At 65.0% G+C, this 454,928-nt stretch carries 415 protein-coding genes, 5 tRNA genes and 7 pseudogenes (1 of these 427 only partly in view); 145 read left to right on the top strand and 282 right to left on the bottom strand.

Annotation, left to right across the window (positions count from 1 at the left end):
• Positions 1 to 70: 70 nt before the first annotated feature.
• From QW861_RS09675 to QW861_RS09700, 6 genes are all read left to right on the top strand, one after another.
• Positions 71 to 3,379, top strand: coding sequence for a hypothetical protein (locus QW861_RS09675; protein WP_316165356.1), 3,309 nt, complete (start codon positions 71 to 73; stop codon positions 3,377 to 3,379).
• 567 nt (positions 3,380 to 3,946) lie between these two features.
• The gene (locus QW861_RS09680; protein WP_315827555.1) at positions 3,947 to 5,761 is read left to right on the top strand and encodes a hypothetical protein; all 1,815 of its coding nucleotides are present in this window, start codon (positions 3,947 to 3,949) and stop codon (positions 5,759 to 5,761) included.
• Positions 5,762 to 5,989: 228 nt separating this feature from the next.
• A complete protein-coding gene (locus QW861_RS09685; protein ID WP_316192964.1) occupies positions 5,990 to 10,216 on the top strand; it encodes a sulfotransferase in 4,227 nt (1,408 codons plus the stop codon).
• Positions 10,217 to 10,916: 700 nt separating this feature from the next.
• Positions 10,917 to 11,510: a formyltransferase family protein gene (locus QW861_RS09690; protein WP_315711792.1), complete on the top strand. Its 594-nt coding sequence runs from the start codon at positions 10,917 to 10,919 to the stop codon at positions 11,508 to 11,510.
• A gap of 298 nt (positions 11,511 to 11,808) precedes the next feature.
• Positions 11,809 to 12,159: a hypothetical protein gene (locus QW861_RS09695; protein WP_315751045.1), complete on the top strand. Its 351-nt coding sequence runs from the start codon at positions 11,809 to 11,811 to the stop codon at positions 12,157 to 12,159.
• A 22-nt stretch (positions 12,160 to 12,181) separates the two neighbouring features.
• Entirely contained in the window at positions 12,182 to 12,649 is a 468-nt protein-coding gene (locus QW861_RS09700) for a hypothetical protein (RefSeq protein ID WP_409977878.1), read from the top strand.
• Between the two features lie 6 nt (positions 12,650 to 12,655).
• Here the strand turns inward: QW861_RS09700 and QW861_RS09705 are convergent, their stop codons facing one another.
• A complete protein-coding gene (locus QW861_RS09705; protein WP_315711788.1) occupies positions 12,656 to 12,886 on the bottom strand; it encodes a hypothetical protein in 231 nt (76 codons plus the stop codon).
• A 211-nt stretch (positions 12,887 to 13,097) separates the two neighbouring features.
• On the opposite strand from QW861_RS09705, the gene QW861_RS09710 reads away from it, so the two are divergent.
• Both QW861_RS09710 and QW861_RS09715 read left to right on the top strand, forming a co-directional pair.
• A complete protein-coding gene (locus tag QW861_RS09710; RefSeq protein ID WP_315751044.1) occupies positions 13,098 to 13,988 on the top strand; it encodes a DMT family transporter in 891 nt (296 codons plus the stop codon).
• Positions 13,989 to 14,186: 198 nt separating this feature from the next.
• A complete protein-coding gene (locus QW861_RS09715) occupies positions 14,187 to 15,647 on the top strand; it encodes a caspase family protein (RefSeq protein ID WP_315711785.1) in 1,461 nt (486 codons plus the stop codon).
• 75 nt (positions 15,648 to 15,722) lie between these two features.
• Here the strand turns inward: QW861_RS09715 and QW861_RS09720 are convergent, their stop codons facing one another.
• Both QW861_RS09720 and cysK read right to left on the bottom strand, forming a co-directional pair.
• A complete protein-coding gene (locus tag QW861_RS09720; protein ID WP_315711784.1) occupies positions 15,723 to 15,962 on the bottom strand; it encodes a BrnA antitoxin family protein in 240 nt (79 codons plus the stop codon).
• A 2-nt stretch (positions 15,963 to 15,964) separates the two neighbouring features.
• Complete coding sequence (gene cysK / locus QW861_RS09725) at positions 15,965 to 16,927, bottom strand: cysteine synthase A (RefSeq protein ID WP_315751043.1); 963 nt, start codon at positions 16,925 to 16,927, stop codon at positions 15,965 to 15,967.
• A gap of 487 nt (positions 16,928 to 17,414) precedes the next feature.
• Here cysK and QW861_RS09730 point away from each other — a divergent pair, with 487 nt between their 5' ends.
• Positions 17,415 to 17,633 (top strand): hypothetical protein, encoded by a 219-nt coding sequence (locus QW861_RS09730; protein WP_315751042.1) that lies wholly within the window; start codon positions 17,415 to 17,417, stop codon positions 17,631 to 17,633.
• A gap of 183 nt (positions 17,634 to 17,816) precedes the next feature.
• Here the strand turns inward: QW861_RS09730 and tgt are convergent, their stop codons facing one another.
• Positions 17,817 to 18,971, bottom strand: a complete 1,155-nt coding sequence (gene tgt / locus QW861_RS09735) for a tRNA guanosine(34) transglycosylase Tgt (protein WP_315751041.1) — start codon at positions 18,969 to 18,971, stop codon at positions 17,817 to 17,819.
• A gap of 272 nt (positions 18,972 to 19,243) precedes the next feature.
• On the opposite strand from tgt, the gene QW861_RS09740 reads away from it, so the two are divergent.
• Positions 19,244 to 20,269 (top strand): aspartate-semialdehyde dehydrogenase, encoded by a 1,026-nt coding sequence (locus QW861_RS09740; protein WP_316192965.1) that lies wholly within the window; start codon positions 19,244 to 19,246, stop codon positions 20,267 to 20,269.
• 39 nt (positions 20,270 to 20,308) lie between these two features.
• Here the strand turns inward: QW861_RS09740 and queA are convergent, their stop codons facing one another.
• The 4 genes from queA to coaD form a co-directional block, all read right to left on the bottom strand.
• Positions 20,309 to 21,403, bottom strand: coding sequence for a tRNA preQ1(34) S-adenosylmethionine ribosyltransferase-isomerase QueA (queA, locus tag QW861_RS09745; RefSeq protein ID WP_315751039.1), 1,095 nt, complete (start codon positions 21,401 to 21,403; stop codon positions 20,309 to 20,311).
• Positions 21,404 to 21,542: 139 nt separating this feature from the next.
• Positions 21,543 to 22,007, bottom strand: coding sequence for a peptidylprolyl isomerase (locus tag QW861_RS09750; protein ID WP_315799860.1), 465 nt, complete (start codon positions 22,005 to 22,007; stop codon positions 21,543 to 21,545).
• Positions 22,008 to 22,301: 294 nt separating this feature from the next.
• Positions 22,302 to 22,865 (bottom strand): peptidylprolyl isomerase, encoded by a 564-nt coding sequence (locus QW861_RS09755; protein WP_315711771.1) that lies wholly within the window; start codon positions 22,863 to 22,865, stop codon positions 22,302 to 22,304.
• 68 nt (positions 22,866 to 22,933) lie between these two features.
• Positions 22,934 to 23,428, bottom strand: coding sequence for a pantetheine-phosphate adenylyltransferase (gene coaD / locus QW861_RS09760; RefSeq protein WP_315827550.1), 495 nt, complete (start codon positions 23,426 to 23,428; stop codon positions 22,934 to 22,936).
• 293 nt (positions 23,429 to 23,721) lie between these two features.
• Here coaD and QW861_RS09765 point away from each other — a divergent pair, with 293 nt between their 5' ends.
• Entirely contained in the window at positions 23,722 to 23,979 is a 258-nt protein-coding gene (locus QW861_RS09765; protein ID WP_315827549.1) for a hypothetical protein, read from the top strand.
• Positions 23,980 to 24,013: 34 nt separating this feature from the next.
• Here QW861_RS09765 and gyrA read toward each other — a convergent pair whose 3' ends face one another.
• The 4 genes and pseudogenes from gyrA to QW861_RS09790 all read right to left on the bottom strand — a co-directional run bounded on the left by gyrA (position 24,014) and on the right by QW861_RS09790 (position 28,586).
• Positions 24,014 to 26,758 carry a DNA gyrase subunit A gene (gyrA, locus tag QW861_RS09770; protein WP_316192966.1) on the bottom strand — a complete coding sequence of 915 codons (2,745 nt, stop codon included), beginning with the start codon at positions 26,756 to 26,758 and terminating at the stop codon, positions 24,014 to 24,016.
• Positions 26,759 to 26,929: 171 nt separating this feature from the next.
• Positions 26,930 to 27,328 carry a DUF2306 domain-containing protein gene (locus QW861_RS09775; RefSeq protein WP_315827547.1) on the bottom strand — a complete coding sequence of 133 codons (399 nt, stop codon included), beginning with the start codon at positions 27,326 to 27,328 and terminating at the stop codon, positions 26,930 to 26,932.
• 14 nt (positions 27,329 to 27,342) lie between these two features.
• Positions 27,343 to 27,974: pseudogene (locus tag QW861_RS33980) on the bottom strand (HD domain-containing protein).
• Positions 27,975 to 28,088: 114 nt separating this feature from the next.
• Entirely contained in the window at positions 28,089 to 28,586 is a 498-nt protein-coding gene (locus QW861_RS09790; protein ID WP_315711764.1) for a single-stranded DNA-binding protein, read from the bottom strand.
• 462 nt (positions 28,587 to 29,048) lie between these two features.
• Between QW861_RS09790 and QW861_RS09795 the strand changes: the two genes are divergently transcribed.
• The 6 genes from QW861_RS09795 (at position 29,049) to uvrA (ending at position 36,963) form a co-directional block, all read left to right on the top strand.
• On the top strand, positions 29,049 to 29,804 hold the full coding sequence (locus tag QW861_RS09795) for an outer membrane protein (protein WP_315711763.1): 756 nt from the start codon (positions 29,049 to 29,051) through the stop codon (positions 29,802 to 29,804).
• Between the two features lie 192 nt (positions 29,805 to 29,996).
• Complete coding sequence (locus QW861_RS09800) at positions 29,997 to 30,752, top strand: outer membrane protein (RefSeq protein ID WP_316170186.1); 756 nt, start codon at positions 29,997 to 29,999, stop codon at positions 30,750 to 30,752.
• Positions 30,753 to 31,016: 264 nt separating this feature from the next.
• A complete protein-coding gene (locus tag QW861_RS09805) occupies positions 31,017 to 31,802 on the top strand; it encodes an outer membrane protein (protein WP_315827543.1) in 786 nt (261 codons plus the stop codon).
• 212 nt (positions 31,803 to 32,014) lie between these two features.
• The gene (locus QW861_RS09810; protein ID WP_315827542.1) at positions 32,015 to 32,755 is read left to right on the top strand and encodes an outer membrane protein; all 741 of its coding nucleotides are present in this window, start codon (positions 32,015 to 32,017) and stop codon (positions 32,753 to 32,755) included.
• A gap of 293 nt (positions 32,756 to 33,048) precedes the next feature.
• Positions 33,049 to 33,693, top strand: a complete 645-nt coding sequence (locus QW861_RS09815; protein WP_315827541.1) for a porin family protein — start codon at positions 33,049 to 33,051, stop codon at positions 33,691 to 33,693.
• A 276-nt stretch (positions 33,694 to 33,969) separates the two neighbouring features.
• Complete coding sequence (gene uvrA / locus QW861_RS09820; protein WP_316175355.1) at positions 33,970 to 36,963, top strand: excinuclease ABC subunit UvrA; 2,994 nt, start codon at positions 33,970 to 33,972, stop codon at positions 36,961 to 36,963.
• A 191-nt stretch (positions 36,964 to 37,154) separates the two neighbouring features.
• On the opposite strand, the gene QW861_RS09825 is transcribed toward uvrA, so the two are convergent.
• From QW861_RS09825 to QW861_RS09835, 3 genes are all read right to left on the bottom strand, one after another.
• Positions 37,155 to 37,484 (bottom strand): hypothetical protein, encoded by a 330-nt coding sequence (locus tag QW861_RS09825; protein ID WP_316175353.1) that lies wholly within the window; start codon positions 37,482 to 37,484, stop codon positions 37,155 to 37,157.
• A 236-nt stretch (positions 37,485 to 37,720) separates the two neighbouring features.
• Entirely contained in the window at positions 37,721 to 38,035 is a 315-nt protein-coding gene (locus QW861_RS09830) for a hypothetical protein (RefSeq protein WP_316175352.1), read from the bottom strand.
• A gap of 161 nt (positions 38,036 to 38,196) precedes the next feature.
• Positions 38,197 to 39,189, bottom strand: coding sequence for a lipase family protein (locus tag QW861_RS09835; protein ID WP_316165342.1), 993 nt, complete (start codon positions 39,187 to 39,189; stop codon positions 38,197 to 38,199).
• A gap of 272 nt (positions 39,190 to 39,461) precedes the next feature.
• On the opposite strand from QW861_RS09835, the gene QW861_RS09840 reads away from it, so the two are divergent.
• The gene (locus QW861_RS09840; protein ID WP_315711750.1) at positions 39,462 to 40,106 is read left to right on the top strand and encodes an HAD hydrolase-like protein; all 645 of its coding nucleotides are present in this window, start codon (positions 39,462 to 39,464) and stop codon (positions 40,104 to 40,106) included.
• 181 nt (positions 40,107 to 40,287) lie between these two features.
• Here QW861_RS09840 and QW861_RS09845 read toward each other — a convergent pair whose 3' ends face one another.
• The 6 genes from QW861_RS09845 to QW861_RS09870 all read right to left on the bottom strand — a co-directional run bounded on the left by QW861_RS09845 (position 40,288) and on the right by QW861_RS09870 (position 46,918).
• Positions 40,288 to 41,220, bottom strand: coding sequence for a cytochrome D1 domain-containing protein (locus QW861_RS09845; protein ID WP_316193098.1), 933 nt, complete (start codon positions 41,218 to 41,220; stop codon positions 40,288 to 40,290).
• A gap of 276 nt (positions 41,221 to 41,496) precedes the next feature.
• The gene (locus QW861_RS09850) at positions 41,497 to 42,051 is read right to left on the bottom strand and encodes an SRPBCC family protein (protein WP_315827537.1); all 555 of its coding nucleotides are present in this window, start codon (positions 42,049 to 42,051) and stop codon (positions 41,497 to 41,499) included.
• 104 nt (positions 42,052 to 42,155) lie between these two features.
• Positions 42,156 to 42,842 (bottom strand): UPF0149 family protein, encoded by a 687-nt coding sequence (locus QW861_RS09855; protein ID WP_316192969.1) that lies wholly within the window; start codon positions 42,840 to 42,842, stop codon positions 42,156 to 42,158.
• Positions 42,843 to 43,606: 764 nt separating this feature from the next.
• Positions 43,607 to 44,377, bottom strand: coding sequence for an AAA family ATPase (locus QW861_RS09860; protein WP_315827535.1), 771 nt, complete (start codon positions 44,375 to 44,377; stop codon positions 43,607 to 43,609).
• 75 nt (positions 44,378 to 44,452) lie between these two features.
• Complete coding sequence (locus QW861_RS09865; protein WP_316192970.1) at positions 44,453 to 45,310, bottom strand: PCC domain-containing protein; 858 nt, start codon at positions 45,308 to 45,310, stop codon at positions 44,453 to 44,455.
• Between the two features lie 6 nt (positions 45,311 to 45,316).
• Complete coding sequence (locus tag QW861_RS09870) at positions 45,317 to 46,918, bottom strand: acyl-CoA synthetase (protein WP_316192971.1); 1,602 nt, start codon at positions 46,916 to 46,918, stop codon at positions 45,317 to 45,319.
• A 255-nt stretch (positions 46,919 to 47,173) separates the two neighbouring features.
• Here QW861_RS09870 and QW861_RS09875 point away from each other — a divergent pair, with 255 nt between their 5' ends.
• From QW861_RS09875 to QW861_RS09885, 3 genes are all read left to right on the top strand, one after another.
• The gene (locus tag QW861_RS09875) at positions 47,174 to 47,716 is read left to right on the top strand and encodes a DUF3828 domain-containing protein (protein ID WP_316193099.1); all 543 of its coding nucleotides are present in this window, start codon (positions 47,174 to 47,176) and stop codon (positions 47,714 to 47,716) included.
• Between the two features lie 6 nt (positions 47,717 to 47,722).
• Positions 47,723 to 47,995: a GNAT family N-acetyltransferase gene (locus QW861_RS09880; protein ID WP_315711742.1), complete on the top strand. Its 273-nt coding sequence runs from the start codon at positions 47,723 to 47,725 to the stop codon at positions 47,993 to 47,995.
• A 115-nt stretch (positions 47,996 to 48,110) separates the two neighbouring features.
• On the top strand, positions 48,111 to 48,275 hold the full coding sequence (locus tag QW861_RS09885) for a DUF1127 domain-containing protein (RefSeq protein WP_315751025.1): 165 nt from the start codon (positions 48,111 to 48,113) through the stop codon (positions 48,273 to 48,275).
• Positions 48,276 to 48,374: 99 nt separating this feature from the next.
• On the opposite strand, the gene QW861_RS09890 is transcribed toward QW861_RS09885, so the two are convergent.
• Positions 48,375 to 48,782, bottom strand: a complete 408-nt coding sequence (locus QW861_RS09890) for a DUF3597 domain-containing protein (RefSeq protein ID WP_315827531.1) — start codon at positions 48,780 to 48,782, stop codon at positions 48,375 to 48,377.
• A 402-nt stretch (positions 48,783 to 49,184) separates the two neighbouring features.
• Between QW861_RS09890 and QW861_RS09895 the strand changes: the two genes are divergently transcribed.
• Together QW861_RS09895 and QW861_RS09900 are read left to right on the top strand one after the other, a co-directional pair.
• Positions 49,185 to 50,096: a DUF2189 domain-containing protein gene (locus tag QW861_RS09895; protein ID WP_315711738.1), complete on the top strand. Its 912-nt coding sequence runs from the start codon at positions 49,185 to 49,187 to the stop codon at positions 50,094 to 50,096.
• 190 nt (positions 50,097 to 50,286) lie between these two features.
• Positions 50,287 to 51,108 carry a lytic murein transglycosylase gene (locus QW861_RS09900; RefSeq protein ID WP_315711736.1) on the top strand — a complete coding sequence of 274 codons (822 nt, stop codon included), beginning with the start codon at positions 50,287 to 50,289 and terminating at the stop codon, positions 51,106 to 51,108.
• A 70-nt stretch (positions 51,109 to 51,178) separates the two neighbouring features.
• On the opposite strand, the gene QW861_RS09905 is transcribed toward QW861_RS09900, so the two are convergent.
• Positions 51,179 to 51,445 carry a hypothetical protein gene (locus QW861_RS09905; RefSeq protein WP_316192972.1) on the bottom strand — a complete coding sequence of 89 codons (267 nt, stop codon included), beginning with the start codon at positions 51,443 to 51,445 and terminating at the stop codon, positions 51,179 to 51,181.
• A 472-nt stretch (positions 51,446 to 51,917) separates the two neighbouring features.
• Between QW861_RS09905 and QW861_RS09910 the strand changes: the two genes are divergently transcribed.
• From QW861_RS09910 to QW861_RS09930, 5 genes are all read left to right on the top strand, one after another.
• A complete protein-coding gene (locus tag QW861_RS09910; protein WP_006614327.1) occupies positions 51,918 to 52,070 on the top strand; it encodes a DUF1127 domain-containing protein in 153 nt (50 codons plus the stop codon).
• A gap of 155 nt (positions 52,071 to 52,225) precedes the next feature.
• On the top strand, positions 52,226 to 53,659 hold the full coding sequence (gene trmFO / locus QW861_RS09915; protein ID WP_315711734.1) for a methylenetetrahydrofolate--tRNA-(uracil(54)-C(5))-methyltransferase (FADH(2)-oxidizing) TrmFO: 1,434 nt from the start codon (positions 52,226 to 52,228) through the stop codon (positions 53,657 to 53,659).
• A 7-nt stretch (positions 53,660 to 53,666) separates the two neighbouring features.
• Positions 53,667 to 54,767 carry a serine/threonine protein kinase gene (locus tag QW861_RS09920; protein WP_315711732.1) on the top strand — a complete coding sequence of 367 codons (1,101 nt, stop codon included), beginning with the start codon at positions 53,667 to 53,669 and terminating at the stop codon, positions 54,765 to 54,767.
• Between the two features lie 66 nt (positions 54,768 to 54,833).
• Positions 54,834 to 55,724 carry a TauD/TfdA family dioxygenase gene (locus QW861_RS09925; RefSeq protein WP_315751018.1) on the top strand — a complete coding sequence of 297 codons (891 nt, stop codon included), beginning with the start codon at positions 54,834 to 54,836 and terminating at the stop codon, positions 55,722 to 55,724.
• Between the two features lie 243 nt (positions 55,725 to 55,967).
• Positions 55,968 to 56,660, top strand: coding sequence for a TauD/TfdA family dioxygenase (locus QW861_RS09930; protein ID WP_315711730.1), 693 nt, complete (start codon positions 55,968 to 55,970; stop codon positions 56,658 to 56,660).
• 13 nt (positions 56,661 to 56,673) lie between these two features.
• On the opposite strand, the gene QW861_RS09935 is transcribed toward QW861_RS09930, so the two are convergent.
• From QW861_RS09935 to yajC, 5 genes are all read right to left on the bottom strand, one after another.
• Positions 56,674 to 57,534, bottom strand: coding sequence for a phytoene/squalene synthase family protein (locus tag QW861_RS09935; RefSeq protein WP_316191262.1), 861 nt, complete (start codon positions 57,532 to 57,534; stop codon positions 56,674 to 56,676).
• Positions 57,531 to 57,908: an Mth938-like domain-containing protein gene (locus tag QW861_RS09940; protein WP_316191263.1), complete on the bottom strand. Its 378-nt coding sequence runs from the start codon at positions 57,906 to 57,908 to the stop codon at positions 57,531 to 57,533. Before QW861_RS09940 ends, QW861_RS09935 begins: the two co-directional genes overlap by 4 nt.
• Positions 57,909 to 57,950: 42 nt before the next feature.
• Positions 57,951 to 58,964, bottom strand: a complete 1,014-nt coding sequence (gene secF / locus QW861_RS09945) for a protein translocase subunit SecF (protein WP_316170173.1) — start codon at positions 58,962 to 58,964, stop codon at positions 57,951 to 57,953.
• Positions 58,965 to 58,972: 8 nt separating this feature from the next.
• On the bottom strand, positions 58,973 to 60,574 hold the full coding sequence (secD, locus tag QW861_RS09950) for a protein translocase subunit SecD (protein ID WP_315711724.1): 1,602 nt from the start codon (positions 60,572 to 60,574) through the stop codon (positions 58,973 to 58,975).
• A gap of 88 nt (positions 60,575 to 60,662) precedes the next feature.
• Positions 60,663 to 61,031: a preprotein translocase subunit YajC gene (yajC, locus tag QW861_RS09955; protein WP_006614336.1), complete on the bottom strand. Its 369-nt coding sequence runs from the start codon at positions 61,029 to 61,031 to the stop codon at positions 60,663 to 60,665.
• Positions 61,032 to 61,234: 203 nt separating this feature from the next.
• Between yajC and QW861_RS09960 the strand changes: the two genes are divergently transcribed.
• Positions 61,235 to 62,251, top strand: a complete 1,017-nt coding sequence (locus QW861_RS09960; RefSeq protein WP_316192973.1) for an ATP-binding protein — start codon at positions 61,235 to 61,237, stop codon at positions 62,249 to 62,251.
• A 51-nt stretch (positions 62,252 to 62,302) separates the two neighbouring features.
• Here the strand turns inward: QW861_RS09960 and QW861_RS09965 are convergent, their stop codons facing one another.
• The gene (locus tag QW861_RS09965; RefSeq protein ID WP_315711721.1) at positions 62,303 to 63,757 is read right to left on the bottom strand and encodes a LysM peptidoglycan-binding domain-containing M23 family metallopeptidase; all 1,455 of its coding nucleotides are present in this window, start codon (positions 63,755 to 63,757) and stop codon (positions 62,303 to 62,305) included.
• A 107-nt stretch (positions 63,758 to 63,864) separates the two neighbouring features.
• Positions 63,865 to 64,512: a protein-L-isoaspartate(D-aspartate) O-methyltransferase gene (locus QW861_RS09970; RefSeq protein ID WP_315712607.1), complete on the bottom strand. Its 648-nt coding sequence runs from the start codon at positions 64,510 to 64,512 to the stop codon at positions 63,865 to 63,867.
• Between the two features lie 267 nt (positions 64,513 to 64,779).
• On the opposite strand from QW861_RS09970, the gene QW861_RS09975 reads away from it, so the two are divergent.
• Positions 64,780 to 65,163: a response regulator gene (locus QW861_RS09975; RefSeq protein WP_315711720.1), complete on the top strand. Its 384-nt coding sequence runs from the start codon at positions 64,780 to 64,782 to the stop codon at positions 65,161 to 65,163.
• 8 nt (positions 65,164 to 65,171) lie between these two features.
• Here QW861_RS09975 and surE read toward each other — a convergent pair whose 3' ends face one another.
• From surE to QW861_RS10035, 12 genes are all read right to left on the bottom strand, one after another.
• A complete protein-coding gene (gene surE / locus QW861_RS09980; RefSeq protein WP_316192974.1) occupies positions 65,172 to 65,939 on the bottom strand; it encodes a 5'/3'-nucleotidase SurE in 768 nt (255 codons plus the stop codon).
• A 95-nt stretch (positions 65,940 to 66,034) separates the two neighbouring features.
• The gene (locus tag QW861_RS09985; protein ID WP_315751010.1) at positions 66,035 to 66,394 is read right to left on the bottom strand and encodes a hypothetical protein; all 360 of its coding nucleotides are present in this window, start codon (positions 66,392 to 66,394) and stop codon (positions 66,035 to 66,037) included.
• Positions 66,395 to 66,496: 102 nt separating this feature from the next.
• On the bottom strand, positions 66,497 to 67,828 hold the full coding sequence (serS, locus tag QW861_RS09990; protein ID WP_315751008.1) for a serine--tRNA ligase: 1,332 nt from the start codon (positions 67,826 to 67,828) through the stop codon (positions 66,497 to 66,499).
• A gap of 126 nt (positions 67,829 to 67,954) precedes the next feature.
• The gene (gene tatC / locus QW861_RS09995) at positions 67,955 to 68,770 is read right to left on the bottom strand and encodes a twin-arginine translocase subunit TatC (RefSeq protein ID WP_315827526.1); all 816 of its coding nucleotides are present in this window, start codon (positions 68,768 to 68,770) and stop codon (positions 67,955 to 67,957) included.
• Entirely contained in the window at positions 68,767 to 69,294 is a 528-nt protein-coding gene (gene tatB, locus QW861_RS10000) for a Sec-independent protein translocase protein TatB (protein ID WP_315711712.1), read from the bottom strand. Before tatB ends, tatC begins: the two co-directional genes overlap by 4 nt.
• Before the next feature lie 112 nt (positions 69,295 to 69,406).
• A complete protein-coding gene (locus QW861_RS10005) occupies positions 69,407 to 69,640 on the bottom strand; it encodes a twin-arginine translocase TatA/TatE family subunit (protein WP_006614346.1) in 234 nt (77 codons plus the stop codon).
• Positions 69,641 to 69,916: 276 nt separating this feature from the next.
• The gene (gene scpB / locus QW861_RS10010; protein WP_316192975.1) at positions 69,917 to 71,014 is read right to left on the bottom strand and encodes an SMC-Scp complex subunit ScpB; all 1,098 of its coding nucleotides are present in this window, start codon (positions 71,012 to 71,014) and stop codon (positions 69,917 to 69,919) included.
• Positions 71,015 to 71,033: 19 nt separating this feature from the next.
• Positions 71,034 to 71,873 carry a ScpA family protein gene (locus QW861_RS10015; protein WP_315751001.1) on the bottom strand — a complete coding sequence of 280 codons (840 nt, stop codon included), beginning with the start codon at positions 71,871 to 71,873 and terminating at the stop codon, positions 71,034 to 71,036.
• A complete protein-coding gene (nagZ, locus tag QW861_RS10020; protein WP_316192976.1) occupies positions 71,870 to 72,898 on the bottom strand; it encodes a beta-N-acetylhexosaminidase in 1,029 nt (342 codons plus the stop codon). Before nagZ ends, QW861_RS10015 begins: the two co-directional genes overlap by 4 nt.
• Positions 72,899 to 72,940: 42 nt before the next feature.
• Entirely contained in the window at positions 72,941 to 74,491 is a 1,551-nt protein-coding gene (locus tag QW861_RS10025) for an SPOR domain-containing protein (protein WP_315750999.1), read from the bottom strand.
• Between the two features lie 95 nt (positions 74,492 to 74,586).
• Positions 74,587 to 76,383: an arginine--tRNA ligase gene (gene argS, locus QW861_RS10030; protein WP_315750997.1), complete on the bottom strand. Its 1,797-nt coding sequence runs from the start codon at positions 76,381 to 76,383 to the stop codon at positions 74,587 to 74,589.
• 8 nt (positions 76,384 to 76,391) lie between these two features.
• Positions 76,392 to 77,558, bottom strand: coding sequence for a deoxyguanosinetriphosphate triphosphohydrolase (locus QW861_RS10035; RefSeq protein WP_315711700.1), 1,167 nt, complete (start codon positions 77,556 to 77,558; stop codon positions 76,392 to 76,394).
• Positions 77,559 to 77,669: 111 nt separating this feature from the next.
• Between QW861_RS10035 and erpA the strand changes: the two genes are divergently transcribed.
• Positions 77,670 to 78,011, top strand: coding sequence for an iron-sulfur cluster insertion protein ErpA (gene erpA / locus QW861_RS10040; protein WP_315711699.1), 342 nt, complete (start codon positions 77,670 to 77,672; stop codon positions 78,009 to 78,011).
• An 18-nt stretch (positions 78,012 to 78,029) separates the two neighbouring features.
• Here the strand turns inward: erpA and QW861_RS10045 are convergent, their stop codons facing one another.
• From QW861_RS10045 to QW861_RS10055, 3 genes are all read right to left on the bottom strand, one after another.
• Positions 78,030 to 80,345, bottom strand: coding sequence for an ATP-binding protein (locus QW861_RS10045; RefSeq protein ID WP_315750995.1), 2,316 nt, complete (start codon positions 80,343 to 80,345; stop codon positions 78,030 to 78,032).
• Positions 80,346 to 81,107: 762 nt separating this feature from the next.
• A complete protein-coding gene (locus QW861_RS10050) occupies positions 81,108 to 81,848 on the bottom strand; it encodes a metallophosphoesterase family protein (RefSeq protein WP_316192977.1) in 741 nt (246 codons plus the stop codon).
• Between the two features lie 416 nt (positions 81,849 to 82,264).
• The gene (locus tag QW861_RS10055) at positions 82,265 to 83,170 is read right to left on the bottom strand and encodes a LysR family transcriptional regulator (protein WP_316192978.1); all 906 of its coding nucleotides are present in this window, start codon (positions 83,168 to 83,170) and stop codon (positions 82,265 to 82,267) included.
• A 95-nt stretch (positions 83,171 to 83,265) separates the two neighbouring features.
• Between QW861_RS10055 and styA the strand changes: the two genes are divergently transcribed.
• Both styA and QW861_RS10065 read left to right on the top strand, forming a co-directional pair.
• Positions 83,266 to 84,513 carry a styrene monooxygenase subunit StyA gene (gene styA / locus QW861_RS10060; protein ID WP_316192979.1) on the top strand — a complete coding sequence of 416 codons (1,248 nt, stop codon included), beginning with the start codon at positions 83,266 to 83,268 and terminating at the stop codon, positions 84,511 to 84,513.
• Positions 84,514 to 84,536: 23 nt separating this feature from the next.
• Entirely contained in the window at positions 84,537 to 85,064 is a 528-nt protein-coding gene (locus tag QW861_RS10065; protein WP_316170164.1) for a flavin reductase family protein, read from the top strand.
• Between the two features lie 431 nt (positions 85,065 to 85,495).
• Here the strand turns inward: QW861_RS10065 and QW861_RS10070 are convergent, their stop codons facing one another.
• Positions 85,496 to 85,738 (bottom strand): aldo/keto reductase, encoded by a 243-nt coding sequence (locus QW861_RS10070; RefSeq protein WP_316165307.1) that lies wholly within the window; start codon positions 85,736 to 85,738, stop codon positions 85,496 to 85,498.
• Between the two features lie 78 nt (positions 85,739 to 85,816).
• On the opposite strand from QW861_RS10070, the gene xth reads away from it, so the two are divergent.
• Together xth and bla are read left to right on the top strand one after the other, a co-directional pair.
• A complete protein-coding gene (gene xth, locus QW861_RS10075; RefSeq protein WP_315711692.1) occupies positions 85,817 to 86,608 on the top strand; it encodes an exodeoxyribonuclease III in 792 nt (263 codons plus the stop codon).
• A gap of 14 nt (positions 86,609 to 86,622) precedes the next feature.
• Positions 86,623 to 87,492: a class A beta-lactamase gene (gene bla, locus QW861_RS10080; protein WP_316192980.1), complete on the top strand. Its 870-nt coding sequence runs from the start codon at positions 86,623 to 86,625 to the stop codon at positions 87,490 to 87,492.
• Here the strand turns inward: bla and QW861_RS10085 are convergent.
• From QW861_RS10085 to pdhA, 25 genes are all read right to left on the bottom strand, one after another.
• Positions 87,447 to 88,307 carry an urease accessory protein UreD gene (locus QW861_RS10085; RefSeq protein ID WP_316192981.1) on the bottom strand — a complete coding sequence of 287 codons (861 nt, stop codon included), beginning with the start codon at positions 88,305 to 88,307 and terminating at the stop codon, positions 87,447 to 87,449. The genes bla and QW861_RS10085 overlap by 46 nt on opposite strands.
• The gene (ureG, locus tag QW861_RS10090; RefSeq protein ID WP_316192982.1) at positions 88,304 to 88,948 is read right to left on the bottom strand and encodes an urease accessory protein UreG; all 645 of its coding nucleotides are present in this window, start codon (positions 88,946 to 88,948) and stop codon (positions 88,304 to 88,306) included. Before ureG ends, QW861_RS10085 begins: the two co-directional genes overlap by 4 nt.
• A complete protein-coding gene (ureC, locus tag QW861_RS10095) occupies positions 88,945 to 90,651 on the bottom strand; it encodes an urease subunit alpha (protein ID WP_316192983.1) in 1,707 nt (568 codons plus the stop codon). Before ureC ends, ureG begins: the two co-directional genes overlap by 4 nt.
• A gap of 3 nt (positions 90,652 to 90,654) precedes the next feature.
• Entirely contained in the window at positions 90,655 to 91,353 is a 699-nt protein-coding gene (ureB, locus tag QW861_RS10100; RefSeq protein ID WP_316192984.1) for an urease subunit beta, read from the bottom strand.
• Between the two features lie 16 nt (positions 91,354 to 91,369).
• Positions 91,370 to 92,047, bottom strand: a complete 678-nt coding sequence (locus QW861_RS10105) for an urease accessory protein UreF (RefSeq protein ID WP_316192985.1) — start codon at positions 92,045 to 92,047, stop codon at positions 91,370 to 91,372.
• Positions 92,040 to 92,489: an urease accessory protein UreE gene (ureE, locus tag QW861_RS10110; RefSeq protein ID WP_316170159.1), complete on the bottom strand. Its 450-nt coding sequence runs from the start codon at positions 92,487 to 92,489 to the stop codon at positions 92,040 to 92,042. Before ureE ends, QW861_RS10105 begins: the two co-directional genes overlap by 8 nt.
• Positions 92,490 to 92,653: 164 nt before the next feature.
• Positions 92,654 to 92,956 (bottom strand): putative quinol monooxygenase, encoded by a 303-nt coding sequence (locus tag QW861_RS10115; protein ID WP_316170158.1) that lies wholly within the window; start codon positions 92,954 to 92,956, stop codon positions 92,654 to 92,656.
• Positions 92,956 to 94,470, bottom strand: coding sequence for an amidase (locus tag QW861_RS10120; RefSeq protein ID WP_316170157.1), 1,515 nt, complete (start codon positions 94,468 to 94,470; stop codon positions 92,956 to 92,958). The genes QW861_RS10115 and QW861_RS10120 overlap by 1 nt, the downstream gene beginning before the upstream one ends.
• Before the next feature lie 86 nt (positions 94,471 to 94,556).
• Positions 94,557 to 95,258 carry an ABC transporter ATP-binding protein gene (locus QW861_RS10125; protein WP_316175316.1) on the bottom strand — a complete coding sequence of 234 codons (702 nt, stop codon included), beginning with the start codon at positions 95,256 to 95,258 and terminating at the stop codon, positions 94,557 to 94,559.
• Positions 95,255 to 95,983 (bottom strand): ATP-binding cassette domain-containing protein, encoded by a 729-nt coding sequence (locus QW861_RS10130; RefSeq protein WP_315711676.1) that lies wholly within the window; start codon positions 95,981 to 95,983, stop codon positions 95,255 to 95,257. The genes QW861_RS10125 and QW861_RS10130 overlap by 4 nt, the downstream gene beginning before the upstream one ends.
• Before the next feature lies 1 nt (position 95,984).
• Positions 95,985 to 97,040: a branched-chain amino acid ABC transporter permease gene (locus QW861_RS10135; RefSeq protein ID WP_316192986.1), complete on the bottom strand. Its 1,056-nt coding sequence runs from the start codon at positions 97,038 to 97,040 to the stop codon at positions 95,985 to 95,987.
• Positions 97,040 to 97,906 carry an ABC transporter permease subunit gene (locus QW861_RS10140; RefSeq protein WP_315711674.1) on the bottom strand — a complete coding sequence of 289 codons (867 nt, stop codon included), beginning with the start codon at positions 97,904 to 97,906 and terminating at the stop codon, positions 97,040 to 97,042. The genes QW861_RS10135 and QW861_RS10140 overlap by 1 nt, the downstream gene beginning before the upstream one ends.
• Before the next feature lie 66 nt (positions 97,907 to 97,972).
• Positions 97,973 to 99,211: an ABC transporter substrate-binding protein gene (locus QW861_RS10145; protein WP_315827505.1), complete on the bottom strand. Its 1,239-nt coding sequence runs from the start codon at positions 99,209 to 99,211 to the stop codon at positions 97,973 to 97,975.
• A 100-nt stretch (positions 99,212 to 99,311) separates the two neighbouring features.
• Complete coding sequence (locus tag QW861_RS10150; protein ID WP_315827504.1) at positions 99,312 to 100,361, bottom strand: substrate-binding domain-containing protein; 1,050 nt, start codon at positions 100,359 to 100,361, stop codon at positions 99,312 to 99,314.
• A gap of 199 nt (positions 100,362 to 100,560) precedes the next feature.
• Entirely contained in the window at positions 100,561 to 101,037 is a 477-nt protein-coding gene (locus tag QW861_RS10155) for a GNAT family N-acetyltransferase (RefSeq protein WP_316192987.1), read from the bottom strand.
• Between the two features lie 47 nt (positions 101,038 to 101,084).
• Positions 101,085 to 101,801, bottom strand: coding sequence for a tetratricopeptide repeat protein (locus QW861_RS10160; RefSeq protein ID WP_409977886.1), 717 nt, complete (start codon positions 101,799 to 101,801; stop codon positions 101,085 to 101,087).
• A gap of 103 nt (positions 101,802 to 101,904) precedes the next feature.
• Positions 101,905 to 103,629: a dihydroxy-acid dehydratase gene (ilvD, locus tag QW861_RS10165; protein ID WP_315827502.1), complete on the bottom strand. Its 1,725-nt coding sequence runs from the start codon at positions 103,627 to 103,629 to the stop codon at positions 101,905 to 101,907.
• A gap of 236 nt (positions 103,630 to 103,865) precedes the next feature.
• Complete coding sequence (locus QW861_RS10170) at positions 103,866 to 104,837, bottom strand: tripartite tricarboxylate transporter substrate binding protein BugD (protein WP_316192988.1); 972 nt, start codon at positions 104,835 to 104,837, stop codon at positions 103,866 to 103,868.
• Positions 104,838 to 104,927: 90 nt separating this feature from the next.
• Positions 104,928 to 106,169 (bottom strand): threonine synthase, encoded by a 1,242-nt coding sequence (locus tag QW861_RS10175; RefSeq protein ID WP_315711664.1) that lies wholly within the window; start codon positions 106,167 to 106,169, stop codon positions 104,928 to 104,930.
• A 125-nt stretch (positions 106,170 to 106,294) separates the two neighbouring features.
• A complete protein-coding gene (gene lpdA / locus QW861_RS10180) occupies positions 106,295 to 107,716 on the bottom strand; it encodes a dihydrolipoyl dehydrogenase (protein ID WP_315711663.1) in 1,422 nt (473 codons plus the stop codon).
• Positions 107,717 to 107,728: 12 nt separating this feature from the next.
• A complete protein-coding gene (locus QW861_RS10185; RefSeq protein ID WP_315750952.1) occupies positions 107,729 to 107,983 on the bottom strand; it encodes a hypothetical protein in 255 nt (84 codons plus the stop codon).
• A gap of 39 nt (positions 107,984 to 108,022) precedes the next feature.
• Entirely contained in the window at positions 108,023 to 109,378 is a 1,356-nt protein-coding gene (locus QW861_RS10190; RefSeq protein ID WP_315711661.1) for a pyruvate dehydrogenase complex dihydrolipoamide acetyltransferase, read from the bottom strand.
• 2 nt (positions 109,379 to 109,380) lie between these two features.
• A complete protein-coding gene (locus QW861_RS10195) occupies positions 109,381 to 109,686 on the bottom strand; it encodes a DUF5076 domain-containing protein (RefSeq protein WP_015666657.1) in 306 nt (101 codons plus the stop codon).
• Between the two features lie 18 nt (positions 109,687 to 109,704).
• On the bottom strand, positions 109,705 to 111,102 hold the full coding sequence (locus QW861_RS10200; protein WP_315711660.1) for a pyruvate dehydrogenase complex E1 component subunit beta: 1,398 nt from the start codon (positions 111,100 to 111,102) through the stop codon (positions 109,705 to 109,707).
• A 30-nt stretch (positions 111,103 to 111,132) separates the two neighbouring features.
• Entirely contained in the window at positions 111,133 to 112,155 is a 1,023-nt protein-coding gene (pdhA, locus tag QW861_RS10205; protein WP_315711659.1) for a pyruvate dehydrogenase (acetyl-transferring) E1 component subunit alpha, read from the bottom strand.
• A 480-nt stretch (positions 112,156 to 112,635) separates the two neighbouring features.
• Here pdhA and QW861_RS10210 point away from each other — a divergent pair, with 480 nt between their 5' ends.
• The gene (locus QW861_RS10210; RefSeq protein ID WP_315711658.1) at positions 112,636 to 114,315 is read left to right on the top strand and encodes a methyl-accepting chemotaxis protein; all 1,680 of its coding nucleotides are present in this window, start codon (positions 112,636 to 112,638) and stop codon (positions 114,313 to 114,315) included.
• A gap of 134 nt (positions 114,316 to 114,449) precedes the next feature.
• On the opposite strand, the gene QW861_RS10215 is transcribed toward QW861_RS10210, so the two are convergent.
• From QW861_RS10215 to eno, 8 genes are all read right to left on the bottom strand, one after another.
• Positions 114,450 to 114,767, bottom strand: coding sequence for a septum formation initiator family protein (locus tag QW861_RS10215; RefSeq protein ID WP_315711657.1), 318 nt, complete (start codon positions 114,765 to 114,767; stop codon positions 114,450 to 114,452).
• Between the two features lie 79 nt (positions 114,768 to 114,846).
• Positions 114,847 to 115,557 carry a GNAT family N-acetyltransferase gene (locus QW861_RS10220; protein WP_315711656.1) on the bottom strand — a complete coding sequence of 237 codons (711 nt, stop codon included), beginning with the start codon at positions 115,555 to 115,557 and terminating at the stop codon, positions 114,847 to 114,849.
• Positions 115,558 to 115,583: 26 nt separating this feature from the next.
• Positions 115,584 to 116,375: an aldolase gene (locus QW861_RS10225; protein WP_316192989.1), complete on the bottom strand. Its 792-nt coding sequence runs from the start codon at positions 116,373 to 116,375 to the stop codon at positions 115,584 to 115,586.
• A gap of 143 nt (positions 116,376 to 116,518) precedes the next feature.
• Positions 116,519 to 117,076 carry an NADPH-dependent FMN reductase gene (locus QW861_RS10230; protein ID WP_316165286.1) on the bottom strand — a complete coding sequence of 186 codons (558 nt, stop codon included), beginning with the start codon at positions 117,074 to 117,076 and terminating at the stop codon, positions 116,519 to 116,521.
• Between the two features lie 148 nt (positions 117,077 to 117,224).
• Positions 117,225 to 118,394, bottom strand: coding sequence for a serine hydrolase (locus QW861_RS10235; protein ID WP_316192990.1), 1,170 nt, complete (start codon positions 118,392 to 118,394; stop codon positions 117,225 to 117,227).
• A gap of 247 nt (positions 118,395 to 118,641) precedes the next feature.
• The gene (locus QW861_RS10240) at positions 118,642 to 119,637 is read right to left on the bottom strand and encodes an MBL fold metallo-hydrolase (RefSeq protein WP_316186344.1); all 996 of its coding nucleotides are present in this window, start codon (positions 119,635 to 119,637) and stop codon (positions 118,642 to 118,644) included.
• A 119-nt stretch (positions 119,638 to 119,756) separates the two neighbouring features.
• Positions 119,757 to 120,899: a zinc-binding dehydrogenase gene (locus QW861_RS10245; RefSeq protein ID WP_316192991.1), complete on the bottom strand. Its 1,143-nt coding sequence runs from the start codon at positions 120,897 to 120,899 to the stop codon at positions 119,757 to 119,759.
• A gap of 38 nt (positions 120,900 to 120,937) precedes the next feature.
• The gene (gene eno / locus QW861_RS10250) at positions 120,938 to 122,221 is read right to left on the bottom strand and encodes a phosphopyruvate hydratase (RefSeq protein WP_316192992.1); all 1,284 of its coding nucleotides are present in this window, start codon (positions 122,219 to 122,221) and stop codon (positions 120,938 to 120,940) included.
• Positions 122,222 to 122,395: 174 nt separating this feature from the next.
• Between eno and queF the strand changes: the two genes are divergently transcribed.
• The gene (queF, locus tag QW861_RS10255; protein WP_316192993.1) at positions 122,396 to 122,872 is read left to right on the top strand and encodes a preQ(1) synthase; all 477 of its coding nucleotides are present in this window, start codon (positions 122,396 to 122,398) and stop codon (positions 122,870 to 122,872) included.
• Between the two features lie 1,729 nt (positions 122,873 to 124,601).
• Here the strand turns inward: queF and QW861_RS10260 are convergent.
• The 6 genes from QW861_RS10260 to secG form a co-directional block, all read right to left on the bottom strand.
• Positions 124,602 to 124,826, bottom strand: a complete 225-nt coding sequence (locus QW861_RS10260) for a hypothetical protein (protein ID WP_316192994.1) — start codon at positions 124,824 to 124,826, stop codon at positions 124,602 to 124,604.
• 88 nt (positions 124,827 to 124,914) lie between these two features.
• Positions 124,915 to 126,123: an MFS transporter gene (locus tag QW861_RS10265; protein ID WP_316192995.1), complete on the bottom strand. Its 1,209-nt coding sequence runs from the start codon at positions 126,121 to 126,123 to the stop codon at positions 124,915 to 124,917.
• Complete coding sequence (gene kdsA / locus QW861_RS10270; RefSeq protein ID WP_316192996.1) at positions 126,123 to 126,986, bottom strand: 3-deoxy-8-phosphooctulonate synthase; 864 nt, start codon at positions 126,984 to 126,986, stop codon at positions 126,123 to 126,125. Before kdsA ends, QW861_RS10265 begins: the two co-directional genes overlap by 1 nt.
• Positions 126,987 to 127,103: 117 nt before the next feature.
• Positions 127,104 to 127,430: an NIPSNAP family protein gene (locus QW861_RS10275; RefSeq protein ID WP_316192997.1), complete on the bottom strand. Its 327-nt coding sequence runs from the start codon at positions 127,428 to 127,430 to the stop codon at positions 127,104 to 127,106.
• Between the two features lie 198 nt (positions 127,431 to 127,628).
• The gene (locus QW861_RS10280; protein ID WP_315711639.1) at positions 127,629 to 129,260 is read right to left on the bottom strand and encodes a CTP synthase; all 1,632 of its coding nucleotides are present in this window, start codon (positions 129,258 to 129,260) and stop codon (positions 127,629 to 127,631) included.
• Between the two features lie 167 nt (positions 129,261 to 129,427).
• Positions 129,428 to 129,811: a preprotein translocase subunit SecG gene (secG, locus tag QW861_RS10285; protein WP_316192998.1), complete on the bottom strand. Its 384-nt coding sequence runs from the start codon at positions 129,809 to 129,811 to the stop codon at positions 129,428 to 129,430.
• 211 nt (positions 129,812 to 130,022) lie between these two features.
• Between secG and QW861_RS10290 the strand changes: the two genes are divergently transcribed.
• Positions 130,023 to 130,589 carry an XRE family transcriptional regulator gene (locus QW861_RS10290; RefSeq protein WP_315711636.1) on the top strand — a complete coding sequence of 189 codons (567 nt, stop codon included), beginning with the start codon at positions 130,023 to 130,025 and terminating at the stop codon, positions 130,587 to 130,589.
• A 2-nt stretch (positions 130,590 to 130,591) separates the two neighbouring features.
• Positions 130,592 to 131,119 (top strand): GNAT family N-acetyltransferase, encoded by a 528-nt coding sequence (locus tag QW861_RS10295; RefSeq protein WP_315711635.1) that lies wholly within the window; start codon positions 130,592 to 130,594, stop codon positions 131,117 to 131,119.
• A gap of 27 nt (positions 131,120 to 131,146) precedes the next feature.
• Here QW861_RS10295 and tpiA read toward each other — a convergent pair whose 3' ends face one another.
• Positions 131,147 to 131,902 carry a triose-phosphate isomerase gene (tpiA, locus tag QW861_RS10300; protein WP_315750930.1) on the bottom strand — a complete coding sequence of 252 codons (756 nt, stop codon included), beginning with the start codon at positions 131,900 to 131,902 and terminating at the stop codon, positions 131,147 to 131,149.
• Between the two features lie 222 nt (positions 131,903 to 132,124).
• Between tpiA and QW861_RS10305 the strand changes: the two genes are divergently transcribed.
• From QW861_RS10305 to QW861_RS10325, 5 genes are all read left to right on the top strand, one after another.
• Positions 132,125 to 134,032 carry a peptidylprolyl isomerase gene (locus QW861_RS10305; protein ID WP_315750928.1) on the top strand — a complete coding sequence of 636 codons (1,908 nt, stop codon included), beginning with the start codon at positions 132,125 to 132,127 and terminating at the stop codon, positions 134,030 to 134,032.
• A gap of 23 nt (positions 134,033 to 134,055) precedes the next feature.
• Complete coding sequence (trpD, locus tag QW861_RS10310) at positions 134,056 to 135,069, top strand: anthranilate phosphoribosyltransferase (RefSeq protein ID WP_315711632.1); 1,014 nt, start codon at positions 134,056 to 134,058, stop codon at positions 135,067 to 135,069.
• A gap of 16 nt (positions 135,070 to 135,085) precedes the next feature.
• Entirely contained in the window at positions 135,086 to 135,904 is an 819-nt protein-coding gene (gene trpC, locus QW861_RS10315; RefSeq protein ID WP_315711631.1) for an indole-3-glycerol phosphate synthase TrpC, read from the top strand.
• Between the two features lie 2 nt (positions 135,905 to 135,906).
• Positions 135,907 to 136,401, top strand: coding sequence for a cyclic pyranopterin monophosphate synthase MoaC (moaC, locus tag QW861_RS10320; protein ID WP_315750926.1), 495 nt, complete (start codon positions 135,907 to 135,909; stop codon positions 136,399 to 136,401).
• Between the two features lie 151 nt (positions 136,402 to 136,552).
• Positions 136,553 to 139,267: an EAL domain-containing protein gene (locus QW861_RS10325; protein WP_316192999.1), complete on the top strand. Its 2,715-nt coding sequence runs from the start codon at positions 136,553 to 136,555 to the stop codon at positions 139,265 to 139,267.
• A gap of 241 nt (positions 139,268 to 139,508) precedes the next feature.
• Here the strand turns inward: QW861_RS10325 and QW861_RS10330 are convergent, their stop codons facing one another.
• A complete protein-coding gene (locus QW861_RS10330; RefSeq protein ID WP_316193000.1) occupies positions 139,509 to 140,843 on the bottom strand; it encodes a S41 family peptidase in 1,335 nt (444 codons plus the stop codon).
• 420 nt (positions 140,844 to 141,263) lie between these two features.
• On the opposite strand from QW861_RS10330, the gene QW861_RS10335 reads away from it, so the two are divergent.
• From QW861_RS10335 to QW861_RS10345, 3 genes are all read left to right on the top strand, one after another.
• On the top strand, positions 141,264 to 142,400 hold the full coding sequence (locus QW861_RS10335; protein ID WP_316170136.1) for an alpha-hydroxy acid oxidase: 1,137 nt from the start codon (positions 141,264 to 141,266) through the stop codon (positions 142,398 to 142,400).
• A gap of 45 nt (positions 142,401 to 142,445) precedes the next feature.
• Entirely contained in the window at positions 142,446 to 143,075 is a 630-nt protein-coding gene (locus tag QW861_RS10340; protein ID WP_316175269.1) for an HAD family phosphatase, read from the top strand.
• A gap of 458 nt (positions 143,076 to 143,533) precedes the next feature.
• Positions 143,534 to 143,803, top strand: a complete 270-nt coding sequence (locus tag QW861_RS10345) for a hypothetical protein (protein ID WP_316193001.1) — start codon at positions 143,534 to 143,536, stop codon at positions 143,801 to 143,803.
• A 125-nt stretch (positions 143,804 to 143,928) separates the two neighbouring features.
• On the opposite strand, the gene QW861_RS10350 is transcribed toward QW861_RS10345, so the two are convergent.
• Positions 143,929 to 144,192, bottom strand: a complete 264-nt coding sequence (locus QW861_RS10350) for a hypothetical protein (RefSeq protein ID WP_315750918.1) — start codon at positions 144,190 to 144,192, stop codon at positions 143,929 to 143,931.
• Between QW861_RS10350 and QW861_RS10355 the strand changes: the two genes are divergently transcribed.
• The 4 genes from QW861_RS10355 to QW861_RS10370 all read left to right on the top strand — a co-directional run bounded on the left by QW861_RS10355 (position 144,191) and on the right by QW861_RS10370 (position 147,854).
• Positions 144,191 to 144,892: an alpha/beta hydrolase gene (locus QW861_RS10355; RefSeq protein WP_316193002.1), complete on the top strand. Its 702-nt coding sequence runs from the start codon at positions 144,191 to 144,193 to the stop codon at positions 144,890 to 144,892. The two genes, QW861_RS10350 and QW861_RS10355, sit on opposite strands and share 2 nt — an antisense overlap.
• A gap of 131 nt (positions 144,893 to 145,023) precedes the next feature.
• Positions 145,024 to 146,235, top strand: a complete 1,212-nt coding sequence (gene glp, locus QW861_RS10360) for a gephyrin-like molybdotransferase Glp (protein WP_316193003.1) — start codon at positions 145,024 to 145,026, stop codon at positions 146,233 to 146,235.
• A 205-nt stretch (positions 146,236 to 146,440) separates the two neighbouring features.
• Positions 146,441 to 147,139, top strand: a complete 699-nt coding sequence (gene lexA / locus QW861_RS10365) for a transcriptional repressor LexA (protein WP_006611089.1) — start codon at positions 146,441 to 146,443, stop codon at positions 147,137 to 147,139.
• A 274-nt stretch (positions 147,140 to 147,413) separates the two neighbouring features.
• Positions 147,414 to 147,854, top strand: coding sequence for a hypothetical protein (locus tag QW861_RS10370; protein WP_315711618.1), 441 nt, complete (start codon positions 147,414 to 147,416; stop codon positions 147,852 to 147,854).
• A gap of 393 nt (positions 147,855 to 148,247) precedes the next feature.
• On the opposite strand, the pseudogene QW861_RS10375 reads toward QW861_RS10370, so the two are convergent.
• From QW861_RS10375 to QW861_RS33990, 4 genes and pseudogenes are all read right to left on the bottom strand, one after another.
• Positions 148,248 to 149,318, bottom strand: a pseudogene (locus tag QW861_RS10375) (ComEC/Rec2 family competence protein); the annotation flags it as partial.
• Between the two features lie 38 nt (positions 149,319 to 149,356).
• Positions 149,357 to 150,460 (bottom strand): tyrosine-type recombinase/integrase, encoded by a 1,104-nt coding sequence (locus QW861_RS10380; RefSeq protein WP_410052327.1) that lies wholly within the window; start codon positions 150,458 to 150,460, stop codon positions 149,357 to 149,359.
• Positions 150,343 to 150,657, bottom strand: a complete 315-nt coding sequence (locus QW861_RS33985) for a helix-turn-helix domain-containing protein (protein ID WP_410052325.1) — start codon at positions 150,655 to 150,657, stop codon at positions 150,343 to 150,345. Before QW861_RS33985 ends, QW861_RS10380 begins: the two co-directional genes overlap by 118 nt.
• A 327-nt stretch (positions 150,658 to 150,984) precedes the next feature.
• Complete coding sequence (locus QW861_RS33990) at positions 150,985 to 151,227, bottom strand: type IV secretory system conjugative DNA transfer family protein (RefSeq protein ID WP_410052328.1); 243 nt, start codon at positions 151,225 to 151,227, stop codon at positions 150,985 to 150,987.
• 262 nt (positions 151,228 to 151,489) lie between these two features.
• Here QW861_RS33990 and QW861_RS10390 point away from each other — a divergent pair, with 262 nt between their 5' ends.
• The 3 genes from QW861_RS10390 to QW861_RS10400 are packed head-to-tail and all read left to right on the top strand — an operon-like array spanning position 151,490 to position 153,664.
• The gene (locus QW861_RS10390; RefSeq protein WP_316193005.1) at positions 151,490 to 151,864 is read left to right on the top strand and encodes a hypothetical protein; all 375 of its coding nucleotides are present in this window, start codon (positions 151,490 to 151,492) and stop codon (positions 151,862 to 151,864) included.
• A gap of 15 nt (positions 151,865 to 151,879) precedes the next feature.
• Entirely contained in the window at positions 151,880 to 152,389 is a 510-nt protein-coding gene (locus QW861_RS10395; protein ID WP_316193006.1) for a hypothetical protein, read from the top strand.
• A 57-nt stretch (positions 152,390 to 152,446) separates the two neighbouring features.
• Positions 152,447 to 153,664, top strand: a complete 1,218-nt coding sequence (locus QW861_RS10400) for an RES domain-containing protein (protein WP_316193007.1) — start codon at positions 152,447 to 152,449, stop codon at positions 153,662 to 153,664.
• Between the two features lie 114 nt (positions 153,665 to 153,778).
• On the opposite strand, the gene QW861_RS10405 is transcribed toward QW861_RS10400, so the two are convergent.
• Complete coding sequence (locus QW861_RS10405; protein WP_316193008.1) at positions 153,779 to 153,925, bottom strand: hypothetical protein; 147 nt, start codon at positions 153,923 to 153,925, stop codon at positions 153,779 to 153,781.
• Positions 153,926 to 154,167: 242 nt separating this feature from the next.
• Here QW861_RS10405 and QW861_RS10410 point away from each other — a divergent pair, with 242 nt between their 5' ends.
• The 4 genes from QW861_RS10410 to QW861_RS10425 all read left to right on the top strand — a co-directional run bounded on the left by QW861_RS10410 (position 154,168) and on the right by QW861_RS10425 (position 158,535).
• Positions 154,168 to 154,323 carry a hypothetical protein gene (locus tag QW861_RS10410; protein WP_316193009.1) on the top strand — a complete coding sequence of 52 codons (156 nt, stop codon included), beginning with the start codon at positions 154,168 to 154,170 and terminating at the stop codon, positions 154,321 to 154,323.
• Between the two features lie 21 nt (positions 154,324 to 154,344).
• Positions 154,345 to 154,551 carry a hypothetical protein gene (locus QW861_RS10415; protein WP_316193010.1) on the top strand — a complete coding sequence of 69 codons (207 nt, stop codon included), beginning with the start codon at positions 154,345 to 154,347 and terminating at the stop codon, positions 154,549 to 154,551.
• A gap of 398 nt (positions 154,552 to 154,949) precedes the next feature.
• Entirely contained in the window at positions 154,950 to 158,234 is a 3,285-nt protein-coding gene (locus tag QW861_RS10420) for a hypothetical protein (RefSeq protein WP_316193011.1), read from the top strand.
• A 100-nt stretch (positions 158,235 to 158,334) separates the two neighbouring features.
• Complete coding sequence (locus tag QW861_RS10425; RefSeq protein ID WP_316193012.1) at positions 158,335 to 158,535, top strand: hypothetical protein; 201 nt, start codon at positions 158,335 to 158,337, stop codon at positions 158,533 to 158,535.
• A 143-nt stretch (positions 158,536 to 158,678) separates the two neighbouring features.
• Here QW861_RS10425 and QW861_RS10430 read toward each other — a convergent pair whose 3' ends face one another.
• The 6 genes and pseudogenes from QW861_RS10430 to QW861_RS10455 all read right to left on the bottom strand — a co-directional run bounded on the left by QW861_RS10430 (position 158,679) and on the right by QW861_RS10455 (position 162,240).
• A complete protein-coding gene (locus QW861_RS10430) occupies positions 158,679 to 158,939 on the bottom strand; it encodes a hypothetical protein (RefSeq protein ID WP_316193013.1) in 261 nt (86 codons plus the stop codon).
• A 1,757-nt stretch (positions 158,940 to 160,696) separates the two neighbouring features.
• Positions 160,697 to 160,765, bottom strand: a pseudogene (locus QW861_RS33995) (SEC-C metal-binding domain-containing protein); the annotation flags it as partial.
• A gap of 372 nt (positions 160,766 to 161,137) precedes the next feature.
• On the bottom strand, positions 161,138 to 161,272 hold the full coding sequence (locus QW861_RS10440; protein WP_316193015.1) for a hypothetical protein: 135 nt from the start codon (positions 161,270 to 161,272) through the stop codon (positions 161,138 to 161,140).
• Positions 161,269 to 161,535, bottom strand: a complete 267-nt coding sequence (locus tag QW861_RS10445) for a hypothetical protein (protein WP_316193016.1) — start codon at positions 161,533 to 161,535, stop codon at positions 161,269 to 161,271. The genes QW861_RS10440 and QW861_RS10445 overlap by 4 nt, the downstream gene beginning before the upstream one ends.
• A 144-nt stretch (positions 161,536 to 161,679) precedes the next feature.
• Positions 161,680 to 161,874 (bottom strand): hypothetical protein, encoded by a 195-nt coding sequence (locus QW861_RS10450; RefSeq protein ID WP_316193017.1) that lies wholly within the window; start codon positions 161,872 to 161,874, stop codon positions 161,680 to 161,682.
• A gap of 129 nt (positions 161,875 to 162,003) precedes the next feature.
• Positions 162,004 to 162,240, bottom strand: coding sequence for a helix-turn-helix transcriptional regulator (locus tag QW861_RS10455; RefSeq protein WP_315763760.1), 237 nt, complete (start codon positions 162,238 to 162,240; stop codon positions 162,004 to 162,006).
• Between the two features lie 98 nt (positions 162,241 to 162,338).
• Here QW861_RS10455 and QW861_RS10460 point away from each other — a divergent pair, with 98 nt between their 5' ends.
• From QW861_RS10460 to mobF, 4 genes are all read left to right on the top strand, one after another.
• Positions 162,339 to 162,938 (top strand): hypothetical protein, encoded by a 600-nt coding sequence (locus QW861_RS10460; protein ID WP_316193018.1) that lies wholly within the window; start codon positions 162,339 to 162,341, stop codon positions 162,936 to 162,938.
• A 393-nt stretch (positions 162,939 to 163,331) separates the two neighbouring features.
• Positions 163,332 to 163,652 carry a hypothetical protein gene (locus QW861_RS10465; RefSeq protein ID WP_316193019.1) on the top strand — a complete coding sequence of 107 codons (321 nt, stop codon included), beginning with the start codon at positions 163,332 to 163,334 and terminating at the stop codon, positions 163,650 to 163,652.
• Positions 163,649 to 165,460, top strand: coding sequence for a type IV secretion system DNA-binding domain-containing protein (locus QW861_RS10470; RefSeq protein ID WP_316193020.1), 1,812 nt, complete (start codon positions 163,649 to 163,651; stop codon positions 165,458 to 165,460). The genes QW861_RS10465 and QW861_RS10470 overlap by 4 nt, the downstream gene beginning before the upstream one ends.
• Before the next feature lie 3 nt (positions 165,461 to 165,463).
• The gene (gene mobF / locus QW861_RS10475; RefSeq protein ID WP_316193021.1) at positions 165,464 to 166,594 is read left to right on the top strand and encodes a MobF family relaxase; all 1,131 of its coding nucleotides are present in this window, start codon (positions 165,464 to 165,466) and stop codon (positions 166,592 to 166,594) included.
• A gap of 1,180 nt (positions 166,595 to 167,774) precedes the next feature.
• Here the strand turns inward: mobF and QW861_RS10480 are convergent.
• The 5 genes from QW861_RS10480 to QW861_RS10500 all read right to left on the bottom strand — a co-directional run bounded on the left by QW861_RS10480 (position 167,775) and on the right by QW861_RS10500 (position 175,291).
• The gene (locus QW861_RS10480; protein WP_316193022.1) at positions 167,775 to 168,971 is read right to left on the bottom strand and encodes a DUF932 domain-containing protein; all 1,197 of its coding nucleotides are present in this window, start codon (positions 168,969 to 168,971) and stop codon (positions 167,775 to 167,777) included.
• 364 nt (positions 168,972 to 169,335) lie between these two features.
• Positions 169,336 to 169,647 carry a DUF736 domain-containing protein gene (locus QW861_RS10485; protein ID WP_316193023.1) on the bottom strand — a complete coding sequence of 104 codons (312 nt, stop codon included), beginning with the start codon at positions 169,645 to 169,647 and terminating at the stop codon, positions 169,336 to 169,338.
• Between the two features lie 645 nt (positions 169,648 to 170,292).
• On the bottom strand, positions 170,293 to 172,341 hold the full coding sequence (locus QW861_RS10490; RefSeq protein ID WP_316193024.1) for a ParB/RepB/Spo0J family partition protein: 2,049 nt from the start codon (positions 172,339 to 172,341) through the stop codon (positions 170,293 to 170,295).
• 1,403 nt (positions 172,342 to 173,744) lie between these two features.
• The gene (locus tag QW861_RS10495) at positions 173,745 to 173,927 is read right to left on the bottom strand and encodes a hypothetical protein (protein WP_316193025.1); all 183 of its coding nucleotides are present in this window, start codon (positions 173,925 to 173,927) and stop codon (positions 173,745 to 173,747) included.
• A gap of 1,181 nt (positions 173,928 to 175,108) precedes the next feature.
• On the bottom strand, positions 175,109 to 175,291 hold the full coding sequence (locus QW861_RS10500; RefSeq protein ID WP_316193026.1) for a hypothetical protein: 183 nt from the start codon (positions 175,289 to 175,291) through the stop codon (positions 175,109 to 175,111).
• 239 nt (positions 175,292 to 175,530) lie between these two features.
• Between QW861_RS10500 and QW861_RS10505 the strand changes: the two genes are divergently transcribed.
• Complete coding sequence (locus QW861_RS10505) at positions 175,531 to 176,340, top strand: BTAD domain-containing putative transcriptional regulator (protein ID WP_316193027.1); 810 nt, start codon at positions 175,531 to 175,533, stop codon at positions 176,338 to 176,340.
• 142 nt (positions 176,341 to 176,482) lie between these two features.
• Here the strand turns inward: QW861_RS10505 and QW861_RS10510 are convergent, their stop codons facing one another.
• Entirely contained in the window at positions 176,483 to 176,674 is a 192-nt protein-coding gene (locus QW861_RS10510; protein WP_316193028.1) for a hypothetical protein, read from the bottom strand.
• A 117-nt stretch (positions 176,675 to 176,791) separates the two neighbouring features.
• On the opposite strand from QW861_RS10510, the gene QW861_RS10515 reads away from it, so the two are divergent.
• The 5 genes from QW861_RS10515 to QW861_RS10535 are packed head-to-tail and all read left to right on the top strand — an operon-like array spanning position 176,792 to position 186,858.
• The gene (locus tag QW861_RS10515; protein WP_316193029.1) at positions 176,792 to 177,793 is read left to right on the top strand and encodes a DUF1702 family protein; all 1,002 of its coding nucleotides are present in this window, start codon (positions 176,792 to 176,794) and stop codon (positions 177,791 to 177,793) included.
• The gene (locus QW861_RS10520) at positions 177,790 to 179,778 is read left to right on the top strand and encodes a CRTAC1 family protein (RefSeq protein WP_316193030.1); all 1,989 of its coding nucleotides are present in this window, start codon (positions 177,790 to 177,792) and stop codon (positions 179,776 to 179,778) included. The genes QW861_RS10515 and QW861_RS10520 overlap by 4 nt, the downstream gene beginning before the upstream one ends.
• Complete coding sequence (locus QW861_RS10525; RefSeq protein ID WP_316193031.1) at positions 179,753 to 180,757, top strand: hypothetical protein; 1,005 nt, start codon at positions 179,753 to 179,755, stop codon at positions 180,755 to 180,757. The genes QW861_RS10520 and QW861_RS10525 overlap by 26 nt, the downstream gene beginning before the upstream one ends.
• 3 nt (positions 180,758 to 180,760) lie before the next feature.
• Complete coding sequence (locus QW861_RS10530; RefSeq protein ID WP_316193032.1) at positions 180,761 to 186,385, top strand: SDR family NAD(P)-dependent oxidoreductase; 5,625 nt, start codon at positions 180,761 to 180,763, stop codon at positions 186,383 to 186,385.
• Positions 186,382 to 186,858 (top strand): acyl-CoA thioesterase, encoded by a 477-nt coding sequence (locus QW861_RS10535; protein ID WP_316193033.1) that lies wholly within the window; start codon positions 186,382 to 186,384, stop codon positions 186,856 to 186,858. Before QW861_RS10530 ends, QW861_RS10535 begins: the two co-directional genes overlap by 4 nt.
• A 7-nt stretch (positions 186,859 to 186,865) precedes the next feature.
• Here QW861_RS10535 and QW861_RS10540 read toward each other — a convergent pair whose 3' ends face one another.
• The 9 genes from QW861_RS10540 to QW861_RS10580 all read right to left on the bottom strand — a co-directional run bounded on the left by QW861_RS10540 (position 186,866) and on the right by QW861_RS10580 (position 200,394).
• Positions 186,866 to 187,750: a helix-turn-helix domain-containing protein gene (locus QW861_RS10540; RefSeq protein ID WP_316193034.1), complete on the bottom strand. Its 885-nt coding sequence runs from the start codon at positions 187,748 to 187,750 to the stop codon at positions 186,866 to 186,868.
• 136 nt (positions 187,751 to 187,886) lie between these two features.
• A complete protein-coding gene (locus QW861_RS10545; RefSeq protein ID WP_316193035.1) occupies positions 187,887 to 189,182 on the bottom strand; it encodes a pitrilysin family protein in 1,296 nt (431 codons plus the stop codon).
• A gap of 20 nt (positions 189,183 to 189,202) precedes the next feature.
• Positions 189,203 to 190,222, bottom strand: coding sequence for an L-rhamnose/proton symporter RhaT (locus QW861_RS10550; protein WP_316193036.1), 1,020 nt, complete (start codon positions 190,220 to 190,222; stop codon positions 189,203 to 189,205).
• Complete coding sequence (locus QW861_RS10555; RefSeq protein ID WP_316193037.1) at positions 190,219 to 191,088, bottom strand: SRPBCC domain-containing protein; 870 nt, start codon at positions 191,086 to 191,088, stop codon at positions 190,219 to 190,221. The genes QW861_RS10550 and QW861_RS10555 overlap by 4 nt, the downstream gene beginning before the upstream one ends.
• Positions 191,089 to 191,097: 9 nt before the next feature.
• On the bottom strand, positions 191,098 to 193,953 hold the full coding sequence (locus tag QW861_RS10560; RefSeq protein WP_316193038.1) for a cytochrome c peroxidase: 2,856 nt from the start codon (positions 193,951 to 193,953) through the stop codon (positions 191,098 to 191,100).
• Between the two features lie 37 nt (positions 193,954 to 193,990).
• Positions 193,991 to 195,343: a M16 family metallopeptidase gene (locus QW861_RS10565; protein ID WP_316193039.1), complete on the bottom strand. Its 1,353-nt coding sequence runs from the start codon at positions 195,341 to 195,343 to the stop codon at positions 193,991 to 193,993.
• 2 nt (positions 195,344 to 195,345) lie between these two features.
• Complete coding sequence (locus tag QW861_RS10570; protein WP_316193040.1) at positions 195,346 to 196,836, bottom strand: pitrilysin family protein; 1,491 nt, start codon at positions 196,834 to 196,836, stop codon at positions 195,346 to 195,348.
• Complete coding sequence (locus QW861_RS10575; protein ID WP_316193041.1) at positions 196,833 to 198,908, bottom strand: hypothetical protein; 2,076 nt, start codon at positions 198,906 to 198,908, stop codon at positions 196,833 to 196,835. Before QW861_RS10575 ends, QW861_RS10570 begins: the two co-directional genes overlap by 4 nt.
• Positions 198,909 to 199,128: 220 nt before the next feature.
• On the bottom strand, positions 199,129 to 200,394 hold the full coding sequence (locus tag QW861_RS10580; RefSeq protein WP_316193042.1) for a hypothetical protein: 1,266 nt from the start codon (positions 200,392 to 200,394) through the stop codon (positions 199,129 to 199,131).
• Positions 200,395 to 200,679: 285 nt separating this feature from the next.
• On the opposite strand from QW861_RS10580, the gene QW861_RS10585 reads away from it, so the two are divergent.
• Genes QW861_RS10585 through QW861_RS10600 form a run of 4 tightly spaced genes read left to right on the top strand, consistent with a single transcriptional unit; the run spans position 200,680 to position 204,007 of the window.
• Positions 200,680 to 201,240: a hypothetical protein gene (locus QW861_RS10585; RefSeq protein WP_316193043.1), complete on the top strand. Its 561-nt coding sequence runs from the start codon at positions 200,680 to 200,682 to the stop codon at positions 201,238 to 201,240.
• Positions 201,140 to 201,931 (top strand): ABC transporter ATP-binding protein, encoded by a 792-nt coding sequence (locus QW861_RS10590; protein WP_316193044.1) that lies wholly within the window; start codon positions 201,140 to 201,142, stop codon positions 201,929 to 201,931. The genes QW861_RS10585 and QW861_RS10590 overlap by 101 nt, the downstream gene beginning before the upstream one ends.
• Positions 201,928 to 203,154, top strand: coding sequence for an ABC transporter permease (locus tag QW861_RS10595; protein WP_316193045.1), 1,227 nt, complete (start codon positions 201,928 to 201,930; stop codon positions 203,152 to 203,154). Before QW861_RS10590 ends, QW861_RS10595 begins: the two co-directional genes overlap by 4 nt.
• Positions 203,147 to 204,007, top strand: coding sequence for an outer membrane lipoprotein-sorting protein (locus QW861_RS10600; RefSeq protein WP_316193046.1), 861 nt, complete (start codon positions 203,147 to 203,149; stop codon positions 204,005 to 204,007). The genes QW861_RS10595 and QW861_RS10600 overlap by 8 nt, the downstream gene beginning before the upstream one ends.
• Here the strand turns inward: QW861_RS10600 and QW861_RS10605 are convergent.
• From QW861_RS10605 to QW861_RS10650, 10 genes and pseudogenes are all read right to left on the bottom strand, one after another.
• On the bottom strand, positions 203,941 to 205,899 hold the full coding sequence (locus QW861_RS10605) for an energy transducer TonB (protein ID WP_316193047.1): 1,959 nt from the start codon (positions 205,897 to 205,899) through the stop codon (positions 203,941 to 203,943). The two genes, QW861_RS10600 and QW861_RS10605, sit on opposite strands and share 67 nt — an antisense overlap.
• A gap of 49 nt (positions 205,900 to 205,948) precedes the next feature.
• A complete protein-coding gene (locus QW861_RS10610) occupies positions 205,949 to 206,302 on the bottom strand; it encodes a VOC family protein (RefSeq protein ID WP_316193048.1) in 354 nt (117 codons plus the stop codon).
• 48 nt (positions 206,303 to 206,350) lie between these two features.
• On the bottom strand, positions 206,351 to 207,283 hold the full coding sequence (locus QW861_RS10615) for an SRPBCC domain-containing protein (RefSeq protein ID WP_316193049.1): 933 nt from the start codon (positions 207,281 to 207,283) through the stop codon (positions 206,351 to 206,353).
• Positions 207,284 to 207,390: 107 nt separating this feature from the next.
• Complete coding sequence (locus tag QW861_RS10620; RefSeq protein ID WP_316193050.1) at positions 207,391 to 208,509, bottom strand: aldo/keto reductase; 1,119 nt, start codon at positions 208,507 to 208,509, stop codon at positions 207,391 to 207,393.
• Positions 208,510 to 208,587: 78 nt separating this feature from the next.
• Positions 208,588 to 209,556 carry an SRPBCC domain-containing protein gene (locus QW861_RS10625; RefSeq protein WP_316193051.1) on the bottom strand — a complete coding sequence of 323 codons (969 nt, stop codon included), beginning with the start codon at positions 209,554 to 209,556 and terminating at the stop codon, positions 208,588 to 208,590.
• Positions 209,557 to 209,950: 394 nt separating this feature from the next.
• Complete coding sequence (locus QW861_RS10630; protein WP_316193052.1) at positions 209,951 to 210,616, bottom strand: DUF6008 family protein; 666 nt, start codon at positions 210,614 to 210,616, stop codon at positions 209,951 to 209,953.
• Between the two features lie 351 nt (positions 210,617 to 210,967).
• Positions 210,968 to 211,226: pseudogene (locus tag QW861_RS10635) on the bottom strand (SDR family NAD(P)-dependent oxidoreductase); the annotation flags it as partial.
• Positions 211,227 to 211,271: 45 nt separating this feature from the next.
• Complete coding sequence (locus QW861_RS10640) at positions 211,272 to 211,475, bottom strand: hypothetical protein (protein ID WP_316193053.1); 204 nt, start codon at positions 211,473 to 211,475, stop codon at positions 211,272 to 211,274.
• Between the two features lie 89 nt (positions 211,476 to 211,564).
• Positions 211,565 to 211,885, bottom strand: a complete 321-nt coding sequence (locus tag QW861_RS10645) for a hypothetical protein (protein ID WP_316193054.1) — start codon at positions 211,883 to 211,885, stop codon at positions 211,565 to 211,567.
• Between the two features lie 166 nt (positions 211,886 to 212,051).
• Positions 212,052 to 212,477 (bottom strand): caspase family protein, encoded by a 426-nt coding sequence (locus QW861_RS10650; protein WP_316193055.1) that lies wholly within the window; start codon positions 212,475 to 212,477, stop codon positions 212,052 to 212,054.
• A 139-nt stretch (positions 212,478 to 212,616) separates the two neighbouring features.
• Between QW861_RS10650 and QW861_RS34000 the strand changes: the two are divergent.
• Positions 212,617 to 213,246, top strand: a pseudogene (locus QW861_RS34000) (DNA-directed RNA polymerase subunit alpha C-terminal domain-containing protein); the annotation flags it as partial.
• Positions 213,247 to 213,339: 93 nt separating this feature from the next.
• Positions 213,340 to 213,576, top strand: a pseudogene (locus QW861_RS10660) (DNA-directed RNA polymerase subunit alpha C-terminal domain-containing protein); the annotation flags it as partial.
• Between the two features lie 151 nt (positions 213,577 to 213,727).
• On the opposite strand, the gene QW861_RS10665 reads toward QW861_RS10660, so the two are convergent.
• Together QW861_RS10665 and QW861_RS10670 are read right to left on the bottom strand one after the other, a co-directional pair.
• Entirely contained in the window at positions 213,728 to 214,012 is a 285-nt protein-coding gene (locus tag QW861_RS10665) for a hypothetical protein (RefSeq protein WP_316193056.1), read from the bottom strand.
• A gap of 101 nt (positions 214,013 to 214,113) precedes the next feature.
• On the bottom strand, positions 214,114 to 214,533 hold the full coding sequence (locus tag QW861_RS10670) for a hypothetical protein (protein ID WP_316193057.1): 420 nt from the start codon (positions 214,531 to 214,533) through the stop codon (positions 214,114 to 214,116).
• Between the two features lie 210 nt (positions 214,534 to 214,743).
• On the opposite strand from QW861_RS10670, the gene QW861_RS10675 reads away from it, so the two are divergent.
• Complete coding sequence (locus QW861_RS10675) at positions 214,744 to 214,923, top strand: hypothetical protein (RefSeq protein WP_316193058.1); 180 nt, start codon at positions 214,744 to 214,746, stop codon at positions 214,921 to 214,923.
• A gap of 90 nt (positions 214,924 to 215,013) precedes the next feature.
• On the opposite strand, the gene QW861_RS10680 is transcribed toward QW861_RS10675, so the two are convergent.
• A complete protein-coding gene (locus QW861_RS10680; RefSeq protein ID WP_316193059.1) occupies positions 215,014 to 215,418 on the bottom strand; it encodes a hypothetical protein in 405 nt (134 codons plus the stop codon).
• Between the two features lie 229 nt (positions 215,419 to 215,647).
• Between QW861_RS10680 and QW861_RS10685 the strand changes: the two genes are divergently transcribed.
• A complete protein-coding gene (locus QW861_RS10685; RefSeq protein WP_316193060.1) occupies positions 215,648 to 216,097 on the top strand; it encodes a hypothetical protein in 450 nt (149 codons plus the stop codon).
• Positions 216,098 to 216,157: 60 nt separating this feature from the next.
• Here the strand turns inward: QW861_RS10685 and QW861_RS10690 are convergent.
• Positions 216,158 to 217,393 (bottom strand): annotated as a pseudogene (locus QW861_RS10690) (ComEC/Rec2 family competence protein); the annotation flags it as partial.
• 142 nt (positions 217,394 to 217,535) lie between these two features.
• Between QW861_RS10690 and QW861_RS10695 the strand changes: the two are divergent.
• Complete coding sequence (locus QW861_RS10695; protein WP_315711615.1) at positions 217,536 to 217,748, top strand: hypothetical protein; 213 nt, start codon at positions 217,536 to 217,538, stop codon at positions 217,746 to 217,748.
• 30 nt (positions 217,749 to 217,778) lie between these two features.
• Here the strand turns inward: QW861_RS10695 and QW861_RS10700 are convergent, their stop codons facing one another.
• A complete protein-coding gene (locus tag QW861_RS10700) occupies positions 217,779 to 219,467 on the bottom strand; it encodes a glutamine--tRNA ligase/YqeY domain fusion protein (RefSeq protein ID WP_315750914.1) in 1,689 nt (562 codons plus the stop codon).
• Between the two features lie 136 nt (positions 219,468 to 219,603).
• Here QW861_RS10700 and gltX point away from each other — a divergent pair, with 136 nt between their 5' ends.
• Both gltX and gltA read left to right on the top strand, forming a co-directional pair.
• The gene (gltX, locus tag QW861_RS10705; protein ID WP_315750913.1) at positions 219,604 to 221,028 is read left to right on the top strand and encodes a glutamate--tRNA ligase; all 1,425 of its coding nucleotides are present in this window, start codon (positions 219,604 to 219,606) and stop codon (positions 221,026 to 221,028) included.
• Between the two features lie 303 nt (positions 221,029 to 221,331).
• A complete protein-coding gene (gltA, locus tag QW861_RS10710) occupies positions 221,332 to 222,636 on the top strand; it encodes a citrate synthase (protein ID WP_315711611.1) in 1,305 nt (434 codons plus the stop codon).
• Positions 222,637 to 222,738: 102 nt separating this feature from the next.
• Here the strand turns inward: gltA and QW861_RS10715 are convergent, their stop codons facing one another.
• Complete coding sequence (locus QW861_RS10715; RefSeq protein WP_315711610.1) at positions 222,739 to 223,104, bottom strand: response regulator; 366 nt, start codon at positions 223,102 to 223,104, stop codon at positions 222,739 to 222,741.
• A 136-nt stretch (positions 223,105 to 223,240) separates the two neighbouring features.
• Here QW861_RS10715 and QW861_RS10720 point away from each other — a divergent pair, with 136 nt between their 5' ends.
• A complete protein-coding gene (locus tag QW861_RS10720; RefSeq protein ID WP_315750912.1) occupies positions 223,241 to 224,479 on the top strand; it encodes a GAF domain-containing sensor histidine kinase in 1,239 nt (412 codons plus the stop codon).
• Here QW861_RS10720 and lpxB read toward each other — a convergent pair whose 3' ends face one another.
• The 20 genes from lpxB to QW861_RS10820 form a co-directional block, all read right to left on the bottom strand.
• A complete protein-coding gene (gene lpxB, locus QW861_RS10725; RefSeq protein WP_316193061.1) occupies positions 224,480 to 225,637 on the bottom strand; it encodes a lipid-A-disaccharide synthase in 1,158 nt (385 codons plus the stop codon).
• A gap of 26 nt (positions 225,638 to 225,663) precedes the next feature.
• Positions 225,664 to 226,521, bottom strand: coding sequence for an LpxI family protein (locus QW861_RS10730; protein WP_315750910.1), 858 nt, complete (start codon positions 226,519 to 226,521; stop codon positions 225,664 to 225,666).
• 4 nt (positions 226,522 to 226,525) lie between these two features.
• A complete protein-coding gene (gene lpxA / locus QW861_RS10735; protein WP_315711606.1) occupies positions 226,526 to 227,335 on the bottom strand; it encodes an acyl-ACP--UDP-N-acetylglucosamine O-acyltransferase in 810 nt (269 codons plus the stop codon).
• Positions 227,336 to 227,364: 29 nt separating this feature from the next.
• A complete protein-coding gene (gene fabZ, locus QW861_RS10740) occupies positions 227,365 to 227,823 on the bottom strand; it encodes a 3-hydroxyacyl-ACP dehydratase FabZ (RefSeq protein WP_284418776.1) in 459 nt (152 codons plus the stop codon).
• Entirely contained in the window at positions 227,823 to 228,890 is a 1,068-nt protein-coding gene (gene lpxD / locus QW861_RS10745; RefSeq protein WP_316165249.1) for a UDP-3-O-(3-hydroxymyristoyl)glucosamine N-acyltransferase, read from the bottom strand. Before lpxD ends, fabZ begins: the two co-directional genes overlap by 1 nt.
• Before the next feature lie 117 nt (positions 228,891 to 229,007).
• A complete protein-coding gene (gene bamA / locus QW861_RS10750; RefSeq protein ID WP_315711604.1) occupies positions 229,008 to 231,548 on the bottom strand; it encodes an outer membrane protein assembly factor BamA in 2,541 nt (846 codons plus the stop codon).
• Between the two features lie 174 nt (positions 231,549 to 231,722).
• Positions 231,723 to 232,874: an RIP metalloprotease RseP gene (gene rseP, locus QW861_RS10755; RefSeq protein WP_316165248.1), complete on the bottom strand. Its 1,152-nt coding sequence runs from the start codon at positions 232,872 to 232,874 to the stop codon at positions 231,723 to 231,725.
• Positions 232,875 to 232,913: 39 nt separating this feature from the next.
• A complete protein-coding gene (dxr, locus tag QW861_RS10760) occupies positions 232,914 to 234,137 on the bottom strand; it encodes a 1-deoxy-D-xylulose-5-phosphate reductoisomerase (RefSeq protein ID WP_315711602.1) in 1,224 nt (407 codons plus the stop codon).
• 41 nt (positions 234,138 to 234,178) lie between these two features.
• Positions 234,179 to 235,066 carry a phosphatidate cytidylyltransferase gene (locus QW861_RS10765; protein WP_315827148.1) on the bottom strand — a complete coding sequence of 296 codons (888 nt, stop codon included), beginning with the start codon at positions 235,064 to 235,066 and terminating at the stop codon, positions 234,179 to 234,181.
• Positions 235,063 to 235,821: an isoprenyl transferase gene (locus QW861_RS10770; protein ID WP_315827149.1), complete on the bottom strand. Its 759-nt coding sequence runs from the start codon at positions 235,819 to 235,821 to the stop codon at positions 235,063 to 235,065. Before QW861_RS10770 ends, QW861_RS10765 begins: the two co-directional genes overlap by 4 nt.
• A gap of 12 nt (positions 235,822 to 235,833) precedes the next feature.
• Entirely contained in the window at positions 235,834 to 236,397 is a 564-nt protein-coding gene (frr, locus tag QW861_RS10775) for a ribosome recycling factor (protein ID WP_315711599.1), read from the bottom strand.
• Between the two features lie 162 nt (positions 236,398 to 236,559).
• Positions 236,560 to 237,276 (bottom strand): UMP kinase, encoded by a 717-nt coding sequence (gene pyrH, locus QW861_RS10780; RefSeq protein WP_315711598.1) that lies wholly within the window; start codon positions 237,274 to 237,276, stop codon positions 236,560 to 236,562.
• 74 nt (positions 237,277 to 237,350) lie between these two features.
• The gene (gene tsf / locus QW861_RS10785) at positions 237,351 to 238,274 is read right to left on the bottom strand and encodes a translation elongation factor Ts (RefSeq protein ID WP_315711597.1); all 924 of its coding nucleotides are present in this window, start codon (positions 238,272 to 238,274) and stop codon (positions 237,351 to 237,353) included.
• A 129-nt stretch (positions 238,275 to 238,403) separates the two neighbouring features.
• Positions 238,404 to 239,393, bottom strand: coding sequence for a 30S ribosomal protein S2 (locus tag QW861_RS10790; RefSeq protein WP_315711596.1), 990 nt, complete (start codon positions 239,391 to 239,393; stop codon positions 238,404 to 238,406).
• A gap of 154 nt (positions 239,394 to 239,547) precedes the next feature.
• Complete coding sequence (locus QW861_RS10795) at positions 239,548 to 240,069, bottom strand: hypothetical protein (RefSeq protein WP_316193062.1); 522 nt, start codon at positions 240,067 to 240,069, stop codon at positions 239,548 to 239,550.
• Positions 240,070 to 240,159: 90 nt separating this feature from the next.
• Positions 240,160 to 241,122, bottom strand: a complete 963-nt coding sequence (locus tag QW861_RS10800; RefSeq protein WP_315711593.1) for an FHA domain-containing protein — start codon at positions 241,120 to 241,122, stop codon at positions 240,160 to 240,162.
• Positions 241,119 to 242,411 carry a serine protease gene (locus QW861_RS10805; protein WP_315711592.1) on the bottom strand — a complete coding sequence of 431 codons (1,293 nt, stop codon included), beginning with the start codon at positions 242,409 to 242,411 and terminating at the stop codon, positions 241,119 to 241,121. Before QW861_RS10805 ends, QW861_RS10800 begins: the two co-directional genes overlap by 4 nt.
• Positions 242,412 to 242,593: 182 nt before the next feature.
• The gene (locus QW861_RS10810; protein WP_315711590.1) at positions 242,594 to 244,897 is read right to left on the bottom strand and encodes a caspase family protein; all 2,304 of its coding nucleotides are present in this window, start codon (positions 244,895 to 244,897) and stop codon (positions 242,594 to 242,596) included.
• 170 nt (positions 244,898 to 245,067) lie between these two features.
• On the bottom strand, positions 245,068 to 248,598 hold the full coding sequence (dnaE, locus tag QW861_RS10815) for a DNA polymerase III subunit alpha (RefSeq protein ID WP_315711589.1): 3,531 nt from the start codon (positions 248,596 to 248,598) through the stop codon (positions 245,068 to 245,070).
• Between the two features lie 463 nt (positions 248,599 to 249,061).
• On the bottom strand, positions 249,062 to 249,775 hold the full coding sequence (locus tag QW861_RS10820; RefSeq protein ID WP_315750905.1) for an outer membrane protein: 714 nt from the start codon (positions 249,773 to 249,775) through the stop codon (positions 249,062 to 249,064).
• A 269-nt stretch (positions 249,776 to 250,044) separates the two neighbouring features.
• On the opposite strand from QW861_RS10820, the gene QW861_RS10825 reads away from it, so the two are divergent.
• Complete coding sequence (locus QW861_RS10825) at positions 250,045 to 250,380, top strand: DUF3551 domain-containing protein (RefSeq protein ID WP_315711587.1); 336 nt, start codon at positions 250,045 to 250,047, stop codon at positions 250,378 to 250,380.
• 106 nt (positions 250,381 to 250,486) lie between these two features.
• Here the strand turns inward: QW861_RS10825 and QW861_RS10830 are convergent, their stop codons facing one another.
• Together QW861_RS10830 and QW861_RS10835 are read right to left on the bottom strand one after the other, a co-directional pair.
• Positions 250,487 to 251,260: an outer membrane protein gene (locus QW861_RS10830; protein WP_315711586.1), complete on the bottom strand. Its 774-nt coding sequence runs from the start codon at positions 251,258 to 251,260 to the stop codon at positions 250,487 to 250,489.
• Positions 251,261 to 251,705: 445 nt separating this feature from the next.
• Complete coding sequence (locus QW861_RS10835) at positions 251,706 to 252,476, bottom strand: helix-turn-helix transcriptional regulator (RefSeq protein WP_315750904.1); 771 nt, start codon at positions 252,474 to 252,476, stop codon at positions 251,706 to 251,708.
• Positions 252,477 to 252,616: 140 nt separating this feature from the next.
• Here QW861_RS10835 and QW861_RS10840 point away from each other — a divergent pair, with 140 nt between their 5' ends.
• Positions 252,617 to 253,696 (top strand): alcohol dehydrogenase catalytic domain-containing protein, encoded by a 1,080-nt coding sequence (locus tag QW861_RS10840; protein WP_315750903.1) that lies wholly within the window; start codon positions 252,617 to 252,619, stop codon positions 253,694 to 253,696.
• A 12-nt stretch (positions 253,697 to 253,708) separates the two neighbouring features.
• Here QW861_RS10840 and QW861_RS10845 read toward each other — a convergent pair whose 3' ends face one another.
• From QW861_RS10845 to QW861_RS10890, 10 genes are all read right to left on the bottom strand, one after another.
• Positions 253,709 to 254,410: an ABC transporter ATP-binding protein gene (locus QW861_RS10845; protein ID WP_315738246.1), complete on the bottom strand. Its 702-nt coding sequence runs from the start codon at positions 254,408 to 254,410 to the stop codon at positions 253,709 to 253,711.
• 7 nt (positions 254,411 to 254,417) lie between these two features.
• Positions 254,418 to 255,701 (bottom strand): lipoprotein-releasing ABC transporter permease subunit, encoded by a 1,284-nt coding sequence (locus QW861_RS10850; protein WP_315711581.1) that lies wholly within the window; start codon positions 255,699 to 255,701, stop codon positions 254,418 to 254,420.
• A gap of 95 nt (positions 255,702 to 255,796) precedes the next feature.
• A complete protein-coding gene (gene proS / locus QW861_RS10855; RefSeq protein WP_315750902.1) occupies positions 255,797 to 257,131 on the bottom strand; it encodes a proline--tRNA ligase in 1,335 nt (444 codons plus the stop codon).
• Positions 257,132 to 257,338: 207 nt separating this feature from the next.
• On the bottom strand, positions 257,339 to 257,836 hold the full coding sequence (locus QW861_RS10860) for a TlpA disulfide reductase family protein (protein ID WP_315750901.1): 498 nt from the start codon (positions 257,834 to 257,836) through the stop codon (positions 257,339 to 257,341).
• Positions 257,833 to 259,059 carry a sialidase family protein gene (locus QW861_RS10865; protein ID WP_409998637.1) on the bottom strand — a complete coding sequence of 409 codons (1,227 nt, stop codon included), beginning with the start codon at positions 259,057 to 259,059 and terminating at the stop codon, positions 257,833 to 257,835. Before QW861_RS10865 ends, QW861_RS10860 begins: the two co-directional genes overlap by 4 nt.
• 8 nt (positions 259,060 to 259,067) lie before the next feature.
• On the bottom strand, positions 259,068 to 261,455 hold the full coding sequence (locus tag QW861_RS10870) for a TonB-dependent receptor (protein ID WP_315750900.1): 2,388 nt from the start codon (positions 261,453 to 261,455) through the stop codon (positions 259,068 to 259,070).
• 91 nt (positions 261,456 to 261,546) lie between these two features.
• On the bottom strand, positions 261,547 to 262,014 hold the full coding sequence (locus QW861_RS10875; protein WP_315750899.1) for a DUF2946 family protein: 468 nt from the start codon (positions 262,012 to 262,014) through the stop codon (positions 261,547 to 261,549).
• Positions 262,015 to 262,052: 38 nt separating this feature from the next.
• Positions 262,053 to 262,571, bottom strand: a complete 519-nt coding sequence (locus tag QW861_RS10880) for a copper chaperone PCu(A)C (protein ID WP_315711574.1) — start codon at positions 262,569 to 262,571, stop codon at positions 262,053 to 262,055.
• 135 nt (positions 262,572 to 262,706) lie between these two features.
• Positions 262,707 to 263,072 (bottom strand): DUF2946 family protein, encoded by a 366-nt coding sequence (locus QW861_RS10885; protein WP_315750898.1) that lies wholly within the window; start codon positions 263,070 to 263,072, stop codon positions 262,707 to 262,709.
• A 544-nt stretch (positions 263,073 to 263,616) separates the two neighbouring features.
• Positions 263,617 to 264,465: a metallophosphoesterase family protein gene (locus tag QW861_RS10890; protein ID WP_316193063.1), complete on the bottom strand. Its 849-nt coding sequence runs from the start codon at positions 264,463 to 264,465 to the stop codon at positions 263,617 to 263,619.
• A gap of 197 nt (positions 264,466 to 264,662) precedes the next feature.
• On the opposite strand from QW861_RS10890, the gene QW861_RS10895 reads away from it, so the two are divergent.
• The 3 genes from QW861_RS10895 to QW861_RS10905 are packed head-to-tail and all read left to right on the top strand — an operon-like array spanning position 264,663 to position 268,250.
• Entirely contained in the window at positions 264,663 to 265,685 is a 1,023-nt protein-coding gene (locus QW861_RS10895) for a sugar ABC transporter substrate-binding protein (RefSeq protein ID WP_315827164.1), read from the top strand.
• An 11-nt stretch (positions 265,686 to 265,696) separates the two neighbouring features.
• Positions 265,697 to 267,202, top strand: coding sequence for a sugar ABC transporter ATP-binding protein (locus QW861_RS10900; protein WP_315827165.1), 1,506 nt, complete (start codon positions 265,697 to 265,699; stop codon positions 267,200 to 267,202).
• A gap of 10 nt (positions 267,203 to 267,212) precedes the next feature.
• The gene (locus tag QW861_RS10905) at positions 267,213 to 268,250 is read left to right on the top strand and encodes an ABC transporter permease (protein WP_315711566.1); all 1,038 of its coding nucleotides are present in this window, start codon (positions 267,213 to 267,215) and stop codon (positions 268,248 to 268,250) included.
• Positions 268,251 to 268,412: 162 nt separating this feature from the next.
• Here QW861_RS10905 and mtnK read toward each other — a convergent pair whose 3' ends face one another.
• From mtnK to QW861_RS11010, 21 genes are all read right to left on the bottom strand, one after another.
• Entirely contained in the window at positions 268,413 to 269,714 is a 1,302-nt protein-coding gene (mtnK, locus tag QW861_RS10910) for an S-methyl-5-thioribose kinase (protein ID WP_409977880.1), read from the bottom strand.
• A gap of 101 nt (positions 269,715 to 269,815) precedes the next feature.
• A complete protein-coding gene (locus tag QW861_RS10915; protein WP_315711565.1) occupies positions 269,816 to 270,091 on the bottom strand; it encodes a DUF1467 family protein in 276 nt (91 codons plus the stop codon).
• A gap of 15 nt (positions 270,092 to 270,106) precedes the next feature.
• Positions 270,107 to 270,511, bottom strand: coding sequence for a methylmalonyl-CoA epimerase (gene mce, locus QW861_RS10920; protein ID WP_315711564.1), 405 nt, complete (start codon positions 270,509 to 270,511; stop codon positions 270,107 to 270,109).
• A 47-nt stretch (positions 270,512 to 270,558) separates the two neighbouring features.
• Entirely contained in the window at positions 270,559 to 272,229 is a 1,671-nt protein-coding gene (locus QW861_RS10925) for a ribonuclease J (protein ID WP_315711563.1), read from the bottom strand.
• Positions 272,230 to 273,033 (bottom strand): biotin--[acetyl-CoA-carboxylase] ligase, encoded by an 804-nt coding sequence (locus tag QW861_RS10930; protein ID WP_315711562.1) that lies wholly within the window; start codon positions 273,031 to 273,033, stop codon positions 272,230 to 272,232.
• Positions 273,034 to 274,461, bottom strand: coding sequence for an NADH-quinone oxidoreductase subunit NuoN (gene nuoN / locus QW861_RS10935; protein ID WP_315711561.1), 1,428 nt, complete (start codon positions 274,459 to 274,461; stop codon positions 273,034 to 273,036).
• A gap of 29 nt (positions 274,462 to 274,490) precedes the next feature.
• The gene (locus tag QW861_RS10940; protein WP_316185777.1) at positions 274,491 to 275,999 is read right to left on the bottom strand and encodes an NADH-quinone oxidoreductase subunit M; all 1,509 of its coding nucleotides are present in this window, start codon (positions 275,997 to 275,999) and stop codon (positions 274,491 to 274,493) included.
• Positions 275,996 to 278,068, bottom strand: a complete 2,073-nt coding sequence (gene nuoL, locus QW861_RS10945) for an NADH-quinone oxidoreductase subunit L (protein ID WP_315750892.1) — start codon at positions 278,066 to 278,068, stop codon at positions 275,996 to 275,998. The genes QW861_RS10940 and nuoL overlap by 4 nt, the downstream gene beginning before the upstream one ends.
• Before the next feature lie 65 nt (positions 278,069 to 278,133).
• A complete protein-coding gene (gene nuoK / locus QW861_RS10950; RefSeq protein WP_315711558.1) occupies positions 278,134 to 278,442 on the bottom strand; it encodes an NADH-quinone oxidoreductase subunit NuoK in 309 nt (102 codons plus the stop codon).
• The gene (locus QW861_RS10955; protein ID WP_315750891.1) at positions 278,439 to 279,077 is read right to left on the bottom strand and encodes an NADH-quinone oxidoreductase subunit J; all 639 of its coding nucleotides are present in this window, start codon (positions 279,075 to 279,077) and stop codon (positions 278,439 to 278,441) included. Before QW861_RS10955 ends, nuoK begins: the two co-directional genes overlap by 4 nt.
• 9 nt (positions 279,078 to 279,086) lie before the next feature.
• A complete protein-coding gene (gene nuoI, locus QW861_RS10960) occupies positions 279,087 to 279,575 on the bottom strand; it encodes an NADH-quinone oxidoreductase subunit NuoI (protein ID WP_006611003.1) in 489 nt (162 codons plus the stop codon).
• 7 nt (positions 279,576 to 279,582) lie between these two features.
• Positions 279,583 to 280,653, bottom strand: a complete 1,071-nt coding sequence (gene nuoH, locus QW861_RS10965) for an NADH-quinone oxidoreductase subunit NuoH (protein ID WP_315711556.1) — start codon at positions 280,651 to 280,653, stop codon at positions 279,583 to 279,585.
• Between the two features lie 10 nt (positions 280,654 to 280,663).
• Positions 280,664 to 282,733, bottom strand: coding sequence for an NADH-quinone oxidoreductase subunit NuoG (gene nuoG, locus QW861_RS10970; protein ID WP_315711555.1), 2,070 nt, complete (start codon positions 282,731 to 282,733; stop codon positions 280,664 to 280,666).
• 99 nt (positions 282,734 to 282,832) lie between these two features.
• Positions 282,833 to 284,158 carry an NADH-quinone oxidoreductase subunit NuoF gene (gene nuoF, locus QW861_RS10975; RefSeq protein WP_315750890.1) on the bottom strand — a complete coding sequence of 442 codons (1,326 nt, stop codon included), beginning with the start codon at positions 284,156 to 284,158 and terminating at the stop codon, positions 282,833 to 282,835.
• Between the two features lie 22 nt (positions 284,159 to 284,180).
• Positions 284,181 to 284,396: a hypothetical protein gene (locus QW861_RS10980; protein ID WP_315711550.1), complete on the bottom strand. Its 216-nt coding sequence runs from the start codon at positions 284,394 to 284,396 to the stop codon at positions 284,181 to 284,183.
• Positions 284,393 to 285,004, bottom strand: a complete 612-nt coding sequence (nuoE, locus tag QW861_RS10985) for an NADH-quinone oxidoreductase subunit NuoE (RefSeq protein ID WP_172109602.1) — start codon at positions 285,002 to 285,004, stop codon at positions 284,393 to 284,395. Before nuoE ends, QW861_RS10980 begins: the two co-directional genes overlap by 4 nt.
• A gap of 14 nt (positions 285,005 to 285,018) precedes the next feature.
• The gene (locus tag QW861_RS10990) at positions 285,019 to 285,978 is read right to left on the bottom strand and encodes an FkbM family methyltransferase (protein ID WP_315750889.1); all 960 of its coding nucleotides are present in this window, start codon (positions 285,976 to 285,978) and stop codon (positions 285,019 to 285,021) included.
• Complete coding sequence (locus tag QW861_RS10995) at positions 285,978 to 287,174, bottom strand: NADH-quinone oxidoreductase subunit D (RefSeq protein ID WP_315711546.1); 1,197 nt, start codon at positions 287,172 to 287,174, stop codon at positions 285,978 to 285,980. Before QW861_RS10995 ends, QW861_RS10990 begins: the two co-directional genes overlap by 1 nt.
• Before the next feature lie 14 nt (positions 287,175 to 287,188).
• Positions 287,189 to 287,794, bottom strand: a complete 606-nt coding sequence (locus tag QW861_RS11000) for an NADH-quinone oxidoreductase subunit C (protein WP_315750887.1) — start codon at positions 287,792 to 287,794, stop codon at positions 287,189 to 287,191.
• Between the two features lie 12 nt (positions 287,795 to 287,806).
• Positions 287,807 to 288,391, bottom strand: a complete 585-nt coding sequence (locus tag QW861_RS11005; protein WP_173424458.1) for a NuoB/complex I 20 kDa subunit family protein — start codon at positions 288,389 to 288,391, stop codon at positions 287,807 to 287,809.
• On the bottom strand, positions 288,388 to 288,753 hold the full coding sequence (locus tag QW861_RS11010) for an NADH-quinone oxidoreductase subunit A (RefSeq protein WP_008964559.1): 366 nt from the start codon (positions 288,751 to 288,753) through the stop codon (positions 288,388 to 288,390). Before QW861_RS11010 ends, QW861_RS11005 begins: the two co-directional genes overlap by 4 nt.
• Positions 288,754 to 289,342: 589 nt before the next feature.
• Here QW861_RS11010 and QW861_RS11015 point away from each other — a divergent pair.
• The gene (locus QW861_RS11015; RefSeq protein ID WP_315711542.1) at positions 289,343 to 289,543 is read left to right on the top strand and encodes a hypothetical protein; all 201 of its coding nucleotides are present in this window, start codon (positions 289,343 to 289,345) and stop codon (positions 289,541 to 289,543) included.
• Positions 289,544 to 289,737: 194 nt separating this feature from the next.
• On the opposite strand, the gene QW861_RS11020 is transcribed toward QW861_RS11015, so the two are convergent.
• Positions 289,738 to 289,814 (bottom strand) — tRNA-Asp (locus QW861_RS11020).
• Positions 289,815 to 290,512: 698 nt separating this feature from the next.
• Here QW861_RS11020 and pepT point away from each other — a divergent pair.
• Positions 290,513 to 291,769, top strand: a complete 1,257-nt coding sequence (pepT, locus tag QW861_RS11025) for a peptidase T (RefSeq protein WP_315711541.1) — start codon at positions 290,513 to 290,515, stop codon at positions 291,767 to 291,769.
• 17 nt (positions 291,770 to 291,786) lie between these two features.
• On the opposite strand, the gene QW861_RS11030 is transcribed toward pepT, so the two are convergent.
• Both QW861_RS11030 and QW861_RS11035 read right to left on the bottom strand, forming a co-directional pair.
• Positions 291,787 to 292,644: a class I SAM-dependent methyltransferase gene (locus QW861_RS11030; RefSeq protein ID WP_316193064.1), complete on the bottom strand. Its 858-nt coding sequence runs from the start codon at positions 292,642 to 292,644 to the stop codon at positions 291,787 to 291,789.
• Positions 292,645 to 292,756: 112 nt separating this feature from the next.
• Positions 292,757 to 293,518, bottom strand: coding sequence for a hypothetical protein (locus QW861_RS11035; RefSeq protein WP_316193065.1), 762 nt, complete (start codon positions 293,516 to 293,518; stop codon positions 292,757 to 292,759).
• Between QW861_RS11035 and QW861_RS11040 the strand changes: the two genes are divergently transcribed.
• Positions 293,517 to 294,344, top strand: a complete 828-nt coding sequence (locus tag QW861_RS11040) for a metallophosphoesterase (protein ID WP_315750881.1) — start codon at positions 293,517 to 293,519, stop codon at positions 294,342 to 294,344. The two genes, QW861_RS11035 and QW861_RS11040, sit on opposite strands and share 2 nt — an antisense overlap.
• Here QW861_RS11040 and QW861_RS11045 read toward each other — a convergent pair.
• From QW861_RS11045 to QW861_RS11075, 7 genes are all read right to left on the bottom strand, one after another.
• Positions 294,283 to 294,768 (bottom strand): cyclic nucleotide-binding domain-containing protein, encoded by a 486-nt coding sequence (locus tag QW861_RS11045; RefSeq protein ID WP_316185773.1) that lies wholly within the window; start codon positions 294,766 to 294,768, stop codon positions 294,283 to 294,285. The genes QW861_RS11040 and QW861_RS11045 overlap by 62 nt on opposite strands.
• 332 nt (positions 294,769 to 295,100) lie before the next feature.
• Positions 295,101 to 295,177, bottom strand: a tRNA-Val gene (locus tag QW861_RS11050).
• A 185-nt stretch (positions 295,178 to 295,362) separates the two neighbouring features.
• Complete coding sequence (gene lon, locus QW861_RS11055) at positions 295,363 to 297,786, bottom strand: endopeptidase La (protein ID WP_315711533.1); 2,424 nt, start codon at positions 297,784 to 297,786, stop codon at positions 295,363 to 295,365.
• A gap of 327 nt (positions 297,787 to 298,113) precedes the next feature.
• Entirely contained in the window at positions 298,114 to 299,388 is a 1,275-nt protein-coding gene (clpX, locus tag QW861_RS11060; protein WP_012044595.1) for an ATP-dependent Clp protease ATP-binding subunit ClpX, read from the bottom strand.
• A gap of 444 nt (positions 299,389 to 299,832) precedes the next feature.
• Positions 299,833 to 300,465, bottom strand: a complete 633-nt coding sequence (locus QW861_RS11065; protein ID WP_315711531.1) for an ATP-dependent Clp protease proteolytic subunit — start codon at positions 300,463 to 300,465, stop codon at positions 299,833 to 299,835.
• Between the two features lie 298 nt (positions 300,466 to 300,763).
• On the bottom strand, positions 300,764 to 302,122 hold the full coding sequence (tig, locus tag QW861_RS11070; RefSeq protein ID WP_315711530.1) for a trigger factor: 1,359 nt from the start codon (positions 302,120 to 302,122) through the stop codon (positions 300,764 to 300,766).
• A 172-nt stretch (positions 302,123 to 302,294) separates the two neighbouring features.
• Positions 302,295 to 302,379: transfer RNA gene (locus QW861_RS11075), tRNA-Leu, on the bottom strand.
• 174 nt (positions 302,380 to 302,553) lie between these two features.
• Here QW861_RS11075 and QW861_RS11080 point away from each other — a divergent pair.
• Both QW861_RS11080 and QW861_RS11085 read left to right on the top strand, forming a co-directional pair.
• Entirely contained in the window at positions 302,554 to 303,858 is a 1,305-nt protein-coding gene (locus QW861_RS11080) for a multicopper oxidase family protein (protein ID WP_316170324.1), read from the top strand.
• 27 nt (positions 303,859 to 303,885) lie between these two features.
• Positions 303,886 to 304,968: an enolase C-terminal domain-like protein gene (locus QW861_RS11085; RefSeq protein ID WP_316175244.1), complete on the top strand. Its 1,083-nt coding sequence runs from the start codon at positions 303,886 to 303,888 to the stop codon at positions 304,966 to 304,968.
• Between the two features lie 171 nt (positions 304,969 to 305,139).
• On the opposite strand, the gene QW861_RS11090 is transcribed toward QW861_RS11085, so the two are convergent.
• A complete protein-coding gene (locus QW861_RS11090) occupies positions 305,140 to 306,639 on the bottom strand; it encodes an NAD(P)H-hydrate dehydratase (protein WP_315750877.1) in 1,500 nt (499 codons plus the stop codon).
• A 538-nt stretch (positions 306,640 to 307,177) separates the two neighbouring features.
• Here QW861_RS11090 and QW861_RS11095 point away from each other — a divergent pair.
• From QW861_RS11095 to QW861_RS11105, 3 genes are all read left to right on the top strand, one after another.
• On the top strand, positions 307,178 to 307,516 hold the full coding sequence (locus QW861_RS11095) for a P-II family nitrogen regulator (RefSeq protein ID WP_009027873.1): 339 nt from the start codon (positions 307,178 to 307,180) through the stop codon (positions 307,514 to 307,516).
• Positions 307,517 to 307,738: 222 nt separating this feature from the next.
• The gene (glnA, locus tag QW861_RS11100; protein ID WP_006611030.1) at positions 307,739 to 309,148 is read left to right on the top strand and encodes a type I glutamate--ammonia ligase; all 1,410 of its coding nucleotides are present in this window, start codon (positions 307,739 to 307,741) and stop codon (positions 309,146 to 309,148) included.
• 218 nt (positions 309,149 to 309,366) lie between these two features.
• Positions 309,367 to 309,759 (top strand): hypothetical protein, encoded by a 393-nt coding sequence (locus QW861_RS11105; protein ID WP_315711527.1) that lies wholly within the window; start codon positions 309,367 to 309,369, stop codon positions 309,757 to 309,759.
• Positions 309,760 to 310,185: 426 nt separating this feature from the next.
• Here the strand turns inward: QW861_RS11105 and QW861_RS11110 are convergent, their stop codons facing one another.
• From QW861_RS11110 to QW861_RS11120, 3 genes are all read right to left on the bottom strand, one after another.
• On the bottom strand, positions 310,186 to 310,761 hold the full coding sequence (locus QW861_RS11110; protein ID WP_409998639.1) for a hypothetical protein: 576 nt from the start codon (positions 310,759 to 310,761) through the stop codon (positions 310,186 to 310,188).
• 58 nt (positions 310,762 to 310,819) lie between these two features.
• On the bottom strand, positions 310,820 to 311,428 hold the full coding sequence (locus QW861_RS11115; RefSeq protein WP_315750875.1) for a hypothetical protein: 609 nt from the start codon (positions 311,426 to 311,428) through the stop codon (positions 310,820 to 310,822).
• 82 nt (positions 311,429 to 311,510) lie between these two features.
• The gene (locus tag QW861_RS11120) at positions 311,511 to 312,281 is read right to left on the bottom strand and encodes a gamma-glutamyl-gamma-aminobutyrate hydrolase family protein (protein ID WP_315750873.1); all 771 of its coding nucleotides are present in this window, start codon (positions 312,279 to 312,281) and stop codon (positions 311,511 to 311,513) included.
• A gap of 234 nt (positions 312,282 to 312,515) precedes the next feature.
• Between QW861_RS11120 and QW861_RS11125 the strand changes: the two genes are divergently transcribed.
• Positions 312,516 to 313,664, top strand: coding sequence for an AI-2E family transporter (locus tag QW861_RS11125; protein ID WP_315711522.1), 1,149 nt, complete (start codon positions 312,516 to 312,518; stop codon positions 313,662 to 313,664).
• 18 nt (positions 313,665 to 313,682) lie between these two features.
• On the opposite strand, the gene QW861_RS11130 is transcribed toward QW861_RS11125, so the two are convergent.
• The 4 genes from QW861_RS11130 to QW861_RS11145 form a co-directional block, all read right to left on the bottom strand.
• Entirely contained in the window at positions 313,683 to 314,852 is a 1,170-nt protein-coding gene (locus QW861_RS11130; protein WP_315711520.1) for a M20 aminoacylase family protein, read from the bottom strand.
• Between the two features lie 161 nt (positions 314,853 to 315,013).
• Positions 315,014 to 315,562 carry a phosphohydrolase gene (locus QW861_RS11135; RefSeq protein ID WP_315711519.1) on the bottom strand — a complete coding sequence of 183 codons (549 nt, stop codon included), beginning with the start codon at positions 315,560 to 315,562 and terminating at the stop codon, positions 315,014 to 315,016.
• 37 nt (positions 315,563 to 315,599) lie between these two features.
• Positions 315,600 to 315,902, bottom strand: a complete 303-nt coding sequence (locus tag QW861_RS11140) for an antibiotic biosynthesis monooxygenase family protein (RefSeq protein ID WP_315711517.1) — start codon at positions 315,900 to 315,902, stop codon at positions 315,600 to 315,602.
• Positions 315,903 to 315,970: 68 nt separating this feature from the next.
• The gene (locus tag QW861_RS11145) at positions 315,971 to 317,194 is read right to left on the bottom strand and encodes a GGDEF domain-containing protein (RefSeq protein WP_315711515.1); all 1,224 of its coding nucleotides are present in this window, start codon (positions 317,192 to 317,194) and stop codon (positions 315,971 to 315,973) included.
• A 390-nt stretch (positions 317,195 to 317,584) separates the two neighbouring features.
• On the opposite strand from QW861_RS11145, the gene QW861_RS11150 reads away from it, so the two are divergent.
• On the top strand, positions 317,585 to 319,684 hold the full coding sequence (locus QW861_RS11150; protein WP_316193067.1) for a LamG-like jellyroll fold domain-containing protein: 2,100 nt from the start codon (positions 317,585 to 317,587) through the stop codon (positions 319,682 to 319,684).
• Positions 319,685 to 319,780: 96 nt separating this feature from the next.
• Here QW861_RS11150 and rpsI read toward each other — a convergent pair whose 3' ends face one another.
• From rpsI to QW861_RS11165, 3 genes are all read right to left on the bottom strand, one after another.
• On the bottom strand, positions 319,781 to 320,263 hold the full coding sequence (rpsI, locus tag QW861_RS11155; protein ID WP_172109671.1) for a 30S ribosomal protein S9: 483 nt from the start codon (positions 320,261 to 320,263) through the stop codon (positions 319,781 to 319,783).
• A 1-nt stretch (position 320,264) separates the two neighbouring features.
• The gene (gene rplM, locus QW861_RS11160; RefSeq protein ID WP_315711511.1) at positions 320,265 to 320,729 is read right to left on the bottom strand and encodes a 50S ribosomal protein L13; all 465 of its coding nucleotides are present in this window, start codon (positions 320,727 to 320,729) and stop codon (positions 320,265 to 320,267) included.
• A gap of 158 nt (positions 320,730 to 320,887) precedes the next feature.
• Positions 320,888 to 321,316: a PaaI family thioesterase gene (locus tag QW861_RS11165; RefSeq protein WP_315750870.1), complete on the bottom strand. Its 429-nt coding sequence runs from the start codon at positions 321,314 to 321,316 to the stop codon at positions 320,888 to 320,890.
• A gap of 70 nt (positions 321,317 to 321,386) precedes the next feature.
• Between QW861_RS11165 and QW861_RS11170 the strand changes: the two genes are divergently transcribed.
• The 3 genes from QW861_RS11170 to QW861_RS11180 all read left to right on the top strand — a co-directional run bounded on the left by QW861_RS11170 (position 321,387) and on the right by QW861_RS11180 (position 324,541).
• Positions 321,387 to 322,208: an enoyl-CoA hydratase gene (locus QW861_RS11170; RefSeq protein ID WP_315750868.1), complete on the top strand. Its 822-nt coding sequence runs from the start codon at positions 321,387 to 321,389 to the stop codon at positions 322,206 to 322,208.
• A gap of 239 nt (positions 322,209 to 322,447) precedes the next feature.
• On the top strand, positions 322,448 to 323,032 hold the full coding sequence (locus QW861_RS11175) for a CoA-binding protein (RefSeq protein WP_315750866.1): 585 nt from the start codon (positions 322,448 to 322,450) through the stop codon (positions 323,030 to 323,032).
• Positions 323,033 to 323,257: 225 nt separating this feature from the next.
• On the top strand, positions 323,258 to 324,541 hold the full coding sequence (locus tag QW861_RS11180; protein WP_315750864.1) for an O-acetylhomoserine aminocarboxypropyltransferase: 1,284 nt from the start codon (positions 323,258 to 323,260) through the stop codon (positions 324,539 to 324,541).
• A 330-nt stretch (positions 324,542 to 324,871) separates the two neighbouring features.
• Here the strand turns inward: QW861_RS11180 and QW861_RS11185 are convergent, their stop codons facing one another.
• Entirely contained in the window at positions 324,872 to 325,144 is a 273-nt protein-coding gene (locus QW861_RS11185; RefSeq protein ID WP_315750862.1) for a hypothetical protein, read from the bottom strand.
• A 240-nt stretch (positions 325,145 to 325,384) separates the two neighbouring features.
• Here QW861_RS11185 and QW861_RS11190 point away from each other — a divergent pair, with 240 nt between their 5' ends.
• Positions 325,385 to 325,723, top strand: coding sequence for a hypothetical protein (locus QW861_RS11190; RefSeq protein ID WP_315750861.1), 339 nt, complete (start codon positions 325,385 to 325,387; stop codon positions 325,721 to 325,723).
• A gap of 111 nt (positions 325,724 to 325,834) precedes the next feature.
• Here the strand turns inward: QW861_RS11190 and QW861_RS11195 are convergent, their stop codons facing one another.
• The gene (locus QW861_RS11195; protein WP_315750859.1) at positions 325,835 to 326,467 is read right to left on the bottom strand and encodes an RraA family protein; all 633 of its coding nucleotides are present in this window, start codon (positions 326,465 to 326,467) and stop codon (positions 325,835 to 325,837) included.
• Between the two features lie 130 nt (positions 326,468 to 326,597).
• Between QW861_RS11195 and QW861_RS11200 the strand changes: the two genes are divergently transcribed.
• Entirely contained in the window at positions 326,598 to 327,497 is a 900-nt protein-coding gene (locus QW861_RS11200; protein WP_315711504.1) for a LysR family transcriptional regulator, read from the top strand.
• A gap of 172 nt (positions 327,498 to 327,669) precedes the next feature.
• On the top strand, positions 327,670 to 328,578 hold the full coding sequence (locus tag QW861_RS11205; RefSeq protein ID WP_315750858.1) for an amino acid ABC transporter substrate-binding protein: 909 nt from the start codon (positions 327,670 to 327,672) through the stop codon (positions 328,576 to 328,578).
• 175 nt (positions 328,579 to 328,753) lie between these two features.
• On the opposite strand, the gene QW861_RS11210 is transcribed toward QW861_RS11205, so the two are convergent.
• From QW861_RS11210 to QW861_RS11225, 4 genes are all read right to left on the bottom strand, one after another.
• Positions 328,754 to 328,990, bottom strand: coding sequence for a transcriptional regulator (locus tag QW861_RS11210; protein ID WP_315750857.1), 237 nt, complete (start codon positions 328,988 to 328,990; stop codon positions 328,754 to 328,756).
• 109 nt (positions 328,991 to 329,099) lie between these two features.
• Entirely contained in the window at positions 329,100 to 329,300 is a 201-nt protein-coding gene (locus tag QW861_RS11215) for a hypothetical protein (protein ID WP_315738305.1), read from the bottom strand.
• Between the two features lie 4 nt (positions 329,301 to 329,304).
• Positions 329,305 to 329,598, bottom strand: coding sequence for a BrnT family toxin (locus tag QW861_RS11220; protein WP_315750855.1), 294 nt, complete (start codon positions 329,596 to 329,598; stop codon positions 329,305 to 329,307).
• Between the two features lie 638 nt (positions 329,599 to 330,236).
• Positions 330,237 to 331,325, bottom strand: a complete 1,089-nt coding sequence (locus QW861_RS11225; RefSeq protein ID WP_315755012.1) for a COX15/CtaA family protein — start codon at positions 331,323 to 331,325, stop codon at positions 330,237 to 330,239.
• 101 nt (positions 331,326 to 331,426) lie between these two features.
• Between QW861_RS11225 and QW861_RS11230 the strand changes: the two genes are divergently transcribed.
• Positions 331,427 to 331,648 (top strand): DUF2842 domain-containing protein, encoded by a 222-nt coding sequence (locus QW861_RS11230; RefSeq protein WP_315711497.1) that lies wholly within the window; start codon positions 331,427 to 331,429, stop codon positions 331,646 to 331,648.
• Here the strand turns inward: QW861_RS11230 and QW861_RS11235 are convergent, their stop codons facing one another.
• Positions 331,649 to 332,710 (bottom strand): polysaccharide deacetylase family protein, encoded by a 1,062-nt coding sequence (locus tag QW861_RS11235; protein ID WP_315755015.1) that lies wholly within the window; start codon positions 332,708 to 332,710, stop codon positions 331,649 to 331,651.
• A gap of 275 nt (positions 332,711 to 332,985) precedes the next feature.
• On the opposite strand from QW861_RS11235, the gene QW861_RS11240 reads away from it, so the two are divergent.
• Positions 332,986 to 334,218, top strand: coding sequence for a GNAT family N-acetyltransferase (locus QW861_RS11240; RefSeq protein WP_315755017.1), 1,233 nt, complete (start codon positions 332,986 to 332,988; stop codon positions 334,216 to 334,218).
• On the opposite strand, the gene QW861_RS11245 is transcribed toward QW861_RS11240, so the two are convergent.
• Positions 334,215 to 336,518 carry a lipopolysaccharide biosynthesis protein gene (locus QW861_RS11245; RefSeq protein WP_315755019.1) on the bottom strand — a complete coding sequence of 768 codons (2,304 nt, stop codon included), beginning with the start codon at positions 336,516 to 336,518 and terminating at the stop codon, positions 334,215 to 334,217. The genes QW861_RS11240 and QW861_RS11245 overlap by 4 nt on opposite strands.
• A gap of 325 nt (positions 336,519 to 336,843) precedes the next feature.
• Entirely contained in the window at positions 336,844 to 336,996 is a 153-nt protein-coding gene (locus QW861_RS11250; RefSeq protein WP_315755033.1) for a hypothetical protein, read from the bottom strand.
• Here QW861_RS11250 and QW861_RS11255 point away from each other — a divergent pair.
• The 3 genes from QW861_RS11255 (at position 336,946) to QW861_RS11265 (ending at position 341,061) form a co-directional block, all read left to right on the top strand.
• Positions 336,946 to 338,016 carry a glycosyltransferase family 4 protein gene (locus QW861_RS11255; RefSeq protein WP_315712597.1) on the top strand — a complete coding sequence of 357 codons (1,071 nt, stop codon included), beginning with the start codon at positions 336,946 to 336,948 and terminating at the stop codon, positions 338,014 to 338,016. The genes QW861_RS11250 and QW861_RS11255 overlap by 51 nt on opposite strands.
• Positions 338,017 to 338,169: 153 nt before the next feature.
• Complete coding sequence (locus QW861_RS11260; protein WP_315755021.1) at positions 338,170 to 339,699, top strand: undecaprenyl-phosphate glucose phosphotransferase; 1,530 nt, start codon at positions 338,170 to 338,172, stop codon at positions 339,697 to 339,699.
• A gap of 87 nt (positions 339,700 to 339,786) precedes the next feature.
• Positions 339,787 to 341,061, top strand: coding sequence for an O-antigen ligase family protein (locus QW861_RS11265; protein ID WP_315755022.1), 1,275 nt, complete (start codon positions 339,787 to 339,789; stop codon positions 341,059 to 341,061).
• On the opposite strand, the gene QW861_RS11270 is transcribed toward QW861_RS11265, so the two are convergent.
• From QW861_RS11270 to QW861_RS11280, 3 genes are all read right to left on the bottom strand, one after another.
• On the bottom strand, positions 341,058 to 342,236 hold the full coding sequence (locus QW861_RS11270) for a saccharopine dehydrogenase family protein (RefSeq protein WP_315755025.1): 1,179 nt from the start codon (positions 342,234 to 342,236) through the stop codon (positions 341,058 to 341,060). The genes QW861_RS11265 and QW861_RS11270 overlap by 4 nt on opposite strands.
• Before the next feature lie 39 nt (positions 342,237 to 342,275).
• Positions 342,276 to 343,454 (bottom strand): saccharopine dehydrogenase family protein, encoded by a 1,179-nt coding sequence (locus QW861_RS11275; protein ID WP_315755027.1) that lies wholly within the window; start codon positions 343,452 to 343,454, stop codon positions 342,276 to 342,278.
• Positions 343,455 to 343,585: 131 nt separating this feature from the next.
• Positions 343,586 to 344,371, bottom strand: coding sequence for a DUF169 domain-containing protein (locus tag QW861_RS11280; RefSeq protein ID WP_315755029.1), 786 nt, complete (start codon positions 344,369 to 344,371; stop codon positions 343,586 to 343,588).
• A 186-nt stretch (positions 344,372 to 344,557) separates the two neighbouring features.
• Here QW861_RS11280 and QW861_RS11285 point away from each other — a divergent pair, with 186 nt between their 5' ends.
• Positions 344,558 to 346,405 carry a tetratricopeptide repeat protein gene (locus QW861_RS11285; RefSeq protein ID WP_316193068.1) on the top strand — a complete coding sequence of 616 codons (1,848 nt, stop codon included), beginning with the start codon at positions 344,558 to 344,560 and terminating at the stop codon, positions 346,403 to 346,405.
• Here the strand turns inward: QW861_RS11285 and QW861_RS11290 are convergent.
• The gene (locus QW861_RS11290) at positions 346,402 to 347,190 is read right to left on the bottom strand and encodes a YdcF family protein (RefSeq protein ID WP_315755032.1); all 789 of its coding nucleotides are present in this window, start codon (positions 347,188 to 347,190) and stop codon (positions 346,402 to 346,404) included. The two genes, QW861_RS11285 and QW861_RS11290, sit on opposite strands and share 4 nt — an antisense overlap.
• A 130-nt stretch (positions 347,191 to 347,320) precedes the next feature.
• Between QW861_RS11290 and QW861_RS11295 the strand changes: the two genes are divergently transcribed.
• The 3 genes from QW861_RS11295 (at position 347,321) to QW861_RS11305 (ending at position 350,064) form a co-directional block, all read left to right on the top strand.
• Positions 347,321 to 348,262 carry an acetamidase/formamidase family protein gene (locus QW861_RS11295; protein ID WP_315711483.1) on the top strand — a complete coding sequence of 314 codons (942 nt, stop codon included), beginning with the start codon at positions 347,321 to 347,323 and terminating at the stop codon, positions 348,260 to 348,262.
• 1,041 nt (positions 348,263 to 349,303) lie between these two features.
• A complete protein-coding gene (locus QW861_RS11300; RefSeq protein ID WP_006614936.1) occupies positions 349,304 to 349,501 on the top strand; it encodes a hypothetical protein in 198 nt (65 codons plus the stop codon).
• A gap of 86 nt (positions 349,502 to 349,587) precedes the next feature.
• Positions 349,588 to 350,064 carry a GcrA family cell cycle regulator gene (locus tag QW861_RS11305; protein WP_315711481.1) on the top strand — a complete coding sequence of 159 codons (477 nt, stop codon included), beginning with the start codon at positions 349,588 to 349,590 and terminating at the stop codon, positions 350,062 to 350,064.
• A 202-nt stretch (positions 350,065 to 350,266) separates the two neighbouring features.
• Here QW861_RS11305 and QW861_RS11310 read toward each other — a convergent pair whose 3' ends face one another.
• Positions 350,267 to 351,235 carry an SDR family NAD(P)-dependent oxidoreductase gene (locus QW861_RS11310; RefSeq protein ID WP_315711480.1) on the bottom strand — a complete coding sequence of 323 codons (969 nt, stop codon included), beginning with the start codon at positions 351,233 to 351,235 and terminating at the stop codon, positions 350,267 to 350,269.
• A 224-nt stretch (positions 351,236 to 351,459) separates the two neighbouring features.
• On the opposite strand from QW861_RS11310, the gene QW861_RS11315 reads away from it, so the two are divergent.
• From QW861_RS11315 to QW861_RS11350, 8 genes are all read left to right on the top strand, one after another.
• The gene (locus QW861_RS11315; RefSeq protein WP_315711478.1) at positions 351,460 to 351,615 is read left to right on the top strand and encodes a hypothetical protein; all 156 of its coding nucleotides are present in this window, start codon (positions 351,460 to 351,462) and stop codon (positions 351,613 to 351,615) included.
• Between the two features lie 401 nt (positions 351,616 to 352,016).
• Positions 352,017 to 353,126, top strand: a complete 1,110-nt coding sequence (locus QW861_RS11320) for a BMP family ABC transporter substrate-binding protein (protein WP_315827194.1) — start codon at positions 352,017 to 352,019, stop codon at positions 353,124 to 353,126.
• A complete protein-coding gene (locus tag QW861_RS11325) occupies positions 353,123 to 354,232 on the top strand; it encodes an ABC transporter permease (protein WP_315752905.1) in 1,110 nt (369 codons plus the stop codon). The genes QW861_RS11320 and QW861_RS11325 overlap by 4 nt, the downstream gene beginning before the upstream one ends.
• A 3-nt stretch (positions 354,233 to 354,235) precedes the next feature.
• Positions 354,236 to 355,162, top strand: coding sequence for an ABC transporter permease (locus QW861_RS11330; RefSeq protein ID WP_315752906.1), 927 nt, complete (start codon positions 354,236 to 354,238; stop codon positions 355,160 to 355,162).
• Positions 355,163 to 355,177: 15 nt separating this feature from the next.
• The gene (locus QW861_RS11335; RefSeq protein WP_315752907.1) at positions 355,178 to 355,861 is read left to right on the top strand and encodes an isochorismatase family cysteine hydrolase; all 684 of its coding nucleotides are present in this window, start codon (positions 355,178 to 355,180) and stop codon (positions 355,859 to 355,861) included.
• 50 nt (positions 355,862 to 355,911) lie between these two features.
• Positions 355,912 to 357,387, top strand: a complete 1,476-nt coding sequence (locus QW861_RS11340; protein WP_315753017.1) for an ABC transporter ATP-binding protein — start codon at positions 355,912 to 355,914, stop codon at positions 357,385 to 357,387.
• A 153-nt stretch (positions 357,388 to 357,540) separates the two neighbouring features.
• Complete coding sequence (locus tag QW861_RS11345; RefSeq protein WP_316193069.1) at positions 357,541 to 359,100, top strand: oleate hydratase; 1,560 nt, start codon at positions 357,541 to 357,543, stop codon at positions 359,098 to 359,100.
• A 115-nt stretch (positions 359,101 to 359,215) separates the two neighbouring features.
• Positions 359,216 to 360,775 (top strand): oleate hydratase, encoded by a 1,560-nt coding sequence (locus QW861_RS11350; RefSeq protein WP_316193070.1) that lies wholly within the window; start codon positions 359,216 to 359,218, stop codon positions 360,773 to 360,775.
• A 529-nt stretch (positions 360,776 to 361,304) separates the two neighbouring features.
• Here QW861_RS11350 and QW861_RS11355 read toward each other — a convergent pair.
• From QW861_RS11355 to QW861_RS11395, 9 genes are all read right to left on the bottom strand, one after another.
• The gene (locus QW861_RS11355) at positions 361,305 to 362,186 is read right to left on the bottom strand and encodes an AraC family transcriptional regulator (protein ID WP_315711467.1); all 882 of its coding nucleotides are present in this window, start codon (positions 362,184 to 362,186) and stop codon (positions 361,305 to 361,307) included.
• A gap of 101 nt (positions 362,187 to 362,287) precedes the next feature.
• Positions 362,288 to 363,163, bottom strand: a complete 876-nt coding sequence (locus tag QW861_RS11360; RefSeq protein WP_316175211.1) for a class I SAM-dependent methyltransferase — start codon at positions 363,161 to 363,163, stop codon at positions 362,288 to 362,290.
• A 184-nt stretch (positions 363,164 to 363,347) separates the two neighbouring features.
• A tRNA-Pro gene (locus tag QW861_RS11365) sits at positions 363,348 to 363,425 on the bottom strand.
• A 204-nt stretch (positions 363,426 to 363,629) separates the two neighbouring features.
• A complete protein-coding gene (locus QW861_RS11370; RefSeq protein ID WP_315752911.1) occupies positions 363,630 to 364,193 on the bottom strand; it encodes a MerR family transcriptional regulator in 564 nt (187 codons plus the stop codon).
• A 136-nt stretch (positions 364,194 to 364,329) separates the two neighbouring features.
• Positions 364,330 to 364,686: an integration host factor subunit alpha gene (locus tag QW861_RS11375; RefSeq protein WP_315711462.1), complete on the bottom strand. Its 357-nt coding sequence runs from the start codon at positions 364,684 to 364,686 to the stop codon at positions 364,330 to 364,332.
• A 132-nt stretch (positions 364,687 to 364,818) separates the two neighbouring features.
• Positions 364,819 to 365,793, bottom strand: coding sequence for a beta-ketoacyl-ACP synthase III (locus tag QW861_RS11380; RefSeq protein WP_315711459.1), 975 nt, complete (start codon positions 365,791 to 365,793; stop codon positions 364,819 to 364,821).
• Entirely contained in the window at positions 365,790 to 366,851 is a 1,062-nt protein-coding gene (gene plsX / locus QW861_RS11385) for a phosphate acyltransferase PlsX (protein WP_315752912.1), read from the bottom strand. The genes QW861_RS11380 and plsX overlap by 4 nt, the downstream gene beginning before the upstream one ends.
• Positions 366,852 to 367,170: 319 nt before the next feature.
• Positions 367,171 to 367,797, bottom strand: a complete 627-nt coding sequence (locus tag QW861_RS11390; RefSeq protein WP_315827201.1) for a DUF177 domain-containing protein — start codon at positions 367,795 to 367,797, stop codon at positions 367,171 to 367,173.
• A 4-nt stretch (positions 367,798 to 367,801) separates the two neighbouring features.
• Entirely contained in the window at positions 367,802 to 368,338 is a 537-nt protein-coding gene (locus QW861_RS11395; RefSeq protein ID WP_315711454.1) for a ubiquinol-cytochrome C chaperone family protein, read from the bottom strand.
• A 129-nt stretch (positions 368,339 to 368,467) separates the two neighbouring features.
• Between QW861_RS11395 and QW861_RS11400 the strand changes: the two genes are divergently transcribed.
• The 3 genes from QW861_RS11400 (at position 368,468) to QW861_RS11410 (ending at position 371,395) form a co-directional block, all read left to right on the top strand.
• A complete protein-coding gene (locus QW861_RS11400) occupies positions 368,468 to 368,929 on the top strand; it encodes an outer membrane protein assembly factor BamE (RefSeq protein ID WP_315711452.1) in 462 nt (153 codons plus the stop codon).
• Positions 368,930 to 369,085: 156 nt separating this feature from the next.
• Positions 369,086 to 370,093, top strand: a complete 1,008-nt coding sequence (locus QW861_RS11405) for a tripartite tricarboxylate transporter substrate binding protein (RefSeq protein WP_316193071.1) — start codon at positions 369,086 to 369,088, stop codon at positions 370,091 to 370,093.
• A gap of 219 nt (positions 370,094 to 370,312) precedes the next feature.
• A complete protein-coding gene (locus tag QW861_RS11410) occupies positions 370,313 to 371,395 on the top strand; it encodes a DUF2336 domain-containing protein (RefSeq protein ID WP_316193072.1) in 1,083 nt (360 codons plus the stop codon).
• A gap of 85 nt (positions 371,396 to 371,480) precedes the next feature.
• Here the strand turns inward: QW861_RS11410 and QW861_RS11415 are convergent, their stop codons facing one another.
• The 12 genes from QW861_RS11415 to QW861_RS11470 form a co-directional block, all read right to left on the bottom strand.
• A complete protein-coding gene (locus QW861_RS11415) occupies positions 371,481 to 373,601 on the bottom strand; it encodes a sodium-translocating pyrophosphatase (RefSeq protein WP_316175204.1) in 2,121 nt (706 codons plus the stop codon).
• A 201-nt stretch (positions 373,602 to 373,802) separates the two neighbouring features.
• A complete protein-coding gene (gene thiL / locus QW861_RS11420) occupies positions 373,803 to 374,795 on the bottom strand; it encodes a thiamine-phosphate kinase (RefSeq protein WP_316191343.1) in 993 nt (330 codons plus the stop codon).
• A 187-nt stretch (positions 374,796 to 374,982) separates the two neighbouring features.
• Complete coding sequence (gene nusB, locus QW861_RS11425; protein WP_315711446.1) at positions 374,983 to 375,489, bottom strand: transcription antitermination factor NusB; 507 nt, start codon at positions 375,487 to 375,489, stop codon at positions 374,983 to 374,985.
• 1 nt (position 375,490) lies between these two features.
• Complete coding sequence (gene ribH, locus QW861_RS11430; RefSeq protein ID WP_316193073.1) at positions 375,491 to 375,982, bottom strand: 6,7-dimethyl-8-ribityllumazine synthase; 492 nt, start codon at positions 375,980 to 375,982, stop codon at positions 375,491 to 375,493.
• Between the two features lie 182 nt (positions 375,983 to 376,164).
• The gene (locus tag QW861_RS11435) at positions 376,165 to 376,773 is read right to left on the bottom strand and encodes a riboflavin synthase (protein ID WP_316193074.1); all 609 of its coding nucleotides are present in this window, start codon (positions 376,771 to 376,773) and stop codon (positions 376,165 to 376,167) included.
• On the bottom strand, positions 376,773 to 377,924 hold the full coding sequence (gene ribD / locus QW861_RS11440; RefSeq protein ID WP_316193075.1) for a bifunctional diaminohydroxyphosphoribosylaminopyrimidine deaminase/5-amino-6-(5-phosphoribosylamino)uracil reductase RibD: 1,152 nt from the start codon (positions 377,922 to 377,924) through the stop codon (positions 376,773 to 376,775). The genes QW861_RS11435 and ribD overlap by 1 nt, the downstream gene beginning before the upstream one ends.
• A complete protein-coding gene (gene nrdR / locus QW861_RS11445) occupies positions 377,921 to 378,406 on the bottom strand; it encodes a transcriptional regulator NrdR (protein WP_006612773.1) in 486 nt (161 codons plus the stop codon). The genes ribD and nrdR overlap by 4 nt, the downstream gene beginning before the upstream one ends.
• A 14-nt stretch (positions 378,407 to 378,420) precedes the next feature.
• Positions 378,421 to 379,725 (bottom strand): serine hydroxymethyltransferase, encoded by a 1,305-nt coding sequence (gene glyA / locus QW861_RS11450; RefSeq protein WP_316193076.1) that lies wholly within the window; start codon positions 379,723 to 379,725, stop codon positions 378,421 to 378,423.
• 459 nt (positions 379,726 to 380,184) lie between these two features.
• Positions 380,185 to 380,406 carry a hypothetical protein gene (locus tag QW861_RS11455; protein WP_315711437.1) on the bottom strand — a complete coding sequence of 74 codons (222 nt, stop codon included), beginning with the start codon at positions 380,404 to 380,406 and terminating at the stop codon, positions 380,185 to 380,187.
• A gap of 25 nt (positions 380,407 to 380,431) precedes the next feature.
• Positions 380,432 to 380,647 (bottom strand): hypothetical protein, encoded by a 216-nt coding sequence (locus QW861_RS11460; protein ID WP_315711436.1) that lies wholly within the window; start codon positions 380,645 to 380,647, stop codon positions 380,432 to 380,434.
• Between the two features lie 196 nt (positions 380,648 to 380,843).
• On the bottom strand, positions 380,844 to 381,356 hold the full coding sequence (gene ldtR / locus QW861_RS11465; protein WP_008962376.1) for a transcriptional regulator LdtR: 513 nt from the start codon (positions 381,354 to 381,356) through the stop codon (positions 380,844 to 380,846).
• 360 nt (positions 381,357 to 381,716) lie between these two features.
• Positions 381,717 to 382,184, bottom strand: coding sequence for a DUF6163 family protein (locus QW861_RS11470; RefSeq protein ID WP_315711435.1), 468 nt, complete (start codon positions 382,182 to 382,184; stop codon positions 381,717 to 381,719).
• Between the two features lie 218 nt (positions 382,185 to 382,402).
• On the opposite strand from QW861_RS11470, the gene hemB reads away from it, so the two are divergent.
• The 3 genes from hemB to QW861_RS11485 all read left to right on the top strand — a co-directional run bounded on the left by hemB (position 382,403) and on the right by QW861_RS11485 (position 385,060).
• The gene (hemB, locus tag QW861_RS11475; RefSeq protein WP_316193077.1) at positions 382,403 to 383,464 is read left to right on the top strand and encodes a porphobilinogen synthase; all 1,062 of its coding nucleotides are present in this window, start codon (positions 382,403 to 382,405) and stop codon (positions 383,462 to 383,464) included.
• 194 nt (positions 383,465 to 383,658) lie between these two features.
• A complete protein-coding gene (locus QW861_RS11480; protein WP_315711433.1) occupies positions 383,659 to 384,192 on the top strand; it encodes an RDD family protein in 534 nt (177 codons plus the stop codon).
• 91 nt (positions 384,193 to 384,283) lie between these two features.
• Positions 384,284 to 385,060: an arginyltransferase gene (locus QW861_RS11485; protein WP_316165167.1), complete on the top strand. Its 777-nt coding sequence runs from the start codon at positions 384,284 to 384,286 to the stop codon at positions 385,058 to 385,060.
• Positions 385,061 to 385,131: 71 nt separating this feature from the next.
• On the opposite strand, the gene QW861_RS11490 is transcribed toward QW861_RS11485, so the two are convergent.
• Positions 385,132 to 386,511 carry an Nramp family divalent metal transporter gene (locus QW861_RS11490; RefSeq protein ID WP_316165166.1) on the bottom strand — a complete coding sequence of 460 codons (1,380 nt, stop codon included), beginning with the start codon at positions 386,509 to 386,511 and terminating at the stop codon, positions 385,132 to 385,134.
• Between the two features lie 201 nt (positions 386,512 to 386,712).
• On the opposite strand from QW861_RS11490, the gene QW861_RS11495 reads away from it, so the two are divergent.
• Positions 386,713 to 387,504, top strand: coding sequence for a class I SAM-dependent methyltransferase (locus QW861_RS11495; RefSeq protein WP_316172059.1), 792 nt, complete (start codon positions 386,713 to 386,715; stop codon positions 387,502 to 387,504).
• Positions 387,505 to 387,606: 102 nt separating this feature from the next.
• A complete protein-coding gene (locus QW861_RS11500) occupies positions 387,607 to 388,833 on the top strand; it encodes an MFS transporter (protein ID WP_315711428.1) in 1,227 nt (408 codons plus the stop codon).
• On the opposite strand, the gene QW861_RS11505 is transcribed toward QW861_RS11500, so the two are convergent.
• From QW861_RS11505 to parC, 5 genes are all read right to left on the bottom strand, one after another.
• Positions 388,830 to 389,264, bottom strand: coding sequence for a universal stress protein (locus QW861_RS11505; protein WP_315805837.1), 435 nt, complete (start codon positions 389,262 to 389,264; stop codon positions 388,830 to 388,832). The genes QW861_RS11500 and QW861_RS11505 overlap by 4 nt on opposite strands.
• 63 nt (positions 389,265 to 389,327) lie before the next feature.
• Positions 389,328 to 390,602 (bottom strand): adenylate/guanylate cyclase domain-containing protein, encoded by a 1,275-nt coding sequence (locus QW861_RS11510; protein WP_316191345.1) that lies wholly within the window; start codon positions 390,600 to 390,602, stop codon positions 389,328 to 389,330.
• Positions 390,603 to 390,639: 37 nt separating this feature from the next.
• Positions 390,640 to 391,044, bottom strand: a complete 405-nt coding sequence (gene arsC, locus QW861_RS11515) for an arsenate reductase (glutaredoxin) (protein ID WP_315711425.1) — start codon at positions 391,042 to 391,044, stop codon at positions 390,640 to 390,642.
• Positions 391,045 to 391,250: 206 nt separating this feature from the next.
• On the bottom strand, positions 391,251 to 392,222 hold the full coding sequence (locus QW861_RS11520) for a cation diffusion facilitator family transporter (RefSeq protein ID WP_316191346.1): 972 nt from the start codon (positions 392,220 to 392,222) through the stop codon (positions 391,251 to 391,253).
• A gap of 262 nt (positions 392,223 to 392,484) precedes the next feature.
• Positions 392,485 to 394,737 carry a DNA topoisomerase IV subunit A gene (gene parC / locus QW861_RS11525; RefSeq protein ID WP_316185752.1) on the bottom strand — a complete coding sequence of 751 codons (2,253 nt, stop codon included), beginning with the start codon at positions 394,735 to 394,737 and terminating at the stop codon, positions 392,485 to 392,487.
• A gap of 397 nt (positions 394,738 to 395,134) precedes the next feature.
• On the opposite strand from parC, the gene QW861_RS11530 reads away from it, so the two are divergent.
• The 6 genes from QW861_RS11530 (at position 395,135) to QW861_RS11555 (ending at position 401,822) form a co-directional block, all read left to right on the top strand.
• Positions 395,135 to 395,965: an alpha/beta hydrolase gene (locus QW861_RS11530; RefSeq protein WP_315752930.1), complete on the top strand. Its 831-nt coding sequence runs from the start codon at positions 395,135 to 395,137 to the stop codon at positions 395,963 to 395,965.
• A gap of 849 nt (positions 395,966 to 396,814) precedes the next feature.
• Positions 396,815 to 397,033, top strand: coding sequence for a hypothetical protein (locus QW861_RS11535; RefSeq protein ID WP_315753019.1), 219 nt, complete (start codon positions 396,815 to 396,817; stop codon positions 397,031 to 397,033).
• A gap of 254 nt (positions 397,034 to 397,287) precedes the next feature.
• Positions 397,288 to 398,499 carry an ABC transporter substrate-binding protein gene (locus tag QW861_RS11540; protein ID WP_315752931.1) on the top strand — a complete coding sequence of 404 codons (1,212 nt, stop codon included), beginning with the start codon at positions 397,288 to 397,290 and terminating at the stop codon, positions 398,497 to 398,499.
• Positions 398,500 to 398,509: 10 nt separating this feature from the next.
• A complete protein-coding gene (locus tag QW861_RS11545; RefSeq protein ID WP_315752932.1) occupies positions 398,510 to 400,243 on the top strand; it encodes an FAD-dependent oxidoreductase in 1,734 nt (577 codons plus the stop codon).
• Positions 400,240 to 401,001: a glucose 1-dehydrogenase gene (locus QW861_RS11550; protein ID WP_315752933.1), complete on the top strand. Its 762-nt coding sequence runs from the start codon at positions 400,240 to 400,242 to the stop codon at positions 400,999 to 401,001. The genes QW861_RS11545 and QW861_RS11550 overlap by 4 nt, the downstream gene beginning before the upstream one ends.
• A 32-nt stretch (positions 401,002 to 401,033) precedes the next feature.
• Positions 401,034 to 401,822 carry an IclR family transcriptional regulator gene (locus tag QW861_RS11555; protein ID WP_315752934.1) on the top strand — a complete coding sequence of 263 codons (789 nt, stop codon included), beginning with the start codon at positions 401,034 to 401,036 and terminating at the stop codon, positions 401,820 to 401,822.
• A 3-nt stretch (positions 401,823 to 401,825) separates the two neighbouring features.
• Here the strand turns inward: QW861_RS11555 and QW861_RS11560 are convergent, their stop codons facing one another.
• The 3 genes from QW861_RS11560 to QW861_RS11570 form a co-directional block, all read right to left on the bottom strand.
• Positions 401,826 to 402,449: a glutathione S-transferase family protein gene (locus QW861_RS11560; protein WP_315752935.1), complete on the bottom strand. Its 624-nt coding sequence runs from the start codon at positions 402,447 to 402,449 to the stop codon at positions 401,826 to 401,828.
• 111 nt (positions 402,450 to 402,560) lie between these two features.
• The gene (locus QW861_RS11565) at positions 402,561 to 404,162 is read right to left on the bottom strand and encodes an FAD-binding protein (protein ID WP_315752936.1); all 1,602 of its coding nucleotides are present in this window, start codon (positions 404,160 to 404,162) and stop codon (positions 402,561 to 402,563) included.
• A 1-nt stretch (position 404,163) separates the two neighbouring features.
• Entirely contained in the window at positions 404,164 to 405,825 is a 1,662-nt protein-coding gene (locus tag QW861_RS11570) for an acetolactate synthase large subunit (RefSeq protein ID WP_315711412.1), read from the bottom strand.
• A gap of 155 nt (positions 405,826 to 405,980) precedes the next feature.
• Here QW861_RS11570 and QW861_RS11575 point away from each other — a divergent pair, with 155 nt between their 5' ends.
• Complete coding sequence (locus tag QW861_RS11575) at positions 405,981 to 407,039, top strand: LysR family transcriptional regulator (RefSeq protein WP_315711411.1); 1,059 nt, start codon at positions 405,981 to 405,983, stop codon at positions 407,037 to 407,039.
• A 21-nt stretch (positions 407,040 to 407,060) separates the two neighbouring features.
• On the opposite strand, the gene QW861_RS11580 is transcribed toward QW861_RS11575, so the two are convergent.
• From QW861_RS11580 to rpoZ, 13 genes are all read right to left on the bottom strand, one after another.
• The gene (locus tag QW861_RS11580; protein ID WP_315752937.1) at positions 407,061 to 407,471 is read right to left on the bottom strand and encodes an ACT domain-containing protein; all 411 of its coding nucleotides are present in this window, start codon (positions 407,469 to 407,471) and stop codon (positions 407,061 to 407,063) included.
• Positions 407,472 to 407,480: 9 nt separating this feature from the next.
• Positions 407,481 to 408,467 (bottom strand): glutathione S-transferase family protein, encoded by a 987-nt coding sequence (locus QW861_RS11585; protein WP_315752938.1) that lies wholly within the window; start codon positions 408,465 to 408,467, stop codon positions 407,481 to 407,483.
• Positions 408,468 to 408,615: 148 nt separating this feature from the next.
• On the bottom strand, positions 408,616 to 409,662 hold the full coding sequence (locus tag QW861_RS11590; RefSeq protein ID WP_315752939.1) for a DUF2278 family protein: 1,047 nt from the start codon (positions 409,660 to 409,662) through the stop codon (positions 408,616 to 408,618).
• 30 nt (positions 409,663 to 409,692) lie between these two features.
• The gene (locus tag QW861_RS11595) at positions 409,693 to 411,441 is read right to left on the bottom strand and encodes a phospholipase D-like domain-containing protein (protein WP_315752940.1); all 1,749 of its coding nucleotides are present in this window, start codon (positions 411,439 to 411,441) and stop codon (positions 409,693 to 409,695) included.
• 293 nt (positions 411,442 to 411,734) lie between these two features.
• On the bottom strand, positions 411,735 to 412,475 hold the full coding sequence (gene recO / locus QW861_RS11600; protein WP_315752941.1) for a DNA repair protein RecO: 741 nt from the start codon (positions 412,473 to 412,475) through the stop codon (positions 411,735 to 411,737).
• A gap of 145 nt (positions 412,476 to 412,620) precedes the next feature.
• Complete coding sequence (locus tag QW861_RS11605; RefSeq protein ID WP_315752942.1) at positions 412,621 to 413,001, bottom strand: hypothetical protein; 381 nt, start codon at positions 412,999 to 413,001, stop codon at positions 412,621 to 412,623.
• A 2-nt stretch (positions 413,002 to 413,003) separates the two neighbouring features.
• Complete coding sequence (era, locus tag QW861_RS11610; protein ID WP_315711401.1) at positions 413,004 to 413,930, bottom strand: GTPase Era; 927 nt, start codon at positions 413,928 to 413,930, stop codon at positions 413,004 to 413,006.
• Positions 413,920 to 415,005: a ribonuclease III gene (gene rnc, locus QW861_RS11615; protein ID WP_315752943.1), complete on the bottom strand. Its 1,086-nt coding sequence runs from the start codon at positions 415,003 to 415,005 to the stop codon at positions 413,920 to 413,922. The genes era and rnc overlap by 11 nt, the downstream gene beginning before the upstream one ends.
• Positions 415,002 to 415,763, bottom strand: coding sequence for a signal peptidase I (gene lepB, locus QW861_RS11620; protein WP_315711399.1), 762 nt, complete (start codon positions 415,761 to 415,763; stop codon positions 415,002 to 415,004). The genes rnc and lepB overlap by 4 nt, the downstream gene beginning before the upstream one ends.
• A gap of 286 nt (positions 415,764 to 416,049) precedes the next feature.
• Entirely contained in the window at positions 416,050 to 416,469 is a 420-nt protein-coding gene (gene acpS / locus QW861_RS11625; protein WP_315711397.1) for a holo-ACP synthase, read from the bottom strand.
• The gene (locus QW861_RS11630) at positions 416,466 to 417,248 is read right to left on the bottom strand and encodes a pyridoxine 5'-phosphate synthase (RefSeq protein WP_315752944.1); all 783 of its coding nucleotides are present in this window, start codon (positions 417,246 to 417,248) and stop codon (positions 416,466 to 416,468) included. The genes acpS and QW861_RS11630 overlap by 4 nt, the downstream gene beginning before the upstream one ends.
• Before the next feature lie 81 nt (positions 417,249 to 417,329).
• Positions 417,330 to 419,630: a bifunctional (p)ppGpp synthetase/guanosine-3',5'-bis(diphosphate) 3'-pyrophosphohydrolase gene (locus QW861_RS11635; protein WP_315711393.1), complete on the bottom strand. Its 2,301-nt coding sequence runs from the start codon at positions 419,628 to 419,630 to the stop codon at positions 417,330 to 417,332.
• Positions 419,631 to 419,799: 169 nt separating this feature from the next.
• Positions 419,800 to 420,192 carry a DNA-directed RNA polymerase subunit omega gene (rpoZ, locus tag QW861_RS11640; protein WP_006612728.1) on the bottom strand — a complete coding sequence of 131 codons (393 nt, stop codon included), beginning with the start codon at positions 420,190 to 420,192 and terminating at the stop codon, positions 419,800 to 419,802.
• Between the two features lie 347 nt (positions 420,193 to 420,539).
• On the opposite strand from rpoZ, the gene QW861_RS11645 reads away from it, so the two are divergent.
• Positions 420,540 to 421,193 carry an NYN domain-containing protein gene (locus QW861_RS11645; protein WP_315711390.1) on the top strand — a complete coding sequence of 218 codons (654 nt, stop codon included), beginning with the start codon at positions 420,540 to 420,542 and terminating at the stop codon, positions 421,191 to 421,193.
• Complete coding sequence (locus QW861_RS11650; RefSeq protein WP_315752945.1) at positions 421,174 to 421,857, top strand: uracil-DNA glycosylase; 684 nt, start codon at positions 421,174 to 421,176, stop codon at positions 421,855 to 421,857. Before QW861_RS11645 ends, QW861_RS11650 begins: the two co-directional genes overlap by 20 nt.
• A gap of 16 nt (positions 421,858 to 421,873) precedes the next feature.
• Here QW861_RS11650 and QW861_RS11655 read toward each other — a convergent pair whose 3' ends face one another.
• From QW861_RS11655 to dapA, 4 genes are read right to left on the bottom strand one after another with little or no spacing between them, the layout of a single operon-like run.
• Complete coding sequence (locus tag QW861_RS11655) at positions 421,874 to 422,458, bottom strand: peroxiredoxin (protein ID WP_315752946.1); 585 nt, start codon at positions 422,456 to 422,458, stop codon at positions 421,874 to 421,876.
• A 56-nt stretch (positions 422,459 to 422,514) separates the two neighbouring features.
• Positions 422,515 to 422,988: an SsrA-binding protein SmpB gene (smpB, locus tag QW861_RS11660; protein WP_315711387.1), complete on the bottom strand. Its 474-nt coding sequence runs from the start codon at positions 422,986 to 422,988 to the stop codon at positions 422,515 to 422,517.
• Positions 422,988 to 423,404, bottom strand: a complete 417-nt coding sequence (gene mscL, locus QW861_RS11665; RefSeq protein WP_315711385.1) for a large conductance mechanosensitive channel protein MscL — start codon at positions 423,402 to 423,404, stop codon at positions 422,988 to 422,990. The genes smpB and mscL overlap by 1 nt, the downstream gene beginning before the upstream one ends.
• A gap of 27 nt (positions 423,405 to 423,431) precedes the next feature.
• A complete protein-coding gene (gene dapA, locus QW861_RS11670; RefSeq protein ID WP_315752947.1) occupies positions 423,432 to 424,322 on the bottom strand; it encodes a 4-hydroxy-tetrahydrodipicolinate synthase in 891 nt (296 codons plus the stop codon).
• A 310-nt stretch (positions 424,323 to 424,632) separates the two neighbouring features.
• On the opposite strand from dapA, the gene QW861_RS11675 reads away from it, so the two are divergent.
• Positions 424,633 to 426,984, top strand: coding sequence for a lytic transglycosylase domain-containing protein (locus tag QW861_RS11675; RefSeq protein WP_316193078.1), 2,352 nt, complete (start codon positions 424,633 to 424,635; stop codon positions 426,982 to 426,984).
• A 136-nt stretch (positions 426,985 to 427,120) separates the two neighbouring features.
• Here the strand turns inward: QW861_RS11675 and QW861_RS11680 are convergent, their stop codons facing one another.
• Positions 427,121 to 428,650, bottom strand: coding sequence for a porin (locus tag QW861_RS11680; protein ID WP_315711381.1), 1,530 nt, complete (start codon positions 428,648 to 428,650; stop codon positions 427,121 to 427,123).
• A 674-nt stretch (positions 428,651 to 429,324) separates the two neighbouring features.
• On the bottom strand, positions 429,325 to 430,854 hold the full coding sequence (locus QW861_RS11685) for a porin (RefSeq protein ID WP_315752949.1): 1,530 nt from the start codon (positions 430,852 to 430,854) through the stop codon (positions 429,325 to 429,327).
• 382 nt (positions 430,855 to 431,236) lie between these two features.
• Between QW861_RS11685 and QW861_RS11690 the strand changes: the two genes are divergently transcribed.
• Entirely contained in the window at positions 431,237 to 431,776 is a 540-nt protein-coding gene (locus tag QW861_RS11690) for a MarR family transcriptional regulator (RefSeq protein ID WP_315729363.1), read from the top strand.
• A gap of 66 nt (positions 431,777 to 431,842) precedes the next feature.
• Here the strand turns inward: QW861_RS11690 and QW861_RS11695 are convergent, their stop codons facing one another.
• Positions 431,843 to 432,937 (bottom strand): hypothetical protein, encoded by a 1,095-nt coding sequence (locus tag QW861_RS11695; protein ID WP_315752950.1) that lies wholly within the window; start codon positions 432,935 to 432,937, stop codon positions 431,843 to 431,845.
• 569 nt (positions 432,938 to 433,506) lie between these two features.
• Positions 433,507 to 435,036 (bottom strand): porin, encoded by a 1,530-nt coding sequence (locus QW861_RS11700; protein ID WP_315752951.1) that lies wholly within the window; start codon positions 435,034 to 435,036, stop codon positions 433,507 to 433,509.
• Between the two features lie 744 nt (positions 435,037 to 435,780).
• Here QW861_RS11700 and QW861_RS11705 point away from each other — a divergent pair.
• Positions 435,781 to 435,874 (top strand) — tRNA-Ser (locus QW861_RS11705).
• A 130-nt stretch (positions 435,875 to 436,004) separates the two neighbouring features.
• Here QW861_RS11705 and QW861_RS11710 read toward each other — a convergent pair.
• The 9 genes from QW861_RS11710 to QW861_RS11750 form a co-directional block, all read right to left on the bottom strand.
• Positions 436,005 to 436,358 carry a hypothetical protein gene (locus QW861_RS11710; protein ID WP_315752952.1) on the bottom strand — a complete coding sequence of 118 codons (354 nt, stop codon included), beginning with the start codon at positions 436,356 to 436,358 and terminating at the stop codon, positions 436,005 to 436,007.
• A gap of 195 nt (positions 436,359 to 436,553) precedes the next feature.
• On the bottom strand, positions 436,554 to 436,820 hold the full coding sequence (locus tag QW861_RS11715) for a hypothetical protein (protein ID WP_315711373.1): 267 nt from the start codon (positions 436,818 to 436,820) through the stop codon (positions 436,554 to 436,556).
• Between the two features lie 1,398 nt (positions 436,821 to 438,218).
• Positions 438,219 to 439,697: an Asp-tRNA(Asn)/Glu-tRNA(Gln) amidotransferase subunit GatB gene (gene gatB / locus QW861_RS11720; protein WP_315752953.1), complete on the bottom strand. Its 1,479-nt coding sequence runs from the start codon at positions 439,695 to 439,697 to the stop codon at positions 438,219 to 438,221.
• Between the two features lie 5 nt (positions 439,698 to 439,702).
• The gene (locus QW861_RS11725; protein ID WP_315752954.1) at positions 439,703 to 439,999 is read right to left on the bottom strand and encodes a hypothetical protein; all 297 of its coding nucleotides are present in this window, start codon (positions 439,997 to 439,999) and stop codon (positions 439,703 to 439,705) included.
• Entirely contained in the window at positions 439,990 to 441,465 is a 1,476-nt protein-coding gene (gene gatA, locus QW861_RS11730) for an Asp-tRNA(Asn)/Glu-tRNA(Gln) amidotransferase subunit GatA (RefSeq protein ID WP_315752955.1), read from the bottom strand. The genes QW861_RS11725 and gatA overlap by 10 nt, the downstream gene beginning before the upstream one ends.
• Positions 441,462 to 441,698 carry a hypothetical protein gene (locus QW861_RS11735; RefSeq protein WP_315752956.1) on the bottom strand — a complete coding sequence of 79 codons (237 nt, stop codon included), beginning with the start codon at positions 441,696 to 441,698 and terminating at the stop codon, positions 441,462 to 441,464. The genes gatA and QW861_RS11735 overlap by 4 nt, the downstream gene beginning before the upstream one ends.
• A gap of 64 nt (positions 441,699 to 441,762) precedes the next feature.
• A complete protein-coding gene (gene gatC, locus QW861_RS11740) occupies positions 441,763 to 442,050 on the bottom strand; it encodes an Asp-tRNA(Asn)/Glu-tRNA(Gln) amidotransferase subunit GatC (RefSeq protein WP_315711367.1) in 288 nt (95 codons plus the stop codon).
• 107 nt (positions 442,051 to 442,157) lie between these two features.
• Entirely contained in the window at positions 442,158 to 443,234 is a 1,077-nt protein-coding gene (locus tag QW861_RS11745; protein WP_315752957.1) for a nitronate monooxygenase family protein, read from the bottom strand.
• Positions 443,235 to 443,243: 9 nt separating this feature from the next.
• On the bottom strand, positions 443,244 to 444,230 hold the full coding sequence (locus QW861_RS11750) for a nitronate monooxygenase (protein WP_315752958.1): 987 nt from the start codon (positions 444,228 to 444,230) through the stop codon (positions 443,244 to 443,246).
• Between the two features lie 104 nt (positions 444,231 to 444,334).
• Between QW861_RS11750 and QW861_RS11755 the strand changes: the two genes are divergently transcribed.
• Both QW861_RS11755 and QW861_RS11760 read left to right on the top strand, forming a co-directional pair.
• The gene (locus QW861_RS11755) at positions 444,335 to 445,225 is read left to right on the top strand and encodes a LysR family transcriptional regulator (protein ID WP_315752959.1); all 891 of its coding nucleotides are present in this window, start codon (positions 444,335 to 444,337) and stop codon (positions 445,223 to 445,225) included.
• A 227-nt stretch (positions 445,226 to 445,452) separates the two neighbouring features.
• On the top strand, positions 445,453 to 446,400 hold the full coding sequence (locus QW861_RS11760) for a cyclase family protein (RefSeq protein ID WP_315711362.1): 948 nt from the start codon (positions 445,453 to 445,455) through the stop codon (positions 446,398 to 446,400).
• 174 nt (positions 446,401 to 446,574) lie between these two features.
• Here the strand turns inward: QW861_RS11760 and QW861_RS11765 are convergent, their stop codons facing one another.
• On the bottom strand, positions 446,575 to 447,174 hold the full coding sequence (locus QW861_RS11765) for a helix-turn-helix domain-containing protein (protein ID WP_316185731.1): 600 nt from the start codon (positions 447,172 to 447,174) through the stop codon (positions 446,575 to 446,577).
• Between the two features lie 49 nt (positions 447,175 to 447,223).
• Here QW861_RS11765 and QW861_RS11770 point away from each other — a divergent pair, with 49 nt between their 5' ends.
• The 3 genes from QW861_RS11770 (at position 447,224) to QW861_RS11780 (ending at position 449,626) form a co-directional block, all read left to right on the top strand.
• A complete protein-coding gene (locus tag QW861_RS11770) occupies positions 447,224 to 448,066 on the top strand; it encodes an oxidoreductase (RefSeq protein WP_316175156.1) in 843 nt (280 codons plus the stop codon).
• Between the two features lie 147 nt (positions 448,067 to 448,213).
• Positions 448,214 to 448,699: a Holliday junction resolvase RuvX gene (gene ruvX, locus QW861_RS11775; protein WP_315752962.1), complete on the top strand. Its 486-nt coding sequence runs from the start codon at positions 448,214 to 448,216 to the stop codon at positions 448,697 to 448,699.
• A 3-nt stretch (positions 448,700 to 448,702) separates the two neighbouring features.
• Complete coding sequence (locus QW861_RS11780; RefSeq protein WP_315711357.1) at positions 448,703 to 449,626, top strand: AEC family transporter; 924 nt, start codon at positions 448,703 to 448,705, stop codon at positions 449,624 to 449,626.
• A gap of 10 nt (positions 449,627 to 449,636) precedes the next feature.
• Here the strand turns inward: QW861_RS11780 and QW861_RS11785 are convergent, their stop codons facing one another.
• From QW861_RS11785 to QW861_RS11795, 3 genes are read right to left on the bottom strand one after another with little or no spacing between them, the layout of a single operon-like run.
• Positions 449,637 to 450,461 carry a type II CAAX endopeptidase family protein gene (locus tag QW861_RS11785; RefSeq protein WP_316193079.1) on the bottom strand — a complete coding sequence of 275 codons (825 nt, stop codon included), beginning with the start codon at positions 450,459 to 450,461 and terminating at the stop codon, positions 449,637 to 449,639.
• Entirely contained in the window at positions 450,458 to 452,101 is a 1,644-nt protein-coding gene (locus tag QW861_RS11790) for an acyl-CoA dehydrogenase family protein (RefSeq protein WP_316193080.1), read from the bottom strand. The genes QW861_RS11785 and QW861_RS11790 overlap by 4 nt, the downstream gene beginning before the upstream one ends.
• A gap of 22 nt (positions 452,102 to 452,123) precedes the next feature.
• Positions 452,124 to 452,849 carry a M15 family metallopeptidase gene (locus QW861_RS11795; RefSeq protein ID WP_316165441.1) on the bottom strand — a complete coding sequence of 242 codons (726 nt, stop codon included), beginning with the start codon at positions 452,847 to 452,849 and terminating at the stop codon, positions 452,124 to 452,126.
• A gap of 151 nt (positions 452,850 to 453,000) precedes the next feature.
• Here QW861_RS11795 and QW861_RS11800 point away from each other — a divergent pair, with 151 nt between their 5' ends.
• A complete protein-coding gene (locus tag QW861_RS11800) occupies positions 453,001 to 453,954 on the top strand; it encodes an aspartate carbamoyltransferase catalytic subunit (RefSeq protein ID WP_315752967.1) in 954 nt (317 codons plus the stop codon).
• Between the two features lie 23 nt (positions 453,955 to 453,977).
• Positions 453,978 to 454,928 carry the 5' portion of a dihydroorotase gene (locus QW861_RS11805; protein ID WP_315752968.1) on the top strand. The gene runs 351 nt beyond the window's last position, so the window shows 951 of its 1,302 coding nt (coding positions 1-951); its start codon is at positions 453,978 to 453,980; its stop codon lies beyond the right edge, outside the window.

Consider the following 454,928-nt stretch of genomic DNA (forward strand, 5'->3'; position numbering starts at 1 on the left):
TCCGCATCGTCCGGCCAGTTTCGGTACGGGGCCCTGCCGGGCGTCGGATGAACTTGGGGAGAGATGATCTATGGCGAATAACACCTTCAACCCGACGGCGCTGGCCAACGGAACGTCGAACCTGCTGGTGCGCGCCTCAGCGCTCAAGATGTCGACCGACCTCGTCCAAGCCGGCGTGGTGTTCAACGATGCGGTGCGCGCCTCGCTCGGCCTGTTCACGCAGGCAGGCAGCGGCAACTCGAACCCGTTCCTCGGCAGCTACACGACCGATCTCCACGCCGTACAGAACGACATCGCCGCGATGCTCGCAAATCCCGGCCAGGTGACCCTGGGCGGCCAGGCCTTCACGCTGAATGCGACCGACACCGCCGTTCTCACCAACGTGCAGGCGCAGATCTCGACGCTGCTCACGGCCGCACCGCAGACCACGAATGCTGCGACGATCACAGCCGCGGATCAGACGCTGCACGCGGTCCAGCAGGAGATCCTGCAGGAGATCAACGGCGACGCGCATCTGTCCGGCGCGCTCAACAAGGTCAACTTCCTCGCCAACACCGGCGGCCAGGACGTCGGCTTCCAGAACACGCCGGCCGGTGCCGATGATGCGGCGACCTTGGCCGCAGCGACCGCAGGCAACACGCTGAAGGATGTCGGCCTCGTCTTCAACAAGGTCGTCGACCTCGCCTCCGGCGGCATCAGCACCGCGAACCTGCAGGAGGTAACGAACGACCTCACGGCGATCTCGCAAGGTCTCACCAAGATCCTCAACAACAAGACCCAGCTTGCCCAGATCGAGAATGGCGAAACGGCGAACGCGGCCGCGCTCACGACCATCCATCTGCAAACGGTGCTCGGGCAGATCAATCTCGAGCTCAACCAGTATGCCAAGGCGGAAACAACCGGCAATCAGGCTGCGCTGCGCGGCACGGCGGACAATCTGCTCGACAGCATCGACATCATTCAGAACGACGCCAATCTGAACAAGGCCGCGGGCGGCAACGGCATGCCGGGCCATGCCGGCGGGTTCGCGGAGGATCCGGGCGGGTTGACCGGCACGGTCACCAAGTTCCAGGACAACCAGGCGCAGACGAATTTCTGGGCCGCCTTCTTGGCGGAAGGCAACACCATCAACGCGACCCTGCAGAAGATCGCAACCGGCGGAGCGCAGGCCAGCGCCGCACTGGTCACTCAGATCCAGAACTATCAGGCATTTGGCGCCAATTTCGATGCCGCGCAAGGCAACGTCTTCCGTGGCCGCTTCGACAACGAGCTTCTGAGCGGCACGCTCGAAGCCGACACGGCGGCCGCGGTGAAGGGCCTGCAAGGCATCCTGAACGGCGATACGGGCGCTGCGCTTGCCGCAGACAAGGCGATGCTCGCCGCGGCCGGCCAGGGCTTCGCGGCCGACGCCATGGACGTTTCCGGCAACAACATCGCCATCGGCGGCGCGACCTATGTCGGCTCGGCGACCACGGTCTCGACGGCCACGTCGGTGCACGGACTCGCCCAGGGCACGATCCCGGTCACGGCAACCCCGAACATTGCCAACGGCACCGGCGGCTCATCGTCGACGCCGCCGGCTGGCGGCGCCACGCCGGTGAATTTCAGCCCGACCGCGCTTGCCAACGGCACGTCGAACCTTTTGACCCGTGCCACGGCGATCCAGCATTCGACCGACCTGGTGCAGGCTGGCGTCGTCTTCAACGACGCGGTGCGCGCCTCGCTCGGCCTCTTCAGCCTCGCCAACAGCGGCAACTCGCCGGCCTTCCTCACCAGCTACCAGGCCGACATCACGGCGGTGCAGACCGATATTGCGGCGATGCTGGCCAACCCTGGTCAGGTCACGCTCGGCGGCAAGACCTTCGCCTTGAACGCGACCGACACGGCGGTGCTGACCAATGTCGAGGGGCAACTGGGCACACTGCTGCAGGCGGCGGGACAGTTCGCCAACGCCAGCACATCGGCAGCGGCAAGCCAGACGATCCACGCGCTGCAACAGGAAATCCTCGGCGAAATCCACAATGACGCGCATCTGGCGAACGCGTTGAACAACGTCCCCTTCCTCGCCAATACCGGCGGCCAGGACGTCGCCTTCCAGACGTCGCCCGCGGGCGCGGACGATCCGGCGAGTCTTGCCGCCGCTACCGCCGGCAACAGCCTGAAGGACGTTGGTCTGGTCTTCAACAAGGCCGTCGAGGTCGCCTCGGGCGGCATCAACACCGGTAACCTTGCCGAGGTGACCGCGGACTTCACCGCCGTCCAGCACGGACTGACGGCCATCCTCAACAACAAGACCCAGCTCGCGCAGATCGAGGCTGGCGAGACTGCCAACGCCGCGGCGCTGACGACGATCCATCTGCAGACGGCGCTCGGCCAGATCAACCTGCAGCTGGGCAAGTATGATCAGGCTGCGACCACCGGCAATCAGGCCGCTCTCCGCGGCACGGCCGACAACCTGCTCGACATCATCGACATCATCCAGGGCGACACCAACCTCAACATGGCGGCAGGTGGCAACGGCAACGCCGGCCATGCGGGCGGCTTTGCCGAGGATCCGGGCGGGCTCAAAGGGACGGTCACCAAATTCCAGGACAACCAGGCACAGACGAATTTCTGGGCCGCATTCCTGGCCGAGGCCAACACCATCAACGCCACGCTGCAGAAAATCTCGACCGGCGGTGCGCAGGCGAGCGCGGCCCTGATCACGCAGATCCAGAACTACCAGCAGTTCGGCGCCAATTTCGACGCCGCCCAGGGGGCCGTGTTCCAGGGTCGGTTCGACAACGAACTGCTCAGCGGCACGCTCGAAGCCGACACCGCCAACGCGGTCAAGGGCCTGCAAGGCATCCTCAACGGCGACACCGGCGCGGCACTTGCGGCAGACAAGGCGATGGTCGCCGCGGCCGGCCAGGGCTTTGCCGCCGACGCCATGGACGTCTCCGGCAACAACATTCCGGTCAATGGCGGCACCTATGTTGGGACGGCCACGACGGTCTCGGCGGCGACCTCAATCAAGGGGACCGCGCACGGCACCATTCCGGTCACCGCGACACCGAACCTGGCCAACGGCACCGGCGGCACTGCTGCGGCAGGTACCACCGCCGCCGGTGGCGCTGCAGCCGGTGGTACCGCAGCGAACGGAGGCACGTCGACCGGCGGCACGGCGGCTGGCGGAACGGCGGCTGGCGGAACGGCGGCTGGCGGAACGGCGGCTGGCGGCACGTCGACGGGTACCACGGCCAACAACGGCAGCAACGCCACGCATCACAGCGATCATCACCATCATCACGATCAAAGCCAGGGCGCGCATATGAGCCAGGCCGCGGCTGCCGGGCCCGACATGTCGCATCTCCACGCGATGCATCACATGTGGGGTTGACGAGGCAGCCGCAGCAGCTGCTGCGGCTGGGATACGGATACCCGGGAGCAAGCAGATGAGGTCCACTCGCGCAGTGCTCCCGGGGGAAATGAGAAGGACAATGAGCCGGGCGAGACGACACGCGTTGAAGAAGGAGGCCTCGGAAGATCAACAAAGATGCACGTTCCGTTCCGCACCGCGGAGGCTCGTCACGCTGGAACTTTTCTAAGGAGAGATCGGTGACCGGTCGCAAGATCGGGGCAACTTCTTGTCTGGACCGTGCGTCGAAGCGCCGCTGAGCGACGATGTTGCGGGGATGCCACGACGGAAATCAACGAGTTAGTAAGCTTCCGACCGCCGCCGTGACCCGGCTGCGACAGGAGCCATTTGCCCGAACAACATCATATTTGAGGACTCCGCGGCGCTTCTTTTGGCCCCATTGGAGCAAATAATTCCCAGGTGCTCTGAGGCTGCGACATTTCGCCCGTTCCGCGAAGGAGCGAACGAGACGTCGCTGCCCGATCAACGCCCGCGTGCTGCCGATACGCCAAGCAGCAGACGCCGGGTTGAAACTTGGGGAGATGATCAATGGCAGCCAATACCTTCAACCCGACGGCGCTGGCGAATGGCACGTCCAATCTGCTGGTTCGCGCCTCTGCGCTCAACCCGTCGACCGACCTCGTCCAGGCCGGCGTCGTGTTCAACGACGCGGTTCGCATCTCGACCGGTCTGTTCTCGACGCCCCAGAACAGCGGCAACTCCAACCCGTTCCTCGGCAGCTACACCACAGACCTGCATGCCGTGCAGAACGACATCAACGCGATGCTGGCCAATCCCGGAGATGTCACGATCGGCGGCAAGGCATTCACGCTGAACGCGACCGACACCGCGGTGCTCACCCAGGTCTCGAACGAGATCACGACGCTGATCAACGCCGCGCCCAACACGACCAACCCGGCGACCCTCGCCGAGGCCGACCAGACCATCCACAACGTGCAGATGCAGATCCTGGCGCAGATCCAGGGTGACGCGCATCTCTCGGCCGCGCTCAACAACGTTCCCTTCCTGGCCAACACGGGTGCCATGGACGTGGCGTTCCAGAGCCTTCCCGCCGGCAACGACAGCGCCACCAATCTCGCTGCAGCGGCCGCGGGCGACCTGACCGCCATCGGAACGGTGTTCAATGCCGCCGCTGACCTTTCGCTGGGCGGCATGAGCGCCAACAACATCAACCAGATCCAGGCTGATTTTACGGCCGTGACGCAGGGCCTTCAGGCGATCCTGAATGACCCCGCGAAGCTCGCTGCGATTGAAGCCGGTGAAACCGCCGTTGCGGCCCAAACGACGACACTTCACCTGATGACGCTGCTCAGCCAAGCAAACCTTCAGCTGAACAAATACGATGTCGCCGAGACGATGGCCAATCCGACGGCGCTGCGCGGCTCCGCCGACAACATCGTCGACATGATCGACGTGTTTCAGAACGACGCGGCGCTCAACGCAGCGGCGGGCGGCACCGGCGCGCCTGGTCACATCGGCGGGTTCTCCGAAATGCCCGGCGGCCTGACCGGGACCGTCACGAAGTTCCAGGATAATCAGGCGCAGACCAATTTCTGGGCGTCGTTCCTCGCCGAGGGCAATACGCTGGGTGCGAAGTTGGTTGCGGTCGCAAATGGAACAGGTACGGCGTCACAGGCCCTGATCGACCAGATCACGAACTACCAGAACTTTGGCGCCGCGTTCGATGCGGCGCAGGGGGCGGTGTTCAAGGGACGGTTCGACGACGAGCTCGCCGCCGGAGCTCTACAGTCTGACACCATCATGGCCACCAAGGCATTGATGGGCATCATGAACGGCGACACGGGTGCAGCCCTGGCGACCGATCAGGCGATGTTGAAGGCTGCCGCCGCGAACTACATCGGCAATGCCGGAGACATTGCTGGCAACAACATCGCGATCGGCGGATCGGCCTACGTGACCTCAGCGACGAGCTTCGTGACAGCGACTGCGGTCAATGGCATTGCCCAGGGCACCGGCATGCCGGCGGGCGCCAATCCGAACATCGCCAACGGCACGGGCGGAACGCCTACGAGCACGACCACGCCCGGCGGCGGCATGGGCGGAGGTGGCACGACCGGTGGTGGCACCACCGGAGGCGGCACTGCGGGCGGTGGCACCACGGGTGGTGGGACGACCGGTGGCGGCACGACGGGCGGTGGAACGGCCGGCGGAGGAACCACCGGCGGCAACAACACCACCACGACGCATCACTGCGGCGGCCACCACAGCCATCATAGCAGCCACCACACGGCGGCAGCCGCGGCCACGGCCGCAACGGCGGCAGCGGCCTCGAGCGGTCCGGACATGTCCCACCACCACGCGATGCACCACATGTGGGGCTGACGCCTTCAGCAACCTGACCAACATTGGCCGGCGCAGACCCCCTTGGGTCTACGCCGGCTCGTTGCGTTGTGGCAGCACCGGCCATCGACGCTGCACGCGGCCGGACAAGCTCCATCCGCTGCTCGAAGGGTTCTAGCCGACCGTTTGCGATCGGCCTCGCCTAAGCCTCCGTTTCGCTTCAATCCGCCTCGACAACGGCATTCGTCGAACATTCAGCAAGTTGCCATCATGAACGAGCTCGCCGTCGCCTTCCGTCCCCGCCTCGTCCCCGCAGCGTCCGACGGCAGACAGCCGTCGGCGGCCGCGCTCAATGATCAAGCCTTGCGCATCGCCGAGCAGGCCTACCGGAAGGTTCTTTCGCTTCAGCCCCGTCATTTCCGCACCCTGTGTAGCCTCGCCATGGTCCGCCTGCAGCTCGGCGACACACATGAGGCACGCGACCTGCTCGACCAGGCCGCAGAGGAAGCCGGTGACGCCGCGGATCTGCACCTGTCGCTCGGCAAGTCCTTTGCAGGCCTCGGCGACCTCGCCAAAGCGAGCGCGCATCTGCAGCGCGCCGTCGCGCTCGACGAGACCTCGACCGAGGCCAGGCTTCTGCTCGGCAGCGCGCTCACCAGCCTCGGCGATCCTGCCGGCGCGGTTCGGCATCTGGAGCTGTTGCTGGCCGCGGACGCGGGCAGCGCCGATGCACACCAGGCGCTCGGCTTTGCCTTGCAGCGCCTCGACCAGTACGAGCGCGCGCTCGCGCATCACGAGGCCGCACTCGACGCGCGGCCGGATTTCGCCGCAGCCGCCGCCAGCCTCGGCGACGCCTGCCGCATGCTTGGGCGGCACTCGGAAGCCATTGTCCACTACTCGCGGGCGCTCGCGATCCAGCCCAACGCGCCGGTCGTGCTGCTCAACATCGGCGGCTGTCAGCAGGCCACCGGTCAGCTCGACGCCGCGATCCACACCTATCAGCAGGCCCTTGCCCTGAACCCCCGGCTCGCAGAGGCGCACTACAATCTCGGCAATCTGCACCTGGAGATGAAGAGCGGCCCTGCCGCCATCTTCCATTACGAGCGTGCCATCGCCGCGCGGCCGGACTTCCCGGAGGCCCATAACAACCTCGCCAATGCGCTGCGATCGCGCGGCAAGCACGACCTGGCGCTCGCGCATTACGACGAGGCGGTGCGCCGGCGCCCCGACTATGCCGTCGCCCACCGCAACCGCGGCGATGCGCTGCGCGACATCCAGCGCTACGAGGACGCCGTCGCGAGTTATCGAACCGCCCTCGCCCACGATCCCCGCGATGCCACGACGATGAACCATCTCGCTGGCGTGCTGATGATCCTGGGGCGGCTCGACGAGGCGGCGCTCGCGTATGAATCGGCCCTGGCTGTCAACCCGCGCAGTATCGGCACGCACCTCAATTACGGCGTGGTCAAGCCGTTCGCGGTCGACGACGCGCGCTGGGCACCTCTGCAGGATCTGGCCGCGAGATCGGAGACACTCACCGAGGATGCGCGCATCGCCCTGCACTTCACCCTCGGGCGGGCTTATGCCGACATCAAGGACGGCGAACGGTCGCTGGTGCACCTCAACGCCGGCAACGCTCTCGAGCGCCGCCGCATCAACTATGACGAGAACCAGACGCTGCGCCAGATCGAGCGCATCCGCGCGGTGTTCTCCAGGGACATGCTACAGGCGCGCGCAGGCCATGGCGATCCATCGCACGCGCCGGTGTTCGTCATCGGCATGCCCCGGTCCGGCACCAGCCTGGTCGAGCAGCTCCTCGCCAGCCATTCCGCCGTGCATGGCGCCGGCGAGGTCAACTATTTCGCGGCCGCCGCGGGGCTGTTCACCGATCGTGACCGCGGTGACTATCCGGAGATGCTCGCCAAGCTGTCCGACGCCGACATCACGACCCTCGCGCACGCCTATCTCGACCGGTTCACGGACCTGCCGGCGGACACCAAGCGCATCGTCGACAAGATGCCGTCGAACTTCCTGTTCGCCGGGCTGATCCATCTCGCGCTGCCGAATGCCCGGATCATTCACGTGCGGCGCAATCCGATCGACACCTGCCTGTCCTGCTACACCCAACTGTTCGCCGAGCCGCAGCCCTTCGCCTACGATCTGGCCGAGCTCGGCCGCTACTACCGGGCCTACGACGCCTTGATGAGCCATTGGCGCTCGGTGCTGCCAGAGGGCGTCATGCTGGAGGTGACGTATGAGGACATGGTGCGCGACTTCGATGCGCATGCCCGCAAGATCGTTGCGCATTGCGGGCTCGATTGGGATGACGCCTGCCTGTCGTTCCACGAGAACGAGCGTCCGGTGAACACCGCCAGCCTGGTCCAGGTCCGTAAGCCGCTGTTCTCCGGATCGGTCGGCCGCTGGCGCATGTATGGCGACCGGCTCAAGCCGCTGCTCGATGCGCTCGGCAGCGAGGCCGTGCGGCCGACGATTGCCGAGGCGATCGCGGGCGCCAAGCCGCCCCAGCCGGTGAACGTCGCTCCGCCCGTGGTGACGCCGACGACAGCATCGCTTTCCTTCGCTTCGCAGCAGGCCGGATCGCTGCAGACTCTGGCCGAAGGCGCCGCCGCCGTGGCAAAGAAGCTGCAAGGCCGCGGTGACTTCAAGGATGCCGAGACGATCTTCAAGCTGATCCTCGCGGGGCAGCCGAACCAGTTCGACGCGCTGGTCGGGCTCGGCATGGTCTGCACCACCACCAACCGGCTCGACGAGGCCAAGGAGTTCTTCCGGCGCGCGGTCGCGGTGAACGACAAGTCCGCCGAGGCCCATGGCAGCATCGGAGCCGTCGAGGCCTCCGCCGGCCATTATGAGACGGCCGTCCAGCACTACGAGACGGCACTTGCGCTGGCGCCGAGCCACGCCGGCATCCTCTATGCCTTCGCCATGGTGCGCCAGAACCAGGGGCTGATCGACGAGGCGATGGCCCTGCTCCGGCGGGCGATCGACAACAAGCCGCAGCACCTCGATGCGCATTTTGCGCTCGGCAACCTGCTCTATACGGCGGGCAAGGACATCGAGGCGGCGAAGCACTATCTCAAGGTTCTCGACTTCAGTCCTGAACACGCCGAGACCCACAACAACATCGCCAACGTGCTGCTGCGCCAGGGCCATCGCGAGCGCGCCATCGAGCACTACAAGCGGGCGATCGCGAGCCGGCCCGACTATGCCGACGCCTATGGCAATCTCGGCAATGCCTTCCTTGAGCTCAACCGGCTCGAGGAATCGATCGAGCAGAACCTGCTGGCCATCAAGATCAAGCCGGAACGCTTCGGCTCCTACAACAATCTCGGCGTCGCCTACCAGGCGCTCGGCCGCTTCGACGAGGCGACGGCGGCGTTCCAGAATGCCTTGGAGCTGGCGCCGGACGACGCGCCGATCCATCTCAATCTCGCGAACATGTCGAAGTTCAAGCCGGACGACAGCCGGCTTCCTGGTCTGCGGCAGCTCCTCGAACGCGTCGACCGGCTCGATCAGGAGAAGCAGATCGCAGCCCATTTCGCGATGGGCAAGGCGTTGTCCGACCTGAAGGACTACGACCAGGCATTCTCGCATCTGCACAAGGCGAACACCCTCAAGCGCAAGACCTTCGACTACGACTCCGAGCAGCGGCTCGGGATGATGAAAAATGTCGCGGCGCGCTTCACGCCCGAGTTCTTTCGCATGGTTGCAGGGCACGGCGACGACTCCTGGGCCCCGATCTTCATCGTCGGCATGCCGCGCTCAGGAACCACCCTGATGGAGCAGGTGCTGGCCAGCCATTCCAAGGTCTTCGGCGCGGGCGAGCTCGAGACCTTCAAGGATCTCGTCGGCGAATGCGCCAACCGCCAGAAGATCGTTCCGGCGTATCCCGATCTGATCACGCTGCTGCCACCCGAGGAGATGACGAAGATCGGTCAGGAGTACACCGCCCGCGTTCGGACGCTGGCGCCCGAGGCCGAGCGCATCGTCGACAAGATGCCGCTGAACTTCCTGTTCGTCGGGATGATCCATGCGGCGTTCCCGCGCGCCAGGATCATCAACACGCGGCGCGACCCGCTCGACAATTGCGTTTCCTGCTACTCGCTGCTGTTCACCGGCTCACAGCCCTTTGCTTACGACCTGACCGAGCTCGGCCACTACTACCGGGGCTATGAGGGCGTGATGGAACACTGGCACCAGGTGCTGCCGCCCGGCGTCCTGATGGACGTTCGATACGAGGATCTGGTCGACGACCTCGAGGGCGTGTCGCGCCGCGTGCTCGATCATTGCGGCCTCGACTGGGAGGATGCCTGCCTCGACTTCCATCGCACCGAGCGCATGGTGCGCACGGCGAGCCTGATGCAGGTGCGCGAGCCGATCTACCGCCGGTCGATCGGAAGCTGGCGCCGCTACGAGAAACATCTCGGACCGCTTTGCGAAGCCCTCGGCATCGACCTTCCGCCGCCGGAATCCACATGACCGCCGGCAAATAACCGGGTGCTGTTGCCCAGGGATTGGTGACAGGCGCGGCACCCGGCTATCCGGCCGCGCGGCGGAGCGGCCGGAGCATTGTGCTCCGTGGCCTTTAAGAAATTATCTTCGTCATATGCAGAAGCGTCAGTTTTAATACGCAGACCGACAACTAATTACACAATCAAAGGTTTATCTATCCACTCAGCCATTGGCTGAGGCGAATTGCGTTCGCAGACCGGCCAGATCGAACCCATGAGCCACCAGGATAGCACCTTCGGTCGTCCTTATCAGTTCAATTGATAGTTCGCTCCTAAGGGGTTTGAGGCCTGTCGACGGGCATGCCGCGATGCGGCACCGGTCCGGACACAACCTTTCGGCGAGTTTCGGGTATCGGTCCTGCCTCGCGGTCCATCTGATGCTGACGCCGGTCCCAACGAGGGTGTGTCATCCGCCACGGTCATCTCGGCCTGCACCTTGATGGCGCCCCACGGCATTCGGCGAGGTTGAAGCGCCCGCCCAACTCTGGCTCGCAGCAGCTTTCTCCTTTCCCGTTTGAATCCCCCCAGCGCCTCCACCGGCCGGACGAAGCCAGACTGTGACGACGGCCCAGCAGGCGCTTGACCTGGAGGCCAAGGCTTGGTTTGACCCGTTTCATCCGGTCAGAGCCCGACCGGATCCAGCCCCCAACCGTGGAAGATCCCTGACCATGCGCATCACTCTCGTCGGCTCCCGCCATTTCGGTGTCGCCACACTGAACATGCTGCGCGAGAGAGGAATCGAGATCGCGCGGGTCGTCGTTCATGATGGCGAGGACCGGCTCGCAGCCGCGGCGCGAGCAGCCGGGATCGAGGTCGTGGTCCAGGCCAATCCGAAGGTCGTGCCCGCCGGTGAGATCGCCCCCGACACGGACCTGATCGTCACGGCACATAGCCACGCCCGCGTCACCCACGAGGCCGTCGCAGCCGCCCGGCTCGGCGGCATCGGCTACCATCCCTCGCTGCTGCCGCGCCACCGGGGCATCGCCGCAGTGGAGTGGACCATCAAGGAGGGCGATCCGATCGCGGGCGGCACCATCTACCACCTCGCCGACCGCATGGATGCCGGCGCCATCGCCGCCCAGGAATGGTGCTTCGTCAAGAAGGGCGAGACCGCGCGCGAGCTGTGGGAGCGCGCTCTCGCACCGCTCGGGCTCAAGTTGCTCGGCGATGTCGTCGAATCGGCCAAGGCGACCGGCACGATTCCGGCCAAGCCGCAGGACGAGCAGTTCGCGACCAACGCGCCCAGCCTCACCCCGCACTGAACATCTGATCGCATCGCCCCGATAAGTTGTGGACATCCTCCCCGCTGGCGCCTTCGCGGTGCCCTGCGAACGGCAGCATGGGCGGTCAGCGGAAGGATGTGGGCGGTCGTCCGCTCATGTGGTGGGCGAAGGCGCAGTTTGCGCACAATGCCGCCCGAATGGCTCAAAGCCGGGTTCCGCATTAATCGTTAATGGACTGAAATTGCTCGATAAAAATTCGTTGCGGCGCTGCGGCAAATTTTCGTCACAATTCCTCCAAATAAGGTACCAATCAAACGACATTGAGGGACAACGATTCATGCGTCTCGACCGCATTGGAATGGCTTTCGCCGCGTCGATCCTGGTGGGTAGCTCGGCCGCCCCCGCATTCGCCCAGTCGCCCTATGACGGTCAGTGGCAGGTGACGATCGTCACCAACAGTGGCAGCTGCGAGCCCACGGCCAGCTCGACCTTGATCGTCGCAGACGGTAAGATTTCTGCGGCTGGCGCCAATGTGTCGGGTTCGATTGGACGCGAAGGCCTCGTCAAGGTCTCCATCAATGGCGCATATGCGAATGGGCAGCTCAACGGCAATTCTGGCTCGGGCAAGTGGAACGGCGCCTCGGCCGGCATCCCCTGTAGCGGCCGCTGGCAGGCTTCGCGCCTGTAACGGCGCGCACACGCTCCTGAAGATGGTGCGGCGGGCCGCGGCCGCCGCCGTCGTTTTGACAGCGGGTATGACCGCCTCGCCGGGACACGCCGATCCGGGCCCCTTCACCGGCATGGCCGGAACGTGGGGCGGCAGCGGCACGGTTGCCCTTGAGGACGGCTCAACCGAGCGTATCCGGTGCCGGGCCAATTACGGCGTCTCGGGACCGCGGATGACGCTCGTCCTGACCTGCGCAAGCGATGCCTACAAGTTCGGGCTGCAGGCCGAGGTGATCGCCGAGGGCTCGGCCATCTCGGGGACCTGGAGTGAGACCAGCCGCGGCATCAATGGCGTGCTGCAGGGCCGTGGCGGCGGCGGCAACTTCCAGCTGCTCGCGACCACCGCCGGCTTCAACGCCAACATCGCGCTCGCCACCCGCGGCAAGAGGCAGTCCGTGTCGATCCGGGCCGACAGCCAGTTCCGCGCAGCCAACATTTCACTGTCGCGGTGATCTCGATCAACCGCCACGCTTGGCGCCGGGGATTGCACCTGCGGAGGGCGCCGGAGCAAGCTGCGCGGCGGTGCGCTTGATGGTCTTGGCGACCAGCAGCGCCTGCTCCCGCGTCATGGCGAAGTCCTGCACACCTTTATGGGTGGTCAGCGACAGCACCATGAGATGAGGCTCCCGCTCCGGCCAGCCGGTGGCAAAGGCGGTCACGAAGTCGGCTGAAGCGGCGCGTTCGGTCATGTCGTGTCTCTGGCTGCCTTGGGCTGTATCGCGGCGGTCGCTTTAGGACGAAACACAGCCACACTCCACGTTTTTCTCGATGACACGCGTCCGTCGCGAGCAAAGCCTGCAGCGGCGTTGGTGCACTGCACCGTTGATTTCATTTGCATTGCTCTGCACGCGAGGTGATACAGCCCGCCTTCGCCGCCCTCCTCCCTCTCCCCGCCACCTCATGAATCGTCCCGCTTCGAAACTGATCGCCGCACTGTGGATGACGGGCTGGCTCAGCCTGATGCTGGTGATGGCGGTGGCCGGACGCGAAGCCATGCGCGAGCTCAACGTGTTCGAGCTGATGGAGCTGCGCTGCCTGATCGGCCTGGTGATGCTGTCGCCGGTCATCGCATTTAGCGGCGGCTTTGCCAGGCTGCGCACCTCGCGCCTCAAGCAGCACGCGGCGCGCAACCTCGTCCATTACGGCGCGCAGCTTGGCTGGTTCTTCGCGCTCACCTTGATCCCGATCGGCCAGGTGGTGGCAATCGAGTTCACGATGCCGATCTGGACGGCGCTGCTGGCGGCGGCCTTCCTCGGCGAGCGCATCACCCTGTTCAAGCTGGCGGCGATCGGGCTCGGCCTCGTCGGCGTCGTCGTGATCGTCCGCCCGGATACCGGGGCGATCAATCCGGGACAGCTCATCGCGCTGGCCGCCGCGGTCGGCTTCGGTATCTCGATCGCGCTGGTCAAGCTGCTGACGCGCACCGAACCCACCGTGTCGATCATCTTCTGGATGCTGGTGGTGCAATCCATCGCCGGCCTCATCCCTTCGCTCGTATTCTGGACGCCGCCCTCGGCCGCGACCTGGGGCTGGATCCTCCTCGTCGCCTTCTGTGGGACCTTCTCGCATTTCTGCATGACGCGGGCGCTGCTCTACGCCGACGCCACCATCGTGGTGCCCATGGATTTTCTCCGCGTTCCGCTGACCGCCACCGTCGGCTGGCTGGTCTATGCGGAGCGTCTCGACGGATTGACCGTGGTCGGCGCTGCGTTGATTCTCGCCGGAAACCTGCTGAACCTGCGTCCGCCGCAGCCTCGGGCCGTGCCGATGGGCAGTTCGGCTGGGACCTGAGGCGCCGGGGAGCCCTCAAGCGGCGTGATCCGGATCACGGAACCGGCGCGCTACACGCGATCGTCGTGGATCGGGCGCAACACCCGCGAACTGGTTTGTGGCGGAAGCGTGATTTTTTGCCCGGGAACAAGACTTTTCGCGCCGATCCGCGACAAATGCTGCAGTGAACGCTTCGCTTGATCGTTGGGGGATCTCCTGATGCGCTATCTCACCGTCGCCCTGTCCCTGCTCTGCATGGTGCTGACCGCTGAAGCCGCCAAGGCCGACCGCCGCGTCGCCTTCGTCGTCGGAAACGGCGCCTATAAGAGCGTGGCTCAACTGCCGAACCCGCCGGTCGACGCCAAGGCCATGGCGGCCACCCTGCGCAACGTCGGCTTCGACGTCGTCGAGGGCACCAATCTCACGCGCGACAAGATGACCGAGAAGCTGCTCGATTTCGGTCGCAAGGCGCAGGGCGCCGACATCGCGGTGTTCTATTACGCCGGGCACGGCATCGCCATTGCGGGCACCAACTACCTGCTGCCGGTCGACGCCGACCTGAAGTCGGAAATGGACGTCAAGCTGGGCTCAGCCATCAATATCGACGTGACGCTCGACCAGACGATGGGGGACGCCAAGGTCAAGCTGGTGTTCCTCGATGCCTGCCGCGACAATCCGTTCGCCGCCAAGATCAAGTCGAACTCGCCAACCCGCAGCGTGTCGGTGCAGACCGGTCTGGCCGAGATGAAGTCCGGCGAGGGCACGCTGATCGCGTTCGCCACCGGCCCGGGCCAGACCGCCCTCGACGGCGAGGCCGGCGCCAACAGCCCGTTCACCCGCGCGCTGATCTCGCACATCGCCCAGCCCGGCGTCGAGATTCAGCAGGCCATGACCGCCGTGCGCGCCCAGGTCAATGAGGAGACCAGCAAGGGCCAATTGCCCTGGGGGCATACCAACCTGATCGGCGCGGTCTACCTCAACCCGGCGGCTGCCCCCGCTGCAACGGCCGCCACGGCCGGCACGACGCCGGCCGTCGCGACGGCCACCGTGACCGCAGGCGAAGCCGAGCTCGAATTCTGGCGCTCGGTGAAGGACTCCAACAAGCCGGAAGAGCTCAACGCCTATCTCTCGACCTACCCGAACGGGCAGTTCAAGTCGCTGGCGATGGCGCGCATCGCCGCGATCGAGAGCGGGGCCATCAACACCGCCACCCGCAACGTCGCCAAGGGCGTCGATCCCGCCACCTACACCGAGGAAGGCACTCAGGTCAGCGAGGATCAGATCGGCCTCGACAAGACCAAGCGCCGCGACGTGCAGCGGCGGCTGACCGGTCTTGGCTTCGACACCAAGATGACGGGCGTGTTCGACGACCAGACCCGCGGCGTCATGAAGCGCTGGCAGGCGGCCCGAGGCTATCCGTCGACCGGATTCCTGACCAAGCTGCAGCACAAGGCGCTGCTGGCAGAGCCGCAGCCGGCGCCGGCGACCGCCGCAGTCGGCGATGAGGCCAGGCCGCGCCGCGCCAAGCCGGCGGGCAACGTCGCGGCCGGCGGCCCGCCGCCGCAGGGTGCGCCGGTCTATCGCAATCCGCCGCCGCAGGACAACGCGGGCAACGCCGCCGGCGCCGCCTTCATCGGTGGCATGATGGGCGGTGTGCTCGGCAGCGCGCTCCGCCGGTAAACGTCTTCGTCTTTCCCGCGTAAAAAAAGCCCGGAGCACGAGCTCCGGGCTTGTTCGTTAGAATGCAGCCGGCCCTCAGAGCCCTGCCGCCTTGCGCAGCGCCGCATTGATGCGGTCCTGCCAGCCCGGCCCTTCGGACTGAAAGTGCTCGAGAACGTCCTGGTCGATCCGCAACGTCACCTGCTCGCGCACGCCAGGAACCGCCGCCTTCTTCGGCGGCGCCTCCACCGGCTTGGTGGTCACCTTCTTGAACGCGGCCTCGGCCTCGGTACGGGCGTCAGCGAGCGTGCGGGGCCGCCGCGGCTGGTCGGCCATGGTCAGATCCCCTCGAACAGTGCGGTGGACAGATAACGTTCGGAGAACGAGGGCACGATCGCCAGGATCGTCTTGCCCGCGCTTTCCGGTCGCTTGCCGATCTCGATCGCGGCCGCAATCGCCGCGCCCGAGGAGATACCGCCGGGAATGCCCTCGTTGCGGGCCAGCGCGCGCGAGGTCTCGATGGCGGTGGTGCTGTTGATCTTGACGATCTCGTCGATCACGGACCGGTCGAGAATGTCGGGCACGAAGCCGGCGCCGATGCCCTGGATCTTGTGCGGCGAGTGCTGGCCGCCCGACAGCACCGGGCTCTCCTCCGGCTCGACCGCGACCACCTTGATGCCGGGCTTGCGCGACTTCAGCACCTGGCCCACGCCGGTGATGGTGCCGCCGGTGCCGACGCCCGCGACGAACACGTCGATATTGCCCGCCGTGTCGTTCCAGATCTCCTCGGCGGTGGTGCGGCGATGGATGTCCGGGTTTGCGAGGTTCTTGAACTGCTGCGGCATCACCGAGTTCGGCGTCGTCCGCAACAGCTCCTCGGCGGTGGCGATGGCGCCTTTCATGCCCTGCGACGCCGGCGTCAGCACGATCTCGGCGCCGAGGAACGCGAGCATCTTGCGCCGCTCCACCGACATCGACTCCGGCATCACCAGCTTCAGCTTGTAGCCGCGCGCCGCAGCAACGAAGGCCAGCGCGATGCCGGTATTGCCCGAGGTCGGCTCGATCAGCACGGTGTCGGGCTTGATCACGCCGGCCTGCTCCATCGCCAGGATCATGCCGACGCCTATCCGATCCTTCACGCTCGCGGCGGGATTGAAGTATTCCAGCTTGGCGAGGATGGTCGCCTTGACGCCATTTTGCTCCGGCAGCTTTCGCAACCGCACAATCGGCGTATTGCCGAACGCGTCGACAATTGAATCAAATACGCGCCCGCGTCCGGGACGCTGTGCTGACGACTCCATGAAATCACTCCTCTGCGCGCCCCGCGCGACGTCGACAACGATTCCGACCATCTTCAGCGAGCCTGTTGCGCTGCGCAAGCACGTTTGCGCGATCTTAGGACGATCGCGGCGCACAACAAGTCGTGGCTAAATTGCGAAAAACCAACGCATTTGTGTTGCGACAAGGTCAATAAACTCGGTGTATGCTTGATTTCAGCCGGACGAAGATTCACGGTGCAGGTCGACTGCAACCCGGGCGGACATCAGCAAGATGTCATCTTCGGAGTGATACAATCGGGGCGTTCGTGCCAAACGACAGCACCGTTGTAGAATAGACATAAGAACAGACCACCCAAACAAACTCTTTGTGTGACGGACTTGATATCCGCGAAAGTTGGACTCGTCGGAATAGACCCGTTCGAACGCGACTCGTTCGAAATCGACCCTTTTCGAAATTGACGTCGTTCAAGCAGAGATCGCCAACAAAGAGATCGTCCAGGAGGTCAATATGTCAGCACTCGCTGATCTCGTGTCGACCGCAACCGCACGCCCGAATCCTCGCGGCTGCGATCTGCCGACATGCCCGGTCTGCTCCGACTCCATGATTGCCGCGGAGGCGTCGGCATATTTGGCTGACAATGCGATCAGCTATCTCTGGACCTGCGACACCTGCGGCTATGGCTTCGTCACCAAGCACTCCGTGAAAAGCCGCTTCGTGTGCAACTGAACGGTCTGCAACTGAACGGCGCCAGGGCGAGAGAGTTCCGCGACGTGATGTCGCGGCCGTTCCGTCGCTAAGGATAACGCGACCGTCGGGCAGGTCGGCAATGCATGATCAGCACAATTTCAAGAGGGCCGGCGCATAGGGCCGGGCTCACAACGAGCTGGCGGCCTTCACCTGAAGCGGCCGTCAGCCGGCGCGCGGGGCGATGTCGCCGCCCGCCCAATCGGCCTTGGTGCGCTCGTAGAATTCCGTGAAGCGCCCTTGTGCGATCGCCGCGCGCATCCCGGCCATCAATTGCTGGAAGTAGGCAATGTTGATTTCCGACAGCAGCGTGGCGCCGAGCGCCTCGCCGGCCTTGATCAGATGATGCAGATAGGCGCGGGCATAGCTGCGCGCCGCCGGCCACGGGCTCTCCTCATCCAGCGGCCTGTCATCATCGGCATGACGCGCATTGCGCAGGTTCACCGGCCCGAAGCGTGTGTAGGCGACGCCGTGGCGGCCGTTGCGGGTCGGCAGCACGCAGTCGAACATGTCGATGCCGCGCCGGACCGACTCCAGGAGATCGTCAGGCGTGCCGACGCCCATCAGGTAGCGCGGACGGTCGGCCGGCAGCACCGGCGCGGTCGCCTCGATCATCTCGAGCATGACCGCCTGCGGCTCGCCGACGGCCAGGCCGCCGATCGCATAGCCATGGAAGCCGATGTCGACCAGCGCCTGCGCGCTGGCGACGCGCAGTGCGGGCACATCGCCGCCCTGCACGATGCCGAACAGCATGTAGCCTGCCGGCGCACTCTCGAACGCGCGGCGGCAGCGTTCGGCCCAGCGCAGCGACAGCCGCATCGCGCGCTCGATATCGTCGCGCTCGGCCGGCAGCCGCACGCATTCGTCGAGCTGCATCGCGACGTCGGAGTTGAGCAGGCGCTGCACCTCGATGGCGCGCTCCGGTGACAGCTCGATTTTCGCGCCGTCGATGTGCGAGCGGAACGTCACCGCCTGCTCGGTCACCTTGCGTAAACCCGACAGCGACATCACCTGGAAGCCGCCGGAATCGGTCAGCATCGGCCCGCCCCAGCCGGTGAAGCGCTGCAGGCCGCCGAGCGCGGCGATGCGCTCCGCCGTGGGCCGCAGCATCAGGTGATAGGTGTTGCCGAGCACGATGTCGGCGCCGGCCTCGCGGACGTCGCGCCAGTGGATGCCCTTCATGGCGCCGGCGGTGCCGACCGGCATGAAGGCCGGGGTGCGGACCACGCCATGCGGCGTCGTCAGCCGGCCGGTGCGGGCCGCGCCGTCATTGCCGAGCAGTTCGAAATGGTTGGGAAGGTCGCTGGCCGAGGAGCTCATGGCCGGCTTATTGCGTCAGGATGGCCCCCGATTCAACCGCGATGGCGCCGTTTTCGTCCATTTCGGCCGTTGACGGCGGTTCCGACCGCCCCTATGGTCCCGCGCCATGTCGATCTCGACCAAACGCACGACGAAAACCACCAAGCCCACGAGGGCCTCGGGAGGCGTGCGCGCGTAGTCGAACTCGATTGCGACCATCTTCGAACCGAAGCCCCGCCTGATGAAGGTCCGGGGCTTTTTTATTGCCCGAATTTCAACCGGAGACTTGAGACGTGTCCCACGATCCCACCATTGCCATCGTCGGCGTGACCGGCGCCGTTGGCGCCGAATTCATCGCCACCCTGGACCGCCGCAACGTCCGCGTCGGCCAGCTCAAGGCGCTGGCGAGCGCCCGCTCGGCCGGCCAGACCCTGACCTTCCGCGGCCAGACCACCGTGATCGAGGAGCTGACCGAACGCTCCTTCGAGGGCGTCGACATCGCGCTGTTCTCGGCCGGCGGCGGCATTTCCAAGAAGTTCGCGCCGATCGCCGTGCGCTCCGGCGCCGTCGTGGTGGACAATTCCTCGGCCTTCCGCATGGATCCGAACGTGCCGCTGGTGATCCCGGAGATCAACGCCCGCCGAATCCGCGACCACAAGGGCATCATCGCCAATCCAAACTGCGCGGCCATCACGGCGCTGGTGCCGCTGTGGCCGATCCATCAGAAGAATCGCATCAAGCGCGTGATCATCTCGACCTATCAGGCCGCCAGCGGCGCCGGTGCGGCGGCGATGGACGAGCTGGTGCAGTCGACCCGCGCGAGCCTCAACGGCCAGGTCTACGCGCCCAAGGTGATGCCGCATCCGTTCGCCTTCAACCTGTTCAGCCACAACACCGCCATCGATCCCGAGACCGGCTACAACGACGAGGAAACCAAGGTCATCAACGAGACCCGCAAGATCTTTGAGGACGAAGGCATCGCCATCGGCGTCACCTGCGTCCGCGTGCCGGTGCTGCGCGCCCATTGTGAATCCATCAACTTCGAATGCGAGAAGCCGATCTCGGAGGACGACGTCCGCCGCATCCTGGCGACCGCGCCCGGCGTGCGCGTGGTCGACGACCGCGCCAAGAACTACTTCCCGATGCCCGTCGACGCCTCCGGCCAGGACGACGTGCTGGTCGGTCGCATCCGCAAGGATCTGTCCGATCCGTCAGGCCACTCGATCGCGATGTTCGTTGCCGCCGATCAGCTGCTCAAGGGCGCTGCGCTCAATGCGGTGCAGATCGCCGAGCTCCTGCCCGAGCGGGCGATGGCGTAGCTCTCAGGGCGAACTTGCAGGGTGGGCCTTTTGCCCACCCTACGGCTCGACGATGCGCTCGTCTGGCTGACGAAACAACAGGCACGCATCGCCATACGAATAGAAGCGATAGCCGCTGCGGATCGCATGCGCATAGGCCGCGTGCATCGTCTCCAAGCCGGCGAAGGCTGAGACCAGCATGAACAGCGTCGAGCGCGGCAGATGGAAGTTGGTCATCAGGATATCGACCGCGCGGAAGCGATAGCCGGGCGTAATGAAGATCGACGTCTCCGCCTCGAACGGCGCGATCGTGCCGTCGGGCTGCGCCGCGCTCTCCACGAGCCGCAGCGACGTCGTGCCGACCGCGACGATGCGGCCGCCCTTGGCGCGCGCCTCGTTCAATGCGGCCGCCGTGTCCGGCGTGAGACTACCCCACTCCGCATGCATGCGGTGGCCTTCGGTGTCATCGACCTTCACGGGCAGGAACGTGCCGGCGCCGACATGCAGGGTGACACGCTGCAGCCCGACGCCACGCTCGCGCAGCCGCTGCTCCAGCGTCGGCGTGAAATGCAGCCCAGCCGTCGGCGCAGCCACCGCGCCCTCTTTGGCCGCGAACATGGTCTGATAGTCTGTCGCGTCCTGCTCGTCTGCGGGCCGCTTGCCGGCGATGTAGGGCGGCAGCGGCGGCCGGCCGAGATCGGCGATCGCTTGGTCGAGCGCTGGCCCATGGAACACAAAGGACAGCGTCAGCTCGCCCTCCTCGCCCTTGGCCTCGACGGTGGCGTCGAGATGGCCGAGCAGGCAGACCTTGCCCTCGTTGCCGAACCGGATCGTATCGCCTGGCGCGAGCTTCTTGGCGGGCCGCACCAGCGCCTGCCAGCGCGAGCCGTCGAGGCGCTTGATCAGGGTCGCCTCGATCTTCGCCTCGGTCTCGCGGCTGATGCGCCGACCGGACAGCTGCGCCGCGATCACCTTGGTGTCGTTGACGACGAGCTGATCACCGGGCTCCAGCCAGTCCGGCAGGTCGGCGACCGTGCGGTCGCGTAGGACACCGTCGCCTTGCACCACCAGCATGCGCGCGGACTCGCGCGGGCTCGCCGGGCGGAGCGCGATGTTTTCGGGGGGAAGACGGAAATCGAACAGGTCGGTGCGCATCGTCGTTCTGGGACGACCATCGGCCCTTCATCCCGGGACGCGTGCGACAGCACGCGTCGCGAAGGATGAAGGCCCGACTGTCTGCCTCATGGTGCGAGACGCGTGCTGCGCACGCGCCTCACCGTGAGGATCGCAAAGTCTAAGCCGCGTCGGCGGCCATGTAGGCCTTCACGATCTTGTCCGGGTTCTGCACCGGCTCGCCGCGCTTGATCTTGTCGACGTTCTCCATGCCCTCGGTGACCTTGCCCCAGACCGTGTACTGCTTGTCCAGGAAGCGGGCGTCGTCGAAGCAGATGAAGAACTGGCTGTCGCCAGAATCAGGATTGGCCGCACGCGCCATCGAGGCGGTGCCACGAACATGCGGCTCGGCGTTGAACTCGGCCTTCAGCTTCTTGCCGGAGCCGCCGGTGCCAGTGCCCTGCGGGCAGCCGGTCTGCGCCATGAAGCCGTCGATGACGCGGTGGAAGACGATGCCGTCGTAGAAGCCCTCGCGGACGAGCTCCTTGATGCGCGCGACATGGCCGGGCGCGAGATCGGGACGCATCTCGATCGTGACGGGGCCCTGAGTGGTCTCGAGGATCAAGGTATTTTCGGTCACAGCCATTCTGGTCTCTCGGTTTTTGTAGAATTGACGGGGGTCAGGACAAAGCAAATCCTGGGTCTGAAATGTCGCGGCGCCTTCCCATGTGCGGCCGTCACCCCTCCTGACGGCAATCCGAGCACGACGAGGCCCGCGATGCTGGCCCAGAATAGACCCAATGCGCTTAAAGCTGAAGCCACCGGCCCTGTCGATGTGACGGGGCGGCAGAATCGGCATGCCTCCGCGACGTGGCAAAAGGTTCCTTAAGGCTCGGGGGAACCCGGGCGCGAGACCCGGGCATGCCCCCGCTCTGCCTGCCTACTTGATGTCCGAGGCGACCTGAACCTTCACCATCTTGTCCGGATCGGTGACGGCACCGCCCGACGAGCCCGGAGGCGCCTTCTTGAGCTTGTCGACGACGTCCATGCCCTGCACGACCTCGCCGATCACGGTGTATTGGCCGTTGAGGAAGGACGCATCGCCGAAGCAGATGAAGAACTGCGAGTTGGCAGAATCGACGCTATCGCCCCGACGCGCCATGCCGACGGTGCCGCGCTTGAACGGCGTGCTCGAAAACTCCTGCTTCAGGTTCGGGTACTTCGAGCCGCCGGTGCCATTGAAGTTCTGGCCGTCGCCGGTCTGCGCCATGAAGCCGTCCATGACGCGGTGGAACGGCACGTTGTTGTAGAAGCCCTCGCGCGCCAGCGTCTTCAGTCGCTCGGCATGCTGTGGCGCCAGATCGGTGCGCAGCTTGATGATGATGCGGCCCTTGGTGGTGTCGATGACCAGGGCATTCTGCTTGTCGAGGCCGGCAGGCAGCGACTGGGCCAGCGCCGGCAATGCGAACACGAGAGCAAAGACGAAGGCGAGAGCGCGGATCATGGCAACTCCGATGACATGAGACGATGAGGAGAGGAAGGCACCGCCGGAAGCGGCCGGTGCCCGAAGGATCACTTGAACTTGGCCTTGAGACTTTCGGCCACCGACGGAGGCACGAAATGCGAGATCTCGCCGCCCATGGCGGCGATCTGGCGAACCAGCGTGGCCGCGATCGGACGGACACCCACCGAGGCTGGAACGAACACCGTCTGGACCTGCGGTGCCATGGTCTGGTTCATGCCGGCCAACTGCATCTCGTAGTCGAAATCGGTACCGTCGCGCAGGCCCCGGATCATCATGATCGCACCGGCCTTTTGCGCGGCGGTGACGGTCAGATTGTCGTAGGTCGAAGCCTCGAAGCCGCAGCCCGCCGCGGCTGCGACGGGACCGAAGATCTCGTGCGCCATCGCCAGCCGCTCCTCGGTCGAGAACAGCGGCTTCTTGCCGTGATGCACGCCGACCGCGACGATCAGGCGATCGCAGAGATGAACGGCCTGCCGGACCACATCGAGATGGCCGTTGGTGACGGGATCGAACGAGCCCGGATAGAGCGCAATGCGTTGCATGCGCCCGTCCTATACCGCCCGGAACAGGCCGGCAAGCCGCCGTCAGGCCCGCTGGCGTGGCTGTGATGGGCAAAGAGCGGCCGAGAGGCCGCACCGCAATGAAATGGGTTGCGACACCGGGGAGCCGGAACTGTGGTCGGCTACCGCGATTGTTTCATCGGAACTCGGGACACGAAACACGCTCGCGCCGAGACGAAACCAATTCGCCCGTTCCGCGAAGACGTCTCGAAACCCGAACTGATTATCAAATCCTTAACGAACAACGGGCCGAACGGCCCAGACAGGGGACCGTCATGATCAAAGCGCTATCTGCAGTCGCAGCGGCCGGCTTGGTGGCTGCCGGCATCACCCTCCTGCCCGGCTTCGCTCCTCAGGTCGAAGCCAGCGTGCCGCGTCCGCTCGCCAAGGCGGACCGCCTGGACATTCGACCGATCGGCCGCGACTGCTCACAGCAGGCCTGGCCGAACTTCGAAGCGGGCTGCCTGCGCAGCGCCGGAACCAGAGGAACGGTCCGCGAGGCCAGGATGGTCTCCGTCGAGCGGACGGAGTAAGCGAATAGCTGCTCACTATTCGTCGGTCGCGCCTTCACTCGCCATTTGCCTGCTCGCTGGCCCCGTTGCCGTTCTCGGCCTCCTCGCCGATATGCTCCACCGACACGACATGCTCATCATCGGCGGTGTCGAACACGATGACGCCCTGGGTCGAGCGTCCCGCGATGCGGATGCCGTCGACGGGGCAACGGATCAACTGCCCCTTGTCCGTCACCAGCATGATCTGATCGCCATCCTCGACCGGGAATGAGGCGACGAGCTTGCCGTTGCGGTTGTTGACGGACATCGCGACGATGCCTTTGCCGCCGCGGCCGGTGGTGCGGTACTCGTAGGACGAGGTGCGCTTGCCGTAGCCGTTGACCGAGACGGTCAGCACCACCTGCTCCTGCGCCGACATCTCGACATAGCGTTCCTGCGACAGCTGGATCGCGCCAGCGGCCGCCTCCTCGCCCTCGGTCTCGACCGGCTCCTCGGTGGCAGCATCGCCCGACATCGCCCGGCGCATCTTCAAGTACGCGGTACGCTCGTCCGAGGTCGTTTCGACATGGCGCAGGATCGACAGCGAAATCACCTTGTCGCCGCCGGCGAGCGCGATGCCGCGCACGCCCATCGAGGTCCGCCCGGTGAAGACGCGCACGTCGGTGACGGGGAATCGGATGCACTGCCCGCCCGACGCCGTGAGCAGCACGTCGTCACGCTCGGTGCAGATCTGCACGTTGACGATCTCCTCGCCCTCGTCGAGCTTCATCGCGATGATGCCGGAGCGGCGCACGTCGACGAAATCCGACAGCTTGTTGCGGCGGACGTTGCCGCCGGTGGTGGCGAACATCACGTCGAGATTGGCCCAGGAGGATTCATCCTCCGGCAGCGGCATGATCGTGGTGATGCGCTCGCCCTGCTCCAGCGGCAGGATGTTGATCAGCGCCTTGCCGCGCCCGTTGGGCGCCGCGATCGGCAGCCGCCAGACCTTCTCCTTGTAGACCTGGCCGCGCGACGAGAAGAACAGCACCGGCGTGTGCGTGGAGGCCACGAACAGCCGGCTGACGAAATCCTCCTCGCGCGTCTGCATGCCCGAGCGGCCCTTGCCGCCGCGGCGCTGCGCCCGATAGGCCGACAGCGGCACGCGCTTGGTGTAGCCGGCATGCGACACGGTCACGACCATGTCCTCGCGCTGGATCAGGTCCTCGTCCTCGACCTCGCCTTCCTGCTCGGCGATCACGGTGCGGCGCGGCGTGCCGAACTCCGCCTTGATCGCGGCGAGCTCGTCCTTGATGATCCCCTGCACCCGCGCCCGCGAGCGCAGGATGTCGAGATAGTCGTTGATCTCGACCTTGAGCTTGTCGAGCTCATCGGAAATCTCTTCACGGCCGAGCGCGGTCAGGCGCTGCAGACGCAGGTCGAGAATCGCCTTGGCCTGCTCGAACGACAGCCGGATGGTGCCGTCCTCGGCGAGGCGATGACGCGGATCGTCGATCAGCGTGATGATGGCCTCGACGTCGCGCGCCGGCCAGTCGCGCGACATCAACGCCTCGCGCGCGGACGCAGGATCGGGCGAGGTCCTGATGACCCGGATGACCTCGTCGATATTGGCCACGGCCACGGCGAGACCGACCAGGATGTGGGCGCGGTCGCGCGCCTTGTTGAGCAGGAACTTCGTCCTGCGCGTGACGACACGCTCGCGGAACGCGACGAAGATCGTCAGCAGGTCCTTCAACGTCATCGTCTGCGGGCGGCCGCCGTCGAGCGCCAGCATGTTGGCGGCGAAGCTCGTCTGCAGCGGCGTGAACTTGTAGAGCTGGTTGAGCACGACGTCCGGCACGGCGTCGCGCTTCAGCTCGACGACGACCCGGTAGCCGTCGCGATCGCTCTCGTCGCGCAGGTCGGCAACGCCTTCGACCTTCTTCTCGCGCACCAATTCGGCGATGCGCTCGACCATCGTGGCCTTGTTCACCTGGTAGGGAATCTCGGAGATGATGATCGCCTCGCGATCCTTGCGGATCGTGTCGATCGTCACCTTGCCGCGCATCATGATCGAGCCGCGGCCCAGATGATAGGCCGAGCGGACGCCGGCGCGTCCAAGAATGATGCCCCCGGTCGGGAAATCCGGGCCCGGAATGATGTTGATGAGTTCGTCGATCGTGAGCGTGGGATTGTCGATCAGCGCGATGCAGGCATCGATCACCTCGCCGAGATTGTGCGGCGGGATGTTGGTGGCCATGCCGACCGCGATGCCGCCGGCGCCATTGACCAGCAGATTCGGATATTTGGCCGGAAGAACCGACGGTTCCTTGTCCGAATTGTCGTAGTTCGGCTGGAAGTCGACGGTATCCTTGTCGATGTCGTCGAGCAGCGGGATCGCCGACTTCGCGAGCTTCGCTTCGGTGTATCGGTAGGCGGCCGGCGGATCGCCGTCGACGGAGCCGAAATTGCCCTGGCCGTCGATCAGCGGCACGCGCATCGAGAAGTCCTGCGCCATGCGCACCATGGCGTCGTAGATCGACTGGTCGCCATGCGGATGGTATTTACCGATGACGTCACCGACCACGCGCGCGGACTTGACGTATTTCTTGTCGGGCGTGTGCCCCTGCTCGTACATCGAATAGAGGATGCGCCGATGCACCGGCTTCAGGCCGTCGCGCGCATCGGGCAGCGCTCGCGACACGATCACGCTCATCGCGTAATCGAGGTAGGAGCGCTTCATCTCATCGAGGATGGAGACGGGACGAATGTCGGAAGGTCCGCCCGGCTCGCCGGGCTTCTCATCTTCTTTATCGGACAAAGGGGATACCGGTCGGTTTTGACACGCGAAAATCGCTTAGAATCATATAGCGCAGGAGCGTGCCGCAGGCCACCCCCAAGGCGATCCGAAGAGCGCTTTTTCTGCTCGCCTTTCCAGTCACTTAACCGGTTGCCGCGGCCGCCCATGGCAGGCTCCGGGAACCGTCTTCGGCTACGGCCCGAAGACGACCTTGTGCATGATGCGTCCCGGCAGCAGCGTGAACAGTCCGGCGATCACCAGGGCGCCGGAAAACAGCATGATCATGGCCCGGCGATGGGCCGCCACCCGGTGCCGGTGCGCAGCCCACACCGCCAGCGGCAGCACGGCCAGCGTGTAGATCGACAGCAGGTGGATCGGGCTCCATGGACCGACCAACCGGATGGTGTGAATCCAGAACGAACTGGCTGCAACGGCAACCATGAGCGCGACCCAGATCCAGCCGACCGTTCGATGCGGCACGGTCCCCTTCGGGGCGGCGAACTGAACGAGCCCGAGCGCGAACGCCGTCATCGCGGCGACGGCGTGCAGCTGGACGGCGGGCTCGGCGTCGAGCAGCGGCGCGAAGCTCATGGCAGCCCCCAGAGCTAGATCGCAGCCCGCAGCTCGTGCAGACGTTCCTTGATTGCGTCGACATCCACGCTGCCAGCACGCATCTTGGCTTCGGCTTGGCCTTTCACCAGCCCGCACAGTTCGACGAGCATAGCGTCATGGGCGCATACCGCGTCCATCTTGGTGTAGACGAGATTGTACTCGACGGGCTCCCAGGTCCCAAGATCGGCAAGGTTGTGCTGCATCTGAACCTCGAGGTGATCGAGCGCCGCGGCGAACTTGGCCTCCGCCGTGAGCTTCGCCTCAAATTCATGGAACAGGTCGAATATCTCCTGCCCGCCTCCCCGGGCAAGCGCGACCGGATGACTTCGATCGCCTCGCGCTCCTTGGCGACCTTGGCATCCTTTCGGCTGCCGGTCTCGAAGAAGGGGACGTCTCCGACCAGCGCCTCGACGAGGTCGTGGACGATGATCATCTTCAGCACGCGATCGATCTCGACCGGTCTTTCGAGATGACGGTGCACGAGCAACGCGAGCAGAGACATGCTCCAGCTATGCTCGGCCACGCTCTCGCGGCGCCCGTCAGACAGCCAGCTGTGGCGCAACTCGCGCTTCAGGCCCTCGGCGAGCCGATAGAAGTCGAGGGTCCTTGCCACAGCCTCCATCATCGTACCAACCTCGCACGATCGCTTGCAGCACCCCGGCCGCCCCCCTCGGATGACCGCCGGCCTGCCGTCCAGACACGGGCAAGCCGGCTCGCATCAGCAGCGTCCGCGCGCGCCTCAGAACGGAATGTCGTCGTCCATGTCGCTGTTGCGTCCGCCACCGCCCGCCGAAGCAACCGCGCGGCGCGGCGGCGCCATCGACGGACCGCTGCTGCCAAAATCACCGCCACCCATGTCATCGGAGAAGCTGCCGCCACCGCCGCCCCGGCCATCGAGCATCGTCAGGGTGGAGTTGAAGCCCTGCAGCACGACCTCGGTCGAGTACTTCTCGACACCGCTCTGATCGGTCCATTTGCGGGTCTGCAGCGCGCCCTCGATGTAAACCTTGGCGCCCTTCTTCAAATACTGCTCGGCGACCTTGCAAAGACCTTCGTTGAAGATCACCACGCGGTGCCACTCGGTCTTTTCCTTGCGCTCGCCTGTCGCCTTGTCGCGCCACGTTTCCGACGTCGCAATGCTCAGATTGGCGATCGGCCGCCCATCCTGCGTGCGCCGGATCTCGGGGTCCTTGCCGAGATTGCCGACCAGAATCACCTTGTTCACACTACCCGCCATCACCACTCTCCCGCGGTTCTCGATCATCGGACCGGCCGTCCACACCGGCCTCACGGCGTCCGGTGGCTAACCCTTCCTCTCGCGGCGGACCCTATACGGTTGCCGCGCGGTCCACCCGCCCTGTCCGTTGTTTATCCACATATAGCAGGCGGAAGGCCATTGTTCCAGTTTTGTTCGCGCGCATATGTCTACAACCGTGCGTCGAGTTCCACGGAACTCGATGGAACCGCAAGTTCTCGCAATGGAACCCGGAAAAAGTTCCCTTATTCACGAAAAAGGGATTAACTTTCATTAAGTTAGCCAGCCTCACTTCCTCCTCGGCTGTGGCTTTTGGGAGACGGTATCCAGGGTTGAATCGCGTATATTTGAGGATGGATTGGGGCCGCAAGCGTGGTCGCACCAACTTCACAGACGAGCGTCTCCGGGGACCATTTTGGAGACGCCCAACGCGGGAGACTTGGGATGAAACGAATTTTTCTCGGAGCTGTCAGCTTGATGGTTTTGGGGGCGCTGACGCCGGCGGGAGCCGCCGATCTCGCCGCCCGCCCGTACACGAAGGCCCCGGTGATGGCGCCGGCGCCGCTTCCGACCTGGGCCGGCTTCTACCTCGGCCTGCAGGGCGGCGGCGGCTGGGGCCGCAGCAACGAGACCTTCTTCGGGGCGCCGAATACGGCGATCTTTGCCGGCACCCAGAACTATGACACCAGCGGCGGCTTCGTCGGCGGTGTGGTCGGCTACAACTGGCAGGTCGACAACATCGTGTTCGGTCTCGAGGGCGACTATCACTGGGCCGACATCAACGGCCGGTCGGGCGTCGTCAACGCCGGTCTCGGCGATACCTACTTCACCAGGCTGCGCGGCTTCGGCGACATCAAGGGCCGCCTCGGCTGGGCTGCGGGTCCGGCGCTGTTCTTTGTCAGCGGCGGCGCTGCCGTCGGCGATCTCCAGCACCGCTACGACGCGGCGCTCAATGGTGGCGCGGCCAATAGCTTCGCTCAGAACAACTGGCGCTGGGGTTGGACGATCGGTGCCGGCGCCGAGTACATGTTCGCGCCGAACTGGTCGGCCAAGGTCGAATACAACTATCTCGACTTCGGCAAGAGCTCGATTCAGTACAGCGCGGTTCCGACCAACCGCTCCGAGTGGAGCGACACCGTGCACACCGTCAAGGCGGGCGTCTCCTATCACTTCGGCGGCCCGATCGTGTCGCGCTACTGATTGCACGCAAAAAGCGAATATGTCGAAAGGCCGGCCTCGCGCCGGCCTTTTTTGTGTGCCAGAACCGGCACTTGCCGAGCCGTTGTGTCCTTTGGGTGACGGCTTTTTACGGCGGAAGGAGCTATCAACGTCCGGCGGGTGGGCGTTGGTGAGAGCGTGCGTGCGGGCGTCGGACGTGGTTTGGGGAATGCGATGAGAAGGCTGTTGCTGGGGGCGACAACTTCGCTGGCGCTGGGGATTGCGCCGGCCATCGCTGCCGATCTGCCCGCGCGCACCTTCACCAAAGCGCCTGCGATGATCACGACGATCTATGATTGGAGTGGCTTCTATATCGGCCTGAATGCCGGTGGCGCAGCGGCCCGCACCTGCTGGACCAACAAGGTCAGCTTTGCCGGCGTGGCCGCAACCAACGCGGAAGGCTGCCATGATGCGACCGGCGCGCTGGCGGGCGGCCAGATCGGCTATCGCTGGCAGGCTGGCGGCTGGGTGTTCGGCATCGAAGGTCAAGGCAACTGGGCCAACCTCAAGGGCAGCAACACCAGCCAGTTCGCCCCGGCCGTGACCAACCAGACCAAGATCAACGGCATCGGCGTGTTCACCGGCCAGATCGGCTATTCCTGGAACAACGTGCTCTGGTACGTGAAGGGTGGCGCCGCGGTCGCGGGTGAGAAGTACAACGGCCTCTCCACGGCCACGGGCGTGGTGCTCGACGTGTCCAGCGCCACGCGCTGGGGGGCTGCGGTCGGGACTGGTGTCGAGGTCGGCTTCGCCAAGAACTGGTCGGTCGCAGCCGAATACGAGCACCTGTTCATGGGCAACCGCACCTTCGGCTTCTCGGGTGTTCCCCTTGGAGCCGCGGGCCGGACCGATGCGGTCGGCCAGGACGTCGACATGGCGACGGTCCGCGTGAACTATCGCTGGGGCGGTCCCGTCGTTTCCAAGCACTGACCCTCGAGGGCTGACACTCGGGATCTCACGCGGCGGCGCTTGCCCGGCCTGTCGTCACTCACGCTGTGACACAGCTCCCCCCGTCGGCTCTGGCAGTCGCCGTCTTTACCCGCGCTTAAGCACGATCGGCACATCCCGCCACACGGCTCGTCCCGGTCACGAGTTTGGAAAGCAGTCTCCCTTACAACCAGCCACAGGCCACCTTCGCGTGGGCCCGGATCGGAGGGATCCGGAGCGTGGTGTATTGGGACTGGGGAGAGACGAATGCAGAAGACGACCTTGATCTTGACCGCAAGCGCCGCGGCGCTGGGACTGGCGCCGGCCTCGGCGGCCGACTTCGCGACGCGCCCTTACAGCAAGGCGCCGCCGCCGGCCTATGTCACGCCGCTGCCGAGCTGGGCCGGGTTCTACCTCGGCGTCAATGGCGGCGCCGACTGGAGCCACAATTGCTGGACGCTCAACCGCGTCGGCGGCGTGGCGGTCGTGCCGACCCAGTCCGAAGGCTGCCACAACGCCTCGAGCGGCCTCATCGGCGGCCAGGTCGGCTATCGCTGGCAGGCGGCGAGCTGGGTGTTCGGCGTCGAGGCCCAGGGCAACTGGACCGACCTGAAGTCGTCCAATGCGAGCACGGCTGCGCTGGCCGCGGGCATCACCAACACCACCAAGACCGATGCGATCGGCCTGTTCACCGGCCAGGTCGGCTACGCCTGGGGCAACGTGCTCTGGTACGTGAAGGGCGGCGCCGCCGTCACCCACAACAAATACACCGGCACGGCGAATGCGGCCGCGCCCTTCCCGGTCGGCACGCTGCTGGATTCCGCCAGTGAGACCCGCTGGGGCGGCACCGTCGGTACCGGCGTCGAGTTCGGCTTCGCGCCGAACTGGTCGGTCGCCGTCGAGTACGACCACCTGTTCATGGGCTCGCGCGACATCAGCTTCCCGGCCACCGCAACCGTGCTGTCGCGCGTCGATACCATCAAGCAGGACATCGACATGGCGACCGTCCGCGTGAACTATCGATTCGGGGCGCCGATGGGCACGCGCTACTGAAAAAAGCCGCCGCTCGCACGCATTCGGAAAGGCCGGCCCTCGCGCCGGCCTTTTTCGTGTCAACAGCCCGGCAGCGTCGCGGCGTTTTTGTGCTAAATATATGATATATAACGCTTTTTCATTTCTGTGGCGGGCGCGTTACAGCCTCTCCGGGATGCCCTGTGTATGACTTGCCCATCGCTTGTCATTCCAACCTCCCGGGGGAGAATTTGATGAAGAAGTTGCTTGTGATCACGACGGCGCTCGTCGGCATCGCATCCGCCACATCCGCGTCGGCGGCCGACATGGCGGCCCGCCCGTACACCAAGGCGCCGCCGATGGTCGCGCAGATCCTGAGCTGGTCGGGCCTCTACGCCGGCATCCAGGGCGGCGGCGGCTGGGGCACCAGCAAGGAGACCTTCCTCGGCCGCTTCAATGCGCCGGGCTTCCTGGGCACCCAGAACTACAACACCAATGGCGGCTTCGTCGGCGGCGTGGTCGGCTACAACTGGCAGGTCGACAACGTCGTGTTCGGCCTCGAAGGCGACTATCACTGGGCCGACATCAACGGCCGCTCCGCCGTGGTCAATGCCGGCGTCGGCGACACCTTCTTCACCAAGCTGACCAGCTTCGGCGACATCAAGGGCCGCCTCGGCTATGCCGCCGGTCCCGCCCTGTTCTTCGTCAGCGGCGGCGCCGCGGTGGGCCAGTTGCAGCATCGCTATGACGGCGTGCCCGGCAACGTCTTCAGCCAGAACACCACCCGCTGGGGCTATACGGTCGGCGCCGGCGCCGAATACATGTTCGCGCCGAACTGGTCGGCCAAGCTCGAGTACAACTATCTCGACTTCGGCAAGAGCACGATCCAGTACAGCGCTGCGGCGCTCAACCGCTCCGAGTGGAAGGACACCGTTCACACGGTCAAGGCCGGCCTCAGCTACCACTTCGGCGGCCCGGTCATCGCAAAGTACTGATGCCTGCAAACCGACAGGTTCCGAGAAGGGCCGGCGAAAGCCGGCCTTTTTTGTTGCCCTGATGCCACCTTGCCGGCTCGCCACACCCGGAACCAAGTAACTGAGTGACATAGGCTTTCTGGAACTTGGCCGTAAAAACGCGGTTTGGGCGCGAGTGTGTCTTCAGGGTGACGGTAATCCGTACGGAACCGGGCTATAGGAACCTCGTCAACTTGAACGGGTGAGTCTGTTTCGTGCGTAAGCTTATCGGTGCGATGCGGACTTCGAGGAATAAAAATAAACTGGAGACTGGAATGAAGAAGATCCTGCTCGCGACCGTGGCCTTGGCCGCCCTGGCCGCTCCCGCTGCCGCCGCTGATCTTGCCGCACGCCCGACCTACACCAAGGCCCCGGTTGCCGCGCCGGTGCTGACCTGGACCGGCTTCTACATCGGTGCCATGGGCGGCTATGCCAACGAGAATGCTGACTTCGCGGCCATGAAGGGCGGCTTCGCCGGCGGCACCGTCGGCTACAACTGGCAGCAGGGTGCTGTCGTGTTCGGCCTCGAGGCCGACGCCGCTTGGGCCGACATCAACGCAAACGTCGGCGCGCTCGGTGTCAACGCCGAGTCCAAGATCCGCGACTGGGGCACTGTCCGCGGCCGCATCGGCTACGCCTTCGGCCCGACCCTGCTGTACGCGACCGGTGGTTACGCCTGGGCCGACAACCGCATCTCGCTGACGGCCCCCGGCTTCGCCGCTGCCGACAGCAAGATCCACTCCGGCTGGACCGTCGGCGCTGGCGTCGAGTACATGTTCGCCCCGAACTGGTCGCTGAAGGGCGAGTACCTCTACAAGAGCTTCGGTGGCGAGAGCTACACCTTCACCGGCCTCGGCACGCTCACGACCGGCACCCTCAACGTGCATTCCGGTCAGGTCGGCATCAACTACCACTTCTAAGTTTTTGCCTCCGGGCCAACGCACACAGCCTCCGCTCTGCCAGAGCGGAGGCTTTTTCTTTGTGGGATCGTGCACAAAACAGGACGGAACCGGCAGCCTCCTGCCAGTCGCTGCCATTCCCTGAGCGCATTGTTGATGATTCGCTGACGGCACTGGAAATCCAGCTCCGTTCTTCCTACGTTCCGACCATACCTTTTCCCCCTGGCGTCCGATGGCCGGCTTCCGGCGAAACGCGCCTGCAACGATGGCGCGACTCTGCGCCGTGGGACGATCGTCATGGATGAAGTGCTCAAGGCCAAGCAGCGCGCGCAAGCCAACCAGTCGAGCCTGCGGGCCATCACCATCCGCGGCGCCCGCGAGCACAATCTGAAAAACATCGACGTCGAGATCCCGCGCGACAGGCTCGTCGTGTTCACCGGCCTGTCCGGCTCCGGCAAATCCTCGCTCGCCTTCGATACGATCTACGCCGAGGGCCAGCGCCGCTACGTCGAATCGCTGTCGGCTTATGCCCGCCAGTTCCTGGAGATGATGCAGAAGCCGGACGTCGACCAGATCGACGGCCTGTCGCCGGCGATCTCGATCGAGCAGAAGACGACCTCGAAGAACCCGCGCTCGACGGTCGGCACCGTCACCGAGATCTACGACTACATGCGCCTGCTGTGGGCGCGCGTCGGCGTGCCCTACTCCCCGGCGACCGGCCTGCCGATCGAAAGCCAGACCGTCTCGCAGATGGTCGACCGCGTGCTGGCGATGCCCGAGGGCACCCGCCTCTATCTGCTGGCGCCGGTCGTGCGGGGACGCAAGGGCGAGTACAAGAAGGAGCTCGCCGAATATCTCAAGAAGGGCTTTCAGCGCGTCAAGATCGACGGCACCTTCCATGAGCTCGCCGAGGCGCCCACGCTCGACAAGAAGTTCCCGCACGATATCGACGTCGTCGTCGACCGCATCGTCGTGCGCCCCGACATCGGCCAGCGTCTCGCAGAAAGCTTCGAGACTGCGCTGAAGCTCGCCGAAGGCCTGGCCGTCATCGAGTTCGCGGACGCTCCCGCCTCGGCCGCGCCGGCGGAGGAGAAGGAAAAGAAGAAAACCGCAAAGATCCACGACAAGAGCGGGCCCGAGCGCATCCTGTTCTCGGAGAAGTTCGCCTGCCCGGTCTCCGGCTTCACGATCCCCGAGATCGAGCCGCGGCTGTTCTCGTTCAACAACCCCTACGGTGCCTGCCCGGAATGCGGCGGCCTGGGGGTCGAGCAGCACGTCGATGCCGACCTCGTCATTCCCGACAAGGACGTCACCCTGCGCAAGGGCGCGATCGCGCCCTGGGCCAAGTCGTCGTCGCCCTATTACCTGCAGACGCTGACCGCGCTCGGCAAGTTCTACAAGTTCACGCTGGACACCAAGTGGAAGGATCTGCCGAAGAAGACGCAGAACGCGCTGCTGCACGGCTCCGGCGACGACGAGATCAAGTTCACCTATGAGGACGGCGTCCGCGCCTACGACACCAAGAAGCCGTTCGAGGGCGTCATCACCAACATCGAGCGCCGCTTCCGCGAGACCGAGAGCGAGTGGGCGCGCGAGGAGCTCGGCAAATACTTCAACGACGTGCCCTGCGCCGGCTGCACGGGTTTTCGGCTGAAGCCCGAGGCGCTGTGCGTCAAGGTCGGCGACAAGCACATCGGCGAGATCAGCGACCTCTCCGTCAAGGCGGCCGGCGAGTGGTTCGCCGAGGTGCCGAAGGCCCTGAACGCGCAGCAGACCGAGATCGCCACGCGAATCCTGAAGGAGATCCGCGACCGCCTCACCTTCCTGCTCGACGTCGGCCTCAACTACCTGACCCTGGCGCGCTCCTCCGGCACGCTGTCCGGCGGCGAGAGCCAGCGCATCCGCCTGGCGTCGCAGATCGGCTCGGGGCTGACCGGCGTGCTCTACGTGCTCGACGAGCCGTCGATCGGCCTGCACCAGCGCGACAATGCCCGCCTGCTCGACACGCTGAAGCGGCTGCGCGACCTCGGCAACACCGTCATCGTCGTCGAACATGACGAGGACGCGATTCGCCTCGCCGACTATGTGCTCGACATCGGCCCCGGCGCCGGCACCCATGGCGGCCACATCGTCGCCGAGGGTACGCCGGCCGAGATCATGCGCAATCCGGCGTCGCTGACCGGCAAATATCTCACCGGCGAGTTCGAGGTCGAGGTGCCGGAGCGGCGGCCGCCGAACCATCGCCGCACCATCAAGGTCGTCAATGCCCGCGGCAACAATCTGAAGAACGTCTCGGCCGAGATCCCGCTCGGCCTGTTCACCGCGATCACAGGCGTGTCCGGCGGCGGCAAGTCGACGCTCCTGATCGACACGCTCTACAAGGCGATCGCACGCAAGCTCAACGGCGCCAACGAGGCAGCCGCGCCGCACGACCGCATCGAGGGGCTGGAGCATATCGACAAGATCATCGACATCGACCAGTCGCCGATCGGCCGCACGCCGCGCTCCAACCCCGCGACCTATACCGGCGCGTTCACGCCGATCCGCGAATGGTTCGCCGGCCTGCCGGAATCCAAGGCGCGCGGCTACGAGCCCGGCCGGTTCTCCTTCAACGTCAAGGGCGGCCGCTGCGAGGCGTGCCAGGGCGACGGCGTCATCAAGATCGAGATGCACTTTTTGCCCGACGTCTACGTCACCTGCGACGTCTGCAAGGGCAAGCGCTACAACCGCGAGACGCTCGACGTGCTGTTCAAGGGCAAGTCGATCGCCGACGTGCTCGACATGACCGTCGAGGAGGCCGCGGAGTTCTTCAAGGCGGTGCCGCGCGTGCGCGACACCTTCGAGACCCTGCGCCGCGTCGGCCTCGACTACATCCATGTCGGCCAGCAGGCCACCACGCTGTCCGGTGGCGAGGCCCAGCGCGTCAAGCTCGCCAAGGAGCTGTCCAAGCGCGCCACCGGCCGCACGCTCTACATCCTGGACGAGCCGACGACGGGCCTGCACTTCCATGACGTCAAGAAGCTCTTGGAGGTGCTGCACGAGCTGGTCGCGCAGGGCAACACGGTCGTCGTGATCGAGCACAATCTCGAGGTCATCAAGACCGCCGACTGGGTCATCGACCTCGGCCCCGAGGGCGGCGACGGCGGCGGCGAGATCGTCGCCTGGGGCCCGCCGGAAGATATCGTCAAGGCGCCGCGCAGCTACACCGGCCAGTTCCTCAAGCCGGTGCTGGAGAAGTCGGCCAAGCCGAAGAAGCGCGGCCGCGGCGCGGCCAGCGAGGCGGCGGAGTAGTTGCCCTCAACTCCCTTGTATCGATCGTCATTGCGGGCGAAGCGAAGCAATCCAGGGCCGCGTACGCGACTCTGGATTGCTTCGTCGCTGCGCTCCTCGCAATGACGCATGTGGTCGATACCGGTTCATCACAGCAAAGCCCGCCGCTCCCTGCAGAGCGGCGGGCTCGATGTTTCTGCAACGAACTCAGATTACCACTGGCGATAATACCCGCTCCGCGTGCCGTTGTTGTTGCCGCGCGGTCCGACGTCGCCCTGGGTCGAGCTTGGGGTCGGGTGGTTTGTGCCGTTGTAGCCGGCGCCCCAGCCCGGGCCGTCATACGGGCCCGGCGCGACGGCGACGTAGCCTTCCTCATAGACCGGCCCTGGCGCCCAGGCGAAGGAGTCGCGGTAGGCATAGGTGCTGGTGACCTGGCCGCCATAGCCGTAGCCGCCCGGCCCGTATTCGCCGGCCGAGGCGCCGATCGTGCCGGCGACCAGCGTGACGGCGGCCAGCGCGGCCAATCCAAACGTGCGTGTCATGAACTTGCTCCGTTGTTCCCAATTCATCGAGGAACAAACCATCGTCATGCCCCGGCAGTTCCGCCACCCGCCACAACATGTGTGCGACACAACGTGGCGCTCACGTTGCCGCGATCAGATGATCCGGAAGCTGGTCGCATCATCTCGCAAGCGACTGGGCGTCCTCTCAGACGACAAACCCGCCGCTCTTGTCGGAGCGGCGGGCTTGATCGACTCACTTCAGCGCCAGACGGCAACTACCACTGCCGGTAGGCGCCGGTCAGCGTGCCGTTGTTGTTGCCGGACGGGCCGACATCGCCCTGGGTCGAGCCCGGGGTCGGATGGTTGGTGCCGTTGTAACCGCCGCCCCAGGCCACTGGGCCAGCCACCGGACCCGGCGCGTAGGCCGGCGCCGGCGCTCCGCCATACACCGGCTCGGAATCGGAGGTCTGCGCCGGCGGCACCCAGGCCATGGAGTCGCCGAATCGGGCATAGCCCTGCGCGGACGCGGCGGCGGTGCCGATCACCAGCGTGGCTCCGGCCAGCGCGGCCATCTTGATCGTACGTTGCATGTCTCTCTCCTCGCTTCTGTGCGGGGTCAACCACCGCACGGCGCCAGGCGTTCCCGCAGCGCACACTCACAATAATCGTGATGAAAGGTTGATCGGCCGCCGCACCGAGCCCCCTTGCAGGACTGAGCGAACCCAGCCCCGCAAAAGCTGCCCTGCGGCGCTCAGGCCGCGACGGCGACCGCCCGTGGCCGCGCCACGCCGGTCTTGGTGACTCCCGGCAGCGGCGGCGCCTTCGTGCCGGTCGCATGCGGGAAATACTGCAGCTGCATGGAATGCATGTAGCCGGCTTCCGCGGTCCAGGAGTCGTTCGCCTCGACGATCGGCGTGATCGTGAACAGATCCGGATTGCTCGGCGCAATCGACGTATAGGTCGGGATCGCTGCGCTGAGCCACTCGAGCGGTTTGTAGATCGAGTAGTAGTTGGTATCCTTCAGGACCGGCGCCGGCGGCGGATAGGTACCGAGAATTCCGTTCAGGTTGGCCCAGGCCATCGGCACGATGTCGTTGCTGTTGACCGCCGCGTAATAGGTGTAGCTCTTTGCGAAGGTCGTCGCGAAGCCCGCGTTCCACATCGTCGGAGCCGCGAAGGTGTGCGGCCACAGCGTGAACGTCAGCGACGAGTTCAGCTTCGGCAACTGGTCCTGCAGCCACGCCGTCGCCACCACGGCGAGCGCGCCGCCGAGGCTGTGCCCGGTCACCATCAGTTGCAGGTTCTGCTTGGCCGCAAGGCCGCGCAGATAGTCCAGCAGCGACAGGTCCGTCGTGGGATCGGTGAGCGCGATGACCAGCGCCAGCGCGTCGTTGATTCCGGCGCTGATCTGCAGCGGCGCTCCGGCCTGCTGCGGATACAGCCACGGCACCTGGAAGACAGCATCGGCATCGGCGAGCACGTTCTCGAACGCGCCGGCGACCGAGCCATCAACATCGGTGCCGCGGAACGCCACCGCGTAGCTCCCGTCGCTGCCTTGCGCGACGTAGGCGAGCACGCCGTTGTTGACCGCCGGGCCCCAGCATAGCGACCACGGACCGTTCGCCGCACCCGATGGGACGGACTTCAGCATCGCCACGAAATCGCTCGGCTGAACCACATCGAGCGCGTCGTCGATATAGGCGAAGTAGGACAGATACGCTGCAGCAACCTTGTTGAGGGCCATGTGAAATCTCTCTGGCTTGAATGATGAAAACAATTTCGATCAAATCGGGCAGGCAGACCCTGATCCGCCGGCCCACCGGGATGATAGACCGCGTTATCTCCAGGTGCACATCACAACATGTTCAACCCCTGATCATCAAACGTCACCGTGGAGCTGCGACACGCAATGATCGCATCTCATTGCGCGCCGCCCCTCCCATTGCTATGGCGCAGGCTGTCGCAGGACGACACGCCTCGACGATCATCAGCTCCTCGCCACGCTCACCTCGCGCGATGCCCTACTCTCTCGTCATCTTTGATCTCGACGGCACCCTCGCCGACAGCTTCCCGTGGTTTCGCACCCACGTGAACGTCGTCGCGCAGCGCTTCGGCTTTCGTCAGGTGAAGGACGAGGACATCGACGGGCTCCGCCATGCCTCGACCCGTGAGATCCTCGATTTCCTTCAGGTGCCGCGCTGGAAGCTGCCCTTCATCGCGCGCCACGTGCGCCAACTGAAGACGGCGCATGCAGCGAGCATCCCGCTGTTCGCAGGCGTCGACATCATGCTCGACACGCTTGCCGCGAACGGCACCATGCTCGCATTGGTCTCGTCGGACAGCGAGGCCAACGCGCGGCAGAAGCTCGGATCGCGCGCCGGGCTGTTCGCCGATTTCGATTGCTCGGCCTCGGTGTTCGGCAAGGCACGGAAGTTTCGCCGGGTGCTGAAGCGGCTGCGCGTCGACCCAGCAGAGGCCATCGCGATCGGCGACGAGACCCGCGACATCGAGGCGGCGCGTGCCGCCGGCATCGCCTTCGGCGCGGTGACATGGGGCTATGCCGCGGAGCAGGCGCTGCGCGACCACCAACCGGAGATGCTGTTCACCCGGATGGACGAGATCGTGGAGCGGTTGGTGGTGCCCGCCAGACGAGATTCGTAGCCTGCATCAGCGCCGCCGGCGACATGCAGGGATAATGACGAGCCTCGATAACTCACCGCGTCATTGCGAGCGCAGCGAAGCAGTCCAGAGTCTTCGCGCGGCCTCGATTGCTTCGCTGCGCCGCTGCGCTCGCAGTGACGGAGGCTGCAGATGCAACTCCATCCGCCACCGGCGGACCTGCTCACCGCCGCAGGAACGCGCCGAATGCGCGCGGACCGTCGCCGACCTTGATCTCTCCGGTGACCTTCAGCGCGGCCACGTCGATGACGCTCAGAATGTTGCTCTCCCAATTGGCGACGATGACGCGCTGGCCGTCGGCGGTCGCCTCGATGCCCTCCGGATAGTCGCCGACGCTAATGCGCTTGAGCGGCTGCAGGCTCGCCAGGTCGAACACGCTGACCGTGCCGTCATACTGGTCGGTGGCGAAGCCCCTGCCCTGCGCCAGCGCCACCGCATAGGGCCGCAAACCGGTCTTGACCCGGCCGATCTCGCGGCGCTCGGCGAGGTCGATCACCGAGACGTCGTTGGAGGCGACATTTGCCGTGTAGGCGCGCTTGCCCTCGGCGTCGATGGTGACACCGAACGGCCGCGTGCCGACCTTGATGGTCGCAAGGCGCTGGCGCGTCGCCGTGTCGATCACCGAGACCATGTCGTCATCGCGGTCGGCGGAGAGCAGCAGCTTGCCGTCTTGTGTCACCGCAAGCCCCGACGGCGAGGCGCCGACCGCGATGCTGCCGGTCACGGTCCGGGTCTTCGTATCGATCACGCGGATTGCGGCGTTGTACCAGTCTGCGACGTAGACCGTCGAACCGTCCGGCGTCACGGCAATGCCGAGCGGCCCGCCACCGACCTCGACCCGTCCAACCACCTTTCGCGCGACAGCGTCGACGACGCTCACGCTCTTGTCGTCCGGGCTCGCCACATAGGCGAAGCGTCCGTCGGCAGCCACCGCGACGCCGGCCGGCTTGCCGCCGATCGGGATCGTCGCCACCGGCTTCGAGGTCGCGAGGTCGACGATCGTCAGATCGTCGCTGAGCTGGTTGGTGACGAAGGCCTCCTCGGCATGGGCACTGGCGCAGCAGACGAGCAAGGCTGCGAGCAGAAACGCTCGAATAGGATCTGGGAGACGATGAGTGGTACAGCGCCTTGCCTTGTACCCACCTCGCCCCGCTCTTGTCCGCCGTAGCTCGCAGAGCGAAGGCGGATGCGGGGCCGCGACGAGCTTCGCTCGCGCTGAGAGGTCGGATTGCATCGCCAGATGCAATCCGGGTGAGGGGGCACAGGTCCCACCACCCACACCACCCGTTCGGCAGCCCCTTACCCCAACCCTTTCCCCGTAAGAACGGAGAGAGGGAGCGCAGCGCTGACTTGGCGACATGGTCGTATCCAATCAGCTCCCGCTTTCCACCTTCTTCTTCAGTCCTTCGAGCCCGCCCTTGTACAGGCCGGTCACCGCATTGACCGCGGCCTCGTCGTTCAGTTCCGGTGGCGGATCGTTGTTGGGGAAGCCGCGGTAGAACGCGCCGGTCCATTCGACCACGCTGCCCTTGCCGTCCGCACTCGGCGTCACCGCGATGGTCGACGAGTAGTTCGTCACCGGCAGCACCTTCACGTCGACGGCGGTGATACGGTACGAATAGCTCATCTTCTCGGCGTCGTATTTGTAGAGCTCCTCGTCGACGGTAGCGCCGCCCTTCAGGGTCAGCTTGCGCGTGGCGCCAATCTCGTTGCCCTTGTCGCCCGCGGTCTTGTCGACGACGCCGAGCCAGCTCATGTCCTGGAAGTTGCCGATCACGGCCCACACCTTGGCGGGCGCGGCGTTGATCTCGACGTGCTCCTGCACCTTGCGCCGGGTCGGACCATGCGCATCCGCTGTGGTCAGGACCGTCGTTGCGATCGCGAGCGCCGCCGTCACGGCCAGCGCCTTGCCGAACACCATCCTCATGTCGTTTCCTCAGTCACTCTCATTGGCCGGCGCATCCGGCGCGCGGCGGCGCATCTTTACACCGCTCCCGATTGTTGCAACAAAAAAGACCGTGTCGTGGCCGATCAATTCGCGCCGCAGCAGCGCTTGTATTTCTGGCCGGAACCGCAGGGACAGGGGTCGTTGCGGCCGACCTTGCCGAACGACGCGAAGGGATTGGGCTGCCGGGCGAAGCTGGTGGACGCGGGCAGCGGAGCCCCGCTCTGCCGGTATTGATGCAGCGTCAGCACCGCCTCGCGGATATTCTGGGGCGCGTTGCGACTGAGATTTCGATATTCGACGGGATCCGGGTTCTCGTCGAGAGTTGCACCGATCATCATCATCAGACCGACCGCAGCCATGGCGACTTCGCCGCCCACCCGCTCATACGCATCGAACCTGTCACGACGCAGGTTCGTGGCCGCCGCGAAGCCGTCGATCCACAGCTCCCAGACGACCTCGCCGTTGAAGCCGTCGATCGGAAAGCGCGGCTGGTACTGCTCCGGATGATGCGCGAGCGTCAGCGCGATCTCCCGGTGATAGTCCATGACCAGCCCGAGCACCTCGTTGGCATGGTCGATGCTGGTGAACACGGAGCGACGGCCCTTGCCGAGCCCGAAGGCCGCCGCGAACCATTCGCCCGGCGGAATCGGCTCAGGGAGCACGAGCAGGCCGGCGATGAAGCCGTCGAGCTCCTCCAGCACCATGGCGCGATCATCCAGGGCCAGGAGCGCCTGTTCGAGCTTGTCGTGGCGACCGATCTGCTCCGGCATGCAGCCCCTCTTCCTTCGCTCCTGTCACGTTCCGAGTCGCCCGACGGGCACGGCGCGCACATGGCCGAGCCACGACGCGGCCGTTTTGACACCAAAACGGCCATGCGCGCAAAACCTAAATTTGCGCACGGGATCAGCGGCATCATCCTTGTCCAGTCCTGCCGTGAAAAATATTCCTGTTTCGCCATTTCGGAATTTCTGTTTTCCTGCATGCGTCCTGTCCTCACGAGAGGGGCGCTTCGCGGTCGTCACGGGCGTGGAGGGCGGGATGCGATGGACGTCACGGGCCCGGCGCTTTTGCGCAGACGACGGGTTTTGTGGCGGACGGCGAAATCGTGTGGTCCTGACCTCCCGACGCTGAGGTCAAGTGGGTGTCGATGCCTTCAAGGCGTCGCGCCGATGACGGTGGCCAGAAGGCCCGGCGCACCGAGGAGAGCGCGTATAAGCCGGTAGAAACCGTCGCGCAGGGAAGGCCGGTTGTTCGGCCAATCCTGTGGTTCCTGCCGCCTGCATTTTTTTTTCGCAGGCGGGCCATGGGTGCGGCCTGCACCCGGCCTTCCCTGCGCCCTCTCACTGAGGAGGGCGGAATGAACGTCAAAGCTCGGGTGCACCTGGCACGGCGAGAACGCGAAGTCATGTCTCTCCGTCATCGCGAGGAGCAAAGCGACGAAGCGATCCAGAGTCCTCGTGGGATCCTGGATTGCTTCGCTTCGCTCGCAATGAGGGCCGAGCAGGCTTCGCTCTGCTCGCCTATCATCCCGGCCTCACTCCGCCAGCACCGCCTGCACGAAGCCGTCGGGGTCGGCGCAGAACTCACGCATCGCCTTGAAATGATCCGTATCCTGCACCGCGACCTTCTCCAGGCCGTATTTGGTCAGCCGCAACAGGGTCGCGCCGGGATAGGCCATCAGGACAGGCGAATGCGTCGCCATCAGCACCTGGCAATGGCTGGAGTCATCCATGCGCCGCATCAGCTTCAGGAACTCGATCTGGCGCGCCGGCGACAGTGCCGATTCCGGCTCGTCGAAAATGTAGATGCCCTGGCGCTGGCAGCGTTCCTCGAAGAAGCGCAGGAACCCCTCGCCATGCGAATGGGACAGGAAGTCGGGCGGCGGCCCGCCGAACGGATCGTCCAGTGCGGCCTGATCGAGATAGCGCGCCACCGAAAAGAAGCTCTCGGCGCGGAAGAACCAGCCTTGCGTGATCTTCGGCAACCAACTCGCGCGCAGCGCGGCGGCAAGTGCGCCGCCCATACGCTCGATCGCACGCCCATGGTCGACCGGCATGTAACCCTTGCCGCCGCCAGCTTCGTCGTAGCCCGCGAGCGCGGCAATGCCTTCGAGCAGGGTCGATTTGCCGGTGCCGTTCTCGCCGACGATGATGGTGATGGCGTTGGTGAAGCTGAGCTCGAACGCGTCCTGCAGGAACGGCAGGCAAAACGGATAGGCCGCGCGATCGGAGATCTTCGCCGGATCGAGCCACAGCCGCTTCAGATAAGGGGCCGGCAGCCGGATCTCGCGTTGCTTCCTCGCCATGACGCCTTCACAACCTCGGTGACATCACCGGCAATCTCGCACATCGCGCCCGCATCGGCCACCGGCCCACGCGGGCTACGCCACGACCTCCAGCACCAGTTCCATCGTCATCAGCACCGGATTGTCGCCGCGGACGACGCGCCCCCGCGCGAGCGCGCCGGTGTAGTCGACCAGCGCGGCGTCAACAGTGGCTTCAAGGCCGTCGTCGCCCGGCGCGATCGCGCCGGCGGTGATGGTCAGCTCCGTCGCGAACGGCTCGACGACGACGCCGTCCTCGAAGCGCGCCCCGATGGTCGAGCCGACGCCGCCGCGAATGCGCGCTTTGCTGATCCCCTGCGCCCGGCAGAACGCTTCGAGGCAGCCGGCGAAATCCTGGTTCGGCCGCAGCCGGAGCGCGAAGGCGCGGCAATCCGTCGTGGCGCCGCTTGGTGCGGCCGCTACCGGCCCGAACAGCTTGAAGCCGGTCTCGACGTCCGGCTCTGCCGTGAAGATCGCGCCGTCGAGCCCGAAGGCGCCGACCTCGAACGGCTCGGCGACGATGGTCTCCTCCGGCAGGATGTGCCCGCCGCCGTTGCGGCCACCCTCCTCCGTCCACAGCGCGTGGCAATGGAAGAATGGCGCGCCGTCGCGCACGCCGAGCGTCATCGTCGCCGTCGACAGGCGCGTCACACCGGCGGGACGATAGGTGTCGCTGTAGAACGCGGCATGATCCGCCGTCTTCGACAGCGCCGGCATCACATAGGCGAACGGTCCGAGCGCACCGCCTTTGATATCGAGCACACCGCCGGCAAAGCCATTGGCCGCAAAGCCGCGGCGCGCGGCTTCCAAGAGCGGCAACCCCTGCTCCATGGTGAAGGTGAACACACGGCCGCGGGCCTCGACCCACTGGATGCGATCCGCGACGGGCGCACCGGGCTGGGTGATGGATCGCATCACGCGTCAACCCTGCCTGGTGAGATCGAGCAGGCCGCGGGCCTCGAGCTCGTCGCGCACCAGACGCTTCGGAATCTTGCCATAGCCCGATTTGGGCAACGCGTCCCAGAAGAAAAAGCGCTTCGGCATCTTGTAGCGCGGCAGCTTGGTGGCGAGATAGCCGGCGATTGCGCTCTCGCTCGGCGCGGCCGCACCTTCGCGCGCCACGCAGACGGCGACGCCGACCTCGCCCCAGACGGGATCAGGCACGCCGAGCACGGCGACCTCGCCGATGTCGGGATGGGTCAGGATCTTCTCCTCCACCTCGCGCGGATAGATGTTGGAGCCGCCGGAGATGTACATGTCCGACGCGCGGCCGGTGATATAGACGAAGCCCTGCGCGTCCATGTGGCCGAGATCGCCGGTGCGGAACCAGCCGTCGCGAAACGCCTTCGCATTGGCGTCGGGATTGTCGTAGTAGCCCGCAAACACGGCCGGACCGATGACGCAGATCTCGCCGGTCTCGCCCGGCTTCAGCTCACGCCCCTGATCGTCCTGGATCGAGACCTGCATGCCCGTGCGCTCATAGCCGCAGGTGCCGATCCGCGCCTCCGGTCCATCCTCTTCCTCGTGCGCCGCGGCCGGCAGCACCGTGATGTTGCCGGTGACCTCGCCGAGGCCGAAATACTGGACGATGACCTTGCCGAGCCGCGCCAGCGCGCGCTTCTGGTCCTCGCGATACATCGGCGCGCCGGCATAGATCACATGGCGCAGCGAGGAATGATCGAATTGGTCGACGGCGGGATGCTCGACCATCATCTTCAGGATGGTCGGCACCGTGAACAGGTTGCTGATGCGATGCATCTCGATCAGGCGGAAGGCTTCGGTGATGTCGAACTTCTCGCTCGGCAGCAGCACGGTCTTGGCACCGCGCGCGCTCTGCATCAGCTGGTGCACGCCGGCGCCGTGCGACAGCGGCGCCACGACGAGCGACGCGTCGTGCTCGGTCGTGCCCGGCGTCAGGTCTGCAAGATGGTTCGTGATGACGAACGCCATCTGGCCATGCGTCAGCACCGCCGCCTTGGAGCGACCGGTCGTGCCGGAGGTGAAGAAGAACCAGCAGGGATCGTCATGCTCGACGGCCGCGTTCGCGACGTGTGCGCCGACATGCGCCTTCATTGCGTCGGCCACGGCCCCCGTGCCGAAGCTGCCGCCTTCACCGATGCGCCAGGTAAAGTCAGCAGTCGTCACTGCGGCAGCATGATCCGGAAAGTCGCCGTGGCAGAGAAACGCCTTCGCGCCCGAGGCGGTCGCGAGATAGGCGACCTCGTCCGGCATCAGTCGGAAATTGGTGGGCACCCAGACCGCGCCGAGCCGGAACGCGGCGAACATCGAGACGAACATCTCCTCGCAGTTCTTGGAGTGCACCAGAATGCGATCGCCCTTGGCGATCCCCTGCTCGGCCAGCGCCGCCGCGAGCGCCGAGACCATCGCGTCGATTTCGCGCCAGGTCCACGACCTCTCGCCCCAGACGAAGCCGACGCGGTCGCCGAGCCGGCGGCCATTTTGCGTGACGATATGCGCGAGGTTCATCACCCGGCGGGACATGCGCAGGGGTGCCGGTGTCATCGACAATCTCTCGCGCCGCTGCTGCTGACGAACAGACCCATGGAAGCGTCCCCTCGATCGATCCTTCAGGCGATCTCAGCCGCCCGATACCTTTGGGCCTGTTTATCCCGGTCCTGCTCGCCCTCGCAAGGCCGGCCTCCCCATCCCACCCATGCGGTGGCGTGTTTCGAACGGATGCGGATGCCGCGCGACAAACCGTGGCCGGCCGCGCATTTCTTCATATCACCGCGCGCCGAATCTGATTTGAGGACAACCATGATCGATCGTCGCTTCCTGCTTCTCGGCCTCGCCGGCGTGCTCGCCGCTTCTCCGCTGCACGCGCAGGCGCCTTCTTCCAGCGAGCCCGTCGGCATCATGACTGCGATCTACACCCGCGTCGCCAAGGGCAAGGGGGAGGATGGCGGCACCTTCGTCATCGAGGACAAGGCGGCGCGCGCGAAATATCTGTCGAAGTCGCTGGCCGCCCAATGGGCGAAGATGGACGCCCGCACGCCCAAGGGCGAGGTCGGGGCGATCGATTTCGATCCCGTCACGAATTCGCAGGATCCCGATGTCGCCTCGTTCAAGGTGACGTCGGAAATGCAGGACGGCGACAAGGCAACCGTCGCGGTCAGTATTCGCGGCCACCGGACCGAGCGCAAGGAACAGGCCGACGACATCATCCGTTACGACCTCGTGCGCGAAGCGGGCCAATGGAAGATCGACGACATCCGGGGTGCGGTCGATGGCAAGCCATGGTCGATCCGTGCACTGCTGGCGGAGTTCCTCAAGATCACCGAGAAACCTAAACGAAAGTAGAGGCGCATGACTGATGTCCGTGACAACAAGGCCGGGAGCCGCTTCGAGCTCGACATCAACGGCCACGTCGCGTTTGCCAATTACCGGGCCACGCCGCAGGGGGTGATCATCACCCATACCGAGACCCCGCTACCGCTGCGAGGCCGCGGCATCGGTTCGCAGCTCGTGGAAGGTGCCCTCGCGCTGATCCGCGCCGACGGCCGCAAGGTCATCGCGGGCTGCAGCTTCGTCGCCGACTACCTCCGAGACCATCCGGAGAACCGGGACATCATGGCCTGATGGGCCGTGGAATTACCGGGCGAGACGATTGGACGGAGCGCCTTAACGCAATGGCTACCTGGATGGATCAGCAATCCCCCGCCGAGCAAGCAACCAGACCCATGGGGAGAGGCACATGTTCATCACAGCCATTTTCGACGTTCTCAAGCGCTACGTTCACTACCGCACGCAGCTCGCCTATCTCGACCAGCTCGACGAGCGCACGCTGCGCGACATCGGATTCGACCGCGACCAGCTACATGCGGAGGCCTGGGAACGCGCCGGCTTCGTGCACGTCTGAGGCCCTGGCACAGCCTCACGCCAGACGCGACCCAAGACGACAAAGGCCCGCACGATGGCGGGCCTTTCGCTTCTTGTTCTTGCCGTGAGCGGCGCAAGCTCAGTGCTTGATCTCCGGCGGCAGTTTGCCGCCATTGGCGGCGAGCTTGCTCATCACCTGCTTGTGCAGCCACACGTTCATGCTGGCGGAGTCGTTGGTGTCGCCGCTATAGCCGAGCTCCTTGGCGAGCTCCTTGCGCGCAGCGAGGCTCGAATCGATATCGAGCGCCTTCATCAGGTCGACGATCGAGGTTCGCCACTCCAGTTTCTCGTGCTTGGCAGCCGCCGCCTTGTCGACGATCGCAGCCACATCGACATTTTGCGGCGCAGCAGCCGGGGCCGCCGTCGGGGACGCAGCCGCGCCGCCGGCCGGCGCGGCGCCGCCCGCGGCGGGCGTGCTGCCGCCGGCCGGTGCCGCCTCGGCATGATGGCCGAAAATCGCGCCCATGATCTTTCCGAAAACGCTCATCAATGGCTCCCAATGGATGGTGATCGTAAGAAGAACTCGGCCGGCGGTGTTCCGTTGCAGAGACGCCCGTCGGAGCCGCTCCGCCACCGCCGTGGCCTGCCAAACGCGAACACGGCGACGAATGTGAAGCTTACCCAAGGCGGAATGACGGCGGAACGACTTTATTGGACCATGCTCAGGCTTCTGCATGGGCGTGCCAAGCTAATGCACTGCGACATTCACAGCCCTCACCGAGGCGTGAGTAGGCGCAGCCTGTTTTGCTACTATCCTGATGACTTCCGTTCGCGAATGGCCGCCCCGAGGTTCGTCGCGTCTGGCCATCCGCGAATTTGTTCCAACGAGAAGCGCAGCCCGCCTGCGTGGTTGGGAAGCGCCCCGCGCAAGTTGAGGGAGCACACGACGATGGCTACCTACCACAGCAATGCTGCCTCCCACGTTCGGGCGGCAGACGAGGTCGCGGCTGAGCTGACGATTCGTACGATCGACATGTCGAGCCTGATGCGTGCGCTGCGGCTCGGCTGGGATGACTTCAAGGCGGTGCCGAGTCACGCCGTGATGCTATGTGCGATCTATCCCGTTCTCGGCCTGGTGCTGGCGCGTGCAGTGTTCGGCTATGCGGTGGTGCCGCTGTTGTTTCCGCTGGCGGCCGGCTTCGCCCTGCTCGGCCCGTTCGCCGCGCTCGGTCTCTATGAGCTCAGCAGCCGCCGAGACCGCGGCGAGGACACCAGTGCCTGGGATGCCCTGGAGGTGCTGCGGTCGCCGTCGTTCGGCTCGATGCTCGGACTGGGCACGCTGCTGTTCGCGCTGTTCGTCACCTGGGTCGCGACCGCGCAGGCGATCTACGTCGCAGTGTTCGGCTATGGCGGCGCGACCGGTGTGAGCGATTTCCTGCAGCGGGTCTTCACTACGCCGCAAGGCTGGTGGCTGATCGCGGTCGGCTGTGGCGCAGGCTTCCTGTTCGCGTTGCTGGCGCTGTGCCTCAGCATCGTGTCCTTCCCCTTGATGCTCGACCGTCACGCCGGCGCGCTCGAAGCGGTCGTCACCTCGCTGCGCGTGGCGGCCAAGAACCCAGTTCCGGTTGCGGCCTGGGGCCTCATCGTCGCAGTGCTTCTGGTGGCCGGCACGATCCCGTTCTTCCTCGGTCTCGCCGTCGTGATCCCGGTGCTCGGCCACGCCACCTGGCATCTCTACCGTGAGGCCATCGCGATCCACCCCGACGCCGCCCGGATCGTGCCGCCGGTCCCCCGCAGCTCCAAGCCCGCGGCCGATTTCCCGGCGAACCTGTTCCCATGGCGCTCGCGTGACCAGATGTGAGGACGCAGCGATGAGTTTTCACTGCCGCCGGCCTCCGGGCCGGCGGTCGCGTCGAGGGGCCGCAGAGTGTGGCGGCGCTCACGAAATCCGACGCCAATGTGATCGAAAGGCCTTGCTGCTGCCGCGGTTACGCCCGACATGGAGCACGCCCAGCAACGCTTTTTGAATCCATTGCCGTCCAGGTGTTTCGATGATTGCTCGCGTTCTCGCCGTGTCCGCTCTTGCCTGTCTCGCTGCCCTTACCCCCCTGTCAGCGCCAGCGCACGCCGCGGTACCTTGCGGCAACGGCAATTTCGACGGCTGGCTCGCCGAGTTCAAGACCGAGGCTGCAGCCAAGGGCATCTCGCAAAACACGATCAATGCGGCGCTGACGGGCGTGACGCCCGACCAAAGCGTGCTGAACCGCGACCGCGGTCAGAAGGTGTTCAGCCAGACCTTCGAGGAGTTCTCCGGGCGCATGGTGCCGCCGCGCCTGACCCGCGGCTCCAACATGCTGAAGCAGTACGGCTCGGTGCTGTCGCGGATCGAGCAGAGCTACGGCGTGCCCGGCGAGGTCCTGGTCGCGATCTGGGGCCTCGAGACCGATTTCGGCGTCAATGTCGGCAAGTTCCCGACCATCCGTGCGCTCGCGACCTTGGCCTATGACTGCCGTCGCGCCGAGCAGTTTCGCGGCGAGTTGCTGGATGCGCTGCGGATCGTCGACCGCGGCGATCTCCAGCCGGCCGAGATGCGCGGCGCCTGGGCCGGCGAGATCGGACAGACCCAGTTCATGCCGTCGTCCTGGATCAAATATGCCGTCGATTTCGACGGCAATGGCCGGCGCGACCTGATCCGCAGCGCGCCCGACGTTCTCGCCTCCACGGCGAACTATTTGAAGGGCTATGGCTGGCAGAAGGGCAAGGACTGGGAGCCCGGCGGCCCGAATTTTGCGGTCATCCAGCAGTGGAACAAGAGCGAGGTCTATGCGCGGACGATCGCGACCTTCGCGACGCAGCTGGCGCGGGCGCCATAGCCTGCCAGGAAAAAGGCCGATCGCGGTGACGCGATCGGCCCTTGGTTCAACGATGCGAACGACTGACGCGCTACTTGATCATCCCGGCCTGCATCGCCTTCGTCAGATGAACGCTGCAGGCGCCCATCTTGCCGCTCAGCAGCGCATCCTGGGCCGCCGCGATCTCTCGCTGTGCCGTGTATCTGGCATCGCCATCAGCCATCGCCTCGATCGCCGTCTCAGTCTTCTCCAGGTTGGCCCCGCTGCAGCCGGCGCCATGCATCCGCGCCGCCTGAGCCGGACCGAACGTGGTCATCGCCGCGATGACGAGCGCGGTCCCCAACAGTTTGCTGTTCATTGTTTTTCCTCGCTGGTGCGACGGCGCAGGCATCATTGCCGGACGCCGCGACATTCTGTCGCACCACCTCGATATTCTCGCGAAATGAAATCACTGCGAGCCGCGCGTGATCGTGGACATCGGTTCACCGTCGCAACATCAAATAGTGAATATAAATTCATTCTGCTCGACCCATGCACCCCGTCGAGGCTCGAGATGATCAACGCTTAACGGCGTCGTAGCCGCGGTGACAGTCTATCGATCGGGCTTTTCAAACGAACGATTGAAAAACAGCATGATTACGGAGGTTTCCGACAGATCGCACCCTCTGATCCCCCTGCCCGATTCTTACCCAAGCGTTACCCAAGCTATGCGCCGGAGGTTTAGCTGCATCGCAACATCAGCGCTTCCGCATCGCAACAATCTCTTCTATGTTCATTTCAACGATGAGGTTCCAATGAAGAACTGAATCGTGAACTAAAGGAGATTTCTCATGTTGCTCTCGCTCATCCGCATGGTTCAGGCGTTCCGTGAGTATCAGCGCAACGTTGCCGAGCTGTCGCAGCTCAGCGATCGCGAACTCGCCGACATCGGTCTCGATCGCTCGGACATCCCGCGCGTTGCCGCCGGTCACTACAACGGCTGATCGGCCTTCTTCCGATATCTACCGGACATCGCCCGCCTCGCTGCGGGCGTTGCCGCATCTAGGCCTGGCGCAGCGAGACACATGCGCCCGCTTTCTCGCGCCGAGCCTCATTGGCGCATTTGCAGCGCTCGGGAAAAGCGCTACCTGTCCCGCGCATGACAGGCTCCAAATCACCTTCGAATACCGTCCACGTTGTCGGTGCCGGCCTCGCCGGCTCTGAAGCCGCTTGGCAGCTCGCCGAGGCTGGAGTCGATGTGGTGCTGCACGAGATGCGGCCGGACCGCATGACCGAGGCGCACCGAACCGCCACCGCGGCCGAACTGGTGTGCTCGAACTCTTTCCGCTCCGACGATGCGGCCAACAACGCCGTCGGCCTGCTGCATGCCGAGATGCGCCGGCTGGGCTCGCTGATCATGCGCGCTGCCGACGCCAATCAGGTTCCGGCCGGTGGCGCATTGGCCGTCGACCGCGACGGCTTCTCGGCGGCCGTCGCAGCGGCTCTCGAAGGGCATCCACGCATCGCGCTGCGCCGCGGCGAAGTTACCGGCTTGCCGCCGGCGGAGTGGGATCGCGTCATTGTCGCCACCGGTCCCCTCACCTCGCAGCCGCTCGCCGAGGCCATCCGTGACCTGACCGACGAGACGGCACTTGCTTTCTTCGACGCCATTGCGCCGATCGTGCACAAGGACACGATCGACATGACCAAGGCGTGGTTCCAGTCGCGTTACGACAAGGTCGGTCCGGGCGGCACGGGGGCTGACTACATCAACTGTCCGATGACGAAGGAGCAGTACGACGCCTTCGTCGCGGCGCTGCTCGCCGGCGAGAAGACCGACTTCAAGGAGTGGGAGACCAACACGCCCTATTTCGACGGCTGCCTGCCGGTCGAAGTAATGGCCGAGCGCGGCCACGAGACGCTGCGTCACGGCCCGATGAAGCCGGTCGGCCTGACCAATCCGCACAATCCGACGGTCAAGCCCTACGCGATCGTGCAGCTGCGCCAGGACAACAAGCTCGGCACGCTCTACAACATGGTCGGATTCCAGACGAAGCTGAAATACGGCCCGCAGCAGCAGATCTTCCGCACCATTCCCGGGCTGGAGAACGCGGAGTTCGCGCGGCTCGGCGGCCTGCATCGCAACACCTTCCTCAACTCGCCGAAGCTGCTCGATGCGCAGCTCCGCCTGCGCGTCCAGCCACGGCTGCGCTTTGCCGGCCAGATGACGGGATGCGAGGGGTATGTGGAATCGGCGAGCATCGGCCTGATCGCCGGCCTCTACGCCGCCGCCGAGGTGCGTGGCGCCAATCTGCTGCCACCACCACCAACCACGGCGCTCGGTGCCCTGCTCGGCCATATCACCGGCGGCCACATCGAGACGATCGACGGTGCGACGCGCTCGTTCCAGCCCATGAACATCAATTTCGGTCTGTTCCCGCCGCTGGCGACAACCCCGACCCGCAAGCCGGACGGCACGCGGCTGAAGGGCAACGAGAAGACGGTGGCGAAGAAGCAGGCGATGAGCGCCCGCGCGCTGGCCGATCTCGACCGCTGGATCGCCGAGCACCTGCCCGTCGCGGCCGCTGCGTGAGAGCCCCATGAGTTTGCCGAAGACTGATTTCGCCGTGCTGGCGGCGCGCTGGAGCGAAGGCGTTCTGCTCAAGCGCGACGTGTTCTCGACCGTCGAGCGCGGCCGCTTCAAGAGCGAGGCCGGTGACGTCGACGCCGTGCTGCGCCGGCTCGATGAGGTGCCGTGGTGGTCGTTCGTGCTGGCGCGGCATTTGTTCGCGCGCGAGCGCAAGGCGCTGATGCGCGCCAAGGGGCTCAACGCCGGCCCCGATCTGCTATGGGCTGGGGATCGCGCGCTGGTCCGCGGCTTCATCAATGGCGTGGCGCTGCATCTGGCCAAACCGCACGGCAACGTCGCCTATTTCCGCTCGGCCAAGCGGATGATGCGCCGGCTGCATCGCGCCGGAATCACGCACAACGATCTCGCCAAGGAGCAGAATTGGCTCGTCGGTCACGACGGCCATTGCTACGTCACCGATTTTCAGTTGGCCGCCTGCTTCGAGAGCCGCAGCCGGCTGTTCCGGATCGCGGCCTATGAGGACCTGCGTCATCTGCTCAAGCATAAGCGGAGTTACGCGCCCGAGGCGCTGACGCCGAAGGAGCGCAAGATCCTGGCACGCAAATCGCTGTTCGCGCGCGTCTGGCTGATGACTGGCAAGAAGGTGTATCGCGCCGTCACGCGCGGCATCTTCAATTTCACCGACCGCGAGGGTGGCGGACGACGCCTGGTCAACGATGCGCCGGTGCTGATGGACATGATCCGGAAGAACCCGGCCGTGCGCGACGCGGCGATCGTTGCCTTCGCAGACCGCCGGACCGGCGTCGGGCTCTATGCGTTCGTCGAGGGAGAGCAGCCGACGCTTGAAACTCAGCTGCAAAACGAGCTTGCTTCAGCCAAGGGCCCGAAGCCGCCGGAGCATATCCAGGTCGTGCATGCCCTGCCGCGCGACGCCAGCGGCAGGCCACGCACTGAACTGTTGCAGCTGGTCGCGATGAACCAGATCGACCTGATCGAACCGATGCTCACGAGCGACAGCGATCGCGCTTTCCTCAAGGACATCCTGGACTCGCGCAAGAACCTGCGCGACCGGTTCAATTTCGAGGCGGACCTGAACCTGCCTTCGGCCTGAGCGGACGAGACTTCGCGGACCGACCATTGTATCCTTTGGTTGCAATGTCGTTTGGGAGGATTGGCAATGAACGTCGAAACCCGCGCGGCCACAACGTCTCGGTCGTCGAACATCGAGATTATCCCGACCGGCCGGCAACTCGGTGCCGAGATTCGACATGTCGATCTCAAGCATCTGGACGATGCGGGCTTCAGCTCCCTGCTCCGTGCCTTTCACACGCACTCCGTTTTGCTGGTGCGCGGCCAGGGTCTGACGGACCAGGACTTGATCGCCTTCAGCCGCCGCTTCGGTGATCTCGACTGGGCGCCGGTGCAGGAGAACGGGCGCCGCTTCGTCGACGGTCTACCCGAAATCTATATCGTCTCGAACGTGAAGGTGAATGGCGAGGCGATCGGCAGCCTCGGCGCGGGCGAAGCGGTGTGGCATACGGACATGTCGTATCTCGACACGCCGCCGATCGCGAGCGCGCTCTACGCGCTGGAAATTCCCCCCGTCGGCGGCAACACGTCGTTCTGCAGCATGTATGCCGTGTACGACGCGCTTCCTCCTGAACTGAAGCGCCGCGTCGCAGATCTGAAGATCAAGCACGACGGCACCTACAACAGCGGCGGCTTCGTCCGACAGGGCGTAACGCCGACCGATGATCCGCGCACATCGCCGGGCGCGATCCATCCGCTGGTCTGCACGCATCCCGATTCCGGCCTGCGGATGCTTTATCTCGGCCGCCGGCGCAATGCCTATCTGGTCGGCCTCGAGCTCGCCGAGTCGGAAGCATTGCTCGACGCGTTGTGGGCCTATGTTGCCCGTCCGGAATTCTCCTGGGAGCATGTCTGGAAGGTCGGAGATCTCGTCATCTGGGACAATCGCTGCACCATGCATCGGCGCGATCCGTTCGATGATCATGCGCGGCGAATCATGCATCGGACCCAGATCAAGGGAACAGATCGCCCACACTGATTCGCTTGCGCGCGGGATCAGCACGATCAAGCGCCAGATTGCCTGCGAATGAGTTGCAGGTTGCTGGATATTTCCTCGCGCATCGCCTTGAAGCGTCCAACTTCCGACTCAGAGCGGCAGAGTGTGCCGACAATCGGCAGATCGTGCCGCGATCCTTCCGCGAATTGCCTCCGAGCCGAAACACCCCCGACAAATTACGATGGTTGATTTGCAGGCGCTGGTGAAACTTGGGAGATGACGCAAGTGAGTCTCAGAAGCAACGTTGCTCGAAGCGCCGAAAGCAGCCTCATCCAGGTCATCCCGACGGGAAAGACGCTCGGTGCCGAGGTCTGCAATGTCGATCTCGGATCCTTCGACGATTGGGCGTTCGCCTCGTTCATGCGCGCGCTGCTCAAGCATCAGGTCCTACTGGTGCGCGGCCAGCGGCTTGGTGAACGTGACATCGCGGCCTTCAGCCGTCGCTTCGGTCACGCGGATCTATTTTACACCTCCCCCGGGGGCTTGCTGGGCGACAGACTGTCATTCTGCAGCCTCTACGCCGCTTATGACGCGCTCTCACCGGCGCTGCGCAGCCGCGTCGCTCATCTGAAGGTTCGTCATCTCGCGACCGACACCGCCGATGATGGCCGTCGCACCGTCATCGCAGGCCCGGTGCATCCTCTGGTCGGCAATCATATCGATACCGGCCGCTCGATGCTCGCGCTGGGGCAGCGTCGCCATTCCTACGTCGTCGGCCTCGAGCAGGACGAATCAGACGCGCTGCTCGACGATCTCTGGCAGCTTGCCGAACGGCCCGAGTTCAGTTGGACCCACACCTGCCGACCGGGTGATCTCGTCGTCTGGGACACCCGCTGCACGATCCACCGGCACGAGCCGCCGGACATGCCGAGACTCCTGCACAGCCCGCCGCTCTGGAGCACGATGCCCTCGGCTTGAGCCCGCGACGGGGTCAGCGCGCGCAAAAACTCGTCGTCCCCGCGGCCCGCCACAGCGTCCACAGCGTCGCGAGGCGCGAGCGGGAGCGCGGCTGAAACGGATCGTCGCGGGGTCCGGCCCGCGCAAGGTCGCGCCGGACCAGCGCGAGCGGCAGCAGAACCGGCCGCACGGCCGGTGGCGCCTGACGCGCCAGCTCGAGGGTGTGATCGAGATGCTGCCGGGCCTGCCCGCGCAGGTCCATGATCACCTCTTGGATCGCCGGCGACGCCTTGCCGGAGAACATCTCCTCCTGGCCGACGCCATGCCGCGCGAGAAGATCGAGCGGGACATAGAGCTGCCGGTGGGCCGCATCGCGCGGCAGCGCCGCGATCACCTGGAGCAACCCTTGCGCGATGCCGGCATGGTGCGCGAGATGATCGGCGTCCGCAAACGGCGGCGCAATGATCTGCGCGGCCAGCGCGAACAGCGCGCCACGCGTGTCGCCGAGATAGCCGTCCAGCGCCGCCATCGTCGGCATCGGATCGTTGTAGAGATCGAACTGATGCTCATCGACCAGGCGCGTCAGCCGCTCGACCGGAAGCGCGAAGCGCTGCACGGTGAGCAGCAATTCGGCCGCAACGGGATTTCCCTCCGCGCCGCCATGTTCGTGACCCGTCAGCGTGTCGTGCCACCACTGCAGGCGGACTTCGCCCGGCAGCGGCTGCGACACGAGATCTCGAATGCGGCTGACTTCGACGTTGAATGCGTACAGCGACAATAGCGCACGCCGGGGCTCGGGCGACATGAACAGCGTCGAGGCGTAGCGGTCGAAATCGTGCTCGCGGACAAGGCCTGCACAGAACGCGGCGTCGCTGTTGGCGGTCGTCTCGCTCATGGGACGGCGATGAGCGCTGCCGCAACCCGGCGCCGCTCGCCGATCATGACGTTGTAGGTGCGAATCGCGGGGCCGGTCTGCATCGCATCGAGCACGACGTTCACGCCACGCAGGGCCGCGCGCAGCGGTGCCGGCGCGATCCAGACTTCGTTTCCGGTGCCGATGATGAGCGTGTCGATCCCGTTCGCCGCATCAAAAACGCGCTGCAACGAATAGCGGTCGATCTGGCTGGGCTGGATGACGTCCCAGGCCCAGATCGAGTCGGGCAGGCACAGCAGCGAGCCGCGATGCGACATGCCGGCAAAGGCGAAGCCGCCTTTGCCATAACCGTCGATCGGCGCGGACCGCGGGAAATGCGGGGCGTCAGTTGCCATGCGAGACCAACATCTCAACCCCGATCCGGGTCCAACGGCTGATCAGGGCTTCTTTTTCGGCTCGTCGATCTGATCACCCCGAACGGTTCCGACGCCGAGATAGATCAGGATCGGCGCGGCGATGAAGATCGAGGTGTAGGTGCCGACCAGCACCACGCCGAACATCATCACCGCGGTGAAGCTGTGGATCGCCGGGCCGCCGAACAAGAGCAATGCCAGCAGCGCCAGGGTCACCGTGACGTGCGTGATGATCGAGCGCGACAAGGTCGAGTTGATCGATTCGTTGAGCAGCTGCGGCATCGGCATCTTCTTGTAGCGCCGCAGCATCTCGCGGATACGGTCGTAGATGACGACGGTGTCGTTGAGCGAATAGCCGAGAATGGTCAGCAGCGCCGCGATGCTGGTGAGGTCGAAATCGACCTGGCTGATCGACATGAAGCCGATCGTCAGCACGATGTCGTGGACGTTGGCGATCATGGCACCGAGCGCAAACTGCCATTCGAACCGGAACCAGAGATAGATCAGGATCGAGATGATCGCGAGCATCAGGCCGAGCATGCCGACGGCCAGGAACTCGCCGGAAACGCGCGGCCCCACCACCTCGACCCGGCGATACTCTACGGAATCGCCGATCGCCGCCTTGACCTTGTTGGCTGCCTCCTGCTGAGCGGCGTCGCCGCCCGGCTGTTCGGCAATTCGGATCAGAACCGATGCATCGGCCGCAGTGCCGAACTGCTGCAGCTGCACCTCGCCCAGACCGAGGGTCGCCAGCGTCGCGCGCATCCCCGCAATGTCGGCGGTGCCGGACTTGGCCCGCACCTCGAGCAAGGTGCCGCCGCGGAAATCGATGCCGAGGTTCAAGCCATGGGTGAAGAACAGCACGATCGCGAGGATCGACAGCGCCGCAGAAATCGGAAAGCTGATGCGGCGGAACTGCGTGAAATCGAAATGCGTGTCGTCGGGAACGATGCGCAGCGACGGCAGCAGGCCGAGCGCGCTGACCACCGTCAGCACCGCGATCAGGATGCCAAGCCCGATGAGAACCCAGTGTGTCACAGTAGCTCCTAGATTGGCACGCTTTGCGGCCGCTTCCACCGCACCCACCCCGCGACGATCAGACGGGTGAGCGTGAAGGCGGTGAAGACCGTGGTGAGGATGCCGATGCCCAAGGTCACGGCGAAGCCGCGCACGGGGCCGGTGCCGATATAGAACAGCACGGCGGCGGCGATGAAGGTGGTGATGTTGGAGTCGAGAATGGTCGCCAATGCGCGCTTGAAGCCGGCGTCGATCGCCGAGATCGCATTGCGGCCGCCGCGCAGCTCCTCGCGGATGCGCTCATAGATCAGCACGTTGGAGTCCACGGCGATGCCGACCGTCAGCACGATGCCGGCGATGCCCGGCAAGGTCAGCGTGGCATTGAGCAGCGACAGCACGCCGAAGATCATCGCGACGTTCACCACCACGGCGATGTTGGCGAACACGCCGAACAGCCGGTAGGTCAGCAGCATGAACACGATGACGAGGATCGAGCCGACATAGGAGGCGAGCTCGCCCTTGGCGATCGAGTCCGCACCGAGGCCCGGACCGACGGTGCGCTCCTCGATGACCGTCAGCGGCGCGGGCAGCGCGCCGGCGCGCAGCAGGATCGCGAGCTCGTTGGCGGACTGCACGGTGAAATTGCCGGAGATCTGGCCCGAGCCGCCAGTGATCGGCTCGCGGATGACCGGCGCCGAGATCACCTTGTTGTCGAGGACGATGGCGAACGGCTGCCCGACATTCTCGGTGGTGGCTTGCGCAAACTTGCGCGAGCCGGCCGAGTTGAAGCGGAAGGTGACGATCGGCTCGTTGGTGCGCTGGTCGAAGCCGGTCTGCGCATCGGAGAGATCACCGCCGGAGACAAGCACCTGCTTCTTCACGACATAGGGCTGGTTGGGTGGCGATGCGCTCTGGAGCACCTCGGAATCCGGCGGCACCCGCCCCTGCACCGCCTGATCCGCCGGCACCGAGGTATCGACCATCCGGAATTCCATCTTGGCCGTGCGCCCGAGCAGGTTCTTGAGCTGCGTCGGATCCTGCAAGCCCGGCACCTGCACCAGAATGCGATCGTTGCCCTGGCGCTGGATCACGGGCTCGACGGTGCCGAGCTCGTTGACGCGGCGCTCGACGATCTGCATCGACTGCTCGATGGTCTGGCGGATGCGTTCGGTGATGGCCGCCGGCGGGATCGTCAGCCGGACCAGTCCGCCGCCGGCATCGCTGACTTCGAGGCTGCGCTGGCCGCTGGAGCCGAGCAGCCCGCCGAGCGGCTGCGAGAGATCGCGCAGCTTGGAGATCGCAGTTCCCGTGTCGCTTTCCTTGGTGATCCGGACCTCGACCCCATCACCCCGGCTCACCAATCCGGTGTAGCCGATCTTGGCATCGCGCAGCGTACGGCGAACGTCGTCGCGCACGGCATCGAGCCGCTCCTTCTTGATGTAGTTGGAGTCGACCTCGAGCAGCAGATAGGAGCCGCCCTGCAGGTCGAGGCCGAGCACCAGCCGGCGCTGCGCCCAGGCCGGCCAGGTCTTGACCGTCGCTTCGGAGAAGAAGTTGGGCACCGCGCACAGGCACACGACGAGCGCCGTGAGAATGATGCCCAGCGCCTTCCACCGCGTGAAATACAACATGGAGGTTGTCCGTAAGGGCCGCAGCCGGCCCGGAAAATCAGAACATCACAAAGAGCGAAGGCCGGCGTTCAACCGGCCAGGTCGGCGATCAGCTCGCTGCCTTCTCGTCCTTCTTGTCGTCCTTTGCGTCTGCCTTCGCGGGCTCGCCCTTGGTGCGGACGCCCGTGATCATCTGGCGCATCTGGCGCACGCGCACGCCGTCGGCGATCTCGAACTCGACCTGGTCGTCGTCGACGACCTTGGTCACCTTGCCGACCAGGCCGCCCTGGGTCACGATGGTGTCGCCGCGGCGGACGTTCTTGACGAGATCGGCGTGCTCTTTGACCTTCTTCTGCTGCGGCCGCAGGATCAGGAAATACATGATCACGAAGATCAGCGCGAACGGCAGCAGCGACATCAGCATGCTGTTGGTGTCGCCTGCGCCGGCGGCCTGGGCATAGGCAGGGGTGATCAGCATGTGGTCGATCCTCGTGGGCAGCGCCCGGTGAGACGGGAATAGCCGGCGAACCACGCTTGTCTCGGCGCGGGCCGGCCTCTTGCGAATTTCGCGCGGAATATAGCGGCAGCAGTCCCAATAGCAAGGCGCCCCGCCCCTTCATTTCGCCCCGCTTGCGGCAGCCGGCGAGGCCCGATATGGCTGCCCCATCAGGAACTTGCAGCATGTCGAAAAAACCAGCCAGAGCCTCGTCCCGCGCCTCCGCCAAAAACGCCCTCAGACCGCTCGCCAAAGGCCCCCGGCCTGCAGCGCAAAAGCCACCAAAGACCGCGGCAAAACGTCCCGCCGGCCCCGCCTCCGATGATACGGCTGACCGGATTGCCCGTGCGCTGGAAGCAATTGCCGCGCATCTGGCGACAACCCATGCGGGTGCCACGCCCGCGCTGGACCTCAACGCGGCCGACGCCTTCGTCTGGCATCCGAACGGCCGGCTCTCGACGGTGCCGCGCGTCAGCCGTGTCGAGATCGACCTGCTCAAGGGCATCGACCGGATGCGCGACATCCTGATCGAGAACACCGAGCGCTTCGCCAACGGCCTGCCGGCCAACAACGCCTTGTTGTGGGGCGCGCGCGGCATGGGCAAATCATCGCTGGTGAAGGCCGCCCATGCCAGCATCAACGTCACGCGCAAGCCGGCCGACCGGCTGAAACTGATCGAGATTCACCGCGAGGACATCGAGAGCCTGCCGGCCCTGATGGACATCCTGCGTGCCGCGCCGTTCCACTTCATCGTGTTCTGCGACGACCTGTCGTTCGACGGCAATGATGCGTCCTACAAATCGCTGAAAGCGGTGCTCGAAGGCGGCATCGAGGGACGCCCGGAGAACGTCATTCTCTACGCCACCTCGAACCGGCGCCATCTGTTGGCCCGCGACATGATCGAGAACGAGCGCTCCACCGCGATCAATCCGGGCGAAGCGGTCGAGGAAAAGGTCTCACTGTCCGACCGTTTCGGCCTATGGCTCGGCTTCCACCGGTGCAGCCAGGACGAATATCTCGCGATGGTCAAAGGCTATTGCAGCCATTTCGACATTGCAGTCGCCGAGGATCAGTTGGAGCGCGAGGCGCTGGAATGGGCCACGACGCGCGGCTCGCGCTCGGGCCGCGTCGCGTGGCAGTTCACGCAAGATCTGGCGGGCCGCCTCGGCGTGCGGCTGACAACGCAAAAAGCCGCGCAGTAATCTGCGCGGCCCTGTGTCGTCCACGGTTGCGTGGGGTCAAACGACCGGACCTCACGCCCCGTTGAGGAATTGCAGCGGGTCAACCGGAGACGATCCCTTGCGGATCTCGAAGTGGAGCTGCGGCGATCCGACTTCTCCCGATTGACCCGACTTGGCAATGACCTGGCCGCGCTTGATCGGATCACCGCGCTTCACCATCAGCTCACTCGCATGGGCATATGCGGTGACATAGCCGTTGGAATGCCGCACCAGGACCAGATTGCCATAACCCTTCAATTCATTGCCGGCGTAAGCGACGACGCCATCTTCGGCCGCCTTCACCGGGGTGCCCTCGGGCACGGCGATGTTGATGCCATCGTTGGACTTGCCGTTGGTCTTGGCGCCGTAGCTGGTGATCACCTTGCCGCGCGCCGGCCAGCGGAAGGTCGGCAGCGAGCTGGTGGTCTCGGCCGGCCGTGCCGGCTCCTCCTCCTTCTCGGGCGCCGGATTGGCCTGAGCCAGGCGGGCGGTCTGGACCGGACCGGCGGCCGTCGCGACCCGCGTTGTCGGCGCTGGCGCCGGCACGGTCGCAACCGCCTGGGGAACGGTTGCGACCGGAGCCACCGGCGCAGCTGCCGCCACGGCCCTGCCAGGGACGGTCAGCCTGGTCCCGAGCTTGAGCGGCGAAGCCTGATCGAGATTGTTGGCGCGGGCGAGCTCAGCCGCCGTCAGATGATTCTGGCGGGCGATGCTGGCGAGTGTCTCGCCGCGGTTGACGAAATGGACGGTGGACGGTGCGACGGCCGCCACCGGCTTCGGCGCGACCATTGGCGCGGCGGCAACGGGCTGGGCCGCGGGCGCAGCCGCCACCGCGCCAGGATGCGGAATGATCAGCTGCTGGCCTGGCGACAACGCGCGCGGGCCCTTGTAGCCGTTGGCAGCCAGGATCTCAGCCGGCGTCACGCGGTAGCGCTTGGCAAGGATGTCGAGCGTATCGCTGGTGCCGACGATGATCTTGGTGCCACTGGCAGGACGCGCGGCCGCGACCGAACGCGGCGGCACGGTGCCGGTGGTCTCGAGGCGCGGCTGGGCCGGCGGAGCATAGGAATGCGCGGGCTGTGCATAGGCCGGGGGTGCGGCGACGGCGGGCGCCGCGACCGGGACCGCAGCGGGTGGCGCATAGGACGCGACGCCGCGCCCGCCCGACGACATGCCTCCGGCGCCGCCACCGGTCGGATAGGATTGCGGAGCCCCGACCGCCGGGGGCGGCAGCGCCGAGGACGAATAGGCAGGCGCCGGCGCGGGAGCCGGCGTGTAGGACTGGCTGTATTGCTGGTGCTGCCGGGGCGGCTGCGCCTGCACCGACCCGGTGGAATCGGATGCAAAGGGGTTTGAAAACGGATTTTGCGTCTGCGACAGCCGCGTCGACATGTCGGCGCTGCAGCCGGCGACGCCGAACGACATCAGCGCCAACGCCGCAACTTGCGGCAGGCGGCGCGAGCGAAGCAACTCGACAGTGGCGGGCATGGTTACTCACTCGTACGCAACAAACAACGAATTCGAGTAAACACAGCCGCGGTAAATAAGCGCTTAAGCCGCGAATAAAGCGATGTGCGGCCTGCTGATCCGCACGTTTAAAGTTCGCGCGCAATCCCCGGAATTGCCGGCACAAATCGCACGTCGACGAGCTCCTTTCGGTCGAAACGATCACCCGTCCGCGTGCTCCTGACGAGCGTCTGCACCCCGTGTTGCGGCCCGACCGGCGCGATCAGGATACCGTCCGGCTCCAGCCGGTCGAGCAGGCTCTGGGGAATCTCGTCCATCGCCGCCGTTACGATGATGCGGTCGAATTGGCCGCCCCCCGGCGGCAGCGCGTAGCCATCGCCGAGCATGACCTCGACATTGAAGCAGCCGAGCTTCTCCAACCGTTCCCTGGCCTTGTCGGCCAATGTCCGGAAGCGCTCCACCGTCAGGACGTTGGTGGCCAGCCTGGACAGAATCGCGGCCTGGTATCCTGACCCCGTCCCGATTTCGAGTACACGATGGGACTTCTGCAGCTTGAGCTGCTCGGTCATGTAGGCGACGACGAAGGGCTGGCTGATGGTCTGCCCACAGGCGATCGCCATCGCGCTGTCGCGATAGGCCTCCGGGCGGTCGGCCGGCAGAACGAACTCCTCCCGCGGCACCTCTTCCATCGCGCGCAACACCGCCTGATCGCTGATCCCCCGCCGACGCAGGGTCAGCTGAAACATCATTTTCTCGGGAGGAGCAGCTGGGGGCATCGGGATGTCGGTTGGTGGGCTCGTGCGCAATTTACCTGCCGGGCGAGGGTTGCGCACCGATTTTCCGCACACCCGTCGCAACCGGATGCACCGTCATGGTCCCGACGACGGACCGCGTTCCGCACAAGGAACCAAGTCGGGTCCGGTTCGTTCACTTTATGGGCGATCGTGCCCACGCCGCACGACCGTGAAAGACGACATTGTTGACGTTGCGCCATAAGCCGTTATTTGCGAGCGTCAAATCGGGTATGGGCAAGGACTGACATCATGACTGCACCGCGGCCGCCGCGCGGCTCTGTGTTTTTGGTTGAAGACGAAGTCATGATCCGAATGATGGTCGCCGACATGCTGGAAGAGCTCGGCTACACCGTCGCGGCCGAAGCCGGCGAAATCGGCGAAGCGATGCGGCTGGCCGAGAGCACCTATTTCGACGTCGCCATTCTCGACGTCAACGTCAACGGCAAGGTCATCTCGCCGGTGGCCGATCTCATCAAGGCGCGCAACCGTCCCTTCATCTTCGCAACCGGCTACGGCTCGTCGGGGTTGCCGGAAGAATATCGCGACCGGCCGGCCCTGCAGAAGCCATTCCAGCTCGAGACGCTCGGAAAGGCGATCGACCATGCCCTGCGTGGCGCTGGGCCACAGGGGTAGAAGGCGCTTCAGCCGAGAATGTCGCTGAGCTTGCCGGAGAACGCCTCGTCCGTGCGATCCAGGCGAAGCGGGGTCACTGATACGTAGCGCGCCGCGAGAGCTGCGAGGTCCGTCCCCTCGTCGGGCACATCGAGCGCGGCAGCCCGGTCGAAGCCGATCCAGAAATAGGGGTTGCCGCGGCCGTCGCGCCGCTCATCGACTTTCAAGAAGCCCAGATTGCGCTTGCCCTGGCGGGTGACCACGACGCCCCTGACCTCTTCCGGTGCACAGGCGGGGAAGTTGACGTTGATCACTGTATTCCTCGGCACGCCGGCTTCGAGCACCTTGCGCACGATCTGCGGGCCGAATTTGAGCGCGGTGTCCCAAGACGGCTTGTCACGCGTTGCGACGCTGAATTCCTGCGACAGGGCAAACGACGGCAGACCGAGAATGGTGCCTTCGAGCGCGCCGGCGATGGTGCCCGAATAGACCACGTCCTCGGCAACGTTGCGGCCCTTGTTGACGCCGGACAGCACCACGTCGGGCAGCTTCACCCCCAGGATATGACGGGATCCCATGATGACGCAGTCGGTCGGCGTGCCGCGCACCGCGAAATGCCGCGGGCCGACCTCACGCAGCCGCAGGGGGTCATTGAGCGAGAGTGAATGGGACACGCCGCTCTGGTCCAGTTCGGGAGCCACGATCCAGACGTCGTCGGACAGGGCGCGTCCGATCTCCTCGATCACCTTGAGACCCGGCGCATGGATTCCGTCGTCATTGGTGCAGAGAATCCGCATGGCCAACCTTCCGTCCCTCCGAAAGCATCGTTCGGGGGTGTCTTATCTGCTGTGCAGCATCGAGGCAAACCTGAGCGCGCTGCGGCACCACCCGGTCAATGCCGGATCCGCCACTGCGGCAGGAACCTGGCGAACTGCCCTCGCGTGCCCAGCCTCAACGGTAGGCTGGATGTGCCGGATCCGCCGGGTGCCTGCTGGACAGGAGGCGCCGGCACCGCTGAAGGCTCCGTCCGCGGCACTGCCGCAAACCGGACCCGCGCGACACTCAACGCCTTCTCGAAGTCGACGGGGTTGAACCAAGCCTGATCGCGCAGCGAGTCGTGCAGGCCCTCGTCCCAGACCCTTGAGGATTCGATATCGAATGCTCCCTTCAGGCGCTGATCGACCGCCTGGATGCCGGAGCCGGTGACGGCCCATTGCCGCCCGATCCAGAAAATATCCCGATGCAGAGCCATGATGCCGGTATCTGAAAAGCAATTGCTGAACAGAACCGAGGATACGACCCGCCGGCGCGTACGCAATGGCGGCGACCTGAGCGGATGCAATTTGCCGCGACGCTATGGCTCCGCGGCCACCACCTTGAGGCCGCCCATATAAGGCTGCAGCACGTCGGGAATCGCGATCGAGCCGTCGGCCTGCTGATAGGTCTCCATGACCGCGATCAGCGCACGGCCGACAGCCGTGCCCGAACCGTTCAATGTGTGCACGAAGCGCGGCTTGCCATCGCTTCCGCGATAGCGTGCATCCATGCGGCGCGCCTGGAAGTCGCCGCACACCGAACAGCTGGAGATCTCGCGGAAGGCGCCGCCATCGCCCTGCCCGGGCATCCAGACCTCGATGTCGTAGGTCTTCTGCGAGGAGAAGCCCATGTCGCCGGTGCACAGCGTGATGACTCGATAGTGCAGATCGAGCCGGCGCAGCACTTCCTCGGCGCAGGCCAGCATGCGCTCATGCTCGTCCTTGCTGGTCTCCGGCGTCGTGATCGAGACCAGCTCGACCTTGGTGAACTGATGCTGACGGATCATGCCGCGGGTGTCGCGGCCGGCGGCGCCCGCCTCGGCGCGAAAGCACGGCGTCAGCGCCGTGAGCCGCATCGGCAACTCCTTCTCATCGACGATGGACTCGCGCACCAGGTTGGTCAGGGCCACCTCGGCAGTTGGGATGAGACCCAGCCGCTCGGTCTTGAGGCGATCATCCGGCTCTGCAATCAGCTCGCCCTTCACGGCCCAGAACTGGTCGTCCTCGAATTTCGGCAATTGGCCGGTACCGAACATGACGTCGTTGCGTACCAGCAGCGGCGGATTGATCTCGGTGTAGCCGTGCTCATTGGTATGAAGATCGAGCATGAACTGCCCGAGCGCGCGCTCGAGCCGCGCCAGGCCCCTCTTCAGCACGACGAAGCGCGCGCCCGACAGCTTCGCAGCCGATTCGAAGTCCATGGTGCCAAGAGCCGCACCGAGATCATCATGCGGCTTCGGCGCGAAGGCGTAGTTGCGCCGGGCGCCGAACATGTGGCGCTCGACATTGTCGTGCTCGTCCTTGCCGTCCGGCACCTCGTCGAGCGGCAAATTGGGAATCGCCGAGAGCTCGCGCGCCAGCTCCTCATCCGCCTGCTTCGCGGCTGCCTCCAGCTCCGGCATGGTGGTCTTGAGCTTGGCGACCTCCTCCATCAGCGCCGATGCGCGCGCGTCATCCTTGGCCTTCTTGGCCTCGCCGATTTCCTTGGAGGCGGCGTTGCGCCGGGCCTGGGCCTGCTCGGAGGCCAGGATCGCCGCGCGCCGCCGCTCGTCGATGGCGAGCAGATGCGACGACAGCGGTGCCAGACCCCGGCGCGTCAGCGCCACATCGAAACCTTGCGGATTGTCACGGATCGATCTGATGTCGTGCATGGTCGTTCGGTCCTGGGAACGAAGAGTATCGGCGAGTCGCCTGGGCTCGCGGGCCGGCCTGCACTACCGCGAATGGCGCCGGATGGGAACAGGCAACGCCCTGGGATGTCCCCGAGCGCAACCGTTCTATTCGGAAGGGTCGGCCGGGAGATTCCCCGAGCCGGACGACGAGCCGGACTTGGCCGCAGCCGCCTGCTTCTCGACGATGCCGACCGCGATGATCGCGCCCTCGTAGAGCGCCAGCAGCGGCAGCGCCAGCGAGGCCTGGCTGAGCACGTCCGGCGGCGTAAGCACGGCCGCGATGATGAAGGCGATCACGATGAAATAGCGCCGCTTCTCCTTCAGCATCTGCGAGGTGACGATGCCGATGCGGCCGAGCAGGGTCAGGATGACCGGGAGCTGGAACGCGATGCCGAAGGCGAAGATCAGCGACATCATCAGCGACAGATATTCACCGACCTTGGGCATCAGCGCGATTTGCGCCGTCTCGGGGCCGCCGAGCTGCTGCATGCCCAGTGAGAAGCGCACGATCATCGGCCACACCGCAAAATAGACCAGCATGGCGCCAAGCACGAAGAAGACGGGGGTCGCTATCAAGTAGGGTAGGAAAGCATTGCGTTCGTGGCGATACAGCCCCGGCGCCACGAACTTGTAGATCTGCGTCGCGATGATCGGGAACGAGATGAAACCAGCGCCGAACATCGCGAGCTTCAACTGCGTGATGAAATATTCGAGCAGCTGGGTGTAGATGAACTTGCTGTTCTCGGCACCTGCGACCCAGACGAACGGCAGCACCAGGATGTTGTAGATCTGCTTGGCGAAAAAGAAGCAGAAGATGAAGGCCACGCCGAAGCCGATCAGCGCCTTGATCAGCCGCGACCGCAGCTCGATCAAGTGGTCCATCAACGGGGCCTTGCTGGCCTCGATATCTTCGACGGTCATGACGCTTTGGCGTCCTTCGGGCGGTCAGCTTCTGCTGACGCAGACATTTCAGGCTGTGGCTCGGGTTTGATTTCACGGACGATCGCCAGCGGCTCGCCCACGGATTGATGGACTTCAGCCTCTGCGAAGGTCTCGGCCACTGGAGGTTCGGGGGTGGTCGGGGTCATCACAGGAGGCTCGGGCGAAGCAGCAGCCACATCCGATGCGGGCGCCGGCTCGGCGGGCTTGTCGATCCCCTCGATATCGAGAGCCTTGTCGACGTCGCGCTGCAACGAGGAGATCACGCCGGTCGGAGTGAAACCGCTGGCCGCCTCGCGGACCTCATCGAAACTCTTCTTGAGGTCGGCCATCTCCGCTTCGCGCATCGCCTCCTGGAACTGGCCCTGGAACTCCGAGGCCATCCGGCGCGCCTTGCCGATCCATTGCCCGACCATGCGCAGGACGCCCGGAAGCTCCTTGGGACCGATCGCGATCAACGCGACGACCCCAATGACGAGCAGCTCACTCCAGCCGATATCGAACATGAAACAATCCGCCTACGCGACGACGCCTCTGATCCCGCCTATCCGGGCCTGTCTGAACAGGTCCCGGTGCCGTCCCTGCGGGAGCGCGCCGCCGGCGCCTTTCACGCGCAGATCAAACGGCTTTGCTGCCGACATCCGTGCGGGTGGCCGAAGGCGTGGCGCCGTGATCGATCGACTTGACGGGCTCGGTCTTCTCCGGCGCCTTGTCGTCGTCCTGCATGCCCTTCTTGAACGCCTTGATGCCCTGCGCGACGTCGCCCATCAGATCGGAAATCTTGCCGCGCCCGAACAACAGCAGGACGACCGCGATCACGACGATCCAGTGCCAAATGCTAAGCGAACCCATCCTGCAACCCTCCAAACACCGGCGCAGCCTTCACCCGACTGCCCGTCGACGCTACCGCCGAAACCGCGTCATATCCATGGACTTGACCGCGACACTTCGCTTCTAGCATTCGATTGCGAAACATCAACACGAACGCGGCGCATCAGCCGAAAACGGCCCGCGGACAGCCCAATCTGGCCGGAAGGTAGGCGCCAACGCCCCCAAAAACAAGCACTTAAGGTCCGACAATTCGCGGCCGGACCTACGTAATAACGCGAGTGTTAACAGCCCCGGCCGCTAGCTTTGGTGCGGCGAGCCGTCGTCGTCGGTATCGCGGTCGTGCGCGTCATCGGCCGCGTCGATCTCCTCATCCGCCATGTCGACCTCGGCCTCGGCCTCTGCCTCGTCGTCTGCCTGAGCGTCAGCGTCGGCAGACAGCTCGACGACCTCGATAACGGCCTCGTCGTCCGGCTCGACCTCGATCTGCTCGACGGCCAAGTCCACCTCGGTGATCTCGGTTTCCGCATCGGCGCCCGGCAGTTCCAGATCGCCAACGGCAACCTGCGACGAGGTGTCGTCCCGAACGGCGGCCTCAGTGGTCGCCATCTGGCCTTCGGCGACCTCGGCCGCAGCCGTGTCGGCTGCGACCGTTTCCATCTCGGCCGTTTCGTCTTCCGCGGCTTCGGCCTCGCCAGGCTCGGCCTCCACCGCCGGCGCAAGCGCCAGGTCGAGATCGCCCGGATCCAGCGGCTCCTCGTCCTCCCGCAGCGTCGGATCGTCCGATGGCGTCGGGACGGTGAAGCCGGTCGGCAGCCGGGAATCCAGCAGGCCGGTTCCCTTCAGCTCTTCCAGGCCAGGCAGATCGCCCAGGGTCTCCAGGCTGAACTGAGCCAGGAACGCATCGGTGGTTCCGAAGGTCAACGGACGGCCCGGCGTCTTGCGGCGCCCCCGCGGCTTGATCCAGCCGGTCTCCAGCAGAACGTCCAGCGTTCCCTTGGAGGTGACGACGCCGCGGATCTCTTCGATCTCGGCACGCGTCACCGGCTGGTGATAGGCAACGATGGCCAGAACTTCGATCGCCGCGCGCGACAGCTTGCGCGTCTCGGTGCTCTCGCGCGTCATCAGCCAGGCGAGGTCGCCGGCGGTACGGAAGGTCCACTTGTTGGCGACGCGCACGAGATTGACGCCGCGATTGGCGTACTCCGCCTGCAGCTGCGCCAGTGCGGCCTTGATGTCGACACCTTCAGGCATACGCTTGGCGAGCGCAGCCTGCTCGAGCGGCTCTGCCGAGGCAAACAGGAGAGCCTCGAGGATACGCAACTCTTCGGGGCGCGCTACAGGCTCGATCGCGATCTCGTCGGGCTCTTCCATGCGCAGTTCCGCCAAGCTTGCCATGGCAGGGTCTCCTTGTTCGTTACTCAACCGTCAAGTCCGGCGCAGCCATGGCGCCGGGCTGGATCGGTGGACGCTTACGAAAGTACAGCGGCGCGAACGCCTGCTTCTGGTTCAGCTCGAGCTTGCCTTCGCGAACCAGCTCGAGGACGGCCGCAAAGCTCGATGCGAAGACGGTGGCCTTCTGTGCAGGCTCGACGACGTAGTCCAGCAGGTAGTCGTCGAGACATCCCCAATCGTCCGAGACCTCGGTCATGCCGACCAGACGCTCGAGCGAGGCGCGGGCCTCGGCAAGCGACCAGACCGTGCGCTTGGCCATATGAACGGACGTGACGACGCGCGACTGCCGCTGGATGGCATAGGCCGACAGCAGGTCGAACAGGGTCGCGGTGAACTTGGGACGACGAACCTCCGCTATGGCCTCCGGGTTGCCGCGCGGGAACACGTCACGCTGGAACTGGGGCCGGTTCATCAGGCGATTGGCGGCTTCGCGGATCGCCTCCAGCCGGCGCAGCCGGTTGGCAAGTGCCGTGGCCATCTCCTCGGCGCTCGGACCTTCCTGCGCTGGCGGCTCGGGCAACAGGAGACGCGACTTCAGAAAAGCGAGCCAGGCCGCCATCACGAGATAGTCGGCGGCGAGCTCCAGCCGGATCTTGCGGGCAGCCTCGATGAACTGGAGATATTGGTCGGCGAGCGCCAGGATGGAGATCTTGGCAAGGTCGACCTTCTGCTGCCGCGCCAGCGCGAGCAGCAGGTCGAGTGGGCCCTCGTAGCCCTCGACGTCGACGACCAACGCCGGTTCGGCCTCGGCCAGCTCCGTCGTGGGACGGCCGGTTTCAAACGACAGAATTTCAGCGGTCATGCGCTAGCGGATCCCAGCCGGTTGATCAAGGCGTCGAGCTCGCCGCGCGCGGCGTCACGATCGAAGCCTGTGGGTGCCTTGCGCGCCGCAAGCGCGCGATCGGCGCGGATCAGAGCCTGCCCTTCAAGCTCCGGCGTCTCGGCGGCCACGGCCTGCATCTCGTCGAGCTTGCCGTTGCAATGCAGAACCATGTCGCAGCCAGCCGCCACGATCGCACGCGTGCGCTCGGCGATCGATCCGGCCAACGCGTTCATGGAAACGTCATCACTCATCAACAAACCCTGGAACCCGATCCGTTTGCGAATCACCCGTTCGATCATTGTCGCAGAAGTCGTGGCCGGATGGGCGGCGTCGATCGCGCTAAACACAACATGTGCAGTCATCGCCATCGGGAGGTCGGCCAGCGGCCTGAACGCGGCGAAATCGGTTGCGTCGAGTTCCGCTTCTGGCGCGTCCACGGTCGGCAGCCGGAAATGGGTGTCGGCGGTGGCCCGGCCATGCCCCGGAATGTGCTTCAGCACCGGCAGCACGCCGCCCTGCTCCAGCCCCTCCGTCACCGCCCGGGCGATCGCCGCCACCTTTTCTGGCGTCGTGCCATAGGCTCGATCCCCGATCACGGCATCGGCGCCCGCGACAGGGACGTCGGCGAGCGGCAGGCAATCCACGGTGATGCCGAGCGCGAGCAGGTCGTCGGCGATCAGGCGAGCGCTGAGCCAGGCGGCACGGACGCCTGCGGCCGAATCAAGGTCGTAGAGACGGTCGAACACCACGCCGGCGGGATAGACCGGCCAATGCGGCGGCCCCAGCCGCTGCACCCGGCCCCCCTCTTGGTCGATCAGGACCGGAGCGTCGGCGCGGTCGACGCAGGCCCTTAATTCCTCAACCAGTGCAGTCACTTGGGCGGGCGACTGGACGTTACGTTTGAACAGGATGAAGCCCCAGGGCCTGAACTCGCCGATGAACGCGCGCTCGGCGTCGGTGAGATCAGGCCCGGAGATGCCGGTAATGAAAGCCCGCATGGTCATGCGGGCCGCATAGACCCCGCCTCGGGGCCGGTCAAGCAGGCCTTAATTGTTGCTAAACGGGAAACACTGTCCGCCGGCAGTTTTCAACGATCCGCACATCTTGTTGGCCTCTTCCTTCGTCGCGAAGGGTCCGACGGCTGCGCGGTACCTGACGCCGCCCTTCTCACCCAGATCCATCCGCTTGATGATCGGCTCATATTTGCCCAGCACGGCGCCGTACTTGTCCTGCACCGCCTTGTAGGACGACATCGCCTCCGCCTCGCTGGCCTGCGACGAGATCGAGACCAGGTAGCCGCCGGTACGATCGGTCTGGGTCTGCTCGGTGACCGGCACGGCCGCGGCGATGCGCGCCGGTGCGGCCGGCTGCGGTGTCAGCGGCATCGGGCTGTCGTTGGCGGCCGACGCGTTGGCGTTGGCCGGCGATTTGCGGCCCTTCGGCGTCGCCGCCGGCTTGGTTGCAGGCGTCGCCGGCATCGGCGGATCGGCCGCAGCGGCCTGATTGCCCCCCGTCACGGACAGCGTCTTGATCGGACGCGGATCACTGTTGGGCAAAATGCCGTTGGCGTTGGCCATCTGCGACATCGGGGCCGCCCCGGCGCTGACCGGTGGCGGAGCCGCATTCTGGTTCATCTGCGGGAACACCACGCGCGGATTGCCGCCGCGGGCGTTCAGATCCATCGGCGTCTCCTCGCGGGACACCAGCTTCTCGCCGCCGTCATTGCCGAGCAGACGATCCGGCACCTTCGGCGTCGGATCCTGCTGGGCCATGATCTTGGTCGGACTGTTGTCGGCGCGAATGATCGGCGGCTCGCCGGTACGGCCGGACGAGATGTAGGTCTTGTAGCCGTAGGCGCCGCCGGTGCCGACCACCGCAAGGGTCAGCACGGCGAGCACGGTGCTCATTCCGCTGCGCCGCCGCGGCCGCTCCTCTTCCTCGCCCTCGTCGTAACCGTCCTGATAGCCGTATTGGCCGTCCTGGAAATCGTTGTCGCCCTGAAACCCCTGCTGTCCCGAGCCCATCTGCCCGAACAGCGCATCGTCATAGCGCGAGGAGTCCGGCTCGTTGTCGTCGAAGCCGTTGTCGCGGTTGTAGTCGCGGTCATTCTCGGCGAACCCGTGGCGCGATTCCCCGACGCTGTAGTCGAGCTTGGACAACTGATCGGCGAACTCCGCGTTCGGATAACCCTGCTGCTGCCGGGGAGCGGGCGCGGGCGCGAAATCCTGGTCCGGGAAACCCGGCTGGCCGCGCGGATCCTGATAGCCCGCCGGAAAGGCCGGCGGTGCAGGCGCCGGCTGCGGCGGCTCGCGGCCGATGTCAGCGAAGGGGTTGGCGGCGGCAGGCTGGGCACGTTGCATCCAGGCCGGAGCGCCGGCCGGAGGCATGCCGGGAACCGGCTGTTCCGGCGCGGGCGCCGCGGGGCGCGCCATCGGACGCGGTTGAGATTGCGGAGTTGCCCGGCCCGAGGCGGCAAAAGGATCGTTCTGCCCGATCAGGCGAGCGAGTTCGGCGAGCGGATCGGCATCGGCCTGCTGGTTTCCACCACGGCCAAAACCATCAGCGGGAAAGGGTCTGTCCTGGTAACGATCAGCCATCGTGATGAAGCGTCCCTGCGGGTGAGCCGCATATGCGTCCTAAGGCGGACCCTGCCAGATTGAGGCCCCCAACTGAAGTCGTGTGTTTCCCCCAATCAGCGCATTGCATCAGGAGCATTAACGCCCAAGATCGCAAGTCCCGACGCCAGAACCGAGACGACGCCCTGAACCATGGCCAAACGTGCCTTGGTCAATTCTGCATCATCATCGATAATGAAGCGTAAATAGGGCAAATCCCGCCCCCGCGTCCAGAGGGCGTGAAATTCGCTTGCAAGTTCATACAGGTAGAAGGCGATCCGGTGCGGCTCATGCGCCAGCGCTGCGCTCTCCACCGTACGTGGGTACAGTGCCAGGCGTTTCAAGAGGTCGTGTTCGGCCGAGTCGGAGAGTTTTTCGAGGTTGGCCTCGCGGAGGAACGCTAACCGCGCCCCCTCGTCCTCCGGCAGGTCCCGGAAGCTTTCCCGCGCATTGCGAAAGATCGAATGCCCCCGCGCGTGGCCATACTGGACATAGAATACGGGATTGTCGCGCGACTGCTCGATGACATTGGCGAGGTCGAAATCGAGCACGGCGTCGTTCTTGCGGTAGAGCATCATGAAACGGACCGCATCGCGCCCCACTTCATCAACAACTTCCCGCAAGGTGACGAAGTCGCCGGAGCGCTTCGACATCTTCACCGGCTCGCCATTGCGCAACAGCTTGACGAGCTGCACGACCTTGACGTCGAGCACGGCCTGTCCGGCCGTCACCGCTTTCACCGCCGCCTGCATGCGCTTGATGTAGCCGCCGTGATCGGCGCCGAATACGTCGATCAGGTCGGCGAAGCCGCGCTCGAACTTGTGCCGGTGGTTGGCAATGTCGGAGGCGAAGTAGGTGTAGCTGCCGTCCGACTTGATCAGCGGACGATCGACGTCGTCGCCATAGGCCGTGGCGCGGAACAGAAGCTGCTCGCGATCCTCCCAATCCTCCACCGGCGCGCCCTTGGGCGGCGGCAGACGGCCTTCATACACGTCGCCCCGCTCGCGCAGGAACTCGATCGTGTCGGCAACCTTGTTGGTGCTGCCTGCAATCAGCGAGCGTTCCGAAAAGAACACGTCATGACGGATGTTGAGCGCGGCGAGATCATCCTTGATCTCGGCCATCATCATCGCGATCGCCTTGTCGCGCACGATCGGCAGCCACTCGGTCTCAGCGAGCGCCTTGAGCTTGTCGCCGTGCTCGGCCGCGAGCGCCTGCCCGACCGGCTTGAGATAGTCGCCGGGATAGAGCCCTTCCGGAATGGCGCCGATGTCCTCGCCCAGCGCCTCGCGATATCTGAGGAAGGCGGAGCGCGCGAGTACGTCGACCTGAGCGCCGGCATCGTTGATGTAGTACTCGCGGGTGACGTCGCGGCCGGCGAACTGCAACAGGCTGCATAGCGCGTCGCCGAACACGGCGCCACGGCAATGGCCGACATGCATCGGCCCGGTCGGATTGGCCGAGACGTATTCGACGTTGACCTTCGGCGTGCCCGGCACCGGCGCAACGCGGCCGTATTCGGCGCCTTCGCGCAGGATCGTCGCCAGCGCCTTCGCCCAAACCGTCGGCTGCAAAGTGAGATTGATGAAACCCGGACCGGCGACGTCGACCTTCGCCACCAGCGCATCTTCGCGCAGGCGCTGGGCGATCTGCTCGGCGAGATCACGCGGCTTAGCCTTCGCCTCCTTGGCGAGCACCATCGCCGCGTTGGTGGCCATGTCGCCATGGCTCGGGTCGCGCGGCGGCTCGACGACCACGCGCGAAAAATCGATGCCCTCGGGCCAGCCGCCATCCTTGGCGAGCGCGGCGCAGATCGCGTGCACGCGGGCCAGCATGTCGGCGAAAAGATAGGGGGTGGACGCTTGTTCAACCATGCCGCCGCCTAACGCAAATCCGGAGTCGAGTCAAAAAGCCGGTGGTGCTCCGTTAAGGCGAAACGGTCCGTCATTCCGGCGATAAAATGGCCGATGCGGCGAGCCCGATCGCCCTCGCCGTCGCAACCGTCCAGCCAGCCCGCGGGCAGCGTCGAACCGTCCTCATGGTAGCGGCCGTACAGGTCGGCGACGATGCGCTCGGCGTCGCGCATCACCCGCATCACCCGCTCATGGCGGTACATCCGCTGCCAGAGAAACCCCTTGATGGTCGCCTCATGCTCGGCCACATCGGCCGGAAATGCCACCAGCGGCCCGCTGTGCCGCCTGATGTCGTGAGGCGACATCGGCTGCGCCCGCGCGATCCGGCGCTCGGCCTCGGCCGCTACGGCGGCGATCAGGTAGGAGATCAGCTCGCGCACCAGCTCGGCGCCGCGCCGGATCGGATCGAGCGCCGGATATTGGCGATCGATCTCGGCGATCATCGCGGCCAGCAGGGGAATTTCCTTGAGGTCGTCGACCGTGAACAGGCCGGCCCGCAGCCCGTCGTCGATGTCGTGGGCGTCATAGGCGATGTCGTCCGCGAGCGCCGCGACCTGGGCCTCGAGCGAGGCGTAGCTCCACAGCTCCAGGTCGAACCGGGTATTGAACTCGGCGATTCCCGGCGGGATCGGCTCCTGCAACGGCCCGTTGTGCTTGACGATGCCCTCGAGCGATTCCCAGGTCAGGTTGAGTCCGTCGAAATCCGGGTAGCGCTGCTCGAACGACGTGACGATGCGCAATGTCTGGGCATTGTGGTCGAAGCCGCCATGGTCCGCCATGCAGCGGTTCAGCGCGCGCTCGCCGGCATGGCCGAACGGCGGATGGCCGAGATCATGCGCCAAGGCCAGCGTCTCCGTCAGGTCCTCGTCGAGGCCGAACTGCCGGGCCAGCGCGCGGGCGATCTGGGCCACTTCCAAAGAATGGGTCAGGCGGGTGCGGTAGTGGTCGCCTTCGTGGAAGACGAACACCTGGGTCTTGTGCTTCAGCCGGCGGAAGGCGGTCGAATGGATGACGCGGTCGCAATCCCTGCGGAACGCGCTGCGGGTCCGGGACGGCGGCTCGGCGAACAGGCGGCCCCGGCTGCGATCGGGATCGCAGGAATAGGGAGCGCGGGGGGCAGCCATTCCGACCGACACGGGCGATTGTTCCTTTTGCGGTTTGATTCCTCGGCGGAGCCCACTTAACTATGGGGAGCGCCCGGCACCAAATGAATAGGGCATGACGCGCTACCTCGGAGACCTCCTGCCATGACTGATGCCTCGACCGGCCCCGTCACCATCAGCGAACGCGCCGCCCGCCGCATCGGAGAGATCCTCGGCAAGGAGAGCGCCGGCGCGATGCTGCGCATCTCGGTCGAAGGCGGCGGCTGCTCCGGCTTCCAGTACAAGTTCGACATCGACCGCGCCAAGGCCGACGACGATCTCGTTATCGAGCGCGATCGCGCGGTCGTGCTGGTCGATCCGGCCTCGGTGCCATTCCTCGCCGGCTCGGAGGTGGATTTCGTCGACGACCTGATGGGCGCCTCGTTCCGGGTCAATAATCCCAACGCCACCGCCTCCTGCGGCTGCGGCACCAGCTTCTCGGTCTAGCGTCCCCTCGTTGTCGGCTCAGGCCTCCGCCGTCGCAGCCGGGACATCTGACGGCGCAAGCGCCGGCGCCTCGACGTTTGGCGCGGGCGTTCCGATCGCCTTCAGCATTGCCGCCACCATGGCCGGCTTGCGCAACGGCTTGGCCAGAAAGTCGGTCATGCCGGCCTCGCGGCATTGCTTGATGTCGTCCGGGAAGGCGTTCGCGGTCAGCGCGATGATCGGCAGCTCGGCGAGCCGTCCACCCTTGGCCCGGATGGCCCGGGTCGCGGCGATGCCGTCCATTTCCGGCATGCGAACGTCCATCAGCACGAGGTCGAACTCCTGTTCGTCGGCCGCCTTCACCGCCTGCACGCCATCCGGAACGATGCATTTATCGACCGGGAACTCCTGCAGCATCTTCGACACAACCATGCGGTTGGTGGCGTCGTCCTCGGCGATCAGCACGCGCAAGGGACGGCCGAGTGCCTCGATCCGTGCCTTGAGGTCGCCGGCGCCGACCCGGTCGCCGCGCTGATCGGACACCTGCTTGTCGCTCCACGGCAAGGTCAGGCTGAAGCGGAAGGTCGAGCCTTCGCCCTGCACCGACGACACCGCGATGACCCCGCCCATCTGCTCGATGATCCGCCGGGAGATCGCCAGCCCGAGCCCGGTGCCGCCGAAGCGGCGGTTGATCGAGGCATCGGCCTGGGCGAAATCCGTGAACAGCTTGCCGACCCGATCGGCGGGAATGCCGATGCCGGTGTCGGAGACGCGCCACTCGATCGTCGCCCTGTGGTCGTCGCGCGTGCGGCAGGCTACGGCGATGGTGATGCCCCCCTGCTCGGTGAACTTCACCGCGTTGGAGGCCAGGTTGATCAGCACCTGACGAATGCGCGCCACGTCGCCCTTGAGCGCCGGCGGCAGCTTCGGATCGATGTCCGCATTGACCAGCAGGCTCTTCGATTTCGCGTTGACGCCCATGATGGCGGTGACCGCCTCGACCAGCGCCGCCGGCGAGAAATCCACCGTCTCGAATTCGAGCTTGCCGGCGTTGAGCTTGGACAAATCGAGGATGTCGTTGAGGATGCGCTGCAGGTTGTCGCCGGACTCGCGGATCGTCATGACCGCGTGACGCTGCTCGTCGTCGAGCTTGGTCTCCAGCAAGGTCGAGGCGAGCCCGAGCACGCCGTTCATCGGGGTGCGGATCTCGTGGCTCATCATTGCCAGGAAGTCGGATTTGGCACGGCTTTCGGCTTCCGCCTGCTCGGCCCGCCAGCGCTCGGTGACGTCGCGGCCGAAGCCGCGATAGCCTGCGAACTTGCCCTCGTGATCCCGCGCCGGCCGCGCCGTCAGCGCCCAACGGCGGCGCTCGCCGCCAGCCACCACGACATGGATCAGAATTTCCGGGATCGACAGCCGCTGCGCCATGCGATCGGCCAACGTCTTGAGCGTCGCCGTATCGGTCGGGCAGAGATATTTCAGCGTATCGATCAGCCGCTCGCCCTTGAGCTGATCGAGCGGAAGCTGGGCCACGTCGGCGAAACGCTGCGGCGCGTCGATCAGCCGGCCCTCGGCATCGGTCTGCCACAGCCAGCTCGCGGCGTTTTCCTGGAATTCCTTCAGGAGCAGCGAGATCGTCTCGTTCTGGCGCTCGTGCCGGATCTGCGCCTTCAGGTTCTCCAGGAACACGTTGCCGTGCGACACCAGGTGCCGCACCATGAACGACGTGTAGAGCAGCAGGAACACGACGAGCACGAGATAGGTCGCGCCGCCGCACAGAAACAGCGAGCCCACCGAGGCGAGCATCAAGGTCCAGGTGTAGGCGAGACCAGCCCGCGGCACGCTCGACATCGCGAACGCGCCACCGGAGATCATCCCGGTCATCAGTGAACCCACGATGATCTGCAGATGCGGATCGACCTGCGGCATCACGATCAGCGGCAGCGATCCCCAGATCGTCGCCAAGAAGAACGCCTGCAGCGTCATCCGGGAGATGGCGCGCTCGGACGCCTCCTGCGGCCGCGACTTGCGCGCGCGCCACCAGCCGCGCAGCGCCATGCCGCCGGCCACGCCGATCGCAGTGCCCCACGCGATGAGGAAGAGATTGGAGACGGTGTTCCAGAACACGCCGAGAATGATGGCCGCGTTCGCGAAATTGATGCCGATTGTCACGGGGACGAGGCGCGCGACGGCATCGACCTGCCGCGCCCGGATGCGCCGGCGATCGCGCTCGGTCAGCGCTTCGTCGTCGAGACCCTCGATGGCGCCGAAGCCGCCGATCCAAAGGAAGAACGCGCCCAGCGGACTGGCGCTTGCGGTTCGCTTCGAACTCGTGGGATCCCCAGGCCAATTCATGAGGGCGCGATGCTTTCCTTGTGGTCCCTTGCCATGCCTGATCGGCTGCTTCAGCCGCGTTAATTGTTCCGCCCGTAGAATTACGGAACCTCCGAATGCGCGCGCTGGCAGCGCCGGATGCAGCTCATCGTTCCCGCGGCACGATGTGCCCGAGTCATGATCGTCCGTTTCCCCCTCGTTCAGGTCGAGGGCGCAGGGAATGCCGGGTGCTGGCCGCAACCCATGGCCCGCCTGCAGAAAGAAAGCAGGCGGCAGTCACCACAGGTCCAGCCGGTCAACCGGCATTCCCTGCACGACGGCTCTACGCCTTATACGCATTCTCCCCGGGGACCGGGCTGTCTTGCCCCCGTGACCGGCGGATCATCGTCACCACCGGCGTGGCCTCAGCGTCGGGAGACCAGGACCATGCGATTTCGGCGTGCGCCCTGTGCCGTTCGTCCGCACGGCATCACGCCATGCTGCGGCCCACGACGCCCATCGCATCCCACCCCGCGTGTCGTGACGATCGCGATACGCCCCTCGTGCCGGGGCGGGACGGCGACATAGGAGCATGAATTCTGTAAAAGCGAAACCACGATATTTTTCGCACCGGGACTGGACAGGGCAAATCAGCTTGAAGGCGCTCGTGGAATTAATCTCTCGGCGCACGCTATTCGACGCCGGCTGCGCCCAATTGGCATCGCCAACATGGGTCATGCGGTGAATCGATTTGCCCGACGTGCACGCGGGATCGCAATCACCACGTCATTGTTCGCTGATCCCTCACAGCACCGCGCCGGAGGCGTAGGCACTGGCCCAATGCGGAAAACCGTTTTCGGCGGCACGCGCCGCCGCGTGATCCCAGTCATAGGTCAGCGCCAGCAGCTCGGCCTGCCAATGTCCGCGTCGCTCGGTCAGAACCGCGTAGCGCGCGTGCGGCGAGCGATGTTCGAGCTGGGCTGCGATCGGGATGTCGCCGAACACCGGGCAGCCGACGCTGCCGGGGTTGATCACCAGCGGCCCACGGGGCACCTGCACCACCGCCTGCCGGTGGCTGTGGCCGCACAGGACCAGCGTGGCACCGCCGATGTTGGTGAGACGTGAGATGAGCACGTCGCGGCGCGCCGGGACGTAGCGGCCATCGTCCAGCATCTCTTCGAGCAGGAGGGCGCAGTCATCGTCTGGCGTGCCATGCACAGCGAGGATGCCATGCTCCAGCGCGATCCGCGCCGGCAGGGCATGCAACACACGGCGCTGTTCAGCGGTCAGCGCGGCCTGCGCGAAGCGGCCGGCCGGAGAGAGCTTCTCTTCCGGCAACTCCTCGATCCAACGATCGTGGTTGCCGCGCACCGTGGGCAGCGTCAGGGATTGCAGCAGATCGAACGTCTCCCGCGGCCACAGCGGGCTGGTCACGCAGTCGCCAAGATTGACCGTGGCATCGACGCCGCGCATCTTGATGTCCGCGAGCACCGCCTCCAGCGCCGGCAGATTGCCATGCACGTCGGAAATCACAGCCAGCCGCATTGTCGCCCCCTCGCAGTCCCGTCTCTCTTCAGTCGCTTGAGGTAGAACTCTAGCATCCTCGTCATTGCGAGCGAAGCGAAGCAACCCAGAGTCCTTGGCGGCCCTGGATTGCTTCGCTTCGCTCGCAACGACGGTGGAGACGCCGGATGGACTAAAGCGCGGCGCCTCCTCGCTCGCCTATACTGCAGCGGAGGCGGTGGCCTCGGCGCTCACGACGCTGAGGCGTCGCTGCGCGTCTTCAGCTCCCATGCAGCCACATCCTCGCCGTCATGCCCGCGCAGGCGGGCATCCAGTACGCCGCGGTCCATCGGTATCGCCACAACCGCCTCGGCGCACTGGATCGCCCGGTCGAGCCCGGCGAAGACAGTCGCGTTTGTCGCGAGGGCACTGCTCCCTTGGTGGTTGCGAAAATTCCCTCACTGCAGCGCCCCGATCGCGAACACATCCGCGCGCTCGATGATCAGGTCGCGGAACAGGCGGGCGCGGTGCGACATCCATTGCGGGTCGGGATAGACGACGTGAAGCGGCAGCGACGAAACGTCGTAGTCGGGTAGCAGATGGATGAGCCTGCCTGACGCAATGTGTTGAACCGCGCACCAGTCCGGCAGCACGGCGGCGCCGAGGCCTTCCAGCGCCGCCAGGGTCATGATGTCGGCGTCGTCGCAAGTGAGCGAGGGCGTGATGCCGACGACGTGGCGGCCGGTTTCGGATTCGAGGCTCCACTCGTTCTTCGGCGACAGCCGCGAATAGGTCACGCAGGGGAGCTGGCGCAGATCATTGGGCAACCGCGGCGGGCGGTGTCTTGCGAGCAGCGATGGCGCCGCAACCAGCAGCCGCTTGACCGTGCCGACGCGCCGCGCGACCAGCGAGCTGGAGCTGAGCACGCCGATGCGGATGGCGAGCTCCGTCCCGGTCTCCACGAGGTCGACGAACTGCTCGGTGAAGCGGATGTCGAGCCGCACCTCGGGATAACGGCGGCCATATTCGGCGAAGACGTCGCTGAAGAAATGGCGGCCGAACGAGGTCGGCACCGTCATCCGCAAGGTGCCCGAGGGCGCGCCGACGCGCTTCGGCGACGGCATGCCCGCGCTCTCGAACAAGCTGACGATGTCCTTGGCGAGCTTGAGGACGCGATCGGCCTCGGCTGTCGGCCGGAGCTTGCGCGTGGTGCGGACGAACAGGCGACAGCCGAACTGCTCCTCCAGGAGCGCGATGCGCTTGGTGATCGCCGGCTGTCCCAGGCCCAGATCGGCCGCGGCCTGGGTGAAGCTGCCGGCTTCCATGACGCGGATGAAGGTCTGCAGCGCGTCGATCCGGTCCATCCATTCCTCCCCGGAATGAGTTTTATTCTCGTCATTCCGTATACGTCAGGAGGCGGGCCGGTCTAGCCTCTCAAAAAATCAAACGGAGGGAGACCATGGAGAAGTCGATTGGCATCGTCGGGGCCGGCATCGGCGGGCTGCACCTGGCGCTGCATCTGCAGAAGAAAGGCATCCAGGCCACGGTTCTGACCGACCGCGAGCCGGAACAGTATGCTGCAACGCGGTTGATGAACACGGTGGCCCATCACGGCATCACCGTGGCGCGCGAGAACGAGCTCGGCGTGAACCACTGGGACAGTCCCGAATTCGTCTATCACCACCACGATCACTACTTCAATTTCCCCGGCAGCCCCCTGCTCTTTCGCGGGGCCTTCAAGCAGCCGAGCCGCGCGGTCGACTACCGGATCTACCTGCCGGCGCTGATGAAGGATTTCGAGGACCGCGGCGGCGCGATCGAATATGCCAGCATCCAGGACGACGACATTCCGGCGCTGGTGGCGCGCTTCGACCTGCTGGTGGTCTCGACCGGCAAGGGCGCGCTGGGGCGGATGTTCAGCCACCGGCCGGAGCTGTCGCCCTACAACCAGCCGCAGCGCCTGCTCTGCGTCGGCCTCTATGACGGCGTCGACCACGGCAGCCCCGAGGGCGACGATCCGCGCGGCGTGACGCTGTCGGTCTCTCCGGGCCATGGCGAGATGATCGTGATTCCGACGCTCACCTTCGGCGGCATGAAGACGGCGCTGCTGATGGAGAACATTCCCGGCGGGGACATGGCCGAGCTGGTGTCGCTCAACTACGACGCCGATCCCTCGGCCTTCCGGCAGACGCTGCTCGACAAGCTGGAGAAGCACCATCCGCACACCTACAACCGGATCGACACGCACCGCTTCGATCTGCAGCCGCTGGACCTCTTGCAGGGCGCCGTGGTGCCGACCGTGCGGCGCTCCTCGGTCAGCTTCGACGACGGCAAGATCGCGATCGCGCTCGGCGACGTGCACTCCGTGGTCGATCCGATGATGGGCCAGGGTGCCAACATGGCCTCCTATGCTGCGTTCGAACTCGGCAAGGCGATCACCGAGGCGGTGGCGTTCGACGACCGCTTCGTCGAGACGGTCGATCGCGCCCGCGAAAACCGCGTGCTCGCCGCGGCGCGCTGGACCAACCTGATGCTGCAGCCGCCGTCGGAGGCGATGGGCCGGCTGATCTTCACCATGGCGCAGGATCGCGGGCTCTGCGACGAGTTCACCGACAATTTCAACTACCCGGAGCGGCAGTGGGACCGGCTGGCGAGCGACCGGCGCATTCATGCCTGGATCGACGAGCGGACGCGGCTCGCGGCGTGAGGCGTGATGACGGAGAGCGGCCGATGAGCCATCATCCGGATGCCGTGGGTTTTCGCGCAGCCGCGTCGCGGTTCTCCACCGGCGTGACCGTCGTCACCAGCAGCGATGGCGACGGCGCGCCGGTCGGCATGACCGCCAACAGTTTCACCACGGTCTCGACGCAGCCGCCGACGGTGCTGGTCTCGCTCAAGCGCGGCCGCACCTGGCAGGCGGTGAGCGCGTCCGGCCGCTATGCGGTGAATGTGCTCGCGGCCGATGATGTCGCGATCGGCCGGCATTTCGCCGGCGCGGCCCTCGCACAGGGCGCGCCTGCCTTGGACGCGCGTGACGGCTTCTTCCTGCTGCCGGCGGCCATTGCGCAATTCGGCTGCGAGGTCGTGAACACGGTCGAGATCGCCGACCACACGCTGTTCATCGGCGAGGTCCGCTGGTGCCGCCACCAGGACGGCCTGCCGCTGGCATTCTACGCCAGCCGGTTTCGCAATGGGCTGGGCGCGGAGATAGTGCCAAGCGATGGGCTGGCGTATCCGGCGGAGGGGTGGACGATCTGATCGCGCGGGTGGCCAGTGTCCTTCAAGCCGCCGCTGCTTACCCTCATGGTGAGGAGGCGCGCAGCGCCGTCTCGAACCATGAGGCCGCAGCGTTGGCCTCGCCCTTCGAGACGCCCGTCCGCGGCGGGCTCCTCAGGGTGAGGAGCGAGAGGTTCTCTCTTCAACGAAAATCTGATGCGGTCCGCCGGGACGACTTAGTGAGCCAAACATCGTCACATTGAAGACTGCGGGTCCGGCACAGTCGTGAGGCTCAACCGCCGATCAGTCCGGGGTCGATGCCCCCCGTTGTGGCGGCTCCAGAATGACCGAAGCGCGGCCACGTGACGATCGAACCTAATTTTACGTCCCGTCCGGCGTCGTCGTCAAATGGATCGGCACTGCAGGCACGAGGCCTCAGGCTGATGATCCACAGCAGTTCCGCTCGTCCTGGACTAGCGACGCTCGTTCAGCATCGGGAAGCCGCGCCGATGCCAGACCGGATAGGCCGCCGGCGTGTCGTTCGCGGCGTCGAGCGTGGCCACCTGCTCCGCCGTCAGGCTCCAGCCGACCGCGCCGATATTCTCGATCAGCTGGCTCTCGTTGCGGGCGCCGACGATGATGGTCGCGACCGTCGGGCGCTGCAGCAGCCAGTTCAGCGCCACCTGCGGAATGTTGCGCCCGCCTGTGATTCCCACGCCATCCGCCTTGACCGGAGTGGTCGCGGCTTGATCTAACCGGGGCCGTTTCTCCTTCCCCCCGGGAACCTCAAGCCAATGCGTATCGCCACTTGGAACGTCAATTCGGTCCGGCAGCGGATCGATCACCTCCTGACCTGGCTCAAGGAATGCTCCCCGGACATCGTCTGCCTGCAGGAGATCAAGTGCACGGACGACGCATTCCCAAGGCTGGAGATCGAGGCGCTCGGCTACAACGTGGTGACGCACGGCCAGAAGACCTTCAACGGCGTCGCGCTGTTGTCGAAGCTGCCGTTCGACGAAACCAAGTCCGGGCTCGACGGCGATGCCGAGGACGTGCATGCGCGCTTCCTGGAGGGCGTGGTCAGTCTCAAGCACGGCGTGGTGCGCATCGCCTGCCTCTATCTGCCCAACGGCAACCCGCCGAACACGGAAAAATATCCCTACAAGCTCAAATGGATGTCGCGGCTTCGTGACTACGCGCGTGAGCGGCTGAAGACCGAGGAGCCGCTGATCCTCGCAGGTGACTTCAACGTGATCCCCGCTGCCGCCGACGTCTCCAACCCCGAGGCCTGGGTCGAGGACGCGCTGTTCCGCCCGGAGACGCGCGAGAGCTTCCAGTCGCTGCTCGGCCTCGGGCTCACCGACGCGCTGCGCGCCGTCACCGATGCGCCGGGGCAGTACACGTTCTGGGACTATCAGGCCGGCGCCTGGCAGAAGAACGCGGGGATCCGGATCGATCACCTGCTGTTGTCGCCGCAGGCCAGCGACCGGCTGGTCGAGGTCGGCATCGACAGCTATGTCAGGGCCTGGGAGAAGCCGTCGGATCACGTGCCGGTGTGGGCCGATTTCGATCTCGAGACGGCGTAACTCGAGGACGGTCCATGACGATCTACACACGGCGGCAATTGTTTCCGCTCGCAATCGTGCCGCTGCTGGCGGCGAAGCCGGTGCTTGCCGCCGACCTGCAGGCCACCATCGCCGGCATCGAAGCCGACAGCGGCGGGCGACTCGGCGTGGCGCTGCTGGACACCGCGAGCGGGGCGCTCAGCGGCCATCGGCTCGACGAGCGTTTCCCGATGTGCAGCACCTTCAAGGCGCTGCTGGCGGGCGCGATCCTCACCAAGGTCGATGCCGGCACCGAGCAGCTCTCGCGCCGCATTCCCATCGCGCAAGGAGACATCCTGTCCTACGCGCCGGTCACCAAGGCCTATGTGGGGACGTCGGGCCTGTCGGTCGGCGAATTGTGCGAGGCGACCGTGACGCTCAGCGACAACACGGCGGCGAATCTGCTGCTGGCGAGCCTCGGCGGCCCCGCCGGCCTGACCCGCGCCATCCGCGGCTTCGGCGACGCCATCACCCGGCTCGACCGCATCGAGCCTGCGCTCAATGAAAGCGTGCCCGGCGATCCCAGGGACACCACGACGCCCGCGGCGATGGCGCAGACCTTGGCGAAGCTGACGACCGGCACGGCGCTGTCGGCGGCATCGCGCGACATCCTGAATGGCTGGCTGATCGCCTGCAAGACCGGTGGCGCCAAGCTGCGCGCCGGCCTGCCCGGCGAATGGCGCATCGGCGACAAGACCGGCGCGGGCGAGCGCGGCAGCAGCAACGATGTCGCCGTGATCTGGCCGACAGGGCGCGTGCCGGTCGTCGTGAGCAGCTATCTCACCGAGACCAAGGCCAGCGACGACAAGCGCAACGCGGTTCATGCCGCCGTCGGGCGGGCTGTTGCGGACGTGCTCGGGGCTTGAACCGCGCGCGCGCCGAGATCGATCTCGCGATAGACCGCTGCAATCGCGTCGAAGCCGGCGCGGAGCTGGCGCATCTCGCGGCCCGCAAGGCGCACGTTGATGCCGGCATCGTGAGGTAGCAGGCTCGCCGCGGCATACAGATCGTCGATCCGCGCAAGTGCACCGACGGAATGCTGACGGAGCGCAGCGCGATCATGCCCCGGCGGTAACACCAGCACGGCTGTCCCAAAGGCGCGGTGGCCCTTGAACATCGCCATCGCGGGAGCGCGCAGATGCATGCGGTCGATCAGGAGTGGCTCATCGCCCGGCCTGCGGACGATAAGGGTGGAGTTAAGCTCGCGGAACAGCCGCCCCTGCCCGTTCGGATCGTGCATCGTGAAGGCGTCCGTGACGAGCGCCGAGGCGTCTTGCGCACAGTCCAATTCGAGCACCTGGCACAAGGCAGCATCGGGAAACAGGATGCGCGGCTCGGGCCTGTAGTCGAGCGACGCATGGGTCTCGACACGCAGCAGCACCTGCTCCATGGCGCGCGCCCCCGGCTCGGCGCGATGCACTGACGTGGCGCCCTGGGTGGTCACGCCGACCGCCGTGCCTGCATGCAGCGTGAAATGCTGCACCAGCCGGTCCTCGCCATGCACCGCGCCACTGCCGGTCTGCAGGATCACGCTGAGCAGGTCCGGCCGCTCGGCATCGGTGTGGAAGCTGCGTGTCAGCACGAACGGCCACGCGAACAGCCGGCGGTCGATCATGGTGCGGCCGCCGCGGCGAACGAAGGAGAGATCGAGCCGCGGCGGCTCTGGGGCTGAAGCGCTCACTTGCGGAACAGCACCTCGCGCTCGAGCAGATCGACGATCGCATCAATACCCTCGCCGCGTCGGCAGTTGGTCAAGAGCACCGGACGGCCGCCGCGCACCTCGGCCGCTTCGCGCCGCATGCGATCGAGATCGACGCCGACATGCGGGGCGAGATCGACCTTGTTGATGACGAGCAGATCGGCGCGGATCACGCCGGGGCCGCGCTTGCGCGGGATGTCGTCGCCGCCGGCGACGTCGATCACGAACATCCAGAAATCGGTGAGGTCGCGCGAGAAGGTCGAGGCGAGATTGTCGCCGCCGCTCTCCAGCAGGATCAGCTCGACGCCGGGAAAGCGCCGCTCCAATTCGTCGGCGGCCTCGATGTTGAGCGTCGGGTCCTCGCGGATCACGGTGTGCGGACAGGCGCCGGCTTCGACCGCCGACACGCGCGCCGGGTCGATCAATCCCGAGCGGCGGACGCGCTCGGCATCCTCGGCGGTGACGAGATCGTTGGTGATGACCGCGATGCCGATGCCGCGCGCCTGCAGCGCCGGGATCAGGCGCTCGACCAGAGCGGTCTTGCCGGAGCCCACCGGACCGCCGATGCCGACGCGCGCGGCGGTCATCGGCGCATCGGTGCGGGTGAGAGCGAGACGGCTCATCGCAGCATGAACCTCCTCGCGAGCGGCACGGTCGTCGCGGGCGGGCACATCAGCAGCTTGCCGTCGGCACGGACCTCGAAGGTCTGCGGATCGACCTCGACATGCGGCATCGCCGCGTTGCGGACCATGTCGGTCTTGCGCAGCCGGCGCACGTTCTTGATCTGCACGCTCTCACGGCCGAGCCCAAGCTTGGCGCGGATGCCGGCGTCGACCGCGAGCTTCGACATGAAGTTGACGCCGAGCCGCTGTGGCGCTGCGCCGAGCGCACCCCACATCCGCTTCTGGATCATCGGCTCGGAGAGACCCAGACTGCCATTGCCGTCGCCCATCGCGGCCCACACCGGGAAGCCGTTCTTGATCACCATGTAGGGCTTGAGGCCGAACGAGGCGCGCGGCCACAGCACGAGATCGGCCATCTTACCGACCTCGATGGAACCGACGACATGATCGATGCCGACGGCGATGGCGGGATTGATCGTGAGCTTGGCGACGTAGCGCTTGATGCGCTCATTGTCGGCGCGCGCGGTGGTCTCCTCGGGCAGCCGACCGATGCGGTCCTTCATCACGCTGGCGAGCTGCCAGCATTTGGCGACGTTCTCGGCGAGACGTCCCATGCCTTGCGTGTCCGTGCCGAAGATCGAGATCGCGCCCATGTCGTGCAGGAAATCCTCGGCCGCCATCGACTGCGCCCGCACCCGCGCCTCGCCGAACATGACGTCTTCGGGCGCGTTGTAGTTGAGCTGATGACAGATCATCGTCATCGGCACGCCCTCCTCCATGCCGTAGGAGGTGTAGGGATTGGTCGGATTGGTGGAGGACGGGATCACGTTCGGCCAGGACACGACTTTGAGCAGGTCGGGTGCATGGCCGCCTCCGGCGCCCTCGACGTGATACATGTGGATGGTGCGGCCGTCGACCGCCGCCATCGTGTCCTCGCAGAAGCCGTATTCGTTGATCGAATCGGTGTGCAGATGCACGGCGAAGTCGTTGCGGTCGGCGGCGATCAGGCTCTTGTCGATGACGTCGGGCGCGGCGCCAAAGTCCTCGTGGATCTTGACCGACATGCCGCCGGCCGCAACCGCCTCCTCGACAGCTTCGGGATCGGAGCCGCCGCGGCCGAACAACGCGTAGTTCAGCGGCGAGAACTCGATCGATTTCAGGAAGTGCCCAAAATTCGGCCCCGAGCCCGAGCCGACATCGAACACCGGCCCCGAGCCGTTACCGATCATGGTCGTGGTGCCGCCGGCCAGCGCGTGATCCGACTGCTCCGGCGAGATCAGATGGGCGTGGCTCTCGATCGCGCCGGCGGTGACGATGAACGGGCCGCCGGCGATCGGCGCGGTGGTGTGGCCGACCACCATGTCCGGATGCACGTCCGGCATCACGTCGGGATTGCCGGCCTTGCCGATGCCGACGATACGCCCGTCGCGGATGCCGATGTCGGCCTTCACGATGCCGGCGACGGCGTCGACGATGGTGGCGTTCTTGATGACGACGTCGAGGGCCTTGTGCTGGGAGGTGCGGTGCGCTGCGACGGCCTCGCCGTCACGCAAATTCTTGCCGGCGCCGACCAGCAGCTCATGACCGTAGGTGGTGTAGTCGTGCTCGATCTCGGCGAGCAGGCTGGTGTCGGCGAGCCGGATGAGATCGCCCTTGGTGGGGCCATACAGCTCAGCATAGGCGCGGCGGGTCAGCGTGGCCATGATCTAAGCTCCCAGATAGCCGCGCGACTGCGCGAGCTTCAGCGCGGCATCGCGGGCGCCGGGTGCATCGAGCGAGCCGTTGACGAGTCCGGCCTGGCCGCGCACGATCCGGTCGCCGGTGATCGGCACGAGGCGCACCGATTTGGTGACGCCCGGCTCGAAGCGGACGCCGAGTCCAGCCGGACGATCGATCTTCATGCCCCAGGCGACGGCACGATCGAACAACAGTGCGCGGTTGACCTCGAAGAAATGGGTGTGGCTGCGCACCTGGATGTCGCGGTCGCGGGTGTTGACGACGTCGAGCGTGACCGCCGGCAGCTCAGTGAACATCGCGATGTCGTCGCCGCCCGCAATGATTTCGCCGGGCACGAACGCGTCACCCGCAGTGCCTTCGGCCGGCTGGATCGGCTCGAACAGCGCCATCACCTTGGTGCCCTCGGCGAACATCAGCTCGACGTAGAGCATCGGGATCATCTGGGCGACGCCGGGCTCGACGTCGTCGGTCGTGAGCAGCCGTCCGGCCATGTCGCGGATCTCGGCATAGGGCAAATTGCGGCGTGCCGCGGTCATCACCTCGTCGGTGATGTAGGCCACCGCCTCCGGATGGCTGAGCCTGATGCCGAGCAAGCGGTTGCGCCGCGCCATCTGCGCGGCGTTGAAGATCACGAGACGATCCATCTCGGTCGGCGTCAGGTTCATCATGGCGCGGCACCTCTGGTCAGGTCGTGAACATGCGCACGTGCCGCAGCGGACCGCGCGACACGGCGATGTCGATGAAGGGCGTGAAGCTCGACGGCATCGCGTCGTCGGCGGGTGTCTCGTCGAGCAGATCGGCGAGCCGTGCGCGGGCAAGCGCGAGGCTGCGCTGCGACTCGATGTGGCCGATCAGGCCGAGCCGCACGGCGGCGCTGACGAGGCCGGCGACGAGGGTCCAGCCGGAGACCAGTTCGGCCGCGTCGAGGCCAAGGCCGGCATCGCGGCCGGTGATGGCTTGTACCACCGGCAGATGTCCGAGCCGCGCATCGGCAGAAGCGCGGGCACGGTACGCCTGAGATAACGGACCGGCGAGCTTGACCCAGACGCCGAGCAGCGCCCTGCCCGCGCGCCGCGAGCCCTCGCGCATCTCGGCCGACGGCGTTGTCGCCTCGGCGAGGCGATCCACGGCGGCGATCGCGGCAATGTCGTCGGCGTGCCAGGCGCGGCGGAGCAGGATGCGATCCATGCTGGCCCAGCGCTGCGCGAGGTGATCGGCAATAACGCCGTCGAGGTCGGCGCGACCGGACAGCAGGCCGTCGGCCGCGAGGCCTTCGATGCCCCAGGAGAACGCAAAGCCGCCGGCGGGAAAGGCACTGTCGCCGAGCTGCAGCAGCGCGAGCGCCTCGCCGCGGTCAAACATGATCGCGCTCCACGACCTCGCCGGCATCGAGCAGCGGCTGGATGCGGGCGCGATAGGTGTCGAGCGGGGCATCGAGCAGCACGATCAGATGATCGTCTTCGAAGCGGACGCGCCAGTGCAGGTTGCCGGCGTGCCAGCCGAGCTTCAGCGCACAGGCCGGATCGCGCGCGCGCAGGTGCCAGACCTGCTCCTCACCGAAGCGGGCGATGATCGCGCGATCGGAATCGAGATGCAGCAGCGCGCCGTCGACGAGCTGTTCGTCGCGATCGAGGCTGACGGCGCAGTCGGTGCCGCGATCGGTGGTCAGCCGGAAGCGCCTGCGGCCGGCGTCCTCCGGCGGCACGAACAACAGCTCGATGCCGCCGCGATGCTCCAGCGCATGGAGCCGGCCGGCATAGGCCCTGTCGTCGGCGCGTCCTATGATGCCGTGCAAACGGAGCATCGGCGTGATTTCCTCTCGTTGACGTCATCACTGTCATTCCGGGGCAGCCCGCCAGGGCTGAACCCGGAATCTCGAGATCCTCAGGTACGCAATTGCGCACCATAGTTCGATGCTGTCGCATCGCCCCGGAATGACTGTGGAGACGGTTGGTACCTCCCAGCGCACTACCGCAGCGTCGCCGACACCTCCTGCGACGTCACGAGAATGACCTCGCCGTCGAGGATCGGCTTGGCGACGCCGAAGAAGGTCGCCACCGCGGCGGAGCCGTTGTGGCGGTCCATCGCGGCCTTGTCGGCGAAGCGCTCGTAGGTGGTGAACAGACCGGGCTCGGTCTCGCTCTGCGAGATGAAGAACCCGATCGTCTCCGGCTCGTTGGCCGCGACATGGGCCGCGACGGCGACGAGAGCGTCGCGCATCGTGGCCTCGTGTCCCGCCTTGGCCCTGATGACCGCGGTGATGGTGATCATCAGAAGGTCTTCCAGTCGCCGTCGGCCTCGAACGCCGCCGCCGCCTGGTAGATGGTGGATTCGGCGTAGTCCTTGCCGATCAGCATCAGGCCGACCGGCAGGCCGTCCGAGAGGCCGCACGGCAGGGTCATCGCCGGATGGCCTGTCACGTCGAACGGGCTGGTCGTCGCGGTCATCTCGAAGGCGCGCTGCACCACCTCGGCGAGCGGCGCATCCTTGGCCGGGATCGGCGTGGCGACGCACGGCAGGGTCGGCATCAGCAGCAGGTCGTAGGAGCCGAACATGGCATCATAGGCCGCCTTGGCCTGAATCGCGATGTTGCGCGACTTGGCGTAGTAGCGGCCACGATAGTGCTCGAGGCCCCACTGCCCGACCAGCATGGTCAGCTTCAACGTCACCGACAGATCGTCGGCGCGCGTGCGCCAGCCGGAATGCGCATCGAGCAGACCGACATCGTAAAGGCCCTTCCAGTTGAACCCCATGCCGTTGCCGAGCATCATCTGCACGAGGAAACCTTCGAGCGTGATCGGATTCCATGCCGCCAGCGCATGCATGTGTTCGGGGATCGAGACTTCCGACACGCTCGCGCCCATCTTGGCGAAGCGCTCCGCGCCAGCCTTGACCTTGGCGACCACGCCCTCTTCCATGTTGGGCGCGCTGAAGCCTTCCTTGAGCACGCCGATCTTGAGACCCTTGACGCCCTTGCCGAGTGCCTCGGTGTAGGCCGAGACCTTCGGCGCATATTGCCGGGGATCGAGACCGTCGGCGCCGGCCAGCACTTCGAGCAGCAGCGCATTGTCGGCGACCGACTTGGTCATCGGCCCGGTGTGGTCGATCGTCGATTCGATCGGCATCACGCCGGTGTAGGGCACGAGGCCGTGGGTGGCTTTCATGCCGTAGATGCCGCAATAGGACGCTGGAATGCGGATCGAGCCGCCCTGGTCGCCGCCGATCGCCATGTCGACCTCGCCGGCCGCCACCAGCGCGGCGCTTCCCGAGGACGAGCCGCCCGCCGAATAGCCCATCTTCCAGGGATTGTGCACCGGCGCGGGATCGGAGGTGTGGCTGCCGCCGGACAGGCAGAAGTGCTCGCACACCGCCTTGCCGACGATGGTGCCGCCGGCATCGAGGATGCGCGAGACGATGGTGGCGTCGGCGGCGGGAATGAAACCTTCGAGCGTGGTCGAGCCGTTCATCATGGGAACGCCGGCGAGCGCGACGTTGTCCTTCAGCACGACGCTACGGCCGGCGAGCTTGCCGCCCGCTGCGCCCTTGACCTCGGTCTTGATCGCCCAGGCGTTGTACTTGTTCTCCTTCGGCATCGGCTTGGCGCCCGGCGTGCGCGGATATTTGACAGGCGGCAGCGGGTTCGGCAGCTCATCGATGATATCGTACTGGTCGAACATGCCGCCCATCAGCGACAGATATTCGGCGGCCTCCTCGACCGTCATGTTCATGTGCAGGCTGGCGGCGAGATCGGCGACTTCCTCGGCATTCGGGCGTTTGATGGACATGAGTCATCCTTTCTTGTGAGGACAAGCTGGGCAGAGACAGCAGATTGTCAGTTCAATGGGCCGGCGCAGCTGCGCCGGTACGGGCTCTAGCTCGGGACCATCTGACCTTCCCGGGCCAGGAGAGTCTCACGGTCGAGTTCCTCTGTGATACGCCCCTTCTGGATGTGCAGGATGCGGTCCGATAACGACGTGATGAATTCGAGGTTCTGCTCGACCACGATCAAAGACATCTTCCAGCGCGACTTCAACGCCAGCAGCGTCTCGATGATCTCCTCGATGATCGACGGCTGGATGCCTTCGGTCGGTTCGTCCAACAGGATCAGCTTCGGCTTGGTGCACAGGCAGCGTGCCAGCGCCAGCAATTGCTGCTCGCCGCCGGACAGCGCGCCGCCGCGGCGGTCGAGCAGGCGGACCAGCCGCGGAAAATCCTGCAGCACGGCATCGATGACGCTACGGTCCTCCTTGGGAGCCGCGGCGAGCCCCATGCGCAGATTTTCCATGACCGAAAGGTCCGGAAAGATCTCCCGGCCCTGCGGCACCAGGCCGATGCCGAGCCGCGAGCGCTCGTGCGGCTTCAGATGCGTGATGGTCTTGCCGGCGAACACCACCGAGCCGTCGGTGGTCGGCAGGTGTCCCATCAAGGTGCGCAGCGCAGTGGTCTTGCCCATGCCGTTATGGCCGAGGATGCCGAGATATTCGCCGTCGGCGACCGTCAGGTCGACGCCGAACAGGATCGGGATCCGGCCATAGCCGGACTTGAGCCCGTTGACTTCGAGAAGCGCGCTCATGCCGCCACCTTCTTGCCGAGATAGACGTCGCGGACGCGCTGGTCGGCGAGCACCTTGTCGACGGTGTCCTCGACCAGCACGCGGCCCTGGTGGAACACGGTCACGCGCTTGGCGATCTGCTTGATGAACTCCATGTCGTGCTCGACGACCACGATCGCACGGGTCTGGTTGATCTCGCGGATGATCGCAGCGGTGTGGAAGGTCTCCTCGTCGGTCATCCCCGCGGCGGGCTCGTCGAGCAGGATCAGCTCGGGCTCGGCGGCGAGCACCATGCCGATCTCGACCCATTGGCGCTGGCCGTGCGACAGCGTCGCGACGATGCTGTCGGCGTAGTCGGTCAGCCGGATCATCTCGAGCACGGCATTGACCGCCGGGCCCTGCTGGCGCGGGGTCGCCTTGCGGCGCACCGCCATCCAGATGTTCTCGCGCACCGAGAGGCCGTTGAATACGTTCGGGACCTGGGTCTTGATGCCGATGCCCATGCGCGCGATCTCGTGCGACAGCTTGCCCGCGATCGGCATGCCGCGGAACGCGATGCTGCCCGACGTTGGCACCAGTTGTCCGGTCAGCGTCTTGAAGAACGTGCTCTTGCCGGCGCCGTTCGGGCCGATCAGGCAGCGCAACTCCATCTCCTGCAGGGTGAAGGTGATGTCGTCATTGGCGACGACGCCGCCGAAGCGCATCGTCAGGTGCTCGGCCTTGAGCAGAGGAACGAGGTCTGCCATGTCATTCGGCTCCTGCAGGATGCGGCGCCGCAGCGGATTGCACCGGTGGACCATTGGCTTTCGGCTTGGAGGCCGGCATCAGCCGCATCACGAGATCGCGGGCGGTCGGCACCATGCCCTTCGGCAGCAGCAGCACGAAGATCACCAGCACGCCGCCGAGCACGAGGTTGGAGTTCAACAGCTGCTGCGAGCCGATATAGGCGACGATGTATTCGATGACGACGCAGCCGATGATCGGCCCCAACAAGGTGCCGAGCCCGCCGACCGTGATCCAGATGATGATCTCCGCCGACAGCGACAGGCTGAAGATGGTCGGACTGACGAAGGCGCCCCAGTTGACGTAGAGCGCGCCGGCAAGCCCAGCGATCGCACCGCCGAGGATGAAGGTCAGGCACTTCACCAGCCGCGGGTCGTAGCCGAGCAGCGAGGCCCGCACCTCGTTCTCGCGCACCGCGACGATGATGCGCCCGGCCGGCAACGCCAGCAGCAGACGCAGCAGCAGGAACACGCCGAGCAGCACATAGGCCGTGGTCCACCACGACTGCTCGGGCGACAGCACGGTCGAGGGATCGAACGGCATGTTGAAGGTCGGCACCGCTGGCATGCCGTTGAAGCCGCCGAGCAGCGCCTTGCCGATCTTGTACGCATCGCCCGAGGTCGAGTTGACCGAGTTGAACAGGATCAGGGTCACCGTGAGCGTGATGACGCCGAGATAGACGTCGGAGATGCGGCCGAAGAAGATGAAATAGCCGAGGATCGCCGCGAACGTCGCCGGGACCGCGATGGCCACCAGGATCGCAGGCGTCGAGTCCTGGAAATTGATGGCCGCGATCGCATAGGCATAGCCGCCGAGCCCGAAGAACGCGGTCTGTCCGAACGACAGGATGCCGCCGAAGCCCCAGATGAAGGCGAGGCTGAGCGCCAGCACCGCCATTGCAGCGAACAGCGTCAGCTGCATCAGCGCGAACAGCTCGATCACGCTCGGCACGATCGCAATCGCTGCGATGGCAAGGACGATCGCGCCCACCTGGCCGGAAAGACGGAGGTGCTTGTCCATCACAGGTTTCCCTTGAAGAAGCGCCCGGAGATGCCCTGCGGCAGCAAGCGGATCAGCACGATCGCGGTGGTGAAGACGATCACCTCGCCATAGACGGGCGTGGTGAAATAGGCGCCGATCTGGTTGACCGAGCCGAACAGGCTCGCGGCCGAGAGCGTGCCGGAGAGGATCGCGGCGCCGCCGCCGACCACGGTCATGAACGCCTTCGCGACATAGGCGCCGCCCATCACCGGGGTGATGCCGGAGACCGGCGCCAGCAGGCCGCCGGCGAGGCCGGTCACCGCCGCACCGAGCGCGAACGTGCTCATGTAGACCCGAGCCGGGTTGACGCCGAGCGTCGCCGCCATCGCCGGATTCTGCATCGTGGCGCGCGCGACCAGGCCGAAGCGGGTGTAGCGCATCACGCCATAGATGATCGCCATCATGACCGCCGCCATCAATGCGAGGAACAACGTGTAATAGCTCGACTGATATGAGCCGATCGAGAAGCCGCCGAGCGGCGTCGGCACGCCCTGCTGGGTGTTGCCATAGATCGTCGTGATGATCCCGATGATCAGGAGGCTGAGGCCCCAGGTCGCAAGCATCGAATCGACGAGACGGCCATAGAGGAAGCGGATCAGGCAGCGCTCGATGACAAGGCCCACGATGCCGACGAACAAGGGCGCAATGATCAGCATCGCGATCCAGATGTTCACACCGGCATTGGCGGAAATGACGGTCGCATAGGCGCCGAGCATGATGAACTCGCCATGGGCGAGATTGATGATCTTCATCATGCCGAAGATGATCGCCAGTCCCAGGCACAGCAGGAACAGCGACGAGATTCCATTGAGGACGTCGAGCGCGAGGATGACGTAGATCGCCATGCGGGGTCTTTCCAGGCAGTCCAGGAGACAACGGGTCCCGCCGATGCGGCGGGACCCGAAAGCGCGTCAGAGATTGATGATGTACTGCTTGGTATCGTTCGGGTTCTTGACGAGGTCGCAGACACTCGCGGTGTCCGCCGGCTTGGCGTCGGTGTAGGTCTCCAGCACCGACCATTTGCGGTCCTTCACCTCGGCAAGGAACGCGTTGCGAACCGTGTGATGGGTCGGCTTGTCCAGCGAGACCTTGCCGCTCGGACCATCGAAGACGAGGCCGCTTTCGAGCGCCTCGATCACCTTCATGCGGTCGATGCTGCCGGCCTTCTTGACGCCCTCGGCCCACAGCATCACGCCTTCATAGGTGCACGAGGCGAGCTCGCTGATGTAAGGCGAATCCGGATGCGCCTTCTTGATCTTCTCGACGAAGCTCTTGGAGGCCGGCGTGGTCAGCTCCTCGAAATAGCCGTAGGCGCCAATGACCCCATCGCTTTCCGCCGCGTCCAGCGTCGAGGGCTCGTTGACGAGCCCAAAGGTGGTCGAGGCGATCGGGATCTTCGATTTCATGCCGGCGGCGGTCCACTGCCGGTAGAATGCGGTGTGGTTGCCGCCGACCAGCGCCGACAGGATGAGGTCGGGCTTGGCCGCCTGGATCTTCGAGATGGTCGAGCCGAAATTGGTGACGTCGAGCGGGAAGAAGTCGGTCGAGAGGATCTCGCCGCCATTGTCCTTGCAGTACTTGGTCATCCACTTCGCGGTGATCTGACCGTAATTGTAGTCGGCGGCGATGATGTAGGCCTTCTTTCCCGCCTTCTTCATCGCGCTCGGCACCAGCTTCTCCACCGTCTGCGCAGGCGTCGTGCCGGTGCAGAAGGTGTTGCGGTCGCAGACGCCGCCTTCGTACAGCGTGTTGTAGAAGTACAGCACCTTGAAGCGGTCGAAGGTCGGCCGGATCGCCTCGCGCGAGGCCGAAGTGATGCCGCCGTGGACGACGTCGACCTTGTCCTTCACCGCGAGCTGCTGGGCGTATTGCGAGTACAGCTGGATGTTGGACTGGGTGTCGTAGTGGATCACCTTCAAGGGACGTCCGAGCAGGCCGCCGGCGGCGTTGATCTCCTCGACGGCGAGCTGCAGCGCATAGACCATCGGCGTGCCGGAGGTGCCGATCGGGCCCGACTGGTCATGCAGGCTGCCGACGGTGATCGGGTTCTCGGCCGCGAGCGCGCCTGAGCGGAACACCGCAGGTGCCGCGATCAAGGTCGACGTCGCGATGGCCGAGCGTTGCAGAAAACGACGGCGGGAAAAAGTCATCTGGGTCCCCATCGGTTGGTGATGCTGTTGCACAAGTCGCGCAAAGTTTAAAATTACAATAGTTGAAAAGGCAAGTGTTTTTTGGGGCGCACCTTGCGCGTCAGCGCGAGGCGACGACCGCGAAGTCGTAGCCGTCCAGCTCGGCGAGGTGGATCGGGTGCCGGCCGCCAACCACCGGCTGCGCCTCCGTGCCGCGCGCCGTGCGCCGCTGCAGCGTGCGCCCGAAGAAGCGCCTGAGAACGCGCGCATCGAAGCTCTCGGCGCGCTCGATCAGCGCGGCGAGCGCGTGAATGCCCTCGTAGCAGGACTCGCCATAGCCGTTCGCGGGCGGCGGGTTGTCGCCGAACGCCGTGTAGTAACGCTCCAGGAAGGCGCCGTTGTTGCGCGAGCGCAGCGATGCAAAGTAGCTGGAGGCGACGAAGACGTTCTCGGTCTCGCTGCTGTCGAGTCCATAGACGATGGTCTCGTCGAAGGCCGAGGAGAAGCGCAGAACGTGGCGGCTGAGCCCGGCGGCGCAGAAGGCGCGGCTGAAGGCGATGCAGTCGAAGCCGAGAAAGACCGGGAGAACGACATCGCTGCGCGTGGTCTTGATACGATCGAGCATCTCGTCGAAATCATGCACGCCGACCGGCACGTAGTGCTCTCCGGTGACGACGCCGCCGTATCGCGCGATCAGGCGCTTGGCGATGTCGAGCGAGGAACGCGGCCAGATGTAGTCGTTGCCGCACAGGAAGAAGCGCCGGGCGTGCTTGCACTCCGAGAGCCATTGGATCGCGGGTGCCAGCAATTCGCCGGCGGTCTCGCCCGTGGTCATCACATCGCTGTTCGCCGGCAGGCCCTCGAACTGGGGCGTGTAGACGAACGGCACGCGGCCGCGCGCGGCTTGCGCGACAGGATCGCGCGCGTAGCTCGGCAGCATGCCGACGAGGCCGTCGACGGCGAACTCGTCGACCGCTTCGACCGCGGCCCGACCCGCGCTGGCGGCGGTTGCGCCGGCGTCGATGACGATCAGCTCGACCTGTCGGCGGCGGATGCCGGCGGCCTGGTTCAGCTCGGTCACGGCCAGCCGCCCACAGGCTTCCGCGGAGGGTGCCCACAACCCCGCCGAGCCGCGCTGAGGAATGATCAGGCCGATCCGAACGCTGTGCAAACGTGCCGCCTCTGCTGTTGCAGAGGATTTGCACTCACGAATCGTGCCAAGCGCGTTTTGGCGTCATCGCGGTCGTTCGTGTACCAAAGTTCGCCGATTTTGGTTCTGGAACCTGACGCTGGTCAGAACATCGGCGCGCCGACGCCTATTCGTTAGGCATCCGCTGCCATGGCCTCGATGTGCCGCCGCGACCCGCGACTCACCGCACGGGACCAAGGGTTTTGCGCATCGGATAGGAGGCCGCGGTGCCGAACTTGCCGGCGGGCACGCCGACATCGGCGTAGCCGCGGGCGAGATAGAATCGATGCGCGGTCTCGGTGCTCAACAAGGCGATCTCCCTTGCACCAAGCGCGAGCGCCCGCCGCTCCAGCTCGGCCACAAGCGCCGAGCTGATGCCGCGAAACCGGGCTTGCGGCGACACGTAGTTGACCGTGATCTCGCCGGGATGGGCGAGCCCGCCGACCGCGAGAATCGCACCATCCTCGACCGCGACCAGCAGTGAGCGCCCCTGCCCGTCCGCCCACTGCGCCACGTTCTGGGGTGTCTTGTTGGCCAGCCAGCGCGCCAGGATCTGCGGGTCGCCGCGGTGGTCGTCCCTGCACAATTCGGAAATCGAGGCCCGCAACACGGCGCAGGCCGCCTCGGCATCGTCAGCCGTCGCATCGCGGATGATCATCGCAGCCCCTCTCTCGAACGGAGGGAACGCGATGCATTCCGCTCCTGCTACTCGCGCTTGCCCTGCACCCAGCTCTCGAGCATCTGCAGCGCCGAGGCGCGGTCATCGTCCGAGGCCTTGGCGAAGGCGCGGTTGTAGCTCTCCTTGATCCAGGCTTCGTCCGGACCGGCGCTGTCGCGCGCCAGCGTGAGCCACATCAGTCCGCGCGCCGGCTGGCGCGGCAACCGGTCGCCGTTGAACAGCATCTGACCAAGCAGCGCCTGGGCCTGGTGCTGGCCCTTCTGCGCGGCGAGGCCGAGCCAGCGCGCACCATAACGGAAGTCGTCGCGCGAGGCATCCGCGGTCTTCAGGTACATCCGCGCCAGGTCGTACTGGGCGTCCGCATTGCCGAAATAGGACGCCGCATAGGAGAACATCTCCCGCGCGCGATCCGGATCGGCCTTGACCTTCGTGTTGGGGATGCCGCTCAGGTAATAGCGGCCGAGCGCGACGAAGGCATTGGCGACGATCTGCGCCTGCGGCGCCGACGGGCTGTCCTCCGCATGCGCATTGGCGATGCGGCTGAAATAGTCGAAGGCGCGCATGTCGTCGCGCGCAACGCCATCGCCCGCCGCATACATGCGGCCGAGCTTGAACTGCGCAATCGGGTGACCTTCCTCCGCCGCGTATTGGAGCGCCGTCAGGGACTGCGTGGGTGAGGTCGAGGACGTCGTCGCGGGCAGCGCCTTGCGCAGCGCGCCGGCGCCAGCCTGCTGTCCAGCCACGGGGATCGCCGGCTCCTGGTTGACCGGAGCGCCATCGAACGCGAACGATGGCGTCGGCAACGCGAGCGGGGCAACCCCCAGCATCAATGCGAAAAGGATCCGATCAGATGTCCGCATAGCAATACTTCTCTTGCGCACCACCTGGATGGGTCACGGCGCCCGCCACGGCCGGCCCCACCTGCTGGGCATATTTCCAAAGTGCACCTGACGTGTGATGCGTCTCACGCGGCGTCCACTTGGTCTTGCGTGTCGCCAGCTCGGCATCGCTCAACTTCACGTTAAGGATGCCCGCCTCGGCGTCGATCTCGATGATGTCGCCATCCTCGACCAGCGCGATCGGTCCGCCGACCGCCGCCTCCGGTCCGATATGGCCGATGCAGAAGCCCCGGGTCGCGCCCGAGAACCGGCCGTCGGTGATCAGCGCGATCTTGCCGCCCATGCCCTGCCCGGTCAGCGCCGCCGTGGTCTGCAGCATTTCCCGCATGCCCGGACCGCCGCGCGGCCCCTCGTAGCGAATGACGATCACGTCGCCTTCGCGATAGGTGCGCTTCTGGACGGCGTCAAAGGCGTCCTCTTCCCGATCGAAGCAGCGGGCCGGCCCAGAGAATTTCAAGTTCGACATGCCCGCGACTTTCACGATCGCGCCCTCTGGCGCGAGATTGCCTTTCAGACCGACGACACCCCCGGTTGCAGTGATCGGCTTGTCAGCCGGCATCACCACGTCCTGGTGCGGATTCCACTTCACGCCTTTGAGGTTTTCGGCGATCGTCCGGCCGGTGACTGTGAGGCAGTCGCCGTTCAAATAGCCATGGTCGAGCAACGTCTTCATCAAGAGCGGAATGCCACCAGCCTCGAACATGTCTTTGGCGACATAGCGGCCACCCGGCTTCAAATCCGCGATATAAGGTGTCTTTTTGAAGATTTCGGCGACGTCGAATAAGTCGAACTTGATGCCGGCCTCGTGCGCAATCGCAGGTAGATGCAGCGCAGCATTGGTCGACCCGCCGGACGCCGCCACAACCGCAGCGGCATTCTCCAGGGATTTTCGCGTGACGATGTCGCGCGGGCGGATATTGGCGGCAATCAGCTCCATGACCTGTTCGCCGGCGGTCATGCAGAAGGCATCGCGGATTTCGTAAGGCGCCGGGGCCCCGGCGGAATAAGGCAGCGCCAGTCCAATCGCTTCGGACACCGTCGCCATCGTGTTGGCCGTGAACTGGGCGCCGCAGGCGCCAGCCGACGGACAGGCGACGCGCTCGAGCTCGTCGAGGTCGTCGTCCGACATCGCACCCACCGAATGCTTGCCGACAGCCTCGAACATGTCCTGCACGGTGACCTGCTGGCCGCGGAAATTGCCGGGCAGGATCGAGCCGCCATAGATGAAGATCGAGGGCACGTTGAGCCGGACCATCGCCATCATCATGCCCGGCAGCGATTTGTCGCAGCCGGCCAGGCCGACGAGCGCATCGTAGGAATGGCCGCGAATCGTCAGCTCCACCGAATCGGCGATCGCCTCGCGCGACGGCAGCGAGGAGCGCATGCCGTCATGACCCATCGCGATGCCGTCGGTCACGGTGATGGTGCAGAATTCGCGCGGCGTGCCGCCGGCGTGGGCGACGCCCTTCTTCACCGCCTGGGCCTGCCGCATCAGCGCGATGTTGCAGGGCGCAGCCTCGTTCCAGCACGAGGCGACGCCGACGAAGGGCTGATGGATCTGCGCCGTGGTGAGGCCCATGGCGTAGAGGTAGGACCGATGCGGCGCACGCTCGGGCCCTTCCGTCACATGACGGCTGGGCAGCCTGCGCTTGATGTCGGTCTTCGCGTCCATCGCTGTTTTGGCCTCCCGGTGCTGCGGAGAACGCTCAAAATCCGGCAAGTGGATTTTCGGCAGCCTCACACGCACTGGTTATGTTCTGATCAAAGTATTTCACGACCAGGTGTGGCTAAAAAGCGGCGCGTTTGCGGAGCGCCGGAGATTGTTACCAAAACTTCGTAAACTGTGGCGACGTCGCAACATCCGTGGCCGATGCGCAACCATGTGCGATTGGGCGTGGCAGGGTGAGCCTACTCCGGCACCACCCCGGCGGCGCGGATCATCGGCCACCATTTGCGGATCTCGGCGCGCTGCAGGGTTCCAAGCGCGGCGGGGCCCCGTTGGTCGGCCGCGGGCATCTGCAACCCCAGGTTTTTCAACTGATTTTTCACATCCGGCTCGTCCAGCGCAGCCACCGCCGCAGCATTGAGGGTGTCGACGATCTCCTTGCTGGCGCCCTTCGGCAGCCAGAGGCCCGACCACAGGGTCATGTGGAAGCCCGGCAGGCCGGCCTCGTCGGTGGTCGGAATCTCCGGCGCGGAATCGAGGCGCTTGGCGTCGGTGACGGCGTAGGCGCGGATCGTCCCGGCGCGAACCTGGTTGATGGCGTTGGAGGTCTGGTCGACGATCAGATCGATCTGGCCGGCGACCAGATCGTTCATCGCCGGTCCCGTGCCGCGATACGGCACATATTGCAGCTTGAGGCCGGTGACCTGCTCGAAATAGAGCCCCGCGATGTGGCTGCCGGAGCCATTGCCCGCGGTGCCGGCCGACACGGGATTCGGCTGCGACTTCACCCAGGCGAGAAACTCCGGCAGCGACTTCGCCGGGATATTGTTCCTGCTGACGATGATCATCGGATTGCTCGGCAGCAGCACCACCGGCTCGAGATCGGCTTCGAGGTCATAGCCGAGCCGGTAGACGGCGCCGTTGGCGACATGGGTGCCGAGATGGCCGAAGCTCACGGTGTAGCCGTCGGGCTTCGAGCGGACGGCACGGCCCACGCCGATCGAACCGCCCGCCCCTGTCACGTTCTCGATCAGAACGGGCTGGCCGAGCGTCTGTCTCATGTGCTCGGCGAGGATGCGCATCATCGCATCCGATGGGCCGCCGGCAGCGAATGGCACGATCACGGTGATCGCGCGCGAGGGATAATTGTCGGCGAGCGCCGGCTGCATCAGCGCAAGACACACCAACAGCACGGCGCAAAGAGCTCGTCGCATCACGTCCTCCCTTGTGTCGCACGCACCGGCGGCAGACGCGAATGCGTCTGCGCCGGAGCATGTGCCCGAGGCCGCGGTGCTGGTTGTTAGTTAGAACTGCCCGAAGTCGATCGGCTGGTGACGATCGAGCGTACGGGTGACCGGCGGCAGCGGATATTTAAGTCCTGTCGCGCAATTGAACAGCATGACGCGATCGTTTTTCGTTACGCGCCCGTCGGCCAGGCTCTGCTTGTAGGCGGCATAGGTCGCCGCGCCTTCCGGGCACAACAGCAGCCCCTCCTCGCGCGCGACTTCGCTGAGCGCAGATGAAATCTTCTCATCATCGACCGCGATGGCGAAACCTTTGCTCTCGCGCACCGCGCGCAGGATGAGAAAATCACCCACCGCTTGAGGCACGCGGATGCCGGACGCGATGGTGTGGGCGTCTTCCCACCGGGGCGCATGCTCGACGCCCTGCTCGAAGGCCCGCACCATCGGCGCGCAGCCCGACGCCTGCACCGCGACCATGCGCGGACGCTTGGAACCGATGAAGCCGATCTTCTCCAGTTCGTCGAACGCCTTCCACATGCCGATCAGGCCGGTGCCGCCGCCGGTCGGATAGAAGATCACGTCGGGCACGTCCCAGCCGAGCTGCTCGGCAAGCTCCAGGCCCATCGTCTTCTTGCCCTCGATGCGATACGGCTCCTTCAGCGTCGAGGTATCGAACCAGCCGACCTTGGCCTTGCCCTCGCCGACGATCTTGCCGCAATCGTCGATCAGTCCGTTGACGCGGTAGACGGTCGCGCCCTGCAGCTCGATCTCGCTGACGTTCACCTCCGGCGTATCGGCCGGACAGAAGATCGTGGTCTTGATGCCGCAGGAGGTCGCATAGGCCGCGAGCGCAGCACCGGCATTGCCGTTGGTCGGCATCGCCATGTGCTTGATGCCGAGCGCCTTGCCCATCGACACTGCCATCACGAGGCCGCGCGCCTTGAACGAGCCGGTCGGCAGCCGGCCCTCATCCTTGACGATGATCTCGCCGCCGCCGAGCTTCTTCGACAGCTTGGGCAGGCTGATCAGCGGTGTCATGACTTCGCCGAGGCTGACGATGTCCTGGCATTTGCGCACCGGCAGCAGTTCGCGATAGCGCCACATGTCGGCCGGACGCTGCGCCAGCGCGTCCTTCGTGAGCGCCCGCTTCACGCCTGCGAGATCGTAGCGCACCAGCAGCGGCTTGCCGGCCTTGGAGAGGTTGTGGACCTGATCCGCCGGATAGTGATCGCCTTCCATCGCGCATTCGAGATGGGTGACGAAGGTCGGACGTTCGATGGTGAGATTGTCGCTGGATTTCACGGCAGTGACTTTCTGGCTGCTGTCGTCATTGCCGGGCTTGACCCGGCAATCCATCCGCTTCGCAACGTTTCCCGAAGCGCGATGGATGCGCGGGTCAAGCCCGCGCATGACGAGCGGGGACGGAGCTACATGTTCAGCACGCGGCCGTAGGCGTCGAGCACGGCTTCCTTCATCATCTCCGACAGGGTCGGATGCGGGAAGACCGTGTGCATCAGCTCTTCCTCTGTCGTCTCGAGGTTCATCGCCACGACATAGCCCTGGATCAGCTCGGTGACCTCGGCGCCGACCATGTGGGCGCCGATCAGTTGTCCGGTCTTCTTGTCGAAGATCACCTTGACCAGGCCCTGGTCCTCGCCGAGCGCAATTGCCTTGCCGTTGCCGACGAAGGGGAAGCGGCCGACTCTGACGTCGCGGCCCTGCTCCTTGGCCTTGGCCTCGGTGAGGCCGACGGAGGCGACCTGCGGATGGCAATAGGTGCAGCCCGGAATGAGGTTCTTGTCCATCGCGTGCGGATGCAGGCCCTTGATCGCCTCGATGCAGACCACGCCCTCATGCTCGGCCTTGTGCGCCAGCATCGGGGGACCGGCGACGTCACCGATGGCGTAGATGCCGGGCACGTTGGTCTTGCCGTAGCCGTCGATGACGATGCAGCCACGATCGGTCTTCACCCCGAGCTTCTCCAGCCCGAGATTCTCGATGTTGCCGACCACGCCGACGGCCGAGATCACGCGATCGAACTCGACCGCCTCGATCTTGCCCTTGCCGTCGTCGATCGTGGCGACCACGCTGTCGCTCTTCTTGTCGAGCTTGGTGACCTTGGCCCCGGTCATGATCTTGAGGCCCTGCTTCTCCAGCTGCTTGCGCGCGAGGCCGGCGATCTCGGCGTCCTCGACGGGCAGGATCTGCGGCAGCACCTCGACCACCGTCACCTCGGAGCCCATGGTGCGGAAGAACGACGCGAACTCGATGCCGATCGCGCCAGAGCCGACCACCAACAGCGACTTCGGCATCTTGTCAGGAACCATCGCCTCGAAATAGGTCCAGACCAGCTTCTTGTCCGGCTCGAGCCCCGGCAGCACGCGCGGCCGCGCGCCGGTGGCAACGATGATGTGCTTCGCCTGATAGGTCCCCTCGCCCAGCGCGCCCTTGGGCGCCTCGACGTCGGATTTGGTCACCGTGATCTTGCCGGGCGCGTCGATCGCAGCCTTGCCCCAGATCACCTGGACCTTGTTCTTCTTCATCAGGAAGCCGACGCCGTCATTGAGGCGCTTCGAGACGCCGCGCGAGCGCTGCACAACCGCCTTCGGATCGTAGGAGATCTTCTCCGCCGACAGGCCATAGTCCTTGGCATGCTGCATGTAGTGATAGATCTCGGCCGAGCGCAGCAGCGCCTTGGTCGGAATGCAGCCCCAGTTCAGGCAGATGCCGCCGAGGTAGGACTTCTCGATGATCGCGGTCTTGAAGCCGAGCTGGGCGGCGCGGATCGCGGCGACGTAGCCGCCCGGGCCGGACCCGATGATGATGATGTCGAAGGATGTGTCGGCCATGACGGCTCCCATTCAACTTAAGCAGTCGGAAATCAGACGGTGGGGCTGCGGACGGAGCGTCGCCATCATGGCTCGCATGACGGCTTCCAGGAGCATCAGCAGGGTGCAGATAGCGAATCCGGCGAGCGCGATCGGCGCCCAGATGCCGCGCGACAGCGCCTCGCCGGAGAAGAAGGCAGAATGGATGACGTCGATCCCGAGCGGATTGGCGAACAGCGCGGCGCTCGCCAGCGCCGTGATCCAGGGCCATCGCGTTCTGATGCGCATGCGTTGGCCCCGTTTGCCATCCCGCTCCGGAAAGCAAGATCACACCATCATCATCACGGGATTCTCGATCAGCTGCTTGAAGGCGCCGATCAGCTCGGCGCCGAGCGCGCCGTCGATCGCGCGGTGATCGCACGACAGGGTCACGCTCATCATGCTCGCGATCTCGATCTTGCCGTTGCGCACCACGGGGCGTTCTTCCGAGGTGCCAACCGCGAGGATCGTCGCATGCGGCGGATTGATCACGGCGGTGAAGTGGTTGATGCCGTACATGCCGAGGTTGGAGACGGCCGTGGTGCCGCCCTGATATTCCTCCGGCTTCAGCTTGCGCGAGCGGGCGCGCGCGGCAAAGTCCTTCATCTCGCTGGAGATCGCCGATAGCGTCTTGGTCTCGGCCTTGCGGATGATCGGCGTGATCAGTCCGCCGGGCATTGCGACGGCGACACCGACGTCGGAATGCTTGTGCTTGACCATGCCGCCTTCGGTCCAGCTGACGTTGCAGTTCGGGATCTTCTGCAGCGCCACCGCCATCGCCTTGATGACGAAATCGTTCACGCTGAGCTTGTAGAGCGGCTTCTTCTCCTTGTCCTTGGGAGCCGCCGCATTGATCTCCTCGCGCGCAGCCAGGAGCTTGCCGATGTCGCAGTCGATCGTGAGATAGAAGTGCGGGACGTTCTGCACCGACGCCGTGAGGCGCTGCGCGATGGTGCGGCGCATGCCGTCGTGCGGGATGACCTCGTAGGAGCCGGGCTCGAACAGCGCCAGGATCTGCTTGTCCGACATCGACGGCGCCAGCGCGGGCGCGCCTGTCGCGGCAGGTGCCGCCGACGGCGCGGCCTTCAGGCCCTTGCCGGACTTGGCGTCCTCGACGTCGCGCGCAACGACGCGGCCGTGCGGGCCGGTGCCGGTGATGCGGCCGAGATCGATGCCGGCATCCTTGGCGAGACGTCGCGCCAATGGCGACGAGAAGATGCGCGCATGACCGTTGACCTGAGGGGCCGCCGCAGGCGCGGCTGGCGCAGGAGCCGTAGCCGACTTCGGCGCGGGCGCCGCGGCCGGTGCAGCCGTCGCAGCGGGAGCCGCCGATGCGATGGGCTTGGCCTCGGGCTTGGGAGCTGCCGCAGCCGGTGCGCTGCCGGCGGCCTTGACGTCCTCGCCCTCGCCGGCGAGCACCGCGATCACGTCGTTCACGGGCACGTCCTGCGTGCCTTCCGGCACCAGGATCTTGGCGAGGGTGCCTTCGTCGACCGCCTCGACTTCCATCGTGGCCTTGTCGGTCTCGATCTCGGCGATGACCTCGCCTGACTTGACCTGGTCGCCTTCCTTCTTGAGCCAACGGGCGAGGTTGCCCTTCTCCATCGTCGGCGACAGCGCGGGCATGAGAATGTTGATCGGCATGATCAGTGACCTTGTTTCGACCTGGGGCTGGTGGTGCCCGTATCGGTCGGCCGAGCCAGCTCGGCTTCGAACATCTCGACGATGCGCTGCAGCGCCTCGTCTTCGGAATAATCGCTCTCGCGCGCATAGGCGCGCGCAGCATGACGGGCGACGTCGACCAGGAGCAGCCCCCACACGTCGGGCTCCTCGAACGCGCGCTGGAAGGCGATCGAGAGCCCGCCATCGAGCACGAAGGCGCGCAACACTTCGGTGGCGTCCTCGCGGCCGATTACATCGGGCGGCAGCGGCTGCTCCTTGGGTCCGGCCATCTGGGCGTCCTCGACGGCTTACCGGTAGCAGACGGATTTGGCGGCCTGAACGACCTCCGCGGCCGAGGGCAGCGCGAGCTTCTCGAGATTCGCCGCATACGGCATCGGCACGTCCTTGCCGGACACGCGCGCGACTGGGGCATCGAGATAGTCGAAGGCGTGCTCCATGATGCGCGCGGCGATCTCGGCGCCGACGCCGCTCTGCTGCCAGCCCTCCTCCACCGTCACCGCGCGGCCGGTCTTCTTGACCGAGGCGACGATGGTCTCGGTGTCCATCGGACGCAGCGTGCGCAGGTCGATCACCTCGGCCTCGATGCCCTCCTTGGCAAGCTCATCGGCGGCCTTCAGCGCGTAGGTCATGCCGTTCGACCACGAGATGATGGTGACGTCCTTGCCGCTGCGGGCGATGCGCGCCTTGCCGATCGGGATCACGTAGTCGTCGAGCTTCGGCACCTCGCCGGAGTGTCCGTAGAGCACCTCGTTCTCGAGGAAGATCACCGGGTTCGGATCGCGGATCGCGGCCTTCAGCAGGCCCTTGGCGTCCGCCGCGGAATACGGCGCGATCACCTTCAAGCCCGGCACGTGCGAGTACCAGGACGCGTAGTCCTGGCTGTGCTGCGCGGCAACGCGGGCGGCGGCGCCGTTCGGACCACGGAATACGATCGAGCAGCCCATCTGGCCACCGGACATATAGAGCGTCTTCGCCGCGGAGTTGATGATCTGGTCCATCGCCTGCATGGCGAAGTTGAAGGTCATGAACTCGACGATCGGCTTCAGGCCGGCCATCGCGGCACCGACGCCGATGCCGGCGAAACCGTGCTCGGTGATCGGCGTGTCCATCACGCGGCGGGCGCCGAACTCCTGCAGCAGGCCCTGGGTGACCTTGTAGGCGCCCTGATATTCGGCGACCTCCTCGCCCATGATGAAGACGTCGCCGTCGCGGCGCATCTCCTCGGCCATGGCGTCGCGCAGCGCCTCGCGGATGGTCTGCGTCACCATCTCGGTGCCCGCGGGCACCTCGGGATCGGGCTCGGCCACGCTCTGCGGCGCAGCCACGCCGGTCGGCGCGGGTGATGCCTGCATGGTCGTAGCCGGCTCGGATGGCGGCGCGGATTGCGCGGCCTTCATCTCAGCGGCCGGCGCTGCCGCCTTGCCGAGATCGGCGGCGGTCTCACCATCTGCGAGGATTGTGGCGATCGGGGTGTTCACCGCGACGTCGGCGGTGCCTTCGGGGATCAGAATCTTGCCGAGCGTGCCCTCGTCGGTCGCCTCGACCTCCATCGTGGCCTTGTCGGTCTCGATCTCGGCGATCACGTCACCCGACTTGATCGCCTCACCTTCCTTCTTCAGCCATTTGGCGAGATTGCCCTTTTCCATCGTGGGCGACAGCGCAGGCATCAAAACTTGAATAGGCATATCAGCTCCAGAGAAACAGCTTGCGCGCGCTCAGCGGTAAACGTCGGTGTAGAGCTCGGCGACATCGGGCTCGGGATCGGCCTGCGCGAAATCGGCGGCCTCGTTGACGATCTTGCGCACGTCGGCATCGATCGTCTTGAGATCCTGCTCGCTGACCTTGGCCGCCAGCAGGCGGTTGCGCACCTGCTCGATCGGATCCTGGTCGTGACGGACCTTCTCCACCTCCTCGCGGGTGCGATACTTCGCCGGGTCCGACATCGAGTGGCCGCGATAGCGGTAGGTCTGCATTTCCAGAATGTACGGGCCCTTGCCCTCGCGGCACCAGGCAACGGCCTTCTCGCCCGCAGCCTTCACGGCGCGGACGTCCATGCCGTCGACCTGCTCGCCCGGGATGTTGAAGGAGATGCCGCGCTTGGAGAAGTCGGTCTGCGCCGAGGCGCGCGACACCGCCGTGCCCATCGCATAGCGGTTGTTCTCGATGACGTAGATCACCGGCAGCTTCCAGAGCTCCGCCATGTTGAAGCTCTCATAGACCTGCCCCTGGTTGGCCGCGCCATCGCCGAAATAGGCGACGCTGACCGAGTCGTTGCCGCGGTAGCGGTTGGCGAGCGCAAGGCCGGTGCCGAGCGAGACCTGGGCGCCGACGATGCCGTGGCCGCCGAAGAAGTTCTTCTCCATGCTGAACATGTGCATGGAGCCGCCCTTGCCCTTGGAGTATCCACCGCGGCGCCCGGTGAGCTCGGCCATCACGCCCTTGGCGTCCATGCCGGTGGCCAGCATGTGGCCATGATCACGATAGCCGGTGATGACCTGATCGCCCGGCTTCAGCGCCATCTGCATGCCGACCACGACGGCTTCCTGGCCGATGTAAAGATGGCAGAAGCCGCCGATCGCACCCATGCCATAAAGCTGACCGGCCTTTTCCTCAAAGCGGCGGATCAGCAGCATGTCGCGAAGCGCAGCCAATTCCTGTTCTCTGGTGAATTCCGGCGGCGGGCCGTTGTCTCTGTCCTGCCCTTGTTCCTTTGCGGCGGTCTTCTTCGGTGCGGCCATGGCAATTCCGGATGAGAGAAAAAGTAGCTCTCTCTAGCTCAACTCCAGGAGACGTAAAAGGACCGCGTGGCGCGTCCGAAGGCTTTGGCGTGCCGCGCTGCAATGCACACGAAATATTGCAAATACAATTCCACCATTTTTGGAATCCGACCGCAGGCCGCTACAAAAAAGAGCAGCCATCTCAGCGGATGGGACGCGTGAGGCCAAGCCGGCGACGCCCTCGACGACACCCTCATCGTTGGGATCTCGACGACGCCGACAGCGACCAAAAAACCCGACATATCGAACATCGGCATAACGGATATTCCGACCGAGCAGCGGCAGGGGGTCTCCGTGTTCCTACGGGCCTTCGAATCAATCAATTCTAAACCCTCCGCAGCGCACAATTTTTCCGAATTCATCAACGAAATCAAACAACTCAACGAAAATCCCTGGCTGCCTGGACTGTCCGGCTGCCTGGGCCCTCTGACAGGAACGAACATGGTTCTCACCATCCCTCGCCGCTTTGCGGTTCTGGTCGCGTTATCCATCGGCGTCTGTATCGTCGCCGTGGTCAGCCAGCTGCTGGCCACCCGAACAGCCCTGGTCGAAGAGCGTAAGGCCGCAGTCGTCGGACAGGTGCAATCTGCCGTGTCGATCGTGAAGGGCTTTGCCGATGCGGCGGCGAAGGGGGCCCTGACCGCGGACGAGGCGCAGAACCGCGCCAAGGCCGTGCTCCGCGGCATTCGGTTCGGCAAGAACGACTACATCTTCGTCTACCAGCCGGACGGCGTGAACCTCGTGCTTGGCCCGAAGCCGGATTGGGAGGGCAAGGGTCTGCTCAACGAAAAGGACGCCAATGGTCTGCCCTTCGTACGCGAGTTGATCGCGGCTTCGACCCAGCCTGGTGGCGGCTTCGTCAGCTATATGTTCGCGCGCGCCGGCAGCAGCGTCCCGGTGGCGAAGCTCGGCTACACCATGAAGGCCGATCCGTGGAACTGGGTTGTGGGCACAGGCGTGTATGTCGACGATCTCGACGAGGCGTTCTACGCCTCCGTCAAGGTGACGCTGATCTGGGCCGTCGGACTGATCGCCCTGCTGTGCGTTGCGACCCTGATGATCGCGCGCGGCCTGGTCCGGCCGCTGCAAGCGATCACCCGGACGATGACCGAGCTTGCGAACGGGAATCTCGCTGTGCAGATCCCGAACTCGGAACGGCGCGACGAGGTCGGCGAGATGGCCCGTGCCGTCGAGGTGTTCAAGGTCAATGCCGTCGCCCGCCAGCGGCTCGAGGCCGAGCAGAACGAGCTGGAGGCACGCCAGGCCGAGCAGCGCAAGATCGATACGATGCGCCTTGCGAACGATTTCGAGACAGCGGTCGGCCAGATCATCGAGACGGTGTCGTCGGCAGCGACCGATCTGGAGTCATCGGCCCAGTCGCTCAGCGCAACGGCCGAGCGCTCGAAGGGTCTTGCCACCGTCGTAGCCGGCGCCTCAGGCGCCGCCTCCAACAACGTCCAGTCGGTCGCCGCCGCCACCGAGGAAATGTCCTCCTCCGTGAACGAGATCAGCCGACAGGTGCAGCAGTCTTCGGCGATCGCCAGTGAAGCCGTTGAGCAGGCCCGCAAGACCAATGAACGCGTGGGCGAATTGTCGCAAGCGGCGGCTCGCATCGGCGACGTGGTGGAGCTCATCAACACCATCGCCGGCCAGACCAACCTGCTGGCCTTGAACGCCACCATCGAGGCGGCGCGGGCGGGTGAAGCCGGTCGCGGCTTCGCCGTTGTCGCCTCGGAGGTCAAGGCGCTCGCCGAGCAGACTGCCAAGGCGACGGGAGAGATCAGCCAGCAGATTGGCGCCATCCAGACCGCCACTCAGCATTCGGTGACCGCCATCAAGGAAATCGGCGACACGATCGGCCGGATGTCGGAAATCGCCGCCACCATCGCAGCCGCTGTCGAAGAACAGGGCGCCGCAACCCAGGAAATCTCGCGCAACATCCAGCAAGCCGCCAGCGGTACGAAAGAGGTCTCCGCGAATGTTGCCGACGTCCAGCGCGAAGCAACCGAGACGGGGACGGCTTCGTCCCAGGTGCTCAACGCTGTGCAGTCACTGTCCCAGGACAGCAACCGCCTGAAGGCCGAGGTCCACAAGTTCCTCGCCACCGTGCGGGCCGCATAAGGGGCAGCCCATCAGCGATCGTCGAAGGCCCGCGCGCAGCGCGGGTCTTCCTCGTCATGGGCTTGTCGTGCCTGCGTTCGTTACGCAGACGCGAGGCGAGTCTCACAACGGATGCATCGCGGAGACCGGCTCGCTCAGTTCGGCCGATTGATCCGGATCAGATCACGCGGGTTAGCGTAGCCGAGCTGGAAGCGGGCGCGCTCATCGAGCATGTCGGGATCGACCCGGTCGGAGCGCAGCAGCGACACGCGCTTCTCACCCTCCGCCCGCTCCTGCTTCAGCCGGGCGAGCTCGGAGGTGAGCGCAATGATCTCCTGGTCGAGCTCCTGACGCGCGGTCAGGCCGTAGCGGCCGGTATAGGCGTTGATGCCGAAATAGCCGATGATGGCGGCCGCCATCGTGTAGAGGGCGAGCCCGGTCAGGAACGATTTGAGCCGCGCGCGGGAGACCATGGGCCGGAAGATGGGGCGCCTTGGTTAAGGATCTGCTAATCTACGCCGCGCGGCTTCGTTCCGAAGGTCCCATCACGCGTCACTGGCTGACGGATTGCCGAAGCACCGTGAAACACAAGGTGGCTCGCGACACGAAGCCGAGACGCTCATACAGCGCGATCGCGGCATGATTGTCGTCTATGACGTGGAGAAACGGCGTCTCGCCCCTGCCCCTGATGGCCGTCATCAGGACCGTGACGAGCCTCTGGGCATAGCCAAGGCCGCGATAGTCCGGATGGACACAGACCGCGCTGATTTCCGTGAACCCGTCGAGGCGCATGCGCTCCCCGGCCATGGCGGCCAGTCGCTCCCCGTCACGAATGCCGATGTAGCGGCCCAGCTCGCGGGTCCTGGCCAGGAACGGACCGGGTTTGGTCCGTGCAGTCAGCTCCAGCATCGCAGGGATGTCGCGCTCGTCCAGCACCTCGACCGCGGCATCCCCCACGGGATCGACCGCCCCGACGGCAACCATCTGGCGGACGCTGGCTCTGAGCCGGGCGTCAAGGCCACGCACCTCGCCCGGGGGTGCAGGGGTCACGATCGCAACGACATCCTCGTTGGCAAGGTCGGCGAGTTCAGACCACGCAGCATCGCTGTCGTCCGACATGGCGGCAAATGGCGCAATCGCCGCCGGATAGCGACGAGCATGCGCGGCGCCCTCCGCAAGCGCTCGGTGCCCGGTGGTCAGGGCTGACCAGACGGGGCGATCCAGCGCTGCGTGCTGCTCGGCAGAAAGCTCCAATTTGGACATCGAACCAGCCTCCAGACGATCCGTCCTCAGCTCCGGTAGACCGGCTCTTCGAGGTCGAGCATGCGCTTGACGGCCTCGAGGTGCAACCGAGCCGATTCCGCATCTCCTTCGCGCATCTGGCGATAGGCGGCCTCGGCGATCTCGGGCGCGACCGGCACCACCTTGCGGCCGGTCGACAGCGCCAGGCACTGCACCTGGCAGGCGCGCTCGAGGTAGTAGAGATCGTCCCAGGCTTCGGCGATGGTCGGCGCCAGAACCATGACGCCATGATGCTTCATGAAGACGATGTCGGCATCACCGACAGCCCCGGCGATGCGATCCCCCTCCCGCGCGTCGAGCGCCAGCCCGTTGTAGTTCGCGTCGACCGCGGTTCGCCCATAGAATTTCAGCGCCGTCTGCCCGGCGAAGATCAGCGGGTCGCCTTCGGTCATCGACAGCGCGGTGGCGTAGGGCATGTGGGTGTGGAACGCGACCTTGGCGCGCGGCAGCGCCTTGTGGATACGGGCGTGGATGTAGAAGGCGGTCGCCTCCGGGCGGCCGTCGCCGGCAATGACGTTGCCGTCGAAGTCGCACACCAGGAGCTTCGAGGCCGTCAGTTCGCGGAACGCGTAGCCGTAGGGATTGACGATGAAGAGGTCGTCATAGCCGGGGACCAGCGCCGAGAAGTGGTTGCAGATGCCCTCTTCGAACCCGTGCCGCGCCGCCATCCGGAAACAGGCCGCAAGGTCGATCCGCGCCTGCCAGACGGCCTCCGAGTCGAGATCCGGCTGGTTCGGGCCCGGCCTCGACGACGACGCGGGTGTGAACGAATGGGCCATCGAGCTTCCTTGCAATGCGCATCCTTGCGCAGGTCCGGCATCGCCTTGAAACGGATCGGGCAAGGCGCGTCAACGCCCTGCCCGCATCATACCCGTCATGCAGTGCCGACCGCCGCAGGTGGACGCGGCGGCGGCGAACGCGATCAGCCGTTCTGCTTGGCCACGAATGCGGCGAATGCATCCAGATATTGCTGCAACACCGTCTTGAGCGAATCCTTGACCAGCTCGCCCTGGGCGTCGAAGGCGTCGCCGACGCCATTCAGGTAGATTTCCGGCTGTCCCATGACCGGGCCGGAGATGCCAGGCATGATGTTCTGCAGATGCTTGGCCGCCGCCACGCCACCGAGCGGGCCCGGCGAATTGGAGATGAGGCCGACCGGCTTGCCCAGGAACGAACTCTGCCCATAGGGACGCGAGGCGACGTCGATCGCATTCTTGAGCACGCCGGGAATCGAGCGGTTGTATTCGGGCGTCAAGATGAGGACGCCGTTCGAGGCCTTCAGCTTCTCCCGCAGGGCGAGCCAGTCGGCCGGCGGATTGGCTTCGAGATCCTGGTTGAAGAACGACAGGCCGTTGAGCGTGGTCACGTCGATCTTCAGGCTGGCCGGCGCCAGCTTGGCGAGCGCATTGGCGATCTTCAGGGTGAAGCTCTCCTTGCGGAGACTGCCGACGAGGGCGACGATCGAATAAGGTGCGGGCATGGGGAGTCCTTTGAGGAGCGGGGTGTGGAGCGCACTTAAGGCGCGCGAGCAGGAACATGCAAGTGCATGGACCATCCTCACGCGAAACACTGCGTTTCATCGCAAGCAACGCCCGAGTGTTCCCGCCCCCTTGCCCGCGTCGTGGAGCTCAGCCGGTCCCCTTGAGACAGCGCGTGAATTCCGCCACCGCCTGATGCGTGAGCCAGATCGCCTGCCCGTCGACCGGCTGCGCCCATGACGAGACCTTGGCGATCACGATGCCGTTGGCGGCATCGACGAACAGGTTCTGGCCGTGAATGCCCATCGCGAACATCAGCTGCGGCGCGTCGTTTGTGACGTACCAGCCGCTGCGATAGTGCATGTTGCGGCTGATCGGGACAAAACTGTCGCGCCATTGGCCGTCGCGCCAGGCCTGCACATCGCCATTGTGCCTGATGTCGTCGATCCAACCTTCGGGAATGATCGTGTGAGAGCCCCGCCGCCCGCCTGACAGCAGGAGCTGGCCGAGCCGGGCGACGTCGCGCAAGGTGGCGCAGAAGCCGCCGGTGCAGCGCGGCGCGCCGTTGCGGTCGAGGGTGATGAAGGCCTCGCCGCTCGCCCCCATCGGCTTCCACAGCAGGCTGCCGGCGAGGCTCGCGAAGCTGCGGCCGGTGGCGCGCTCGATCGCCCATCCCAGCAGATCGGTGTTGGACGAGACGTAGCTGAAGGCGCCGCCATGCGGCGCCGCCTGAGCGCGCATCGTCGCAAAGAAATCGTGCAGGTTTGGCCTCGTGCCCGGCGCGACCGGCTCCCAGCCCGCGGCGTCGGCATAGGCCTGCAGGCCGGCACCATCGAACACGACGCCCGCACGCATGTCGAGCAGCTGCCGGATCGTGGCGCCGCGATAGGCCGTGGCGGCCACTTCCGGCACATAGCGCGTGACCTCGGCGTCGACATCGATCTCGCCGCGGCCGGCCAGGATGCCGGCCATGAGGCCGGTGATCGACTTGGTCGCCGACATCAGGATGTGCGGCGTGTCGCGGTCGGTGCCGCCATCATACATTTCGAAGACGATGCGGCCGTCCTGCAGGATCAGGAGCCCGTCGGTCGCCGTCGCCTTCAGGAAACCGTCGAGATCGAGCGTGCCGCCCTTGGGCAGCCGCACGCTGAAATCGTCGAACGACACGAGGCTCGACGGCAGCGTCCAGGCGCTGCCCGGCGCGCTCTCGATGTCGGCGACCGGCAGGATCGCGCGGATGTTGTGAAAGGCCCAGCGGCTGAACGGCGCAGTGCGCCAGTTGGAGAGATCGGCGTTGGAGGGAGAGGGATCGGTCGACATACGAATCCTGCGGGATTTCCGAGGTGCTCGACATAGGGGTTCGCAACAGGCGCGGAAAGCCCGGCATTTCGCATATGCAAAAACGCTCAGGCCGCCCGAAGGCGGCCCCCTCTCTCCTCCGTCATTGCGAGCGAAGCGAAGCAATCCAGGGCTCGGTTGGGACTCTGGATTGCTTCGTCGCGGAGCCTGTCCTCGGGCTCGCCGGAGGCGAGACCCGGGGGCTCCTCGCAATGATGCTAACCGATAATCAGATCACCGGATTCCACGGCGCCGGAATCAGCCGGTACTTGGCGCCGTCCTTCTCGACATAGCCCACCGACGGGAACGAGAAGTGGAAGCCGATCACCTTGGCCTTCTCGGCGGCGGCCATGTCGTAGAACCTGTGCCGCGTGGCCTGCGCCATCTCGGCATCGGTGTCGAACATCACGTGCCAGTCGGGGTTGCGCAGGAACAGCTCGGGGACGTTGGTGACGTCGGCCTGGATCAGGACCCTGGCGTTGCCGGAAGCGACCGCGAATGAGGTGTGTCCCGGCGTGTGACCGGGCGTGCCGAGCGCGGTGATGCCGGGCGCGACCTCCTTGTCCCACTCGTACTGAGTGACATTGCTCTCGAGCCCGCCGAACACCTTCTTGAAGTTGGCGAAGTTGCCCTTCATCAAGTCGGTCTGCGCCTTGGCGGCGTTCTCGTCGCTATTCCAGAACGCCCACTCCTTGGCCGGCACCTTCAGCTCGGCGTTCGGGAACGCCAGCGAGCCGTCCGCGAGCTTGAGGCCGTTGATGTGGTCCCCATGCATGTGGGAGAGCACGACGACGTCGATGCTCTTCGGATCGACGCCGGCGGCAGCGAGGTTCTGCAGCGTGCGGCCAACCGCGCCCTTGCTGGCCTCGAAGGCGCCAGCGCCGTTGCCGGTGTCGATCAGGACCAGCTTGGAGCCGGTGTTGATCAGCTGCGGATTGAAGGGGATCGTGATCATGCCCTTCGGCATGTAGGCGCTTTCGGCAGCCGCGAGCGCGTCGTCCTTCGCCGTGTTGACGACGAACGTGTCGGGCATCGGGAAGGTGCGCGCGCCGTCATTGACGGAGGTGCATTCATAGTCGCCGACCTTGTAGCGATAGAAGCCGGGCGCCTGCGCGCCGGCGGGTGCAACCGCTGCGCGTGCCCGTCCGGCCAGCGGCGGCAAAGCGGTTGCAGCCCCGGCGAGGGCCGCACCGGCCAGAAATCGACGGCGATCCAATCGGGTCATGACAAATCTCTCCTCAGTGCTCCATGCGGCTGACACCGCCCCCAGACAAACGGGGCGGATTGTCTCCGCATGCGGGCCAAACGCAAGCCCGTCAGCAACGTCCGAGGAGCGACGTTAGGTCACTTCTCTTTGTTGGGGTCGATGAGGAATTTTTCGCCGGTGGCCCGTTTGGCGTACACGGCAAGGTTGGCCGGATCGAGCGCCTCGGACAAGGAAACGACCTTGGTGTAGTGGCTCGCAAAGGTCGTCTTCAGCTCGTCGACGACGCGCTGGCGCAGCCGCTCGGTATCCGCCTTGCCGATCTTCATCAGGAACGGAAACAGCAGCCAGCCGCCGACGCTCCAGGTCATGCCGAAGCCGCGCGTGATCTCGGTCGGGCGCGTGTCCAGGCTGCCGTAGATGTAGACCTGCTTGTGCACGTTCGAGCCATAGCGGCTGTAGGGATGCTTGCCGGACTTGTTGATCGCAGCTTCCATCGCGTTGAGGATCTGGCCGGCGAGCTTGCCGCCGCCGATCGCATCGAAGGCGATGGTCGCGCCGGTCTCGACCAGCGCCGCGATCAGGTCGTCCATGAAAGTCGGCGCCGTCGAATCCACGATGTATTTGGCGCCGAGGCCGCGCAACAACTCGGCCTGATCAGCGCTGCGCACGATGTTGACGAGCGGGATGCCGTCCTTGAGGCAGATCTTGTTGAGCATCTGCCCGAGGTTGGACGCGGCCGCGGTATGCACCAGCGCGGTATGGCCCTCACGCCGCATCGTCTCGGTCATGCCGAGCGAGGTCAGCGGATTGACGAAGCAGGAGGCGCCCTCGGCCGGCGTGGTGCCGGCCGGCAGCGGCATGCACTCGGAAACCTTCAGGCAGCGATACTGGCTGTACATCGCGCCGCCGATGGCGGCGACCGTGCGGCCCATCAGCGCCTTGGCGGCATCCGAGGAGCCGGTCTTGACCACCACGCCCGCGCCCTCGTTGCCGACGGCCAAGGACTCGTCGAGCCGGCCGGCCATCGCCCGCATCCCCGCCTCCGGCACCTTGGCCGTGATCACGCGCCGCTCCTTGGTGCCGGACGCCTGCAGGGTCGACAGATCGGCCGCGCCGACGAGGAGGCCGAGATCGGACGGATTGATCGGCGCCGCCTCGATCCGGACCACGACCTCGTCCGGTCCGGGCTCCGGGGTCGGCACGTCGACCAGCGAGAGCTCGAGCTCGCCGCTGCGCTTGATCAACGTCCGCAGTTGCAGGCCCTGTGTCTCGACACCCATGCGCGCCTCCCTTTTTTCTTTGGTTAGCTTGTCCAGACTCAGGCCAGCGCCTTCAGCGCCGCCCTGCCCGCATATTTGGCCTGCGCATCCAGCTCCTGCTCGATGCGCAGCAGCTGGTTGTACTTGGCGGTGCGGTCGGCGCGCGCCAACGAGCCGGTCTTGATCTGTCCGCAATTGGTGGCGACCGCGAGATCGGCGATCGTGGAATCCTCGGTCTCGCCGGAGCGGTGCGACATCACGGCGGTGTAGCCGGCCTTGTAGGCCATCTCGACCGCGGCCAGCGTCTCGGTGAGCGTGCCGATCTGGTTGACCTTGATCAGGATCGAATTGGCGCGGCCGTTGCGGATGCCGTCGGCGAGACGGTTGACGTTGGTGACGAACAGGTCGTCGCCGACGAGCTGGCACTTGTGGCCGATCAGGTCGGTCAGCTCCTTCCAGCCGTCCATGTCGTCCTCCGACATGCCGTCCTCGATCGAGGCGATCGGGTAGCGGGCGACCAGATCCGCAAGGTACTTGGCCTGCTCGGAGCGCGAGCGCGACGTGTTCTCGCCCTCGTAGACGTACTTGCCGTCCTTGAAGAACTCGGTCGCGGCGCAGTCGAGCGCCAGCATCACGTCCTCGCCGGCGGTGTAGCCGGCCTTGCCGATCGCGCTCATGACGAAGTCGAGGGCTGCGTCCGCCGACGGCAGGTTCGGCGCGAAGCCACCCTCGTCGCCGACATTGGTGTTGTGACCGGCCTTCTTCAGCTCGGCCTTGAGCGTGTGGAAGATCTCCGAGCCGCAGCGCAGCGCCTCCGCGAAGCTCGGCGCGCCCACCGGCATGATCATGAACTCCTGGAAATCGATCGGATTGTCGGCGTGGACGCCGCCATTGACGATGTTCATCATCGGCACCGGCAGGGTGCGGGCCGAGGTGCCGCCGACATAGCGATACAGCGGCATGTCGTAGGAGATCGCCGCCGCCTTGGCGCAGGCGAGCGAGACGCCGAGAATCGCGTTGGCGCCGATCCGGCTCTTGTTCTCGGTGCCGTCGAGCTCGATCAGGATCTGGTCGATCTGGACCTGGTCCTGCACCGACATGTCGCTGAGCGCCTCATAGACCTCGTCGTTGATGGCTTCGACGGCCTTCAGCACGCCCTTGCCGAGATAGCGGTGCTTGTCGCCGTCGCGCAGCTCGACCGCCTCGTGGGCGCCCGTGGAAGCGCCGGACGGCACGGCAGCGCGGCCGACCGAGCCATCCTCCAGCACGACGTCGACCTCGACCGTGGGATTGCCGCGGCTGTCCAGGATTTCGCGGCCGATGATGTCGACGATGGCGGTCATGAGGTCCTCTCGCGAGCGTTTCTAGGTGGGCGTTGTTGCGCTGCTTCTACCGCAAGCCCGCGAGCGCGAAAAGGCCAAGTGGCGTTGAAATCAAGTCACGACCAAATCACGAAGCGGGTGACGGGGGCGCCCCGATTGGCTAAACGGGCGCCACTGCGGCAGGTGACACGACACATGGCGAAAAGACCCAACACATCCCCGACATCGGCCGGCCTTCAGCTGGGCCGAGAGGTGGCGGCGCCGGACAGCCCGGATGCAGCGACGCTCGACCGCGTTCCCAACCCGCAGAAGGACACCGATTATCTGGCCCGCTTCACGGTGCCGGAGTTCACCTCGCTATGCCCGGTGACGGGCCAGCCGGATTTCGCGCATCTCGTGATCGACTATGCCCCCGGCCCGTGGCTGGTCGAATCCAAGTCGCTCAAACTCTATTTGGCGAGCTTCCGCAACCATGGCGCGTTCCACGAGGACTGCACCGTGGCGATCGGCAAGCGCCTGGCCACGGAGCTCAAGCCGAAATGGCTGCGCATCGGCGGCTACTGGTACCCCCGCGGCGGCATCCCGATCGACGTGTTCTGGCAGACGGGGAAGCTGCCGAAGGGGCTGTGGGTGCCCGAACAGGGCGTCGCGCCATATCGCGGGCGGGGCTGAGCGGATCCATCGCTCGGCCACCGGTCACAACCACCATCATTCCGGGGCAAGGCCGCAGGCCTTGAACCCGGAAGCTCGATATTTGTCTTGCGTCCGTTCCTCGCAATCTCGAGATTCCGGGTTCGATCGTCAACGCGTAGCCGCTTCGCGCCTGCGCATCGACGATTGCCCTGGAATGACGGTCCGCGACTGATCGACACCTTGTGAGGCACGTCGACGAGACGACCGCTTCCTTGGAAACGGCGAGCGGTGATGGGTTGAGCTTTCGCCATCCCCAAAGCCCGCAACGCGGTCATGCTCCGCAAAGGCGGAGCATCCAACATTTCGCGGCATCTACCCGCGTCTCTATAAACGAAATAGCCGTCGAACTTCGCCTTGTAGGCAGCTGGACACAGGACCTGGAACGTACTCAACATCGCGTCCGTCCTCGATGCCGTGCTGTTGCCGACGATCTGCTCATTGCGGTGATCCTTCCAGCCGCAAGCAAGGATCCAATAAAAGGCCGAAACGGGGGTTGAAAGAAATGATGATGACCCCAGAGGACGAGCGCGGAGCGTATCATGAAGCCTGGAGGACGTTGTCGTATCCCGGCGGTCTCTGGGGTGTGATAGGTAAGTGTTGATCGAGGGACCGATGTCAAATCAGAACGCAACAATAAAGAGCGGCGTCGTGAGCTGGCGTTGGTACCAGAGACTGGTTCTTTTTTGTTACGGAATTGGCATTGGTGGATGGCTATTCTGCTTCGTCCTGGCATGCGAGCTGACCGCGTCCCATCGGCCGGCAGTTCCTGAACCAGAGTTCGGGTTCACACACCTGATACACGTCGCGCATAGCAGGGACACTGTCTATGTCACTTACCTCGAATACTTGACACACATCTACGGACCTTTCGCGACATGGGGATTTGCAGTCATCAGCGGTCTATGTGGTTACCTTGTGGGAATCAGAAAGAACTCGCCCCGTTTTTCCGGGAACGTTCAGATAGCCTGTGCTTGTGCGGCTTCACTGATACTCATGTACCTAGCCTGGTACTTTTCAGTTGAGCAGGCCCTGCTTGGTCTCAGCCCTGTACCGCACCCGGAATAAATCTCTGGCCGCCAATCCATCGCCCCTGAGTCGCCCGACGGGTGCGCTCCCGCTCGGCTTTCCCATCCTTCGCGACCAGCAAACCGCTGCTCCTGAAAGCCGATTTTTGCCGCGCTTTCAAGGCGGTCCCCTTGTCCTGATCTCCCGCTAAAAATATTCCACTTTCGCTTTATCGGAATTTGTGATTGACTATCGTCGTCCCGTCTCGATCAGAGGGGCGCTTCGCGGTCGTCACGGACGTTGAGGCGGGATGCGGTGGGCGTGTCGGGTTCGCAGCGTGATCAGTCATGCGGACGAACGAGCCTGATGCGCCGGCGAAATCGTATGGTCCTGGCCTCCCGACGCTGAGGTCACGCCGGTGGTGATGATCCGCCGGTTACGGGGGCAAGACAGCCCGGTCCCCGGGGAGAGTACGTATAAGCCGCCCAACCATCGCGCGGGGAATGCCGGGATGTCTCGGCTGAACCTGTGGTTCCTGCCGCCTGCATTTTTTTCCGCAGGCGGGCCATGGGGGCGGCCAGCTCCCGGCATTCCCCGCGCCCTCTTTTCAGAAAGAGGGCATGTCCCAAGGCAAAGCTCGGACGCCGACGCGCCGCGAGATGGCGGCGGTGCGTCCCGCGGCCAACGAAAGCGCTGATATGTCTCAGCCGCGCTTCTTCAGCATCGAGAGCGAGAAACGCCCTCGCCGCACTTCTTCAGGACCATCGCAGCTAACGATGGGCATTTTGCCCTCGCCCGTCTCCACGTCGTCATGCCCGGGCTTGTCCCGCCTGCGCGGCCGAAGCCGCTTCGGCGCGGCGAAGGCCCGGGCATCCACGTCCTTCTCAGCGCGCCGAACGACGTGGATGGCCGGCACAAGCCCGGCCATGACGGAGCAACAAATGAGCAGGCGTTGCTGCCGCGACGGGACCATGTCTTCAGATGCAATGGGCCCGCGCCCGTGTCCGACATGGCCGTCAGCTGACCGCCGCATCCGCCGGCGGCCGCTGCCGCAGCAGCGCGGCGCAGGCGAAGCCGAGCGCGACCATCATGATGGCGGCGATCAGCAACGTCGGCTGCTTGCCGCCATGGACCAAGCCGAAGCCATAGGCGATCGGGCCGACCGTCTGGCCCATGAAGAAGAAGAACGAGTGCAGCGACATCGCGGTCGCGCGCGCCCCGATCGACAGCTCGCTGGCGAACACCTGCAGGCAGCCATGGATCATGTAGAAGCCCCAGCCCATCAGCAGCATGCAGCCGAACTGCAGCTTCCAGCCCGGACCGAAGGCGAGCGCGGCAAGCTGCAGCCCGACCAGGGCAGCGCCCGTGATCATCATGCCCTTGACGCCGAGCCGCGGCAGGAAGTTCGAGACCGTGAACGTGTAGAACAGGCCGCCGACCGCGAAGCCCGCGATGACGATGCCCGCGATCGACAGCGAGGTCTCGCCGAGATCGAACAGGAACGAGGCGATGAACGGAAACAGCCCGAACACGCAGCAGCCTTCGACGAACACCGCCGAGAAGCAGAAGCGCGAATTGGGGTTGGTGAAGATGGTGCGGTAGCCCTTCCTCAGCGCGGCGAGATCGGTGGTCGGCGCATGCGTGACCTTGGCGCCGCGAAAGCCTGCCGCCACCGCGAAGGAGGCGATCAGCCCGAGCGCGCCGAGGATCGCGAGCACGCCACGCCAGCCGATGAAATCGCCGATGATGCCGGATGCCGTCGCGCCGAGCAGATTGCCCGCCATCGAGCCCGCGAGCGTGCGGCCGATCGCGACCTGCCGCTTGTCGGGCGCGACGAGATCGCTGGTCAGCCCGAGCGCCACCGGAAACACGCCGCCCGAGGCGATGCCGGCGAGGATGCGCGTCGCGAACAGCAGCGGAAACGAGGTGGCGAGCGCACCGAGGATGCTGGCGATGCCGAGCAGCGCCAGGCACAGCGTCATCAGCCGCGCCTTGCCGAACAGATCGGCGGCGGCGCCGATCGCCGGCTGGATCAGCGCGTAGATCAGCGCATAGCCCGCGGCGATGCCGGCCGCGGTCGTGATGCTGATTGCGAAATCCTCGGCGACATGCGGCAGCACCGGATCGAGCGCCCGCGTCGACAGCGCCGCCGAGAAGCCCGCCAGCGCGATGATGTTCACGGCCGGTGGAAACTTCCCCGCGGGCTTGGCGGCGGTCTGGTGCATCAGCGCCCGGCGTCCGCCGACGGCGCCTTGGCGAGTGCATCGAACGCCATCAGCGTTCGCAGCAGCCCCTCGAACTGCGCGAGCGGGACCATGTTCGGCCCGTCGGAGGGCGCATGATCGGGATCGGGATGGGTCTCGATGAACACACCGGCGACGCCGACGGCCACCGCCGCGCGTGCCAGCACCGGCACGAACTCGCGCTCGCCGCCCGAGGACGTGCCCTTGCCGCCCGGCTGCTGCACGGAGTGGGTCGCATCGAAGATGACCGGTGCGCCGGTCGTGCGCGCCATGATCGGCAGCGACCGCATGTCGGAGACCAGCGTGTTGTAGCCGAACGAGACGCCGCGCTCGGTGACCAGCACGTTTGGATTGCCGGAGCTCGTGATCTTGGCCACCACATTGGCCATGTCCCAGGGCGCCAGGAACTGGCCCTTCTTGACGTTGACGACCTTGCCCGTCGCCGCGGCCGCGAGCAGCAGGTCGGTCTGCCGGCACAGGAAGGCCGGGATCTGCAGCACGTCGACGGCCTGCGCCACCTCGGCGCACTGGCTGGCGTCATGCACGTCGGTCAGCACCGGCAGGCCGAGCGAGGAGCGGATCTCGGCGAAGATCGGCAGCGATTGCGAAAGCCCCAGCCCGCGGGCCGCCGAGGCGGAGGTGCGGTTGGCCTTGTCGAACGAGGTCTTGTAGACGAGGCCGATGTTCAGCCGCGCCGCGATCTCCTTCAGCGCCGAGGCGACCTCGAGCGCATGGGCGCGGCTCTCGAGCTGGCATGGGCCGGCGATCACGGCGAGCGGCAGGTGGTTGCCAAACTTGACGGAGCCGAGGCTGACGACCGGCGCGGCAGAGATCGAAGCGTTCACGACATCATCCTCATGAGAGCGCGCGACCATGGCCCAGCGCCGGCTGCCGGATCAACCGGCGTTTGCCTGCGAATAGCAGGGTTGCGGGGATCGGTCATCCCAGCCCCTCCCCGGGCTCTATTTCAACGCCGAGAACGCCGTCGGCACCAGGAACTGGCTGGTGATGTTGGCAACGATCTGGCCTTCCTCCTCGCTCTTGGCACGCGCCGAGATCCAGTCGGGATCGGTCATGAACTTGGTCCACTTGGTCTCGCGCTCGGCGAGCGATTCCCAGGCGATGAAATAGGTGAGGTCCTGGTTGGATTCGCCGATCAGGGTCGTGAAGAAGCCCACGGGGCGGATGCCGTGCTTCTCCCACAGCTTCAGCGTCGTGTTTTCGAAACGCTTCAGCAGCGCCGGCAGCCGGCCCGGAATGCAGCGATAGATGCGGCTCTCGTAGATCATCTGATCCTCCCTGATCTTTTCTGGCTTCGCGCGATCGGGGAGCGTTGTCGCAACAATCGTCGCGGCCGTCAAAGGTCGCGTTGCGCGCCTCGGCCGTCATTGCGAGGAGCGTCAGCGACGAAGCAACCCAGAGTCCCGCCCGCGACTCTGGATTGCTTCGCTCCGCTCGCAATGACGGGACTTGGCACCACGAGCCCGTTACACCAGTCGCGACTGCACCACTGCGGCCTGAATGAACGACGCGAACAGCGGGTGCGGCTCGAACGGGCGCGACTTCAGCTCGGGGTGGAACTGGACGCCGATGAACCACGGATGGTCCTCGTATTCCACGATCTCCGGCAGCACGCCGTCCGGCGACAGGCCGGAGAACTTCAGACCGTGCTGCTCGAGCCGGTCCTTGTAGGCGGTGTTGACCTCGTAGCGGTGGCGATGGCGCTCGGAGATCTCGGTGGCGCCGCCATACACCTCGGAGACGCGGCTGCCGCGCTTGAGCGCAGCAGGATAGGCGCCGAGCCGCATCGTGCCGCCCAGATCGCCGCTCTTGGAGCGCTTCTCCAGCTCATTGCCACGCAGCCATTCCGTCATCAGACCGACCAGCGGCTCCGGCGTCGGACCGAACTCGGTCGAATTGGCCTCGGCGATCCCGACGAGATTGCGCGCCGCCTCGATGACCGCCATCTGCATGCCGAAGCAGATGCCGAAATACGGCACGTCGCGCTCCCGCGCGAATTGCGCCGCGCGGATCTTGCCCTCGGCGCCGCGCTGGCCGAAGCCGCCGGGCACCAGGATGCCGTTGACGTGCTCGAGGAATGGCGCGGGGTCCTCGTTCTCGAACACCTCGCTCTCGATCCAGTCGAGCTTGACGCGGACCTTGTTGGCGATGCCGCCATGCGACAGCGCCTCGATCAGCGACTTGTAGGCATCCTTCATGCCGGTGTACTTGCCGACGATCGCGATCGTGACGTCGCCTTCCGGATTGCGAACGCGCTCGTTGATCGTGTGCCAGCTCGAAAGCGCCGGCGGCACCCGCGGCTCGATGCCGAACGCGGCCAGCACCTCGTCGTCGAGGCCGGCGGCATGATAGGCCTCCGGCACGGCATAGATGTTGTCGACGTCACGCGCCTCGATGACGGCGCTTTCTCGCACGTTGCAGAACAGGCCGAGCTTGCGCCGTTCCTCCTTCGGGATCGGGCGGTCGGTGCGACACAACAGGATGTCAGGCTGGATGCCGATCGAGCGCAGCTCCTTGACCGAATGCTGCGTCGGCTTGGTCTTCAACTCGCCGGCGCTCGGGATGTAGGGCAGCAGCGTGAGGTGGATGTAGATCGCGTGATGGCGCGGCAGCTCATTGCCGAGCTGCCGGATCGCCTCGAAGAACGGCAGGCCCTCGATGTCGCCGACGGTGCCGCCGATCTCGACCAGCACGAAATCGTACTCGTCATTCCCGGACAGGACGAAATCCTTGATCGCGTTCGTCACGTGCGGGACGACCTGGATGGTCGCACCGAGATAGTCGCCGCGCCGCTCCTTGGTCAGGATGTCCTGGTAGATCCGGCCCGTGGTGATGTTGTCGGCCTTGGTCGCCGGTCGGCCGGTGAAGCGTTCGTAATGTCCGAGATCGAGATCGGTCTCGGCGCCATCATCGGTCACGAACACTTCGCCGTGCTGATACGGCGACATCGTGCCTGGATCGAGGTTGAGATAGGGGTCGAGCTTGCGAAGCCGGACCTTGTAGCCGCGGGCCTGCAGCAGCGCGCCTAACGCGGCTGAAGCCAGACCCTTTCCGAGCGAGGAAACCACGCCGCCGGTGATGAAGATGTACCGCGCCATGGGACCCTACCTTTAATGCCGCGCGCTCGATTCGCCAAAACGAATCGCTTGCAGCCCGCAACGCTGTCGCGGGCCTGTGGGTTACTTCAAAATCTGAATGGTCTCAGTAACTTGAGACCGCCTCATGACGCAGGACGCCAATTGCGTTCCTGCATGGCTTATCCGCGTTATTGCGATTGCGGTGCCTGCGGCGCAGCCGGAGCCGCGGGAGCCTGCTGCTCGTCGGCCTTCTTGAGCTGGTCGAGCACGCCGCCCCCGGTCGGCGCCACCGGGGTCGCACCGCCTGACTGGGTCTGCCCAGGCAAGGTGCCGAGAATCGAGGTCGGCTTGCGATCGTAGCCAGCCAGCCAGGTCAGCAGCAGGCTCGTCAGGAAGAAGCCAACCGCCAAAATCGCCGTGGTCCGCGTCAGCAGGTTTGCGGTACCGCGGCTCGACATGAAGCCGGCGCCGCCGCCCATGCCGAGGCCGCCGCCTTCGGACTTCTGCAACAGCACCGCGCCGATCAGGACGGCGACGATCATGAGGTGGATGACGATCAAGACAGTCTGCATGGTGACCTTCCGTCACAAGCCCTCGCAGGCCCCGACCGGAGGCCGGGATCGCGAGAGCTTCGCGGGCTATTCGGAAATTTGCGCGGTGTTACACGATCATGTCGAGCAACGCCACCCCGCAGATAATCGCGGCCGCGCTTCGCACAAGCGCTGCCGCGTCGCCCCGTTGTCGAGGCTTGCCCGGCCATCGATTTTCTACTATTGGAGACATATGGATCAAATAATAGACGACTTCAGCCAGCGACTGGCGCGCCGCCTCCTGCTGGAACGGGACAGCCGCGGCTGGTCGCTGGCCGACCTCGCCGAGCGCTCGGGAGTGTCAAAGGCCACCATCAGTAAGATCGAGCGCGCCGAGGTCAGCCCGACGGCGGTCATCCTGGTCAAGCTGGCAAGCGCGTTCGATCTCACGCTGGCCGGCTTGATGCTCCGAGCCGAGGCCCAGTCGGAGCGCCTGTCCAAGGCGGCCGAGCAGCCGGTCTGGCGCGATCCGGACACGGGCTATGTCCGGCGCCAGGTCTTTCTCAGGCCGGATCATCCGATCGAGTTGGTGACCGTCGAGATGCCGGCGCACCGCAGCGTGACCTTGCCGGCCTCCTCATACATCCACATCCGCCAGCTTCTCTGGGTGCAGAGCGGGCAATTGACCATCACGGAAGGCGCGGAACGCCACGTCCTCGGCCCCGGCGACTGCCTCGGCTTCGGCCCACCGATCGACACCACCTTTGCCAACGAGTCGGACGCACCCTGCGTCTATGTCGTGGCGCTTGCCCGGAGTTGAGAATGTCCGCGATTCGAATTGCATCCCTATCGGACACACCGGTCGTTCGAAGCGCGCTTCGCGCAATGCTGATCGAGACGGTCGCCGATGGTGGCTCGGTCAGTTTCATGCACCCGCTTCGCGAGGAGGATGCCGACGCCTTCTGGCGGGAATCGCTTTCGGCCGCGGCGCGCGGCGAACGAGCCGTTCTTGGCGCCTTCGACGGCGAGGATGTGATCGCGACCGTCACGTTGCAGCTGAAGCTGCCGCCGAACCAGCCGCACCGCGCCGAGATCGCAAAGATGATGACGCGCATCAGCCACCGCAAACGCGGAATCGCGACCGCGCTGCTGCGCGCGGCCGAAAACCTCGCCCGCGCGCACGGTCGGACGATGCTGGTCCTCGATACCGCCGAGGATGGGGGCGCCTCACGGCTTTATGAAAGCGTCGGCTTCCAGCTGAGCGGAACCATTCCGGACTATGCCTTGAAGCCGCATGGCGGCCTTACCGGCACGAAGATCTATTGGAAGCGAATCGAACAGGCGGACTGAGGCGTGCGCTTTCGCTCACGTTGCTTCTCAACAGCCCTTCGCAATGGCGAGAAAGTCCGAGGCTTTCAGGCTGGCGCCGCCGACCAACGCGCCGTTGACATTCGCGACCGCCATCAGCTCGGCCGCATTGGAGGGCTTCACCGAGCCGCCATAGAGGATGCGCGTCCGCGCTCCCTCCTGCTTGAAGCGATCGATCAGCAGCTCTCTGATAAAGGCATGAATCTGCTCGACATCCTTGGCAGTCGGGGTCAGGCCGGTGCCGATCGCCCAAACCGGCTCATAGGCCACGACCAGGTTGCCGGCCCGTGATTCCTGCGGCAGGCTGAGGTTGAGCTGGCCGCGCAGGATGTCGAGCGTCTGCCCTGCATCGCGCTGCTGCTGGGTTTCGCCGACGCAAACGATCGCGACCAGCCCGGCGCGCCACACCGCCTCGGTCTTCTGGTGCACCACAACATCGCTTTCGCCATGATCGGCACGCCGCTCGGAATGGCCGACGATGATGGCGGTGGCGCCAGCATCGGCCAGCATCTCCGCCGAAATGTCCCCGGTATGGGCTCCCGACGCCTTGGGGTGGCAATCCTGAGCGCCAACCGCGATCGCGTGGGAGCCGCGCGCCCTTTCGGCGAAGCCTGCCACCAGGGTGGCGGGAGGACAGACCAGCAGGTCGGCCTTTCCGGTGACCTCGGCGGCTCCGGCCAGCATGGCGTCGAACTCGGCGGTCGAGGCCTTCAGGCCGTTCATTTTCCAATTGCCGGCGATCAGCGGCCGGATGCGGTCGGTCATGGCGGAATTCCAGCAAATGTTGTGACAGACATCGGCTAGCAGAGCCCTTCGACGAGCACCAGAGCGGGAGCCGTCTTCCCACCGCTTCAATCGGCCTCAGGGCCGAGGTTGCGACCGGGCGGCCGCCTCTTTATAAGCCGTTTCAACTCGGTGACGGCCTTTTGCGGAATCTGCTTTAAGGCGCGGCCTCTTCATCCTTTTTCCTGCAGACAGACTGGACCCATGCTTCGAGGATTACGCAAGGCCTCATCAAACTGGCTCGGCAAGACCATCATGGCGGTGGTCATGGGCGTTTTGATCGTCAGTTTCGGCATCTGGGGCATCGCCGACATCTTCCGCGGCTTCGGGCAGTCGACGGCTGCAACCGTGGGACGCACGGAGATCTCGGTCAACGAGTTCCGGCAGATCTATACCGACCGGCTGCAGCAGATCGGCCGCCAGCTCGGTCGTCCGCTGACCACCGAGCAGGCCCGCATGTTCGGGCTCGACCGCTCCGTGCTGCAGCAGACGATTGCGGAAGCCGCCCTCGATGAGCAGGCTCGCCGTCTCGGTCTCGCCCAGTCCGATGCGGAGACCATGCGGGTGATCCTCAGCGATCCCAACTTCAAGGGCCCGAACGGGGCGTTCGACCCGCAGCGCTTCCAGGCCATCATCCGCAATTTCGGCTTCACCGAGCAGCGCTACCTGGCTGACCAGCGCCGACAGTCGCTGCGGCGGCAGATCACCGGCACGATCGCGGCCGGGCTGGAGCCATCCAACACGATGCTCGAGGCGCTCGGCCGCTTCCAGAACGAGCAGCGCTCGATCGATTACATCAAGCTCGACGCGGCGCAGGCCGGCACCATCGATGCGCCCTCGCCCGAGGTTCTCGCGTCCTATTTCGAAGAGCACAAAGCCCAGTTCAAGGCGCCGGAATATCGCAAGATCTCCTTCGTCGTGGTGACGCCCGAAGAGATCGGCAAGTGGACCGACGTATCTGACGAGGACGCCAGGAAGCTGTTCGACCAGCGCAAGGCGCTGATGGGCACGCCGGAGAAGCGCCAGGTCCAGCAGATGACCTTCCCCACCATGGAGGAGGCGCAAGCGGCGCGCGCCCGGATCGCCGCGGGTGAAGTCACGTTCGACGAACTCGCCAAGGAGCGCAACCTCAACCCAGCCGATCTCGATCTCGGTCTGGTGACGAAATCGGCGATTCTCGACCCTGTCGTTGCCGATACCGCCTTCTCGCTGCCGACCGGCGAGGTCAGCCAGCCCGTCAAGGGCGCATTCAACGTGGCGCTGGTCAAGGTCAGCGCGATTCAGCCGGGCCAGCAGCCCGAATATGAGAGCGTCGCTGCCGACATCAAGAAGGAGATCGCAGCCGACCGCGCCAAGTCGCAAGTCGCCAATCTTCGCGACAAGATGGAAGACGAGCGCGGCGGTGGCGCCAGCGTCGCCGAGGCCGCCAAGAAGCTCGGTCTCAATGCCATCACACTCGAAGCCGTCGACAGGTCCGGCAAGCAACCCAACGGCCAGCCCGTTTCGAACATCCCGCTTGGCCTGGATGTCGTTGCGCAGGCCTTCACCAGCGACGTCGGTGTCGACAACGAGCCGATCTCGTTCCGCGGCGGCTATGTCTGGTTCGAGGTTCTCGGCATCACCCCGCCGCGCGATCGCCCCCTCGACGAGGTCAAGGATCAGGTCGCCGCGCGCTGGCGCGACGACGAAGTCGCCACCAAGCTGCGCGCGAAGGCCACCGAGCTGGTCAAGAAGCTCAGCGAGGGCGGCAAGCTCGCCGACGAGGCGGCATCGCTCGGCGTGAAGGTCGAGACGGCCAGCGCGTTCAAGCGCGACGCCTCGGTGCCCGGCGTCCCCACCGGCGCGATCACCGCCGCATTCCGCACGGCGAAGGACGGCGTCGGCCAGACCGAGGCTGATGGCGGCCGGCGGTGGATTGTGTTCCGTGTCACCGACATCATCGAGCCGAAGGTCGACCTCGCGTCCGAAGACACCAAGAAGCTGAAGGACCAGTTGCAGCGCGCGCTCGCCGACGAGCAAGGCACGGCCTATGTCATGAAGCTCGAGAAGGACATCGGGACGACGATCAACGAGGCTGCGGTGGCCCAGGTGGTCGGCGGCAACAATCAGTGACGGGTTTGCTAGGGGCACGCGTGATGGACGATCTCAAGTCGATCATTGGCAAGGTGGCGACCGGCGCGCCGCTGTCCCGCGAGGAGGCGGCGTCCGCCTTCGACAGCATGATGTCGGGCGAGGCGACGCCGTCGCAGATGGGCGCGCTGCTGATGGCGCTGCGCGTGCGCGGCGAGACGGTCGAGGAGATCACCGGCGCCGTCAGCGTGATGCGGGCGAAGATGCTGCGCGTCGATGCGCCGGCGAGCGCGGTCGACATCGTCGGCACCGGCGGTGACGGCTCCGGCTCGGTCAACGTCTCGACCTGCGCCTCCTTCATCGTGGCCGGCGCCGGCGTGCCGGTCGCCAAACACGGCAACCGCGCACTGTCGTCCCGCTCCGGCGCCGCCGACGTGCTCGCCGCGCTCGGCGTCAAGATCGACCTGAAGCCTGACCAGGTCGGGCGCTGCGTGCGCGAGGCCGGCATCGGCTTCATGTTCGCACCCGCGCATCATCCGGCGATGAAGAACGTCGGGCCGACCCGGGTCGAGCTCGCCACCCGCACGATCTTCAATCTGCTCGGTCCCCTGTCCAATCCGGCCGGCGTCAGGCGCCAGATGGTCGGCGTGTTCTCGCGGCAATGGGTCGAGCCGTTGGCCCACGTGCTGAAGAATCTCGGCTCGGAGGCCGCCTGGGTCGTGCACGGCTCCGACGGGCTCGACGAGATCACCTTGACCGGCCCGACCTTTGTCGCCGCGCTGGAGAACGGTCATATCCGCACCTTCGAGGTCACGCCCGAAGAGGCCGGGCTTGGCCTGTGCGGCAGCGACGGTCTGAAGGGCGGCGACGCCGAAGCCAACGCGGTGGCCCTGCAGAGCGTGCTGGACGGCCTGCCGAGCCCCTATCGCGACGTGGCGCTGCTGAACGCCGCGGCGGCGCTGGTCGTTTCCGGCCGCGCCAAGACGCTGAAGGAAGGCGTCGCAATCGGCCGGGATTCGCTCGACAGCGGCGCTGCGGCGGCGCGGCTGAAGCAGCTGATCGAGGTCTCCAACAGCTGATCCACCGGAGCGTGCCATGTCGGACATCCTGACCAAGATCGAAGCGTATAAGCGCGGGGAGATCGCGGCAGCCAAGCGGGCATGCCCGTTGCCGGAGCTCGAGGCCCGCGCGCGTGACGCTTCGCCGCCGCGCGGCTTCGTTGCCTCGATCCGAGCCAAGCATGCGAACGGTGACTACGCGCTGATCGCCGAGGTGAAGAAGGCCTCGCCGTCCAAGGGACTGATCCGCGCCGATTTCGATCCGCCGGTGCTTGCCAAGGCCTACGAGGCCGGCGGCGCGGCCTGCCTGTCGGTGCTGACAGACACGCCGTCGTTCCAGGGCCATCTCGACTTCATGGTCGCCGCGCGGGCCGCGACCGCCCTGCCCGTGCTGCGCAAGGACTTCATGTTCGACACCTACCAAGTGATCGAGGCGCGTGCTCACGGCGCCGACTGCATCCTCATCATCATGGCCGCGCTGGACGATGCCGCCGCTGCGGACATCGAGGCTGCCGCGCTCGCCCACGGCATGGATGTCCTGATCGAAATCCATGATCGCGCCGAGCTCGATCGCGCGCTGAAGCTGCGCTCGCCGATGATCGGCATCAACAACCGCAACCTGCGAACCTTCGAGACCACGCTGGCGACCTCCGAAGCGCTGGCGCCGCTGGTCCCGGTCGAGCGTCTTCTGGTCGGCGAGAGCGGCATCTTCACGTCGGCCGATCTCGCGCGCCTGGCGCGCGTCGGCATCCAGACCTTCCTGGTCGGCGAGAGCCTGATGCGGCAGGCGGACGTCACGGCGGCGACGCGCGCGCTGCTTGCGCGCAATGCCGCCTCCGCCAGCGCGGCTGAGTGACCATGTCCGACAAGTCGCCCGACGCTCCCGCCCTCACCCACATCGACGCCCGCGGCGAAGCCCGCATGGTCGACGTGTCGGACAAGGCCGCGACCGAGCGAACCGCGACCGCCGAGGGCCGCGTCGTCATGAGCCCGGCGACGCTCGAGCTCATCCTGTCCGGCAACGCCAAAAAAGGTGACGTGCTCGGAACTGCCCGCATCGCAGGCATCATGGCCGCCAAGCGGACCTCCGAGCTGATTCCTCTGTGCCACCCGCTGGCGCTGTCCAAGGTCTCCGTCGACATCACGCCCGATGCCGCGCTACCCGGCTGCCTCGTCAGCGCCACCGTCAAGGTGACCGGGCCGACCGGCGTGGAGATGGAAGCCCTGACGGCCGTGTCCGTCGCCTGCCTGACCATTTACGACATGATCAAGGCGGCCGAGCGCGGCGTACGCATCGAAGGTATCCGCTTGACCGAAAAGATCGGCGGCAAGTCCGGGCACTATCGCGCCTGAAGAGATTACCAAGCCAAATACAACTTCGAATTAATTGTTCGCTAACTCAACTTCCTAACCTCACTTCCATCGCGGACCGATAGCAATGGTTGTGGGAGGGACATCGTAGCGGTCCATCCCGAAGCGCCGATCGCAAGCGTATTCAGGATCGATGACGACCGATACCACCAGTCCAGGGAATGCCCTCAGAGCTTCGACCGACCGCGGTGGACCGATCCGCTGGCTGGTCGGCGGAGGCCTCGTGCTGATTGCAGCCATCGCGATCGGTACGACCATCATGGCCGACAGTTTCCGGGAACGCGCGCTGAACAGCGCGACGCGCGAGCTGGAGAACACCGTCCTCCTGCTGGCGCGCCATTTCGATCAGCAGATGGAGGATCTCGGCGCGATCCAGCGCGATCTCGCCAACTACGTCCGACAGAACCACATCGACAGCGGCGCCCGCTTCAAGGAGCAGATGGGAAGCGCCGCCGTCAATGCCATGCTGAAGGACAAGCTGAGCGCGGTGACCTATGTCGGCGGTTTGAACATCTTCGACTCCGACGGCAACCTGATCAACTCCGGAGCGGCCTGGCCGGTGCCGCCCGTCAACATTGCCGATCGCACCTTCTTCAAGCGGCTGAAATCCGATCCGACCGCGCCGCAACTGCTGATCGAACCGGTGGTGGGCCGGATCACCGGCACATATGTCGCAGTCATTGCCTTGAAACTGACCAGTCCCAACGGCGAGTTCCTGGGCATCATCAGCCGCAGTCTCGAACCAATCAATGTCGAGCGGTTCTTCGCCTCGGTCGCGCTCGGGCCCGACGCGGCGATCTCGATGATGCATCGCGACGGAACCCTTCTGGCCCGCCATCCACGCCATGAGGGCATGCAGAACCAGAACTACAAGAACGCGCCGATCTTCCGCCAGATCCTGGCCGGCGATGGCAACACCACGGGCATTTTCAGCAGCCCCGTCGACGGCGAGCACCGCATCGGCGCATCGCACCGGCTGACGAGCTATCCCTTGATCGTGACTGCGACGACGACGGTCTCGGCGGCGCTCGCCGACTGGCGCGAGCAGATGCGCTTCCTGATCGCCGTCGGCGTGACGTCGGTGCTGCTGATCGCCGGCATGCTTTACGTCGTGGTGCGTCGGTTGATCAGCGACCACGACGCCTCCAGCCGCCGCTTGACGCTGGAGAAGGAACGGCTCGACAAGGCCGTCAACAACATGACCCAGGGCCTCTTGCTGTTCGATGCATCGGAGCGCCTGGTCATCAGCAACCAGCGCTACGTCGACATGTACGGCCTGTCTGCTGACGTCGTGAAACCAGGCTGCACGTTTCGCAAGCTGATCGCGCACCGCAAGGCCACCGGATCGCTGGCGGGCGACGACGTCGAATATGCCGATGCGGTGCTGCGCGACATCGGCCGCAAGACCTCGCAGATCATCGAGACCACGGACGGTCGCTGGATCCAGATCGTCAACGAGCCGATCGCGGGCGGCGGCTGGCTCGCCACCCACGAGGACATTACCGAGCGCAAACGGTCCGAGGAGCAGATCACGCATCTGGCGCACTACGACGCCCTGACGGATCTGCCGAACCGCACCCTGTTCCACGAGCGCCTCAAGGAGGAGCTGACCGGCGTCCCCCACGGCCGGCGCCTCGCGCTGCACTACATCGACATCGACGAGTTCAAGGGCGTCAACGATTCGCTCGGCCACCTCATCGGCGACGAGCTGTTGAAATCCGTCGCGGCGAGCCTGAGCGCCTGTGTCGGCACCGCGGGGTTCGTCGCCCGCCTTGGCGGCGACGAGTTCGCCGTGGTCCAGACGGCGATCCGCAACCGGGAGGATGTCGAACAGCTGATCGAGGATATTCTCGGCGCGATCCGCGCCCCGCGTGACTGCCTCGGCCATCAGCTCACGGCCGACGCCTCGATCGGCGTAGCGATGATCCCCGAGCACGGCACCGATCTCGACCAGATCATGAAGGACGCCGATCTGGCGATGTACGCCGCCAAGGCCGCGGGACGGCGCACCTGGCGCTTCTTCGAGCCCGAGATGGACGCCCAGATCAAGGCGCGCCACCAGCTCGAGGTCGACCTGCGCCAGGCCATGGCCGACGATCGACTCGAGGTCTACTACCAGCCTTGTCTGAGCCTGCAGGACGACCGCATCGTCGGTTGCGAGGCGCTGGTGCGCTGGAAGCATCCGACCCGCGGCGCAGTCTCGCCGGCCGAGTTCATTCCGATCGCCGAGGACACCGGCCTCATCAACCTGCTCGGCGAACGCGTCCTCCAGGTCGCCTGCACCGAGGCGGTGAGCTGGCCGGACGACATCCGGCTCGCCGTCAACGTCTCGCCGGTGCAGTTCAAGAGCGGCACCCTGGCGCTCAAGGTCGCCAACGCACTTGCGACCTCCGGCCTGCCGCCGCATCGGCTGGAACTCGAGATCACCGAAGCGGTGCTGATCCGCGACGACGACGCGCTCGACACCCTGCACCAGTTGCGCGCGCTCGGCGTCCGCATCGCGCTCGACGATTTCGGCACCGGCTATTCGAGCCTCAGCTATCTCCAGCGCATTCCGTTCGACAAGATCAAGATCGACCGCTGTTTCGTCAAGGACATCACGGAGAGCGAGGGTTCCGCGGCGATCGTCCAGGCCGTGGTCAACATCGCCGCCATCCGCAAGATGTCGACGACCGCCGAGGGCGTCGAGACCGAGGCGCAGCGGCAGCTGCTGAAGCGGCTCGGCTGCTCGGAGATGCAGGGCTATCTGTTCAGCCCTCCGAAGCCCGCAGCCGACGTGCGGCAATTGTTCGCTGCGCAGCGCGCCAATCCCTCATCCGGCCGCCGTTCGCGCTCGGACGCCGCCTGAGCCGGTTCCGAACCGATAAATACCGTTGCAATTTGAGGCTTTTCCGCAAGCCAGATTCAAACCCTGCCCACCGGTCGTCCCTTGAAGTCCACGGCTCCGCCATGATCTACGGGACACAGACGGACATACTCCGTGTTCGCCTGTACACGCTGGTCGAAAACCACGGCGGGACGGCCTCAGGGCCGCCCCGTCGGGTGTGAGCATCGAGCGTCGCAAGCCGCGCACCCGCCCGCTTCGCAGATCAGTTCGGCACGGCCGCCTTGGCGCGGACGTCGGCGTTCACCGTGACGCCCCGCAGCACGTTGAATGCGGCGTGCAGCGCCTTGTCGTCCTTCTCGTCCGGCGGAACGTAGGACTGCGAGCCGGTCTGCTCGGTGCCGTCGGGCGCCGAGAGATGGCCGCGCATGCCGGCCTCACCCTTGAGATCGCCGCGATCCTTCAGCTCGTCCGGCACGTCCTGCTTGACCTCGATGTCCGGCGCGATGCCCTGCGCCTGGATCGAGCGGCCCGACGGCGTGTAGTAGCGCGCCGTGGTCAGCGCCAGCGCGCCGTTGCCGGCGCCGAGCGGAATGATGGTCTGCACCGAGCCCTTGCCGAACGAGCGCGTGCCGACCAGGGTCGCACGCTTGTGATCGTGCAGCGCGCCGGCCACGATCTCCGACGCCGAGGCCGAGCCGCCATTGATCAGCACCACCAGCGGCTTGCCCTTGGTGAGGTCGCCGCCGCGTGCGGTGAAGCGCTGCGTCTCCTCAGGATTGCGGCCGCGGGTCGAAACCACCTCGCCTCGCGAGAGGAACGTGCTGGAGACCGACACCGCCTGATCGAGCAGCCCGCCCGGATTGTTGCGCAGGTCGACCACGTAGCCGGCGAGCTTCTCCTGCGGGATCTCCTTGGAGATGCTGGCGACCGCCTTGCGCAGACTCTCGGTGGTCTGCTCGTTGAAGGATGTGATGCGGATATAGCCGATGTCGCCGCCTTCGGTGTGATAGCGCACCGGGCGCACCTTGATGATCTCGCGCGTCAGCGTAACGTCGAGCGGTGCGTCCTTGCCCTTGCGCATGATGGTGAGCTTGGTCTTGGTGTTGACGCCGCCCTTCATCTTGGCGACGGCCTGCTCGAGCGTCAGTCCCTGCACCGCCTCGCCGTCGATCTTGGCGATGAGATCGCCCGAGAGAACGCCGGCCTTGGACGCGGGCGTGTCATCGATCGGCGCGACGACCTTGACCAGGCCCTCCTCCATGGTGACCTCGAGACCGAGTCCGCCGAACTCGCCGGACGTGGTCTCCTGCATGTCGCGCCAGGACTTGTCGTTCATGTAGCGCGAATGCGGATCGAGCGAGGACACCATGCCGTTGATGGCGCCTTCGATCAGCGCGGGATCGCTCGGCTTCTCGACATAGTCGGCGCGAACACGCTCGAACACCGCGCCGAACAGATTGAGCTGCGAATAGGTGTCGGCCATGCCGGCCGCGGCCTTGGCCTTGGCCACGAGTTGCGCGCCGTCGGGACCCGTCACCATCAGGGTCAGACCGACGCCGGTCATCGTGCCCGCCAAGAACAGCCAGTTTTTTCGCATTGTTTGCTTCCCGAGCGTTTGTTGGATGGCCGGCCGATCAAATGGTCCGCACGCATCGCCGGCGCGATTTGTGTTGCGAACACACACCACATTTCCGGTTTCTTCAAGGCCGATATTGCGCCGCCGTACCGGGGCCCGACCGCCGGCGCTCGCATCCGAAATGGACGTTCACAGGCTGAAATCAAGCTCAAGGCTGCGCCGGCGCCGGGCCCGGCTGAACATACCCCGTCTTTCACGGACACCCATGATCACAATTCGACGAGCCGTGTACCACGCCGCGATTTGATGGCCTGGGCCTGCGGGGCGCCGCTCCCCGCGCGCGCCCGGGAAGCTCGAGTTCGGAATGGCTTGCTCCCGGCCCGCTCGATGGGCAATGCTCCGCAGCAAAACCGCAAGCATGACAGTCGCTGGGAGGCAAACATGAACCAACGGACCCCGATCGAGGCCGGGTGGCGGAACGTCGAACTCGGCTCGAGCGACGAGAAGTTCCAGAACCTGCACGAGCTCATCCGCAAGGCGCGCGCCCAGCTCAACCAGAACGCCTGGGACTACATCATCGGCGGGGCCGAAACCGAGACCACGCTGCGCCGGAACCGGATGGCGCTCGACGAGATCGCGTTCCGTCCGCGCGTGCTGCGCGACGTGTCCAGGGTCGATGCCTCGGTTGAAACTTTCGGACGCAAGCTGCGCCTGCCGGTGGTCATGGCCCCGGTCGGTGCGCTCGAAATCTTCGATCCGGCAGGGGCGGCCAGCGTGGCCCGCGGGGCGGGCCGATTCGGAGCCGCGCACATGCTGAGCTCGGTGTCGGAACCCGGGCTGGAGAAGACCGCCGAGGCCGCGCCCGACGCGCTGCGAATCTTCCAGCTCTATGTCCGCGGCGACGACGCCTTCGTCGAGGACTATGTGAGCCGGGCGGTCGCCAACAGCTACACCGCGTTCTGCCTGACCGTCGACACCGCCCATTACAGCCGGCGTGAGCGCGACATCGCCAAGCGCTACGTCCGCGAAAGCCGGCTGCGCGCGACCGGCGGCGACCACCAGAAGGCGCTGAGCTGGCACACCGTCAAGCTGATCAAGGACAAGTTCAAGCTGCCGCTGATCATCAAGGGCATCGCGACCGCCGAGGACGCGCAGATTGCGGTCGATCACGGCGTCGACTGGATCTACGTCTCCAACCATGGCGGCCGCCAGCTCGACCATGGCCGCGGAGCCATGCATGTGCTGCCGGAGATCGTCGCCGCCGTGAAGAGCCGGGCAAAGATCATGGTCGACGGCGGCTTCTGCCGCGGCACCGACATCGTCAAGGCGATCGCCTCCGGCGCCGACCTCGTCGGCATCGGCCGGCTGCAATGCTGGGCGCTCGCCGCGGCCGGCGAGGACGGCATCCTGCGCATGCTCGAGCTGCTGGAGGACGAGGTGATCCGCACGCTCGGCCTGCTCGGCGTCACCTCGTTCGCGGAGCTGAACGCGTCCTATCTGCATCCGGCGGCCGCCACCAACCTGCCGAGCGTGGTCAGCGCGTTTCCGCTGGTCGACATCGAGCCCTACCGGTATTGAGGAGGCGCCGCTTCCGTCCCACGCAAGGCATCGTCGACCCGCCCCATGCCCGCCTCCGCTCTCCGCCCCGGCGTCGCCGACGCGCTGCTGTTCGACCTCGGCCGCGTCGTCATCGACATCGATTTCGTCCAGGTGGTCTCGCGCTGGGCAGCGCATGCCGGCTGTCCGCCGGAGCGCATCGCCGCGCGCTTCGTGCGCGACGAGATCTATCACGGGCACGAGCGCGGCACCGTCTCCGATGCCGCGTTCTTCGCCAACCTGCGCCGGCAACTCGGCATCGACATCACCGACGCGCAGTTTCTCGACGGCTGGAACGCGATCTTCGTCGGCCCGATGCCGGGCATCGCCCCGCTGCTCGCACGCGCGGCTTCGAGACTGCCGCTCTATGCCTTCTCCAACACCAACCAGCCGCACATCGATCACTTCTCGCCGCGCTATGCCGACCTGCTTGGTCACTTTCGCGAGATCTTCCTGTCGTCGTCGATCGGCCTGCGAAAGCCGGATGCCGAGGCGTATGATCACGTGGTGCGGGCGATCGGCGCGCCGGCCGAGCGGATCGTTTTCTTCGACGATCTCGCTGAAAACATCGACGGCGCGCGAACGAGCGGGCTGCAGGCGGTGCTGGTGCGCTCGACGGCCGACATCGCCGCGGCGCTGGAGGCGCTCGGGATCTGATCGCGTCGCGCAAGGGTGCGTCATGGCCAGCGGCGTGACGTTCTGAAAGGCTGCGCTCGCAATGACGGTGCCCACTCGTGCAAAATTGTTCTCGCGACACGATGTGCCCGAGCTTTGCTGCTCTCATTTCACCCTCCTCCAATCGGAGGGCGCAGGGAATGCCGGGCTGCAGGCCGCAACCCATGGCCCGCCTGCAGAAAAAAAGCAGGCGGCAGTCACCACAGGTCCAGCCGACATCCGGCATTCCCTGCGCGATGGTCTTCACGCTTATACGCGATCTCCCCGGTGCCCGGCTTGTTGGCCACCGTCGCCGACGGGATCATCAGCACCCTTCGGCTTGGCATCAGCTTCGGGATGCCAGGACCACGCGACTTCACGTCCGCGCCATGCCGTTCGTCCGCGCGCCATCAGGGCACGCTGCGACACGTCGCGGCCACCGCATCCCGCGCTCCACGTCCGTGACGATCGCGAAGCGCCCCTCCTGTCGAGCACGGGACCAAATCAGCATAGCAGCTTTTTCCGAAAAAGCGAATCCTAAATGCGACCGCCGGCAACGGCGCCATCCGGCCCGTCTCCCGCCACATCCGCTGGCCGCAGACGAGCCGGCGCCTAAGCGCATCGGCATCGGCGGCGAGATCGTCAAGATCGCGCCGTGCTCGATGACCATCGTCGGTACGCTCGCCGATTGGTCGCAATGGACCGGCGTGACCTTCGACAGCTCGGGCTAGATCGAGGTCCCCGGTGCTCTCGTGCCCGTGCTCGCGTCGGTCGAGCACGACCGTGCCGCCTATGTCGAGCCGAATGTCTGGATTCGGCATCCGCTCTGACGCGGTGCAGGTCGTCCGCGCGACGATCAACGCGCCGGCACGACGCGCTCGTTGAGAAATCCGATCACCACGTCGAACGCCTGCCGTCGATTCCGCTCCATCAGGATCATGTGCGTGCCCTGCCCGATCTCGACCAGGCGCTTGTATGGCGCGCTCACGAGGCGAACGAACAGGTCGTGCGCCATCCCGAAGCGGACATCCACATCCCATTCCGTCGCGAGCACGAGAACCGGGCAGTCGATCGTGCTGGGATCGTAGATCGGCTGGTCCACGGTCCAATGCTCGTCCATGTGGCGCGTGCAGATCGAGGGCGTCGCGGCAACGCATATGACGATCGCCTATGACCGGCGCGGATTTGGTGAGACGGTCGCCTATGAGGAAGCTCATTCTCCGGTCGAGGACCTGCTCGCCGTCGTCGACGCGCTCGCGCCGGGGCGGCCGGCGACGCTGATTGCCTGCTCGCAAGGAGGCCGCATCGCGCTCGACTTCGCGCTTCGCCATCCGTCACGTATGGCATCGCTGGTGCTGATCGCACCTTCGATCAGCGGCGCGCCGGAGCCGGTCTATCCACCGGAGATCAAGGCGCTAACGGCGTCGTTGGCCGCTGCCGAGGCCGCACAGGATTGGGATCGGGTCAGCGCTATCAAGACGCATCTGTGGGTCGACGGTCCCTTGCAGCGCGAGGGACGCATCTCCGGCGAGCCGCGCGAGACGTTCCTGAAGAAGAACGCCGCCGCACTCCGCGCGCCGCCAACCGGCGCGACTCTCGATATGGCACCAGCCTTCCCGCGCCTCGCGGAGATCGTCGCGCCATCGCTCGTCATCTGGGGGGACTTGGACTTTCCTCACATCCAGCAGCGAAGCAGGCTGCTCGCCGCAACAATGCCGAACGGGTCAGGACATGAGCTGGCCGGAACGGCGCACCTGCCGAGCCTGGAACGTCCGCAGGAGGTCATGCGGTTGATTGCGGACTTTCTCGCGCGATCGTGAGGCAGCGGCCCGGAAACGGCCCACAGCAGACGGTCAGAACGCAGGGAGCGGCCTAGGCCCTTGGCCGCGCCGTGCGCGTTCGGTTAGAAGGCGATTCATTCGATCTGCCGTCTCCGTCCGAAGGAACTCTCATGGCCCTGATGCCGGTGTCTGATGCGTTGTCCGCCGTGCTCGCCGGCGCCGAACCGCTGGCCGAGGAGCAGGTCGGGCTGGACGAAGCGTTTCACCGCATCCTGGCGCGGGACCTCGCGGCGCTGCGGACGCAGCCGCCCGAGGCGATGTCGGCGATGGACGGCTATGCCGTGCGCGCGGCGGACGCCGCCCAGGCCAAGGCGCGGCTGAAGGTCATCGGCGAGGTCGCGGCAGGGCGTCCGTTCGATCGCGTGGTTGGACCCGGCGAGGCGGCGCGGATCTTCACCGGTGGCGTTGTCCCGGAGGGCGCGGACGCGGTGGTGATCCAGGAGGACACGATCGCCGAAGACGGCCACGTCGTGATCACCGAGGCCGCGATCAAGGGCCGGCATATCCGGCCGGCGGGCGTCGACTTTCACCAGGGCATGGTGCTGCTGAAGTCCGGGCGCCGGCTCAGCGACCGCGACCTGTCGCTGGCGGCCAGCATGAATCATCCGGCGCTGCCGGTGCGGCGCCGGCCGAAGGTGGCGCTGCTCGCCACCGGCGACGAGCTGGTGATGCCGGGCTCGACGCCCGGCCCGGGCCAGATCGTCTATTCCAACGGCTACGCCTTGCGGGCGCTGGTGCGCAACGAGGGCGGGACCCCGATCGATCTCGGCATCGCCGCGGATACGATGGAGGCGACGATCGCCGGCATCCGCCGGGCCCGCGAGGCCAAGGCCGACATCCTGATCACGACCGGCGGCGCCTCGGTCGGCGATCACGACCTGGTCAAGCAGGCGCTCGAAGCCGAGGGCGTCGAAATGGCGTTCTGGAAGATTGCGATGCGGCCGGGCAAGCCGATGATGCACGGACGGCTCGGCGACATGAGGGTGATCGGACTGCCCGGCAATCCGGTGTCGTCCTATGTCTGCGCCATCCTGTTCCTGGTGCCGCTGATTCGGCGGCTGCTCGGCCGTGACGAGGCCGTGATGCCGCGCGAGACCGCCCTGCTCGGCCGCGAACTGGGGCCGAACGATTCGCGCGAGGACTATCTGCGGGCGCAGCTCGAAGAGCGCGCCGACGGCACGCTGATCGCCACGCCGGTGACGCAGCAGGATTCGTCGCTGCTCGGGAATCTCGCGCTCTCGCAGGCGGTGGTGATCCGGCCGGCGTTTGCGCCGAAGGCGCCTGCCGGCAGCCCGTGCGAGATCCTGCGCCTGCCGAACTGAGCCGCTTCCCCGGTAAAGCCCGGTCTGTTCATCATATTTTTAGGATTGCGGAACACACATCGAACATATAGTGTTCGTTCATGATTTGTTTTTAGTATGTTGCGGGCGACGCGATGACGGTCCGACTCCAGGGCGCTCTCAGCCGGTTTGTGCGCGAGGCGCAGCTCTTGGACTCGGACGACAACAAACCGGGGACCAGGTCGAGATGCTGACGCGCAAACAGTACGAACTTCTGCGGTTCATCAACGAGCGGCTCAAGGAAGCCGGCGTGCCGCCGTCCTTCGACGAGATGAAGGATGCGCTCGATCTGCGCTCGAAGTCCGGCATTCATCGCCTGATCACGGCGCTTGAGGAGCGCGGCTTCATCCGCCGGCTGCCGAATCGCGCCCGCGCGATCGAGGTGATCAAGCTGCCCGAGCTGTCGCAGGCCGCGGGCAACCGCCGCGGCTTCACCCCATCGGTGATCGAGGGCAATCTCGGCAAGGTGCGCACCAGCACTCCCGCGCTGGACGATGGCGAGCGCCCGGTCGCGGTGCCGGTGATGGGCCGCATCGCCGCCGGTACCCCGATCGAGGCGCTGCAGACCCGCAGCCACACCATCAGCGTGCCTGCCGACATGCTCGGTAACGGCGATCACTACGCGCTCGAGGTACGCGGCGACTCCATGGTCGATGCCGGCATCCTCGACGGCGACATGGCGCTGATCCAGCGCAACGAGACCGCCGACACCGGCGACATCGTGGTGGCGCTGATCGACGATGAGGAAGCGACGTTGAAGCGCTTCCGCCGCCGCGGCGCATCGATCGCGCTGGAGCCGGCCAACACCGCCTACGAGGTACGCATCCTGCCGCCGAACCGGGTGAAGATCCAAGGCAAGCTGGTCGGGCTGTACCGCAAGTACTGATCGCGAATGGGATCGGTCGATCGGCGGCGGGCGCACGCGCTTTCGCCGCCGATCGGAGGCTGCCCAGCAAAATACGTCACGCGCGAATGCACCTCATGATGTGCAGCGCGGCATGCTCAAACGCTTGTGATCGGCCGCGGGCACACGCGATGCAGATCAGCGCAGAATTGCCGCGAAGCGCGCGCTAACATCACCATCGATGTCCACTCTGATAGAGGCCTGCGCCTGTCCGGGGGGAGCGTGGGTCGGCTATCTCTCAACGAGGAGCGATCCGATGTGTGACTACAGCCTCCATGCGGTTGCGTCCCGTCCCGCCAAGGTCGGCGAGACGTTGATCTCGATGACCTTCCGTGGCACCGCCACCCGCGGCTTCGCGCTGGAGAGCGAGCCGACCGTCGCAGTCTGCATGCTGCCCGGCACCGAGTTGGCCTTCGCCGAGGACGTCCGCTACGACAGCCGCTGGCTCTGGACCCGGACGATCCGCGAGCGCGTCGCAAAGTTCAACAGCATCGAGACTCACATTCCCGATCGCCATCACGACGCGATCGAATTCGCCGACGGGCGCCACGTGCTGGTGACCCAGCTCTGCGAGGGTCAGCGCGTCACCGTGCTGCAATTGCCGGTCAGCAAGCAGCCGGCGGAGCGACGCCCGGACATCGCCGAGGACGTGCCGCCTTCGCAGGCCACACCGATTCGCCGCATCAGCATCACCTGAGGGGTCTCCGCATCGGCATTTCTCTCGGTCGTGAGCGAGCTTTCGACCGTGGGAGATTTGGGTTCTGCAAGCGCAAAGTCCTCTCGGGCGAACCTCACGCCCCGGCATCGCATCGGATAGGAACGACATCCCTCGGCCGCCATGATGTGCCGGGGGAGCCTGCCGCCGTGGTCAACAAGATCGATTGGAACAAGGCCGCCGGGATCACCGAGCCCCGGTGCGATATGCTTGTGTTCGGATGGCTGACAGTCACGGCTGACGACATCGCCATCTGGCAACGCTATCCGCGCGCTGCGTTCACGCTGGCCGAAAGCCCCGCGCTGTTCGATGGACCTGGCAACATGGACCTGGCGACACCGAGTATCATCTCGGCACGTTCGAGCTGCCCGGCACTCAGTCTTCCTCGCCCTGCTCCGTCTCCGGCGGCGTCGCGTCCTGAGGCCGCGCGGCCGGCGCGCGCGGCGTCAGCGTCGTGTCGAACTCGCCGGCCTCGGCGGGCGCCGGCCACCATGGGCGGTCAGTGCCGCCGGCGCGCGCCGGCGTGACGGCGAAGCTCCTGCCCCGCCGCACCAGCATCAAGGCGCCCTGCTGCCGCAGCCGCTCGCGATCGATGACGGCCGCCGCGCAGGATGACGGCGCGGCGCGCGCGGTGACGATGAGCGCGGCACGGGCGCAATCATCGGCGAGCGCCTCGGCGCGCAGGGTCAGGGCGGCGATTCGGCCGTCAGCCATTGCCGCCACGCAGCCCGCCTCGTCGCAGGAGACGCCATCGGTGAGCGATGAATCCGCCGGCAGCCGGGCATCGGCGTCGGCCGCGAGCCACTCCTTGGTGGCGAACACGTCCTTGCCGGTGCGCATCACATGCAGGCGCCCGTCACGGCCGCGCACCGCCACCGCGCGCCCATCGCCGGCGATCAGCACGTCGGGCAGCGGCGTCGCGGCGGCCCACGCGGTGGCCACCACGAGCCCCACGACGCCCGACCAGCGCAGCGGTGTGCGCAGCAGGCCGATCAGGATGACCCCGAGGCTGGCCAGGATCAGTGGACCGATGTCGAAGGCCGGGATGCGCCCGACCGCGCCGGGCAGCGCCGCCACCCAGCGCGTCACCGCGATCATCCAGTCGATGCCGAGGCCCATCAGCGTCCACCAGGGACCGTCGAGCCCGAACGGCGCCGCCACGAGGCCCATCAGGCCGGCCGGCATCACCAGCGCCGAGACGACCGGCATCGCTGCGAGATTGGCGAGCACGCCATAGGGCGTGACGCGATGGAAATGGAAGGCGGCATAGGGCGTGGTGGCGAGCCCCGCGATCAGCGAGGCCAGCAACAGCATCGCAAGCTCGCGGCCGCCCCACAGCGCGATGCGCTGGGTGGCCGAGCTGTCGGGCGTCGCGAACAGTCTGGGCAGGCCGAACTGCACCAGCGCGACCAGGCCGAGCGTTGCCGCGAACGACATCTGGAAGCTTGTCGCCCCAAACACAATCTAACAATATAATCAGTGTGTTAACTCGCTTTTCGAGCGGCAGTCCGGGACTTTTTCCGGGACTTCGCCACAGCTTCAACCGCACTGGCCACATCAGCATCAAGGACATGGGCGTAGCGGAGCGTGCTCTTGATGTCGCGATGGTTTAAGGCCTTCTGCACGAGCTTGAGATTGCCGGTCGCTCGCAGGAGTTTCGTGCCAAAGTCGTGCCGGTAGTCATGGAAACGGAAGTCTTTCACGCCCGCCTTAACCCGCATCTGCTGCCACGCGGACTTCGCTCCATTGATCGTTAGCGGGTAACGCTCGCCGCGCACCCTGCCCAGACGCTTGTTTCCATAAACGGCAACATAGGTGAAGACGCGCTCCGGATGCTGCCCCTGAAGCGGGAACAGAATTTCCCGAATCGACTCTGTGATCGGAAAGACCACGCGGCGGCCACCCTTCCCAAGTCGAACGATCTGGCGCGTCGCGAAGTTCACCTCGGACCAGCGCAGCGTGATGCACTCCTTCTGCCGCATGCCGCTCGCCCGAACGAACTCGAAGAACGGCTCGTAATCCGTCCGCATGGCGCCCTCGAACGCCAACGCCTCTTCATCCTGAAGCTCCCGGACACGCTCCTCGGGCTCAGGGAGCAGAAGCTCTGTCCATTTGGGTTCCCGATCGAACTGCGCCCCCTCTGCCTTCGCGAAAGAGAAGAGCCGCTGCAGCACCTTCGTGCTCGACCTATTGACAGTGCCATTCGAAATCAGCGGCGCTTCTGCCCGGCCCTTGATCCGGTGTCCGCGACGCCAAGCAACCATCTTCTTGACCGCACCGTGGTCGATTTCCGTCAGCGATTTCGATTTGCCGAAATAGTCAACGAGCCGCGCAAAGTTTGTTTCCGTGGCGTCAGGATCAGCATCGTATTGGGCCTGTTCGTTCCAGAGCCGTGCTGCGACATCGTCAAGCAGCAACGACGCCTTCGACCGCTTCATTGCCTTCACGAGCTCCTTGGCCTTCTCCCGCTCTACGGCCTCGACTTTTTCGGCTTCTTTGCGGACCGTGCATTCCGTTGAGCCATAAAACCGATGGCCACGGAGCACGAAGTCGAATTGGTAGTACGGACTCTTCTTGACCTTGAAGATGGACACGGAGCTTCCTCACGCGCACGGTTAGCCTCAATGAATTCGTCCAAATCCGCGTCGGTAAAGCGGTAGCGTGGACGCTTCCTACCGCGACCGATGTTCACGTATTGCAATCGGCCGTCATCAATGAGCGCCCGCACGTGATCAACAGAAGTACCGAGCCGATCCGCGGCTTCTTTGAGATCGAACAATTTCACGACGCATCCCAAAGCCTAACATCATCGACTGCAGCGCGCAACGAGCTGCTGAAATTCGCGGATTTTGTGGGTCAAGCGAATGAACGGAGCGAGATCCGTTGGCATTGCCGGGATCACGCTCTATTCGCTTCTGATCCATCGCGACTCTGCCACTCCCTCGTCACGTCCATCGACGAAACAAAGAGAAAGTGCAGAACGGAAGTCCGAAAGCCGAGCCATCGCAGTGGAGCGTAAAGATACTTGCGGTCGGCGGTTTGGTGCGCACCGCCAACATGTCGCAAAGCCCCCCGGTCGGCGAAGCTGAAACCGCGATCACGCTTTGCTCGCTTACGCGCGTGCACCGCCCCCCATACGGGTGAAGCGCACTTTGCCGAAGAGATCCTTCGTCCTGGCGCTCGGCCCGACGTTGGCCGGGCGCCAGGCGGAGGTCGCCTCGTAGAGGTCGCCCTTGGGGTCAAGGAAGACGGCGCTCCCCCGGTAACGCAGCAAGTTGGGAATGATGGTGGTGACCGACTTTCCCGATCGCGTCGGCGCCAGGGTCAGGAGATGACCGTCGCCGTCCCAATGCACAAACCCGGCCGGGTCGAGACCGCCCGCGATCGTTGTGCGAGGAGGCAAGACGGCAAGAGCAGCTTGCCGGCATCATCTAGGGTCAGTAGAATTTTAGCTTCAACGAATCTGGCCATGGATTTTCCCCTGGGACGGCCGCTATCATGCGTGGAGGCGATGATGGAGATGCTTGGCGTGCGGGGCGGCCGAGCTTATCTAGAAAGATCACCACGCTTGAAAATGCCGAGCTGCTTTCCACTCAAAGAGACCGCGGGATTTCCCGATGACGCTGCCAGTCGATATCGGTGCGTATTTTGATTCTTTAGTTGCGCGCGTCTCCACCGCGGTAATTGTTCCACAAGTGCCGATCGCCCGTAGCGAAGACAGTTTCAATAATTGCCACGACAACGCTACGAAGTGGGTTGCAGAACATCCTGAGTATCAAGTGGTCAGAGGATGGCTGCTGTGGCCGCAGGCGGGCCCGCCCTACATGCTGCACGCCCATTCCGTTGTGATCGGCCCGGATGGACTCGTTGATGTAACGCCGCTCCGCGAGTCTGGTCTTCATTTCCTCAGGCACACGGGAAGTAAGGAAGAATTCCTGTCGCTGGCCAAACGCTACGCGCAGCACATCCATGGCCTCGACTTCACCCTTTGAATTTGGATGCGGGCGATGAACAAGGATACTAAGCGTGTTGAGGCGATACTTGCCGAGGTCAAACCGCTCGCTGCCGAGTATTACCGGCTGACAAACAAGCCTTTGGACGTCACCGGCGAGGTTGCGGAATATGTCGCGGCACAAAAACTCGGGCTCACGCTTGCGCCGCCGCGCACGTCCGGATACGACGCCATGCGCAAGACGCCTCAGGGAGACGAGCGTATCCAGATCAAGGGCCGTGCGTTCGGCGAAAACTCAAAACCCAGTCAAAGACTCGGTTCGATTAAACCTGGGCCGGCATGTGACACGGTGCTCCTCGTGATCCTCGACAACGCGACCCTTGAGCCCACTGGCATGTGGGAGGCGCCCTACCCCCAGGTGGTCGCCAAGCTCGCGGAGCCGGACTCAACCGCCCGCAATGTCCGCGGCTCACTCAGCATCGGCGCGTTCAAGCGAGTGGCACGTCCGGTCTGGCCTGCGAATCAGCGAAACGAACCAGGCCGAATGACAAACCGGATCAAATAGCTTAACCCGCGTACTGCGAGTGCCATCTGAGATTTCCAGCCACGCGGGTTAACCGGCATGACTCAGGCTTCCGAAGAGACCGAAACCGGAATTTGCGAGAAATGCATCGGTAATCGCCAGTTTGCAGAATGGATTGTGCGCAACGGGCACAAGGGCGAGTGCGAGTTTGATTCGACCCACGGCGTCTCCGACGGCGTCGTCAGCCTGGAGGAGTTTGCTGAAGAGGTCGACCGGTATTTTCGCGAGACCTATCAGCTCGGCGAAGAATACATGTATGCCACCGAGGACTCCGATAACCCCTCCTACGACACCTATGGCGAACCCTACGAGGATATCCTGGCGAACGACTTGGAATGTGACGCGCGCGTCCTTTCTGCAATCGTTGACAACCTGCCGGATTGCAGTCACCGCGACATCGCCAAAGGCGCCGAACGATTTTATACGGACGAGAACTATGAGCCGATCGCCGCGGCTGAAAGCCGACACCAAGCCGAGGAGGAAGACCGTTGGTACGAATATCGCTTCGCTTATCAATGGGGCGAATTCTGCGAGATCGTTCAGTATCAGCGCCGCTTCTTTAAAATCAAAGAGTTGCTAGACGATCTTTTCGGAAAGCCTGAAGAATACGAGGGGGGCGCTATCAAGCCGGTGTACGCCTTGAAGGCTGGGCAGAAAATATATCGGGCAAGAATTCTGGACGATCAATTCACCTTCGACCGCTTGACCCAGAATCCGGCGATGGAGTTGGGCGCACCGCCCAGAGACAAGGCACGCGCCGGGCGCATGAACGTCGAATATATTCCAGCTTTCTACGCGGCCTTCAGCGAGGAGACTGCCATCGCCGAGTTACGGCCTGGCATCAATGACCAGCTCGCCGTCGGCACGTTCGTCTTGCAAAAGGACGTGCGCGTTTTCGATTTCGCCGCCTTCTCCAGGCCGGACAGTGACTGGAAGGACCTTCGGGTACACACCCGCTATGAATTCATTACCCAGATGGAAGACGAAATCAGCAAGCCGTTGCGGTCATTTGAGAAGCACCGGGAATATATCGCGACACAAATCGTCGCAGAATATCTGCGGGAGCACTTCAATTGTGATGCCGTGATCTACAAATCTTCGATGGTCAGAGGCAACAAAACGGATAACCGCAATATCGTCATTCTCGACCGAGGTGTTGAATTCGTCGGCGCCGGGAGGACACTCGTGTTGGCCAGCCACGACATCAGGGATATCGGCGACATCATCTACCAGATTTCTCCCGGCATTCCGTTCTAGCCGCCGTTCGCCTGATAGGCGCGACGCGTCGCGCAGTCCTGGTTTTCGTCCCGACGCTTACCCCTGCGACGTTGAGAAGTAATCATCCGACCAGCTCTGCGCTCTGCTCGTTGCTCAAAACTGGTCCGCCAACTCGATTTCGGCCTTCAGCGCCTCGATGCGACGCGCGGCTTCATTGAACGCCAGCTCGTTGGCGTACTGCTCCGGTTGATAGGCCTCCTCGGCAAGACTCTTTAATCTCAAGGTCTGCGCGCGGCTCATTTGCGAGCTCACGCGCTGCTGGACGCCGCCGTACTTTACGCTTGCCGCTCTCATTGCTTTTCCCGTTTTCGAATCTGTAACTTGACTCTATGTTCTCTTTTTGTTCTACTACGCATATAGACAACAGAATTAGTGAAATTCGTCTCGAAATCAGCTCCTTAAGGGCTAAGATGAAGCTTGAAGCCACCATACGCGACTAGGTCAACCGTGACCTCGATTGCACCGAAGTCTCGCGCCGGCTGATGGCGAAGCGCGCCGAGCTGTTGGTCCTGGTTGGCGAGTGGAAGACCGCCAGAGGCAGCGATCGGCTGCCCACCGTGGAGAGGCGGCTGAAAGAGAACCATCGGCCGCCAGAGAAGCGGCAGAATCCTGCCCGCGACGTCGCCGACCGTCGTTGAAGGTCTCAGTCGGAGTGTCCGATGGACCGGAATCTCGTGCTGCTCAATCAAAACATCGCCAGGCTCCGGCGTGATGTGCGGCTGCAAGCCTGGGAAATTGAGCGGCTCATCGCGGCCGACATCGATTGCGCTTCCGCGGCGCAGCGGCTGACGCGGATGCAAGCTGACCTTGTGCTGTTTGTCGAGAAGCGCGAGCGACTGATGCAAGGGGAGCTCAAGGATGTCTGATGAGCGGCCCAGGTGATACGACCACAACGTAGACAATCCGCCGTGGATTAACGCGCTCGCGGAAGTCCGGCATAGAGGGTGTCGTGACGGCAAATCACTGCCCTATAGCCTCCCAGGAAACAGTGATGGAGTTCGAGCGCTACGTTTGATGCCGATAGCTGCCTAGAAAAGGCGCGATCCGGCACCGCTCACCGCCGGGACGACGACGTAGAGACTAGACGGACATCACCAAAAGTAGCAATGTTGCGGTGGAGGCGTTCGTCCAGACCCACGCCCAATGCAACGGCGACGAAAGCTGAAGAAGCAAGAAAATCCGTTGGGGATCCCCGATCGCGGTTCGAGTCCAGGAGCCCGCGCCAAAGCTACAACTCCGCCGCTCGTGATATGATTGAACACAGATGGCCAAGAAACCCACCACGACAGCAGCCGAGAGGTTCAGCCCTTCCGAATGGATGCGTCGGCGGCGTCCTGAGCTATTCTCGGACAGCTCACAAATTGAAGAGCCTCAGCTATCTTCCGAGGTCTTTGGCTATCACTTGAATACTCTTACGAGCCGTAGAGAAGAGGTCTTATTCGAAAACTTTGCCCGCCGGCTCTGCGAGAAGGAGGTTTGTCCGAACCTTGTGCCGCAGACCGGCCCCACGGGTGGTGGTGATGGTAAAGTCGACACCGAAACATATCCCATCGCAGAGTCTCTTGCCGACACTTGGTTTGAGGGATTTGGAACTGAAGCCGCAAACGAGCGGTGGGCCTTCGCTTTCAGCGCCAAGAAGGATTGGCTTCCAAAGGTCAGATCAGACGTCGCCAAAGCTGCCGCAACGGGCCGCGGCTATTCACGCATCTTTTTTGTCACGAACCAATTTGTCCCGGACAAGAAGCGATCTGACGCACAAGACGAGCTGTCCAAACAATATGTCTGCAACGTCACCATCTTCGACCGAACCTGGATCACGGCGAAGGTTTTCGAGAACCGCCGTGAGCAGCTTGCGATTGACATGCTCGGGCTCACAAACGTCCAAAGCAGGAAGCTTGCCTTGGGCCCTCTCGATCTCGAGCGAAACAAAGAGTTGGAGGATTTGGAAGCTGAAATCGGTGACCCGTCCCGTTACAACGGCATTGCCTATCATCGGGTCGAAGACTGTTTGGTCGCTGCCTGCCTGGCCCGTGGACTTGAGAAGACTAGAATTGACGTCGAAGGCAGATTCGCACGGGCCCGGCAACTGGCAGACAAGGTTGGGGATCGCCGCCAGAAGCTTCGAGTTGTCTACGAGCACGCCTGGACAGAGTTCTGGTGGTACGACGATTTTAATCAGCTGAGTACTCTCTTCGATACCGCCGAAGAGCTCGCCTCTGGCTCCGACGAGATCGACGATATTGAGTTGCTCCAGAATCTATGGACTGTCTTGTTTAACACCGTCTCAAACGGCGCTCTGACCAAGGCGGCAGCCAAGCTAGACGCTAGAACAGTCCTGTTAAAAGCTGAATTGGAACGGCTGGCTTCGGATCAAGTCCGCATTACAAGCGCAACACGCGCGAAAACCCAACTGCTCCTCACCGACTTGATCGAAGCGCGAGCCGATAGGGGCAAAGCCGAGACAGTGCTGACAACTCTCTGCGACTTGCTTGATACCGCCAAGAGCTTGGGCAGTTATCCATTCGACTATCTGGTAAAAATCTTCCGAGAGATAGGGCCGGCTTTCGCTGAAAGTGATGCTTATGACCGGATATTTGAGAAACTATTGTCCATATTCGAGGAACGACAGAGCGGTATCGAGGGCGGTCGACTTCTGTTGACCCGGGGTTTCCAAAAGCATCGGGCGGAACGTTACCAAGACGCGCTTAGGCTCTTTGGCCGGGCCCAAGAAAAACTCCTCACTCACGAAAGTCGACGCGACCTGATCATTGCTCTTTTCGGTGCAGGCCTGAGCTATGAGAAGCTGGGACTTCTGTGGGCCGCCTGGAGCTCTTTTGTTGGCGCGGCCGTCACCGCTCTAGCGGAATTTAAGGAACGCTCGGCGGTGACTCGGCCGGCACTATTGGCCATACAAAGACTGGAATGGCTTGACCTGTGCCTCGGCCGCGTCCCCTACATTTTGGCGTGGCGGCAGCTCGGAGACCTGTTGGCAACACACCTCCGACTTAGGGACGAGGATCTCAAAGAGTTTCAAGAGGAACGGATGATCCAGGATGCCACCCTCGGAATCCTCATCCTAAAATCCGACCTGAACGCACTGAAACGGCTTGCACAGCTGCCCGCGTCATTTGAAACGCTTGAATTACCCTTGTCGGATGTCGCGTTAGACTATGCCACGGGCAATACCGACAAAATGAAGAAAGAGGGTCTTATTCCCGAGGGTGAGACTGCGGACGAAACCGAGAGATATTTCCTCAGCTGGATCAACCAACCCGTCGCGAAAGACATTCCCGAAAAACTCATCCTGATGGATGAGGCAGGGTTTAGATTTGAAGGCGTTGTCTTGGGCTGCAAGCTTGTGGCCGTAGGGAAGAGTGAACCTACAGCAATTCACCTGGCGGAGTCTCTTTTTGCTGCCGTGGAGGCCTTCCTTGCGACCAGTCTTGAGGAAGTCCAGCCTTATCAGGAGGAGGTCAATCTGTCGCTTGAGCCGGACGCGGCTGCGCAGGTGCCAACGACAACGATCGATCGCAATCGTGGCGTCCTCACGGTTCGGATTGCTTACCCCACCAATTACGCGCCGTCGTCGCCTACAGAGCGCGAGCAATTTAGAAGTTGGCTAATCAGTGCGACCGCGGAGATCATGGGCATCTCCATGATCCATAAGGACGCCTCAACCCACATAGAAAAGCTGGCCAGGGATGAGCGTGTTTTCAGTCGAGTTCTACTATTTGCCGAAACCGCCATCGGAGTCGAGAACGTCTTGGGCTCGAACGCGATGGTTCGCTTTCGGGATTGGATAGTCGATGGCAACAAGAAAGCACTCGGCGTTCTAAGGAAAACACCGTGGCTTGAGCCAAAACCGACAGCAAAGGAGATTGAACAAGCGCAGAGCTTTGGAGAAGGCCCGCCACCGCCTGAGCTTGCTGATCTTGAAACGTTCAGCCACCGCGATCGCAGAGTCTCGTCGATTATCGACATCAACCTATGGAATAAGGCACGGTGGCGCGGCACAGCCTTTTTCCACTATGGTCCGCCGTATCCTCCACTCTTAGGGATTATGTACACTGACAAAGAAGCAGGAAGACAAATCTTCGAAGCTTGGCGAAAGCGTTTTGGTAGCTTTGACGAAGATGATCAAATTCGCATCGCCATTCTTACCGGGGTCGATAAGTCGAATCCCTACGCCTACAGAGTCATTGTTGGCACGCAGCCAGATCTAGACGATCCAACGAAACTGTTGGTTATGACATCGCGCTTTCACACGATGAAAGCTACAACTTCAGCCAACCTCGATTTGTTTATTGAACAGCATAAACTCGCCAAGTCCTACGGGCTCGTGCCGGCATTCCCAGATTCACAGGGAAGGCCTGTGCCAGCTACCGACTTGGTGATTGGCAAGACCCAAGTGGTCGTGCGCCCGGCGTGGCAAGTTGGCGATAACGATCCTGATATCGTCACCCTGCGCCCAGATGATGATGTAATCATTCCGGCCGACGAAAAGGATGTACCCTTTCTGAGGGCTTTGGAGCGAATGCGGAGGCGCTAAAATTAGCGTACATTCCAGTTTAACTTTGGCCACGCCGCTGCGTAACGGTTCGAAACCGAACAAGTGGTACGCTCCTTCTTGATCAAGGGAGACACGCGATATGAAAGAACCAGGCTTAGACGGCCGTCATCGCGACAAGGACGGTGAAATCCAGCAGAAGCGCAGCGATACGCTGAACAAGAACCTTTCGATGCCGATTCCCCAGTTTTCGCCGAATACGACGTTGGGTAAAATGCGCGAGAAGACTGGCAAGGTCAGCGAAGTGGACGTGCGGCGAGCTGCGGCAAAACTGAAGAAGTAAGCCTCAGGCGACGACGCAATGCGGAGTCGCGCTTTAAGCCCTGTGGCGCTGGAGCCTATGCGATCCCTGCGGCGATAGGTCGGGAAGCTGAGGCCGGCAAAACCTAGAACCGTCATCGCCCAGGCCGGTCCCGAGGAACTAGGTTAACCGCCCTCTTCGACCGCTTGCTCTCCCGCCCTTCGCACCACGGGGCGAACAATTCCGCGTCTGCACAATTCCCAAGCCGCTTCGTAGAATACCGGCGACAGCTCTCGAACACGTCCCTCCATGAAGGGTTCATGAGGATGCCGCTGCTGAGCCGCAAGCTGCGCTCCGGTTCGCGCAAAAAGATCGTATCCGTAACCTGCCGCCCGACCATTTCGTAGAAGATCGAGCAGTATTGCAATTGCCTCATCCAAATCCATGTGTCTCTCCAAGCAAACAGGCTCCACGTAATCCGCGTGCCGCTCACGGCGTTCTATCTTCCCGCCACGTTCGGCGACAGGCCCACGTTTTTGATAACTTCGTAGCACTGCCTCTCTGTGCGCTTTGATCCGACCCATTCTCCGTAGATAAAGATGTCCCACAGTTGGATTGCACCATCGGGACCCAATACGGCTTTGAGAAGCCAGCCGCGACCATCAATTTGAGGTGGGCTTTTCGGCGGAGCTGGAAGTGCTGTCGCGGACGAGACCAACGCCTCGCAATAGAGCATCAATAGGTCTTCGTCGTTCAGTTTCTCGATGTCTTGTCCGAGGTTGACACAACGCTTTAAAAGCTCATCGCGCGAAACCGCCCTATTGGCATCCATAAAGAACTCGAATAGGTCGTACGCATTCTCGCAGTGCGCTTTCGTGCGCCGCGGCTCCTTCCCAAAGATGGCGTCGCCGAACTCTCTCCACTCAGCTAACTCAGCATCGGTCATCGGATACTTGAGAAGTGCGGTCTGATTATCATCCGAGACCGCAACTATCAGCTCCTTCTTGTTTTCATCGACGCTCACGGCTGTCACCGTGCCCGCAATGCCCTTGCCTCCGTCGGAGTCGGGGAAAAAATAACTCTCGCCGATTTTTAGGTGTCCCTGAGTGCCGCCGAACGCCTCAGATGGAAGCGAACCATCGAATGTGACCGGAAAATTCAAGTACCGCTGGAAGGAGTCAGCGATCTCGTAAGCGTCAGCGTATTTTTTCCTTGCACGATATGCGTCAGTGACTCGCACCAAACCCGGCCGGCGGAAGTCCGGCATACCGAGGCCGAAAGCGACGCCAGCGGCCGCTGGCGGCTGATCCAGTTCACGATGATAGGCCACGTTGGTTGCAAATATGATCGCCTTCGACCCTGTCTTGTTCTCCTTCTTCTCGAACTGCTCCAAACGCCGCATGGCTGGTTCCACCCAGTCAGGCGTCGTGCCGGTCATCTTCGTCGGGGTATTCACATCGATGAATATCAGACGATCATCCGCCGCTGGTTTGGCGAGAGCGTCGTTCAGGTGAGGGATAAGCCGAGCGAGCGGTTTGCCATCCACCCCACCGTCAGCCTTCGTTTTGCCGAGCAGTCCCGCCACAGATCGCATTTTCGCTTCAACCCAGTATCGCTTGCCGGTCGTGCTGGAAATTGCGGCAAATTCGCAGTGCTTACTTTTGCCGTCGGTCTCATCCTCCAGCGTCAGTTTGAAGCCTGCTTTGATAAGAAAACCCGCTACTAGAAGCTCATAATAAGCTCCTTGAAACTGGCCAATGTCTTTCAGACGTTTGAGCAGGCGTTCTTGCAATTCAACATTGTGTTCTAGTAAATATAAGGCGTAGGCAGTGCCGAGGTACGCGGCGACCACGCCGGTCATTGGAGCCGAAGTAATTTGGCCCGGATTTTTGATCGTCTCTTTTTGATATTCAAACAGGCGCAGCCCCCACTGCATTAATGGGTGTTGCTGCTCAGGGGCTTTTGCAGCTTCAGCTGTGACCCACTCCTTGCCAAGTTTGCCCTTGATGTAATCCATCAGGAAGTCCGGAAATGTCTTCCATTTGGTTGAGAAGTGCACAGTGTTGCCCACGGCAACGATCTGGTGTTGGGCGGCCTTAGCCGCGACAATCGGCTTTCCCTTGCCCTGTTGCTGGCGACGAATGAATTCGGCTGCATTGAATGCCGGCGGCTGTGGGTTTGGCAACGGCCCGGGGAAGCCGCCATACCGACCATGGCAATGCTTGTATTTCTTGCCGCTGCCACATGGGCAGGATTGGTTGCGACCGATCTTGGCCATCAGGTGATTAATTGCGCGGGGCGTTAAAGGCGCTGATGCTAGGGGAGCGTGTAGTTGAGAAGATAAATCGCGGCGCGCGCGATTTCGAGTCCAATCAAGCGGCGTAGCCTCGCCCATGCGTTGTTTCGAGGTCACCGCTGTCAGACGCCGGTCGCCGCGCCGAACGCTTCACCGGCCTCGCCGTGCATCCAACCATTGTATCAACAGAAGTCAGCTTTTGACATCGGTTAGACTAGACACCAAGCCGACGATGCATTGATTTTTTTGATGTTTTTGCGCCAATCGCTCTCCCGCGAGTGGAGAATGTGAAACCCGGCCAGCGGGGCTGACCGGGTCAGGACGCGACAGGCGCAGACGGGTAGTTGATCAGGCTGCGAGTTGTGCGGCTTCCGGTTTGTTGCCCTGCTTCTCACTCAGCATCTCGCGTACCGACCGCTCGATCACCGTCGCCATCTCGCGCCGAAGGCCGAACTTGTCCCAGCTGGCATAGACCGCCGTCACTCCCTTGCGGGTGTGCGCAATACCCCGATCTGTTCGAGCGAGTAGCCTGACTTGTCGAGGATCGTCGTGGCGGTGCGCCGGAGGTCGTGGGGCGCCCATCGCTCCATCTTCAGCCCCTCAACCAAGCGCTGCGCCGCTTCGTGTAACCGGTTGCGGCCAGTCGGTTTGAACAGCCGCACCGTCGGGTCGCTCTGGAGGTGCGGGCGCAGCAGTTCGAGGGCCAAGCCGGTGAGCGGCGCGATGAACGGGCTCCCGGCCTTCATCCGCTCTGCGGACCGCGACCGGTGCGCACCATGCTCGCTCGGCCCGCTCAAGTTGCGAAGCTCGCCGCCGACCATGCCCGGCCGTGCCGCCCTAACGAGGACCAGCCGCAGCGCGGTTTCGGCGTCCCGCGACAACCTGTACGTTTAACTTTTTTCGGGCTCGGCGCGCTCGACCTTGGGCATCGGCGGCGTGCCGCCGCCCGCTACGGTCTTGTGGACGTCGTTCGCGATATCGCGCGCTCTGGCCAGCGACACGTCCGAGTGTCGACCAAACTTAAGCCAAGTAACCTTGCCCGTGCCCTTGTTACGGTAGCCGCCCTGGCAACTCATCAACAGCAAAGGACCGTCCCACGCGCCGCTGACTTCGCTGCACCTTCATGCTTTTGTCGCGAATCTGGAACAGGAAGTCCAGTACATTGCGCGGTTTTCGAAACGCGATCTGGTTCGAGCGAACGGATTTCGCAAGATCTACTTGCGACTCAGTTTCCTGACCACGTCGACCGGGTCAAACCCCAGAATCTTCCCCAACTCGATCAGCTCGATGACATCAATCCTTCGCTGGCCAGATTCCATGTGGGTCACCCAGGACTGGTAGACACCCATCTTTTCAGCCAGGTCGACCTGTCTTAGCCCCGCAGCCTTCCTGTGCTCGACCAGCATGGCGGCGAGCTTCTTCTGCAGCGGTGATGTCACCGTCTTCGGCATCCTGGCCTCCCGAGGGGGCCAGAGACATAAAACGACTTTTCAGATACCGATAAATTCGGTATTATACGGGATCGTCTCCATTTGTTCTGGAGTTTCCAATGGAAAGGCTGATTGTTCCTATGCAGCCCGGCTGCAGCGCGCGCTCTGGCGCAACCCCATCACTATCAGCGGCAACCTCCCCGGAAGCGGTATCCAGAGAGAATGGCAACGTACCGTCGGGGCCGTCGATGAATTCCAGCAGCTCTCTGAGAGTCGAGGCGCTGAACCCTCCAAATGAGCTTCCAGCGGGCCGGACGGTCCTAGCTGAACAGCTTGAGGACGATTTCGCCCTTGTCCAGCTTGACACGACGTTTGTCACGCTGCTGTCGGAGATTTCGGCCTTAGAGCCCGATCACAGTGACGGTCAGGGGTGGCCAGACGCGGAGAGCGCCCGCTCGGGCGAGACCAGTCGGACGCAGAAAATCGAAACGGTCCTGGCTCGCCTGGACCCCGTCGAGCGTGCAATTTTGGCGACACCGGCGCGGACGATCGTAGGTCTGGGCGTAAAGGCTCGCCACGCGGCCTACGTGGTGTCAGAGCATTGGGATGCGCCTATTGAGCAAATTGACTGGGACGCCCGAGCCGTTCGGCTCTTGATTGAAGCGATATGCAAAGCTGCCGGCGTGCGGTTGCCCTTCCCTCATGAAGCAGGCCAATAAACGCGCGCACTCAATGCAACGTATTCAGCATGATACGCTAGCTGAATCGGGCCGGCATCGCGGATTGCTACCTGGGGCACTTTAGAAAACGTTCCGCGTGATTGCCGAGCAACATGGCCGTTTCAGCAGTTCGTCTTGTAATTTCACGCCGATTGTACGATCAGCGACCTAGATTCCAAGAAGAGCCACAATGCGCAATCGACGTCCGCTCGGGGCGACGACCGAGTGATCAATGTTGTTCGTCGTTAGACATTTCTGCATCTTAGCTCACCTGGTCTCCTTGACGCATGCTCAGGCGAGACCAGACTTGGCCTGCAGAACGGCTGCATCGTGAGCGGAATGTCTGATTGATCTCGTGATCGATCGCCTCGGCAACTCTGTTGAGGAAATCTCATGACAGGCAAGACAAGACCAATCTCGATCCGTCTCGCAGCGGGCGACATTGAACAGATTCACGCGCGAGCTCACAGGCTTTCAGCAAACATCAGCGGCGTCGCCCGCGACCTGATCCGCGCGGGGCTTGCCGGCAGCGACAACAAAGCGCTCGCCGATCGATTGATGCGGATCGAGCGCCGGATCGTCGCAGTCGAACAGCAAGGACAGGAGACGCACGCACGGGTCCAATCCGTCGACAAGGCAGCGGGTAACCTGCTTGCGATGTTCGAGGCGCTGTTGAAGGCCCTGACCGGCGAAAGCTCCGGGAGGGCAGCATGACCCGACGTTTGCGGATCATCAGCTTCCTCGCTGCGATGGGCTGCTTTGCGGCCACGGCTGGCATCTCTTATCTCGGCTTCGACCTGTGGCCTCCAGGCGCCACGCTGGCGGACGGCAGCAGCGTTCCGATCGGGCCGGCAGACATTGAAGTCTGCATCCGAGAGCGTGGGCTCGCTTGGCTCGGCGATCGCTCCGGCGACGTCTATTGGCGAACCTGCAGTGACTGGCTTACGCGCTATCAATCTTTGACCGGCTTCGAGCTTCGTTTCTGGAGCGTCATCGGCACCAGTCTTGCGGGGCTGGTGGCGCTGTTCGGCTTTGCGCTCAGCCTTCGGCTGGATACAGTCTCGCTCAAGGTCCTTCGCGGCGCCCGGCTGCAAGCCGGCAGCCGCGGCCTGAGGGCCTTTGCCAGGGCTGCAGCTGCCGAGTGCCAGGTCCACGGCAAGGGCGTTGCGCTCGTGCCGTCCGTCCCACTGGGACGTGAGCGGGAGGCGCGGCATTTCCTGATCGTGGGCAGCGTCGGCGGCGGCAAGACCCAGACCATGCTGCACCTGATCAGCGAAGCCCTCTCCCGCGGGGATGGTCTCCTGGTGCTCGACACGAAGGGCGACATGATGGGCGGCCTCCCCGCCGATGGAGACCCGCTCCTCATTGCCCCCCACGACCGAAGGTCGCTGGTCTGGGACGTGGCAGCAGACTGCAGCATCAAGCAGGACGCCCGCGAGCTCGCCGCCCGCTTCATTCCGCCAAGTTCCGATCCGATGTGGTCGCAGGCCGCGCAGGAGATCTTTGTTGCCTGCATCGTCCATCTGCAGACGACCAGGGGCAAGGATTGGAGCTGGGGCGATCTGGAGCGGGTTGTCACCGCGGATGTCGGTAAGCTTGCAGCCTTCGCCAAAGAGCACAATCCGAATGCGCTGCGGCTGCTCGATCAGCCCGACAGCAAGACCACACTCAGCATCCTGACCACCTTCCAGACCCACATGCGGATCGTCTCGGTCCTGGCCGAAGCGTGGTCTGATCCGTCGGCCCGGCGGTTCTCGATCCGCAGCTGGCTGCATCACCCGCTCCCTTATCGTCCGCTGATCCTGCAGCACGACCCGGGCTATCCAGAGCTGTCGCGGATCTGGATCGGCAGCATGCTCGGCCTGCTCGCCTCGGCCGTGGGAAGCCCGACCCTGACCGAAAGCCGCGAGCGGCGGGTCTGGCTGTTCCTGGATGAATTTCCGCAGCTGCCGCCGATCAAGCAGTTTGCGACCTTCCTCGAGCTCGGCCGCTCCAAGGGAGTCGCGGTCGTGATCGGAGCCCAGGACACGGCCCAGATCCGCGCGGTCTACGGCCAGGACCAGGCCAAGTCCTGGTTCGGCATGACCGGCACCAAGATCATCACCCGGATCAATGCCAGTGAAGCGGCCGAGGACATCAGCCGGCTGATCGGTGAGCAGGAGGTCGAGCGCCGCACGAAGAGCTCAACGCATGCCGGCGGCAAGACCAGCGTCACCGAGAGCACCCAACGCGAGATGCGCCGGGTAATCACGGCATCCGAGCTTGGCTCCCGTCTCGGCCCGACCAAGTACGGCGTGCGGGTCCTGTTCATCGGACTTGGCGAGGACGTCTACGAGCTTGAGCTGCCCTATCTCAAGCTGCGGCAACTGCGGGAGCCGATCCTGCCGGCGGATTGGACCCGCCCCTTCTCTGGGGTGAGGTTCTCGCAACGCGCCGACGGAGAGGCCGATCCAGATCCAACGCCTCCACCTACCCGCCTCAGCAAGGACCTGGCGGCGCAAATCCTCAAGCGGCGGGAGTGAGCCATGGTGGCCTCGATCTCCGCCCGCGGGAACGCCGCGTCAGCCTCCCGATACTACGGCCATCTGCAGCGCGACGACTACTACAGCCGCGATGGGGAGCCGCCCGGCCGTTGGGCCGGCAAGGGGGCCGAACGGCTCAGCCTCGACGGGCCGGTGACGCAGACCGAGTTTGACGCCGCGCTGCGCGGGATCGATCCCAAGACCGGCGAGCGACTGGCGCAACTTGGCGGCCGTGGGCGCGATCATGCGGCCGGTTGGGACATGACCTTCAGCGCTCCCAAATCCGTCTCAGTGCTCTGGGCACTCTCTGAGGCCCCCGAGCGCCAGATGATCGCGCAGGCTCATTGGTCAGCGGTGCTGGCGGCGACGGCTCAATTGGAAGCGACCGCCGGCTGGGCCAGACGTGGCCGGGGCGGCGCCAGCCGAGAGCAGACCGCTGGGCTGCTGATGGCGCAGTTCGATCACCACACCAGCCGCGAATCCGACCCGCAGCTGCACACCCACACCTTCATCTTCAATCTCGCCCCGCGTCGCGACGGCAGCTGGGGCGCGATCGTCAGCCGCGAGCTCTACAAGGCCCAGAAGCAGGCCGGCGCGATCTACCGCCAAGCCATGGCTTTAGAGCTCGAACGGCAAGGCATCCGCCTGGAGCGGCAGAAGGACACGTTCCGCGTGGCGGCCATCCCGCGCCACGTCGAGCGCGCTTTCTCCAAACGGCGCCAGGCCATTGAGGAAGCCGCGAAGGCCCATGGCTACAGCACGGCGAAGGGCATGGAACTGGCGACCCTGCGCACGCGCCGCCCCAAGCGGGATGCCAAGCTCAGCGAACTCACCAACCATTGGCAAGCCGAGGCCAAGGCGCTGGGCTTTGATCTCAGCAGGAGCCGCGCTCACATGCACGCCACCAGCAGCGGCCGCTCTCACACGGGGCTCCCAGGAGGGCGAGCTCAAGCCAGCTCGCCGGTCGCTCAATCCTCGCCGCTGGCAGCTTTGGCAGCAGGTCAGCCTACCCAGCACCACAGCGCGGCTCAACTCGGCTCTCGCCTCGGCCAAGTCCTGCGCGCGTTGGATCAACCGGCCGGCATGTCTGGCGTCAGGATCAAGCTCCGCTACCGCGAGCACGAGCGGGATTGACCGAGAGCCGGGAAGACAAACTGGGCGTTGCTTCCCGGGCCTACAGCGGCTCCTGATCGCGCAACGGGATAGCCGGCTGGAGGGAGGGCCCCTGCCCGCTTCGCAATCGATCCGCAGCTCTCGGGAAGCGATCTGCTAACTTCAAATTTGGATCGCGAGAGCCGACAGTGTTGCGGGGCCCTAAACCGCAGCAAACTCACCATGGATCGAGAGCGAGACCGGCAATTCCGTTCGTATACGCGCCCAAACGCCGGCAAGTGATTGACGAGCCTTGATTTGTCGACCGTCCGGCACGACTGCCGTATTCACTCGGGCCTGGTTGTGTAAACATCGACCAAAGAGAATTTTTTATCTCACCCCAATGAGATAGCCGCGCGCGGCCCGCGAAGCGTCAGCACCACCGGTGCATAGGGTGTGAAAACTCCCTTCCTTCCCTTCCCTGGACTTTCCTTCGATTTCTCGTCGCATGTCACGGCTTACGAAGCCGCGCAATCCCAGCCGCCAAGACGCACAATTCTCGCGGTCGGCATGTCGATTCGGCCGCAGTCGCACCACCGACCAATTGCATTCCGATTGCAAAGGGCACGTGGACTTTTTGCAGAAGAGCCGAGGCCGGAATATGCCGCCACCGTTCCACGAAACGGAGATTATCTCTGCAGTCCTGGCGCAGATCGACTGCAACTTGTGGCGATGAATCGATGCCGGGAATTGTCAGCCCGATGACGTCGTGCGCCGACCATGTCGCGCGGCCATAGCTCAAAGCTGAGTCAATTTGCGCGCCGCATGTGGCGTATTTGGCTGCCGTTGTGCGGAGGGCGGCCAACAAACGATCTCTCAATTTGCAATGCGCTCTCATGCAGCGAAGTGCCTGCAGTTCCGCCGCCACATGGGACACCGTGGGCGAGATTGCAGCATTCAAGCCGCTGGAATCTGACAATCTCGCTGGATTGAATGACCGGCTTAAACCAAAAAGGTCGGACGAGCTAGTCCGTCCGCTTGGCAGTCGTAGCGATGATTTGTCGTCGAACTGCGTGCTTTTGCGAGCCGGGCCGAAGGCCCGGCGAGCACTCGACGCGTGCACGCGTCAGCGTCGCCGATCTCGCTAGCGGGATCAGCGACGGCGTTCAACTGTGTTGAGAGCGACCGCGCAACCGGTGTCACCCGGTTGCGCAGTTCGTGTTCAGTTGGCGCGTTCCATCAGTCGCCTGGCCTTGCCTTCGAGCTCCAGCCTAACGTCCTGATGCGCCTTGCCGCGCGCAACGGCCGTGATGCCCTGCACAAAGTCAAAGATGGTCTCTGGCTTGCGGTTCTCTTCACCCAAGACCGCCTCAATGACCTTCGACGTTTCGGCTTTGGACAAACCGCTCTTGCGCAGAAAACTCTCCCGGTCCTCATCTGTGCGGGCGATGATCCGCTGTCTTGCGGCCGCAATGCCGGCGACGAATGGCGCGGGCGAGGAGTTGGCAAAGTTCGTCAGCGCTGGTGCAGCTTTGTGGGCAAACCGTTGCGCGGCAAACTTCGAATGCCGGATCGTGATCTGCTCGAAATTCTCCACGCCCCACAGATTGCGGTTCATGCAGACGGCGCGGAGATAGAAGCTCGCAATGCCGAGCGTCTTGCTGCCGACCTCGGAGTTCCAGCAATAGAAGCCCCGGAAATAGACATCCGGCGAGCCGTCCGGCAGCCGCCCCGCCTCGATTGGATTGGTATCATCCACCAAAAACAGGAACACGTCGCGATCACTGGCATAGAGCGTGGTCGTGTCCTTGGTCACGTCCACGAACGGATTATGAGTCATGGTTGCCCAGTCCAGCACGCCCGGAACTTTCCATCGTGTGTCACCGGCGCCGTTGCCTGCGATCTGCATGACGGCGGCCACCAGTTCGTGATCCCATATACGGCCGTAGTCCGGCCCGGTGACGGCGCGGAGCTCGACCCGGCCGCTGTCGGCTTCCAGGGTCTTGATCAGTTCGGCGCGGTGCGACAGCAACCCATGTTGCAGATTGATAGCTGACAAGGCTGCAGGCAGCTGCCGCAGATAGGCGCTTGGCGCGCCAACCAGCGTGCAGAGCTGCCCAAAGCTCCAATGCGTCGGCGCCACCGGTTCGTCACGACCGGGAACGATCAGGGCCAGCCGCTCGGCGTTCTCTCGGGCAGCTTCCACGCGAATGGACCCGCTTTCGACGGTGCGGGCCTGTGCGCACTCTGCCCGGCTGCGCACGGCATCATAGAGGTCCGGCAGGTTGAGGTAGCGCTCGTCACCGGGACGGGCAAACCACTCCGACGACACCCGGCCGATCCGCTGGCCGCGCGAGATGTCCACCCGGAATCCGCCCGAAACCTTTTGTCCGCCGTGCTGAGAAACCGTTACGTTCATCGTCATCTCCTGTCAGGTTGAAGCGCAGCGCTGCGCTGCAACCCTGCCCGTCGGCGAGACCTGGGGTAGCAAGGGCAAGGGCGGCCGGAGTGGAGGGGGATCGCCCGCCTGACAAGGGCGCGCGAGATCCGCGCGCGTCTGCACGCGCCGTTCCAGTGCGAGACTCTTGCAATCGATGAGAGGCGCGGAAGACCGGGGAGACCGCTCCGGCGGGCACGTTGTGGTGCTTCACCCTTGCCCGCGCGAGGGCGGAGCCCTTAGCAATCCCTCTTCAAAAAAGAGTCTTGGCCTTCCTTCCAGACAACGATGAACATGCAAAAGCCCCGCCTCCTTCGGAGGCGGGGGCAGATGATCCAGCGTTGGATCAGTCGCCGTTGCGGCGCGACCAGATCAGGGTGAAGCCGTCTTCGCCCTCGACCTTGACTAGCGAGGCATAGATCGGCGCCGGGAAGCTTGGATCGTCGAGCTTGACCGAGAGATATTCCCGATCGCTGTCGCGGGCGGTCTTCTTCCAGGCCGCGCCGAACTCGATGCTGCCTGCCCAGATGCGGTAGTCCGGCGCCTTGTCGTTGTCCTTTTCGGTCGCGACGAGCTTCGCCTTGATGTTGAGCGTCAGCGTCTTGATCGAGCCGGTGTAGCCGTTGTCCGATGCGGTGAAGGTGCCGATGGTTGCCATGGTGGTCTCCGTCTGTTTGTTCGGGCCGCGCCCATCGCGGCCTCGATGGCGGTCCTTGGCCCGGGGAGCGATCGGCCCGCAGCCGTCAGGCCCGCAGCGCTAGTGGAGGACGGTGAGAGCCGGCTTTTTTGACTTGTCGCGAGGAATGCCGCCGCTTGGCGGCAGGGGAAAAAAGCCGGCATAGCCGTTGCGGGAAGGCGATCGAGGCTTTGGCCGGCCCTCGGGCCTGATCAGCCCATTCGAGGTCGCGTCGGACGCGGCGTCACCGACACACGGACGCGAGACAACCATGACGACCGGACCTGACGCCGCACGCGGACACGACCAAAGCTGCAGCGGTCGAAGGATTCAGACACACGCGAAGCCACAGCCAAGATGTCGCATCCAAGCCAACGCAAGCCAGACTGTTCGGGTGGCTACCAGCCGGATTGCAGAGGACCCGATGTTGCCTGCGCAACCGATCGTGTCGCATAGTTCATGGCAATGCCGCCGGCCCAACCGACGATATCATCGCTGGTCGAGACGGACGGCTGCCGATTTGGATATCCGCCCACGCGCCGTCGACGGCTGGTTCGGACCTCGCGTTCCCACGTCACACGAGGTTGGGTGATTGCGTTACGCCGTCACTGATCTTGCGTGACACCGTCACGACAACCGATCGGCCGCGCGCCGGTCAGGCGCGCGGCCGAATCTCAATACAGCGCCGGTCTGATCTTGAGGCGTTTCACCTACACGCTTCTGATCCGGTTTGGGCGTCCGCAACAGCGCCGGCAGCCAACCGGTCGCAGCCAATAACTGCTCGGCAGCATCCGCCATGTCGCGCTTTTTCATATCCGCGATCCGCTCGGCGGCCTCGGCGCCCGCCCCTTCCCGCACGGCGTCCATAATACGAGCCTTGGTGACACGGCCGAGATAGCTGCGCGCCGTTGGCCGCCAATATCCGATCATGTCCAATTCAACCGCTTGCGCCAGCCGGTCGGCTGTGGCCAGCACGTGTGGCCGCCGCTCCCATGGCAGCTTGACCGCATTGACGGTGAACGCCGCGCAATGCGCGAACAGGACCATGCGGCTGTCGTGATCGAGATCGACGACGAAGGTCCACAGGCCGGCAACGTCGCGCGGCAGCTGCCTTGCCCAATTGGCATGGCGGTCCGCCCACACCTTCCCGGGCGCGGTATCCTCGATTCCATCAGCATGTGATGCCAGATCGGTCCTGACCGGCTGAATGCCGACCACATGCGCATTGGCGCCGACGTAGAAGATTTGCGCGGCGAGCGCGTGGGTCACGGCGACAATGGCGATGTTCGGATGTTCGCTCAAATTGAGCCGCAGCCCCAAGGTGCGGTAAGCTGTGAGGTCGCGGACAAGCAGGTCCGACAATGGACAATCCTCCTCCTCGTCGTCGGTCGCGCTCTCCTCACCCTCCTCCCCACCCTCAGCAGCTTCGCCATCTGCGCCGTCGGCCTCCAGCAGCTCCGAGGCCTCGCCGGCCTGCTCCGGCTGCGATCGCGGCTTGTCATCCTCAGGCCGGATGAAGCCGCGTTCGATGCGAAGGTCACCGTCATGGCCGAGGATGACAAAGGCGCCGCCACGGACGACATCATCGGGGTCGTAAGCGTGCCGTTTAGCCTCCAGCCGGTCGATCTCCGCCTCAAGCTCGCAGAACCTGACATCCACATGATTGGGAATTTCGTCGACCGTCTGATGCCATTCGGATAGCTGCGCGACCTCGTTCCGCGCTGCCTCCAGTGCCGCCTCATCTTCCGCCGACAGCTCGACCTGATGCGGGTAGACCCGCCGCAAGCCATGGGCATGCGGGAAATCCAGATGGGGCTCCGTCCACTTCCAGCCCTCCGCCGTCCGTAGCGCATCGGCTTCACGGCCAAGCTTGGCCTTCACCAGAAGATCGAGCAATGCCACATCTTCCAGATAACCGCCGCGATCCTCGGTAAAGAGGTCCCGCAGGACGGTCCCGCCCGTCTCCACATAAGCTTCGATGCCGACAAAGCGAACGCGCCGATCGGTGGCCGGGACATGGGTTTCGGTTAACAGGCGGCGGATGGTGCTGGCGTCGCGATGATAGGACAGCCGGTCAAACACGGCCTCCTGCCGCGCATGATCCTCGGTGAGAGCAAACGCCATCAGCTGTTCAAGGGTGAGTTCACCATTGCGATAGACCTGCATCAGCCTTGGTGAGACGGCGGCGAGCCGCAGCCGCTGCCGCACCACTTGAGCGGTCACGCCAAAGCGGGCCGCGATCTCCTCGGCGCCAAACCCGCGTTCGTCGGCGAGCCTCTTGAACGCCTCGAACTGGTCCGCGGGATGCATGTTCTCTCGGGTGACGTTCTCGTCGAGGCTGATCTCGTGGGCATCGTTGGCAGTGTCAACGATGCAGCGGATCGGTTCGGTCTTCTTGATCTCTTTCCGCTTCACGCGCAGGAGCTGGGCCAAGCGCCTGCCCTCGCCGACGGTCACGAGATAGAACCCGGTCGCAGCCCCCTCTCCATCCAACTCCGGCTCGACAACCAGATTTTGCAGGATACCCTTGGCGGCAATGCTCGCCACCAGGGCTTCGATCGCCGCCTCGCTGTGCGGCGTCTTGCGGGCGTTCCTCGGGGACTTCTTGAGCTTGTTGAGTGGGATGAAAATCTCCGTCCCGCTCTCCACAATGGTCTCGACTGATTTGGCCGACATGATTGATCTCCCTTGTCTTCCCTGATGGGCGCAAAGCGCGCGCACTCCGCGCCTGCGCCCCTGCCCGTCGGCGAGACCGGGGGTAGCAAGTGCCAAGGCGACCCGAGCGGAGGGGGATCACCCGCCTGGAGGGCCGATCGCTAGAAGCGGGTCTGCACAAGCGCATGACTGGCCGCGACGATTCAGGACGTGAGGGAGCGCGGAAGACCGGGGAGACCGCTCGGGTCGGCGCCGGCTTGCCGGCGCTTCACCCTGGTGCGCGCGAGGGGCGGCGCCCCATAGGCCTTCAACAGAGAAAAGAAGCGTATGGGCGGAGCGCCAGCGGAGACCACTCGCGGGTCGCAAGACCGGTTAAGAGGGCAGCCGTAGGAGCGTCAGCATAGCGCCGCCGAAGGCGGGACGCGGGACCGACTGCCCCCGGCGAACGACTCGAGAGCATCGCGAAGTGTTAGAATCAATTTTGCATTTATGATTTTATGGTATCGTCTCGTTGTTGAGCATGTCGATGCACGGCGTGCGCACGTTCACTGAGCGAAAGTCTCATAGAGGACGACATGGCCAAGAAAGTGAAGAAGGCAAAGAAGACCGCCAAGGCAGCCACCAAGAAGGTGGCTAAGAAGACTGCAAAGAAAAAGAAGTAGTCGCATCCACGACTGAGAGATTGCGACTCCGGGCCATATCCTGGACGCAAAAGCGAAACCCCTCCAATGGGATCTGAAACGCCCTTTGCAGCGGTACGGTTTCGCGAAAACTTAAGAAAGGCCGGACCTTTGTGCAGGTGGCTACTGCACAAAGGTCCGGTTTTTCGTTTCTGCCCCGAAGGGCATGATCCGCCCTTGCGCAAAGGATCGATGCCGCCAGGCCGCGACGCTCTTGCGGCGCGGTTCACGAGAGCCTGGTCCGCGGAATGCGGACGCGCCCTTATCGAGATCTAATTTACTGCAACCATCGCAGCATCTGTAATCCCTGAAGGCAGCGGATACTCCATCTTCCCAATCTGATCTGAATGCCACACAAACCGAGCGTCTTCGCTCAGGGCGGTCCAAAAACTACGGTTGAAATCTACGGGGTCGCTTGATGACCCCGAAAGAGTCGCCATCTCCAGCGTCGCTTGGTTCGCATAAGGTACCTTATACGAATCTAACCGGGCTCAACCGTTGCGAAGACTGTCGTTTCGCGTTCGATCTGAGTCATTCGCGCTCGATCAGAGTCTGATCGTTCGTTGGACGCGTCAATCTAACGACTGAACTTTCAGCGCCTAAGAAATTGCTTTCTGAGCGATTTTGTTCTTGTTTCACTAGCTACAAACACAGGCACAGCCAGCAATACACAAGCGTCGGATGTCCCTTCCCACAGCTATCCGGCGCGGAACGGCGTGCCTTCCTCCTCGTCGTGATGAAACTCTACGGGCGGCCCTTCCTGGGGCCCACCCTGTCAGCGTCGCTACGGGCTTTAGCTAGATCGCCGATAGCGGCAGCGATGAACGAAGGGTCATTGCTCTCAAGCGCTGCTTCTAGATAGGCGATCTGCTGATCCGGTGTCTTCAGGTAGTCCTGAACGTCGAACTTGGTTGTCTTAAGCGGCATATCAAACCTCCTTCGCCATCCGCTTGGCGGTCCCGATGTCCGTGTTCTGGGTCAGCTTGTCGCCGCTGCAAAGCAGGATGACGGCGGTATCGTTTCGCGTCTGTCAGGCCGATCAGCGGTTGAACTTTGGGCGCTTAAGGCATGGTGCTCAAAGAAATTTTCTCGATGAGTGATCTGCCCTGGGTAATAAGATCTGGGCTGGCAACACCCAAGCCGATCCCAGGATTTTCGGATGCCCATTCCAACAGCCTATCTGGCCCGAAACGGCGCGCCTTCTTCGTCCGGGCGTCGCTCCGCGTCGATCGGTTAGCAGCATGCAAGGCCGGTCGCGCGTGATGGGAAGCAAACTGGAATTTCGCTGCCCAGAAGCGCGGTTCTGACGCCTGAATATTTGGCGTGAAAGGTTCTAAACCGCCCACCTAGAAGCTGCGCTCAAGAGCAATGATCCATCATTCATTGCTGCCGCTATCGGATATCTAAGCCAAGGCTCGGGGAGTTTCGGGGTTCAGCGAACCAAAATCTCGTTGAGTGCCAACGGCTAAGCGTCGACCGTTCAACCGCTGAATTGGGCGACCAGACGCCGCGCCGTAAACAGGTGCCAGCAAGACTATCGCACTCCGCGAACCCATCGGCAGAGCCATCGCCAGGCCTTGCGAAAAGCCAGGATGGCGGAGCGGGGCCGTCCCGCTTTGCGGCACCCATCCTCCAGTTCCCTCGCCCGCATCGCCATGACTTCGGCCGCCCACCGGTCCGCCGCGGCATGAGGTGGCTCGACCCGCTTCGAGGCCTTTGAGATGCGTCCTGCCGGAGTATTCCGCCGCGGCCACCGGCCGGAACACCGATCCGCCTGTCTTGAACGTTTGCGCCAACTGTCCATAGATGGAGCGACACATGACTGGACGACTTCAAATGCGTAACCGAGAGACCGACCGGCCACAACCGATTGAGAAGACGCGGCTGGCTACAGTCGCCAGTCTGCTTGGCGCTCCGTCTACTTTTCGAAAGGCTCCCCCAAAACCCGTTGGAGGCGCATGAGATGCTTCTGAACGGGCTGCCGTCCAGAGCACTGTTACATCTGGTTGAGAACCTGGCGTTTCTTCGGTGGGACGACTCTTTCGCCGAAGCGATGTCCGGTGCCACCTGCTCATTTTGTCCTGTCGTGATGGGCACGGCGTTCACGGTCAGCCCGCGGCCCACCAGGAACGTCGTGACGATGACTCAAAGATCATTGGCGGACGATGGTCCATGTGGCCTTGTTCGAGCGAAATTGGCTTCCCAGTGGCTGCACAAGCGACGGTGCCGGCGGTGTCTTTGTATTGGGCAAAGAAGTTGTCGCCGGCATTGTAAAGATCGAAGGCGACCATTCGCCTTCTTGGCTGCGACCACGCAAAGTGCAAGTTCTTACTTTGGTTCGCGGATCACGACGATATTGATGAGCGAGCACGATAGAATTCTTTCAAACGATGTTGGTATTGAATTTGGGTCGCCGCGAAATCCTGCTGTCGTTGACACCGCCATGTTTCATGGCTAACCTCAGAGAGTTTTATTTTGAAGAAAAATTTCAGGTTGCAACGCTTCGACACATGGTTGAGTGAGGTCTGCCATGCTCAACGTTACCCTTTTCGGTGCAGCTTCATTCTCTGTCGATGGCGCGGTAGTAAAGTCCGACTTCGGTCCCGCCGGGCGCCTTCTTGCATGTTACCTCTTTGCATTTCCTGGCCGCGTTCAGCGTCGCGAGCGCCTCGCCGATTTGTTCTGGCGCGACATCGACCCGGCAAAGGCAAGATCGGCCTTGAACACCGCGATCTGGCGTATTCGCAAGATCTTGGATTACGGCCACACGGGCGCGGCACGTCATCTGGTCACGGTTGGCGACGACCTGATACTCGAACCCTCCGGCGACTTTCAGGCCGATACGTATAAGTTCGCGACGGCTTCACGCCTATTCCTTAGCCGAAACGCCAGAAGTCCATTGACGGCCAGCGAGACCGGGGAGCTCTGCGCCGCCGTTGACGTCTACAGCGGTCCATTTCTGGAGGATCATGACGACGATTGGGTGTTGCAGGAACGCGAGCGGCTGCATTGCCTGTTCGTGCGAAGCTCGGTGGAATTGATGCGCGTAGCCGTCGCCCAGCGCGACTACGAACAGGCCTTGACTTTTGGCCGGCGGATTCTTGCGACCGACCCGCTGCGCGAAGGCATCCAACGAGAGATGATGCTCCTTCTGACGCTCAACGGCCAGCGCGGCGAGGCGATCCGGGCCTATGAGCATCTTCTGGACTTGCTGCGGACGGATCTGGACATCGACCCGATGCCCGAAACCCAGCGTCTCTACGGCGAGGTAGTCACGGGCGAGATCTTCAACCACCTCGACGATCATATATTTTCCGAATTCCACGTCCGCCGAACCTGATCCACGCTTTTCGATCCGTCGCGGCCGGCGATAGGCACAAGCTGAGAGGATTTCGTGAGTTGACCGTGAGGCTCGGGCTGCCGGCCGGTTATCGACCCGGAACAGGACGACGAGTTTGACGATGCTGGCGGAGGCTAGGCTGTCACTCCAAGCGAGTGGTGCAGCGAATGCCTCCTCCACCGACCGATATCATCCAGTCCTTCTGGTTGCGCTTCTGGCGCGAATCCAGCCGCAATGGATCGCCGGTCTGGCGCGGTATGATCTGGCATGAGCAGCAGGGCTCTGAAGAAACGGCCGTCGCGATGTCGAATCCGGAAGCCGCCTTCGAATTCATCAGAGCGCACCTGCAAAAATCGCCTCTTGGCACAAACGCACCGCGCGAGAATCCGCCTCCGTCCCACGAGCGATTTCACGTCTCCACTCGTTTCCATTGGCGCAACCTCATGTTTTGGTGGAGGCCGCGATGACGCTTGCGCCCGATATCATCGAACGATTACCGTCGTGGACGCACCGCATATCGCCGCTGGTCGGCAACTTGCTCCGCTTGAAGCCGGAAGAAGCGGCATTTTGGCGCCGCGGTTTTGTCGTGAGCGATCCCGGCACCCAACTCGCTCTGGAGGCGATTGGCCGCACGTTCATCGGCGGCTTCAATGCCGCCGTGTCGGCTTGCGACGTCCACAACGTTCTCGACCATGTCGAGAGCGTCCCGGCATCCGATCAGGGATTCGCGGCGGAGGGCGCGGCGATGGGCGCCGCGGTGGCCGATGCCCTGCTATTGAAGCGGCAATTGCTGGCAGCCTGCCTGGAGGCTTTTGCGGGCCGCTTTACATATTTGACGCATGTCGGCGTCGGCTGGGCGCTGGCGCGCGTGCCATGGCGCAGAAAGCCACTTCTCTCCCAGCTCGATCCGATCCACAGCTGGCTTGCCTTCGACGGTCTCGGTTTTCACGACACTTATTTCCATCATCGTCGCGCACTGGCCGGCTGGCGGCGCGTGCGATCGGGCTATTCTTGCCGCGCCTATGATCAAGGAGTGGGACGGGCGATCTGGTTTGCCATGGGTGGCGACGTCGCCGCGGCCGCTCGCACGATTTCTTCGCTGCCATCGACACGGCAATCGGATCTTTGGGCAGGCCTCGGCTTGGCCATGGCCTATGCCGGGCCAGTCTGCGCCAACAAGATCGCGGCTGCCGCGGCGGCTGCCGGCCCGCGGCGGGAGCACTACGCGCAAGGTACGGCCTTTGCCTGCGCGGCCCGAAGTCTCGCCGGCCACGTTCCAACTCATACGGATCTGGCAGCACGGATCGTCTGGGGGACGGGAGCCGACGAGCTTGCCCGGCTGGTCCACCAAGCCCGCGAGCGCCTGCCCGCGGCGGATGACGACCAACCGCGATATGAGATGTGGCGGAGGTCGGTCGCGGCATTGTCGTCGAACGAGGGGCCAGTGTCATGAGCGATGCCATACGCCGCCATCTCGCCAAGATCGCCACTTGCGCGATAGCCGCCGTCTTGTACGGCTTCGCGGCGCCACGCAACATTTCCGCGGAAGAACGAAGCGCCCTGGGTGCGTCCCTTCGATTCTCAGCAACCTATCTCGACCCGGGCGACAACGGCCTACCGTCGAAGAATGTTCGCAAGGTGCACCCTGCCCTCCAGCGCATCGACGCCTGGATATCGTCGGTCGGCGCCGGCGTTGCGCTCGCCGATATAGAAGGCACCGGACTACCGGCCGACATTTGCCTAGTCGATCCCCGCAACGACAGCGTGTCAGTCATGCCCGCGCCCGACACAGGCGAACGCTACGCCCGCTTTGCGCTTACCACACCCGCGAAGGGCTATGATCCACGCACGATCGCCCCGATGGGTTGCCTGCCTGCCGACTTCAACGAGGACGGCCGCATGGACCTGCTCGTCTACTATTGGGGCCGCACACCTGTGATCTTCCTGCGCAACGACACGGCCCTGCTGTCGGCGGCGGCCTTCACGCCGATCGAGATCACGCCGGAACGCGAGGTATGGAATACCAACGCCGCGATGTTCGCCGATATCGACGGCGACGGACATCCTGACCTGATGTTCGGCAACTACTTCCGCGACGGCGAACGAGTTCTCGACGACGGCTCGACGACGGAATTCCAGATGCAGCATTCGATGTCGCGGGCCGGCAATGGCGGGCGCAATCGACTTTTGCTGTGGCAGAACGCGGCCGCACACACGGTGGCCTATCGCGATGCAAGCGATGCGTTCACCCCGGACATGGCGAACGGTTGGACCCTTGCGCTCGCCGCGCGCGACCTCGACAACGATTTCGTCCGGAACGGCGGCGAGGCGCTGGCGCCGTTCCTCCATCTGCCCGAGATCTACATTGCCAATGATTTCGGACCTGACCGGCTTCTCGTCAATCGCTCCACGCGCGGCCACCCGCGGTTCGAACTTGCGGAAGGACACCGCGATCTGACAACTCCGCGATCCAAAGTGATCGGTCAGGACTCATTCAAGGGAATGGGCGTCGACTTCGGCGATATCACCGGCGATGAACATCCGGCGATCGCCGTCAGCAACATTTCGTCCGAATACGCGCTGTTGGAAAGCCACTTCCTTTTCGTCTACAACGGCCAGTCCGCAGCATGGGGGCGCAACGAGGCACCCTATCGCGACGAAGGCTTCAAACGCGGGACCTGGACCAGCAACTGGGCCTGGGACATCAAGTTTGCCGATCTGCTCAATAGCGGCCACCCGGCGCTGGTCCAGGCGATCGGCTTCATCAAGGGTGGTCGCAATCGCTGGCCGGAGCTGCAGGAGCTTGCGCTGAGCAACGACGAACTTGTGTCGCAGGCGCGCCTCTGGCCGCGCTTCACCGTCGGCGACGATCTGTCGGGGCACGACCATGACCGTATATTCCTGCAAGACGCCTCCGGGCATTTCCACGACGTGTGGCCGCAGCTCGGACTGGATCAGGAAACCGTCTCCCGCGGCATTGCCATGGCCGACGTGTTCGGCGACGGGCGTCTGGCGTTGGTGATCGCGCGGCAGTGGAGCCAGTCGCTTTTCCTGCGCAACATTTCCGCGGATGCCGGACGGGCCATCGTTCTGGACCTGAGAGTGCCCGGCGCCGTGGCGGGAACGCGCGCGGCGGTGGGGGCGGAGGCAACGCTGCGGCTTGCAGACGGGCGAAAGGCGACCGCGGTTGTGGATGGCGGTTCAGGTCACAGCGGAAAGCGGGCCCAGGAAATTCACCTCGGTCTCGGACACGCGCCCGACAACGAACTCTTCAAGGTCACTGTCACTTGGCGTGACGGAAACGGTGTTCACAGCCAAGTCGTGGAGGTTACACCGGGACGACATACCGTCGTGCTGGGTGAGACCGAGTGCCGGCCGCCGCGCGAGACGGCCATATTGAAAGGTATGTGCCGTGTCATCGATCATTCTCAATCGTGATCTCGCTCTCAAGCCTGCCCGGGCGCAAACCAGGGCCCTGGGCGCCGACCGGTGGTATTCGCAGACGCGATTGGGCGGTCTGTCGCGGTTTGCGCTGGCGATCACGATCCTGAACATCGCCGGCCATCTCTTCCTCGGCTTCGAACAGTCCTGGCTCACTCCGTTCGTGGCGTTGGCCGCCGCCTATGGCACCGAACTGATTGGCGAGAGCCTGGAGGCGTGGGCTAACCACCGGCCGCCGCGTTACGCGGGATCGTTGGTCGATCTCGTCAAATTTCTTCTTCCGGCGCACATCACGGGCCTCGCCGTTGGGATGCTGCTCTATGCCGCAGAGAACGTCGCCGCCGTCGGCTTTGCGGCGGCGATCGCGATGGCCTCGAAATACGTCGTCCGGGTCGATGTCGGCGATGGCACCCGCCGAATCACTCGCCATGTGCTCAATCCTTCGAATTTCGGCATCACCGTCACGCTTTTGCTGTTTCCCAGGGTCGGCATCGCACCGCCTTACCAGTTCACCGAAAACACCTCGGGACTGGTCGACTGGATCCTGCCGCTGATCATCGTCTGCACCGGCAGTTATCTCAACATCAAGGCAACCGGGCGGATTGCGCTGATCCTGACCTGGGTCTCGGCGTTCGCGCTGCAGGCCGTTTTGCGCTCCATCATCAACGGGACGCCGGTCGTTGCCGCGCTGCTGCCGATGACCGGCTTCGCCTTCATCCTGTTCACCTTCTACATGATCACCGATCCGGCAACGTCGCCGTCGACGATCCTCGGCCAGGTCTGTTTTGGAGCCGCCATCGCCGCTGGCTATGCCGTGCTGATGGAGCTGCATATCGTGTTCGGGATGTTCTACGCGCTCACGGCGGTCACGGCTGGGCGCGGGCTCATGCTTGCGCTCGCAAATCTGCGAACGCGTCCGGACGCGACCGCCATCGCCACCGCAGAACTCCTGAACCTCACTCTTAAGAAGCAATGATACATGCAAGATTTCCCGACGATCCTTGCACTTTCATGCCGCTTTCCCGACGCAGCCACGCCGGACGAGCTGATCGAGAATGTGATCGCAGGCCGCCGATCGTTCCGACCAATTCCGCGAGAACGCCTCGACATCACCAGATATGCCGCGGACATCGTCGGCACAGCCGATTCCATCACGCCGATTCGCGCCGGCTTGCTCACGAACTGGAATTTCGATCGGTCGCGCTTCATGATCTCAAGGGCGACCGCAGAAAATACCGACCTCGCGCATTGGCTCGCGCTCGAACTTGCCGCCGAGGCCATCGAAACGATCGGCGGCGTCGAAACGCTCGATCGAAGCCGCACTGCGGTCGTCGTGGCCAACACCTTGACCGGAGAGTTCAGCCGGGCCGCCTTACTCCGCCTACGCTTGCCGTTCCTTGATCAGGTTCTTGCCCAGGTCGCAACCCGCGAAGGATTGACTCAGGAAGTCAGGGAGCGGCTTCGCTCCGGCTTCGACGCCGAACTCCGCCAGCGCTTCCCCGAACCCAACGAGGACTCCCTCGCCGGCGCTCTCGCCAACACCATCGCCGGCCGGATCGCCAATTATTTCGACTTCCGCGGCGGCGCATACTCCCTGGATGGAGCTTGTGCATCCTCGCTCGTGGCGCTGGCCGATGCTGCCAACCTGATCGCCCGCGAACAGGTCGATGCCGTCATCGTCGCTGCTGTCGATCTGAGCCTCGATCCGTTCGAACTCGTCGGGTTCTCGCGCAACGGCGCCTTGGCCGGTGAGGCCATGCGCGTGTTCGACGCGAGGGCCGCCGGCTTCTGGCCCGGCGAGGGCGGCGCATGCGCCGTGCTGATGCGGGAACAGACCGCCATGCGGCGCGGACTTGCCCCGCTCGCCCGACTGCGCGGTTGGGGCATATCTAGCGATGGCGCCGGCGGACTGACCCGTCCGTCGCTCGAAGGCCAGCTCGCCGCCGCACAGCGCGCCTGCGACATGGCGGGGATCGATCCCGCCGACATCGCCTATGTCGAGGCCCATGGCACCGGCACGGCCGTGGGCGATCCGATCGAGGTCCGAGCGCTCTCCGCCTTGCGCGCTGGCGCACGCGCGCCGCTCCCGATCGGCTCGATCAAGGCCAATATCGGACATACCAAGGCTGCTGCCGGCTTCGCGGGCCTGATCAAGTCCGTCGAGGCGTTGCGGCGCGGCCTGGTACCTCCGCATGTTAGCTGCGAAACGCCGCATCCCGTCTTCGCGGAAGTCGATCATCGCATTCGTCCGAGCCTGACTTGCGATGAGATGGGCGAGACCGCCATCGCGGGCATTTCCAGCTTTGGCTTTGGCGGGATCAATTCACATATCGTGATCGAGCGCATGGGCGGCGCACGGCGCACGGCGGCCCCGGCGCCGCGGCCGTTGTGCCAGGACGCCGAGCTATTCGTGTTTTCCGCGGCTGCTTCGCACGATCTCGTCGCCTCGATGAGCGATCTGCAGCGCCGCACTTCCAGCTTGTCGATGGCGGAATTGATCGATGCCGCGGCCCGCGCATCCGAGGTGGCGGAGCAGGCGTCGATCCGGGTTGCCGTCATTGCGTCCGACGGGCTCGCGCTCGCCGATGGGTTGGCCCGCGCAATTGCAGCAGTGGAAAACGGCGAGCCGCTGTCGGACGTGGATGGCGACGTGTTCGTGGGCCGTCCCTTGCAGGCTCCGCGGGTGGGTTTCCTGTTCCCCGGCCAGGGCGCGCCCTGCCGGCCCAACGGTGGCATCTGGCGGCATCGTTTCGACGAGATTTCCGAGATGACGGACCGGTTGCCGTTCCCTGACGGACGGCGGGCGTTCGACACCGACATCGCCCAGCCCGCAATCGTCGGCGCGTCGCTGGCCGCGCTTCGCATCCTGCAAAGGCTCGGAGTTGCGGCCACAGCCGCTGCCGGCCACAGCCTCGGCGAAATCACCGCGCTGGCATGGGCGGATGCACTCGACATCGATGCCGCACAGGAACTCGCATCGCGGCGCGGCGCGATCATGGCGCGAACCGGCGCTGCCGGCGGCGCGATGTTGCGCGTGGTGCTGCCCTGGCGCGAGGCGCTTCACCTCGCCGAACAGACCGGAACCTCCGTCGCCTGCCGAAACGGCCGCGCCGAAACGGTGCTGTCAGGACACGCCGCCGCCATCGATGCCGCCGCATCGCGCTGCACGAGCCTCGGAATCGAGGCGTCACGGCTCGTCGTCTCCCACGCCTTTCACAGTCCGGCGATGGCCCCTGCCGCGAAGGAACTGGAAGCAGCGCTGCAAACGCTGGAATTCCGTCGCTGCGCAGTGGGTCAGGTGATATCGACCGTCACCGGCGCGCCGCTCACGCAATCCTCGAATCTCCGCCATCTGCTGGTCGACCAGCTGGTCCAGCCTGTGCTGTTCGATGCCGCGCTCGACGCGCTGGCATCGCGTTCGGATTATCTTGTCGAGGTTGGGCCGGGCGAAGGCCTGACGCGGCTGGCGCGCAACAATGGCCTGTCCGCCATGTCGGTAGATGCCTGCGGCCCGTCGCTGGTACCGCTGCTGCGCGTTGTCGGCGGGCTGTTTGCCGCCGGCGCCAAGCTGCGTCCGCAGCTGTTATTTGAGGACCGGACGGTTCGGCCCTTCGAAGTCGCCCAGGCGCCGAGTTTCCTGCAAAATCCTTGCGGCTCGCACGAAGTCGCCAGCGTACCTCAACCGCTTGTGGCTGCTCCATCGATCGATCCCAGATCCGACATTCCCGATGAGGCGCCAGCCACCGCGTTGGCCGCGGTCCTGTCCGCGATCGCGCGCGAAACCGGCCTGGACCCGGCGCGCGTCGGACGCGATGACCGCCTGCTCGACAAGCTTCATCTTAACTCCCTTGCCGTGACGCGGATCGTGATTGCGGCAAGCAGACTGATGCAGGTGCGCGCGCCTGCGGCGCCGACCGAATTCACCAATGCCACCCCGCGAATCCTCGCCGACGCGCTCGCCGAGTTGCAGACGATGGCACGCGCAGGCCCGGCACCCAAGCAGCGGATTGCTGGTGTGCGCCCCTGGACCCGCTGCTACGCCATGGCCTGGCAGCGCGGCGACAGCAAGCCGGGCCGATCGGCCGCGCCCCGTTGGCTGGCGACGCATCTCGGCCGAAAGCCCGCGGCCATGCGCAGCCGTGAAGAAGACGGCCTGCTGATCTGGATCGACGAACCGATGACGCCGGCGGAAGCCGCAATCCTCGTGGCTCAGGTATCCGAGGCGGCAAAGGCAGGTTTCAAACATCTGGCGCTCTGCCACGGCAGCGCACCAATCTCGGCCTTCGGCCGATCGGTCGAAAGCGAGGGATATTTTCGATCCGTTCGCGTCATCGATCGCGCCGATGCGTCTCGCGACGATCCGCGGCTCGCGGAGCTGCTGTCGTGCGATTTCGAGGGCTATGATGAAGTCCGGATTGCGGCTGGTGATGGCATTGAACATCCGGTTTTCCTCCCTTTCGACCCGCCGCGCGCCGCGTCCGGCCCGCTCACCGCGAAGGACGTCGTCGTGGCCATCGGCGGCGGCAAAGGCATCACGGCAGAATGCGCGCTTGCGCTCGCGGGCCGCGGCGCGGCAGTCATCTTGGTCGGCCGCAGCCAACCCGACGATCCCGCCGTTGCCACGACCCTTGCGACCGCCCGGGCCCGGGCGCTGCGCTGCAGTTATGTCGTTGCCGATGTGCTCGAAGGAAACGGCCTCACCCGCGCGCTCGCCGGCGCTATCGCCGAACACGGCCAGCCGACCGCCCTGCTCTATGCTCCGGCCGTGAACCAGCCCGCGCGCCTGGTCGATCTCGATGCGGAGACCGTACAACGCACCATCGCGCTGAAGACTATCGGCCTGAAAAACGCGCTGAATGCGCTGGATGGGGGCCTTCGCCGCCTGATCACCTTCGGTTCGATCATCGGCAGGATCGGCCTCGCGGGCGAGACCCACTACGCGCTGGCTAACGCCTTGCAGAGCGCCGCAACGCTGGCCTGGGCGGAAGGCGCTCCGTCGCGCACAGCGCTGGCGATCGAGTGGACCGTCTGGGGCGGGATCGGAATGGGCGAGCGCCTTGGCACGATCGAGCGGCTCGGCGCGCTCGGCGTGGACGCAATCGCCGTCGACGCGGCGCTCGAAACCTTCGGCGACCTGATCGATCGGGGGTCGAGCGGCATCATCGCGGTCACCAGCCGCTTCGGTGCGCCGCCGCACCTGTCGCTGGGCAGTCAGCCGCTTCCAATGCTGCGCTTTGTCGACGAGCCGAAAATCTACTTCCCCGGGGTTGAACTCGTGATCGAGACCAGGCTCGATCACGGCCGCGATCTTTACCTTGCGGACCACATCGTTGGCGGCGCCGCCGTGCTTCCGGCCGTCCTCGGCCTCGAGGCAATGGCCCAGGTCGCAGCCGCGCTAACGCCGGCGCATCCACACGGATCGATCCGCAACGTTTCCTTCGAACGGGCCGTGACGGTGGACGAAAAATGCGCGACCAGGTTGCGCCTCGCCGCGCTGCAGACCGCCCCGGGAACAACCGAGGTCAAGTTGTTCGCCTGCGAGCGGGATGCCGACGTCCTTTGCATGCAAGCGACGTTCGCGCCCGACGCCAACGGCCTCGATCGCCTGTCCACCAGCACGCCGTCACATGGCGGCCTCGACGCAAAGCCGCTCTATGGTCCCCTATTCTTCAACGGCTCTCGCTTTCGGCGGCTCGACAGCATCGAAACGGCAACGTCGCGACAGCTGGGCGCACGCCTGTCTGTCGCCTCGGCGACCCGCTGGTTCTCGTCTTACGAACCGGACAGGCTTTTGCTGTGGGATCCCGGGGCGACCGACGCCATCCTGCATGCTTTGCAGGCGACTATCCCGCACCGGCGCGTGATCCCGGTCAGCGTCGGGCGCATCGATATCGACAGATCGGCGGGCCAGCCGCATACGGTCAGCGCCGTTGAACGATGGAGTTCCGGCAGGCTGTACGTGTTCGATCTGGTTGTTCGGGACGCCGAAGCCCGTCCGGTCCAGCGCTGGAGCGAAGCAACGTTCCGCGCGGTCGACACGACGCCGATCGCCGAGATACTTGCGGCAAGTCCGGCGCTCGCCGCCCCCTATCTCGAGCGTCTGGCGCGCGAGACCCTGGGCGAGTTCGGCATCCGCGTCGCCGTCGTCCTTGACCCGCATGCGTCGCGCGAGGCCCGGCGACTGGTGGCGATGCGGCAATTGGCGCTTGCCGGGAGAATTACCCGGCGCACCGACGGCAAGCCCATCGTCGCCGACGGCAAGGGCTTCGTGTCGTTTGCGCACCGGGACGGCGTGACGCTTGCAGTTGCGGCCGACGCGCCGGTGGGTTGTGACATCGAGCTGTCCGGCGGGGCCGTCGACAGCCAGCAACTTCGCAGCCATGTCATGCTGGAGACCTGCCGCAAGCTCGGCCGCAGACCGCCCGTCGCGGCGTTTGCGCCAGCGGCCCTCGGGACGGCGCACCGGATCGAAGATACGCTGATCGTGGTCGCCGAGTTGCCCTTGCCGGGTGGCGCTGGTGTCGCGGCGATCGGGCGCTATGCCGACACGGCGCCCGCGGTCCGTTTCCTGGCTCCCCTGGCAGCAAGCGAGGCCGCCCCATGAACCAATCTATCACGCCATCGCATTTGGCCGACGACAGCATGCGCCGCGCGCCTCCGTTCATTTATCGGCACGTCGTCTGCTTCGAGGAAACCAACGTCGTCGGCAACGTCTACTTCACCCGGCACGTTTCATGGCAGGGCCGCTGCCGGGAAATGTTCCTCAAACAGCATGTGCCGACGCTGCTCGATCAGATCGCGCGTGACCTCCGCCTCGTTACGCTGCGCGTGTCGTCCGAATATTTCGAGGAACTCAACGCGCTGGATGATATCAGTGTCGAAATGCGGCTGTCGTATCTCAGGCAACACCGCATCGGCCTCGACTTCGACATCGTCAAGCTATCGTCGGGCAGCGCGATTCGGGCCGCACGCGGCTTTCAGGAAATCGCCTGCATGCGCGCGACGGCAACCGGACTGGTTCCGATCGAGCCGCCTGCTCCGCTTTTGCAGGCGTTGAAACCTTTTGCCGGCGGATAACCGCGCCCTATCCGCGCTGATGCGCCTCGGCGCCAATGGCCTGCTCGAAATCCCGCGAGGCGCGGGAGGCTCGCCGCGACATCAGCATCAGAGGGAGCGGCGCCAAGATAGGCGGATCGAAGGCCATGATGGGGCGCAAAGGCAGCGAGGCGACCCGGGTACTGCCATTCAAATCGACCCTGGTCGGCGCCGATGCGCTGCGTAACGTCAGGCCGCGACTCAGGAAAGAGGCCGGACCGATCTGATACGGCAACGCCGCCGCCGCGACGGTATAGGTACCGCATGGCAAGCCCCCGAACGCGAACGCGCCGGAGTCTTGCAGCGTCGCGCATTGCTTCGGCCGAGCGTGCGGTAAAAGGTCTTCATAAAGCCCGAGCGCAACCACTCCCTCGAATTGGAAGGGAATGACGATATCGCCGTGCAATTGCGGCACGTCCAACGTCCGCGGCTGCTTCACAACGTCGACGAATTCACGGAGATCTCGGCCATTCATCGCTTTGGCGGCGCGACGCAACGCATTGGGCGACACGCCGACCATCTGCGTAAAGCGCGATACGAAGGTTCCCAGACTGGAATAGCCGACATCGAAACAGACATCGGTCACACTGGCGTCCGTCGTCAACAATAGGTTCTTCGCTTTTTCCAGTCGCAGCGCGGCTAGGAAGCAGGCGGGCGGAATTCCCGTCAGTTGCCGAAAGACGCGATTGAAGTGAAACGGGCTCAGAACAGCGATGGAGGCCAGCCCTTCCGACGATTGTTTCTTCTCCAGATGCGTCTCCATATGGGCAAGCACGCGGTAGACCGATACGCGCCATCTAGCCGCGGTACCGGCGCGCGCCAAAACGTAGCCTGATCCGAACGGTTCGGAACAATCGAAACTCTCAAGGGTCATGACAACTTCAACCAGCGATGACCGAATCACAACAGTCAGGATGACTGAAGGAGCTGTGCCCGCTCTAGCCACCCGCTCTCGCAGCGATTACGGCATCCTCTCGCGCATTGCAGGGACAGCCGGAACACGACCCGGATCACATCCGGTCCGAGATGGCGACGGCACGGCGGTTCTCCAGGAGGTAGCGCATTGTCGCCTCCCGGATCGCCGCGTTCAGTTCCTCCGCCGAGCGCGCAGTGTCTCCGTCCGCCTTGCGAAGTGGAAGGCCCGCCGTTGCCTCCAGTCCGATACGCCTGGCACGCGCAAACAGCGACTGCGAGCGCTGTTCATCCGCAACTAGCTCCGCCTCGATTCGTTCGAGGCGGCGCGCCGGAATGGCTTCCCGCTTGAGCATCTCGACCCGCCGCATGATCTCTTTTTCGACGTCGGCTGCGACCGCAGGTGGTTCGGCGGTGCCGTCGATCACGAATATGCCGGCGCCGGGCCGATCCAGGTCGGACCAGGCATGGACGGACATGACCGCACGCCCGTCGGCACCGGCACGATCGGTCTCGTCCAGCAGCCTGGCGATGACTTTCATCGTATGCCGAAGCGTCGGAGTCGCCTTGTCGATTCCGGGGACGGGATACACCATGACAACATAGGCCGACTGCCCCGACATGGAAATCCGGTCGGTATGAAACTCCGGGAAGACGGGCGCGCCACTGCGCGCCATGTTCCCGGCAGGAATGCCGCCGAAAATTCGCCGCGCCTCGTCGACGATCCCGGAACTACTCACATCTCCGGTCACAACCAGAACTGCGCCGTCCGGCGTATACCAGCGTGAGTACCAGGCGCGCGCATCGTCGATCGCAATGAGGTCGATGTCCGACTGCCATCCGATCACGGGATGGGCAAAGGGCGTGCCCGCAAACGCGGCCGCCATGAGCTTCTCGCGCGCCAGAGCTTGGATGCTCTCATCGATGCGCCACTTGCGTTCGGCGCGGACCGCATCCTTGGCCCTCGCAAATTGCGCCGGCGATATCAGCAAATTCCGCATGCGATCGGCTTCCAGGCTCAGCGCCGACGCGATCCGGGTTGCCGGCAGTTGCACGGAATAGGCCGTGTAATGATATCCGGTGAAGGCATTGACCCTGCCGCCGGCGGCTGCAATCTCGCGGGCAAAGCTATCATCGGGCAGCGCAGCGGTCCCCGTGAACATCAGATGCTCGACGAGATGGGACAGGCCAGTCTTGCCGTTCTCCTCGTCCAGGCTGCCGACCCGGTACCAGACCTGCAACACGGCATCGGGCGTCCGATGATCTTCCTGCACCACCACCCGCAATCCGTTCGCCAGCACGAGGTCTGGATCGGCCGCGGCGATCGACGGCAAGGCGACGAAAGAAACGATGATGCCAAGCCAGACACGCCGCGACGGCAGCCTCCAGTGCAAACGGCTGTTCGCAGCGCGTCTCATGCCGGCTGTATGGCCGTCGCCAGCACAAAGACGGCTACGATCAGCACCGACATGCCGCAGATCTGGGTCCGCATCGAGCCCCAACCGGCGCGCCCCCATTCGCCGGCGACGATTCCACAGCCGCTCGCCGTGATGACGATCAGCGAGGTAAACAGAGGCCAGCCCAGGGTGGCGCCCCAGCTTCCGAGCTTACCGACGGCAAGGCCGTAGAGCGAGATGCTGCCAAACCAGCAGCCGGCCATCACTGTCGCGCGCAACCAGTTCAGTAGGGTGCGAGCGCCGGCAAAACATCCGCCGGTGTCGTTACGATGCATGAGATAGGCGCAGAAGGCGAGGTTGGGAACGGCCCCTGCCAGCATCAGCGGCAACCAGATCGCGTTGGTCGCCCAGAGCGGGTCGGAGCCGTGGCGTTGCGCGCTCTCGAGCAAGGGTGCGCCGAACGCGATTGCGAAATTGATCGCGGCCGCCCCAAGTCCGCTGCCGAGAGTCAGCAGGAGACCATACCGGTATCGCGGCTTGTGCTGCATGGTTGTCCCGGACTGCTCGGCCTCGCGGCGTCGTCCGGCAAGCGCGCATATCCCCATCGCTGCCACCACCAGGGCAACCCCGCTCAGGGTGCCGAGACCGCGCGGCGACAGGATTTGTCCCGCAGGCAGGCTCATGAGCGGCACGGCACTGCCAAGCACCACCGACATGCCAGTCACGACCGAAAATGCGATGGTCATTCCGACTTGCTTGACCGCGAGTCCGAACAGCATCTGCGATACTCCCCAACCCGATCCCAGCACCGCGACGGCGGCCACGATGCCGGCGCCGGCATCGGCGTAGATTTCGCCGAGATTCGGCAGGGTCAGCATCGCTGCGGCGATTGGCAGCGCGATGAGCGCGCAAGCGGTCCAGACGAACCAGGTGTTCTCCCAGGCCCACCCACGCATGAATTTCATCGGCAGAGTAAAGCTTCCGCTGACGACGCCGGCGGCGATGCACAGTAGCACTCCCGTCGTCGTGTCGGTCATGAGCGGTTTCCCTGAACCGCAGCGGCGGCGCCCTGCGATGGCAAAGGCGGGAAAAGCAGACCATTGAGCATGCCGGTCAAACGCGACTCGAACGCTTCGACGTCCGGACCCGAAACCCCGTAGCTTGCGAGCCAGCTGCTCAGCTCCACTTTGTCGGCCGCGGTCTCGACGATGTAGATACGGAACATGGCGTCCTTCATGCCGGCAAGGACCACCGCCAGTTGCCGCGGCGGATCGAAAACCTCGATCTTCGCACCATAGGTGTCGCTGCCGATACGAAGTTCACAGCGACTTCCTGTCTCGGTCGCCCGGGTCCTGAACAACCCGCCCGCTCCAATCAGCCGCGACCAGGCTTGCTCTGCCGACAGCGCCAGGCTGTGTCGCTTCCGCGCCACCATGCGATCAGTACCGACATGCCGATCGAGATAGTGCCGCAGACTGCACAGCTGAAACTCCCAGCCGCGGCGCACGGCATGGAAGACCTCGTCCCAGCCGGCGCCGGCGCCGAAGCCGACATGTCGCAGCCGAAGTCGGGTTGTCCCGCCCAACGCATCGAGTTCGAACTCGACCTTACGCGTCGGTGCGACCTCATCCCGCGGCTGCAACAGAATGCCAAGCGGCCTCATTTCCGAGACCTCCAGCCGCACGCCCGGGCGCCAGTCCGTGATCCGCCACTCTGCAACGACCGGATCGCCCCAGGACAGGCGCATCGACCCGCCGGCGCCGGGCTGCACCTCGGCCTCAAGCGGAAACCAGCGCATCAGCTCCCGGGCGTCGGTGAGCGCCCGCCACACTTCGTCGCCCTGTGCGGCGATCTCGGTCTTAAGCGTAATGACCCGGGTCTCGACGGCTGATGGCTTGCTCATCCTACCTCCTCATCGAGGGCTTGGGCTTGTAGAGGGAGCCGCAGTTTCACGCACCAGGCGCAGCACCCGGTTGTGAAACGTATCTGCGACCAGCAAATTCCCCTGAGGATCGAATCCAATCGATCGGGGACGGCCAAGCTCGTCGGCGACGACCTGGAGCTTCGATCCGGTCCAGCGCATGATCCGATTGCGGCCAGTCTCGCAAATGTACAGTGTGCCGTCCGGCGACACCGCCACGTCCTGCGGGAAAACGACATCGGGCTGCGCGAACAAGGGGGTGATCTCGCCGTCCTTCAAGAACACGACCGATCCCGGCCGTGGCGAAGCGAGCACCAGGCCGTCCTTCCAAGGCGTCACGCCGTAGAATACCAGGGTTTGCGAGACGTCGTGTTGGACCGGCAATGCATCGATGCGGCCGTCGCCGAGATCGACGACCCGGATCTTTGGTGATACGGCACTCGCGATGATCAGCCGCCGGCCTTCAAAAGCGAGCGCATGCGGATTGAGCAACGTCGCTTGCCGGGCGGGCCCGCCGTCGCCGTCCTCGCCCGCGCGACCGACGCCAGCGACGGTGGTGATGAAACCGGTTCGAAAATCGATGCGTCGGACGCGGTTGTTGTAGTAGTCTCCGATATAGAGTCGGCCCTGGGAGTCGATTGCAAGCTTTCCCGGATAACCAAGCCACGACTCGGTGGCCGGCATGCCGTCGCCGTTGTAGCCGGAGATGCCGGTGCCTGCGACGGTGCGAATCCTTCCGGTTTCGCGCTCGACCACCCTGACGCGGTGATGCAGCGTATCCGAAAGGTAGACATTGCCGTCACGATCGGACACGACGGCGCCGGGATGCGCCAGCTGTGCATCCTGCGGAAGCTCATGGTCCTTCAGCGCACCGGCCCCGGCCATGACGACGGGCGCGCTGCCCGGCGCCGCGCGCAGCAATCGGTTGCGATGAATATCGCCGAACCACAGCGCGCCATCGGCGTCGATCGCGATCGGTCCCGGCGTCCACCGTTCGTCGACCCCTCCCTGTACGGCTTCGATCACGGTGCTCAGGCGTTGACCGTCGGCGTCGACCTTGACGACCCGGTGATTGCTCTTGTCGGCGATGAACAGATTGTCATCCCGATCCAGCGCGATCCCGTCCGGCTCCCGAAGCGGCGACTTCACGGCGAGCGCGCCGTCGGCAATGCGACCCGCCTCGCCGGTTCCGGCGACCAGCTCGAGCTCGCCGCTCGCGGGATCCCAGCACAGCACGCGATGGGCAAAATACTCCGAGACGTAAACGCGCCCCTTTGAATCCAGCGCGAGCGAGCGAATGCCGCCGCGAAGGCGTTGCGGATCGGTCAACAGTCCGCTCCACGAGCGATCCGCCGAGAGTCGCCAAATCTGGCCCCGTGCAGCATCGGCGACCAATAGTCCGTCGGGCGACCAGGCAATCCCGGTCGGCTCGCCGAAACCGCCACGCGGCGCCGGCAAATCGACGATCCGGCCGCTCTTAAGGTCGAGTTCGCCGACCCTTCGGCCAATGATCTCGGCGAAGAAAAGGCGCTCCCCGGTCGGGTCCGCCGCAATCGCGACCGGGCCACGCACCGCTAAATCGATCGCCTGCCGGCCGGAGGTGGCATACAGAAAGCCGTTGCCGGCCACGGTGTCGATAACCCCGGAACTCGCGTCGAGTCTGCGAATCCGGTTCGCGCCGGTGTCGGTCACATAGACATTGCGCCGCGCATCAAGCGCGATCCCGCCGATGCCGACGAAGCTGCTGTCGATCGCCTTGCGCTGTTCGCTGCCTGAGCCACCGCCGGCTACGATTTCGACACGCTCGAAGGGCGCGTAAACTTTGGGCATGTGCATCTGGGGCCGCGGCTGGCCATCCTGCGGCGCAGCAGTCCCAACAGCGGCAGGGGCCACATCGCGGCTCTGATCGGTCAGCGATTCCAAAAAGGCGACGAGGTCCTGCTTGTCGGTTTCAGACAACCCGAGCGGCCGCATGCGCGCGTCAAGGAAGGGATTCTGCTCGCCGCCGCGGGAGTAGAATTCCACAACGTCGCTGAGCCTTTCGAAGCGTCCGTCATGCATATAGGGCCCGGTGCGTGCGACGTTGCGAAGCATCGGCGTGCGGAATGCACCCTTGTCCTGACGTTCCTTGGAAATCTCGTAGCGCCCGAGATCGGGCGAAGTCGCCCAGCCGAGGCCGGTATTGTGAAACTCGAAATCGGAGAAGAACGGCCTCTCCGTGCTGTAGGAATGACAGCCGCTGCAACCGGCGGTGCCGCTGAAGAGATCGAAACCGCGCTCCGCGGAAGCCGAGAGCGCTGTCCGCTCCCCGGCCGCGAAGCGGTCGAAGGCGGAATTGCCGCTCAGCAGCGTGCGCTCATAGCTGGCGATCGCTTTCTCCACCTTGTCCCAAATGATGTCCTCGTCGCCATAAGCATTCCGGAACATCGCGCGATAGGACGGGTCCGCCTTGAGATATTCCACCGCGCGCGTCGGCGTGTTGCGCATCTCGCGCGGATGCATCAGCGGATAGCGGATCTGGTCTTCTAGCGTTGTCGCCCGCCCGTCCCACATCAAATGGCTCGCATAGGCGGCATTGAGCAGTGACGGCGCATTTCGCGCGCCAAGATAGCCGGAAACCCCGCGCGAGAACGGTTTGTCGTCGCTGAAAAAGCGGTTTGGGGCATGGCAGGATGCGCAGCTGACGCTGTGATCGGCCGACAGGCCAGGTTCGAAGAACAGACGCTCGCCAAGCGCAAGCTTCGCCGGCGTCGGCGGATTGGTCGCCGGCACCGGCACCGGCGGCAGACCGGGCGGGACGGCATATTGCGCCGATGCAGGCGTGGAGAATAAGGCGAAGGGAAGCAACGCCGCAAGCCACAGACTACGAGAGATAGCGCAGCTTCTACCGCGTGCCGGCATCGATACCCTCGCACAAGGATTCGGAACGACTCGACAGCGCGACCGTGACGATAGTGTCGGGATTGAGGGTGCGCCTCATCAGCTCCTGGAGGCTTTCGGGCGTGAACGCCGCGAGCAACGCTTCCGCCGCCGCAGGGTCGCGAACGCGCTGGTGCGACAATATGATGAGGGAAAGCCGGTAGAACTGGTCATGCAACGAGGCCGCATCGAGCCACAACCGGCTGCGCATCAGGGCGCGCGCAAATTTCAATTCCTCCGCGCCAGCCGGCGAAAGCCGCAAGCGGGATAGCTCGTCCCGAACAACCTCGCGCACCGTCTGCAACTGGTCGGTCTGCCCGACGATCCGAAGCAGCATGTTCTGCTCGCCGACCGGGATGACGGAAGCCTCGACCGTGTAGACCGCCTGCAATTCGGAGCGCAGCCGCCGCTGCAGACGCGAATTGTAACTCGCGCCGAGAATGTGGGCGACGAGCTGCCATCCGTAAAAATCCGAATCGCCTGCGGCCGTCGCACCCATACCGATTAGGAGCACGGCCGGATTAGCCGCAGCATCCTGCAGGCAGCGGACTACCGGACCGATGTGGCGCACAAGCGGGCGAAGCTCGGCCACGGGCGCATCGGCGGCCGAGCGGCCGTAACCGAAATCGGCTTTCAGTGCCGCAATGAGCTCATCCGAAGGCAGATTGCCCAGCACCGAGACCACCATATTAGCAGGCGAATAGGTCCGCCGCCTGAAATCGGCCAGCGTCGGCCGATCCACGACCGCCGTTGAGGCGTCGCGCCCGACGGGCTTGTCCGCCTCCTGCCAGACTAGGTCCCCAAGCTGCCGGGAGCCACGCTGCCAGGGATCCGCCTGCTCACCAGCGATTTCCTGCGCTCTGCGCGCGACCGCCTCGCCCCAGGCGCTGGGGGGGATGTCGCGCGAGATCAGGTCTCCGAGCAGTTGCAGGAATGCCGGCGCGCTGCGGTCGGGCAACGCAAACCGAAATACGGCGACCTCGCGACCGACCGTGAAATCGGTCGAGACCCCGAGCCAGGCCAGTTCCTGCCGGACGGTGGCGGTCGCAGAACTGCGGCTGCCGGCGAGCAGCGCCTGTGCCGCGATCCAGGCCACTTCCTCCTTGCCGACCGCCGGGATAGCGGTGCCGGCGCGAACGACAACGAGCACCTCGCTGAACAGGGGGCGGTGCACGGGCTGGCCAACCAGCACATGCAAGCCATTGTCGAAAACCACCTGGTCGAGACTTTGCAGTCCCGGGATCGACGCGGGAGGCTCGGAGCCCTTTGCCGCCGTTACCAGCGTGAGACAGAAGACCAGTACCACCGCGAGCCGCATCTTTACCTCCCCGCGGTCGCAGCCGGCCCTGGCGTGAGCCCGCCAAACATCTGTCGCGCGGCTTGCCGAACATCGTCGGCCGACAGATGCTGCAACCAGTCCAATTGCACGAACGGCACGCGCCAATCCTGGTGCACCGCCTGGTGGAATGCGAGAAGCGAAGCAAGCGTGGGCACGTCCTCCAATTGCGTGGCAGCGTGCAGCTCGGCGGAGAGGATACCCGCACGCAAATCTTCGTCGCTTGCATCCGCCAGCGAACGCAGCGCGGCGACGGTCTCGCGCTCGAGCGCGCTTCCGGCAATTCCCGACCGGCCAAATGTCTGCACCAGGAAGATCGCCGTCTGCTTCTGCGAGGGATAGCCCGGCACGGCGCGCACCCCGGTCGCGACCCCCTGCTCACCGGCCAATCGCCTCAGGACCGGCGAGGTGTCCGGGTTGTTGATCGTTGCGGCAAGCGCTTCGAGCACGGCCTGCGCTCGCGCGCCGTCGCCCAGCCTAGGAAATGCGAAGTAAAGCGCCGGACCTTGCGAGGTGGCAAAAATGCGCGAGCGCGCATCCGACAGGGGTGGTGCCTGGAACAGCCGCGCGCGCGGCATCTCGTGGGCGCCCTGGGGTTGCCAACCGGCGAAATACTGTTCGGTCAGCTCGAATACCGTCGCGGGATCGACATTGCCGACGATCGCGATCGTGATGTTCTCCGGCCGATAGAAGCGATGGAAATAGTCCATCGCCGCGGGCCGGTCGATCGCGGAGATCTGGGCCAGGTCGCCCGCCAGCGGATGGGCCATGGCCGCGCCGGCGAAAAGATCCTGCAGAAAGCGCTCGGCCAGTGTCGTCCGTCCGCCAGTCATCGCGGTGACCTCGCGCAGAACGATGCTGCGCTCGCCGTAAAAGCGGCGCAGGACGGGATAACGAAGACGATTGGCCTCCAGGGCAAGCCAAATGATGACCTGGTCTGGCGGAATCCAGGTGAAGAAGTGAGTGGAATCGGTGGTGGTGGCGGCGTTTAAGCCGACGGCCCCGCGCTCTTCGAGCCGGGCACCTATCATCTCGCCGGATTCGGCGAGCCGGCTCGCCGCCTCCTGTGCCTCATCGAACCAGCGTTCAAGTCCGGTCAGGACGACCGGGTCCGGCGTCGTCTTGCGGCGTTCTCGGTCGAGCGCCGCGAATGCCCGGTCGAGCTCGTCGAGAGCCACGGCTTCAGCCTTCGGATTGAGCGTTCCGATTGCTACCGACCCCTGCAGGGTGACATGTTCCAGAAGATGCGCCATGCCCCATTGCCCCGGCGGATCGTCGATCGCACCGAGATCGACTGTGGTGTTGACCGCCGCAAGCTTTAGGTCTGGACGGACCGCAACGACCAGCTGCAATCCGTTCGCGAGCCTAAAGTGGTGAACGCCCGACATGTCGATCTCGGCACGCGCCGGATGCGCAATCGGGCAAGAAAGGACGAAGCAGGCTGCCGCCAGGATGCGGACGATGGCACCGATCATGGCACGGCCCCATCCTTGCTATGGAGAGTGACCCGCCGAATCCGATGGTTCTTGGTATCCGCGATGAACAGCTGGCGACCGTCCTCGCTCACGGCAACGCCTCCGGGCTGGAACAGACGGGCCTTGTCGGCACGACCACCGTCTCCGCCAAACCCCTGCACGCCGATGCCCGCGACGATGTGCACCTCGGACGTTTCGAGATTGACGGTCAGGACACGATGGCCGAGCGCATCGACGATATAGGCATCGCGGTCGTGAACCGCGATATCGATGGCCTGGGAGTCGCCCGAAACGGATTCGGGCCAATAGGCGAGCACTGGCAACGTCTGCACGCGGCCATTGGTCAGATCCATCTTGTGCAGCGCGTTGCTGCCGTGAGTGAGGAAATATAGTCCATCGGGCGCCACGTCGAGGCTGGTGATGGCCGGACCGCCTTCCCCAGTCCCGCCATTGAGCGCGTTAAGGCTGTGCAGCATTCCACTCGACGGATCAATGGCCCACGTCCTGTGGGCACCGAATTCGGCGACAAAGAGCAGACCGTCCGGCGCGACGGCCATTGCGGAAGGCATAGACAGGCGCGCCGCGCGTGCTGCTTCGAGATCGTGCGCGTCAGCATCGCCGCCGCCGGCGAAGCCGTGAATGATGCCACTTGCGAGATCGACCTGCAGCACGCGATTGAGAATGTTGTCGGCGATATAGAGCTTGCCGCGCGGATCGACGGCGAGCCCTTCGGGCAACAGAAACTCGGCGTCGGTCGCTGCAATCCCGTCGTCGCGGCGCAGGCCTCCACCGGCCACCGTCGAGATGGTGTCGGTCTTGAGATCGATGCAGCGAACACGGCGCGTGCCGTAATCGGCGACGTAGAGCTTGCCTGTCGCATACACAATGTCGCCCGGCACGGACAGGATCGCATCGCGCGCCGGCCCGCCGTCACCCCAGTCGCCGGTCCCGGCGATCGTCGAAATCAGCCCGGTCCTGCCGTCGACGCGCCTGATCCGCGCGTTGAGAATATCGGCGATCAGAAGATCGCCGTCATGGTCGAGCCACACGCGTCCCGGACTCCACAGCCGTGCCTGCAACGCGGTTCCGCCGTCGCCGGAAAAACCTCTGTCGCCGCTTCCGGCGACGGTGGTGATCCGCCCCGTGACGGCCTCAATCCGTCGAACCCGATGATTTGCAACGTCGGCGAAATAGACATCGCCGTTGGCCGCAGCCATGACGCCTTCGGGAAAGCGGAGCTGTGCTGCGCTCGCCGGGCCTCCGTCGCCCGCGAAACCGGCTTGACCGGTGCCGGCAAACGAACTGATCGTTCGCGTTTGGGCGTCGATCCGATAAATGCGATGTGCCGGACTATCGGCCACATAGACGTTACCCGCCAGATCGACTGCGATTCGGGCAAGGCGCAGGAACTGCGCCTGCAGCGCTGGCGTGCCCTCAGCGTTGACGCCGACCCCGCCGATACCGGCATAGGTCGCGATCTGTCCGGTGACGGCGTCGACCCGCCGGATGCGCCGGTTGACGGTGTCGGCGACAAACACGTTGCCGCCACGATCAACCGCGAGCCCCTCGGGAAAATGCAGGTCGGCGGCCACGGCCGGCCCGCCGTCTCCTCCGCTGCCGCGCGCGCCTGTGCCCGCGATCGTCGTAATCAATCCGGTCTTGTGGTCGATGCGGCGGATGCGATTATTGTAGGAATCGGCGATGTAGAGATCGCTATCCGGACCGAACACGGCCTGTTCGGGGCGAGACAATTGCGCGGACCTGGCCGGCACATTGTCGCCGTTGTAGCCGGCTTCGCCGGTTCCGGCGATCGTTTCGATCATTCCGGTCGATCGGTCGATGCGGCGAATGCGATGATTGCCGAAATCGACCACGACGATGTCGCCGTTGGGAGCCTCGCTGACGCCGCCCGGCAGGTTGAAGCGGGCTTCTCGCGCGGGTCCGCCGTCCCAGACGCTTCCGCCACCTGCAATCGTCTCGATCCGGTCGAACGTCTCGGTCGCCCTTGCCGCGCCGCGCGGCTCCGCACACGGAACCAGCACGCACAATGTCAATGCCAGAGATGCGAGCAATCTGCTGCCTGACCCACAGCGTCGCGATGGAGAGCGGCACAGCCCGCTTTCACCATCCGGCATGGACAATCCCTCCAAATTGCCACTGCACCATTCGGCGGCTAATCCGGCACCCTCGGCCTGCATGCCGCCGGACCGGCGCCGGTAGCGACGGCTTGCCCGGCCGTCGCGATGCAAGCATGGCATCGCCAGGCCGGGTAAGCATTGTCGTTACCGCCTCTCAGGCACCCTGCAGATTGAGGTCCATCTTGATGATGTCGATCACCGGCCGCTCGACCTCGTCGTACAAGGTGCGCGGCGAGGTCGCGATGAGATGACCCTTGCCATCGACCATCTCGAGGCTGAGCTTGCCCTTATCGATGCGGCCCTTGCTCTTGTTGGCGTCAGTAAGCGTGCCTACCATCGCGAACGGTTGTTGCGTGCTGACCTTCGTCGACGGCGTTATGAGGTCGACATAGAGATCAACCGCGGCGTTCGCGTTGCTGCCATTCCAGTTCAGCTGACCGCGCGAGAAGTGATCGCGATCGCTGAAGGTCTCCGAGAACATGATGTCGCCGCCGAGCAGCTTGCTCTGTCCGCGCAACGCCAGCATCATCACCTCGACGTTGGACTTGCCGTCGGTCACGTCCGTTATGTGATGGATTTCGGCGGGGCCGGACACCTCGACGGTCTCGGTCTGATCGCCGGATTTCAGCTCGACCGCACCCTTGACCTGGGTCCGTTCGATCGCCTTCGGCAGCACGGCGTAGGCCATATGCGACTTGCTGTAGAACCAGCCATTCACGTTGCCTTCCTTGTCCAGCAGCGGTGTCGGAAGTTCCATGCCGCGGAAGACATTCACACCGGTCGGCGTGTTCTGGAATTTGACCGGCGGAATGGAGTCGATGCGACCACGTACCGGAACGGCTGTTTCGTTGTAGAGAATGCCCTTCGCGGTCGTCATCAGGACCTTGCGCTCCACGACGAAGTCGGCGGGGACCTCCTCGGAGGGCGCCGTCCCGGCCCGCGGCTCCGCCCCGGCGGTCGACGCCTTAGGCTTGGCTGACCGATCTTTGCCTTTGGTCTCAGCAGTCGCGCTGGTGCCGGTCTGGCCGGCCGTAATGCTGGCGGCGGCAGCATCGGCAACAACCTGCGGCCGCTCCGTGATCGTTCCGAGCGAGCGCAATTCTGGATGCTCGCCGAGCACGACCGGGCCGTGCAACATGTAGCTTTCGCCAGTGAGTTCCGACTGGGTCAGCTCGATGTCGATCTGCTGCCGACCGTCCGGAAGGATTCGGCGGCCATAGCCTTCCATCGGCCATTTCGGCACAGTCACTGGACCGATGAAGGTCACTTCCTCGCTGCGTCCGTGCGGGTCGGGCCCGAACACGAGAGACGAGTTCGCGATCAGGTACACAACGTCCGCCTCCTTGCCGAGCCGATCGAACAGCCGCGACGGCGGAGCTCCTGACGTCTCCGTATTGGATTGCACGCCTTGATTGGTCACGCCGTCGGCTGCCACTGCGGCAGAAAGAGCCAGGGTACAACCGACGGAGACGAGCAGTGTCGCTTTAGATATCGCCTTATTCATCGCCACCTCCGTTGAGAACCGCCGGATGTCAGCGGCCGGCAGCGTCAATCTAGCGACTTGCGTTCACGGCGGTCTTCTTCACGGTTGCGGAGTTGCACGGGCGCTGCCGCCAAAGGTTCCGGCTCTGAGCAAGATCGAAGAAGAAGCGCCCATGCAATGCCGCATATTTTGCGCGGCAAGGTGGCTTCGAGGACGTTCAACATGGTGCGCGTCTACGTAATTATGGCCGCGGTCGTCGCTCTTTCGCTGTCATCCAGCGACGCGCTGGCGCAGATTTGCCGCTACTGTCCCTCATTCATGAAACCAAGTTCTCCGCCGATCAAGAAGCTCGCCTCGCTTGCGGGTTGCTGGATCGGCAAGCGTGAGCCTGACGGGCTGGCCGCCAGGGTGTCTTACGAGCTGGGCAGCGAACAAAGCGCCCTGCTCGAGACGATCTGGATCGAGAACAATCCGACCATGTACACGATCTACTATATCGACGGCGACGTCGGCATGGCTCACCATTTCTGCTCGTACGGCAACCAGCTTCGCATGCGAGCGGAGCCGAGCGAGGATCCGAACATCCTTTCTCTCGCGCTGCTGGACGCGACCAATCTCAAAAGTCCCGACGACAATCACATGACCCATATCAGGTTCCAGTTCATCGATGAGGACCACTTTAATGTGGAATGGGGGCTCCATCACAACGGCCGCGACATTCCCCAGCCCTACGTTTTCCGACGTAGCGCCGAGAGCTGTACCGGCTCGCAAAACCCTTGGTGAAGTTGAAGGCCTGGCGCCGCTGATCGCGGCCAAGAGCGTGGTACGCCGCTATGGAAGCGGGCCGGCCGTCTGCACGGCGCTCGACGGGATTTCGCTTGCCATCCAATCGGGACAATTTATTGCATTGACAGGCCCTTCCGGCAGCGGAAAATCGACGCTGCTCAATGTGCTGGGTGGTCTCGACCGTACCGACGCCGGCGAGGTCTGGTTCGAGGATCGCGAGCTCTCGACGCTGAGCGATGCCGAGATTTCGAACATCCGCCTGCATCGGATCGGCTTCGTGTTCCAGGACGGGCATCTTGTTCCGGTGCTCTCGGTTGCAGAGAACATCGAGCTGCCGCTCCTGTTCCGGCAGGATATCGCGCGAACAGAGCGCAATCAGCGGGTCGCGCAGGCGATGCGCGACGTCGGGCTTTGGGACAAGCGCCATCGCCGGCCGGACGAACTGTCTGGCGGCGAGCGTCAACGCGCATCGCTGGCGCGCGCGCTCGGCGGCCGTCCCAGCGTCGTCCTGGCCGACGAACCGACCGCGAATCTCGACCAGCACACCGGAGCCGCCGTCATCAGGCTGATGCGCGCGCTGTGCGCCCGCTACGGCAGCGCGGTGGTTTGCGCCACCCACGACGGGCAGCTGACATCGTGCGCGGACCAGGTCGTTCGCCTTTCCGACGGTCGGATGATGCCATCATGACCCTCTTCCTCAGGCTCGCCTTCCGCAATGTCTTCCGCAATCGCATCCGCTCGATCGTCGCGGTGCTTGCGATCGCAACCGGCTCCGTCGCGCTAATCATTAATGCCGGCATCGTCCTGAATATCTTTCGCGAGCTCCGCGAAGACGCCATCCATGGCCGGCACGGTCATCTTCAGATTTATCGGGCCGGATACGCCGAACGCGCACTCGAGCAACCCGAGCAATACCTGATCGATCCGGCGGATGCGGCACGTATCGTGGCGCTCGCGCACGGTAACTCCCGCGTCAGCGGTGTGGCGCGGCAGCGCGAATTCTCGGGACTGATCGACAATGGCGACCGCCGCGCCTCGTTTCTCGGCCTGGCCGTCGATCCCGCCGATGACGCAGTCTTCGACCACACCGAGTTGCGCGAGGGATCGAGGCTTTCCGCGGATCGACCCTATGGGGCGGTGGCGGGGCTTGGCCTTGCCCGCAAGCTCGAGGTAAAACCCGGCGACGGCCTGATGCTGATGACTACCACCGCGTCGGGCGTGCTCAATGCGGTGCATGTCACCCTCGATGGCATTTTCGAAGGCGGGCTGAAAGAGTTCGACGACTGGACGCTGAAGGTACCATTTACAGCGGCCGCTCAGCTGCTGCAGGACGACAGCAGCCAAAAGATTGTGCTGATTCTGCAACGAACCGAGGATGTCAGTATCGTCCGAGAAGAATTGGAGCATTCTTTTCGCTCGGCCGGGCTCGCGCTGGAGACGAGGACTTGGCGCGACCTTGCGATCTTCCATAATCAGGTAGTCGCGCTGTTCGGCCGCGAACTGGGGATCATCCGGTTGATCGTCCTTGTTATCGTCGTGCTCGGCATTGGGAACACGATTGGAATGTCGATTGTCGAGCGGACGGTCGAGCTCGCGACCTTGCGCGCGATCGGCCTGTCGAAGCTGCGCATCGCTGCGCTGCTCGCGACCGAGGCGTTCCTGACCGGCGTAATCGGGGCCTGCATCGGTATTGCGACGGCGATTGCTCTTGCGATGCTGGCGAGCCGTGTCGGCATTATCTATCCGTCCCCGCCCGGCTCGACGCGCCCGTTCGTCGGCGGCGTCGATCTCGCCGGGACCGTATTGATTGAGGCGTTTGCGGTTTCGCTGGGCGCGTCGCTGCTCGCCGCGGCAATTCCCGTCGTGCGATCGATACGGCAGCCGATCGCTTCAGGGCTGCGGCATGCATGACCGGCGCAACCACGGCCACAGTCATTCATGGCGCATGACGGCGCGGGCAAGCATTCTGGCGACGGCGGCGCTGGCTTTGCTCTGCTCGACGCGCGGTTCGAACGGCGCCGAAGCGGCCGATGCGCTGCCGTCCGGCAGCGAGATCATGCAGCGCGTCAATGCGCGGTGGCGCGGCAACGCCGACCGCGCCCACCTGCTGATGACGCTGCATTCGTCCAAGGGCGACTACAGCAAGGAGATCATCAGCGAGCGCGACAGGGTAAAGTCCGGATACCGGACGGCCTACTGGATTACGGCACCGACGCATGAGCGAGGCGTTGGCCTGTTGCTCTCCGAAGATCAAGGTGACCCGCAGGCCGGCATGTGGCTGTTCTTCCCGTCGACCCAGCAGACGCTGCATGTCGTGTCGCGCGGGATTTCCGCTTTAGCGAGCGATTTCAGCTGCGAGGATCTCCTCGCCGTCACGCCGCCCGGAAGCTACGTGTTCCGTGTCCTCAGGTTCGATAAGGCCGAGGGCTTCGGAACCTACCAGATTGAGATGAAGCCGGCGACCGAGCGACTTACCCGCGAACTAGGCTTCACCAATGCGATCGGCTGGGTGCGGGACGACATCTGGATGATCGTGCGGGCGGAATATCTCGATGACAGCGGGCGGGCCTTCAAGAAATTCGCTGCAGACGACATCGAGAAGATCGACGGCGTCTGGACCGCACGCACCTTCACCATGGAAAACCTGCGAGCCAATCACAAGACCCGGGTGCATATCGAGGAGATTAATTACCTCGATCACCTGTCCGACGACGTAACGCTGGCTCGTTTCAGCAAGGGCTTCTTGGCCCAACCATCGAGGTAGGTCAGCGCCGAGACGTTCTCGAAGCGCAGGATACCGATGCGCTGCTTTTCGCTGACGTAGATTTCGCCGGCCGGCCCGACCTCGACATCGGTATAAAGGCCCTCGCGCGGCAGTGCCGTATAGATGAGCCGGTCCTCGCCGGCACGGGTCAAGCGGTGCACCGTCCGGTCGAAGCGATCAGCATAGACGATGTCCTGATTGGCAGTAACGGCAAAGCCGGCGAGCGAGGTCGACCAGCTGGATTCGATGCGCTCGCGACTCACGTCCGACAATGAACCGTGGACCACGGTGCTGATAATCGCCGACTGGCGATCAATGCGCCGGATACGCTGATTGAAACTGTCGAGGATCAACAGATTTCCCGCCGCATCGATCTTGATCGTGGTGGGGAAATCGAATTGCGCCTGCACAGCCTTGCCACCGTCGCCCGTAAAGCCGGCGACGCCCGTGCCGGCAACGGTCTGGATTTGGCCGGGAGCCAGCTCTACGCCCATCACAATGACGGGCGACGTGCCGCGATTGACGGCGCGGATGCGGTGATTGCCGGAATCGGCGATGAATAGGATTCCGGTTGGGTCGGCGCAGACGCCGCTCGGCAGATTGAGGTCGGCAGCGGTTGCAAGCCCGCCGTCGCCGGCGAAATGTCCCGTCTTGAGCGCTTCGGGCGTGCGCGCTTCATTGGGGACTAGACGTAACGGCACGCCGCGAAGGCCGACGCCCGCGACGGTGCGCAGTTCGCCGCTAGGGGTGATGCTGCGTATGCGGTAATTCTGGGTATCGGCGATTAGGAGTTCGCCGGTCCGAGGGTCGTAAGATGCCGCCGCAGGCCTATTAAGCTGGGCATCGTGGGCCGCTAGGGCCTCACCGTTGAAACCTGACGTCCCGGTTCCTGCGAAGCGAGAGAAATTGCCGCGGCTGTCGGCACGCAGCACCCGGCTGTCGGCTTTGTCGAGGACGTAGACGTTGTGGCCCTGCAAATCAGCCGCGAGGCTCGCGACGTGATTGAGGGCATAGCCGCTAGATAGGATGCCGAGCGACGGCGCCGGCATGCTCCATTCGGCGAGCGGCAGAATGACGCGATCGTCGGCGAAGGCGATAGGAACGATATAGCGGAAGGCAACCGGCCGGCCGTCGAGCGTCGCCGGGCGATAGCGCCATTCACGCAATGCATCGAATGCCCGCACGATCAGGCCCGGATAGAACCCGCCATCCACGACGACCGGTTGTACCACTCGCCCGGAGGCATCCACCGTCAACTGCACGAATACAACATGCGAGAAGCGGTCGCGGTGCCGCAAGTCATGCGGCAGATACGGATAGACGACGCGGAAACGCTCGGGTTCGTGGAAGGCCGGTCCGGACAAGTCTTCCGGACGCACCGGGTCAATCACGTCCTGCAAACCGTCATATTGACCATTGCCCTTGGCCAGCATGTACCGCTGCAGTATTTCCGACGGCTTGCGGTAACGCGACAGCTCCAGGCTACCAACGTCCTTCAGGAAGTTCTGCGCCATGTACCAGTGCCAGCGCGCCTCTTCACGGCGATCGAGCGCGGCCTCGGCGATCGCCCGATAACCGGCGGCGCGTCCCACTATGGTCGCTTCCGCGGATGGATGGGAATCCGCCATCGCTCCACCCAAATCGCTGGCATTGGCGCGCTTGTCGCCTTCGGTGCCGCCGCTGGTTTCGACCAGCTCCTCGAAGAGAGCCTGGGCAAGATGGCGCGCGTTCTCCCACTGGTTTTCGTGCAACTGCTGCTCGATGAGGCTGAGCCGCACATCCCATTGCTCTGGTAACGATGTCTGCGCGGCGGGGTCAGATGCCGCCGCAACTCGGACCAGCAAAGCCGTGACCGAAACAACCCAGATCGCCCTCAGCACCGACCAGCGCATGGCTACCCTCTCGACGTTCAATGGTCGCAAGCGCGTCTCGCCGACGCGCTCAACCGTCTTCAATAATGTCAAACACGAACCCGAACGGATCCCGGAAATAGGACGGCGCCGATGGGCCGATGGGCGTGCAGCCATGCTCCGTGAGGAGGCGCTTCGCCTCGGCCATATCGGTCACGCTGAACGACGGCACGAAGGATTGCGGAGCATCTCGATTGATCCAGAGCCTGAAATTTCCCGTTTCGAACGCAACGTGGCCCTCGCCGCTGATGCGTTCGAAACCCAGCACGTTTCCGTAGAACTCAATGGCCTTGTCGATGTCCAAAACATGGACAGCGACGTCCCGGTTGCTGCGGAACAGGCTCTTGTGACCTGATTTGTTGGGCGCAGATTTTCGGCTTGTCATGGAGTGCCTCTTTCGATCCGTTCGCTCGTCATGCATCGCAATGGTGGATCAGACCAACTCGACCTTGTTCGCGTCGAGACTTTGGCCACATCCTTCCAACTCACAGATAGGATCGCCCCCAATTTGGTCGATATCTTGCCCCCGCTGATCCAGCTCGACCCCCGCCCCGGCAAACAGATCCTTCCAGTGGCGTGCGAAGCCAGCCAACCTCGGCCGCCCATTGTCCCAAGCCGCCATCCAGAGATCGATGTCCACCGATCCGTCGGCCTGCACGAACAGCTTGATGCGAAGCAACTCGCCACCATGATCAGCCATCGTCACCGCCAATTGATGCGGAGGATCGCAAATTACGATCACGCCCGGCGCAATCTCAGCTGCGCCGAGGGTGATTGCAACCGACTGCCTCACGTGCAATCCAGAGCGCCCGCAATTGGGTTCGACCACGAGAGCCTGCATGAGCTGATTCCAGACGGCCGCTGCCGGGCGCAGCGTACGCCGGCGCAGCCATGCGATCCGGCGCGGTTTTCCCGCATGATTAACAAGATAATGCTGCAGGCTGAGCAACTCGAACTCCCAGCCGCGCTTGATCCATGCAAGGAAGCTCTGGTCGCCGGCAAAATCGCCGTGTCTCAGTGACAGCGTGGTCCGTCCGTCGTCGTACGAAAGCGCGAACTTCAGCCGTCGGAAACTCGCCAAGTCGTCTCCGAAAGAGCCGTCCGCCGAGCCGCCAAGCGGTTTATCTTCGCGAAGTTGCAGAAAGTGGAGGGGCTGCCAGTCTTCGATCCACCAACTGGCCGTCATTGCCCCGCCCCAGGACACCTCGATATGCCCATCCAGTCCGGGGCTAACCTTCGCGACTGGTGAAAACCAGCGCACAAGCTCGTTGGCATCAACGAGTGCCGCCCAAACCTGGGCGATCGAGGCACTAATCTCGATCTGAGTGCCGACCGATCGATGCGGCTCCTGCAGGCGCTGGGCCAAGGCGCTCTCCGTCAATTCAAGCGGCAGACCGCATTAGAAGCAGTCTGTGATCAGGCGTCTTCTTCGGAATTGCTCCAGTGCCGTCGCGGTACCGGATCCGGCAAGCGCTAACTCGGTCTTGCATGGCCGTTGCCTTGAGGGCCTGCCCCGGCAAACCGCGTCATCGACGATGGACGCGAGACGACCGGGCTGAGCACACTCTTACTAACCCGATCGATCCGGTCGTACGACCCGGCATGGAGCCTCTCGCGAACCATCTGCGCCTGGAGAAAGTCGTGCGGGTATCCCAGCGACGCAGCGGTGACGTCATTCAGCCTGTCCATATGCGCCGTGCCAAGGACCAGATCTGCCGCTCCGAGGTTCTCCTTGATCTGGGCAAGCGTCCGCGCGCCAACGATCGGCAGCGCTCCCTTCTGCCGCAACCAAGCCAGCGCGACCTGCGCTGGCGTGTACCCCAGTTCGGCGGCGATCGCTTTTACTGCGTCGGCGATATCGAAATTGGTATCGCTGAGCTCTGTGTAGATGAACTGCGCCACGCGTCCGTCGGTCGGCTTCTGGTTGCGGATGTATTTCCCGCTTAGGAAACCGCCACCAAGCGGCGACCAAGCAACAAGAGTGACGCCGAGTTCCGCCGCCATAGGGATCAACTCGCGCTCGGGTGTCCGCTCGATCAGGCTGTACTCGATCTGCAGTCCCGCAAACGTTGTCCAGCCGCGACAATGCGCAGTTGCATTGGCATAGGAGACGACCCAGGCCGGCGCGTTCGAAATGCCGATATGGAGTATCTTGCCACTGCGGACGAGATCGTCGAGGGCCCGCATCACCTCCTCGACAGGCGTCATCTGATCCCAAGCATGGACCCAATAGACGTCGACGTAGTCGACGCCGAGCCGCGACAGGCTACCTTCTAGAGCTTGCACCATGTTCTTGCGATGATTGCCGCCCGAATTAGGATCGCCGGGCCGCTTCGCGAACGAATATTTGGTTCCGATGACATAGCGCTCGCGCTCGCCAGCGATAAATTCGCCAAGCATCTGTTCGCTCCCACCCGCCATGTAGCCGTCGGCGGTATCGAAGAAATTGCCGCCAGCTTCGACGAAGGCATCGAAAATGCGACGATTCTCGTCCTTTGTAGCGCCCCAGATCCGCTCGGTGCCGAAGGTCATGGTACCGATGGCAAATTCGGAAACGCGAAGCCCAGTATTGCCGAATAATCGGTACTTCATTGCACTCTCCATCCGAGCCCAAATGCTTTCTGTCGAACGCCGGCCAAAGCCGATCGCCACCGGCTGCACGCAACCAGATCAGACCATGGCCTTCGCAAGCTGGAAGGCCCAGCGTTGCGAAAACAACTGATTCCACTGGTGATCGGCCGCGGTGAGGGCCTTCTGCTGCGGGCCGCTGTAACGGGCCAGCCAAACGGTGACGTCCGGCCGTCCAAGGGTAAAGCTCAACAAGATGCGCAGAATCCCGTTCAGATTGTCCACCGTGCCGCCGAACTGCTTGTTGGGCGTGTAGGTCAGCACTCTGCCTGTGAACGTGTCGCCGGTGGCCGCATGGAAGGTGTAACGGTCACCAGGGCTCAGGCCGCCGGCGAACATCGTCTTGTGCGACGGGTCCACCGCAGGAGAGGAGGTGACGTGCAGGAGGCCTGTCGGCCCGGGGCCGGATATCCGCGACCAGGCGTCGGCGAACGACATCTGGATCGGTTGGCGCACCCAAGAGACAACACGCGATTGTCCGACGTGAGCTTCGCAATAATCTCCCAGCGCGTTCAGCTGATAGTCCCAGCAGGCAGCAACCGTATTGCGAAAGCCCAACGGAGAGAGCTCTTCCGCAAAGCCCGCCACGTCCAGGCTGGTTTGCTGGGCCTGCAACGCGGCAGGAACGGCCGGAGTCCCAGCAAAACCCGAATGGGTCAACCGCAGGGTGGTATTGTTACCGTTGGCCTTGAGCTCGTAGTCCACTACGCGGGGAGGCGTAAACTTCGCCAGCGCCGGCTCGAACTGCACACCAAACGGCCTTGCCTCCTTGAGGCGTAGATGCCTGTCCGGGTCCCACACCTCAATGCTGGACTCCTCGACAATCGGATCACCCCACGACAGCTTCACGGAGCCGCCCTTGCCCGGCTTCACGTCCGCTTCGAACGGCAGCCAATTGATCAACTCATGGTTGTCGGTCAGCGACTTCCACACCACCTTTGCCGGGGCCGCGATATCGATCTCCTTAACGATTGTATTGGCGTCATTACCACTCGGTGATCGTGTCGTCATGTTAGCCTCCGATGCTGGCTTCGCCCGTTCGGCAATAGTTGCGAGCAGATTGCGGCACCCATTCCAAGCCACGCTGAGCCGCCAGCCAATAATTGACGGCACTCGCTTTCCGCGTCTTCTCCGTGCTTGCGGAATCGGTGGCTTGCGCGGCACGGGCGCGCGGCTTGCCGGGCTCAGCCGCTTTTGCCTGAGGCCCCGCCCGACTGGCGATGACGTATTTGCCGCGCGTCCGGGAACCCGCCGCTTCAGACAGCCCAGCGCCGCGCGGACGGCTGCCGGGGCGCGATGAGATTTGGCCAAATCATCATCGCCTCACACTCCCCCGATCGAGATTGCTCGTTGCAAAACGACGACATGCCCTCGCGGACGCGGCCCAACGAGGGCCGTATCATCGTTAGCTCGACGCGACGGCGCAGCCTGTCCGCGCCGATGCGTACAACGCCTCGCGGCGTTCGCCGAGATATTTCATCAGCCCGATCATGGCGAAGGGCATCGGCAGCAGGTTCATCAGGAAATGCCAGGTCACGCGGAAGCCGACTGCAAACTCGGGATTGCCAAAGGTGAAAGTTCCACCGAACAGGGTGCTCAACCCGATCGGCTTGCCGACGAAATAGGCAGAGGCGGTGAGCATGATGTGTTCGTAGAGATGGAACGTCTCGATGTAGATAGCCCACCGGGTCCAGCGCGTCGGCGCGCAATAATACAGGCAGATTAGGCTGCTCAGGAAGATGCTGTTGCCGATCAGATGCAGCACTTCCATTCCAAGCATCATCTGACGCGGTACATCGACCGCGGGAAACAGCGCGAGGCCGAGGTTCCGCACCAGCACGGTCGCTACGGGCGACATCCATGGCGAGTTCCGGCCGCAGATTTGCGACATGTCGCCAAGGCACCACACGACGAATTGCACCGCGTGTTCAATGAAATGACCGATCTGAAATAAAAGACCGAGACCGGCATAGGTTCCAATGAGCAAAGACAAAAGGCGTGCCTCGGCAATACCGACCCGAAACGGCGCGAAGGGGTGAATCGAAGCAGCATTGGTCGTGATGTTGGTCATCCCTCACTCCCGTGCATTGGCGACGCAATCGACCAGGGAAATCCAGCGCCCCCCCGGACAACAAGACACGTCACTTACCATCGCAGGCGTCTGGAAAAATCACGAAAAACTCTCGGAGCGATCCGGCCGGCTATCTCGTGCGAGGACCGCAAGATGGGGCAAGTGGCAGTTCGGAACAAATGCGTGGCGCAGATCGGCAGGAGGCGGGTGCGGCGCGGTCACGTTGCCCGTCAGGATCCTCGCTGATCGTTCCATCAATGCCGTCGATCTGCGCGCGCTAGATCGATCGATATTGGACGCGGAACCTTAAATGGGTCGCACTCATAAACTCGCCGAGTTCGACGCGGTGAGCTCGGTGTAGACGCCTCCGTTATGGATGACCGCATCCATGCGCCCGATAACGTTTACCTGTTCTGCTACGCTCCTGGTCTGGGCGGCGCTGCGGAGATCACCGATGACGACCCCGGCCGACTGCGATGCGAGCTCAGCGAGCGTCGCAGCACGGTCGGCCGAGCGGGCGTGTAGCACTACCTGATGGCCATCATGCAGAAGCGACAGCACCGCCGCGGCTGAGCCCGTCTGTGCTGCCAGTAATGAAGGCGATCGCCATCACTTCCCCCTTCAATGTCCATTTCGAACGCGGCGGCTTCCGAACTCAGGATTCGCGCGCCCGTCTTAGCGCGGCTTCAAGCTTCTCTTTCTGCTTCTCCCAGCGGACCTCCTCGGCACGGGCCCGCCGCTCCAGGGCTTCACGTTCCACTTCAAACGCGCTCGTTTTGGCTTCGTGTTCGTCTGTCGCATCATCGAGTTCGGCTTTAGCCTTCGCGATCGCCCTCTCTCGTCGTTCGCGCTCTTTCAATCTTGCAACTTCCTCGCGCCGGCGCTCGACTTCCCGCCTTGCCTGCTCCCTCTCGAACTTCGCCGCGGCTTGTCGGGCCGCCTCCTCGCTTATCTTCTGAGCGCTCGCTTCTTCGGCTTCGAACGAACTTTCTCGCGCTTGTCGATCCCATCCTCCCCTCCGAGATCGGTCGGCAAGTCTGAGTGTTCGGCGAAGCGTCCGTTTGATCCCGCCGGGCGCTTTATGACCACACCAGGATTTGCCATTGCTGCCGCGACCACGTCCGGTTCAGTGGTCTCCTTCGCGACACCCTGATGAAAAAGATTGCTTCCCGCGCCCCAAGCCTCCAATGCCGACTTCATCGAAGGAGCAGCGATGGCGAGATCATAGAAACCTAGTGAAGTCTGATATGTCTTCAACTTCTTCGCCATTTGTGTGCTCTTCCGCGCCGCCGATCACACTACGATGCGATCGAAATCGTTTGCCCTCGACTTCCTTGAAGTCGAGGCCGCCGAGCTACGAGCAGCGGCATCGAAGGGATATTCGCGCGGCCGCCACGCGGCGCTAGGCCAGCGCAAGGAGATCGGGTGATGGAAGTCACCTATTATGTGGCTTTGCCGTTCGCCCCCTCTGACGACGGAATCGCGGGTCGGTCAGCAGCTCCCGCACCAGCCAGGTCGTTTCGTTCAGGTTGGCCGAATAGCGGTCGTAGGCGGTCAGTCGGTTTCCGCCCTCGCCGAACAACCCGTGGCCCGCAAAGTAGAAGACGAACAAATCGTCGTCCCGCAGACCGGCGATAGTCGAAGGAAGTTCGAAGCGCAGAGCCGAAAGCGTAGCCTCGTCGTCGATGCGCGTCGTGACATCGACCTCCCAGTCGGGGAACGCGATGCTGAGTGCCTCGGCGAACGCCTGCGCATCGCGCCTGGCGTAGTCGACAGGCTTGATCTTCCCGGTCCGGACGTAGTTCTCCAGCCCTACGACATAGGCTACGACGCGGCCGTTCGGGGGCAGGATCGGGATCACGGTCGATCTCCTTTCGGTCGGCCCATTGTAGCCAAAACCGGCCCGTACGGCGCCTCGTCGGCGCCCGGTTTCCCCAGATCCGACCGCACCGGACATGGCCTGCCTGTGATATGTTCCGGGGCCCTCCCGTGGATGCCCAATGGACTGGTCGGACACCTTCCGCGACAGATACTACGATCCCGGTTACGTCTATATCGCCGGGTCGCTGTCTCATCGCGTCCTGAAGATAGGCACGACGGTGAACATTCGGCAGCAGGAGCGGCGCCTCCGCCGGACCGCTTACGGCAGCATCGACGACTGGAGACTACTCTACTACGTCTGGGTCTCCGAAGGCGGAAGGATCGAACACGACGCGCGTCGCGTCCTGAAGCGCCATCGTCAATTGCGGATGTACGACAAGGAAGGCCATCGCCAGAAGGGCCGCGAGATCGTCAAGTGCCGGTTCGGCATCGCGCTGGAGGCGCTGACCGGACTTCTAGACGACGCGCAGCGCGCCGGCGCGACCAAGTCGTGGCGGGCAAGCGAATACGAGTTTGGGTGGACCCCACCTCCTCCGCCCGCGCCCCCTCCGCCCCCCTACGTCGCACCGGTCGGGATCCCGCCGACGGTCCACCTCTATCGCGACATCGAGCAGATCGAGCTCTCGGTGCGGACGTACATGTGCCTGAAAAACGAAGGCGTCCGCTTCCTCGGCGAGTTCGCTCGGAAGAGCGAGGCCGAACTGCTCCGCATCCCGAATTTCGGACGCAAGTCGCTCAACGAATTGAAGGAGGTCCTGGCGCAGATCGGACTGCATCTCGGCCAGGACCTCCCGGACTGGCCTCCACCGGACATCGACGTCCTGTCACAGCAGGCCGCCAAACTGCTGGAGCGTGTGGGCGAACTCGAACTGTCCGTGCGATCGGCGAACTGTCTGAAGAACGACGGGATCAACTACGTGGGCGAACTGGTCCAGAAGTCGGAAGCCGAGATGCTGCGGACGCCCAACTTCGGACGGAGATGTTTGAACGAGATCAAGGAGCTTCTGGCAGCGTCCGGTCTGCACTTTGGCATGGATCTGTCTCGATGCCCCGGAGCGCTCACGGATGCCACCGGGTGAAGGCAGGAGTGGAATCTGGATCCTTCATTGCGCCGATCACTGCGGCCCTCTACCCAGTCGGGGTAATGGTGGCCGAGTTGCTGGCAGCAGCTGATCGAAGGTGTGGCGCCACTTAGACCTATCGGGGCCCATCATGCGGCGGCAGCGAAAGCTATCGAACGCTTAGTCGGCTCAGTATCAGATGAGATACCGAGCGCAGCCATGCCTGCCGTTTCCTCCAGAGGGCAGCCGCCAGTTCGATCAGAGCAGCGTTCCGTTCAAAGGATTTCCGGCGCGTGTTCTCCAGAGCCTTTTGTGCACCTTCTTCGGAGCTCCAGCGCGGAACCCCGAAGGACATTCCGCCCTCGGTCAGGGTCCTGAATGTACCGTCGCGGGCCCCCTCCCCGACACCCGCCTGGTCGCAGGCGGCGTCGAAATCGGGGGTCTCGGCGACCATCCCTTTCACTTCGTGCGCATGAAGCCTGGCGTGCAGCACGATCTCGGCCTGCTTGTCGCCGAAGTTGAACAGGGCCTCGGCCTCTTTGCCCCGCGCTTTCGTTAGCCGTCCGCCGCTTCGTGAAAACCATGGTCGGCCCAAAGAGCCAGAAAGTTGACGATGACCTCATCCGGATGCGGCTTGTGTTCGAAATAGGCCGCGGTGACGGACTCGGGCTTGACCATGCCCTTGAAGTCCATGGCACAGGCGCGGTCCGTGCCCCAGCTTGCCACTCCGTCGTCGAGGCCCTCGAACATGACGAGCGGCTCCATGTCCTTCTTGAACAGGTAGCGCTTCCAGTAGCAGACCTCCGGAGCCGCCCGGAATCGGGCCGGAAGCTTGCCGGCCTCCCGGACCAGATTGTCGGTAATCGGCCTCTTCAGATCTTCGTCCGCCTTCCAACCCCGCTGCCAGGCGCCAAGAGCGTCAAGTAATTCGTCTGTGAAAATTTCGGGCTGCACTTTCTCCGCTTCCTTCGTCACCTCGCCTGGTCTCCATTAGTTGGATCGGGTCTTCGTCTATTTATGTCGAACGCCTTTGACTCCGTTGGCGCGAGCGGTTGGGCTCGCGGACCTGTTTGAGCCGCATGGCCTGGCACCCCCGCCGGTACTTATAGTGATCGTGTTCTGAACCAGGGGCGTAGGTGCCTACGGGTGCTTGCGCGCGTTCCTGATATGTTCTAATGTCTGAGCATGCCCGACCAACGCCCTCATCCCAACCTGCGCGTCATCGATGGCCGCAAGCCGAGCGTTCTCGAAGACCGGCGCGCGGTCGTCGACTTCACCCGCGTCTGCAAGGTGGTCGGCATCATCGATTCCAAGACTGGCCTCATCAGGAGCCTGCCGCAAAGCGGGTCCGAACCCGAGAGGTGACCGGTGGGGAAGGAATCCGAGCCGCGTCTTCGGCGGACGGATCATGGACGCCGACCTCGGGGCGGATGGGGCCGTGTACGAGGTGGCTGCTCAGCGATGGTCGGGAGATGCTTGAGTCCACCGCCTCCTCCGGCAGATCGTCCTCCCCGAGCTCCGACTGGATGCTGAAGCTGACGAGCCTGGCGCTGCGGTACTGGAATTTCGATCCCTGAGCACGACGAACTTGTAACGTTCGGCGATCAACATCTGCAGTATCGGCACCAACGCGTCCTGCGGGATGCCGATACTCGCGTCCAGCCTGTCCGGATATGTTTCGAACGCCCCGACCGCGATCGGCTTGAGGTCCTTTCGCCGCTCCTCCATGAGGTTCAGCGAGGGAAACAGCGACATCGCCACCCAATCGGTCTTCAGTCCCGCCGGCCGCAGCAGCCGCCCCCTGATCACGACGTGCCGGTGTTCGTGGTACGGATCGACCAGATCCCGCAGCGTGTTCAACGCCAGCCAGTAGCTGAAGTCCTAGCTTTCGATCCCGATGACGTAGGCGACGATCTCCTCCGGCGGCTTGCGCCGGCGCTTCTTCTTCCTGACCGCTTTCGGTCCGGCAGCCATCGCAAGGATCGTCCGGCATCTCGGAGGGACGCGCCAGGATAGCCGAGTCGAAGCCAGGCGATAATCCAGCTATGATCGCCCGGAGATTGCAGCTTCGGCGGCAGGCGGGGGCAGGATGGATTTCGACGACCTGATCGTGGAGCGCCCGGCGACGGCCGGGGCACCGGCGGCCCCCCCGGACCGTTACTTCTACGAAGGCAACGTGATGCTGGCCTATGCGATGCACCTGCTCCGGACGGAGCCCGTCCGCAAGGTCCTCATCCATCCGGACGGGCAGCATGCACGCCAAGTCGATTTCCCGGGCTGGCTCGAGAAGCACGGCTTCCGCCGGGGGGCGACCGCGCGCATGCCGTTCGCCGGCACCTTCGAAGACGCCGAGGGGCGTCGCCAGGACGTGAAAAACACGGCCTCCGCCCCTTTGGGCGGTGGCCGTTGCGCCGAGAACCTCCCAAGAACGATGAAACCAAGTCTGGGACTTATTCTGGGACTTTTGGACCGGAAATCTCGGAATGTTCGGGTTTTTGTTCGATTTTCGTGCTCGGTCGAGAAGCCGAGGATGGACTAAAAACCCTTTAGATTCAATTGAGTTACGGAGCGAATTTCGCTCTCAAGCCGAACCCGAGCCCGACATCTGGAAGCTCGGATGCACGAGCGCTTCCGGGGCCGCCACCAGCACGATCATCGCCGCGACCGCGAGCGTGCGGAAGGTGACGGCGCGGCGGTCGACCATGACCGCGATCAGCACGACGGCCGTCATGAAGAACGACCTTTGGGTCGCGACCTCCGCGCCTGAGAGCAACAGATAGAACGCCGCCGCGACCAGCGCCGCGGCCGCCGCCCATTTCTTGATCGGATGGCTGATGGTGAGGCCGGGGATCAGCGCCAGCAGCGCGCGCACGGCGAAGAACACGACGCCGGCGACGACCGCCATGTGATAGCCGGAGATCGACAGCACATGGCCGAGACCGGAGACGAACATCGCGTCGTTGACATCGGGCGTGATGGCGTCGCGCCGGCCGGTCAGCAGCGCGGTGGCGATGGCGCGCTCGTCGCCCGACAGGCGGCCGCGGATGCGTGCGTCGATCGCATCGCGCAGACCCTGCATGGCCGCCGCATAGCCCAGGCCGAAGCCGGCGGCCTGCGGCGGCGTCGCCGTCGTGATCGCGCCCATCACGAAGCCGGAGGCGCCGATGCCCTGGAAGAACATGTCGCGCGCGAAGTCGTAGGATCCCGGCCGCACCGGGGCCATCGGCGGCAGCAGCCGCGCCTTGAGCTGCACGAAGCTGCCGACCTCGGGCGCCGCGCCCTTGCGCACCGCGAGCCTGACACGCGCGATGGTGACGGCGTTGCGCGGGCTCTCCATCGACGTCACCCGCAGCACGATGCGGTCGCTGCGCTCGCGGATGTCGCGCGCCTCGACGAAGCCGGACAGCGCCACCGAATACAACGGCCGCGCCAGCACCGGATGCGCGACGCGCGCGGTCTTGACGGTCGCCGCGGCGAAGCCGCACGCCGCCGCCGCGATCATCACGGCAACCGGAAACAGCCGATGCCGCCGCATCATGATGGCGACGATGCCGAGCAGCGCCGCGGTGGTGGCGGCAATCCAGAGCACGGGCTCGTGATCGGCGGTGAAGTACAGCGCGATGCCGGCCCCGAACGCCACCGGCACCCAGGGTAGCAGCCGGCCCGCCCCGGCCTCCTCGGCCGCCCAGCTCTTCAGGCGGGCGGCGAACACCGACGACGCACCGGCCCCGATCGCGGGCCAGCCGCCGGCCAGCGCGCCGCGCGGCGGCCAGACATCGGCCATCACGCCCGCGATCCCGCGACGCCCTCCCGGCGGCCTGACCGGCTCCGCCATTGCCCCCACACCACCCGTTACCCGACGGGCGGAAAGGCTACCGGAAGCTGCGCGAGCGCGCCTAGCAGAACGGAACGGGAATCCTGGAAATCTGCACGGCCGCTGCGGGGGAACTTTTTGCGCCGCACGTGCTTTTCAGGGGATGGACGCCCACGACCCTGAAGACCCCTTCGCCGACCTCGCGCTCGAGAAGGCGATCCACCTGCGCTGGACTCTCCGGGACATCAAGGCCCACCGGCTGACGCTGTCCCCTGTCGCCGACGAAGATCTTTCGCTGCTCACCGAGCGCGGCCTCGTCGAACTCACCGACGGCGTGCCGACGCTGACCGAGGCCGGGCAGGACGCGATCAGCTGAGCCACACGCGTCCCGCGGTCTCCGCTTGCCTCACCCCTTCGCGACTTCCTTGGCGAAGGTGTCGCGCAGGCCGATGGTGCGGTTGAACACGAGCTTGTCGGGTGTCGAATCCGGATCGCGCACGAAGTAGCCCTGGCGCTCGAACTGCATCGGCGCGTCGGAATTGCTCTCGGCGATCGCCGGCTCGATGCGCGCGTCGGTCAGGACCTCGAGCGAGTTGGGATTGAGATCGGCGGTGAAGTCGGCCGCATTGGGGCTCGGATTGGCGAACAGCTGGTTGTAGAGGCGGATCTCGGCGGTCAGCGACTGTGCAGCGGGCAGCCAGTGCATCGTCGCCTTGACCTTGCGGCCATCAGGCGCGTTGCCGCCCTTGGTCGCCGGATCATAGGTACAGCGCAGCTCGACGATCTCGCCGGCGTCGTTCTTGATGACGTCGCGGCACTTGATGAAATAGGCGTAGCGCAGCCGCACCTCGTTGCCCGGCGACAGACGGAAGAACTTCTTCGGCGGATTCTCCATGAAGTCGTCCTGCTCGATATAGAGCTCGCGGCCGAACGCGATCCTGCGCGTGCCGGCTGCGGGATCGTCGGGATGGTTGATCGCCTCGAGCTCCTCGACCTGGCCTTCCGGATAGTTCTCGATCACCACCTTCAGCGGCCGCAGCACCGCCATCCGGCGCAGCGCCGTGCGATTCAGCTCCTCGCGGATGCAGAATTCGAGCATGCCGACGTCGACGATGCTGTTCGCCTTGGCGATGCCGATGCGTTTGATGAACTCGCGCACCGCCGCCGGCGGCACGCCGCGCCGCTTCAGGCCGGCGATGGTCGGCATGCGGGGATCGTTCCAGCCGGAGACATGGCCGTCCTGCACCAGCCGCGTCAGCACGCGCTTGGATAGCAGAGTATAGGTGAGATTGAGGCGCGCGAACTCGTACTGGTGCGGATGCGACGGCACCGGCAGCTTGTCAAGGAACCAGTCGTAGAGGGGCCGGTGATCCTCGAACTCGAGCGTGCAGATCGAGTGCGTCACGCCCTCGATCGCGTCGGACTGCCCGTGCGCGTAGTCATAGCTCGGATAGATCTTCCAGGCGTCGCCGGTGCGCGGGTGGTGGGCGTGCAGGATCCGGTACAGCACGGGGTCGCGCAGGTTGATGTTGCCGGCGGCCATGTCGATCTTGGCGCGCAGCACGCGCGCGCCGTTCGGGAATTCGCCGGCCTTCATGCGCCGGAACAGGTCGAGATTCTCCTCGACCGAACGGTCGCGGAACGGGCTGTTCCTGCCGGGCTCGGTCAGCGTGCCGCGCGACAGCCGAATGTCTTCCTGAGACTGGTCGTCGACATAGGCCAAGCCGGCCTTGATCAGGCCCTCGGCCCAGTCGTAGAGGCGTTCGAAGTAATCCGACGCGAAGAACAGGTTGTCGCCCCAGTCATAGCCGAGCCAGCGCACGTCGGCCTGGATGGAATCGATATATTCCTGCTCTTCCTTGGTCGGATTGGTGTCGTCGAAGCGCAGATTGCAGCGGCCGCCGAACTCCTGGGCAATGCCGAAGTTGAGGCCGATCGACTTGGCATGGCCGATATGCAGGTAGCCGTTCGGCTCCGGAGGGAACCGGGTGACGACCGTCTTGTGCCTGCCGCTGTCGAGATCGGCCTGGACGATGTCGCGGATGAAGTCGCGCCCTGCCTCTGCCGTCGCCGCCGTGTCTGTCGTCGTGGTCATCAAGAATATCCTGCTCCGGAATTTGGCAGCCTATCTGCCAAATCCGCTTCCCCCAAGGAAGGCTTTAGTTATGCGATAGGCCTGCTATACACCCCCCGCCCTCTTGAGCCCCTGCCTGGATTTCGTGCTGCCGCCCATGACCACCCCGATCGTCACGCGCTTTGCCCCCTCCCCGACCGGCTTTCTCCACATCGGAGGCGCCCGGACGGCCCTGTTCAACTGGCTGTATGCGCGCGGCCGCGGCGGCAAGATGCTGCTCAGGATCGAGGACACCGACCGCGAGCGCTCGACCAGTGCGGCGATCGACGCCATCCTCGACGGCCTGAAATGGCTCGAGCTCGATTGGGACGGCGAGGTCATCTACCAATATAGCCGCGCCGCGCGCCATCGCGAGGTCGCCGAGCAACTGCTCGCCAGCGGCATGGCGTATCGCTGCTATGCCACCGCCGAGGAGCTGGCCGCGATGCGCGAGAAGGCACGCGCGGAAGGCCGCACCCGGCTCTACGACGGCATGTGGCGCGACCGCGATCCCAAGGAGGCGCCCGAAGGCGTCAAGCCGACGATCCGGCTGCGCGCGCCGCTGACCGGCGAGACCGTGATCGAGGATCAGGTTCAGGGCCGCGTGGTCTGGCAGAACGAGAACCTCGACGACCTCGTGCTGCTGCGAGGCGATGGCAATCCGACCTACATGCTGGCGGTCGTCGTCGACGACCACGACATGGGCGTCACCCACGTCATCCGCGGCGACGACCATCTGATCAACGCCGCGCGCCAGAAGCAGATCTACGATGCGCTCGGCTGGACGGTGCCGTCGATGTCGCACATCCCGCTGATTCACGGGCCCGACGGCTCGAAGCTGTCGAAGCGCCACGGTGCGCTCGGCGTCGACGCCTACCGTGCGATGGGATATCTGCCGTCGGCACTGCGCAATTACCTGGTGCGGCTCGGCTGGAGCCATGGCGACCAGGAGATCTTCTCCACCGAGGAGATGATCAAGGCGTTCGACCTGCCGGCGATCGGCCGCTCGGCGGCGCGGTTCGACTTCGCCAAGCTGGAAAATCTCAACGGCCACTACATCCGCCACAGCGACGATGCGGCGCTGGTGCGCCAGTTCGAGGACGTGCTGAATTACGTGCCGAACGGCGCGGCTCTCAAGGCCAAGCTCAACGACGCCACGCGCGCGCAGCTCACTTTGGCGATGCCGAGCCTGAAGGAGCGCGCCAAGACGCTCTTGGAGCTGATCGACGGCGCCGCCTTCATCTTTGCCGACCGGCCACTTCCGGTCGACGCCAAGGCCGCCGCCCTGCTGACGCCGGACAGCCGCGCCTTGATCGGCCGGCTGCGTGACGCGCTGGCCGCTGTCGAGTCCTGGAGCGGACCGGCCACGGAAGCCGCGCTGCGTGCGTTTGCTGAAGCCAACAATCTCAAGCTGGGCGCGGTGGCGCAGCCGCTGCGCGCGGCGCTCACCGGCCGAACCACCTCACCCGGTATTTTCGACGTTCTGGCGATCCTGGGGCGTGATGAATCCTTGGGCCGTCTGGAGGACCAGACCACCTCATAAGGTCTCATGGCCCCCCATCTTGCAGCGCACAGGGCAATACGATACGCATTTGCGCGGCACCCACTGGTTTTCCCGGCTCGAACATCCTTCACACGTTGCGGCGGGCTCGTTGACGGATGTTAGGGCCGAAGGACACTAGTAAGTATAAGATTCCAGTACGGTTTCGGATTTGACCTTCGCTTAAGCTGTTGGCAGCGACAGTGACGCGAATGTCAAAGCCACCGCACTAGATAAAGTCCACCTGCCCTGCCATCTCTCAAAAAGAACAAGGGCCAAGCCTAACGATCTCATCGGGGACAAACGATGGACGCAAAATCCGCAAGCAAGACCGCGACCCTCACCGTCGGCAACAAGAATTTCGATCTTCCGATCCTGAGCGGCACCGTGGGTCCCGACGTCATCGACATCGGCAAGCTCTACGCCCAGACCGGGATGTTCACCTATGATCCCGGCTTCACCTCGACCGGCAGCTGCCAGTCCAAGATCACCTATATCGACGGCGACGCGGGCGTCCTGGAATACCGCGGATATCCGATCGAGCAGCTCGCCGAGAAGGGCGACTTCCTGGAGACCTGCTATCTGCTGCTGTACGGGGAGCTTCCCACCAAGGCCCAGAAGCAGGATTTCGACTATCGCGTGACCCACCACACGATGGTGCACGAGCAGATGTCGCGCTTCTTCCACGGCTTCCGCCGCGACGCGCATCCGATGGCGGTCATGGTCGCTTCGGTCGGCGCGCTCGCCGCGTTCTACCACGACTCCACCGACATCAACGATCCGAAGCAGCGCATGATCGCGTCGATGCGGATGATCGCGAAGATTCCGACCCTGGCGGCGATGGCCTACAAATACACCATCGGCCAGCCTTTCGTTTATCCGAAGAACTCGCTCTCGTTCGCCGAGAACTTCCTGCACATGTGCTTCGCCGTGCCGTGCGAGGAGTACAAGCCGAACCCGGTTCTCGCCGACGCGCTCGACAAGATCTTCATCCTGCACGCCGATCACGAGCAGAACGCCTCGACCTCGACGGTGCGCATCGCCGGCTCCTCGGGCGCCAACCCGTTCGCGTGCATCGCCGCCGGCATCGCCTGCCTGTGGGGTCCGGCGCATGGCGGCGCCAACGAGGCGGCACTGAACATGCTGGCCGAGATCGGCACCGTCGACAAGATTCCGGACTTCATCGCCAAGGTGAAGGACAAGAACAGCGACGTGCGCCTGATGGGCTTCGGCCATCGCGTCTACAAGAACTACGACCCGCGCGCCAAGATCATGCAGAAGATGTGTCACGCGGTGCTCAAGGAGACGGGCCACGCCGACGATCAGATGCTCAAGGTCGCGATGGAGCTCGAGAAGATCGCGCTCAGCGATCAGTACTTCATCGAGCGCAAGCTCTATCCGAACGTCGACTTCTACTCGGGCATCACCCTGAAGGCGATGGGCTTCCCGGTGTCGATGTTCACCGTGCTGTTCGCCGTCGCCCGCACCGTCGGCTGGATCAGCCAGTGGAGCGAGATGATCGAGGATCCGCAACAGAAGATCGGCCGTCCGCGCCAGCTCTACACCGGCGTCGCGACGCGCGACTATGTCGAAATGGACAAGCGCGGCTGAGCGCAGCGCAACTCCGCTTTCGAACGGCGCCGTCGATCCCGACGGCGCCGTTTCGTTTGTGAGGTCGCAGCTTTCTGACTCGCGGCATCTGCCGGGAGTGCATCAGGCCAGCGCCTCGAGATGAGACCTGAGCTGCTCGGCCCCGTATGGCTTGGCAAGGAAGCGCGCGCCGGACGGCAGTTCCGAAGGGGTCACCTGACCTGACGTCACCAGGAGCGCGACCGGAGGCCAGCGGTCCCTGATGACGGCGACCAGCCGCAGGCCATCCATCGACCCCGGCATTTGGACGTCCGTGAAGACCACCGATATGCGGTCACATCGTTCGAGAAGCGAAATGGCCTGATCGGCGTCAGCTGCCTCGATGACTTCGAAACCGAGGTCTCTGATCATGTCGACAGCGTTGGCGCGGATCAGCCCCTCGTCCTCAACGACCAGAACTGTTTTTCTTGTGAGCCGAACGCGGGACACTCTGTCTCCTGTCCAATCTCATTCAATCGCACGACGATCATTTTGTTCCGGCGAACGTTCCGGGGCTGAATGCGTTGAACGGTGCAAATCGAAGACACGACTTGCATCCTGGATCGGGGACCAGCTCGAGCATACGATGACGACCAATCCCAACCCGGACGTCGACGCTGTCCAGCAGCTCGACGCCGTTCCCAAAATTCTGGACTCGGTGAGCAGGATCACCGGGATGGGATTCGTTGCGGTCGCGCGCGTGACCTCGGATCGATGGGTCTGTTGTGCGGTTCGCGACGACATCAATTTCGGCCTGAAAGAGGGCGGCGAGCTGCGCGTCAAGACGACGATCTGCAGCGAGGTCCGGGAGCGAGGCAAAGCTGTCGTCATCTGTGACGTCGAGACGGATCGCATGTTTCGCGATCACCCGACGCCAAAGCTCTACGGCTTTCGCAGCTATATCTCCGCTCCGATCACCCTGTCCGACGGGACCATCTGGGGCACCCTGTGTGCGATCGATCCAGCGCCGCGCGAGCTGGACCGGCCCGAGATCGTCAGCACCTTTCAGCTGTTCGGGGAGTTGATCGCGGCCCAGCTGGAGCTTCATCAGCGCTTCGCGCTCAGTCAGGCCAGCCTCGGCCTCAGCGAGAAGCGCAGGTTTTCGACCGAGGAACGGCTGAAGATCACCCAGGCTGACCTGCTCGACGAGCGCCGGACCGCCGAGCTGAGAGAGCAATTCATCGGCGTTCTCGGCCATGACCTCCGCAATCCACTGGCTTCGATCGACGCCGGAATGCGCGTGCTGCTCCGCAGTCAGGACAGCGCCAGAGCGCCTGAGATCATTTCCATGATTCAGAAATCAGTCATGCGCATGGCCGGACTGGTCGACAACATCATGGATTTCGCCCGGGGGCGCCTCGGCGGCGGCCTGACGATCAAGCCCGACGCGCGGCAACCGCTGGCGCCGGTGATCGAGCAGGTCATCTCCGAGATCCGGCTGACCTGGCCCGATCACGAGATCGAGACCCGGATCAACATCGCGGAGCCGGTCAAATGCGACCGCAGCAAGATCGGGCAATTGTTCTCGAACCTGCTCGGCAACGCCATCTCCTACGGCGACAAGGACAAGCCGATCCAGGTCTCCGCAACAACGAGCGAAGGCTCTTTCGTGCTCGCCGTCACCAATCACGGACCGCCGATCTCGGACAAGGCGATGCAGAATCTGTTCAAGCCCTACATGCGTGGCGAGCGTCCGAGCCAGCATGGTCTCGGGCTCGGACTCTACATCGCCTCTGAGATTGCGCGAGCGCATGGCGGCACGCTCCAGGCCACGTCGACCGGCGACAGAGCGACCTTCGAATTCAAGATGCCGCTTCAGGCCTGATCAGCGCCGTCCGTTGCGCATCGTTGCCAGCACGATGTCGGCCGCGCGCACGCTTGGCGAGGCCGCGCCCGTGGACATGATCGCGTCGAGGCGATCGAACGCTTCGACCTGGCGCGAACGTATCGGACCGTCGCCCAGGAGATCGGCGAGAACGGGCGCGAGATTGTCGGCCGTGCAGGCTTCCTGAAGGAATTCCGGAATGACGTTCTCGCCGATCACGAGATTGGCGAGAATGACCGATTGCACGTTGACGACTCGCCGGAGAATGAACGCCTCGATCTCGCCGACGCGATACGCCGTCACCATCGGCACGCCGGACAGCGCGAGCTCCAGGGTCACCGTGCCGGACTTGGCGAGCGCGGCGCGCGCGCGCCTGAAGGCTGCCCGCTTCTCGGCCTCGCCCGTGATGATCTCCGGAACGAGCGGCCAGTTTGCGACTCCAGCCCGCACCGCGGCTTCGAGATGCGGCGTGGTGGGCAGCACGGCTTCGAAGGCCAGGTTTTGGGCGCGCAGCCGCGCCAATGTCTCGCCGAACACGGCGCTGTGGCGAGCGACCTCGCTGCGCCGGCTGCCAGGAAGCACCAGCAGAACGGGAGGGTCGGCATCTCGGCGCGCCTGCTCTGCCGCATTGGGGCGCAGGTTGGCGAGCTGTTCGATCAGGGGATGGCCGACATAGGTACAGGGCGGACCATTGAGCCTTCGGAACGCCTCCGGCTCGAACGGCAGCAAGCCCAGCACGTGATCGACGTAGCCGCGCATCGCGCGTGCCCGGCCCGGGCGCCACGCCCATACGGTCGGTGCCACGTAGTTCACGATCGGAATCTCGGGATCGCGCGCGTGAACCCGCTTCGCCACGCGCTGGGTGAAATCGGGACTGTCGATGATGACGAGCACGTCGGGCTGGTCCGCAACGATCGCATCGACGGTGCCGCGGATCAGGCGGAGGATCTTGGGCAGCTGCTTCAGCACCGCCGCGAAGCCGACGATCGAGAGCTCCTCGATCGGAAACAGCGAGGCGAGCCCCTCGCGTGTCATGCCGCGGCCGCCGACGCCGGAGAATTCGACGCCGTCGCCGAGCCGCTGGCGCAGCACCTTCATCAGGCTGGCGCCGAGGCGATCACCGGACTCTTCGGTCGCGACCAGGCAGATCCTGCGCATGGCCGGGCCTGCCGGAGGCCGGGGCGTCACGCCGTGACACCCGTGATGAACACGCCTGCCCGATCGGCGGCAGCCACTGTCTCCTGGGGATCGGCGAGCAGAGTATAGGCGGCAGCGACGGCGACTCCGGCGAGACCCGCGGCCGAAAGTCCCTCGATGGTTCGCGGACCGATGGTCGGCAGGTCGTAGCGGAGGTCCTGGCCGGCCTTGGGCGCCTTCACCAGCACGCCGCGCCCGGCAGCAGCACGAATGCGGCGATCGGCGCGCAGCCGCGCCACGCGGGCCAGCAGCCCGTCGGTGCCCTCGATGTCCTCGAGCGCAACGACGTGGCCGTCGATCACGACCACGGCCTGCCCGACATCGAACGGCGCCATGGCGCGGAGCACGGACATTCCTTTGGCGATGTCGCCAGTCACCAGATCGTTGGGCCCGCTCCGCGTCAGCCGCCCTTCGGGCACGAGCAGATTGGGGGCGACGTCCTTGACGCCGATCATGTGAAAGCCGTGACGCTCGAAGATGCGGCCGACGCCGGACAGCAGATGATCGTCACCGCCGCGAAAGGCCGACCAGATGTAGGGCAGCTCGCGCAGCGTGCCCCAGTCGAAGCGGATCTCCGACACGGCCGGACGAACGAGATTGCCGATGAACATGAGATCGCGAACGCCCTCGGCCTTCAGGAGCTTCAGGGCATTGCCGAGTTGGCCGAGGCCGATCCAGTGATGACGGAAGCGCGCCAGCGGCTTTGGATCGCAGATGCCCTTCAAGGCGAACAGCACCGGCGTCTGGCCGCGCGCGACGATGGCATCGGCGACCGCGAAAGGCAGCACCCCGCCCGCGGCGATCATGCCGATCGGCGGAGAGGTCACGGCGGCCGGCGTCGCCATGGCGCTACGGCTCGATGGCCGGCCTGCCGATCTCGGGCAGGCACAAGGCGCGATGTCGGCCGCCATCGATGAAGGCGAGGATCTCGGCAATGGCGGGATCCTCGCCGGCCAGCGGCCGCACCGCCGCGAGGCGATCGGCGAACACGCCGGGGCCATGGAAAAGCTTTTGATAGAAGGCACGCACCGTGGCGAGGCGCTCGCGTGTGAACTTGCGGCGCTTCATGCCAATGACGTTGAGACCTTCGAGCGCGGCATACTGGCCGTTGGCGAGGCCATACGGAATGATATCGCCGCGTACGCCGCAGACGCCGCCGACCATCACGCCATGGCCGATGCGGGTGAACTGATGCACCGCGGACAGGCCGCCGATGTAGACGGAATCACCGACCTCAACATGGCCGCCAAGTGTCGCCGAGGTCGCGAAGATCACGTTGTCGCCGACAACGCAATCGTGGGCGACATGGGCATTGTTCATGAAGAACCCGGCATTGCCGACCTTGGTCAGGCCGCCGCCTTTCGTGGTGCCGATGTTCATCGTCACGCCTTCACGGAAGGTGCAGCCGGAGCCGATCTCGAGCCGATGCGGCTCGCCGCGATAGCTGAGATCCTGCGGCGCGCCGCCGAGCACGACGAAGGGCGAGATCACGTTGTCATCGCCGAGCGTGGTGTGGCCCATGATCTGGACGTGGCTGATCAGCTTGCAGTTGGCCCCGATCACGACGTTGGGGCCGACGATGCAGTAAGGACCGATCACGGTCCCCTCACCGATGACGGCGCCATCCTCGACGCGTGCGGTGGGATCAATCTTGCTCATTTCGACGCAATCAACTTTCTACCAGCCCGTCAGTCGGTCAGCATAGCGCCGACATCGGCCTCGGCGACGACGACGCCGTCGACCTTGGCATCGCCGTGGAACCACCACATCGTCTTGCGCCGGCCGATCGAGCGCATGTGATACTCGATGGTCTGGCCGGGCAGCACCGGCTTGCGGAACTTGCACTTGTCGATGGTGAGGAAATACACCGCGCGCGGCTTTTCCGTGCCCTCGACCGACTTGATGCCGATCACGCCGGCGGTCTGGGCCATGCCCTCGATCATCAGCACGCCCGGATAGACCGGCCGCTCCGGAAAGTGCCCCTGGAAGCAGGGCTCGCCGATCGAAACGTTCTTGACGCCGATGCCGCTGTAGTCGGCCCGGATGTTCTTCACGCGGTCGATCAGGAGAAATGGATAACGGTGCGGCAGCGTCTTGAGAATCTCGTTGATGTCGACGTCCGCAAACCTGATGGGTGACTCCTCCATCACTCCCGTCCCTCGTCCCTGTTCGTCGCGGTCGAATCTCGCACCAGCCGTTCCACCGCAACGATCTCGCGGAACCACTGCTTGGTCGGCTTGGCGAAGAAACCGCCCCACCGGCCGTTCGGCGGAATGTCGTCCTTGACGCCGCTCATCGCCGTCACCTGCGCACCATCGCCGATCGTCAGGTGATTGTTGATACCAACCTTCGCCCCGAGCGCGACGTTGTCGCCGATCGTGAGACTTCCTGCCAGCCCGATCTGGGCCGCCAGCAGGCAATGCCGTCCGATTGTGACATTGTGGCCAATCTGCACCTGGTTGTCGATCTTGGTGCCCTCGCCGATCACCGTGTCGCGCAGGCTGCCACGGTCGATCGTCGTGCCGGCGCCGACCTCGACATGGTTCTGGATCAGCACCCGCCCGGTCTGCGGCACCTTGGTGTGCCCATCCGCGCCGAAGAAGATGAAGCCGTAGCCATCCTGGCCGATGCTGCAGCCAGGATGGATCAGGACGTCGTTGCCGATCAGCGCGCACTGGATGACGGTGCGGGCGCCGACATTGCAGTCGCGACCGATCTTGACGTGGGGACCGATCACGGCACCCGCACCAACGATCGTCCCCGAGCCGATCTCGACATGGGCGCCGATCACCGCCAGCGGCTCGACGATGACGCCGTCCTCCAGCCGCGCGGTGGGATCGATGATGGCTTGAGGCGAGATTCCATCGTCGCCGAACCAGGGCTGCGGCCGCAGTGCGTCGGCATGGAACTCGCGCGCGAGCAGCACGAAGGCGCGGAACGGCTGATTGGCGCGAAGCACTGCGACATGGGACGGCACGCGCGCCTCGAATCGCGGACTGACCAAGCAGGCGCCCGCTTTGGTCCCGGCGAGCTGGCCTGCGTATCTGAGGTTGTCGAAGAACGCCAGATGCATCGGGCCGGCCTCGTCGAGCGACGCCAGTCCCTTGACGACCTGCTCGCCGCGGGATGGGTCGACCAGGGTGGCCTTGGCGGCGGCGGCGATCGCTGCCAGGGTCGTGGGCGGCGGCGATTGGAAGAAGGTCGGCTGGGCCATTCCGTCGTACTCTCAAGACAAAAAGTCAGAGCCCGGCTCCGGTGTCCCGGAACCGAGCTCCCATTTCTTACACCGGCGAGGTTGGTCGATGCCAACCCGGATTCGATCGGCCCAGGCTCAGAACGATGTACCGCCGCCGAACCGGAATTCCTGCGTCCGGTCGAACTGACCCTTGGTGAGCGGGATCGCGTAGTCGAAGCGCAGCGGACCGAACGGCGACGCCCACACCAGACCCACGCCGACCGAGGTCCGGACCTTGTTCTGGTCATCGAACTGCAGACCAAGGCAGGTGCCGGCGTTGTTCGGGTTGCGCGTCGGCTTGATACAGCCGGGGGTATTAACCTCGCCCGTCGCAGCCCAGGACGTCGGACCCTGATAGCCCCACAGGCCGCCAGCGTCGGCGTAAACGGCACCCTTCAGGCCCGTCTCCTTGGGCAGGAACCAGAACGGCATCTGCAGTTCGAGCGAAGCGCCCCAGTACTTGGTGCCGCCCAGCGCGTCCTGCGTGCCGAATGGATTGATATCGCGCGGACCAATGCCGTTCGGAGCGAAGCCGCGAACCAGGTTCGGACCCATCTGGAAGTGATCGAGCATGCGCAGCTGCGTATTGCCGATCTTGTTCAGGATGCCGCCCTGGAGGTGGACGATGCTGACGATGTCCGACACCAGCGGGGTGAAGTACTTCGCATCGAACGCGGTCTTCAGGTACGACACATCGCCGCCGACACCCGCGAAGTCCTGTTTGAAGTCGACCAGCAGGCCGTCAGTCGGGTTCTTGTTGTTGTCGAGCGTGTTGTAGTTCAGCGTGTAGCCGAGTGCCGAGGTCAGCGTCGCGCCGTTCGCCAGCTCCTGGCGCACCGGCAGCGAGGCCTCGCCATTGGCAAAGCAGCCGAGACCGCCGTTCGGATCGGCGAGACCATTCGCATTGATGAACGCCGGCGTCGGATTGAACGGCACGAAGCGGTTGCCGATCAGGGTGCCGGCCGCGACGTTGTTACAGTCCGACAGCGTCGCCGGCAGCGAGATCTCCTGGCGATAGATCGAGTAGCGCAGCTGCAGCGACAGGTCTTCCCGCAACTGGAAGCCGAGGCGCGGGCTGAAGCCGAGCGTCTTGGTGCCGTAGGAGATGAAGTTGTTGGCGAGCTGCTGGCGCTGGTAGAGGTCGAGGCCCAGCGCGACCCGGTAGTCGAGCAAATAGGGCTCGACGAACGACAGCGAGTAGCCGCGGGCGAACTGGCCGTAGGTCACCGACGCCTTGGCGAACAGGCCGCGGCCGAGGAAGTTGCGCTCGGAGATCGAGACCTCGGCGAGCGCACCGTCCGTGGTCGAATAACCGCCGGAGATCGAGAAGTCACCGGTCGACTTCTCTTCCAGGTTGACGTTCAGGACCACGCGGTCGCTCGAAGAGCCCGGCTCGGTGACGATCTTCACGTCCTTGAAGAAGTCGAGGTTCTTCAGGCGGCGCTCGGCACGGTCCACCAGGGCGCGGTTGTAGGCGTCGCCCTCGGAGATGTCGAACTCGCGGCGAATGACGTAGTCACGGGTGCGGGTGTTGCCGCGGATGTTGATGCGCTCGATATAGGTGCGCGGGCCCTCGTCGATGGCGAACACGACCGACACCGTATGAGCCTCGAAGTTGCGATCGCCGCGCGGACGGACCACCGCGAACGCGTAGCCGCGCCGCGAGGCCTCGATCTGCATCTCCTCGACCGACTTCTCGATGTTCTCGACGTTGTAGAGCGAGCCGACGCTGACGCGCGAATATCCGCGCAGCGTGGTGGCGTCGAGCGTCGCGATCGACGACTGGAAGTCGACCGAACCGACCCGGTACTGCTGGCCTTCCTCGATCTTGAAGGTCACGAGGAAGCCCTTGCGCTCCGGATCGTACTCGCTGAGCGCAGCCACGACCTGCACGTCGGCATAGCCGTTCTTCAGGTAGAAGCGGCGAATCAGGTCGCGGTCGGCCTCGACACGGTCCGGATCGTAGACGTCGCCCGAGCCGAGGAAGCTCAGGAGGTTGGTCTCGCGGGTCTTGATGACGTCCTTGAGGCGATAGGACGAGAAGGCGTTGTTGCCGACGAACTCGATCGACTTCACGCCGGTCTTCGCGCCTTCCTCGATCGTGAAGATCAGGTCGACGCGGTTGTTCGGCTGCTCGATCATTTCCGGCGTGACGCGCACGTCGTAACGGCCCGAGCGGCGATAGATCTCCGCGATGCGCTGGGCGTCGGACTGCACCATCGGGCGCGACAGCGTGCCGCGCGGCTTCGACTGCACTTCCGCCTGGAGCTGCTCGTCCTTGACCTTCTTGTTGCCCTCGAACGCGACGCGGCCGATCACCGGGTTCTCGACGACCGTGACGATCAGGCGCCCGCCCTGGCGGTTGATCTTCACGTCGGAGAACAGGCCGGTCTCGATCAGCGCCTTGAGGCCGTCATCGACCCGGCCGGCGTCGAGCGTCCCGCCGGGGCCCGGCTTGAAGTACGAGCGGATGGTCTCCAGCTCGACGCGGCGGTTACCGACCACTTCGATCGAGTTGACCGTCTGAGCCGCAGCTGGCGACGAAAGAACCACGCTCGCCAGCGGCAAAGCCACCGGGCCGGCGAACATGATAAAGGCGGCCGCCAAGCCCCCCCGCACCCGCAATCCGAACTTCATGCGCTACGCGCCCTTATATTCCGTTGCCGGTTCCGTACCCCTACGAACCCGACAGATTCCCATTTGTCGTTCGCTTGTAGCCAATTTGGACCCGGCGGCAAACGCCGGATCTCTCTGAATTTTCAAATTCGTTTCAAAACGTTGCCCAACGGCCACGTCGTAAAAAAGCCGCGCTCAGGACCCGGCGAGGTGAAGGATATCGTTATAGGTTGCAAAGACCATGAGCATGAGGACCAGCCCGAGGCCGATTCGGAACCCCATCTCCTGCGCCCGCTCCGACAGCGGCCGGCCGCGGACGGCCTCGACCCCATAGAACAACAGGTGTCCGCCATCGAGCAGCGGAACCGGGAACAGGTTCAGGAGCCCGATCGAGACCGACAGCGTCGCGCACAGTTGCACAACGAACTGGAAGCCGAGGCTGGCTGCCTGTCCCGAGAGTTGTGCGATTCGGATCGGACCGCCGACGTCGCCGGCGCTCCCGGCGCCCGCGAACAGCGAGGCGATGAACTTGAAGGTCGTGGAGATGATGAACCAGACCTGCTCGAAACCGATCTTGATCGACTCGAGGAACCCGACGGGGATCGACCGCGATTCGTCCGGCTTGGCGTTGTACTGGATGCCGAGCACGCCGATCCGGTGGCTGTTGCCGAACAGGTCCTTGACCTCCTTGAGCGCCGGCGTCGCCTTCAGGGTGAGTTCCGTGCCGTCCCGCTTGATCAGGAAGGACAATTCGGTGCCGGCGCTGACCGAGACGACGCGCTGCATGTCGGCGAAGGTCTCGATCTCCCGGCCGTCGATGGCGGCGACGACGTCACCGTCCTTGAAGCCGGCCTGGGCCGCGACGCTGTCCGGCTGGACGGCATCGACCCGCGGGGTCGTGTTCGGCTTGCCGAAATACAGCGCCATGCCGGCGAAGATGATGACCGCGAGGATGAAATTGGCGATCGGGCCGGCCGCGACGATCGCAGCGCGCTGACCGACGGTCTTGTGGTGGAAGCTGTCGGCCCGCTCCTCGGCCGTCATCTTGGCGAGCGCCTCGGCCGAAGGCGTCGAGGCCTCGGATTCGTCGCCGAAGAACTTCACGTAGCCGCCGAGCGGGATCGCCGAGATCTTCCAGCGGGTGTTGTGGCGGTCGTTGAAACCGATCAGTTCTGGGCCAAATCCGAGCGAAAACGTCAACACCTTCACGCCGGCCCAGCGTGCGATCAGGAAATGGCCGAGTTCGTGGAAAAACACCACGATCGTCAGCACGAACAGGAACGGGACGATGTAGCCGAGAAGGCCGTGGCTCAACGTATTGAAGATATGGTGGAAAAATTCCGACATCGATGACCTTCCCGATGGGCCGGTGGCCCGTCCAACCCTTTAAGATGCTTTTGCGGCGATTTGAGGCAAGAGGCCGGAGGCCCTTTTTCGCGCGTCATGGTCAATGGCGATGGCGTCGTCCGCCGAGGTCAACGGTGCCAGATTACCCGAACGCGTCCAGTCCTCGAGGGTCGCCTCGACCAGCCGGGCGATCGCACCGAACCGGATGTGACCAGCGATGAAGGCCGCGACGGCGACCTCGTTGGCCGCGTTGAACACCGTCGTGGCGCCGCGCCCGGTGCGCAGCGAATCGTACGCCAGCCGCAGACCGGGGAACCGCTCGAAGTCCGGGGCCTCGAAGGTCAGCGTGCCGATCTTGGCGAGATCGAGCCGGGCCGACGGCCCCTTGATGCGCTCCGGCCAGCCCAGGCAATGGGCGATCGGAATCCTCATGTCCGGCGCGCCGAGCTGCGCCACCACCGAACGGTCGGAGAACTCGACCATGCCGTGGACGATCGACTGCGGATGCACCAGGACGTCGATCTCGTCGGGCGACAGCGCGAACAGGTAGGACGCCTCGATCACCTCGAGGCCCTTGTTCATCATCGAGGCCGAATCGATCGTGATCTTCTGGCCCATGCTCCAGTTCGGATGTTTCAGCGCCTGGGCCAAGGTCGCCTGCTCGATATCGGCCGGCGCCCAGGTGCGGAACGGGCCGCCGGAGGCGGTGATGATCACCCGCACCAGTTCCTCGCGATTGCCCGAGGACAGCGCCTGGAACAGCGCGTTGTGCTCCGAATCGGCCGGCAGGATGCAGGCGCCAGCCCGCGCAGCCCGCTCCATGAAGAAATCGCCGGCACAGACCAGGCATTCCTTGTTGGCGAGCGCCACGGTCGCTCCGCGGTCCACCGCGGCGAGCGCCGGCTTGAGGCCGGCGGCGCCGGAGACGGCGGCCATGACCCAGTCGGCGGGACGGGCTGCCGCCTCGATGATGGCGCTCTCCCCTGCCCCGCATTCGATCCCGGTGCCCGCCAGCGCGTCGCGCAGCTCGTCGAGGCCGGCCGGATCGGCCACCGCCACGAAGCGCGGGTTGAACTCCCGGGCCAGCTTCACCAGGCCCTGGACGTTGCTGTTGCCGGTCAGCGCCTCGACGCGGTAGCGCTCCGGCGCGCCGCGCACGAGGTCCATGGTCGAATCGCCGATCGAGCCGGTGGCGCCGAGCACGGTGACGCTGCGCACCTCCGCGAGACCGGCCTTGTTGTTCCGCAATGGCACTGCGCTCATGTTCTCACCAAACAATCTCGACCGGCCAGCCGCGCTGCCGGTCACCAAACCAGAAGACCGCGGCCGACGCCATCGAGGCCGCCGCGCAGCAAACCGAGCAATGCGGCGACGACGATCGCCGCGACATAGCCGTCCAGGCGATCCAACAGGCCGCCATGGCCGGGAATGATGTGACTGGAGTCCTTGACCCCGAACTGCCGCTTCACCGCAGATTCGAGCAGGTCGCCGAGCTGCGAGACCACCGACAGCGCCGCGGCGAGCATGAGCATCGCCATCAGGCCGCCGGCGCCGGCCATCGACCAGGCGGCCGCGGCGACGAGGCTGGCGGCGAAGCCGCCGACGGCGCCGGCCCAGGTCTTGTTCGGGCTGATCCGCGGCGCGAGCTTCGGCCCGCCGATGCTGCGGCCCGCAACGTAGCCGCCGATGTCGCTGGCCCATACGACCAGAAACACCAGCACCAGCGCATGCCATCCCTCGGCCGCATCGAAGCGCACCAGCACCGAGCCGAGCTCGGCGGCCGACGCGTAGGCGAAGCCGGCGGCCACCCAGGCGCGACGTCCCGCAGCGAGCGCCGTGACCGCGACCAGGCCGAGCCCAAGCACGACGACGGCGAAGTCGATCAGGCCATAGGCGCAGCAAAGGCCGGCAACGCCGATGGCCAGTGCGCCGGCCGTGCCGACGCTGGCCGTGCGAACCTCGCCCACCACCATCAGCCATTCGAGATACAGGCCGACCGCGACGACCGTGACCAGTGCGGTCCAGAATACGCCGCCGGCATAGGCGGCGCCGAGCGCCAGCGGCACCAGCACCAGCGCCGCCGCCACCCGCATCACCAGATTGCTGGTTGCAGCCTTTTTCGGCGGCGCGGGATCATTGCGCTGCGCGGCGTTGGCGGCGTCTCTCACGGCTGCGGTATCCGGTTTGGTCACGAGGCGGTTTTCGCCACGAGACCGCCGAAGCGGCGTTCACGCCGGCCGAACTCGGCGATCGCGCCCTCCAGCGCGGCCTTGTCGAAGTCGGGCCAATGGATCGGCACGAACACCAGCTCGCTATAGGCCGCCTGCCACATCAGGAAGTTGGACAGCCGCTGCTCGCCGCTGGTGCGGATGATGAGATCGGGATCTGGAATATCGGGCGCATCGAGATGAGCGCCGATCGCATCGGCATCGATCGAAGCCGGATCGCGCCGGCCCTCGGCGACCTCGCGGGCCAGACGCTGCGCCGCGCGCGCGATCTCCTGGCGCGAGCCGTAGTTGAAGGCGACCACGAGCGTGAGCTTGGTGTTGCCCCGGGTCAGTTCCTCGGCCTCGCTGAGAAGCGCGCAGATGTCGGGCTCGAGCCCGTCGCGCTCGCCGATCACCCTGACACGCACGCCGTCGCGATGCAGGGTCGCGAGATCGTTGCGGATGAAGCGGCGGAGCAGCCCAAACAGGTCGCCGATCTCGCTGGCCGGACGCGACCAGTTCTCGGACGAGAACGAGAAGATGGTGAGATAGCGAATGCCGAGCTCATGCGAGGCGCGCACCACGCGGCGCAATGCCTCGACGCCACGGCGATGCCCTTCCGCACGCGGCAGCCCGCGGGCCGCAGCCCAGCGGCCGTTGCCATCCATGATGATGGCAACATGGGCCGGTCCGTCGGACCGGTCCGGCGCCTCCGTCATCGGGGCCGCGGCATTGGACATCAAGCGCATCCTTCAGACGGTGAGGATTTCCTTTTCCTTCGCCGCCAGCAGCTGGTCGATCTCCGAGATCACGCTGTCGGTCGCCTTCTGCACATCGGCAGCGAGGCGCTCCTGATCGTCCTCGGACATCTCGTGATTCTTCTCGAGCTTCTTGAGGGTATCGAGACCGTCGCGGCGGACATGGCGGACGGCGACACGGGCAGCTTCCGCATATTTATGCGCGACCTTGACCAGCTCCTTGCGCCGCTCCTGGTTGAGCTCGGGAATGCGCAGCCGGATCACCTGGCCTTCGGTCGCCGGCGACAGGCCGAGGTTGGAATCGACGATCGCCTTCTCGACGGCCTTGACCATGGAGCGGTCCCAGACCTGCACCGAGAGCAGGCGCGGCTCGGGAACGGAGACGGTCGCGAGCTGGTTGAGCGGCATGTGCGAGCCATAGGCTTCGACCTGGACCGGCTCCACCATCGACGCCGAGGCGCGGCCGGTGCGCAGGCCGCCGAGCTCGTGCTTCAGCGCCTGGGTCGCGCCCTGCATGCGGCGCTTCAGTTCGTTGAGGTCGAAATTGCCCGTGCTCATCACGCTTTCCTTTCTGCAATCCGGGGCGTTGCGGCCGGCTCTGCCAGGCCTTGAAATGCCTGCGGCCGGACTCGGGCGACTCCCGGATGAAATCCTGTCTCGCTTACGCTTCTACCGCAGGCTCGGGATCGGTCCAACACCGGCGGCCGACGGTGCCGCGGCTCACCCCGCGACGATGGTGCCGCGCCCTTCGCCCTGCAGCATCGCGCCGATCGAGCCCGGTTCGGCAATGGAGAACACAATGATAGGCAGCGACGTTTCCCGGGCAAGGGCGAATGCGGTCGCGTCCATGACCTTGTAGCCGCCTTCGATGGCCTGCGAATGGGTCAGCCGGTCGAAGCGCTTGGCGGCCGGATCCTTCTTGGGATCGGCGCTATAGACGCCATCGACATTGGTGGCCTTGAGCACGGCCTGGGCACCGATCTCGGCCGCCCGCAAGACCGCTGTGGTATCGGTCGTGAAATAGGGATTGCCGGTGCCGCCCCCGAGCACGACGATGCGTCCTTCGGCCAGCGACTTGTGCGCCGCAGCGCGGGTGAACAGCTCGCACACCTCCGGCATGACGAAAGCGGAGAGCGCCTGCGCCGGGGTGCCCTTGCGCTGGATGGCGGCTTCCAGCGCCAGGCAGTTCATGACGGTGGCGAGCATGCCCATGGTGTCGCCGGTCGGACGCGACACGCCCTGCGACGACACCTCGACGCCGCGCACCATGTTGCCGCCGCCGACCACGACGGCGATCTCGACGCCGAGCTTCTGGGCCGCGATGAGGTCATCGGCGATGCGGTCGACGGTCGGCTGGTCGATGCCGAAGGAATGAGGGCCCGCGAGATATTCGCCGGACAGCTTGACCACGACGCGACGATAGACCGGCTCAGCCATGTGCCAATGCTCTCCTATCCCGCGCGTTGAGATCCGGCGCGAACGCCGCGCCGGATCGTGACTGTGCTCAGTCGTTACTTCTTGCCGCTGGCGGCGGCGACTTCGGCAGCGAAGTCGGTCTCTTCCTTCTCGATACCCTCACCGAGGGCATAGCGGACGAAACCGGCAACCTTGATCGGACCGCCGACCTTGCCTTCGGCTTCCTTCAGCGCCTGCGCGACCGACTTGCCGCTGTCGTGGATGAAGGCCTGCTCGAGCAGGGTGACTTCCTTGTAGTAGGTCTTCAGGCCGGACTCGACGATCTTCTCGATCACGTTTTCCGGCTTGCCCTGCTGACGATACTTGTCGGCGAGCACGTCCTTCTCGCGCTTGACGAGCTCCGGATCGAGACCCGCCGCATCGATCGCCTGCGGATTGGCCGCGGCGACGTGCATCGCGAGCTGACGGCCGAGCACGGCGAGCTCGTCGGTCTTGCCGGGCGACTCCAGCGCCACGATCACGCCGAGCTTGCCGGCCCCCTCGATGACGGCGCCATGGACGTAGCTCGACACGACGCCTTGGCTCACTTCGAGCGAAGCCGCACGCCGCAGCGTCTGGTTCTCACCGATGGTGGCGATCGAATCGGCAATCGCGGCCTCGACCGTGATGCTGCCCACCTTGGCGGCCTTGATCTTCTCCACGTCGGCCCCGACGTCGAGCGCGACCTGGGCAATCATCTTGACCAGACCCTGGAAGTGCTCGTTGCGGGCGACGAAGTCGGTCTCGGAATTGACCTCGACGACCACGCCCTTCTTGCCGGAGGTCAGCGCGCCGATCAGGCCCTCGGCCGCAACGCGACCGGCCTTCTTGGCGGCCTTCGACAGGCCCTTCTTGCGCAGCCAATCCTGCGCGGCCTGCATGTCGCCGCCGTTCTCGGTGAGCGCGGCCTTGCAGTCCATCATGCCCGCGCCGGTCGACTCGCGCAGGTCCTTCACCATCGCTGCGGTGATATTAGCCATCGTTGAACGTCCTTTTGCCTGTCCAAAGCGCGACGCAGCGGATGGCTCGTCGCCGCCCGCTGCCAGGAAAAACCTATCTCAGTCGCGATGGCCGGCGTGAGACGCCGGCCAGAATGGTGTTGTGTCGTCTTACGCGTCGGCGAGCGACTTGGCCTGCGCGACCCAGGCATCGGCCCGGCTCGGGAGACCGACTTCTTCGCCGATCTGGTGCGCGGTGTCGTGGTTGAGCTCGGCGAGCTGCCAGTAGTGGAAGATGCCGAGGTCGTTGAGCTTCTTCTCGATCGCACCGGACACGCCGGTGAGCTTCTTGAGATCATCGGCGGTTCCGCGCGGACCAGGCAGACCCTGGAACGTCGAAGTGGACGCAGCCGGAAGATCTTCCTCGAGCGGAGCCGCCGAGGCGCCGACGTCGATCCCGAGCTCGCCCTGCGCGCGCGAGATGCCGTCGATGGCGGCTCGCGCGATCAGGTCGCAGTACAGCGAAATGGCGCGGCCGGCGTCGTCATTGCCGGGCACGACGTAGGTGATGCCCTTCGGATCGCAATTGGTGTCGACGATCGCGGCCACCGGGATCTTGAGGCGCTGGGCCTCCTGGATCGCGATGTCTTCCTTGTTGGTGTCGATCACGAAGATCATGTCGGGCAGACCGCCCATGTCCTTGATGCCGCCGAGCGAGCGATCGAGCTTGTCGCGCTCGCGCTGCAGGGTCAGCCGCTCCTTCTTGGTGTAGGAGTTGGCTTCGCCCGAGGACAGCACCTCGTCGAGATGACGCAGGCGCTTGATCGAGGCCGAGATCGTCTTCCAGTTGGTCAGCGTGCCGCCGAGCCAGCGCGAATTGACGAAATACTGCGCGCAGCGCTTGGCTGCATCGGCCACGTTGTCCTGCGCCTGGCGCTTGGTGCCGACGAACAGGATGCGGCCGCCCTTGGCGACGGTGTCGCTGACGGCCTGCAGCGCCGTGTGCAGCAGCGGCACGGTCTGGGCGAGATCGATGATGTGGATGTTGTTGCGGGCTCCGAAAATGAAATCGGCCATTTTCGGATTCCAGCGGTGAGACTGGTGACCAAAGTGCACGCCAGCTTCGAGCAGCTGACGCATCGTGAATTCAGGCAGCGCCATTGGATATTCTCCGGTTGATTCCTCCGGAAACGCGTGAGCAAAAACGGGCCGTCAAGGCCCGGCTTGCCACCGGACGCCCTCTAGGAGAGCCAAGTTTCCGTGTGAGATGGCGCGCTATATAGCCGGATTTTGGCGCAACGCAAGGAAAATGGGCTCATTCGGCCTGCAGAAGCTCGACCATCGCCGTCCGGGCCTGCCCCTCCTGCAGCGGAACGAAGTCGACCGGACCCTTGTTGTCGGCGCCCGACGAGGCCGCGGCCATGACGCCCATGCCGAGCAGGCCGAACGCCATGCCGCCGCCCTGCATGGCCCTGGACCGATCACTGGGCCTGATCGAGAAGAAATAGGTCCGCCCCGGCTCGGTGTTGAAATCGAGCACCGAGTCGCCTGGGAACAGGGTCTGGGTGGCGACGAGGTGGTGCGGACCGGTCGGACGGTCGACGTAGACATAGGTTCCGGGGATCAGGCGGCTCAGCGCGACGCCGTCGACCTTGGCGTCGCACGTGGTCCGGTCCAGCCAGGCATCCTTCAAGCTCATGATGATGATGCGGGACTGCCCGGCACGCGGTGCCCCGATCTTCTGTGACACCACAGCGTATTCGGTGCCTTCCTTGCCTGTCAGGCATCCTGATACCAGAAATGCCGCTCCCAATCCCAGCAGCGCTCGCCTGTTCATTGCCCCCTCCCCGTAGAAACCCGGGGTTCGAGGCTATGACGGGAACCAGGGAACTTTCAACCTCCGGGAGCAAAGACAGTGGAACTGTGATCAGCGCTCCACACCGGCCGGGGCCAGCGCGGCGCGGTCGGCATCGAGCTTCGCCCTCAGCCGCGCGGCGTCTTCGAAGAAGGTCTGCTCGTCCTGCACCGGGACCAGGCGCAGGGACGGCGGCATCAGCACGTGGCTGACATTGGGACGGCCGGAATTCGCCAACGCCTCCGACCGCTGCACGGTCTGGATCGCGATCGCGACCACCAGCAAAAGGCCGACCACCAGGCCCTTGGCGAGCATATGGGTGCGTCCGACCTCACGCAGATGCAGCAAGCAGGTCGCGGCGAGAACGATCCACGAAACGACGTAGCCGTAGGTGAAGACAGCGCTCCAGGTCAGGGCGAACGAGGCAATCTGGGCGAACTCGCTGTAGACCCAGAACGCAATCAGACCCGCCTGCGCGATCAGGAGGTGGCGCAGAAAATGCGAGCGGCCGGAAAACAGCCGCGCCAGCAGCGCCCAGACGCCAACCCATGCGACGACCACCCCGATCATCGTGACGGTCGGCACAAGATAATCGGACAGATGCGCCTCGGAGGTCTGCGCAAACCAGGTCATCACCGCGTTGATCGCGAGCAGGACGACACCGAGGGCGATCGCGGCGATGATCGGCAGCGCCCCGCGTTCGGAGCCCGCGAGCCGCTCCGGCTCGACGGCATGGCCGGCGTCGCGGATCCGAAGCAGCGTCTGGCCGATCCGGATCGGCTTGGCGCCGTCGAGGACGAGCTGCGGCTTCCGGCTCTTGCCGCGATCGAGAAAGAGGCCATTGGCGCTGCCGAGATCCTCGGCGACCAGGCGCCCCTCGCCGTCGCGGAAAATTCGCACATGGCGCGCGGCGACATAGGGATCGTCGAGGATGACGTGATTGTCGTAGCCGCGGCCGATGCTGATCTCGGCGGCATCGACGCGGAAGCGGCCGGCGACGTCGCGATGCTTGGAGAGGATCTCGATCCAGATCATCGTGCGACCTGCAGGCGTTCGAGGAAGCTCTTGCCGAGGCGCAAGGCGTCGTCATAGGCGATCGCCTGCAGGTTCAGCCGCGACACCAGCGCCTCGTCGGCATGGTCCTGCGTCACCGCGACCAGCACGACGTCATAGAGGCCGTCGAACTCGCGATAGCCCTGCGCACACCACAGCACGCGTAGCGACGGATGAGCGGCCGCCGGCGTCACGCCGACGAAATCGGCATGGCAATGCTGCGGCGTGTACCATTTGCGAAAAGAACCGCCCTGGGTGAGTCGCGGCTGCGCCAGCTGCGTCAGCACGGTCGCGAACTGGAATTGATTGAGGTCGATCGATTTCGCGTAGGAGTGGCTGACCTCCACCACGCCGGTGTTGAGGTCGGAGGCGACATAGACGCTGGCCTCGGCCTTGCAACTGGTCGAATTGATGCTGGCGCGCGGCTTCGGCGATGCGCTGACATTGGTGCTCGCCCAGCATTCGAACCAGCCCGCGCGCGTCTCCGGCGCCTGATAGGACCCGAACACCCGATCGCGGAAGCCCTCCTCGCCCAGCGACTTGTAGAGCGCTCCACGCCAGCTCGTAAGCTGCGCGATCACGTCCTTGCGCAGATCGGCCGCGGCCGGCCTGGCGTCCTGGCCGCGCGCCAGGAGCGCGGCCGCGAAGCGGGCGGGCACCAGGAAGCTGATGAGCTGGCCGCCGCGGCGCGTGGCGACGTTGATGCCGACCACCTGGCCTTGCGCATTGACCGCGGGCCCGCCGCTCATGCCGGGATTGAGCGCGCCGGTGAAATGGATGTGATCGTTGTAGCTGTGCTCGACGAGACCGTTATACGTTCCCTCGATGATGGTGAAGCCGAGGTCGAGCGGGTTGCCGAGCGAATAGAGCCGCTCGCCTTTCGGCAGGCTGCCGTCGAGCGCGGCCTTGTCGAACGAAAAGAACGGCGCGTTCTGCTTGTCGACGCGAACGAGCGCGAGATCGTTGGGCAGGTCGACAGCGAGCAACGTGACGCCGCCCTGCGTGCCATCGGCTCCCGTATATTCGAGCCGGTACGTCTTCGGCTCGAGTGCTGCATCCGACACAACGTGATAGTTCGTGACCGCGAGCCCGTCGGCGGAGACCAGAAAGCCGGATCCGGTCGAGGTCTGGCGGCCGGCATCGGCCACGAGCGTGCGGATCTGGAGCAGGCGCGGCGGCGCCGAGGCATAGACGGCTTCGGCGCCCGGCAGCGCTTGCGCATCGCTTGGCGATGGCAGGCCGGCGATACCGACGCCGCAAAGCGCGGCCATGATTGAGCTTCGCAAAGACAGCGTGCGCAAGGTCCCGACAAACGCTGATATCACTGATGCCCCCGCAACACGTCGTCGGCCGTCGACGTCCTGCGCCCACGATCGATCAGTCCGGCGGTCCGGCCATATCGAAAACAGGCCGATGTTGCAACCGCGCCGACCTCAGGCCAACGCGCCGCGGCTCAGCAATGCGGGACGTTCGGCGGACATCTCTTGCCCGGCGGCGGGGCCGCCGGACGTGGCGGCGGCGGCGCGGGCCGCGCCATCGGCGGCGGCGCCGGCCGGGCCACGGCGGCCATCGGCGGCGGACTGGGACGCGCCATCTGCGGTGGAGGCGCAGGACGCGCCATCGGTGGCGGAGCGGACGGACGCATGACTTGCGGCGGCGGTGGCGCCGGCCGAGGTGGCGGAGCCGCCCGAACCATCGGTGCAACCGGCGGTCGTGGCGGCGCCGGTGGCGGGCTCAGACGCGCCGTCGCCGGTGGTGGCGGCGGGCGGCGCTGGATCTGCGGTGGCGTCGCCTGCTGAATGCGCGGGCTCACCTCAGGCCCGCGCGGAACGGCTGACGGCATGACCGGACGGGACGGCGTCACCGATGGCCTTGCGGGCTGCGGCACGACTGCGCCCGGCGGCGTGCGGTTCGCGCGCAGATCCTGGCGCGCGGGCGGTGGCAGCGCGGCAGAGGGCGATGCCGGTGCCGGCTGGCGCAGACTAGGAGCCTGAACCGATGGTGGCACCGGCGGACCACCGCGACCGGGCACCGGCAGCGGATTGACATTGGCATGCCCCTGCCCGGGTCCCGTCATGGCCGGCGAGGGTCCGCCCGGCGGAGCGTTGGCCTGAATGGCCGGTGCTGCACCGGGCCGGACCGTGGGATTGGTGAGCGGTCCTCCCGGCGGCGGGACCTTGCCCTGCTGGATCAGCGTGGCGCGCTGCGCGACGGCCGGCGGCAAGGCCGGTGCCACCGCCACGGCCGGCGTCGTCACGGCCGCGGGGCCGGCAGTGATCGGCGCGGCCGGCGGCGCCGGACGATTGATCACGGTGTTGATGACGGTCGGGTTGTGGATGTTCTGGTAGATGATGTTGTTCGGCGGCGGGGCAACGAAAGCCGGCGGCCGGACATAGACCGGGATCGGCACGAACACCGGCCGCGGCAGGATGAACAGGCCGACCGGAGCGAACGGCGGCGGCAGCTCCACGAACTCCGGCAGAGGCGGCGGCAGGATGTAGACCGGCGGCGGGGGCGGCGGCACGAAATCGAATTCGGGATCCGAGAACAGCAGCACCGGACGTTCGACATAGATCACCTCGTCGAGCGGCGGCGGCGGCACGTCATATTCGATCATCGCGAAGGTCGGCGGCGGCGCCGGCTGTGCCGACAACATCGCCAGCCGCCGCCGGGCGTCCTCGGCATGCGCGCCATAGGGATAGCGCTTCAGGTAGGACCAATAGGCCTCCGGGCTGTCGGTGCGAAACGTCCGTCGCCAGGTCAGCGCCTCGCGGCGAGCGGCGACGAGGGCGCGCACGCGCCGCGCCAGCGGGTCGCTCGGATAGGCGGCGATGAAATCCTCATAGCCCTGCAGCGTGTCGCGCTCCAGCGCCGCGGCATAGGCCTCCTGCACCGGCAGCTCGCGGATCGGGCGCGAGCGCAGCGCCGCGGTCTGCTCCGGCGAATCCGGCGTGGCGGGCGCGTCCGGCGCCCGCTCGAAGAAGGTGAAGGCGGCCTGGATCTTCTGCGCATCCCACGGCACCTGCGCGCCCTTGGTCTCCTCGTTGACGCGCAGCCGCAGCCGGTCGAACACCTCCGGCAGCGACAGGCCGCCGGTGCGGATCATCTCCGCGAGCGAGCGCGCGTAGACGCCGTAGGCGCCGGTCTCGTTCGGCGCGATCGTGCCCGGCGCCGCATTGAAGGCGATCAGCATGTTGGCATCGGGCTCAACCAGCGCCAGGCCGCCGGCGATCGCCGGACCGCTGGCGATGAAGGGCTGCTGGCGGGCGGCATCGAGCACCACGACGCTGGCCTTCACCGGCGTCGCCGCAAGCTGGCGGATGTAGTCGCTGAGGCGCAGGCCTTCGGTCGGAATGTCGACGTCGCTGCCGATGTTGGCGTCGACGGGAAGAAAATAGTTCTCGCCGGCGAGCTGCATGCCGTAGCCGGCCAGATAGACCATCGCGACGGTGTTGGTGTCGGCTGACTGGGCCTTGTGAATGAAATCGCGAAAGCTCTTGCGCAGCGTGTCGGCATCGAGATCGCGCGCGCCGACCACATCGAAGCCCGCGGCCTGCAGCGTCTGCGCGATCAGGCCGGCGTCGTTGGCCGCCGTCGCCAGCGGGCCCTTGGCATAGGCCCCGTTGCCGATCACCAGAGCGATACGCTTTTCGGCGCCGGGCTGCTGCGCTGCGGCAAGCCGCGGCAAGGCCGCCAAGGCGAGCAGGCAGAGCGAGACACTCAGGACGATCTTCGCGGTGATCTTGGTCAAGCGCATGGTTCAAGCCCCTTCGAGGCACCCGCCGCGGATTCAGCGGGAGAATGGCTGAACCGCGGTTGAACGGAGGCATGTCCGTACAGCCCACGCGCAGCTTTTTTGTTCCTCGTCCCCCCGTTCGACCAGCAAGATCGCCGAACGCAGCCGCTCCAGCGGAACGATCGCCTCGATTACAGCTGCTGCACGTCGACCACGCCGGTCACCGCCTTGATGGCACCTGCGATTTGTGGCGAAACCTTGAAGCGCCCCGGCAGTTTCATCTCGACCTCGGTTTCGAGGTCCAGCATCATGACCAGCGACACCTCGCCTTCGCCTGCTGCGGTGCGGGGCGCCAACGGCGGCGCGGCGCTCTTGGCGATCGCCCCGTTGCCATTGACCGCGGCACCTTCCGGCCCCTGCAGGCGCTTGACGATGGAATCGAGCGGCTTGGTGTCGCGCAGGAAGATGCGCAATCCGCGCTGCGTCTTGGCGGCGGCATCATCGAGCGGCTCGGCATGCAGCACCCGCGCGCGGACATCCTCGCCCTGCAGCTCGGCGCCGAGCTGCAGCAGCACCGCCGCGCCCGGCTCGAGCACGTCGCGATATTGTGCGAGGCCCTCAGAGAACAGCACGGCCTCGAAATGGCCGGTCGGATCCGACAGACCCATGATGCCCATCTTGTTGCCGGTCTTGGTGCGCCGCTCCATGCGCGACACCACGGTGGCGGCAACCTTGCCCGCGGTCGCGCCGGTCTTCACCGCACGCGAAAACTCGGCCCAGCTCTGCACGCGCAGGCGCTTCAGCGCCGCCGCGTAGTCGTCGAGCGGATGGCCCGACAGGAAGAAGCCGATCGCATCATATTCGCGCCGCAGACGCTCGGCCGGCAGCCAGTTCTCGATGTTCGGCAGGATGATCGCGGGCGCATCGGCGGCGTTGCCGAACATGTCGTTCTGGCCGGAGGTGGCGGCCTCGTGCGCGCGCTGGCAGGCGGCGACGATCGCGTCCGCGCCGGCGAACACCCGCGCGCGGTTCTTGTCGAGCACGTCGAACGCACCGGCCGCCGCCAACGTCTCGATGATGCGCTTGTTGATCGCGCGCGGATTGACGCGAGAGGCGAAGTCGGCGAGCGAGGTGAACGGGCCGCCCTTGTTGCGGGCCTCGACGATCATCTCGATCGCCTGCGGGCCGACGCCCTTCAACGCCGCGAGCGCGTAGAAGATGGTGTTGCCGCTGACCTCGAAGGTCGGCCCCGAGCGGTTGATCGACGGCGGCTCGACCTTGATGCCGAGGCGCTGCGCCTCGGCACGAAATTCCGAGAGCTTGTCGGTGTTGTTGAGATCGAGCGTCATCGACGCCGCGATGAACTCCACCGGATAATGCGCCTTCATGTAGGCGGTGTGGTAGGACACCAGCGCATAGGCGGCCGCGTGCGACTTGTTGAAGCCGTAGTCGGCGAATTTGGCGAGCAGGTCGAAGATCGTGTCGGCCTGGTCCTTCGGCACGCCGTTCTTGACGGCGCCTTCGACGAAGCGGACGCGCTGCTTGTCCATCTCGGCGCGGATCTTCTTGCCCATGGCGCGCCGCAGGAGATCGGCTTCGCCGAGCGAATAGCCGGACATCTGCTGCGCGACCTGCATCACCTGCTCCTGGTAGATGATGACGCCGAAGGTCTCCTTCAGGATCGGCTCCAGGATCGGGTGCAGATATTCCGGCTCCTCCTCGCCGTGCTTGCGGGCGCAGTAGGTCGGAATGTTGGCCATCGGACCGGGACGATACAGCGCCACCAGCGCGATGATGTCCTCGAAGCGGTCCGGGCGCATGTCGATCAGCGCCCGCCGCATGCCCTGGCTTTCAACCTGGAACACGCCGACCACGTCGCCCCGCGCCAGCATCTGATAGCTCGGCGCGTCGTCGATCGGCAGGGTCGCGAGATCGACGTGGACGTCGCGCTGCTTCAGAAGCTTCACGGCGACGTCGAGCACGGTCAGCGTCTTCAGGCCGAGGAAGTCGAACTTGACGAGGCCGGCGGGCTCGACCCACTTCATGTTGAACTGGGTGACCGGCATGTCCGATTTTGGATCGCGATACATCGGCACCAGCTCGCTCAGCGGCCGGTCGCCGATGACGATGCCGGCGGCGTGGGTCGAGGCATGCCGCGTCAGGCCTTCGAGGCGCATCGCGATGTCGAAGGCGCGCGCCACCACCGGGTCCTCGTCGCGGAAGGCCTGCAGCTTCGGCTCGCCCTCGATCGCGGCGGCGAGCGTCACCGGCGCGGCCGGATTCTGCGGCACCAGCTTGGTGAGCTTGTCGACCTGCCCGTAGGGCATCTGCAGCACGCGGCCGACGTCGCGCAGCACGCCGCGCGCCTGCAGCGTGCCGAAGGTGATGATCTGCGCCACCTGGTCGCGGCCGTAGCGCTGCTGCACGTAGGAGATCACCTCGCCGCGGCGGTCCTGGCAGAAGTCGATGTCGAAGTCCGGCATCGAGACGCGCTCGGGATTGAGGAAGCGCTCGAACAGCAGCGCGAACCGCATCGGGTCGAGGTCGGTGATGGTCAAGACCCAGGCGACCAGCGAGCCTGCACCGGAGCCGCGCCCCGGTCCCACCGGGATGCCGTGCGCCTTGGCCCATTTGATGAAGTCCGACACGATCAGGAAGTAGCCCGCGTACTTCATGCGCATGATGACGTCGAGCTCAAAGGCGAGCCGCTTCTGATAGTCCTCCTCGGTCATGCCCGGCGCCATGCCGTGCACCTTGAGGCGCCGCTCCAGACCCTCCTCCGCCTGTCGCTTCAGCTCGGCGGCCTCGGCGCTGGCGGCGTCCACGGCATCGCTGCCGGTGCCGGCGCCGACCGTGAAGAACGGCAGGATCGGCTTGCGCGTCCGCGGCCGGTACGAACAGCGCTCGGCGATCTCGACCGTCGAGGCCAAGGCCTCCGGAAGGTCGGCGAACAGCACCGCCATCTCGGCACGGGTCTTGAAGCGGTGATCCGGCGTCAGCTGCACGCGCTCGGTGTCGGCGATCAGATGGCCGCCGGCGATGCACAGCAGCGCATCATGCGCCTCGTAGTCGTCGGCGGTCGCGAAATACGGCTCGTTGGTCGCGACCAGCGGCAGGCCCTTGCCATAGGCGATATCGATCAGGCCGCCTTCGACGCGGCGCTCGCGGTCGACGCCGTGGCGCTGCAGCTCGATGTAGAGGCGGTCGCCGAACAGGCTTGCCAGCCGCTCGCAGCGCTGCGTCGCAAGTGCCGCCATGTCGTGCTGGATCGCGAGCGAGATCGGCCCATCGGGCCCGCCCGTGAGCGCGATCAGACCATCGACACCCTCGTTCAGCCACTCGAACTTGATGTGCGGCGCCTGGTGCGTCGGCGTCTCCAGGAAGGCGCGCGAGTTCAGCCGCATCAGGTGGCGGTAGCCCTCCTCGCGTGCGGCGAGCAGGACGATTCGCGAGGGCTGCGCGACCGCGCCGGCATTGCGGGCATTCGGGTCCATGTCGCCGAAATCGATGGCGAGCTCGCAGCCGGCAATCGGCTGGATGCCATAGCTCGCCATCTTGTCGGAGAATTCGAGCGCACCGAACATGTTGTCGGTGTCGGTCAGCGCCAGCGCCGGCTGGCGGTCGGCCTTGGCGAGTTCGCCGAGCTTGCCGATCTTGATCGAGCCCTTCAGCAGCGAATAGGCGGAATGGACGTGGAGATGGACGAATCCGGCGCTGGACATGCTCGCCTTGCAGCTTCCCTGGGGCTTGTTCCGAGATCACGGTGCGGGGCCAAGCCTTGGGCTTGGCTCGAAGTCATGAACCGCCATGCCCCCGACCCCGACCGACTCGCTCCGCATCATATCGGACGACCTCCGGCGAGTCCGGCGCCCTCGCCTGCCTTGTCCCCAGCCGCTGCGCTCGGAAAACTAAAGCTGTGGAATGATTTGCGCCCAGAGCGCGATCATGCCGACGAACAGCGTGATCGACGCCAGCGCGGCGGCTTCTTGAACGAAAACCTTCAGCATCGGGACCTCCCTGAGTCAGAACATATGAAGAACAATGTTCCTTTTCTGTTCTCAGGTCAAGCGCGCTGATCGGCTCATCGCCGCGCCGGCACAGCAAATGGTTAACCCGCCTCCGCAAACAAAAAGCCCCGGCGCGAACGCCGGGGCTTTCCAATCCGCCGATCGAGCGAGGATCGACTCAGTACCGCGTCGCGACCGGGCCGCCGAAGCGGTAGTTCAGGCGGGCGGTGAACAGATCGACGTCCTGCTTGATGCTGTCGGAGCCGAGCGCGCCGAAGCTGACGGTCTGGCGGTCCATGAACAGATGGTCGTACTCGACGCCCAGCGACCAGTTCGGCGCAAAGCCGTATTCGACGCCGGCACCGACCACGCCGCCCCAGCGCGTGTCGTCGTTGGAGGCGAGGAACGCGCCGGTCGCCGCATTGGTGATCGTGTACTTGTTGCTGGTCACGGCCGCGCCGCCCTTGGCGTAGAGCAGCACGTTGTTGATGGCGTAGCCGACCTGGCCGGTGAACAGGCCGAACGCATCGGTCTTGGTGCGGTTACGCGTTCCGAACAGCGCGCTCTGATTGTCGCCGGTGAGGTCGGCCCAGTTGCCCTGCGCCTCGACGCCGAACACGATCTGGCCCATCTGCCAGCGATAGCCGACCTGGCCACCGACGGTGCCGCCGGATGCATCATGCGAACCCTCGCGGCCGCCGCCGACCAGATCCCAGGTGTTCTCGCTCCAGCCGCCGCCACCGTTCGCGCCGATGTAGAAGCCGCTCCAGTCATAGATCGCAGCCATCACCGGCGGCGGTGCCTTCGTGTAGGGACGCGCAGCGAGATCCGCGGCAAGCGCCGGCGAGGCCAGCACCACGAGCGCCGTCGTCGTCAACAGAAGTTTCTTCATCACAGGTCCAGTCTCGTCTCATTTGGCCCCCAGGCCAGCCGCACCTCTTACCGATCTGCGCCACAATTGCTGTAGCCGCTCGGTCACAGCTCGCTGCTGAAAGGCCACGAGACATGTTAGGAAATTAATCTTTAATCACAGTGTGTTGATGGAACTTTCCAGCTTGCAATCGAGGGCCGACCGACTACACACGCGTGAGGGCCGTCGCGCCGGCGCTTCGCCATGAAGCGCGCGCGTTCTGGTCATCAAGGGATGAAGGGAGATCGTTGATGCGTGAGGTTTTATTTGCGGCCCTGGCTGCAGCCGGCCTCGTGGTCGCAACCCATGCGCCGGCTCACGCCGTCGGTGTCAGGCATGCGTTCTGTCTGCAGGGTGATGAGTTTCCGGGCTTGAGCCACTGCACCTTCGACACTTACGCGCAATGCCAGGCGACGGCGTCGGGACGCCTGCTGAACTGCATCGCGAACCCCTATTTCGCCGGTGTCAGCAATGACCCGCGCGCGACGCCCTATCCGTATCCGCACAGGCAGCGGATCAGGCCGCGTCCGCCGGCGCCGAATCCCTACGCGCCGTTCCCCAACCCGTTCGTGTTCGAAGAGGACTGACCCGTCCCCGCCTTCGACGCAGCGAGCCGCCGTCTCAGGCCACACCATCGAAGGTTCGTCGAAGCCGCGGCTTCGACGAACCGGAGCAATCGAGGGTGACGTTGCGTCAGCGCATCATCCCGAAACCCGGACCGAACTTGTAGTTCAGCTTCACGAGCCCGATGTCGACATCCTGCTTGATGCGATGAGTCATCGCGGGCGCGCCGGCCGCGGCGACGAAGTTCAGGTTCTTGTTGCCCAGGAAGATGTGGTCGTACTCGACGCCGACCGACCAGTTCGGCGCAAAGCCATATTCGAGGCCGGCACCGATCGTACCGCCCCAACGCGTCGTGTTGGCGCGATCGAGCATCACGTTGGTGCCCGTGGTGAAGGTGTCGTAGCGATCGCCGACGACCGCGGCACCGCCCTTGATATAGCCGAGAATGTTGTCGAAGGCATAGCCGACCTGGCCGGTGAACAGGCCGAAGCCGTTGGTGCGTGAACGGTCGCTGACATTGGGAAGAATCAGGTTGCGATTCGTGCCCTTGAAATTCGCCCAGTCGCCCTGCGCCTCGACGCCGAACACCCAGTTGGCCATCTGATAGCGGTAGCCGACCTGGCCGCCGACGGCCGCGCCGCCGCCCCCGGAGCAGCCTTCGCGGTTGGCTGCCGGGTTCACCGCCACACCGGCGTTCGAAACCAGATTCCAGCAATCCCGGCTGGAACCTCCGCCGGCGTTGAAGCCGACATAGAAGCCGCTCCAGTCATACACCGTCGCCACGACGGCGGGCGGCGCCTTGGTGTACGGCCCCTTCTTCATTGGAAGATCAGCTGCGAATGCAGACGTCGCCGCGGCGATTGCGCCGAGCCCCACCGTTGCGCCGAAAAGCGTCTTCATCATCGAACTCCGTAGCTTCTGTCCCAAAGTCCCCAGGCCCCCTGGTTCCGTGCGAAAAACATGCAGCGCGACGAAGCGACTATGCCACCCGCATTCGCTCCGCCGACATCAACCGATGTGCAGATCAGAACCATTCTTTCCGGCTTTTATGGGATTGGACGCAAATGCCTGTTTTTCAAGGCTTTGCCGGCAACATGAACAAACAACTAATAAGATGTAAGGAGGAGTCGTGGCCGGCGTCCATCCATGGCCACAATGCGAGCGACGGCAAAATCGTGATCGGGAAACTCCCGGTCACGGAACGACCCCTGTCACGTCTCAGTCGTGAATTCTTCAGGGCAGCACGACGAGTCTTGCGAATGCGTAGCATCATCATGCGCAAAGCGGACGAATGTGTGGTGCTTCCCGGCCGACGCGGAATGCACGCTCGTCCGGAGCGGCATCGTCATCACGTGTAGTAGATCGCCAACTTCAGCGCGGGATCGTCGTTGGACTGGAAGGTCGCGTATCGCAGCCTCACGCGGCCCTTCTTCGGATGCTCGAGCAGCTTTTCGCCCGCAGCAAGCGCATTGACGTCGTGCGCCGCCCACAAGCCATCGAACTCGCGGCTGCCACGCCGCAGCCGCGCGATCAGATCGACGAAGGCGGGATCGCCCGCCCACAGATCATAGGTCGCGCGAAACTGCGCGACCATGCGTTGCGCCAGCTCCTTCCATTGCGCGCCGAACAGCCCGCGCACGCCGGGCTTGCACAGCATCAGCACCAACGTGTTGCGCTCATCGTCGGCGAGTTGCGAGAAGCCGAAGATCTCGTCCGCCGCGGCATTCCAGGCCAGCACGTCCCATCGCCGTCCGGAGATGTAGGCCGGCTGGTTCAGACTCTGCACGAGTTCGCGCAGTCGGGGCGGCACCTGCTCGCGCACGAACGGCTTGCGCGCAGGATCGCGCACCAGCGCCTTGAGATGAGCATGCTCGGTTCGGCTCAGGCGCAGGGCGCGCGCCAGCGCATCGATGGTGGATGAGGACGGCTTTACCGCACGGCCCTGCTCGATTCGGATGTACCAGTCGACACCGATGCCGGCGAGCTCGGCCACTTCCTCCCGCCGCAGCCCCGCGGTGCGTCGCCGCCGCCCGGCCGCGAGCCCGACCGCCTGCGGCGTCAGCTTCTCGCGCCGCGAGCGCAGGAAGTTGCCGAGCTCGGCATGTCTTGGATCACTCATCTCCGAGATCACTCATGGTTCGCCCCCGATGGCGGTGCGCCCAGCCTGGGCTTCTTCAATCCTAGGATAATACCAGGCCTTCTTGCGCGTAGGATAGACCGGCAGACTGGTGCCTCGCCATCGCGAAAATGGAGAAGATCATGAAGGCCGCAGTGCTCAAACGATTTGGATCGCCGCTCGAGATCGAGCATGTCGAAGACCCCGTGCTCGGCACCGGCGAGGTGATCGTCGACATCGCCGCAGCCGGCGTGCTGTCCTATGCGAATGAAGTGTTCAGCGGAGAACGCAAATATCTGCTGGAACTGCCGGTCATCCCGGGAACGAGCGGCATCGGCAGGGTCAGCGCGCTCGGCCCCGATGCCACGCATCTTGCGATTGGCGACTGGGTGTTCTGCGATCCGACGGTGCGCTCACGTGACAATGCGCTCGCCCCCGACATAACCCTGCAAGGCCTGAGCGCGCGCGGACCGGGCGGGCTCAAGCTACAACGGCATTTCCGGCACGGCTCGTTCGCCGAGCGCATGCGGCTGCCAACGGAGAACGCCAAGCCGATCGGTGTCATCGATGCCCGCGACGCGGCGCGGTGGTGCGCGCTCGGCACCCTGCTCGTGCCCTATGGCGGCTTTCTTGCCGCCAATCTGCAGGCGGGCGAGACCGTGCTGGTCAGCGGCGCCACCGGCAGGTTCGGCAGCGCCGCAGTCGCGGTGGCGCTCGCCATGGGCGCCGCTGCGGTCGTGGCGCCCGGTCGCAACGAGGTCATGCTGGCCGAGCTCCAGCGCCGGTTCGGCGCACGCATCCATCCAGTCAGGCTGTCGGGCCATGAAAGCGAGGACACCGAGCGCATGAAGCGCGCCGCGCCCGGCCCGATCGACTGCGTGCTCGACATCATGCCGCCCTCGGTCACGACCAATGTCGTGCGGACCGCCGTGATGACCGTACGTCCCTATGGGCGCGTGGTGTTGATGGGCGGAGTCGGCATGCTCGGCGGCCCCGGGCTCGAGCTGCCCTATCCCTGGATCATGCGCGACTGCATCACCATCCGCGGCGTTTGGATGTGCCCGCCGACAGCGACAGTGAAGATGGTGGGACTGATCAGGGCCGGACTGCTCGACCTCGCGCAGTTCGAGCCGACCTGTTTCGACCTCGACCATGCCAACGACGCGGTCGCCCATGCCGCCGCCCATCGCGAGCCGTTCAAGATGACGGTGATCAGGCCCTGACTGCGGCCGGACTCAGTCGAGCTCGACGACCTTGCCGCCGACGATGGAGACGCGCCGGTCCATGCGGCCGGCCAGCTCCATGTTGTGGGTCGCGATCAGCATCGCGACCCGCGTGGCCTTCACGAGCTGCATCAGCGCGTGAAAGACGTGATCGGCGGTACCAGGATCGAGATTGCCGGTCGGCTCGTCCGCCAGCAGCGCACGCGGCGCATTGGCGACCGCACGCGCGATCGCGACGCGTTGCTGCTCGCCGCCGGAAAGCTCGGCCGGGCGGTGCTTGATGCGCTCGCCGAGCCCGAGATAAGCCAGGATCTCGGTCGCCCGCTTCACCGTCTCGGACCGTTTCAAGCCGCGGATCATTTGCGGCAGCATCACGTTCTCCAGCGCCGTGAACTCCGGCAGCAGCCGGTGCGACTGGTAGACGAAACCGATGTCGGTCCTGCGCATCTGGGTGCGCTCGATGTCGGTCAACTGCGACGTCGGCACGCCTCCGACATAGACCTCGCCCTCGTCGGGGCTCTCCAGGAGGCCCGCGATGTGCAGCAATGTCGACTTGCCCGAGCCCGACGGCGCCACCAGCGCCACCGACTGACCGGCCCACAGCGCCAGCTTGGCGCCGTCCAGAATGGTCAGTTGCTGCTCACCCTGCATGTACCGCCGCTTGATCTCGTGGAGATAAACGACCGGCACATCCTCTGCCCCCTGCTCTTCCATCAGCGCCTCACTCGTAGCGAAGCGCTTCGACCGGGTCTAATCGGGCCGCGCGCCAGGATGGATACAGCGTAGCCAGGAAAGACAGGGTCAAGGCCATGATCAGAACGGCCGCAGTCTCGCCGGCATCGATCTCAGCCGGCAGCTTCGACAGGAAATAGAGTTCATTGGGAAACAGATCGGTGCTCGTCAGCCAGGACAAAAACTTCCTGATCGAATCGATGTTCATCGAGATCAGGAGGCCGACGACGAATCCGGTGAGCGTGCCGACCACCCCGATCGAGGCGCCGGTGATCAGGAATATCCGCATGATCGCCCCCTGCGAAGCCCCCATGGTCCGCAGCACGGCGATGTCCTGGCCCTTGTCCTTGACCAGCATGATCAGTCCCGAAACGATGTTGAGCGCGGCGACCAGCACGATCAAGGTCAGGATCAGGAACATCACGTTACGCTCGACCTGCAGCGCATTGAAGAAGGTCGAGTTACGCTGGCGCCAGTCGACGAGAAAGATCGGGCGGCCGGCCGCCTCGGTGACCGTCTTGCGAAACTCCTCCACCTTGTCCGGATTGCTGGTGAAGATCTCGATCGCGGTGACGTCGTTGTTGCGGTTGAAATAGGCCTGCGCCTCGGCCAGCGGCATGAAGACGAAGCTGGCGTCGTATTCCGACATGCCGATCTCGAACACCGCCGCGATCTTGTAGGGCTTGATGCGCGGCGTGGTGCCCATCGGCGTCACGGCGCCCTTCGGGGCGACCAGGGTGATGCTGTCACCGGCATGCAGCGACAATTGGTCCGCGAGCCGGCGGCCGATCGCGACGCCCTGGCCTTCGTCGAAACCTTCCAGCGAACCCTGCTTGATGTTCTTGGCGATCGACGTCAGGTTCGTGAGGTCCTGCGCGCGAATGCCGCGGATGAACACGCCTGACGCATTGAATGGCGACGAGCCCAGACCCTGTCCGTCAACCACCGGCGCGGCAAGTCGGATGCCCTGCACCTGCGCGATCCGCTCGGAGACGTCCTTCCAGTCGGTGAGCGGCGACTCCAGCGGCTGCACCAGCAGATGCCCGTTCAGACCGAGGATCTTGTCGAGCAGCTCCTTGCGGAAGCCGTTCATCACCGCCATCACGATGATCAGGGTGGCGACGCCCAGCATGATGCCGAGGAAGGAGAACCCCGCGATGACGGAGATGAACCCCTCCCGGCGGCGCGCGCGCAGATAGCGCCCCGACAGCATCCACTCGAAGGGAGCGAAGGGGGTGGTGGTCTGCACCGGTTCGGTCATGGCGTCATCCATTGTGCGATCATCCCATGATTCGGGCCGAATGTGGCCGGATTGGCCTGAAGGGGACGGGCAGCCCCGGTGGATAATCCGATGATCGAACGCGCGTCTCAGCCAGCCAATGTCCCGCCGCCGAGCCGTGCCACGACGTCCGCGGGGGACATCATCTGGCGGGCGCCGTCGCTGCGGGTCTTCACCTCGACCTTGCCCTCGGCGAGGCTCTTGGGGCCAACCATGATCTGCCAGGGGATGCCGATGAGGTCCGCCGTGGCGAACTTGCCGCCGGCGCGCTGCTCGGTGTCGTCGTAAAGCACGTCGACCCCCTTGGCGAGGAGATCGCGATAAAGCTGCTCGCAGGCGACATCGGTGTCGGAACCGCCCTGCTTCAGGTTGAGGATGACGGCGCGGAACGGGGCGACCTCCTCCGGCCATTTGATGCCGGCCTCGTCGTGACAGGCCTCGATGATCGCACCAGCCAGCCGTGACACGCCGACGCCGTAGGAGCCGCCATGGATGGTGACCTCCGCCCCATCGGGGCCGGCGACCAGCGCCTTCATCGGCTCGGAATATTTGGTGCCGAAATAGAAGATCTGGCCGACCTCGATGCCGCGGGTATGGACCCGCCGCTCAGCCGGCACCTCGGCTTCGAAGCGGGCGGCGTCATGGACGTCCTCGGTCGCCGCATAGAGCGACGTCCATTGCTTGATGATCGGCGTCAGGTCGCCGTCATAATCGACGGACGCCGGCGGGATCGGCAGGTCGAGCACGTCGCGGTCGCAGTAGACGCCGGATTCACCGGTCTCCGCGAGCACGATGAATTCGTGGCTGAGATCGCCGCCGATCGGACCGGTCTCGGCGCGCATCGGGATGCCCTTCAGGCCCATCCGCGCGAAGGTGCGCAAGTACGCGACGAACATCCTGTTGTAGGCGCGCCGCGCGCCGGCCTCGTCGAGGTCGAACGAATAGGCGTCCTTCATCAGGAACTCGCGGCCGCGCATCACGCCGAAACGCGGACGCTGCTCGTCGCGGAATTTCCATTGGATATGATAGAGATTGAGCGGCAGGTTGCGGTAGGACTTCACATAGGCACGGAAGATTTCCGTGATCATTTCCTCGTTGGTCGGCCCGTACAACAACTCACGCTTGTGGCGGTCGCTGATACGCAGCATCTCCGGGCCATAGGCATCGTAGCGGCCGCTCTCGCGCCAGAGGTCAGCGAGCTGCAGGGTCGGCATCAACAGCTCCAGCGCACCGGCGCGGTTCTGCTCCTCGCGCACGATCTGCTCGATCTTCTTCAGCACCTTGAAGCCCAGCGGCAGCCAGGCATAGATGCCGGCCGCCTCCTGCCGCAGCATGCCGGCGCGCAGCATCAACCGGTGCGAGACGATCTCGGCTTCCTTCGGATTTTCTTTCAGAATGGGCAGGAAAAACCGCGACAGACGCATGGGCGAGGCCTTCGAGATTCGGTTCGAGCTGGCGCAGTCAAACCGGATCAGGCGGCAAAACACAAGGCTGGGTTTGAAAAAAGGCGGCTAAGCCGCCGGATTCCCAATCAATTTACCGGTTCCGCTGAAGTGGAGGATGAACGGCGCACGTCGCCGTGATGAGGCTCGCGCAGGGCGACCGGGCAAGATCCCCGCGCCCCGGCCGTCTTAGTGCCCCCGCCCCTGCTCCGAGGACCATTTGTCGAGATCGCCGATCTCGGCGCTGCCTTCGATGGTCGAGACCGCGCCCTCGCGGGTCACGAGTATCGTGCGCGGGATATCACCCTGCCAGGACGGATCGATCTCGAACCGGAGACGCTCGACATATCCGTCGTTGAAGATGAAGTTCTCCGCCGTGGTGAGTCCGGCCTTGTCCAGCATGGCCTGGGTCGCAGCGTTCAGGTTCGGCACCAAATCGGCGCTGACGGTGACGACGTCGATCTCGGGATGATCGGACATGAACTTGCCGAGCTGCGGCAGCTCGATCTTGCAGGGGCCGCAGGTGACGCCCCAGAAATGGATCAGCGTCGGACGACCCGCATGGGCCCGCAGCACCTCGCGCCAGGTGCCGCGCTCGAACGGCTTGAGCGATGGCGGTGCTGCGGTGCTCGACGCCGTCAAGGCGACGAAGCCAAAGATCGCAAGGGCGGCGAATGGGCGTTTCATGACTCATCTCCGATCGGCTGCAACCGATAGCCATCAGACTTGGTCATCCAGGACAGGAAGATCTGCCTGCCATGGGCGACCAGCAGCGGGTGATCCGACGCATTGTCCGTACTGGCAAGGGCGCGCGGCTTCGACCACGTCTCGCCATCGTCCCGCGATTGCATTCCCATCACCGTGGTGCGCTCGCCGTCGAACTCCTTCCACACCAGCGTCGTGCTGTCCTGGGTCGCGAGCACATAGGGCCGCGTCGGATTGCGGTCGGCTTGGCCGATCGCCATGGGTTCCGAGAACGTCCGGCCACCGTCGCGCGAACGCGCGTAGAATAGCCCTTTACGAACCTTGCCGCTTGTGAACCAGGCGACATGATACGTGCCCGCCGGCGACACGGTCAGGCTCGGCCCCTGATGCGGGCAGGCCTTGATCTGCCAATCATCGGTGCTGACCCGGTGGACCTCGCCGGGGGTGCCGAGGTCGCTGAACGTGACCACCGCATGGTCGCGCACGCTGCCTTCGAAGATGTTGCGGAACATCACCACCGGACGTCCCGGCCCCGCGAAGGCAACGCCGAGCCGGCAACATTCGCAGGTGTTGTCCTGGGCCAGCGTCGCTTCGGCATAGGTGGCGCCGCCATCGCGCGATGATGAGAAGAACAATCCCGCGCCCTCGTAGGCGCGCCCGGCGGCCTTCGCCGGCACCCGGTTGCGCTTGTCGAGCCACGCCACGAAGACGGTGCCGTCCTGGTCCAGCGCCAGCGCCTCGAAGCGCTGGCTTTCGTTGTTCGGCGTGATGGGACGGAGTGCCGCGAAGCTTTTGCCGCCATCCTCCGACCGGGAGTACAGCACCTGCCCGTTGAACGCCTGGTCGCGGAAGATCGAGAACGCCACCGCTATGACGCCTTTGCCGTCGACCACCAGCTTCGGACGGGCATCGGGCCCCCAGTCGAGATTGAGCTGCTGCTCGGTGACCGGTACGGCGGCGGAATACGTTTTCCCGCCGTCGGTCGAGCTCGCCACCGACACCCGGCCTCCGGCCATCCAGACGAGCCAGAGCTTGCCGTCTTCAGCGAAGAACGGCGTCACTTTGGTGGCGCATCGGAGCTCGGTGCCCTCGCATGCCGCGTCCGATCCGTGCTGATGTGCCATCTGGGCCTGTACGGACAGCGGCCACATCAGGGCCATGGCGAGTCCGACGACGCAGCCTCGAAGCGATGGCGTCCTTGTCATGCTGTGCCTCATCGGAATGCCACCTTCATGCCAGCGACGAAGGCGCGCGGTGAGCCGGCATAGATCGAGCCAGTGGTATTGGCCAGAACGCTGGCGGGATTTTGAACGCCTGCAGACGTGACCGAGTTCGCGATATTGTTGGCCGACGCAATATAGGTGCGGTCGAACACGTTCCTGACCTCGAAGAAGACGTTGAGCGACTTGAAGGCCTCGGACGCAAGCTCGGTCCTGTAATGGACGTTCAGGTTGACCAGCTCGTAGCCGGGCGCCCTGAGCAGGTTCGCGTTGTCCATATAGAAGGAATCCTTCCATTGGACCTCGACGAAGGCACCCAGCCCTGCAAGCCTTCCGCTGGCGTGATCATACCCCAGCCGGGCCGTCAGCTCGTTCGGGGAAATCCCTGGAATCTTGTTGCCGGCGCGGTTGAAGCGGAAGACCGTGCCGTTTGTCAGGTTCTCCGTATAGTCGGTGTAGATCTCGTCGAGATAGGTGTAGGCGGCCGTGAAGCGCCAGCCGGGCAGGAATTTCCAGTCGGCGGCCAGCTCGACGCCGCGATGCTCCGAGCGCGGGGCATTGAACGCATAGGTCACGCCGACAACCGGCGTTGCCTGGTTGACGATCTCGTTGCGGAAGAATTCGTAGAAGCCGGTTGCGCTCAGGGTGACCGACTTGTTGGGAGTCCAGTCAAAGCCCAAATCGTAGCCGAGATTGCTTTGCGAGGCGAGATTGGTGTTGTTTCCGGCTGTGCCGCTCGGGAGCACAAACAGGTTCGAGACCTGCGGCGTGCCATATCCCGATGCGACGCGCGCCCGCACCAGCCAGTCGCTGTTCACCTTGTAGAGCAGCGCAAACTCGGGCGCGAGATTGTCGAACTGCCGGTCCGCGGTCGTGAGCGTCGTCCCTGTCCCCCCTGCCGTGTTCACGCCGCGCAGATGGGTGCGCTCCCAGCCAAGACCGGCCACCGCGGTCAAGGCCGACGTCAGCTTGAGCTCCTCGCGCGCCCGCACGCCGAAATTCGTCGTCTCGCTCAGAAGGTTGGTCGACAAGCGGCCGAGCGTGCCGTTGCCGCCCGGCATGACGTTGAACGTGTCTCCGGACGCGGTGAGCGTATTGTAGAAGGCGCCGAAGAAGCTGGTCGATTCCAGGCCGAAGATCTCGCCCCGCCGGGTGATGTCGCTCATGTAGTTGTAGGACGGATAGTCGCCGACCGCGCTGGTCGACCCGGTCGGCTGGCTGATGTTGCGGTCATCGAACACGAACTGATTGCGCCAGGTCGTGTTGTTGTCGAAATCGTGCTCCCAGCGCCCGCCGACGATGGTACGGCGGTCGTTGCGGCCGAGCCCGGCCTGCAGCGCCGTCTCTTTGTCCGTTCCAGCCGAGTTGTTGAACCCGTTGTTGAACAACGTGACGCTGCCGCAGCCCGCGGCTGCTGTCGTCCATGTCGCGCAGCCCTGCTGATAAGGGTTCTGATAGTACTGATTCAGCGACGACCGGATTGGCAGCCGCGTGAACAGGTCGTTGTTGATGATCTTGACCGTAAAGCGGTCATCCGGCGTCGCCTTGTAGGTGCCGAGGAAGTTGACGGTCTGGGTGTTGAACCAGCTGTTGCCGAGATAGCCGTCGCCGCGGACGTCGCTGGTGAACAACGAGCCCTCGAAGTTGCCGACCTTCTTGCCGAACGTCATGTAGTTGCTGAGATAGCCGAAGCTGCCGCCTTCGCTGCCGATCTCGGCACCGTCGATGCTGCCGCCCGGGCGGGTGCGGAAATTGATCGCGCCTCCGGTCGCATAGTTGCCGTAGAGCGCCGAGGAGGGTCCGCGGATCACGTCGACCGCGCCATAGGCGTGGGGATCGATCAGGTCGCTGCGCGACAGCCCGTCCGGCTGGGTGACTGGAAATCCGTCCTCGAACAGCACGATGTTGCGGATGCCGAAGCCGTTGCGGGCATTGGAGCCGCGGATCGAGATGCCAAGGTCGCGCGGTCCGTTGCCCTGCTTGAGCGAGACGCCGGGGCTCTCGCGCAGGATGTCGCCGACGGAAAACGCAGGCCGGTCATCGTAGCGGCTGCGGTCGATCGTGGTCGCGGTCTGGCCGGTCGGCGACTGGTTGAGCTGGCTGCGGGCGGCGCCGGCACCCGAGGCTGGATCGGACACCGCTCCTCCCTGTCCGGAGTTGCTGGCCACGGATGCGGCAGCCGGCTTTGGCGCGCGCGTGCGGACGGACGTTGCCTGCGTGACCGGCTTGCGCACGGCCCGTTGTGGTGCGGCACGCGGCGCGTCGACGGTGACGGACGGCAATTCCTTCTCGGTCTCGGCGCGCGCGATCGTGGACGATTGCAGCAGCAAGAGCTGCAGTGCGAGCACGCTCACACCACCCAGGGCATGACGACGGAACATGTTTGACTTCCCCGATGCCGGCTCTGCACGGCCGGTCTTCCTGATTCAAAACGGATCGGCGCGCGGCTGCGGCCGATGACGATTTCTGTCCTCAGGAGAGGGAGGGAGGTCCTCTTGGTTGCGCCTGTGCCCGGGCAAGCAGATGAACGAGGCGGAGCTCGCGCGCCGTCCAGACGATGGACGCCGTCAGACGCAGCGGAGCCGCATCGAACGGCGCGGGCGGCGCATCGAGCGCCGCGGCGGCGTGCAGCACGCAGCACATGACGCAGTCAAGGCCGCAGGCGGTGCGGTCGGTATCGCCACCAAGGGGCGCCGCATCCGTTTCGGCATGACAGATCGCCATCCCGCCGAACGGATCGGCCGTCGCGATCGTCGCGGCGCTCAGGGCGGACGCCGCCACTGGCGCCAGCACCTGCAACAGCATTGCTAGCAGCGCGACCGGCAGATATCGGCCAAGCTTCTGACGGACATTGGCAGGACGTCGGGCACGGTCAGCCGCCACCAGCCGGCTCGCGCGCGAACCGGCTGTCATGGCGGCGTTCAACACCCGTTGCTTCATCGAGACCGGCCCTCCGCCGGAGTCGCGGGGCGCCCGGCCTACATCTTCATGCCGGAATGATCGTGCTGCTTCATCATGCTGCCGCCCTCGCCGCCCGGCCCCTTGGCGCCGACCGCCTGCACCTCAAGCGTCACGGACACCTTGCCGGCCTTCTCGAACTCCAGCGTGACCGGCAGCTTGTCGCCCTGCTTCAGCGGGCTCTTCAGATCCATCAGCATCAGGTGATAGCCGCCCGGCGCCAGCGCGACGGTCTTGCCCGGCTCAATCGTGACTCCCTTGTCGAGCGGACGCATGGTCATCACGCCGTTGGTGACGGCCATCTCGTGAATCTCGACCCGCCCGGCGACAGCGCCGGTCACCGCGACGAGGCGGTCCGGCGCGCTGCCCTTGTTCTCGATGGTCAGATAGCCGGCGCCCGTCTTGGCGCCACCCGGCGTGGCGCGGCTCCATGGCTGGGTGATGACGAGGTCACCGGCCTTCACGTCCGCGGCGAAGGCGGCAGAAGATCCTCCCAACAGGAGAGCGAATGCAAGCAGAGAGCGTCCGAGGAAGGTCATGTCGTCATCCTTTTCTTGGCGGCGATGCGCCAGCTTGATCGATTTGCGCGTATCCGCACGGCTAGGGCCGAGCAGACAACGCAGGTCGTAATCTTGCGATTTGGAGATGAGGGCCGCACAGCGGCCAGCGCGGCGTCACGCTGCGGGCGGAGCCCTTGCCTGCGCGTTCGAGAAGGCCTTGGTCATCCGGCCGGCCGGATCACCAGCCCGCCACACGACCTCGCCCGAATCCCGTTGCGGCGTGGCGATGACGGACAGCTCCGGCCCATCCAGGGTGACCGGCTGCGCCAGGCAGCACAGCGAACAGCCGTGGAGCGCGGGCTTGGCCGGCGACTCGTCGTCCACCGACTGGGAACCGGGCTGGCTGTGGCAGATTTCGAGGCCGTGCAGGGGATCAGCCGCGGCTGACGCGGCCGCCCAGGCAACGCCGATCGGCGCCAGGATCTGCACCATCAGTGCGATCAGCATGATCGGGAGAAACGCCTGCAGCCGCTGCCGCATGAAAGCCTGCCAAATGAACTGAATTGTTGTGCCCGAGCGAACGCCCGGAGTCGAGGTCGCGCAGGGCACAGTCAGCACATTTCGCCAGCGGTCGTTGATTAAGAACAATCCGCTACGCCCGGATGGGCCTTCGCGGGACGCCAGCCTCCAAGGTAATTCAGCACCTACCGCGAGAAGACTCGAAAATAAAGCTCGTCAATTGCAAGCACTTACCGATCATTTCAGGAAGTGCGCGAAATTTGAACAATCGTTGCCGAAAAGGATGACAAACGCCAAAAGATCGTCTACGAATTCGGGCCTCAGGCTATCGCTTGCGGAAGTCTGGTGGTCCAAGTCTCGGGAGGAGCCCTGGCGCGCAACAAGCAGCGTCACCCCGCTTAACAAGATCAAATCTGAACTTGCGGGATATCTAAAGGGTCGACACAATTTCCGAGCAGGGCCCGCTGCCCTGCTCTATTTTTTTGGCAGTCATCGCAGCGCGCCACGATATTCTCCGTTGACGGTATCGCGGGCCGCATGAACGCTGTCTGAACACGCAATCACCTCAGGCCATCGCAGCAGTCGCAAAGCACGACAACGGAGCGCACCACCGCGCCTTGGTCCTCGGCCATGGCAGTGTCACCGACAGCGGTTCGCGGCCAGTCACGGTCCAGCGCAACGAACCATCGCCGATCGTGAGGATGCCCGCCGCTTCGGCTGGATCGCCCGAGATGAACGTCTCTGTCAGCGACTGCAAGGTCAGATGCGGTGTGCCATCGACCGTTGTCAGCGTATTCCAATGAACATGGCCGGCGAGCCCGACGATCGGGCACGGCGCATCCGCGATCGCCGCGCGGATCGCGTCGGTCTCGGCATAGGCCGCGTGTCCCGGATTGGCTTCGAAGTGGTAGTTGCCGGTCTGAGCATGTCCTGACAACGGCACGTGGCTGACGAGCAAGGTCGGCCGGTCATCCTGGGCGAGCAGCTGGACCAGCGCGTCGAGATCGCTCGCGGACAGGCGAAAGCCGCGCGTCGGAGTCAGACTCACGTCGGGCTGCCAGAACACACATCTGACATCGCCGACGATCACCGCGCGCGACCCGCTCGGACGATCGAGGATCGCTTCATTGTCGGCGAGGCTGAGCAATGCGACATCATGATTGCCACTGACGTGATGATGCGTCGATGCCAACTTCGCAAAGCACATCGCGACATCGCTTTGCAGCAGCCGATCGCGCTCGGGATCTTCGTCAGAAATCCCGTCGCCAAGATCGATGACCGCATCGATGTCTTCGGCGTTCACTTCCGTGACGAAGCGCTCCAGCAATTGCAGCGCCACCGATCCCCGCTTCGTGGGCGTATCCCGGCCGTGATGGATGTCGGCGATCACGGCGATGCGCGTCGTTGTTGCCAAAGGCTCTCTCCCAAAGCTGCGCTGCCGCGTACCACGGGCGCATCACGGTTTTCTGACATCGCGCGTGCAGCGCGAAGGTCGCTCGGTGCAACGCACAACATCCGGCTGTGGCGTGATCAATGGGGTTGTGAAACACTGCTGCTCTCGGCGGCGCGATCAATGACGCCGCCGGACAACGATGGGACAGGGAGCACGGGATGTCCGGCACTAAGAAAACGTCCACGACGAGGCGCGATCTTCTCCAGGCGGCGACTGCCGCGGGCTCTGCGGCGGCCCTTCTCGCCGGCTTTGGCATCACTCCGGCGATGGCCGCCGAGATGGGCCGCTCCGAAAAGCCGCTCAAGGCAGCCTTCTCCAATGCCGGCTTGCAGGCGACCTGGTGCGCCCAGGGCAAGCAGGCCGCGGAATGGTGGGGCAAGCTGCTCAATGTCGAGGTGACCTGGTTCGACGGCCAGCTCGATGCGGTGAAGCAGCGCGCCGCGATCGACAACATGGCGTCCCAGAAGTGGGACTTCGTCGCGATCCAGGCGTTCGGCATCGGAACCCTGACTCAGCCGGTGCAGAAGATGATCGATGCCGGCATTCCCGTGATCGACATGGACACGCTGATCGCGCCGCTCGATCAGATCAACGTCCACTCCTTCCTCGCACCCGACAACGAGTTCATGGGCGCATCGGTCACGCAGGCTCTGGCGACTGCGATGGGCGGCAAGGGCAAGATCATCATGACGCAGGGCGCGCTCGGCCACACCGGCGCGCAGGGCCGCGCCAAGGGCTTCAACTCGGTGATCAAGCAGTTCCCGAACATCGAGGTGCTGGACACGCAGCCGGCCGACTGGGACGTGTCGAAGGCGGCACGGCTGTGGGAGACCTATCTCACGAAATATCCGCAGATCGACGCGGCGTTCTTCCACAATGACGACATGGCCCTCGCCGCCTACAACATCATGAAGGCGCGCAACCGCACCAACATCCTGATCGGCGGTGTCGACGCCATGCCGCCGGCGATCCAGGCGGTCAGCGAGGGCCGCATGTTCGCGACCGTGCGCAATCCGTCCTGCCGCATCCATGGCGGCGCGATCGTCGCAGGCGTCGCCGCGGTCACCGCCGGCGAAAAGAGCGGCCAGGGCATTCCGAAGCACGTCATCACCGACGGACCCGTCGTGACCAAGGCCAATGCCGCCGGCATGCAATGGATGGAGGATCACTTCCTGATCTGAAGTCCCTCCCCATGTCGAACAGCCGCCCGCCTCTTCTGGAATTGCAGGACATCACCAAGTCGTTCGGCGGCGTCACCGCGTTGCGCGGCGTCGACTTCACTCTTCGCCCCGGCGAGATCCATGGTCTCGTCGGGGAGAACGGCGCCGGCAAGAGCACGCTGATGAAGATCATCGCCGGCGTGCACACCGGTTTCTCCGGCCGTTTCCTGCTCGACGGCCGCGAGGTTCATTTCAACTCCGTGCGCGACGCCCGCGCGGCCGGCATCGCGATGGTGCACCAGGAACTCAGCGTCGCGCCGGACCTCACCGTGGCCGAGAACGTGTTTCTCGGCAACCAGCCGACCAATGCGCTGGGCATCGTGCAGTGGCGTCGCATGGCACGCGAGGCCGCCGAGCAGCTCAAGCGGCTCGGCATCGACGCCGATCCGATGAGCCGGCTCGGCGATCTTCCGATCGGCGTTCAGCAGCTGATCGAGATCGCGCGGGTGCTGTTCTCCGGCGCGCGCATCATCATCCTGGACGAGCCGACCTCGGCGCTGTCGCCGCCCGAGGTCGAGCGGCTGTTCGCGGCGTTGCGCAAGCTGCGCGAGCAGGGCACCGGGATCGTCTTCATCTCACACTTCATCGAGGACATCCTGCTGATCTCCGACGAGGTCACGGTGTTCCGCAACGGCCGCAAGATCATGGAGACGCGTGCCGCCGACACCAGCAAGGCCGCGCTGATCGAGGCCATGATCGGCAAGGGACGCGATGCGCTGGAGGACAGCTACACCCACGACATCACCCTGCCCGCGCCGACGGCCGACAAGCCCGTGGTCGTCGAAGCCGAGGGCCTGTCGCTGGCGCGCAATCTGAAGCGCGTCTCGTTCGCCGTGCGTGCCGGCGAGGTGCTCGGCATCTACGGCTTCATGGGCTGCGGCCAGCTCGAGCTGGCGCGCATCCTGTTCGGCAAGCTTGCGCCCGACGCCGGCGAGCTGCGCGTATCAGGCCAGCGCAACCGCTTCAAGAGCACGGCGGATGCGCGCCGCGCCGGCATCGCCTTCGTGCCGGAGAGCCGGCGCGACATGCTGTTCCTGCAGGAGCCCGTCTACAAGAACATCTCGATCAGCATCCTCGACCGCATCAACGCCGTGCTGCTGAAGCCGGCACATGAGCGTGCGCTGGCGAAGCGCCAGGTCGAGCAGCTGCAGATCCGGCCCGCGGATGTCGAGATCGACCTCGGCCTGCTCTCGGGCGGCAACCAGCAGAAGGTCGCGCTCGCTAAATGGCTCAGCCATCCGCCGCGGCTGCTGGTGCTGTGCGAGCCGACCCGCGGCATGGATGTCGGCGCCAAGAGCGACGTGATCGGAATCGTGCGGCAGCTGCGCGACCAGGGCATCGCCGTGATCGTGCTCTCGACCGAGCCAGAGACCGTGCTGTCGATGGCCGACCGTGTCATCGTGCTCAAGCGCGGCGAGGTCGTGCGCGAATTTGCCGGCGAAACCATCAGCAAAGACCGTCTGCTCGAGGCGGCGTAGGGAGATTGTCATGGCGCATGGCGAGACCGTTCCGATGCCGGAGGCGCCGTCGCGGCGCGCAGGCGGGGTCGCATCGCTGCTGCGCTCGCAGATGCGCAACATCGCGCCGTTCCTGACCTTGATCTTCCTCACGGCGTTCTTCGCGATCGCGAGTCCGTCCTTCGCCACGCTCGACAACGTCGGCAACATCCTGACCCAGGTGTCGGTCACCGGCATCATCGCGGTCGGCCTCACCTTCGTGATCCTGTGCGCCGAGATCGACCTGTCGATCGCCGCCATCGCCAACGTGACCGGCATCGCTGTTGCCTACTTCACGATGCAGGAGTCCTACGTCAACATCGCCAACGTGCCGATGCCCGGTTTTGTCGCCATCCTGCTCGCGCTGGCGCTGTGCGCATTGCTCGGCCTGGTCAACGCCTTCGGCCTGACCGTGATCGGCATTCCCTCCTTCATCATGACGCTCGCGATGATGCAGATCGCCGCCGGCATCTCGGCGATGCTGGTGCGCGGCCAGATCGCCTACAAGGTTCCCCCCATCATCACGACGCTCGGCTCCAGTTCCGTGGCGGGGGTGCCCTGGATCGTGATCGTGGCCGCCCTGATGCTGTTGCTCGGTCACCTCGTGCTGACCTACACGCGGTTCGGCCGCTACGTCTACATGGTCGGCGGCAACCGCGAGGCGGCGGAGTATTCGGGACTGAACGTCAAGCTGATCCTCGGCAGCGTGATGGTGATCTCGGCCGTCTGCTCGGGGATCGGCGGCATGCTCGGCGTGGCGCATTTCGGCAGCGCGCAGCAGAACGAGTTCGACACCTACCTGCTGGATTCGATCGCCGCCGTCGTGGTCGGCGGCACCAGCCTGTTCGGCGGCCGCGGGGGCATCGGCAACACCATCGTCGGCCTGTTCGTGCTCGGCGTGCTCAACAACGGCCTCGACCACGTCAACATCGACAGTTTCCTGAAGATCCTGATCCGCGGCCTGATCCTGCTCGCCGCCCTGGTGATCAACGTCTATGCCCAGCGGCTGCGGGCGAAGGCGGCGGATTGAGCGTGCTGCGACGCGCGCTGCCGTAGCCCGGAAGCGACATCCGCGATCACACGAGCCGTATCGGAAAACCCGGATGTCGCTTCATCCGGGCTACGAGCTCTTCCGCAACGTTGCGAGCGCAGCTCGCCCCTCATAACGACGTAGAAGGCCGAGGCGACGGAATTAAAGCCCCGGCTGCCAGTGGCGCAACTCGCGGGCAGCCCGCGTCACCGCCCCGATCGTCGTGAACGTCGTCGTCTCCACCATCAGCGTCCGTGCCAACCGCAGTGCCCGCACCTCGCAGGTCGCGCGCCGCTTGGCGTCCTCGATCAGTTCGAAATCGATGTTGTGCGCGAGGCCGAGGATGCGACGAATGATCTTGGCCGCGGTGAAACCGATGGCGTCCTGGAACAATCTCGCCACGTAGGCCTGACGCTCGGTCTCCAGGCGTGCGGCGCCCGCTTCACCCGGAAACAGTGACCGCGGATACGCATCGCCTGTCGCCTCGCTGCGCCAAAGCGCCAGGAACTTGTCCGCGAAACCGTTCCAGACCTCATCGACTGCCGCCAGCACCCATCCCTCGAAGTGCTCCCGCTCGCCCGCCCGCTGCTCGTGTCCTTCGGACGCAAAATAGGCCATCAGAAGATTGGCGAGGACCGCACCGACGTCGAATCCCATCGGACCGTAGAAGGCGAATTCGGGGTCGATCACCTTGGTCTCGGTGTCCGTCACCATGATCGACCCGGTGTGCAGGTCGCCATGGATCAGCGCCTCGGCACACGACAGGAATTTCAGCTTGAGCCTGGAGATCGCGACGTGCAGATCGAGGTCGGCGCGAATGTCGGCCGCGGTCGCGTCGAGCCACGGTGACGTCCAGCGATTCTGTTCGGCGATGCGATAGGGATCGGTGAAGATCAAATCCTCGGTGATCTTGCACAGCGCATGATTGCCGGCAAAGCTTGCGATCGCCTCCTTCTTCTCGGCGGCAGACAGTGCGAGGTCGGACGAGAAGAACAGCGTCCGCGCCATGAAGGTCGTGATGTGATCGACGAAGGCCGGATAGGTTGTGCCCGCGACCAGCCCCTTGCGCATGATGATGTGCGGCTCCAGCAACTCCATCGCCGTCAGCGCCAGCGCCGGATCATGATGAACGATGGCCGGCACGAGGCCGGGGGCAAGGCGGTTCTGATGCGTCAGCGCCAGATGCTCATAGTGGGCGCGTGACAGCGGCAGCGGCCAGCTCTCGCCGACCAGCCGCACGTAAGGCAGCGCCTGCTTCACCGCGAGACCGCCGGACGATCCCTTGACGATGAAGACCAGATTGAGGTTGCCATCGCCGACCTCGGTGATTGACCAGCGCTCGGCCGGTCCGCCGAGTTGCCCTGCAACTGAAGGGATCCCCGCGAGATAGTTTCGAAGATCAACCTCGTTCAGAATGCGATAGCCCGATTGCGTCCCGTTCCGGGCCTCGGCCGATGTCATCACGCGCAACCTCCCTGTCGGTCTTGTTTTGACCTCCTATAGCAAAAAAGCCGACGCACGTCCGCGCATCGGCTTCGAGAGAACGTTGTGCGATGCGAGCGGGGCTAGAACGGAATCCCCATCAGCCGCGAAAGCCGCTCAACGCTGAGATAGCCGGCCTGATAGGCCACGAGTGACAGGGCGAAGATCGCGGCCGACAGCAGCGTCGTCCAGATCAGGCGCCGCCCCATTCGGCTGATCGTCGGCGCACCGGGGTCGGTGCCTAGCGGGCCTCCGCCGGACTCGTGCTGGCTGCGGATGCCGAACGGCAGGGTCACGAACAGCGTGACCCACCACATCACGAAGTAGATCGCGAGCCAGGTGGAGATCGTATAGGCCATGGTCGCCCCGCTGCCTCAGGCCTGCTCGATCTCGACGAGCGCGCCGGAAAAATCCTTCGGATGCAGGAACAGAACCGGCTTGCCATGCGCGCCGATCTTCGGCTGGCCGTCGCCGAGCACGCGGGCACCCTCCTTGATCAGGGTGTCGCGCGAGGCGATGATGTCGGCCACCTCGTAGCAGACGTGATGGATGCCGCCGTCCGCGTTGCGCTCGAGGAATTTGGCGATCGGTGACGCCTCGCCCAGCGGCTGGATGAACTCGATCTTGGTGTTGGGCAGAGTGACGAACACCGTGATCACGCCATGCTCCGGCAGCGGTACCGCCGCCGAAATCTCAGCACCGAATGCCGCGCCATAAATCCTGGCGGCCTTTTCGGCGTCCTTGACCGCGATGGCGACGTGGTTGAGCCGGCCCAGCATGACATCCTCCACTTCTTCTTTTTGAACGGCCGTTCAGCAGGCCCGCGTCAGACTTCCAACACATGGACGAGACAGATCGGCTTCTTGCCCCACTGCTCATTGACCGCCGAACGCACGGCCCGCCGGACGGATTCTGCCGCTGCGTCAGAATCGCGCCGACGCGCCCGCGGAAGACCTTCGAAGGTGGAAACGACAGCATCAAAGACGATGTCGTCCATCTCCTCGCCCGCCGCATTCTTCTCGGGGATGCCGACCATGTCGACCTCGGGATCGTCGGCCAGCTCGCCCTTCTCGGTGATGGCAAGCGCCACGAAGATGCAGCCGGCAAAGGCCATCTTGCGACGCTCGACCACAGCGCGCGACTTCGAATCCTCGACGATGCTGCCGTCCTTGTAGAGCCGCCCCGCCGGCAGTTGGTCGATGATTCCGGGATCACCGGGGCCGAGCTTGACGAGGTCGCCATTGCGGCAGGTGATGACCTTGGGCACGCCGCAGGCGCGCGCCAGCCTCGCGTGCTCGTGCAGATGCAGCGCCTCGCCATGCACGGGGATCAGGAGCTGCGGCCGCGTCCACGCGATCATGTCGCGCAGCTCGTCGCGGCGCGGGTGGCCGGAGACATGGACGAGATGGTTGCGGTCGGTGATGATCTCGATGCCCTGCTGCACCAGCCCGTTGATGACGGCGCCGACCGCCTTCTCGTTGCCGGGGATGGTGCGCGACGAGAAGATGACGGTGTCGCCCTTGTTCAAGGTGACCAGCGGATGATCGTCATTGGCGATGCGCGAGAGCGCCGCGCGCGGCTCGCCCTGGCTGCCGGTGCAGAGCGCGAGCACCTTGTCGGCCGGGAAATGGCCGTAGAGATCCATGCCGCGGAAGTTCTGCACGCCGTCGAGATAACCGGTCTCACGCGCGACCTGGACCACGCGTTCCATGGCACGGCCGACGATCACGACCTCGCGCTCGGCCTCGCGCGCCGCTTCGGCGACGGCGCGGATACGCGCGACGTTCGAGGCGAAGGTGGTCACGGCCACGCGGCCCTTTGCTTCCTTCACCAAGGCCGCGATCGTCTTGGCAACCTCGGCCTCGGACGGCGAGCGTCCCTCGCGCACGGCATTGGTGGAGTCGCCGATCAGTGCGAGCAATCCGGCATCACCGAGCTCGCGCAGCCGCTTCTCGTCGGTCGGCGCGCCCAGCACCGGCGTCGGATCGATCTTCCAGTCGCCGGTATGCAGGACAGTGCCGACCTCGGTGTGGATCGCCAGCGCGTGCGATTCAGGGATCGAATGCGCGACCGGAATGAACTCGACGTTGAACGGACCGATATCGACGCGGCCGCCGGAGGGGATCACCTTGACCGGGATCTTGGCTGGGAGGCGCTCGGCCTCGCACTTGGCCTCGAACAGTGCGGCGCTGAACTTGGTCGCGTAGATCGGGCATTTCAGCCGCGGCCACAGGTCTATGATCGCGCCGAAATGATCCTCATGCGCGTGGGTCAGCACGAGGCCGACGAGATTGTTGCGCTCCTTCTCCAGGAAAGCGACGTCAGGCATGATCAGGTCGATGCCCGGCAGATGCTCCTCGTCGCCGAAGGAGACGCCAAGATCGATCGCGAGCCACGAGCGCTGGTGGCGATTGCCGAGCCCGTAGATCGACAGATTCATGCCGATCTCGCCGACACCTCCGAGCGGCGCAAATGTCAGTTCGTCGGGACGTGCCATCTAGACCGCTCCTTTGGATGCGACCGAGCCGAAATGAACATCACCGGCCGTGATCGGCTCCAATCGTCCCTCCGCGGTCCGCACCAGCATACAACCCTGTTCGTCGATCGTGTCGAAAATCCCCTCGATGATAGCATGTCCGGACCTGATGGCGACCGGCTGGCCGAGGCCTGCGGCGCGCTCGAGCCAGAGTTTCCGGATGTCACCGAAGCCCCGTCCCTCGTTCCAGATGCCGAAATATTCGACCCAGGCATCCGACAGCGCCGAGAATAGGTCCTCGGCGGTCACCTGGATGCCGAGGTCCGCCAACGACACCGCCGGTGTCGGGGTATCCAGCGGCGCCGCGACCACGTTGGTTCCAATACCGGCAACCACCGCAAGCCCTTGAGCCACCTGCTCCGCCTCGAGCAGCATGCCGACGATCTTGCGGCCGTCAGCCAGCACGTCGTTGGGCCATTTCAGCGCGAATGACGCGCGTGCTCCGGACCGCAGCGCGGCCTCGATGCTCACCTGGCGCAACGCGCTCTCGATGGAGAGGCCGGCGGCGAAGCCGAGTGTGGCTGCGATCGCAGGAGCCACGTTCAGCACTTCCAGCACGCTCGAGGCCAGATTGCCGCGCGGGGCGATCCACGGGCGCTGGCGCCGGCCGCGCCCGGCCGTCTGCTCAGATGTGACAAACCAGCACGGCGCCTTGCCGCCCTCTCGGGCCGACTTCAGCGCCTCGACATTGGTTGAGCCGGTCTGGTCGAACGTGACGAGTCGGTAGCCAGCCTTGTCAGCCTGGGACCCTAGCGCAAACGTCATCTAGAACAGCGACTTCGCCGCGGCCGCGGCCGCGCTGACCAGCGGGCCGGGATAGGCGAAGAACAGGATGTTGAAGACGCCGGAGATCGCGAGCACCGTGCGCAGCTCGATACGGACCGGATCGAGCGTCGGCAGCGGCTCGTCGAAATACATCGTCTTGACGATCAGGAGATAATAGTAGGCGCCGACCACGCTGGTGAGCACGCCGATCACCGACAGCGTGAACAGCCCGGCCTTGATGGCAGCGACGAAGACGTACCATTTGGCGAAGAAGCCCGCGAGCGGCGGCACGCCGGCCAGCGAGAACAGCAGCATCGCGAAGAAGAAGGCAAGCAGCGGATTGGTGCGCGACAGCCCCGAGAAGTCGCTGATCTTCTCGAACGACTGGCCGTTGCGCTTGATCGCCATGATCACGGCGAACGAGCCGAGCGTCATCGCGACATAGATCGCGATGTAGGTCAGCACGCCCTGCGCGCCCTCGACCGTACCGGCGGCGAGACCGACCAGCGCGAAGCCCATGTGGCCGATCGACGAATAGGCCATCAGGCGCTTGATGTTGGTCTGGCCGATCGCGGCGAACGAGCCGAGCGCCATCGAGGCGATCGAGACGAACACGATGATCTGCTGCCACTGGAAGGTGATGCCGGGAAACGCCGTCAGCGCGACGCGCGCGAACACGGCCATCGCCGCGACCTTGGGCGCGGAGGCGAAGAACGCCGTCACCGGCGTCGGCGCGCCTTCATAGACGTCCGGTGTCCACATGTGGAACGGCACCGCCGAGACCTTGAAGCACATGCCGGCGAACAGGAAGACGAGGCCGAAAATGATGCCGACGCTGCCGGTCTTCGTCGCCGCCGCGATCCCGGCAAAGCTCACCGTGCCGGTGAAGCCGTAGATCAGCGAGGCGCCGTAGAGCAGCATGCCGGAGGACAGCGCGCCCAGCACGAAATACTTCAGGCCGGCTTCGGTCGACTTGACGTTGTCGCGATGGCTGGCCGCGACGACGTAGAGCGCGAGCGACATCAGCTCGAGGCCGAGGTAGAGCGTGATCAGGTCGCCGGCCGAGATCAGCACCAGCATGCCCAAGGTCGAGAGCAGCACGAGGATCGCATATTCGAAGATGCGACGATCGGGCTTCGACAGGAACTCCGCCGACATGATCAGGGTCGCGATCGAACCGATCAGCGCCAGGATCTTCAGGAAGCGCGCATAGCTGTCAGCGATGAAGCTGCCGCCGAAGGCCTGGCCGCCCGGCTGCCTGAGCACGAGGATGCCGACCACGATCAGCAGAGCGACCGCCAACCACGTGACGAGCCCCGTCGTCTCCTGCCCGCGAAACGCGCCCAGCATCAACAGCGCCATGGCCCCCACGGCCAACAACAGCTCCGGCAGCACCACCCAAAGCTGAGGCCCAAGATTCTCGATCATCGTCTGTGTCCCGACCCCTCAAGGTCTCATCATTGGAGCAGCGCGGCGGCCTTCACGGCCGTCACGGCGGTATTGTAGTTGTTGACGAGCTGCTGCACCGACGCCGCCGACATGTCGAGGATCGGCTTCGGATAAACGCCGAACAGGATGGTCAGCGCCACCAGCGGAAACAGGATCACGCCCTCACGCAGGGTGATATCTTTGATGCTGGCGAGCGACGGCTTGGTCAGCGCACCGAACACCACCTTGCGGTAAAGCCACAACGCGTAGGCCGCCGAGAGGATGACGCCTGATGTCGCGAAGAACGCGGTCGGGATCGACACCTTGAAAGTGCCGAGCAGGGTCATGAACTCGCCGACGAAGCCGGACGTGCCGGGCAGGCCGACATTGGCCATCGTGAACACCATGAACACCAGCGCGTAGACCGGCATCCGGTTCACGAGGCCGCCGTAGGCCGCGATCTCGCGGGTATGCATGCGGTCATAGACCACGCCGACGCAAAGGAACAGCGCGCCCGAGACGATACCGTGCGAAATCATCTGGAACACGCCTCCGGCGACACCCTGCATGGTGCCCGCGAAGATGCCCATGGTGACGAAGCCCATATGCGCCACCGATGAGTAGGCGATCAGCTTCTTGATGTCCTCCTGCATCAGCGCGACCAGCGAGGTGTAGATGATCGCGATCGCCGAGAGCGTGAACACCAGCGGCGCGAAGTCGTGCGAGGCCAGCGGGAACATCGGCAGCGAGAAGCGCAGGAAGCCGTAGCCACCCATCTTCAAGAGGATCGCGGCCAGGATCACCGAGCCCGCGGTCGGCGCCTCGACGTGCGCGTCCGGCAGCCAGGTGTGCACCGGCCACATCGGCATCTTCACCGCAAAGGAGGCGAAGAACGCCAGCCACGCCCAGGTCTGCAAGGACCGCGGCACCGCCGTATGCATCAAGGTCGGAATGTCGGTCGTGCCGGCGTTCCAGTACAGCGCCATGATGGCGAGCAGCATCAGCACCGAGCCGAGCAGCGTGTAGAGGAAGAACTTGAACGAGGCGTAGACCCGGCGCGGACCGCCCCAGACGCCGATGATCAGGAACATCGGGATCAAGCCGCCCTCGAAGAACAGATAGAACAGCACGAGGTCGAGCGCCGAGAACGTGCCGACCATCAGCGTTTCCAGGATCAGGAACGCCATCATGTATTCGCGCAGCCGGTTGGTCACCGACTTCCAGCTCGCGATGATGCAGAACGGCATCAGGGCGGTGGTCAGGATCACGAACGGCAGCGAGATGCCGTCGACGCCCATGTGGTAGCTGATGCCAGCCGCCAGCCAGTTCGACTTCTCGACGAATTGGAAGTCGGTCTGGGCGGGATCGAAGCGCAGCACCAGGATCACCGACACCCCGAACGTGATCAGCGTGGTCCACAGCGCGATCCAGCGCGCATTGCGCCTAGCCGCCTCGTCGTCGCCGCGGACCAGATAGATCAGCAGCGCACCGACGATCGGCAGGAAGGTGACGACGGAGAGAATTGGCCAGGTGGTCATTGCTGGCCCCCCATGAACATGAACCAGGTGATCAGGCCGGCGACGCCGATCAGCATGGCAAAGGCGTAATGATAGAGGTACCCGGTCTGGATCTTGACGACGTTGCGCGTGATGTCGAGCACCCGCGCCGAGACACCGTCCGGACCGAAGCCGTCGATGACGAAGCCGTCGCCCTTCTTCCAGAGGAAGCGGCCGAGCCACTTCGCCGGACGGACGAAGATCACGTCATACAGCTCGTCGAAGTACCACTTGTTGAGCAGGAACTTGTAGAGCAGCGGCTGCTGCGCGGCGAGCTCCTCCGGGATGTCCGGACGTCTGACGTAGAAGATGTAGGAGACCACAAATCCCAGCACCATCATGACGAAGGGAAGCTGAGCGAGCCAGGCCGGCATGTGCTCCATGTCTTCGAGAATGTGCGGGTTCATCTTCAGCGACTCGCCGAAGAAGTGCTCGACGCCATGGGGATCGGTGAACACGCCCTTGAACGGGAGGCCGGCCAGGATCGAGCCTGCCGCGAGCACGCCGATCGGGATGAGCATCCAGATCGGGCTCTCGTGTGCGGCATCATAATGATGCTGATCGTGCGGCGTGCCGAAGAAGGTCTTGAACACCAGGCGCCAGGAATAGAACGAGGTCAGGCCGGCGGCGACAATGGTGAGGAAATACGCGTAGGTCGCGAACGGATTGTGCGCGGCGTACGCCGCCTCGATGATCGCATCCTTGGAGAAGAAGCCTGCGAAGCCGGGGAAGCCGGTGAGCGCCAGGGTGCCGACCGTCATCACCGCGAAGGTGTATGGGATCTTGCGCCACAGGCCGCCCATGTTGCGGATGTCCTGCTCGTGATGCATCGCGTAGATCACCGAGCCAGAGCCCAAGAACAGCAGCGCCTTAAAGAAGGCATGCGTGAACAGATGGAACATGCCGACCGAATAGGCCCCTGCTCCCATCGCCACGAACATGTAGCCGAGCTGCGAGCAGGTCGAGTAGGCGACGATGCGCTTGATGTCGTTCTGCACGAGGCCGACGGTCGCAGCGAAGAACGCCGTGGTCGCGCCGAAGAACATCACGACGGCCTGGGCGTTCGGGGCGAGCTCGAACAGCGGAGACAGGCGCGCGACCATGAAGACGCCGGCGGTGACCATGGTCGCGGCATGGATCAGCGCCGAGACCGGGGTCGGACCTTCCATCGCGTCCGGCAGCCAGGTATGCAGCAGGAACTGTGCCGACTTGCCCATGGCGCCCATGAACAGCAGCAGGCAGGTCAGGGTCAGCGCGTCGGCATGCCAGCCGAGGAAGTTGATCGTCTTGCCGGCAAAGCTCGGCGCGGCGGCGAAGATGGTCTCGAAGTCGGTCGACTTCGCCAGCAGGAACACGGCGAAGATGCCGAGCGCGAAGCCGAAATCGCCGACGCGGTTGACGACGAAGGCCTTGATGGCGGCAGCGTTGGCCGACGGCTTCTGGAACCAGAAGCCGATCAGCAGGTAGCTCGCCAGACCGACGCCCTCCCAGCCGAAGAACAGTTGCACGAGGTTGTTCGCGGTCACCAGCATCAGCATCGCGAAGGTGAACAGCGACAGATAGGCGAAGAAGCGCGGACGGTTCGGATCCTCGTCCATATAGCCGATCGAATAGAGGTGGACGAGCGAGGACACGCTGGTCACAACGACCAGCATCACCGCCGTGAGCGTGTCGACACGCAGCGCCCAGGACACCTGCAGCTCGCCGGAATTGATCCAGGGCAACAGCTCTTTCACACCCGCCTCGTGGTGCATGAAGCCGACGCTGATCAGCATCGCCCAGGACAGGCCGGCCGACACGAACAGCAGCGCCGTCGTGATCACCTGCGCCGCCCAGGTGCCGGAGGCCGGCGGCTCGGCGACATGATGGTCGTCGTGTCCGTGGCCGTGATCGTCATGCGCGTGCGCGTCGGCGGCGCCGTGGTGATGACCGTCGTCGTGATGATGCTCGACCGTATCACCGCTCGGATGGCGCGCATGCGCGCCGAGCAGCGCGATCAGGCCGGCCAGGATCGCGCCCAGCAGCGGCAGAAAGACAATGGCCTGGATCATTCGCCCGTTCCCTTACGCATGACCTTGCCGGCGAGCCGGCCCCCATCTGTGCGGATCATGCGCCCTTAGCCCTTCATCATATTGACGTCTTCGACCGCAATCGAGCCGCGGTTGCGGAAGTAGACCACCAGCACGGCAAGGCCGATCGCGGCTTCCGCCGCCGCAACTGTCAAAACCAGCAGCGCGAACACCTGCCCGACGATGTCGCCCAGGAATGTCGAGAACGCCACCAGATTGATGTTCACCGCGAGCAGGATCAGCTCGACCGACATCAAGATGACGATGATGTTCTTGCGGTTCAGGAAGATGCCGAGGATGCCGAGCGTGAACAGCATGGCCGCGACGGCGAGATAGTGCCCCAATCCGATGGTCATTTCACCCACTCCGCCGCGTCCGAGTCCTGCAGCCCCTGCCCGACCGCGACCTTGCGGACCGCCATCGCCATCTCCGGCGTGCGCGCGTTCTGGACGTTGATGTCCTGGCGCTTGACGCTCGCCTTGTGGCGCAGCGTCAGCACGATCGCGCCGATCATCGCCACCAGCAGGATCATGCCGGAGAGCTGGAAGTAATGGATGTACTTCGTATAGAGCACGAGGCCGAGCGCCTCGGTATTGGTGACGTTGGTCGGGATCGCCGCGGTGATCGCCTTCGGCGTCGTCGGGTTGATGACCCAGTAGGACACCGTCAGCAGCAGCTCGAACAGGAAGATGCCGCCGATGACCAGTCCGATCGGCATGTACTGCAGGAAGCCCTCGCGCAGCTCCGTGAAGTCGACATCGAGCATCATGATCACGAACAAGAACAGCACCGCGACCGCGCCGACGTAGACGACCACGAGGATCATCGCCAGGAATTCGGCGCCCATCAGCACGAACAGGCCGGAGGCGTTGACGAAGGCGAGGATCAGATAGAGCACCGAGTGAACGGGGTTCTTCGAGACGATCACCATCACGGCCGAGGCCACGCAGACCGCCGCGAAGAGATAGAAGAAGAGCGCAGGAAGGATCATCGGACGGCCTCAGCGGTACGGCGCGTCGAGCGCGATGGCTTTGGAGATCTCGCGCTCCCAGCGGTCGCCATTCGCGAGCAGCTTGGCCTTGTCATAATACAGCTCCTCGCGGGTCTCGGTCGCGAACTCGAAGTTCGGTCCTTCGACGATGGCGTCGACCGGACAAGCTTCCTGGCACAGGCCGCAATAGATGCACTTCACCATGTCGATGTCGTAGCGCACCGTGCGACGGGTGCCGTCGTTGCGGCGCGGGCCGGCCTCGATCGTGATCGCCTGCGCGGGACAGACCGCCTCGCACAGCTTGCAGGCGATGCAGCGCTCTTCGCCATTGGGATAGCGCCGCAACGCGTGCTCGCCGCGGAAGCGCGGCGAGATCGGGCCCTTCTCGAACGGATAGTTCAGGGTCGGCTTCGGCTGGAAGAAGTAGCGCATCGCGAGGAAGAATGCGGAGACGAACTCCTGCAGCAGCAGCGACCGTGCGGTGGCGGAAATGTTCATGACAGCCTCATTTCGGCGCGATGCCGGCGAAGTGCAGCACGCCTGCGACGATGACCACCATGGCCAGCGACAGCGGCAGGAACACTTTCCAGCCCAGTCGCATCAACTGGTCGTAGCGGTAGCGCGGCACGATCGCTTTCGCCATCGCGATCAGGAAGAACATGAAGAACAGCTTGAGCGAGAACCAGATGACGCCCGGCACCCAGTTGAACGGCGGCAGATCGATCGGCGGCAGCCAGCCACCCAGAAACAGGATCGTCGCCAGCGCGCACATCGTGGTGATCGCGACATACTCGCCGAGCATGAACAGCAGATACGGCGTCGAGCCGTATTCCACCATGAAGCCGGCAACGAGCTCCGATTCCGCCTCGACGAGATCGAAGGGCGGACGGTTGGTCTCGGCCAGCGCCGAGACGTAGAATACCACGAACATCGGGAACAGCGGCCAGACGTACCAGTTCAGGATCGTCAGCTGCGGCAGGCCGATCAGGCTCGCAAGCCCGCGGGCATGCTGCGCCTCGACCACCGCCGACAGGTTCAAGGTGCCGGCGCAGAGCAGCACGGTGATGATGACGAAGCCGATCGAGACCTCGTAGGACACCATCTGCGCCGCCGAGCGCAGCGCCGCCAGGAACGGATACTTCGAGTTCGACGACCAGCCGGCCATGATGATGCCGTAGATCGACAGTGACGAGATCGCGAAGATGAAGAGAATGCCGACATTGATGTCGGCGATCGCCCAGCCGAGATTGGTCGGGATCACCGCCCAGGCCGCCAGCGCCAGCACGCAGGACACCAGCGGTGCCAGCAGGAACACGCCCTTGTTGGCGCCGGCCGGAATGATCGGCTCCTTGAGCACGAACTTCAGCAGGTCTGCGAACGACTGGAACAGGCCCCAGGGCCCGACCACGTTGGGACCCCGGCGGATCTGCACCGCCGCCCAGATCTTCCGGTCGGCCAGCAGGATGTAGGCGATCGCGACCAGCAGGACGACGAGCAGCAGGACGCTCTGCGCGACCATGATGATCAGCGGCCAGAGGAAGCCGGTCCAGAACGAGCTTGCGAAGAAATCAGCCATCAGGTCACGCTCACTCCGCTGCCGTCAGCATCTGCCCGGAAGCCAGACGGGAACATTCCGCCATGACCGCCGATGCGCGCGCGATCGGATTGGTGAGATAGAAGTCGTCGATCAGCGGCTTGAACGGTGCCTTCTCGAGGTTGCCGCCCTTGCCAGCCAGGGTCTTGATGTCGGCGATCTTGCCCGCCTCGATCTGGTCGACGCGGCCAAGATGCGGCACGGCCTTGATGATCGCAACGCGCAGCGCGGCCAGCGAGTCGTAGCCGAGCTTCCTGCCGAGCACGTCGGACAGCGCCCGGATGATCGCCCAGTCCTCGCGTGCCTCGCCCGGCGGGAATGACGCCCGGCCCGTCATCTGCACCCGGCCCTCGGTGTTGACGTAGAGCCCGGACTTCTCGGTGTAGGCAGCCCCCGGCAGGATGACATCGGCACGATGGGCACCGCGGTCGCCATGGGTACCGATGTAGACGACGAAAACGCCCTCGGGCACATCGACCTCGTCGGCGCCGAGCAGGAACATCACGTCCATGGTGCCGAACGTCGTCATCTGCGCAGCCGTGAGGCCGGTGCCGTTGAAGCCGATGTCGAGGGCGCCGACCCGCGAGGCGGTGTCGTGCAGCACGGCAAAGCCGTTCCAGTCGTCGCGCACGGCGTTGACGTCCATCGCGATCTTGGCGGCCAGCGACAGGATCGCGCCGCCATCGTGGCGCGCCGCGGCGCCGGCGCCGACCAGCACGATCGGGTTCTTGGCGTTGCGGAAGGTGGTCGCAAACGAGTGCTTGCCGGCGGCGACGTCGCTCAGCGAGTCCGTGCCCGCGCCGATGTGCTCATAGGCATAGGTCAGGTCGGCCTTGGGACCGACCACGCCGACCTTGAGCTGGCCCGAGCGCCAGCGCTTGCGGATGCGGGCGTTGAGCACGGCCGCTTCCTTGCGCGGATTGGCGCCAATGATCAGGATCGCGTCGGCCTGCTCGATACCCGCGATGGTCGGATTGAACAGATAGGACGCACGGCCGAGCTTGGCATCGAAGCTGTCACCGCCTTGCACCGCGACGTTGGTCGAGCCGAGCTTGGCGAGCAGATCCTTGAGCGCGAACATCTCTTCGACCGCGGCGAGATCGCCGGCGATCGCGCCGATGCGCTTGCCGTCGATGCGCGACAGCTTGGTGGCAATCGCCTTGAACGCCTCCGGCCAGGAGGCGGCGCGCAGCTTGCCATCCTCGCGAACGTAGGGACGATCGAGCCGCTGCGTGCGCAGGCCGTCGACGACATGGCGGGTCTTGTCGGAGATCCACTCCTCGTTCACGGCATCGTTGATGCGCGGCAGGATGCGCATCACCTCGCGGCCGCGGGTGTCGACACGGATCGCCGAGCCCACGCCATCCATGACGTCGATCGACTGCGTCTTGCCGAGCTCCCAGGGGCGTGCGGCGAAAGCGTAGGGCTTCGAGGTCAGCGCACCGACCGGACAGATGTCGACCAGATTGCCCTGCAGCTCCGAACTCAGCGCCTGCTCGAGATACGTCGTGATCTCCATGTCCTCGCCACGGCCGATCGCGCCCATTTCCGGCACGCCGCAGACTTCCGCCGAGAAGCGGACGCAACGCGTGCACTGGATGCAGCGGTTCATCGAGGTCTTGACCAATGCGCCGAGATACTTGTCCTCGACGGCGCGCTTGTTCTCGGCGAAGCGGCTGGTGTCCACACCATAGCCCATCGCCTGGTCCTGCAGGTCACACTCGCCGCCCTGGTCGCAGATCGGGCAGTCCAGCGGATGGTTGATCAGAAGGAATTCCATCACGCCTTCGCGCGCCTTCTTGACCATCGGCGACCGCGTCGAGATCTCCGGCGGCTCGCCCTTCGGGCCCGGCCGGCAGTCGCGCACGCCCCAGGCGCAGCTCGCGACCGGTTTCGGTCCGCCCTTCACCTCGACGAGGCACATCCGGCAGTTGCCGGCGATCGACAGCCGCTCATGATAGCAGAAGCGCGGGATCTCGGCGCCCGCCGCCTCGCACGCCTGCAACAGCGTGTACTCCGGCGGCACATCGATCTCTTTGCCATCGATGATGATCTTGGTCATTGCCTCACATCTCTCTCAAACCACGGACCACCGCGCCGCTGCGCACCGTGAGGGCGCGAGCGCGGGGAAAACGTTGCTGGCGAACCGGGCCGCCATCACCTACTCCGCCGCTACCATGCGCGCGGGATCGCGCACGCCCACGTCGTCGACATCGGCCTTGTGCGAATACTGGTCAATGCGCGCCTCGATCTCGTGACGGAAATGCGTGATCAGCCCCTGGATCGGCCAAGCTGCCGCGTCGCCCAGCGCGCAGATCGTGTGGCCCTCGATCTGCTTGGTGACTTCGAGCAGCATGTCGATCTCGCGCTTGTGCGCCCGGCCCTCGGCCATGCGCGTCAGCACGCGCCACATCCAGCCGGTGCCCTCGCGGCACGGCGTACACTGGCCGCAGCTCTCATGCTTGTAGAAGTAGGAAATGCGCGCGATCGCTCGGATCAGGTCGGTCGACTTGTCCATCACGATCACGGCCGCGGTGCCGAGGCCGGAGCGCAGCTTCGACAGGCTGTCGAAATCCATCGGCGTATCGATGATCTGCTCGGCCGGCACCATGCGCACGGACGAGCCGCCGGGGATGACCGCCTTCAGATTGTCCCAGCCGCCACGGATGCCGCCGCAATGCTTCTCGATCAGCTCGCGGAACGGGATGCCCATCGCCTCTTCGACGTTGCAAGGCCGCTCGACGTGACCGGAGATGCAGAACAGTTTTGTGCCGACATTGTTCGGACGGCCGATGCCGGCAAACCACGCGGCGCCGCGGCGCAGGATGGTCGGCGCCACCGCGATCGACTCGACGTTGTTGACGGTGGTCGGGCAGCCATAGAGGCCGACGTTCGCTGGGAAAGGCGGCTTCAGCCGCGGCTGGCCCTTTTTGCCTTCGAGGCTCTCCAGCAGCGCGGTCTCCTCGCCGCAGATATAGGCGCCGGCGCCATGCGCGACATAGAGATCGAACGGCCAGCCATGGATGTTGTTCTTGCCGATCAGGTTGGCCTCATAGGCCTGATCGATCGCCGCCTGCAGCCGCTCGCGCTCGCGGATGAACTCGCCGCGCACATAGATGTAGCAGGCATGCGCGTTCATCGCGAAGCTGGCCAGCAGGCAGCCCTCGACGAGATGATGCGGATCGTGCCGCATGATCTCGCGATCCTTGCAGGTGCCGGGCTCGGACTCGTCGGCGTTGACCACGAGGTAGCTCGGCCGACCGTCGGTCGATTCCTTCGGCATGAACGACCATTTCAAGCCGGTCGGGAAGCCGGCGCCGCCGCGGCCGCGCAGGCCGGAAGCCTTCATCTCGTTGATGATCCAGTCGCGACCTTTTTCGATCAGCGCCTTGGTGCCATCCCAGCTGCCGCGCCGGCGTGCGCCTTCGAGGCCCCAATCATGCAGGCCATAGAGGTTGGTGAAGATGCGGTCCTTGTCGTCGAGCATGATCAGACGGCTTCCTCGGGTGTCAGCGGTTCGACTGCATGGTGGCGATGAAGGCGGCGCAGCCGCCGAACACCAAGGCCCACAGCAGACTGGACTCCAGCGTCGCATTGAGCGCGAACCGCTGCAGCACGAAAATGAAAGCGGCGGCTGCGAGCGTATGCAGTGCCACGTAGCGCCAGTTCTTCATTGCGGCGCCCTCTTCGGTCAGGGCCGCAACGCGGGTGCGATTGCGGCTCATGTCTTCTCCTTCAGCGTGGTCGGCCCGCCCGCCGGCGCCGAGAATTGGCGGCCATTCTGCGGACCCGGCGTCGGCAGGTTGCCGGTCGCGAAGCCGTCGAGCACCTTGCCGAAGCTCTCCGGCGTCAGGTCCTCATAGGTGTCCTTCCAGACCTGCACCATCGGCGCGTTCACGCAGGCGCCCAGGCACTCGACCTCTTCCCAGCTGAAGTCGCCGTCCTTCGATAGGTGGAAGGGATCGTGATGGATGCGATGCTTGCAGACCTCGATCAGTTCTTCGGCGCCGCGCAAACGGCACGGCGTGGTGCCGCACACCTGCACATGCGCCTTCTTGCCGACCGGCTGCAGCTGGAACATCGTGTAGAAGGTCGCCACCTCGAGCACGCGGATGTAGGGCATGCCGAGCATGTCGGCGACGACGCGGATGGCCGCCTCCGACACCCAGCCTTCGTTCTGCTCCTGCGCGCGCCACAGGATCGCGATCACGGCCGAGGCCTGGCGGCCTTCCGGATATTTCGCGATCTGCGCTTTGGCGAAGGCAAGGTTCTCGTCCGTGAACGCAAAGCTCGCGGGCTGGACTTCCTTCGGGGCAAGACGGCGGACGGACATGGCTCTTCAATCTTTCATTGCATGCGGCGCGCGGCACTTGCATTGAGCGCTGCGACGCGATTCTGCCAGAAGGCACTTGCAGTTCCGAACACGTTATAGCCGACGTGGGCGGACGCCTTGATCCGGTCGAGGATCGACAGCTCTGTCACGGTCTCGAGGCGGCCGCTTGCGGGGTCGTAGACCATCAGTTGCATCGGCGTCTGATCGAGGATGTAGCGCGAAACCGTATGGTTGCGATCCTGGCCGTGCTCCTCGCACAGGATCATGCTGTCGGTCGCGAGCAGCCGCGCCCCGCCCTTGATCGCCTCGATCTCGACGCCCTCGACGTCGAGCTTGATCAGGTACTTGCCGGAAGCGGCGACCTTGCCGTCGTCGATCAGATCGTCGAGCGCCATCACCGGCACCTGCTCGCCGCCGGCGCTGTCGCCGGCGATACTGAAGGCCTCGTGCTTGGTACCGGTGAGATGCGCGACGCCGCGGCGTTCGCCGATGGCGCACTTCATCACTTCGAAGCGGCCGCCGTTGATCTGCGCATTGTTCGCGAGCTTGGCGAAGTTCGCCGAGGACGGCTCGATCGCGATCGCCTTGTGCGCGCCGTAGGGCGTGCTCGACACCAGCACCGACCAGTAGCCGTAATTGGCCCCGCCGTCGATGAAGGTGTAGTCGACATCGACAGTGCCGAGAAACAGGAACTCGAGTTCGTCCTCATAGTGATAGTCGCGGTTGAGCAGCTTGCTCCAATAGCCGTCGCCATAGGGAAACTCGAACACGGCGTCCGGGTTGAGCTTCACCGCGATGTCGCGTTCGGGCAGCGCCAGCCGCAGCAGATTGGCACAGCGGTTGTAGCCGCGATGCGAGAAATGCGAGGAAATCTTCGAGCCGGTCGACAGCGCCAATGCAGCCGTGCGCTCCCAGAGGTTCGCTCCTTCGAGCGCTCCGGAAGCACGATCGAACTGGATCGGCGCATGGCCCATCAGCGGTCCACCTCTCCGAACACGATGTCGAGCGAGCCGAGAATGGCCGAGACGTCGGCGAGCAGATGGCCGCGGCAGATGAAATCCATCGCCTGTAGATGCGCGAAGCCCGGAGCGCGGATCTTGCACTTGTACGGCTTGTTGGTGCCGTCGGCGACGAGATAGACGCCGAACTCGCCCTTCGGCGCCTCGACGGCCGCATAGATCTCGCCTGCCGGCACGTGCACGCCTTCGGTGTAGAGTTTGAAGTGGTGGATCAGCGCTTCCATCGAGCGCTTCATCTCGCCACGGCGCGGCGGAGCGATCTTGTTGTCGGTGATCATCACCGGGCCCTGCCCGTCCGGTGCGCGCAGCTTCTGGATGCACTGCTTCATGATACGCACCGACTGGCGCATCTCTTCCATGCGGATCAGATAGCGGTCGTAGCAGTCGCCGTTCTTGCCGATCGGAACGTCGAACTCCATCTCGGCATAGACGTCGTAGGGCTGCGACTTGCGCAGGTCCCAGGCCGCGCCCGAGCCGCGCACCATCACGCCGGAGAAGCCCCACTCCCAGGCCTGCTTCAGGGTCACGACGCCGATGTCGACGTTACGCTGCTTGAAGATGCGGTTGCCGGTGAGAAGCCGGTCGAGATCGTCGACCACCTTCAGGAACGGATCGCAGAATGCGTCGATGTCGTCGATCAGCTTCGGCGGCAGGTCCTGGTGGACGCCACCGATGCGGAAGTAGTTGGCGTGCATGCGCGAGCCGGAGGCGCGCTCATAGAACACCATCAGCTTCTCGCGCTCCTCGAAGCCCCACAGCGGCGGGGTCAGCGCGCCGACGTCCATCGCCTGGGTGGTGACGTTGAGCAGATGCGACAGCAGCCGTCCGATCTCGGAGTAGAGCACGCGGATCAGCTGGCCGCGGCGCGGAACCTCGATGCCGAGCAGGCGTTCGGCGGCGAGGCAGAAGGCATGCTCCTGATTCATCGGCGCGACGTAGTCGAGCCGATCGAAATAGGGCATCGCCTGCATGTAGGTCTTGGTCTCGATCAGCTTCTCGGTGCCGCGATGCAGCAGGCCGATATGCGGATCGACGCGCTCGACCACCTCGCCGTCCAGCTCCAGCACCAGGCGCAGAACGCCATGGGCCGCCGGATGCTGCGGGCCGAAATTGATCGTGAAGTTGCGGAGGGCCGGGCTCTGCTCGTTCATGCTCGCGCTCCCACTCACTTCGTCGCCTTCTCGTCGCCGGGCAGCGGATAGTCCGCACCTTCCCAGGGCGACAGGAAATCGAACTTGCGGAACTCCTGGTTGAGCCGCACCGGCTCGTAGATGACCCGCTTCTCCTGATCGTCGTAGCGCACCTCGACGAACCCCGTCGTCGGGAAGTCCTTGCGCAGCGGATGGCCGTCGAAGCCGTAATCCGTCAGCAGGCGGCGCATGTCCGGGTGGCCGACGAAGATCACGCCGTAGAGGTCGTAGGCCTCGCGCTCGAACCAATCGGCGCCCGGAAAGACATCGATCAGCGACGGCACCTGCGTCGTCTCGTCGGCCTCGGCCTTGAGCCGGATGCGCGCGTTCAGCGTCGGTGACAGGAAGTGATAGACAACATCGAAACGTTTGGCGCGCTCAGGATAGTCGACCGCCGTGATGTCGGTGATGTTGACGAAGCGGAGAGCCGGATCGTCGCGCAGATGTGTCACGACCTCGACGATCCGGGCGGACTCCACGTTCACCGTGAGCTGATTGAAAGCGACCGTATGGCCGATCGCGGCGCCCGGGAGCGCGCTTACGATCGTCTGCCCAAGGGCGTCGAGCCTGCCGTCGTCCATAACGAAAAACCTTCAGCGTTCGATGGTGCCGGTGCGCCGGATCTTCTTCTGCAGCAGCAGCACACCGTACAGCAGCGCTTCGGCGGTCGGCGGACAGCCGGGCACGTAGATGTCAATGGGAACGATGCGGTCGCAGCCGCGGACCACCGAATAGGAATAGTGATAGTAGCCGCCGCCATTGGCGCACGACCCCATCGAGATGACGTAGCGCGGCTCCGGCATCTGGTCGTAGACCTTGCGCAGCGCCGGCGCCATCTTGTTGGTCAGCGTGCCGGCGACGATCATCACGTCGGACTGGCGCGGCGAGGCGCGCGGCGCGAAGCCGAACCGCTCGACGTCGTAGCGCGGCATCGAGACCTGCATCATCTCGACGGCGCAGCAGGCTAGGCCGAACGTCATCCACATCAGCGAGCCGGTGCGGGCCCAGGTGATGAGATCGTCAGCGGTGGCGACGAAGAATCCCTTGTCCGACAGTTCGTGCCTGACCTCGAGGAAATACGGGTCGTTGGCACCGATCGGCCTGCCGGTCGCGGGATCGAGAATGCCCTTCGGGGCCGGAGCGATCGCCGGCCCGGTCGAGGACGTGGTCGGGCTCAATCCCATTCAAGCGCGCCTTTCTTCCATTCGTAGGCAAACCCGACCGTCAACACGGCCAGGAACACCAGCATCGACCAGAAGCCGGCCGCGCCGAGCTTGCCGAATGCGACTGCCCAGGGGAACAGGAAGGCGACTTCGAGGTCGAAGATGATGAAAAGGATGGCAACCAGATAGAAGCGGACGTCGAACTTCATGCGGGCGTCGTCGAACGCATTGAAGCCGCACTCGTACGCGGAGAGCTTCTCGGGATCGGGCTGCTGGTAGGCGACCAGGAACGGCGCGATCAGCAGCACCACCCCGATGATGGCTGCGACACCTATGAAAACGACGAGGGGGAGATAGTTCTGAAGGATGCCGGTCATCGGCGCCACTTTCCTCTGCGGTTTCGGTGCAAACCGCAGACTCGTTGCATTGGAATTGGTCGAAGCCTTAGCGCAGCGCACCAAGCCGCGCAAGACAAGCCGTCTCGCCGGTGTCATCCCTCCCCACATTGCGGAAACCCGGACACACCGAGCAACGGCGCCGCGGATGACGCGTGCAGGAGCCGCATTGCAGACCCGCAGCATTACGGTGCCGCACGGTCCAACGCAGGACGCTGAGGCGATCAGCAATCGCGAGGACGCACGCCGGTGTGCGCAGGCTGGCTGGTCGGAGACGGATGCGGATCAGCGCTCGATCGGGAGATCCAAACGAGGCGACGGGACCGTCACCCGATAGGCTTCCGTTACCGCGGGAGATGGTCACGAAGGGCCACCGGATCAAGATCATCCACGGCCGCCGTCGATACCGGCACCGCCGCGCGCTGTTAGCCCCGGCCGCATACTCCCGATTGCCGCCGCGGCGGCTGCAACCGATGAAACCATTTTGAGGAAACGAAGAAACGGGATCGAAACAAAGCGGGGGTACATGTCCAGGCAACAAAGTGGCGCTCTGAGACGCCGGGAGGCTGACATGAACCACTCGCTGCATTCCGCAGACCGATCGACCCATCTGAAGATCGTCGTCGTTGCCCTGGTCGCCGGCATCGCGGTGACCGCTTTCGGCATCGCGACCCGCGCCAACGTCGACTACAGCCAGACGGCATCGCACGTCGTGAAGGCAGGCAAGCCGGTGACCATGACGAGTTCCAGCGACTCGATGGTCGTCCGCTGAGGCCACTGCTCCGCTGCCATCTGACAGCAATCGCAGGCCACCCGCCGGGTGGCCTTTTTCATGCCCGATCGGAAAATCGGCGACGGAGCACTTGCCGTCCGGCGGAGCGCCAGGTCGTACACGGGAAGGGATCGCGCGGCGGCGCTGCTTGCGCCAGCGGACAGATCACATCAAAAGCTAAGCCATTGAAAACATGGCGCGAGAGACGGGGCTCGAACCCGCGACCTCCGGCGTGACAGGCCGGCGCTCTAACCAACTGAGCTACTCCCGCGTGATCGCGAAATCCGCGGAGGAGTGCGACTTAAAGGGGCGATGTTTCGAAGTCAAGGACAATGAACCGACAGCTGTGCGAAGTCCTTGATGGGGGAGCAATGCAGGACGCCCGATCTCCTTGGCTGGGCCCAGGCAGCCAACGTTAGTCGCCGCACGATGATGGGCCAAATCGACCTGTCCCGCGTCTCTCCTTCCGGACCGCGGCAACCCCGCCCCGCGGCGGCGGCGCTGGCGGTCGCTTCGCGACGACGTCGCAGGCCGGATATGGCAAAATGGGCGCCAAGTCCGACCGCGCATGCTTCCGACCGGGCATATTGAAATTTCCGGCCGCGGTCCCCGCCGAGGCGCACTTGCTGACCAGGAAGCGAGTGAGAGGAGATTCCTCGCGGACGCTGCCCACGAATCGCCCGCCACCGGTGCGAGGAAGATGAGCTTCGAATCGCCGGAGTCGGTATCCTGCAGGTGGCGCGCGCCGGAGTGCGCAATCCTGCTGTCGGCGAGGCGGTGCTGATCAACGCCGGCCCGCGACCCCGCCGTATTCCGCACGGGAGCTGGCGGACGATCTTTGATCAGAGCGGAAACCATTGATAACCTGCCACCCCCTGGTATCTGGCATGCAATAACTGATATATTAGTATACTGATACCTCCGGTAACATCTCCCTCTCTCCCTCTCTCCCTCTCTCTCTTGGTGCCCATGTCCGACCCGCTTCGCAGCTACACCCACTCCGTCACCGAGCGCCTGCTCCGCTACGCCGCGATCGACACCCAGTCGGACCCGACGTCGCCGACCTGTCCTTCGACGCTCAAACAGAAGAATCTCGGCCGGATGCTCGCAGCCGAGCTGCAGGCAATGGGCCTCTCGGACGCCCACCTGGACGACCATGGCTACGTCTATGCGACCATCCCCGCCACCACCGACAAGGCCGTGCCGGTGATCTGCTTCTGCTCGCACATGGACACGTCGCCCGATTGCTCCGGGGCCAACGTGAAGCCGCAGATCGTGCGCAACTACCAGGGCGGCGACATCGTGCTGCCGGGGGACCCGAGCCAGATCATCCGTGCGGCTGAGCATCCTGCATTGAAGGACCAGATCGGCAACGACATCGTCACCACCGACGGCACCACCCTGCTCGGGGCCGATAACAAAGCCGGCATCGCCGAGATCATGGACGCGGCGCAGTTCCTGATCAGCAATCCGCAGATCAAGCACGGCACCATCAAGATCCTGTTCACGCCGGACGAGGAGATCGGCCGCGGCGTCGACCGGGTCGACCTGAAGAAGCTCGGCGCCGACTTCGGCTACACGATGGATGGCGAAACCGCCGGCAACATCGAGGACGAGACCTTTGCCGCCGACGGCGCCACCATCCTCATCAACGGCGTCAGCGCCCATCCCGGCTTTGCCAAGGGCAAGATGGAGCACGCGATCAAGATCGCGTCCGCAATCGTCGATCGGCTCCCGAAGGATGGCTGCTCGCCGGAGACGACGGAGGGCAAGGAAGGCTTCCTGCATCCGGTCGGGATCTCCGGCGCGCTCGAACAGGCGCGACTCGACTTCATCGTGCGCGATTTCAGCGAGCAGGGCCTGCGGCAGAAGGAAGCGCTGCTCGAGGACATCGTCAGGGATGTCCTGAAGGACTATCCGCGCTCGAGCTATCGGATGGAGGTTCGGCAGCAATACCGCAACATGAAGGAGGTCATCGATCTGCATCCGGAGATCGTGACCTATGCCGAGGAGGCGATCCGCCGCGCCGGCCTGACGCCGGTCAGGACATCGATCCGCGGCGGCACCGACGGTTCGCGGCTGTCGTTCATGGGCCTGCCCTGCCCCAACATCTTTGCCGGCGAGCATGCCTTCCACTCGCGTCTCGAATGGGTCAGCGTCCAGGACATGGAGAAGGCGGCGCAGACCATCGTCCATCTGGCGATGATCTGGGAAGAGCGATCCTGAGCGCCGTCCGGCGCGCGTCAGACGCGCGCCGTCACCAGCCAGATCGAGCCGGCGAGCGTCACGCTGTCGCCGCGTACATACTGCGTCAGCAGCTCGCGGACCGACTGCCGCGCCGCCTCGCGCGTCTCCTGGGGATGCCCCTCCAGCGCGCGGCTGGCGGGGCCGATTTCGAACGCCGACTCCACTGCCGCCTCGAGACCCTGCCCGCGGGCGATGTCGAGTGACAGCGCATGCGCCTCCAGCGCGACGTCGCTGAAGCCGGCCTCGCCGAGGATCCGCGCCACTCGCGCTTCGGATGCGAAGGCGAACGGGCCAGGATCCTCCGGCGCCATCTCCGGCAGCTTCGGGACGTGACGATAGACCGCCTGCAGCGGCGCGATCATCCAGGGATTGGCCTTCGGCTCGCGCCAGCAGGCGAACACGACCCGGCCGCCCGGCTTCAGCGCGCGGCGGATGTTGGCGAACGACGCCACCGGATCGGCAAAGAACATCACCCCGAACCGCGACACCAGCAGATCGAGGCTCGCCGGCGCGAACGGATACACGGTCGCGTCGGCCAGCACGAACTCGGCGGGAAGCCCGGCCGGCGCCACCGCGCGCGCCCGCTCGAGCATCGGTGCGGAGATGTCGACGCCGAGAACGGAGCCGCCGGGCGCCACCTGCCCGGCCAGTGCGATCGACAAACCACCACAGCCGCAGCCGATGTCGAGAATGCGATCACCCGGCTTCGCGGCGATACGCTCGATCAGGATCTGCGACACCGGTGCGAGCAGGATATCCTGCGCCTCCTGGCGATCGGACCAGCGCTGGCCGCCGGGCCCGTTCCAATAGGCGATCTGGTCGGCGTTGCGGTCGTCCCCTGCCGGCAATTGCATGATGTGCCCTGTCTGATTGAGGTCATCGCAAGAACCGGCATGGCGCATGCAGCCGCCTGTCCTGTCAAGGCACGAGGCCGCGATGCGCTTGAGTAAGAAAGTGGGCCGTTCCTCACCACGGTTCGGAGAGACTTTCGCCGATGGCGAGAGCGCTCCAACGTCGGCTCAGACGCGCGAACTCCTGTCGGATGGCGTCGCGCCGCGCCGGCGTGTAGGCCGCGCGCTCCTCCGCTGACATCCCGTCCAGCAGACTGCGCGCCGACGGTGCCATCTCGGCCCCGCGCGCCCGCAGCGCCGGATCGTCAGCCTGCTGCAGCCAGTCCTGCCAGCACACATATGTAGCGCGCTCGGAGCGGGCATAGTCCTCGCTGCGTTCCGGCATCAGGCGCTGGTCCTTGGTCTCATGCCTGCGGCGCAGCCGCGCGGCCTCGCGGGACGAGGTCGCATGCGGGACCAAATGAAAGGTCCCGGCCGTGCCGCCGGCCGCGAGCCGCCCGAATACGGCGCCGTCAATCCCGAGATGCTTTTCGACGATGAAGTGTTGCAGATCATGCGGCATCCAGGGATCGAAGCCAGGCGCCGGGCTCATTTCGAGGGTGTGTCCGTCGCCGAGCGTCGCGCGCACCGCGTAGCGGCGTTCGCCGGTGCGGACGAAGGAAACAGTCATTGGCGGTCGCGGACGACGAGACATGGACACTCGCAATTGGCAGCTGCGGCTGAACAACGGCCCCATCATACCGCCGCGGGTGAGGGATCGATAGATGCGCGCGGACCTGCTGGCGAGCGCCGTAGCGCAATGCAATAGCGGGACAGCCTCTGGTGTCGCCGGGTCTGGTCTCGCTCTTGCTTCGATCAGGCGCGTCAGGAGCCACATGCGCACTCTCATCGTTGCCGATCTTCATTACTCGCTGCCGCAGTTCGACTGGCTGGTGGCGGCTGCCGATCATTTTGATGCGGTGGTGTTCGCCGGCGATGCGCTCGATCTCGCCTCGATCGTCGACATTCGCGCCCAGATCGTGGTCGTGAAGACATATCTCGCGCTCCTGGCGGCCAAGACGCGGGTCATGATCTGCTCGGGCAATCATGACCTGGAGGAGCGCAACCCGGATGGCGAGAAGATCGCGGCCTGGATCGGGACGGTCCGCGAGCTCGGCATCGCAGCCGACGGCGATGACCTTCTGATCGGCGACACGCTGTTCTCGGTTTGCCCGTGGTGGGACGGCCCCATCGTCAAGGCCGCCATCGCAAGCCAGCTCGATGCCGCCGCGACGCGCGACACAGCCCGCTGGATCTGGGTGCATCATGCGCCGCCGGCCAACTCGCCGGTGAGCTGGGGCGGCAAGCGCTTCTTCGGCGACACCGAGCTCGAAGGCTTCATCGCGCGGCACCGCCCGGCGATGGTGATCTCCGGCCACGTCCACCAGTCGCCCTTCATCACGGATGGGTCCTGGTTCGATCGCGTCGGTGAGACTTGGGTCTTCAACACCGGGCGGCAACCCGGGCGACCGCCGACCTACATGGTGCTCGACACCGACGAAGGGCGCGCCTTCTGGTTGGCGGCGGGGCAAGCCGAATGGATCGATCTCGCCGGCCCCCTGCAACGCCCGGCGCAGCCCGTGACGGCGGCGCCGGACTGGCTCAGAGTCGTGGATCGGATTCCAGATCCGTTCCTGGCGAAACCTGCTGCGGCGGCAGGTTGATCATGCTCTGCAGCACCTCGCCGACCATCGAAAGATGGGTGCCGTGGCCGGCATATTGCCGCTTCAGGTCGGCGAGATAGCTGTTGGCGACGTTGAGGCGCTGCGCCAGCATGCGCGCAATCGCGAGCGTCGCCTCGGGATTTTCACTGAGGAAGCGTGGCGCATCCGGGATCTCGTAGATCCGGCAATCGACGAGCGCCCGCACGGTCGCCGTGTGCGGCTGCTCCAGCAGGAGCGACATCTCGCCGAACAGCGCGCCCGGCTCGGAGATGACGGCCACCGTGGCGCCGGCCTTGATCACCTCCAGCTCTCCGTCGAGCAGGATGTAGAGATGCCCAGTGTTGTGCCCCTCCTCGAGCAGCATGGTGCCCGCCGGAATGGCGCGCTCATGTCCGCCGGTGCAGTGGCGCAGGAAGTCGGTCATCGGTTCGCCCGCGATGTTCACGCCGCGCGCTAAGCTAGCCGAAGAACGGTTCATCGCCACGCGAAATCGTCCGGGCGCTTCGCACCAGCTGTCGCAAAGGATTTTGAACCCTTGTCCGAATTGAGCACTCGGCGGCGCCATCATCGTGATCGGGACGTGGGTTTGGCTCAGCCGCCGAGGCTCGATGGCAAGGTGGCTCAGCTTGGAGAGCAGCAGATCGATGAAACCCGACGCACAAACGCGCTTCTGGAGAGTATCGCCATCAGCTTGGAAAATCGACGCACCACAATAGCAGCGTCACCATTGCGAGGGTGCGTCCCAGCGGATGCTAATGGTAGGCGGCGAGAGATTCGAACTCCCGACCCTCTCGGTGTAAACGAGATGCTCTAACCAGCTGAGCTAGCCGCCCTCACATCGCGCTTCTTTACCCCCTGCCCGATCCTCAATCAACGCCGGAACCACGCGGCGGCAGCGAGAAACCGCCGCAGCGGGAACGGTGGGGGCAGACCACGCACGCTCGAAGGGTCGGTGGCTCGATCCCCCAAACGAAAACGGCGCCCTTACGGGCGCCGTTTCCTGGGATCAGTTCGGACCTCAGTGGGCGGTCAGGCCGCCGGCGGCTTCGTCGCCATCGGCCTTCACCGGGACCTTGGTGTCCTCTTCCCAGACGATCGGCACCGGCTTGCGGACCAGGGCCCGGGCGACGACGTCGTCGAGACGGGAGACCGGGATGATCTCCATGCCGCCCTTGATCGCATCGGAAATCTCCGTGAGATCCTTGGCGTTGTCCTCGGGGATCAGCACCGTCTTGATGCCGCCGCGGGCCGCGGCCAGGAGCTTCTCCTTCAGACCGCCGATCGGCAGCACGCGACCACGCAAGGTGATCTCACCGGTCATCGCGACGTCGTGACGGATCGGAATGCCCGTCATGACCGAGATGATTGCGGTTGCCATCGCGACGCCCGCCGACGGACCGTCCTTCGGGGTCGCCCCCTCCGGAACGTGGACGTGGATGTCGCGGCGGTCGAACATCGGCGGCTCGATGCCGTAGACGATCGCCCGCGAGCGGACGTAGGACGCCGCCGCCGAGATCGACTCCTTCATGACGTCGCGCAGATTGCCCGTCACCGTCATCTTGCCCTTGCCGGGCATCATGACGCCTTCAATGGTGAGCAGCTCACCGCCGACATCGGTCCATGCCAGACCCGTGACGATCCCGATCTGATCGTCGCTCTCGATCTCACCGAAGCGGAACTTCGGAACACCCAAGAATTCCTCAACGGTCTTCTCGGTGATCTTCACCGACTTCTTCTTGGACATCATGAGCTCCTTCACGGCCTTGCGGGCCAGTGTGGAAATCTCACGCTCCAGATTACGTACGCCCGCTTCGCGGGTGTAGCGCCGGATCACGAGCAGCAATGCGTCGTCGTCGATCGACCACTCCTTCGAGTCCAGTCCGTGCTTGGAGATCGCGCTGGGGATCAGGTGCTTGCGGGCGATCTCGAGCTTTTCGGTCTCGGTGTAGCCTGCGATGCGGATGATCTCCATGCGGTCCATCAGCGGCCCGGGAATATTCAGCGTATTCGCGGTCGTGATGAACATGACGTTCGACAGGTCGTAGTCGACCTCCAGATAGTGATCGTTGAAGGTCGTGTTCTGCTCGGGGTCCAGGACCTCCAGCAGCGCCGACGACGGGTCACCCCGGAAGTCCGAGCCCATCTTGTCGATCTCGTCCAAGAGGAACAGCGGGTTCGAGGTCTTGGCCTTGCGCATCGACTGGATGATCTTGCCGGGCATCGAGCCGATATAGGTCCGGCGATGACCGCGGATCTCCGCCTCGTCGCGCACGCCGCCCAGCGACACGCGAACGAACTCGCGGCCGGTGGCCTTCGCGATCGACTTGCCGAGCGAGGTCTTGCCGACGCCGGGAGGTCCGACCAGGCACAGGATCGGGCCGGTCAGCTTGTTGGCGCGCGACTGCACCGCCAGATACTCGACGATGCGGTCCTTGACCTTCTCCAGCCCATAGTGATCCGCATCCAGAACCGCCTGCGCGGCCTCCAGATCCTTCTTCACCTTGGACTTCTTGTTCCACGGGATCGACAGCAGCCAATCCAGATAGTTGCGCACGACGGTCGCTTCCGCGGACATCGGCGACATCTGGCGCAGCTTCTTCAGCTCGTGCTGGGCCTTCTCGCGCGCTTCCTTGGAGAGCTTGGTCTTGTTGATGCGCTCTTCCAGATCGGCGAGCTCGTCGCGGCCGTCCTCGTCGCCCAGCTCCTTCTGAATGGCCTTCATCTGCTCATTCAGGTAGTACTCGCGCTGGGTCTTCTCCATCTGGCGCTTGACACGCGAGCGGATGCGCTTCTCGACCTGCAGCACCGAGATCTCGCTCTCCATCAGGCCCAGCACCTTCTCCAGGCGCGTGGTGACGGACAGCGTCTCCAGGATGCCCTGGCGATCGGCGATCTTGACGGCGAGATGCGAGGCGACGGTGTCGGCCAGCTTACCGAAATCGGTGATCGACTGAACGACGCCGACGACCTCTGCAGAGATCTTCTTATTCAGCTTCACATAGCTCTCGAAATCCGACACGACGGAGCGCCCGAGTGCCTCGGCTTCGACCGACTTGGCGTCGGTGTCCTCGAGCGCAACGGCAGTGGCTTCGTAGTAGTCGGCACGATCGGTGTATTTCTCGACGCGCGCGCGCTCCAGGCCCTCGACCAGCACCTTCACGGTGCCGTCGGGCAGCTTCAGGAGTTGCAGCACGCTGGCGAGCGTCCCGGTCTCGTAGATCGCATCCGGAGCTGGATCGTCGTCGGACGCGTTCTTCTGCGTCGCGAGCATCACCAGCGCGTCGTTCTTCATCACCTCTTCGAGGGCGCGGATGGATTTCTCGCGGCCGACGAACAGCGGAACGATGTTGTGCGGGAAGACGACGATGTCGCGGAGCGGCAGAACCGGATAGGCGTGGCTCTCGCCGTAAACGATGGTCGGCCGGGGTTTGGGGGTCGTCATGGCCTGTTCCTTTTGTTTAGCCCCCTTGCACGCAGTCCGCCATCGTGCGCAACCGCCACAAGGTGCGATCTGATCCGGACATCACTGACGCGTCGATATCGCCCGCTTGTTTCGGATCGTTGTTGAGGCGAATCCCGGGATTGAGATTTGTATCGCCACGCGACATTAGGTGGCTATCGACCCGGGGGGTGTCAAGTATCGGTAAACACCCGCCAAAAATGGCTTTACGCGGCGGGACGCTGAAACGCGGCGATGCCGCGGACATGACGTCCGCGGCGATCGCCGATCCAATAAATCGAGGTCTTCTGTCTCTCGTACCAGCGCGCCTCACGCGCTGGCGCTGCTTTCCACCGCGCGATCGGAGCGATCGGCGTAAATGTACAGCGGGCGGGCGGTGCCCTCGACCACCTCGCGCGAGATGACCACTTCCTCGACACCCTCGAGACCCGGCAGGTCGAACATCGTCTCGAGCAGGATGCTCTCGAGGATCGACCGCAGACCACGCGCGCCGGTCTTGCGCTCGATGGCCTTGCGCGCCACCGCGCCCAGCGCCTCGTCGGCGAAGGTGAGCTCGATGTTCTCCATCTCGAACAGCCGCTGATACTGCTTCACCAGCGCGTTCTTGGGCTCGGTCAGGATCTTCTTCAGCGAGTTCTCGTCGAGGTCCTCGAGCGTCGCAACGACCGGAAGACGGCCGACGAACTCGGGGATCAGGCCGTACTTCAGGAGATCCTCAGGCTCGACGTGACGGAAGATCTCGCCGGTGCGGCGGTCCTCCGGCGCCAGAACCTGGGCGGCGAAGCCGATCGAGGTCGACCGGCCGCGCGCCGAGATGATCTTCTCGAGGCCGGAGAACGCACCACCGCAGATGAACAGGATGTTGGTGGTGTCGACCTGCAGGAACTCCTGCTGCGGATGCTTGCGGCCGCCCTGCGGCGGAACCGACGCAACCGTACCCTCCATGATCTTGAGCAGCGCCTGCTGGACGCCCTCGCCCGACACGTCGCGGGTGATCGAGGGATTGTCCGACTTGCGACTGATCTTGTCGATCTCGTCGATGTAGACAATGCCACGCTGCGCGCGCTCGACATTGTAGTCGGCCGCCTGCAACAGCTTCAGGATGATGTTCTCGACGTCCTCACCGACATAGCCGGCCTCGGTCAGGGTCGTCGCATCCGCCATCGTGAACGGCACGTCCAGGATGCGGGCGAGCGTCTGGGCGAGCAGCGTCTTACCCGAGCCGGTCGGACCGATCAGCAGGATGTTCGACTTGGCGAGCTCGACGTCCGAGTGCTTGGTCTGGTGATTCAGCCGCTTGTAGTGGTTGTGGACCGCGACCGAGAGCACCTTCTTCGCATGGTTCTGGCCGATGACGTAATCGTCCAGGACCTTGCAGATCTCCTTCGGGGTCGGAATCCCGTCGCGCGACTTGACCAGCGAGGACTTGTTCTCCTCGCGGATGATGTCCATGCAGAGTTCGACGCACTCGTCGCAGATGAAGACGGTTGGACCTGCGATCAGTTTGCGGACTTCGTGCTGGCTCTTGCCGCAGAACGAGCAATATAGCGTGTTCTTCGAGTCGCTCGTGCCGACCTTACTCATTCCTGTCTCCGTCCGCGGTTCGCTCTTGTCCGCTCGTTCGTCCCGATCCGGCACGGGCCGGACCAGACTGGTGAAAGAGCAAATTTCGTACCAAAATTAACACCTTGTTCTTCACCTGTCGTGAACCCACGACCTACGCGAATCCCCCACGATCCATAACTCGACACTCTAGCCAATCATGCTGTCATCCGACTATCAAGAATTCGCTAATCGGAGCACAGACCCTAGACCGTGACATTACCGTGATTTTGGGGCTTGACACGGCAATAACACGCGAAATCAGCGGAGCGTTGCGTGTTTGCCACGCCTATTTGCCGGCCGCACGGCAAGGTTGCGGCTCTTTTGGGACCCTACCTCAGCACCTTTGCCGACCGAAGCCGGTAAAGTAGCCGCCGTTACATCCCCGAGGCCCGTCCATCGGGCCCCGCGTCGCTTACTGGTGGCTCACTTGCCCATCGCCGCCGGATCTTCCGGCCGCTTGTCGATGACCTTGTCGATCAGGCCGAACTCCTGGGCGGCTTCCGCCGTGAGGAACTTGTCGCGCTCCAGGGCGTCCTCAATCGCCTTGTAGGGCTGGCCGGTGTGCTTGACGTAGATCTCGTTCAGCCGCTTCTTCAGGTTCAGGATCTCCTGGGCGTGCAGCATGATATCGGTCGCCTGGCCCTGGAACCCGCCGGACGGCTGATGCACCATGATGCGCGAGTTCGGCAGCGAGAAGCGCATGTCCTTGTGGCCGGCACAGAGCAGCAGCGAGCCCATCGAGGCCGCCTGGCCGGTGCACAGCGTCGACACCGCCGGACGGATGAACTGCATCGTGTCGTAGATCGCGAGGCCCGACGTCACCACGCCACCGGGCGAGTTGATGTACATCGCGATTTCCTTCTTCGGGTTCTCGGCCTCGAGGAACAGGAGCTGAGCGACGATCAGGGTCGCCATGCCGTCCTCGACCGGACCGGTCACGAAGATGATGCGCTCCTTCAGGAGGCGCGAGAAGATGTCGTAGGCGCGCTCGCCGCGGTTGGTCTGTTCGACCACCATAGGCACAAGGTTCATATAGGTTTCGACGGGATCGCGCATGAATCACCCAAGGGTTGGACCAGCAGTTGAGACGACCGGCCGCCGCAGGTGAGGCTCATTTCAACGAGCAGCGACGGACAGGTGTCCCGTGATGCAGAACTTCAAGACCGAGCCCACAGATATGGACCAATTTGCCGGTGACAAGACCGGGTGCCCTGGCCCGCCGCAAGCGAGGTCGTTGCCCTGTTCAAGCTGATTCCCGCGGCGACGGCCAGCGCCGGAACCTGGACGACCGGCGCTTTCGCCGGTCAACCTTAATCTCGCGCTTATGTCGCGAACCCTACGATGGACAGCCTGATCAGGCCGCCTTGTCGCTGTCGTCGTCCTTGAACAGCTCGTCCTTGGAGACCTTCTTCTCGGTCACGTTGGCGAGTTCGAGGATGAAGTCGACGACCTTGTCCTCGTAGATTGGCGCGCGCAGCTGCGCGAGCGCCTGCGGGTTGCTGCGATAGAAGTCCCAGACCTCCTTCTCGCGGCCCGGCATCGAGCGCGCACGCTCGATCACGGCGCGGCTGACCTCGTCGTCGGTCACGGTGATCTTGTTCTTCTCGCCGATCTCCGACAGCACGAGGCCGAGGCGCACGCGGCGGTCGGCGATGGTGCGGTACTCCTCCTTCGCCTTGTCCTCGGTGGTGTTCTCGTCGGCGAAGGTCTTGCCGCTGGAATCCATCTCGGCCTTGACCGAGTTCCACATCAGGTTGAACTCCTCGTCGATCAGCGACGGCGGCGCATCGAACTTGTGGGTCTCGTCGAGACGGTCGAGCAGCGCGCGCTTGACGCGCTGGCGGGTCGCCTGGCTGAACTCGCCGGCGAGACGATCGCGCATCAACTGCTTCAGCTTGTCGAGCGATTCGAGGCCGAGCGTCTTGGCGAACTCATCGTCCACCACCTTGTCTTCGGGCGCCTCGATGGCGGTGGCGGTGGTTTCGAACTCCGCCGCCTTCCCGGCCAGCTCGTTGTTGAGATAATTGGTCGGGAACGTGACCTTCAGGGTGCGAGTCTCGCCGACGCCGATACCGATCAGCTGGTCCTCGAAGCCGGGAATGAAGGTGTTCGAGCCGATCACGACGTCGATGCCCTCACCCGTGCCGCCCTCGAAGGCGACGCCGTCGATCGTGCCCTTGAAGTTGATCTTCACGCGGTCACCGCTCGCGGCCTTCGCGCCCTCGGCCTTCGCCGCGTAGCTGCGGTTGGCATCGGCCAGGCGCTTGATCGCCTCATCGACATCGGCATCGGTGATGTCGGCCACCGGCTTCTCGACCGAGAAGGTCTTGAAGTCGGCGAGCGCAATCGCCGGCACGACCTCGACGGCCACGGTGTAGGTCAGGTCCGACTGGCCGGAGAGGATCTTCTCGACCTCGGCCTCCTCCGTCGGCATCGTCACCTTCGGCTCGGTGGCGAGGCGGAAGCCGCGCTCGGTGAAGATCTGCGTGTTGGTGTCGCGGATGGTCTGGTCGATGGTCTCCGCCATGACCGACTTGCCATAGATCTTCTTCAGATGCGCGACCGGCACCTTGCCGGGGCGGAAGCCGTTGATGCGGACCTTGTCCTTGAGATCGACCAGCTTGGCGTCCGCCTTGGCGTCGAGATCCGCCGCCGGAACGCTGATCTGGAACTCGTGCTTCAAGCCTTCCGACAAGGTTTCTGTGACCTGCATGGCGTCAATCTTCTTCCGCTTCGGTCCGAACCCTTGCGATCCGGACACATCTGACTCAATTGTGGACGACGCGCAGCAAAAGGCTTTGCGCCGGTGGGATCGGCGGCCCCGCTTCTCTGTGCGAGAGAGCGGGTCTGCCGGTAAAACTTGGGGCAAACGCCGGAGAAGCGCTTGGTGCGGGCGGAGGGACTCGAACCCCCACAACTTTCGTCACTGGAACCTAAATCCAGCGCGTCTACCAGTTCCGCCACGCCCGCGTGAACTGCATCGATAGCCCGGCCGCGGTGCCGCGGGCGGCGCGGCTTATACCACGCACGAAACCGTCCGCAGCAAAAAAATGGGCTGTCGAAAGCACCACCGGCAGGCCGATCGACCGTGTCGCACGCACAGATAAGGGAAAACAGCATGATCCGCATCCCCCTCATCGCACGATGTTTTGTCGCATGACGGAACCGTCGGAGGGGCTCAGCCGCCGCGCCCTGCTCGGCGGCCTTGCGGCAGCCGGCGCGGCCTCGTTTACCCGCTCGGCTCGGGCCGGTGGCCGAATCTCGGTTTCGTTGAACGCTCGCGGCGAATCTCTGGTGCTGGCCCAGGGACGCTCGGCCAGCCCGCTCTGGCGGCTGGCTGCACCGGCCCCGGTGGTCCGGCTCGCCCGCGGCACGGCGCTCGATCTTGACCTTTCGAATGGCCTTTCGATCCCGGCCGCATTGTCCAGCCGCGGCCTCGCTTTGCCCGCACCGCTGCTGGCGCAGGCGGAGATCGGCCCCGGCGGCCGGGCCACCATTCCAGCCCTGGCGTCGCGCGCCGGGACCGGCCTGCTCGACCTGCGGCTGCTCGCCGACGCCGTGCCGATCCGCCCGCTGCCTGTCATCGTCGATGAGGCCGCGACGGTAACTGTCGACCGCGACGAAATTTTCCTGGTCGAGGATTTCAGGCTCAAGGCGGACGGCACCGCGGTTGCGCCAGGAACCGAAGCGCAAGACACCGAGCTCATCTACACCGTCAATGGGCACGTCCAGCCCGAGATCGCGCTGCGGACCCATGAGCGGGTCAGGCTGCGGTTCATCAACGGCTGTCAACGCGCTGTGATTGCGATCAAAATCGCCGACCTCGACGCCGTCCGCGTGATGGCCATCGACGGCCAGCCGGCCGAGCCTTTCCTGGCTCGAAATGGCGCGGTGGTGCTGCCGCCCGGCGGCCGCACCGACGTCTTCATCGACATGCCCGCCGCCAAGACGGTGCTGGCCGTGCTGCTGCACGACGGCAGCAATCCGCGTCCCCTCGCCCGGCTGGTGGCGTCGAGCGAGCCGCCGCTCCGTGCCGCCCCACTGCCGCCGGCGCCGCCTTTGCCGTCGAACGGGTTGCCGGACAAGCTGGACCTGAGGACCGCCGCTCGGGCCGAGCTCGCGCTCGACGGCGCCGGCTGGCAACCGCCCGCCGCGTTCAACGCCGCCGGCGCCCCCACCTTCCAGGCCAAGGCCGGCCAAGTGGTCGTGCTGGCATTGGCGAACAAGACCGCCGGCACCCATGTGGTCCACCTTCATGGCCAGCCGTTTCGGCTGCTCGACCGGCTCGACGACGGCTGGAAGCCCTATTGGCTCGACACGCTGGCGCTGGAGGCCGGCCAGACCCAGCGCATTGCATTCCTTGCCGAGCAATCCGGCCGGTTCCTGGTCGAGAGCATGGCGACCAACTGGGCGGCGCCGCGGCTGCTGCGGTGGTATGAGATCAGGTGAGGAAACGAACCTGAGGGAACAGTCCCCATGACCACTGCCGCCATCACCGGGGTCACGGCGCGCGCCGTGATCACGCCCATGAAGCGCCCCCTGCGCAACGCGTTCGGGATCATCGACTCCGGACCGCTGGTGCTGATCGACGTCGCAACCGATCAGGGGGTTACCGGCCATTCCTACCTGTTCGCTTACACCAGGCTCGCCTTGAAACCGCTGCTGCATCTGGTCGAGGAGATCGGCCGAGAGCTCAAGGGCCAAGCCCTGGTCCCGTTCGACCTGATGAAACTCATGGACGCCAAATTCCGCCTGCTCGGCTGGCAGGGCCTCGTCGGCATGGCCGTCTCGGGCCTCGACATGGCGTTCTGGGATGCGCTCGGTCAGCTCGCGGGCAAGCCCGTCGTCGAGCTGCTCGGCGGCACGGCGCGGCCGATTCCGGCCTATGACAGCTATGGCGTGCTCGATGCCAAGGACGACGAGCGCACCTTGCGCGCCGCGCGCGACGAGCACGGCTTCCGCGCCATCAAGACCAAGGGCGGTCATGGCGATCTCGCGACCGACGAAGCGATGACCAAGGGCCTGCGCGCCCTGCTCGGCCCGGACATGGCGCTGATGCTCGACTTCAACCAGTCGCTCGATCCCGCTGAGGCGACACGTCGAATTACCAACCTTGCTGCCTACGACCTGACCTGGATCGAGGAGCCGGTGCCGCAGGAAAACCTCTCCGGCCATGCCCGGGTGCGCGAGCGCTCGGAGATCCCGATCCAGGCCGGCGAAAACTGGTGGTTTCCGCGCGGCTTTGCCGAGGCGATCGCCGCCGGCGCCTCCGACTTCATCATGCCCGACCTGATGAAGGTCGGCGGCATCACCGGCTGGCTCAACGTCGCGGGGCAAGCCGACGCCGCCTCGATCCCGATGTCGAGCCACATCCTGCCCGAGGCGAGCGCCCATGTGCTGGCAGTGACGCCGACGGCGCACTGGCTCGAGGTGCTGGACTTCGCCGGCGCCATTCTCGCCGAGCCGCTGCGGGTGGTGGATGGCAAGGTGACAGCCAAAGGTCCCGGCCTCGGCCTCGCCTGGAACGAGAGCGCGGTGGCGAAATATCAGGTGACGTGAGCACAGCCAAGAGCAGGACGCGCCGTCGCCGCCTCACCCCCAACTGTCATCACCCGCGACCGGGCGATCCGGTACGCCGAGACATCGGTGGCTAAATCGATAGGCCGCGGCGTACTGGATGCCCGCCTTCGCGGGCATGACAGCGTGGTTGAGGCGACGACTCGCCCCTAATCAATACTCGACGCCGAACCGGTCATAGAGCCGCCGGAACACCGCAGGCAAGGTCTCCGTCAGATCCTCCGCGATCAGCCCCGGTCCCGCCTCGTTGCCCGCCTCGCCATGCATCCAGACGCCGATGCAGGCGGCCTCGAACGCCGGCACACCCTGCGCCAGCAAGCCGGCGATGATGCCGGCGAGCACGTCGCCGGCGCCGGCGGTGGCGAGCCAGGGCGGCGCGTTGGCGGCGATCGCGGCGCGGCCGTCGGGCGCGGCCACCGTCGTGTCGGCGCCCTTCAACAGCACCACGGCGCCGCAGCGCACGGCCGCCGCGCGGACGCGCTCCAGCTTGGAGCGGCCGGGATGCTTGTTGCTGAGATCCGAGAACAGGCGCGGGAATTCGCCCTCGTGCGGCGTCAGCACGATCTGCGCGTCGGCCATCGCCCTGATCTGCTCGAACAACCGCTCCGGCGCATCGGCGAAGCTCGTCAATGCGTCGGCATCGAGCACGAGATGACGCTGCGCCGACAGCGCGGTGAAGACGAGGTCGCGCGTGCGCTCGCTGACGCCCGTTCCGGGCCCGATGATGCAGGTGTTGTAGCGCTTGTCGCCGAGCAGCTCGCCGAACTCGATCGCGGTGTCGGCGGCGCGCACCATCACCGCCGTCAGCGCCGCAGCATTGACCGCCAGCGCATCGCGCGGCGAGGCCAGCGTGACCAGGCCGGCGCCCGCCCGCAATGCGGCCCGCGCGGCCATCCGCGCCGCGCCCGTGGCGGTGACGTCGCCGGACATCGCCAGCACGTGCCCGCGGGCGTATTTGTGGCCGTCGATGCGTGGCACCGGAAAATGGCCCTGCCACAGCTCGGGATCGTTCTCGAAGGCCTGCGGCCTGATCTCGGCGAGCACCTGGGGATCGATGCCGATGTCGGCGAGCCGGACGCGCCCGCAATGCTGGCGGCCCGGCAGCAGCAGGTGCGCCGGCTTCTTGCGGAAGAAGGTCACCGTCTCGGTGGCGCGGACCGCGATGCCCATCACCGCGGCCGTGGTGCCGTTGATGCCGCTCGGCAGGTCGACGGCGAGCACCGGCGCGCCATTGCCGTTGATCGCTGCGATGACGTCATGGGGCTCGCCGGTGACGGGCCGGCTGAGACCTGCGCCGAACAGCGCGTCGATGATCAGCGCCGGCTTGCCGATCGCCTGCGGCGTGAACGGCAGCACCGGAAACTTCCAGCCCTTGGCGGCGGAGGCCGCGTCGCCGTGCAGCGCGTCGCGCTCGCACATCAGGATGACCGACACGTCCCTGCCCTGCGCGGCGAGCTCGGCCGCGGCAACGAAGCCGTCGCCGCCATTGTTGCCCGGCCCACACACGACCACGATCGGCCCGGTCTCGACCAGGTCCATGGCCGCCTCGGCCACCGCCTGTCCGGCGCTCAGCATCAGCGAAAAGCCCGGCGTGCCGGCCGCGATGGTCAGCCGGTCGGCGCGCTCCATTTCGCTCGTGGTCAAGATGTCCATTACCGCTCTCGTCCCCAGCCGCCGTCTTGCGCCGGCTGCGTGATGTCGTCCCCGTCGCCTCGCAGCGGACGTCGGCGCCCCGTCCCTCGGAGCCGGTGCGGGCGAATCCCGCGCTCCCTATTGCCGCGGCAGCCCGCAACTTCCAAGGGCGCTGCACATCTGGCAAGACGCAACGAAACCCGGCACGTCGCCTTTTCCCTGGGCATTTCGGACAACGCGCGGCTCCGCCGTCAAGACCTGCACAATGTTTGATCTGTTTGCCTAATCTCAAGGCTCCGGTATTCTAGACGTTCCTTGAGGGAATCGTCGGGTGCTGGTGAAATGCCTGAATATCGGCTCCATTTGGGCCCGTTAACGACTTGGCATAGACCCTGCTTTTGTGGAGCCACTTCGGCACGGGGCAAGTCGGGCAATCAATCACCGGGCCTCCGCCGGAGAGTGTTGGGCCCGGTAACGAAATGATCGAACGACTTGCGCGTGGGCGCAGCCTGACGATGACCCACATGTTGTTTATAGCGGAATGCCCGGGAGGCGCTCAGTGAAGAAGATCGAAGCCATCATCAAGCCGTTCAAGCTCGACGAGGTGAAGGAGGCGCTTCAGGAGGTGGGACTTCAGGGCATCACCGTTACCGAAGCGAAGGGTTTCGGCCGGCAAAAAGGCCATGCCGAGCTCTACCGGGGCGCCGAATACATCGTTGATTTCCTGCCCAAGGTGAAGATCGAGATCGTGATCGGCGACGATTTGGTCGAGCGCGCGATCGAGGCGATCCGCCGCGCCGCCCAGACCGGCCGCATCGGCGACGGCAAGATCTTCGTGTCCAACATCGAGGAAGCCATCCGCATCCGAACCGGAGAATCCGGGCTGGACGCGATCTAGCCTGACCGGGGGGCCTCAACGGACCGTCCGCTCCGGGCCCCCCACGGAACGTTTGCTGCGCCAGCAGCCCCCACGGCAGCTCGAGTGTCCTCTGCGAGGCGCTTGCACGCGGCCGTTTTGCCGTTTCCGATGTTGTCTTGGCTCCCGCACGAGGCTATGGAGCATGACCCGCGGACGCCGTCCCGCGCCGGGCCGTGACGTTATAAGCCAAGAGGGGTATTCATGAAGACCGCCAAGGACGTCTTGAAAGCAATCAAGGACAATGACGTCAAATACGTCGACCTCCGCTTCACCGACCCGCGGGGCAAGTGGCAGCACGTCACCTTCGACGTCAGCATGATCGACGAAGACATTTTTGCCGAAGGCACGATGTTCGACGGCTCCTCGATCGCCGGCTGGAAGGCGATCAATGAATCCGACATGTGCCTGATGCCCGACCCGGTGACCGCGACGATCGATCCGTTCTTCGCCGAAACCACCATGATCATCACCTGCGACGTGCTCGAGCCGACCACCGGCGAGCCGTACAACCGCGACCCCCGCGGCATCGCCAAGAAGGCCGAGGCGATGGTGAAGTCGATGGGCGTGGGCGACACCGTGTTCGTCGGCCCCGAAGCCGAGTTCTTCGTATTCGACGACGTGCGCTACAGCTCGTCGCCCTACAACACCGGCTTCCGCCTGGACTCCTCGGAGCTGCCGACCAACTCCGACACCGAATATGAGGGCGGCAATCTCGGCCACCGCATCCGCACCAAGGCGGGCTACTTCCCGGTGCCGCCGCAGGACTCGGTGCAGGACATGCGCTCGGAGATGCTCGGCGCCATGGCCCGCATGGGCGTCAAGGTCGAGAAGCACCATCACGAGGTCGCCTCGGCCCAGCACGAGCTCGGCATGAAGTTCGACACGCTGACCTTGATGGCCGACCAGATGCAGATCTACAAATACTGCATCCATCAGGTCGCCCACATCTACGGCAAGACCGCCACCTTCATGCCGAAGCCGGTCTATGGCGACAACGGTTCGGGCATGCACGTCCACCAGTCGATCTGGAAGGACGGCAAGCCGGTGTTCGCGGGCAACAAGTATTCCGACCTGTCGGAGACCTGCCTGTCCTACATCGCCGGCATCATCAAGCACGCCAAGGCCATCAACGCCTTCACCAACCCGTCGACCAACTCCTACAAGCGTCTGGTCCCGGGCTATGAGGCGCCGGTGCTGCTCGCCTACTCCGCGCGCAACCGCTCGGCGTCCTGCCGCATCCCCTACACCTCGTCGCCGAAGGCCAAGCGCGTCGAGGTCCGCTTCCCCGATCCGCTCGCCAATCCCTATCTCGGCTTTGCCGCGATGCTGATGGCCGGCCTCGACGGCGTGAAGAACAAGCTCGATCCGGGCCCGGCGATGGACAAGGACCTCTACGACCTGCCGAAGGAAGAGCTGAAGCAGATCCCGACCGTCTGCGGCAGCTTGCGCGAGGCGCTCGAGAACCTCGACAAGGACCGCGCCTTCCTGAAGGCCGGCGGCGTGTTCGACGACGACTTCATCGACAGCTACATCGCGCTGAAGATGACCGAGGTCGAGCGCTTCGAAATGACCCCGCACCCGGTCGAGTTCGACATGTACTACTCGGGCTGACAGCCCGATTGATCGGCGGATGACGACACCAGGGCGCCCCTCACGGGGCGCCCTTTTCATTGGTGTCGCAGTGCCGTGCTGCGAATGCCAAGGCCGGCATGAGCGCCAGAACGGCGGTACGACATTCCTCCCAATGACGAATAGGGACAGGCGCAAGGAATAGATCGGGCCGGAATGAGTTTCTATCCCTGTGATCCACATGCATTGGGAGATTTCGAATGACCAGGCTTTCGATCTCGCGCCTCTTCCTGACCGCCGCAATCTCACTCGCGGCGATCTCGTCCGCCAGCGCGGCGCCTCCAACCAAGAGCGGCAGCAGCACGAAGGGTGACATCCTCACCGACAACAAGGGCATGACGCTCTACACGTTCGACAAGGACGTCGACGGCAAATCAGCCTGCAACGGTCCCTGCGCGACCAACTGGCCGGTCCTGAAAGCCGAAGCCAGCGACAAGGCCGACGCCAACTACACCATCATCACCCGGGACGACGGCTCCAGGCAGTGGGCTTACAAGGGCAAGCCGCTCTACACCTTCGCCAAGGATCAGAAGCCCGGCGACATCACAGGCGACGGCTTCCTGAACAACGCCTGGCATCTCGCAAAGCCCTGAGCGGAGCTGCGCTCTCGCCACGCGCGGGACGAACTGCACGGATTGGGCTTGGCCGTAGGAGACGGCCGCTCTCGGAGAATCCGCCGGACGCGCCTGCGACCGGCGCCCATTGACGAGCGCTGCGTTGTCGTGGCTATCGAGAAACGCGGCAAGCTTTCCTGATGGAGATCTTGCCGCACCACCCCTGCCCCCAGCGCCCTTCACCGGGCGCCTTTTGTTGGTGGCTGCTCATCTGCGATGATCCAACGGGACTCGTCCTTCGAGACGCTCGGCTATCGCCAAGCTCCTTAAGGATGAGGAGATGGAGGTCGCGCGAGGCCGTGGTTTCTCCTCATGGTGAGGAGGCGCGCGCCCATGAGTCAATGAGATCATCCGACAGAAGTGCGCGCCGTCTCGAACCATGAGGCCCGAGGGCGCACTCAGCCGCTATTTCTCGGGAAACCTCACCACGATCTGCTCGACCACCGGTCCCCATTTGCGCAACTCCGCCTTGTCGGATGCGATGCGATCACCGATCGGATTTCCCTCGTGGTCGTCACTGCCGAAGCGAACGCTGACGGAGCATCCACCCGGCAAAGGACGGCTCAGCGTGCCGCCTTTCCAGTCGACAACGAAGCCGCCACCATCGGTGAAGAACTCGCGGATCAGAAACGGCCTGCCATTGATCTTCTGCACCTCGGCCAAAGTGGAGCCGAGCGTCACGCCGGCAACGTTCCAATGACTCGTCTTGGAGGCGATCAAGGTGAGACGTGACACCCGCCGCATCGTCTCGTCAGCAAAGCCGATCTCGATACGCCAGTCCGGCACTTTTGGCGACAGCACGACGCCTTGATAGGTGATGTCCTCCACCCCGGTGAACAACTGGTCGTCTACCACCGCCTCCTGGCCGTAGCGCTGCATCAGGCTCTTGGCGGAGTCCGTGACCGACACCGGCGAGGTGCAGGTGATCGGCCCATCGGCAGGCGGCGCGGTCTGTGCCCATGCCGGCGCAGCCAGAAGCATCAACAACAAGCTCGTTCGGCGCATGCTCATCCCGGTCAGTCCTGCGACTATGAAGCCATCACTTCGCGGCGAAATTGATGCCGATCTCGGTGACGACGGGCGCGAATTTCACCAGCGCCGGATTGTCGGACGACACCTTCACGCCATCGCCCGAGAGCGCTCGCGGTGGGTCCTTGTCCTTGCCGAAGCGCACGGTGATCGAGCAGCCGCCCGGCAGGATGCGTCCCAGCGCGCCGTTCTTGAAGTCGGTGACGAAGCCGCCATAGTCCCAGCCGAAGCCGCTCACGACGAACGACTTGCCATTGGCCTTCTGGACCTCGACGAGGCTGGCCCCGATGGTGATGCCGGCCACGCTCCAGCGGCTCGTCTTGGCCGTATCGCGCAAGGTGAGCCCGGACACCGTCGCGACCTTATCGTCGATGAAGCCGACCTCGATGCGCCGGTCCATCGCCCGCGGAAACAGCACGAGGCCCTTGTAGGTCTCGCCCTCGGCGCCCGGCAGATCCTGAACCACGGCCTCGTCGCCATAGCGCTGCTTGAGGCTGTTTGCCGAATCGGTGGCCGCGACCGGCGACGAGCAGGTGATCGGGCCTTCCATCGGCGGCGTGCCTTGGGCCAAGGCCGGAGCGGCGAGGAGCACAATGGCGACAGTCAGGACGTGGCGCATCACGGATTCCTTGTGACGAGCTCACGATGAGCCGTCTCTGCAGCTTCGTCTGCCGTTTTGGAAACCCGGTTCAGCCCCGACGTCAGGATGACAGATGCCGCTTCCTCACCGCCTCACCGAACGCCTCGAACAGCTTGCGATTGATCGGGTTCTTCTGCGGGTCATATTCGGCATGCCATTGCACGCCGAGCGCAAAGGATGGCGCGTCCGCGATGCGGATGGCCTCGATGGTGCCGTCCTCGGCGATGCCCTCGATCACGACGCGGTCGCCCGGCTCCAGGATGCCCTGACCATGCAGCGAATTGACCTTGATGCTGTCGCAACCGAGGATGCTGGCGAAGGCACCGCCCGGCGCGAGCCGCACCTCGTGGCGATCGGCGAACACGACGTTGGGATCGGGATGGATCTCGCCGTTCTCCAGCCTCGGCATGCGGTGGTTCATGCGGCCGGGAATTTCGCGAATCTCCGGATGCAGCGAGCCGCCGAAGGCGACGTTCATCTCCTGCAAGCCGCGGCAGATGCCGAACAGCGGGATGCCTCTGGAGACGCAGGCTTCCGACAGCTGCAGCGCGACCTCGTCGCGATGGACGTCGTAGGGCTCGTGCTTGAGGCTCGGCTCGGTGTTGAAGCGGGTCGGGTGCACGTTGGCGCGGGCGCCGGTCAGCACCACGCCGTCGACGACATCGAGCAGCGCGGCGATGTCGGTGATCTCGGGAACGCCGGCAAACATCAGCGGTAGCGCGCCCGCGACCTCGGCCACGGCGCTCAGGTTGCGCTCGCCCACCATCTGCACGGTGAACCTGTTCTCGACGCGATGGCTGTTGCCGATCACGCCGACCACCGGACGTTTCATTGTTTTTGTTTCTCTCCCCTCTTATGTGGCCGTTGGCGGCCGCGTCCGCCAGTGTGGCAGGCACAAATCATGCCTGCGTCGCACGGCAGGATCAACATATGGCCACGCGGGTCCCCAATGCCAATTCCGACACCCCCGCAAGCGTCCTGCAGCACCCCGCTTCCCCAAGCCTGTGCTTGATCCGCCAGCCGTTTTCGCCAATGTGTGGGGGCCGATCAGCACAGAGGATGCCTCATGACCGCCCCCGCCGACCCACGCCTCCAGGCCCGCAGCGACCTGGCCTGGGCCATTGCCGTGGGCGGCATCGGGGTAACCCTGTTCATGGCCGGCATGGCCTTCACCTGGTATTACGCGGCTGCGATCTTCCTGTTGTTCGCGGGCATGCTGCTCGGCGTCGCGCTCAACGCGATGACCAGCCTGCTCGGCCGCGTCCTGCCCTGGCCGCATCCGGCGCGGCTCGTCATCGTCTGCTTGGCCCTCGCGGCCGTGCTCGTCGGCATCGTCTTCCTCGGCGGCACCACCATCGCGGACCAGGCCAAGGTGCTGAGCGATACGATCAAGTCGCAGCTCGGCAACATCAAGGGCTTCCTCGACCGCAACGGCATCGACACCAGCTTCTTCGACTTCAACGCCGCGAGCACGGCCACTGCCGCGCCTGATGGCGGCTCGACCACACCGACCCAGACGCCGTCCCATGGCCTGCCGGGCGGCCTGCCCTCGCCGAGCGCGCTGGCCTCCTCCGGCGGCGCCATCGTCAGCCAGACCTTCAAGCTGCTGCTCGGCACCGTCAGCGCCGTCGGCAACTTCTTCATCGTGCTGTTCCTGGGATTGGCCTTCGCGGCCCAGCCGGCGGTCTACCGCAGCGGATTGCTTTTCCTGGCGCCGGCGAAGTACCGGGACCAGGCCACCGTGATCGTGGACCGCATCAGCTACACGCTGGAACGCTGGCTGATCGCCCAGATCACGACGATGTTCGCAGTCTTCCTCGTCACCTGGATCGGCCTCGCCATCATCGGCGTGCAGAGCTCGTTCATCCTGGGCATCCAGGCCGGCCTGCTGGCGTTCATTCCGACCGTCGGCGCGATCATCGCCGGCGTCATCGTGGTGCTGGCGAGCCTCGCCTCCGGCTGGGTCGCTGCGGTCAGCGCCTTCGTGCTGTTCCTCGGCGTGCACGCGATGGAGAGCTACGTGCTGACGCCGCTGATCCAGCGCCAGGCGCTGGACATCCCGCCGGCCACGCTGTTTGCGTTCCAGATCCTGCTCGGCATCGTGTTCGGCGTCTGGGGCCTGACCCTGGCGCTGCCGCTGATGGCGATCGCCAAGGTCATGATCGACTATTTCAAGAGCGACCGCCGCACCGAGGACGCCGCGGCCGCGATCTGAGGCCCGGTCAGAGCCCGCTCAGCCGGCCGGCATCGCGGTCTCGACCAGCTTGGCCCAATAGCTGATGCCGTGCGGGATCACGTCGTCGTTGAAATCATATTCCGGGTGATGCACGCCGGCCCCATCGCCGATGCCCATGAAGACGAACGCGCCGGGCCGCGCCTGCAGCATGTAGGCGAAGTCCTCGCCGCCGAGCCGGGGCGGCATGTCGGTGATGACCTGTTCCGGCCCGACGACGCTGCGCGCCACGTCGGCCGCGAACGCGGTCTGCTCCGCATGGTTGATGACGACCGGATAGCCCCATTCGTAGTCGATTTCCGCCTCCACGCCCATGCCGCTTGCGAGCGCCGTCACCAGGCCCTTGAAGCGTTCGTCCATCAAGCGGCGGATGTCCTCATCGAGCGTGCGCACGGTGCCGCCGATGACGGCGGTCTGCGGAATGATGTTGTCGGCGGTCGTCCCCGCGTGAAAGCGCGTGATCGACAGCACCGCGCTTTCGACCGGATCGACGTTGCGCGCCACGATCGTCTGCAGCGCGGTCACGATCTGCGCGCCGGCGATGATCGGATCGACGCATTTGTTCGGCCGGGCCGCATGGCCGCCAAGCCCCTTCAGACGCACCTCGAAGGTGTCGGCAGCGGCCATCACCGCGCCGGTGCGCGTCGCGACCGTTCCGAGCGGCAGGCCCGGCGCATTGTGCAGGCCGTAGACCTCCTCGATGCCGAAGCGCTCCATCAGGCCATCCTCGACCATCGCACGGCCACCGGCCCCACCCTCCTCGGCTGGCTGGAAGATGACGATGGCCGTGCCGGCGAAGTTGCGCGTCTCGGCGAGATAGCGCGCCGCGCCCAGCAGCATCGCGGTGTGGCCGTCATGGCCGCAGGCGTGCATCTTGCCGGGAATGGTGGACTTGTGCGGGATGTCGCTGACCTCCTGCAGCGGCAGCGCGTCCATGTCGGCGCGCAGGCCGATCACCCGCGGCGACGACTCGCGGCCGCGGATGACGCCGACGACGCCGGTCCGGCCGATGCCGGTGACAACCTCGTCGACACCGAACGAGGTCAAGAGCTCGGCGACGCGCCCGGCCGTCCGATGCACCTCATATTGGAGCTCGGGATGCTGGTGGAAATCGCGGCGCCAGACCTTGGCGTCTTCCGCCAGCTCGGCGGCGCGGTTGATGATCGGCATGACGGAGTTCCAGAAAATGAGGAGCACGTCATGGCGACGCGCATGTCATCCCATTGCATGTCGGGCCACGGCAAAAGACAAGCGCTATCAGCACATGCGATGCTGCGCAGCCTGCATTGCCGCGGCGACGCGGCCGCGCGAAACGCCTGAGCCGATCCTGCTTATGATCGAAGGCCGCGCAGCTCGCGCGCGAGGTTGGCCCGCGCCTTCTGGTCGAGCGCAGCGGCAAAGCCCGCATCTGGATAGATCACGGGGCGCCGCGCGAACCGCTCCAGCACCGCCGCGCGCCCGGCGCGGTAGGCGTCGTCCGGCACATGCGCATATTCGCGCCGGATCGCATCCGCGTAGACGTCGTAGCTGGCCTCGTCGGCGCCGAGAATGGCGAGATCGATCGAGACGAGCAGCGCGCCAAGCCGATCGTCGGGCGCGACATGGTGCGTCCGGGTCAGCCGGATCAGGCGTCCGACCTCGTCGCGCAGCTCGGGCGCGACGTGACGCTCGGCAAGGATGGCGCTCTGCTCTTCATTGTCGGACCGCGTGGGATCATACACGGCGTCGTGCCACCAGATCGCCAGCGTCAGGACCTCGCGCTCGCGGACGCTGAGGTCCGCGACGCGATCGAGCTGGTCCAGGCAATCCTGGACGTGGCGAAGATCGTGGTAGTGCCGTCCCCCGGCAGAGTAGGCTTCGACCAGATCGTCGTGCGTCATGTTGTGTTCCGTGGCGGAGCAGCGCTGACGCGCTGCCTCAGCCGGCCGAGGTCAGGACCGTCTCGGTGTGCTCGACATCCGGAGGATTGGCAAAATACTGCCCGACCAGGCCACGCCATTCGGTGAAGTTCTCCGAGCCGCGGAAATCGACCGTGTGGTTCTCGAGCGTTTCCCACTTCACCATCAGGCGGTAGCGCTGCGGCTTCTCGATCGATTTGTGCAGCTCGAAGCCGTGAAAGCCCTTGGAGCGGCCGAAGGCGGCGCGTGCTTTCGCGACCGCGGCCTCGAAATCCTTCTCCGTGCCCGGCTTGACGTCGATCTGGGCGATTTCCGTGATCATGTTCTGTCGGCCTCCCCTGGTGTGGGCCGCTTGTCTAGCCCAGACCTCGGGAGAGCGAAAGCCGCACCTCAGCTGGACAACACCGCCTCTCCCGACTGCGGCAGGCTGGCAGCCGCGGCAGCGCGCTGGCGGCGGTAGCGGTCGAGCGACAGCGGCAGCTCCGCCGAGGCCTCGACCCGGTTGCGACCGGAGCGCTTGGCCTTGTAGAGCGCGGTATCGGCGGCCGCGAGCAGCACGTCGAGATCGGTCCCGCCCGGCCCGCCGGCAACGCCGATGCTGACGGTGGTATCGACCGGCTTGTCCTCGCACACCACGCCGGAGGCCGCGAACGCCTCGCGGACACGCTCGGCGGCGACCATGGCCTCTTCGATGGAACAGGGCAGAAGTGCTGCGAACTCCTCGCCGCCGATCCGGCCCGAGAGATCGGTGAGGCGTAGATTGTTGACCACGACGTTTGCGAACAGCTTCAGGACCTCGTCGCCCTCGGCGTGACCGAAGCGGTCGTTGATCGACTTGAAATGATCGATGTCGAAGATCAGCACGCTGACCGGGCGCTGCTCGCGCGCCTCGCGCTCGATCAGCTGCGCGCAGGACTCGGCAAAGCCGCGGCGGTTGAGCAGGCCCGTCAGCGGGTCGGTGGTCGCCGCGCGCTTGTGGGCGCTGACGATGCGCTCGGACACCAGCATGAAGATCACGAACACGGTGCCGACCGCATACAGCACGAGTTCGATCGAGAAGATCGTGACCCAGGCGGCGGCGAAGGCGCCGTCGGAATCGCGCAGCATGTTGCCGAGCAGGATCGGCAACATCAGCACGAAGCCATGCATCACCGGTACGATCAGCGCCGGCCAGCGCTTGTGCAGGGTCCGCCGCCGCTCCTGCCACAGCTCGGCCGCGGTCAGCATGGCGTAGATCACGACGATCGCTGCGCCGATCGTCAGCCGCAGCGCCTGCGCCGACGCATCGAGCAGCATGCCGCTGGCGATCCAGACCGTCGCGCCGAGCACGAGCCCGGGCACGCTCGCCGGCTTGCCGTGGAACACGCGCGCGGCGTTCCACACCATGGCGGTGGCGATCAGGCCGATGGAGCTCAGGAACAGCGACACCACCTCGCCGTAGAGCTCGCCGATCAAGGTCCACAGCGCGATCGCGACCGCGCCGAGGACGTAGGCCGCGCCCCACCAGCGCAGCGCCGGCGTGTTCTCCTGCCGGCCGAAGTGGAGCAACATAGCGCCAAGCAGCGCTGCGACCATGGTCGCTACGATGTCGAGCGTCATGCTATCAAGCGCCATCGATCACCTCGCTTGCTGCGGCGGCGCGGAAATTCAGGGTTAGCGCGGCCTTATCGCGATCAACCTAGCGGGCGGTTTGTTGGAAAGAGGTTTGCCTGGGATACCAAGTTTTCTCGAAAAGCTCGGCACAACTCGTCAGCAAATTGCTGCGCAAGAAATCTGCAAACAGGATTCAAAAATGCCGGGGCAATCCGCGCGACCGCCCGCCCTGATTGTACACGGCACAGCGTCATTCATTGATAGTTGTGCGCCCCATCGTGCGGAATCAATGGTTTCCCGTCCTGCGGCGAACACTCATCGAAACGATAAGAAACCTTCTCAAATTTGAGATCATCTCTCCCTAACACGTCCCGACCGCGGCGCGATCCGCCGCTCGAGGTGGGGACAAGGATGTCTTTCGAAGACGATTCATCGAACAACAAGGCGGCCGCAGGCGATCATCCGGCGCGCGACCCGCAGCCGGCGCAGGGCGTCGATCGCCGCACCCTGCTGCGCAATGCCATGGGCGTCTCGGCGCTCGGCCTCGGCGCCAGCCTGCTGCCCGGCCAGGCGGCGCACGCGCATTGGCGCATGCACCATCACCATCGTCACGTCACGACCAGCTTCGCGCTCGCCGTCCTTCCCGATACGCAGTTCTACTCGCGCTATGCGACGTCAGAAGAAGGCCAATCCTATCAGCGCCAATATGGCAGCACGCCCTACCCCGCGCAGACGCAGTTCATCGTCGACAACGCAGCGAAGTACCACATCCCGTTCACGATCCACCTCGGCGACGTCGTCGACCAGTCCAAGCATCCGCAGCAATGGGCGGTCGCCGATGCCGCGATGAAGCTGCTGGAAAATGCCGGCCGGCCCTATTCGGTGCTAGCCGGCAATCACGACGTGCTGTCGGCGCTGGAGTTCGAGAGCGCGGCGAGCCAGGGCGCGGGCACCGATGCGCAGCGCGCTTCATCCGAGCCTTATCTCACATGGTTTCCGACGAGCCGCGCCGCGAAGCAGCGGACCTTCCTGGAGCGGCATCCGAGCGGCTGGCACGAGGCGCATGTGTTCCATGCCTGCGGCGTCAGTTTCATGGTGCTGTCGCTGTCGTGGCGCGCCTCGGACGATGCGATCGCCTGGGCGCGCAGCATGATCGCGCGGCATCCGATGCTGCCGGTGATCCTCGCCAATCACCAGTTGCTGAACATCGCCAATGACGGCACGAGCCCGCTCGAGGTCGCCTACGGCCAGTACCTGTGGGAGAAGCTGATCCGCAGCAACGACCAGATCTTCATGACCCTGAACGGCCACTATCACGGTGGCGCGCTGCTGACGAAGATCAACGACTTCCACAACCCCGTCCACCAGATGGTGGTCGACTATCAGATGGCCTATCAGGGCGGCAACGGCCTGATGCGGCTGTACGAGTTCGACTTCACGGCCAACAAGATCGACGTCGCCTCGTTCTCGCCCTGGGTGGTCGAGAAGCCGAAGGACAGCCTGAAGCAGTTCGACCGCGCCTGGCTGTCCGAGGACAATCACGCGTTCTCGATTCCCATCGACTTCCGCCGGCGGTTTTCACGCTTCACCAATTTCTGCCATCTGCCGGCCTTCGCCGGCACGCCGATCCTGCCGCGCCTCAAGCAGGATCTCTACGTCAACTACACCGAGGCGCCCGAACCGGTGGTGGTGCCGCCCGCGAACGAGCAGGACTATCCGCTCGTGGCCGAGACCGTTGCGCATTGGCGGATCACGTCGTCGGCGATCGGCAAGGCCGTGGCCGCCGGCACCGCGCTGTCGGACCTCACCGCCGCCAACCCGATGCAGCGCGCCACGCTGGCGGGTGCCGCCCAGGTCGCCGACGTCGTCTTCACAGCCGACAAGCATCGCCTGTCGTCGGCGCCGGGCAGCGTGCAGTTCCTCAACACGACCAAGCAGGGCGCCGGCCGCTTCAGCTGGTTCACGACCGCGGCCAACGCGCCGATCAACGCGGCAACGCTCGCATCCGGCTACACCGTCGAAGCCTTCATCAAGATCGATCCGAACTGGAAGGCCGCCGACCACGCCTGGTGCAACATCCTGACCCGCTTCGGCAACCGCGGCTGGCTGCCGGGCTACGCCGGCGGCGATCCGGAATCGCCGCCGATCCTGTTTGCGATCTCGAACCTGCGCGAGGTGCAGTGGGAGATCGTGCCGTCGAGTTCGACCCGGCAGCCGCAGACCGACTGGTCCGGCGAGATCATGCTCGACACCTGGTATCACCTCGCGATCGTCAACGATCCCGCCGACAATTCGACCGTGCTCTACATCGAGGGCGCGCCGGTCGTGCGCAGCGTCATCGGCGGCAACGGCATCGCCTCGACGGCCGCGTCGCAGCCCTGGGCACTCGGCTGCGGCTGGTGGGACCGCGCGCCGTCGGACGGCTTCATCGGCAGCATCGGCGAGGTCCGCGTGGTGTCGAAACCGCTGGCGCCGAGCCAATGGCTGACCGCGCGCCGCGCCAGCGCCTGACCCGCGCAAGCCTGCGTCAAAAGCAAGACGGGCGCCCGCGAGGGCGCCCGTTCGTATTTGAAGCTGATGGATCCGGACGGAGCCGGAGCCAGGCGATCAGCGCTTCGAGAACTGGAAGGAGCGGCGGGCCTTGGCCTTGCCGTACTTCTTACGCTCGACGACGCGCGAGTCGCGGGTCAGGAAGCCGCCCTTCTTGAGGACGCCGCGCAGCTCCGGCTCGAAATTCGTCAGCGCCTTGGACAGGCCGTGACGGACCGCACCGGCCTGGCCGGACAGGCCGCCGCCGGCGACCGTGCAGATCACGTCGTACTGGCCCTTGCGGGCAGCGACGACCATCGGCTGCTCGATCATCATGCGAAGCACCGGACGGGCGAAGTAGACCTCGATGTCGCGGGTGTTGACGGTGACCTTGCCGGAGCCCGGCTTGATCCAGACGCGGGCGACCGCGTCCTTGCGCTTGCCGGTGGCATAGGCGCGGCCGAACTTGTCGACCTTCTTCTCATACTTCGGAGCGTCGGGAGCCGTGACGGCCCCCTTGAGCTGCGACAGCTGATCGAGAGACTGGATGCTTTCGGCCATCTTATGCGGCCCTCGTGTTCTTGCGGTTCAACTTGGCGATGTCGATCTTCTCGGGGTTCTGCGCTTCGTGCGGATGATCGGGTCCGCCATAGACACGCAGATTGCCCATCTGCACGCGGCCGAGCGGCCCGCGCGGGATCATGCGCTCGATGGCCTTCTCGATCACGCGCTCGGGGAAGCGGCCCTCGAGGATCTGGCGCGCGGTGCGCTCCTTGACGTGGCCGACATAGCCGGTGTGCTTGTAGTACACCTTCTGCTCGCGCTTGCGGCCGGTCAGCACGGCGTGCGCGGCATTGACGATGATGACGTTGTCGCCGCAGTCGACGTGCGGCGTGTAGATCGGGAGGTGCTTGCCGCGCAGCCGCATGGCGACCAGCGTGGCGAGACGGCCGACGACCAGACCCTTGGCGTCGATCACGACCCACTTCTTCTGGACCTCGGCCGGCTTTGCCGAAAAGGTTTTCATGAGAGATATCCGTGACAGGGAGAATGCGGCGCGGGTGACGCACCGAACTGGTCGCAGCTTCTAGAGAAGCGGCCTGCATTCGTCAACGCCATCGGCGTCAAATTAATGCAACAAAAACAGCAGCTTGCAAATATGGTGCAATAATACCCTCGAAAACCCTACGCATTCGGAATGGAATAGGTCGCCGTGACATGGGCGATCGGATCGGGCGATTCCCCTGACAGCAGCATGACTTCGCCGACCGCGAGCCGCTTGCCGAGCTTGAGCAGCCGCGCCTCCGCCAGCACATCGGCGCCGGCCGCGCCCTTGCGCAGGAAGTTGATGTTGAGATTCGTGGTCACCGCAAGACCGACCGGACCGATCGCCGACAAGAGCACCACGTACATCGCGAAATCGGCCAGCGCCATCAATGTCGGCCCGGAGACGGTGCCGCCGGGGCGCAACATGCGCTCATTGAAGCGCTGGCGCATCCGGCAGCTCTTGCCGTCGGCGCTCTCGATCGAAATGTCACCGCCGGTGCGGAACGCCTGGGGAAATTCCGCGTGCAGGAACGCTTCCAGCTCCGCGATGGTCATCTTCGCCGTCATCTCTCCCCCTGCTCTCGTCGTTGCTCATCTGTTACATTAGCTGCATCGATGCGCCCATATGGAAATCGCAATGTCCGTCCCTGCCCTCGCCGACGCCGCCGATACGCCGATTCTGTTGCGCGAGATGGCGGGCCCCGTCGCCGTGCTCACGCTCAACCGCCCGGCACAGCGCAACAGCCTGTCGGAGCCGCTGATCGCAGAGCTGCATCGGGCCCTGGCCGAGATCGGCGCCGACAAGGCCGTGCGCGCCGTGGTGATCGCAGCGAATGGCCCTGCGTTCTGCGCCGGCCATGACCTCAAGGAACTCACCGCGCATCGCAGCGAGGCCGACCGCGGCCGCGCCTTCTTCGCCCGGCTGATGAACGCCTGCAGCGCGATGATGCAGGCGATCGTGCATCTGCCCAAGCCGGTTGTCGCGTCCGTGCAGGGCATCGCCACCGCCGCCGGCTGTCAACTGGTCGCGAGCTGCGATCTCGCCGTCGCCTCCGAGCGCGCCTCGTTCGCCACGCCCGGCGTCGACATCGGCCTGTTCTGCTCGACGCCGATGGTGGCGCTGTCGCGCAACGTACCCCGCAAGCAGGCGATGGAGATGCTGCTGACCGGCGAGCCGGTTCCCGCTGTCCGCGCCCGCGAATTGGGCCTCGTCAACCGCGTGGTCACGGCCGGCACGGAACGCGACACCGCGATTGCGCTGGCACAACAAGTGGCGCGCAAATCGGCCTATACGATCAAGCTCGGCAAGGAGGCATTCTACCGCCAGGCCGAGATGAGCCTTGCCGACGCCTATCGCTATGCGGCAGAGGTGATGACGCAGAACATGCTCGCCCGCGACGCCGAGGAAGGCATCGGCGCCTTCATCGAGAAGCGGACGCCGAATTGGCGGGACGAGTGAAGCTCGCCCTGCTCTCTCCTTCGTCATTGCGAGCGCAGCGAAGCAATCCAGAGTCCCGCTCGAGCCCCTGGATTGCTTCGTCGCAAGTGCTCCTCGCAATGACAGAAACTGAAACTGGCTCGTCATTCCGGGGCGCCCGGAGGGCGAGCCCGGAATCCATAACCACGATCGGGAGTATGGATTCCGGGCTCGTGCTGCGCACGCCCCGGAATGACAATAACTAATAGAAGCGTCCCGCCATGAATCACGACACCTATCCCGACGACTACATCCGCGGCATTCTCAACGGCGTGAAGGTGATCGCGATGGTCGGCGCCTCGCCGTCGGAGATCCGGCCGAGCTTCTTCGCCTTCAAATATCTGGTGCAGCGCGGCTACGACATGATCCCGGTGAACCCCGGCCATGTCGGCAAGAGCCTGATGGGCCGCCCCTTCGTCGCCTCGCTCGCCGACATTGGCCGCCCGCTCGACATGGTCGACATCTTCCGGAGCTCGCAGCACATCATGCCCGTCGTCGACGAGGCGCTGAAGCTCTCACCTTTGCCGAAGGTGATCTGGATGCAGCTCGGCGCGCGTGACGATGCGGCGGCCGAAAAGGCCGAGGCCGCTGGACTGAAGGTCGTGATGAACCGCTGCCCCAAGATCGAATATGGCCGGCTGTCGTCGGAGATCTCCTGGATGGGCGTCAACTCGCGCACCATCAGCGCCAAGCGCGCGCCGATCCCGACCCAAGGCATGCGGCTGTCGCTGAACCGCACCAGCGTCGGCGGCGGCACGACGGCCGCGGCCGACCGCGCCGCGAAGAACAGAAGCGATCCCGCCTGACGCATCTGCGAAAGGAACGTGTCGCGACGACGGCGCGACACAGCAGCGCATTTCAAATCGGAGCGATCGGCGCCGGCAGCCTTGACGCCATCCTGGCCGCTGGCAAATGTCCTCCGCCGGGATGACGCGGAGGCGCACGATGCGCGCTATCGACACCGTCTCCCATCATCGATCCCTGCGCCAGCCGGCGCCGGCGCGCAACGGATCAAGCCAAGAGGAAACACCATGACCGAACGTCCCCCGGGATTTGCCACCCTTGCCATTCACGCCGGCGCCCAGCCCGACCCGACCACCGGCGCGCGGGCGACGCCGATCTACCAGACCACGTCGTTCGTGTTCAACGATGCCGACCACGCCGCCTCGCTGTTCGGGCTGCAGGCATTCGGCAACATCTACACCCGCATCGGCAACCCGACCAACGCCGTGCTGGAGGAGCGCGTCGCCGCGCTCGAGGGCGGCACCGCCGCGCTTGCCGTTGCCTCGGGCCATGCCGCGCAGGTCGTGGCGCTGCAGCAGTTGCTGTCCCCCGGCGACGAGTTCATCGCCGCGCGAAAACTCTATGGCGGCTCGATCAACCAGTTCACGCATTCGTTCAAGAGCTTTGGCTGGAACGTGGTGTGGGCCGACACCGATGACGTCGCGAGCTTCGAGGCGGCGGTGAGCCCACGCACCAAGGCTGTATTCATCGAGTCGATCGCCAATCCCGGCGGCACCATCACCGACATCGAGGCGGTCGCGCAGGTGGCGCGCAAGGCGGGCGTGCCGCTGATCGTCGACAACACCTTGGCCTCGCCCTATCTGATCCGCCCGATCGATCACGGCGCCGACATCGTCCTGCACTCGCTGACCAAGTTCTTGGGCGGCCACGGCAACTCGATCGGCGGCGTCATCGTCGACGCCGGCACCTTCGACTGGGCCGGCAGCGGCGACAAATACCCGATGCTGACGCAGCCGCGTCCGGAATATCACGGCATCCGGCTCCACGAGACGTTCGGCAATTTCGCCTTCGCCATCGCCTGCCGCGTGCTGGGCTTGCGTGATCTCGGACCGGCGTTGTCGCCATTCAACGCCTTCATGATCCTGACCGGCATCGAGACCCTGCCGCTGCGCATGCAGAAGCACTGCGACAACGCCAAGGCGGTCGCCGAATATCTCAGCAAGCATCCCGGCGTGGCCTCGGTGAACTACGCCGGCCTGCCCGAGGACAAGTATTACACGTTGGCGCGCAAATACTGCCCGAAGGGCGCTGGTGCCGTGTTCACCTTTTCGCTCAAGGGCGGCTACGACGCCGGCGTCAAGCTGGTGTCGAACCTGAAGCTGTTCTCGCATCTCGCCAATGTCGGCGACACCCGCTCGCTGGTGATCCACCCGGCCTCGACCACGCACAGCCAGCTCGACGACGCGGCGAAGATCAAGGCCGGCGCCGGCCCCGACATCGTCCGCATCTCCGTCGGCATCGAGGACAAGGAAGACCTGATCGCCGACCTGGAGCAGGCGCTGAGCGCGTAAGGCGCGTTTCGCTCCACGGATCGCGCCGCGCGTCGACATGCGGCATGACGAGCGCATCTCTCACCACGTCATGGCCGGGCTTGTCCCGGCCATTCATGTCTTTGCCTCGGCAATGACGACGTGGATGCGCGGGCCGTCGCCGCGCCGAAGGGGCTTCGGCCCCGCAGGCGGGAAAAGCCCGCGCATGACGAACAACTGACAGCTGAGGCAGCAAGCGGCCCCGAAAACAAAGAGAGCGCGGGCGGCCCCCTTGGGCTTCCGCGCTCTCCTTCGTCCCACGGCCGGGCCGTTGCCGGCTTCTCGGACCGCGCCCTCGTTAACTCCAGGTGATCATCCCATCAGCTGCAACAGGCGCGCGTGCATCTGGCCGGCCAGAGGCAGCGCGGAGGCCGCGATCAGCCGGCTCGCCGACAGCGCCTGCAGGCCGGCGGCGCCCTCGTCGATGGCAGCGAGTTCAGCGTTGACTGAGCCGGTCCGTGATTTGAGATTTTGGCGCGCCGACGCCGAAAACATGATCACCGACATGCTCGAAACCTTCTGGTCTGAGACTCTGATGAAATGCAGCAGAGATTTTCGCGCCCGGACGCAGCGGCCGGGCTGCATTCGGCCGACCTTCAAAATCGCCGGCAGCAGTAAGCTTGCACCCGCAGAACTTAACAAAAGCTGAAAATGCCCGTCCTTCTACGGATGATTGCAGCCAACTGTCGGATGCCGGAAGGATTTCGTTAACCATACCCGGCTCATCCTGCCGCCCGTGGAATCGCCTTCCGGACCCGCGTGAAAGCAGCGGTGGATGTATCGCGAAGCGCCGACGCCACCCGAGCAGAAGTCGAGGAGAGCAGGATGCGAACGTTGGTGATCATGATGCTGCTGGCGGCCATCGCGGCGAACGGCGTCGTGCTCGCGGCCGACCTGCCGGCCGTCCACGACAAGATCGTGCACACCAAGGCCCGCCGCGCCGTGAGAGCGCCGCCGCCGACGGTCGTCGTCGTCAGGGACCAGGACTCGCTGATCTCCCCGATGTGGCCCTCGACGCCGCTGCTGTTCGGCCGCCAGGAGCTGCCCGGCTATTACGGCCGCGCCTTCTCCTACGACTACCAGGGTCCCTATTACGGCGGCGAAGGCTATACCAACTATATGTTCCGCCTGCCCTACGCGTGTGGCGTGTATGGGTATTGCTGAGCGGGGTGCCGTTGGCATGTAAGTAGCCCGGATGAGCGAAGCGACATCCGGGACGACGAGGACGAGGTCCCGCATACCGCCAAGGCTCGTACGGATGACCGCAATAGACGCCTATTTTGCGTAGGCACCGCCATAGCGCCCCGCGCGGATGCTCGCCAGGATTTCGGCTTCACGCTGCTCCTGCGCGCGGGCGGAGGCGAGCAGTTCGGGTGCGATCGCCGGCGCGAAAGCGACCACTCCGTCGGCGTCGGCAACCACGATATCGCCTGGCGTGACGATCATGCCGCCAATCGACACCGGCACGTTGATCGCACCCGGACCGTTCTTGTAGGGGCCACGGTGATTGACCGCACGCGCGAACACGGGGAAGTCGGACTTCATCAGCACGCCGGAATCCCTGATCGCGCCGTCGACGACGATCCCGGCCGCGCCGCGTTCCCTCGCGATGGCGGCGATGATCTCGCCGACCAATGCCCGCGTCTCGTCGCCGCCGCCATTGACGACGAGGACGTCGCCGGGCGTGATGAGATCGAGCGCGCGATGAATGAAGAGATTATCCCCCGGCGCCGTATTCACGGTCAGCGCGATCCCGGCCATCGGCGAGCCCGTATAGAATGGCCGTAGACTGGCTGCACCAGGCAACCGCTGAAGGTTGTCACTGATCACGGCCGTGGAAACGCTCTTGAACGCGGCGACGACCGCCGCATCGATCGGCGCACCAGGCTGCGCTTGTCCCTCACCCATTCTCGCTCCCCGTCTTGCACAGTCCAGAGCGTCGCCCGATAGCGACCCGCCTCGGCGGTGTAGGACTCGTCTTGAATTCAGAAAACCGATAAATGGAGATATCAATCCATCTCTTTTTTGAATGCGAAAAATGGTCACCCTGAAGCAGCTGGAAGCTTTGAACTGGATCGCGGAGCTTGGCACGTTCGAACGCGCCGCGGCCAAGCTGAACACGACGCAATCGGCGATCTCGAAGCGCATCCAGGAGCTGGAGGCCTCCGCGCGCGTTCCGCTGTTTGATCGCAGCCAGCGCGGGGCTCGTCTGACCGAACGTGGCGAGCAGATTCTTGCTCTTGGCCGACAGATGTTGGCGTTGCAGGACCAGATCCTGGAGTTGAAGGACGGCCGGCAGTCACCGGCCCGCCGCCTGCGGCTTGGGGCGACGGAGCTGTCAGCGCTGACATGGCTGCCGCGTCTGGTTTCGGCGATTCGCGAAGCCCATCCGGCGGTGATGATCGAGCCTGAAGTCGAAACCTCCCGAAGCCTCTACGATCGGCTGATCGAGGGCAGCCTCGATCTCGTCGTCATCCCGGACGTCTTCTCCGACCCGGAGGTGACGTCGGTGCGGCTTGCCGAAGTGCAGAACGTGTGGACGGCGCGCCCCGGCCTGGTCAGAGCGCGCCGGAGCCTCGATTTCGACGAGCTTGGTCATCATACGATTCTGATGCAGGGCCGTCGCTCGGGCTCCGGCCTCTTCGTCAACAAATGGCTCGCGGCCAACGGCGTCTCGTTCAAGCGCGCCATCTCGGTCGACAATCTGACCGCGCTGGTCGGGCTCGCCGTGGCCGGCCTCGGCATCAGCTATCTTCCGCAACGCTGTTTTCGTCCTCTCTTCGAGCAGAAGAAGCTGGTCATCCTGCCCGTCAAGCCGACGCTGCCGGCCGTGCCCTATGCGGCCATGTATCGCAACGACAGACCCTCGGCCTTCGCGGCCGCCGTAGCGGAGCTGGCGCGCCAGACCTGCGATTTCGGCCGTCAACTCGAAGGTTAGACCGGGCAGGTGAACCCGGCGACGACGCCCGGCGCGGCGATCCATCACCTCCAGGAATGAGAAAGAAGGCGGTTTTATCCCTTTTCATCCAGGCTGGACGCAGCGAGGCTGCATCGTCGCTGCGCGTGCAACGCTGCACGCGCGAAGAGGATTGCTGCGAGGAGAGGCTTTGATGCGCATTTGGGGACTTCTGCTGACGGCAGCGCTCGCTGCAAACGCCGCCGGCGCCGAGGAACTGACCGGCACGCTCCAGAAGATCAAGGAGACGAACAGGATATCGATCGGCTTCCAGGAATCGTCGGTGCCGTTCAGCTATCTCGACGGCAACCAGAAGCCGGTGGGCTACGCGCTCGACATCTGCGGCCGGATCGCGGATGCGGTCAAAAAGGAGCTGGGGCTTCCTGACCTCACGATCGAAACCGTTCCGGTGACGTCCTCCAATCGCATCCCGCTGATGACGAACGGCACGATCGACCTCCTGTGCGCCTCCACCACCAACAACGCCGAACGTCAGAAGCTCGTGGCCTTTGCCAATACGCACTTTCTCAGCGCCACACGCTATGCGGCCAAGAAATCGCTCTCGCTCCAGACGATCGACGACCTCAGGGGAAAGACGGCCGTCGCGATCGCCGGATCGACCAACATCGCCCAGCTGAACAAGGTCAATGTCGAACGCAAGCTCGGCATCAACATCGTTCCGGCCAAGGACCAGGCCGAGGCGTTCCTGATGCTGGAGACCGACCGGGCGCAGGCCTATGTGCTCGATGACGTCCAGCTCGCGGTCGCCATCGCGCGGTCGAAGGACCCGGCGGCGTACATGATCAGCAACGACGCATTCTCCAAGCCCGAACCTTTCGGTATCATGCTGCGCAAGGACGATGCGCCGTTCAAGGCCATCGCCGATCGCGTCACCGCCGAGCTCTATCAGAGCCCCGCCATCGACGCGCTCTACAAGAAATGGTTCGAGTCACCCGTGCCGCCGACCGGGATCAACTTCAACTACCAGATGCCCGCCGCTTTACGCGCGGCGTTCAAGTCGCCCAGCAGCAGTCCCGACCCGGACGCGTATGCGCCCGATTGAAGCTCGCGATATCCGTGCCAACGGCAACGGCGGAGACTAGCCTCATCCGCCGTGGTCGCCTGCGACGGACGGCCATCGGATATTGCCGAGATCAGCGGCGGCGTTCGAGAAGTCGTATTCGTTCTTCATTGGTTGAGAGCAGCTGTGATCTTGTTGATCCGCGCGCGCCAGTAACTCACTCCGCGACCACGACGCGCACGTCGAACTGCACGCCTGTCTCTGCCTGCAACACGCCGATCACGCCAAGCAGGTTCTCGGCCGTGGGATTGCCGGATGGCCCTAACATGCGCATCAGGCTCTTCGACGGCCGCCCGAGCGCGTTGCTCAACGCCTCGAAGCCGATCGTTGCGTTGATATACGCACGCAGGCCGGCGCGGCCGTCATCGACCTCTCCGCGCAGCAGCGCACTCACGGCTTCCTGGAACAACGCCTCGCGAAACGCCGGATCGCGGTCCGAGCGCGCCCGAACCGTGTCGCGGTCGCGAAGGCATCATGAGGTGCTCGCAGAAACTCCCAAAGAGCTATTTCGCAGCCTCGATCCGCTCAATATCCTCCTTGAGAAGCGTGTTGACCAATTCGGTCAACGATACGCCCCGCGCGCTGGCCAGCCCGGTCAGGTGATCGAGCACATCAGGCTCGAGATGCACCGGAGGCAGCATTCGCGCGCCCTTGCGAAAGAACTTGCCGCGTTCGGCGTTCGAGAAATCGTATTCATCCTTCATCGGATCACCCATTCTCGTAGGAGCGGATTTCGCGCCGGGTCGGGCGACGGACAGAAATGATGCGGATCGCTGCGCGGTCTGCCGATAGCTCCGTGTACGTATGCACGACCAGCAGTAGCTCGTGAGCAATATTGCGTCCCATCGTAACCCATCGTTCCTCGCCTGCGCCAGATCCGTCATCGAGACGCGAGAGCGCCAACGGATCGCCGAAGATGCTCATCGCCCGCTCAAACGCAACGCCATGCTTGCGCAGATTGCTCTCTGCCTTGGCCGGATCCCAATCGAACTCGAATTGCATGGTCCGCCCCACCCGGCGATGTCCGCGACACGCCACGCTTGCCAAACGACGCAAATCAGCTTATGTTCTCTTTTTGTTCCTGTCCAGCCGAGGGGCGCTTCCGGATCGTCCAGTTGCGTGGGATTGGGAATGCGGTGGACGTGGCGGGCCGTGTGCGGACGAAAGTTCGCGCGGACGAGCGGCTTGTCACGGACGGCGAAATCGCGTGGTCCTGGCGCCCCGACGCTGGCGCTAAGTCTCGTGTCGGTGCTCACGCATCGCATGAGGTGACGGGGGCAAGACAGCCCGGTCCCCGGGGAGATCGCGTATAAGCGTTAAAACCATCGCGCGGGGAAGGCCGGGTGTTTTCGGCCGTACCTGTGGTGACCGCCGCGTGCTTTTTTCTTTGCACGCGGGCCATGGGTGCCGGCCAGGCATCCGGCCTTCCCCGCGCCCTCGCGTGTTTTCGAGGGTGAAACGATCGGCAAAGCTCGGCGTGATCGCGCGCGAGGATGAAAACTGATGTCTCCACGTCATTGCGAGCGAAGCGACTTGTCCGCCGAAGCTCGAAGAGCGAAGGCGGAAGCAATCCAGAGTCCCGCGCGCGACTCTGGATTGCTTCGTCGCCTTCGGCTCCTCGCAATGACGGAAGAGAAACTCTACCCCACCTGCCCCGCAGCCACCGCCGCCTGCGGCACGGCGACAACAGCCGTACGTCGCGGCGACAGGCGCTCGGCTTGCAGCACGGCGAACGTCAGCACGATGATGGCCGTGCCCTGATGCAGCAGCGCGAGCGAGATCGGAACCAGCGCCAGCAGGGTCAAGATCCCAAGCACGGCCTGCACCAAGATCGCGGCGAGCAGCCGGTGCGCGCCGCGCACCACGTCGCGGCCGACGCCGGCACGCATCACGTCGAAGGCGTGCCAGGCTGCCAATGCCAGCAGCGTGTAGGCGGTCATGCGATGCATGAACTGCACCGTCAGGTCGTTCTCGAACAGATTGATCCACCACGGCGAATGGATCCACAGATTGGCCGCCTTCGGGATCAGGCCGCCGTCGATCTCGGGCCAGGTGTTGTAGACGAGGCCGGCGCGCAGGCCGGCGACCAGCGCGCCGAGATAGAGCTGCACGAAGGTGACGCCGACCAGCACCCAGGCCGTCAGCCGCAGCCGCGCCGGCACCTCGGCCTCCTCGCGCGGCGCGAGCCGCCGCAGCGTCCAGACGATCGACGCATAGATCAACAGCGCCAGCGAGAGGTGCGTCGCGAGACGGACCGGCGCCACCTCGGTGCGCTCCGTGAGGCCGGAGGCCACCATCCACCAGCCGACCGCGCCCTGCAGCGCGCCGAGGCCGAAGATCAGCCACAGCCTGCGGCCGAGCGGCCCGGAGACGGCGCCGCGCCACAGGAACCACAGGAAGGGCAGCAGGTAGACCATGCCGATGACCCGGCCGAGCAGCCGGTGGCTCCACTCCCACCAGAAGATGGTCTTGAATTCGTGCAGGGTCATGCCGGCGTTCATCTGCCGATACTGCGGAATGGTCTTGTAGGCCTCGAAGGCGTCGGTCCAGGCCTGCGCGGACAGCGGCGGCAGGGTGCCGGTGACCGGCTTCCATTCCACGATCGAGAGCCCGGATTCGGTCAGCCGCGTGGCGCCGCCGACCAGCACCATCAGCGCGATCAGGCCGGCGACGGCGAGCAGCCAGATGCGGATCGCGGCGAGATCTCGTGTGCGGGGAACCGTGGTCATGGACGTTGAACGCTCGATTGAACCGGGGCTGACAGGCCCTTATAATCCCGGGGAAATCGCGCGCAAGCCGCGCCGCCCCAGCCGAGGCTGACAATCCCGTCATGACGATCCGCACCCGCAAACTGATCGGCGCCGTCGCGCTGCTCCTGCTCGCCTTCGCCTGGTCGATGATGGGCATGGTGATGGCGCAATTCCCCCTGATCGCCAATTCCGGCTGGCTGCAGGCGGTGTATTACGTCGTCGTCGGCATGGGCTGGGTGCTGCCGGCGATGCCGATCGTGAGCTGGATGCTGCGCCCGGATCCGGAGCGGCAGCAGGGCTGATCAGCCGAGATCGAGCTTGGGCGGCGGCGCGGATTTTTCCCGCGGCAGGGTGATGCCGGCCATCAGCACCTTCAATGCGCGCAGCGAGCGCGAGCGGCCGTCCCAGGCGATCCGCGGCAGCATGTGCAGATGCGTGCGGCCCTCGCTCTGCACGACGCCTGGCATCGTCGAGGCCGCGCTGACGAAGCCCGCCTGCTCGGCGAGCACGACGTCGCTGCGGCGGAACGAATAGCGGTCGCCGAACGGATACGCCATGTGCCGGACCGGGCGGCGCAGCGCCGTCTCCAGCACCGCCTTGCCCATCGTGATCTCGCGCTGGGCGTCGGCATCCCGGAGATTGGCGAGCACGGGATAGTGCACGGTGGCACTGCCGATCGTGACGTTGGGGTCGGCGGCAAGACGGGCGATGTCGGCCCAGTCCATCGAGGCCTCACGGCTGAGGGCGGCGAGATCGACCGAATGGCGCGAGCAGAGGTCGCGGATCGCGATCGACAGCTCGGCCGGTGGCAGCTTGCGCAGCCACGCCGAAAGATACGCGAACAGCTCATATTTTTCGGCCGGCGTGACCACGTTGAAGCGCTGCTCACGATGATCGATCACAAGGCTGATGCGGGCCTCGCGCGCGATCACGGCCTCCAGCGCCAGCCACCAGGCTTCGCCGAGCCCATCGGGGAAGGCCGAGGGCACGTAAACGGTGAACGGCACGCCGTGGCGCGCCAGCACCGGATAGGCGTGCGTGATCAGGTCCTTCGCGGTGCCGTCGAAGCTCAGGCAGGCGAAGCGGCTGCTTTGGGGAAGGCGCACGGCGCGGTCGCAGGCCTCGTCGAGCGAGACGATGTCATAGCCCCAGCGCCTCAGCGCCCGGATCACCTTGTCGAGGAAAACGGGGGTGATCTCCGCGCATTTCAGCGGCTGGAACGCGCCCTTGCGCCGCGGGCGCACGCGCTCGAACCGCAGCACGGCGCCCGCGCCACCCGTGGCGCGCGACGCGAGCAGCGTGCCACCGCTGAAATAGGCCAGCTCGAGCCGGGCGCTGCGCAGCCACCTGTTGTCCGACGACAATTCCCGCGCCCCTTCCCCGAATCCCACTTGAAACCAGACCGTCCGCGCCCACCTGATGCGGACAGACCGTGGCGCGATCGCGTCATGATCACCGCCATCCGATGATAGCGATCGTCCGCCGTCAAGATCGCGTGGCCGCTGCCGATTTGAACAGGTCTTTGTTTGTGCCATTCCCGATTTGGGACGACGTCATTGCCATTACCTTTTGTTGAGACTTCTTTGCGAGGGTCTCCTGACGTCAAGCAACAAAATTCCACGACAACGCGAGCTGCGCGATGACCATGGCCGCCGTGATCGAGAGCCGGACGGCGCAGGCGCCCGCGCGGCGGCTGCCGTCGGGGCTCGCGCGGGTGGAGATCGTGTCCGATCTGGCTGCCGCCGAGCCGGTCTGGCGCGCGCTCGAAGTCCCCGAACATGTCTCGACGCCCTACCAGCGCTTCGATCTGCTCGGCGCATGGCAGCGCGACGTCGGCGCGCGCGAACATGCGACGCCGTTCATCGTCATCGGGCGTGATGCCGAGCAACGCCCGCTGCTGCTGCTGCCGCTGACGTTGCGGCACGCCTGCGGCGTGCGCATCGCCACCTTCATGGGCGGCAAGCATACGACCTTCAACATGCCGCTGATGGATCGCGAATTCGCCGCGCGCGCCAGCGCCGGCGATCTCGACGTCCTGCTCGCAGGGCTGCGCGATCGCGGCGGTGTCGACCTGCTCGCCTTGACACAGCAGCCGGAGCGCTGGCGCGATCTCGCCAATCCGCTGGCGCAATGGCCGCACCAGCCGTCGGTGAACGACTGTCCGGTGCTGTTGATGCCGCCGGGGGCTGCGCCGACGGCGCTGTTGTCGAATTCGTTCCGAAAGCGGCTGAAGAGCAAGGAAAAGAAGCTGCAGACGCTGCCCGGCTACCGCTACATGGTCGCGAGCAGCGACGCCGAGATCGCCGAACTGCTCGACTGGTTCTTCCGCACCAAGCCGATCCGCATGGCCGAGCAGAGGCTGCCGAACGTGTTCGCCGAGCCCTGCATCGAGGCCTTCGTGCGAAGCGCCTGTATGGCAAAGCTCGACTGCGGGCATCGCGCCATCGATATCCACGCACTGCGCTGCGACGCCGAGATCATCGCACTGTTTGCCGGCGTGGCCGACGGGGCGCGCTTCTCGATGATGTTCAACACCTACACGTTGTCGGAGAATGCGCGCTGGAGTCCCGGACTGATCCTGATGCGCTCGATCATCGATCACTACGCGCAACAGGATTTTCGTGCCCTCGATCTCGGCATCGGATCGGACGACTACAAGCGGATGTTCTGCAAGAATGACGAGCCGATCTTCGACAGCTTCATGTCGTTGACCGCGCGGGGGCGCGTCGCCGCGACGACGATGGCTGCGGTTGGACGGGCCAAGCATGCCGTCAAGCACAGCCCTGCCCTGTTCCGTCTGGCACAACAGCTGCGTGGCGCGCTGCAATCGCGCGGCGGCGCCGCCAAGGCTGACGAGAGGGCCGAAGATTAGGCGGCGACGCCGCGCGGCCCCGGCTGGTTGCGGTTGGCGCCTCCGGCCGGTGCCTTCAGCATGGTGACGGCGCCGAAACCGACCTCGCGCAGCTGCTCGCTCATCTGGCTGCGCGCCTCGGCAGCCATCTTGGGATCGGGCACGACGACGGCGCGCGCGCCCGCGGTCAGCAGCTCGGCCGGCAGGTCGGAGGCATTGCCAGCGTCGAGCAGGACGTGGTCGTAGACGCGCAACAGTGCGTCGATCGCGAGCGCGAGCCGCGGCGATTGCAGTTGGCTGCGGTCGGCGCCGGGACGGCCAGCATTGACGATGTGCAGCCGCGAGGCCTGGTCCTTGGTGATGATGGACGCGAACGATGCCTCGCCCAGCATCAGCTCGATCAGCCCGGGCGCGGCCGGATCGACCGAGACGCCCGCAAGCAGTTGCGGGCTGCCGGCGAGGTCAACCAGCACCACGCGCGCCTGCGCCGCCATGGTGCGGGCGATCGCGAGCGCAGTGGACGTGACGGCCTCGCCGCCGGCCGTGCCGAGCACGGTGACCTTGCGGGCGCCCTCGCTCGCGCCGAGCAGATCGGCGGCGAGTTGCTCGAACTCGTTCAGCGGTGGCGGCGCAGGCTTGACCGGCTCGGCCGACGGCGCCTCGGCTGGCTGCATGGCCGTGGGGGGCGGCGGTACCGAAGCCGGACGCGCGGCCTCAACCGGCGCCGACGTCGAAGGTGGTGCAACGGCCGGCGATGCGGAGACCGTACGCGGGGCGATCATCGGCTCGACCCGCGCCGCGAGCACCATGACATCGGCCATGCTGCTCATGGCCGGGGCGGCCGGGCCCACCGCACGCGGAGCCGTGAGGCGCAGCAGCTCGCCGGTGATGACCACGCCCGAGGTCAGCATCAAGGTCGCCAATGTCGCGATCAGCACGATCGGCAGCTTCTTCGGATACGCCGGCGTGTTGGACACCACCGCCCGCGAGATGATCCGCCCATCCGCCGGCGGCGTGTCGAGCGACTCACGGGTGTTCGCCTCGCGGTACTTGGCGAGATACGATTCCAGCAGGTCGCGCTGCGATTTGGCATCCCGCTCCAGCGCCCGCAACTGGACATCGAGGCCATTGGTGGAGGTGGCCTGCTTCTTGGCCTGATCGAGGCTCTGGCTCAGCATCTGCACCCGCCCGTCGGCGATGCGCGCGTCGCTGTCGAGCGAGCGGGAGATCTTGCCGGCCTCGTCGCGGATCTGGCGGTCGAGATCAGCCAGTTGCGCCTTCAGTTCCTTGATGCGCGGGTGATTGTCGAGCAGCGTCGACGACTGTTCCGCAAGTTGCGCGCGCAGGCTCACGCGCTGCTCCGACAAGCGCCGCATCAGCTCCGAATTGAGCACCTCGGACGCCTCGATCGGCTGGCCGCTCTGCAGCATCTCGCGGATCAGCCGCGCCTTGGTCTCGGCATCCGATTTCAAGGCGCGCGCATTGTTGAGCTGGGTATTGACCTCGCCCATCTGCTGGTTGGACAGCGAGGTGTTGTTGGTCCCCATGAACGAATTCGACTTGGCGCGGAACTCCTCGACCCGCGATTCCGCCTCCTCGACCTTCTTGCGCAGGCCCTGGATCTCCCCGGCCAGCCACTGGCTGGCGGACTTCGCCTGCGCCTGCCGAGCGTTCTGCTGAACAACGAGATAGCCGTCCGCGATCGAATTCGCGACCTTCGCCGCAAGCGCCGGATCCTGCGACTGGAACTCGACGACGAGGACGCGCGATTTGTCGACGGCGTAGACGGTCAGGCGTTCGTAATAGGCATCCATGACGCGTTCGTCCGGCGTCATGGCAAGCGGGTCCTTCACGAGCCCGACCATCGCCAAGACCGACTTCAGCGGCGACACGCCGCGCAGGACGGGATCAAACTCCGGCAGCTCGCCCAACCTGTTCTTCGCGATAATGTCGCGCGCCAGATCTCGCGACAGGACCAGTTGCACCTGGCTCGTGACCGCCTCGGCATCGAGTGCCGTCCGCTCTTCGGTACGCTCCCCGTTCGGCCGCACGAACACGTTCTCGCGTCCGTCGATCAGGATCCGCGCTTCGGACTTGTAGCGCGGCGTGATCATGTTGACCGCGGTGATCGACAGAACGAGAGCGAGCAGCGTCGGCAAAAGAATGAAGCCACGCTTTCGTGCCAAGGCGCGGCCGACCAGCCGGAGATCGAGATCGCCGGCCGGGCCCGGCTCCGCCGACGATGGCGAGCCTGTCACGGGTCGGACGGAGGCTCCGTCAACCTGTGTCTTCTCGCCGGCACGCCAGAACGCCAACCGCATCATCCACTCCCGCGAGACCTACGCCACGCCGCTACCATACGTGGTACAATTACACTCCATTAAGGTTGCTGACGGGTTAACCGGAGCGCCTGCAACCTCGCCCTATCGAACAATCGTCATCCTTCGCCAAATGCTGCTTGCAACACGTAGGCTTGCGCCAGATCGTCACAATGCTGGAGCGAACCTGCCCGGCAGTGACGACAAGTGAGACTTTGTTAACCATCAAGCCTCTATCGAGGTTGGAGCTATCAATATTCAGCGACGAGAGGCGCCCGTGCTTCCTCTATCCGCCAGTCGTCAGATCAGCTCGCGCAGCGACGCCTGGCTAAACCACGCGCAGGCCGATGGCGCGGGCGAGTTCGACATGGCACCGTCGCAGAACAAACCTCTCAAAATCCTTCACGCGGTCAGAGCTCCCGTCGGCGGCATCTTTCGGCACATCCTCGACCTTGCCAACGGCCAGGTCGATCGCGGGCATGACGTGGGCATCATTGCGGACAGCCTGACCGGCGGCGAACGCGCCGATGCCGCGCTGGCCCAGATCGCGCCTCGCCTGACACTCGGCGTGCACCGCGTTCCCATTCATCGGGAGCCTTGGCCGAGCGACATTCTGGCACTCAGCCGATTCCATCGCCTCTCCCGCGCGCTCGCCCCCGACGTGCTGCACGGCCACGGCGCCAAAGCCGGCGCGTTCGTACGCCTGCTGCCGCATCGGCCAGGAACGATCCGCATCTACACGCCTCACGGCGGCTCGCTGCACTACCCGCTCGACACGCTCAAAGGCGCGCTGTATGGCCGGCTTGAACGTGCGCTGATGAACCGGACGGATCTCTTCCTGTTCGAGAGCGCCTTCGCCCGCGATACCTATGAGCGCATGATCGGCCATCCCAACGGATTGGTGAATTGCGTCTTCAACGGCGTCACTGCAGGCGAATTCGACCCGGTCACGCCGGCTCAGGACCAGACCGACCTGGCTTATGTCGGCGAGTTCAGGCACATCAAGGGCACGGATCTGCTGATCGACGCTGTCGCGCAGTTGCGCTCCCGTGGCCGGCCGCTGACGCTGACCTTGGGCGGCGACGGCGAGGAGATGTCGAAGCTCAAAGCCCAGGTCGAACGCCTCGGTCTTGCGGCCGCGGTGCGTTTCATCGGCCATGTGAAGGCCCGCGACGGATTTTCCAAAGGACGACTGCTCGTCGTTCCGTCGCGCGGCGATTCCATGCCCTATGTCGTGATCGAGGCGGGAGCCGCTGGGGTTCCGATGATCGCGGCGAGGGTCGGCGGCATCCCCGAGATCTTCGGGGCGCACGACGACGCGATGTTCATGCCAGGCAACGCGACCGCGCTGGCCGACGCCATTGCAGCCGCACTGGACGATCCGGCTACCGCGCAGCTGCGCGCCAAGGCGCTGCGCGAGCGGATCTTCCAGCATTTCTCGCAGAAGGCGATGGTCGAGGGCGTGCTCGACAGCTACCGCGAGGCGTTTACCAAGACCTGACGTCATTTACCATCGCTAACCGTTTCTTCCGATTTGGCCCTTAATCCCGCCGGTGGGGAATTTCCCCCGGCGCTATCAGCGCTTACATGACCACAAATACTAACAAACATAATCCGGGCTTGTACGACTGTGGAACCGATCAACGCTCGCTCGATGTTGGATGCTGCTGCGGCCACGGCCGCATCGACGGCCGCGGCAGGCAAGCCGGCCGTTGAACGGCGTCGCCGCCTGTCGCCGGCGGCCCTGGCGGTCGCCAATCAGAAGGTTCACCGCGCCTACTCTCCGATCGTCCTCGCCGGCATCGTCCGCATCACCGATTTCGTACTGCTGAGCGTCGTCGGCAGCGCCGTCTATTTCGGCTACGTGGTGCCGCTCAGCGGCTTCCATTGGGAGTATCTCGTTGCCATCGTCGGCCTCGCCGTGAGCACGGTGGTGTGCTTCCAGGCCGCCGACATCTACCAGATCCAGGTCTTCCGCGCCCAGGTGCGGCAGATGACCCGGATGGTCTCGTCCTACTGCTTCGTGTTCCTGCTGTTCATAGGACTGTCCTTCTTCGCCAAGATCGGCAGCGAAGTCTCCCGTCTCTGGCTCGCCGCGTTCTTCTTCGTGGGGCTCGGCGCGCTGATCGCGAGCCGCGTCGTGCTGCGCAACCTGATCCGCAGCTGGGCTAGGCAAGGACGTCTCGATCGACGGACCATCATCGTCGGAGCCGACCAGAGCGGCGAGGACCTGGTGCGTGCGCTGAAGGCGCAGGACGACTCCGAGATCGAGATCCTCGGCGTGTTCGACGACCGCAACGACTCGCGATCGCTCGAGGCCTGCGCCGGTGCGCCGAAGCTCGGCAAGGTCGATGATATCGTCGAGTTTGCCCGCCGCACCCGCGTCGACCTGGTGCTGTTCGCGCTGCCGATCTCGGCGGAGACCCGCATCCTGGACATGCTGAAGAAGCTGTGGGTGCTGCCGGTCGACATCCGCCTTTCGGCCCATACCAACAAGCTGCGTTTCCGCCCGCGTTCCTACTCCTATCTGGGCGCGGTCCCGACGCTCGACGTGTTCGAGGCTCCCATCACCGACTGGGACCTGGTGATGAAGATGCTGTTCGATCGACTGGTCGGCGGCCTCATCCTGCTGCTCGCACTGCCGGTGATGGCGCTGGTTGCGCTTGCGATCAAGCTCGACAGCCCGGGACCGGTGCTGTTCCGGCAGAAGCGGTTCGGCTTCAACAACGAGCGCATCGACGTCTTCAAGTTCCGGTCGCTCTATCACCATCAGGCTGATCCCACGGCGTCCAAGGTCGTCACCAAGAACGATCCACGCGTGACCCGCGTCGGCCGCTTCATCCGCAAGACCAGCCTCGATGAGCTGCCGCAATTGTTCAACGTGGTGTTCAAGGGCAACCTCTCGCTGGTCGGTCCGCGGCCGCACGCCGTGCAGGGCAAATTGCAGAACCGGATGTTCGACGAGGCCGTCGACGGCTACTTCGCCCGCCACCGCGTCAAGCCGGGGATCACTGGATGGGCCCAGATCAACGGCTGGCGCGGCGAGATCGACAACCAGGAGAAGATCCAGAAGCGAGTCGAGTTCGACCTCTACTACATCGAGAACTGGTCCGTGCTGTTCGACCTCTACATCCTGCTCAAGACGCCGCTGGCGCTGATGACCAAGAGCGAGAACGCCTATTGATTGCGGGGATCCGGAGCGGGCCCACGTCCGCTTCGCGCGCGTGTCTGGCCGATCCCGCCGTGCGTTGCGTATGAGTGTGAGTTCGCGATGGCCGTGACGGCAGCAGCCGAAGAGTTCGCATCCAGGCCGATGGCCCCTCCGGGCGTCGTCGCCCTGCAGCGCGCGCTGGTCTGGCTGGTCGGGGTCTCCGGCGCCATCGTGTTCATCGAACCGAGCCCCTATGAGCTTGTCACGCTCGCCTCCGCCGCGGTGTTCTTCGCGACCGGCATGAGGCTGCGCCTCGTCTTCCTGCCGCTCCTCCTGTTGCTGGTCCTGGTCAATCTCGGCTACACGATCAGCGCGATACCGCTGCTCGACGATTCCAAGATCGCGACCTGGATCGCCACCTCCTGGTACATGGCGTTCACGGCGATCTTCATTGCCATGCTCACGTCGGACGACACCGAAGCGCGGCTCGACATGCTCCGGCGCGGCCTCGTGATGGGCGGCGCGATCGCGGCCCTCGCGGGTGTCGCCGGCTACTTCCATCTGGTGCCCGGAGGCTACGATCTCCTCACCTTGTATGGCCGCGCGCGCGGCACGTTCAAGGACCCCAACGTGCTCGGCGCGTTCTTGATCCTGCCGGCGCTGCTCGCGCTGCAGAACGTCGTGACCGCCCGCTTCGCCGCGACATTGCGCGCCAGCTTTGCGCTCGGCGTGATGGCGCTCGCCATCCTGCTCGCCTTCTCGCGCGCGGCCTGGGGCGGCCTCGTCCTCACCGCCGCCTTCATGCTGGCAATGATGGTGCTCACCAGCCAGACGCGGGGCGAGCGCTCCCGCATCATCTTCATGACGTTGGCGGCCGTCGTGGCCGGCATCGTCCTGATCGGCGTTCTGCTCTCGATCGATTCCATCGCCGACATGTTCAAGCAGCGGGCAAGCTTCGACCAGAGCTATGACGAGGGCCGCTTCGGACGCTTCGGACGCCACATTCTCGGCGCCGACATGGCGCTCGACCTGCCGTTCGGGATCGGGCCGCTGCAGTTCCACAACTACTTCCCCGAGGACACCCACAACTCCTATCTGAACGCCTTCATGTCGGGCGGCTGGCTGTCCGGCATCTGCTATCCCGCGCTGGTGTTCACCACTGTCATTCTCGGCTTCCGCTATCTGTTCGTGCGCGTGCCCTGGCAGCGCACCTACATCGCGGTGTTCTCGGCGTTCCTCGGCACCGTCGGCGAAAGCTTCATCATCGACACCGACCACTGGCGACACTTCTTCCTGATGCTCGGCACGATGTGGGGCATGATCGCCGCCACGCGCGCCCATCAGGCCGAGGCGAACCGATCCGCAGGGATCGGCCCGCACATCGCAGCCTACTAATCCTCCACCGTGAACGTCAGGCAGGCGTGGTCGACCAGCCGCTTGATCAAGCTGTCGCCGAGCGCGGCGCCGGGCGTCCAGAAACCGCCCTTCACAACGGCACCATCGCGCTGCAGGCCGATGGCGCATTCGCTGATCATCCTCGCCGTCAGACCGTAGCCGGGATCGCCCTTCCCTTTCACCGACGCGCAAACGCGCCGTCCGTCGGGAGACACTGCGACGTACAACAGGTCGAAGTATCCGTTGTCCCGCATCTCCTTCGAGGGCCCCTCCCCGACCTTGGGCGCATTCGGGCCGGTCTTCTCGGCATTTGCCGCCATGACCAACTTGGCGTTGGCTTGGCCTTCCTCTCCATCGCCCGTCAGCACCATTTCGTCGTAGACAAAGTCCTGCCCGTACGGAAAACCCATCAGCACGTTGGCACGATGGACGTTGCGTGTGTTGACCAGCGCCATTGCAAACGGCGCGGCCCAAGACTGGAGATCCTCCTCATAGATCGGTCGGTTGGCCGGTGGCTGCTTCGGGCCGGTGAATCCCGGCGTCAGCGCGAACGGGTCCTTCATGATCGCCACAAGGCTCAAATCGGCGGTCAATGCCGCCGCTGTTGCCTTGGCGCTCGCCGAAGTGCCGCCCGACAGCGAGCCGCTCATGCCGCGAATGCGCCCCTTCACGCGCGGCTGTGGCGCACCTAGCACCTGTTTTGCCTGCTGCTGCACGAACAGCACGCCGAGCTCGAACGGCACCGAGTCGAAGCCACACGAGAACAGGATTCTTGCACCGCTGTGCTCCGCCTCATCTCGATGCTTCTCGATCATCTGGCGCATCCACAGCGGCTCGCCACAGAGATCGACATAATCGGTCCCCGCAGCGACGCAGGCGGCGAGCACATCGGCCCCGTAGAGCTGATAGGGTCCGACCGTAGTCAACACCAGTCTAGCCTGATCGACCATCGTGCGAATGGAGCCGGGGTCGCTGGAATCGGCCACGATCAGCGGCAGATCAGGCGGCGCTCCGACCGCATCGCGCACCTTGGCGAGCTTGTCGCGGCTGCGCCCAGCCATGGCCCAGGTCAGCTTGGCTTCGCCGCTACCGCGCGCGGCGAGATACTCGGCCACGAGTTGGCCGGTGAAACCGGTTGCACCATAAACGACGATGTCGAATTTAGCCGACGTCATGGTTGCTCTCTGGGCCGCGGCGGATGGATTCCACCGCTCTTAGCCCTCCACCGTGAACATCAGGCCGGCGTGGTCCACCAGCCGCTGGATCAGGCTGTCGCGGAGCGCCGCGCCCGGGGTCCAGAACCCGCCCTTCACGCCGGCGCCGTCGCGCAACAGGCCGACGGCGCATTCACTGATCATCTTCGAGGTCGAACCGTAGCCGGGATCGCGGTTGCCCTTCACGGATGCGCGGACCTGGCGGCCGTCGGGGGCTATCGCGACGAAGAGAAGATTGTAGTAGCCGTTCTCGCGCTCCTCCTTCGAGGGACCCTCGCCCGGCTTCGGCGCGTTGGGGCCGGTTTTCTCGGCATTCGCCGCCATCACCTTCTTGGCGTTGGCCTCGCCCTTCTCGCCCGGGCCGGTCAGCACCATCTCGTCATAGACGAAGTCCTGCCCGTAGGGAAAACCCATTAGCATGTTGGAGCGGTGGACATTGCGGGTGTTGATCAGCGCCATCATGAACGGCGCCGTCCAGGACTGCAGATCTTCCTCATAGACGGGCTTGTTGCCCGACGGCTGCTTCGGACCCTTGAAGCCGGGCGTCAGGGCGAACGAGTCCTTGAGGATCACGACCAGGCTCAGATCCTTGGCGACCGCATCGAAGGTCGCCTTGGCGCTCGCCGCGGTGCCGCCCGAGAGCGTGCCGCTCATGCCGCGGACGCGGCCCTTCACACGCGACGCTGCGGCGCCGAGCACCTTCTTGGCCTGCTGCTGCACGAAATAGACGCCGAGCTCGAACGGCACGGAATCGAAGCCGCAGGAGAACACGATGCGCGCGCCGCTCTTCTCGGCGGTGGCCTGATGCTTGTCGATCATCTGCCGCATCCACACCGGCTCGCCGCACAAATCGACGTAGTCGGTGCCGGTCTCGGCGCAGGCCGCGACGAGCTCGTTGCCATAGAGCTGATAGGGACCGACGGTGGTCAGCACCAGCTTCGTCTGCGCCACCATGGCCTTTAGGGATGCAGGATCGGCGGCATCGGCCGCGATCAGCGGCGTATCGGCGGGCGCGCCGATCGCATCGCGCACGGACGCGAGCTTGTCGAGGCTGCGACCAGCCATCGCCCAGCGCAGCGAGCTGTCGCCGCGATATTGCGTGGCCAAATATTCAGCGACGAGCTGCCCGGTGAAACCGGTCGCGCCATAGACGATGATATCGAACTTGGATGACGTCATTCTTGTTCCCTAGCGATCAGCTGCGATTTTAGTGCCCCGTCATTGCGAGGAACGCAGCGACGAAGCAATCCAGAGTCCCGTCCTCAGCCCTGGATTGCTTCGCTGCGCTCGCAATGACGGAGTTTGCGGGTCTACTTTTTTCCATAAGACACATTCATTCCGGCGCGGACGTCGTTCTGGATGCCGTAGGGGGCGATCGGGTAGCGCAGGCCGTTCCTGGCAAGCTGTTTCATGCCGGCGATCGCCTTGGCGAGATCGGATGGCTTCAGCGCCATCAGCATCTCTTCGTCCGGCACGCCGCCATAGCGGCGCTCGGCGAAGCATGGCAGCGACAGGCTCGGCTCGCCGGTTTTCAGCGCGCGTCCCCAGGAGTCGGCGCAGGCGGTCTCGCCGACGACGCCCCATTCGAACTTCTTGTAGCCGACATATTGCAGGCCGTTGATCAGGATGATCATCTGTCCCGGCGTCGCATAGACTAGGCAGATGTCCGGCGGATCCAGCCGGCCGCTCGACAGCGGGCTGACGGCCATGGCCTGGTAGCGGCCGAACGGCACGACATCCAGCGCCTCCTGTCGCTTGCGCGCGTCCTCCGCCGTGCCGTGCCAGACGCCGACATAGTTCGCGCCCTCGAGCCAGGTGTCGTCCTGCGGGCCGAGCCCGATCACCGCGCGGCACTGCGCGCCGACCAGATCATCTCCGGTGATGCCGACTGTCCAGCCGAGCCGCGAGGCCATGCTGACGATCTGGTCGGTGGTGTGCACCGCGTTGGGCCGGCGGATCTTCTCCACCTCTTCCATGTCCTCGACGCGGGCGAACATCTTGATGCCGATCACGGTCGTCTTCAGCCGCAGCAGGCCGTTGAGATCGGCCACCATGGCCGCCAGATCCAGCCTGTCCGTCCCGTTCGGCTGTTGCATGTGGCGCTCCCTCCCTACCGCACCGCCTGCCGGTCCAATGCGTGGTTCGACTTCGGGGCGCTTGTTAGACCCTCGCACCGCGTGATGCCAGTATTTCCGCCCTCCGGGCTCGCCCGCCATACCATGATCCTTCTCGATATTACGGGAATCACTTATGAATTTTCGATCCTCGGACAGGATCAGTCGATGACCCGCAGCGACCGGAAGGAAGGCGCCAAGAGCGCAACGGCCGGCCCCGGCGGAACGCTCGTGCTGTCGCCCGCCGCGCTCTACGAGGCGGGACTGCATCACCTCGGCGGAGGGCGTCTGCTCGATGCCCAGATGTGCTGCGAGCAGGCGCTGGCGGCCGACCCGGCCCACGCCGACAGCCTTGCGCTGATGGGCATCATCGCGCTGCAGACCGGCCAGCACGACCATGCCGTTGCGTGGTTCTCGCGCGCGATCCGACAGACGCCGAAGATCGACTATCTCACCAGCCTCGGCTTCACCCTGAAGCAGATGGGCCGGCTCGACGACGCCCTCGCCGTCTTCGACAAGGCGATCCAGCTCAAGCCCGACGAGGCCGAGTTGTGGAAGCATATGGGCGGCGTGCTGCTGGCGCTCGACCGTGGCGCCGAGGCGCTGCTGAGCTATCAGCACGCGCTGACGACCGATCCTTCGCACCGCGAGGCCGCGTTCCAGAGCGGCCTGCTGCTGCATCAGCAGCAGCGTTATGAGGAAGCCGCCCAGGCGTTCACCATCTGCCTGACGCAGCAGCCGAATGACCTGCAGTCGCTGCAGATGCGCGCCCGGTGCCTCCGCGAGCTCAAACACTACGACGCGTATCTGGCCGATTGTGAACGCGCGCATGCGCTGGCGCCGACCGAGGCGATGGTCTGCAACAATCTCGGTGATGCCTTTGTCTGTCTCGGCCGCAGCGCGGAGGCGCTGCCGTGGTTCGATCAGGCCCTGGCGTTGCGGCCGGACTTCGTCGAGGTGCTGCTCAACAAGGGTTTTGCGCTGATGCAGCTCCTGCGTTTCGAGGATGCTGCTGCCGTCTACCGGCAGATTCTCGCGCTCGTCCCCGATCATCCCAAGGCGGCGTGGCAGCTCGCGCATATCGAGCTGCAGTGCGGCGACTTCGTCTCCGGCTGGGCCCGGCGCGAGGCGCGCTGGGCCATGCCGGATTTCTCGATCGACTATCCGCGCTTTGCCGAGTCCAAATGGCTGGGCCACGAGGACATCGCCGGCAAGACCATCCTGATCGAGGAGGACGAGGGTTTCGGCGACACCATCCAGTTCGCCCGCTACGTGCCGATGGTCGCCGCGCGCGGCGCCAAGGTGATCTTGGTGGTGCGCGAGGCGCTGCGGCCGCTGATGGCCGGCATCGACGGTGTGACGCAATGCCTCGCCTACGCGCCGGACCTGCAGCGGCCGGTCTTCGACATGCACTGCCCGGTGATGAGCCTGCCGCTGGCCTTCGGCACCACGCTCGATACCATTCCACCGCCAAGCTATCTCCCGCCACTGCCGGCCGAGCGCATCGCGGCCTGGGAGCGGCGGCTCGGAGCGCATGACCGGCTGCGGGTCGGCCTCGTCTGGTCCGGCAATCCGCATCAGGGCAACGATCGCAACCGCTCGATGCCGCTTGCGACCCTGCTGCCGCTGCTCGATCTCGGGGCGGATTTCATCAGCCTGCAAAAAGAGCTGCGGCCAGCCGACAAGGCGGTGCTGGCGCAGCAGAGCGGCATCCGCGACCTTACCGTCGAGTTGACCGACTTCGTCGAGACCGCGGCGCTGATTTCCTGTCTCGACGTCGTGGTCACCGTTTGCACCAGCGTCGCGCATCTCGCCGCGACGCTCGGACGGCCGACCTGGATCATGCTGCCCCACCTCGCCGACTGGCGCTGGCTCAGGGATCGCGACGACAGCCCGTGGTATCCGAGCGCGCGGCTGTTCCGGCAGGATTCGAGCTGCCGCTACGAGCCGGTCGTCGCGCGCGTGCGCGGCGAGCTGGCCGCGAAAGCGGCGAGCTTCAGCAAGACGATTGCCTAGGCCGGTCCCGGAAACAGATCGTCGATGCGGCCGCGCAGGCGGTAGGCCACGAGCCCGACCCATTCGCGCACCGCAATGTCGGCGCGGCGCAGGCCGAGCAGCGAGATGCCGTCGAAGTCGAGCACGCGGCCGACGCGCCAGTCCACCGGATAGGGCTCGACCGGAAAGCCGGCCTTGCGGAACAGCCCGACCGAGCGCGGCATGTGATAGGCCGAGGTCACCAGCAGCCAGCGCTCGCCCGGCTTCGGGGAGATCATCGCCTTGGAGAAGATCGCATTCTCGTAGGTGTTGCGCGACTGCCGCTCCAGCAACAGCCGCTCCTTCGGCACGCCGAGGCTGAGCAGGATCTCGGCGCCGACGTCGGCCTCCTTGGCCTCGGTCGCGATCAGATTGGCGCTGCCGCCGGTGAACAGGATGCGCGCGTTCGGATAGCGCCGCGCCAGCGCGGCGGCCTGGATCACCCGATCGGCGCCCGCCACCGTCACCGGCATGCCGTACATCACCGAGAGATCGGAATCGACGGGACCACCGAGCACGATGATGCCGTCGGGCGCACCGTTCGCCGGGTCCCATTTCGGAAACCGGCTCTCCAGCGGATAGAGCATCAGGCTGCCGAGCGGCGTCAGGCCGACGATCGCCAGCAGCAGCATGGCAGACACCACGAGCCTGCGCCCCAGCACGGCAAAGCGGGTCAGCATCAGGATGGCGCCTGCGAGGCCCAGCGCGATCATGAAATTGGTCGGCAGTGCCAGCAGGCCGAGCGTCTTCGACAGCACAAAGAACATTGCGAGCTCCGGCGCGGAGTGAGGTGCCACGGCCGCCCTCATACACGACAGCGGCCATGCGTCGCCATCTCTCTGCGGCGGCCGGCGGATGCGCTATGCTCGGTCCCGAACCGGTACGAATGAGAGGACCATGGCCCATCACCATCTGCACGCGAGCCCCGAGACCTGCCACTGGGGCTTCTTCGAATCCCGGCTGAAGCCGGTGCTCACGATCGACAGCGGTGACGAGGTCACGATCGATTCGATCAGCGGCGGGCCCGACGTGGTGCCCGACACCAGCAAATTCCATGTGCCGCCGGAATTGTTCGACGTCCACGCCCGCAGCGAGCGCATGGTGCCCGGCCACATCCTGACCGGCCCGATCGCGGTCAAGGGCGCGGAGGTCGGCGACGTGCTCGAGGTCGACATCCTCGACGTCCAGCTGCGGCAGGACTGGGGCTACAATTTCATCCGGCCGCTGGCGGGCACCCTGCCCGACGATTTCCACGAGAGCCGGCTGATGAACATCCCGCTCGACAAGGACCGGATGGTCGGCAAGCTGCCGTGGGGCCTGGAGCTGCCGCTGGCGCCGTTCTTCGGCGTGATGGGCGTGGCGCCGCCGCCGGCCTGGGGCCGCATCACCTCGCTGATCCCGCGCGCGATGGGCGGCAATCTCGACAACAAGGAGCTCGGTGCCGGCGCCAAGCTGTATCTGCCGGTGTTCGTGCCCGGCGCGCTGTTCTCCTGCGGCGACGGCCACGGCGTGCAGGGCGACGGCGAGGTCTGCGTCACCGCGATCGAGACCGCGCTGCAGGGGCGTTTCCGTCTCACCGTGCGCAAGGATCTCAACTTCGACTATCCGCGCGCCGAGACGGCCACCCACTACATGACCATGGCGATGGACCCCGACCTCGACCAGTGCGCGGTGAAGGCGCTGCGCGACATGATCGTCTTGCTCGGCGAGAAGCGCAATCTGTCGCGCGAGGACGCCTATACCCTGTGCAGCCTCGCCGCCGACCTGCGGGTGACCCAGACCGTCAACGGCTCCAAGGGCATTCATTGCATGATCGCGAAGGCGGTGGTGCACGGGTGAGAAGACAGGGCTGAGCGTCGGGCCAAACACACTGCTGTCGTCCCTGCGAACGCAGGGACCCATAACCACCGAACCAAGTCGTGACGCGAGGTGGTTGGACTTGCGCAAGCCAACTGCTCCCTGGGGTTATGGGTCCCCGCGTTCGCGGGGACGACGCCATTGATGCCGCGCGAGGGAGCGCATCGAACGACGCGTGACGTCGCGCTGCCGCGGCAGATCCTGCCCGGGTCATGCTGCAGATCTCACCCTCTGAAATGTCGGAGGGCGCAGGGAAGGCCAGGCGCCGGCTGGCGCCTGCGGCCCGCCTGCGAGAAAAAATGCAGGCGGCAGGTACCACAGGTGCAGCCGAGAACGCCCGGCCTTCCCTGCGCGATGGTCTTCACGCTTATACGCAGTCTGCCTGGTGCGCCGGGCTTGTTGGCCACCTCCGCGCGAGGCGAAGCCTCGTCGCGATCGCGACAACGCGCAGAGCGCGTTGCGCGGATAACACCAGCGTCGGGGTGTCAGCACGCTGCGACTTCACGTCCGCGCCGAGCCGTTCGTCCGCGCACCCGAGAGGATACGCTGCGGCTCCATCGCGGCCATCGCTCCCCGCCTCGCGTGTCGTGACGATCGCGCGCAACGCCCCTTCCGAGTGAGGCGGGATGGCGGCATCCAAAGCACAATTTCCGGAAAAGCGAAAGCGTTATTTCTGGAATGACGAACTTTTCTCGCCGTGACCGCGATGACCCGTCTGCCTGCTCTGCTTAAAATTCACCAAGGGGATCCCGAAGCAGGCGCCGCGGCACGGCGGTGGTTGAAGCGACCATCGGGCACCGCGGCTAACGCGAATCTTCCCGGCCCTTGCTTTCCCGTACCATTCCGGCCCCGGACTCGCCGAGCGGGCGGAGAGTCACCATCGCGACCTCGCCGATTCGTCATATTACGATAAAATTCAATATCTTAACCAGTTATCCCCAAGCCGCTGTACAACCTATTGGATTCCTAATAGAGTCTAAAAAGTTACTTTTCTGTACACCGGTTACGGACTAGCTTTTAGGCATGGCGACGGAAAAAGCCGAAACTGACCGCATCCCCGTAACCCTAGCCCTGGCAACCATCGGCTATCTCGAAAAGCTCGTGAAACAGGGAACCCACGGCACCAGCGTTCCGGGTGTCTGCAGAACGTTGATTGAAGAAGGCATCCGGCTCGCCATCAAGGATGGGCTGCTGTCGATTCGCGACAACGGACGGGCGTAAGCTAGGGACACGCAACGCGGACAACAGTTTCGGTGCAGCCGTCGGCCAGGACGATCCAGGACGGATCAAACTTGGAAGCGACAACAATGCCCGCCGAACGACAGACACTCCCCACCTGGACCGAGGAACGGCTCCAGGCCCTGAAGCAGCACTTTGAGGCCGGGCTGACCTGCCGAGAGATCGCCGCCGAGCTCGGCGTCAGCCGCAACGCCGTGATCGGCAAGATCTCCCGCCTGGCGCTGACGCGCGACAATGGCGGCGACACCAGGCGCGTGGTGCGCGCCGAGACGACACGCGATGGCGCACGCCGTCCCGTGCCAAAGCTGCGCCGCCGCATCCTGCGCGCGGTTCAGAACGACCCGCCGCCTGTGATCGTCGAGGAGCCGGTCGGCACCGTCGTGAACGGCTGCTCGCTGTTCGAGCTCTCCAAGGAACGCTGCCGCTGGCCGATCTCGACGCCCGGCGCGGATGATTTCTGCTTCTGCGGATCGAAGCCGATCGAGGGGCTGCCGTATTGCCCGAGCCACACGCGGATGGCGTACCGGGTGGCGTCGTCGCGGTAAGCAACAATCTGCCGAGCTCCTTGTCGGAGCCTTCCCCGCGCGGGCAGCAGAGCCCGCATAGAGCTAGCTGACGCGCTACGCCTTGCTAAGTCTCCGCGTTCTGCGGGGACGGCGCGGCGGTCTCGTCTCCCCTCCCCCTTGCGGGGAGGGGAGCTCACCGTCTGCGTAGCGAGAGCAGCGATCTTTAACTAACAACAATCCCCTACCCCAGCTTCCACCCCGCCTCCTGCGCGAAGCGCTGGAAGAACTCGGGCTCGTAGGCCTGCTCCGGCGACTGGCGGACGCGCAGGTCCAGCAGCTTGGCGTCCTCGCCGACGAGGATGCGCCATTGCTCGGCCTTGACGCCGTCAAGGATGATCTTCGCCGCCTGTGCCGCCGTGGTCGGGGCGTCCTCGAGGAAGCTGCGGGCGCGCTCGCGGGCGGCAGCCTGGATGTCGGCATCGCTCATGGCGGCGACGTCGATGCCCATGCCCTTCATGCGCTGGCGCGCAAGCCCGATCTCGGTCTCGCTCAGCTCGTCTGACTCGGTGCCGCTCTGCACCTTGCGCGAGTTCGACACGATCGAGGTGCCGATGTGGCCGGGCATCACCACCGAGCATTTGATGTGCGGGGCGTTGAGGCGGAGGTCGTTGATCAGCGCTTCGGTAAATCCCTTCACCGCGAACTTTGCGGCGCTGTAGGCGGTGTGCGAGACGCCCATGCCGACCGAGGCCCAGAAGCCGTTGACGCTCGAGGTGTTGACGATATGGGCCTCGTCTGCCTTCAGCAGCATCGGCAGGAAGGTGCGGACGCCGAGATAGACGCCGCCCCAGCAGATGTTGAAGGTGCGCTCCCACTGCTCCCGGGAGTTGGTGAACAGGCTGCCGCCGCCGCCGATGCCGGCATTGTTGAACAGCAGGTGGATCCTGTCCGTGGCCTGCTGCTCGGCGAGCTCATCGCGAAAGCGCTGCAGCTGCGCTTCGATCGAGACGTCGGCGACATGGGTGGTGACACGCAGGCCCTGCGGCAGCTTCTCGGCCTCGCACAGCCGCTTGGTTTCGGCCATCGCCTCGGCCGAGACGTCGCACATGGCGACGTTGCAGCCTTCGGCAACGAGCTGGCGCGCGAGCTCGCGGCCCATGCCCGTGCCGCCCCCGGTGATCACGGCGATCCTGCCGGCGAAATCCTTCATTGGATGGTCTTCCTTCCCTGCTGCGGGACGGCCATGCCGTCCCGGCGACTTGCTCGTTCTCTTCGCGGAACGCGTTCCGAGCTTAGGACGTTTCGCCGGCCTGACCAGAGGGGATGTCGGGGATTTGCGTTGCAGCGCATGCAACGAAGATTTCAGCTTGGGGTTGAACCTTCTCGAGGGGCGTCCGACTTATTCCACGGGGAGGCAGGCTCGAGGAGGTTCGCATGGCGTACCAACAGGGGCACTGGCAGGACGAAGGCTGGCGCGACACGATGGTCGATCCCGCGGGATCTGACGACGGCGCCTATGTGACGGGCTGGACGATCAGCGGGCTCGCAGTGATCGGCACCATCGTCGCGGTCTGGCTGCTCGGGATCTGAGACCCCGAGACCGTCTGCAGCAGATATGAAAAGGCTCGCCACCGGCGATCGGCCTGCGCAGGACGATTGCGCCGCCGCTCCTCCTCGCCGCGACGTTCGTTCTGCACCGCTTTGAGCTGGAGGCCGCCGCCGCGTCGCAGGCAGCGGTACAGGTCCCATCCGGTCGAACTCGTTGCATACAATTAAAGTCAATTGACTAAATTTTGGGCTGATATCAGGCAGGAAATTCGTCTGCCTAAGCTGCGATCATCTGCAAAATGTTGCCATTTCAACAGCTTGGTGCGCCTGCCTTCCCGCGCGCCGCTGGCACAAAGCTTGCGATCACTCCCTTCAAGGCTCCGCCGTGGCGGTGAAGCCGAGATGACAGCGCGGGCGGACCGACCCGCCGAGGGAGCTCACCAATGGACTTTGGCAGGATTTCACGACGGCATCTGTTGCAGGGTGGCGCGGCGCTGACGCTCGGCGCAGCCGCGGGCCTGCGGCCGGCCTTCGCAGCGGAGACGACGATCGGCTTCATTTATGTCGGCTCGCGCGACGACTACGGCTACAACCAGGCGCATGCGCAAGGCGCGGCGGCGCTGAAGAAGCTGCCCGGGCTGAAGGTGATCGAAGAGGAGAAGGTGCCGGAGACCGACGCGGTCGAGAAGACGATCGAGTCGATGATCAATCTCGACGGCGCCACGCTGCTCTTCCCGACCTCGTTCGGCTACTACAATCCGCACATGATCAAGATGGCCGCGAAGTATCCGAAGCTGCGCTTCGAACACTGCGGCGGCCTGTGGAGCGAGAAGGACCCGAAGAACGCCGGCTCCTATTTCGGTTATATCGACGAGGCGCAATACATTGCCGGTATCGTCGCCGGCTATACGAGCAAGAGCGGCAAGCTCGGCTTCGTCGCCGCCAAGCCGATCCCGCAGGTCCTGCGCAACATCAACGCCTTCACGCTCGGCGCCAAGCTCGCCAATCCCAAGGCCACCACGCAGGTGATCTTCACCGGCGACTGGTCGATGCCGGTCAAGGAGGCCGAGGCCACCAACAGCCTGATCGACCAGGGCGTCGACGTGCTGACCTGCCATGTCGATGGTCCCAAGACGATGGTGGAGAATGCCGCGCGCCGCGGCGCCTTCGTCACCGGCTATCACGTCAACCAGTCGCCTTTGGCACCGAAAGCGTATCTCACGGGCGCAGAATGGAATTGGGAAGCGCTGTATCCGAAGTTCGTCAAGATGCTCCAGGCTGGCGAGAGCATTCCGAACTTCTATCGCGGCGGCCTCAAGGAAGAAGTGGTCAAGATCTCGGCGTATGGCGAGGCGGTGTCCGAGCAGGCGCGCAAGCATGCCGACGACATCAAGAGCAAGTTCCTCGGTGAGGGCTACACCATCTTCAAGGGCCCGATCAAGGACAACAAGGGCAACACCGTGATCACCGCCGGCACCGAGCGCGGCCAGAAGGATCCTGAGCTCGAGAAGATGGACTACCTGGTCGAGGGCGTGATCGGAGCCACGTCGTGACATCAGAGGCGGCCGATCCGGTTGATGCGGCCGCCATCGCGCCGGCCGCCGACGCAGGTTTCCTGCAACGCCATGGCGCGAGCATTGAATACATTCTCATCCCGGGCGCGGCGCTGGTCGCCGCGCTCATCGTGTTCGGCATCTTCGTCGCGCTGTTCGGCAAGAACCCGCTCGACCTCTATTGGTACATGTATTACGGCGCGTTCGGCACCTGGTTCTCCTGGCAGAACACGCTGAGCCGCGCCGCGCCGCTGATCCTCACCGCGCTGTGCACCGCCCTGCCCGCGCAGCTCGGCATGGTCATCATCGGCGGCGAAGGCGCGCTGCTGATCGGCGCGCTCTCGGCGACCTCGGCGGCGCTGGCGCTGCAGGGCCTGCCGCCGCTCGTCGTGCAGATCGCGATGGTGATCGCCGGCATGGCCGGCGGCGGGTTGTGGATCCTGCTGTCCGGGGCCTTGCGGCAGTATCGCGGTGTCAACGAGACGATCTCGAGCCTGCTGCTGGTCTATATCGCGCTCGCGATCCTCAACCATCTCGTCGAAGGCGCGATGCGCGATCCGGCCAGCCTCAACAAGCCGTCGACGCGCGAGATCGGCGCCGCCAACATGATCGGCAGCATTCCCGGCACCGACGTGCATTGGGGCCTGGTGTTCGGCCTGATTGCCGCCATCGCGGCCTATGTGCTGATCTACCACACCACCTTCGGCTTTGCCGCGCGCGTCGCCGGCGGCAACATCCGCGCCGCCAAGATCGTCGGTCTGTCGGTCGGCAAATTGATCCTCACCGTCTGCTTTCTCGCGGGCGCCTGCGCCGGCCTTGCCGGCATGGTCGAGGTCGCCGCCGTGCAGGGCCGCACCAATGCCAACCTCGCGGTCGGCTACGGCTTCACCGGCATCCTGGTGGCGTTCCTGGCGCGGCAGAATCCGCTCGCCATCATTCCGGTCGCGATCCTGCTCGGCGGCATCAATGCGTCGGGAGGACTGCTGCAGCGCCGGCTCGGCCTGCCCGACGCCTCGGTGCTGGTGCTGCAGGGCATCATCTTCATCTCGGTGCTGGCGAGCGACGCGCTCTATGGCCGCATCGGTTTCCTCAAGGGAAAGTCCTGATCCATGGCTGACGGCAATATCGGGCTCTGGACCGTGCCGCTCGCGGTGCTCGGCGGCGCCATCCGCGTCTCCACGCCGTTCCTGTTCGTGAGCCTGGGGGAATGCATCACCGAGCGTTCGGGCCGCATCAATCTCGGCCTCGAGGGCACCCTGGTGATGGGCGCAATGAGCGCCTATGGCATCTCCTATCTCACGGGATCGCCGTGGGCAGGCGTGCTCGCCGCTGGCCTCACCGGCGCGCTGCTCGGCGCGCTCCACGCCGGCATCTGCTCGCTGCCGCGCGTTAACGACGTCGCGGTAGGAATCTCGCTGATGCTGTTCGGCACCGGCCTCGCCTTCTTCCTTGGCAAGCCGCTGATCGAGCCCACCGCCGCGCGGCTGCCGGCGATCGATTTCGGCCGGTGGAGCGACGTGGCGCAGGTTCGCGCCGCGCTGCGCATCAACGTGCTGTTCCTGCTTGGCGTGGCACTCGCGCCGTTGCTGCTATGGGCATTCAAGACCACGCGCTGGGGCCTCCTGATCCGCACTGCCGGCGAGAGCGCCGACGCAGCGCGGGCGATGGGCCATTCGGTGCTGATGATCCGACTGCGCGCCACCATGGCCGGCGGCTTCCTCGCCGGCATCGGCGGCTCGTTCCTGTCGCTGTTCTATCCCGGCAGTTGGAACGAGGGCTTGTCGTCGGGACAAGGCATCACGGCGGTGGCGCTGGTGATCTTCGCACGCTGGGACCCGATGCTGTGCCTGTGGGCCTCGCTGGCGTTCGGCGGCGCCGCCGCGCTCGGACCGGCGCTGCAATCCGTCGGCGTCACCTCCGGCTATCACTTGTTCAATGCCGCGCCGTATATCCTGACGCTGCTGATCATGATCATCACCTGCTCGCCGAAACGCACCCTGAGCGGCGCGCCGGCTGAATTGTCCATCACCCGCTGATTTCGGAGGTCCATCATGACCACGCGCACCATCCGCTCCGAGCCCTATGCCTGGCCCTACAACGGCGATCTCCGTCCAGAGAACACGGCACTGATCGTGATCGACATGCAGACCGATTTCTGCGGCGTCGGCGGCTATGTCGACAAGATGGGCTATGACCTCTCCTTGACCCGCGCCCCCATCGAGCCGATCAAGACGCTGCTGACGGTGATGCGCGCGCAGGGCTTCCTGATCATACACACCCGGGAGGGCCACCGCACCGATCTCTCCGACCTGCCCGCCAACAAGCGCTGGCGCTCGCAGCAGATCGGCGCCGGGATCGGCGATCCCGGGCCGTGCGGCCGCATCCTGATGCGCGGCGAGCCCGGCTGGGAGATCATCCCGGATCTCGCGCCCCTGCCCGGCGAGATCATCATCGACAAGCCCGGCAAGGGCTCGTTCTGCGCCACCGACCTCGAGCTGATCCTGCGCCTCAAGGGCATCCAGAACATCGTGCTGACCGGCATCACCACCGACGTGTGCGTCCACACCACGATGCGCGAAGCCAATGACCGCGGCTTCGAATGCGTGCTGCTGTCGGACTGCTGCGGCGCCACCGACAAGGGCAATCACGATCACGCGCTGAAGATGATCAAGATGCAGGGCGGCGTGTTCGGCGCGGTCGCGACCTCCTCCGCGCTGATCGAGGCGCTGTCGTGATCGGCGACGATCCGACGCCTGCGGGCGCGTTCGGCGTCGAGGCCATCGCGATGACGATGCGCTTCGGCGCGTTCACCGCGCTCGACAATGTCGAGCTGAAGGTCAGGCCCAGCTCGTTCCACGCGCTGCTCGGCGAGAACGGCGCCGGCAAGTCGACCTTGGTCAAATGCATCATGGGCTACTATCGGCCGACCGAGGGCGACGTGCTGATCGCCGAGCGCGAGCGCGCAATCGACAACCCCAGGGATGCGCATGCGCTCGGCCTCGGCATGGTCTACCAGCACTTCACGCTGGTACCGGCGATGACGGTGGCCGAGAACCTGGTGCTGGCGCGTGACGACGTACCGGCAGTGGTCAACTGGGCCAAGGAGAAGAAGGAGCTGGAGGCCTTCCTGGCGCGCATGCCGTTCCGCGTGCCGCTCGACGCCAAAGTGTCGGACATCTCCGCCGGCGAGCGGCAGAAATGCGAGATCCTCAAGCAGCTCTATCTGAAGCGGCGCTTCCTGATCCTGGACGAGCCGACCTCGGTGCTGACGCCGGGCGAGGCGGATGAAGTCCTGGGCATGCTGCGCAAGATGGTCGAGGCCGGCGAGCTGACCATTTTGATGATCACCCACAAATTCCGCGAGGTCATGGCGTTCGCCGACGAGGTCACGATCCTCCGGCGCGGCAAGCTCGCCGGCCGCGGCAAGGTCGGCGAGCTCACCCCCGACGACATGGCGCGGATGATGATCGGCGCCGAGCAGCTCACCGTACAGCCGGCGCGCACCGGCGCGGCCGGTGCGATCAGGCTCGCGATCGACAAGCTGGTCGCCCGCGACGACGCCGGAGGCCTGGCAGTGCATGACCTGTCGCTGACCGTACGCGCCGGCGAGATCGTCGGCATCGCCGGCGTCTCCGGCAACGGCCAGCGCCAGCTGGTCGAGGTGCTCGCCGGCCAGCGCGAGGCCGAGAGCGGCGCTGTCAGAGTTTCCGGCGCAGCCTATTCCGCCACGCGCGACGAGATGCGCCGGCACAAGATGTCGCTGCTCCCCGAGGAGCCACTGAGGAACGCCTGCGTCGGCGGCATGAGCGTCGCAGACAACATCGCGCTCCGCGATTTCGACCGCGTTCCGTTCGCGCGCGGCGGCTGTTGGCTGAACAAGTCCGCCTTCCGAAAGGACGCGACCGCCAAGATCAACCGCTACAAGATCAAGACCCGCACGCCGGACACGCCGATCTCGGCACTCTCAGGCGGCAACGTGCAGCGCGCCGTGCTGGCGCGCGAGCTCGGCCACGACGTCGAGGTGCTGATCGCCGCCAATCCCTGCTTCGGCCTCGACTTCGCGGCGGTGGCGCAGATCCATGCCGAGATCATGGCCGCCCGCAACCGCGGCGCAGCCGTGCTCCTGGTCAGCGAGGACCTCGACGAGCTGCTCGAACTGTCGGACCGCCTCGTGGTGATGTTCCACGGCCAGCTGGTCTACGAGACCCGGGCGAGCGGTGCCGATCTCACCGAGATCGGCCGCCACATGGCGGGGCATTGAGCCGGCCCCGCGAAACGACTTCAACGTGTTGACGACTAATTCATCGCGCCGGGGTAACATGGCTCCCGGCGGGCTTTGATCGGCCTGTGATACGCCGCGCCTGCCCGCATTTTCGTTATTGTGTTTCAAACCCTTAGATTGCAGGTCGGTCTCATGAAGGCCTATTTCATCGGCGGCGGCATCGGTTCGCTCTCAGGCGCAGCATTCATGATCCGCGACGGCGGCATCTCCGGATCGGACATCACCGTCTTCGAGAAGCGCCTGCCCTATGGCGGCAGCCTCGACGGCACGCGTCTTCCGGACGGCTCCTACTCGATGCGCGGCGGGCGCATGCTGACGACCGAGCAATACGAATGCACTTGGGACCTGCTGTCGACCATTCCCTGCGAAACCAACGCTCAGGAGACCATCCTCCAGGAGACCGTGGCGTTCAACAAGCTCCACGTCACCCACGCGCAGGCGCGGCTGGTCGACGGCAACCGGCACAAGGTCGACGTCTCCACCATGGGCTTCTCGATGCAGGACCGCATCGAGATGACCAGGCTCACCGAGGCCTCCGAGGAGAAGCTCGGCAATTCCTTGATCTCGGACTGGCTGTCGCCGCCTTTCTTCACCACCAATTTCTGGTACATGTGGCAGACGACGTTTGCCTTCCAGACTTGGCACAGCGCGGTCGAGTTCAGGCGCTATCTGCGCCGCTTCATGAACGAATTCCCGATGATGGATACGCTTGGCGGCGTCAAGCGGACGGTGCACAATCAGAACGACTCGATCGTCAAGCCGCTGGTCCGCTGGCTCGAAGGCCACGGCGTCAACTTCGTCGGTGGCACGGATGTCACCGATATCGAGCTCGTCACCATCAGCGGCAAGCACCGCGCCGTCAGGCTTGCTCTGACGCAGGACGGCGCGAGCCGCACGATCGATCTCGCCGACGACGATCTGGTGTTCTACACGGCCGGCTCCATGACGGATGCGACCAGCCTCGGCAGCCACGGGGCTCCGCCGCAACAGCTCACCAAGGACGACAGCCACGGCTGGACCCTGTGGGAGAAGCTCGCACAGGGCCGCCCCGAGTTCGGCAATCCGGTCGCGTTCAATTCATCGGTCCCGGAATCGAGCTTCGAGTCGTTCACGGTGACCTGCCGCAATGCGCGCTTCTTCGATGCGATGCAGACTTTCACCGGCAATGTCGCCGGCACCGGCGGGCTCGTCACGTTCAAGGATTCGAACTGGCGGATGTCGATCGTGCTCTACACCCAGCCATACTTTCCGGACCAACCCGACAACATCAGGATCTTCTGGGGCTATGGGCTCTATCCCGATCGCGTCGGCAATTTCGTGGGGAAGCCGATGTCCGAGTGCAGCGGCGCCGAAATCCTGAAGGAGCTGTGCGGGCATCTGCGCTTCCCGCTCGCCGTGTTCGACGAGGCGACCTGCGTGCCGTGCTGGATGCCCTACATCATGAGCATGTTCATGCCGCGCAGCTATGGCGACCGGCCGCTACCGGTGCCGCTCACCTCGCAGAATCTCGCCTTCATCGGCCAATATGTCGAGCTGCCTGAGGACGCCGTCTTCACGATCGAATATTCGGTGCGCGCGGCCATGCATGCGGTCTATCAGCTCTTGAAGATCGACCGGGCCATTCCGCCGGTGACGCCCTACGACAGATCGCTGAAGGTGCTGCTGCAGTCGGTGGTGAAATCATTCGCCTGACGGACCACGCGAGATCGTGATCACCGCGCGTCGCAGCGCTTGACCTGGATCAGTTCCATGAGGGAACACAGCGGCTAAGCCCCGGATCGTAGCACACGATCCCGGGTGAACCATCATGAAGGCGTATTTCATCGGCAGCGGCATCGGCGCATTGGCCGGCGCGGCATTCCTGATCCGTGACGGCGGCGTCGAGGGCCGCGACATCACGATCTTCGAAAAGCACCTGCCCTATGGCGGCAGCCTCGATGGTGCGCGGCTGCCCGACGGCTCCTATTCGCTGCGCGGCGGCCGCATGCTGACGACCGATCACTACGAGTGCACGTGGGACCTGCTCTCCACCATCCCGGATGCCGGCGATCCCAACCGCACCGTGCGCGACGAGACGATCGCCTTCAACAAGGTCCAAGTCGCGCATTCGCAGGCACGCCTCGTCGACCGCAACCGGCACAAGGTCGACGTCTCCACCATGGGCTTCACCATGCAGGACCGGCTCGAATTGGTGCGGCTGACCGAGGCCTCCGAGGAGAAGCTCGGCAACTCCCGCATCACCGACTGGCTGTCGCCGCCGTTCTTCACCACGAACTTCTGGTTCATGTGGCAGACGACGTTCGCGTTCCAGCCCTGGCACAGCGCGGTCGAGTTCAAGCGCTATCTGCATCGCTTCATGAACGAGTTTCCGCGCATCGAGACGCTGGCTGGCGTCAAGCGCACCGTGTTCAATCAGTACGACGCGATCGTCGTGCCGCTCGTCAAATGGCTGGAGGGCCATGGCGTGAATTTCGCCGGCGGCGTCGACGTCACCGACATGGAGATCGCGACGGAAGCCGGCAAGCACGTCGTCAAGCGCCTGATGCTGGATCGCAGCGGCCAGCCGGAGACGATTGCGCTGTCGAGCGACGATCTCGTCTTCCTGCAGAACGGCTCGATGACGGACGCGACCAGCCTGGGCACCCAGGATGCACCGCCGCCGCGGCTCACCAAGCAGGACAGCCAGGGCTGGACGCTGTGGGAGAAGATCGCGAAGGACCGCCCCGATTTTGGCAATCCCGCGGCGTTCAACTCATCGATACCGGAATCCTGCTGGGAATCGTTCACCGTCACCTGCCGCAATCCGCGCTTCTTCGACGCGATGGAGGCGTTCAGCGGCAACGCCGCCGGCACCGGCGGGCTCGTCACCTTCACCGAATCCAACTGGCTGATGTCGGTCGTGCTGTATCACCAGCCGCATTTCGTCGATCAGCCTGCCGACGTGCAGGTGTTCTGGGGCTATGCGCTGCATCCCGATCGCATCGGCAATTTTGTGCCGAAGGCGATGGCCGATTGCGGCGGCGCCGACATTCTCAAGGAGCTCTGCGGCCACCTCAACTTCGATCTCTCGGTGTTCGACCAGGCGACCTGCGTGCCCTGCCGCCTGCCCTACATCACCAGCATGTTCATGCCGCGCAACAAGGCGGACCGGCCGCTGCCGGTGCCGGCGAACTCGAAGAACCTCGCCTTCGTCAGCCAGTTCGTCGAGATCCCCGACGACGTCGTGTTCACGGTGGAATACTCGGTGCGCGCGGCGCAGATGGCGGTCTATCAGCTGCTCGGCATCACCCGGGCGATCCCGCCGATCACGCGCCACGACAAGTCGTTCCGCGTGCTGATCGAGACGATGGAGAAGGCCTTCGCATAACGCCTCTCGCATCGGCAAGAACGAGCGCGCCCGGATCAGTCTCGATCCGGGGCGCGCTTTCCGTCTCGCGAGGCACAGATGCGCCTCGATCCTTGTTGCGTGAATTGTCAGTAGCCGAGCAGTGCGAGACCGACCCAGCTGACGGCAAACAGCGATACCACCGAGGTTGCAGCGGCGAAAACGGACAGCGAAACTTTCAAAGTCCTGAGGACCATACGCGCCTCCTTCAACGACAATGAACAGCACATCGGGGTGAACCCCGATGTCAGTTTGAAATTTCCTGGAACCGGCTCCATAACGAGCCGAACACAGGTTTGGTGCGCGCGTGCGCGCAAAGGTTCAATGTCAGGGTGTGGGGCCTCAATTGAGCTGCTCGATCGTTAACGGACATGGCCGATCGCGGTTCCCGAACGGAACTGGAACCGCTCCAACGTAGGCCCCTCTCCCCCTCAGAGCCGCCTTCTGCGGGGCTCGAAGGTTGAGAAGGCTCCTGGCTGCAAGTTTTTAGGATGGATCCGGCCGTCAGGCGCTATTTCAGCGGCAGGAACAGGTCCGCAGCCATCTCGTGCTCGGGAACCTCCGGGAAGAAGTTCAACCGCTGGCAATAGATCGGGAAGTCACGCGCCTCCTCGCCGCTGGCCGGAAGCCAGTCGCGATAGAGGAACAGCGCGGCCGGCTCCAGATTGTGGGTGTTGCCGACGACGCGCAGCACCGCGCAGCGTCCGCCGGGGATCACGCCGGCCCTGATTGTCGCGTCCTGCGTTTCGACCGGCTGGTCGGTCCCGACACAAAGGTCCACGCTGTAGTCGGCAGGCGAGGCCGGGCGACGCTCGGAGCGCCAGACCGTGAAGGTTGGATTGGTTCGGGGATGCAGGCCGGCGGCCTTGCGCCAGGCGATGAAGCGCTGGATCGTGGCGCCGAGCGTGGCCGGGTCGCCGCGATGCTCCATGATCGCCACCGGCGTGGTCGGCACCTCGCGAATCGTCACGTCGTCAGGGGTATAGGTCGTCCGCATCAGCTTGCTCCTTGCGTCGTCGAGAGGCCCGAAGGCCGCAAGCCACGGCTCCCAGTCGGGAGATTTCCGGAACGATGACGGCGATTGCCCGAACCGTTGCCGAAAGGCGCGGGCAAAGGCGTCCGGCGCGTCGTAGCCGGCCTCCATCGCGACCTCGGTGACGCTTTGGGCATCGCTGTAGGCCAGCTGATAGGACGCCCGCTTCATGCGGGCGAGCTGGATGTAGCGATTCACGGACAGACCGAAGGTCGCCGTGAACTGCCGGTGGAAATGATATTTCGAGTAGGCCGCGATGCTGCTCAGCGCGTCCAGATCGAGATCATCCTCCAGATGCCGGTCGATATGATCCAGCACCCGCTGCATCCGCGCATGGTAGTTTCGCAGCGCCGCCTTCATCGTTCCGTGCTCCGTGGCGGCTTCAGCTAAGCGCAGGCGGACATGACGCGCTCGACCGATCTTGCGGCTTTGTCACGGGGCTCAGTGATCAAGACCGACTTTCACGGATCGACGGCCGTCACGGTCCAGAACGAAGCGGGCACCATGACGCCCGGGCCTTTGGCGTAGCGCGCCAACGCCTTCCTCACGGCGGCGGTCGCGGCCTCCACCGCCTCGGACGGCTGCCCGGCCACGGCACGGCCGGCGGGCCCGATCGCGAGCGCCGTCTGCACCGCGCTGTCGAGGCCGGCGCCCGCGCCGAAGTCGAGCGCGATGTCGTGACGCTCCAGCCGGATGCGCCGCAGCCCGGCATCGGTCGTCACCTTCTCCATCCACTCGGGAGCACCGAACGCGAAATCGTCCGGCGCGTGCGGCGGCAAGCCCGGCAGCTTCGGCACGTGGTCATAGGCCGCCTGCAGCGGCTCCAGCGCCCACGGGTTGTCGCGCAGCTCGCCCCAGCAGGCGAACGCGACGCGCCCCTCCGAATGCAACGCATTGCGGATGTTGAGCACGGCGCGCACCGGATTGGCGAAGTACATGACGCCGAGGCGCGAGATCACGAGATCGGCGCTCGCGGCCTTGAAGTGGTGCACCATGGCGTCGCCTTGCACGAAGCTCACCGGCGCATCGGCAGGGGCGAGCTCGTGGGCCGCGGTCAGCATGGCTGCGGACACGTCGAGGCCGAGCACGCTGCCGCCGGGGCCGACCTTCTCGGCCGCCGCGATCAAGGTCGCCCCGCAACCGCAGCCGATGTCGAGCACCCGTTCGTCCGCCTGAATTGCCGCGCGCTCCAGCAGCGCCTCCTGCACCGGCGCCAGCAGCGCATCGATCTCGGCGCGGCGAGCGACCCAGCGCCCGCCGCCCGCACCGTTCCAGAAGGCGATCTGCTCGGCGTTCTCGAAATGCCCAAAGGAGATGTCGGCGACGGCGGCGTCCATGACGGAAGTCTCGGCAACAAAGTTCACAAATGAAACGAGCCGGCTCGACAGCGTCCAGCGGCGCCCAGTTCGGGGAGTTTAGGGGGCGGTCTGCGGCTTGAAAAGCCAATCTCACGGACGAAGCGGTCGCGGCAGCTGCGCGCAAAACGCATCGGCCGATGTCAAATTTAGCGATTTGAGAAAATGGTCGGAGCGGCGGGATTCGAACCCACGACCCCTAGTCCCCCAGACTAGTGCGCTAACCGGGCTGCGCCACGCTCCGATGGCCGTTCCTCTAGCCGTGATCGGGGCGGGATGCAAGGCACGGCGGAAGGGTTTCATGGCGTGATCGGATGGAGCGGAGATCGTCGCCCTCCGCCCCCTTCCAGAACGGTGGAGGCTGCACAGCCGACTCGCGGCGCTCGGCGCGGCTCAATGCGGCGGACACCCGCCGTCATGCCGGCGCGTTCTGACGGCAACCCCGCCCTCAGACTTCCCTCATCGCCCGGTCGAGCAGCGCGCGGCAGTCGACCAGCTCCTTGAGCACGCCCTGGAGCTTCTCCCGCTCCTCCGGCTTCATGCCGGCGCGGGTCGGTGGGCCGACGCGGAAGGTGTCGAGGATGTCGTCCTCGGTGTCGACGAAGCGGAAGTCGATGCCCTCCTCGTCGGAAGCCTCCTCCTCCTCGTCCTCCGATTCGACCTCGGCCTCGCCGATCGGCTCCTCTTCCATCATCGCCTGGCCGAGCGTCTCCTCCATCGCGCCGAACGAGACCGCGGCGGAGCTGTCGGCCAATCCCTGGACCGATTTGACGCCGTGCTCCTTCAGGATGCGCTGCACACCCTTGATGGTGTAGCCTTCGCCATAGAGCAGACGCCGGATGCCCTTGAGCAGGTCGACGTCGTCGGGCCGGTAATAGCGCCGGCCGCCGCTCCGCTTCATCGGCTTGATCTGGGCGAACCGGGTCTCCCAAAACCGCAGCACGTGCTGCGGAATGTCGAGCTCCTGCGCGACCTCGCTGATCGTCCGAAACGCATCCGGCGCCTTGTCCAAATGCCCGTTCCCCTTCGACCGTGCTGACAAGAAAGTGGGAGACTACGCTGAAAAGATTGGACGAACTATACGCGGGACGAACGATACGCGTTCGACACGGGCCCTGCCGACATGCGGCGGGGCGACGGCCTCGGCCCTAATCCGGCTCGGCGCCGAACTCGGCGCTGGCCTCGCCGTTCATCTTGCCGCTGCCCTGCTGGCCGTTGATGCGCTGCTTCAGGATCGCGGACGGCTTGAACACCATGACCCGCCGCGGTGAGATCGGCACTTCCGTGCCGGTCTTGGGATTTCGTCCGATGCGCTGCCCCTTCTTGCGCACCATGAACGACCCGAAGGACGATAGCTTGACCGTCTCGCCGCGCTCGAGGCAGTCGGTGATCTCCTTCAAGACCAGCTCGACGAACGCAGACGACTCCGTCCGCGACAGCCCCACCTTCTGGTAGACTGCCTCGCAGAGATCGACGCGTGTGACTGTTTTTCCGGTTCCCGCCATCGCCTGCCCCAAACTCACGGCGAATAATTCGCTCCGGAAATTAAGAGGTTAAGCGGCGGTGGTCAACAGTAGCGTGAATAGAAGTACAGGCCTTAGTGCCAATCTCAGGCGTAATCCCGCCGCGCGGCAGGCTCACCAGCGCACCAAAGCCGAGCCCCAGGTAAAGCCGCCGCCCATCGCCTCCAGCAAGACCACGTCGCCCTTCTTGATGCGGCCGTCCTTGACGGCCACGTCGAGCGCCAGCGGGATCGAGGCAGCGGAGGTATTTCCATGCCGATCGACCGTCAATACCACCTTCTCCGGCGCGATGTGCAGCTTGTGCGCCGAAGCGTCGATGATTCGCTTGTTGGCCTGGTGCGGCACGAACCAGTCGATGGTCTCGGCCGACAGGCCGGTGGCATCGAAGGCGTCGACGATCACGTCGGTGATCATGCCGACGGCGTGCTTGAACACCTCGCGGCCTTCCATCCTCAGATGCCCGACGGTCTGGGTCGAGGACGGACCGCCGTCGACATAGAGCTTGGCCTTGTGACGGCCGTCGGAGCGCAGATGCGTGGTCAATACGCCGCGATCGGCTGCCGTGCCGCCCTGCTCCTGAGCGTCCAGGATCAGCGCTCCGGCGCCGTCGCCGAACAGCACGCAGGTGGTGCGGTCGTTCCAGTCGAGGATGCGCGAGAAGGTCTCGGCGCCGATCACCAGCGCGCGCTTGAACGAGCGGCTGCGCAGGAAATTGTCCGCGGTCGCGAGCGCATAGACGAAGCCCGAGCACACCGCCTGCAGGTCGAACGCCGCGCCATGATGGATGCCGAGGCCGTTCTGCACGGCCACTGCAGTCGCCGGAAAGGTGTTGTCCGGGGTCGAGGTGCCCAAGACGATCAGATCGATCGACTGCGGATCGACGTCGGCCGCGGCCAACGCGGCACGAGCCGCGTTGATCGCCAGATGCGAGGTGAACTCGCCGTCGGCTGCGACGTGGCGCTCACGGATGCCGGTGCGCTGCACGATCCACTCGTCCGAGGTCTCGATGCGGCTTGCCAGCTCGGCATTGGTCACGACCCGCTGCGGGAGGTACGAGCCACAGCCGAGCACGACCGAACGAATTGTCACGAGACAGCCTCCTGGGCGACGGGTTCGGACGCTGGCGCGCCGCCGTCGGGATTGAGTGTTTGATTGATCTTGGTCAGGAGATCGTAGCGGGCCATCTCATAGCCAACCCTGACCGCCGAGGCAAAGCCCTCGGCATCGGTTCCGCCGTGGCTCTTGACCACCATGCCCTTGAGGCCGAGCACCACGCTGCCGTTGGATTTGCGCGGGTCGAGCCGGGCCCGCAAAGCGGCGAAGGCGCCGCGGGCCAACAGATAGCCGATCCGGGCAAGCCAGCTCGCCTGGATCGCGCCGCGCAGGAAATCCGTGACCTGGCGGACGGTGCCCTCGGCCGTCTTCAAGGCGATGTTGCCACTGAAGCCTTCGGTCACGACCACGTCGGCGGCACCCTTCCCGATGCCGTCGCCCTCGACGAAGCCGATATAGTCGAGCTGCGGCAGGTTCATCGCGCGCAGCTGCTCGGCCGCCTCGCGGATCTCCTCGTGGCCCTTGATCTCCTCGACACCGATGTTGAGAAGGCCGACGGTCGGCCTCGGCTTGTTGAACAGCACGCTCGCCAGCGCGCCGCCCATCACGGCCAGCGCGACCAGGTGGTGGGCATCGCCGCCGATCGTTGCCCCGAGGTCGAGCACCACCGATTCGCCGCGCGCAGTCGGCCAGATCGCGGCCAGAGCCGGCCGGTCGATCCCGTCCAGCGTGCGCAGGCAGAAGCGCGCCATCGCCACCAGCGCGCCGGTGTTGCCGGCGGATACGGCGACGTCGGCCTCCCCCTTCTTGACCGCCTCGAGCGCGAGCCACATCGACGAGGTCTTGCGGCCGCGCCGGAGCGCCTGGCTCGGCTTGTCCTCCATGCTGACGGCGACATCGGTGTGAATGACGCGCGAGACCGCCTTCAGCCGCGGATGCCGGTCGAGCTCGGGAACGATCTTGGCACTGTCGCCGAACAGCAGAAACTCCGCATCCGGATGGCGGCTCAGCGCGATCGCGGCACCGGGGATGACGACGGCCGCGCCGAAATCCCCGCCCATGGCGTCCAGCGCGATTCGAACCTTTTGAGGCATGACGTCCCGGAAACCTGATCTCGAGCTTTGTCTCGTCTTGGCCTTGACTTGGTTGGCCGTGTTTGGCGGTCGTTCAGAGGCATTGCGCGGCCGGTGGACGGGCCAGAGGCCGTCCGGGCCTTTTCGTCGCACCCCGACCCGGGCGCGACAATAGCGTCTCTCCGTGTCGAAACAACCTCCCGGGAGCGATGCATTTTGCAACCGCCGCGCCGGGCCGCGGCCGGCAGGGACCCGCCTTTGCCATCGAAATCAGCAGCTTGAGAGGATTTCGAGAGGCTTTGTGACAGGATCGATCGTTTCCGGCCTGCCCAACGGCGCGTCAATCCTCACCCGTTTTCTTCGCTTTGACCGCGCCCGGCCCGGCGGCATCTGCCGATTTCAGCGCCTTCAGCGCCGCGAAGGGATGGTCCTCCGGCTCGGCGGCCGCAGCCACCGGCTGCTCGAACACGGCGCCCGGCTTGCGCGGATAGGGATCGATCCCCAGGAGCAGCGCGTCGGCGGCGAGCCGGCCGAGATCGATCTGCCCGCCGATGATCGGCTCCGGCGGATCGGCCGTCTCCACCTCGCTGTTGGGATCGTCCTCGACCAGATCGGCAAGCTCCGGAATCTGCTCCGGCGGGGCGAACATCTGGTCGATCGGCTCGTCGATCTCGATCTCGATCGGATCCAGCGTGACGACGCAGGTCTGACCGATCCGGGCCTGCACACGGCCCTCGACATGCACCTTGCCGTCCCGCTTCTGGACGACGTCGAACGAGGCATGGGCCGAGATGACCTCGCGCAGATCGGCAATCGCGGCGAGCGCGTTGCGCGTGGCCTCGTCGGCCTCGATCTCGCGATGCAGGCCGGCATCCGGAATCTGCGCCACGATCACCGGCGGTGCCCGCCAGGGGTCCTTGGAAGGGTCTCGCGCCGTTTCGCGCGAGGTGTCTCTGTCTCTGGTCATGTCGCTAGTCCTGCTGAACCGGCCGCGGGAAGCTCCAGCCGGCGCCGAGCAGCCTGTTGTCGTCGAGAGCGGCGAGGTGCGCGGCCACCCGCGCCGCATAGGCGGCAAGTCCGGCCGCGCTGTCCGGATGCTCCCCGTTCAAGATATTCTTCTGCAATGCGTCCGCCAGCCGGGCCTCGCTCTCGGACCAGGCAAGGTCATAGGCGGCGGTGCGGCCATAGAACGCCTCGCCGAACTTCTGCATCCGCTTGGGCACGGTGAGATCCCCCACCCCCATCTCGCGCAGATTGTCGTCCATGTCGTCGCAGAACCGGTCGAACAGCGCCTGCGACAGGTCCGATCCCACCCCGCGCAGCCGCCGCAGCACCAGCCAGAGGTGCAGAATCAGCAGATCGAACCGCCCATCGACCGTGTCAGGGACATTCAAGTGTCTATAAAACAACGGGTCTCGGGTTTGTGCCACGATCGTGCCATAGATCGGCTCGATGGTCCCGCGCGGGGACGGTCGGGATTTCCTGAGATGGTTGAATGGCCAGAGCATGACGGTTCCGCGGTCGAGTTTCCCTGACCCTGTTCAGGGGCATGTTGCAATCCGCAAGTTTGCCCGGTACGTCAACGCCCTGCCCGACGCAAGGGGACGGGATCCGATCTGAAGAAGATGACCCAGACAATGCGAACGACTGCCCGCCTGCTCTCCCGTGGCCTGAGCTCCCGTCTGCGCACCCTTGGTGCGATCGCGCTGACCTGCCTGGCGCTCGGCGCCTGCACCGGCGAGCAGTTCCAGAAGGGCTACATCATGCCGCCGGGCGCGCTGGAGCAGATCCCGATCGGCGCCAGCCAGGACCAGGTGCTGATCGTGATGGGCACGCCCTCGACGGTGGCGACGCTCGACGGCGAGGTGTTCTACTACATCTCCCAGCGGGCCGAGCGCCCGGTTGCCTTCATGAACCAGAAGGTGGTCGATCAGCGCGTCATTGCGATCTATTTCGACAAGAACCGCCAGGTCCGCCGCCTCGCCAATTACGGCATGAAGGACGGCAAGATCTTCGACTTCGTCAGCCGCACGACGCCGACCTCCGGCCAGGAGCTCAGCTACCTGACGCCGCTGTTCAAGCTGCTCAGCTTCAACTGATCCGGGCCCGATCGCCGCGGTCCGGAATATGTTTCCGGGTGACGGCACAAAGCCGGTGAACTGCGCTGATTGGCGCAGCTCGTGCGCCATTCGCCTGCTTGCTCTGGCGCCGCAATCTTCCCTACCCTGCCGCAAAACACAGGCAGGGAGGAATCATTGGCTCTTCGTATCGCGCTGTCGCGCCGCAATCTGCTGTCCGGAGCCGCCGCGCTGTCCACAGCCGCCATCCTGCCGCGCGCGAGTCTCGCCGACTGGCGTCCGACCGAGGCGGTCAAGCTGATCGTGCCCGCCGCGCCCGGCGGCAGCACCGATGTGATGGGACGCTTGCTGGCCGCGCATCTTCAGACGGCGTGGGGACAATCGGCGGTGGTCGAGAATCGCTCCGGCGGCGGCGGCACGATCGGCGCCGCCGAGGTCGCGCGCAACACCAAGGGCGACGGCCATACGGTCCTGATCGGCAACCCCGGTCCCAACGCGATCGCCTATTCGATCTTCCGCAACCTCGCCTACAAGCCGGATCAGTTGCAGGCGGTCTCCAACATGATCCGCATCCCCAACATCGTCTCGGCGCATCCCTCGACCGGCCTCAAGTCGATCCCGGAGCTGATCGCTTTTCTGAAGGCCAATCCCGACAAGCTGAACTACGCCTCGTCCGGCGTCGGCCAGAGCCCGCATCTGACCGGCGCCTGGTTCCTGCAGCTCACCGGGCTGAAGATGACGCACATTCCGTTCCGCGGCGCCGGCCCGGCGCTGCAGGCCGCCCTCGCCGGCGACATTCAGATTCTGTTCGATAATCTGTTTCCATCGCTGCCGCAGGTGCAGGAGGGCAAGCTGACTGGCCTGTGCGTCACCACGCCGGAACGCAGCGCCAATGCGCCTGACCTGCCGACGATGCGCGAAAGCGCGCCGGAGCTGGCCAAGTTCGACGTCTCGTCCTGGTTCGGCGTATTCCTGCCCAAGGCCTGCCCGCCCGAGATCGTCAGCGCGCTCAACCTGCAGGTCAAGGCGATGCTGGAGCGCGAGGACATCCGCAAGAATATCGCCGCGATGGGCGCGCGGGCCGATTACGGCACGCCGCAGCAGTTCGGCGACTTCGTCCAAGCCGAGACAGCCAAATTCGCGTCGATCATCCAGAAGGAAGGCCTGCAGATGGACGTGAAATAGCCCTGGGCCCGGCGGCGCCGCGTCTCGGCGGAGCATTGGAATGGGGGGTCGTGGTGTAACGGCACCTTAAGCGGGATGATGCGATACGTGGCAGCCGCGTGTCTTTGATCTGGTTGCGAGATACCGTCGGCGGATGCCGGGCCGACAACCTCGCGTGGATGCGGTCCGATCATCGTCCGAGGGGCAGGCGTCGGCGTCGTCCATCGCGTGAGCCGTGCCTTGCCCAACAGCGTCCTCCATCAGCTCGAAGACATTCTCGCCAGCCGCTACGTCTCCCGGCGCGCCGAGATCCTGGAGCGCGTCACCGACCTGTTCGTGGTGGGCTCCGGCAAGTTCAACGAAGAACACGTCGATCTGTTCGACCACGTGCTGTCCAAGCTGCTCGACAATGTCGCCATTGCGGCGCGGGCGCAGCTGGGCAGCCGGCTCGCGGTCCTGCCTGATGCACCGCCGCGGCTGCTCCGGCTGCTCGCCAGCGACGAGACCATCGCGGTGGCCGGTCCCGTGCTGCGACAGAGCGACCGGCTCGACGACGAGACCCTGGTCGCGACCGCGCAGACCGGGGGCCAGGAGCATCTGCTTGCGATCTCCGACCGCAAGCTCCTCACCGAATCCGTCACCGACGTTCTGGTCGATCGCGGCAATCAGGCCGTCGTTTCGAACACCGCCAACAATGGCGGCGCGCGCTTCTCCGATCACGGCTTCTCCGGCCTGGTGACGAAGGCGTCCGACGATCCCGGCCTCGCCTTGAAACTCTGGAGTCGACCCGACAGCCCACGCGAGGTGCTGGTTCGGCTGTTCGTCGAAGCCTCCGACGCGGTGCGCAGCCAGCTCGCCAGCGCCGACGCGGCGCGGACCGAGATCGTCGAGCTCGCCGTGGCGCAGGCTTCGGATCATCTGCATGCCGCCGCGCGGACACGCTCGGCCGACTTCGTCACCGCCAGGGACTATGTCGAGCTGCTGCACGCGACCGGCCAGCTCCACGAGGCGCAACTGCACGGCTTCGCCAAGGAAGCCAGCTTCGACAAGGTCACGCTGGCGCTGTCATTGATGTGCAAGCTGCCGCTCGACGTGGTCGAGCGCGCCTTCGTGCGCAACCAGCCGGACCAGCTCCTGGTGCTCGCCAAGGCGCTCGACTTGTCCTGGGTCACGACGACGACGCTGCTGTTCATGCAGGCGAGCGCCAGCGGCAGCGCACGCCCACAGCTCGACCAGCATCTGGCGAGCTTCTCGCAGCTGCAGCCGCGCATGGCGCAGAGCACGTTGCAGAGCTATCGGACGCGGCAGCGCGCGGCCGAGTAGCAAACAACCAAACAACACAGCCTCATGAAAAGACCCCGCGGCTCGCGCCGCGGGGTCTTCGCTCGTCAAGACGCGTCGGCGCGCCTCAATGCGCGAGGATCGCCAGCAGCAGCAGGGCCACGATGTTGGTGATCTTGATCATCGGGTTCACCGCGGGGCCCGCGGTGTCCTTGTAGGGATCGCCGACGGTGTCACCGGTGACCGCAGCCTTATGAGCATCGGAGCCCTTGCCGCCGAAATGGCCGTCCTCGATGTACTTCTTGGCGTTGTCCCAGGCGCCGCCGCCGGAGGTCATCGAGATCGCGACGAACAGGCCGGTGACGATGACGCCGAGCAGCATGGCGCCGACCGCCGAGAACGCCGCCGACTTGCCGGCCGCGCCACCGCCCGCGATCGCGTAGATCAGGAAGTAGACGACGATCGGCGACAGCACCGGCAGCAGCGAGGGAATGATCATCTCCTTGATCGCCGCCTTGGTCAGCAGGTCGACGGCCTTGCCGTAATCCGGCTTGTCGGTGCCCTGCATGATGCCGGGCTTCTCGCGGAACTGGCGGCGCACCTCCTCGACGATCGCGCCGGCGGCACGGCCGACTGCGGTCATGCCCATCGCGCCGAACAGATACGGCAGCAGGCCGCCGAACAGCAGACCGACCACGACATACGGGTTGTTCAGCGAGAAGTCCGGCTTGATCCCCGCGAAATAGGGATGGTGCGCCGAATCCGCGATGAAGAACTGCAGGTCCTGGTTATAGGCCGCGAACAGCACCAGGGCGCCGAGACCGGCGGAGCCGATCGCGTAGCCCTTGGTGACCGCCTTGGTGGTGTTGCCGACCGCGTCGAGCGCGTCGGTCGACTTGCGGACCTCCTTGGGCAGGCCGGCCATTTCGGCAATGCCGCCGGCGTTGTCCGTCACCGGGCCGAAGGCGTCGAGGGCGACGATCATGCCGGCCAGCGCCAGCATCGTCGTGGTGGCGATCGCGATGCCGAACAGGCCGGCGAGGCTGTAGGTGACCAGGATGCCGGCGATGATGACGATCGCGGGCAGCGCAGTCGACTCCATCGAGATGGCGAGGCCCTGGATCACATTGGTGCCGTGACCGGTGACCGAGGCGGCCGCGATCGACTTCACCGGGCGGAAGTCGGTGCCGGTGTAGTATTCGGTGATCCAGATGATCAGGCCGGTGACGACGAGGCCGACGACACCGCAGACGAACAGCGCCGTGCCCGTGTAGTCGACGCCCTCGAGCTTGCCGAAGCCGATCAGCCACCCGATCGCCAGCGCGACGCCGCCGAGCGAGAGCACGCCGGTCGCGATCAGGCCCTTGTACAGCGCGCCCATGATCGACTGGCTGGCGCCGAGCTTGACGAAGAAAGTGCCGGCGATCGAGGTGATGATGCAGATGCCGCCGATGGCGAGCGGCAGGGTCATCATGTTCGCCAGCAGCGACGACTTGGCGAAGAAGATGGCCGCCAGCACCATGGTGGCGACCGCGGTCACCGCGTAGGTCTCGAACAGGTCGGCGGCCATGCCGGCGCAGTCACCGACATTGTCGCCGACGTTGTCGGCGATGGTCGCGGGGTTGCGCGGATCGTCCTCCGGGATGCCGGCCTCGACCTTGCCGACGAGGTCACCGCCGACGTCGGCGCCCTTGGTGAAGATGCCGCCGCCGAGACGGGCGAAGATCGAGATCAGCGAGGCACCGAAGCCGAGCGCGACCAGCGCATCGATCACGGTGCGGCTGTCGGGCGCGAGCTTCATGAAGCCGGTGAGGATGCCGAAGTAGATGGTGACGCCGAGCAGCGCGAGACCGGCCACGAGCAGACCGGTGATGGCGCCGGCCTTGAAGGCGAGCTCGAGGCCGCCGGCGAGCGAGGTGATGGCCGCCTGTGCCGTGCGGACGTTGGCGCGCACCGACACGTTCATGCCGATGAAGCCGGCCGCGCCGGAGAGGATCGCGCCGATCGCAAAGCCGATCGCGACGAGCATGCCGAGGAAATACGCAAGGAGCACGAAGATCACGACGCCGACGATTCCGATCGTCGTATATTGGCGGCGAAGATAGGCCTGCGCGCCCTCACGCACCGCCGCCGCGATTTCCTGCATGCGCGCATTGCCGGCGTCCGCGCTGAGCACCGATTGTGTGGCCCAGATCGCATAGACGATCGACAGCGCTCCGCAGAGCACGATCACCCATAAAGCTGACATTTAGTTTCCTCGGCTCTTTGCTTGTTCTAACTACGTCACGCCGCGATGGTGCGACGCACGCCCCCTGTCAGGCCGCTCCGGGCGGAGCCGCCTCGAACATATGAAGCTTGCCAAAATCGCCATGATGACGCAACGCCGCGACGCCTGAACCGCTCCAAATTCAGACGCTTCTTTGGTCGCATTGTGCGGTGCAAATAGGTGTCAGAAGTGGCTGAAGGACAAGCGCGTCAGTGTGACGGGACGGCCCTGCCCGTCCAGGAAGCGCGGGGCTCGCGCCCCTTCGACGATGGCGCCGATGTCGGTGACGGCAACGCCCGCCGTCTCGGCTGCAGCACGGAACGCTGCGCATTGCGCTGCGGGAACAGTGCAGAGGATCTCGTAATCGTCGCCGCCGGAGATCATGCTTTCCAGCTGCGCGGCTCCGACAGCAAGCAGCTTCGCCGCTGCCGGCGATCGTGGAATGTCGGACAGCGCGATGTCGGCGCTCACGGAGGAAGCCGCGCAGAGCTTGGTCAGGTCGCCTGCGAGGCCATCAGAGACATCCATCGAGGCGGTCGCGCAGTCTCTCACGGCCGCGGCCAGTGCATTGCGCGGCTGCGGCGTGCGATAACGGCCGATCAGCATATCCCGCGCGGCGGCATCGTCGGCCAGCGCCGCGGCCTCGGCTGTGCCCGTCAGGATGCGCAGGCCGAGCAAAGCGTCGCCGATGGTCCCGGTCACCATCACCCGGTCGCCGGGGCGCGCGCCGAAGCGATGCACCATCCGGCCCCTGGGCACCCTCCCCCAAGTCGCGATCGAGATCATCACGGGACCGGGCGTCGACACGGTGTCGCCGCCGAGCAGCGGACAGCCGAACGCCGCCGCGTCCTCGCCGAGGCCACGCGCGAACTCCGACAGCCACGCGTCGTCCTTCTCGCGCAGCGCCAGCGTCAGGACGAAGCCGGCGGGCACCGCACCCTTGGCGGCGAGATCGGACAGGTTCACCCGCAGCGCCTTGCGCGCGATGGTGTCCGGGGGATCGTTGGCGAGATAATGGACGCCTTCGACGATAGCGTCGGTCTTGACGACGATGTCGTCACCATTGGCCGGAATGATCGCGGCATCGTCGACGAGGCCGAACGCGCCGGGGTCGGTCGCCAGCGGCTTGAAGTAGCGGGCGATCAGGGAATCTTCGCCGGAGGCGTCGTGGGTCACGCGATCGTCCCCCACACTCTGCTGTCATCGCCCGGTCGAGCCGGGCGATCCAGTACGCCGCGGCCTTTCCCTATCCCTTGAACGTCTCTGGAATACGGGATCACCCGCCGTCGCGGGTGATGACAGTCGAGGAAAGAGACTGGCATCGCGCCGGTTCGCAGCGATCGTGCTCCGGCGCCGCCCATCGCTACTTCGGCCCCATCTCGTCGGCGCGGTATTGCCGGGCGAGTTGCTCCAGCACGGCGTTGACCATGCCGGTCTCGTCCCGCTCGACGAAGGCATGGGCGATGTCGACATATTCGGACACGACGACCCGCGCTGGAATGTCCTTGCGCCGCTCCAGCTCATAGGCGCCGGCGCGCAGCACCGCGCGCAGGATCGCCTCGATCCGCTGCAGCGGCCAGCCGCGCTCCAGCGCCGTATCGAGCACCGGATCGATCTTGGTCTGGTCGCGCACCACGCCGGAGACGATGTCGCGGAAGAACGCAGCCTCGGCCGGCAGATACTGCTCGCCCTCGACCTCGTTGCCGAGCCAGTGGCTCTCGAACTCGGCCAGGACGTCGTTGATGCCGGCGCCTGCGATGTCCATCTGGTAGAGCGCCTGCACGGCGGCCAGACGGGCGGCGCCACGGCGGTTGGCCTTGCGGTCGCCGGCACGGACCGGGCCCTTGAATGGCTTGCTGCTCTCGGCCATGTCAGCCTCGCGCCAGACGGCGTTTGATGCGCAGCACGGCGAGCGCGGCGCGGGCGGCATCGCCGCCCTTGTTCATCTCGGAGACGCGGGCGCGCGCCCACGCCTGGTCCTCATTGTTGACGGTGAGGATGCCGTTGCCGAGCGGCAGGCCGCGCGCCACCGACAGATCCATCAGGGCTCGCGAGGATTCCTGCGACACGATCTCGAAATGGATTGTGTCGCCACGGATGACGCAGCCGAGCGCGATCGCCGCATCATAAGGCTTGCCGTTCTTGGCGGCAGCATCGAGCGCAATAGCAATAGTCGCCGGAATCTCCAACGAGCCGGTGACGGTGAGAACATCATAGCCCACGCCCGCCGCCTTCAGCTCGGCGGTGGCGCCCTCCAGCAGGGCGTCCTGAAGGTCGTCGTAGAAGCGGGCCTCGACGATCAGCGCCCGTGCGCCGGTGATGTCGGTCTGGTCTTTGAGCGGCGCGCGCCGTGCGTCTGCCATGGTTCTGTTTCCATTGTCTTCAGGTGCCTCGCCCCAAGGGAGCGGCCATCCGGCCGCGTCGCGAAGGGCGAGATGAAATCGGCCTCATGCTGCGAGACGACACATCGGCGCCTCCTCGCCATGAGGGCTGGCCTTGTAGGCGCGAGCGCCCGCAAAGCCAAGACGGAAAGCCTCCTTCGAGGCTACTTCATTTCCGTGAGGCGCGCGGCATAGCGCGCCATCAGGTCGACCTCGAGATTGACCTCGCTGCCGGCCTGCCAGGACGACAGCGTGGTGACCGACAGCGTATGTGGAATGATCAGCACCGAGAAGGCCAGTTCGTCGACGGTGTTGACCGTGAGCGAGACGCCGTCGAGGGTGACTGAGCCCTTGGTGGCGATGAAGCGCGCCAGATCCCGCGTTGTCTTGAAAACGAACCGCGCCATGTCCGGCAGGTCGTCCCGGCTGACGATGGTCGCAATGCCGTCGACATGGCCTGCGACGATGTGGCCGCCGAGCTCGTCGCCGATCTTCAGCGCCCGCTCCAGATTGAGCTTGGTGCCGACGCGCCAGTGCTTGGCGGTGGTCAGCGCCAGGGTCTCCGCGGCGGCATCGACCTCGAACCAGGTCTTTCCGTCGGCCACGCCTGACTGCACAACAGTGAGGCAGACGCCATTGTTGGCGATCGACGCGCCATCGGCGATGCCGGCCTGATCATAGTGGCAGGCAATGCGCAGCCGATGCAGCTTTCCTTCGGTCCGCGGCGTCAGGCTGACGATCTCGCCGATGTCGGTGACGATGCCTGTGAACATTAGGCGCGCTCGTAAATCGTAAGGTTGTCCTGATCGAGCGTTTCGCTAGCACGAACGCGATAGGCCGGCGACTGCGTGATTGCGGTCAGCGGCAATGCGTCCAGCGCAGCAATCCCGTCAGCTCCGATCTCGCCGGGGCCGCGCAGGAGCCAGATCTCATCGACCAGGCCGCTTGCCATGAAAGATGATGCGACGCGGCTGCCGCCTTCGATCATCAGACGCGTGACGCCGCGTTCCGCCAGCGCCTTGAGCACGGCCGGCGGCTCCAGCGCCGACGGGTCGGCCTGCGGCGGGACACGGATCACCTGCGCACCGGCGGCGCCCAGCCGGGTCGCGGTAGCCGGCTCGGCCACCTCGGACGCGACGAGCCAGAGCGGCGTCGTGCGCGCGGACTGCATCAATCGGCTCGCAGCCGGAAGGCGGAGCATCGGATCGAGCACGATCCGGACCGGCGAGCGCGCCTCCATGCCCGGCAGCCGGCAGGTCAGCAGCGGATCGTCGGCGATCGCGGTGCGCACCCCGATCAGGAGGGCGTCGCTCTGGGCCCGCAGCAGATGCACGCGGGTCCGCGCTGCCTCGCCGGTAATGGCCACCGGCTTGTTGCCGGCGGCTGCGATCTTGTCATCGGCGGAGACCGCGAGCTTCAGGATCACGTGCGGCCGTCCGTCGCGGATGCGGCGGAAATGGCCGGCATGATCACGCTTGGCGTCCGCCGAGCAGAGGCCGACCTCGACCTGAATGCCCGCGGCGCGCAGCTTCGCATGCCCCTGCCCTGCGACCTCGGGATTGGGGTCCTCGATCGCCGAGACGACGCGGTTGATTCCGGCGGCGATGACCGCGTCCACGCAAGGCGGCGACTTGCCGAAATGCGAGCACGGCTCGAGCGTCACGTAGAGGGTGGCGCCCTTGGCGGCCTCGCCGGCGCGCTTCAAGGCCTCGGGCTCGCCATGAGGGCGTCCACCGGGCTGGGTCCAGCCGCGGCCGACGATCACGCCGTCCTTGACCACGACGGCGCCGACGGCGGGATTGGGCCAAGTCCGCCCCAACCCACGACGGCCGAGCGACAGCGCGAGCTGCATGAAGCGGCGGTCGGCGTCCTTCTGCGCCTTCAGCTTCTCGCCGACCTGATCGACCAGAACCCGGAAGATCATTTGCGGACCGGCGCGAGGCGCGGTGCTTCGTCCTCGGCCGAGAGCTCGCCGAGCACGGCCTCGAAATCCTTGGCCTCGCGGAAATTGCGGTAGACCGAGGCGAAGCGGACATAGGCGACGTCGTCGAGATCGCGCAGATGCTCCATCACGATCTCGCCGATCGCCTCCGAGGACACCTCCGACTCGCCGCCGCTCTCGAGCTCGCGCACGATCGCCGACACCATCTTCTCGACCCGCTCCGGATCGACCGAGCGCTTGCGCAGCGAGATCTGCACCGAGCGCATCAGCTTGTCGCGGTCGAACGGCACGCGACGGCCGTTGCGCTTGATGACGGTCAGTTCGCGCAGCTGCACCCGCTCGAAGGTCGTGAAGCGGAAATTGCAGGTGACGCAGACCCGCCGCCGCCGGATCACCGAGGAATCCTCGGTGGGGCGGGAGTCCTTCACCTGCGTATCGAGGCTGTTGCAGCTCGGGCAGCGCATTGTGGCTTCAAGCCTTACTGGTAGATCGGAAACCGGTCGGTCAGCGCCTTCACCTTCTGCTTGACCGCGGCTTCGACCAGCGGCGCGCTGCCGTCCGGCGCCTGCGCGATCGCGTTCAACACCTCGGCGATCAGGCTGCCGACCTGCTGGAATTCGGCGACACCAAAGCCGCGGGTCGTTGCCGCCGGCGTGCCGAGCCGCAGGCCCGAGGTGACGAACGGCTTCTCGGGGTCGAACGGGATGCCGTTCTTGTTGCAGGTGATGCCGGCGCGGACCAGCGCCTTCTCCGAGATGTTGCCCTTCAGCCCCTTGGGCCGGAGGTCGACCAGCATCAAATGGTTGTCGGTGCCGCCGGAGACGATGTCGAAGCCGTGGGCGCGCAGCGATTCCGCCAGGGCCTTCGCGTTCTCGACGATGTTCTTCGCGTAAGTCTTGAACTCCGGCCGCAGCGCCTCGGCGAACGCCACCGCCTTGGCGGCGATCACGTGCATCAGCGGGCCGCCCTGCAGGCCCGGGAAGATCGCCGAGTTGAACTTCTTGGTGAACTGCTCGTCGTTCCACAGGATCAGGCCGCCGCGCGGGCCGCGCAGCGACTTGTGGGTCGTCGTCGTCGTGACGTGGGCATACGGCACCGGCGAGGCATGGACGCCGCCGGCGACGAGGCCGGCAAAGTGGGCCATGTCGACCAGCAGATAGGCGCCGACGTGGTCGGCGATCTCGCGGAAGCGCTTGAAGTCCCACGGGCGCGAATAGGCGCTGCCACCGGCGATGATCAGCTTCGGCTTCACTTCCTCAGCCTGCTTCGCCACCGCATCCATGTCGATCAGGTGGTCGTCGCGGCGCACGGTGTAATGCGCGGCCTTGAACCACTTGCCGGACATGTTGACCGGCGAGCCGTGGGTGAGATGGCCGCCGGCGGCGAGGTCGAGGCCCATGAAGGTGTCGCCGGGCTGCAGCAGCGCCAGGAATACGGCCTGGTTCATCTGGCTGCCGGAGTTCGGCTGGACGTTGGCGAAATTGGCGCCGAACAGCTTCTTGGCGCGGTCGATCGCGAGGTTCTCGGCGACGTCGACCCACTCGCAGCCGCCATAATAGCGCGCGCCCGGATACCCTTCCGCGTACTTGTTGGTCATCACCGAGCCCTGGGCCTCCAGGACCGCGCGGCTGACGATGTTCTCAGAGGCGATCAGCTCGATTTCGTGCCGTTGCCGACCGAGCTCACCCTTGATGGCGGCGGCGATCTCGGGATCGGCCTCGGCCAGGGTGGCGGAGAAGAAGGAATCGATGGACGAGGCGGGCTTGGCGCTGGAAGCGGTCATCGGCGGAATATCTCCACGTCCGCAAGGCCTTAGGTGGCCTGCGGTCGGTTCAGTGAAGGCGGTCGGAAAAGACCCCTGCCCTTACCATATGGGCGGCGGCAGGCCAAGGGACAGACCAAGCGGTTGCGGGTCAAACCGGATATTTGCGCCAGATATGGTGGACGAGGTCGGGGGCAAGCCATGCTCAAGCCAGGCGCCTATTCTGGCCCGTGCTTCGCGTCTGTTCGGTCCCTTCTGGGGCCAAACCGTCTCAACCATACTCCTCGTGGGCAGGCTCAGCTCACCGCACGCGACGGCCAAGAATCCGCGACGACCAAGAATCCCGCGATGACAATGACTCGGGACACCAAATGCATCGATCCCCCAAGAACAAACAACCCGCATGAAACCGGAAGGTCTCATCCAGGTTGTCGGGTATCATGAGGCAAGCGTCGCGCGAGCAAATTCGCGCCGAACACATCAGAGGCCGGTGTAGCCCGCCTTCACCGGATCGACGCGGCCGTCGAGCTGGCGAAGATAGGTCAGGCCGCACACCGTGAGACGATGCGGGTCGCGCTCGCCGGCTTCGAACAGCGTCTGGATGTAGGCGCTCACCTTGCGGCGCGCCTCGTCGCTCGCCGCAGCGGTGCGGTTCGCCAGCAGGTCGTAGGTGTGCATGATGCGATCGATGGCGGCTTCCATATCATCCCCTCTTGAACGTCAGCCGTCAGGCAGACTTGAACATCGAAATCGCCTTGTTGGCGAGCTTGAGCTTGTTGAATTCTCCGCGGTGAATCAGTTGAACGATGATGTCGACAAGTCTTTCGTTCGGCGTGAACTCCTCCGGCATCTCGCCAGAGAGACGCAGATAGTTGGAGGCGATGGCATAAGCATCGCCGACCATCGCCACGTTCATGACTTGCATTCCGGCATCGTGCAGCATGGTCCGACCTCCGGTCCAGGGACATAAGCCCAGGAGCCTTGATTGGTTCCAATTCGGACCGGGGGTTTTGCCAAACGAACACGAAAAAGCGCCGGCCGAAGGGGCCGGCGCAAGAACGACTTCCAGACGATCAACGGCTGTCCGGTCTTGGCCCTCGATGTCGGGGGCCGGTTCCGCCCGAAACGATGCGAGCGCGTCAGAGGCGATACAGGATCTGGTCGGTCCAGAACCGCTCGAGACGATGCAGCGACTTGTTGAGCGTGGAGAACTCCTCGCTCGATATGCCGCCGACCTGCTCCACGGTCTTGACGTGCTTCTGATACAGCGAGTCGACGATGCGGCGGATCTCCTGGCCCTGCGGGGTCAGGCGGATGCGGACCGAGCGGCGATCGACGCGCGAGCGCTGATGATCGAGGAAGCCGAGCTCGACCAGCTTCTTCAGGTTGTAGGAGACGTTGGAGCCGAGATAGTAGCCGCGCGTGCGCAGCTCGCCCGCGGTCAGCTCCTTGTCGCCGATGTTATAGAGCAGCAGCGCCTGGACCGAATTGATGTCGGAACGACCACGGCGGTCGAACTCGTCCTTGATGACGTCGAGCAGGCGGCGATGCAGCCGCTCCACCAGCGTCAGAGCTTCCAGATAGAGCGACTGGACGGTGCCGCCCTGGCCCGGCGCAGCAGTCTCCACGGCCGTCGCAACGGCTTTCATCATGACACTTCCCCTGTCGTCGTTTTTGTCGACTTATTCGACGAAACTTTTGTCCCGTCTGATAGAACGAACTTAAGGGGCGTGCTTTGAAGATCGCCTTAAATAAGAGCATAAAGAGAGAATGAATCGCGGAGAGTGAATCCTCTTTTAATTCAGTAATTACAGAAGCTTTTGCAATAGTCCGTTGACGGTCGAGGCGCGATGTTCGCGCTCTGTTTCACCCACCTGTCGCATTACAAAACACGCTTGGGTAGCGCCGCTAAGGTCTCTGTAACAGCTGTGGCAGGCGCTCTTAAGGTGTTCGAAACATTACTTGCATGGCGCTGAAAAGATTTACAGCGTGCAACGAATTTTTCGCACGACCTATGGTGGCCGCTCCCGGGCCGCCATCCAGGCCAGCACGAGGTAGGCGGCGAGCATGATTGCCTCGCCCGCGACCACCAGCAGATTGCCGCCGTAGATGCCCGGGAACATCAGCTCGATCACCGCCATCGACACCACCGTGGTGAGCCACACCACGGCGCCCCACGGCGTGGCGAGCCACAGGCCCACGGCGGCGACGAGCTCGATGACCGCGAAATAGACCGTCGCAGCCTGCCAGGCCATCGCCTGGTTTTCGAACGCGTCGTCCTCGCCGCCGATGAAGCCGGTCACCTGGGCCCAGTGGTACAGGCCCTTGGCGATCGAGAGCATGGCCATGACCCGCAAAAACAGCACGAGCCGCCGCGTCCAGACATTGTCGTCGCTCTCGCGCCGATCCGAGGACATGGCGGCAATCGACATGGCGGCGTTGTCACGTGCCAGATCTCGCGCCGAGGGAATCTCAGCCATGGCAGCTCGAGCAGAACAGGATGGTCGTCATTGGGGCCTCTCAAGACCAGGAGCATGGCGATTCTTGGCCGGCCGGCACCGTGAAAGCAACCGGGTAGGAAATCAACCGGGCCGCTTGCGTCAGGTCAAGTGACGGGCGACGGCCGAAGTGCTACAGATTGTTGGAATTACAACAAATCAAATCCGGCTCGCCGGCCAGCTCAAGGAGCCAGCACCCCATGGCGATCAAATTCGGCCGCCCGATCGACCTGCGCGACACCGCGCGCAACCCGGCCACTGCACCGACACCGGCGCTCGAGCTGACCATCCGCCCCCGCCGCAACCGCAAGGCCGAATGGGCGCGCCGGCTGGTGCGCGAGAACGTGCTCACTACCGACGATCTGATCTGGCCCCTGTTCGTGGTGCAGGGCGACCGGACCCGCAGCACCATCGCCTCGATGCCGGGCGTGGAGCGGCTGAGCGTCGACGAGATCGTCCGCGATGCCGAACGCGCGGTTAGGCTCGACATCCCCTGCATCGCACTGTTCCCCTATACCGAGCCGTCACTGCGCGACGAGCACGGCTCCGAGGCCTGCAACCCGGACAACCTGGTCTGCCAGGCGGTGCGCGCGATCAAGAAGGAGTTCCCGGAGATCGGCGTGCTCTGCGACGTCGCGCTGGACCCTTTCACCAGTCACGGTCATGACGGCCTGATCCGGGACGGCCGCATCCTCAACGACGAGACCGTCGCCGTGCTGGTGCGCCAGGCCCTGGTCCAGGCCGAGGCCGGCTGCGACATCATTGCGCCGTCGGACATGATGGACGGCCGGGTCGGCGCGATCCGCCAGGCTTTGGATCAAGCCGGTTTCCTCGACGTGCAGATCATGGCCTATGCAGCCAAATATGCATCCGCCTTCTACGGCCCGTTCCGCGACGCGATCGGCTCGGCCAAGACGCTCACCGGCGACAAGCGCACCTACCAGATGGACAGCGCCAATAGCGACGAGGCCCTGCGCGAGGTCGAGCTCGACATCGCCGAGGGCGCCGACATGGTGATGGTCAAGCCGGGCATGCCCTATCTCGACGTCGTCAGGCGCGTGAAGGACACGTTCAGCATGCCGACCTTCGCCTATCAGGTGTCGGGCGAATACGCGATGATCGCGGCGGCCGCCAACAATGGCTGGATCGACGGCGATCGGGCGATGATGGAGAGCCTGCTGGCCTTCAAGCGCGCCGGCGCCGACGGTGTGCTCACCTATTTCGCCCCGCAAGCCGCCGAACGGCTGCGGCAGCAGCGTTGAGGAGGCGCTGGGATCTTTCGGGACCCGCCGGTCTTTGAGCACGCCGATCCTTTCGCGTGCGCGAACCGCCGGGTCGCGGAAAGGGCTCAGAAGTCGCGAAATGGCCGGAAATTTGCCGCGCCTCCTGCAAGAACGGCCCTTGCAAGCGCAAGTCGGGTTCCCATGTGCTGGGTGCCAATCCGGAGGGCTTATTCATGGCGTATATGGGCTCAGGCGATAGCAATGACGGTCCCGGTGCTCGGCCGCACGCCTACGATCCCTATCAGCAGCCGGAATTGTTTCGCGGCGTGCTGACGCGGCGGATGATCGCATTCCTGATCGATCTCCTGGTGCTCTCGGTCCCGGTGATCCTAGCGGTGATCTTCATTGCCGTATTCGGCGTGGTCACGCTGGGTCTCGGCTGGGCGTTGTTCTGGCTGGTGTCGCCGGCTTCCGTGATCTGGGCCATCGTCTACTACGGCGCAACGATCGGCGGGCCGAGCTCGGCGACGATCGGCATGCGGGTGATGGATCTGGAGGTGCGGACCTGGTACGGCGCGCCGGGCTACTTTGTGCTCGGTGCCGTGCATGCCGTCTGCTTCTGGATCTCGGTCTCGGTGTTGTCGCCGCTCGTGCTGCTGGTCGGACTGTTCAACAGCCGCCGCCGGCTGCTGCACGATTTCGTGCTCGGCACCGTCGTGATCAACACGTCTGTGCGCTCGCAACTGACTGAACCGGCTCGTACCTGATGAGACGTCCGGTGGCACAGCAAAAGCGATTGACCGGCCGCCTCCGGAGCGCAATTCTGTTGATGATCGCCTCGGAGGCTCACGACGTTCCTTGACCCAGCATTCGCGTGACACCCCGCAATTCTACCTGACCGCGCCCTCGCCCTGCCCGTATCTGCCGGGCCGGCAGGAACGCAAGGTGTTCACGCATCTGGTCGGCGACAAGGCGACCGATCTCAACGACCTTCTCACCCATGGCGGCTTCCGTCGCAGCCAGTCGATCGCCTACCGGCCGGCCTGCGACCAGTGCCGCGCTTGCGTGTCCGTCCGCGTGATCGCCAACGAATTCCGCCCCTCGCGCAACTTCCGGAAGGTGCTCGCGCGCAACTCCGATCTGGTCGGCGAGCAGCGCAGCGCCGTGCCGACCTCCGAGCAATATTCGATCTTCCGCGGCTATCTCGATCAGCGCCATCGCCATGGCGGCATGGCCGACATGACGGTGCTCGATTACGCCATGATGGTCGAGGACAGCCATGTCGAGACGAGAATCATCGAGTACCGCCGCCGCAATCTGAGCAACGGGCCGAACGGCAGGGGCGGTGAGTTGGTCGCGGTCGCGCTGACCGACGTGCTCAGCGATGGCCTGTCGATGGTGTACTCGTTCTTCGACCCGTCGGAGACCACGCGCTCGCTCGGCACCTTCATGATCCTCGACCACATCGCCCGGGCGCGGCGCCAGGGCCTGCCCTACGTCTATCTCGGCTATTGGATCGAGGGTTCGAAGAAGATGGACTACAAGAGCCGCTATCTGCCGCAACAACGGCTCGCGGCTGCCGGCTGGCTGCGCGTGGATGCCGAAGGCGACATCGCGCCCGAGCCGCAGGACTAGAGGGAGGCAATAGCGAGGGGGAGTAGAGGTCTTTCGACATCCCCTGGTTCGCTGCTCCCTGCGCGCCATCCCTATCCCGTGGCCAGATCCCACACCAGCTTGGCATTGAGCGCGATGATCACCACCGCGATCAAGGTCGCAATCGCCGTCAGCCAGCGCGGCGCCACGAACTGCCCCATCTTGGCCCGGCTCGCGGTGAGCAGCACCAGCGGCACGATGGCGAACGGCAGTTGCAGGCTGAGCACGACCTGACTGAGGATCAGGAGCTGCCCGGTCGCCTTCTCGCCGGCCCAGATCGTCACCACCACGGCCGGCACGATTGCGATCATGCGGGTGATCAGCCGGCGCAGCCAGGGTGCGATCCGCCAGTGAAGAAAGCCCTCCATCACGATCTGGCCGGACAGTGTCGCGGTGATCGTCGAATTCAGGCCGCAGCACAACAGCGCGATCGCAAACAGCGTCGGCGCCAGCGTCGACCCGAGCAGCGGCGCCAGGAAGGAATACGCCTGGTCAAGCTCGGCGACGTCGCGTTGTCCGGTGCGGTGGAACGTCGCCGCCGCCAGGATCAGGATCGAGGCATTGATGGTCAGCGCCAGGCACAGCGCGATGGTGGAATCGATCGTGGAGAGCGTGATCGCCTCGCGCTTGTCCTTTGGGCTGTCGCCGTAGCCGCGAGTCTGGACCAGGCCCGAGTGGAGATACAAATTGTGCGGCATCACGGTGGCGCCGAGAATGCCGAGCGCCAGATAGAGCATCTCCGGATTGGCGATCAGCTGTCCGCTGGGAACGAAGCCCTTCACCACCTCGGCCCAGTCCGGCTGCGCCATCGCGATCTGGATCGCGAAGCACAGCGCGATGATGCCGAGCAGCGCGACCACGAACGCCTCGATCCAGCGGAAGCCGAACGCCTGCAGCGCCAGGATCAGGAAGACATCGAGTGCGGTGACGCAGACGCCGATCGACAGCGGCAGCCCGAACAGCAGGCTGAGACCGATCGCAGTACCGATCACTTCCGCGAGGTCGGTGGCCGTGATCGCGATCTCCGCCGACAGCCAAAGCGGCACCGAGACCCAGCGCGGGGTAGAGTCGCGACAGGCCTGGGCGAGGTCGCGGCCGGTGGCGACGCCGAGCCGCGTGCACAGCGATTGCAGCACGATCGCCATCAGGTTGGACAGCAGCGCGACCGAGAGCAGGACGTAGCCGAACTTGGCACCGCCGGCCAGCGACGTTGCCCAATTGCCGGGGTCCATATAGCCGACGGCGACGAGGTAACCGGGTCCGAGAAAGGCCAGCAGCTTGCGCCAGAGCGACCCTTTTGTCGCGGTTCGTACCGTCGCGAACATGTCGCCGAGAGACGGATCGCCGCGCTCACCGCGCCAGCCTCCGTTCAGGCGGTCGCTCGGCGGAACCATGGCGTGCAGCTGCGAAAGGTCTGACGATTTTGCGTCCATGGCGCTATCCTGGACGAAACCGACGTTTAATGCAACTTACTTGCAAGTGCGACTTGCCCATGTGGCGGTGCCGCATAGAGATGCTGGAAATCCTCCGATACCGCTTCATCATTGCGAAAGCTCGTCCCTGCCGATTCGCGGCCCGCCTCCTCGAGGCGGCCCATCGGCGACGGGCGCCACTGCCCACTGACGGGATCCACCATGCTCTCTACCCAACTCGGGCTCCGACCGGTCACGAACGCGCCCGTGCCTTGCAAGATCTGTGACGGTCCTGCCTCGCTCTACGGCGTGGTCGACATGAACCGCCCCTGCCAGACGGCCCATGCCCATCGCCCGCCGCTGGCCGGCGTACCAATCTACTACCGGCGCTGCGCGGATTGCGGCTTCCTGTTCACGGACGCCTTCGACGACTGGAGCATCGAGCAGTTCAAGACCCACATTTACAACGACGGCTACGAAGCCGTGGATCCGGACTATCGGATCAAGCGGCCAACCGACAATGCGGCGGCCGTGGCCCGCTTCTGGGCGCCACACAAGGCCGGAATGCGGGTGCTCGACTTCGGCGGCGGCAACGACTTGTTCTGCACCGGCCTGCGCGCTCAAGGCTTCGCGGAAGCGGTCACCTATGATCCGATGGTGGCCGAGCACGCAACCCAACCCGATCGCAAGTTCGATCTCGTCACCTGCTTCGAGACGCTGGAGCACGTGCCCGATCCGCTGGCGACGATCGGAGCCATGGCAGCCTGCGTGGCCGAACCGGGCGCGGTATTCTACTCGACGTTGACCCAGCCGGACGACTTCGAAAGCCAGGGCATGTCCTGGTGGTACATCGCGCCGCGCAACGGCCACATCTCGATCTACACCCAGCATGCGCTGGCGCTGGCCTGGCACCGGTTCGGCTTCAAGACGGCGCCGCTGAATGCCGGCACGCATCTGGCGTTCCGCACGCTGCCGCCGGAATGGGGATTGGCCGAGGCACCGACCGCGGCGTAGGCCGTCCGCAGCACGACGGCCGATGCCGGAGATCAGGAAGCGGGTGGGCGCAGGGAGGCTGAGCGGCGATGATGGCCACATCATCACATCAGGTTCCTCTTCATGACTCCCTCGCCCGCCCTGCCCGCCGCCTTCCACCGCCTCGCCTGGTCGAACCTCACCGCGCAATCGGCCGAGCAGATCGCGCTCGCCGCAGCGCCGATCGTCGCGGTGCTCGCGCTCGGTGTCGGCGAGGGCGAGACTGGACTCTTGCAGACGGCGCTGACCGCGCCCTTCGTGCTGTTCGCGATCCCTGCGGGGCTGCTCGCCGACCGGATGTCGCGACGGCTGCTGATGGCGCTGGCAGAGATGCTTCGCGCGCTGGCGCTGCTCGCGATCCTCATCGCCTTCGCGGCCGGCGCGCTCACGCTGCCGTTGCTGGCGGCGCTTGGATTCGCAGCGGTGTGCGGCACGGTGGTGTTCAGCGTCGCCGCGCCGGCCCTGGTGCCGAGCCTGGTCGCCCCCGCCCAGTTGGCGCCTGCGAATGCGCGCATCGAGCTTGCCCGTACCGTCGCCTTCGCCGCGGGGCCCGCGCTCGGCGGCGTGCTGGTCGGCTGGATCGGCGGCGCGCCCGCCTTCGGCTGCGCCGCTGCGCTCTCGCTGGTCGCAGCCGTCTGCCTGGCCGGCATCGCCGAGCCCGCCCGCGCGCCCGTGCCGCGCCGCCATCCGCTGGCCGACATCAGGGAAGGCGCCGCCTTCGTGCTGCATCATCCGCTGCTGCGGCCGGTGTTCGCCACCCAGTTCATCTTCAACACGGCCCATTTCCTGCTGCTCGCGGTGTTCGTGCCCTATGCAGTCCACCGGCTCGGCCTGTCGGCAGGAGGCGTCGGCTCGGTGCTGTCGATGTTCGGCGTCGGCATGGTGTGCGGCGCGCTGCTGGCGACGCGCATCATGCGGCTTCTGCCGTTCGGCACCGTCATCGGGCTCGGCCCCGTCACCGGCTTCGCCGCGGCGCTCGTGATGGCACTGACCACGTTCGTTCCCTCGCCTGTCCTTGCCGGGCTCAGCTTCTTCCTGCTCGGCGCCGGGCCGATCCTCTGGGTGATCTCGACCACGACGCTGCGGCAGTCGGTGACCCCGGCCGGCCTACTCGGGCGGGTGTCGGCCATCAACATCCTGAGCTACGGCGCCCGTCCGCTGGGCTCGCTGCTCGGCGCGGTCGTCGGCGGCCGCTACGGCGCCGACACGTGTCTCTACCTCGTCGCCGCCATCTTCGGCCTGCAGGCGCTCGTCATCCTCGCCTCGCCGGTCGTGGCGATCGCGCGGCAACCGGAGCCGCAGCCCGCCTAGCGATAGACCAGGATCGGCACGGTCGAATGCGTCAGCACCTTCAAGGTCTCGCTGCCCAGGATCGCCGAGACGCCGCGCAGCCCATGCGAGGCCATCAGCACCAGATCGCAATGCTGCTTGCGGGCGGTCTCGACGATCGCCTCATAGGGCTTGTCGTGCTCGACGCAGAGCGTGGCGCAGGCGACGCCGGCCTGCTCGGCATCGTCCTTCACATGATCGAGATATTTCGCGGTCTGATCGGCCACCAGCGACTTGTATTGCGCGAGCGCCTTGGTCGCAGCGTGAGGATCGACGACCAGCGAATGCAGCGGCGTCGACACCACCAGCGCCGTGACCTTTGCGCCGGTCGCCTTGGCGAGCGCAATGCCGTGCTTGATCGCGGCCTTGGACAGATCGGAGCCATCGGTCGGCAGCAGAATATGTTTGTACATGAGCTTTCATCTCCCGGCAGAGGGATGCTGGGCAGACTCGCTTCGGCTGGGCATTGACGTGGGTCAAGGGTGCGACATCTCGTCCGCCAGGTAGTTCTCGTAGGCCCGCGTGGCCAAGGCGCTGCCGGCAATTTCCGGATCGAGCGTGAAGAGATCCTGCGCGCGGCCGATGCCGCGCAGCGCGTAGCGGCCGGTCGACACCAGGTAGCGGCGACCTTCGTCGTCGAGCCCCTCGCAGAATTCGGCGGACGCCAACAGTTCGCGATCGACCGAGCGGCACATCGAGGCGATGCGGCTGACCTCGTTGACGGCCGGTCCCACGACGGTGAAGTCGAGCCGGTCCTCGCTGCCGATATTGCCGTAGAACACCTCGCCGACATGCAGGCCGACATAGGCCGAGGTGACGGGCCGTCCCTCGCCGGCGCGCCGTGCGTTCAGCTTCAGGATGTTCAGCCGAAAGCGATGCTCGGCACGCAGCGCAGCCCGGCGAGCCGAGGCCATGTCGCCTCCGGTGAAGATCGCCAGCACGCCGTCGCCGATCAGCTTCAGCACGTCGCCGCCGGACTCGTAGATCGCGTCGATCGAGGCTTCCGCATAGTCGTTGAGCAGCGGGATGATCTCGTCCGGCGATATGCTCTCACTGATTGCGGTCGAACTGCGCAGGTCGGAGAACCACAGCACCGCATTGATGCGCTCGGTGACACCGCGGGAAATCCGGCCGCGCAGCACCTGCTCCGACGCATCGCGGCCGAGATAGACGCGGCCAAGGGTTCGCACGATGTCGACCTGCTGCGCGGATTTGATCGTCAGCGCGAGCAGCGGGACCAGGTCGCGCAATGCGCCGACCTGCGTGTCGGTGAAGCCGCCGTCACGCCGCGTCAGCCAGTTCGAATAGAAGCAGTCCATCTGGCCGAGCGTGCCGGCTTCCCCGAACCGGTGCACGAAGGCGAGATAGTGCCGATGTCCCTGTGCGGAAAGCTCCTCGATGATCGGAAAATCGAGATGCGCACAATTCATGAAGTCAATGCTGAACTCGTCATGGCCGTTCTCCAGCATGTGGTGGAAGACCGAGCGCCGCCAATTCTGGGCCGCCTCTCCCTCATTGCTGGAGCCATATTCAAAGCTGTCGGCTTCGTTCGTGTCGAAATCGTTCCAGCGGAAGCCACGCCCCTCGAAAATCGGATGCAGCGTATCGATGATCGCAAGGCTGCGCGACAGTTCAAGCCCGGCCGCGCGACAGCGCTCGCAGAAACCGCGCAGGATCTCGTTTTCCGGCGCGCCGGTCAGGCTCTGACCTACGAGCCAGTTCGCCACTTCGAGACGGGTCGCCGTATCCATGGTTTCAACTCACCAACGCGTCACGATCCGGAAGGCTTCAGGCAGGCCGGCTCACCACCTCGCCGTCCTCCTTGGTGAAGGAGGAGACGGGATGATCGAGCAGGTCGAGCACGAGTTCGGACGGGCGGCAGAGCCGCGCACCCCTGCTGGTCACCACGATCGGCCGGTTGATCAGGATGGGATGCGCGAGCATCGCCTCGATCAGCTGGTCGTCGGTCCATTTGGGATCGCCCAGCCCAAGCTCGGCATAGGGCGTGCCCTTCTCACGCAGCACGTCGCGCACCCTGACGCCCATCGCGTTGATCAGCGCAATCAGCTGTTCGCGGCTCGGCGGCGTCTTCAGATATTCGATCACCTCAGGCTCCTCGCCCGAGGCGCGGATCATCGCGAGCGTGTTGCGCGACGTGCCGCAGGCCGGATTGTGAAAGATCGTCACGGGCATGGGCTGTCCAGTCGTTGCGTTCCGAAGGCACATTCCCGTGCCGTGCGTCTCACCCCAGACATCGTGTCCCTGATGGTGCGGCCGCGATGCGGGAGATGGTCACTGTTATCACGGCGCCGCCGCCGGCCGGAATGGGAACTCCGCCGGTCGAGGGAAATCGCCGGCGCGATGTGCAGACTGGCAGGAAGGAGCTGACCCATCGCGGCTTACACCACGTCGGCAGGAGCGAGCTTGCAGGCGCAGCCATCGGCCTCGATCTGCAGGGTCGGATGCTGGATGTTGAAGCGATGTGACAGCTCGGCGCAGACGCGATGCAGGAACGCATCATCCGTTCCGCCTGCCCGGACCAGATGCGCCGTCAGCGCGGTCTCGTTGGTGCTCATCGCCCAGACATGGAGGTCGTGCACCTCGCTGACGCCGTCGAGGGAGGCGAGATAATCGCGCACCTCGGGAAGCGCGATGTCGCGCGGCACGGCGTCGAGCGCCAGATTGACGCTGTCGCGGGCGAGCTCCCAGCCACTCAGGAGCACGACGAGCGCGATGACAAGGCTGACCACCGGATCGACCCACAGCCACCCGGTCCAGATCGTGACCAGCGCCGCGACGACGACGCCGAACGACACGGCGGCATCGGCGGCCATGTGCAGGTAGGCGCCGCGGATGTTGAGGTCGGTGTCGCGGCCGCGCATGAACAGCAGCGCGGTGGCGCCGTTGATGGCGATGCCGAGCGCGGCGACCCACAGCACGGTGATGCCGGCCACCTCGCCCGGATTGCGCAGGCGATCGAACGCCTCGACGGCGATGCCGCCGACCACCACCAGCAGCACCCCCGCATTGATCAGCGCCGCCAGGATCGAGGCGCGGCGATAGCCGTAGGTATGGCGGTCGGTCGGCCGCCGGCCCGCCAGCCACAGGGCGCCCCAGGCCAGGAGCAGCGACATCACGTCGGACAGATTGTGGACCGCGTCCGAGATCAGGGCCAGCGAATGCGCGGCGTAGCCGAAAACGAGCTCGGCGATGACGAAGCCGGTGTTGAGCGACACACCGATCGCGAAGGCCGCGCCGAAGCTCGCCGGCGCATGGCTGTGGCCGGCGTGGCCGTGGGCGTGGGAATGTGAGTGGCCGTGCGAATGATCATGGTCGCGGTGGTCGTCGTGATGCTGGTGTGAGTGCGCCATGCGATCTGACCTACTACTCGCTGCTGATGAGCGCTCTCGATGTCGTCCCGGCGAAAGCCGGGACCCCATAGCCACCGGCGGCAATCGGTTGGCACGCGCGTCGTTCCAGCCTGCCCATTCCCACGTCCTGTGGTTATGGGTCCCGGGTCGGCGCCATCGGACAACGCTACGCGTTGCCGATGGCTTGCCCGGGACGACAGTCTTGGTGTCGTCCCGATGAGTGGCAGACCGAAGGGGCGCTCGATCTTCACTCTCCCGCGCCTCACTCGATCGGCCGGTTGAACTTGTTCGACTTCGGCAGGCCCTGCGCGATGCGGCCGGCGTCGGCGCGGTTGCCCCGGTAATCGGCCAATTCCTTCCAGCTCAGACCCTGATCGCGGCCGGCGGAATCCTTCCAGGCCAGCCCCTGCTTCTGCTCGAAGGTGGTGACGTCGGACAGCTGCGCGCTGGTGTATTTCTGCAGCCGGACGCCGCGGCCACGCGCCATCTCCGGCACCTGGTCGAGCCCGAACACCACCATCTTGTGGTTGGTGCCGATGACCGCGACCTGATCGCCCGTGACGGTGGTGATCGCGCGCGCTTCCGCTGGCGCGGTCACGTTGAGCACCTGCTTGCCCTTGCGGGTGTTGCTGACGCAATCCTCTTCCTTGACCACAAAGCCCTGGCCGTCGGAGGCCGCCACGAGGAACTTGCGCTCGCCCTTGGCGACGAACATCGACACGATCGAGGCGTCCTGGTCGAGGTCGATGAACATGCGGATCGGCTCGCCATGGCCGCGGCCACCGGGCAGCTTGCCGACGTCGAGCGAGTAGAACTTGCCATTGCTGGCGAACAACAGCACCTTCGAGGTGTTCTCGGCGAAGAACGCCTGGCCGAGCTGATCGTCGGTCTTGAACTGCAGGTTCGACAGGTCGGCGACGTGGCCCTTCAAGGTGCGCACCCAGCCCTTGTCGGAGACGACGACCGTAACCGGCTCGCGCTCGATGAAGGCCTCCTCGATGGCGGCGAGATCGTGCTCGGGCGCGTCGGCGAAATTGGTGCGGCGCTTGCCGAGCGGCGTCTTCGGCCCGAACATGTCGCGCACCGTCTTGACCTGCTCGCCGACCTTGGCCCATTGCAGCTGCTCGGATCCGAGCAGCGCATTGATGCCCTTCAGCTCGCCGCGCAGGTTCTTGTCCTCGGTGCGGATCTCCATTTCCTCGAGCTTGCGCAGAGAGCGCAGGCGCATGTTGAGGATGGCCTCGGCCTGGACCTCGGTGAGCTTGAACGTCTTCATCAGGACCGGCTTGGGCTCGTCCTCGGTGCGGATGATCCGGATCACCTCGTCGATGTTGAGGTAGGCGATCAGGTAGCCGCCGAGAATCTCCAGCCGGTTCTCGATCTGCTTCTTGCGGTAGTTCGAGCGTCGCAGCAGCACGTCGCGCAGATGGTCGAGCCATTCGCGCAGGCACTCGGCGAGACCCACCACCTTCGGGATCTTGCCCTTGATCAGCACGTTGAGGTTCAGCGGAATCTTGCTCTCGAGATCGGTGAGCCGGAACAGCGATTCCATCATCAGCGCCGGATCGACGTTCTTCGACTTCGGCTCGATCACGAGCCGCACGTCCTCGGCGGATTCGTCGCGGACGTCGCCGACCAGCGGCAGCTTCTTCTCGTTGAGCAGCTCTGCGATCTTCTCGACCAGGCGCGACTTCTGCACGAGATAGGGAATCTCGGTGATGACGACGATCCAGGTGCCGCGGTTGCCCTCCTCCTGCTTCCACTTGGCGCGGACACGGAACGAGCCGCGGCCGGTGGTGTAGGCCTCGATGATCGATTCCTTGGAGTCGATCACGGTGCCACCGGTCGGGAAGTCCGGGCCCTTCACCCAGCGCAACAGCGCGCGCGACTTGGCGTCGGGCTTCTCGATCAGATGCAGCGCGGCGTCGCACAGTTCGGCGGCATTGTGCGGCGGGATCGAGGTCGCCATGCCCACGGCGATGCCCTGGGCGCCGTTGGCGAGCAGGTTCGGGAAGCCGCCGGGCAGCACCACCGGCTCCTTCGACTGGCCGTCATAGTTCGGCCGGAACTCGACGCCGTCCTCGTCGATGCCGTCCAGCAGCAGCCGCGCGACGTCGGTCATGCGCGCTTCGGTGTAGCGGTAGGCGGCCGGGTTATCGCCGTCGATGTTGCCGAAATTGCCCTGGCCGTCGACCAGCGGATAGCGCGAGGAAAAGTCCTGCGCGAGGCGGACCATCGCGTCGTAGATCGCCTGGTCGCCATGCGGATGGAACGAGCCCATCACATCGCCGACGATCTTGGCGGATTTCTTGAAGGCGGTGCCGGGATCGAGCCGCAGCAGCCGCATGCCGTAGAGGATGCGCCGATGCACCGGCTTGAGGCCATCGCGCGCGTCGGGCAGCGCGCGGTGCATGATGGTCGAGAGCGCGTAGGCGAGATAGCGCTCCTCCAGCGCCTCGCGCAGCGCGACCTCGTGAATCTCCGCCGGCTCCGGCGGAATCAGTGATTTTCCCATTAGCGTTTAGCTTTCAGTGGGTTAGCCCAGGAGCTTGAGCTGGCGTGAACGATTTGGGAACAGGCTTTATGCGATGACGCGCCGGGGCGCAATGACGGCCCTGCCCGGTTCCAGAAGGAAAAAGCCGGGTGTCCGGCCGCGGAACCGCAAAGGAGCCCGCAAATCATGCAGATCACGCGCCGCAGATGCATGTGGCTCCGCTCACGGATTGAGCAGCCAACGCGGGTCCCGTTGAGGTGCAACGCTGTCGCACACGAGTCTGTGTTGCTGAGATCGTCACGCTCCGTCGCTAAGGTGGCAGCGGGCATCCTTCGTTGCGTACCGACGCGACGAGGCGCGCCATCACGCCGCGCCTTGAACGCGGCAGATTCCATCCAGTGAGAAAGGCAGACACTCCATGAGCTCAGGATTCGTGACGACATCGGACGGCACGCAGATCTTCTACAAGGATTGGGGCTCGGGCCAGCCGATCGTCTTCCACCACGGCTGGCCGCTGTCGTCCGACGACTGGGACGCGCAGATGCTGTTCTTCCTCGACAAGGGCTTTCGCGTCATCGCGCATGACCGGCGCGGTCACGGTCGCTCCAGCCAGACGGAGACCGGCAATGAGATGGACACCTATGCGGCCGATGTCGCCGCGCTCGCCGCCAAGCTCGACCTGCGAGACGCGGTCCATGTGGGCCACTCGACCGGTGGCGGCGAGGTCGCGCGCTACGTGGCGAAGCACGGCAAGGGCCGCGTCGCCAAGGCTGCCCTGCTCGGCGCGGTGCCGCCGATCATGCTGAAGACGGAGAGCAATCCCGGCGGGCTGCCGATCGAGGTGTTTGACGGCTTCCGCGCGGCGCTCGCCGCCAACCGCGCGCAATTCTTCCTCGATATTCCGACCGGCCCGTTCTACGGCTTCAATCGCAATGGCGCCAAGGTTTCCGAAGGCGTGATCCGCAACTGGTGGCGCCAGGGCATGATGGGCGGCGCCAAGGCGCATTACGATTGCATCAAGGCGTTCTCCGAAACCGACTTCACCGAGGACCTCAAGGCGATCGACGTGCCGGTGCTGCTGATGCATGGCGAGGACGACCAGATCGTTCCGATCGACGATTCCGCGCGCATCGGCATCAAGCTGTTGAAGCATGGGACCTTGAAGACCTATCCGGGCTTTCCGCACGGCATGGCGACCACACATGCCGACGTGATCAATGCCGACCTGCTGGCCTTCATCAAGGGGTAGCTCGATCGTTGCAATTCGCCGAATGAGCATTCCGATGCCGATGAAGCGATAGATCTCAAATCCTGCTCGTCATGGCCGGGCTTGTCCCGGCCATCCACGCCGCACCGCACACGCCGAACGACGTGGATGCCCGGGACAAGCCCGGGCACGACGAGTTCGGGGCTACCATTGATCCACTATCTCAATTTCCGCGTCGGAGACGTCGTCCTGCCTTCTCGCGACGCGCTCCGCGCCCGAGCTATCAAGATCGATTACCCTCTTCGGACAGAGGGCACAGGGAAGGCCGGACCTCGACTGAGGCCCGTGGCCCGCCTGCTCAAAAAATGCAGGCGGCAGGTACCACAGGTTCAGCCGGACGACCCGGCCCTCCCTGTGCGATGGGCTTACGAGTTATACGCAGTCTCCCCGGTGTCCGGCTTGTGAGCCACCGTCGCCCCTGGGATCATCACCCACGGACTTGGCGCCAGCATCGGGGCGCCGGGACGCTGCGATTTCGTCGTCCTGCTGGACTCGTTCGTCCGCGCGCACATGCGCGCTGCGATCCGACAGGCCACCGCTCCCCGCTTCCTACGTCTCGTGACGATCGCGATGCGCCCCTCCTGTGGAGGCGGGATGCCGGGAAACATCGTCCTGATTTGCCCGACGACACAAGGCGAGCCCCCTGCGGCAGATTGGCTCGACGGGCAATTGGCGCATGGGAGATCGCGCCATTCTGCATATCAGAAACCGGCCCGGCTGAGGCTCGGCGCGACCGCGGGAACCGATGGCGCCCGAGGCGCGTTCTCTCACCATCAACGTAATGCGTACGCGATATCCACCGAAGCACGACCTGCTGGCGGGCATCTTTGCATGAAGAATTTTTCCGATGCATCCTTTTCGCCTGAAGTCATCGCGCTGATGACCGAAGCCCTCAACGCGTCGGTCGCCGCCCTGCCTGAGCCGGTGAGTTCGACGAACGTGAACCTGCTTGCGGAAGCCGTGCTGCGCGCCGCCAAGGCCGGCGAGCGCGACGTCACCGCGATGCAGCGGCTCGCGCTGCTCGAACTGCAGATCATGCCGCGCATGTAGAGCGGATCACAGGCTTTCCTACAGTCGTAGAGCATTCCCAACGCGCTCACTTCCGGACCTCCTGGCTCGAGATGCGCCGCATGCGGTGCTCCTCACCATGAGGATGTGGGGTCGCGCCTGACGCGCCGCCGGCCTTCCGCGTCCATCCCCCGGCCCCTGCGCCACGTCCCACCCGTTCGCAATTGACAAATCTATTCGTCAATGTCTAACTCCCATCGCCGCCGACAGAGCGGAGCAAAACGGGGAGGATCTTCATGCGACGGCAGCTGCTCGCCTGCGCGTTCCTGGCAACGACATCATTCATCGCGACAGGCGCTTCAGCCCAGGTTTCTGACGACGTCGTGCGGATCGGCGTGCTCACCGATCTCTCGAGCTGGGGCCGCGACAACAGCGGCCCGGGCTCGGTCGAGGCGGCGAAAATGGCGGTCGAAGAGTTCGGCCCCACCGTGCTCGGCAAGCCGATCGAGATCATCAGCGCCGATCACCAGATGAAGACCGACGTCGGAACGACGGTCGTGCGCGACTGGTTCGACAACGGCAGGGTCGACGCGGTCGTCGACATCCCCAACTCCGGTATCGCGATCGCCGTGCACAACATGGTGCGCGAGCGCAACAAGATCGCGCTGCTGTCAGGGCCCGGCGCGAGTTCGCTGACCGACGAGCTGTGCAGCCCGAACACCGTGCACTTCACCTACGACACCTATGCGCTGTCCAAAGTGACGACCTCGGCCGTGATCAGCCAGGGCGGCAAATCCTGGTACTTCATCACCGCGGACTATGCCTTCGGCCAGCAATTGGAGAAGGACGCCACGCGCTTCATCAAGGAGCTCGGCGGCACCATCCTCGGCGGCGTCAAGCATCCGACCAACACCGCCGACTTCTCCTCCTTCGCCTTGCAGGCGCAGAGCTCGAAGGCCGACGTCGTCGCCTTCGCCAATGCCGGGCAGGACACCGACAACGCCATCAAGCAGTCCGGCGAGTTCGGCCTGGTCAAGGGCGGCCAGAAGCTGGTCGGCCTGTTGATGTTCGATACCGACGTGCATGCGATCGGGCTCGAGGCCGCGCAAGGCACCTACATGACCACGGCGTCGTACTGGAACATGGACGACAACACCCGCGCCTGGTCGAAGAAGTTCTTCGCCCGCGCCAAGGTGATGCCGACGATGATCCAGACCGGCGTCTATGGCTCCGTGCTGCACTATCTCAAGGCCATCAAGGCGGCCGGTACCGACGATCCGAAGGCGGTGATGGCGAAGATGCGCGAGCTGCCGATCGAGGATACGTTTGTTCACGGCGGCAAGCTGCGCGAGGACGGCCGCGTCATCCGCGACATGTATCTGGCCCGCGTCAAGAAGCCGTCGGAATCGAAGGAGCCGTGGGACTATCTGGAGATCGTGAAGACCGTGAAGGGCGAGGATGCGTTCCGGCCGGTCTCCGAATCCAAGTGCCCGCTGCTGAAGAAGTAGGAGCGCGCGCATGAGCGGAGCAGATCACCCGGCCGGCGACACCCATGATTGCGACGTGCTGGTGGTCGGCTCCGGCTGCGCCGGGCTGTCGGCGGCGGTCACCGCCGCCCATGCCGGGCTGAAAGTCATCGTGACCGAGAAGGAGCCGCGCTTCGGCGGCACCACGGCGCGCTCGGGCGGCTGGCTGTGGATTCCCGGCACATCGCTCGCCAAGGCCTGGGGCATCGATGAGCCGCCGGAGCTGGCACGCACCTATCTGCGCCATGAGGCCGGCAACAGTTTCGATGCGGCGCGCGTCGACGCGTTCCTGACCAAGGGCCCGGAGGCCGTCGACTTCTTCACCAGCAAGACGGCGCTGAAGTTCGACATGCCGCTGACCTTTCCGGACTACCACGCGGAGGCGCCGGGCGGCACCCAAGGCGGCCGCTCGATGGTGACCCGGCCATTCGACGGCCGCGAGCTTGGGCGTCACATCGAGGATCTCGGCCAGCCCCTGCCCGAGCTCACCGTGTTCGGCATGATGCTCGGCTCCGGCAAGGAGATCATCCACTTCATGCGCGCGACCAAGTCGCTGACGTCGGCGTTCTATGTCGCGAAGCGGCTGTCGAAGCATGCGCTGGACGTGCTGCGCCATGGCCGCGGCATGACGCTGACCAACGGCAATGCGCTGGCGGGGCGGCTGGCGAAATCGGCGTTCGATCTCGGCATTCCCCTGTGGCTGTCGTCGCCGGTGGCCGAGCTGATCCGCGACGGCGATGCCGTGCGCGGCGCCGTGGTGACGCGGCAGGGCAAGCGCATCAGGGTCAATGCGCGGCTCGGCGTGGTGCTGGCCTGCGGCGGCTTCCCGCATGATGTCGACAGGCGCAAGGCAATGTTTCCGCATGCGCCGACCGGACAGGAGCATGTGTCGCCCGGACCGGTCGGCAACACCGGCGACGGCCTGCGGCTGGCCGAAGCCGTCGGCGGCCGGGTCGAAGACGGCCTGCCGCACGCGGCGGCCTGGGTGCCGGTCTCCGTCACCACGCGCAAGGACGGCAGCAAGGGCGTGATGCCGCACTTCATCGACCGCGCCAAGCCCGGCGTGATCGCGGTCACCGCGGACGGCGTGCGCTTCGCCAATGAAGGCAATTCCTACCACGACTTCGTGCAGGCGATGGTCAAGGCGGCCAAGCCCGGCCGCGAGATCGCGGCCTGGCTGATCACCGATCACCGCTCGTTGCGCCGCTACGGCCTCGGCTGCGTGCCGCCGTTCCCGATGCCGCTCGGGCACCATCTCAGCACCGGCTATCTCAAGCGCGGCACGACGCTCGCCGAGCTCGCGAGCACGACGGGCATCGATCCGCGGGGGCTCGAAGCAACCGTCGCCGCGTTCAACGCCGATGCCGCGCTGGGCCAGGATCCCACATTCGGCAAGGGCTCGCGCGCCTACAATCGCTATCAGGGCGATGCGCTGCACGGGCCGAACCCGTGTGTCGCGCCGATCAAGGACGGGCCGTTCTACGCCATCAAGATGGTGATCGGCGATCTCGGCACCTATGCCGGCATCCGCACCGATGCGCACGCCCGCGCGCTCGACGCCCAGGGCCAACCGATCGAGGGGCTCTATGCCGCCGGCAACGACATGGCGAGCATCATGGGCGGCAACTATCCTGGCGCCGGCATCACGCTGGGACCGGCGTTGACCTTCGGCTACATTGCCGGCCGGCATCTCGCCGAACGCGCTGGCCAAAGGAGCGCCTCATGAGCGACAGTCAGATGTTGGCCGGCAAGCTCGCACTGGTCACGGGGGCGGCGCATGGCAATGGCCGCGCGATCGCGCTCGGTCTCGCGGGCCGCGGCGCCGACGTCGTCATCACCGACATCGACACTGATGGTGCCGAGCGTTGCGCCGCCGAGATCCGCGAGCACGGCCGCAAGGCGTGGGCGCATCGGCTGGATGTCACCGACGCCGCCGGCTGCACCGCATTGGCGGCGCAATTGCGGGCCGAGGTCGGCGCCATCTCGATCCTCGTCAACAATGCCGGCATCATCATCCGCGAGAACATCGATTCCCCGCGCGCGGCCGCGAACTGGCAGCGCGTGCTCGACGTCAATCTCAACGGCGTGTTCAACGTCACCTACGCCTTCCTTGCTGCCTTGCGCGCGACGCGCGGCACGATCGTCAACATCGCATCCGTCGCCTCCTTCATCGGCATCAGCAACACGCTCGGCTATTCGCCGTCCAAGGGCGGCGTGAAGTCGCTGACCCAGGCGCTGGCGCGCGAGCTCGCCGCCGACGGCATCCGCGTCAACGCGATCGCGCCAGGCGTGATCGCCACCGCGATGACGGAGTCGACCCGCAACGATCCCGAGCGGCTCGCCGGCTTCATGAGCCGCACGCCGCTCGGCCGCGTCGGCCAGCCCGAGGAGCTCGCTGGCCCCGTGGCGTTCCTGGTCTCGGACATGGCGTCCTACGTCAACGGCGTGACCTTGCCGGTCGACGGCGGCTTCCTGGCGGTGTAGGCACGGCGCCGGACCAGGGGGCACAACGAGACATGGGACGAGAGAGCCGCGGCATCCAGTCGATCGAGGTCGGCGGCACCTTGCTGCAGGCACTGGCCCGCAGCGGCGAGCCGATGATGCTGCGCGACCTCGCGCGCGAGGCCGGGCTGCCGCCGGCCAAGGCCCATCCCTACCTCGTCAGCTTCTCGCGCATCGGCCTGATCGAACAGGACGAAACCACCGGACGCTACGAGATCGGCCCGCTGGCGCTCGAGCTCGGCCTGATCAGCCTGCGGCGGCTGTCGGCGGTCCGGATCGCGACGCCGAAGATCGCAGCGCTCGCCGGCGCGATCGATCACGCGGTGTCGCTCGCGGTGTGGGGCACCAATGGCCCAACCGTGGTGCGGCTTGAGGAGCCGAGCCATCCGGTGCACATCGTGATGCGCGTCGGCTCGATCATGGCGCTCTTGGAGACCGCGACCGGCCGCGCGTTCGCGGCGTTCCTGCCGCCGAAGACCGTGAAGGCCGCGCTCGACACCGGCCTCGATCATCTCGGTGTCGGCTACAATCCGAAGCGCGCGCCGAAGAGCCCGAAAGTGGCGGAGATGCTGGCTGAGGTGCGCGCACAGGGCCTGGCGCGCGCCATCGGCGATCCGCTGCCCGGCGTCAATGCCTTCGCCGCACCGGTGTTCGATCACGCCGGCCACGTCGCGCTGGTGATCACGGCGATGGGCCCGGCCGGCACCTTCGACGCCGGTTGGCAGTCACCGCTGGCGACGCGGCTGCGCGCGTGTGCGGCCGAGATCTCCAAGCAGCTCGGCCACGGCATCGCGCAGCCGTGACGCTCAGGCCGCGACCGAGCGTTTCTCCGGCCACGGCTCGGCCCACGCCGGCAGCCGCATCAGGCCATCGAGCCAGCGCACGATGTTCGGAAACGACTCCATCGGCATCTCGGCCTCGCGCCAGTCGGTCGCCATCGAGGCGGCCGCGAAATCGGCGATGGTGAGCTGGTCGCAGGCGATGTGGCTGCGCGCCCGCAGGTGCGCATCGAGCACGGCGGCGAAGGTCTTCAGGTTGGCGACCTTGCCGGCCAGCGCGGCACGGTCGGGCGCACCGAGGCCGAACGTCTTGCGGACGATGTGTTCGAAATAGAACGGTCCGACCGCCGGCGCCCAGTGGCAGTCGTTCCAGGCCAGCCAGCGCAGCACCTCGATCTGCTCCCGCGGATTGCGCGCCGGCCACATGTCGCAGCTCTCGCGGATGCAGAGGTGCGCCATGATGGCGGTCGACTCCCACAGCACGGTGTCGCCGTCGACCAGCACCGGCGCCTTCATATTCGGGTTGAGCGCGGCGAACTCCGGCGTCTTCAGGCCGCGGCTGATGTCGATGAACTCGGCGGGGACGCCGAGATGCTTCACCAGCGCGAGCACGCGGCGCGGCGCCTGGGCCTTGATCCAGTAGATCTTCATGACGGGTCTCCATCTCCTGTGCCTTGAAGACGAACGTCGCAGCACCGGATCGACAGTGACAGAGCAAAAATTCAGCGGCGGTTCCGCCGACTCCTACGGTTCCCGTAGCCGTCACATCGCGCGCACCGCCGCCCGTGCGGTGAGAATGCAACCCGGCAGGAACGTGCCCTCCAGCGAACGCTTGCCCGACGCGCCGCCGCCGCCGAAGCCGGCGGCTTCGCCGACCGCATAGAGCCCGCCGATCGGCGCACCCGTGGTGTCGAGCACCCGGCTCTGCAGATCGGTCTTGAGGCCGCCGAGGCTCTTGCGGGTGATCAGTTGCATATGAATGGCGATGTAAGGCCCGGCGCCCGGGGCCTGCAGCGGCGCCGGCTTGCAGGTGCGGAGCTTGTCGGGGCCCCATTGCCGCGCGTGCAGGATGCGGCGCAGCTGGTCGTCATTGTGAAGCTTGTCGCCATTCCCAAAGTTCGCGTCGAAGGCGTCGGCGGTGGCCTGCAGCACCTCCGGCTTCACGTCGCCGGTGCCGGTCAGCGCATTCATCTTGGCGGCGAGACCGGTCAGCGTCTCGTCGACCAGGAAATGCCGGCTCTCGCGCTGCATCTGCCTGACCAGGCGACGATTGCCGAGCAGGGTCTCCTTGAGGAACATCGGCATCTGCTGGTCGCGGATGCGCGGATTGTGCTCGGCGCCGGAGATGGCGAACTCCTTGGCGGCGATGCGCCAGTTCAACAGATGCCACGTATATGGCTTCTCCTGCGCCGCGACGCGCTGGCACAGATCATGGGTGTCGAAGCCGGTCACCAGCGGCTCGGGCCCGATGCGCTCGCCCCTGTGATTGAGCCACAGCGCCGATTTGCACGGCACCAGCGACAGGCCATGGCCCTCGAAATGCGGAAACGGATGCGGGATGCCGGCGGCGTAGTTCCACATCTCGCCGGCATGCGTGATCTCGGCGCCGAACGCCTCGGCCGCGTGGTGATGCAACTTGCCGTCGGAGAACGGATGCGCGCCATTCAGCATCGCCGCCGGCAGCGGCCGGCCCTTGATCCAGTTGGCGCGGGCCTCCGCATGGCTGCCATTGAGGCCGCCCATCGCCAGCACCGTCAGCGGCGCGGCGATGCGGATTTCGGCGCCCGTCTCCTCGTTGACGGCAACAACGCCCGCCACGGCGCCGGCAGCACGATCGAGGCTGACGACGCGGTGACGGTGCAGCACCGTCAGCCTGCCGCCACCGTCGGCCCCGCGCATCGCTTCGATCATTACGCGCGTGAGCCGCTGCGAGGTGCCCCAGACGATGTGATAGCGCGGCAGCGCATTACCGTCGCCGTACCGGCCGCGCTCGACCCAGTTCACTGCCGGCATGAACGTCACGCCGTGCGCCAGCAGCCAGTCGTAGACCTCGCTGCGGGAATGCGCGACGTAGTAGCGCGCCCATTGCAGCGGCCAGTGCTCGGCGGCATCGAGCTCGCCGAACCTGATCCAGTCGCGCAACGCGATCTCCGGCGTATCCGGGATCTTCATGCGCGCCTGCAGCGGCGTGCCGATCAGCGCCATGCCGCCGAATGCCCACAGCGCCAGCCCGCCGAGCCGCTCGGGCGTGTCCCGGTCCACGATCGTCACCGACTTGCCGGCGCGCAGTGCCTCCAGCGCGGTGACGATGCCGGCAAGACCGCCGCCGGCGATGACAACATCGGATTGCAGCGTCGCGCTCATGTCACGGCGCGATCTTGCGCTTGAGCATCCGCGCCACCGGCAGCGGAACGCGGTCGAGCGATCCCAGGAGGTGCGGCAGGAGCTTCAGCTTGAGGCCGGTCAGCGCCGGCGGCACCATCGCCTCGATCAGATGGGGCCCCGGCCGCGCCAGCGCCCCCTGCAAGGCGCTGGTGAGTTCGTCCGGCGTGGTGACGCGGGTCGATCGCACGCCCATGCCGTCGGCGATCTGCGCGAGCTTGAGGACCGGCCCGTGCAGGTCGAGCTGCGCCCGCGCCTTCGGTCCGATCTCCTCGGCGCCGACCCGTTCCAGCTCGACGTTGAGCACCGAGTAGGAGGCGTTGTTGAAGATGATGGCGGTGACGTTGAGCCGCTCGCGCGCGATCGTCCACAGCGACTGGATCGTGTACATCGAGCTGCCGTCGCCGATCAGCGCGATCACCGGCCGGTCGGGACAGGCGATCGCCGCCCCGATCGCATTCGGCAGCCCCTGCCCGATGGCGCCGCCGGTCAAAGTGATCAGATCGTGGCGCGGCGCGCCCGCGGTGAATTTCGACAGCATCAGGCCGGAGCTGATCGCCTCGTCGATGATGATGGCGTTCTCGGGCAGGAGGTGACCAACGGCCTTGCAGACCTTTTCCGCGGTCAGCTTCTTGCCGCGCGGACGCCCGGGCCGCGAGGCCGGCGACAATGCCGGCGTGGCGCGCCCGGCCTCCAGGGCGGCGGCAAGCCTGGTCAGGCTGCACGCGGCGTGCTGCGCCGGCGTCGACAAGGTCAGCACCTTGCAGCCGTCATGCGGCAGATAGCTCTTCTTGCCGGGATAGGCGAAGAACGACACCGGCGCCTTGGCGTCGACCAGGATCAGGGTGTCGATCTCCTTGAGCTGGATCTGCGCCATCTCGGCGAGATAGGCGATCCGCTCGACGGCCGGCAGGCCCGCTCCACGCTGCATGCGTGTCGGAAACGTTTCGGCATAGACTTTCACACCGCAGGTCGCGGCGATGCGCGCGGCCGCCAGCAGCGACTCCTCGTGCAGCGCCGTGCCTCCGAGTAGAAAAGCGCTGCGGCCGCCCGCCCTGATCGCCTCGGCGACGGCCTGCACGGTCGCATCGTCCGCAGGCGCCGGCGGCTCGATCACCGGCGCCGGCTCGGCGACGCCGCCCTCACCCCAGGACACGTCGGCCGGCAGGATCAGCGTCGCGACCTGTCCGGGCCAGGAGCACGCCGCCTTCACGGCCGCCACCGCGTCGCGGCACAGCTCCGACGTCACCTGCGAGGTCCAGACGAATTCCGGCGAGACGTTGCGCGCGACGGTCTCGATATCGGACTGGAGCTGCGCGTCATACGGGACATGATAGGTGGCGTGGTCGCCGACGATGTTGACGACGGGCACCTTGCCCTTGCGCGCATTGTGCAGATTGGCGAGGCCGTTGCCGAGGCCGCAACCGAGATGCAGCAGCGTTGCCGCGGGCGTGCCGGTCATCCGGGCGTAGCCGTCCGCCGCACCGGTCGCCACCCCTTCGAACAGGCACAGCACGGCGCGCATCTCCGGCGCGGAGTCCAGCGCCGCGACGAAATGCATCTCGGAGGTGCCGGGATTGGTGAAGCAGACCCGAATGCCGGAATTGACCAGGGTCCGTATCAGAGCTTGTGCGCCGTTGGGCATGAGAAAAGCCTGTTGCGGGGAAACTGCCGCAGCTCGGGGCGACTTGGCCGGCCCCGCCATGGCATTTCCCCTGTTTGTATTTGTGCCATTTTGGAATTGACGGTCTCAGAAATCCAATGAATTGTTATGCTTTGATCAATGAGCTGGGGTCATCGATGCACACACCAACGTTGCGTCAGTTGCAGCAGCTGGTCTACCTCGCGGAAGAGCGGCATTTCGCCCGGGCCGCCAAGCGCGCCCATGTCACCCAGTCGGCGCTGAGCCGCAGCCTGCAGACCCTGGAGGACGAAGCGGGGATGCGGCTGTTCGACCGCAGCTCGCGCTCGGTGGAGATCACGGCGGTCGGCGAACGGCTGGTGGCGCGGGCGCGCTCGCTGTTGTCGGGCGCCGACGATCTCGGCCGCGAGATGCGGCTGTTGCGCTCGGGCGATGCCGGCCAGGTGACGGTGGGCGTCGGCGCGTTCACGGGCCTAGTGCTGCTGCCGGATGCGATGGCGCAGCTGTATGCCGAGCATCCATCCGTGCGCATCAAGCTGGTGCAGGACAATTGGCGCGCCCTGATGGACGTGCTGCAACAAGGCAAGCTCGATTTCTTCCTGGCGCACATCACCGACATCAGGACCGACGACAGCCTGGACCTCGAGCCGCTCGGAAGCCTTCCCGGCTACTTCTACTGCCGGCCGACCCATCCGTTGGCGGGGCGACGGGAGCTGTCGGCGCGCGATCTGGCCGGCCAGCACTTCGCCTCCGTCGCGCTGCCGCCGGACTTCAGCCGGCGGCTGGACGACCTGATCGCCGCGCCACGGGGACGCGGTTTCAATGTCGCCCTCGAATCCGAGAACGCCGGCCTGCTGGTGCAAATGGCGGTCCGCTCGGACGTCGTGCTCGTCGCGGGGGATGCGGTCGTCACCCACGAGCTGGCCTCCGGTCAGCTGGTCCGGCTCAATGTGGCCGAGCTGAAAGAGCCACGCGCATCCGACCTGCTGCTGGCGCAGTTCGGCATCCTGCGCCTGAAGGGCCGCACCCTGTCGCCGGCGGCGATGATGCTGATGGACATGGTGCGCGCGCAAGCCGCGCAAATGCTGACCGGACCGCGCCGGCCGCCGGCTCCGCGCGCCGCACGCAACGCGCATCGATCTCGGCCGAGATCACGCAAGAAGCCGGGTGCACCCCGGCGCAACCGGTCGCGAAGTCATACCAGGAGCAAAGCCTGACCGGGGCGTGGCCCTGCGCCATCATCCGACGGCCGCGCGGCGCGACATCTCCTCCAGAACCCGCATTGCCTGCTCTGCCTGCGCTTCGGGTACGAACAGGTGATCATGATGAAAGGCCGAGACCGCGTTGACACCGATGCCAGCAGCAGCCAGCGCCGCTGTCACCCTGGCGAGGAAGCCCACCGCGTCGAGCGCTGATAGCACCGACAGCGTGATCAGGCGCGAGGTGAAGCGATACGCCAGCCCTGCCCGTTCGGCGTCCTCGCGCCGGACGATGAGAGTGTCACCCTCGCGCTCCCGGAACAGCATCAGCGGCGACAGCATCGCGGCAATCGCATCGCCGGCGCTGAGCGTGCAGAACACGAAGACGCCATCCTGCAGCTCGGGAGCCATCGTGCGCAGCAGCGTATCGAGGTTGCGTTCGCCCGCCATGGATCCCCGTCAGTTCGCCGCCAGGCGCTCGCGCCCATGCGGCGAGGTGAAATCCTGCCGCGGCCCGACCGGGACGATGCCGGTCGGATTGATGGTGCGATGGCTCTCGTAGTAGTGCCGCTTGATGTGCTCAAAATTCACCGTCGCGGCAATCCCCGGCCATTGGTAGAGATCGCGCGTGTAGGCTGAAAGATGCCGATAGTCGGCGATGCGGCGGATGTTGCACTTGAAGTGGCCGACATAGACGGCATCGAAGCGGATCAGCGTCGTGAACAGCCGGATGTCGGCCTCGGTCATGGTGTCGCCGAGCAGGAAGCGGCGCGCCGACAGCCGCTCCTCCAGCCAGTCGAGCGTGGCGAACAGCGGGCCGATCGCCTCCTCATAGGCGGATTGCGTGGTCGCGAAGCCGCACTTGTAGACGCCGTTGTTCAGCGTGTCGTAGACGCGCGCATTGATGGCGTCGATCTCCTCGCGCTGGGCTTGCGGATAATAGTCGCCTTGCCTGGCGCCGACGCCGTCGAACGCCGAGTTCAGCATGCGGATGATCTCTGACGACTCGTTGTTGACGATGGTGCGGTTTTGCTTGTCCCAGAGCACGGGCACGGTGACGCGGCCGGAATAATGCGGCTCCGCGGCGGTGTAGACCTGATGCAGAAGGCCGGCGTGATTGACGCTGTCGGCCACGACGCCCGGCCCCTCGGCAAACGTCCAGCCCTGCTCGCGCATCAGCCAGTGCACGACCGATACCGAAATCATGTCATCGAGCCCCTTCAGCGCGCGCATGATCAGGGTGCGGTGAGCCCACGGGCAGGCCAGGCTGACATAGAGATGATAGCGGCCCGCTTCGGCCGCGAAGCCGCCGGTGCCGGATGGGCCCGGACGGCCGTCAGCCGTGACGAAGCTGCGGAACGCCGAATCCTTGCGGATGAAACGGCCGCCGGACGCCGCCGTGTCGTACCAGACGTCGTGCCATTGGCCGTCGACCAGGACTCCCATGACGCTCTCCTCTCACACCGTGGCCTGTGCGCAGGACTGCAACCTGCAGCCCCTTCGCCTGGGCCCTTACGTGACAGGAGTACACGTCACCCCGCCGCTGCGCCAGCAGAGAGCACGCTCCGAGAAGACGGCTCCGCCGAACACGCGGTCACGACTGGAACGGGATGGTGCGCCCCGGCTGCGCCGCCTGTTCCCGCGTATAGGAGACGCCGTGCACCTTCACGCCCGCGGCATTCAACAGCGTGATGATGCCGCCCCGGTTCGACAGCGCGACCGGCGCGACGATGGGCACCACCAGGGTGGCGCCGCGCCCGATCATGCCGCTCAGTTGCATGGCGTTCTTCTGCTTGTCCTTGATCTGCCAGCCGGTGAGATCGACGTCGACATCGGCGGTGTTCAGCAGCGTGACCGTCTCGTGCTCCGGCGTGCGCACGTCGTTGACATAGGCCGCGATGATCCGCACCAGCCCGTCGGGCACGTCGAGCGGCGGAATGTGGTCGCGGTCGGGAGGCGTATGCGGCGCGTTCGGGTAATCGGGATCGGGCGGAAGGATGACCCCTCCGCTGGCATCGTCCGAATGCCAGGCCTGGGTCTGGAATTTCAGGAAGATGGCGACCCATTGCTGCTGGCCGGGAAACTCGAAGAGCAGTCCGCCATCCTGCCAGGGACCGTTGTCCTTGGCATATTGGCCGGGCGGATTGCCCTGGTTGAAATGGATGTCGTGGATACCGCGGCCGGGCTTGAAGCCGAAATAGCGGTCCGCCTTCTCCTCCGGTCCCCATGCGACGCCGAAGGCATAGATGAGAGCCGTCTCGTCGGACATGGCGCGCTGAACGTAGGCGTCGATCTTCTCGTTGAGATCGTTGTCGGGGCCCGCGGCCGACAGCGGCAGCGGCTTCAGCTCCCATGGCTGCATCAGATTGCCCCGGATGAAATCGAGCGCCACGCCGCCGGGCTTGCTCTCCAACGGATGCAGCCCTTCCGAAAACGCCTTCAGGTCGTCGACGATTGGATGTTCGAAGCGCGAGCGGACCAGGAATTCGACCTCGCTGCCATCCTGGGAGCGGACATTGATGGCGATGCGATAGAGCTCACCGTCGGCGGAGACCTGCACCTGATAGTGCGGACTGCTTCCCGTCGCCAGACGATTGTTGATGGGCCGACCCTTGAGAAGCGAATAGTCGTTCAATGGCATGGTCGTCTCCAACTCTGTCCGTAGCGACATCTAGGACGAGAACAGCAATCGATCGCGTTCAGCCTGCGACCCCTCGACATAGAAGCGCTCGAACCAGGCCGGCTTGCCGGACAATGCGGTCGGCTTGCGCAGCGTGATCGCGGCAGGCGCGGATGCAGCGCGCTGCCGCTCGGACTTGCCGTGGAACGCGTCGCGCATCCGGTTGCGAAACTGCAGGTGATCGAACACGCGGGTGGCCTCGATCGCATAGGACGTCGCGATCTTTCGGTCCTCGATCATGATGAGATGGTCGCCGTTGCCCTTCTCGCCGCTCGGCGAGAAGTTGCTCGATCCGGTGAACACTTTCGCGGTCGGCAGGCTGAAATCGGTCACCAGGAATTTGTGATGGATGTTGCGGCCCTTGCCGCCGGACCATTCGCTGCGGAACGGCTCCGGCGCCTTGCTCGCGAGATAGGCGAAATCGACGAGACCGATCGAGCCGTCGGGCTTGCGCAGCTCCAGCGCGCCGCGCTTGTCGACCGTGCCGTAGCTGAAGATCGGCCGCTCCATCACGCGGTCGAACGCCTCCTTGGTCGGACCGTCGCCGAGCTGGCTCAGAAACGCGACCGAGTAGAACACCGACGAGGAGGCCTGATCGATCGCGGCCCGGATCGGATTGAGCGAGAGATCGGTGGCCTGATGCGGCGAGAAGCAGAGCTGTACGGTCGGCTTTCCCTCGGAATGGACGGCGTGCCATTTCTTGGAGAAATCATTCTTCCGGAAGAGCGAGGGGTCGTCGAAGGCGATGTCGAACATCTCGCCGAACAGCCCGGCGACGTCCTGCGAATGAAAGACCAGCATGTTGTTGGCCTGAATATAGAGGCCGCGGAAGGTGAAATTGGTCGAGCCGCAGAGCACCTTCTCGGGCTTGCCATTGCGGCGCGTGATCAGGACCTTGTTGTGCTGGAGATTGCTGAAATGCGTGCGCAGCACGGCAGCACCCGCCTGCTTGAAGCGCTTGGCGCTGCGCGATTCCGCGCTGCCGGGCAGCTTGTGGCTGTTATCCTTGGCGTTGGAGTCGTCGATGATCGCGCGCAGCCGCGGGCCGAACTGCTCCAGCAGGCCGATCACGTCGGGCTCATTGAGGTCATAGGCCATCACGTCGAGCGTGAGCCCGGGATCCGCCAGGGCGTCTTTCAAAAAGCCGAACAGGAGGTCGTAGGCCTCGAACCCCAGCCACTCATAGACGCTGTCGCCAGCCTCGTTGGTGAGGTCGAGCTTGTCGAAGCCCGGCCCGTCGCGGCTCTCGACGGGGATGATCTCGGCATTGTTGCCGAACTGATCGCGATAGGCCTGAGACGAGGCGAAGTTGCGGGTGAAACCGATGTCGATGAGGCCATCATAGGTGACCGCGCTCTGCGCAATGTCGAGCGTGAGGCCGGTCCCTGCCACGAGCGTGCCGTCGTTGCGCATGTGCTGCTTGGCGACGCGATACGTATAGACGCCATCCTTGGGCCGGTAGGGAAAGTGGATCCAGCGGAATTTCTGGAACGGTGCCTCGGTCGACGGGAAATTCCGGTTGCCGTCGACCTCCGCGCCGGCCCCGGCCGGATAGGAAAACGCGATCCTGTTGCGCAACTGGGAAAAATCCCGCGCGCCCGGCGACTTCACCTCGATCGAGAATCCGACAAGATCGGGTTCGGGCTCGGCGACGTCGAAGCCGATCATCGTCATGCGCTCTCCACGCCACAGCTTGGACGTGAACCCGTTGCTGGATTTGCTGTTCTCGAAATCGCTCATGATCGAAATGCCCCACGGTGATGAAAAAAGGCGCGCACGAAACGCATCTCGCCGAAGGGCTTCAATCTTCGCCAGGAGCCGCGGACGACGCAACCTCAAAATGATGTGAAAATGTTCATCAACCAGGATTGTTGCATGATCCTACGTCGGTCATGTGAAGGCGGATGTGAATGACGTCACAGTCGGAGACGGTATCCGGATCAGCTTTGCCGTGATGCCGGCGCGTGGGTCGTCAGTCTCGATGTTGGCGAACGAGCGCGCGGGCGCATGACGGCGAACGTCGAAAACGAGCCCTATCGCGAGGCGGGCCTTGCCCGCGTCACAGCGTTGATGAAGCCCTCGCGGGCGTCGGAATGGCCCTGCCCGCGCGGCTCCAACACGTGACGGAGAAGGAACAGGCCGGTCAGCCGGAAACCGTCGAGAAGATCCTGCTGCGACCAGCCATGGCCCTGCTCGCTCTCGCGCAGGAAGGGCGGCAACGGCAGCAGCCGGTCGGCCCATGGCGCGCCGGCCGTGCGCGACACCGCGCCGCCCGACTTCGGCGATACGTAGATCAGGTCCGAGGTCTCGCCGGTCGCAGCGCAGGAGTCGAGATCGAGCCCGAAGCCGAGTTCGGCGAGGATCGCCAGTTCGAAGCGCACGATGTGGACGGCGGCGCCGCCCGCATCCTCGAAATCATCGAGCGCATGTTCGAGCCGCAGATACATGTCTTCGTGCGGATCGCGCTCCGGCAACAGCCGGGCCAGCGAGGCAAGATGCGTCACGCCGTAGGCGCCGTGTTGCGCGGAGATCAGCCCCGCCGCCCGCAAGGTCAGCGCGTCGATGGCGTACATGCCGAGATGCTCGTCGAGCCGCGCGCGCCAGATCGCGCGCACCGTGTTGCCCGGCTGCAGGACCGGCCGCATGCGCTTGCCGCTCGCCCCGCGCACGAGACCGAGATGCCGGCCATGCTCGCGGGTCAGCAGCTCGACGACCGCCGAGGATTCGCCGTGCCGCCGCACGCCCAGCACGATGCCATCGTCGGTCCATTCCATGAAGCGAGCGGCCCCTCGGCAAACACCGTCATTGCGAGCGAAGCGAAAGCATCCAGCACGGCGCAGGACGTCCGGATCGCGTCACGCGCGAGGCGTCGCGCGCGGTCGCAAATTCCGCATGATCGGCGACATCAGCCCAGCCGTGTCACGCGTTGAACCAGCCGCGCGCATCGCCCGTGAACGAATAGTACAAGCCCATCGTCGTCAGCGCGCAGGAAATGACCTCGATGCCGGCATCGAGCGTCATGCCCTTCTGCCCGATCACCTGCACCAGGGAGATGTCGGACAGCACCAACGCCCCCAGCAGCACCCAGCGCGGCCAGTTCCTGCGGCGCTGCGCCGCCAGATAGACGAAATAGAACAGCAGCAGGATGACCACCCCGTTGAGCACGGTCTGCGCGGTGATCATGTCCTCGGTTACGTCGAAGGTCGGCGTCCGGTCGGAGACCGCAACCGACAGCGCGTCCAGCATCAGCGAGATGTAGAGCAGCACTTCGAACCACAACACGTTGCGCGGCACGCTCATTGTCATTCCCTGGGGAACTCGAGCCCCATCTCCCGGTAGCGGTCGGGATCATCGCCCCAGTTCTCACGCACCTTCACGAACAGGAACAGGTGCACCGGCACGCCGGTGATCTCTGCGATTTCCTTGCGCGCCTGCGCGCCGATCGACTTGATCGTCGCACCGCCCTTGCCGAGCACGATCTTGCGCTGGCTGTCCCGCTCCACGAAGATCGTCTGCTCGATGCGGATCGAGCCGTCCTTGCGCTCGGTCCAGCTGTCGGTCTCGACCGTGGACTGGTAGGGCAGCTCCTGATGCAGATGCGAATAGATCTTCTCACGGGTGATCTCGGCCGCGAGGTGCCGCATCGGCGCGTCCGACATCTGGTCCTCGGGATAGTGGAACGGACCGGGCGGCACCATCTCCGCCAAGGCCCGCCTGAGATCGTCGACCCCATCGCCGGAGATCGCCGAGATCATGAAGGTGCGCGCGAACGACAGCTTCTCGTTGGCAGCCGCGACCAGCGCCAGCAGCTTTTCGCGCGGCACCAGGTCGACCTTGTTGACCACCAGGATCTTCTCGTGCGCGACCGCGGCCGCCTTGTCGATGATGGCCTGCGCCTCGTCATCGATGCCCTTCTTGGCATCGAGCAGCACGCAGACGAGATCGGCATCATGCGCCCCGCTCCAGGCCGTCGTGACCATGGCGCGGTCCAGCCTGCGCTTAGGCGCAAAAATGCCGGGGGTGTCGACCAGGATGATCTGAGACGCGCCTTCGATGACGATGCCGCGGATCAGTGCCCGCGTCGTCTGTACCTTGCGCGAGACGATCGTGACCTTGGAGCCAACCAGCGCGTTGACGAGCGTCGATTTGCCGACATTGGGCGCGCCGATCAGCGCGACGAAACCGCAGCGGGTCCCGGCAGCCGGCACCGATTGTTGTTCAGCCGTCATTGCTGCCGCCGCTGACGCCTTCGCGCTCGATCATGACCGATGCCGCCACCTTTTCTGCCGCCCGCTTGGAGCCGCCGATGCCTTCGGCCGGCTCCAGCCCCGGCAGGTCGACGGCGACACGGAACTGCGGATCGTGATGCGGGCCGGTGCGCTCCACCTCCCGGTACACCGGGGTGGGCAGGCCCTTGCCCTGCGCCCATTCCTGCAGCACCGTTTTCGGATCGCGGAGCGGGCGCCGCGGCTTGTGCATGCGCTCGGTCCAGTTGCGCTCGACGAATCCAGCGGCGGCCGTGTAGCCGCCGTCGAGGAAGATCGCGCCGATCACCGCCTCGCAGACGTCGCCCAGCACCGACTTGCGCAACCGCGCCCCGGCGCCGGCGCCGACCGCGCCGAGCTTGATGTCGTCGAGCAGGCCGAGCGACTTGGCGACGTCGGCACAGCTCTCCTTGCGCACGAGATCGGCGAGCCGCTTCGACAGCTCGCCCTCGTCCGCGCTCGGAAACGAGCGGTACAGCATGTCGGACACAATCAGGCCGAGCACGTGATCGCCGAGGAATTCGAGCCGCTGATAGCTGTCGCCGCGCTTCTTGGACGATTTCAGCGCCGAGACGTGGGTAAAAGCGGTGCTGAGCAGCGACGGATCGGCAAAGTGATGGCCGATGCGCGCCTCGATCGCGGCATTGGCGGCCTTGTCCGCGGCCTTGGCGCCCTTGGCGGCGCTGGTCCCCGCGCTCTTGGTACGGCGACCGCCCTTCGCCTTGCTGCGCGGCTTGCTGTCGGAATCGGCCTCGGCAACGAGCGCGGTCGGGTCCGCCCCATCCTCGGTCGGGCGAGCGGGCACCGATTCGGACTCGACGGTCTTCATGTCTGGCTTGGAGACCGGCTTCGCGTCGGTCTTGGAATCGGCCTTTGGCTCGGTCTTGAGCTCGGTCTTGGGCTCGCTCTTCTGCTCAGGCTTGATCTCGGACTTCGGCCGCGACGCGGCCTTGGGCGTTGCCTCCAGCGCACCCGTGCCGGGTTGCGGGCTCGATGCGGCAGCCTGCGTGGTCTGGATTTCGGGTGAGTCGTCGATCATCGCACGAATTTGAAGATTCGATTCCAGCGCACCGATACCGGCCAGCGCCAGAACGCCCAGGCATGCTCGCCTTCGGCAATGGAAAAGAAGATCAGCTGCGCACGGCCGACGATGTTCTCGAACGGCACGTAGCCGACCTGGCTGAGGAAGCGGCTGTCGGTCGAGTTGTCGCGGTTGTCGCCCATCATGAAGAAGTTGCCGGCCGGCACGGTATACACCGCGGTGTTGTCGACATAGCCATTGTCGACGCAGTCCAGCGTCTCATAGCTGACGCCGTTCGGCAGGGTCTCCTTCCAGCGCTTGACGCGCGCGGTCGAGTCCGGCTGCCCGCAGGGATCCTCGCCGATGAAATCGGAGAGCCGCTCGCGCTGCACCGGCTTGTCGTTGATGTAGAGCAGCCCTTCGCGCACCTGGATGCGGTCGCCAGGCAGGCCGATCACCCGCTTGATGTAGTCGGTGGTGTCGTCCTTGGGCAGACGAAACACGACGATGTCGCCGCGGTTCGGCTCCGAGCCGAAGATGCGGCCCGAGAAAATCGGGGGCGACAGCGGAATCGAGTAGTGGCTATAGCCGTACGAATATTTCGATACGAACAGATAGTCGCCGACCAGCAGGGTCGCCTTCATCGATCCCGAGGGGATGTTGAACGGCTGGAATAGGAAGGTGCGGATCACCAACGCGATCAGCAGCGCATGAACGACGACACGAACGGTTTCACCGAGGCCGCTCTCAGTCTTGGTTCCGGAGGTCACGCTCATCGCTCTTTCAATGTCCCTTGGCGAATGGTCCGACGATTCGCCAGCCGTTGCCGAACACCCCTCCGTCCGCGAACACCATACCGTTCCGCGGCTTAAGGGAGTCTGTCCTGATTCTGGTGGTTAAGGCCAACTCCGGTTTGACCCAGAATCCGCCCGTGATGCAGCCGGTTCGATCCCGGCGGGTTTTAGACGACTGCGCGGGGCCGCGCAATCAATCGCCGTATCAAAACTACATAACTCGCTGGAATCGATCGCATTTTTGTTTTTCCTGCGGGGCGACCGCCCTTCAGGATGTCTCGCGGCGCACCGCCGAAATTATGACGAAGGCTTGCGCCAGCGGCCAGTCGTCGGTGATCGACAGGTCGATGCGCGGCTCGTGGCCCTCGGGAGTCAGCGCCTTCAGCCGTTCGGCTGCGCCGCCCGTGAGCTGCATGGTCGGCCGGCCGCCGGGCAGATTGACGACGCCCATGTCGCGCCACCACACCCCGTGACGGATGCCGGTGCCGAGCGCCTTGGCGCAGGCCTCCTTGGCGGCGAACCGCTTGGCGTAGGTGGCGACCACCATCTTCTCGTTCTTGGCCCGCCGCTCGGCCTTGGCGCGCTCGGCCGCGGTGAAGATCCGGTTCAGGAAGCGCTCGCCGTGCCGGTCCATCACCTCGGCCACGCGGCGGATGTCGATCAGGTCGGAGCCGATGCCGATGATCATGCCGATGTCCCCAGCCGCGCCCGGCCACGATCCATGGCCGCGCGCATGGTCCGGACGGTCTCGGCGAGGCCCACGAACAGCGCCTCCCCCATCATGAAGTAGCCGATGTTGAGCTCGACGATCTCCGGCAACGCCGCGATCCGCTCGGCGGTGGCATAGTCGAGCCCGTGGCCGGCATGGACCTCGAGCCCGGCCGCATAGGCCTGTCGGGCGCCGGTCACGATCCGCTCCCACTCCACCTCCGCCTTGTCGTGGTGGCCGTCGGTGATGGCATCGCACCAGCCGCCGGTGTGGATCTCGATCACGGGCGCGCGCAGCCGCGCCGCCATCTCGATCTGCGCCGGGTCGGCGGCGATGAACAGCGACACCCGGATGCCGGCATCGCTCAGCCGGGCGATCGCCGGCGCCAGCGCCTTGTGCTGGCCGACCACGTCGAGGCCGCCCTCGGTGGTCAGCTCCTCGCGCCGCTCCGGCACCAGGCAGCAGGCATGCGGGCGCGTCGCCAGCGCGATCCGCACCATCTCCTCGGTGGCCGCCATCTCGAAGTTCAGCGGCTTGGAGATCTCGGCCTTCAGCCGCGCCATGTCGTCGTCGCGGATGTGCCGGCGGTCCTCGCGCAGATGCGCCGTGATGCCGTCGGCCCCGGCCTCGATCGCGAGCAGCGCGGCGCGCACCGGATCGGGGCTGCGGCCGCCGCGGGCATTTCGCAAGGTGGCGATGTGGTCGACGTTGACGCCGAGGCGCAGCTTCGGAGGATGTGACTTTGACGGATCGGACATGGGCCGGCTCGCAGGACTTTCGAATAGACTAAGGCTTGTTTAGCGCATCCCGAAGCAGAACGCCGCAGCCATCCCCGCAGATTAGCCATTCACCCGGTCGACCCGCGCCACGATGGTCTTGGCGCGCAACTGGTTGATGATCGCCGAGAGATGCTTGAGGTCGTAGACCTCGAGATCGATCGTGAGCTCGGTGAAATCAGGCGAGCGGCGGCTCATGCTGATGTTGTCGATGTTGCCGTCATGCTCGGCGATCACGGTGGCGACCTGGGCGAGGCTGCCGGGCTCGTTGACGTTCTCGACGCGAATGCGCGCCGGAAAGCGCTGCGGCGAGGTCTCGTCGACATCCCAGCGCACGTCGAGCCAGCGCTCCGGCTCCTCCTCGAAATCCTTCAGCGCCGGCGACTGGATCGGATAGATCGTGATCCCCTCGCCCGGCGTCACGATGCCGACGATGCGGTCGCCCGGCACGGCGCCACCGTTCGGCGCGAACTTCACCGGCAGGCCGGAATTGAGCCCGCTGATCGGGATGGCGAACGGGCCGCGATGAGGCTCGGCCGCGGGCGCGGCAGCCTTGGCCGCCGGCGCGGCGGCCGTCTTCTTGGCGCCGTAGCGCACGACGCGCTCTTCCTTGTAGTCCGGATACATCGCGCGCGCGACGTCGGAGGCCTTGATCTCGCCGCGGCCGACCGCCGCCATCACGTCCTCGATCGAGGCGCGCGCCAGACGCGGCAGCGCGCCCTTGAGCTTGTCGTCGGCATATTCGAGCTTGGTCCGTTCGAACAGGCGTTCGACGATGCGCCGGCCCAGCCCGGCATATTGATCGCGCACGGCGGTTCGGGTGGCGCGCCGGATGGCGGCGCGTGCCTTACCGGTGATGGCGAGCGTCTCCCAGGCCGAGGGCGGCGCCGACTGCGCATCCGACGTCAGCACTTCGACCTCGTCGCCGTTCTGCAGCTCCGACGACAGCGCTGCGAACTTGCCGTTGATCTTGCAGCCGACGGCGCTGTTGCCGACGTCGGTATGCACCGCATAGGCGAAGTCGATCACGTTTGCGTGGCGTGGCAGCGCGATCAGCTTGCCCTTCGGCGTGAAGCAGAACACCTGATCGTGAAACAGCTCGAGCTTGGTGTGCTCGAGGAACTCTTCGGGGTTGGCGCTCTCCGAAAGGATGCCGATGGTGTGGCGGAGCCAGGCGAAGGCGTTCGATTCGCGCTTCAGCCGTTCCGTCGGCGAGGCGAGGTCGTCCTTGTAGAAGGCGTGGGCGGCGATGCCGAGTTCGGCGATCTGATCCATCTCCTCGGTGCGGATCTGCAGCTCGACGCGCTGCTTGCCCGGGCCGATCACGGTCGTGTGGATCGAGCGATAGTCGTTCTGCTTCGGCGTCGAGATGTAGTCCTTGAAGCGGCCGGGCACGACAGGCCAGGTCGTATGCACGATACCGAGCGCACGATAGCAGGATTCCAGATCCGGCATGATGACGCGAAAGCCGAAGATGTCGGACAGCTGCTCGAAGCCGATGGATTTGCGTTCCATCTTGGTCCAGATCGAGAATGGCCGCTTGCGGCGGCCGAACACCCGCGCGGTGAGGCCGTGCTCGCGAAACTTGCGGGCCAGCTGGCTCTCGATTTCGCCGATCAGGTTGCGGTTGCGCTCCGCCAGCGCATCGAGCCGCTGCATCACCACGCTGTAGGCCTGCGGGTCGAGCGTCCGGAACGAGAGATCCTCGAGTTCCTCGCGCATCTCCTGCATGCCCATCCGGCCCGCCAGCGGCGCGTAGATGTCGAGCGTCTCCTCGGCAATCCGCCGCCGCGATGCCTCCGGCACGAACTCCAGCGTGCGCATGTTATGCAAGCGATCCGCGAGCTTGACCAGCAGCACACGCACGTCGTCGGCGATCGCCAGCAGGAGCTTGCGCAGATTCTCGGCCTGCTTGGCCTCGCGCGAGACCAGCTCGAGCCGCTTCAGCTTGGTCAAGCCTTCGACGAGCGCACCGATCTCGGGGCCGAAGAAGCGGTCGATCTCGGCACGGGTCGCCTCGGTGTCCTCGATCGTGTCGTGCAGCAGCGCCGCGACGATGGTGGCGTCGTCCAGCTTCAGGTCGGTCAAAATGGCCGCGACCTCGAGCGGATGCGTAAAATACGGGTCGCCCGACGCGCGGGTCTGCGACCCATGCGCCTTCATGGCGTACACGTAGGCGCGGTTGAGCAGGTCCTCGTTCGTATCCGGATTGTAGGAGCGGACCCGTTCCACGAGATCGTACTGCCGCATCATGCGGGAGCGCGGCTTCGGCGGCCGCGGCCGCTCAGCCGGCGGCGGAGGCGCCAACGCGGCCGATTCGGCCGCCGCCTGCATCTGCTGAGGAGTGTGGCCCGAAACCACCATGGAAAATGACTAAACCTTTATCTTCGTGACCAAATCTGCCGGATGGCAGGCGCTCGGCGCAGCCCTATGGTAATCACGGAATCACGTTCAAATGCAAAGGCCCGGACGTGGTCCGGGCCTTCACATTCTCACAAGTTAGCTGGAGCTCGCGCTGACGGTGACGAGACCGTCACTCGTCCTCTTCCGGCTGCTCTTCCGGCGGAGCGAGGCCCTCGAGGCCCTTCAGCAGCTCTTCCTCGGTCATGCGCTCGACGGCGACCTCGGTGTCGTCGGCATCGACGCTGGCACCGGCCGAGCCGATCAGCGGCACCGTGTCCGGCTCCGGCTCGTCGACCTCGACGAACTTCTGCAGCGAATGCACCAGCTCTTCCTTCAGATCCTCGGGAGAAATGGTCGAATCCGCAATTTCCCGGAGTGCGACGACGGGATTCTTGTCATTATCTCTATCAATTGTAAGTTGCGATCCTGATGAGATCATGCGCGCGCGATGCGCGGCCAGGAGAACCAGGTCGAACCGGTTGTCGACTTTATCGATACAATCTTCCACAGTGACGCGCGCCATTGTCGCTCCGGTCCTTTGTGTGCTTAATATGCTGATTATGCTGGGCTAGTTATAGAGGCTGGCCGGCTTTCGCAAGGCAAAACTGGCGTCAGGGTTCGGTAAGGGGCAAGGAGTACCGAATTCGGCAACCTTGACTGGCGCTCCGTCCAGACCCGTGGAATTCGGGCCTTGGACAAGAAAACGCTTCATTACGTCGTCACAAGTGCGCCTTTGTTGCCCCGACCACTCCTGTTTGCGGTAACCTCACACCAGATGGACCGCCGACGCCTTGGCAGTATCTTGAAATGGAATGCGCGACCGACTGGAGTCGCGCCAAAAATAGAATCTAACTGAACGCGAGACACTGAATGTCATCTTCGACCAACAAGATTGCGCTCTTCATTGACGGCGCCAACCTATACGCCACGGCCAAGACGCTCGGCTTCGACATTGACTACAAGCGCCTGCTCAAGGAATTTCAGAGCCGCGGCACGCTGCTCCGCGCGTTCTATTACACCGCGATCATCGAGGATCAGGAGTACTCGTCGATTCGGCCCTTGATCGACTGGCTCGACTACAACGGCTATACGGTCGTCACCAAGGCGACGAAGGAATTCATCGACGCCAGCGGCCGGCGCAAGGTCAAGGGCAACATGGACATCGAGCTCGCCGTCGATGCCATGGAACTCGCCGAGCATATCGACCAGATGGTGCTGTTCTCGGGCGACGGCGACTTCCGTTCGCTGGTCGAAGCGATGCAGCGCCGCGGCGTTCGCGTCACCGTGATCTCGACCATCTCCAGCCAGCCGCCGATGATCGCCGACGAGTTGCGCCGCCAGGCCGACGTCTTCACCGACCTCATGGAGTTGCAGTCCAAGCTCGGCCGCGACCCGTCGGAGCGCCCCGCCCCGCGCGAGCCGCGCCACCATTCCCCGCAATTCCTGCAGCGCTCGACCACGGCGCCCGCCCGCGCCACGACCACCACCACCACCACGCCCAACGATGACGATTTCGAGGACTAGGCGGACGGGCACTCAGCCTGCGCCGCCTGCCCCGTCTTCGACCAATCCCGATCGAGACTGTCCGCTGTGCCCTCGCCTCGTTGAGTTCCGCGAGGCGCAGCGCGCGCGTGAGCCGTCATGGTTCAACGCCCCGGTGCCGTCGTTCGGCGATCCCGACGCGCGCCTCCTGATCGTCGGCCTCGCGCCAGGGCTGCAGGGTGCGAATCGCACCGGGCGCCCGTTCACCGGCGACTATGCCGGGGAGCTGCTCTACGGAACGCTGCTGCACTACGGATTTGCAAAAGGCCGCTTCGAAGCCCGCCCCGACGACGGGCTGACGCTGGTGGACTGCCGAATCAGCAACGCGGTGCGCTGCGTGCCGCCGCAGAACAAGCCGCTGCCGGCCGAGATCAACCAATGCCGGAGCTTCCTCGGCGCCACCATCGCCGCGATGCCTCGGCTGCGCAGCATCGTCGCGCTCGGCCGCGTCTCCCACGACACGCTGCTGAAGCTGCTGGGCTTGCGCGCGGTCGCGGCGCCGTTCGCCCATGGCGCCGTGCACCAGGCCGGCGGGATCCGGCTGTACGACAGCTATCACTGCTCACGCTACAATACGAACACCGGCGTGCTCACGACCGAGATGTTCCACGCCGTGTTCGCGCGCGTGAAGGCGGATCTGGATTAGTTCGGCCGCCCCACCCTCACGCGGCAGATGCGCGGTTGTCCTTCAGCCACGCCAGCACGTCGCCCGCGTTCCTGACCGGTGGAAACACCGGATAGAACACGTGGGTGATCCGGGCGTCGTCCACGATCATGGCAAGCCGCTTGATCATGGTCAGCCCGGCGATCTCCATCGTCGGCAACCGCAGGGCATTGGTCAGCTCGAGCTTTTCGTCCGACAGCACCGGAAACGGCAGGTGCAGGCGCGAGGCCATCTCGGTCTGATAGGCATTGCTCTGCGTCGACAGGCCGAACACATGCGCGGCGCCGGCCGATTTCAACTCGCCGAACAGGTCGCGGAAGCTGCAGGTCTGCGGCGTGCAGCCGCGCGCACCCGGGATCATGTCCCAGTCCTCGACGAGCGACACCTTGCCGGGTTCGCCGGTCCGCGGATAGGCGAACACGACGGTCCGTCCAGGCAGATCGGACAACGTGACCAGCGTGTCGTCGGTCGCACGCAGTCCGATCGCGGGAATGATCGTCCCGACCAGATGATCGGCTGCGCCGTCGTCGGTCGGAGCCGGAATCCGGCTCCAGTCGACGTCCAAGAGGTTCTTCTGATTCATCGGATGCTTTCCCAAGGCTCAGGCGTGCCGCCGAGGAGCGCGCGGTAAAGGTCTCGTTAGCCGCGCGCCCGCAGCAGCCGGCCCTTCTCGCGGCCCCAATCGCGCTTCTTCTCGCTCTCGCGCTTGTCGTGCAGCTTCTTGCCCTTGGCGACGGCGAGCAGCAGCTTGGCGCGGCCCCGCTCGTTGAAATAGAGCTTCAGCGGGATCAGCGTCATGCCTTCGCGCTCGACCGCGCCCATCAGCTTGTTGATCTGCTTGCGATGCAGCAGCAGCTTGCGCGGCCGCTTCGGCTCGTGATTGAAGCGATTGGCCTGCAGATATTCCGGAATGTTGGCGTTGATCAGCCAGATCTCGCCGTTGCGCGAATCCGCATAGGATTCCGCGATCGTCGACTTGCCGCCGCGGACCGACTTTACCTCGGTGCCGGTCAGCGCGATGCCGGCCTCGATGGTGTCCTCGATCGCGTAGTTGAACCGCGCCTTGCGATTCTCGGCGGCGACCGTGATCTTGGGTTCGTTCTTTTCAGCCATCAGGACTTTTTCAGGAGATCACGGATCTCGGTCAACAGCTCGACCTCGGCCGAGGGCTTCGCCGGCGCCGCGGGGGCTGCCGCTTCGTTCCGCTTCAACCTGTTTATCACACGGATGATCATGAACAGCACGAAAGCGATGATGAAGAAGTTCAGGGTCAAGGTCAGGAACTGTCCATAGGCCAGCACGGCACCCTGCTTCTTCGCGTCCGCAAGGTTGCTCGCATTGACCGTCTTGGACAGCGGGATGAAGTAGTTCGAGAAATCGAGGCCGCCGGTGATGGCGCCGATGATCGGCATGATGACATCGGCGACGAGCGAGGTGACGATGGCGCCGAAGGCCGCGCCGATGATGACGCCGACGGCGAGGTCGACGACGTTGCCCTTCATCGCGAATTCACGGAATTCCTTCAACATGCTCGCGTCCCCCTCAGATACGTCGGCTCAGTTGATCAGTCCGGCATGAACCATCGCCTCGCGCACCGCGACCCGGGTCGGCTCCGACACCGGCACCATCGGCAGCCGCAGCTTCTCCTCGATCTTGCCGAGCAGCGACAGCGCGTATTTCACCGGCGCCGGGTTGGACTCGATGAACAGATTGGTGTGCAGCGGCATCAGCTTGTCGTGGATCTTCAGCGCCGTTGCGACATCGCCCTTCTGCCAGGCCTGGTGGAATTCCGAGCACAGCCGCGGCGCGACATTCGACGTCACCGAGATGCAGCCATGGCCGCCATGCGCCATGTAGCCGATGATCGTCGCATCCTCGCCCGAGAGCTGGTTGAACTCCTCGCCCATCGCGGCGCGCTGCTGCGACACCCGCACCATGCTCGCGGTGGCATCCTTCACGCCGGCGATGTTCTTCAGCTCGAACAGGCGCTTCATGGTGTCGACGGACATGTCGATCACCGAGCGCGGCGGAATATTGTAGATGATGATCGGAATGCCGATCGCATCGTTGATCGCCTTGAAGTGCTGATACAGGCCTTCCTGCGTCGGCTTGTTGTAATAGGGCGTCACCACCAGCACTGCGTCCGCCCCCGCCTTCTCGGCGTGCTGGGCGAGCTCAACCGCCTCCTTGGTCGAATTGGAGCCGGCGCCGGCGACGACGGGCACGCGTCCCCGGGCCTCGGCGATGCACCACTCGACCACCCGCTTGTGCTCGTCATGACTGAGCGTCGGGCTCTCGCCCGTCGTGCCGACCGGCACGAGGCCGTTGGTGCCCTCGTCGATCTGCCAGTTCACAAGGCTGCGAAAAGCGGCCTCGTCCACGGACCCGTTCTTGAAAGGAGTGACCAAGGCGGTGAAAGAACCCCGGAAATTCGTCTTGGCTGCCATGAAACTCCCTCCCAAACGCCGTTTGGCCCCTGTGCGAGCCACTTCATACCGGGTCTACCGACGGCGCGGAAGGCCCGCCCGCGGCTGGGCTGCCTTCTCAACAGGCACACGAATCGCGCGAATCGCCTTGCCGAGGCCCGCGATCACCCTTCGCTGAAGCCCCGCGGCCCGCACGCCGCCCTTCGGTCGTGATTTCGCCGCGGTGTTGGCGCAGGTTGCAGTCCTTCCCGGTATATTTAGGATTTGTTCACCTTTTCGATAGACCCATGTTGGTCAGGGGATCGAAGTCATCCGCCGCAAAAGGAACGCCGTGCCCTTTTCTGCCCGCGCCACTGCATTGCGATCGACCGCCCTGTCGGTGTCACTCTCGGTGTCCTTGGCCGCCGGCCTGACACTCGGATGGGCTCTCGCCGGACATAGCGCTCTCGCCAAGGACCAGGCCGCTGGGTCCAAGGTTTCGGGATCCAAGGCTCCCGCGACCAAGGTTCCGGTGCCGAAGGCGCGTCCGATCGCGCGCAGCGCGGTTCCGAAGACGAACACCCACGAGGCCGCCGGGACCAAGAGCGAGGTCGACGCGCGGGCCGAAGCGAAGGCCGAGGTCAAGAGCAGCCCCAAAGGCGCCGGCGAGACGCCGCGCGCGGCCCCGAGGGACATCACCCCCAGCGCGGCGGCTGCAAGCCTGCCGGCCCGCCAGCATGCCGCCCTGCCCGCCTCCCGCAAGCTCGTGGTGCCGGCTGCGATCGCCGTGACGTCCTCGACCTCGCAGTCCGACAAGGACGCGCTCGAAAACGTGATCGAGCTCGTCCGCAAGCGCAAGCCCAGCGATGCCACCGAGGTCGTGCAGGCGATCTCGGATCCCGTGGCGCGCAAGCTCGCGGAGTGGGTGATCCTGCGCAGCGACAACAACAATGCCAGCGTGGAGCGCTACCGCGCGTTCATCACCGCCAATCCGTCCTGGCCGTCACAGACCTTCCTGCGGCGCCGGCTCGAGGCCGCCTTGTGGGACGACAAGCGCGACGATGCCGTGGTGTGGTCTTGGTTCGAGAACGAAACGCCGCTGTCGGCCAAGGGCAAGTTCGCGCTGGCCCGGGTGATGCTCAATCGCGGCGACCGCGCCAATGCCGAGCGCCTGGTGCGCGATGCCTGGCGCAACGACGCGATGTCCGAGGAGACCGAGAACAACATTCTGGATCAGTACGGCGCCCTGCTGTCCGGCGGCGATCACAAGGCGCGGATGGACACGCTGCTGTATGGCAGCGAGCACGAGGCCGCGATGCGCGCTGCCCGGCGGCTTGGCTCGGGCCACGTGGCGCTCGCGAAAGCGCGAATCGCGGCCTATCGCAAAGCCTCCAACAGCCAGAGCCTGCTCGATGCCGTGCCGCGCGAACTCCACGGCGATGCAGGCTACATCTTCAGCCGCATCCAGCTGCTGCGGCGCGACGAAAAATTCGCCGAGGCGGCGCAGCTGATGCTGAACGCGCCCAAGGATCCCGGCCGCCTGCACAATCTGGACGAATGGTGGATCGAGCGCCGACTGCTGGCGCGCAAGATGATCGACACCGGCGAATATCGCAGCGCCTACCTGATCGCGCGCGACGCGGCGCTGCCGAACCGCGACATCTACAAGACCGAGCAGGAATTCACCGCGGGCTGGATCGCGCTGCGTTTCCTCAACGATCCGGCCACCGCGGCCCAGCACTTTGCACGGATCGGCGTCGGCAGCGTCAATCCGACCACCCTGGCTCGGGCCGGCTATTGGCAGGGCCGCGCGGCAGAAGCGATGGGGCGCATGCAGGAGGCGCGCGCGGCCTATACGTCGGCCGCCGAGCAGTCCACGAGCTACTACGGACAGTTGGCGCGCGCGAAGCTCGGCCTGCCGCAGCTCGGCCTCAATGCCGCGCCGAGCGGCCGCGGACGCGGCGTCGAACGGCTCGAGGTGGTGCGCGCGGTACAACTGCTCTACGAGCTCGACGAGGGCGAGGTCGCGATCCCGATCTTCGCCGACATGGGCGATAACGGCGACCCCGACGTGCTGGTCGGAATCGCGGAAATCGCCGCGCGAAACAGCGATGCGCGAGCGATGCTGCTGGTCGGCAAGGCCGCGCTCAATCGCGGACTGCCGTTCGATCATTACGCCTATCCGGTCACGGGCATCCCCGCGTTCCGGGCGCTCGGGCCGGAGGTCGAACAGAGCGTGATCTTCTCGATCGCGCGCCAGGAGAGCGCCTTCAACCAGGCCGTGGTCTCGCCGGCTCAGGCCTACGGGCTCATGCAGGTCACGCCGGATGCGGGTCGCTACGTCTGCAAGCGCGCCGGCGTCAGCTTCGATCTGAACCGGATGAAGACCGACCCGGTCTACAACGCGCAGCTCGGCGCGGCCGAGCTTGGCGGCCTGCTCGAGGACTATCGCGGCTCGTACATCATGACGTTCGCGGCCTACAATGCCGGCCGCGGCAGCGTACGGAAATGGGTCGAGCGGTATGGCGACCCACGCGATCCGAAGGTGGACGCGGTGGATTGGGTCGAGCTGATCCCGTTCGCGGAGACCCGCAACTACGTGCAGCGGGTGATGGAGAACCTGCAGGTCTATCGCGCCCGCTTCGGCGGCGGCTCGCGGCTGCAGATCGAGGCCGATCTGCGCCGCGGCGCTGTGGTGGAGTAGCGAGTAGCGAGTAGCGAGTAGCGAGTAGCGAGTAGCGAGTAGCGAGTAGCGAGTAGCGAGTAGCGAGTAGCGAAGCCTGGGCTCCGCTCCGTCGTCAACTGCTATTCGCTACTCCCTATTCGCCATTCGCCCGCACTTACCAGTTGCGCTGGGCACGCACCAGCAGCGAGACCGAGTCCTGGTCCTTCAACTGGTAGGTCGTGGCCGGCTTGGCGACCGCCGCGACCGCCGGTGCGTTCGCCACGCCGGTGAACTTCTGGTCCAGCCGGGTCCAAGCGACGTCCGCAGAGAAGGTCAGATTCTTGACCGGCGTCCAGCGCGTGATCACACCCACCGTCGAGATGTTGAAGTCGGGGTTGCAATTCGCAGGCGTGATTCCGAGAGCGACCATGCCCGCACCGTTGCAGATCAGTCCCTTCGCGGTGTTGTTGTATCTGACGCCGCTCCAGGAGCCGTAGACCGCCGTATTCCAGAACGGATCCCAGTTGTGGGTAAAGGCACCCCGGAAGCCGTAGGTGGTGGTCAGCTGCTGCTGGGTATTCGCCCCGAACACCGAATCTGACACGCCGGCGAAGCCCAGGCTCTGGAAAGCGCCGGCCATGTTGCTGCCGCCGTACATCGCGTAGTTGATCGGCGCGAGGCTCTGGAAGTTGTAGCGGCTGGCACCGTTGGTGTAGACGCCCTGCAGATTGATGGTGTCGCCGGCGCCGGTCGGGATGTTCTTGATCGACAGGGCGAGCTGACCGGCATAGCCCCATTTATCGGCTGGATGCCCGGTCGTCTCGTTGGCACCGAAGAAGGCGGCGTGATTGTCGTGCGCCGCGAAGGACGCCTGGAACAGGCCCCAGGCCTGATCGACGCGCACCATGCCGACGATGTCGGGCGCGACGTTGCCGCCGAAATTCGACGTGCCATAGCTACCGGTGAGCACGCCGGCGGCCGTCTGTCCCGCCGTATTCCAGATCTGCGACTGCGAATACTGCGTCGCATCCTGGGCCGAGATCGCGGCCGTGATGCCCGAGCCGAAATCCGCGGTGTAGGTGAACTGGTTGACGCCGGTGATGGTGCCGCCGCCTCCCGTCAGACCGTCGAAATTGTTGCCGGGGTAGTTGGCCCAGGGCGCGTCGAACTGCGACACGGCCTTACCCATGGTGAAGCCGGCGAACTGGATGAAGGCATAGAAGACGCCGATCCCGCCTTGCGCGATGTTGCCGTCAGCCTGCGCTCCAGGCGCGCCCGCCGTCGAATAGGCAGTTGCGCCCGTGGCGGAGCCGGTCCCGGCATAGCTGCCCCCGGTCCACTGGAAGACACCGTCGAAGAAGGTGCGCACGACGCCATATTCGGTCGCGGTGCGGGTGTCGATGTTGAGGTCGGCGCGCGAACGCGTCGTGTAGTAGTTGCTGAGACGATTTCGCCCGCCGGCGACGCCGTTCACGGCATTCTGGAAGATCGTATTCGTGCCGAAGCCGGCCTCGACCCGCAGATAGCCGCCGAGCTTGATGCAGGTGTCGGTGCCCGGAATGTAGAAAAATCCGGCGCCGTACATCGAGCAGACCCTGACATACTCGACCGCTTTGGCCTTGATCGGAAGGTCGGCGGCCTGAGCCCCACCCATGGCGAGCAACGCCGCCCCTGAGCCCAAAACAAGGCTCCTCACAGTCTTCATACTAACCTCCAAATTGCTCAGTTCAGACCGGCCCGGCTCGACATCGAACGACCGCCCCAACGGTCAGCCCGTCTCCAGCTGCACCACAGTGCCCGCGCATAGCGTTGCAGTGGGAACGATCGCGAGGCAGAGTTGGTGCTTTATCGGACCATTCTCGTGACCGGCCGGATCACGCATGTGGCACGGCCGCGGCACGGCACGCGGTCGCCGGATCTCCAAGAGTAATGTGTCGGGGAAGACTTTCGCCGCCGAATGCGTGTCGCGGTCGTGGCGGGAATGCAGCAGGACGGACGTCGAGAACCGCGGCGAGCGCGAGGCTCAAACTCTCTGGCCCTGTCATCCCGGCAATCGTGGCACGGGCCCTCGCCCGCCCGAGGTCACGCAGGCCAAGCTTGGCTCAAACGCGCGGTCGAACCGAGCGAATCCGCCGACCACCTCTCACGGATGTTTGAGCCGCATGGCCACGAGGCGGTCGCGAAATTCCATCCAGATCGTATTGCGTCGCGTGGCCGCGCGGTGTGGTTCTCGGGCGGGTCGGCAGCATGTTTGTCAGCGACAAAGCGGCACGGTGAGGAATGCGGGTCTCGGTGCTGGAGCACGCGCTGGCGAGGCAAAGAAAAACCCCCGGCAGTTGCCTGCCGGGGGTTGGTCAAACCGTCGTGAGACGGTCTGGATCAGAAGTTGCGCTGAGCGCGGAGCAGCAGGACAGCCGACTGCTGATCCTTCAGCTCATACACCGCAGCCGGCTTGGCGACAGCGGCGGCAGCCGGGGCCGTGACCGAACCCGAGTGCTTCTGGTCGAGCCACGAGTAGGCGAAGTCGGCCGAGAAGGTCAGGTTCTTGACCGGGGTCCAGCGCGTGATCAGGCCGATGGTGGCCAGATCGAAGTCCGGATTACAGGTCGAACCCGCGTTGAAGGTCGCAACCACGCCGGGGCTGGTGCAGATCAGGCCCTTGGCCGTGCCGTTGTAGCGGACGGCAGCCCAAGACCCGTAGATCGCAGTGTTCCAGGCCGGGTTCCAGTTGTGGGTGTACGCACCGCGCACACCGTAGGTCGTGGTCAGCTGCTGCTCGCCACCCGTGGTGAACACCGAGTCGCCCACGCCGGCAATGCCGAGGCTCTGGTAGGCACCAGCCAGACCCGTGCTGCCGTACATCGCGTAGCTGTTCGGCATCAGGCTCTGGATGTTGTAGCGGCTCGCACCGTTGGTGTAGACGCCCTGCACGTTGATCGTGTCGCCAGGTCCGGTCGGGATGTTCTTGATCGACAGGGCCAGCTGAGCCGCCCAGCCCCACTTGTCGGCCGGGTGGCCGGAGGTCTCGGACGCGCCGTAGTAAGCGACATGGTTGTCATGCGCCGCGAACGACGCCTGGAACAGACCCCAGGCCTGGTCGACACGGACCATACCGACGAAGTCCGGAGAGACGTTGCCGCCGTAGTTGCTGGTGCCGTAAGCACCACCGATCACGCCAGCCGCCGTCGAACCCGCCACGTTCCAGAGGTTGTTCTGGTAGTAGGCGGTCGCATCCTGAGCCGAAACGGTGGCCGTGATGCCGGAGCCGAAGTCAGCGGTGTAGCTGAACTGATTGACGCCAGTGACCGTGCCGCCGCCGCCGGCGAGACCGTCGAAGTTGTTGCCCGGATAGTTCACCCAGGGCGTGTCGAACTGCGACACGGCCTTACCCATGGTGAAGCCGGCGAACTGGATGAAGGCATAGTACACGCCGACCGAACCCTGCGCGATATTGCCGTCAGCCTGTGCGCCCGGCGCACCAGCCGTCGAGTAAGCGGTCGCACCGGTGGCCGAACCCGTGCCGGCATAGCCGCCGGAGGTCCAGCTGAAGGTCAGGTCAGCGAAGGTACGGACCACGCCGTACTCGGTCGCCGTGCGCGTGTCGATGTTGATGTCCTGACGAGCGCGGGCCGTGTAGTAGTTGCTCAGGCGGTTATGCGCACCACCCTGGCCGCTGAACGTGCCGTTGAAGTCGCTGTTCGTGGCGATCGCCGTTTCAGCGCGGAGATAGCCGCCCAGCTTGATGCAGGTGTCGGTGCCGGGGATGTAGTAGAAGCCCGCACCATACAGGGAGCAAACCTTCACATACTCGACCGCTTTGGCCTTGATCGGAAGGTCGGCCGCCTGAGCCGCGGACATGGCGAGCAGAACTGCCGCCGAGCCGAGGACAAGGCTCTTAACCGTCTTCATTTAAACCTCCAAGTTGCTCTTTTGAGAAAGAACCGGACCAAGATCCCCCAGGACGATCCGCTTCCTCTGCTCCCGAAAAACCGCTTCAGCCGCTTCGCGCCATCGGACACACCCGCATCACGCGAGGGACTTAAGCGAACCACCTGTCACGGGACGATCGAGTAACCCCCCACCGTCATCAGGAACTATGCCTTCGCTCATTCGGTAAGCAAAATAGTTTATGCAGTCAGGTAATTGAATGAAGCCGAAATGTGTCTTGGGGGCAACACAATGGCAGCTTGTTGTGCAGCGCACGGGGGACGGCCGATGTCCTCCTAGATAAGTGATTTTGTTGCGGATTTTTTTTCTTTAGGGTCGAGCTTCGTACTGGAACTCCTGAGCAATGGCGCCCTTGAAGAACATGTCTGCCGCACCTGTGGAAGCGGACGCGCAACCGAAGACTGCCGAACATCTGCCGAAGAATCGCGACGCCATTCTTCGCTTCGCCCGGGAGATCTCCACGATCAACGTCCATCTGGAGGAGCTGAGGTACTTCTGGGCCAAGAGAATCGGCATCAGTGGCCCGCAATGGATGATCCTGATGGCGATCTCCGAGCTGGATCAAGGCGAGGGAGTCGCCGTGAATGCGGCGGCCAAGCGGCTGCACGTCGACCCTTCGTTCGTCACGACTCAGTCGAAGCTGCTCGAGAAGAAGGGCTTCATGGAACGCAAGCCCGCCCCCAACGATGCGCGCGTGGTCCGGATGTCGCTCACCACCAAGACCTCGGAGCAGTTCGCCGAGCTGGAAGCTCAGCAGGCGCAGATCTTCAGCTTCATCTTCGAGGAATTCGACGCTCGCGAGCTGGCGACCTTCACGGACAAGCTGGCTGGCCTCAAGGACCGTTTCGAGAAGGCCAGCGCGCGACTCACGATGGGACTCTGAGCCCCCCCGAGGCGGTCACGGCCCGACCGCCTCTTACGGGGGAGCTGGAACAGACATGCGGTCGCGTCAGCCTGGAGGCCGCTGAGACCCCGCCAGACGCTTGGCGATCCAGTCGAAGACGAAGGCATCGGCCTCGAGCCAATCGGCGCCCGCGCTGGAGACGATCTTCAGAGTGATGTCCGGGTGCTCGCGCTTGATCTGCGCGATCAGCCGGGTTGCGATGTCGGCCCGCAGCCAGCCACGCTCCGGCACCGTCACCAGCAGCGGACACATGATCTGCCGGGCCGCCAGCCCATCGCTGGCGATCGACAGCCTGCCCCGCTCGCCCGCACCGGGTCGGCGCGACAGGAAGACGCGCTCGTGAATATCCCACAAGCCGGCGTCGCAGACCGCTGCAGCATAGCGCGGATCGAGTGCGATGCCGCGCGCGACGAAGGACGAGCTCCAGTCATCCGCCAGGATCGCGATCCGGCCTTCGTCCACGTCGTCACGGGACGTCGCGTAGTCCATCACGCTTGCGATGGCTGATTCGAGATCGCGACGGCCGACGATCTCCTCGAAGCGGCAGTCCGGTCCGCTGCCCAGCAGATCGACCACCAGCAGCGCCAGGCCGCGCTGCTCCGCATGGCCTGCAAGCTTGAACAGGGAGGTTTCCTTGCGACGGCCGGGCTCACCGATGCAGATGACGGTGGGCGCCCTGCCTGCCTCGCAACGCGCCGGCAGGAAATAGGCTTCGAGCGGGTAGTCGGCGCGCCAGTGAATTGTGACGACCTCTCCTTGCGGATCGGCACCGCGCAGGAATTCGCGCGCACATTCGCGCATGCGGGACAGCACGACGGCCTGGCGGGAGCGTGAGCTGCTGAACGGACAGGCCGCAGCCTCATAACAATCGATCGCGCGCGACCATTTGCGAAACGCCAGCTCGGGACGGCCGCTGCTCACGGCGTCGGCGGCGGCAGCCTTCATCGCATCCGCGCATTGCATCCACTCGCGATACCAGGACTCGTCGTCGCTGGCCTCGATCCGCTGCGCAACCGCCAGACATTCCGCAAGCTCGGCCCGGCCCTCGGGCCGCGCTTCCAGCAGCCGCGTGATGGCGCCCGCCAGATCGTCTTGGTCGGACCACGGACGCAGCACTCCCACAGAGCCTTCCGAACTCATCTTTGGACTCATTCCTCACTGGCGTGACGGTGTGGCCCCGTCATCTGGCGGTCATGGTGACCATCCGGCATTTCCCGGTCAAGCCGATGAGCAACGATTTTTGGAGAGACGATCGATGTTTGCGCTGACGGCACGGCCTGCGGAGATCACGCCGAGGCTCTGCAATCGAGACGCAACGTCAGATGCTGGGCGGCGAGGAGATCCCGACATGAAGAAGCCTCCGGCGGGGCATCGCCAGAGGCTTCCTGGGGTCTAACATCGTATGATCGTCGTCTTGCGTCGGTGGTGAATGATTACTCAGGCATGACAAAATTAGCTTATCAACTCATCTGTTTTCAACACCATTTTTAAAAAAATACCAGCACGCAGCCAAACTACTGAAACGAATGCGATTTTCGAGCCACAGGCAATTGGATCCCTTGCTCAATTGCCTCGATCCGCCGATTTGGCATCGATCGCTGCTTGAGCGAACCAGACCCGGTGCCGCGCCGGAATGGGCGCCCGCACACAAGCAAAAACCCCCGGCAGTTTCCTGCCGGGGGCTCTTGAACCCGATCAGACGATCAGGATCAGAAGTTGCGCTGAGCGCGGAGCAGCAAGGACACCGAGTTCTGGTCCTTGAGCTGATAGACCGCAGCCGGCTTGGAGGTCGTGGTCGTGGCCGGAGAAACGATGTTGCCCGAGTACTTCTGGTCCAGGTTGGTCCAGGCCACGTCGGCCGAGAAGGTCAGGTTCTTGACCGGGGTCCAACGGGTGATCAAACCGAGCGAGGAGATGTTGAAGTCGGGGTTGCAGGTGAAGCCTGCGCCCGCGATCGCACCCATCGCCGCGCTGCCGCAGATCAGGCCCTTGGCAGTGCTGTTGTAGCTCACGGCAGCCCACGAACCGTAGATCGCCGAGTTCCAGGTCGGGCTCCAGTTGTGGGTGTAGGCGCCACGGAAGCCGTAGGTCGTGGTCAGCTGCTGCTCACCGCCGGTCACGAAGACCGAATCGCTGACGCCAGCGAAGCCGAGCGTGCCGTAGACACCAGCCGTGCTGCTGCCGCCGTACATCGCGTAGGTGGTCGGCACCAGGCTCTGAGCGTTGTAGCGGCTCGCACCGTTGGTGTAGACGCCCTGGATGTTGATGGTGTCGCCGGGGCCGGTCGGGATGTTCTTGATCGACAAGGCCAGCTGAGCAGCCCAGCCCCACTTGTCAGCCGGGTGACCGGTGAGCTCGGTGGCGCCGTAGTAGCCGGTGTGGTTGTCATGCGCCGCGAACGACGCCTGGAACAGACCCCAAGCCTGGTCGACACGAACCATGCCGACGATGTCCGGAGAAACGTTGCCACCGAAGTTGTTGGTGCCATACGAGCCGCCGATGATGCCGGCCGCGGTGATGCCCGACACGTTCCACATGTTGGTGGTGTAGTACTGGGTCGCGTCCTGCGCCGAGATCGCCGCAGTGATGCCCGAGCCAAAGTCGGCGGTGTAGGTGAACTGGTTGACACCGGTCACGGTGCCGCCGCCGCCCCACAGGCCGTCGAAGTTGTTGCCCGGGTAGTTGGTCCAGGGCGCGTCGAACTGCGACACGGCCTTACCCATCGTGAAGCCAGCGAACTGGATGAAGGCGTAGTACACGCCGATGCCGCCCTGGGCGATGTTGCCGTCGGCCTGAGCGCCAGGAGCGCCAGCCGTCGAGTAGGCGGTCGCGCCGGTCGCGGAGCCCGAGCCAGCGTAGGTGCCGCTGGTCCAGGTGAACGTCAGGTCAGCAAAGGTGCGGACCACGCCGTACTCGGTCGCGGTGCGCGTGTCGATGTTGAGGTCCTGACGAGCGCGGCTGTAGTAGTAGTTGCTGTTACGGTTCATGCCGCCGGCAACGCCGTTGACGGCGTTGTTGTACTGGCCGTTGCTGGCGAACGACGTTTCAGCACGCAGGTAGCCGCCCAGCTTGATGCAGGTGTCGGTGCCGGGGATGTAGTAGAAGCCAGCGCCGTAAAGCGAGCAGACCTTCACATATTCGACCGCCTTGGCCTTGATCGGAAGGTCAGCTGCCTGAGCCCCAGACATGGCGACGAGAGCGGCCGCCGAGCCCAGGACAAGGCTCTTGATCGTGTTCATAATGTTAAACCTCCAAGTTGCTCAGTCAGGGAAGGTTCCGCCTCCGCTGGGTGAGAGACACCCTTGGGGTTGGACCCGTTATCCCTCTTCGACCCGTCGCTCAGCCGCTTCGCGCTATCGGACACACCCGCATGAACGCGAGGGACTTGAGCGAACGACCTAAACGGGACGACGTTGGGATGCCCCCCTTCGTCGTGCGAGCAGAATTACCGAAGGCCTTTGCACACGCAACAAAGGAACCATCATTGCGGCGCTCGAGCGGCGCCTTTTCGGACCGGTGTTGCACAAAAGGCACGGAACCGTGGTTCTGCGGGAACACCTAAGTGGCTGTTTATGTTGTCGTTTTGTGACAACGCAATTTGGGGGGCTCAAGGCCACGAGCACTCGCCCGCCAGGAACCCGCCCCAAGTCAGGCGTCTGGGACCACGAATCCAGCCCACGCGCTGAACGAGAATCGGGTTGGAGGACGATGCCGTCTGCGCCCCTGCCACCGGCCGCCTTTGCAGACGACCCTCTATATTAGGGGTCCTCCGTGTCAGGGACCATCGAGAGGGCCGGCGCCGCCCGTCGACTTCCACGCCGTGCCGCGGCCGATCAACGGCAGGCTCAGCTCGCATCGATGGCCGAAGGTGAAGAGCACCGTCCGCACCGGTCCAGCGAAGCCGCGGCCCTGTGAGGATTTCGAAACCGCATGCAATCTGCCGCTTGCGGCTCAGCGCGGCGTCGGGCATACCGACCCTCGCCGGAGACGTGGCCGAGTGGCTGAAGGCGGCGGTTTGCTAAACCGTTATAGGGTTGTAAAGCCCTATCGAGGGTTCGAATCCCTCCGTCTCCGCCAGCCGCCCGTGGGCGCGGCCAACAGCCCCTCCCCCTGATCATCCGCCTCAACGCCGAGCCGTTCACGCACCTGCCGGATCGCAACGGACCGTGGCCGTCGTGATCACGGTTGCCGCTCAATCACGCGCGGTTCAATCGAACAAGCCACGGCTGATGTTGATCACGAAGGCGGCGGGCACGCCGATGATGGTGCCGACGAACCCATAGCCGAGCGCAGCCCACCATGACGCTGCGCCTCCTGCTCCCATCACGGCACCATAGATGGCGCCGAGACCCGCACAGAGGGCGGTCACCACGACGAGGCGGCGGTCATTATGGGCCTCGACCCGCAGACGCTTCAACTCGCGCCGGCTCTGCACCGCAGGCCCGGCCGGCTCGGTCGATCCACAATGCGGGCACGCCACTGCGCTGAAGGAGACACCGCTGCCGCAGTCATGGCAGTCGATCAGCTCTTGCCGCCGCGCCTGTCGCCGTGCCTGGCCCATGCCGTCAATCCCGCTTGTCTGCGTCACACCGAACGACAGATAGGAGATTTATCGGCGCGCGACGAGGCCCGCTTCCGACGAGAATGAGCGATCGGGCGCGGGTCACCCAGCGCCCCGGTTCGCGGCCGGCAACTCTGGCGCGTGCGGTATACCTCGCGCCGAAAGCGAGAGCCGCCAAGCCGCGGCTGAGCTCGCTCAGTGCGCGGTCATCCAGGCGCGCGCCTCGCGCTGCGCGGTCGCGATCTCGGCATCCGACATCTGCTCGGCGACCTCGCGGCGCATTGCCACGGCGTCGACGCGCCCCCTGAGGGCGGCGAGATTGAACCATTTGTGCGCAGCGATCAGATCGACCATACCGTCGCGACCGCTCGCATAGAGCATGCCGAGCTCGAACAGCACATCGCCGCTGGCGCCCTGCTCCGCGGTGGTCACGTCATCAAAATTGAGTTGTCCCTGAAACATCGTCGCTCTCCTTCGCTCGAGGAGGCGGCCGGTCACCCGAGCACGCCCCCGTCCAACTGTTCAACGCCTGGTTATCCCCATGCCGTCTCGCGGCTTATGCGCGAAGGATGACCGATCAAGTTTGAAAGGCAGTTTAAACATCGTGCTGAACGAGCCCTGAACGCGGAGCCCCGCATTTTCCCGGGCCGGCTTCAATGCATTGATTCGAAATGGATTCTTCAACTCGGCAAAGAGCGGTTTACCGTTCTGTTTGGCAAACTCATAACCATCCGCGAAAGCGCCTCACCGCGCTGGCGCGGAGCGCACCACGCCGTTGGTCAACAGCCGCACCGGGACTGGACACGTCTCGACAGCACGTGCGGGGGATTGCGCAGCGCGGTACGAGCACGGCTGCGCCGAGCTGCTGATGATGATGCCGTTCGTCTATGGGAAGGTTGGAGGCACACAGTCGCCAAAGGCGCAGTGCTCAAGGATCGAGGGCGTCGGCGAACACGTCAGGATCAGATCCCACTCTGGCTGATAGCCGCTCGTGAGATTGCAGACCGGAAACGCGATCTGCACCGAACGAAGAAATCCTGTTTCTTCTGCCGGACCGTACCGCGAGCGAAGCCGCTCTCGAGTTCGATCCGACCGTTGACCTGATGTCTCGCCGACACCCTCTATCGTCTGTTGGAGCTTCAGGAGATCCGCCCGGCTCTCGAGGAGCTATGCCGACCTGCGTTCCAACGACGTGCCGGCATCAGTTGCCGGACTCATCTCGCAGAGGACTGCGAGAGTTACTTCTTCTTGGCGACCTTCTTGGTCTTCTTGGCAGTCTTCTTCGCCGCGGTCTTCGCGACCTTCTTCACTGCCTTCTTCGCCTTCTTCGCTTTCTTGGCCATGTTGCCCTCCGATGTGAGATGGCTTAGTCGATGCGTGCACTCGGGAATCGAGCTGCACTCCTCATCGATACACCAACGAGTGAAAAAAAACAGCTTCCGGCTTAAGGAAGTGTTGACAGGCGCGCGCGTGTGCGGCTGACGAAACGCGCGAAGCAGCGCGTCGATCGATCAAGAAAATACAAACGTCTCCCTGCGCAAGGCCGCGATCGCAACTAATCGAGATTGCGCAAAAAGCCTGTGCTGCAAGTATTTTTCTGAACGGCTGAACAGCACGGCGCACGCGACGACGCCGGCGTGTCGGCGTGCAGACTCGCATGGTGAGAGCAACGCGCGGACTCTGAGTCGTAAATTTTGGCAATGAAAAAATTTTCATTGCACACGCCCTCGTGTGCGTTCGAACGCTCGGCAATGGTGGCTTTTTTGCGAATCGCGTGCGGCGATTCGCCGGACCGCGACGCCAAGACAAACGGCGCGCACCATGTGCGCGCCGCTGGAAACGAAGACGGGCGATCGTCGTTCAGATGCCGAGCTTGCTCTTCAGGAGATCGTTCACCGCCTGCGGGTTGGCCTTGCCGCCCGACGACTTCATCACCTGACCGACGAACCAGCCGGCGAGCTGCGGCTTGGCCTTCGCCTGCGCGACCTTGTCCGGATTGGCGGCGATGATCTCGTCGACCACCTTCTCGATCGCGCCGAGGTCGGTGACCTGCTTCATGCCGCGGCTCTCGACCAGCTCGCGGGGGTCGCCGCCCTCGCTCCAGACGATCTCGAACAGGTCCTTGGCGATCTTGCCGGAGATGGTGCCTTCGCCGATCAGCGCGACGATCGCCGCGAGCTGGGAAGCCGACACCGGCGAGGACGCGATGTCGCGGCCCTCCTTGTTGAGCCGGCCGAACAGCTCGTTGATCACCCAGTTGGCGGCGAGCTTGCCGTCGCGCGCCCGCTCGGACAGCGCCTCCAGGACGGCCTCGTAGAACGCAGCGCTCTCGCGCTCGGCCACCAGCACGGAGGCGTCATAGGGCGACAGGCCGAAATCCGCGATGAAGCGCGCCTTCTTCTGGTCCGGCAGCTCCGGCAGCGCAGCCTTCAGCTCGTCGACGAAGGCCTGGCTGAATTCGAGCGGCAGCAGGTCCGGATCCGGGAAGTAACGGTAATCGTGCGCCTCCTCCTTGGAGCGCATCGAGCGCGTCTCGCCCTTGTCGGGATCGAAGCGGCGGGTTTCCTGCTCGATCACGCCGCCGTCCTCGATGATCTCGATCTGGCGCCGCGCCTCGGCCTCGACCGCCTGGCCGATGAAATTGATCGAGTTGATGTTCTTGATCTCGCAGCGGGTGCCGAGCGGGCCGCCGGGCTTGCGCACGGAGACGTTGACGTCGGCGCGCAGGGATCCCTTTTCCATGTCGCCGTCGCAGGTGCCGAGATAGCGCATGATCGACCGCAGCTTGGTGACGTAGGCCTTGGCCTGCTCGGCATCGCGGATATCCGGCTTGGAGACGATCTCCATCAGCGCCACGCCGCAGCGGTTGAAGTCGATATAGGACAGCGACGGCGACTGGTCGTGCAGCATCTTCCCGGGATCCTGCTCGATGTGCAGGCGCTCGATGCCAACAGTGGCGGTCTTGCCGCCGTCGAGCTCGACCGTGACCTCGCCCTCGCCCACGATCGGGTCCTTGTACTGGCTGATCTGGTAGCCCTGCGGCAGGTCGGGATAGAAATAGTTCTTGCGGTCGAACACCGAGCGCAGGTTGATCTTGGCGTTCAGACCAAGCCCGGTGCGCACGGCCTGGCGCACGCACTCCTCGTTGATGACCGGCAGCATGCCCGGCATCGCCACGTCGACCAGCGAGACATGGCTGTTGGGATCGCCGCCGAACGCGGTCGAGGCGCCCGAGAACAGCTTCGACTTCGAGGTGACCTGGGCGTGGATCTCCATGCCGATCACGACCTCCCAGTCGCCGGTGGCGCCCTTCATCAGCTTGCCGCTGGTTGCCGTCATGGCCCTCAACTCCCCATCAGCGCGGAGACGATCCGCTCAAATTCGATATCCAATGCATCCTTGGCGACGGGCTGCCCGGCCTGCCGATACCAATAGGCGGCATTGCCGAGATCGCCTTCGACGCGATGCAGATGCGCGTGCGCCCACGCCGCGTCGCGGCCGGTCTCGTCCTGAATGATCTTGTGCGCCCGGTCCCAGTCGCCCTTCGCCAGCCACCACAGGCCGGTGAGCACCGGCGTCAGGCCGGCCGCGGGCGCGTCGCCCGCGAGGCTCGTCTTGAACCCGGCGACGCTTACCACCACCGGACCGGCGTGAAGCGTCCCGCCGCCTGCTCGATGACCTCGCCGAGCGAGAACAGCGTCTCCTCGTCGAACGGACGGCCGATCAGTTGCAGCCCGAGCGGCAGCCCCTGTCCGTCCTTGCCGGCCGGCACCGCGATGCCCGGCAGGCCCGCCATGTTCACCGTCACCGTGAAGATGTCGTTGAGATACATCTCGACCGGATCGGCGCCGCCCTTCTCGCCGATGCCGAACGCGGCCGACGGCGTCGCCGGCGTCAGGATCGCGTTCACGCCCCTCGCAAAGCAGTCCTCGAAATCCTTCTTGATGAGGGTGCGGACCTTCTGCGCCCGGATGTAATAGGCGTCGTAATAGCCGGCCGACAGCACATAGGTCCCGATCATGACGCGGCGCCGCACCTCGGGCCCGAAACCTTCGGCGCGGGTGTTCTCGTACAGCTCGCCGATCGACTTGCCGGGCACGCGCAGGCCGTAGCGGACGCCGTCGTAGCGGGCGAGGTTGGAGGACGCCTCCGCCGGCGCCACGATGTAATAGGCCGGCAGAGCGTATTTGGTGTGCGGCAGCGACACCTCGACGGTTTCTGCGCCGGCGGCTTCCAGCCACTTGCGACCCTCACTCCAGAGCTTCTCGATTTCGGCCGGCATGCCGTCGAGCCGATACTCCTTGGGAATGCCGATCTTCATGCCCTTCACGGACTTCCCGATCGCAGCCTCGTAGTCCGGCACGGGGATGTCGACCGAGGTCGTGTCCTTCGGGTCGTGGCCGGCCATCGAGCGCAGCAGGATGGCCGCATCGCGGGTCGAGCGCGCGATCGGCCCGGCCTGGTCGAGCGAGGAAGCGAAGGCGACGACGCCCCAGCGCGAGCAGCGGCCATAGGTCGGCTTGATGCCGACGGTGGCGGTGAACGCGGCCGGCTGGCGGATCGAGCCGCCGGTATCGGTTGCGGTCGCGCCCATGCAGAGCAGCGCCGCCACCGCCGACGCCGAGCCGCCGGACGAGCCGCCCGGCACCAGCGTGGTGTTGGAGCCCTCGCGGCGCCAGGGGTTGCCGACCGGGCCGAAGTACGAGGTCTCGTTCGACGAGCCCATCGCGAACTCGTCATTGTTGAGCTTGCCGAGCATCACCGCGCCATCGCGCCAGAGCTGCGAGGTCACTGTCGACTCGTAGGTCGGCACGAAATTACCGAGGATCTTCGAGCAGGCCGTGGTGCGGACGTCCTTGGTCGCGAACAGGTCCTTGATCCCGAGCGGAATGCCGGCCAGCGGCCCACCCTCGCCTCTATTGATCTTGGCGTCGGCGTCGCGCGCCATCGCGCGCGCCTGGTCCGGCGTCTCCATCACGAAGGCATTGAGCGCCCGCGCCTCCTCGATCGCCTTGAGATGGGCGTCGGTGAGTTCCAGCGACGTGAAGGTCTTGCTCGCGAGACCCTTGCGGGCCTCGGCGAGCGTCAGGGACGTCAAATCGGTCATTTGTTGATCGGGCTGCAGAAGAAAGGGGAAAGCGTCTTGTCGTCGGCCGCGTCGTCCGCGAAGAACTTGTTCTTCGCAGGGGGGGCTTTCTTGGTATTGGCGGCCGCTTCGAGCTGGTCGAGGATCTCGTTGACGGTCTTGTCCGGATCGGCGGCCTTGCCCTGCCGCTCCATGGCGTCGAGATAGTCCATATAGGCCTTGTAGGCCGCTTCATCGTCGCAGAGCAGGCACATGGCGTTGGCTCGCTTGTCGGTTTGAAGGAGCGGATCACGCGCGATAAGCGCGGACCTGCCCTGGCTATTCCACGACCTTCGGCACGAGAAAGAAGTTGTTCTCGGTCATGGGCGCGTTCTTGACGATGTCGTCGGCGATCTCGCCGTCAGTGACGACGTCCTGGCGCTTCTTCATCGCCATCGGTGTCACCGAGGTCATCGGCTCGACGCCCTCGACATTGACCTCCGACAGTTGCTCGACGAAGTTAAGCATCGCATTGAGCTCGCCCTGCAGATGCGGGACCTCGGCGTCAGTGACAGCGATCCGCGCCAATTGCGCGATCCGGCGGACGGTGGCGGCATCGACCGACATTATATAGGGCCTCACGGGACAAGGTGAACCCGCCCTATAGCAGAGCCCGCTTTCGCGCCGCAACCGGCAGCCTCCGGACTTTCTGGGGCAGCGCCCTGCCCGCAGCGTCAGCCCGCCATCCGCCGCAAGCGCGCCTGGGCCTGTTCGGCCAGTGTCCGCGTCAATTCGGCGGCCGGTAGCGCGCGCCCGAGCGGCAGCGCCTGCCCGGCCCAGAGATTGGTGAAATCGACCCTTCCCTGCTTCTCCGCGGCGGCCTTGAGCGGACCGAGCGCGGTGGCGGCATGCGGAAACGCCGGCGCATCCGGCGAGATCGGCCCGACCTCGCGCATCACCCGGTTGGCGACGCCGCGGGCGAGCCGGCCGGTCATCACGTTGGTGATGACGGTGGATTCGTCGTCGGCGGCGGCAAGCGCGGCGCGGGCCATCGCGCTGACCTTGGACTCGGGGCAGCGCAGAAACGCGCTGCCGATCTGCACGCCGCTGGCGCCGAGCGCGAACGCCGCGGCGATGCCGCGCGCATCGGCGATGCCGCCGGCGGCGATGACAGGCAGCTTCACCGCATCCACGATCTGCGGCACCAGCGCGAACGTACCGACCTGCTCGGCAAGCTTGTCGGTCAGGAACGTGCCGCGATGACCGCCCGCCTCCGCACCTTGCGCGATGATGACGTCGACGCCGTTCCGCTCCAGCCACACCGCCTCCCGCACCACGGTCGCGGACGCCATCACGACCGCGCCTGTCGCCTTCACGCGCGCCAACAGCGACGGCTCAGGCAGGCCGAAATGGAAGCTGATGACCTCCGGCCCCAGTTCCTCGACGACGGCGCACATCGCGGCATCGAACGGAGCGCGGTTCGCGGCCGTCACCGGAGCCGCCGGATCCACGCCATACTCCTGGTAATAGGCGCCGAGCCTCTGCTTCCATGCGGCCTCACGTGCCGCATCGGCCTCGACCGGCGTGTGGCAGAAGAAGTTCACGTTGATCGGCGCCGACACGCGCTGGCGGATGATGTTGACCTGCTCACGCGCCTTGTCCGCGGAGAGCATGGCGCAGGGCAGCGAGCCGAGCCCCCCGCCTTGCGCCACCGCGATGACGAGATCGGCATCCATCACGCCGGCCATCGGCGCGAGCACGATCGGGTGCTCGGTCTTGACGAGATCCAGGAAGCGGCGGTCGGGCCACATGGGCTGCTCCTATTGCTTGGCGAAGACGGCGGACGAGTTGCGCCGCCCTTGCAGGATCTGCGCGGCCTCATCGACGATGCGCGCGACGATCTCGGCGGCCGGCGGGATATCATGGATCAGGCCGACGGCCTCGCCGGCAATGACGGCGGCGATGTCGAAATTGCCTTCGGTCCGTGCCTTCACATAGTCCGCCGACACGTTCTCGACCTGCTGCAGCAGCTCCACCTCGCGCCCCATCCAGCGGCGCGCATGATCGTTGACCAGGCAGCGGCCGGTGAACGGCGCCGGCCAGACATTGTTGCGCGACAGATCAAAGATGATGCCGCGCACGGTCTCGCCGGATTTTGCCGCGCAGATCCGCCGCTTGGCCTCGTCGGCGCCGGCAGCCTCCCGGCTGGCATAGAAGCGCGTGCCGAGCAGCACGCCCTCCGCCCCCAGCATCAGCATCGCCGCAAGGCCGCGGCCATCGGCAAGACCGCCGGCCGCCGCCACCGGCACTCGCCCCGCGGCGAGGTCGACGATCGCCGGCACGAGATCGAGCGTGGTCCGCGACGCGCCATGGCCGCCCGCCTCGGTTCCTTGTGCAACCAGGATGTCGGCACCCGCCGCGATCGCCTGCTCGGCCATCGCCTCATCCTGCACCTGGCAAATCAGCAACGCACCAGCCTGCTTGATTGCCGGCGCGAACCGCGCAGGATCGCCGAATGACAGCATGATCGCCGCAGGCCTGGCGGCGAGCGCCACGTCGAGCAGATCGGGCTGCTTCGCCAGCGACCAGGTGATGAAGCCGATGCCGAACGGCGCAGGCAGGCCTTCAAGCCGTGCGGTCTCTTGCGCGAGCCAGGTTCGATTGCCATAGCCGCCACCGAGAATACCGAATCCCCCGGCGTCGCTGACCGCGTGCACGAGGCGCGCATCGGCAATCAGATCCATCGGCGCCAGCAGGATCGGCTGGCTGATGCCGAGCTTCTCCGTCAACGCCGTCCGCAGTGCCATGAAAGTCTCCTCAACTCTGGACGGCGACTTTAGGCGCGGCTAGCATTCTCTCAAAATGAATACTTGAGAACTCTGCCATCGCAGATTCAAAACGGAGATTGGCCGTGGAGCTGAGCGACCTCCAAACCTTTGCAGCCGTCGCGCGCAGCGGCGGCATCACCCGTGCTGCTGAGGCCCTCAACACGGTGCAGTCCAACGTGACCCAGCGGATCAAGGCGCTGGAAGGCGAGATCGGCACCGCACTGTTCGAGCGGCACAGCCGCGGCATGACCCTGACCCATGCCGGGCTGCGACTTCTGCCTTACGCCGACCGGATGGCGACGCTGTCGCGCGAAGCGCTGCTCGCCGCGCGCGATGACGGCGAGCCGAGAGGACCGCTGACGATCGGCTCGATGGAGACGACCGCCGCCGTGCGCCTGCCGACGCTGCTCGCGGATTTTCATCGGCGCTTCCCGGCTGTCGCCCTCGGTCTGCGCACGGCGCCAACTGCCGAGCTCGTGGCCGCCGTACTCGACGGGACGCTCGAGGGCGCTTTCGTGGCCGGCCCGATCGAACATCCCGAGCTCTCGGGTATCATCGCCTTCGAGGAAGAGCTGGTGCTGGTGACGGCCCGGCGCTTTGAAAGCCTGTCAGCCTTGCGTGCGGCCACGGCTGCCTCCGGCCCGACGGCGCTGGTGTTCAGGGCCGGCTGCACCTACCGGCAGCGGCTGGAGCAGGTCTTCAACGATTTCGGCTGGCCCGCGGCCGCGCGCATCGAGCTCGGTACGCTCGACGGCATGATCGGCTGCGTCGCCGCTGGCATGGGCGTCGCGCTGCTGCCACGCGCTGTGGTGACGCGAAACGAGATGATCGGCAGCGTCAGCCTGCACACGCTCGATCCAAGTCATGGACGCGTCGAAACCCTGTTCATCCACCGCCGCGCGGCGCATCGCAGCAGCGGCCTCTCGGCCTTCATGGCCGGACTCGCCGGCCGGGACCACGACATCGCAGCCTGACGCGATTCATTCAAAGATTGTGCTGAGCATCGCCAGCGAACGGCGCATTCCATTGCGCGAAATGACGTTTTCGCGCAGGGAAAAAGAGCCATTTCGACCGATGCGACTTTCGGGCGCTGTGCAGCGCACGCGCGCGAAATAGCTTTGTCTGGCCATCCTTTACTACGTTAGGATGCAGCGCTGGCCAGCGCGAAACGAACAAACGTCAACATGTCGGAGGAAATGCGATGCGCAACGCGTTCGTGTTGTGCTGTTCGATTGCCATGATGGGTGCGATCGGGACGGCCAATGCCCAGGACAAGACCCCGGATTGGACGAAATCGAAATGGGGCCCACAGGACGAGATCGGCGCGGCCAACTACATCACGCCGGAGCTCGTGGTCAAAGCCGCCTCGCTGGTGAAGACCGGCAAGACCTACCCGCTCGGCATGATCGTCGATTCCAAGACGCCGGCCTATCCGCCGCGTTCGTTCAAGATCACCGTGGTGCAGCCGGGCCAGGCCGGAATTCCCGGCCTTGGCCCGAATAAGGCGACCTACAATGACGACATCGTCGAAGGCTGGGTCGGCGTCGGCAGCCAGATCGACGGGCTCGGCCATCTCGGCATCGAGCACGTCTATTACAACGGCAACAAGCTGCTCGACTTCGCCGATCCGACCGGCCTGAAGAAGCTCGGCATCGAGAAGGTGCCGCCCTTGGTGGCGCGCGGCGTGCTGCTCGACATGGCGGCCTATTACAACACCGACGTGGTCAAGGAAGGCACCGCGTTCAACGTCAAGGAGATCGAGGAAGCTGCCAAGAAGCAGGGCGTCGAGATCCGCCAGGGCGACATCGTGATCTTCCACACCGGCTGGCTTGGTTTGATCGGCAAGGACGATAAGCGTTACGGCGCCGGCGAGCCCGGTCTCGGCGTCGAGGGTGCCAAATACCTGACCTCGAAGGGCGTGGTCGCGGTCGGGGCCGACAACTGGGCGGTGGAGGCGATCCCGTTCGAGTCGCCGAACCTGTTCGAGGTGCACCAGATCCTGCTCGCCATGAACGGGACCTACATCCTGGAGAACATGAACACGGCCGACCTCGCCAAGGACAAGGGCTACGAGTTCCTGTTCGTGCTGGGTCAGCCGCGCTGGCGCGGCGGCGTCCAGGGCATGATCAACCCGATCGCGATCCGTTAAGCTCCGCCGATCTCCTCGTGAGGGCATCCCGGGAGCGCCGCGTCCTCACGAGGAGTCTGGAATCGTCCTGCGAAAGCAAGCCTTGGACAAGGAGTCCGCCACAGGCGCGCCTGGAGCCGGCCGACACAGACCTGGGATCGGTCGGTCAGTCGATCAAGCCGCCCCTATCGGACGTTAATGGAGGTAGGCGAGCAACAAGGCACTCGCCATGTCTCGCGCACGCGGGGCGAGCGCCGCGTCCGACAATTCGCCCGCAGTCCAGAAGGACAACACGCCGCGGAAACTGAAGGCGAGTTGCTCTGGAAGGCAGCGCAGCGCTTGTTCTTGCCGGCTGGCCGTCAGTCCCTCTCCCTTTCCCAAGGCCAGTGCCCAGAAGGCAGTGGATCGGGAAAGCGTCTGACCGGGCGAAGCCTGGGCGGCACCCAGCCATCCCATCACGGTCCGGTTCACGTCTGGATTCTCCAACATCACCGCCACCGCCGTATCAATAGCCAATAGCACGCGTGTCTTCGTATCTCTCGATGGTGGCGCGGCGGTGTACCGCGTCTCCATGATGTCGATCCGACGTATGGAGAGAGCCTGCATGATCGCCGCCTTGTTGCCAAACTGATTGAACGGCGTCGCGAAGCTGACCCCCGCCTCAGCGGCAAGGTCTCGCATCGAGAAATCGGCCCTGCCCTGACGGAGAAGCCGCTCTGCCGCATCGAGGACGTGCCGACGAAGCGGCTCGCCTCTCATGCCAATGGATGAATGTTCGGTCTTGCGAGGTGCCATGCAATATCTATATCATGATATAGATAACCTTGTCATGCGGAGTTGTACGATGGCGGCTGCCGAATCGAAGATTTTCCTCGTCACTGGCGTCAGTTCGGGCTTGGGCCTAGCGTTCGCAAAGGGCGCGCTGGCCGCCGGCCATCGGGTGATCGGGACCGTGCGAAGGGTCGGGGATGCCGAGGCTTTTGCCGCGCTTGCAGCGGGCAAGGCTCATCCTCTCGTGATCGATGTTACCGATTTCGATGCAATCCCGGCTGCTGTGGCAGAGGCCGAGAAGCAGATTGGCGCGATCGACGTCCTGGTGAACAATGCCGGCTACGGTCACGAGGGCACGCTGGAGGAGTCCTCGCTCGACGATCTGCAGCGGCAGTTCGCCGCCAACGTGTTCGGCCCTGTCGCGATGATGAAGGCCGTGTTGCCGGGGATGCGCGCGAGGCGGCGCGGCCATATCGTCAATGTGACCTCCATGGGCGGCTTCATCACCATGCCCGGGATCAGCTTCTATTGCGGCAGCAAGTTCGCGCTGGAGGGCATCTCGGAGTCGCTCGGCAAGGAAGTGGCCCCCTTCGGCATCCGCGTCATTGCGCTTGCGCCCGGTCAGTTTCGTACCGATTGGGCGGGACGGTCCATGGATCGCACGCCGCGCAGCATTTCCGACTACGACGCCGTCATGGATCCGATTCGCGCCGCCCGATTGGCCAAGAGCGGAAACCAACCCGGCGATCCCGCGAAGGCCGCACAGGCATTGCTTGCCCTCGTGGAAGCCGAAAAACCGCCTGTGCGGCTGTTCCTCGGTGAGGACGCGCTGGCCCTGGTCGAGCAGAAGATCGAGGGCATGAAAGCCGAAGTGAGTGCCTGGAACAAGCTCTCGCGCTCCACCAGCTTCGCTTGATGATCCAAAGCCGGCGCATCCGGGAAAGACTGCAACGCTCGACATCTGGGCCGGTCGACTCGCGTGCGCGAGCTTCATCGGGGCGGCGAAGCGATGCACGTCCTCACCTGCTGGCCCGCCACGCACCTGCGTGTTAAGCGCATTGCCATGCTCGCCCCCATCCTCCCCCTCATCGAAGCCGCTGGCCGCTGGCCCGAGCGCGGCGCGCTCGTCGGCCTCGATCTCGGCACCAAGACCATCGGCGTCGCCGTGTCCGATCCGGACCGGCGGCTCGCCACCGGCGTCGAGACGATCCAGCGCAAGGCCTTCAAGGCCGACGCGGCGCGACTGCTGGCGATTTGCACCGAGCGCAAGGTGGTCGGCTTGGTGCTGGGCCTACCCATCAACATGGATGGCAGCGAGGGGCCGCGGGCGCAGTCGACCCGGGCGTTCGCGCGCAATCTCGCCGGCCTCACCGACCTGCCGATCGGCCTGTGGGACGAGCGGCTGTCGACGGCTGCGGTCGAGCGCGAGCTGATCGGCATGGATGTCAGCCGCGCCAGGCGCGCCGAGGTGATCGACACGCATGCGGCGATCTTCATCCTGCAGGGAGCGCTCGATCGGCTTGCGACCTTGCGCCAGTCCGGTCGCTAGCCCATGAGCCCCGTCGCCGCGGCGCTCGCGCCGGTATTCCTGCTGATCGTGGTCGGCTTCGGCCTGCGGCGCAGCCTGATCCGGCTGGATACGCAATGGCACGGGCTCGAGCGGCTGACTTATTATGTGCTGTTTCCGGCGCTGCTGATGCAGAGCCTGGTGAAGGCCGATCTCGGCAAGGTGCCGGTCGCCGGCATCGGCGGCGCCTTGTTCCTGGCGATGCTGGCGATGTCGGCGCTGTGCCTCGCGCTGCGGCCGCTGCTCACCCGCTCCGGCATCGATGGTCCGGCCTTCACCTCGATCTTCCAAGGGGCAACCCGCTGGCAGACCTACGTCGCGCTCAGCGTCGCCGGCAGCCTGTTCGGCGCGTCCGGGCTTGCGGCGGCGTCGGTGGCGATGATCGCGATCATCCCAATGGTCAACGTGTTCAGCGTCGCCGTGCTCGCCCACTACGCCTCGCCGACCCGCCGCTCGATGCGTGAGATCCTTGCCACCATCGTGCGCAATCCGCTGATCTGGGCCTGCATCGCCGGGCTCGCGCTGAACGTGGCGCATATGCCGCTGCCAAAGCTCTGGCACGATGCCGCCGATGCGCTCGGACAGGCCTCGCTGCCGATCGGCCTGCTGGTGACCGGCGCCGGCCTGCACTTCGAAGGCTTGCGCCGCGCTGGCCCGGCCGCTGCGCTCGGCGTCGTGCTCAAGCTGGTCTTGATGCCCCTCCTCGCGATCGGGCTCGCCGGATGGTTCGGCGTCACCGGCCCGAGCCTCGTCGTCGTCGCGATCTGCGCGGCGGTACCGACCTCGCCCAGCGCCTATGTGCTGGCCAAGCAGATGGGCGGCGACGCGCCGCTGCTGGCGCAGATCATCTCGCTGCAAACGGTGCTGGCGGCGCTGACCATGCCGCTCGCGATCGCCTGGGCGAGCTGAACGCGTCCGTTCAGGAAGAACCGCTGGCCAGCCACATGGTCTGCACCGTGGCGGCGAGGTTGTTGAGGCCGTGCAGCACCATGGTCAGATAGGTGGAGTGGGTACGAGAGCGCAGATAGCCGAACCACACGCCGAGGGAAAACACGTTGATCAGGGCGAACCAGTCGTACTGCAGATGCAGCACGGTCCACAGCAAGGACGACAGCACGATGGCGCCGGGCACGCGCAGGAAGGAGTCCGACCAGCCGCGGTAGAGAAAGCCACGCGCCATCAGCTCTTCCGACACTGGTGCGGCGACGCAGAAGGCGATGACCAGCAGCCAGACCACGCCGTCGCCTCTGGCGGTCTTCATGATGTCCACCATGAAGCTCGCCGACTTCTCTTCGCGTCCCGTCAGCTGCGCCGCCAGCTCCCAGCATCCCAGGATCACGACCATCCCGACAACGCCAAAGACGAAATTCTTCCAGCCGGTCCAACGCAGGCCCAGATAGTCGACGAACGACATGCGGGTGTGGCGGACGGCAAAATAGATCGGGATCAAAATGGCCGGGACGCCCATGATCGCCGACAGCGAGACCGTGAGCGACCGGCTCGCGATCTGGATCATGGCCAACTGAAACGCGGCCATGCTGTCGATTGGACCCTCATGGCGCAGCAGGAAATAGACGATCGGAGTCAGCTGGCCGATGAAGAACACGACGATGATGAGGAGGGCCCACAGCAAGGTGCGCCAGAAGCCGAGCGTGCGCGGCTGATGATGCGCCGGAACGACCTGCTGCGGCGGGTTGCCCGGATCGAGCGAATCCATCACGGCGGCTTCGGGAGTGTCGGTCAAGGCAGCGCGCGCTCCAGCAAGCTACGGATGTCTGAGCGATCGAGATCGACCGCGCCATACATGCTCGGGTGAACATTGGCGAGCCGCGTGGCGGCGAAAAGCTCCGCATGAGCGGGCATAACGAGGTTGAGCGCGGCGGCGGCTGCGAGCAGCGCCAACTTCTCGACTGCGAGGCGCGCGACGCGCTCGGAATCCGGCCGGCGGAAGCTGGTCTCGATGAAGGCGAGCGCCTCCGCCGCGCCGGGCAACCCGCTGGTCTCTGCTTTGAGATGCATCAGGACGTGCGCGGCCGCCTCCGCCTCGCGCGCCAGCGCCCGCAGCACGTCCAGGCACATGACGTTGCCCGAGCCTTCCCAGATCGCATTGACCGGCGACTCCCGGAAATGGCGGGCGAGGATGCCGTCCTCGACATAGCCGTTGCCGCCCAGGCATTCCATCGCCTCATACAGGAACGGCGGCGCGCTCTTGCAGACCCAGTATTTGATCGCCGGTGTCAGCAGCCGCACGTAGTTCGCCTCCCGCGGCGACAGATGCGCGCGATCGAACGCCTGACACAGCCGCATCACCAGCGCCACCGTCGCCTCGACATGGAGAGCCATGTCGGCGAGCACCGCCTGCATCAGCGGCTGGTCGGCGAGATGCTTCTGGAACACGCTGCGATGGCGCGCATGATGCAGCGCGTGCGCGAGCCCCGAGCGCATCAGGCCGGCAGACGAGATCGCGCAATCCTGCCGCGTCAGTTGCACCATCTGGATGATGGTGCTGATGCCCCTGCCCTCGTCGCCGACCCGCTCGGCATAGGCGCCGACGAACTCCACCTCCGACGAGGCATTGGAGCGGTTGCCGAGCTTGTCCTTCAAGCGCTGGAACTGGATCGCGTTCACCGAGCCATCCGGCTTGAAGCGCGGCATGAAGAAGCAGGTCAGGCCGGCATCGGCCTGCGCCAGCACCAGGAAGGCGTCGCACATCGGCGCCGACATGAACCATTTATGCCCCGTGATGCGATAGCCATCGGTCGTACGCTCAGCGCGCGTCAGGTTGGCGCGCACGTCGGTCCCGCCCTGCTTCTCGGTCATGCCCATGCCGAGTGTCATGCCGCGTTTTTGCCACCACGGCGCAAACGCCGGATCGTAGTCATCGGTCGCGATGACCGGCATCGCTCTTGCCAGCAGATCAGGCTGGGCGGCCAGCGCCGCCACCGAGGCCCGCGTCATGGTAATCGGGCAGAGATGGCCGCTCTCGACCTGCGAGGCGATATAGAACTTCGCGGCGCGCACCACCTCCGAGCAGCCGCCGACGGGCTGGCCTTCTGCCGTCCATGTCGAATTGTGCAGGCCGGCCGCAGCTGAGCGCGTCATCATCGCATGGTAGGCCGGATGAAATTCGACGACGTCTCGCCGAAAGCCCTTGGCGTCGAAGCTGCGCAGCTTCGGCGTGTTCTCATTGGCGAGCCGGCCCTGCTCGGCCATCTCGGCCGAGCCCCATAGCTTGCCGAAAGCTGTCAGCTCCTGCTCGGCTCCGGCACCATCATTGGCCTTCAAGGCATCCATCAACGGCCGGTCGGCCGTGAACAGATTGACGTCCTCGAACGGCGGCGACTGGTTGAAGACCTCATGGGTCGCGAAGGAAGACTGCATCATGGCCGTGCCCTACAGAGATCGATCATCGGCGCGGCCGAATGGGAAAAACATAAGTCGTCGCGCCAGCGCCCGGCAGCGAAAAGTGCCACCACTCCTTGGCATAGTTCACAAAACCTTGCCGCGCCATCACCGCGACCAGTTCGTTGCGCCAGCGGCGCTGCTCCGGTGTCAGGTTCTGCGCGGCGGTATGAGCCTTCACGTCGGAACAATCGTAGCCGGTTCCCATGTCGACGCCGCCCTCGGGCGCGCGTAGCGCTGCGGGCGCGGTGCAGTCCGCGTAGTCCTTGGCCGGGTCGAACGCCGCGGAATTGTCGGCCGCGAGCTCGACCAGCGTGAGATCGAGCGCCGCACCGGTCGAATGGCTCGAACGCACGGCGATGTAGCCGAGACGGAACAGGTCCTGCTTGGCAATGCGCGGACTGTAGCGGCGGCCGGCCGTGGTCTCGACGCCGTCCTGCGACCAGGCCAGCATCTCTGCGACCGCACGCACCGGCCGGTAGCAGTCGAGCATCTTCAGCGACAGGCCGCGCGGCCGCAGCTCGGCCTGAGCCGCCTGCAGCCGCCGCGCCACGTCACGCGTCACGACGCATTCGGCCGCCTCGTAGCCCGGCAAGGGTCGGCCGACGAAATTGTTGCTGCCGGCATAACGGATGTCCTGGAGGATCGTCGGGTCGATGTCGCGGAGATAGACGAAATCGAACGGCAACGCGGCCGCGCCGGCCGGCACGATCGCCGCCAGCAGGATCAGGGCGTATCGGAGCGGACCTCTTCCGGCGATGGCCCGCCAGTCCCCGGTTTGGAGCCCCCCGAGAGGCTCGGAAGACGGAACGGGGGAAAACTCGGAACCCCGGCTTTCGGCCTTGCCCCCCATGGAAACCGCGCCTATAGCTCTGGCTTTAATGGCAACCTCTCCGAAATCGACTTTCGTCCTCGGGCACCGGCATTTGCTGGGAATCGAGGGCCTTTCCGCCCACGACATCACCGGCCTCCTCGATCTGTCCGAGGAGTATGTCGAACTGAATCGTCAGGTCGACAAGAAGCGCACCGTGCTGCGCGGCCGCACCCAGGTCAACCTGTTCTTCGAGGCCTCGACGCGGACCCAGTCGTCGTTCGAGATCGCTGGCAAGCGGCTCGGCGCCGACGTCATGAACATGTCGGTGTCGTCCTCGTCCATGCGCAAGGGCGAGACCCTGATGGACACCGCGGTCACCCTGAACGCGATGCATCCGGACATCCTGGTCGTCCGTCACCACGCCTCCGGCGCGGTGGAGCTGCTGGCGCGCAAGGTCGACGGCTCCGTGATCAATGCCGGTGACGGCGCGCATGAGCATCCGACCCAGGCGCTGCTCGATGCGCTGACCATCCGCCGCAACAAGGGCCGCATCGAGGGGCTGGTCATCGCGATCTGCGGCGACGTGCTGCACTCGCGCGTCGCGCGCTCCAACATCCTCTTGCTCAACACCATGGGCGCCCGCGTCCGCATCGTCGCGCCCTCCACTTTGCTGCCGCCGGGCATCGAGCGCATGGGCGTCGAGGTCGCGCGCGACATGCGCGAAGGGCTCAACGGCGCCGACATCGTCATGATGCTGCGGCTGCAGCGCGAGCGCATGAACGGCTCGTTCGTGCCGTCCTCGTCGGAATATTTCCAGTATTTCGGGCTCGACCAGAAGAAGCTCGCCTACGCCAAGCCCGACGCGCTGGTCATGCATCCGGGACCGATGAACCGCGGCGTCGAGATCGAATCCATCGTCGCCGACGGCACGCAATCGCTGATCCGGGAGCAGGTCGAAATGGGCGTGGCCGTGCGCATGGCCGTGCTCGAGGCTCTGGCCCGCAACCTGCCCAACGCGTGATACAGAAGTCGGGACCAAACGCCATGCTGACCGACCGCCGCCCGATCCTGCTTGCCAATGCGCGCGTCATCGATCCCTCCCGCGACTTCGACGGCCCCGGCGACGTGCTGATCGCCGACGGCGTGATCCGCGACCTCAAGCGCGGCATCGGCGCCGCGGGCGTGCCCGAGGGCACCGATGTCGTCAACTGCGCAGGCAAGATCGTGGCCCCCGGCCTGATCGACATGTGCGCCTTCGTCGGCGAGCCGGGTCTGGGCCATCGCGAGACCTTCGCCAGCGCCAGCCAGGCCGCCGCCACCGGCGGCATCACCACCATCATCTGCCAGCCCGGCACCGAGCCGGTGATCGACAATTCGGCGACCGTCGACTTCGTGCTGCGCCGCGCCCGCGACACCGCGATCGTCAACATCCAGCCGATGGCGGCGCTGACCAAGGGCCTGCGCGGCGAGGAGATGACCGAGATCGGGCTGTTGCGCGCCGCCGGCGCCGTCGCCTTCTCCAACGGCCACACCAGCGTGATGAACGCGCAGGTGATGCGCCGCGCACTGACCTATGCGCGGGATTTCGACGCCCTGATCGTGCATCACGCCGAAGATCCCAATCTCGTCGGCGAAGGCGTCATGAACGAAGGCGAGTTCGCCTCGCGGCTCGGCCTCTACGGCATCCCGCCCGCAGCGGAAGCCGTGGTACTCGAACGCGACATGCGCCTGGTGGCGCTCAGCAAGGGCCGCTATCACGCCGCCGCGCTGAGCTCGGTGGACTCGCTCGACATTCTCAGGCGCGCGCGCGAAGCCGGCCTCACCGTGAGCGCGTCGGTCTCGATCAACCACGTGACGCTGAACGAGAACGACATCGGCCCCTACCGCACCTTCCTCAAGCTGACGCCGCCGCTGCGCACCGAGGCCGACCGCCGCGCATTGGTCGAAGCGCTGGCCTCGGGCCTCATCGACGTCATCATGTCGGACCACACGCCG

It is taken from the genome of Bradyrhizobium sp. SZCCHNRI1029 (assembly GCF_032487555.1).
Lineage (GTDB): Bacteria > Pseudomonadota > Alphaproteobacteria > Rhizobiales > Xanthobacteraceae > Bradyrhizobium.

Excerpts from the sequence above, each read along its gene's own strand:
- QW861_RS10955 (WP_315750891.1), bottom strand. The coding sequence starts at position 279,077 with ATGATCCTTCCTGCGCTCTTCTTCTATCTCTTCGCGGCGGTCTGCGTG.
- QW861_RS09895 (WP_315711738.1), top strand. The coding sequence starts at position 49,185 with ATGGCTACCTACCACAGCAATGCTGCCTCCCACGTTCGGGCGGCAGAC.
- QW861_RS10055 (WP_316192978.1), bottom strand. The coding sequence starts at position 83,170 with ATGGACCGGATCGACGCGCTGCAGACCTTCATCCGCGTCATGGAAGCC.
- glnA (WP_006611030.1), top strand. The coding sequence starts at position 307,739 with ATGAAGACCGCCAAGGACGTCTTGAAAGCAATCAAGGACAATGACGTC.
- trmFO (WP_315711734.1), top strand. The coding sequence starts at position 52,226 with ATGACAGGCTCCAAATCACCTTCGAATACCGTCCACGTTGTCGGTGCC.
- QW861_RS11330 (WP_315752906.1), top strand. The coding sequence starts at position 354,236 with ATGGCTGACGGCAATATCGGGCTCTGGACCGTGCCGCTCGCGGTGCTC.
- xth (WP_315711692.1), top strand. The coding sequence starts at position 85,817 with ATGCGTATCGCCACTTGGAACGTCAATTCGGTCCGGCAGCGGATCGAT.
- QW861_RS11135 (WP_315711519.1), bottom strand. The coding sequence starts at position 315,562 with ATGACGCACGACGATCTGGTCGAAGCCTACTCTGCCGGGGGACGGCAC.
- QW861_RS10595 (WP_316193045.1), top strand. The coding sequence starts at position 201,928 with ATGACCCTCTTCCTCAGGCTCGCCTTCCGCAATGTCTTCCGCAATCGC.
- QW861_RS11115 (WP_315750875.1), bottom strand. The coding sequence starts at position 311,428 with ATGCGCCACGTCCTGACTGTCGCCATTGTGCTCCTCGCCGCTCCGGCC.
- QW861_RS11265 (WP_315755022.1), top strand. The coding sequence starts at position 339,787 with ATGGCCGTGACGGCAGCAGCCGAAGAGTTCGCATCCAGGCCGATGGCC.
- QW861_RS09965 (WP_315711721.1), bottom strand. The coding sequence starts at position 63,757 with ATGCCCGCCACTGTCGAGTTGCTTCGCTCGCGCCGCCTGCCGCAAGTT.
- ureC (WP_316192983.1), bottom strand. The coding sequence starts at position 90,651 with ATGGCCACGCTGACCCGCCGCGCCTATGCTGAGCTGTATGGCCCCACC.
- dxr (WP_315711602.1), bottom strand. The coding sequence starts at position 234,137 with ATGAGCGCAGTGCCATTGCGGAACAACAAGGCCGGTCTCGCGGAGGTG.
- QW861_RS10825 (WP_315711587.1), top strand. The coding sequence starts at position 250,045 with ATGCGTGAGGTTTTATTTGCGGCCCTGGCTGCAGCCGGCCTCGTGGTC.
- QW861_RS09705 (WP_315711788.1), bottom strand. The coding sequence starts at position 12,886 with ATGACCGAACGCGCCGCTTCAGCCGACTTCGTGACCGCCTTTGCCACC.
- QW861_RS10130 (WP_315711676.1), bottom strand. The coding sequence starts at position 95,983 with ATGGCAGACCTCGTTCCTCTGCTCAAGGCCGAGCACCTGACGATGCGC.
- QW861_RS11315 (WP_315711478.1), top strand. The coding sequence starts at position 351,460 with ATGGCGTACCAACAGGGGCACTGGCAGGACGAAGGCTGGCGCGACACG.
- QW861_RS10410 (WP_316193009.1), top strand. The coding sequence starts at position 154,168 with ATGGCGAAGCGCGCCGAGCTGTTGGTCCTGGTTGGCGAGTGGAAGACC.
- glyA (WP_316193076.1), bottom strand. The coding sequence starts at position 379,725 with ATGACCGCTTCCAGCGCCAAGCCCGCCTCGTCCATCGATTCCTTCTTC.
- QW861_RS10695 (WP_315711615.1), top strand. The coding sequence starts at position 217,536 with ATGGACGCCCACGACCCTGAAGACCCCTTCGCCGACCTCGCGCTCGAG.
- QW861_RS11110 (WP_409998639.1), bottom strand. The coding sequence starts at position 310,761 with ATGCTTCTGGCTGCGCCGGCATGGGCACAGACCGCGCCGCCTGCCGAT.
- QW861_RS11175 (WP_315750866.1), top strand. The coding sequence starts at position 322,448 with ATGAATCACGACACCTATCCCGACGACTACATCCGCGGCATTCTCAAC.
- QW861_RS09940 (WP_316191263.1), bottom strand. The coding sequence starts at position 57,908 with ATGGCAACTGACGCCCCGCATTTCCCGCGGTCCGCGCCGATCGACGGT.
- QW861_RS11735 (WP_315752956.1), bottom strand. The coding sequence starts at position 441,698 with ATGTGCCTGCTCTGCGACGATGAAGCGGCCTACAAGGCCTATATGGAC.
- QW861_RS09835 (WP_316165342.1), bottom strand. The coding sequence starts at position 39,189 with ATGGCCCTCAACAAGGTTGCTGCAGCGTATCTGTCCTACTTCGCCTAT.
- QW861_RS09970 (WP_315712607.1), bottom strand. The coding sequence starts at position 64,512 with ATGCCCCCAGCTGCTCCTCCCGAGAAAATGATGTTTCAGCTGACCCTG.
- QW861_RS11790 (WP_316193080.1), bottom strand. The coding sequence starts at position 452,101 with ATGATGCAGTCTTCCTTCGCGACCCATGAGGTCTTCAACCAGTCGCCG.
- QW861_RS11480 (WP_315711433.1), top strand. The coding sequence starts at position 383,659 with ATGGCGTATATGGGCTCAGGCGATAGCAATGACGGTCCCGGTGCTCGG.
- QW861_RS10370 (WP_315711618.1), top strand. The coding sequence starts at position 147,414 with ATGTGTGACTACAGCCTCCATGCGGTTGCGTCCCGTCCCGCCAAGGTC.
- QW861_RS10720 (WP_315750912.1), top strand. The coding sequence starts at position 223,241 with ATGACGACCAATCCCAACCCGGACGTCGACGCTGTCCAGCAGCTCGAC.
- QW861_RS10535 (WP_316193033.1), top strand. The coding sequence starts at position 186,382 with ATGAACCAATCTATCACGCCATCGCATTTGGCCGACGACAGCATGCGC.
- QW861_RS11340 (WP_315753017.1), top strand. The coding sequence starts at position 355,912 with ATGACGATGCGCTTCGGCGCGTTCACCGCGCTCGACAATGTCGAGCTG.
- QW861_RS11750 (WP_315752958.1), bottom strand. The coding sequence starts at position 444,230 with ATGGCACTGCGGACGGCGTTGACGGAGAAGCTCGGCATCAGCCAGCCG.
- QW861_RS10045 (WP_315750995.1), bottom strand. The coding sequence starts at position 80,345 with ATGAATTGGCCTGGGGATCCCACGAGTTCGAAGCGAACCGCAAGCGCC.
- QW861_RS11400 (WP_315711452.1), top strand. The coding sequence starts at position 368,468 with ATGCGAACGACTGCCCGCCTGCTCTCCCGTGGCCTGAGCTCCCGTCTG.
- surE (WP_316192974.1), bottom strand. The coding sequence starts at position 65,939 with ATGCGGATTCTCTGCACCAATGACGACGGAATCCATGCGCCGGGTCTC.
- QW861_RS10145 (WP_315827505.1), bottom strand. The coding sequence starts at position 99,211 with ATGACTTTTTCCCGCCGTCGTTTTCTGCAACGCTCGGCCATCGCGACG.
- QW861_RS11120 (WP_315750873.1), bottom strand. The coding sequence starts at position 312,281 with ATGAAACGTCCGGTGGTCGGCGTGATCGGCAACAGCCATCGCGTCGAG.
- QW861_RS11355 (WP_315711467.1), bottom strand. The coding sequence starts at position 362,186 with ATGAAGGCGGCGCTGCGAAACTACCATGCGCGGATGCAGCGGGTGCTG.
- bla (WP_316192980.1), top strand. The coding sequence starts at position 86,623 with ATGACGATCTACACACGGCGGCAATTGTTTCCGCTCGCAATCGTGCCG.
- QW861_RS11290 (WP_315755032.1), bottom strand. The coding sequence starts at position 347,190 with ATGTTCTTTGTGCTGTCGAAGACGCTCGGCCTGCTGGCACTGCCGACC.
- smpB (WP_315711387.1), bottom strand. The coding sequence starts at position 422,988 with ATGGCTGAAAAGAACGAACCCAAGATCACGGTCGCCGCCGAGAATCGC.
- serS (WP_315751008.1), bottom strand. The coding sequence starts at position 67,828 with ATGCACGACATCAGATCGATCCGTGACAATCCGCAAGGTTTCGATGTG.
- QW861_RS11090 (WP_315750877.1), bottom strand. The coding sequence starts at position 306,639 with ATGGACATCTTGACCACGAGCGAAATGGAGCGCGCCGACCGGCTGACC.
- ribD (WP_316193075.1), bottom strand. The coding sequence starts at position 377,924 with ATGATCTTCCGGGTTCTGGTCGATCAGGTCGGCGAGAAGCTGAAGGCG.
- QW861_RS11010 (WP_008964559.1), bottom strand. The coding sequence starts at position 288,753 with ATGACCGGCATCCTTCAGAACTATCTCCCCCTCGTCGTTTTCATAGGT.
- nuoI (WP_006611003.1), bottom strand. The coding sequence starts at position 279,575 with ATGAACATTTCCGCCACCGCACGGTCGCTGCTGCTGCAGGAGTTCGTC.
- fabZ (WP_284418776.1), bottom strand. The coding sequence starts at position 227,823 with ATGGAGGAGTCACCCATCAGGTTTGCGGACGTCGACATCAACGAGATT.
- nagZ (WP_316192976.1), bottom strand. The coding sequence starts at position 72,898 with ATGACCATGCGGGCTTTCATTACCGGCATCTCCGGGCCTGATCTCACC.
- QW861_RS10265 (WP_316192995.1), bottom strand. The coding sequence starts at position 126,123 with ATGCACCAGACCGCCGCCAAGCCCGCGGGGAAGTTTCCACCGGCCGTG.
- QW861_RS10905 (WP_315711566.1), top strand. The coding sequence starts at position 267,213 with ATGGCGCATGGCGAGACCGTTCCGATGCCGGAGGCGCCGTCGCGGCGC.
- QW861_RS10420 (WP_316193011.1), top strand. The coding sequence starts at position 154,950 with ATGGCCAAGAAACCCACCACGACAGCAGCCGAGAGGTTCAGCCCTTCC.
- QW861_RS10480 (WP_316193022.1), bottom strand. The coding sequence starts at position 168,971 with ATGAACGTAACGGTTTCTCAGCACGGCGGACAAAAGGTTTCGGGCGGA.
- tatC (WP_315827526.1), bottom strand. The coding sequence starts at position 68,770 with ATGACCGTCGAAGATATCGAGGCCAGCAAGGCCCCGTTGATGGACCAC.
- QW861_RS09815 (WP_315827541.1), top strand. The coding sequence starts at position 33,049 with ATGAAGAAGATCCTGCTCGCGACCGTGGCCTTGGCCGCCCTGGCCGCT.
- QW861_RS11680 (WP_315711381.1), bottom strand. The coding sequence starts at position 428,650 with ATGAAGACTGTGAGGAGCCTTGTTTTGGGCTCAGGGGCGGCGTTGCTC.
- QW861_RS10570 (WP_316193040.1), bottom strand. The coding sequence starts at position 196,836 with ATGATCGGTGCCATCGTCCGCATCCTGGCGGCAGCCTGCTTCGTCCTT.
- QW861_RS11650 (WP_315752945.1), top strand. The coding sequence starts at position 421,174 with ATGACGATTTCGAGGACTAGGCGGACGGGCACTCAGCCTGCGCCGCCT.
- QW861_RS10495 (WP_316193025.1), bottom strand. The coding sequence starts at position 173,927 with ATGCCGCTTAAGACAACCAAGTTCGACGTTCAGGACTACCTGAAGACA.
- rplM (WP_315711511.1), bottom strand. The coding sequence starts at position 320,729 with ATGAAAACCTTTTCGGCAAAGCCGGCCGAGGTCCAGAAGAAGTGGGTC.
- erpA (WP_315711699.1), top strand. The coding sequence starts at position 77,670 with ATGACTGATGCCTCGACCGGCCCCGTCACCATCAGCGAACGCGCCGCC.
- trpC (WP_315711631.1), top strand. The coding sequence starts at position 135,086 with ATGTCGGACATCCTGACCAAGATCGAAGCGTATAAGCGCGGGGAGATC.
- lpdA (WP_315711663.1), bottom strand. The coding sequence starts at position 107,716 with ATGGCCGACACATCCTTCGACATCATCATCATCGGGTCCGGCCCGGGC.
- QW861_RS10050 (WP_316192977.1), bottom strand. The coding sequence starts at position 81,848 with ATGCGGCTGGCTGTGATTTCCGACGTGCATGGCAATCTGCCGGCGCTG.
- nuoH (WP_315711556.1), bottom strand. The coding sequence starts at position 280,653 with ATGGCTGATTTCTTCGCAAGCTCGTTCTGGACCGGCTTCCTCTGGCCG.
- QW861_RS11745 (WP_315752957.1), bottom strand. The coding sequence starts at position 443,234 with ATGTGGCCCGACCGCCGCTTCCTGGATCTCGTCAAGACCGAGCACCCG.
- ureE (WP_316170159.1), bottom strand. The coding sequence starts at position 92,489 with ATGCTCCGTTTGCACGGCATCATAGGACGCGCCGACGACAGGGCCTAT.
- QW861_RS11635 (WP_315711393.1), bottom strand. The coding sequence starts at position 419,630 with ATGGTGGTTTCGGGCCACACTCCTCAGCAGATGCAGGCGGCGGCCGAA.
- QW861_RS09680 (WP_315827555.1), top strand. The coding sequence starts at position 3,947 with ATGGCAGCCAATACCTTCAACCCGACGGCGCTGGCGAATGGCACGTCC.
- QW861_RS10790 (WP_315711596.1), bottom strand. The coding sequence starts at position 239,393 with ATGGCGCTGCCTGAATTCACGATGCGTCAGCTGCTCGAAGCTGGCGTG.
- QW861_RS10280 (WP_315711639.1), bottom strand. The coding sequence starts at position 129,260 with ATGGCGCGGTACATCTTCATCACCGGCGGCGTGGTTTCCTCGCTCGGA.
- QW861_RS10505 (WP_316193027.1), top strand. The coding sequence starts at position 175,531 with ATGCTCAACGTTACCCTTTTCGGTGCAGCTTCATTCTCTGTCGATGGC.
- QW861_RS11495 (WP_316172059.1), top strand. The coding sequence starts at position 386,713 with ATGCTCTCTACCCAACTCGGGCTCCGACCGGTCACGAACGCGCCCGTG.
- QW861_RS11510 (WP_316191345.1), bottom strand. The coding sequence starts at position 390,602 with ATGGATACGGCGACCCGTCTCGAAGTGGCGAACTGGCTCGTAGGTCAG.
- QW861_RS10240 (WP_316186344.1), bottom strand. The coding sequence starts at position 119,637 with ATGACCCGATTGGATCGCCGTCGATTTCTGGCCGGTGCGGCCCTCGCC.
- QW861_RS10490 (WP_316193024.1), bottom strand. The coding sequence starts at position 172,341 with ATGTCGGCCAAATCAGTCGAGACCATTGTGGAGAGCGGGACGGAGATT.
- QW861_RS09935 (WP_316191262.1), bottom strand. The coding sequence starts at position 57,534 with ATGAGCGAGACGACCGCCAACAGCGACGCCGCGTTCTGTGCAGGCCTT.
- QW861_RS09865 (WP_316192970.1), bottom strand. The coding sequence starts at position 45,310 with ATGCGATCCATCACCCAGCCCGGTGCGCCCGTCGCGGATCGCATCCAG.
- QW861_RS10520 (WP_316193030.1), top strand. The coding sequence starts at position 177,790 with ATGAGCGATGCCATACGCCGCCATCTCGCCAAGATCGCCACTTGCGCG.
- QW861_RS10980 (WP_315711550.1), bottom strand. The coding sequence starts at position 284,396 with ATGAGCCGCAATCGCACCCGCGTTGCGGCCCTGACCGAAGAGGGCGCC.
- QW861_RS10115 (WP_316170158.1), bottom strand. The coding sequence starts at position 92,956 with ATGATCACCATCACCGCGGTCATCAGGGCCAAGGCGGGACACGAGGCC.
- trpD (WP_315711632.1), top strand. The coding sequence starts at position 134,056 with ATGGACGATCTCAAGTCGATCATTGGCAAGGTGGCGACCGGCGCGCCG.
- QW861_RS11080 (WP_316170324.1), top strand. The coding sequence starts at position 302,554 with ATGTTTTGTCGCATGACGGAACCGTCGGAGGGGCTCAGCCGCCGCGCC.
- QW861_RS11225 (WP_315755012.1), bottom strand. The coding sequence starts at position 331,325 with ATGACCACGGTTCCCCGCACACGAGATCTCGCCGCGATCCGCATCTGG.
- QW861_RS11245 (WP_315755019.1), bottom strand. The coding sequence starts at position 336,518 with ATGCGGTTGGCGTTCTGGCGTGCCGGCGAGAAGACACAGGTTGACGGA.
- QW861_RS11280 (WP_315755029.1), bottom strand. The coding sequence starts at position 344,371 with ATGCAACAGCCGAACGGGACGGACAGGCTGGATCTGGCGGCCATGGTG.
- QW861_RS10820 (WP_315750905.1), bottom strand. The coding sequence starts at position 249,775 with ATGAAGAAACTTCTGTTGACGACGACGGCGCTCGTGGTGCTGGCCTCG.
- QW861_RS09690 (WP_315711792.1), top strand. The coding sequence starts at position 10,917 with ATGCGCATCACTCTCGTCGGCTCCCGCCATTTCGGTGTCGCCACACTG.
- QW861_RS09675 (WP_316165356.1), top strand. The coding sequence starts at position 71 with ATGGCGAATAACACCTTCAACCCGACGGCGCTGGCCAACGGAACGTCG.
- QW861_RS11715 (WP_315711373.1), bottom strand. The coding sequence starts at position 436,820 with ATGTTTCAGGGACAACTCAATTTTGATGACGTGACCACCGCGGAGCAG.
- QW861_RS11165 (WP_315750870.1), bottom strand. The coding sequence starts at position 321,316 with ATGACGGCGAAGATGACCATCGCGGAGCTGGAAGCGTTCCTGCACGCG.
- QW861_RS11455 (WP_315711437.1), bottom strand. The coding sequence starts at position 380,406 with ATGGAAGCCGCCATCGATCGCATCATGCACACCTACGACCTGCTGGCG.
- QW861_RS10275 (WP_316192997.1), bottom strand. The coding sequence starts at position 127,430 with ATGATCTACGAGAGCCGCATCTATCGCTGCATTCCGGGCCGGCTGCCG.
- QW861_RS11500 (WP_315711428.1), top strand. The coding sequence starts at position 387,607 with ATGACTCCCTCGCCCGCCCTGCCCGCCGCCTTCCACCGCCTCGCCTGG.
- QW861_RS10065 (WP_316170164.1), top strand. The coding sequence starts at position 84,537 with ATGAGCCATCATCCGGATGCCGTGGGTTTTCGCGCAGCCGCGTCGCGG.
- QW861_RS11285 (WP_316193068.1), top strand. The coding sequence starts at position 344,558 with ATGACCCGCAGCGACCGGAAGGAAGGCGCCAAGAGCGCAACGGCCGGC.
- QW861_RS09910 (WP_006614327.1), top strand. The coding sequence starts at position 51,918 with ATGTTGCTCTCGCTCATCCGCATGGTTCAGGCGTTCCGTGAGTATCAG.
- QW861_RS10810 (WP_315711590.1), bottom strand. The coding sequence starts at position 244,897 with ATGCGCTTGACCAAGATCACCGCGAAGATCGTCCTGAGTGTCTCGCTC.
- QW861_RS11695 (WP_315752950.1), bottom strand. The coding sequence starts at position 432,937 with ATGAGTTCGGAAGGCTCTGTGGGAGTGCTGCGTCCGTGGTCCGACCAA.
- QW861_RS09695 (WP_315751045.1), top strand. The coding sequence starts at position 11,809 with ATGCGTCTCGACCGCATTGGAATGGCTTTCGCCGCGTCGATCCTGGTG.
- QW861_RS10430 (WP_316193013.1), bottom strand. The coding sequence starts at position 158,939 with ATGGATTTGGATGAGGCAATTGCAATACTGCTCGATCTTCTACGAAAT.
- mobF (WP_316193021.1), top strand. The coding sequence starts at position 165,464 with ATGGTGGCCTCGATCTCCGCCCGCGGGAACGCCGCGTCAGCCTCCCGA.
- QW861_RS11530 (WP_315752930.1), top strand. The coding sequence starts at position 395,135 with ATGAGCTCAGGATTCGTGACGACATCGGACGGCACGCAGATCTTCTAC.
- QW861_RS10235 (WP_316192990.1), bottom strand. The coding sequence starts at position 118,394 with ATGTCGACCGATCCCTCTCCCTCCAACGCCGATCTCTCCAACTGGCGC.
- bamA (WP_315711604.1), bottom strand. The coding sequence starts at position 231,548 with ATGAAGTTCGGATTGCGGGTGCGGGGGGGCTTGGCGGCCGCCTTTATC.
- QW861_RS10915 (WP_315711565.1), bottom strand. The coding sequence starts at position 270,091 with ATGGCCTATACGATCTCCACCTGGCTCGCGATCTACTTCGTGATGTGG.
- QW861_RS09685 (WP_316192964.1), top strand. The coding sequence starts at position 5,990 with ATGAACGAGCTCGCCGTCGCCTTCCGTCCCCGCCTCGTCCCCGCAGCG.
- QW861_RS11205 (WP_315750858.1), top strand. The coding sequence starts at position 327,670 with ATGCGCATTTGGGGACTTCTGCTGACGGCAGCGCTCGCTGCAAACGCC.
- QW861_RS09800 (WP_316170186.1), top strand. The coding sequence starts at position 29,997 with ATGAGAAGGCTGTTGCTGGGGGCGACAACTTCGCTGGCGCTGGGGATT.
- ilvD (WP_315827502.1), bottom strand. The coding sequence starts at position 103,629 with ATGGACGCGAAGACCGACATCAAGCGCAGGCTGCCCAGCCGTCATGTG.
- QW861_RS10210 (WP_315711658.1), top strand. The coding sequence starts at position 112,636 with ATGGTTCTCACCATCCCTCGCCGCTTTGCGGTTCTGGTCGCGTTATCC.
- QW861_RS11130 (WP_315711520.1), bottom strand. The coding sequence starts at position 314,852 with ATGCCGATCATCAACCGCGCCGCCGAGCTGGCGGAAGACGCCAAGGTC.
- QW861_RS11270 (WP_315755025.1), bottom strand. The coding sequence starts at position 342,236 with ATGACGTCGGCTAAATTCGACATCGTCGTTTATGGTGCAACCGGTTTC.
- ruvX (WP_315752962.1), top strand. The coding sequence starts at position 448,214 with ATGCTCGCCCCCATCCTCCCCCTCATCGAAGCCGCTGGCCGCTGGCCC.
- QW861_RS10665 (WP_316193056.1), bottom strand. The coding sequence starts at position 214,012 with ATGGTCGCCGAGACCCCCGATTTCGACGCCGCCTGCGACCAGGCGGGT.
- QW861_RS09715 (WP_315711785.1), top strand. The coding sequence starts at position 14,187 with ATGCGCTATCTCACCGTCGCCCTGTCCCTGCTCTGCATGGTGCTGACC.
- QW861_RS09985 (WP_315751010.1), bottom strand. The coding sequence starts at position 66,394 with ATGGCTCTGCATCGGGATATTTTCTGGATCGGGCGGCAATGGGCCGTC.
- QW861_RS11180 (WP_315750864.1), top strand. The coding sequence starts at position 323,258 with ATGACCGAACGTCCCCCGGGATTTGCCACCCTTGCCATTCACGCCGGC.
- nuoF (WP_315750890.1), bottom strand. The coding sequence starts at position 284,158 with ATGCTCGACGACAAGGACCGCATCTTCACCAACCTCTATGGCCTGCAT.
- tatB (WP_315711712.1), bottom strand. The coding sequence starts at position 69,294 with ATGTTCGATATCGGCTGGAGTGAGCTGCTCGTCATTGGGGTCGTCGCG.
- tgt (WP_315751041.1), bottom strand. The coding sequence starts at position 18,971 with ATGAGCTCCTCGGCCAGCGACCTTCCCAACCATTTCGAACTGCTCGGC.
- QW861_RS10400 (WP_316193007.1), top strand. The coding sequence starts at position 152,447 with ATGACTCAGGCTTCCGAAGAGACCGAAACCGGAATTTGCGAGAAATGC.
- QW861_RS10645 (WP_316193054.1), bottom strand. The coding sequence starts at position 211,885 with ATGGCGAAGAAGTTGAAGACATATCAGACTTCACTAGGTTTCTATGAT.
- QW861_RS11345 (WP_316193069.1), top strand. The coding sequence starts at position 357,541 with ATGAAGGCCTATTTCATCGGCGGCGGCATCGGTTCGCTCTCAGGCGCA.
- QW861_RS10550 (WP_316193036.1), bottom strand. The coding sequence starts at position 190,222 with ATGACCGACACGACGACGGGAGTGCTACTGTGCATCGCCGCCGGCGTC.
- QW861_RS10225 (WP_316192989.1), bottom strand. The coding sequence starts at position 116,375 with ATGGCCCATTCGTTCACACCCGCGTCGTCGTCGAGGCCGGGCCCGAAC.
- QW861_RS11350 (WP_316193070.1), top strand. The coding sequence starts at position 359,216 with ATGAAGGCGTATTTCATCGGCAGCGGCATCGGCGCATTGGCCGGCGCG.
- QW861_RS11195 (WP_315750859.1), bottom strand. The coding sequence starts at position 326,467 with ATGGGTGAGGGACAAGCGCAGCCTGGTGCGCCGATCGATGCGGCGGTC.
- lpxB (WP_316193061.1), bottom strand. The coding sequence starts at position 225,637 with ATGCGCAGGATCTGCCTGGTCGCGACCGAAGAGTCCGGTGATCGCCTC.
- QW861_RS11580 (WP_315752937.1), bottom strand. The coding sequence starts at position 407,471 with ATGGCGGGCGAACGCAACCTCGATACGCTGCTGCGCACGATGGCTCCC.
- QW861_RS10610 (WP_316193048.1), bottom strand. The coding sequence starts at position 206,302 with ATGACAAGCCGAAAATCTGCGCCCAACAAATCAGGTCACAAGAGCCTG.
- QW861_RS10335 (WP_316170136.1), top strand. The coding sequence starts at position 141,264 with ATGAACCAACGGACCCCGATCGAGGCCGGGTGGCGGAACGTCGAACTC.
- QW861_RS10795 (WP_316193062.1), bottom strand. The coding sequence starts at position 240,069 with ATGAACAGGCGAGCGCTGCTGGGATTGGGAGCGGCATTTCTGGTATCA.
- QW861_RS10340 (WP_316175269.1), top strand. The coding sequence starts at position 142,446 with ATGCCCGCCTCCGCTCTCCGCCCCGGCGTCGCCGACGCGCTGCTGTTC.
- QW861_RS10405 (WP_316193008.1), bottom strand. The coding sequence starts at position 153,925 with ATGAGCCGCGCGCAGACCTTGAGATTAAAGAGTCTTGCCGAGGAGGCC.
- QW861_RS11590 (WP_315752939.1), bottom strand. The coding sequence starts at position 409,662 with ATGCCATTGAACGACTATTCGCTTCTCAAGGGTCGGCCCATCAACAAT.
- QW861_RS11535 (WP_315753019.1), top strand. The coding sequence starts at position 396,815 with ATGAAGAATTTTTCCGATGCATCCTTTTCGCCTGAAGTCATCGCGCTG.
- QW861_RS10600 (WP_316193046.1), top strand. The coding sequence starts at position 203,147 with ATGCATGACCGGCGCAACCACGGCCACAGTCATTCATGGCGCATGACG.
- ureG (WP_316192982.1), bottom strand. The coding sequence starts at position 88,948 with ATGAGCCGTCTCGCTCTCACCCGCACCGATGCGCCGATGACCGCCGCG.
- QW861_RS11275 (WP_315755027.1), bottom strand. The coding sequence starts at position 343,454 with ATGACGTCATCCAAGTTCGATATCATCGTCTATGGCGCGACCGGTTTC.
- QW861_RS09795 (WP_315711763.1), top strand. The coding sequence starts at position 29,049 with ATGAAACGAATTTTTCTCGGAGCTGTCAGCTTGATGGTTTTGGGGGCG.
- QW861_RS11295 (WP_315711483.1), top strand. The coding sequence starts at position 347,321 with ATGGCCCATCACCATCTGCACGCGAGCCCCGAGACCTGCCACTGGGGC.
- QW861_RS10860 (WP_315750901.1), bottom strand. The coding sequence starts at position 257,836 with ATGAAACGCCCATTCGCCGCCCTTGCGATCTTTGGCTTCGTCGCCTTG.
- QW861_RS11765 (WP_316185731.1), bottom strand. The coding sequence starts at position 447,174 with ATGGCACCTCGCAAGACCGAACATTCATCCATTGGCATGAGAGGCGAG.
- QW861_RS09775 (WP_315827547.1), bottom strand. The coding sequence starts at position 27,328 with ATGAGCTTCGCGCCGCTGCTCGACGCCGAGCCCGCCGTCCAGCTGCAC.
- QW861_RS11595 (WP_315752940.1), bottom strand. The coding sequence starts at position 411,441 with ATGAGCGATTTCGAGAACAGCAAATCCAGCAACGGGTTCACGTCCAAG.
- QW861_RS10590 (WP_316193044.1), top strand. The coding sequence starts at position 201,140 with ATGTGGAATGGGGGCTCCATCACAACGGCCGCGACATTCCCCAGCCCT.
- QW861_RS10630 (WP_316193052.1), bottom strand. The coding sequence starts at position 210,616 with ATGACCAACATCACGACCAATGCTGCTTCGATTCACCCCTTCGCGCCG.
- hemB (WP_316193077.1), top strand. The coding sequence starts at position 382,403 with ATGGCGATCAAATTCGGCCGCCCGATCGACCTGCGCGACACCGCGCGC.
- QW861_RS10530 (WP_316193032.1), top strand. The coding sequence starts at position 180,761 with ATGCAAGATTTCCCGACGATCCTTGCACTTTCATGCCGCTTTCCCGAC.
- nuoL (WP_315750892.1), bottom strand. The coding sequence starts at position 278,068 with ATGATCCAGGCCATTGTCTTTCTGCCGCTGCTGGGCGCGATCCTGGCC.
- QW861_RS09850 (WP_315827537.1), bottom strand. The coding sequence starts at position 42,051 with ATGAGGATGGTGTTCGGCAAGGCGCTGGCCGTGACGGCGGCGCTCGCG.
- QW861_RS11375 (WP_315711462.1), bottom strand. The coding sequence starts at position 364,686 with ATGGCGGGAACCGGAAAAACAGTCACACGCGTCGATCTCTGCGAGGCA.
- gatC (WP_315711367.1), bottom strand. The coding sequence starts at position 442,050 with ATGTCGGTCGATGCCGCCACCGTCCGCCGGATCGCGCAATTGGCGCGG.
- QW861_RS11045 (WP_316185773.1), bottom strand. The coding sequence starts at position 294,768 with ATGACCGACTTCCTGCGCCACTGCACCGGCGGACATGAGCGCGCCATT.
- gatA (WP_315752955.1), bottom strand. The coding sequence starts at position 441,465 with ATGACCGATTTGACGTCCCTGACGCTCGCCGAGGCCCGCAAGGGTCTC.
- QW861_RS11470 (WP_315711435.1), bottom strand. The coding sequence starts at position 382,184 with ATGGCTGAGATTCCCTCGGCGCGAGATCTGGCACGTGACAACGCCGCC.
- QW861_RS09790 (WP_315711764.1), bottom strand. The coding sequence starts at position 28,586 with ATGGCGGGTAGTGTGAACAAGGTGATTCTGGTCGGCAATCTCGGCAAG.
- QW861_RS11565 (WP_315752936.1), bottom strand. The coding sequence starts at position 404,162 with ATGAGCGCGACGCTGCAATCCGATGTTGTCATCGCCGGCGGCGGTCTT.
- gltX (WP_315750913.1), top strand. The coding sequence starts at position 219,604 with ATGACCACCCCGATCGTCACGCGCTTTGCCCCCTCCCCGACCGGCTTT.
- parC (WP_316185752.1), bottom strand. The coding sequence starts at position 394,737 with ATGGGAAAATCACTGATTCCGCCGGAGCCGGCGGAGATTCACGAGGTC.
- pepT (WP_315711541.1), top strand. The coding sequence starts at position 290,513 with ATGTCCGACCCGCTTCGCAGCTACACCCACTCCGTCACCGAGCGCCTG.
- QW861_RS11200 (WP_315711504.1), top strand. The coding sequence starts at position 326,598 with ATGGTCACCCTGAAGCAGCTGGAAGCTTTGAACTGGATCGCGGAGCTT.
- QW861_RS10555 (WP_316193037.1), bottom strand. The coding sequence starts at position 191,088 with ATGAGCAAGCCATCAGCCGTCGAGACCCGGGTCATTACGCTTAAGACC.
- QW861_RS11215 (WP_315738305.1), bottom strand. The coding sequence starts at position 329,300 with ATGAAGGATGAATACGATTTCTCGAACGCCGAACGCGGCAAGTTCTTT.
- QW861_RS10800 (WP_315711593.1), bottom strand. The coding sequence starts at position 241,122 with ATGATCTGGATCGAGATCCTCTCCAAGCATCGCGACGTCGCCGGCCGC.
- QW861_RS09710 (WP_315751044.1), top strand. The coding sequence starts at position 13,098 with ATGAATCGTCCCGCTTCGAAACTGATCGCCGCACTGTGGATGACGGGC.
- lpxD (WP_316165249.1), bottom strand. The coding sequence starts at position 228,890 with ATGGCCCAGCCGACCTTCTTCCAATCGCCGCCGCCCACGACCCTGGCA.
- QW861_RS10170 (WP_316192988.1), bottom strand. The coding sequence starts at position 104,837 with ATGCGACGAGCTCTTTGCGCCGTGCTGTTGGTGTGTCTTGCGCTGATG.
- QW861_RS09805 (WP_315827543.1), top strand. The coding sequence starts at position 31,017 with ATGCAGAAGACGACCTTGATCTTGACCGCAAGCGCCGCGGCGCTGGGA.
- tpiA (WP_315750930.1), bottom strand. The coding sequence starts at position 131,902 with ATGACCGACCGCATCCGGCCGCTGATCGCCGGCAATTGGAAAATGAAC.
- QW861_RS11575 (WP_315711411.1), top strand. The coding sequence starts at position 405,981 with ATGCACACACCAACGTTGCGTCAGTTGCAGCAGCTGGTCTACCTCGCG.
- QW861_RS09840 (WP_315711750.1), top strand. The coding sequence starts at position 39,462 with ATGCCCTACTCTCTCGTCATCTTTGATCTCGACGGCACCCTCGCCGAC.
- QW861_RS09855 (WP_316192969.1), bottom strand. The coding sequence starts at position 42,842 with ATGCCGGAGCAGATCGGTCGCCACGACAAGCTCGAACAGGCGCTCCTG.
- nuoK (WP_315711558.1), bottom strand. The coding sequence starts at position 278,442 with ATGACCATCGGATTGGGGCACTATCTCGCCGTCGCGGCCATGCTGTTC.
- QW861_RS11685 (WP_315752949.1), bottom strand. The coding sequence starts at position 430,854 with ATGAAGACGGTTAAGAGCCTTGTCCTCGGCTCGGCGGCAGTTCTGCTC.
- QW861_RS10865 (WP_409998637.1), bottom strand. The coding sequence starts at position 259,059 with ATGACAAGGACGCCATCGCTTCGAGGCTGCGTCGTCGGACTCGCCATG.
- QW861_RS10485 (WP_316193023.1), bottom strand. The coding sequence starts at position 169,647 with ATGGCAACCATCGGCACCTTCACCGCATCGGACAACGGCTACACCGGC.
- QW861_RS11760 (WP_315711362.1), top strand. The coding sequence starts at position 445,453 with ATGCGCAACGCGTTCGTGTTGTGCTGTTCGATTGCCATGATGGGTGCG.
- dapA (WP_315752947.1), bottom strand. The coding sequence starts at position 424,322 with ATGGCAGCCAAGACGAATTTCCGGGGTTCTTTCACCGCCTTGGTCACT.
- queF (WP_316192993.1), top strand. The coding sequence starts at position 122,396 with ATGGCGAAAAGACCCAACACATCCCCGACATCGGCCGGCCTTCAGCTG.
- QW861_RS11125 (WP_315711522.1), top strand. The coding sequence starts at position 312,516 with ATGACCGCCCCCGCCGACCCACGCCTCCAGGCCCGCAGCGACCTGGCC.
- QW861_RS10885 (WP_315750898.1), bottom strand. The coding sequence starts at position 263,072 with ATGCGGCAGCGGCTGCAGGCGTTTCTCCCGATCATGCTGATCGCACTG.
- arsC (WP_315711425.1), bottom strand. The coding sequence starts at position 391,044 with ATGCCCGTGACGATCTTTCACAATCCGGCCTGCGGCACGTCGCGCAAC.
- QW861_RS10260 (WP_316192994.1), bottom strand. The coding sequence starts at position 124,826 with ATGGCCGGGCTTGTGCCGGCCATCCACGTCGTTCGGCGCGCTGAGAAG.
- QW861_RS09720 (WP_315711784.1), bottom strand. The coding sequence starts at position 15,962 with ATGGCCGACCAGCCGCGGCGGCCCCGCACGCTCGCTGACGCCCGTACC.
- QW861_RS11645 (WP_315711390.1), top strand. The coding sequence starts at position 420,540 with ATGTCATCTTCGACCAACAAGATTGCGCTCTTCATTGACGGCGCCAAC.
- QW861_RS11780 (WP_315711357.1), top strand. The coding sequence starts at position 448,703 with ATGAGCCCCGTCGCCGCGGCGCTCGCGCCGGTATTCCTGCTGATCGTG.
- QW861_RS11150 (WP_316193067.1), top strand. The coding sequence starts at position 317,585 with ATGTCTTTCGAAGACGATTCATCGAACAACAAGGCGGCCGCAGGCGAT.
- lexA (WP_006611089.1), top strand. The coding sequence starts at position 146,441 with ATGCTGACGCGCAAACAGTACGAACTTCTGCGGTTCATCAACGAGCGG.
- QW861_RS11320 (WP_315827194.1), top strand. The coding sequence starts at position 352,017 with ATGGACTTTGGCAGGATTTCACGACGGCATCTGTTGCAGGGTGGCGCG.
- coaD (WP_315827550.1), bottom strand. The coding sequence starts at position 23,428 with ATGCAACGCATTGCGCTCTATCCGGGCTCGTTCGATCCCGTCACCAAC.
- QW861_RS10880 (WP_315711574.1), bottom strand. The coding sequence starts at position 262,571 with ATGACCTTCCTCGGACGCTCTCTGCTTGCATTCGCTCTCCTGTTGGGA.
- QW861_RS11305 (WP_315711481.1), top strand. The coding sequence starts at position 349,588 with ATGCCCGCCGAACGACAGACACTCCCCACCTGGACCGAGGAACGGCTC.
- QW861_RS11605 (WP_315752942.1), bottom strand. The coding sequence starts at position 413,001 with ATGAGCGTGCCGCGCAACGTGTTGTGGTTCGAAGTGCTGCTCTACATC.
- QW861_RS10900 (WP_315827165.1), top strand. The coding sequence starts at position 265,697 with ATGTCGAACAGCCGCCCGCCTCTTCTGGAATTGCAGGACATCACCAAG.
- tsf (WP_315711597.1), bottom strand. The coding sequence starts at position 238,274 with ATGGCTAATATCACCGCAGCGATGGTGAAGGACCTGCGCGAGTCGACC.
- QW861_RS10460 (WP_316193018.1), top strand. The coding sequence starts at position 162,339 with ATGGAAAGGCTGATTGTTCCTATGCAGCCCGGCTGCAGCGCGCGCTCT.
- QW861_RS09765 (WP_315827549.1), top strand. The coding sequence starts at position 23,722 with ATGATCAAAGCGCTATCTGCAGTCGCAGCGGCCGGCTTGGTGGCTGCC.
- QW861_RS10805 (WP_315711592.1), bottom strand. The coding sequence starts at position 242,411 with ATGGCCGCGCTTTGCGGCGTCGGTATCGCCGGCCTGCCATCGCCAAGC.
- QW861_RS10350 (WP_315750918.1), bottom strand. The coding sequence starts at position 144,192 with ATGGACGAGCATTGGACCGTGGACCAGCCGATCTACGATCCCAGCACG.
- QW861_RS10135 (WP_316192986.1), bottom strand. The coding sequence starts at position 97,040 with ATGGACAAGCACCTCCGTCTTTCCGGCCAGGTGGGCGCGATCGTCCTT.
- QW861_RS10415 (WP_316193010.1), top strand. The coding sequence starts at position 154,345 with ATGGACCGGAATCTCGTGCTGCTCAATCAAAACATCGCCAGGCTCCGG.
- QW861_RS10155 (WP_316192987.1), bottom strand. The coding sequence starts at position 101,037 with ATGATCATCCGCGATGCGACGGCTGACGATGCCGAGGCGGCCTGCGCC.
- QW861_RS09755 (WP_315711771.1), bottom strand. The coding sequence starts at position 22,865 with ATGATCCGCGCTCTCGCCTTCGTCTTTGCTCTCGTGTTCGCATTGCCG.
- QW861_RS09810 (WP_315827542.1), top strand. The coding sequence starts at position 32,015 with ATGAAGAAGTTGCTTGTGATCACGACGGCGCTCGTCGGCATCGCATCC.
- nuoN (WP_315711561.1), bottom strand. The coding sequence starts at position 274,461 with ATGATCGAGAATCTTGGGCCTCAGCTTTGGGTGGTGCTGCCGGAGCTG.
- ribH (WP_316193073.1), bottom strand. The coding sequence starts at position 375,982 with ATGGCAGACGCACGGCGCGCGCCGCTCAAAGACCAGACCGACATCACC.
- QW861_RS10185 (WP_315750952.1), bottom strand. The coding sequence starts at position 107,983 with ATGCGCATCAGAACGCGATGGCCCTGGATCACGGCGCTGGCGAGCGCC.
- QW861_RS10330 (WP_316193000.1), bottom strand. The coding sequence starts at position 140,843 with ATGCGAAAAAACTGGCTGTTCTTGGCGGGCACGATGACCGGCGTCGGT.
- QW861_RS10015 (WP_315751001.1), bottom strand. The coding sequence starts at position 71,873 with ATGACCGCTGAAATTCTGTCGTTTGAAACCGGCCGTCCCACGACGGAG.
- cysK (WP_315751043.1), bottom strand. The coding sequence starts at position 16,927 with ATGGAGTCGTCAGCACAGCGTCCCGGACGCGGGCGCGTATTTGATTCA.
- QW861_RS09900 (WP_315711736.1), top strand. The coding sequence starts at position 50,287 with ATGATTGCTCGCGTTCTCGCCGTGTCCGCTCTTGCCTGTCTCGCTGCC.
- QW861_RS11490 (WP_316165166.1), bottom strand. The coding sequence starts at position 386,511 with ATGGACGCAAAATCGTCAGACCTTTCGCAGCTGCACGCCATGGTTCCG.
- QW861_RS09885 (WP_315751025.1), top strand. The coding sequence starts at position 48,111 with ATGTTCATCACAGCCATTTTCGACGTTCTCAAGCGCTACGTTCACTAC.
- QW861_RS10025 (WP_315750999.1), bottom strand. The coding sequence starts at position 74,491 with ATGGCTGATCGTTACCAGGACAGACCCTTTCCCGCTGATGGTTTTGGC.
- yajC (WP_006614336.1), bottom strand. The coding sequence starts at position 61,031 with ATGCTGATCACCCCTGCCTATGCCCAGGCCGCCGGCGCAGGCGACACC.
- QW861_RS11520 (WP_316191346.1), bottom strand. The coding sequence starts at position 392,222 with ATGGCGCACTCACACCAGCATCACGACGACCACCGCGACCATGATCAT.
- lpxA (WP_315711606.1), bottom strand. The coding sequence starts at position 227,335 with ATGAGCAAGATTGATCCCACCGCACGCGTCGAGGATGGCGCCGTCATC.
- QW861_RS10685 (WP_316193060.1), top strand. The coding sequence starts at position 215,648 with ATGGATTTCGACGACCTGATCGTGGAGCGCCCGGCGACGGCCGGGGCA.
- QW861_RS10125 (WP_316175316.1), bottom strand. The coding sequence starts at position 95,258 with ATGAGCGCGCTTCTCGAAGTCAACGGGCTCAAGTCCGGCTATGGCCGG.
- QW861_RS09880 (WP_315711742.1), top strand. The coding sequence starts at position 47,723 with ATGACTGATGTCCGTGACAACAAGGCCGGGAGCCGCTTCGAGCTCGAC.
- QW861_RS10770 (WP_315827149.1), bottom strand. The coding sequence starts at position 235,821 with ATGTCCAATGCCGCGGCCCCGATGACGGAGGCGCCGGACCGGTCCGAC.
- QW861_RS10895 (WP_315827164.1), top strand. The coding sequence starts at position 264,663 with ATGTCCGGCACTAAGAAAACGTCCACGACGAGGCGCGATCTTCTCCAG.
- QW861_RS11185 (WP_315750862.1), bottom strand. The coding sequence starts at position 325,144 with ATGCAGCCCGGCCGCTGCGTCCGGGCGCGAAAATCTCTGCTGCATTTC.
- QW861_RS10925 (WP_315711563.1), bottom strand. The coding sequence starts at position 272,229 with ATGGCACGTCCCGACGAACTGACATTTGCGCCGCTCGGAGGTGTCGGC.
- recO (WP_315752941.1), bottom strand. The coding sequence starts at position 412,475 with ATGGAATGGACCGACGATGGCATCGTGCTGGGCGTGCGGCGGCACGGC.
- QW861_RS11230 (WP_315711497.1), top strand. The coding sequence starts at position 331,427 with ATGACGATCCGCACCCGCAAACTGATCGGCGCCGTCGCGCTGCTCCTG.
- QW861_RS11460 (WP_315711436.1), bottom strand. The coding sequence starts at position 380,647 with ATGCTGCACGATGCCGGAATGCAAGTCATGAACGTGGCGATGGTCGGC.
- QW861_RS10120 (WP_316170157.1), bottom strand. The coding sequence starts at position 94,470 with ATGTCCATCAAACGCCCGAATGCCGAGGAAGTCGCCGATCTCGCCGCC.
- QW861_RS11015 (WP_315711542.1), top strand. The coding sequence starts at position 289,343 with ATGAACCACTCGCTGCATTCCGCAGACCGATCGACCCATCTGAAGATC.
- QW861_RS10200 (WP_315711660.1), bottom strand. The coding sequence starts at position 111,102 with ATGCCTATTCAAGTTTTGATGCCTGCGCTGTCGCCCACGATGGAAAAG.
- QW861_RS10105 (WP_316192985.1), bottom strand. The coding sequence starts at position 92,047 with ATGTTTGACCGCGGCGAGGCGCTCGCGCTGCTGCAGCTCGGCGACAGT.
- QW861_RS11585 (WP_315752938.1), bottom strand. The coding sequence starts at position 408,467 with ATGGGAGTCCTGGTCGACGGCCAATGGCACGACGTCTGGTACGACACG.
- mce (WP_315711564.1), bottom strand. The coding sequence starts at position 270,511 with ATGCTGGGCCGGCTCAACCACGTCGCCATCGCGGTCAAGGACGCCGAA.
- QW861_RS09960 (WP_316192973.1), top strand. The coding sequence starts at position 61,235 with ATGTCGAAAAAACCAGCCAGAGCCTCGTCCCGCGCCTCCGCCAAAAAC.
- QW861_RS10995 (WP_315711546.1), bottom strand. The coding sequence starts at position 287,174 with ATGAACGAGCAGAGCCCGGCCCTCCGCAACTTCACGATCAATTTCGGC.
- QW861_RS11770 (WP_316175156.1), top strand. The coding sequence starts at position 447,224 with ATGGCGGCTGCCGAATCGAAGATTTTCCTCGTCACTGGCGTCAGTTCG.
- QW861_RS10445 (WP_316193016.1), bottom strand. The coding sequence starts at position 161,535 with ATGAAGGCCGGGAGCCCGTTCATCGCGCCGCTCACCGGCTTGGCCCTC.
- QW861_RS09905 (WP_316192972.1), bottom strand. The coding sequence starts at position 51,445 with ATGAACAGCAAACTGTTGGGGACCGCGCTCGTCATCGCGGCGATGACC.
- QW861_RS11545 (WP_315752932.1), top strand. The coding sequence starts at position 398,510 with ATGAGCGGAGCAGATCACCCGGCCGGCGACACCCATGATTGCGACGTG.
- QW861_RS11145 (WP_315711515.1), bottom strand. The coding sequence starts at position 317,194 with ATGGCGCTTGATAGCATGACGCTCGACATCGTAGCGACCATGGTCGCA.
- QW861_RS09860 (WP_315827535.1), bottom strand. The coding sequence starts at position 44,377 with ATGGCGAGGAAGCAACGCGAGATCCGGCTGCCGGCCCCTTATCTGAAG.
- QW861_RS10195 (WP_015666657.1), bottom strand. The coding sequence starts at position 109,686 with ATGGCCGGACCCAAGGAGCAGCCGCTGCCGCCCGATGTAATCGGCCGC.
- QW861_RS10830 (WP_315711586.1), bottom strand. The coding sequence starts at position 251,260 with ATGATGAAGACGCTTTTCGGCGCAACGGTGGGGCTCGGCGCAATCGCC.
- QW861_RS11690 (WP_315729363.1), top strand. The coding sequence starts at position 431,237 with ATGGCGCCCTTGAAGAACATGTCTGCCGCACCTGTGGAAGCGGACGCG.
- mscL (WP_315711385.1), bottom strand. The coding sequence starts at position 423,404 with ATGTTGAAGGAATTCCGTGAATTCGCGATGAAGGGCAACGTCGTCGAC.
- QW861_RS10325 (WP_316192999.1), top strand. The coding sequence starts at position 136,553 with ATGACGACCGATACCACCAGTCCAGGGAATGCCCTCAGAGCTTCGACC.
- QW861_RS11065 (WP_315711531.1), bottom strand. The coding sequence starts at position 300,465 with ATGCGCGATCCCGTCGAAACCTATATGAACCTTGTGCCTATGGTGGTC.
- QW861_RS11560 (WP_315752935.1), bottom strand. The coding sequence starts at position 402,449 with ATGAAGATCTACTGGATCAAGGCCCAGGCGCCGCGCCGCGTGCTCGCG.
- secG (WP_316192998.1), bottom strand. The coding sequence starts at position 129,811 with ATGCAGACTGTCTTGATCGTCATCCACCTCATGATCGTCGCCGTCCTG.
- QW861_RS09730 (WP_315751042.1), top strand. The coding sequence starts at position 17,415 with ATGTCAGCACTCGCTGATCTCGTGTCGACCGCAACCGCACGCCCGAAT.
- QW861_RS09975 (WP_315711720.1), top strand. The coding sequence starts at position 64,780 with ATGACTGCACCGCGGCCGCCGCGCGGCTCTGTGTTTTTGGTTGAAGAC.
- QW861_RS11250 (WP_315755033.1), bottom strand. The coding sequence starts at position 336,996 with ATGCCCGCGATCGACCTGGCCGTTGGCAAGGTCGAGGATGTGCCGAAA.
- QW861_RS09825 (WP_316175353.1), bottom strand. The coding sequence starts at position 37,484 with ATGACACGCACGTTTGGATTGGCCGCGCTGGCCGCCGTCACGCTGGTC.
- QW861_RS11630 (WP_315752944.1), bottom strand. The coding sequence starts at position 417,248 with ATGTCCGATCCGTCAAAGTCACATCCTCCGAAGCTGCGCCTCGGCGTC.
- QW861_RS10245 (WP_316192991.1), bottom strand. The coding sequence starts at position 120,899 with ATGGGTGTCGAGACACAGGGCCTGCAACTGCGGACGTTGATCAAGCGC.
- QW861_RS11170 (WP_315750868.1), top strand. The coding sequence starts at position 321,387 with ATGTCCGTCCCTGCCCTCGCCGACGCCGCCGATACGCCGATTCTGTTG.
- QW861_RS10465 (WP_316193019.1), top strand. The coding sequence starts at position 163,332 with ATGACAGGCAAGACAAGACCAATCTCGATCCGTCTCGCAGCGGGCGAC.
- styA (WP_316192979.1), top strand. The coding sequence starts at position 83,266 with ATGGAGAAGTCGATTGGCATCGTCGGGGCCGGCATCGGCGGGCTGCAC.
- eno (WP_316192992.1), bottom strand. The coding sequence starts at position 122,221 with ATGACCGCCATCGTCGACATCATCGGCCGCGAAATCCTGGACAGCCGC.
- gatB (WP_315752953.1), bottom strand. The coding sequence starts at position 439,697 with ATGACGGCAACCAGCGGCAAGCTGATGAAGGGCGCCACCGGCGACTGG.
- QW861_RS10990 (WP_315750889.1), bottom strand. The coding sequence starts at position 285,978 with ATGGGCCATGCGCCGATCCAGTTCGATCGTGCTTCCGGAGCGCTCGAA.
- QW861_RS09870 (WP_316192971.1), bottom strand. The coding sequence starts at position 46,918 with ATGACACCGGCACCCCTGCGCATGTCCCGCCGGGTGATGAACCTCGCG.
- QW861_RS11035 (WP_316193065.1), bottom strand. The coding sequence starts at position 293,518 with ATGTGGCTCCTGACGCGCCTGATCGAAGCAAGAGCGAGACCAGACCCG.
- tig (WP_315711530.1), bottom strand. The coding sequence starts at position 302,122 with ATGCAGGTCACAGAAACCTTGTCGGAAGGCTTGAAGCACGAGTTCCAG.
- QW861_RS10620 (WP_316193050.1), bottom strand. The coding sequence starts at position 208,509 with ATGAAGTACCGATTATTCGGCAATACTGGGCTTCGCGTTTCCGAATTT.
- QW861_RS10835 (WP_315750904.1), bottom strand. The coding sequence starts at position 252,476 with ATGAGTGATCCAAGACATGCCGAGCTCGGCAACTTCCTGCGCTCGCGG.
- ldtR (WP_008962376.1), bottom strand. The coding sequence starts at position 381,356 with ATGATGAAAGCCGTTGCGACGGCCGTGGAGACTGCTGCGCCGGGCCAG.
- QW861_RS11105 (WP_315711527.1), top strand. The coding sequence starts at position 309,367 with ATGACCAGGCTTTCGATCTCGCGCCTCTTCCTGACCGCCGCAATCTCA.
- QW861_RS10730 (WP_315750910.1), bottom strand. The coding sequence starts at position 226,521 with ATGGCGACGCCGGCCGCCGTGACCTCTCCGCCGATCGGCATGATCGCC.
- QW861_RS09830 (WP_316175352.1), bottom strand. The coding sequence starts at position 38,035 with ATGCAACGTACGATCAAGATGGCCGCGCTGGCCGGAGCCACGCTGGTG.
- QW861_RS11435 (WP_316193074.1), bottom strand. The coding sequence starts at position 376,773 with ATGTTCACAGGCATCGTCACCGACATCGGCGAGATCGTCAGCCTGACG.
- QW861_RS10850 (WP_315711581.1), bottom strand. The coding sequence starts at position 255,701 with ATGGATGACGCCATGACCGAACCGGTGCAGACCACCACCCCCTTCGCT.
- pyrH (WP_315711598.1), bottom strand. The coding sequence starts at position 237,276 with ATGGCTGAGCCGGTCTATCGTCGCGTCGTGGTCAAGCTGTCCGGCGAA.
- plsX (WP_315752912.1), bottom strand. The coding sequence starts at position 366,851 with ATGCCTCAAAAGGTTCGAATCGCGCTGGACGCCATGGGCGGGGATTTC.
- nuoG (WP_315711555.1), bottom strand. The coding sequence starts at position 282,733 with ATGACCAAGATCATCATCGATGGCAAAGAGATCGATGTGCCGCCGGAG.
- QW861_RS11260 (WP_315755021.1), top strand. The coding sequence starts at position 338,170 with ATGTTGGATGCTGCTGCGGCCACGGCCGCATCGACGGCCGCGGCAGGC.
- QW861_RS11550 (WP_315752933.1), top strand. The coding sequence starts at position 400,240 with ATGAGCGACAGTCAGATGTTGGCCGGCAAGCTCGCACTGGTCACGGGG.
- QW861_RS10845 (WP_315738246.1), bottom strand. The coding sequence starts at position 254,410 with ATGGAAGAGCAGGGGGCAGAGGATGTGCCGGTCGTTTATCTCCACGAG.
- nrdR (WP_006612773.1), bottom strand. The coding sequence starts at position 378,406 with ATGCGCTGCCCGAGCTGCAACAGCCTCGATACGCAGGTGAAGGACTCC.
- QW861_RS10840 (WP_315750903.1), top strand. The coding sequence starts at position 252,617 with ATGAAGGCCGCAGTGCTCAAACGATTTGGATCGCCGCTCGAGATCGAG.
- dnaE (WP_315711589.1), bottom strand. The coding sequence starts at position 248,598 with ATGTCCAGCGCCGGATTCGTCCATCTCCACGTCCATTCCGCCTATTCG.
- QW861_RS11415 (WP_316175204.1), bottom strand. The coding sequence starts at position 373,601 with ATGTCAGCTTTATGGGTGATCGTGCTCTGCGGAGCGCTGTCGATCGTC.
- QW861_RS11710 (WP_315752952.1), bottom strand. The coding sequence starts at position 436,358 with ATGGGCCAGGCACGGCGACAGGCGCGGCGGCAAGAGCTGATCGACTGC.
- QW861_RS10605 (WP_316193047.1), bottom strand. The coding sequence starts at position 205,899 with ATGCGCTGGTCGGTGCTGAGGGCGATCTGGGTTGTTTCGGTCACGGCT.
- QW861_RS10390 (WP_316193005.1), top strand. The coding sequence starts at position 151,490 with ATGACGCTGCCAGTCGATATCGGTGCGTATTTTGATTCTTTAGTTGCG.
- rseP (WP_316165248.1), bottom strand. The coding sequence starts at position 232,874 with ATGTCGGAATTTTTCCACCATATCTTCAATACGTTGAGCCACGGCCTT.
- QW861_RS11040 (WP_315750881.1), top strand. The coding sequence starts at position 293,517 with ATGCGCACTCTCATCGTTGCCGATCTTCATTACTCGCTGCCGCAGTTC.
- QW861_RS11700 (WP_315752951.1), bottom strand. The coding sequence starts at position 435,036 with ATGAACACGATCAAGAGCCTTGTCCTGGGCTCGGCGGCCGCTCTCGTC.
- QW861_RS11030 (WP_316193064.1), bottom strand. The coding sequence starts at position 292,644 with ATGCAATTGCCGGCAGGGGACGACCGCAACGCCGACCAGATCGCCTAT.
- QW861_RS11000 (WP_315750887.1), bottom strand. The coding sequence starts at position 287,794 with ATGGACGACGGCAGGCTCGACGCCCTTGGGCAGACGATCGTAAGCGCG.
- QW861_RS10215 (WP_315711657.1), bottom strand. The coding sequence starts at position 114,767 with ATGGTCTCCCGCGCGCGGCTCAAATCGTTCCTGACCGGGCTCGCCCTC.
- QW861_RS11220 (WP_315750855.1), bottom strand. The coding sequence starts at position 329,598 with ATGCAATTCGAGTTCGATTGGGATCCGGCCAAGGCAGAGAGCAATCTG.
- gltA (WP_315711611.1), top strand. The coding sequence starts at position 221,332 with ATGGACGCAAAATCCGCAAGCAAGACCGCGACCCTCACCGTCGGCAAC.
- QW861_RS11085 (WP_316175244.1), top strand. The coding sequence starts at position 303,886 with ATGACCACTGCCGCCATCACCGGGGTCACGGCGCGCGCCGTGATCACG.
- QW861_RS10395 (WP_316193006.1), top strand. The coding sequence starts at position 151,880 with ATGAACAAGGATACTAAGCGTGTTGAGGCGATACTTGCCGAGGTCAAA.
- lon (WP_315711533.1), bottom strand. The coding sequence starts at position 297,786 with ATGACGACCCCCAAACCCCGGCCGACCATCGTTTACGGCGAGAGCCAC.
- QW861_RS10140 (WP_315711674.1), bottom strand. The coding sequence starts at position 97,906 with ATGGCGATCTACGTCATCCTCGCGCTCGACGTCCTCAATGGAATCTCG.
- QW861_RS10675 (WP_316193058.1), top strand. The coding sequence starts at position 214,744 with ATGCCCGACCAACGCCCTCATCCCAACCTGCGCGTCATCGATGGCCGC.
- proS (WP_315750902.1), bottom strand. The coding sequence starts at position 257,131 with ATGCGTCTGTCGCGGTTTTTCCTGCCCATTCTGAAAGAAAATCCGAAG.
- QW861_RS09925 (WP_315751018.1), top strand. The coding sequence starts at position 54,834 with ATGAACGTCGAAACCCGCGCGGCCACAACGTCTCGGTCGTCGAACATC.
- QW861_RS10540 (WP_316193034.1), bottom strand. The coding sequence starts at position 187,750 with ATGACCCTTGAGAGTTTCGATTGTTCCGAACCGTTCGGATCAGGCTAC.
- QW861_RS10565 (WP_316193039.1), bottom strand. The coding sequence starts at position 195,343 with ATGCGGCTCGCGGTGGTACTGGTCTTCTGTCTCACGCTGGTAACGGCG.
- QW861_RS10500 (WP_316193026.1), bottom strand. The coding sequence starts at position 175,291 with ATGGTCGCCTTCGATCTTTACAATGCCGGCGACAACTTCTTTGCCCAA.
- QW861_RS11360 (WP_316175211.1), bottom strand. The coding sequence starts at position 363,163 with ATGGACGCCGCCGTCGCCGACATCTCCTTTGGGCATTTCGAGAACGCC.
- secD (WP_315711724.1), bottom strand. The coding sequence starts at position 60,574 with ATGTTGTATTTCACGCGGTGGAAGGCGCTGGGCATCATTCTCACGGCG.
- QW861_RS11505 (WP_315805837.1), bottom strand. The coding sequence starts at position 389,264 with ATGTACAAACATATTCTGCTGCCGACCGATGGCTCCGATCTGTCCAAG.
- QW861_RS10930 (WP_315711562.1), bottom strand. The coding sequence starts at position 273,033 with ATGACGTTTGCGCTAGGGTCCCAGGCTGACAAGGCTGGCTACCGACTC.
- acpS (WP_315711397.1), bottom strand. The coding sequence starts at position 416,469 with ATGATCATCGGCATCGGCTCCGACCTGATCGACATCCGCCGCGTGGCC.
- QW861_RS10875 (WP_315750899.1), bottom strand. The coding sequence starts at position 262,014 with ATGAAGCAACGGGTGTTGAACGCCGCCATGACAGCCGGTTCGCGCGCG.
- QW861_RS10510 (WP_316193028.1), bottom strand. The coding sequence starts at position 176,674 with ATGAATTCGAAGGCGGCTTCCGGATTCGACATCGCGACGGCCGTTTCT.
- QW861_RS11190 (WP_315750861.1), top strand. The coding sequence starts at position 325,385 with ATGCGAACGTTGGTGATCATGATGCTGCTGGCGGCCATCGCGGCGAAC.
- QW861_RS09750 (WP_315799860.1), bottom strand. The coding sequence starts at position 22,007 with ATGGCTGTGACCGAAAATACCTTGATCCTCGAGACCACTCAGGGCCCC.
- QW861_RS10005 (WP_006614346.1), bottom strand. The coding sequence starts at position 69,640 with ATGGGTTCGCTTAGCATTTGGCACTGGATCGTCGTGATCGCGGTCGTC.
- queA (WP_315751039.1), bottom strand. The coding sequence starts at position 21,403 with ATGCGCACCGACCTGTTCGATTTCCGTCTTCCCCCCGAAAACATCGCG.
- moaC (WP_315750926.1), top strand. The coding sequence starts at position 135,907 with ATGTCCGACAAGTCGCCCGACGCTCCCGCCCTCACCCACATCGACGCC.
- nusB (WP_315711446.1), bottom strand. The coding sequence starts at position 375,489 with ATGGCCGAGAGCAGCAAGCCATTCAAGGGCCCGGTCCGTGCCGGCGAC.
- QW861_RS10220 (WP_315711656.1), bottom strand. The coding sequence starts at position 115,557 with ATGTCCAAATTGGAGCTTTCTGCCGAGCAGCACGCAGCGCTGGATCGC.
- QW861_RS09875 (WP_316193099.1), top strand. The coding sequence starts at position 47,174 with ATGATCGATCGTCGCTTCCTGCTTCTCGGCCTCGCCGGCGTGCTCGCC.
- rpoZ (WP_006612728.1), bottom strand. The coding sequence starts at position 420,192 with ATGGCGCGCGTCACTGTGGAAGATTGTATCGATAAAGTCGACAACCGG.
- QW861_RS10355 (WP_316193002.1), top strand. The coding sequence starts at position 144,191 with ATGTGGCGCGTGCAGATCGAGGGCGTCGCGGCAACGCATATGACGATC.
- QW861_RS10870 (WP_315750900.1), bottom strand. The coding sequence starts at position 261,455 with ATGTTCCGTCGTCATGCCCTGGGTGGTGTGAGCGTGCTCGCACTGCAG.
- QW861_RS11555 (WP_315752934.1), top strand. The coding sequence starts at position 401,034 with ATGGGACGAGAGAGCCGCGGCATCCAGTCGATCGAGGTCGGCGGCACC.
- QW861_RS10190 (WP_315711661.1), bottom strand. The coding sequence starts at position 109,378 with ATGCCGATCAACATTCTCATGCCCGCGCTGTCGCCGACGATGGAGAAG.
- QW861_RS10305 (WP_315750928.1), top strand. The coding sequence starts at position 132,125 with ATGCTTCGAGGATTACGCAAGGCCTCATCAAACTGGCTCGGCAAGACC.
- argS (WP_315750997.1), bottom strand. The coding sequence starts at position 76,383 with ATGGTTGAACAAGCGTCCACCCCCTATCTTTTCGCCGACATGCTGGCC.
- QW861_RS10295 (WP_315711635.1), top strand. The coding sequence starts at position 130,592 with ATGTCCGCGATTCGAATTGCATCCCTATCGGACACACCGGTCGTTCGA.
- rnc (WP_315752943.1), bottom strand. The coding sequence starts at position 415,005 with ATGATCGACGACTCACCCGAAATCCAGACCACGCAGGCTGCCGCATCG.
- QW861_RS10230 (WP_316165286.1), bottom strand. The coding sequence starts at position 117,076 with ATGCCCGCACCTTATTCGATCGTCGCCCTCGTCGGCAGTCTCCGCAAG.
- frr (WP_315711599.1), bottom strand. The coding sequence starts at position 236,397 with ATGAGCACGGGCAATTTCGACCTCAACGAACTGAAGCGCCGCATGCAG.
- QW861_RS11240 (WP_315755017.1), top strand. The coding sequence starts at position 332,986 with ATGACCATGGCCGCCGTGATCGAGAGCCGGACGGCGCAGGCGCCCGCG.
- QW861_RS10470 (WP_316193020.1), top strand. The coding sequence starts at position 163,649 with ATGACCCGACGTTTGCGGATCATCAGCTTCCTCGCTGCGATGGGCTGC.
- scpB (WP_316192975.1), bottom strand. The coding sequence starts at position 71,014 with ATGGCAAGCTTGGCGGAACTGCGCATGGAAGAGCCCGACGAGATCGCG.
- QW861_RS10425 (WP_316193012.1), top strand. The coding sequence starts at position 158,335 with ATGAAAGAACCAGGCTTAGACGGCCGTCATCGCGACAAGGACGGTGAA.
- QW861_RS10290 (WP_315711636.1), top strand. The coding sequence starts at position 130,023 with ATGGATCAAATAATAGACGACTTCAGCCAGCGACTGGCGCGCCGCCTC.
- glp (WP_316193003.1), top strand. The coding sequence starts at position 145,024 with ATGGCCCTGATGCCGGTGTCTGATGCGTTGTCCGCCGTGCTCGCCGGC.
- QW861_RS11310 (WP_315711480.1), bottom strand. The coding sequence starts at position 351,235 with ATGAAGGATTTCGCCGGCAGGATCGCCGTGATCACCGGGGGCGGCACG.
- QW861_RS11395 (WP_315711454.1), bottom strand. The coding sequence starts at position 368,338 with ATGCTCTGGCCATTCAACCATCTCAGGAAATCCCGACCGTCCCCGCGC.
- QW861_RS10455 (WP_315763760.1), bottom strand. The coding sequence starts at position 162,240 with ATGCCGAAGACGGTGACATCACCGCTGCAGAAGAAGCTCGCCGCCATG.
- QW861_RS11655 (WP_315752946.1), bottom strand. The coding sequence starts at position 422,458 with ATGAATCAGAAGAACCTCTTGGACGTCGACTGGAGCCGGATTCCGGCT.
- QW861_RS10585 (WP_316193043.1), top strand. The coding sequence starts at position 200,680 with ATGGTGCGCGTCTACGTAATTATGGCCGCGGTCGTCGCTCTTTCGCTG.
- QW861_RS11540 (WP_315752931.1), top strand. The coding sequence starts at position 397,288 with ATGCGACGGCAGCTGCTCGCCTGCGCGTTCCTGGCAACGACATCATTC.
- QW861_RS11300 (WP_006614936.1), top strand. The coding sequence starts at position 349,304 with ATGGCGACGGAAAAAGCCGAAACTGACCGCATCCCCGTAACCCTAGCC.
- nuoE (WP_172109602.1), bottom strand. The coding sequence starts at position 285,004 with ATGTCCGTCCGCCGTCTTGCCCCGAAGGAAGTCCAGCCCGCGAGCTTT.
- QW861_RS10700 (WP_315750914.1), bottom strand. The coding sequence starts at position 219,467 with ATGACCACGACGACAGACACGGCGGCGACGGCAGAGGCAGGGCGCGAC.
- ureB (WP_316192984.1), bottom strand. The coding sequence starts at position 91,353 with ATGATGAACCTGACGCCGACCGAGATGGATCGTCTCGTGATCTTCAAC.
- QW861_RS09700 (WP_409977878.1), top strand. The coding sequence starts at position 12,182 with ATGGTGCGGCGGGCCGCGGCCGCCGCCGTCGTTTTGACAGCGGGTATG.
- QW861_RS11570 (WP_315711412.1), bottom strand. The coding sequence starts at position 405,825 with ATGCCCAACGGCGCACAAGCTCTGATACGGACCCTGGTCAATTCCGGC.
- QW861_RS10625 (WP_316193051.1), bottom strand. The coding sequence starts at position 209,556 with ATGACGACACGATCACCGAGTGGTAATGACGCCAATACAATCGTTAAG.
- QW861_RS10940 (WP_316185777.1), bottom strand. The coding sequence starts at position 275,999 with ATGACCACCTGGCCAATTCTCTCCGTCGTCACCTTCCTGCCGATCGTC.
- lepB (WP_315711399.1), bottom strand. The coding sequence starts at position 415,763 with ATGAGCGTGACCTCCGGAACCAAGACTGAGAGCGGCCTCGGTGAAACC.
- QW861_RS11390 (WP_315827201.1), bottom strand. The coding sequence starts at position 367,797 with ATGACCAGAGACAGAGACACCTCGCGCGAAACGGCGCGAGACCCTTCC.
- rpsI (WP_172109671.1), bottom strand. The coding sequence starts at position 320,263 with ATGGCCGAAAGCATCCAGTCTCTCGATCAGCTGTCGCAGCTCAAGGGG.
- uvrA (WP_316175355.1), top strand. The coding sequence starts at position 33,970 with ATGGATGAAGTGCTCAAGGCCAAGCAGCGCGCGCAAGCCAACCAGTCG.
- pdhA (WP_315711659.1), bottom strand. The coding sequence starts at position 112,155 with ATGGCCGCACCGAAGAAGACCGCCGCAAAGGAACAAGGGCAGGACAGA.
- QW861_RS11800 (WP_315752967.1), top strand. The coding sequence starts at position 453,001 with ATGGCAACCTCTCCGAAATCGACTTTCGTCCTCGGGCACCGGCATTTG.
- QW861_RS11140 (WP_315711517.1), bottom strand. The coding sequence starts at position 315,902 with ATGATCACGGAAATCGCCCAGATCGACGTCAAGCCGGGCACGGAGAAG.
- era (WP_315711401.1), bottom strand. The coding sequence starts at position 413,930 with ATGACGGCTGAACAACAATCGGTGCCGGCTGCCGGGACCCGCTGCGGT.
- clpX (WP_012044595.1), bottom strand. The coding sequence starts at position 299,388 with ATGAGTAAGGTCGGCACGAGCGACTCGAAGAACACGCTATATTGCTCG.
- QW861_RS09920 (WP_315711732.1), top strand. The coding sequence starts at position 53,667 with ATGAGTTTGCCGAAGACTGATTTCGCCGTGCTGGCGGCGCGCTGGAGC.
- QW861_RS11335 (WP_315752907.1), top strand. The coding sequence starts at position 355,178 with ATGACCACGCGCACCATCCGCTCCGAGCCCTATGCCTGGCCCTACAAC.
- QW861_RS09890 (WP_315827531.1), bottom strand. The coding sequence starts at position 48,782 with ATGAGCGTTTTCGGAAAGATCATGGGCGCGATTTTCGGCCATCATGCC.